A 461,373-nucleotide genomic window follows, 5' to 3' on the forward strand; every position below is an offset into this window, starting at 1 on the left:
GAAAATCTGCGGTTTTAGATTCATATACCAATACTTTTTACCCCCCCAACAAGATTCTTTCGTTTAATGGCCAGCTGACTTCCAATGACGGATTATTGGTTTCTTATATGGCCAACGCAAGGCAGGTTTCGTATGACGAAATGTTAAAACGTCTTGAGAAGTCGGTCGAGCACTGGAAAAAACGTTTGGCAAAAGGAGAACTTTTGTTTTTGGATAAAATTGGCGAACTGCATTTAAACAAGGATGGCAAAATTATTTTCCAGCCCTTTGACAAAGTGAACTATCTGACCTCATCGTTCGGTTTAGTGCCCTTTGTAACGCCCGAGGTAACCCGTGAGGTTCTGAAGGAAGAAGTCGAACAAATCGAAGAGCGCATTCCTTTCATCATCACGCCCGAACGACGTGAAAAATCTTCGTTCAACATCAGGCCCTATATGAAATATGCCGCAATCTTTTTACTGGCTCTTTCAACCGGGTTGACCGGTTTGAGGTTTTATAATGAGACCGCCAAAGCCGATCAATTGGCACGGGAAGAAGCCCAGCAGAAGATTTCGGATCATATTCAAGAAGCCACCTTTTTCGATGCAGCCCCTATCGAGTTGCCCACGGTAACCTTGGACGTAATCACCAAAAAGAAAAGTGAGGCCGTACACCACATTGTAGCAGGGGCTTTTCGGTTCAAAAAAAATGCGGATAGAAAAATACGTTTGTTGAAGCGCCGGGGTTATGAGGCCGAGTATTTGGGCACCAACGACCATGGACTTCATATGGTGACTTATAGCCGCTATGCGGATGCAAAAGAGGCTTTGAAGGCATTGCACCAAATAAAACGTACGGAATCACACGATGCCTGGCTGCTTTCCAAAAAATAATAGTATTCCGATTTTCCCCTTGATGTAAGCGCGTATCTTTGTCCAAAATTTAAGATATGGAAGCGAAAAATCCCAAGGATTCAAGAACCGTGATGACCGATATGGTGCTCCCCAGCGAGACCAACCCGTTGAACAATCTTTTCGGTGGCGAGCTTTTGGCCCGAATGGATCGTGCCGCCAGTATTGCTGCCCGGCGTCATAGCAGACGTATTACGGTAACCGCCTCTGTAAACCACGTCGCTTTTAACCAAGCGGTTCCATTGGGAAGTGTCGTAACCGTCGAGGCCGCTGTTTCAAGGGCTTTTAAGACTTCGATGGAGGTCTATATCGATGTTTGGATGGAGGATCGCTATAACGGCAAGCGCACCAAGGCCAATGAGGCCATTTATACTTTCGTGGCGGTCGATGAAACAGGAAAACCGACCGAAGTACCGGAATTGGAACCTGAGACTGCTCTTGAAAAAGAGCGTTTCGCGGGAGCGCTCCGACGCAAACAGCTAAGTCTTGTATTGGCCGGTAAAATGAAACCTAACGACGCTACGGAGTTAAAAGCGTTGTTTTCTAATGGCTAGAAAGGTACTCCCAATGAATCATTTCGTCCGGGAGCGTGGATTTAAAACGTTATTGAAATTAGTAGTTGTCTAGTCCTGGTCGGAAATAAGCTTAAAAGCAAATTCCTTAACCGTATCCACCTTATTTAAATAATCATCTATATTTTGAATAATGGTATAATCAGGCAAGATCCCTTTTTCATCTGGTAAGTTAATATCTGCCAATCGAGAAGTGGTGTTAGCAACATAGTAAACCAATTTAGTACTAGAAAGCCTTAAAACTGTTTGTCCTGCGGTACAAAATTGATTGGAACCCAGTTCTTCGCCCACAATAGTGCCTAGGCCCAATTCCTTTGCCAAGGCCATAAAATGCCCAGTTGTGGATTTTCCATGCCCATCCATCAAAAAGAAAAGGTTCCCATTATATCCATCTTTAAAAGGTTGTTGCATCCCGTAACCATTTAAATAAGCAAAAGGTTTTCTTGAAAGATATTTTAATAGATATATACTGGATTCTGCAGAGCCCCCGCCATTAAAACGCAAATCGATAATCAGGTTTTCAACTTGCTTCTCTTTGATTTTTTTAAAACTCTCGTCAACAAACTGCTTAAACTCATCAAAGTTGTTCCATGGATAATAGTTAAAGGAATAAAGGGTCATCACAGCGGTTTTCTTGTTCTCATTTAGTTCAAGACAAAGATCCTTGCCACAATACGGTATGGAATTGTCCTGATATGGAACTTCCATACTATTTGCCTTGTTCAATTCAATAGGCCGTGGTTTCCCTTTTACTTTGATTGTATACTGTTCCGGAAAACGTAGTGCATAAGGTATAATCACCGTTGACCACATATTGAACTCTTGATATATTGTGGTCTCTATATAGCCTTGTGACTGAATATGCTTGTGTACAACTGAAATAAGTTGAGAAACAGGAATATGGTTTATTTCAATAATCTCATCTTTAACAGAAACCTTGTCACTATTGGTATAACCATCGATTACATAAAGCCTGCCATTTATTAACCTAGTTTGAATGGGAAATCTTAATGCTTTAGGCAGCATATCACTTTCAAGAGAGAAACTTCCCATAGATGTATGGGAACAGTTGATGTTCGCTATGATTTCACTACAATGCCAAGCAAATTCCGCAAAAGTGGTATTGTTGGTTATAAGACTTTTCTTTTCTTCTATTGTTTTCCAGAAATCGGCTTCGCCAATAAACTTCAAGGCATTGGGATGTACCCCTAAAAGTTTTTCGCCAAGTTGTTGAAGGTCTGCAATATATGCCTGTCGGTCATATGTTTTTGCAAACTTTTCTTTTGATGTAATTGGAATTCTGTGAGGATATTTTATGCGTTCAATCTGGTCCTCAGCATTGAAGTTTTCGGGATTTAACCTTAAGGAGATTTCATAATTCTTTAACGACATAAGTGAATCACCTATTGCTAGATAAGCTTCGCCCAGACTGTCATAAGGGTTTGATGAGTTGGGAAATTCTTCTACAATTAACTTAAAAATCTCTAAGGCATCGTTTGGTTGATTATTCCAAAGATGTCTATAACCATACATGGTCATTTCGTCTTCGTTTTCAAAATTGTAACCATAAGGATTTTCTTTTTTAAGTTTATGATACAATGCTATTTGTTCTGTAATGGGAAGGTTTTCTTGCTCTTGTAAGGTTTGCGCAATGGAAAGTTTGGTTGTGTTTTCGTCCTTTTTGGTTTCTACGCCTTTGTTTGAGTGACAGTTAAAAAATAGATTTATCACTAGGAAACCATAAATAACCGTCTTATGATTCAATACGTGCTCTGTGTTCATGTACCTGTTTTGGATTTTAAGACATAAAATTATACCTATGCCCAATGGAAAGTGTCAAAAAGGTGTCAAAAGAGTGTGAATGATTGTAAAAAGTCACTGAGATATTGGTTATTTGTGATAGCATGAATACACTAAAGAAATATTCTTCCATTGCAATACTTGTCCTTCTAAGTTGTTTATGGCTTTTTTGGGATTTTCAAAATAGTGTTGAGTACACCCCGCAAAATATTAAAGTAGCCATACGGGAGGTAGGTCATACTATTTTATTGGCCAACAATGATTCTTTGTCCTTGGTCTTCCCCGTTGAACAACTTGGTGGTTCCAAGTATGCGCTAACTTTTGAAAAAGATATTTCCTTACAACCAGATAGTCTTGTTGCCCTTTTTAAAAAAGGCTTTGATAGGGCAAACCTTCCAAAACACTATATAGTTGAAGTGGTCCAATGTACCGATGGCGCAATAGCTTACAGCTATAAAATGAGAAATGAGAATGAAAAAAGTATTGTCCCCTGTGGAAGCAGAACCCTACCTAAAGGTTGTTATAGAATTGAAACTCAATTTCTAAATCAAGAAAACAAAGTGTTCAAAATGAATATGCTGTTATATATAACGGCATTAATGATCGCATTCATTTTTTGGGATTTTTTCAAGTATCTGAAATCATCAAAAACGCATCGTAAAGAAAACGCCGGTCACCCAATTGTATTGGGCAATTATGTGTTCTTTCCAAATCAAAACAAGTTAACCTTAAGGAGAAAAGAAATATTGTTATCAAAAAAGGAAGGCGAGTTGCTGTTCATATTGGCATCAAACCTTAACCTAGTCGTAAAGAGAGAAGATTTGGTAAAAAAAGTTTGGGAGGACAATGGAGTGGTAGTCGGTAGGAGTTTGGATACTTATATTTCCAAATTACGCAAGCGACTTCAAGAAGACGAAGCCATTAAGTTAACGAATATTCACGGTGTTGGTTATAAGTTGGACGTATAGATACTCATTTATCAAAAATCTTTCTGCCCGGAGCAAAAATCCTATTGATCAGTCTTATAACCTAGGGGCATGTATAATATAACAGCCCTAAAAATCAAAATTATCCGGATCCGGACCAATCCGTTCGTTTCGGTCGAAACTATCCAAATAGGCAATCTCGGCATTGGTCAATTCGAAATCAAAAATATCGGCATTGGCCTTGATCCTATCCGTTTTAACGGATTTGGGAATCGTTACGACCCCTTTTTGAAGATTCCATCTTAAAATTATCTGTGCCGGCGATTTGCCATATTTTCGGGCCAGATCATCACAAATATCCAATTTAAAGAGTTTTCCCTGCATGAAGGGAGACCAAGCCTCGTACTGTATTCCTTTTTCAAAACAAAAATCAAGAAGGTCTTGTTGCACGACATAAGGATGGAATTCCATTTGATTGACCATGGGCACGATTTCTGCCGTTTCAAGCAAATCTTCGAGATGATGCTTCATAAAATTGCTTACCCCGATGGCCCGGATACGTTTTTCGCGATAAAGCTTTTCCATGGCGCGCCAGGTATCCTTGTACTTGATGGTAACCGGCCAATGCACAAGATACAGATCTAAATAATCGAGGCCGAGACGGTCGATACTTGCCTCAAATGCCCTTAAAGTACTCTCGTACCCTTGATCACTGTTCCAGACCTTGCTGACTACGAAAACATCTTCGCGAGGGAGGCCACTTTCTTTCAACCCCCTTCCGACACCTTCTTCGTTGCCGTATACCGAAGCGGTATCAACATGGCGATAGCCTATCTGTAATGCATATTTTATGGCATCGACCACTTCTTGATCATTGTCGGACTGATAGGTGCCCAAACCCAAATAGGGCATTTTTACACCGTTATGTAAATCGAAAGAGCCTTCTATATCTGAAATCGTTCTCATACTATCTGTCTCGGCTAAGATTTTGTCGCAGAATAAATCCGATGGATTTATTCCGCCGGACACGAGCCTTTTGTCAAAGTTATGGATTTTCCGATTGGGAAATCCTTCAACAATGAATTTTAGGCATTGGTGTAGAACATTATTAAAAGTTCAATTTGACCATTTGCATGGTCTTTTCTGGAATTCCGTTTCGAACTCGAGGACGAAAAAGTTTTTTGCCGTTTACAAGTTCATAAATAATTGGCTCCATGAATTGTTCCCCACTCCTTGCATTTTGGGCAATAGGTTTTGAAACATCCAATTCTGGCCTGCTCAGTGAGTAAAACCAAGATCTTCCGGTTATATCAATCTGTAATGCCAAATAGAGATTTTCTCGTCCGTATTTTTTTCTCAAGAACCTTTTTTGCTTTTTGGAAATGTGATTTTGAATATACTCTTGAATGCTGTTTTCTTCAATAATCAATTTTTCATTGCTATTTCCATTTCCGCTTCTGTCAATTGAGTCCGCAATTTTCAAGGTGTATTTGAGAAAATCGATATTATGTTTTTCGCTCAAAAGTACCTTCAATTGATGGTTATAGCAACTTTCTATGAATGGAATGGGATATTCCGTTTTTATTCTAAATTCCCGTTCAATTACTTTTTTTTGAGTGTCCGAAAACGGAATGGGCTTTTCAAGTTTTAAGATTGCCAAATCGGCCTTTAAGTCCAATTCTGCCTGTTTCATTTGTTCCAAGCAATGTTGATTTTCCAAATTGGGTTTGAACTCGAACTGCCCAAAAATTGATTTATATTCCAGCACAAAAATTAGCAGAAAAATATTATATATATTGTTTTGTGGCATAATGCTATACAACTTGCTTATAGTTGATATACCCATTCTTCAGGATTCAATTTGTCCGTATCTTGATGTAAATAGAATTTTAACCGTGTCTGGCCATTGGACCGATTGGTATATATATCGCCCAATTCGGTTTTGGCCTCTACGACATCGCCCTTCTTTACATAAATGTTCGACAGGTTGTAATAGGTGCTAATAAAATTACCATGCTTGATCTGAACGGCCTTATTACCGCCTGGAACGGAAATAATGGCAATAACCTCGCCCTTGAATATGGCCCTTGCCTTTGCCCCTTCATCGGTAGCAATGATTACACCGTTGCTCTCGTGTTTGATGCCGGGATAAACGGCATCGCGATATACCCCAAAACCTTGGCTCTTGATTCCTTTTTCGACCGGCCAAATCAATCTTCCCTTATTTGCCGAAAAGTTATTGGCGATAATGGTAGCCTCAGGAGTCAGAAAAAATCGCGAAGTATCACTAGTCGGCCTGCTTGACTCGCGATTCGCAGCCGCAATGGCCTCTCGGATCAACTTATCGAGTTGCTTGTCTATTTGCTTCGCCTCACGCTCTTTCTTTTCAATCGCGGTGGCATAATTGCTCTCGTTTTGGCGAATAGTGGCCAACAGCTCTTTTTGATTCTTTATCTCTTCCATGAGCTGGGCCCTTGCCTTCTTATTCTGGGCGATCAAAACTTCTTTTACCTTACGTTCTTCGTTCAGGTCTTTGTTCAAACGTGCAAGGTCTTCGGTCTTCGTAATGATCTGTTCTCCCTGTTTCTTGCGAAACTCGGTATATTGCTTCATATATTGAAGCCTTTTGAAGGCCTGATAGAAGTTTTCAGAAGACAACAAAAACATCAACCTGCTCTGTTTCGACTTGTTCTGATATGATTTTTGGATAATTTCTCCATAATCCTTTTTCAGGGTTTCCAGCTCATCCCGTAGTTTCGAAATATTGCGGATGTTCGCATTGATCTGCCTGCTCAACAGGTTCGATTGTTGATTGGTCACCCGTATCAACTCTTGTCGCACATTGATTTTTTTATCCAATGCCTCCATTTGGTCCAACACGTTGCCTTTTTCCTTTTTTTCGGCAAAAAGCAAACGGTTGATGTCCCTTATTTCCGATTGCAGTTTTTCGCGTTTGGCCTCAAGGGCTTTTTGTTCGCTGGTTTGCCCTGATGCAAACTGAAACATGGCAAAGCCAAAGAACGCGATCAGAAAGCAACGATATGTTACTTTAAAGGTCATTTTTGGTCAAAACGATTTCATCATACCCTTTTGGGATCTTATATGGAAAACTCACGGACTCATCGAACTGCATATTTCTATATTGCAAGGCAATGGTATTGGTATGCGTATTCTCGCTCGCCAAAATCAATAACTCGTTCGGAAGAATCCATTTATTGATTTTCTGATAGTTCTTATAATCGATGTCCAACAAACGGTTTTGCGAAGGTTGTGCCAATCGTTGTGAAGCCATTTTGTAGTTCTTGGGTTCGATCTCGAACAAGATGTTGAAAAGCTCAATAGCTTGTTTTGGTTTCAGCAGATAATTTCCCCCTGCTGTCGACACTTCGTATTTTGCCTTTCTCAAATCGAAAAGGGCTTCGCCCAAGAGTAGGTTCTGCACCTTTTTAAAATCGAGTTCGGTGCCCAATAATTGGCTCAGATACGAAAAATCACCATCGAAATAGGTATTCTCCAATTTATTGTAAAAAGAAACACGCTCAGGTGTTATATAAGCCTTTACGATACCCAAGGGAGCGCTCATCCAAATGGCATGGTCTTTTTTCATTCTGAGGCTCACGCTGAACGATTGGGTATCATCGCCATCGGAATAATCGATTTTGACCTTGCCCCTTAACGTTTTAAAGTCCAATTCGTTTTGATAGTGCGCCCTGATCAGATTCTTTGCGGAAATATTGGCATCTATAGTGCCATCGGAAATAATCTTACTTGATTTACAGGAAGAAACCAATATTGAGAAAACACTGAAAAAGAGAATCCGAAATGCGTATCGGGACATCTTGTTCATAGCTAAAATCCGGGTTTTATCTTGCGAAGATACATATTTGCCTTTGATGTATTGTTCAATGCCTGATGGGCATCGGCCAATTCCTTATAGATTTTGTTCTCCAATGCGGGGTCGTCCAAAAGATAATCAAGTGAAATCTCCAACACTTCGACAGCTTCCTGATATTGCTCTTTCTTGTTCAAGGCATACCCTTGGGCATAATAAAAATACGGTTGTAACGGATAGCTTTCCAGGGCTTCGGCGGACAGCTTTAGCATCTCGGCAACGTCAGCCCCATTCATCAGTTCTTCAAGACGACCCTTATACGTTTTGCTCGGATCGGCATCTTCTTCGTCGGTTATGGAAAAATCGGCCTCTTGCTCTGCCGGTTCTTTATTTTGGATGGAATCGTTGATCTTCAAGGTAAGTTCTTCGCGAAAGGATGAGGACTTGATTCTCTTTAACACGGCAAGGGCTTCTTCATAATTTTTCGACTTGAAATAAATCATGGCCAGATTTTCACTTAGCTTGACGTTATCGATGGGTATTTTGAACGCGGTCTCCTCAATTGTACTGCCCTCTTTTTGAAGAATGGCCACCAAAGTGTTCAGATACCAATAATTATCCGGTTCGGCCATAATGGCTTCCACGGCATAGGTCTTGGCAGAAAGGTATTGTTTGTCCTCAAAATAGGCCTTGGCCAGTTCGTAGGCCACTACACTGTTGTCGGAGTCCAAACGTTTACATTCCAATAATAAGTTTACCGCTTTGTCATGATTACCGATGCCCTTTTGCTTGAGGGCCTCGAAAAACTTTTCTTGAAATTCATCGGTATATTCTTCTAAAAAGACCTCGGCACTGGGTTCGAGGTTTATCTCAGGAGTTTCTTCTTGGGCAAAAGAATAATTCTGGATTATCAATAATCCCATTGCTACCCATACTATTTTCCTTTTCCTGACCAAAAGCCTTATTTTACCCCTGTACTTCCAAAACCGCCGGTGCCTCTATAAGTTTCCGATAATTCTTCGCCTTCGACCCACTCGGCCCGCTCATGCCTGGCGATGACCAATTGTGCGATACGCTCCCCGTTTTCTATGGTGAAAGCTTCATTCGAAAGGTTGACAAGAATCACACCGATCTCGCCGCGATAGTCGGCATCGATCGTTCCCGGGGCATTCAACACCGTAATGCCTTTTTTTGCCGCAAGTCCGCTTCGGGGTCGCACTTGGGCTTCCATACCTAGCGGAAGCTCGATGAACAAGCCTGTTTTAATGACAGTTCGCTCTAAAGGTTGTAACGTAACCGATTCGGAAATATTGGCCCTAAGGTCCATTCCGGCAGAGGCATTGGTCTCGTAGTTCGGTAATTGATGGGCCGATTTGTTGACGATCTTGATTTTCATCTATTTAAAAATTGTTTTAAGTTTGAATGGATGCCTGAAACGAAAAGACTTCCCGTGTACGTGACAGCCATCCCATTTTATATCTTCTACCTTTTTAAAAATATCCTTTTCAGCATCTCGTTCTCAAGTCGATATACCAACCCAAAGAACAATAAAAGTAATACAATCCCGATGATCAAATTCCTATCAAAAACATAAAATGACAGCGCAGAGAATAAAATGGACAACGATAGATAAAAAATAATCTTTCTAAAATTATATGGGACCGGATATCGTGATTTTCCCAGATAATACGAAATCACCATCATACTGCCGTAGGCCATCAAGGTTGCTAATGCCGAGGCCATATAACCTATCAAAGGGATAAAAAAGAAATTTATACCGATTGTTATTAACGCTCCTATCACCGATATAAATGCGCCATACCGGGTTCTATCAGTTACCTTGTACCAAACGGACAGGTTATGGTAAATGCCTAAAAAGAAGCTCGCCAAAACGACTATGGGAACGACTTTCATGGCATCCCAATATGCTTCATCGGGCACGAAAAGTTCTTTAAGAACGTCTGCAAAGACGACAACGGCCAATAATATTATACTTCCTAAAATCACAAAATAATTGGTAATCTGAGCATAGGCCCTTTGCGGATTCTCACTCCCCGCATGATTGAAGAAAAAGGGTTCGATACCCAAGCGAAAGGCGGTTGAGAACAACGTCATGAACAAAGCAAGTTTGACACAGGCGTTGTACATACCGACCTCAGTTTTGGCAATGGATGCCGGTAACATTTCTTCCAACATTACCCTGTCAAAAACCTCATTGATGCTATAGGCGATTCCCGCAACGAGAACCGGCAGGGCGTACTTCATCATTTTCTTCCATAAGGTGGTATCAAAACCATATGAGCTTCTTACATAAGGTCTAAAAACCAACAAGAGGGTAAATGCGCTCGCAATCAGGTTGGCGATTAGAATGTATGAAATTTGAAATCCGGGCACGTATAGCCGCCCAAAAAAACTATCGGGATTGCCTGCCGACATTTTGGGAAGTATGAAAAGAAAGAATACGTTGAGCCCAAAATTAATAATGACGTTCAGTATCTTGATCGCGGCGTAACGGGTGGGCCGCTCATTGGCCCTAAGCCAGGCGAAGGGAATGATAACTAGAGCATCCAATGCCAATATGAAAACCACATATTTAATGTACTTTGGGTCGATGCTCAGAAGGTCGGCCATACCATCTTGAAATAGCAAAGCAAGACCCATGAATATAAAGGTCGATACCAAAATAGAAATCAAGGAAGTTGATACTACCCTATCCTTATCATCCGAATTGCTATAGAATCTAAAAAAAGCCGTCTCCATTCCATAAGCCAGCACAACATTGAACATAGCGAACCATGCGAAGATTACCGCCAGTTCGCCATACACCCCAGGTGCCATCGCCTCGGTATGCACACGAACCAAAAAAAAGGAAATCATCCGCGGCAATACCGTCGCCAGCCCGTAAATAGCCGTTTGTTTGAATAGTTTTTTAAGCGGATTCAATAATGTCGAGGTTAGGGTCTAAAATTAGACATTTATACCCTTGCGGCAAAGACCGATTTGCCAATAGGTCAAAATGAAAAAACCCGCTGTTCGCGGGTTTTTTCGTATGTCGTAAAAATTTGTCAATTGTTCAATGCTTCGGCGCCGCCTACTATCTCAAGGATCTCGTTCGTAATAGCGGCCTGACGTGCTTTATTATATGTGAGTTTTAGCTGATCACGCAATTCGGTGGCATTGTCGGTAGCTTTGTGCATGGCCGTCATTCGTGCTCCGTGCTCACTTGCAAAAGAATCTCTGACCGCCTTGAACAATTGGGTTTTCAAGGACTTAGGAATCAACTGTTCCACGATTTCAACCTTAGAAGGTTCAAAAATGTAATCGACGTTATTATTTTCTTCACCTGCATTCGGAACGATCGGCAAAAATTGTTCGGTCATCACGATCTGTGTAGCTGCATTCTTGAATTTGTTATATACGATGTCGATACGATCATAACCGCCCGAAGTATATTGCTCCATCAATTCTTCTGCAATGTCGGCAACATTCTCGAAAGTCAAGTCGTCATAGATTGCACTATGGTTAGCGATGACGTTATGCTTCTTGCTTAGAAAATCGTTCGCTTTCTTGCCAATAGCCATAAAATCGACCTGTTTGCCCGCATAGACTTCTTTGGTCAAAATAAGGCCCTGCTTGATGATATTCGAATTGAACGCGCCACAGAGTCCTCTATTGGAGGTTATAGCAACGACTAACACTTTGTTCACCTCTCTATTGTCGGAATACTTACTTCCCGAATCGGAATCCAAACTGGCACTCAAACTTTGCAGCAGTTCGGTCAGCTTATCGGCATAGGGCCGCATGGCGGTAATAGCATCTTGTGCTTTCTTCAATTTGGCGGCCGATACCATTTTCATGGCACTGGTAATCTGCATGGTCGAAGATACCGACGCTATTCTATTTCGAATTTCCTTTAAGTTCGCCATCTTTTCAAGTTAGGAGTTTAAAGTTAAGAGTTAGGAGTTTTTTAATATTGAGGCCAATATTCTAATCAACTCTTCACACTTTACCTTCATATCTTTTGGGATTTCCCTTCCAGTAGCTTCTAGAATTTCTAACCAATACAAGGTTTCATCCGCTTCCTTTAAGGCAATTCCAAACTAATTTCTAAAATCTTTTTTACTTACTCCTCTTTGTGCTTCCCGAGTATTGGCTCCAATACTAGTTCCGCTTCTTAATAATTGAGAAGCCAGTTCATAGTTCTTATTCCTTTTAAGTTCATCACAATAGAGAACAATTTCACAAGCAAATTGAAAGCTCTTCTTTCGAATCGGACTATCATTCAATCCGCTCATAACTCAACACTCTGAACTCTTAACTTCTATATTTCCCTGAAAGGTCTTTTGCAACAGCGGTCAATGTATCGGTTACCTCATCGGTCAATTTACCCGATTTTAGAGTGTCCAAAATATCCCTGTGCTTAGCATTTAGAAATTCAATATAATCCCTTTCAAATTCCTTCACCTTTTCCACGGGAACGTCTCGCAATAGGTTCTTCGAACCCGCATAAATAATGGCAATCTGATCCTCGACCGTAAACGGGTCGTTCTGTGCTTGTTTCAAAATTTCAACATTACGTCGTCCTTTTTCGATAACGTTCAATGTAGCGGCATCCAAATCAGAACCGAACTTCGCGAATGCTTCAAGTTCACGGAACTGTGCTTGATCTAATTTCAATGTGCCCGCAACCTTTTTCATAGACTTGATTTGGGCATTACCACCAACACGTGATACCGAAATACCCACATTGATTGCCGGACGCACACCTTGGTTGAACAAGTCTTGCTCAAGGAATATCTGCCCGTCGGTAATCGATATTACGTTGGTAGGAATATATGCTGAAACGTCACCTGCCTGAGTCTCGATGATCGGCAAGGCGGTCAACGAACCTCCTCCTTTTACCATAGGTTTCAATACTTCCGGCAAATCGTTCATGTTTTTGGCAATGTCGTCATCATTGATGACTTTCGCCGCTCTTTCCAACAAACGAGAGTGCAAATAGAAAACGTCACCTGGATAGGCCTCACGCCCTGGTGGTCTTCTCAAAAGCAGGGAAACCTCACGATAAGCAACGGCCTGTTTTGACAAATCGTCATATATTATCAAAGCCGGACGGCCCGTATCCCTGAAATACTCTCCAATCGATGCGCCCGCCATTGGGGCATATACCTGCATAGGTGCAGGGTCGGATGCATTCGCGGCCACAATCGTCGTGTAGGCCAAGGCACCCCTATCTTCCAAAGTCTGGGCAATCGCAGCCACCGTAGAAGCTTTTTGGCCAACAGCAACATAAATACAATATACCGGCTCTCCGGCATCATAGAATTCTTTCTGGTTCAAAATCGTATCGATACAAACCGTGGTCTTACCTGTCTGACGGTCGCCGATAACCAATTCGCGCTGTCCACGACCTACCGGAATCATAGCATCGATAGCCTTGATACCCGATTGTAACGGTTCTGTAACCGGCTCACGGAAAATAACCCCCGGCGCCTTACGCTCCAAAGGCATTTCGTATGTCTCTCCAGCGATAGGACCTTTACCATCGATCGGATTGCCCAATGTATCAACAACCCGGCCAACGATACCCTCTCCAACATTGATAGAGGCGATTCTTTGGGTTCGCTTTACAGTAGCACCTTCCCCAATCTGTTTTGATGGCCCCAACAATACCACACCCACATTATCTTCTTCAAGGTTCAGAACGATACCTTCTAGACCTCCTTCGAACTCGACCAATTCGCCATATTGGGCATTCGCCAATCCGTAGACCCTTGCGATACCATCACCCACCTGCAATACTGTTCCTACTTCGTCTAAAGTTGCGGTTGCATCGAACCCTGATAATTGCTTCTTTAATATTGCCGATACTTCGGCGGCTTTTACTCCTGCCATTTGTTAAGACGTTAGATTATAGACTACTTGCGAATTCTCGCTTTAGATTGTTCAACTTGTTCGCGATGCTGGCATCAAATTGCAGATCACCTATTCTTAAGACGAATCCGCCGATGATGCTTTCATCGATTTTGTTCTCTATGGTAACTTTGTTGCCCGCGAGTTTACCTATTTGTTGCAATACCTTCTTTTCCAATTCGGCCGTTAAGGGGACCGCTGTAGTGACCACAGCAACATCTTGCCCTTTTAATTGTTCATTTAATATAATGTACTTCAGCGCGACTTCGTTTAACATGCCGATACGTTTATTGTCGACCAGCATTGATATCAGACCTTCTGAAATGGAATGACCATCTTTGAAAATTGCGCTCAATGCCTTCTTTTTGTCATTGCCGGGAATAACAGGGCTTGCCAACATTTCACGAAGATCCTTATTTTCGAAAATGGTACTTGAAATCGACCGCATATCTTTTTCCAAAGCCCCGGTTGCCTTATTCTCCACGGCAAGATCAAGAATCGCTTTGGCATATCGTAATGCCGCTCTAGATTCGCTCATTTTTTCGTTGTTCAGTTGTTCTTTCCCCTGTTAAACAAAGTAAACTTTTAATTCAGCTTTATGTCGCCCAGCATATCTTCGACCAGCTTCAATTGCTTGTCTTTGTTGCCCAATTGTTCCTTGATCACTTTTTCGGCGATTTCTACCGAAAGATTGGCAACTTGATTCTTTATATCGGCAACTGCTGCCTTCTTCTCACTTTCAATGGTCGCTTGGGCCTGCTTGATCATTTTATCGCCTTCGATCTTGGCTTGTTCTTTTGAATCGGCTATGATCTTCTCCTTTAATTCTCTGGCTTCTTTCAACATCTCCTCGCGTTCCGCCCTTGCTTCTTTCAACAACTTCTCGCTGTCGGCGGTGACGTTCTGCATTTCTTTTTTCGCCTCCTCGGCAGCGGCAAGTGCATTTTTGATGCCTTCTTCACGTTCGTTAACAGCTTGTAGAATCGGTTTCCAGGCATATTTGCGCAAAAGCAGCATCAAAAGAACAAACAGCAGTATTTGCCAGAAAAAAAGTCCGAATGAAAAATCATTGATCAACTTCTCCATAATATGTTTTATTTAATCATTAAAACAACCGCCATAACCAACCGTTATAGCGGTTGTTCAATACTCTTAGCCTACGAACAATGCCGCAAACCCAATTCCTTCAATAAGCGCCGCCGCAATCAACATTGCTGTTTGAATTTTTCCGGTAGCCTCAGGCTGACGGGCAATAGCGTCCATCGCTGAACCACCGATTCTACCAATACCGATACCAACACCGATAACGATTAAACCTGCTCCTACAATAGTTGGAACTTCCATAGTATATATAATTAAAAATTAAACATTCCATTGTAAAATCTACCGACTGCGACCACGGTTACAACAATCATCAATGTGCCTCTTCGTGGTCATGCTCTTCTACGGCAAAACCAAAATAAAGGGCCGACAACAACGTGAATATATAAGCCTGCAATGCGGCAACCAGCAATTCAATAATCGATAGAAAGAATGCCAAAACCAACGACAATCCGCTTCCTATCCAATTTTGTACCAAAAAGACCAAAGCAATAATACTCATCAGTACTACGTGGCCTGCCATAATATTGGCATATAATCGAATCATTAAAGCAAAGGGTTTAATGAAAACGCCAAGCAATTCAATCGGAGCCAAAATAAATTTCATCGGTACCGGTACGCCAGGCATCCAAAAAATATGCTTCCAATAGTTCTTGTTGCCCGAAAATTGCGTTATGACAAATGTTATCAAAGCCAAAGCGAAGGTAACGGCAATATTTCCTGTTACGTTCACACCCAATGGCGTAAGGCCAAAAAGGTTCAAAAACCATATAAAAAAGAACACGGTCAATAGATAGGGCATGAATTTTTTGTACTTCGGGCCAATATTCGGTTTTGCAATATCATCCCTGATGTATAGTACTATTGGTTCGAAGAATCTGCCTGCACCGGTAGCAATAGGCCCTTTTTTGAACGATTTGGCCAAGCCGGCGAAGAGCAAGAACATCAATAAACCGGTCACGAACATCATAACGACATTCTTTGTAATGGAAAAATCGAGAGGTTTGGCATTTGTTGGGTGATGTTCTTCATCGTAACTTATCGTACCCTTGGCATCGGTCTTATAAACCTTATTATGGTATATTTTATAATAGTTGCCATTACTCTCGGCAACAGTTTCGCCATGGTGGAATTTCGAAGACGAAAAGATATGCAAACCATCATCCCAAAGGATTACGGGGAGTGAGAAACCATAGTGTTTGCCCGTCTCGGAGTCAGAAAAAAAAGTAAATGAATAGGAGTCTTGTATATGGTGATCTATATCTGCCTTGATTTCTTTCTTTTTCGCATCTTTACTACTATCATGGGCCGCATCGATATTATGTTCGACCTCCTGAGCAAAGAATATTCCGCTAATAGATAGAAATCCAATAAAAAATGCTTTTGTAAAAGGTGTAATTCGCATACCTCGTTAAAATCAGGGTCTCTAAAAATCGGTGCAAATGTACGGCATTCTTCTAAAAAGAAAAAAGCAAAACCACTCTTTATTTTATGGCTATTTTTTATCCAGATTATTGAGCATTTTACCGGTAAATATTGTTTCGATCACGAGGGAGATAACGTAAGGTACAAAGAAGGCCGCAAACTCAAATTTGTCCATCTTTCCATCAGCTTGATAAATTGGATAAAAGAGAATGAAAAAGAGAATGAATTTGATAAAACTACCTCCTATAAAAAGATAGCCAATATAGTTTTTCAGGATATTTCTGAATAGAAAAAGAATGGCGTATATCGCAGCGGCCAAAGCCCCGTTCAACCAATAAGAGGTCACGATCAAATCGCCAAATCTCAAATGGCCCAAATTTTCGAGAAATGACGTATGGGCGAAAAAGGCCAAAGACAACATCGCGCCAAGAATTGTTAAAAAGGAAAGTAATGGCCTGATATTGGGCATTATGGTTTTATACGTTTGAGTTGGCGCAAAACTACCCAAATTGAAATTGCCACCCCCAAAATCGTGGTAATGGCCGTATAGATTTTTTTATCGGTTTGATAGTGCTCGTCAAGCCAAAGGCCGCCCTTAGCCGCAATGAAAATAATCGCGCCCATTTCAAAGGCAATACCTGAGAGAACGGCAAAGTTTTTAAAATTGTTTTTTCTTTTACGAGGCTTTTGCTGCTCCACCACCAGAACCGGAATTTGAGTTACCGGCCAAGGACGATTTAAACCCGCCTGGCGCGCCAGTACCTGAAGCGCTTGGACTCGGTTTGTTCGCGTTGCCCAATAAACCGCCCTTGCCTTTCATGTTGCACGAGGCATTAAAGGTAGCTCCGGGCTCGACCGCCAATTTTGATACCGAGACCGTACCTTCTATTACGGCCGATGACTTAAGGGAAAGCAAATCGGATACCAATAGCTCGCCATTGAAGCTTCCTTCGATATCGGCATTTACACATTCTACTTTTCCATGGATATAGCCATCTTTGCCAATGACCACTTTGCCCGAAGTCTTGACGTTACCGTCCAATTTTCCGTCAATTCGAAAATCAGCTTCCGAGATGATATCTCCCTTGATTTTCGTGTTCTTTTCGATTCTGTTGGGTTGTCCGCCTATTTCGTTCATAGTTCTAGGTTTTTGTCTGTCTGAAAACATTCGTTAAGGTTTTGGGGTTGAAAGGGTGTTCTTATAATCTTCTAGATTTTTATGCACTTGTATTATTTTATAATTCGAAGATAAGATAACAAAATTCTCATCTTTGATCCTATAGTCTTTGTTATTTTTGATCAGTTCGGCATAGCCTAGGGCAAAATCTTTCGACTTGAAGCCATGCACGACGATAAATTGGGTTTCCAAGTTATAAATATCTTTTGAGACCGTGTTCTTATATTTTAAATCTTTTATTGATTTTACCAGCTTTTCCATCAATTTTAGGGCTACTTCATCATTACTTCGCCTAAAAGGAAAGACGACCTTCCAATTACCGGTGCCCGATGAGCCTTCTTCTGGCGAGAATTCCTTGGGTTCCAACTTGGGCAATTGCTCTGCGACCATCTGTTCGGCCTTTTTACCTTCGGGATTGTTCGGATAGGTCAATGCCACATAGTTCAGGGCCTCTTTAAAAGGTTCGAAACCGTTCAACCTTCCAATGGCATTTGCCTTCAACATTTCGAACTTGGGCACTATCGGGTCTCCCGTATATTTGTTGATATTCTCTTCAGCTCCTGTAATTACCCTTAAAAATTCCTGGTTTCGGTATAGTACGAAAAGTTCGCCATACCTGGTATCGGGACTATCATCATTATCGGCCAACACGGCCTGCGGATTCAATAATATTTCAGCATATCGAGAATCACCATGGTTTTTGACGATATTGTCTTTCATTTCGGCCATTAGCGGGCTGCCTTCTTCTTCATAAATCTTGTACAGGTTGTATTTTGAGGGCAATATCAATCGTTCCTCGGGATTCGATTTCAGTACGGTCTCCAACTTACCGGCGGCCAAAAGATTCTCGTTGAATTTTTCCTTATAGATCAATCCGAGCTGATAATTGGCAAAATTGCGCTCCGTACGAAGACTATCTACAAATGATGCTTCCGTCGGAACCCTGTCCATATAAAAATCCAACGAATACCTTTCTTCCTGCGAAGGTGCCCTATCAAGGCTATCGACCTTTGCTATGTTCGCCTCACCGTTAATGGGAGAAACAGTATTCTTGTTGCTCCATCTCCAATTGTCTTCCAATTCGCGATTGCCCCATCTGTTCGTAAAATCGTTCTTGCCATAGCCCAAACTCTGTAAGTTGTAGAAATAGAACTTTCCCTTGTTCTCTTTCCCACCCTTTGTCTCGGCAAATGCGGCAAAACCTGCGGTAATCTTTTCTTCGGCTTTTTTGGCGGCTTCCTCGTCCGCTTTTTTGATTTTCGCGATATGTGCCTCAAAATAGGCTACACGCTCTTCGGGCGACTTTTCATAAAGCGTTATCACACTATCGGTGTGTTGAACGATGTCCTCATATTTGATGACATCTTCAAGGTTGTCCAATTTCTTTTTCGTAGCCCTAAATTTCTTGGTGTTTTCCGACAGATTGGTCAAAACACTATCATAATACGCTCCGGCCGTTTTGTATTCATTTTTATCAAAATTGTATTCGGCAAGGTTCTCATAGTTCAATGCGTTTAGCTTCGGCTCGTTCTGCGTGGCACGCAATGATTTGTTGAAATAGGTCAGGGCCAAGCTGTCGGACCCACGATCTAGGTGATACTCGGCCACTTGTCGATAAATTTTGTCTAAAAATGGTCGGTTCTCACGACTTTCTTCCAATTCGGTCAAATATTCCAAAAGCTCTTCTTGGTTTTCGTCGGTTATCTGTGTGTTTCGCAGTTTCTGGATTTCGGCATTGATCATATATACCCGAGGCGATTTTCTATTCAGGTCGATCACCTTGTCAAAGGCATAATTTGCACTGTCCTTATGGCCCATCTGATTGAAAAGTTGTCCGATGATATAGTAATACCTTCCCTTCTCAGCATTCTTTTTTGTGTAGTACGAGGCAATTTTCAATTGTTGAACGGCCGTGTCAATAACCTTCTGATTGATATATGCCTGTGCCATCATCGCACGTGCATCGGCATACTCTTGGTCGCTGAGCTTCTCATATTTCATCAGACGCTTTAGGTTCTTAATGGCCAGATCTTCGTTCTCCAATCGAATATTGACTTTTTCGCGCCAAATGTGCGCCTCGTTCAGCTTGTCGCTATAGGTGTATTTTTTGATAATGTAGTTGAAAGCCTCAAGTGCGGGAATGTAACGTTGATCAAAGTATCGTGCCTTGCCCAAAAGCAAAAAAGCTTCGTCGGTCTGCGGATTGCGTTCTTCGTCCTTGATGTCCATACTATGTTTTTGTATGGCCTTGGTCGCTTTTTCTTCGGCAATTATAAAATTGGGGTTGTTGTCTTCCGAATCCAACTTCAGGTCTTCGGTCACTTCAAGGCGCTCGATAGGAAGGGTTTCCCAATAATCGTCCTTATAATTTGTGTTTAGCGCCTCACGGCCTTCCTCAAATGCAATATTGCCATTATATAGCACATTGTACTTTGTATTGAGTGCATGCCAATTTCGATTGAGCATGGCGTCTTTCTTGGTAGAACATGCGTTGAACAGGATGCCCCCCAATAATGCGCTAAAAATAACTTTGAAATAAACCTTCAATTTTGCGTGTATACGTACGTAACTTTAACTGCAAAAGAACGGGATTATTATACGATTGGTCGATAAAAGTGCAAGCACAAGTGCAAACGTTACGATCGGAAAAAGAAAATAAAAGGAGTTCGAGCACCAATTTTAGCGACCGATCGGTTTGTTCGGTGCACCTTTTATCTATAAACTGCCTTGGTCATTGGTATTTCAAGGATGATTTTTGACTTGAAATCGAAAGTTTGTTTTTTAATCTTGTTTATGGAAAACTCAAAACCGACTATAGGGTCGGGTTAAAGGTTCATACAGGTATTTTTAGGATGTTTTTGCTTCTGGGGATAAAATCCCACCGCCAAAGAAAGTTTCAAGTTCTTTCAGGGTTTCTTCAGAAGTCTTTATGTCACGTACCATTTCACCCTTGTTCAAGACCACGATCCGTTCACAGACCTCAGTAACATGGATCAGGTCATGGCTCGATACCAGAACGGTCACCTCTTGTTTTGCCGCCAAATCTTTAATTATGCCTTTCAGGCGAATTTGTGTCGATGGGTCCAAGTTTGCGAAGGGCTCGTCCAAAATGACCACTTCGGGGTTTCCGATAAAAGCGGCCACAATCCCTGCTTTTTTTTGATTTCCCTTAGATAGATCACGTAGGTACTTGCGCTGTCCGAGAATCTCACCGTGGAAAAAATCATTAAAATCAGAAAGCAACGTATCTACGTCGGCCTTGTTGCGCCCGCGAAGTTCGCCGATGAAATAGAAATACTCTTCGGGCGTCAAATATCCGATAAGAAAAGTCTCATCAATGAAAGATGATGTAAAAGGTTTCCAGGCCTCACTTTTGTCGATTTGAATGTCGTTGCTGGTAATATGGCCCGTAGTCGGTTGTATCAAATCGAGCAGAAGACTGAAATAAGTGGTCTTTCCTGCACCATTGTTTCCTACAAGACCGAAACTCTGTCCCTTTGGTATTTCCAAATTCCCTATGTTCAGAACTAGCTGCCTTCCATATTTCTTGGTCAAGTTTTGTGTCTTTATCATAACAATAGTATTTTATTTTCATTCCCATGAAGCTGGGAATCCTTTCAAATTCAGGTTCAACAAAAGGGTTATGGGCTTGTTAGTTTATCAGAATCAGTATGGTCATACCACAAACTTTTGGCTAAAATTGCTTTTTATAAACCTATAAACCCCTACACTTATAAACTCACTCAACTATTCTTTTCTTTAAATCCGGCGATCATGCCATATTTTTTCTTGCGATATACCTCCGTGATTCTATCCAACAACTGTTTTCTAAAGGCGAAACCGATTATCCCCGTGACCGTCAAGGCAATCATTGCGGCCTCGAAGGAAATGAAAACGACGAACAAACCGTAGATAATCATAGGTGCACCGAAAAGGGGAATCCCCACTAAAAACTGGGCTGCCCCCGTACCCTGCATATTACCGATAGCACTTTTGGTCAGGTCGATCCGTTTTTTGTTCATGGAACCGAAAAACAAGATTACGGGGATGTTGACGCCTAAATTATAGACCGCACAGCTCAAATTGATCCATAAGGCCTGCCATCCAAAATAAACGTAAGGTATGGAAAGTAAGAACATAACAACGACACTGACCGTAATGAGCCCTGCCTTTGATTCGAGATAATCGCGAAGCGGAATATTCTGGGCCATCATCATACTGTAATACTCACTGTCCCACGCCGGGATGAACTGGCCGAAGTTCATTAAGAATATGCCGGTCATAAATATACCCACGAACACCATCATAGGCGACCGAGGCCCGAAATCATCCATCGCATAAAAAATCAGTCCATAAAAAATCATGGCCAATGACATGAATACCTGCATTTTTGTTCGTTTGTTACGCCAGATCAGCTTGAGGTCCAATTGCAGGTACGGGGCAATACTACCGAAACGTTTGGTCCATGCCAAATCGGAGGTTTCTGCCACTTTGGACTTTTTTTGCAAGGAGGCATCCAAAAAAATGCGGTCACGCAAAAAATTATAGTTGATATAGTAACACCCCACTGCAAGACACAAAGGAACGACAGCAAACAAAGGGTTTAGATAAAGTCTGTAAAAAAGCCCTCCCATAAACCCCGAAACCGAAAAGATGCCAAAATGCTCCAAAGCATAAAGGCCGGCCATCAAAATGACCAACCCGATCAAAACCTTGTCGCTTTTATTGATTATGAAATTCAGATAATTGACAAAAAGTACGATGCAACCCATCGAAAAGAGCCAAACAAGCACGTTTAATGGCGGATAACCCTTTGCCAGCAATACGATGACAAAGGGTACAAAAACGAACAGTGCCAATGCGTTATAGAAGGATAGCCCCGATCTACCCAAAATGTAATGGGTTATGTTCTTCTTTTTGATGGGAAGCATCAACAATGGTTTGACATCCATCACGGGAAGTTTTTGCATGAAATACCTAAAGAACAATTCTATCAAGACCCAATAGATCAAAAGCTCGCTCACTTTTAGCATTGGGTCTACATCGGGAAAGATTTTTTGCAATGCAAAGAACAGGCCCGCACCCAATGCGATGAGCGATACCAGCATATATATCGCAAAAAGCAGCATTAAGATCCGTACGGCCATGCCTTTGCCGAAAGAGGAAGATCTAAAGAACGATTTCCATTGAAGCGAGACAAAGTGTTTGAACATGGGCGGTGGTCGTTATTTAACAAATTAGTGGCGTTCGAATAGAATTTGTTACACTAAGCGGTCATTTTGTATTCGGGATACGTCTCGGCAAGCAATTCTTCGGCTTTTTTGGGAATGATATAGACCATTACGTAGACCAAAATTGAGAATAAAACCAAAATAACAGTAACAAGTATCAGAAACATCCTGTTCATCACCAATGATTCATTCAAAATTACTGCGCTGTTGAAGATGTGAATTGGAAATATTATTAAGTTGAACAAATGAACTTGGTTGAAAATCATTTCTTCCAGCATCCATTTTTTGTTTTGATAAGCAATTCTTTTCTTCAATTGCAATGAACGCCATAAGAAAAATAAAGCCAAGATGAAAAAGGGTATCAAAGCATAATATCCCATATGGTTTTGGGGCAACTTCACGAAAATCTGGAACAGTATATAAGTGGCTGTAAGAGTCAAAATGATTTTAGGCAACTTGAACCATTCCTTAACAAACCCAAAAATGATTTTCCAATATTTTTTTTCCATGGCTTTACGACGTTTTCGAACAACCCTTTCAAAGCCATGCACCCCAAATTTTCTAAATTCACGTAACCTGGCATCTTTGTAGCTACGCTCGGGGTGTTCATGCCATTGCGCTTCGATGCCGTTCGCCAAATGATCTACCAATTCGATCCGTAGGTCATAATGTTCGACATGGTGTTTACGAACAAAATTGAACAAGTCTTGTATTTGGTCTTCGGTCAGTTTCATGCGAGCGCATTCCTAATAATTTCGTATTCTTTTACTATCCTTTGGTAATGCTCTCGATATTCCAAGATTGCCGCAATGTTTATCAACGTCATAAATAGAATACATGGCGCCATGAAATAGAAATTATCTATAAGTCGCATATTGTCTACACTCCAAATTGAAGGGAAATAAAAAATGCTAAGAAAAACATGCGGCAATGCAAAGAGGTTTCCCAGTTTCATGGCCGCCAAGAGTTGTTCCCGGCTTTTCTTGTTGAAACGCTTGACATAAGATTGGTACATAAACGCTATTATCGTTAAAAAAACCGGAGCAACAAGAAGAAACCGTACCGTTCTTACCGAGAATAGATCTTTAGAAAAAAAGATACACAATAGATAAGTCAAAAGGGGAAGTAAAATCTTCCATTCTTTAAAAAGTGCCAAAAACCGTTTTAACAGGCCCTTTTGAATTCCCCAATGCATTGCGCGTTCTTTGTCCTTTGCGGCAGATCTACACCATTTTAATCTGTCTTTGACAAATACTTCGATAGAGACCTGTTGGGTCGATTGCTCATATTCCGTAACAAGATGGTCTACCAATTCATAGCGCACGTCCACATATTCAATGCCGGAAAACCGTAGCCATTGATCCACAAACCTTATGTTTTCGTCATTTAATTTCATGTAGATGGTTTAGTTTATACTCCAATCAGGATTTACCAAATGTTGCATGTTACGAATAAAATCCTCGAGTTCGGCCAGTCGGTTCACGGTTTCCCTTTCACCTTGTTCGGTCAGTTTGTAATACTTGCGCAAACGGTTATCGACCTTGGCCACCTCGACATCCAAAAGACCTTCGGCCTCTAATTTATGCAAGGCAGGGTAAAGGGCCCCCTCCGTAATCTTCAATTCACCTTGGGTGAGTTCCTTTACTTTTTGGGTAATTTCATAACCATACATCTTGCCCCGCTCTTCAAGCAATTTCAAAATGATGGTATTCAAGCTCCCCTTGTATAATTTTGAATTTGACATTTATTTTTGAAATGTATGGATATGTCGAATATATACATAATTTTCTTATGCATAAGAATTTTAGGTGTGTTTTTTTCGTTTTTCCGTTTTTTAGAGGCTTTGCAATGCGTAGCTTTGCAGTCCTTTATTACCAAATACGATATTAATGGCCCAATTTCATTCCCTCACGGTTAAGAACATCAGACAACTTACCCTCAATTCGGTGGCAATTTCCTTTGCCATCCCCAAAGAATTATTGCAAACCTTCGATTTTATTCCCGGGCAGTACATCACCATAAAAAAGGAAATCAAGGGAAAAGAGCTTCGCAGGGCTTACTCGATCAGTTCTTTGCCAAAGAGCGACACCATAACCATCGGGGTCAAAAAAGTAGATAAAGGCGGATTCTCCGATTATGCAAACACAAAACTAAAGGTGGGCGATATACTTGAGGTCATGCCGCCCGAAGGCCGCTTTGTCTTCAGCCCGAACCCGAACCCGAAGAAAATGGCCGCCTTTGCCGCCGGAAGCGGTATTACACCGATTATGAGCATTGCTCGAAGCGTTTTGAAGAGCAATGCCACCAATCAATTCGTTTTGGTGTATGGCAACAAGTCTACCGAAGAAACCATGTTCTATACCGATTTGGTCAAGTTGGAACTTGATTACCCGAATCGGTTTTTTGTGTATTTCACGAACAGTCAGGCCCGTGAAACCGACTCGCTTTTTGGACGAATAGACATATCAACGGTCAATTATGCGCTCAAGAACAAGCATAAAAATGTTGATTTTGACGGTTATTACCTATGTGGCCCCGAGGCCATGATCAATCTGGTATCTGACACTTTGCACGAGAACGGTGTTCCATCCGATAAGATCCATTTCGAACTGTTTACGACCACAGAAATTTTAGACGAGCTTCCAGAGACATCAGATGGCAAGACGGCCGTAACCGTAGTCTTGGATGATGAAGAATTCGAACTCTCGATGAACAGAAACGAATTGGTACTAGACGCCGTACTCAAACAGAACATCGACGCACCCTATTCGTGTCAAGGCGGGGTCTGTAGCAGTTGTATCGCCCGTGTGACCGAAGGCAAAGTGGAAATGGTAAAAAACCAGATACTGACCGATGGCGAAATTGCCGAAGGTTTGGTGTTGACCTGCCAATCGCATCCAGTTACGGCTACCTTGAAAGTGGATTATGATGATGTGTGATGGACGGTCAAATCTTCTAATTTTCGGGCAGCATGATCATAGCCTATAACGTAGGCCTTTTCGATGCTCTTTTTGTCCAATACCCCGATTTTTTCCAATTCCTCGGGCTCAAAGATCAGATCGCACTGACTTATCTTATGACGGTTGATCGCATAGATCATTAACGAAGTCGTGCGGGTCGCCAATTGAAGTGATGAATTGATCTCTTTTTTTGCAACTTGCTTAATGACGGAAACATTGCTCCCAATTACGAACTCTACCTTGTTGCGCAATGGTTCCAATGGAAAGTTGTTCATAATGCCCCCATCGGCATAAAAGCAGTTGTTGATCTCTAAAGGACTAAAAACGGGCGGTAATGCCGCGGAGGCCAATAAAGGTCTTAACAGTTCACCCTCATGGAAAAATTCTTCCTCACCTTTCTGCATATTGGTCGCGACCACGAACAGTTCACGTTGCAAAGCATCGAAACGTAGGGGGAAGTATTTTTGAAAAACATCCATGTACCGTTCGGTATCTACAAGGCCTGGCTTTACAATGGTAAAAAAATCGTACCTGAACAACGGGGTTTCCTTAAAAAAGGATAGCATATCGGCAATCGGGGTCCGGTTGGCATACAACGCCCCCACCAATGCTCCTACACTACTGCCAGAAACGATTTGCGCGGAAATCCCATATTCTTCCAAGGCGCGGATGGCACCGATATGGGCCATGCCCCGCACACCACCGCCCGAAAGCACCAAGCCGATCGACTTATCTTTTAAATGTAGGCCCATCTTTGACGTTACTTCAAGACAAAACTACTCCAATTTGTGGAGAATCTCGGTCAACATTTCGATTTGAAGTGCTCCCGTAAACGGATTGTTGGGCATGCCATTACAGAGCACCAGATAAAAACCCAGTTTAGATGCCTTCCACTCCCTCATAACCTGCCTCTCCGACATATCTACTTTATAGAAATAGGTAAAATGCCTTTTCGGGTTTATCCCCAGCCCTCGACAGATGGCCATGGCCCTTTTCAGGGCAAAATCTACCTCGCCCTGATTTGAGAGCCCATAACGTTTCAAAGCGCTTATGCTATAATTCAGCTCTCGATGGGCCAAAGCCTCTTCGAACGCTTCCAAAACAGCGATTAAACGTGAATCGAATCTTACTATGCTGGTCATTTCAGCTGTTCTTTTCGATTAACTGGACCAATTCATTCTTCGTGGAGACCCCCGATTTGCGCCAAACGATTTCACCTTTTTTAAAAAGTATCAACGTAGGAACTCCCCTTACCTGAAAACGACCGGCGATATTCTGGTTCTTATCGACATCGATTTTAATTATCCGTGCCTTACCGTTGATCTCTTCGGAGACCTCCTTTAATATCGGACTCTGCATCTTGCACGGCCCGCACCAATCGGCGTAGAAATCGATGAGTACCGGTTTTTCTGAACGTATTAGCCTTTCAAAATTTCCCTTCATTTTCTTCTTATTGATTATTATCTCGTACTTGTTTCAACAATTCTTTTTGTTTATCCGTCAATTTGGCCGGAAGTTTTACGTTAAGTGTGACGAACAAATCGCCAAATTGGCCCGATTTGCCATAAACCGGCATTCCCTTGCCCTTCAATCGCACTTTTTTACCGTTCTGGGCGGCTTCTGGAATGGTAATATTGACTTTGCCGGAAAGTGTGACTACTTCTTGCTTTCCTCCCAACATAGCCTTGAAAACATCCATGGGCACCTCCATATAAAGATCATTCCCTTTTCGTTTAAATATGGGATGGGGAGTTACCCGAACATTGACATAAAGGTCTCCCGACTTTCCACCGGAACCTTTTTGACCCTTTCCCTTAGCACGCAATTGTAAACCGGTGTATGCCCCCGGTTTTATCTTCAACTTGATCTTATCACCATCAACGTCCAAAATACGTTCGGTACCATGATAGGCCTCTACCAAACCAATGGCTACTTCCCCCGATACATCGGCCCCGGGAAAATCGTAGGTAGTACGGCTTCTCCCACGACCTTGTCCGCCGCCAAAAAAAGCCTCAAAGAAATCTGAAAAACCGCTACTGCCCCCAAAACCATCGAAATTACCCGAAGGTTCGTATTGATGGTGCCCCTGACTTTGGTATTGGCGATACTGCTTTCGTTGGTTCACAAAGTCGTCGTAACTGGCACCGGATTGCTGAAATTGTTCCCAATCTGAGCCCAATTCGTCATATTGTTTACGCTTTTCGGCATTGCCCAAAACCTGATAGGCTTCGGAAATTTCCTTGAACTTTTCCTCCAAAACCTTATCGCCTTTGGTCTTATCAGGATGATATTGTGTAGCCAGTTTGCGATAGGCTTTTTTGATTTCCTTCTCATTGGCGTTTTTCTCGACTCCCAATATGTTATAATAGTCCCTGAATTTCATTTCTTTCATCAACAATAGTATGCTTCAAAATATGATAATGTGTCAAGTAACCGATACAAATTCCATTTACCATGTGTTCTACAAGTATAGCAAAGATTCCAAACCGGTACACTGATAAGGGTCATATGCGTCTCACTTGTATGCAATATTTTTAGTCTTCATTATAGTTATTCATCCAATTGATTAAAAAAGGAGGCTTTCGCCTCCTTTTCGATTATGAATCCATTCCGAAGGCATAATAATATTTATCGGGCGACCCTTCATATACTCCTTCCAACATCACTCCGCCGTTCTTATCTTCCAGGGCTTTCGCCACATCTTCCACATCTTTTACCTTTTTACCATCGATATGCGTAATTATAAAACCTTCACGCATTTGGGTTTCTTTTCTGATTTTTCCGGCATACAAACGAACAACTTGTACGCCGCCATCGACACCGAGTTTCTTGGCCATACTGGACTCCAACGTTTCAAAGTCCGCACCTAAAAGATTCAAGACTTCTTTCTTTTCGCGCTTCGTAATCTCAGTAGTGCCTTTGGCATTCTCCAAGGTTACCTTGAATTCCTTTACACTGCCGTTACGTCTTACGGTCACATCGACTTTGTCACCAGGTCTCTTGCTTGCTATTATTTCTTGCAATCTTGGCGAGGTGCTCACCAAAACGTCGTCGACTTTTGTAATGATATCGCCCGGTTCGATACCTGCCTTGTCCGCGGCGCTGTTCTCGCCCACATTCTCTACCCAAACACCTTTTACGAAATCAACGTCTTCTTCATGGGCCAAGCTGCCATCCATCGTACGAATGGTCACACCCAACATGCCACGTTGTACACTGCCATATTTAAGCAGGTCTTCGACCACTTTGGTAACGATATTGCTCGGTACCGCAAAACCATAGCCTGTATACGTTCCGGTTCTACTGGCAATCGCCGTATTGATTCCGATAAGATTTCCTTCCAAATTGACCAAGGCTCCACCACTATTACCGGGATTGATCGCCGCATCGGTCTGAATAAAGCTTTCAACCGCGAATTTCTCCTTATTTATATTAATGCTTCGCGCCTTTGCGCTAACGATTCCCGCGGTAACGGTAGAATTCAACCCCATGGGATTCCCTACCGCCAACACCCATTCGCCAACTTCGACGTCATCTGAATTGACCAAGGCCATTGTTTTCAAATTATCCGCCTTTATCTGCAACAAGGCCAAATCTGTCGTAGGGTCCGTGCCAATGACCGTAGCCTTGTACGACTCATTGTTATACAAGGTCACTTCAACCTCATCGGCATTATTGATAACATGGTTGTTGGTGACGATATAACCCTTTTCGTTTATGATGACGCCAGACCCCGTACCTATCATCGGCTGTTGCAACATGCCGCCTTCGGGCATCTGATTTTTGAACATGTCGCCAAAAAACTCCCGAAAAGGGTCGGGCAACTGTCTTGGGCTATCCATTTCGGAATGAACCCTTGTTTGGGTCGATTTGATATGTACCACCGCGTCCAATACTTTTTCGCTCGTCTCCGTAAAATCGAGAGGGGTGATATTGCCTTCGTTATCCGCAGTATAAAGTACGTGCTGCCCGTTCAGGCCATTTACCTGTTTAATTGTAATGGGGTCTTCTTTGCTCAAATGGTATCCTCCTATGACCCCGAAGCTTACCACAAGTGCGATAAGTGCCGATAAGAAATATACCTTCCATCCTTTTTGTGCATTCATTTTACTTGTCATTTTTTAATGTTTATTAAATATTACTATGTGAAACATTTGAATTCTTGAAATCAAAACTGAAAAAATGTCGCTTTAAGGCGACAAAATGTCATTTTCTTTCGCTGGATTTGTTGGCGGTCGGTCTATGCTTCCCTTTTCGGTCCTTACAATAATCAGACATGGGAAAAGGATTGTTAAAGCCTTCATCTTGCAACACCGTTTTGGTGGTCAACTACAAAAAAACAAGATATACGACCACCAATTACGATAGACCATATGCCGACTTTCCAATACGTTAAAGAACTTTGATTTCGCTCTTTACCGGACAAACCCTATGCCAATAAAAGAATGGAAAATGCTAAAATTGTTTTAAAATTACCGCACCAAAATTAGACCGGTCGGTTTGGGCCTTGACAAATAAACCTTTTGAAGATTCGGATCGATGCAGTTCATCGATAAAACCAATGGAATAAACCATCTTTGGCCAATAGTATTGCCGAAATCAAATCTTAAAAACCGACCGTAAGGTCGTTTCATTGATTTGCCGAAAAGTGTTAAGTTCTTAACCGTTTGTAATTAAAAAATTCCACCAACGACCAAATGCAAAATCCTTTTTTATCGTAAGTTTACATTGTATCGTCAATCGATGGAACCCAAGCACGAACATACCACGGCCATTTTGGTCTTTGCCAATTCTTCAGGCGAGGAAACGAAGCGTAAAGCCATCAAATGCGGAAATCGACTTTTCGATGCGCTTACCGCCAATACCCTGAAAACGGTCAAAATGGCCGGAATGCCCTTTTTTCACCTCACGGAGACGGAGCAACGGGGAGATTCTTTTGGCGAACGTTTTGCAAATGCCATACAATATGTCTTTGACCTAGGTTATGAAAATATCATTACCGTCGGCAACGATAGCCCGCACTTGACCAAAGTCCATCTGAAAACCGCACTGATTGCCTTGGAAACCAAAAAGGCCATTATCGGTCCTTCCGCAGACGGGGGATTTTACTTAATGGGATTGCATCGTTCCAATTTCAAAAAATCCGTTTTTGAAGCGCTTTCATGGCAGACTTCCCGATTGCGGGAGGAAATTGTCAGTATTCTATCCGATAGCGGAAAGAAAATCACAATGCTTCCCGTCTTATTTGATATCGATACCATTTGGGATGCAAGAATAATTGCAAAGCACGTTGTGGGAATCGCGGAGAACGTATTGCGTATCATTCAATCGATCATTTCCCCCAATCATGGAGCAAAAACTCCTCCGTCTTCTTATATCGAGACACTTTATAGCCAAAACCTTTTCAACAAAGGGTCGCCGCTTTCTTTTTTTTCCTAATCTTTTTTCCCTTATAAAAATTCCCTAGGAATCATGGCCTCGAGGCCTTGGTTTTCCAATTAATCAATTATTAAATAACAACACATGGCAAATACATATTATGACGCAGCCGATTTGCGCAAATTCGGAAAGATTACGGAATGGAGCGAAGAGCTCGGTACTAAATTTTTCGATTACTACGGAAAAGTATTCGAGGAAGGTGCGCTTTCGGCCCGGGAAAAATCATTGATCGCCCTTGCAGTGGCCCATGTGGTCAAATGCCCCTATTGCATCGATGCCTATACCAAGGACGGACTTGAAAAAGGCATCACCAAAGAAGAAATGATGGAAGCCGTTCATGCCGGTGCCGCCATCGAAAGCGGGGCCACCCTCGTACATGGGGTACAAATGATGAACAAGTACAATAAGTTAAGTATGTGATGAAGTACAAAGTGCGAAGTACGAAATACTAAGTTTGACAAATGTGTCTTCGTACTTCGTATCTATTTCAGGTACATTAGTCCCTTTATATCATATTGCTTGTTAATCGATAACAAGTATATTTTAGACAACATCAGATGGCTACAAAATCGTTAAAGGCTAGGCAAGAAGCACTCGCCCAAAAAAACAAACAGCTTGAAATATTGAACGGAGGTCTTTTCGCCGATGGCGAACTGCCCTATTTCAAGGATAAAATCGCCAACATCGGCCGATTTCCGCTACGGCCAAAAAAATTGGAAATTCTACAGATCAACATAGGTTACATGTGCAATCAGGTCTGTGAACATTGTCATGTCGATGCGGGCCCTGACCGAAAGGAAATTATGACGCGCGAAACGATGCAACTTTGTTTGCAGGTCATTAAGAACACTGGGGCGCATACTTTGGATCTAACGGGAGGCGCCCCTGAAATGAATCCAAATTTTCGATGGTTTGTAGAAGAAGCGGCCAAGGCGGGCATCAAGGATTTTATCGTACGCTCGAACCTGACCATCATTCGGGCCAACAAAAAATACCACGATTTGCCCGAATTCTTCAAAAAACACAATGTTCATGTCATTTCCTCGATGCCACACTACACCCGTGGGAAAACTGACAAACAACGTGGCGACGGTGTTTTTGACAAATCGATAAAGGCCCTGCAAGAATTGAACGCCGAGGGGTACGGCATGCCCGACAGTCCGTTGCGGCTAGATTTGGTCTATAATCCTTCCGGGGCCTATTTGCCCGGTAACCAATCGGCCATGGAAAAAGACTTCAAAAAAGCCCTGAAAGAAGATTTCGACATACGGTTCCATAATCTTTTTGCCATTACAAATCTGCCCATTGCCCGGTTTTTGGATTATTTGATCGCCTCGGAAAATTATGAGGATTATATGTATGCACTCGTGGATGCCTACAACCCGGCAGCCGTCGAGAATGTGATGTGCACCAATACCATTTCGGTCAGTTGGGACGGTTGGCTTTACGATTGCGATTTCAACCAGATGCTCGATTTGAAAGTGGCCAGCAGGGTGAAGCATTTAAAAGACTATAATGAGGCTATATTGAACGATAGAGACATTGTTATTTCCCAGCATTGCTACGGTTGTACCGCAGGTGCGGGCAGCAGTTGTCAAGGAACCGTGACGTAGGGCCAAATTCCCCTCTTTTCCACAACTTTTCGTGTTGAAACACACTCCTGTAAAGACAAAAAACAAGGTTCATGACCTACCAATAGGTCGGTTGCCTCTTTTTTGAATGGATCCTTTCCAAATTTCTGCGCATTTCGTCGAAAAATAGTTCCAAATAGCGACAATCGTCCAACAAATTCAACTTTACGGAGTTATTGTAACAGACCAGGTGGTCGATATTAAAAACAACCCGAATCTTATGGAAAAAAACTTAAAACGATTGGCAACGATGCAGCGCATGGAGGTCAAAGGCCTTGAATTATTCTATTCAAAGGGATACAGCAATACGAGTGTTGATGATATCTTAAAAGAACTTTCGCTTTCGAAAGGTGCTTTCTATTACCATTATGAATCAAAAGAGGATTTCTTCATCCAGATTATTCAAAACCTATTGGTGCGCAAGGTGTATAGTATGTTGATCGAACCCATTGAGGGCCATGAGAACCCGTTGCAGTTGATAACCAATTGTTTTGACGAAGCATTGGAGTGCGCCGTTCATAATGAAATGGATTATGGATTTTTGCTGAGCAACTTCCTAAATGAGTTCAATGGAAGAAATGCGAGAATAATGGCCCCCTTGAACGATATTCTTAAGGTTTGGGAAGTTAATTTGGTGTCAGCCATACAGCGTGGGAAGTTCAATGGCTTTGTCGATAGACATGTTGACAGCGAAGGGGCCGCCGTTTATTTGATGAGTTCATTTATAGGCATTCGAACCTTAATGGTCGAATCATCACCTAGTGCCCGAAAGTATCGTTTTATGGCCCAGTTGAGGCAATATTTTAAATCTATCGAGGCCAGTCATACTTCTGTATAGATCAGGGTCAAGAACTTCCAAGAATTTCTTGGGCCTTACCAATTATTTCAGCTGGGCGGATGGTTTCAATGGCTAGCTCATAACCTAATGGCATTTTATTGCCGTAAATCGATGTGGGTATCAACGGAAATTGTTCCCTGTCTGCCAAAAGTGCATTGTTGATATCCTGCCCAAACGGATAGAACCCCGCGTATGGATGTGTCACTCCCCATAAAGTAATAACGGGAATACCGTACATGGCCGCAAGATGACCATTGCCACTATCCATGGATATCATCAGGTCCAAATTGGAAATCAAGGCCAATTCTTCCTGAAACGTAAGTTTTCCTGCAATATTCAAGCAATTGGCAAATTTTCCATCCAATTTATCAAGTTGTCCGATTTCTTTTTCGCCACCACCAAACAACAATATTTGACAGTCAGAAGTCGCATTTAGATCGCCAATGACCTTTTCCATAAGATCTAAAGGATACATTTTTCCGGTATGTGCGGCAAACGGTGCGATACCCAGCCACTTTTTCGAACTTCGGCCTACCAGGGCCAGAATTCGATTCGTTAATTTCTCTTTTTCGAGCAACGGCGCTTGTGAGAGGTCAACAGGGAAACCCATACGCTTAAAAACATCAGCGTAACGTTCATGGGTCGTCTTCAAAGGTTTGAAGACCTTGTTCTTTGCGGCCGTTAGCTTCTTTTTCGCTTTCCGTCCCTTATCAATTTGATAAAACGGTACTCCGCCAACTCTAAAATAACGTACAAGTATATTACTACGCAAAACATCATGCAGATCGGCAACGGCATCAATATCAAGCGATCTCAATTCTTTATATAATTTCCATAGGCCCAATGGCCCCTTATGTTTTCCTTTGACGTCGGCAACATTGACCTTTACATTGTTCAGTTGGGAAAACAGTGCATGAAAGTGCTGCTTGGTGAGCACTGTAATATTTACATGGGGATGTTGATCTTGGAGGGCTTTTAATACAGGAACCATCATTGCCACATCGCCCATTGCCGAAAGGCGGATGACGAGTATATGCTTTGAACGCCTTTCACTTGATGCCACGAAGCACAGGGTTTAATTCTTCGTCATTGTACATCTTCATTTGCTTATAAACCTTCATATACTTGTTGCCCGCTTCGATATCGGACAAAAGCTGGTCGATGGCGGTCGAAAGGTCCCGTTGCTGCTCCAAAAGCACATTTAATTTTTCGCGGCATTTTGCCACATGCTCCGGGGAGGCATCTTTGCGGTTGGCCTCTTCCCGCATGTGATAGATCTTCAACGCCAAAATGGACAACCTATCAATGGCCCAGGCCGGACTTTCCGTATTGATAGTGGCACTATCCTTGATTTCTACCGATTGGTATTTACTCAAAAAATAGCTGTCTATATATTCGACCAAATCGGTACGGTCTTGGTTGCTTGCATCGATTTTGCGCTTAAGGGCCAGAGCATCATCTGGTCTGATTTCGGGGTCTCTTATGATATCTTCATAATGCCATTGAACCGTATCGATCCAGTTCTTTCGATATAGAAGATGGGCAATATCGTTTTTGGAATATGGATTCAAAAAATCTTGCTCAACGTCATCCTTTTCGTGATATTTCCGAATACTTTCTTCAAAAATGTCAAATGCTAGCTTACTGAACATGGCTGCGAAATTTTGGCAAAGATACCTCTTATTTGCTCCATAATCGAGAATTAAGTGCTCCCACGCTTTGGTCAAAGTCCAAAAACGAAGTTTTCTTCAATGCGTAGGCCTCGATAGTTAAAGGTATCGTGCTAAATCAAAACATCGAATATGAAGATTAGGAAGGGAACCAAAACAGAAACCATGAGCACGATTTCCTTTATATTTTGTCTATTTATAGTTTCCACATAATTGGCGAAAAAAATGGCTGCAGGAAAAAAAGTCACCATGAGCGGGTCCGATCCTGGCGAAACAACAAGCATATTCATGAGAATGCCCAAAATGAAAGTCAAAACGGCCAACCGCATCGTTACAATCTTACCAATGCCCTTTTTACCAAGTTTGAGGAAAGAAATGACCGCCGCAACCAAAACCATTATTATATAGATGATCAATTTGGCGCTATTTTCCCAATGCAAAAAGTAGGATAGGTCGAATTTTAGTTCAAAGCCATAATGTTCTTGAAAAAAGGCTGTATGACCGATTAGGGTCAATATGCCGTAACCGATCATAAAAAAAACGAATATGCTGGAAAATGGCACCAGCCAATTTCTGATATTCTTGGGTTCGTAAATATAAATCGCGGCAAAAACCAGTACTAGAAACAGCAAGACCCATTCATAAAACAGACTCGCTATGAGTATCCATAGGGTGGCATCGAATATTTTGAGCTTCATATCTTTAAGGGAACGCAAGCTTATCAATCTTCTTGTGGCCAACAATATGAAGAAGCTACAGAAAATAGCGCTATCGTCAACAAAGGTTTCGGTAAAAACAAACATTAGAAGCCCATAGAACAGCATTGCAAACGAATTCGGGCCTGTCATCTTATTTCGTTTCGCAATAAAGTTTACCAAAAAAACACTGAAAAGCAGTATGGACAGTACAAAGGTCTTGAAAACCAATTGCGAGGGCGAAAATGTGGCTCCGGGGGAAAGAAATTGAACAATCCAGTATAAAACGAACAGAATGGTCAGAACGATAATATGATTTATGGGCTTTGTTTTGCCAAAAATGCTTGATATCATCTAAGATTTTATACTTTTGTTGCACAAATATAACCAAGTTGTAATAGTCAAAGCTGATTATAAATCAATTTATGATCAGGACTAATTTAAATCAAAAACTATGTGGCGTTCTTTTTTTGAAGGTATCGAAGATTTGTTCGTTAATGTGCTCTTTGCGCCCTATGATTTTTTTAGGTTCATGGAAAACTGGTGGGCCGCGAACATCGTAAATTGGATTCTATTCTTGATTTGTTGCGTTGCGTTCGTTTATTGGATGCTGCAGTTGAAAACCTTCGATGACAACAACGAGGAGGACAAGTCGATTACGGCACATTCCTATCTTTAGGTCGCTTCTACAATCGTCGTCGGGTTAGGGGGTGGCAATCCTCCAATCCTAGATTTTCCGGAATTATAGGTCAAAACCGATATCGGAACGATAATTCATTCCGTCAAAAGATACTTTTTCGATGTTTTGATAGGATTTGGACAGCGCATTTTTGAAATCATTTCCAAACGAGGTTATTGCCATGACACGGCCGCCATCGGTAACGACTTTCTCTCCGTCTATTCGCGTACCTGCATGAAAGACCAGTGAATCGGATATTTCATCGAACCCTTTGATTTCCATTCCCTTTTTATAAGTGCCGGGATAACCGCCGGAGACCAGCATGACGGTAGATGCCGTGCGATTGTCAACTTTTAGGTCGATATCGTCAAGACACTGCTTAGCAACCGCCTGAAAAACCTCTACAAGATCATTTTCAATTCTTGGTACGACGACTTCAGTCTCAGGGTCGCCCATACGTACATTGTATTCTATTACAAAGGGATCGTCGCCTACTTTGATCAATCCGATGAAAATAAACCCCTTGTAGGGCAGGTTGTCCGTTCTAAGCCCCTCTACGGTCGGTTTTACGATTCGTTGGTGTATCTTTTCCATAAACGCTTTATCTGCAAAGGGAACCGGGGAAATGGCCCCCATACCTCCTGTATTGAGTCCTGTATCACCTTCGCCTATACGTTTATAATCCTTGGCCGTGGGCAGCACTTTATAACCTTTGCCATCAGTGAGTACAAAAACGCTCAGTTCGATCCCGGAAAGAAATTCCTCGATAACCACCGTTGTGCTCGCCTTGCCGAACTTTGATTCCAACAACATAGATCGAAGTTCACGTTTGGCATCGTTAAGGTCATCGAGTATTAAAACCCCTTTGCCTGCCGCCAGACCATCGGCTTTAAGCACATAAGGCGCCTTTAACGTCTCAAGAAAGGCTTCACCTTCAGCAATGTTGGCGGCAGTGAAACTTTGATATGCGGCGGTAGGGATATTATGGCGACCCATAAATTCTTTGGCAACTCGTTTACTGCCCTCCAGGGCCGCGGCCGCCTTTTGCGGTCCAATAACGGCGATATGGCCTATTTCTTTGTCCTTCAGGAAAAAATCGTGTATTCCATTCACCAAAGGATCCTCGGGCCCGACGACTACCATCTGTATGCGGTGCTCGAGCACCGCATTTTTTATACCCTCAAAATCATTTACACCAATTGGTATATTCTTTGCGATCAACGCCGTTCCAGCATTTCCAGGGGCGACGAAGAGGTTAGAAATGTGCTTGCTTTGACCAAGTTTCCAGGTCAGGGTATGCTCCCTACCACCAGAACCTAAAACTAAAATGTTCATGTTTTACTATTTTGGGCAAAAATAGACATGTTCACTTCAAAAACAATTTCAATTCTGCAAAACACGCATACTTCTTTAGTGCAAACCTTGAATTCGTTCAATTGGCAAAAAAAAAGGATTCATGGTGGACCAACGAAGAAACGCAATAAGGTATATGGGCCTTAAACGAATCATTTGTAGTACAATTGATATTTCGGGCAATGCACTTTATCGATAAAACGTAGCAAATATGCGCTGAAAGACCCGCTATTATTGCGAAACTCCCAAATCGTATACGATTATGGGCCATCGTTTAAGAAAAAACCTATCGCTTTATAGTAAATTTTGTACCCATCTTTGCTCCATAGTTTTTAAACGTTGATGGTCAAATAACGAAAAGCAGATCCTGGTCGGACAATAATCAAATCAATATCCAAAAAAGACCGCCAAATAGAACTCTATGGGAGTTACAGAAACGCTAGACAAGCGAAAAAATAAGTTTATCGATTAACGTGTAAACGCCTCAATGAACTAATAAAACTCACGGTGTTCTTTCTGATGCAACTCGTTAACAGGCAGTGTCTTAAAATAATCGTATACGATTTTAAGTCCCTCGGAACGACCTACCTTAGGCTCCCAGCCCAAGATTTCCTTCGCCCTCGTTATATCAGGCTGCCTTTGTAACGGATCATCTTGAGGTAATGGCTTATAAATAATCTTCTGTTGCGTACCCGTAAGTTTGATTATCTCTTCGGCAAACTCTTTTATGGTAGTCTCGTGGGGATTTCCAATGTTTATAGGATCGGTATAATCACTAAATAATAATCGGTATATTCCCTCGATCTGATCATCAATATAACAAAAGGACCTTGTTTGGCTGCCATCGCCAAAAACGGTAAGATCTTCACCACGTAACGCCTGCCCCATGAAAGCCGGAACAACACGTCCATCATTTAATCGCATTCGAGAGCCATATGTATTGAAAATACGGACAATTCGCGTATCGAGACCGTGAAAACGATGATAGGCCATGGTAATCGACTCCATAAAACGCTTGGCCTCATCATAAACTCCTCTCGGCCCCACAGGGCTCACATTGCCATAGTAATCCTCATTTTGGGGATGAACCAAAGGATCTCCATAAACCTCCGATGTCGACGCCACCAAGATTCTAGCATTTTTATCCTTTGCCAATCCCAATAAATTGAGGGTTCCTAAAGACCCCACCTTCAAAGTTTCAATTGGGATCTTTAAATAATCTATCGGACTTGCGGGAGAGGCGAAATGCAGAATATAATCCAACTTACCGGGCACCTGAACAAAGGTCGAAACATCATGATGATAGAACTCGAAATGTTCCAACGGAAAAAGATGCTCGATGTTCCTTAAATCGCCGGTAATCAGATTATCCATTCCAATTACATGGAATTCTTCCGCTATGAAGCGATCGCATAGGTGCGAACCCAAAAAGCCCGCCGCCCCGGTAATAAGAACTCTCTTCATTCTATTTTTTCTTCTTTGCGATGTTCGACATCCATTGTACGCGTTTTCCTTTTCTTTCCATTTGAGTCTTCGACCTTGGCCTTGATCTTGTTCACCTGTCTTCTTAGAATAATCTTTTGTTTTAAGGTTGCAAAGCTATAATTGTACTTGAAAAAAATATATCCTAGGGCCACAACCACGGTAACGAGCATAATGACCATTCCCAAATTCTTCGCCGTGCTACCCAATACGATGAAAAGCATAACAAAAAGTAAATTGAAACACCCTATTATAAAACTTGCCTGTCTATGTGATAGCCCCCAATAATCAATGAGTACATGATGCGTATGGTTACGATCGGGAGAAAAAGGTGCTTTTTTATTCGCTATGCGAATGGCAAATACCCGTGCGGTATCGAACAAGGGAACTATTAAGATACTGATGGCAATCAAAGGGGCATTTTCAAGTAAAAATGGTAATTCGGTATACACATGTGGCCTTAAGGCCAAAAATTTTAGGGTTAAGATGCTTATTATGAAACCAACAATAAGTGAACCTGTGTCTCCCATGAATATTTTTTTGTCCGACGACAGGTTAAACCCTAGAAATGCCATCAGACATGCGTTCATCGTAATACTGACCAGTGCGAAAAAGTATTCTTTAGTCAAGTAAAAAATAGTGGTGTAAATAACCATTATAACAATGCCGACCACCGAGGCCAAGCCGTCGATACCATCGATTAGGTTGTATGAGTTAATGATGGTAAGCATCATAAAGCCCCCTATAATCAGAAAAAGATAGAATGGTATTTCGTTAATGTTCAAAAAACCATTGAGGGAGTGTATCGTAAAGCTCGGATTTGCCAAAATAAAGGCAATTGCCAGAACCTGAGCCATCAACTTCGCCCCTGGGGAAATAACCACCAAATCGTCTTTAAGCCCTACAATGAAAAGTATGGTAAGGCCCGGTATTATATACATTGCCTCGCCAAGGGTTGTCCATCCTTTAATAAAAAATAAGGCGAATATCAATGTGTAAAAAAAGGAAACACCGCCAAGGGTAGGTGTTCGACTCTTGTGCGAGCTTCTATGGTTCGGGCTGTCCATTAGACGGCGATATTCAACGACCCCGATAATCTTCGGAATGGTCAAATAGGTCAATAGAAAAGAGCCTATAAAAATCGATACCGCCGTTTCTAAAAAATTCATTTCTTAAATTACCTATTCCTCATTGCAGGTTTATCAGAAAACAGTCATAACAATCCTCTGTATCTGTAAATTTAACACCACTTCTTATATCTACCTAATAATCACTGCAAATACTGCTGCCTCGAAAAACATACCTTTTGGTACTTTGTCTTTCCGGCCATTTTCTCAAGGGTTATTCGACTTGGCAATATTACCAAATGTGGTTTCTAGCCGGTCTAACAGTGTTCGTTTTTCAAAGTTATTCTTGTAGTAGGCTAGCGCATTATTTTGCATCTGCTTGCGTTGGCCTTCACTTGTTCCCCTCAAGCCTATAATCTTTTCAGCTAAAGAGGAGTAATCTCCCGCAGCTACCGCATAGCCACTTTTGCTTTCATTGATCATCGCATTGGCCTCACCGTTGATCATTCCCAGGATAATCTTGCCCGATGCCATATAGGCCTGAATCTTGGCCGGAACGGTCAATCGAAAAATAGGTTCGTCTTTTAAGGAAACCAACATGGCATCTGCCTTTTTAAAGAACAAGGGCATTGATTTTAACGGATGCCGACCGAGTAAATGAATATTCCTTAATTTTTTATTAGCGATTTCATTCTGTAGCCAATCGTATTTTCGGCCATCACCTACGACCACAAAATTGATGTCTTCGTCCTGCAGGGCTTCTGCAGCAGCCACGATTGACTCAAAACCTTGTGCATCACCAATATTTCCAGCGAACATAATATTAAACCCCATAGGAAATTCAGGAAGTTCGTACGACACGTTTTCGTTGCCGGTAAAAGTATCTTCGGCCCAATTAGGAAAGTATCCGATTTTTGAGGGGTCTTTGATCTTAGATTCCACCGAATTGAAAAAAGATCGCGAACTGACCAAAACCTTATCCGATTTGTTATAGATATACCTCACGACCTTATTCAATAGCGAATACACCTGCTTATTCTTGATATTGGTAGTGGCCGCAACACTTTCGGGCCATAGATCTAGCACCCAAATCACCAGTGGAAGCTTAAACCTTTTTTTTAACCAGATTGCCGGCAGGGCCGAGGTCAAAGGGGACGTCAAATGGGAAAAAACAATATCATACGCCCCCTTTATTCGAAATAGCGATGTGAAATAGGCAAAAAATATAAATGAGAGGTAGTTCAAGACCAAAGAAATAGCGCCTCCTTTGCCACGCGGTATAATGGGACACCGAATTACTTTTACCCCTTTCACCAGCTCCTTTCGCCTTGACAAAAAACCATACCCCTTGTAGAACTTGCCTTTTGGATAGTTGGGTTTCCCCGTAAGTACGGTTACCTCATGCCCCCTTTGAACAAAATCAAAGGCAACATCGTTAACCTTAAAATCTTCAGGCCAAAAGTATTGCGAAACGATCAATATCCTCAAGGGCTTGATTTCATCCATTCTTAACGATTCTTTTTAAGATTTCGATTCCCAAAACCAAACGGATTTTTATTTTTTGCATCAAACTATATGGACTTTTTTGTTCTGACATGGCATCGCCGGCATCGTTTTGTGAAAAATTAGTTCCATGCCTTCGGAAGTAGTGCAACTTTTGGGGGATGAAGACCGTAGTTCCGTATATTTCGCCCATGAGCCCTACCCAAGTATCGTGACTGACAATGTTTTTGGGAAAGGGAAGTGCTTTCTCCATAATACTTCTATGAAAAGCCATACAGCACCCCAGGTAGGTGTTCTTGACCCAGTTCTTCACGAAACCGCTTCCTGCATTGATGATGCCATAGAACGAATCGTTTATTATTTGAAGCTTGCCATCGGTTACCCAACAATCACAGACGACCAACTCATTTTTCTGTAACGCCTCAAGTACAATGGCTATTCTGTCAGGATGCCATACATCATCTTGATCGGCCAAAAAAATATAAGCTCCCGATGCCTTTTTCATTGCATTGCCAAAATTGCCAATGTGGCCTTTGTTTTTTGGATTGTTCAAATGAGTTTTAATTCTCGGATCATTGAAAGACGCGACAATTTTCAGTGTATCATCAGTAGAATGGTCGTCCGAGATTATGACCTCATCGTCATCGGCAAGATTTGTAAGAATCGATTCGAGTTGCTCCTTTATGAACGAGGCACCGTTATAGGTCGCCATGCATACCGAGATTCTTTTGCTCATGGAACTTTTTTAGTTTTTCAAAAATAACGAGAGTAATGAATAAAAAGGTCATTCCCATCGAATTCGTCAAATACGGATTGAAAACGGATTGAAGGTATACAAAGGCAATTCCGAACAAAAAAGGTCTGGTGTCGATAAAAGCCTCATGACCCTTGTTTTCACAATAAATACGGTAATTGTAGGCCTTGAAAAAGATATAGACCAGCAAAAAAAGCCAGAAAGCCAGTCCCAACAGCCCCTGCTTGTGGAACAATTCGAGATACATGATTTCCATATGTCCGGGCCTAATCGGAACCCCGACCCCATAACCATGCCCTATAAAAAAACTTATAGGGTCGATCATCTCGACCACCTGTTGTATCTGCACATAGCGAATATTGTCGGACACGCTTTTATTTCCCAATTTCTCCAAGGCCACTGGCACAAAAGCCAAGGCTCCGATTATTATGGACGAAATCACAACTATGTTCAATAGGCGATTTTGTCGAGCCACCAAAAATCGATAGACGATGTAAAAGAAGGTCATTCCAAAGATCAAAAGCATATAGGCCCTCACCAAAGTGAGCATGATTGCAACGAAGACCAAAAGAATTTTTAGGGTATTTCGCTTGCTCTTTTGTGAAAAGAAATAAAAAAAATACCCTATGGCCACATAGACGAAGCCTTTGTAAATCATTGCGATCTCTCCTCGAAACCCGAATTCGGCAAAATACTCCGGTTTCGACATAGCCTGATAAATCGTTAAATACGGAATCAACTTCAGATTAAGAACCACAAAAAAGATAAGGTAGGCAACCGCCATGAACAAGGCACATAGTTTTAGCAATCGAACCACTCTATCTGCCATGCGATAACTACTGATCATGATGTCAAAAAAAGGCAGAATAAAGAAAAACGAGACCATCTTCGCGTCATCGACGATTCGAGAGAAATCTTCACTGTTCCAGAATCCTCGAACAATTGCAATCGCAAAGACACAAATGAAAATCAACATTAAAGACACCGTGGTCTTCGTTATTTTCTTGCCCATCAACAATAAAAGTCCTAACCCGAAAAGACCTGAAATGAATAAATACATGCGAAGTGTCAAAGGGCCGAACGTGGTAAGTCTTCCGGCGCCGCCCAAGAAAAGCTCGAGTAAGAATACCGTAAAGAACATTCCCGCTATAGAAGTGCTCCCCACCTTTATTTTTAACGGAATTTTCATGCTCGACCCAACCATTCCTTAAACATCACTTTTAAAAAAAATAACGATCTTGATTTTATGCTCAATTTTAGCGCACGCAGCAAGCAAACCATAAAATACTGTAACCTTGAAATGAAACCCGTGCCTGCCGCTACGTGGGCGCCTTTACAAAAAATAACAAACCTTGACCTGATGCTTTCCATATCACGGTCGTCGCTTGAAGACAGACTGTGCCCGTTATGCGCGGGCACTACATACATTTCATTATAATATTTCTCAACCCTTCCCAAAAATTCGTGATCACTAAAGTCAAGCCTTATTTCTTCGTTATATTTTCCCACTGTTTCAAAGACTTCGACCGATAATAGCAATAAACTATTGATGGGCCGAATTTTTTTTAAGGAAACCTTACCCTTTGGGAGGTTTTCAAGTCGAAAGCCTCTTTTGAAGCGATATTTTGATGGCGATATCAATCGACCATCATTGCCGTACAAGGTCGTTGCAAAAACTCGAATTTCGCTTGGTACATTTATGGCATCAAGGTACAATTGTAACATTTCTGGTGCAATCTGGGTATCTTGATCCAAGAAAAGTACCCATTTCTTTTCTTTTTCCCTTGCAAATCTGATTGCCGTATTGTAAGCCTTTCCAATGCCCGGATTGCTGGTATCCGAGATATAATGCAACTTAATTCCTTGGTGCTCCAAACTGGCGGGGCGTTGCTGTTTGACCGGACTATTGTCATAAACCAATAGATCAATCTTCTCACCATGTCGCACGTTTCTGACCAATGTTATAAAAGAATTGCAATCTTCTAATACTGTTCGGTATAATACGAGAACGATAACAATATCATCGAATGAATAGATACTCTCTTTAAGGTCGGTCATTCTCGTTATCAACTAAGTTTTTTATCAATAATAAACTGTTCCAAAGCGCAAAAAACAAAACGCCATGAGCCCTGCTCAACGTGCTTTCGGCCATTAAGTTGATTCCAATAAGCAAGATCAAGGCAAGATAAAGCAAATCGTTGTTCTTAAAGGCCAATGAAAAATTGAAAAACAACATGTACAAAAACACCAAGAGCACGACTATGCCTCCCGCCATCCATAAAAAAGCATAGTAATTATGCGGGTTAAGATTTTGCGTCTTGATGTCAAGACTATATTTTCCTGTTTCAATCAGACCTTCATAACAATGGTCCAGTTGGTCTTGAACATCTCCCAGGCCAAGGCCAAAAACCGTGGATGAAGCTATAAGCTGTGCATTGCACTTGTTGATTATGTTGCGATCATCTTTATCGAGCATTGCCGCAATATTATCAAGAATATACCGTGGATGTTCAAATCTTGTATATTCTTCGTAGGTTTTGGGGTCAATCCTTTGTGTTGAGGTATTCAAAAATGAAAAAATACCGATGCCGGTCAAGAAGATCAAACTTGCGAACGCGACCCGTGTTTTTTTTGAGGAAATCCTGAAAAAGATATACCCAGGAACCAATACGAGGAATAGTGCCAAATTGACAAGTGAATAGTAATAGAACAACAATGCCATAAGCAAAATTAGAACCAGGCCAAGTAAGATCTTTATCGACCATGCAATGTTTCTTCGAAAAATAAAATATACGATTATCAATATGCACCAAAGAACGTTTTGCGAAGCATAGGTCTTATGAACGTAAAGCTTGCTCTCGGCTTTCAATCGCGCATAATACAGTACTTCATAGAAAGAGCCGTTCCAAAGGTCTTTAATTTGCCCAAAAAAACTTCCATCCTTTAGGCCCTCAAAAAGTATCAGGCCGGGCGTGGTTATGGCTTCAAAATCACTGGCATTGTCGGTGAGGTATTTGAACAAGTATCCGGCAAAGAGAAAATTGGCCATTATGAAAGCACCGTACAAGGTATGGCGCCTTTTAATATCGATTCTCGGAGGAAAATATAAAAACACAAAAGGCAAGACCAACAAGGGAAGGCCTTTTTGCATTTGTACCATAGCATTTTTAACATTTTCGGAATACAGCACCGAGAAACCCAAGAGAAGATAAAAACCAATATTGACCAGAAAGGGTTTCCAACCCATTTTGTCTCGGTTCTTTGCCAATTCAGGATAATTGCAAACCATACAACTTAAGGCAAATACAATTATAGCGACTGACATTAAACCGAAGGGCATAATGGGAAAAAAGCACAGTGGCAACAGTGAATAATACGGGACTTTGTCCCTCCATGCCATTGCAATGGTATTTCCTGAGTTCGACATTGGCCGCTGTGCGTTGGTCTATTTATAATGCCCTAGAAAAAAGTAAAACGGACACTGATTCTTGTCTTTCCTTTCAAATACCATCGGTCAAAAGATGGTGTTCAACATTTATTATGTTAATTTTAGCGCGATTTTACTTCTAAAACATGTTCAAAGATAAGACCCTTTTGATAACCGGCGGAACCGGATCCTTCGGAAATGCCGTCCTCAATCGTTTTTTACAGACCGAAATCAAAGAAATACGCATCTTCAGCCGTGATGAAAAGAAACAGGACGATATGCGTAACCAATTAAAGAGCAATAAGGTAAAGTTCTATATCGGCGATGTACGAGATTACAACAGTATCGCGAATGCAATGAAAGGTGTCGATTACGTCTTTCATGCCGCAGCGTTGAAACAGGTGCCTTCATGTGAATTCTTTCCTATTGAAGCGACAAAAACGAATGTTTTCGGCACGCAAAACACCATTGATGCGGCCGTGGCCAATAAGGTCAAAAAAATCATTTGCCTAAGTACCGATAAGGCTGCCTACCCCATTAACGCCATGGGCATCAGCAAGGCTTTGATGGAAAAGGTAGCGGTAGCCGCTTCAAGGAACATTCCCGAAGAAAGTACAACGGTCTGCCTGACCCGATATGGAAATGTAATGGCATCCCGAGGGTCGGTTATTCCCTTGTTCGTGAAACAGATCAAAGAAAATAGTCCGTTGACCATTACCGATCCCAAAATGACACGCTTTTTAATGTCGCTCGAAGATGCGGTAGACCTGGTACTTTTCGCCTTCGAGAACGGCAATCAAGGCGACCTTTTTGTGAACAAGGCACCTGCAAGTACCATAGGTGATCTGGCCTTGGCGCTTAAAGATATCTTTGGTGCCGACAACGAGATAAAGATTATCGGAACACGGCACGGAGAAAAGCTTTATGAAACTTTATGTACCCGGGAGGAGATGCAAAAAGCGGAGGATATGGGCGAGTTTTACCGAATTCCGGCGGACAACCGCGACCTTAACTACAGTCGCTATTATTCTGAAGGGGAAACCGATATCAGTGAGATCGAGGATTACCACTCACATAATACCGAACGTTTAGACGGTAATGGCATCAAGGCTTTGCTCAATAGTTTGGACTATATCAAGCAAGAACTTTAAATGGAAAAAGCTCATTTAAAAACCGGTTCCGACCATATTGACGAAAGAGGGGCATTAAGGTTTTTCAATAACTTTAATATGGAGGAGGTCGTGCGGTTTTATGAGATTGCTCCGAGTTCTACAGCCATTATTCGTGCATGGCAGGCCCATAAGGAAGAAAAAAAATGGTTCTATTGCCATTCGGGAAGTTTTATGGTCAAGCTTTTTAAAATAGATGATTTTGAAAATCCTTCACCGGGGCTTGCGGTCGAAACCTTTGCGCTGAACGAGTCGGACCCAATGATTCTGGTGGTTCCCGGCGGTTATGCCAATGGGTTCAAGGCCCAGGCCGAGGGTTCAAAACTTATGGTGTTTTCAAATTTTTCGGTCAGCGAATCACAAAAAGATGATTTTAGGTACCCTTTAGACCAATGGCCTATAAAATGGTAAATCAATGGAAAAACAAAAAATAGGCATCACAGGGCAAAATGGTTTTGTTGGCGAGCACCTATATCGAACATTGGCCCTTGACGATAGTTTTGAGCTCGTTCCTTTTGATCGAAACGCTTTTTCAAAAAGTTCTATCTTGGAAAATTTTGTTTCGCAGTGCGATGTCATTGTGCATTTGGCCGCGATGAACCGTCATGAAGACCAAAATGTTATTTACAATACCAATTTAGAATTGGTCTCGAAGTTGATATCGGCCTGTGAAAATAAAAAAGCCGGGCCGCACATTCTTTTTTCTTCCTCTACGCAAGAAGAAAAAGACAACCTGTATGGAAAATCGAAAAAAGAAGGGAAGGAAAAATTTATGGCTTGGGCCGAAAAGAGCAGTGGCGAATTTACTTCATTGACCATTCCCAATGTGTTCGGTCCGTTTGGCAAACCCAACTATAATTCGGTAGTGGCATCCTTCTGTCACAAGATTGCCCATAATGAAGAAGCAACCATTATCAACGACGGTGAAATCGGACTCATCTATGTCAATGAGCTTGTAAAGTATTTTATCGATGTCATCAAAGGGAGGGCCGAGACCCGTTCTATAGGAAAGAACAGTACTCAAATGGACATCCTTCCGAATTACCATAAAAAGGTATCGGAAATTTTGAAGCTATTAAAGTCGTATCGATCCGATTATATGGAGAACGGTGTTTTTCCCAATCTCGAAGATGCTTTCGAAAAGGCTTTGTTCAATACCTTTCGATGCTACGTTCCTGAAACGCATTATCCCGTAAAATACACCAAACATACGGATCCCAGGGGGAGTTTTGTGGAAATCGCCCGTACACAGACGAGCGGACAATTCTCATTCTCGACCACCGTTCCCGGTATTACGCGAGGCAATCATTATCATACACGAAAGGCCGAGCGTTTTGCGGTCATCAGCGGAAAAGCATTGATCCAATTGCGTAAGATCGGCACCGATAAAGTAATCGATTATTATCTCGATGGCAGTGAACCTGCCTATGTCGATATGCCCATTTGGTATACCCATAACATCAAGAACATCGGTAACGAAGAATTGATAACCTTATTTTGGATCAATGAGCCCTATGACCCGCAAGATGCGGATACGTATTTTGAGGAGGTATAACCTATAGTTAGGTGTTAGGTGTTAGGTGTTAGGTGTTAGGTGTTAGAAAGAAACAATATCATGTTTAGCGCGTCACTAGAGGTTGGACTTTTTTTGTGATTCTGAAAAAATTTTGCAGTATAGACCCTAATTAAAATTATATTTTGAAAAAACTAAAAGTAATTACGGTTGTGGGCACACGGCCCGAAATAATCAGACTTGCCCGTGTCTTAAGTGCCTTGGACAAAAACGAGGCCATCGAACATACCTTGGTCCATACCGGTCAGAATTACGATTATGAATTGAACGGTATATTCTTCGATGACCTTGGTATTCGCAAACCGGACCATTTTCTTAACGCCGCGGGAAAGAACGCAACGGAAACGGTCGGCAATATCTTGATCAAAATCGACCCTTTGTTGGAAGAAATAAACCCCGATGCCTTTTTGGTACTTGGAGATACCAATTCATGCCTCTGTGCCATTCCTGCTAAAAAAAGAAAAATCCCGATCTTTCATATGGAGGCCGGTAACCGCTGCTTCGATCAGCGCGTGCCCGAGGAGACCAACCGCAAGATCGTCGATCATATTTCAGATGTTAATCTCACCTACAGTGACATTGCCCGCGAATATTTGCTCCGCGAGGGATTGCCGGCCGATCGCATTATCAAAACCGGAAGCCCAATGTTCGAGGTGTTGGGCCATTTCAAGGAAAAAATCGGCAAATCGAAGATACTTCAAGACCTTGACCTGAAAAAACATGAGTATTTTGTCGTGTCGTCACACCGCGAAGAAAATATTAGTGACCCGAAAAACTTTGAAGGGCTTATCGATTCGTTAAATGCCATTGCTGAGAAATATGGCTACCCTATCATCGTTTCGACCCACCCACGTACTAGAAATATGCTCGATACAAAAGGGCTGAAGACCCACGAAGCGATCCAATTCATGAAACCCATGGGCTTTACCGATTACAATGCATTGCAAAGCAATGCATTTGCCGTACTCTCTGACAGTGGAACAATTTCGGAAGAGTCGTCAATATTGAATTTCAGGGCGCTCAACATCAGGGAGGCGCACGAACGACCCGAAGCCATGGAGGAAGCCTCGGTCATGATGGTGGGTTTGAACCCTGAACGTATATTGCAAGGGCTCGTCGCCTTGGAGACCCAGAAAAGAGACCCCGAGCGCACCTTTCGCCTTGTAGGCGATTACAGTATGCCCAATGTCAGCGAAAAAGTCGTGCGCATCATTCTATCGTATGTCGATTATGTGAACCGGGTGGTCTGGAATAAGCACTAATAGTTCTCAAGGTATATGGAATTCCTACAATTGGCATGTTTACTTTTGGTACTCGTACTATTGAGGTCCTTTGTTCCGATCGGCAAGAAAGTACTTGCCTTTGCTTTTTCTTTGGCCCTTGGAATTCTTTTTGCCATTCAATTCAGTTCGGTAATCCTCACCGGAAACATCGCCGACTATCGTTTCTATGAAAACTTTAGCTTAAAGGATGCTACATCCGTTTCCGATTTTTTCGGCACCGAGCTTCTCTTCATAATTCTTGCATTGGCGTTGGCCACCCTGATTGTCCACTTTTTGGGAAAAGTTGTTCGCACGCGGTTGGCGAACAAAATACTACCCATTGGTCTTTTATTGGCCGGGTTCGTTATTATGGGCTTCAACGGTGGAATTCTCAACAATGCCTATGATACCCTAAAATTGAAGTTTGCGGGCAGTGCTTCGTTTGAAGAAGCGCTGAAAAGCTTGGGTATCGATGCAGATGAATATGTACTAAAGAAGGATGTCAAGGCCAGTCCTGGAAAGAACATTATCGTGCTCTCCCTCGAATCGCTCGAAAAAGGATATCTTGGTGAAAAACTGGCCCATCTTACCCCCAATCTAAGACAGATCGTTAAAGACGGTACGTTATACGATATGGAGCAATCACCGGCAGGAGGGTGGACCTCGGCTTCAATGTATGCCTTGATGTCTGGCGTACCTGCTTTTTTTGGACTGCACGGCAACAGTGTTTTTCAAAACAACTACGAGAACAAGTTGACCTCGCTACCCGATGTGCTTAAAAGTGCCGGGTATGATCTACAATACTTCATCGGCAACAAAGAATATTCGGGCATCGACGATATGCTCAAAACCTTTGGCTTCGACGTCAAATCGGAAAAAGATTTCGAAACGCAGTACGAAAAATTAGTATGGGGCATTCATGACAAGGATCTATTCGAAGAGTTTAAAAAAGAATTACGGCTGAAAAAGAATTCCGATCGACCCTTCGCCATGTTTCTCTCATCGATCTCAACACACTTTCCCAATGGGGTGCTGGATAAAAGAATGGATTCCATACTGCCCCCACAACCCAGTAATTTGGAGTTTATGGTATCGGCAACCGACTATTTCGTGGGAGATCTAATGGCTTTTCTTTCCAAGGAAAGAATGCTGGACAATACAGTATTTTATATTTTTCCAGATCATTTGCTGATGAGTACTACGACCCAGGTTTTTGATCAAATGCAAGAGAGATCTCTTTTTCTACTCACAAACGCCGATTCCGATGATATTACTTACGATATCAAAAAGCCCATCACACAAATTGATGTATCCAAAATCATTCTTGAAGGGGCCCGAGTGGAACATAATGCCAAATTTCTGACGGATTTTATCGCCGATCCGGACAAAAACGCTTTTTTAAGCCGGAACAATACCCATATTCTTAGATTGAACGATGCGGCGCTAAAAACCTTCAACTGTAAGGATGGTATCATTGTGGAAGTAGACGCCACATCAGGAAACTTTATTGTAAAAAACCATGAAGGAATAATTGTGGCCACCGGTGATATGCCGACTGGACCGAATTGTCACAGGGTACTCTTCGATGAACAGTTGCGGCCCTTTGAGGATAAATCCATAGCCTTTGCCCACATCACCAAAGATATCCCCGAATTACCTTATTTGGATATTTTTACGATCGAAAATACTGTCTACGCATCGCTAAAGGGAAAACCCAATTTTGGGCTTACCAAAAAAGGGGAAGACCAAGTGGTTTTCGAAAAATCCGATATCGATTTGATCCTAGAAATCAATGCTAGCCAAAAAGAAAATTTTATTCGCATAACTAGCAGCACCTACAACTCAAAAAAGGGCAGCAGTTTCAGTATGGGCGATCAAAACATTCGCATTACCCGGCGAGGGCTTACCATGGTCATTTTAAATTCTGTAAAAAAATATGAATTGAAAACCTTCGACACATACGGTAGCGAAGAAGAGGCCGCTGAATTCATATCACTGCTCGAACAGCTCTCTCAAGACCATGTTCCCTATATTATTTTTGCCCACGACTCGGCGCATAAAAATTTAAAGCCATTCTCCGAGAACCTAGAAGATTTAGGTTTTCATGCGTTGGCCGGCCTAAAAAATCGGGAAACTTATATCGCCCATAACTTATCGGGAAAAATGGTCGAAGAAGTGGGCGATGCTTCGATTTCGGAGGGACTCCCTTACCCAAAATCGCCCACCAACAAGAAATTGTATTTTACAAGCCCGATTTCGGATTTTTTAAAAGATACCGACCGGTTTATCGCCCATGCGGGCGGCAGTATCGACAATCTGAAATATACCAACGCGTTGGAGGCATTAGATCTAAACTATCAAAAAGGTTTTCGCTTGTTCGAACTTGATATCAGCGAAACAAAAGACGGCCATTTTGTAGCCACCCACGACTGGAAACACTGGGCAACACAGACCAACTATTCGGGTGAACTACCAGTGAGCCGGGCAGAATTTCTAGCCCATAAAATCTATGGTAAATACACCCCAATGGATATGGAAGCCATCAATACATGGTTTGCCTCCCATAAAGATGCGGTTTTGGTCACGGACAAAATAAACGAACCGGTCAAATTTTCTGAAATGTTTGTCGACAAGAATCGGTTGCAAATGGAACTGTTCACTTTAGATGCCGTAGAAAAAGCGGCCGAGGCAAATGTTTCTACTTTGATATCGGCCTTGCCCCTGAGCAAGATACAAGGGGATAAACTGGATTATCTCAAAAAAAACAAGGTGACCGCAGTGGCGGTTCCGCGTACAAATATTCCCGCTCAAAAAGAGCTGTTCAAAACTTTAGGAAATAACGACATCAAAGTCTATGTATACCAGGTTAATGTAGAGCCGGGCAAAGATGAAAAATATGTGCTAGAAAATGAAATCGGTATTGTCTATGGTATGTACGCGGACAATTGGATATTTGACCCTGAACAAAAATAATCGGGTTAATCGACCCCTTTTTCGCCAAGTATCTGTTTGAAAAAGGTATAGTTTTCGTCTCTCCTCATAACAAAATAAACTATCACGACCCAAAAAACAACCCCTGAACCAATTACGAAGTAGCTCCCATTGGTCAAAACATGAATGGCTATATAGATAAGGGCCGTGGTGAAAAATATGATCATATTAGAAGCTTCGAAAACTTTCATGGAAGGTATTTCTTTTTTGCTGTAATAAAAATACATGCCAAAAAGTACCAAATGCACGATTACACTGATCCATGCTGCGGATAGAATGCCGTATCTGGGTATGAATACCAAGTTCAAAACAAGGCTCACCACCAATGAAACTGCTACCGTCAATACGCGATAGGTCTGTTTGTCGGAAATCGTCAAAATATTCCCTAACAAAGCTGATATCGTGCGGAGTATGATTACAATTGAAAATGGCAGAACCAATATCGAAGCACTTAAATACTCACGGGTATAAAGCATTTCTAAAATTTTGGTGTCAAAAGCCGTAAACGCCAAAAACATCGAACACCCTATAATCAAAAGGTATAAAAATATCTTGGATACATGTTGCGATATATCTTCCTGCTTATAGAATTTGAAAGAAAGGTAGGGCAACAATACACTGGAGACGATATCGGAGAACATCAACAAAATCAGGACAATACGAAATACCGATTGGTACAAAGCTACTTTTTCCGCACCGAGGTATAGCGATATGATCTGGGTATCGACCATAAAATAAAAAATGCCCAATAGCATGTGGAGTCCGAAAGACCAACTGCTTATCAAAAGTGCTTTGATTTTATGCCTGTCGAAAGAAAATCCTATTAGAGACTTTCGATTCAAAAAAAATGCCCAGACCAATTGTACCATCCGACAGGCAAGAAGTGCCCAGACCAATTGCAACAACGAAATCTTAAACCGCCAATACGCCAGCACGCAAAGTGTAACCGCTAAGGCGTAGATCGCCACCGTTTCGGTGTATTTATGAAATCGGTTCTCGATGCGCAATAATGCCTGAAGATAGGTAACGAACGATTGCGCAACGGCAATAAGCGTATATAAGCCTCCTACCAATAGCCAATCCCCTTTATAAAACCCAAAGAGGTATACAAAAAAAATAAGACTGCTGCCTAGCGACAATAGCAACTTGGCCATAAGGCTATTGCCCAAATAATTGGCACGTTCCCCGGTTTCCTGTTGCGGATAATCCTTTATGATCATCAAAGAAAACCCGAAATCGGAGGCTATTGCCACCAAGGCGGCCAAGGAGAAACCGAAACTCAGAATACCGAATTCTTCGATATCCATAAGCTTGGCCAATACGATGAAAACAACGCTACCCGTATAGAGTTGCAGGGCCGAAGTCAAGGTTGACCAGAAAATATTCTTGGATACGGTTGGCATTCGGTTTAAGGTTAGGTGTTGGATGTTTGGTGCCGGGTGTTTGGTATTTCAAATTTCATAATGTGTTCTGTTAAACGCATAAACCAATAAACTTATAAACCCTATCATAACAAGCAACTATTCAATCAATCTGTACCGTTCCGTCAAGACCTGAAACATAGTTTTTCTTGATTCCCAATTCGTCCATCCATACGCGTACCTCAAAGGTCTTGAAATTTCCGGTATTATAGCCTTGACCGTCCGCCCGGTTTTCCCATAACCACTTCGGTGTGGGCCATAAAGCATATTTGGCACTTACCGCCTTATAAAAATCACGGTCGACACCATGCTGCCCATGATGTGCCATTTGCACATAATCGGCTTTCACCAAGTCTGGATCAACATTGGCCAATAAAGTTCGTCCCCCTGCAATACCCAGATCACCAAGAAACAGAACCGATTTAGACTTACTCTCCACTCGAAATACCATTGAGGAATTGTTGACCGCATTCTGCACAACACTTTCATTGAACGCCCCGATTACCCGAAGCTGAACGCCCTTACCCAGACTGAGGGTATCACCCGTTTTCATTGCAATTTTCTCACAGTTCATTGATGAAATAGCATTCGTGTATTGTTTGTGCAGATCACTCGTGATGGACTCATTTTTTTGCACCCATGCTTCGGGCAAGGACACGTGGACAGTTCGTTTGATTTCGATTTTTTGATTTTTTATAACCTCTAAAAAGGCGCCGATATGATCCAAATGTGGGTGTGTCAATATCCACGTATGCACAGTGCCACCAAGTTGGGCAATGTGGCCTTCCAATACCGGAGCTGTGACAACGCCACCGCCGTCGATAACAATAATTTTACCATCGTCGGTCCTTAAGAGATACCCCATTTGCACTTCTTCGCGAAAAGGCGCCATTTGCCATAGTGAAAAGTCTTCGCTGCGATTGGGAAAGTCTTTGATATCAAGAACATCGTGCCCGGTTTCTGTAATCGAACAAGACCACCAGCTCAAAAAAAAGAAAGCTCCTAAAACCTTTTTTACCATTTTGACCCTATTGGTAAGTGGTTCAAAGATACGCAATGCAGATCGTGTTAAATTGCCCGAACCTACAAAACATGGGCAAACAAAAACTTCTTTAACCTTGACAATCGTATCTTTGGCAAACCATGTCGAAAATGCAATGACAAAACTGGGCAAGATTTTTAAAGTATTGAACGAAAAAGGGGTTGCATATGCGTTCAAAAAGGGAATGGCAAAATTGAATCCCGAACGGATTCCGGACCTTGAATCGGTTCAACATTTGTTCGCCCATACTTCAGGATTGGAAATCGGCGGCCCTAGCGGACTTTTTCGCAACGACGGTTTTGTGCCGATCTATAAAGTTATTAACGGTCTGGACGGCTGTAACTTTTCAAATACGACACTCTGGGAAGGCACGATCAAAAGCGGAGAAAATTATTCGTATCATAGGGATAAAAAGGGGATTCAGTACATCTCGGAGGCTACGGACTTAAGTGAAATTTCCGATGGCCAGTACGATTTTGTAATTTCTTCGAATTGTCTCGAACATGTCGCCAACCCTATGAAAGCCCTCGAAGAATGGGTGCGGGTCATCAAAAAAGACGGTCTTTTGTTATTGGCCCTGCCGAACAAAGCCTATAATTTCGACCATAAACGATCCGTCACAACATTTGCACATCTTTTGGAAGACTATAAGAACAATATGGGAGAGGACGATATGACCCATCTTGAGGAAATTTTGGAATTTCATGACCTAACCTTGGATCCACCGGCGGGCTCGCCCGAACAGTTTAGGGCAAGGTCGTTAAAAAACCCCGAGAACAGGGCGTTGCACCATCATGTTTTTGATGTACCCCTTTTGACGCAAATGATGGAGCATTTTAATATCGAGGTACTGCAATCGTGTGAGAGCCGTGAGCATATTGTTTTGGGGAGGAAGGTTTAGTAGTATGGCCTCAAAGTCGGGAGACTTTGCGGAGTCGGTGCACCCGACTTGTTATGGAATTTATAGTTTCCGCTCATAGCTTAAAACTACGAAATATACCGTCAACCGGAACACTACTTGGATGTGTAGTATTTTGCTTCTTGCCGCGGATTTCGGATTACTCTTGCGGCCAGCAGTTGCAAACTGGCGGGAGCTGGGGATATCTAAAATGGTTGCGCTCGCATCAAATTAACCAAGCCCAACACAAAATTTCAGCGTTGTGCAAACTGATCATAATAGACATAGGTTTTAATTTCTTTTGCTTTTTGCAAAAGTAATTGCAGGAAGGATTTGAATATTCTTCGGGGCGTAATTCCTCCTTCTCGATTTATCTTACGTCGGATGGTTTCGTCTTTTTCCATTAGTTCCTTGAGTCTGCCGTTCGAAATTACCTTGAGTCCACAGGCCAACATAGATTTATTGACAAAATCTAAAAACGAACTGGCATAACCGAAATAGACCCCCCTTTTCCTGCGATGTTCAGCTAGATACCTAACCAGTAGGAAAGACAGGTCAAACTCCTGATTTATCGTCCATTCTTGATCAAATAAATGCAGTTTTCCCTTTTCGTCGATAATTATATTTCTTGGTAAGGCATCAAAATACTCCGGCCCAACCCTCTCGGGTTCAGAATCTTCTAGAACAGCAACGCTTCGAATATGGTCAACCCAATCTCTCATTAGTTTTTCATATTTGTCATATTGATTTTTCAATAGAGCCTCCATTATCAAGTGATGCATATTCTTGCCTTGAATATAATTCGTTTCTTTGGTTAGACGATGTGCAAAATCATTATTTGATACCGTACTCGTAGCATTCAACAATCCTTTATCAACGCCAATTACCCCGTTGTTTTTAACCTTAAACCTTGTAATCGTATTATACGGTTCTAAACGACCACAAGTGTAAAATTCTGCCAACAAAGTACTATCAAAATTAGGCTCTGCTTCTTTACTTGCGACTATCAAAAAGGAGTTGGAAAAATCCTTGACCAACTTATTTTCCGCAATCGATTCCCACGAGAGGTATTCATTAAGAAGATTAGCTTTTGGCCGGGTTCCGTAATGCCTTTCTTTTGTAAGTCTAATCAAATCTGCCTCATTGAAACCCGAATGCTCTAGTCCATTGTCGGCTATAATTGTCTTCGGGAGTTTGTAATCAGGGAAAGGGAATAAGAACTTAATAGAATTATATCCACTTGCCGCCAGCATGTTTTTGATTTCTTCATGGCCAAATGTGGTGATGTCTTTTTTGCCATATCTACTCTCTATGCCAAAATATGGTTTCCCGAAATGGTCTTCGTTAAAACCTCCAAAATACTTCAGTCCCAGTTTGTTCTCAATTGCAATAACAAGTCTTCCACCGGGTTTCAATAAGTTCCCATAACTCCTTAGTGCATCATAAAATGGGTTTTCATGATTTGAATATTTTGCTGTGTATTCAAACACTCCGATCAATGTTATGACATCAAACTTTTGGTCAAATTCGACATCTTCTACATTACTACAAACTACCGTGACATTGTCAAGGTCTCTGCACCGTTCTGCAATGCATTTGGCACGCGGAAAACCTCCTTCTACGGCAATAACTTTTGCCCCTGTTTCACCAAGATATCTTGTTATGGCCCCGGTACCCGCCCCTATTTCCAAAACACTATGGCCCTTATCAATTTTGACCGGTCGCAAAATATTCGCACGATAAGTAGTAAAGTGGTATTCACTAGGCCAGTCTTTAATACAGTTATGCAACTCCATGGAGAAAATAGACGTGTCCTTTGCTTTTTTTAAACAATCAAGAACATATTGTTCATTCTCTTGTCCATCACTATAATCGATGACTTTTTCTGGATTAATAAAGACCTTGTTTTTTTCGTCAAATGTAAGCTCGTTTACTTTCATTTATCTATTTTGTTTTCAATATTCAATTTGTCAAACACCTTACCAAACTCTCCCTCCAATACGGTATTTCTATCTGTAAAGCGTTTTTAATCTTTGATTTGTCCATGACGCTAAACGATGGGCGTTTTGCCGGGGTCGGATAGGCCTCGGTCTTTATCGGCAGCACATTGCAATTTATTTCGGCAATTTCAAATATGGCCATTGCGAAATCGTACCAACTCGCCACGCCTTCATTGCTATAGTGATAGGTGCCATATTCATTGATATCTTCTTGTACGATCTTTAAAATGACCTTGGCGAGATCGCCCGCGTAGGTCGGCGTGCCAATTTGGTCACTCACCACATTCAGGATTTCACGTTCAGCGCCCAAACGCTGCATGGTCTTGACAAAATTGTGCCCAAATTCGGAATACAACCACGAGGTTCTCAACACGAAATGTCTTTCGAGGGCCTGCGAAACGGCCAGTTCGCCCTGCCATTTGGTGGCACCATAAACGCCCAAGGGATTTGTTTTGTCGTTCTCTTTGTACGAAAAGCCTTGATTGCCGTCAAAAACAAAGTCCGTTGAAATTTGAATCATTATGGCATGGTGCTCGTCACAGGCCTCGGCCAAATTTTTGGCTCCGGTAACATTGACCGAGTAGGCAAGTTCTTTTTCAGATTCCGCCTTGTCCACGGCCGTATATGCGGCGCAGTTTATGCAATGTGAAATATCGTTTGCCTCAAAAAGGCGGTTTACTATTTCCTTATCGGTGATATCGAAATCTGGGAGGTCTACATAGATAAAATGATATTCAGAGGCCCTGGAATCGATGTCCTTGATGCAAGTCGCCAATTGCCCGTTCCCTCCGGTGACCAAAACGTTCTTCATAATCTCGCGTTCTGAAGCGTTGGTAAAATCCGGTCTTTTACGGAAACGATCAGCTTATCTTCAGGTAGTCTCCAATCAATATTCAAGGTAGGGTCGTTGAAGATGATTCCTCCTTCCGAAGCTTTATTATAGTAATTATCGCATTTATAGAAAAACTCGGCTTCTTCGCTCAAAGTGACGAACCCGTGCGCAAAACCTTTCGGTATAAAAAGTTGTTTTTTGTTTTCATCGCTCAACTCTACAACAATATGTTCTGCATAGGTCGGGGAATCTTTTCGCAGATCGACCGCAACATCAAGAACTTTGCCATAGAGTACCCGAACAAGCTTTGCTTGGGCATGTTCTCCAATTTGGTAATGTAACGCACGTACGACCCCCTTTGTAGAATATGATTGATTGTCTTGAACAAAATCGACTTTCCTACCGATAGCACCATTAAAGCGCTCTGCGTTGAACGATTCCATGAAATAGCCCCGTTCGTCAATAAAGACCGTGGGTTCTATGACAAAACAACCTTTCAGTTTCGTTTCAATAACGTTCATTGATGCTTGCTTAATATTCCCAAAAGGTTTTTGCCGTAGCCGCTCTTCATCAAAGGCTCGGCCAGCTTTTTGAATTGGTTCTTATCTATAAAGCCCATTTCGTAAGCGGCGGCCTCTATCGCACCGATCTTGAGTCCTTGCCGCTCCTCGATGACTTCGACAAACTGTGAAGCTTGCATCAATGATTGAAAGGTGCCCGTGTCAAGCCAGGCTGTTCCACGATCCAAGATGCTCACGTTCAACTTGCCCTTTTCGAGATAGACTTTGTTGACATCGGTGATCTCTAACTCACCCCTATGGCTAGGCGGAATGCTCCTGGCGATTTCAACCACATCGTTGTCATAAAAATAGATGCCCGGTACCGCATAATTCGATTTAGGTTCTAAAGGTTTCTCCTCGATGCTTATCGCCTTTCCTTCCTCATTAAACTCAACTACTCCATAGCGTTCGGGGTCATGCACGCGATACGCGTAGATAATTCCTCCTTCAGGGTCATTATTCGACTGTAACAATTTGGCCAACCCCGAACCGTAGAAAATATTATCTCCTAAAATCAAGGCCACCTTATCATTTCCGATAAAGTCGGCACCAATGATAAAAGCTTCCGCCAGTCCATTCGGGGCTTCTTGTACGGCATAAGAAAAAGAACAACCGTATTTTTCGCCATCGCCCAACAAATCCCTGAAAAGCGGTAGGTCTTTAGGCGTAGATATAATCAGTATTTCCCGAATTCCGGCATACATCAAAGTGGAAAGGGGATAATAAATCATCGGTTTGTCATAGATGGGCATCAGTTGTTTACTGACCGAAAGGGTCAAAGGGTGCAAACGTGTTCCAGAGCCTCCGGCTAAGATTATTCCTTTCATAGATTAGTCAATGGTTACGAAGTTATAAAGATATTTGTTTGTTGTCACCTAGAGACTTTATCAAGTTAACAAGCATTCTTCGAATATAAATTATAAGATTCTCAAGTTCTTCATTTTTTCTTGCATAGTTTAACCGGACGGCAATTACAACTTGAGTTTCCAACTCGGATAATGACCCCAAAGAAATATAAAAAATCGAATTAATTCCTTACATCCTCTTCGAGCACATCCTTCTGAAATGTTGGAAGGTACGGAAACCGCCGCCCTTCTTAACTGGCTTGTCAAACCGAACTTTTCCGAACCAAGGAATGATTTGGTCAACTCATAAATCTTATCCACCAACTCTAAAGACTCTTGCCAGACCTTGAGATCTTTATGTGATTTGATTTTCATATAAAATATACTCACAGCAACTCAGGGCCGCATAACTAGATAACTCTATAACCTTAAGAATACATTTTCTCATAGTACTCCTGATAATCCCCTGAAGTAACATTGTTCAGCCATTCTTGGTTTTCCAAATACCAATCAATCGTTCGTTCCAAGCCTTTCTCGAACGTAACGGATGGTTCCCAACCCAATTCTTTATTGATTTTATCGGCATCGATGGCATATCGCAGATCATGTCCCGGTCGATCCTTTACGTAAGTAATCAGCTGCTCGGAAGTGCCCTGGGGCCGACCCAACTTTTTATCCATCAATCGACAGAGCAACTTTACCAGATCAATATTCTGCCATTCATTAAAGCCTCCGATATTATAGGTTTCATGATTCTCGCCCTTGTGGAAAACCAAGTCGATGGCCCGAGCATGATCTTCAACAAAAAGCCAGTCACGGGTGTATTTTCCATCGCCATATACGGGCAAAGATTTGTTTTCAATAATATTATTGATGAACAATGGAATCAGTTTTTCAGGGAAATGATTGGGCCCGTAATTGTTCGAGCAGTTGGTCAACACATACGGAAGACCATAGGTCTCGCCATAGGCGCGTACAAAATGGTCTGAACTGGCCTTCGAGGCAGAGTAGGGAGAATTCGGGTCATAGGGCGTCGTCTCGGTAAAAAGTCCTTCGCTGCCCAGTGAACCATAAACCTCGTCGGTGCTTATATGGTAAAACCGTTTGCCCTTTTTATTGCCCTTCCATGAATCTCTGGCGGCATTGAGCAGATTGACGGTACCTATGATATTCGTACGAACAAAAGCCAAGGGATCCGTTATGGAGCGGTCGACATGTGATTCGGCCGCTAAATGGATAACCCCCTCAAATTCATGCTTCTTGAAAAGTTCATTGATACGTTCGGCATCGACGATATCGCCCTTGATAAAATTGTAATTAGAGGCTTTTTCGATATCCCTTAAATTTTCAAGATTACCGGCATAGGTAAGGGCATCTAAATTGAAAATACGATACTGCGGATAATTGTTCACAAATCTACGCACAACGTGAGAGCCGATAAAACCCGCGCCTCCGGTAATTAAAATATTCATGATATGATTCTTTGGGATTTAATATTCCAATCAGTATATTTAATTCAACGCCTTCGCCTTTCTGTTTAAAAAGACAAGAAAGGACCATGCAAAGAAAAGCCCGACCAGTATCGCCGGAAGCCAGACCAAACTTTTGTTCAAGAACTGTTTTTTCACGACTTGGGTCTTGCCGAAATTTATTATGCCTATTGCCTCTTTTTGTTCGATTAAATCCAATTGTTTTTCTTCAATTTCCTTGACCAATTCATTCTTTAGTTTTAAAAGACCGGGTAGATCCAAGCTTCTTTCCTTATCGAACAAAACAACACCTTCTTGGCCTCTCAGCGACGCTTCGGATGAAGCCATTTGTTTATTGAAGCCGGCCACAAGATCGTCTATCTGCTCAATGAGCTCGGTATTCTTTTCGATACGTGCCTTTGCATTTTTTTCGGAAACTTTTCGCAACTCGGTAAAGTAAGGGTTGGCGTTGATATAATCCATTATTTTAGAAACGTATTCTTCACCCTTGTTCGGATTTTTATGATAAAAGGTAATTCTATGGGTCAGGACCGTTTTTTTGAGAATTTCCGATTTGATGACGTCGAATACAAAATCGTCTTCTTTTAGGGTTTGAAGAATCTCAAGATAATCATTGCTTTCTTTAAGTTTTTCAGCATCCAGTTCTTCATTTTCAACCGGTTGGATACTAATTTCAAAGCCTCGTAGTTCATTGACGTCGATACCCATATTTCTGAAGAACAATGTATCATTGCTTATAAAATTGGCTTGGATCTCTTCGACAACATCGTACAGATAGTCTTTGCTTTCAAAATTGGGCATCACGATTACCTCGCTTTTCAGCTTTTTATCTACGAAAATATTGAGCAAGAAGCCAATTACCAATCCTAAAAAAATCAAAGCCCCTAATTTTAGGGCATTTTTTTTCAGGTAAAGAAAAATTCGCAGTACCCCTACAAAGATACGGTGCAAGCCTTTTCTAAACATTTGGAACAACTGCCCCAAGTCAATTTCTTCAGACTTCGTACTGGTCGTTGATGGTTTGTCTGCCATAGCTAAGTGTTGAAAATTTGGTCGAGTATTTTGTCGGTTATCAAATATGTCGGTTTTACGCCCGTCGTTCCCAAGCCTCCCGAAGCGAGGGTACTGCCAGTTTCCAAGGGGTTGTCAGAGGCGTAATAGGCATAACGAACCTTGACGTCTTCTCGAATGCTTTTTCTTATCTTGGAAGCCGATTGTATCGCCTTTTGATAATGTACCCCTTCCATTTCAAGTCCGATGACGTTCCATGTCGATTGATTAAAAAACTTCAAAATATCCTTATTCTGTAATGAGGTTCCGAGCACCGTAACCATGGCCCCTTCGTAAACCTTCAGCCCGTGGCCCTCAAAATCGGCAGCACATAGTTCATTTTTAAAAGGATAGTTATCTGCCGTGCCTTCAAAAATATGTGCGGAGGGAATCATCAAATCTCCTTTTCCACCTTCTAAAATGCCTGCCTTGCCCATTATAGATATCGAGGCAATATTCAAAAAGACATCTTTCTTTTTCCTGACCTTATAGGGCTTCAACAATTCATCGATGGTTTCGTATGCCTGTTCCCCAAAGGCATAATCCATCACAAAGATAACAGGTTTTTCATCATCTGGGATATCTTCCGAAAGTTCATAACAACAGGCCTTACTACCGATTTTTGCTATGTCGAAAATCTGCACGTCGATGTTTGTGCCAGAAACGTCATCTATCGATATCATGCCGTTCTTTGTAGCAACCGCGATTACTTTGTTGCGCAAATCTGCATTTGAAGAAGAGCTCAAGGCCTCATAGATCTCTAAAATGTCATTTTTGGGAAACTCTTTTTTAAGCGCGTTTCTTGCAAAAAGTGAGTTCATTACGCTATGCATGTTCGCGCTGATTATATGGATCGGCTTTTTTAGCAAGCCGTGTTTGGCCAAAACCTCTTTGATGGTGTTGGCCCAGCGCTCACCGTGTATGTGGTGCCCCAATCGCTCTCTTAGTACCGCACTAAAGGTAATCACCCTCTTTTCGCCGGTCACTTCTTCCTCAATGGCCAATTTACCCAGCCAATAAATAACTTTGAGAAAACGCTCGGGATTTTCCTTACTTGCAAATTTTTGGTAAACCTCCATGGTTTCTTCAAATGAGCGTCCCAAAATATTAGCGGTATGTATCAGGGCCACTTCCTTTTCGGCCTGTGACAGTTTGCTTTTTTTGATGGCCATCTCCAATTTATGCCAATCACGTATTGTCTTGTCGGTATCCTCGATCAATACCTTTTTGCATATTTTTTGCGACTCGACAAAAAGAAAGGTCAAATGCGTAAGAATGTCATAAATATCTGAGCGGCCCCTGGTTATTTCAACATTCATCTGTTCTTCGTCAATACGATAACAGTTTCTTCGGCGCTTCGGCGGGATTATCGGCTTAAAATGTGATTTGCCGTAGCCTTCATCGGAGGTCAAATTGATATAACGACACTGTTCAATGCCTTCGGGTAGACGCTCCAATACATATATCAATCCATTGATTTCGGCCTTTTCTTCGGCAATAGACCCGTAAATTTCCGGGCTTAAGAGAAGTAATGCATTCTTAATCGATTCTCCTGAAACACCGGTCGGCTTATAAAACCCGCGATTGAAAAGATGGCGCATGGTAATATAGAGCCGTTCTATGGCATTTGTGGATTCTTGAGCTCGTGTGGTAGTCGTTGCCTTGCCCATAGGTGCTTTAAAAGCAAAATTACAATTAAAATTATTGATTCTTAAAGTTTGAAAGCACATCGGCCACGCTTCGGTCGTTCGCCAGTCGTTGCACTTTATTTTGACCCCCAAGTTTTCCGACCGATTTCATGTAATCGGTGAACCCTCCTTCCCTGATCGGCGTTACTTTTAGGGTCTGTAATATCTTACCTTCGATAAGGTCAAAATAATAACTGTTCTGTCTTTGCAGTGATTCATCAAGTATTTTGATGAACTTGGCCAAATCGGTTGGCATTTTTTCGAACTCTACAAGCCATTCATGATATGGAAGCTCGGGCGAAGCAGGGGTAATCTGTGGCGCAACGGTAAACTCATTGACTTTGGCATCGCTTTTGGCAATAGCCTCCTGCATTGCCGTTTCCACCTCCTTGGCTATGACATGTTCGCCAAAGGCCGAGATAAAATGTTTGATACGCCCCGAAACAATTATTTTATAAGGGTTTATAGAAATAAACTGAACGGTATCTCCTAGGTTATAGGCCCACAGTCCTGCATTGGTAGAGATAATCATTACGTAGTTCGTGTGCATTTCAACATTCGATAGGGTCAACCGTCTGGCATTTTCCCCAAAAAAATCATCGGCCTTGATGAACTCGTAAAATATTCCGGCATCCAAAAGAAGTAACATGCCCTTTTCCTTCTGGGAATACTGATAAGCAAAAAACCCTTCACTGGCCGGAAAAAGTTCAATGCTATCCACCTTTCTGCCGATCAAGCGTTCGAATTTCTCACGATACGGCTCATAGTTCACGCCCCCATAAATGAACAATTGGAAATTCTTGAAGAGCTCGCCGATTTTCTTGCCACTTTTTGCCCCTAGCTTTTCAAAGTACATTTGAACCCAAGAAGGAATGCCGGCGATAACCGTCATATTCTCGTTTAAAGTCTCCTCGACAATCGTATCGACCTTTGTTTCCCAATCATCGATACAGTTGGTCCGCCAGCTGGGCAAACGGTTTTTCTGAAGGTAATTGGGCACATAATGGGCCGATATACCCGATAGCCTCCCCAATTTTATCCCATTTTTCTCTTGCATTTCAGGGCTTCCCTGTAGAAAGATCATCTTTCCATCGACAAAACTGGCACTACCGGTTTCATGAATGTAATTCAGAATGGCATTTCGCGAGGCCTCTACCTGGCATCTAATGGACTCATTGGTGATCGGAATGTATTTTGCCCCTGATGTTGTTCCTGAAGTCTTGGCAAAATATAGCGGTTTGCCCGGCCAAAGTATATTCTCTCGACCCTCTATCACTTTTTCGATATAGGGCTTTAAGTCTTCGTAATCGCGAACCGGAACATTTTCAATAAAGTCATGGTGCGAACTTATTTTTGAAAAGTCGTGGTCTTTGCCAAACTCTGTATTTGACGCCTTTTCGATCAATCGGTTGAAAACTCTCTGTTGCGTGTTGATCGGGTCTTTGGCCCATTTCTTGGTTTTCTTTGCAATATTCTTGGCAAAAATCTTGGCGGCGAATGACTTTAGCGACATAAAGACTTATTTAAAATCAATAAAGTCGAGTGGGTTGACCGGTGTTCCGTTATCCCAAAGTTCGAAATGTAGATGAGGGCCTGTTGTTAACTCGCCAGTGTTTCCGACAGAAGCGATTACCTCACCCGCCTTTACCAGATCTCCCTGTTTTTTGTTCAGAGAACCATTGTGTTTATAGGCGCTAAGAAACCCTTCCTTATGTTCGATGATCAGCACATAGCCCGTATCTGCGGTCCATTCGGAAAAAATCACCACGCCATTGGCAACCGCCTTTACGGGAGCGTTCTTTGGAGCGACCACGTCAACCGCATAATGTTTCGAGTCCGAGTCATATTGCTGGGTAACCATTCCCGTTATCGGTGGAAAGAAAACGATACCGATCTTTTCGGAATTCCTTTCGAAAAGATTGTATTTGTCTTCAAGGGCTACCTCTGCCCTTAATAGGGAATCTTCTTTGATCGGAGTCAAATCCACAGTGGAAGGATCCAACTTATACTGCTCGAAAAGCGAGTCGCGGTTTACTACGGTATTCTCGACCTCGCCTCTTAACACCATTCGGATATTATCAAGATAACGATTGGTATAATCTAAGGAACGCACCAAAGAATCGGTCTTATAGGTAAGCTCGGTGGCCTGTCGTTTCAATTCGGTCGAAGAATAGCCAGGTATGTACTCTCTAAGCGGGGTAAAGGCAATAAGCAGAGTCGTCAACCCTATTAGGCCAATTATAAAAAGGGAGCCGGTCACAAAGACGTTCAAACGGCTTAGCTTAAAGGATATTTTTTCTTCAAAAGTACTCTCGTTAAGTATCACCAAGCGGTACTTGTGCAAGAGTTTCCTTTTGATTTCCTTTCTTTTTTTAACCTTCTTGGCCATAATAGGCAAAGATAAGGATGCCGTTGAATTATGATGCGGTTCAGTTAAATTTTATAATCCCCTTAACCTATTCGACCTTTCGATCGGCAGTAATCCGATCAACTATTGACCATGAAGTTAAAATAACCTCTCGCAGTTATTATTTACGGGCTCCTATGAACTTTTTTAGTACATTTGTTATCCATTAAAATTTAAACTATGGCAATTTTAAATACATTTCTAGCAATCGGGCCTTGGCAAATTGCCGTTGTGGTCGTAATCGTTCTGCTTTTGTTCGGAGGGAAAAAAATCCCGGAACTTATGCGAGGACTTGGAAGCGGAATCAAGGAATTCAAGGATGCCTCAAAAGAGGATGATAAAATAGAGGATAAAAAGGAATAGACGAGTTTATTTATAGCTTATTTTATAAAGCCTTTGGTAGTATCCAAAGGCTTTTTTTTCGAAAACTATTTCTGAAAATATCAACTTCAGAACACCCTTAAGGCATGGTTTTCGCTTTCCATTTATGACTTAATAGATGTAAGAAATAACACAGTCCTTAGGCTTCGTATCATAAATCAGGGCATTCACAACAAAAATTTATCTTCTCAAAGCCCAAATCCTAAATTTGAAAATCAATAACCTAAGGTCCAATTCAATGATCTCTATCCTTTGGTCTGATTAAAATTGAAAATTCATTGAATTGCCAAAACATAATTCTGAAGATGTAGGCATAAGCGCCGATGCGTCAATATCAATTATGGAGAATGATAAAAAAATGATATCGAGGATGGAAAACATGGAATTCTCCACTTCTCGACAATGGCCGTATCAGTCCCTTGCCTTAGCAAACAGACATGCTGGTTTGGTATACGAAAGCCTAAATTTAGGCGTTAGCTATAAATGCGACATCTCGATCAAGACGCGATACAATCAGGGAGCGCCACAAGGACAGAATATCGATTGCCGCTCAGATTACAATATAAACCAGCAAAGTATTCTTAATTCTGAATTGCCCGGGATTCTCACTACTTATGAATGGACAACTATTCATGGGAAAATAAAACTTCCCGAAATCCCAATAATAAGCTAACCATGAAAAAACGCATCACAACCTATACCTTATTGCTGTTAGGGGCCCTATTTATCCTTAAAGCGCAAGAAGATAGTACTGCCTTCGTGAGCGATAATACGGTCGACGGCCCGTATAGGGCTGAAGCAGACCGCCAATCGACAGTTTTTAAAGAAAGGGACAAGACCTTCGAAGAAGTAGCTGCAGACTATAATATTCCTACTCGCACTTTTAGTAGTATCGATGGTGCCGAAGACGGTTATTACGTAATCGTAGGCGTATATAGCAAAGGTGGTCGCAAACTTAATAGGACCTTGAACAAATTAAAGAAAAGAGGATTTGATTCGGGTTCGTTCAAGAATCCCGAAAATAATTTGAACTACGTCTACATTCAGCATAGTTCAGGTTGGAGGGCTGCCATCGATTCATGTGCTTCAAAATTCGATGGCCGGTACGAAGAGGATGCCTGGATTTTGATTTTGGGCAATGTCGATCAAGAACATGAAACACCAATTGCGCTATTCGATGATTCACAAGCTAATGAAGTCATCACCAACAACGGCCCGTCACTTGAAGAGGTTACTTACGAAATGATCGATGGGCAAAAAGAAGAACCGATCACGCAAAATACGTTGGACGAAAAACGGAACAAGAGCAAATTGATTCAAAAAGCCGATTATTATTTTGATAAAATGTGGTATGCCGAGGCCGCCGAACTATACGAACAGGCCTTAAAAAAAGGTGAGAGCAACTATTCTTACGAAATCATTCAAAAGGCCGGTGACTCACATTACTTCAACACCAATATGGAGAAGGCCTATCATTGGTACGATATGCTTTACGACAGATACGGTAAGCAAATGTCGGCCGATAACGTGTTCAAATATGCCCATTCTTTAAAGGGTACTGGCAAATATGCCAGGGCAAAGCGCCTGATGCGACTTTACGACCGCAAAATGAAAGCAGGTGAATCAACGATCAATGATGATATCGACAATAATCCAACTTCAACAGAAGTTGTTTTGGACAATATCTTGAATACCGAGAAAAACTTCGATATCAAAAACATGGCAATCAACACCGAATATTCAGACTTTTCGCCCATGTTCTTGGATTCAACCCAAGTGGTTTTCGCTTCGGCCAGAGATTCTTCATTTTTAAATACCAGACGGTATAAATGGAACGATCAACCTTACTTAGATCTATATGTGGCCAAGATCAATGAAGAGTCACAAGACCTCAAAGATGCCCTGAAGTTCTCAAAGAAGATAAATACAAAATACCACGAGGCGTCGGTCACGTTTTCTCCCGATAAGAAAACGATATACTTTACAAGGAATAACTACGGTAAAAAACTCAAAAGGGACAAAAATGGTGTAAACCATCTTAAAATATATCGATCTAGAAAAGTAGATGGGGAATGGACGGAAGCCGAAGAACTGCCTTTCAACAGTGATGATTATTCAACGGGCCACCCGGCATTAAGTCCTGATGGCAAACAATTATATTTTGTTTCCGATATGCCCGGAAGCATTGGTGAAACCGATATATTCGTTGTTGACGTGTTCGAAAACAACTCCTATTCCGAACCTAGAAACCTAGGTCCGGAAATCAATACCGAAAAGAAAGAGATGTTCCCGTTTATCAATTCCGAAAAACTCTATTTTTCGTCAAATGGACATACCGGTTTAGGAGGTCTTGATGTTTTCGAGGTAGCCTATAATGATGAAGAGGGCTTTCAAGAAGTGCTAAATGTAGGAAAGCCCGTGAACAGCAATCGAGACGACTTTTCATATATCGTTGATGAAAAGACTCAAAAAGGCTTTTTTGCCTCCAACAGAACTGGTGGAAAGGGTGATGATGACATTTATTCATTCAAAAAATTGGTGGTCGAAGAAATACCAACAAACCAAAATGCCATCGCCGGAGTAGTTACCGAACTTATTACGGGTGATCTGATGCCAAAAACACTTGTTCAGTTATTGGACGAAAACAATATAAAATTGAAAGAAGTGCTCACCGACGATGAAGGTCAGTTCATTTTCGAGGATCTCGATGACAACACGAAATATACCTTAAAAACCGTGAAAGACGAGTTTTTCGAAGATGTGCGAGAAATAACCACCACCGAAAACGATACGACGCATGTCGAGGTTTCAATGAGGCGACTAAAAGAAATGATCGCCATTGAAGATGGTATCAAGAAGCTTAAAACAGAAATGATACATTTTGACTTTGACAAGTACAATATTAGGCGCGATGCGGCTGAGGAGCTCGACAAATTGGTCGAGGTAATGAAAGCGTATCCAAACATGGTCATCAAAATCGAATCGCATACCGATTCGCGCGGTAAAAGGGCATATAACAAATATTTATCGGATAGCCGTGCAAAATCTACAAGAGATTATATAATCAATCAAGGCATTTCGCCCGAACGAATCGAAAGTGCGATTGGGTACGGCGAAGAACGCCTGCTGAACGAATGTGATGGCAGCGTGGCCTGTACCGAACAAAAACACTACCTAAACCGTAGATCGGAATTCATAATCGTGAATATGTAACCCAAAGACCAATTGGCATTAAAAAAGCCGCCGTTTGTTTTCAAACGGCGGCTTTTATTTTGACTATTATTCTTCCTACAAATGCAAAAAATAGCTATAAAAATCAACTGATCACAACACTGGTAGCTCCTTACGCAACAAAGCAACCCTAAGAAATACAGTATCGAGTGTTGTAACGTTATATATTAAAGTGTTGAACTAAAATCCCAAATCATGAAAACAGCCCTACTCATTAAAGAAATCTACTTGGAAGCCTTCAGAAACTTAGGCCACTATCTTATCAAATCGTATTTCAAAGCTTTCTCATGGTTCTGCTTTGCTGCCTTTCTAATTGTGCTTTATGCCTTCATTTTTAGACTAGCGACAGGCTTCGCCTTTGATTAAGAAATAAATACCAACCTAACCTGTAACGCCCGGAATATATTCCGGGCGTTTTTTGTGGTTTTTTCAATACTTTCCCGTTTCCCTGTTTTTTATTGGGCCTAAAGAGTTGCCCGGGTTTTTTTGTCGACGTTTTTGACCTTTAATGGATTCTATAAAATAAGGCTATAAGATGAACCGGGTTTATTGTCGTTTCGACCAATTAATTGCGCTACGACCTAACAAGTCTTCATCTTTGTTCTATAATAATCTTCAAATACGTTCATATGAATAAACTTCTACTACTAAAAGAAATCTATTTGGAAGGTTTTAGAAATTTGGGCAGCCTTATCGTTAGAAGGTACTTCAAGATATTTGCCTGGTTTGCTTTTATAATGTTCTTTGTGGTTCTTTATGCTTTTATCTTTAGGGTTTCCACTGGATTTCCCTTCGATTAGGCCAAAGAACATTTACACTTCCAGCCACAAAAAAGGGCTCCCTGCCATTGATTGCAAGGAGCCTTTTTTTTATGCTCGAACCGATTTCTAGAATCCTGCCGAAATTTAATCCTTGGGCAAAAATCTAACGGTTTTCATAATAGCCTCAAGCTGAAATATATCGTCACGTTTATTCGTGGCCGGGGCAAATACAAATCCTTCGAGTACCATTGTTCTGTCATTTTCGGCATCCTTGATGATATAGGTCAAAAAGGGACCCGCCATCGGATAGTTCTTTATATCCCAGATACCTCTGACCTCAATGGCCTCCCTTCCCGCTATTTCAGCCGGAAAAACAGAAGGTGCAAAGGCCGGTTCTGTTCGCATATGGGTCACTTTTCCCGGCACATCGGCTCCTGGAATATACTTTTCCCCAATTGAATCACGCATACGAATTATATCCCTTATTAGAGTCGAGTCGTTTTTAAAATAATCTCCCGGCATCTCATAGGCAATTAGGCTTGCCGTGCCTTTTTGAATCTGTCGTTCAATCCAGACGAAATTGTCTTTTCGCACGTCTATTCTGTAAATAGAAGGTAAATTCAAGGCTATTCCGAATTTGTCTTGCAACACTGTCTCGTTGTTCAGAGACTTTAAAAAATTCCGTTGAGAGACCTCTAGTTCGATGTTTTTGTAGGCTGTAATGAATTTATCGGCTTGCTCTTCCAAGTTTTGTATTAGTTCTTCGTCAGTTACACCCTTGACGACCCCAACTTTCTGGGGAATTGCGTACATATCGGTCTTAACATGGGCCACATTGACCGAATCTTTCTGAACATAAAGTATATTCCTTCTGTTTCTGATGGATCCCGAAAAGACCTGCGTGGGCATTTGTTCAATGGAAAACAATGGTTCGTCCCAGGTGAGGCCGACAACGTTTGAGGCAAAGTGCTCCCTTATCTTATCACCTACCTTTCCTTTCCAAAGCTCATTGTCAATGACCACGGCCAAAGAGTTGATGGCACCTATGGAGGTCGGCTTGTAGTTTGTTTTGTCCTCCTTACAGGCCACAAATACGATTATGGCCAATAATAATACCGCTAAAAGTGTTTTTGAGTGTCTCGGTTTCATATGTTTTCTGTTTACGATGAACAGTCGCACAATTTTAGTTTTGTGCCCGGTTGTAGTTTACTACCACTAATACCGTTCCATTCTCGTAATTTTTCAACAGTAATTCCCGGATATTTTCTAGAAATCGTCCAAAGTGAGTCGCCGCTTTGAACAGTATGGGTCTTCGTGCCGGGTGGAAAATTCTGGCTTTTCGCACTCGAAGGGGTACTCTTCTTGGCCGAGGAAGCTACGGCAACACCTCTGTTTCTGGGATAAATGGTAAGTCGTTGTCCTATTCTCAAGTTGTTGCTTCGCAAGCCGTTCCACTGTTTTATTTGACTGACACCAACACCATATCTCTCGGCAATCTTGCCCAAATAATCGCCACTTCTCACGCGATACCGTATTCGATCTGCCTCCGCTTGTTTGATCAATTGTGGCAACGGACTTTCCTTGCTTTCCAATTCTTTTTTGACAAAGGCGTATATCTGTACTTCATTGGCCACAAATTTGCCCATGGCTTCTTTTGGCAATCTCAGGGCATACTCTTTTCCTTCGATATATGGAATTACTTTCAGCTTATATGAGGGATTCAAAATCTCAAGTTCTTCCACACTGATTCCGACAAGCTTCGATATCTGCTCAAAAGTTATCAAACTTTTTACCTGTACGGTGTCGGTCTCGAAATAGGGTCTTTCTACCTTTTCCCCCTTTAGGTCATGCTCCTTGGCATATTCGAAAAGGTACATGGTAGCTAAAAAAGCAGGGACATATCCGGCAGTCTCACGGGGAAGGTTTCGGCGAATGTTCCAATAGTTCTTGTAACCGCCTGACCTACGAATGGCCTTGTTGACATTACCGGGGCCTGAATTATACGCCGCTAGGGCCAGATCCCAATCATCAAAAATGTCATACAACTTGGCCAAATATTTACAAGCGGCCTCCGTTGATTTAATAGGGTCGCTCCGCTCGTCTACATAACTGCTCACATCAAGGTCGTACATCTTGCCCGTACCGTACATGAACTGCCAAAGACCGGTTGCCCCGACCCGAGATCTTGCCTTTGGGTTCAAGGCCGATTCGACGATAGAAAGGTATTTCATTTCTAAAGGAATGTCATGGTTGTCCAATTGTTCCTCAAACAGCGGAAAATAGAATTGGCTAACCGTCAACATGCGCTCCATAAGGCCTCTTTTTCTGGTCAGAAACGATTTAATAACGTTCTCAAGCGACGGATTGTAGGCAATATTAAAAGGCGTTTTTTCATTCAGTTTCGCCAACCTGGCCTTCAAAGTGTCCGTTGGCAGGTCGTAAACGTATACTTCATCAGCATCGGGCTCCTTGGTTACGTCAAGTGTAGCGACTTCTTCATACATCTCATCGAAAAGGGCCGCGCTGTCATATAGCTCTTTCATCCACAAGCTATCATATTTGGCCGCAAGCGGATTATCTTTCAAATTGTATTTTGCCTTTTCGTCTTTTTTGGTAAAAACTAAAGGATTATCCTTTAAACCCATCTCCGAGTCCATGAGCTCCATTTGCTCCAGCCCTTTCATGTCCATTTCGGTAGTATCGGCCAATGTCTCGACAAGGGTGTCGTTTACCCTGACAGGAATAGAATCGCTCTCCTGGGCCGATAACAAGCTAGAGATAGAGAAAAGAACAGAAAAAGAAAGAATACCGGTTTTCTTGATCATCGTTGCGTTTTGAGTTAAAACGGGAACATCTAAAATCGTCTTTTTTTTGGAAAGGATAAAACTTTGACGTGTTAAACGCCAAAAAAACCGTTTACCCCTTTTTATCGATAACGCCCTTATTCTGGCAATATTGCGGCAATTCCCGGCAGCGTTTTACCTTCCAAGCTTTCGAGCATGGCGCCACCACCCGTCGACACATAACTTACTTTGTCGTCAAAGCCGAATTGCTTGACCGCGGCAACCGAATCGCCTCCGCCTACCAAAGAAAAAGCTCCATTTTTAGTGGCTTCTTCAATAAAGTTTCCAATAGCGATAGTGCCCTTGGCAAAACTCTCCATTTCAAAGACACCGACAGGGCCGTTCCATAAAATGGTTTTGGAATTTAGGATAACAGTCTTGAAATTCTCCAAAGTTTTTGGCCCGGCATCCAATCCTTGCCACCCATCAGGAATTTCAGCCACATCGACGATCTTTGTTTCGGCTTCGTTCGAAAAGGCATTTGCCGCCACGACGTCAACGGGAATATGCACTTCTACACCTTTCGCCTTTGCCTGTTTCAAAATATCAAGGGCCAGGTCCATTTTATCATCCTCGCAAATTGAATCGCCCACTTGCCCACCTTGGGCCTTAACGAAGGTATAGGTCATACCTCCGCCGATGATCAAGTGATCGACCTTGTCCAAGATATTTTCTATGATGGTAATCTTCGATGAAACCTTGGCGCCCCCCAATATGGCGAGCACCGGTTTTTCACCTGTGCGCATTACCTTTTCAATCGCATCGATTTCTTTGGCCAATAGATATCCAAAACATTTTTTATCGGAAAAGAATTGGGCCACGATCGTTGTGGATGCGTGGGCCCGGTGGGCCGTGCCAAAAGCATCGTTCACATAAATGTCGCCCAATTTCGAAAGCTGTTGCGCAAAACCTTCATCTCCTTTTTCCTCTTCAGCATGAAAACGAAGATTTTCCAACAACAAGACATCGCCGGGTCGCAGATCGGCCACCGCCTTTTCGGCCGCTTCACCGACACAATCTTCGACAAACCTGACCTGGACCCCAATGATCTCAGATACCTTTGAACAGATGTGTTTCAATGACATATCCGGGTTTCTTTGTCCCTTCGGCCTTCCCAAATGGCTCATCAAAACAGCACTTCCCCCATCTTCCAATACTTTGATAATGGTCGGTTTTGCCGCCTCGATCCTATTGGTGTCCGTAACGTTAAAATCGGCATCCAAGGGTACGTTGAAATCAACTCGGATCAACGCTTTTTTATTTTCAAAATTAAACTGGTCTATCGTTTTCATTCAGGTTCGTTTTTAAAGAATTTCAAATGTAGATATTTCTACCGTGCATATAAAACGGAGCGGTCAATAATTGGCAATACGTTTTGCTGAATTTGCCGACCGATTGGTCGGTTCTTGTTTTTGTTCTGCCAAAAAAATCATTTTTTATCTTCTTTGGAAAAACACCGCAACCCCCTGTATATGTGAGAAAAATGGCAATCCATCTTTTTTGCAGACTGTTTGGTCGGTGCCGTATTTGTTTTTTTGAATGTCTGTGCGATAGCAATACCGTCACCCATTTTAAGTCGGAATAAACTATATTTGAACAATGCGCTTCAAAGATATTTTGGGCTTGGCCCACATTAAGAACCATCTGGCCACGAGTGCCGATGCGGGGCGAATTCCGCATGCCCAACTTTTCGTCGGCCCAGAAGGTTCAGGAATCTTGCCGATGGCCTTGGCCTATGCACAATATGTAGTCTGTGGCAATACAAATTCTGAGAACGAAGCGGGCGACACAAGCTGTAATCTAAAGTTTGATTCACTGGCGCATCCCGACCTTCATTTTGCTTTTCCGGTCGCCAATTCCGATAAGGTAAAAAGCCATGCGGTTAGCGATCATTATATGGAGGAATGGCGTCAATTCGTAAAAGAACAGCCCTATGGAAATCTTTTCGATTGGTACCGATTGATCGGAATTGAAAAAAAGCAGGGACAAATCGGTGTTGACGAAGCTCAGGATATTGTCAGGAAGCTTGCACTGAAGTCTTATGAAGGGGGATTCAAAGTAATGCTTATTTGGATGGCCGAAAGGATGAACACCTCCGCTGCCAACAAGCTTTTAAAATTAATCGAGGAACCGCCCGATAAAACAATATTTCTACTGCTTGCGGAAGAAGAGGAGCAGATCATACAGACCATACGTTCGCGCTGTCAAATCCTGCATTTTCCGCCTTTGGCCGAAGATGCCATCACGAACGCGCTAATTGAAAGAGGATGTACAAGGGACGAAGCCATGCGCATAGCATTCGAAGCCAATGGAAATTTCAACAAGGCCTTGGACCTTATGAACAATGACTCGGAGGACCTGATCTTCGAAAAATGGTTCGTACAATGGGTACGCAGCGCCTTTAAGGCAAAGGGGAATCGATCCGCAATACATGATCTTATTTTATGGAGTGAAGAGGTGGCCAAAACGGGAAGGGAAACCCAAAAAAAGTTTTTACAATATTGCCTCATGGTCATGCGCCAGGCGATGCTCATTAATTTCAATGCGAAAGGTTTGGCCTACATGAAAATTCGTGCCGATGGGTTTCATCTCGAGAAGTTCGCTTCATTTGTACATGAAAACAATATTCTTGAAATAACCTCAGAACTGGAAGATGCCATGTACCACATCGAACGAAACGGAAATTCTAAACTCGTCTTGACCGACCTATCGATCAAGTTAACCAGGCTGCTTCACAAAAAAGCGGCTTAAACCAATACCTATGAAAACTGTTTTGGAAAATGCAACGGAAATCTTACTGTTACTGTTCTTGATCATCACTTTTTTGCAAAGTGGACTGGACAAAGTATTGGACTGGAAAGGCAACCTCTCATGGCTCAAAGCGCATTTTTCAAAGTCTCCCTTGCATGGTCTGGTTACTGGAATGTTGGCCATAGTTCTTGTTTGTGAGGTTCTCGCCGGTCTATTTTGCCTGATCGGCCTCGTTCAAATTATGTTCGCAACGAATGGCCACATGGCGTTTTATGGCGCAATTCTCTCGTGTGTGTCGCTATTAATGTTATTGTTCGGCCAACGAATGGCCAAAGACTATGAAGGGGCCAAAACGATTGTTATTTATCTTATTCCTGCTATTTTTTTGGTCTTTTTGCTTCAGCATTAAAAAAGGCCATAACAAATGTTATGGCCTTCTTATACTAATGAAAAGTTGGTTCTATTTTTTGTATTTGTCGTTCAATATCTTCACGATTTCATCGGTAAGATCGAGCACTTCTGTACCATATAGCACACTGCCTCCGTCACCACCTCCCAATATATAGGTATAGCCATTGGCCTTGCCGTAGGCCCTGATTTCCTTTTTTACCTTGCTGACTATACTGTCCATTTCGGTCTGCCCCGATGCCTGCAACTGTTGGTCTTCTTGCTGAAGTTGCTGCCCGATGAACTGCCCTTTTTGTTGTATCAGGCCGTATTCTTCTTGAGCCTTTTTCTGCGACATGCTTTGGGCCTTTGCTTGAAACGCCTGGGCTTCGATCTGAAAAGCTTGTGAGATACTATCCCTTTTTTTCGTCAGTGCATCGGCCTTCGCCTTAAATTTTGTCTCGACATCTATTTTTTCTTGATATTCATCCATCAATTTGACATTATCGACAAAACCTATTTTTTGTTGCTCACAAGAAGTCAACAGCACTATTGTCGCAATCCAGATTAAATTTTTCATCTCGTATAATTTTTGTTCTATGGAATCGGATTCCTGCTCTGTTTTAAGTTGCGCAAAAGTAGTAAAAGGTTTTTCGAAATTCTAGAGGTACTTTGTTTTTTGTAGTTGTGCATGTTTTTCTTCAATTGATAATTTTTGAGATATCCTAGAAGTAGGAACCATTGAATATAAGATTTATTTACTATTTTTTACTTAGGAATAGATATTGTCTATTATGGCTTGGCTCACAAAAGGGTTTTTATTGCACAATTTAAGGCAGGACATAGCCGATAGTCGCCAATTGATAGAAAAGCTCGGGAAATCGCCTTAAAATCGTTATTGGGCTCTTTGAAGTATGTAAATGTGCGAAGAGTATTCTTTTGAGCGCCATGCGGCAATATTTGATCGTAGTCCGATCCATAAGGCCTTGGCAAAATTCTGTCTTCCGGTCTTGTACTTTTCCGAAAGTAACGATACATAGAACGAATCAAAAATCAAGGGTTTGACCTGAACTACATTTAGCCCATGTTTTAAGAATAGCTTTTCGATCGAAGTTCTTGAAAAATGCCATAGGTGTCGAGGCACATCGAATGCCGCCCAAAACTCTTTATAGTATTTTGCATCGTATGAATTGAAATTGGGGACTGCGATTACCAAGGTTCCATTTGGTTCCAAGACCTCTAACAATTTCAAGATTTGGTTCTCCAGATCAGGAAGATGCTCAAGAACATGCCATAGTGTGATGACATCAAATTGTTGATTGCGCAGCAACTCCATTTCAGACAATAGTTCCACCCTTTTTTCGCGCGCGCGCATTCGCGCATCATGATTAGGTTCGATTCCTGAAATCTTCCAACCCGAACTTTTCGCTGCCAACAAAAAGTCTCCGGTACCAGCACCCATATCCAATAATCTTCTTTCTTCCCCGCCGAATTTGTCTATCAACCTCAGTTTTGAATAGAAGCTGAACTTCTTGACCGTTTGATAAACCTTATCGACCAAAGACTTTCTTGAATCTGTATGCGAAATATAGTCCTCGCTTTGGTAGTATTCGTCAAGATTTTCAGGTATTGGTCGCGTCACCAACATTTCCATTTCTGGATCGTATAAAAGTTCAAATTCTTCTTGGGAAACGGAATAATCTTTAGTTCTTAAATACGACTTCATTGTAGTTGTGGGTGGCTAAGTACTCCTTTTTCAGTGCACGAAGATACTCCAAAACCACATTCCTTGAAAGTGAATTATCGGCCAAACAATCTTTCTCGGTGTCACTATAAACTTCTAACGCCAAATACCAATTCCCTTTTCTAACAACTTCAGGGGTATCAAGAAATGGGTCTTCACCGTCTCCGCCCATCAATTCGTTCATACCCACATTGATAAGAATTGAGGCAAGATCCAATGTCTTATCGGGAATTTCCACTTCGTACCAGGCAAAGAAATATTGTTCGCCATCGACCATGAATGGAATGTCGTCATAGACGTTATCGTGATCTAATTTGAACTTTATGTTGATATAATCGTAAAAGTGGCCATCGTCCTTAGGGTCTTCAAAAATGAACATCTGTCTTTTTGAGAGGCTACGTTTGAACTTCTTGCCACGGGTAATTTTGTGGTCTTCGATTTTAGGCGCAATCCTCAGAGGAATACAGGAATATGATAAAAAAAAGACACTGACAATTAGTAAAATTCTTCGCATGTGCTGTGGGTTTGGTTTCCGAAGAACCATCAAAAACCAAGCCACTTCAGAACCGCTCAATAACAAATCTAAAACATCAACTAGATATTCAAGGTTTCATTTTGTTCAGGAAGTGCTTTGGCGGTATCCGCGCTTTGTTGTTCCACGTGGAACAATACAAAAATCATCGCCCAAGATAGACCAACAATACACTTATGTCCGCCGGCGAAACGCCACTTATTCGGGAAGCTTGTGAAATAGTAATCGGTTGGATGGTCTTTAGCTTTTCTCGGGCCTCGAATGAGAGGGATTTCAATTTTGAATAGTCAAAACCCTCTGGGATCTTGACATTCTCAAGGCGATTAAGTTTATCGGCATTAAGCTTTTCCTTTGCGATATAGCCCGAATACTTTACCTGTACTTCGGTCTGTTCCAATACCTCCCAATCTAGATCGTTCTCGGCGACAAATGTAGCAACCGGCTGCAATTGTAACATATGCTCCATTGTAACCTCAGGCCTGGAAAAAACCTTGAACATTTTATCAGACTGTTTGACCAAGGCAGAGTCAACACTTTCCAGGATAGGATTTATATCATCGGGCAAAACACTGGTCTCCTTAAAAAAATCAACAAACACCTTCGATTTTTCTTTCTTAACCTCCATTCGTCGAAGCCGCTCTTCAGTGGCCAGCCCAATGCGATAACCTTTTGGTGTTAGCCTAATGTCGGCGTTATCTTGACGTAATAGCGTCCGATACTCCGCCCTAGAGGTAAACATTCGATAGGGCTCTTCGGTACCTTTCGTTATCAAATCGTCTATCAAAACCCCAATGTAGGCTTCATCCCTTTTCAATACAAAAGGATCTTCTCCTTTCAACTTTAGATGCGCATTTATTCCGGCCATAAGTCCTTGTGAAGCTGCTTCCTCATAACCTGTCGTGCCATTGATCTGACCTGCAAAATAAAGATTGTCGACTAACTTGGTCTCGAGCGTGTGCTTTAATTGTGTTGGCGGGAAATAGTCATACTCAATGGCATATCCCGGTCTAAAAAACTTTACGTTTTCAAAACCTCTGACAGACTTTAATGCCCTGAACTGAACATCTTCGGGAAGCGATGTGGAAAAACCATTGACATAGACCTCTACCGTATGCCAACCTTCGGGCTCGACAAAAAGTTGGTGCGCTTCCTTGTCTGCAAAACGGTTTATTTTATCCTCGATCGAAGGGCAATATCTAGGGCCGATACTTTTGATTCTTCCATTGAACATAGGGGAGCGGTCAAAACCCTCACGTAAGAGATCATGTACCAAAGCACTGGTGTGGCTCATATAGCAATCCCGTTGTTCGGTAAGAATCGGGGTTTCGAGATATGAGAACTTCTCGGGACGATCATCACCCGGCTGCACGATCATCTTGGAATAATCGAGCGAACGGCCATCCACTCTTGGGGGCGTGCCCGTTTTCATTCGTCCGCATTCAAAACCTATATCGGAAAGCTGCTCCGTAATACCCGTAGCGGCTCTTTCTCCTGCTCTTCCCCCACCAAACTGCTTGTCACCGATATGAATCAACCCATTCAAAAAAGTACCATTGGTCAAAACAACAGACCGTCCCTTTATATCAATTCCCAAAGAAGTCCGGACACCTACGACGGTTCCGCCCTCGATCAATACTCCTTGGACCATCTCTTGATAAAAATCGCAATTAGGCGTCCGTTCAAGCGCCAAGCGCCATTCCTCAGCAAACCTCATCCGGTCATTTTGTGCCCTAGGACTCCACATCGCAGGTCCTTTGGATTTGTTCAACATTTTGAACTGAATAGCGGACTTGTCGGTAATTATTCCACTATATCCTCCAAGAGCATCAATTTCACGTACAATCTGGCCCTTGGCGATACCCCCCATCGCAGGGTTGCACGACATCTGTCCAATGGTTTGCAAGTTCATGGTAACCAACAAAGTCCTTGACCCCATATTAGCAGCCGCGGCAGCGGCCTCAGCTCCCGCGTGGCCTCCTCCAACTACTATAACATCATATACGTCTGCAAACATAATTTTCTATTGTTCCACGTGGAACATTTTAATCTTCTCGTCTTCTTTCCCACGCATTATTTCCGTCTCAACACTGCCTTTATCACCATATCCCATTAAATGTAGAACGCCATGCGCCATTACCCGAAGCAACTCGTCTTCGAAATCAACATCATACTTCTCAGCATTCTCCTTGACCCTGTCAACGGAAATAAAAATATCACCCTCTATCTGTTTTCCCGACGAATAATCAAAAGTAATTATATCGGTATAGTTGTCATGGTCCAAATATTCCTGATTAATGGACAACAAGTAGCCATCCTCACAAAAGATAAAATCAATCCGCGAAGGAAAATTAAGCTCTGATTCTATTACCCTACTTATCCAATCGGCATAATAAACCTCATTGGCAATGTTAAAGTCAGTCTCGTAGTGAAACTCAATCATCGCTTTTAAAATACTCCTTTACCCTGTTTTGAAAATTTCGCCGCAAAGGTAGTGCTTGTCGGTCTAAAATCTCAACTTCATTGCGATAATTCTCTAATAATGAAGGCTTAGTAGTAATGGGAGTTTTGAACTCAATCGTATTGGTATTGCTTTCCCGCTCTTGCTTCTTCCCTTGCTTTAAAGCAGCATTTTCAAGCTTCAAAAGTTCATATTGAATGGTATTCACCTTGGACAGTGTACGCTCCGTAACCCCATTCTCCAATAAATCATTCTCGAAATCCTCCATTTGACGTAGCAGTCTTTCACCCAGATTACGATCATCCTTTTTTATCATATCACGTAACTGCTCTTCCAATTTCTGTCGCAACATTTGCTGGCTTTTGTAGATTTCATATATTTCCCGTAACTCATCCTCGCTAGTCCCGCCATTGCTCAGACCTCCCGATTGCCCTTGTTGGCCCTCGCCCATTTGCTCGCCTTTACTTCCCTGTTTCCCATTTCCCTCATTCTGACCATCCTGTCCATTACTACCTTCTTCACCCTTCTGTCCACTTTTGCCTCCTTTTGAATCGGATTGACCCTCACCGGTATTACCTTCCCCATCTTTTCCTTGTTCCTTCCCAGAATCGGATTGACCTTTACCCGAACTTCCCATTCCCTCCATCTTTTCCTTAAGTTCACCTTGACTTTTGATGATATCAGGCAACTGAAACCCTTGTCCATCGCTCTGACCGTTCCCCATTTGCATGCTCTGCTGCATATTATCCAATATATTCGCCAAAAAATCGGACAAACTATTTGAAGCGTTCAGCACATACTTCTGATACGACACCCCCTGCTGAATTTGGTTCTCGGCCATACTCTCCAACGCCTTATCAATGTTATAATATACCTCGGTAATCTGCTCATTTACAAATTCGGAAAGTTCAGCCCGACGCAATGACAATGCAAAAAGGCTGTCATCAACATGCGAAAACATAGCCTTTAGCTCTTGCTGTTCGCGTACAGATCTGGAAAACTGCGTAACTTCACCACTATTTACCTCTAAAAGGTCGAACAGATTCTCTTGCTTGAACGAAAATGTAATCAGGTTATCCAAAATCTGCCGCAACATCTCAGCATCTTCGGTTTCTTCAGAACCACCCCCCGCAGCCGATGACGACTTCAATTTTTCACTAATCTGCCGCATTTTTGAAGCCGCCGACCTCTGTTTCTGTTTGGCCTTGTTTAAGGCCTTCTCCTTCTCCCCAGACTCAGAGCTCTCCTCCATTCCCCGATGTTTGTTGATTTCTTCCAACGCATCCATCTGGTCTTCTTTTACCTCATCAGATTTCTTCGGGTCTATACTCAGATCCAAGGGCTTCTTAAGATCCGCGTTGTCCTTTTCAAGCTCATCAAGCTCATCAGCAACTTTATTGAAATCATCGTTCATTTGTTCCTGTTCCTTGTTCGAAAAATCCTGCCCTAGATTCAAATTGGACAAAATCTCCTGTTTTTTGGCCAGTTTTTCCAACTCTCTTGCCAGCTGCGATGCTTTTTCGGCCACATAATACCGTTTGGTCAATTCTAAGAGCTGTTCAAGGTTTCGCTCGCTATTCTGTTGCCTTTTTCCCAACTCCTCCAAACGTTTGGCCAATTCTTCCTTATCGATCTTATCGGCAATCTTATTAAGCTCATCCAATAGCTTTTCATTCTTCTTCGCCTCAAGTTCTTGCCGCTCCAAACGTTCTTGGAGCATTTTGTTCAACTCGTCCTCCTCTGTCGACTTATCAAGGTTCTCCCTTAACTGTTTACTGAACTTCTGCATCAGATTTTCCTGTTGTTGTTGTTTTTTAAGAAAATCCTTTATCTGATTTTGATCGTTAAAATTCAATTGGCTTTTTTCCTTTTGCTCCGTATTGATCTCGTTCAAGGTATTCTTTTGCTCCTTGAACTTCTCCAAGGACCTGTCCATATTGTCAATTATAGCTTGTTGGGACTCCAATTCTTTATTTCGCAATTGATCCCCATCGAGCAAAGTCGTATTAAAAATCCGGCTTTTGCTCACCTTGCCCCCATGTATGGCATCATTATCGACAACCTCAAAATAAAAGCTGTACGACCGCCCCTCTTCCAAATCGAGTCCTGATGGAAAGGTATAATAGAACTGTTCAAAATTGACATTGGGAGTCCGAAGTTCGATCCTCTGCTTATCATCACTATTGGAATCGGGATGACACACCAAATTAATCCTTGCAATTTTATAATCATCGGAAGCCTCCCCGATATAATACAGAACATTCGGGTTCAATGAATCAATGACCTGCGTTGCCTTGATCGTTGGATGGGCATCTTTGATAACGGTGAAACGGTAATCCAATTTCTCGTAGTTGCTCACATTCCGGTTCGAAGTGGCCAATTGATAGGGGAAGTTTTTATAAATACGCTCGGTGAGCCCAAAATTCGTGCCATCGTTTTCAAAGGTTTTAAGGGTATCCTCGGTTATCAGATCGATACGTTCGGTATCTCGGCCAACAATCTGCCAAGTCACCTTGGTGCCCTCAGGAAATGTTGCATTTCCCGTGCTTTTCAAAGTTTCGTTTCGTTTGTCGACATAGTCCGGGTAATCCAATACCACTTCAAAGTCTTGAATAGCAGGGGTTTTGAGCACGTTTAACCTATATTCCCTAGATTTTATACCATTCGCCATAAAATAAAAGGCCGTGGACGAAAGTGGTGGCGAAAAGGTATGTTTAAAGATTCCTTCTTGTTCCTGCAACAGGAATTCCGTTCCGTCGATAACGATATAAACGTCTTTTGGCTTTAAATCACCTTCGGTCACCACCTGGGCGGTGTAGGTCTCGCTTTCAAGCACATTCAACTTGTCCGACAATAAAGTAAAGTAAAAGGGAGCCGGAGGTTCGTAGGCAAGATCATAATTGACGACACGATTGGCCGATCCAAAAAAATCGCCCAAATTACCCGATAGCCCTATCAACATAAAAATGACCAACGGAATGGCCAAGTACTTCACATACTTTAGGTTTTCAGCAAAATTTACCGCCTTGGCAAAAGGGATGGGGTCCAAACTTTCGGAACGTTGCTCGATACTCGCCAATAACAGCTCCGATCTTTGGGTATCTTCCGCGAGATCCAACAAATTAAGCAGCTTGTCACCAACTTCGGGAAAATGGGTGCCAATTAGCACTGAGGCCTGTTTGTTGCTGATTCCCTTCTTTATTCTAAACAGGTAGAACAAAGGTGTCAAGATGTACCTAAAAAGAAGATAGCCTTCCACGATGATAAAGGCGAGCAGCAAAATAAGCCTTCCTGTGGAATTCATCCATAAAAAATACTCTACCCCAAGTATCACGATCAAAAATAACAGCCCGAGCACCAAAAAAAGCAAGGTGCCCTTGACCAACATCTTGGTATAGAACCTTCTTGTGAATTCCTTTAGCTTATGTAGTATGTTGTTATATTGCCTCAAACTTGAACGTTTTCTATACCAAGATAATGCAAAAATGGCCCTTATTCCCCGATCATTGGGTTTTTAAGATAAAATTAAAGGTTTGCTCTTTATAGAGTCAAACGCCGCGGGCACCGGTTTGTGTATGCGCTGCTTTCGCCTATCTTTGCCCTACAATTTGTTGAAATGCCAGAGAAAGTCCGAGTCCGTTTTGCCCCAAGCCCGACAGGGCCCCTTCATATCGGTGGTGTTCGCACCGCATTGTTCAACTATCTATTTGCAAAAAAAAACGGGGGTGATTTTATACTGCGCATCGAGGATACCGATCAAAACCGTTATGTTGAAGGTGCGGAGGAATACATCATTAATTCCTTGAACTGGTGTGGCATTCCATTTGACGAAGGCCCCGGCAAAGAAAAAGGTTTCGGACCCTACCGGCAAAGTGAGCGCAAACACCTTTATAGCCAATACGCCGATGAGCTCGTGCAACAAGGTAAGGCCTATTACGCTTTTGATACCCCCGAACGATTGGATTTTCATCGTAAGGATCATGAGGCCAAAGGAAAAACCTTTATCTATAATTGGCACAACCGTCTAAAACTTGACAATTCGTTATCGCTTAACGAGCAAGAAACCCAAAAACGCCTGGATTCGGGAGAGGAATACGTCATTCGCTTTAAAACCCCTCAGGACGAAAAACTCGTGTTGACCGACCTTGTCAGGGGAAAAATAGAAATCGACACCAATACCCTTGACGACAAAGTTTTGTTCAAAAGCGATGGAATGCCAACGTATCATTTGGCCAACATTGTAGACGACCACTTAATGGAAATCACCCACGTCATACGCGGTGAGGAATGGCTGCCTTCCTTGGCCCTGCACCAACAGTTATACGATGCGTTCGGGTGGCGGGCTCCTAAATTTGCCCATTTGCCCCTGATCATGAAACCTGTCGGCAAAGGAAAGTTGAGCAAAAGGGATGGTGAAAAAATGGGGTTTCCAGTATTTCCTTTGTCTTGGAAAGACTCCGTAGGATATCGCGAAGCAGGTTATTTTCCCGAGGCCGTCGTCAACTTTTTGGCCCTTCTGGGTTGGAATCCCGGTACGGAACAGGAAATTTTCAGCTTGCAAGAACTCACCCAAAGTTTTACGTTGGAGCGCGTGAACAAGTCGGGGGCACGCTTCGATCCCGATAAGACCAAATGGTATAATCAGCATTATCTGCAAGAAAAAAGCAATGAAGAATTGGCGGGTTTGTTCGTGAAATATATGGAAAATCATTCTGTAGACACTGAACGAAGTCGAAGTGACGAAGGAGGTCTCGACTCCGCTCGACCTGACAGTTCGTATGTAGAAAAAGTCGTTTCCTTAATAAAAGAACGAGCCGCCTTTGTGTCTGATTTTTGGGACTTATCCGATTATTTCTTTGTGGCCCCTGAGACCTATGACGAAAAGGCCGTAAAAAAACAATGGAAGGAAGACACGCCTACCGTCATGACCGAGCTTTTGACCGTTTTACAAAACATTGACGATTTTGCCTCTGAAACCGTTGAAAATACCGTAAAGGAATGGATTGCCAACAAAGAACTCTCCTTTGGCAAGGTGATGCCGCCATTACGACTCATTATTGTCGGAGCCATGAAAGGCCCGCATTTGTTTGATATTATGGCTTTGATCGGGAAAGAGGAAACACTCGGTAGGCTTGAAAGGGCGTTGGAAGTATTGGAATAATGGTGCAACGGTTAGTATATGAAAAGTAGGCGATTTCGAAGTGCTAAACTTTCGGTTAAGCACAGAGTTTGATACGAGTCACAAGCCTTGATTTTATTGCTATTTCGCCTATTTTTTATACATTGTTACCACCTGTTATTTATTCTTCTCGCATCTATTTTCAATTACTTTTAATAGTCTGTCTTGAAAGTCTGACAGGATTATGTCGCCCCAAAATTTACCATAAAAATTGATTGTTGAAGTCAACTGATAACTTGAAGAAAGTGTCAATTTTACTTGTCCGTTTTTTAAGTCTGTAAGTTCGTAGGTTGCGTCAACAAAGTTGAAATAGTTACCATTCAAAACGTGTTGGTCAAATACTTTTTGTCTAACCGTTGCAGGGTCAATTTTTATGTCGAATGAAACTTTTTTATTCTCGTCATATTCCGTGATTGTTTCAATGAACATTAAACCACCTTCAAAATTTCCTATTCTTTGTCCGCCAAGTTCTTTTTTGTCAACAGCTGCACTTATTGGTCTGGGAATTCCGATTGAATTGAAAAATCCTAAATTATATTCTTTCGGGTCGATAGTCTGTACTTCTACAATGTTATCCCAAATTTTTTCAGGTGTTGCGTCTATGATAACTTCACTTTTTACAATATATGTATCAGAAGGGCTTTTTATGTATTCTTCGATAGGTGCAAATAGAAAAGGTAACAATACCAAGGTTAGTAGTTTACCTTTACTTTTTTGTCTGTTAATCTGAACTATTCTAAAAATCAATGCTCCAATTGTTCCTAATATGAAAAATGGTGCTGCAAGAACCAACAAACAAATAAAGTCTTCGATACCAAATAAGAACATGGTCAAAAAGAATGTCACAACCGTAAGCCAAGGAATGAAAATTATGTTTCTGTATGATTTGAGTTTTTCATTGTCGGCAAACATTAATGGAATAGTTCCCAAAATGGTCGGAATAATAAACAAGTATGTCACAGAAGCCAAAGTTGCTTTTTGTCCAAATACTAACCTTGTTACAAGTCCGTAAGCAATACCGAGTACAATCCCGATAATTAAAAGTCCATATTTCTGTTTAAATTTCGTCATTCTTGCAGGTAACGTTCTGTGTATGGTGCGTATCCCGAAGGGTATGCACTATAGCATCAATGTACGCTGGATTATAAATATTTAAATATATATTTTAAAAACTCCCAAGTTCCGAATAATCCACCAGGTATTGTTAACCAACCTATTACTTTAAGAACAGTTCTAAAGGCTATTTCTGAAGTTGTATCAGCTTTTACAAGTAAAGCGTAACCATGTTCAGAAATTAAAGGTCCTTTTATTAACTTTTTAAGTGAACTTTCCGGAATTGTCCAACCTCCTTGCATCACATAGTTAAATGGTACACCTTTCGGTTTCTTAATGTTATCATGGTCAATAGGATAACTATAAGACATCATTCCCGCTATTTTATCTGGTGCATGGAATTCATTGTATATAAATATATATAGTTCTCTAACTGTATATCTTCTGCAGGTTATGAAATGGAATAATTGAATGAACCATGTTCTTTTTTTCAATTTTATTTCATTTGAAGCCAAATCAATCATCCAGTTCTTACTCATTTTGTTAATAATTGATTTCTTATCAGAACTGTGATGATATGATTTATAAGTCATAATCTTAACTTGTTTGATTTGAATCTATGCCTGTAGGAATGAAAGGGTCATTTTCAATTAAATCAGATTCTACAGCTTGACGCCATTTAAGTATATTATCTTTTCCAGGTTGTGCACATTGCATGACAGATGTTTTATTACCATCAGTTATTGACGAAAACACTTTGTAAAGTTTAAGTTTATTAGCCAACCGAGGATGAATTGCATAATTAATGCCAGATTTATCTACCGCACTACAATATGTTATTATGTCAAATTGACTATTCGAATTGTAAAGTTTTTGATGTGCTATTGACGCTGATAATGTATAATTATTAGATAAAAATAAATCACTCCATGCTCGCACATGGGCTTTTAACCTATTTCTATTAAACCCATCATAGTTTGGGAATTTCTTATCTATGTCAGACATAAAAGTTTCAAAATATTTTATCAAGCGTTTTGATTTGATTGAAGTCGCTGATAAAAAATTTAGTTTTTCCAAAGAAATCTCATCGGTATGCCAAATAGATATGTAATACTTGTCTACTGAAGGTTTTTTTATTTCCTTAATTGCGGTTTCGAATGAATCAGATGCATAAAAAACTGGATGGTGGGGCAGATGAGCTCTTCCAATATCAGTGCAAATTTTTGCAGACTTGTAAGAATATTGTTTTGGGTCGTTTACCTCATTTTGATTTTTAAACGTGTAGGCATCTCTTACTCTCATGAAAAAAAACCTTCTTTTTTCATCATTGATTGAAGTATGTTCAGAAAAAAGGCCTCCTAAAGTATTCACACATTCCTTATAGATTGCTTCATAGTTTTCAGGTACTGTATGTATTGGGTATTTCTTTTCCAGTTCAGCAATTGCCGACTTTAATTCATCTTCGCTTAAACTTCTTATTTTGGATTTACTCATTGTTCAGCTTGCGTACAACAGTTGTCTATAATCAATGATTATAATCTTATCATATGCCTAAGATAATGAATCCCAAACACCCTTGTAACAAATAAAGGCCCCCAACGACCTATATACCACAAGCTTTTCGTAAATTCATTCCATTAACTAAAATCGCAAGCTATGGGTAGTTTTATTTTTATTCCGTTACTTTTTTTCGGTCTTATCATTCTTTTTTCCTCTTTTTTTATCGTTAAACAGCAGACCGCAGTGATTATTGAGCGTTTTGGAAAGTTTCAAAGTATACGTCACTCAGGGCTACAAATGAAAATTCCGTTAATCGATCGTATCGCGGCCCGAATAGGACTCAAGATTCAGCAATTGGATGTTATCGTCGAAACAAAGACGCTTGACGATGTGTTCGTAAAACTCAAAGTTTCGGTCCAATATGTCGTTATCAGGGATAAAGTATACGAGGCCTTTTACAAACTTGAATACCCTCACGATCAAATAACGTCTTATGTATTCGACGTGGTCAGGGCCGAAGTGCCTAAAATGAAACTGGATGATGTCTTCGTGAAAAAAGATGATATAGCAATAGCGGTGAAAAGTGAGCTTCAAGATGCGATGCTCGACTATGGCTACGATATTATCAAGACCCTGGTTACCGATATCGACCCAGATGCGCAGGTAAAAGCGGCGATGAACCGCATCAACGCCTCGGAGCGTGAGAAAATTGCAGCACAATTCGAAGGAGATGCGGCGCGCATACTTATTGTTGAAAAAGCAAAGGCCGAGGCCGAAAGCAAAAGGTTGCAAGGTCAGGGTATCGCCGATCAGCGACGTGAAATTGCGAGGGGTCTCGAAGAATCTGTAGAGGTTCTGAACAAGGTCGGTATCAACTCTCAAGAAGCATCTGCCCTAATTGTGGTAACACAACATTATGACACTTTGCAATCGATCGGCGAAGAAACCAATACCAATTTGATCCTGCTGCCCAACTCGCCACAGGCCGGAAGCGATATGCTGAACAACATGGTGGCCTCGTTTACCGCAAGTAATATGATCGGTGAGCAAATGAAAAAAGGCAATCCAAGGAAAAAAGAATAATCCGTTTGTCTTGACTTTGGCAAATTTTAATGTTCAAAACCAAAATCAATCTAAAAATCGAATTAAACGGCCCTATTGATCTGTTTGAAGCCGCGCTATCGCACTGGGTCAGGACTAAGCCAAAACGCTTTTAAATGGCTTTAAAACAAGTCTTTCTTGATAGAAAATCTCAATCGGTATATTTTAGTCGATAACTATTATCGATCTCAAGGTTTTTCCTTGATTTTGGCCCAAGTATCACGTAGGCCTACCGTTCTATTGAAAACCATTTTATCGGAAGTCGAGTCGGGATCCACACAAAAATAGCCCAACCGCTGAAACTGAAACCTATCACCGATGTTGGCTTCCTTTAAACTCGGTTCCAAGTATCCGGTAATGGTCTTCAAGGCATCTGGGTTGACAAAATCCAGAAAATTTTTGTTTTTATGCGTATCTGGGCTTTCATCTGTGAACAGTCGGTCATACAATCGTATTTCGGCCTCAAAAGCATGCTTTACCGAAACCCAGTGCAAAGTGCCTTTGACTTTTCGCAGGCTTTCTTCCGTTCCGCTGCCACTTTTGCTTTTGGGGTCATACGTACATTGTATTTCAACTATGTTGCCCTCCGCATCTTTGGTACAGCTTTCCGCTTTTATAATGTAGGCATTTTTAAGACGGACCTCCCCTCCTAATTTCAATCGAAAAAATTTCCGGTTCGCTTCCTCCCTAAAGTCCTCACGCTCAATATAAAGCTCTTTTGAAAAAGGCACTCTTCTAAACCCAGCAGCGTCATCCTCCGGATTGTTCTCTGCATCGAGCCACTCTTCATACCCTTCGGTATAATTTGTAATAACCACTTTTACCGGGTCTAAAACACCCATAACCCTAGGCGCGATTTTGTTCAAATGTTCGCGCACATGGAACTCAAGAAGCGAAACATCGATAAGGTTCTCTCGTTTGGCGATTCCGATGGTATCTGCAAAATTCCGAATCGATTCAGGGGTATAGCCCCGTCTCCGCAGTCCTGAAATGGTTGGCATACGAGGGTCGTCCCAACCCTTTACCACCCCCTGCTCGACCAACTGAAGAAGTTTCCGCTTACTGACAACGGTATGGCTAAGGTTTCTTCTGGCAAACTCCCTTTGTTTAGGGCGCACTTTACTCGGTTCGTATACTTGATCCAAAAACCAATCGTATAATTCACGATGCATGGCAAACTCAAGGGTACACAATGAATGGGTAACCTGCTCGATATAATCGCTCTCGCCATGGGTCCAATCATACATCGGATAAATACACCAATCAGTATTTGTTCTGTGGTGCGCTTTTTTCAAAACCCTGTACATAATGGGGTCTCGCATAAGCATATTGGGGGAAGCCATATCTATCTTGGCCCGAACCACATGTGCTCCTTCCTCAAAAGCTCCTTCCTTCATCTTTGTAAAAAGATCAAGGTTTTCCTCCACCGTTCTATCCCTGTGCGGACTATTCGTTCCAGGTTCTGTTGGAGTCCCTTTTTGAGCGGCAATCTCATCAGAAGATTGACTATCGACATATGCCATGCCCCTTTTAATCAATAAAACCGCCCAATCATATAGCTGTTGGAAATAATCAGAAGCATACCGTTCGGTATCCCATGAATAGCCCAACCACTCGACATCCCGTTTTATGGCATCGACATACTCTTGCTCTTCCTTTGCAGGATTGGTATCATCGAATCGCAAATTGACTGGCGCTTTGTAGCGTTGTCCAAGTCCGAAATTCAAACAAATGGAGCTAGCATGACCAATGTGTAAATAGCCATTCGGTTCGGGTGGAAATCTAAACCTTAGATCCTCTCTTGGCAAACCGTTGGCCAAGTCCTCCTCAATAATATGCTCTATAAAATTCAGTGATTTAGGCTTATCGCTCATAGCGCATTTTTTTAGCAGCACAAAAGTAGGAAAAATGCCGTAATGGTAGCCCCTAATACAGCCTCACTCCACAATAAAAGCTTTTCACAACAATTTTAATTGCGCCCACAACATTAAATTCTTTGCGGGGTAATTAAATAACATATTTGTTGTTGAATACATAGGATTGGGCCAACTATTTACATGTTTTCCCCACCCGTTATAATCGTAAAACCCTAAAAGCATCAGACTGTTCCCAAAACGGAAACCACGGACCCACACAAAACCACAACCTCTTATGAGAACTAAATTATTTTATTCCGTACGTTTTTTGATACCAGTTATGCTAGTTCTAGCTTCTGTACAGATTCAGGCCCAAGTAATTGTTCCTGATGCACCTGTGCCCGCCGATAACCCCAACTATCCAGGGAATGATCCTTGGACGGCGGCCTGCGCCCAAGAATCTTTCAACGAGTACTTTGTAGAGATAACATGGGCCGGAACGGCGAACAGCACAAACGAGTTCGTTCTTGAGCTTTCAGATGGCAACGGCAGTTTTGCGAGTGCCGTAGAATTGGGCAGGGTCGATGACCAAAATACGAACAATACTTTTTTAATGTCATTTGCCCTACCCACGAATACCCGGGGCAATGGCTATAAAATGAGGGTAAGAAGTACCGATCCGGTATCAACTAGCCCTGAATCGGCCGCTTACGAAATGTACTATATGGATGTTACGGGCAACCTGAACATAAGCCAACTTGGTGATGGGGTTCCACCTGGGCAAATCTGTTCTACCGGGCCTGTAACCCTTCAGGTCGACAACATTCCGAATCCAGAAACCTATCAGTATATTTGGTATCGCAGCGGTAGCCCCATGGCCGGTGAGAGCGGTCATACGCTAAACGTAACGCAATCGGCCATGTACCAGGCCGTAATAGATTATGGCAACACCTGTACGGGTTCGGGAAATACGGATTCCAATATTGTAGATGTTACCATTGGTTCTTCGGGACAGGGTATCTTCATAACCCCACCTTCGAAAACGGCCTTATGTTCAGGAGATACTGAAACGCTCAGCATCAACGCCACGGATCCTTCTTGGAGTTATAAATGGTATAAGAACGGGGCGGCCATTGCCGGAGCGACCTCATCAACATTTACGGTCGACGCTTCTATTTCTGGTTTTGAAGGAGACTATCAAGTCGAAATATCAAGTTCATCAATTTGTACCGAAAGGTCTGCCGCAATAACAATGACCAATTCCGACGGCTTTACGGTTACAAGGTTGAATGACCCCAATGTTGTATTGCTTCCGGCCCAGACCGAGACATTGAGTATTTCAACAACTGCGACAGGACCCACTTATAAATGGTTTCGCAACAATATTGAAATTGCAGGAGCGACCGGAGCTTCGTACGACGCCTCTCAAGAAGGCACTTACTATGCCGAGATAACTCAAGGCGGTGGCACTTGCCCTGGAACGATCAAAAACTCTGAAACGACTACGGTGGTTACACCTGCTTCGTTCGAAATTACAATCGATTATGCGGCAGCTTATACCAGCTGTGTCAACACCGATATCGTTCTCGCATTACAGACTATCAATGCCGTATTGGCCGATAACAGTAAAATCGATGTGACTTCCGATGTGTCATCAAGTTTCACTTATCAATGGAAAAAGGATGGCGTGAACGTATCTGGAGCGACATCCGAAAACATAAGTCTGACAAATCCCGGCGAAAACGGTAATTATATTCTTGAAGGCAACTTAAGCACATACACTGCAACCTCAAACTCCCTTGCCGTGCAGCTCTTGACAAATGAAACAATCGCCATAACAAGTTCGGGCACCGTTTTCTGTAGTTCGGCCAACCCAATAACAATAGACACCACCACTGACCTTACAACAGAATCTTTTGCCTGGCAAAGGGACGGCATCGACATCAATACGACAGATTTCGCTTTGAGCATTACAGAAACTGGTGTCTATCGGCTAGTAATAGCTAAAAATGGATGTGATCTCATCTCAAACGAAATCACGATTACCCCTCTGGATCCCAACCTGATAACACTTAATCCCTCGGATACCATAATTTTTCCCGAAGGAACGTCAAGGGTCGTAACCGCAAGCGGCGGTACCGCCTATCGCTGGTATGATAGCGACAACAATGAAATAGGCACTACGGACAGCTTTACATTTACTAGTGAAGGCGATTATACCTTAATCGCCAATATAGACGAATGTCAGGTAACCCGACAAATAACCGTTGAATATCTAGACACCTTCAAAGTGCCCAATGTCATTACGCCAAATGGCGATGGAGCCAATGATCAATGGATATTACCAAACTCATACTCAAATAAGACAGACGTAAATGTCATCATTTATAACGATAAGGGCATCGAACTTCTGAACGTTACGGACTATCAGAACAACTGGCCCGAATCTTCAATGGCATTTCCACAACAGAATATGGTTTTTTACTATGTCATAAAAAATGCTTCTGAAACCCTTAAACAAGGAACCATAACCGTTATCCGCTAACCAAAATGAAATTTACCAAATTCATAGCACTACTAGTGATTTCCGTTTTGGTGTTGACCCCGACCAATGCCCAAAATGAAGATCCTATTTTACCTTTAAAGGTAGCGCCCCAAAACCTGTTAAAGTATAACCGGTTTTTGATCAACCCTACCTTTTCGACCGTTCAGGAAGATAAGTCATACATTAATTTCCTTCATAGAAACCAATCAGTACAATTTGACAATAACGATCAAACGTACTTTTTGAGTTATAGCGGACGAATAGGTGACCGTAGCGGGCTGGGGCTAAGCGTTTACTCGCAACAGGTAGGTTTGGTGTCGAATATTGGGGTAATGGCCAACTACGCTTACGGTGTCAAATTAAGTGATAAAAGCAACTTCACCTTTGGGGCGAACCTTGCCTATTATAATACGGGGTTCGATAGAAATAGTGCTTCTCCCTTAGATCCCAACGACCAAGCCCTTCTAGGGACAGTTGACAGTAATATTCTATCATTTCAACCCGGTTTCAATCTTTCCTTCGGAAACTTCGATTTCGGTGCATACGCTGAAAACTTATTCGATTACAATCTGAAAACAAGCGAACAGCTAACCGAATTTAAGGACAAGTCATATGCGGGCCACCTACAATATACCCATCGGTTCAAAAATGGGTCGGGTATCATGGAAAGCGCTAGGCTTATGCCTTTGGCAAGAGTACGTATGAACGCAAAAGACAGTCCCGTCCTCGGCAATCAAGATGATTTTACCCTAGGTGGAAGCCTTATTCTTGACCTGCCAAAACTTGGATGGGTTCAAGGAGGCTACGACAGTTTTTATGGTGCTTCCGCAGGTGTTGGCTTCAACATCAACAAAAGGCTCTCTTTAGGATATACTATGGAAAAGGGGTACACCTCAGATCTTATTAATCTTGGTGTTACCCATGAAATTTCATTTGCCTACTCTTTCACACCGAACCTTACAGAAGACCGTGTTATGTTAGAGGAAAACAACGATCAACTTGTGGAAAACGAAGAATTGACCCAAGAAGACCTTGCCACAAATGATGAAATAGAACAATTGAAAAGAAAATTGGCCGAAAACGACGCGATAATCGCCGAACTGATGTTCCGTCAAGATTCACTCGAAGCCAATCGCCAAAAAGATTTGGAGCGCCGCTTTGAAATGGTCATGCGAATGGTGCGTAACGAAACGAGCGGTGAACGGCCCGACCTTGAAAAAAAGGCCGAAGACCTCTTCTTGACAGGAATCGACCGACCTCAGGTAGCTACAAGGAACTATAGCAACGACGGAGGGGTTTCTTCACTCGCTGTCAATTCTTCATTGCCAAAAGATGTGCTGGCCAAGGGCAACGATGCCGTTGCCGAACGTACCGTTGCACAAGACAACATCGGCGCACAAAACACATCCCCATCTTTGAACGACGTACAGCAAGACCCTATTAAAAGTAGAAAATTCAGAAATCTAGAAGGTGTACAAGAAGGGTACTATGTCGTAGCCAATGTCTATAAAGGTGGCCACTACCTAACCAAATTCATTGATGATCTTGGCCAAAAGGGACTGTCGGCCGATTATATCGACAACCCGAACAATGGTCTCAAATATGTATATCTAAAGCGTTTTGACACTTGGGAAGAGGCGGTGGCCGCACATCAATCGAATATAGACGGCACCTACGATGGCGACCTTTGGATCATGAACGTTGATAACCGATATACCAATGAGCGTTATGCCAACAATGTTGATAAACTTAAAGAAAAAGCCACCAAGTACGGTACCGATGTACTTCAAAAAAATGTGGTCGCCAATGATGAAATCGCCAATACCAGTAGCGAGGCCCGCACCTTTAAGATCGATGGTGTCGGATCAGGTTACTATATTATCGCAAATGTGTTCGCCAATCCAAAGAATGCGCGACGCTTTGTTGAGCTTTTAAACTCATATGGGCTAAGCGCGAGTTATTTCGTAAACCCGGAAAATAACTGGAGGTATGTATATCTCAAACGTCATGAATCATGGAACAACGCCCTAATATCATACTACTCAAAACTTAATGACGCCTACGATGATAAAATGTGGATCATGCGTGTCAACCCAAACTTAATGACTTAACCAATGAATAACTTTACCAGTAAAAAATTCTTTCTGGTCAGTGCCCTGTTGTTTTCTTTAATCGGCCTTTCACAGGAATTTACATCATTTACGCGAACCTATCCCTCAGGGGATAGCTTTAGGTATCAGAACAACCTTAGAGGAGATCTTACCTTTATTGGCAACAACATTATAAACCGTGCCGAAGACCCGTCCATTGGTCCAAACACGCCCTATAACAACCAAAACGTAAGGGTGCCCCGTTGGCAGCGACCCCCAGACTATTACAATACAGAAACTGGCGGATACTGGAACTATAACGACTATAAAGACATGCGTTATATCGATGTCGATAACGACGCTTCCACATTTAGTTCAAGCACCTCTACCTTTACCTTTACCGACCCAAGTTGCAGCCTGATACGATATGCAGGCCTCTATTGGTCGGCCACCTACCCAAGTGCAACCGCTAACGGATCCACTACGCAAGCCAACACCATTCCCGTTGGCCAAGGAAGACAGACCGACAATAACCAGGTAAAGTTTAAGGTGCCCGGTGGCAGCTACGTAGATATCACCGGAGAGTTGCTATATGATGGTTTTTTCAGCGCCGACCCTGCTATGCGGGCCAACAGCCCTTATGCGTTCTACGCCGATGTTACAGACTTGATTACGCCTCTGGCGGATCCACAGGGAGACTATACCGTGGCCAATATTAGGGCGACTCAAGGCGCCCTGACCGGGCAAGGTGGTTCGGCTGGTGGCTGGACCCTGGTCATCGTTTATGAAAACCCGACCATGGTCGGTCGATTGATAACCACTTATGACGGTTTTGCATGGGTTCGCGGCACCAATGTGGTGCCTATCAACTACTCGAACTTTATCACTATACCTTCTGGCCCGGTAAATGCCGACATCGGGGCCGCAACCCTGGAAGGCGATTTTTCAATCAACGGAGACTTTATGCGTATTCGTGCGGCTTCCAATGCAAGTTTTACCACTGTTCAGGAGCAATCAGGGGGGCTCGATAGCAATAACTTCTTCAACAGTGATATTACACTGGACGGGGTAATAACGACAAACAGAAATCCCAACAGTACCAATACGTTGGGCTATGATACCGATATGTTCCAAATGTCCAATCCGGGCAACTCGGTTATCCCGAACGATGAGACCGCCGCTACTTTCGAATTTCGCACCAACGGAGATCAATACTATCCGTTTTTCAACTCGTTCAATATCGAGATTATCGAGCCCAATATCGTGCTCGAAAAAAGAGTAGAGGACATCGGCGGAAACGACATTACGGGGCAAGGAGTAAACCTAGGACAAAATCTAGATTATGTATTGTCTTTTCAAAACATAGGTAATGATGATGCCACAGGTATCGATCCCAGCAATCCAGACTATCAACCGGGCGATAGTCCGATGTACACCATTCGCGATGTTTTGCCGATAAACGTCACCTTGGATGAATCAAGTATTGTGGCTCCTGCCGGAGTTACCCATTCCTTTGATCCGGCAACAAGAACGGTAACATTCTTTATACCGGACAATTATGTCAACGCACAAGACCCCATCTATTCCATTAGGATGCGTGTTCGGGTCGCCGAAAACTGCTTTGATTTTATAGACGCTTGCTCTGATTTAATTCAAAACCTGGCTTACTCGACCTATGCAGGGGTTGAGAACAATAACAAAATTAGCGACGACCCCAGTGTAACCGATTTTAATGCTTGTGGTTTTGTAGTGCCGGGGGCGACCAATTTCCTTTTGGACGACCTCTCCGATTGTAATTTCAGACGTACCGTCGAACTTTGCGGAAGCGATGTCGTCTTAGATGCCGGCGATAATTTTGATGCCTACGTATGGAAGCGCGATGATAATAACAACGGCATTTTTGATGCGTCAGATACCACAATAACGGATGGCGACCCCGATAACGACCCCAGTACCATGACGGTCAATCAGGTCGGCACCTATATCGTTGATAAAATCGTGGCAGACCCTTGTAAGGGCTTTAAGGAAATCATCGATGTCGTGGCCTATGGGTCCGGCACGATAACCAATCCGATTATAGATTACTACAATACTGTAAACAGTGATGCCGACCCCACGAATGATTTGGCGGGCGAAATCGTACAGTGTAGTATTGACAATGATTTTTTACCCAAGCTATTCCTTTGTGGTCTAAATGATAGTAGACTCTTACAGGTCAATATTCTAGATGCCCAAAGCATCACGTGGGAAAAGCTTGATGAGTCGAGTTGCGCACCCACGGGCGACGATTGTGCCAACAAGAATTTGACATGTACGTGGGGTTCGGTGGGAACAGGAAACAATTTTAATGTTGACAGCCCAGGAAAATATCGATTGTCGGTAACCTATCAAAATGGGTGCAACAACCGATTCTATTTCAACGTATTTCAGAACACGCTTGACATTCAATACAACAAAAAGGACATTGTTTGTACAACCCCTGGAAATATTACGGTTACAAACCTAGGAAGCGGTTATGCCTACAGGTTGGTCGATGCCGATACGGGCACCGTAATTCTGCCCTTTGGCCCTACCAAAAGCTTTGATTTTGCAGCAGGCGAAAACGGTGATTACAGGGTAGAAGTGGTTCAATTGGACAACAATGGTGACCCCATTGCTGGCTCTTGTATTTTCAGCACACCCGATATTGGCATATTGGAAAGAGACGTCACCTATGAAGTAAACGTCACCAATGCCGGATGTACGGGCATGGGTTCCATTAACCTTAGAATTAACAATGCCGATCCCGATTATGAGTATGAAATCCGTCTTGACGACGGTTCAAACGGAGGGCAAGGAACTTTGGTTGACAATGAAACCGCCCAGCCCGACAATAACTTTACATTTACCGATCTAAATCCTGGAGATTACATTGCCATTGCCCGAACGGCTGATGGTTGCGAGCATATTGAACAGGTAACCATAGTTGATGAAAATGATCTCTATCTTGAAGCTAGGGTTTCCCAACATATTACCTGTAAGGAAGGAAATATCCTCATGGATTCCGGTGGTGGAAAAACCCCGCACACTTACGCCATTTGGTCCTATGTGGATAATAACGGCATTACCGTTACTTCATACCCGTCGTTCGGCGACATTCCTGCTTCAGAGTATCAAACCAGTCAAATTTTTGATATTCTAAGTCCCGGAGACTATAGCTTTGTTGTTGTTGATAGAAACAACTGTTATGCGATTTCGAACACCGTTACCATCGAGTTCAGACCAGCCGCTGAATTTGATCCCACGTCGGTAATCGATGTACTCTGTTTTGGCGATTCGACGGGTGTCATTCAGTTCAACCTCGTAGATGATAACGGATACCAACTAACATATTACCTATTTGATGCCGCAACCTTCGACGAAAACGATTATGACTATGCCGATGCACTGGCCACAAACGCATCTGGATACTTTCCTGGTCTGCCTTCAGGAGATTACGCCATTGTAATCAACCAACGAAAGGGTAGTGCTTCATGTGATTATTTCGAGTATCATACCGTTTCGGCCCCAACAAACGCGCTTGATGCCCAGGCGGTTTTGGTTCAAGACTATACCTGTACCCAAGACGGTATTATTGAGGCGCAGAACGTAACAGGTGGTACGGCACCTTATGCCTATAGTATTGACGGTGTCAACTTCATTCCTGATACCACGCCCAATGCCCATCGATTTGAAAACTTGACCGATGGCACCTATAACATTACCGTTAGGGATGCCAACAATTGTACATTTCTTGCTGGCCCGATTACCATTGACCCAAGAAACGAACCAAGCGACTTGGTCTTTGCCGCAGCTCCCATCACCTGTGATTCACCTACGTCAGATGTTACGGTTAATGTGACCGATGGTAATGCCCCCTTTACATACGAGATTATTGCCCCAGTGGGCGACGCAACAAACAATGGCAATAATGCAACTTTTGTCGGATTGGCCCCTGGCACATATACTTTTAGGGTTACCGATGATAAGGGTTGTATATTAGTACGTGACCATACCATTGATCCAATTACGCCGATAACCGTCAACGGTCAGCTCGACAATAACATAACCTGTTTTGGGCTATCAAATGGCGCGATTACCTTCAACGTCGCCAATTTTGCGTCTACATACGATTATATTATTACGGGGCCAGCGGCTTTCTCGGGAACAACCGAAGCATCGGCATCCTTGCCATTTTCTTCCCTTGCCGCAGGAACATACACCATTACCGTTACCGATAACGATACAAATTGTACGGCCACCACGTTTGTAACTGTAGCCGCACCACCAGCAACACTTCTAATCGCAGACCTTGATGTTACCGATATAACATGTTCGACCAGCGGAACCGTTCCTGGATCCGTGGTTATTACCGCTGCTGATGGTTGGGGAGGATATGAATACGAACTGGAAGATCCGGCAGGTGGAATAGTTGGTCCTCAACCTACAAATTCATTTACCGGACTGACCGATACCACAGGAGATTATACAGTAACTGTAAGAGATGCTGGAGGATGCGAGGTTACCCAAACTTTTGCATTGACACCTGCTGTTGCTCCAGTATTGGAAGTTACGGCCAACAGCCTATGTTACGATAGCACAACAGGTCTGATATTGACCGCAAATGTTACCTCCGGGGGCGAAGCCCCTTTTCAATATCGGTTGAACGGTGGCCCCTACCAGTCCAATACAGATTTCACAGGACTCGGGCCTGGTAGCTATACGATCGAAGTAATCGACAGTAAGAATTGTTCCGATACGGCCAGTATCGATGTCTTTCCGACCTTGACGGCGTCGGCCACTTTGATTAAAGATTTGGATTGCTCCGCCACTCCAGATGCCGAAATAAGCATCAATATTTCCGGGGGAAATCCCACGTTCACCTATGAGGTTTATAGAGACGGGGCTTCCGTTCAGCCAAGTACGGCTGTTCCGAGTATTCCTTTCTCCTACTTGACCACCACGGCCGGAACATATGAATTTGTAATTACGGATAGTGAAAGTTGTACTATTACTACCAATCAAATCGTGATTACGGACAATAGTCCTCCAACGGTGCTTGAAACAGTGACAAATCCGCTTTGTAGTACCAGCGCTGATGGTGTCGTTGAATTGCAGATTTCAGGAGGGCTGCCACCATACCAAATCATTTTTGACGGAAGTGCGCCCTCGGCCCAAACGGCATATACCGGCCTTATTGCAGGCACTTATAGCTATACCGTAACGGATGCGAAGGGCTGTGTGTTCACCAATGATGTTACATTGACCGCTCCTCTGGTATTAAATCCAGGAACAATCGATATTGTTACTGATTATCGTTGTGATAATACCTCGGCAATACTTCAAGTCATAAATTATTCAGGCGGCACCCCGGGTTACATGTTCAGTATCGATGGCGTGAACTTTCAAGCCTCCGATACTTTCAATACAGGAATCACCGCGGGCTCATACACGATAACGGTACGTGATGCCAATGGTTGCGTTGAAGAGACTCCGGCTATCGTAGTTGATCCTTTAGATCCCCCGACCGATTTATCGTTCGCGCAGACTTCTCCTGTCTGCCCGGCCATTGTTGCCGACGTGACCGTAACAGTAACCGATGGCACGGCGCCCTTTACTTATGAAATTATCGCCCCATTGGGCAGCGCCGTAAACAACGGGAACAACAATGTCTTTACGGCATTGTCCCCAGGAACATATACCTTACAGGTAACTGACGCAAAAGGCTGTGTGATTCAGGAAAATTACACCGTAGCCGATATTCCCCAAGTCGAGGTAATATCGCAACTTACCAATAATGTTAGCTGTTTTGGTTATTCTGATGGCGCGTTTTCTTTTACCGTAAGTGATTTTGCGTCGACTTATAGCTATACTGTTGAGAATGGTTCAGCCGTAGTTGTACAATCACAGAACAATATCAATTTGACCACGGCCATTGCCGTTACGGGTCTAGCCGCCGACACCTATACGGTAACGGTTACAGATGATTCGACAAATTGTAGTGCAACAACGGTGACAACCATCAGTAATCCTCCAGTTGCACTCGATTTTACATTTGCCAACACTCCTGTAACCTGTACAGAGAACTCCACCATAACGGTTACTTCAACAGGCGGATGGGGAAGCTATGAATACCAATTGGAAAATACGATTGGGCCAGCTATTGTGTACCCGTATCAATCGAGCAATTTATTTGCTAATGTTCCCTCAGGAACCTATACTGTCTATGTTCGTGATTCCGGGGGGTGTGTTTTGGACAAGCCTATAACAATAGACCCTGCACAGGCACCGACCATTGCTTTGGATGCGGCTTCCGATTTTTGTTATGACAATTCAAATCAAGCGTCTTTGACCATCAATGTTACTGATGGTGTGGCCCCATATTCATACAGAATAAATGGGGGAGGGTTGACAACGGCAATTGGAAATCCGTTCACCATCTCAAACCTGATTCCCGGAAGCTATGACATTCAAGTTACCGACGCCTACGGTTGCGTATCGAACGTTCTAAGCGAGACCATCGAACCTCAATTAAGTGCTTCGGCAGTTTTGACAAAATCTTTGGACTGTTCTGTATCTCCCGATGCTATTATCGACGTTACCATTTCGAATGGGTATACTCCTTATGCAACTTATGAGGTAAGTGCCGATGGAGGAACAACTTGGTCGGCGACTACCCCTATAGCTGGAAACAGTTTCTCATATTCAACACCGGTTGCAGGCACCTATCATTTTAGAATCACGGATAATCGAAATTGTACGGTCATCACTCAAGCTATCGTTGAGCCAATCACTATGCCAGATATCACTTCCTTGGTTCAAACCACCGATATATTGTGTAATGGTGATGCTGGCGCTTCGATTCAGGTCAATCTTGACAATACGCAAGGAGTGGCCCCATTTACAATTTCCGTTGTCAACACCACGACCTCAACAAATTATGGAACCCAAACTTCCGGGCTGCCCGCTGGCACCTATGAGGTAACGGTTACCGATGCCAAATCATGTACGGACATGGAGGTCATTGTCATTTCGGAGCCCGATGCCATCGCCTACGACATCAATCTAGTGCCCATTACCTGTGATACAGCATCTGGCACGGTCCCAGGGTCTATTACGGTTGAAAATCTAGTCGGTGGTACCGCAGAATATACCTATTACCTTACTGGAAACAATGGACATTCAGACGCTTACACAACAACCGGAGGAGGAGAGGACCATACATTCGCAATACTTGAATTTGGTATTTATGAAGTCGATGTTATCGATGCCAATGGGTGTTCGCTTAGAACCACCAATATCATTGCTTCGCCTCCAGATGATCTCGATATAGACGTCTCAACAGCTACGGCCAATTGCGCCGTTGGTGGTACGGCCATTGTCACCGTTACTACGGCGATCTTAGGTACGGATTACGAATTTGGAATCTTGGACAGTTTTGGCGTGCCTTATGCATCAACTTATTATCCGCCGGATGTTGCGAATGGGCCAACCCGTACCTTTACAGGACTCACACCGGGCATCACCTATACTTTCGTGGTTCATGACAATACCACCGATTGTTATTATTTCGAAACAGCGGCTGCTCCGATCGATTCACCTTCGAACCTGACCTCAACTTTAGATGCGGTCAATAATATTACGTGTACCGGAAGCGCAGATGGAAATGTTAGTTTTACTTTCGATAATTACGATAGTGGCGCTACAAGTGTATCTTACGAAATATTCAATTCGCAGTCCAATATCTCTGCGGGGATCACTGGTTCTTCCAGTGTAAACCCTCCTGCTGTTGGAACAGGAGTAACCGTCAACAATCTAGGGCCTCTACCTTACGGGGTTTACTACATCTTGTTTACGGAAAACGGCGGGCTCTATGGAGGTTGTACGGTAGCTTCATCACAATTCACCATTACCGAATCTACAAACCTATTACAAGTTACAGCTTCGTTGGAAAAAAATGATAATTGTAACATAAACGCGGGGCAGGTATCGGCCATCGGTCAATTCGGTACAGCTCCCTATCAATATCAAATTGCATTGACCACTGACCCGGCGCCTACTGCCTCGACCTGGTCTGGTAGCACGGCCAACGTCTTTAATGTCGAGGGGGGCGATTATAGGGTCTATGTCAAAGATGCGAATAATTGCATCCAGTTCGACGATGTGACCGTTCCAACAGATCCATCCCCTGAAATAAGCGCTGTTTCCGTTGACCAATGTACGGCCGATGAAGGAGGTTTTAATGTAGATATTACACTTGACGTCGAAGGAATCGCGCCCTATGCAATAAGCGTTGATGGATCGGCTCCTCAAGCCGCGGCAGGTCTAATAAATGCAGGAGACGTTGTTACCATATCGAACTTAAGTTCTGGAGCACATACGATTGAAATCTTTGATGCCAACGGATGTGGAGAGGTCGAAAACATAACAATTTATGCTCCAATTGGTGTGATTGCCAATATTACTGCCGATGAAAATTGCGATCCCGCAAACTCAGGTGAGGTAACCGTAACGGCGAGTGGCGGTTCAGGAAACTATTCATACGAACAGATTTCACCTGCCGGGCCGACGAACGCAACTGGTATTTTCGCAGGATTAACGCACTCCGTAGCCTATACCTTCGAAGTAACGGACACTACGACGAATTGTACAGAACAGGTCACAATCACATTACCTGCGCCCGCAATTCCTACATTTACCTTGGCGGCTACCGATGTAAGTTGTTTCGGTGGAAGCGACGGAACGATAACCGTAAGCCTTGATGCAGGGAATATAGATATTCCATACCTGTACAGTCTTGACGGAGGTACCACGACCCAACCTTCGAATGTGTTTAACGGGCTGGCTCAAGGAACGTATAACGTAACCGTGATTTCCGACAAGGGGTGTGAAGACACCAAGTCTATAGACATCAACGAACCAACAGAATTGGATGTTTCGGCCTCGGCCTCTGCATTTAGTTGTGACGATGCCGCAAGTACGATTACCGTATCCATCAACAATGATACATTCGGAAATCCTTCCGGAACTGGGCCTTATGTCTATAGTTTCGATGGTGGCGCAAACTATCAGCCAAGTAATACTTATGAGGTACCTTTCGGTTCGCCAGATGTCAATGTTGTTGTCAAAGATGCAAACCTTTGTACCGATGCCGTCGTAGTTCCCATTCCGATTAGACAGGAGGTCACCGCAACAATCAACCTGGTACAGGCAATCGACTGTAGCAATGGTCAAGAAATAATCGAAATCGTTGCCTCCAATGGCTCAGGAACATATACCTATTCGGAACTGCCCGGTGGTAACCCTGTTGCAGATCCTACGAATATTGTCTTGACCCAACCCGGCACCTATTATTACGAAGTGTTGGATACGGTCACCAACTGTTCGGTCACCGTTGAGCATACTATTGCCCCGTATAATTTGATCGACGTTACGGCAACGGTAGTTACAGATGCCACTTGTAGCGATAGTTCCGATGGTGTGATTCAGGTAACCATTACAGGATATACCGGAACGTTCGACTATCAAGTATTGGACAGCACCGGTGCACCTATCGGTGGAACGCTAGATTCCGACAATGCAACTTCGGATCCATATGTCTTTAATGTCTCGACGACACTTACTGCAGGTACTTATTCCGTTCAAATTATCGAAACGGCATTCCCCGAATGTAACGATACATCGAACACAGTTACCATTGACGGGCCAGAGCCTTTGGCCTTGCAATTAATAAGCAATGTCAATGCGAATTGTAATATGTCGAACGCCATTATAACGGTTCAGGCCTCTGGTGGTACCGGACCATATACCTATGGTGCTTCAATCAGCGGTAGTGGCGTTCCGGGCAGTTTCCCATTCGACAATACCGTTGAACTTGATCCGACGACCAGTTTGAACTGGGATATATATGTACGCGATGCCAATGGGTGTATAATTGCCGCTCCTTTGGCGATTACCGTTGACACCGACACATCTCCTGACATAACCTTGGCCATTGACGATGAATGTGCCGACGAAGGAAATTTTGGTGTTACCGTTTCGTTGGATGCAGTGAATATAGGTGTCGCACCATACACCATGAGTATAGACGGTGCCGCCTTCCAAAGCATTGCAAGCTTCCCTTATACCTATTCCGGATTGAATGCGGGAGCCCATTCCATAGAGATTCGCGATGCAAACGGCTGTGGGGAAATTGAAAACATTACTATAGAACCCGAGTTGACAGCCAGTGCCATTGTCTTAACACAGCCTACATGTGCGGCTAACGATGGTGTTATAGCATTTACCACTAATGGAGGTTCCGGGTCTTATACGGCAGAGCTTTTGTATACTGATTTTACGGCAACAGGTATTGCGCCAACAGGGAACCAATTCAATGGGGTCGCCTTTGGTGACTATATCGTACGGATTACCGATAATACCCTGGGTAGCCCAAATTGTTTTGCCGATGCCCCAATATCTTTGGAAGAACCGACTCCTGTCACCTTGTTGGCAACCGACAAAACCGACGTAAGTTGTTTTGGAGCTTCCGATGGTTCGATCACCATCAATATGGAACCTGCTGCTGTTGGAGTAAATGACAATCCGCCTTATACCTTTGAAATAACGGATGGCATATCTACTTTCACGCAGGGCGATGCGCTATTTACCGGACTAACCGCAGGCGTTTGGGATATTACGGTCACGTCGAACAGGGGCTGTATAGCGACCGATCAAGTGACTATCAACGAGCCCAATGTTTTAACAGCGGCCATTACCGATGTTGTTCCTTTTGCCTGTGATATCAACAATACACAGCAATCGGCAACCATAGAAGTTACCATTACGGACGGAACGCCCGACTACTTCTATAGTGTCAATGGAAGTGCATTCTTGCCGACTGGCGGAACTATATTTACACATTCGGTTACCTCGGCCGGAAACTATGACATAGTAATCCGTGATGCAAACGGATGTACGTATGCAATCCCCACACAGGTAATAGACCCATTAAACACCTTTGTGGCCAACACAACATTGTCAGACGCAATAACTTGTGTCAATGGGCGAGAAGAAGTGTTGATAACGGTCACCGATGATGGAAATCCACATACATACACCTATGAGTTATTGCCATTGGGCAATCCAAATGGTACACAAACGGCTACTGCAGGTAATACGGCGACTTTTGAGCTGACCGAAGTGGGTACCTATACGTTTAGGATTACCGATGATGCCACCGGTTGTTATGTACAGACCACCTATGAGGTCGAACCTTATGATTTGATCGAAGTGACCGCCGTTGCAGTAGATCCTGTGGTATGTTTTAACGATGGCAATGGTTCACTAGAATTGACCATTACAGGATATACGGGCACTTTTGACTATGAAGTCTTTACACAGGCCGGAGCTAGTGTTCAAACCGGTTCCGGAAATGCAATCAGTGATCCTTTCACTACGGTTATAGGCTCTTTGGATGGGGGCAACTACTATGTAACCGTTGCCGAAACAGACCCTGCAAGCACCTTGTGCTCGGATGACACCAACATCATTACCATTATTTCACCCGACATGCCCTTGACAGAGACATCAACGCCATTGGCCGATGTTACCTGTGATAATAATATGGGCGAACTTTCAGTCGTTCCAAATGGTGGTTATTCGCCATACGACATCACTTTGACCAATACGACTACAGGTCAGGTGTATCCAACGGTGAACGATGTAAATGCCTGGGTGTTTACAGGTCTTTCGGCGGGTGATTATACCGTTGATGTTGTCGATGCCCAAGGATGCCCGATAAGCACACCTTATCCTAATTTGTTTGTAATGCCAACCCCGGTTTCAGGAAATGCCATTCCATTACAGACCGACTTGGCCTGTTATGGAGAAACAACGGCAACCGTTTCGGCGGTAAACGTAATAAATGGTAGCGGCTCATATGAATACATATTGAACTATTATGACCCTGCTGATCAAAACGATCCTTATAATACCATTGGTGCTACACTTGATTACAGTACGGGCGAACAACTAAGTCCGGACTTTAACAATCTTGGTACGGGAATCTACAGTATTACGATTACCGATGGATGGAACTGTGATTTTGAAACGAACTTGGTCGTTGTTAGAGAGCCTTTAGAGGTGACTGCATCCTTGGTTCGTACCGATCCATTGACCTGTGCCACAGGCGTAGAATTCGAATTGACCGCAACAGGCGGCAGCGGAATCTATGAGTATAGTCCTGATAATATAACTTGGTTCGCGATGACAAGCAATCCTATGCCATTGCCCGAAACGGGTACCTTGGGCGCCGGAACCCACCAATATTATGTAAGGGATGCCGCAAACGGTTGTGACGCGGTAGTTTCAAACGCCATAACCGAAGATCCCATTGATCCATTGGTGTTAACGGTCGACCAAACTGCTGCGTTCATAAACTGTAACGGTGATGCCACTGCTGTTATATACGCAAGTGCCACTGGCGGTCTGGGCAATTATATGTTCGAATTGTACGAGAATAGCGTAACCGCTGCAAATCGCATAGCCGGGCCCCAAAGTTTGGGAGAGTTCAGCGGACTTACGGCAGGAACCTATTGGGTAAACGTTACCAGTGAAGATTGTACAACAGCGCCACAGGAAGTCATTATTACAGAACCCGAACCTTTGGTGTTCGATGTAGTCGTGGAGGATGTGCTTTGTGTTGACGATGAAAACGGAAGCATTACCATTACCCCATCAGGTGGGGCCGGAGGTTACATTTATTCTATCTCGCCAAATCTGGATCAGTTTGACACGGAAAATGTCTTTGATGAACTGGCGCCTGGGGATTACGGAATCATTGCCCAAGATCAAAATGGTTGTTTTGAATATATTGAAGTAACGATTGGGGCTCCAACCCAGGTTGAGGTTAACGCAACTTCAACGCCTGAAATCTGTGCTGGAAACGAAGACGGCACAATTGCCTTGACCATCTCTGGGGGTACGGCACCTTATAGTACGGCTTTGAATTCTAATGCAGATGCAGATTACGTTCAAGATCGAGTTGATTTCACCGATTTATCCGCTGGCAGCTACGTTGTTTTTGTCAGGGATGCCAATGGATGTACTACCAATATGGTCGTTGAGGTCGACCCCGGGGTAAATCTGAATGCTACGGTAGAGCCTGTCTATGAGTGTACGGGAGATGCCCCTAGCAATTATGTCAACATAACCCTCGAAGATCCATCCGTAATAGGTGATGTATTGTATGCGCTGGATTCAACAGACGCGGCCGATATGCAGTTGAATCCTGATTTTAGGGATATTTCTCCCGGCGACCATTATATCGCGATAGCGCATAGTAATGGCTGCGTGATTACGGTTCCTTTCTCCATTGAAGGTTTTGAACCATTGACCTTGTCATTGGAACAACGAAACCTGAATGAGATTACCGCAGTTGCCACCGGAGGTCTTGAGCCTTACACGTTCTATTTTGACGATGTTGATAATGGCGCGGACAATACGTACAGGATCAGAAGAACGGACACATATACCGTAAGGGTTGTTGATGCCAATGGATGTGAAGCAATTTCTTCAATTTATATGGAATTTGTAGATATTGAAATCCCTAATTTCTTCTCGCCCAATGGCGATGCGGAAAATGACACCTGGTTGCCAAAAAATCTTGAGGCTTTCCCTGAGATACTAATAAAAATTTATGATCGTTATGGTAGGGTAGTCGATGAGATTTCTTATGCCGATCCACGTGGTTGGGATGGTAAATATCATGAAAATGAATTGCCAACTGGTGATTATTGGTACGTTATCAAAATGAACGGTGAGGAGGACAATCGCGAGTTCGTAGGACATTTTACCCTATATCGTTAAAAACTTAACCTGAAAAGCATGCGAAAAATAGTTCCGGCTCTTGCACTTATGGCTTATGTCTCCTTTTCTTGGGGCCAAGAGCTTAACTCGCCACAGCTTTCACAGTACTTGGCCGACAACCCTTTCGTGTTGTCTCCGACCTATGCCGGTATAGGAGACCACATAAAAATCAGGTTGAACGGTCTGGCCCAATGGGTCGGAATCAAAGATGCGCCACGTACGCAATCTTTGGCCGCCGACATGCGATTGGGCGAGAAATCAGGGATTGGTCTTTTTCTGTACAACGACAGTAACGGGTATACCAAACAACAAGGTGCCAGAATCTCTTTTGCCCACCACCTTACCCTAGATAGGTATGAAGACGAATTTCTTTCTTTCGGACTTTCGTACAACTTTAACCAGTTTCGTATCGATATTGCCGAGTTTGATTTAATAACTTTTCCTGATGGCGGCATTGTTAACAATCGTCAGACCACCAACCACAACTTTGATGTCGGGGCCCTATATCGCTATGATAAATTTTATTTCAGCCTTAACGCCTCGAACCTCATCAACAAGGATCCGCGTAATTTGACCTTTGATGTTGACGAACCTAACGAATTAAGAAACTACTATCTTTATACAGGGTATCGCTATACAAAAAATAAGAATAGCAAACTTGAAATCGAACCTTCACTGTTATATAAAATCTTTGAAAGTGATGGGCGATCGGAAACCGACCTTGCCGTAAAATTCAGGTTCTATGAATTTGAGGATTACTATTATATCGGGGCCAACTATCGTTTTTTATTAGATCATAATCAGGTTTTTCAACCGCACTATATAGCACCAATCGCCGGTTTAAAAAAGAGCAACTTTTATTTCGGTTATTCGTACCAGATCATTTTGAACGAGATTTTGGGCTATAGTACAGGTACCCACGTCGTGACCATTGGTGTTGATCTTTTCCAGGGAATCAGTAATTGTAGGTGTACGTATTAGAAACTTGTTTAAAAAAATTTAAGTCCCTTTGTGCTATCATGCGCTTAAACCATCTTCCATTTAAACAATGATTTGGAGTAAGTTTGTATAAACATATTTCATTTTGGGAAAGATAAAATTGGAAAATATTCGGGTTTATGCCTATCATGGTTGCCTGAAGGAAGAGTCGATTGTCGGAAGCGATTACCGTGTTGATGTATTACTGCATTGCGATCTAAAAAAGGCTTCGCATAGCGATGACTTGGCGCATACAGTAGATTATGTACATATAAACCGTTTGGTTAAGGAGGAAATGAAAATTCCTTCAAAACTCCTGGAACATGTGGCCAAGAGAATTCTTGACCGTATTTTTTGTGAACTTTCCGAAGTCATGCGAGCTAAAGTTTCGGTCTCGAAAATAAATCCGCCTATCGATGGTGACGTTGAAATGGTGACCGTGAGTCTTAAAGAAAAAAGAACGGCTTAAATTTTTCAATATTCAAAAACCGATTACCTTTGCAGCTTAATACGGCATCGTGGCCGAGTGGCTAGGCACAGCTCTGCAAAAGCTTGTACAGCGGTTCGAATCCGCTCGATGCCTCAAAACCCCTTTTTAAGGGGTTTTTTTATTCCCGTATATGTTCGATCCGCTCAATACCTTTTTCAATATTGAAGCGGTCCTTTGGAAGAAATCCTTTAATAATAAGAACGATTCCGCAGATTACCAAGATAACCCCTAAACCTTTTTTTATCAAACGAATTCGGTCAATGGTAAGTTTTCTCTTGAGCTGTTTTGCCAACAGTATTTTAAGAAGATCGGTAACAAAGTAGGCAATAATCATTGTGGTAAAAAAAGTTATGATCCGGTTCGACTCATTATCGAGACTAGGCCCTACTACAATGATAACACCAAGCCAAAACACCAGTACTCCAATATTTATGAAATTCAGCAAAAAACCCTTTAAGAAAAGTCCGGGATATCCCTTGTTAACTTTTACCGCTGTTTTTTCAGCTCCCTTGGCCACTTTTACTTTGACTGACTTTTTCACTATAGTGGTAATGCCATAAACCAATAATATGACACCCCCGAAAACATAGAGTCCGGGTTGATTGCTTAAATTTTCCAATAATTGAAAGCTACTGAAATACGCTACAGTAATGAAAAGAATGTCGGCCAAAATCACACCTAAATCAAAAACCAGGGCCGCCCTGAAACCTTTTATGGCACTTGTTTCGAGAAGTACAAAAAATACAGGGCCGATCATGAAGCTTAAAAAAAAGCCCAAAGGAATCGCTGCCTGAATATCTTCCCACATAAAGGGTCGTTTACTATATTTTTATTTTGATTGATGTCTACTTAGTGCATTCTTGTGATTTTACCCCCAAATACAGTTTTTTCATCCATTTTAGCAGGGTCTCCGTATACCAACACCTCACCACCGGCCTTGACCGTTGCCTTTACATAGTCAGAAGCAAAAATTTCCGCCCGAGATCCAGCATTTACGTTGACCGTAGAAAATTTGGTCTCAAAGGCCTTTCCTTCATACACTCCGCCTGTATTGATGGCAACATCTTGAAGGTTCGAGGTTCCAGAGGTTTTGATTGTTCCGCCTGTTACAGATTTTATCAACATTTGGTCTACCTCGGCATTAATCTCCAATTCACCGCCTTCTTGCGCCTTTAGTTCGAGTATATCTTGCCTAATACTGTCTTCAGATGAAATTCTGGCATCCTCATTGACGTCTATGATGATGATGTCGTCGGTATAATAAACTTCGACAAAAGTCTTATACCCACTGAAAATTTTGTCGATCTGCATACGCAATTTCAAGACACCATCATTGTTGACTATGGCTACCTTATCGGTATTGGTACCTGTTATTATTGCTTTGTTGACGTCTGACCTTATCAGCTTTACCGAAAGGCCATCAAAGGCCTTGATTTCTTTGAAGGAGTCCAGGTCTTTTGAAATTCTTTCCTCTTGCATATATGCCAGCTGAAAGCTACCTAACAACACAATGAGTATTCCTATTTTTTGTATCATATCAGTTTTTAGTAGGTTGCCACCCTCCTTAAACAAACTTCATTCCAAAAAATCAAATCATTCGTTCTTTCCGATCAAGGCAAAGTCTAAATGTCTTTTTATCAAATCGGTGTTTTTTACCATGACCACCACCTCGTCTCCGAGGGTATAGGTTTTACGCGTGCGTTCACCGATAATGGCGTATTTCTTTTCATCAAAGATATAATAATCGCCCTTGATATCCCTGATCCTGACCATTCCCTCACATTTGTTCTCGATTATCTCAACGTACATGCCCCATTCGGTAACCCCGGAAATTACACCTAAAAACTCTTGATCTTGATGATCTTGCATAAACTTGATCTGCATGTACTTGATCGAATCGCGTTCAGCACTTGCCGCCAAATATTCCATATCTGAGGAATGTTTACATTTATCTTCGTAGACCTCAGCCTTGGGAGATTTACCACCATCGAGATAATGTTGTAACAAACGATGGGTCATTACATCAGGATATCTACGTATCGGAGAGGTGAAATGGCTATAATAGTCAAATGCCAAACCATAGTGGCCAATATTCTGGGTCGTGTAAATGGCCTTGCTCATACTTCGAATGGCCAAAGTATCGACAAGATTCTGTTCTTTTTGGCCCTTGACATCTTCGAGGAGCTTGTTTAGCGATTCGCTGATGGACTTTTTATCCTTAAATATAAGTTTGTGGCCAAATCTTGAAATAACTCCATTCAGGGCCATAAGCTTATCTTCATCGGGTTCGTCATGAACCCGATACACAAAAGTCTTGGTAGGTTTCTGTTTACCAATGTATTCGGCAACCTTTCTATTGGCAAGCAACATAAACTCCTCTATAAGTTTATTGGCATCTTTTGATTCTTTAAAATAGACCCCCTCGGGCTCGTTGTCTTCGTTTAAATTAAATCTTACCTCTACCTTGTCGAACGAAATGGCACCCATTTCCATTCTTTTTTTACGCATCAGCTTTGCAAGTTTGTCCAAGGTCAAGGTAGCTTCTACGATTTCTTTCGAAACCGAATAGGCATTACCTCGAATGGAAATATCACTAGGAATATTTCCATTCTTGTTCTCTATAATATATTGCGCCTCCTCATAGGCAAAACGTTCATTGGAGTCGATCACCGTTCGCCCGAACCACTGGTTCTTTAGTTGTGCTTTACCATCCAATTCAAAAATGGCCGAAAAAGTATATTTTTCCTCATTGGGCCTCAATGAACATACATTGTTCGACAACACCTCGGGCAACATGGGAACGACCCTGTCTACAAGATATACCGAAGTGGCCCTATCATAGGCCTCTTCGTCTAAAATTGTATCTTCTTGTACGTAATGTGATACATCTGCGATATGTATACCTATCTCGTAATTGCCGTTCTCCAAAATCTTGAACGAAAGGGCGTCATCAAAATCCTTCGCATCTTTAGGGTCGATGGTGAAGGTCAGTTCGTTGCGCATGTCCCTACGTTTCGCAATTTCTTCTGATTTTATACTTGTATCGATCGAATCGGCAAAACGTTCCACTTCTACGGGAAATTCATAAGGCAGGCCGTATTCGGCCAAAATCGAATGGATTTCGGTATTATGCTCACCCGGTTTTCCAAGTATCTCGTTAATTTCACCTATTGGGGAATCTCTATCATCGGGCCACTCTAGTATATCGACCAATACTTTATCTCCATTTTTTGCTTTTCCTATCTTATCTTTGGGAATAAAAATATCTGTGTACATCTTGAAGTCGGTAGGCCGGACAAATGCAAAATTGGGCTGCAGATCCACAATGCCCACAAAGCTAGTCTTGTTTCTTGCGATTACCTTGGTAATCTCTCCTTCAAGTTTTTTAGAATTCCTTTTCGGAAAAACATATACCTCTACAGTATCTTTGTGAAAGGCCTTTTTAAGTTTGTTAAAAGGTACGAACACGTCATCGTCAAACCCTTCTATGATTATATAGGCATTACCGCGACCGGTGATGTCAACGGTTCCGGTATGGTATTTTTTCGTGGGCGCCAAAGCTTTGTAACTACCGCGTGTTTCTTCTATAATGCGTTTTTTTTCTTTTAACTGTACCAGTCTCTTTATCAACAAATTTCTGTCGTGAGCATCATTGATTCCTATTTGTGACGCAATTTGTTTGTAGTTGAAGCTTTTTTTAGGATTTTTTTCCAGTACGGTAAAAATACCTTTGGTAATTTCATTTTTTCTATGGTTTATTGCTTTTTTCTTCTTCGACATCAATTCTCATGGTTTGCGCCGAAAATTACGAATTATAATCCATAAGCGATATTCAAAAGACATTTCCAACCATATACCTATCCAAGAGAAGTTATGAACATTTAATTATATATTATTTTATTATTTAAAGATTTAAAAATAAAAATGATGATGATGATAGTTTGTTGAAATTAGGTATAAAAATTTCATCAAAAACTTGCTTTCAACCACATTGATACTTTATTGACAATTTATCTGCCCAAAATTCTTTTAATAATCAAGGTTTTAGAATTATTATCAACTTATCTTGATAACCTATATCAACAGATTTTGTGTAATAAGTAAATGTTCTTTTGTTGTTAATTTCAAAGAGTGGTGTTTTGATATCTTTGTTTTATTTTATTGCAAATAAATTACCTTATGTAAAGCGAGTTTTATATAACACTAAGGTTTGTTGAATTCCAAATTAAAGTTTTATTTTTTTTTATCGATCTATGAACAATCTTTTTGGGTAAGGCGGTATCTAATTTGTTGGGCTTGGGTTCTTTTTGTGCTGTACACATATCTATCGTACATTTGTAATACTCACAAATACATTTTTTTATGAGAATAGCCATAGGAAACGACCATGCGGGAACAGCCTATAAACTCGCGATCATCGGGCTGTTGAAATCTATGCAAATAGACGTTGGTAATTATGGTACCGATGGTACCGATAGTGTTGACTATCCTGATTTTGTGCATCCCGTGGCACGTGAGGTAGAGGAGGGAAAAGCCGATTATGGAATCATTATTTGCGGAAGCGGCAACGGTGCTTCCATGACCGCCAACAAGCACCAAAAAATAAGGTGTGCCCTCTGTTGGAACAAAGAAATAGTGGCCTTGGGCAGAGAACATAACGATGCCAACATTTTAAGTCTGCCCGCACGTTTTATTTCTCTTCCCCAGGCCTTGGAGATGGTAAAAGTCTTTTTGAATACTGAATTTGAGGGCGGTCGCCACGAGAGGAGGATTGAAAAAATACCCTGTTAATGGGGCACCATCACGCACATTCGAACCATCATCATTCACATGCCGACCTTAAAGGAAGAAATCTGGTCATTTCCATTTTTCTGAATCTTTTGATTACCGTATCACAAGTTGTGGGAGGTATCATTTCGGGAAGCCTTTCATTACTCTCGGATGCATTACACAATTTCAGCGACGTACTTTCACTTATCATTAGTTACATCGCCACGATACTTTCAAGAAAAGAGGCTTCGGCCAATAAGACCTTTGGTTATAAAAGAGCTGAAATAATAGCGGCTTTTGTCAATTCGTCAACCTTGATCATCGTAGCGATAATTTTGATCAAAGAGGCAATAGAAAGGTTTTTGGCCCCCGAGGAAATAGAATCCGATCTTGTAATTTGGCTATCTCTATTAGGTATCGTGGCAAACGGATTTAGTGTACTGTTACTAAAGAAAGATTCAGAAAGCAACATGAACATGAAATCGGCCTATTTACACTTGCTGACCGATATGATGGCCTCGGTGGCCGTTTTGATCGGTGGGTTGTTGATGAAATATTTTCAATGGTTTTGGGTAGATCCGTTATTGACATTGGCCATTGCCCTGTACCTAATATATATGGGTTGGGCCCTCTTGCGTGATTCTACCCGGGTATTGATGTTGTTTACACCGGGATCTATAGAGGTTAGAGACATTGTCGATGCCATCAAGAAGATTAAAGCCGTAAAAAACGTGCACCATGTACATATTTGGCAGCTAAATGAAGATGAGGTACATCTTGAGGCGCATATCGATTTTGTGAACGACATCAAACTTTCTGAATTTGACATTATTTTGGAAGAAATAGAAGAAGAACTCTATCATCATCACGGAATCAACCATGTCAACATACAACCTGAGTTTGGAAAATGCGATAGCAAACAAATAATAGTCCAAGATTAATGCTGAAAATCGACATTAAAAAATTTGAGGATTTAACACCGAAAGAGTTATACGCTATTTTACGGCTGCGCAGCGAGGTCTTTGTTGTCGAACAGAACTGCGTCTATCAAGATTTAGACGACAAGGACGTTCTGGCACTACACGTAATCGGCTTCAAGAAAAACACAGTAGTCGCGTACACGCGTGTTTTTAAACCCGGCGACTATTTTAGTGAAGCCAGTATAGGCAGGGTAGTGGTAAAGGCCAATGAGCGCCAGTACGGTTATGGTAGAGAGATAATGGCCGCATCGATAAAGGCGGTTGAAAACCTTTTTCATACGACTACAATCCATTTATCGGCGCAATGCTATCTACAGAAATTTTACAATAGCCTTGGTTTTGAACAAATCGGTGAAGAGTATCTCGAAGATGGTATACCCCATATCGGGATGGTCAAAAAATAAAAGGCAACAACCTTTGAATTATATCTTGATGGGCGTTTTGTTCGTCAAGTTGATATCTTCCAACATGGTATCGGTAAACCTATAATGCCCTTTGGTCGTAATAATTCGAAAAATACCTGAGTTCATTCGGCTCAAAGTGTCCAAAAAAAGCCATTTTGACTTTAATAATCTAGGCTTCTCCGTTTTCAGGCCGATTTCAAAGAAATACTTCCTTCCGTTCTTGGTGGCGGTGATATCAGGGGTGATCTTATTGCCCGTTTCTTTTCTAATGTATGATTTCGGACTTTCAAAACCGTCCGTGTCGGCCTTGATATCCTCAAAACCGGTAGCTTCCAAATATTGGATAGATTTTTCTAAAAAATCCGTATTTTCTGACTTGTCTATTTTTATCATAAAGGGCAAGATAACAGAAATATAGAAAAATCCTAATTTTTTGCCTTGATTAACAGCATATTAACTTCGAGGCCCTAGTTTCTTTTCAATTCTTTTAATGGTATTCCAATTTCTGGTCGTTATATCCTTACCATAAAAAAGTTCCAGGGCCTGCATGGCTTGAGGTGTTCCTGATCTTGAAACATCAAGTACACTTAGAACTGTCTTGTCTTGTCGGCTCAATATCTCGTAAGAACCGTCTTCACTTGACCAAGGCAAGGGTGTGGGGTCTTTTACATCGATATTCAAGAACGAAACATACAGCCGAATATCTTTTGTGACTACAATGTTTTTGAATGGATCTTCATTTAATAAATCATGGATTAAATCGATATTTCTGATCAAAGTGGGTATGGGAAAGCCAAAAGTTTTTTCAAGACGATCCGAAATCCCTTTTTCCAAATCCATAAGACGATTTTCTTCACTATCGAACAAGACATTGCCCGAATTCAAAAGTGTCTCCACATTGGTGAACCCCATCTTGGTCATTTCCTTTTTGAGTTCTGCCATTGGAACCTTGTGATGCCCTCCGACATTAATGCCCCTAAGAAAGGCAACATAGGTTGTTTTTTCGATCGGACTGTTTTTTTTGGTCATTGCAACAGTTTTTATTTTTAGGTTTTAAGGTGGTGGCATAAAGCCACGATTGGCAACCTATGGAAATATAATAAAATTGTCGAAGCACGATATGGTCCTTTTAGAATATTGACGCATAATCTAAATTTTATTATTTGACCAATGGGTCGGTTTCATACTGTGATATTTCCCGGATTTCAAGACGGAAACACCATAAAATACAAATCGAATCGATGAAATACATTCTATTTTATTGGGGCTATGACGAATATGGCCATCACAGACCAGATAGTTGGTATAAGTGCTTATACGAAGCGCTTGGCCATTCCATTTTTGATTAAAAAATCTAGTTTTAAAACTAGATTTACGGGTTTTTCGGCCTTGTTATGTTTTGAAAAGTATAGATATCCTTCTTTTTTAGGATGTAAAGTTTCCAATTTAAGCTTTGAATGGTTTTCTTCATTTAACGCGATTATTGATTCAAGAGATTTTCTTGAAATGTTTCTTGAGCCAAGAAAAGAAATCAATTTTTCGCGATTGACAAATGTTAGTTTGCATGAAGTAAACGTATCCGGTTCATCGGTATAAATGGCGGTTACCAGCGTATAGAAATCGGTTTTTTTGGTCTGGTCGAACAACCATCCCTTCTTGACCGCCCCATGTTTGTAGTAGATCAGTTCAAAAGCGAATGTCGGCAGATCTTCGTTAACGTAGTCCAATTGTGCTTTTTCATCGACAAGAAAAGTTTTAGCGGTTGCTTTATGGGTAAAAATTAGGTCTATACCTTTCATTTGCCGAGTCAAGTCGGCAATACGTTCAAAATGGTAGTTTTTAAGGTGCTTGCCATAATAACGGTCAAGTAATTTCGAAAGCCTTTGCTCTTTTTTTAGATCCGATTGAAATGTACTTTTTTTTTGTGTTGACACGGATTGGAATAGGCTAATTGTTCATTCCCCGGTTGGTTGAAACCTGCCGTATTTTTTCATACAATGCGCTTCCGATGCGCTCGACTACGCCCACCACTAATGCGTTGCCCATAAAAAAAGCCCTTTTCGTGTCGCTGATGCCTTCCAATTTGGTATGGTTGTCTGGAAACATGTTCAAACGCTCCAATTCGACCGGGGTCAATCGGCGTAGCCCTTTTTGGGTTTGCACGACGTGTTTGAAGCGCGATGGACTTTTGCCGCCCTCGCCGGTGATAACGGTACGCGAAGCGTTGTCCAGCGCATCGGGAAAAATCATTCCGCCCTCGCTGTAATTGTATTCAAAACCGTTTTTTGCCGTACGCACCTCCTTTTTGGCCCCTTTTAAATATTCCCATTTTGGGTAATCTTCTTGTGGAATAAAGAATTCATCGGTTACTTCCCCATTTTGCAAAATATCGCCCAAAACGGTCCTTTTTCCATCATAATCTGGAAAAGTCCTGATGGTTGATACTTCTCCCTCTATACATACACCCGAATTTTCAAAAGGCGATAATTTGCCTTCTTCGTTGAAATTTGATGAGATTTCGACCAAGTCACCCTTGATTTTAAAGGTTTTTGGGCTTTTATGCCCTTTTTCGACCGAAAAAACGGATGCGATGGTTCCTGAGTTATGCGTCCATTCCGATTTATTAGCTCCTTTTAAATGACTGTAAATCGGTGTCGATTTGTGGTAGCCCAAGAAAAAAATACGTCTTCGTCGTTGCGGCATGCCATAATCGGCCGCATTGATAACGCGCCATTCTACGGCATAACCCAATTCATCAAGACTTTTGAGCATAACGGCAAAATCGCGCCCCCTTTGGTTCGAAGGCGATTTTAAGAGCCGATCGACATTTTCGAGAAAAAGATATTTGGGAGGATTTTTCTTTTCGGATAGAATCCTATGGATGCTCCACCATAAGACCCCTTTTTTTCCGATCAATCCCTTTGAGTTCTGCAAGGTTGTTGCAACCGAATAATCCTGACAAGGGAACCCCCCGACCAAAATATCGCCATCAGGAATTTCTGAGATCGGAACCTCGGAAATATCGGTATTGTTATGATTTTTGTTTCCGAATCGGGCCTCATAGACCAGAGAGGCATGCTGGGTCTTGGTCGAAGGTTCCCACTGATTGCTCCAGACCACTTCGTAATGTCCGGTCTTTTCAAGACCCAGTCGGAACCCGCCGACACCTGCAAAAAGTTCGATGACCTTTAATTTCTTCATGCAGGACGAAATTAATCAAAAAGCTTAAAATTAAGGAATGGAAAACCGCATATATGGACAAAACGGTCGGCATCTCCCGTATTAACATCCAGCGAACCTGAGTGTAGATCATGAATATGTTTATTTTTGCTCGATAGTTGTGATTTAAACCTACCCGAGCCACTACAAAAACCATTGATTATGAACATTAGACGCCACATTTACACTCTACTTTGCGGCGTTCTTTGTATGGTCTCGTGCCAGACCGAGCTTAAAGAGGAAAATCTTTTTGAGGAAGAGATAGCGAACATAAGGTCACAGTTTGCACCCGACAAACGAGTGGCATTGTTCGAGGTAGAAGCGATTAGGAACAACGATAGTTACATTTTGAGGGGTGAAAGCGATATGCAAGACGCTATCGAAGCGCTGAAGAAGCAATTGTACGCCAAAAATGTCGCTTTTGTTGACAGTATACAACTTTTGCCATCCCATGATTTGGGAGAAAATATAAAGGCAATAGTCAATATTTCGGTGGCCAACTTGCGCAGCAACCCCAAACATTCGGCAGAATTGGCCACACAGGCCACTTTGGGCACCCCTTTAAAGGTTCTAAAAAAAGAAGGCGGTTGGTATTACATTCAAACTCCGGATAAATATTTGTCCTGGGTCGATGATGGTGGCATTACCTTGATGGATAAATCGCATTTTGAGCGATGGCAGGCTACCGACAAGATTATTTACACCAAGACCTATGGACATTCGTATGCAGAAAAAGATAATAAGCAAGTTGTCTCCGATTTGGTGGCGGGCGCTATTTTGGAAACCACTGGTATTTCGGACAATTATTTTCAGGTTAAATATCCTGACGGAAGAACGGCATTTGTTATGAAAGACGAGGCCGAAAATTATGACCACTGGCTTGAAGGTCTTGCCCCAACGGTAGATGACCTTGTGGCCACATCTGAAACTTTGATGGGCGTACCCTACCTTTGGGGCGGTACTTCAACCAAAGGCATGGACTGCAGCGGTTTTACAAAGACCATCTATTTCTTGAACGGAATGGTCATACCAAGAGATGCCTCCCAACAGGTACATGCGGGTCAGTCCGTCGATTCCATAATGGATTTTGAAAACCTGAAAAAGGGTGATTTACTCTTTTTCGGAACAAAGGCCACCGATTCGACGAATGAAAAAGTGGTCCATGTGGGCATGTGGATCGGCAACAATGAATTCATCCATGCATCTAATATGGTACGGATCAGCAGTATGGACCCCAAGGCCGAAAATTTTGATGAATGGAACCGCAATCGCTATCTGCGCACCAAAAGGATTTTAAGAGAGGAAGACGAGGCACTGATCAATTTGACACGAACACCTTTGTTCAAAGACTAAAATAAAGAATTGGTCAAGTTGATTTTTACTTAAAAACGATGTTTTAGTATTTTTTTAGAATTCTTCCGATTTCAATCGCCTATCTTACCACACTATCACATTTTGTTAACGATTTTCTTAATAATTAGATCTATGAGAAGATATATCGCTATTATTCTACCCTTGTTTTCACTTGTCTTTTTGAATGCGTAATATGAAATCAAACCATCGACTGGGTATTCTTCCAATATTGGCATAATGGTAAATATGCTGGAAGACTTGAAGAAAAGGATAACAGAAGAGGTCAAAGACCTTGACCAGTCGCAAACCGATTTCGAATTTGATGAAAATGCGAATAGCATTGGTGCTTTGGTCATGCATTTGGTGGCAACGGAGGCATATTACCAAATAGAAACATTGGAAGGACGGCAATGGACAGAAGAAGAGCGGGAGCATTTGGGCGTTGGTGGCGAACTTAATGATAAATCAAAAAAAGTACTCAAAGGGAAACCCATTCGACACTATTTGGACTTATGGGATGAAATTCGAGAAAAAACCTTGGCAGGACTCAAAACTAAAGACGACAAATGGTTTTCGAGCAATATCGAAGAGGGCATCAATTATCATTGGGTGTGGTATCATGTTATGGAGCATCAAGCTAATCATATGGGCCAAATAGCATTGGTTAAGAACAGATTACCTAAATAAATTTCAAACAGTTTTACCAAAAACAACTTCTAAGTGCCGTTCGTCGGGCATGCGTTTTTTGCTGAACAAACTCACGGTAATATAGGTCAGCATTGAGATTAGAAATGCAGGAATGATTTCGTGGATATCCTTCAAGGGTTCATACTCGAACCGAAATGCGAAACGCCAAACAATGTTCACCAACATACCCGCAATCATCGAAGTTAACGCGCCAAGGTCTGTGCCCCACTTCAAATAGAGTCCGCCAAAGATGGCCGGAAAAAAACTGGCCGCGAAAACCGCACCGGCAAATGCGGTCAATTCAACGATTCCGGCCATGGGATAGAGCGTCATAGCATATACGATAACGCAATAGATTACCATGAACCACTTGGTTCGGGGAACGATTTTTGATTCTGACATTGGTTTTGCAACATGCCAAATGTCTTTTACGAATGCCGTTCCGATAATAATAATGACCGATGCCAAAGAAGACATTCCGGCGGCGAAAAGTCCGGCAACGCAAATACCACTGACGAATTTGTTGTCGAATTTATCCAACATAAAGCCCACGACCTCATCGGTATCGTTTATCAGGAGATTTGCTTCTTCTGTTGAGGCCATACCATGTACCAGGGCACCGAGGCCCATCACGCAGACCAAGGAAATTCCCAAAAAAACCGGTGTCCATATCATGGCAAAACGCATACTTCTTGCATTGTCTACCGAATAGAAGCGAATCAGGTTTTTCGGCTCAGAAATTTGTTTCATTCCGACCGATAGGCCAATGCCCAGGATGTACAAAAAGGAGACCAGTTCGCCAAAAGCCACCAACCCTGATTTTATGGGTTCTCCTGATTTGGTCAAATGATCTGTGCTGCGAATGGTTTCCATTAGATTATCGACCCCGCCGACATACATGAACGGAATCGCCAACATCAAAATGGCCACGCCGAACATGATGATACCTTGAACGGCATCCGTCCACAAGACGCTATACATTCCGCCCCAAATCGTGTAGGCACAGGTAATCGCGATTATGGCAAATGCACCATATTCATAAGGTATATCCAATACCGAGGTCAATACATGGGCACAACCTTTGGCAATGCCAATCATATACCACAAGGTTGCGAACAATATGATGACCGCCGACAGCACCCGTATGCTTTTCGCGAGATTGCTTTTGTACCTTAAATGAAAATAATCAGGAATGGTAAACGATTTCAACCGTGCGGTCTGAAATCGCATTTTAGGCCCTAAAAGTTGCCACGAGATTATGCAGAAGACCGTCCAAATCAGTCCCATCCAAGCCCAAGAAAGTCCGTATTCAAAAGATTTCCCTGCCTGCCCGATATAGGTGTTGGTACTCGCAGAGGTGGAAAAAAAGGCCAAGGAGATCACCCATCCCGGAATTTCTCTTTTGGCGACATAATACCCTTCAACCCCCTGGTTGGCCTTTTTCTTGAAGTGCCATCCGATGTACAGACATCCACCGACATAAACAGCCGTAAGGATCAAGGTGACGTAATGTTCGCTGAAATAATCCATCAAGGTTCGGGGTTGTGGTCGCTTTCATCCACCGTGATATCGCGCTTCATTACCAAAACGGCATTGATGATTACCAGAACGATGATACCGAGATAGGGGAATAGAGTAAGAAAATCCATGTATTCAAGTTACGGGTTCGGCATTTTGAGTTTTATTGTTTTCCAATCTCATCGAGCGTTCTCCCCCTTTGGGGGAGTTAGAGGGGGCCACATCTCCTTTACTTCATTCTTCGTTACTTTGCCCAATACGTTTCTGGGTAATCCATTCCTAACAATGTAGTTCCTAGGTATTTTATACGCAGGCAATTGCGTTTTCAACCACTCGGAAATTTGCTTGAAATCCACAGTATCTTTTTTTGAAACGATGCAGGCCGAAACTACTTCGCCCCATTCGTCATCGGGTAGCCCGACCACGGCACAATCGTCAACAAGTTCATGTTTTCGCAGCACATCTTCGATTTCCAAAGCGGAAATTTTATATCCGCCCGATTTGATGATGTCCACACTATCGCGCCCCAATATTTTATAAAGTCCGTCGTTCAACATGCCGATATCGCCCGTAATGAACCAGCCATCTTCGGTAAAGGCTTTTCGTGTAGCTTCCTGTTTTTTCCAATATTCCTTAAAAACACTCGGCCCTTTGATCTGGAATTCCCCGGGTTCATTTTCGCCTACAGTTTCGTCGTTCGAATCGACCAGTCGCATCTGAACACCCGGCAACGGCAATCCAACATGGCCGGGCCTTCGTTCTCCGCGATACGAATTGGATAATCCCATTCCGATTTCGGTCATTCCATAACGCTCCAATAAGGTTTGACCTGTGATTTCCTTCCATTTTTGAAGTACCGGTACGGGCAATGCCGCAGAACCGGAAACCATGAGCCGCAATTTCGATGCGGCTTTTGACATTTTTTTCTGTTCTTCGGCAGCGGCTTTTTCCCAAAAGGAAATCAATTTATAATAAATGGTCGGCACTGCCATGAACAGGGTCAACCTTCCCGATTTGAAAATTTCCCAGACTTTTTCAGCATCGAATTTTGGAAGGAATTCGCAGCAAGCACCGCTCCAAAGCGCACAACCCATAACGTTGATGATTCCATGTACATGGTGCAAAGGCAGAATATTAAGGATATAATCCTCTTTATGCCATTCCCAAGCGTCGACCAAAGTCGTGATCTGTGCCTCGATATTGTCATGGGTCGTGACGACCCCTTTGGGCCTGTTCGTGGTGCCGCTGGTGTACAAAATCATGGCCCGACGCCGCGAATCGATATCGGGCAGGCTGGTTGTATTTTCTTTTAAAACCGATTCCAATGCGGTTACCGAAATACCGATTGTGGCCTCCAAAGGTTTCAAAAAACCGATATAGTCTTTGTGGGCGATTACGATTTCGGCCTGCGTATCTTCCAAAACATATTGTATAGATGGCAATGGATGAAGCACGCAAAGCGGAACGGCAATTCCACCAGCGGCCCAAATGCCCCATTGCACGGCCGTATATTCAAACGAAGGAGGCACCAAAAAAGTAATCCGCGCCTCATTGAGATCGTCTTTTCCATCCAACAAGTTGGCCGCGACATTTCGGGAAGCTTCCAAAAGTTGTCCGTAGGAATAAGACGCGCCGTTGGATACTACCGCCGTTCTGTTTTTGAAGTCTTTGGCCCTTTCGATGAGTCGGATCATGAGTTAAAGATATTTCATTGTTCGTTCGTTGGAATGACAATAAAAACAGGGCTGTCCAAAAAAGAAAGTGTAAATGTCATATTGAGCTTGTCGAAATACTTTTACTTGTTGAAAATCAAAATCGGTTTCGACAGGCTCAACCTGACAAAATAGCCAAATTTGACTTTTTTGGACAGCCCTGTTTTAAGGGGCCTACAATTCAACGGTCTTGCCCGTCTTGAAAGACTCGTCGGCGGCCAGAACGATACGTAAACTGTTTACGGCATCGCGCAAATGGTCGCTCATATCCAGGTCTTGTTGAATCGCTTTTAAAAAATATTCCTGCTCCAAAAGACATAGTCCATCGTGATCGGGTTCATCGGATGTATCTATCAGCTCGTCGGGTTTGGCAAAATTTCCATGTTCATCCATGACGCTATGATGTAGTTTCAATGCTCCGGTTTTTGAATGGTCGTCCACGCTATCGGAATCGCCCTTGGCCTCATCGACAATGGAGACACAACCTTTTGGACCGATTACATCCTTTACAAAAAAAGCGGTCTCGCTCATCATCGGCCCCCAGCCCGCTTCGTACCATCCGACAGAACCATCCTTAAAGCGAACCTGTAATTGACCATAATTGTACATGTTGGTATCGACCTCATCAGAAAGTCTTGCACCGATCGCACTTACGCTTACAGGCACCGATTCGGTCATTAGACACATTACATCCACATAATGCACCCCACAATCTACGATAGGCGACATGCTGTTCATCAACTGCTTGTGGGTGTACCAGTTGTCGCCCGAACTTTGCTGGTTGAGGTTCATGCGCATGACAAGGGGTTTGCCCAAGGTTTTGGCGACCTCCACAAACTTGGCCCACGCAGGGTGGACACGCAAAATATAGCCCACCACCATTTTTTTGCCTTTTTCCTGCGCCAGATGGGTCAAGCGTTGCGCATCTTCAACGGTCAAGGCCAAAGGTTTTTCTACGAAAACATGGGCATCGGCATTCAAGGCTTCCTGTATGTATTCGGCATGCGTATCGGGGTAGGTATTGATCGAGACCGCATCAGGTTTTGAGATCTCCAAAGCGGTTTTATAATCTCCAAAAGTAGGGTAGCCGCCCAATTCCTGGGACAGTTTTTCCCTGCTTTCGGGCCTACGGCTGACCAGGCCGACAATTTCGAAATTTTCCATTTGATGGTAGGCCCGCGCATGCGAGGCACCCATATTGCCGCAACCTACGACCAACACCCTTATTTTATCCATGATTCCCTATATTGGTAAATAATAAGATTGAAAATTAAACAATGAAACCGACAACACCAACCGCAAGATTAAGGTTGCTTGGCCATCTTTTTATTTCCGTTATGGGGATATTTTTTCTTTCGGGAAGAAATGTGGATAAAAAAACTGTTGAAAACGACCCGGAAGCAAAACCCAACATTCTCTTTTTGATTGCCGATGAGACGAAAATAAGTTTTTAGTCCGAGACAAGGGTAGCTTAATATTGAAACGCTATGTGACCGATTGGCCAAAAAATAGATTGAAGATTAGTGGATATGCTACGGTCGGCAAAGAACGCAAATTATTATTAACTAGAACTTCCAATTGAAGTGGCGCGCTCATGCAGCTGCCTTCGCATTATTATGTTTTGAGAACATGGTGATGGCATAGTTCAGGTATTAGTATCACTCAATTTTTGCCATAATTCCCCAGCCGTTCGCTTTATCCGATACCGCAACCAAGATTTCATTTTCTCCTTTTTTCGTGTTTAGAAAGAGCGTGTTTCCATCGATGAGCATATCACCCCTGAAAGTCGGCCCTTTTGCCCTGAAACTGTTTTTTCCTTGAAATAACTTGGCGCCATTAAAGTAAACGACCGCGTCATCACTGAAATCAAAAGACAGCTTTTTTACAGCCGGTTCTGAAGACCTAAATTTATATCGTGCCCAAACAACATTCACCGGATTTTCCTCGAAGTTTCCTGAACTTGTTTTTCTGCGATGTTTATTGATGTTCAAAAGCCCTGAAGGCTCGGCGGAATAAATTTTCCATTCTAGTTTTTTAGTTTTGGGATATTGATTTACATCCATTTTTGAAATCTCATAGGTTTTGCTGAGCTCCCATTCGCGAACTACATCAGGGTCATACTTTTCATGCTGATTGAATGGCGTAGTTTCTGAGAATTGGGTGTATTTGAAATTTGAAAAGTAGGCCCCTAGAAAGCTGTAAAAGCCAATAAACCCTTTTTTGTCTTTTCTTCGGAGATTAGCCACATGCAATATAGGTTCGGGCATCCCATTGAGAAACGCTTTTAATTCAGAACCCCTAAATTCTACTTTTATATGGTTCCATTCCTTGGGATTGAAATTGATCACGGCCTGATGCTCTCTGTACAATTGCCAATTAGATTCACCATTGAACTCGGGGTTGTATTGAATCGCATCCGGAAATCCTGATTTGTGTAAGCGTACATAAAAGGTTTCATGGTTTCCACGGTCTTGCGCCCTAAAATATAGTCCCGCGAATGCCCGGGGTTTTTCTGCCATGAAATCAAATTCGATGATACCATCCTGAAATTTTACATTCTCAAGTGAAGCCTGCCCGTTTAGATAGACCGCTTCGTTGCCAAGTTTATTTTCAAATCGCCTTGGCTCGCGCTCCACAAAAGACCATTCCTTTGATACGATCGGCACTTGAACCTGAGCAAATACTTGAAAGGCATTAAAGAATAAGAAAATTATAATTGTATTTTTCATTTGAAATTTTTTATCAAATATCGAAATTGAACGATAAAAGCCGTGTTCATTACTGTTCATGTTTTGTTCAAGCATGACCAATCGCTTTAAATGACCGTATTTTGCCACTATGAACGAGTTCGACAATACTGCTATCGAAAGGTTAAAATCAGAGTTGGTAGATCATCTAAATTGGGGCGAGGCAGCTCATTGGAGCACTCGTAATTTTGAACGGTTAAGCGAAAAAATATTTGAAACCACATCGATTCAATTAAGCGTGTCCACTCTTAAAAGATTTCTAGGAAAGGTGGCTTATTACAATAAACCTGCGCCGGCAACTTTAGATGCCATAGCGGCATTTTTAGGTTACGAAGGCTATATGGACTATCGTTGGACCGTCAAGAAACCTGAAGAACCAATAAGCCAAATCTCAAAAAAGAAGATTTTCATTTACGGTCTTGGCGTATTGGTATTGATGGCGACTGTGGCAGCTGTTTCATTCATAAATCATGGAACACAATCTATAGATCCTTCCAAAACATCCTTTTCTATAAAAAAAGTGACCACCGGATTGCCAAATACGGTTGTATTCGAATACGATGTCACAAAAGTCGATGCCAATTTTGTTGAAATTCAGCAAGATTGGGATTCCACCAAACGCCACAAAGTCAATCCTTCGAATACGATATTTACACATTATTATGAGTATCCCGGCTATTATAATGCCAAATTGTTGGTAAATGGCTTTGTAGTCTCAGAAAAGGATTTGTTCATTCCTTCTGACGGATGGATGTCGGCGATTTCATATTTGAATGAAACAAAACCGCCCAGATATTTGCGGAAAAATGAATTTGAAAGTGATTCAGTGCTAAGGATTTCTACCGATGTCCATAATGACATCCTAATACATCCGGATGAAGTATCACTTGAATTTTTTAATGCTTTCGCGAATCCTGAGTTTGAGTTTGAAAATTTTGACTTCAAGGCTAATGTTCGATTTAACACACAGTCGGGCAAAGTGCCATGTGAATTTAGAAAGCTCATTTTCTTTGGCACCAAAAAATTTATAAGAGTTCCGTTCAGTGTGCCCGGCTGTGTTTCCCAAAACACACTAAGACTTGGCAGTCTTGTGATAGATGGAGAAGAAAATGACCTATCTGACCTTTCAGTTGAAAGTGGAGAATGGTCAAATATTCGAGTAATAAATGTTGACAATCGTTTGTCCATTTATTTGGAAGATAAAATGGTGTTTGAAACCGATCTTATCGATGACTTCGGCAAACTTGCCGGTATTCGTTTTTCGTTCAATGGATCGGGAGAGGTTAAAGATCTGCATCTGTCAAGCAAAGGGAATGTGTTGTTGTCCTTGAAGTAAACACTTTTTTGAATTGATACCTCTTATTTTCTGCAAAGCTTCATTAACAACTTTGTTCCAACTTTGAGATTAAGGGGTTTCCAGTGCAAACGCCACAATCTGATTTCCTTTTTCCGCGCCTAATTTCTCGCCGCCACAGGCAATGGCGATATATTGTTTTCCGTTGACCTCGTACATGGCCGGGGTCGCAAAGGCCGCTGCCGGAAGTTTATATTCCCAAAGAATGTCACCCGTGCGTTTGTCGAAAACCCGAAAATAACCGTCGCGTGTGGCACCGATAAATAACAATCCGTTTTCGGTAACAACGGGCCCGCCGTAGTTTTCGGTGCCCGTTCCCTTACCTTTCTCGCCCAATTCGGGAGTATCCCCAAAGGGAATCGACCAAAGATATTCTCCAGAATTTAAGTCGATGGCATGCAGGGTGCCCCACGGTGGACTAATGCCGGGCAGACCTTTGCTATCTAGAAATTTGTCGTAACCGGTGTGTTTGTAGTTAATCGCACCGTTGGATTTGATGCTGTCAGCTCTGTCTTTTTCAACGACATTGTGCTTGACTTCCTCGCCCCATAAAAACCGTAAAAGCGCCTCTTTTTCATCGTCTTTTATTTGCGGAAAGCCCGTCATCATCCCTTTACCTTTAAGGATAATGGTGGCCACCTCCTTTTTTTCCTTACGTAATTGCAGATCCAATAGCGACGGGAAACCGCTGGCCGTCAAACCTTTTCTGTCAGCCTGATGGCAACTTACACAGTATTTTTGGTATGTCGCCTCGCCCAAGGGCATCCCTTCGGCCACTTCGTCTGCGGGCGCAACTTGTATGTTCCAAGCCATTTCGTTGGCATTGACATAGAGAATGCCCTCTTCGGGATCAACTGCTGCCCCGCCCCATTCAGCCGCCCCATCATAGCCCGGAAGTAAAAACCCCCGGGTCAAAGCGGGCGGTGCGTATTGTCGTTTATCACTTTCCTTAAAAATCTTTAATAACTCCTCTTTGTTTTCGGCAAACGGACTGATATCGTTTTCCGTCAAATCCTGAGACTGTCGGGCAAAGGGTTTGGGCTTTGTCGGGATCGGTTGTGTGGGCCAGGCCTTTTCTCCTTCCAAAGTCGATTCGGGTACGGGCACTTCCTCAATATCGAACAACGGTTCCCCGGTCAGCCGATTGAACACATAAACGTAGCCCTGTTTGGTCACTTGGGCAACGGCAGGAATATTTTTTTCATCGCGAGTTACCGTCAAAAGATTGGGCGGGGCCGGGGGATCGCGATCCCAAATATCATGGTGGGTCAATTGAAAATGCCAAATGCGTTCGCCCGTATTTCCATCCAACGCCAAAAGACAGTTTGCATAAAGAGTGCTCCCCAAGCGATTACGCCCATAAAAATCGGGCGCGGCAGAACCTGTGGGCACATAAATGATACCGGCTTCCTCATCGACGGCCATACCGGCCCAATTATTGGCCGCCCCGACAAGATCGTCTTTAAAGGCTTGCTTGTTTTCCCACGTTTCATAGCCTTCCTCCCCTGGATGGGGAATGGTGTGGAATACCCAGGCCAATTCTCCGGTAACGACACTAAAGGCCATAATATCGCCCGATGGCGCTCCCTCGCCTTCCGATAAGCGCAAAGGCATCACAATAAGGTCTTTATAAATGGCTCCGGGGGTGTTCGAAATGACGAATTTCTCCTTGGCCGATTCGGGCATTCCGGAACGCAAATCGATTTTTCCATTATTTCCAAAGGAAGGAATCGGTTTTCCGGTCAGGGCATCCAATGCAAAAAGATCTGGGCCACGGGTTACCAAAATCCGCTTGTCGTCTTCTTTTTCCCAATAGGACACCCCCCGACTGGTCGAGTGCCACACCTTTTCGGAATCGCCGAATTGCCAGATTTCCTTACCCGTTCCGGCGTTCAGCGCAACGACCCGAAGTGCCGCGGTTACCCCGTATAAAACACTGTCGACAACCAAAGGATTCATCTGCATTTGTCCCCAATCATCAGCTTCGTATGACCAGGCGATCTTGAGGTTTTTGACGTTATCTTTTGTGATTTTCGAAAGGGTGGAGTAATGGCTTCGACCCGGATCGCCCAAGTAAGACGACCAAGTTTTATATTCTTTTTTTTCGGTGTTTTTTTCTTCGGATGGGCTACAGCCCAAAATGACCAAAGAGAAAACCATCAGCACAAACGAGTATTTGCAAAAGACCATGATCGACAGCGTGTAATCACTAAAAATAATTAAAAATACCTTTTCAATATAGTCGTAACAGCTTCTTTGTACGAACCGCCGAACAAATTCAAATGCACCAGCAAATAATACAGTTGATAAATCGCATTGCGGGCGGTTTCACCTCCAATTTTCGGGAAATGTGCTGAATATGCATCGTAAAAAGCAGTATCGAATCCTGCGAACAATCGGGTCATGGCAATATCGACCTCATGATGCCCGTGATAAACCGCAGGATCGATAAGGTACGGAATCCCATCTTGCGAAATCAGATAGTTACCGCCCCATAGGTCGCCATGTAAAAGTGAAGGTTTTAGGTCGTAGGGGAAGCGATTCGAACAACTTTTTAACAGGATTTCCTCCGAAGGAATTTCAGAATATTGCAGAAGATTTTTGGCAAGCGCCATTTTCATTTGGGGAAGCAATCTTTCAAAAACATAAAAATCGGCCCAAACGGAATACTTTTTGTTTGCTTGTGGTAGGTTACCTATAAAATTGTCGCTATCCCAACCGAACTGTTCGACCCCCGATACTTTGTGCAATGCCGCCAATTGGTGTCCAAGAAGCTCCATGTCTTTTCGAGACGCTTTTTTCGGCTCGATATATTCCATCAACAGAAATGCCCCTGTCTCCATTTTTTCGCATAGCAATACTTTTGGTGTCGCAATCGTATTCGTTCGCGAAATCGCTTCCAATCCTTTTTTTTCGGCCAAGTACATTTCATAGATCTTAGCGCCCTGATTTGTCTTGCAGAAAAAACGGTCCGTTTTTGTTTCCAATAAAAAAGCTTGGGAAATATCGCCACCTGAAATTGGCCGAACCCGCTCAACGGTAACGCTCAACAAGTTTCCAATGGTGACCTTAACATGTTCGTCCATTGAAATCAAAGTTTGAATTTCTGACGGAAACGGGCAATATTGAATCCTTTTTCCAAGACTTTCTGCGATTGCGGACTTTCCTGTTTCAGTAAGGGGTTGGTGTGATTGAGGTGTATAAAATGGATTTTTTGCTTTTCGGAAGATGGTAAATCCTTAAACAGTGCCATACTTTCAATAACGAAAGGATGTGGAATTTCAGAAATATCGCGATTGTCGATTTCCTCGGCATCGTAAAATGCGGCATCAAGAAAGGCATAATCCACTTTTGCTATTTCATCGATTATGTTCGTCTCCCATTTTCCCCATTTATCGATATCGGGAATAAAAAGCACACTTTTATGGGGTCCGATGATACGGTAACCTACGGTTTCGGAATATTCATCGCGATGTGGAACGGTAAATGGCACTATGGTTATATTCGGGGCCAACACGAGTTTCTGCCCATCGGAAATAGGCATTAATTCGACATTTTTATTGGAAACCAACTGGCTCCAAGGCCCATTTTCTTCCAAAAAGACTTTCATTTTGGGCATTGAATAAACGGCAACATTTCGTGCGTTTGTCGCCTCCTTGCCCAAATACATTAGCCCCGTATAATGACCGATATGGGCGTGAGTCGGAAAGATTGCGTTCGGTATTTCTGGAGCGTCCCTAAAAGCGGTGTTTTTCAATATTTTTAACTGCTCGGCAATGTCGGGTGTAGCTTCAAAAAGGAAGGTTTTTCGGTTTTGGGCATCTATCAATCCTAACGAAACGACTTTTCTTTCCGGATCCGGATTATCGAAAAGTTCAATGCAGCATTCTTTTTGACAGGCAATGTGGGGAGAGCCAGCATCTTGTACGGTGCCTAAAATGACGAGCGACACATCATCACCATCCTTGAAACCGTCCTTGATTTCGGGTAAATTTTGCGCAAACAACGGGACTACCGTTGCGGCGAGGAGAATGCTACAAAATGTCTTTATCAAAAGCGTATTAGTTGGTCGTTAAGAACTCTCTTATATCATTGGAGAGTTTTATTAGATCGGGTTCATGCGTGTACATCATGTGTCCGGCTTCATAATAGGTCATTTTTACACGATCAGTGACGATTCCGTTGCGGGCAAAGGTGTATTCAGCGTCGAAAAAGGGGGTAATCAGGTCATAATACCCGCTGGCGACCATAACCTTCATCGCCGGATTGCGACGCATGGTCTCCCCCAAATAGGGTGCCGTATTTACGGGCATTGGCTCCCAATATTGACTGTCGGGCACCGTTCTCCAGCGCCAACCGCTGCCTCCTCCAGAGGTAATATAGGGCCTATCCATTTTGATGTTTAGCTCAGATGCGAAGTAGTGGTTCAATGCAGCGGTATATGCCGAACTGATCTGATAGCTTGCTGCGTCGCCCAAATGCGGGCTTTCGGAAACTTTGTCGGCTTCGTCGCCCATAAATCGCCCATCCAATCGCCCAATGGCCAGACCTTTGTCTTCCAACAGCTTTTTTTGAAAACGCCCCATTAAAATCCGTAGGTCTGAATACAGAATATACTTTTTGTCCAATCCCGTGAAGTAGCTCAGTTTTTCGGCTATGGCATTTTTTTCAGAGTCGTCCAAAAGATTTCCCTTATAAAGTGCTGCGGTATAAGCGTCGTATGTAAATTGCCGACACTCTTCGACAAAGTCTTCCAAAGTCTTTCCCTGACCCGCCTTTTTATGATACCAAGCGGTCGCCGCCATACTGGGCAGATATGTGATGTACGATGTCATATTATGGTGGATCGAGGTCGATCCGGCATAGTCGAGGGCTTGAGAAATCAAGATCATTCCGTTCAGGGCCATGTTCTGCCCAGAACCCTCAAGTGCTTTTCCCAAATAAGCGGCACGGGTGGTTCCATAACTTTCTCCCGCCAAATACTTTGGAGAGAACCAACGCTCATTGTCGGTTACCCATTTTCGAATGAATTGGGCAAAAGAGTCGACATCTTCCTTTAAACCGTAAAAATCTTTGTCTTTTCCTTTTCCGACCAAGCGGCTATAGCCCGTTCCTACGGGGTCTATGAACACCAAATCCGTAAGGTCGAGCAAACCATGCTCGTTTTTTACCAAATTATAGGGTGCGGCACCGTCATCTTGCTTTGCATCGGAATCCACTTTTACCACTTTTGGGCCGAAGAAGCCCATATGAAGCCACATCGATGCAGATCCGGGCCCACCGTTGAAAACAAAGGTCACGGGTCTTTTACGAACGTCCCCAATCGGGGTTTTTGTGTAGGCCACAGACCAAAATGACGCAATGGAATCCCCTTTTTTGTCGATAAGAAAGGTTTCTTTGGCCGTTGCGGTATAGTTGATGGTCTTGCCGCCGAAAATACCTTGATGCGAAGTCACGAATGACTTCGCCCTTGGAATGGGTTTGATTTTTTCTTTTTCACCTTCTTGCGCGTTTAAAAAAAATAAACAGATTGAAAATAGCCCGATCAATATTTTTCTGGTCATTGTAAGTTTATTTGGTTCTAATTTGTCTTTCTCCGGTGTGGTCGACACCTTTTTCCCGTTCGAGTTGGATCATGGCCTTTGGCCGAAAGTTGGTGATGAATGCCCTTCTATTATCCGAGGTGGAGTTACCTCGACTATAGTGCAATGTTCCTCCTTGGTGAAAGACACATGATCCGGGCCGAAGCTCTATGTATACGGAATTCTCCTCGCTTCCCTCACATTTCAAGGCGCCTTTGTTTCCGGTCTGCTCGTGGGGCAATATGGGCGATAAATGCGACTTCGGGGTGTACCACATGCAGCCGTTTTCTTTATAGGCATGGTCAATGGCGACCCAGCAGCTTGCTGCCCTTTTATCGGGCATGTCGATCCAATAAGCGGCATCTTGGTGCCAAGGGGTTATGGTGTCGGTATAAGGGGCTTTATTGATCAACATATCAAAGTCGAGCTCAATATCGTTGCCCATAAGTTCTTTCGCCATTGCAAGGGTTTTTTGGTGCAAAGGTTTATGTACCAGGTCAGGAACCAACTTACTGGGTACCATTATCTGGGTAATCTTCTCTTCTTTATTATCACCGCCTGAAAGGTCTGAACGGTATCTTGAGGCATCGATACGGTTGTCTAAAAATGAAGCGTAAAGATTACTGTAATAGGCCGTTTCTTCTACAGTTAATAGATTTTCAACGACCAGATAGCCTTCTTCGTCAAAAAAAGTCTTTTGTTTAGCATTGAGCTGTTGCATGGTCTGATATTTACAAGAATTAATTTGGAGGCTCTCATAGTTTTGAGGCTGAGTCTGCACAAAACTAAGATAGCCATAAAAAGGAAACTGCAGAATAGATTGGCACATTAATGGAAATGGCAATATTTTTTCTACATTAGGGGAAATAACCACCAAAATTTCCAAGCCATGTCTCAACTCAGCGACAATGTTTCGAAACGTCTGTTCTCTTTGGATGTTTTTCGAGGACTTACCATGTTTTTGCTCATTGCGGAAGCTGCGGGCTTTCACCATAATTTCACTGAATTGACCGATGGGACAGTGTTTTCGGGATTGGCCCATCAATTGCACCATCATCCTTGGAACGGACTCCGATTCTGGGATTTGATCCAACCTTTTTTCATGTTCATTGTTGGGGTTGCCATGCCTTTTTCCCTTCGCAAAAGATTGGCGTCCGGTAGCCGCTCCGAAGCTACAAGACATATTTTCAAACGCTGTTTTTTGCTTTTTGCCTTCGGGGCATTGTTGCATTGTGTCTATTCGCACGAGTTGGTTTGGGAGCTTTGGAACGTATTGGTGCAATTGGCCTTTACCATTCTTATCGCGTATGCCATTATGAACCTGCCGAATAAAACACAGATCGGAATATCAGTGGGCCTGTTGGTGCTTACCGAAATCTTATACCGTGCCTACAACCCGGAAGCGCCCTACGTACAGGGGCATGATAGTTTTGGCTCTTATATAGACATGCTGGTCATGGGCAAGGTAAACAACGGGTATTGGGTTTTCGTGAATTTTATACCTACCGCCGCACATACCATTTGGGGCGTAGTCTGTGGCCGGATTTTACTTTCCGATGCTTCGCCGAAAGAGAAGCTAAGACCCTTCTTGATTTGGGGGGCCGCTATTTTGATTTTAGGGTTTGCCATGGATTTGTTGAACATCACACCTATTATCAAAAGGATAGCGACCACATCGTTTACCTTGGCTTCGGGAGGAATCGCAATTTTGACCTTGGCCTTGTTCTATTGGGCGATCGATGTAAAAAACAACCATAACAAATGGCTCAAAATCTTTTCGGTGGTGGGCACCAACTCCATTTTTATCTATTTGTTTGCCGAAACGGTTGGAGCGCAATGGTTTCGAGATTTTGGCAAGATTTGGACGGAAGGACTACTTGCCCCGATAGGAGTTTCAGAAAAGGTCATTATGGTCATCAACGCCCTTTTCGTGCTGTTCATATTTTGGTATATCACCTATTTTCTTGACAAAAAGAGGGTGTATTTCAAAGTATGAGCTTAAAATCTACTAATATTTGGTAACTGACCGTTAAGTCGGTAATGGGCCTACCGTTTCTCGAAACGCTTCAGCTCTAAACGGCTTATTGCCCTTAAAAAACCGATAAGTGCCTTTTTACATTGAATTGATCGATAAATTGCCGGTAATAAGACCACTTGGTCTGTTGTGCAGGCTGGTAAAAAGATGAAATCAAAGGTCTTCAGGATACTTTCCGGCAGTTGTCCAGCCCCCATCGACGGGAATCAGCTGGCCGTTGATGTGGGAAGCCCCGTCAGAAAGCAAAAATAGACAGGTGTTGGCGATGTCTTCCGGTCTTCCAACTCTTTTGTTTGGGTTCAACCTTCCCCAAAAACCTGCATAGTCGGGTTGTTCTTTGGCTGTTCGCTCGGTCAAGGTTGCTCCGGGCGCAATGGTATTCACGGTAATTTGGTGTTCGCCGAGTTCGTAAGCAAGATTCTGCCCCATAAACTGAAGGGCCGCCTTGGTCATGCCATAAGCGGTCAGATTATGATAGGCCCGAACACCCACTTGGGAAGACATAAGCACGATACGCCCACCTGTACCTTGTTTGATCATTTCTTTGGCGGCGCGCTGTGCCAAGAAAAAGGCCCCTTGAAGATTCAACTTGACGACCTTTTGAAAAGAATCGGGCGTAAATTCGAGAAAATCACCAAATAACGTAATTCCCGCATTCGGGATCACAAAATCCAAACGTCCAAAATGGTCGAGCGTAAAATCGACCATTTTGTTGATGGTAGGTACGTCGCCCGCATCTCCAACAAAAAAATGACAGCTTCCGGAGAATGCTCCATCGAGTTCAGAGGCGGCCTTATTTCCACGGCCTTCGTCAACATCGTTGAGCACTACATTTGCACCTGCTTTTAGCAAAAGCGATGCAATGGCATAGCCGATTCCCTCACCCGCTCCGGTAACTATGGCGACCTTATCTTTTATTCCCGAGTACTGCATTAAAATAGTTTATGGGCATTCCCTTAACGTCGGATTCGTATACAAAAAGTCCGCCGCTGAGCGGATATTCTTCAAGCTGCTTTTGGTCGAGTCCACTTCTTGCTGTGGTAATATACAAGGTTTTCAAATCTTTTCCACCAAAACAACAGGAAGTAACGTGCGGAGCGGGCACCTCGATTTTCTCCAAAACTTGTCCCGTGGAAGGGCTCCATCTTCGCAAGCAATTTCCACCCCAATGGGCAATCCAGAGCATATCTTCTTCATCGATACTCATACCGTCGGGACTGCCATAGTCTTTTGGAATATTAAAAAGGGATTTTTCATTGGAAATCGTTCCCCCAATGTTGTCATAATCGAAAACCTTTACCTCGAAAGTTGGGCTATCGATATAGTAAAACTTCTTTTTATCGGAAGACCAGGCCATGCCATTTGAAACGGATGTGTTCGGTATTTGAAACGAGTATTGAAACTCAGGGGTTACACAAAAAAAGTTACCGGCATTGGGCGCACAGTGCTTCTCCATGGTACCTATCCAGAAGTTACCGTTTGGACCGACCTTTCCATCATTGAACCGTAGCAAAGGATTTGAATTTTCCAATACGCCGTGCTTCTTCAGCTGCCCGGTTATTGGATCAAACGCTGCCAGGCCTTTTTCCATGGCCAAAAGGAGTTCCCCATTTTTTTGGGGAACTGCGGCCCCTATCATTTCGTCGAAAGACCATTCTTTACTTGTTTCTGTTGAGGGACTATACCCGTGCAGTTTGTAGCCCTCGATATCGACCCAAAAAAGAAACTGTTTGTTGAAATCCCATACAGGACCCTCGCCGAGAATTGATCGGGTGTCCAGTAACAGTTCGGCTTGGTGGGTCTTGACGATGGTTTTGCTTTTGGCAGAAAGTTACGGAATTTAAACCGTCATTCTAAAATGTGCCTATTGAAGTATTGCGTTATATTTTCCATTATTTCCCAACAGTTCGGTTGCCGCCAAAATGGCCTCATCATGTGAAAGATAGTATTGATAAAGTCCTTCACGATAGAAATAACGTTTGATAATCTCGTCTTCCAGATTTTTGCGAATTTCTTTTTGATAAGTGTCCAATGCCGCCATTTTGCTTTTGTCTATATCGGCCAGCAATTTTTTGAAATCATTTTCAATGGCATCGTTGAAAATAACTTCTTCACGATCGGTCAATGCTTCTTTCAGGGTCTTTTCGGTCTTGGTCTGAAACGAAAAGTCACTTTGGGCCACATGGTTTTTGAAGCTTTCGAAATCAGTGTCCGAAAATGTAAACGAATCTGGGTCCGAAACCCCGTTTTTGTAGTAGAAGTCGGTGGCAAAATCAAAAATGACATGATCGTTCAATAAGGCGGCCGTCAAGTCGTTCGATTTTAAGGAGGCAATTTCAATATCGGGGAGCACTCCGCCACCATCTTGGACCTTGCGCCCATTGCGGGTCTTAAAATCGTTATAGGTCGTTGTGCGCACGGCATTGCCATCCGCGTCGCGGTTCCAATAATCCAATGATTGAATGCAGCGCCCTGAAGGGGTGTAATAACGGCTAATGGTCACTTTGAGCTGTGTGCCGTAGGTCAGGCGCAAAGGTCGCTGTACAAGTCCTTTTCCGAAACTACGCCCTCCCATGACAACGGCCCGATCAAGATCTTGTAGACTTCCCGAAACGATCTCACTGGCCGAGGCACTGCTGCCGTTTACCAAAACCACTAATGGAATTTCGGTATCAACTGGCTTGTTCCGGGTCTTATATTCCTGGTTGAATTTTTTGACCTTTGACTTCGTCGTTACGATCAGTTCGCCTTTGTCGACAAAGAGATTGGTCACGTTAATGGCCTCCGAAAGTAACCCGCCCGGATTCCCCCGAAGGTCCAAAATAATTTTGTCCGCTCCTTGGCCCTTTAGGTCGATCAATGCCGCTTTTGTCTGGCCTGAGGCCTTGGCGTTGAATTTTGCCAAAACAATGTAGCCGGTCTTGTCATCGACCATTTTATAAAATGGTACTGCATCGACCTCGACACCTGAACGTTCGATTGTCGCTGTTTTGGTTTCGCCCTGTCTTTTATAGGTAATGGCAACCGAGGTATTGTTGGCGCCTTTTAATAACTCGCTTGCATTATCGTCGAAATCGGCGACCGTAATATCTCCGATTTTAATGATTTCGTCGCCAGCTTTGAGTCCGGCTTTGTCAGCGGGGTAATCCTTATAGGGCTCGACCACGACCAAACGGTCATCGTAAGAACGTACCAGGGCGCCGATACCCGAATATTCGCCCGCATTATTGATTTTGTAGGTCTCGACATCTTGTTCGTTCAAAAATTTGGTGTAGGGATCCAGCTCATCGAGCATGTTTTTTATGGCCGTATCCATCAATTCTGCCGGATTGGTCTCATCAACATAGTTCATGTTCAACTCTTTGAACAGGGTAGTGAAGATTTCTATCTGTTTGGCGATTTCGAAGAAGTCGCTCTTAAAACCGCTTCCGACCACCAAAAATGCAACGGCCAAAATCGGAATCAAAACCTGTCTTTTAATCATCTTTTTCATGGTTTATCGTTTCGATAAATTTTCCTAATAGTTTTTGCATGCCGTCTTCCACTTCCGAAAATGTAGGCATCTCCTTCCCAAGGTATAAAAATAGAAACGCAAAAGCACTATCGCTATTGTTAAAAACAAGATGTTTGTTAAGGCGATAAGCTTCGCGCAGCAATCGTTTGATCCGGTTTCTTTTGACCGCGCTTTTAAAATTCTTTTTTGGAACTGCCACCCCTGCCTGAACCTTTACTTTTTCCGGGAGTTCGGCCGATAGGTAAATGAGCTTGATCGGAAAGCAAGAAACCCCCTTTCCTTCAGCGAACAGACGATCTATGAGTTTAGAGCTCTTTAATTTTTCTTTTTTTGGGAATGCATTCGACATACCATGTAAAAGTAAAATAAAAACCACAGTTGAAGCATATGACATTTGTCATAGTAAGAGCATTGAGAAGCCCATATATTCGAAATGCGTCTTAATTATACTCTGAAGGCATGGGAGATCTAAAGGTCGAGAAATTAAAAGGAGGAGCAAAGAAAGCCAAATATATCACACACCTATTGAACGATATTGAAGCCTTGCAACTCATGCTCGAAGAAGGCCTGTTCGAAAAAAGCCCGATTCGGATCGGAGCGGAGCAGGAGTTTTGCCTGGTCGATGAAAACTGGGAACCATCAACCGGGGCTTTGAAGGTGCTGGAAGCCTTGAACGACCCCCATTTTACCACAGAATTGGCACTCTATAATCTTGAGGCCAATCTCGACCCGTTGGTATTGACTGGCGATTGTTTTTCTAAAATGCACCATACACTCAATGCCTTATTGTCAAAAGCCCGTAATGTGGCGCAGAAGCTGGGTCTTAAAATAGTGCTCACCGGTATTTTGCCCACGATCGATACGACGCATTTGAACATGTCGTTCATGACACCAATGAAAAGGTATAGCATATTGGACGAAACGATACGCGAACTGCGAGGTGACGACCTTGAGCTTCATATACGAGGTGCCGACGAAATCAACCTCCATCATGACTCCATTCTATTTGAGGGGTGCAACACCAGTTTTCAATTGCATCTTCAGATTGACCCCGATGATTTCGCCAACAGCTATAATTGGGCCCAGGCGATTGCAGGCCCCATACTGTCAATCTGTGCGAATTCACCTTTATTGATGGGCCGGGAGCTATGGCAAGAGACCCGAATCGCCCTTTTTACCCAGAGCGTAGACACCCGTGCAAGTACCTTTTATCTTAACGAACGGGAAGCCCGTGTCAATTTTGGCCATGATTGGGCGCGCGGTTCGGCGGCGGACTATTTCAAGGACAATATCATTCGTTTCAGAAGCCTCTTGACAGCAGAATTCGAAACCGATAGTTTAAAGGAATTAAAAGCGGGGCATATTCCGAAATTAAAAGCCCTGGGCCTGCATAATGGAACGGTTTATAAATGGAACAGGGTCTGTTATGGAGTGACCGACAACAAACCGCACATACGCATTGAAAATCGATATTTGCCGTCTGGTCCGACAACGGCCGATGAAATGGCCAATATGATGTTTTGGGTTGGCGTGATGCAGGGCAGGCCTAGGGAGTTTGACAATATTCACCTAAAATTTAATTTTAAGGATATCAAAAGCAATTTCTACCATGCTGCCAGGTATGGCAATGCGGCGCAGTTTTATTGGGATGGAAAATTGCTGTCGAGCAGCGCATTGTTGCTGGATCATTTTTTGCCCATGGCCTATCGGGGCTTGTACCGCATGAATGTTTCCCCTAAGGATGTGGAACACTATTTGGGAATTATCGAAAACAGGATTAAAGGAAGAAACGGGGCGCAATGGATGGTACAGAGTTATCGCCGGGTATTAAAAAAACACAAACCACCGGAAGCCTTGAAAATTTTAAATGCTACAATGCATGAAAGGGAGCGGAGAGGATATAATGTTGATGCATGGGAATTGGCAAAAGGCAATGAACAAACCGTCCGAAATAAAGAAACTACAGTTGGCCAACGCATGAGTTCGAAAATAATCAGTGCACAGCAAAACGATAGTGCTGAACTGGTGTTAAAGATGATGCTTTGGAAAAATATTCACCATGTGCCCGTGATGGACATGCATTATAATCTTGTTGGACTCGTGACATGGACCGATGTCGGCGATTACTTGAACAATCCGAAAATGATGCGCACCACCCTTGAAAAAATCATGAGAACTGATTTGATCACAACTTCTACAGATACTAGTGTAAAGGAGGCCGAAAAATTGATGGAACTGAATCAAATTAATTGTCTTCCAGTGGTTCGAGACAAGAAACTAATGGGAATTATTACCTCAAATGACATTTAAATGCCCGAAGAAACAATTACAGTACCTACAATAATACGGTCAAATCGGTTAATAGGGCATTTAAAAGGACAAGACAAGGGCCCCACGATTTTCTTCTTCGGAGGAATACATGGTAATGAAAAGGCGGGGGTTGTCGCCATTGAAAAAGTTTTTGAACAACTGCAATCAATGACCGAAACTCTTTCGGGATCGGTTATCGGAATTCAAGGCAACACCCCGGCATTGTTTCAGAACAAACGTTTTTTGGATACTGATCTTAATCGTCTCTGGACGACGAAGAATATCGATCGCATCAAATCGAAGCAAGAATCCGAACTTGGCATTGAAGAAAAAGAGCTGTTGGGCATTCACGATTTGATTATCTCTTTATTGAATGCCCAGTCGCCTCCTTTCTACTTTATCGACCTACATACGACATCGAGTAAGACCCTGCCTTTTGTAACCATAAACGATGCCTTGATCAACAGAAATTTTGCCAAGCTTTTTCCAGTTCCTATTATTTTGGGGATCGAAGAATTTCTAGAAGGCCCGCTCTTGAGCTACATGAACGAAAAGGGGTATGTGTCCTTAGGGTTCGAATCGGGCCAACATGAGGTAATAAGTGCAGTGGACAATGCCGTTGCATTTATTTGGCTCACATTGGTCAATACCGGGGCACTGCCCAAGAACGAGATACCTTTTTTCAAGCCCCATTTCGAGCAACTTGAAAATGCGGCAAAGGGCAACAGCACTTTTTATGAGGTCGAACAACGATTTGCCCTGTCCAAAAACGATGAATTCATAATGTATCCGGGATTTGAGAGTTTTCAGAAAGTGAAAAAAGGCACCATACTCGGAGTTAATAATGATATAAAGGTCGAAACGCCGAAATCGTCGCAGTTGTTCATGCCTTTGTACCAAAAGCAGGGCGCGGAAGCATTTTTTTTAATCCGGGAAATACCCAAATGGATTCTCAAAATTTCCGAAGTGCTGAGAAAAATAAAAGCAGATAATCTTCTTGTTGCATTGCCCGGCATTAAATGGAACGATTCCGGCCGAGGAAGTCTGAAGGTCAACCTCAAGATAGCCCGGTTTTATGCGAAATCATTGTTTCACCTCTTGGGTTACCGTAACCGCACCATCGATTCGACCCATATCATAATCCAAAATAGGGAACGCAATGCCAGAAACGATATGTATCGCAATGAGCCTTGGTTTTGATGACCTCGATTAAACCCGATTATCAATCTTTTGGAAGCGTTTGGGCCTGCCAAATATTGTTCTCTTTGTCAATATCGGCCATTAACTGCGACGGATCGATTATAACGGCTTTGATATCTTCCAGAGGCCTATCTACTGTAAAATTATAGTTATTTGAGGCCCATGACCAGTCCTCTAGAACCGTTCGCTTCAATTGCGGATAAGGGTTTTCCTTTTCGCCACGCATCATTCGCAAAGGCGCATAGAAAGTCTCTTGGGTACCGTCATTGTATACCACAAGAATATCAATTGGCATGGGCATAAGACCGATACGTTCCATTGCAATTTTTGTCTTGTTGCCATCTGCCGCAACTTCTTTAATGCCATAATCGATCGTATTCGTGGTCTGTGTCCAATCGGTCAAGTACCAATCAAGTTCGATTCCCGAAATTTTTTCGGCGGTACGCTTGATATCGTTGGGCACAGGATGTTTGAATTTAAAATCGGCATAATATTTTCGCAGTGTCTCCATTAACTTGTCCTGACCAATGACGTAACCCAACTGAGCGAGGAATACGGCTCCTTTGCTGTAAGCCGAAATACCGTAGGCCATATTGTTCACATAGCGATCGGCATGGGCGGCTTGAGGCATTTCCTGCCCTGATTTGACCAAATGGTAATATCCGTTGTAGGAATTCTCAAAGGGATTTTCCTTGTTCTGTTCCCTTATTTCATTACTACATAGTGCCGAAATGAACGAGGTAAAGCCCTCGTCCATCCATTCGTGTTTGGTTTCATTGGTGGCGAGCACATGCTGAAACCATGAGTGCGCCAATTCGTGAATCATAGTGCCGATGACACTGCCAGGTTTATCGCCACCGGTAATCAAGGTCGCCATCGCGTATTCCATACCTCCGTCACCTCCTTGAATCACGGAATATTGCTCGTAAGGATATTCGCCGATATTTCTGTTAAAAAATTGCATGGCCTTTTCGGTCAACGGTTGTACCGCTTTCCATGTGTCCTCATATTTTTTGTCGTTCTTGTACAAGAAATGAAGTGTGGGGCCATTTTCCATTTGCAGGGTGTCGTGAACATATTCTGGATCTGCAGCCCACACAAAATCATGTACCATTGGGGCCTTAAAATGCCAGGTCAAGGTTTTACCTTTTGGCCTATCGACCTTTGTGCCGGAAGCTTCATAACCATAACCTATTTGCTGGGGGTTCTGTAAATAACCCGTACCCCCGACGATATAATCTTTGTCAATCGTCAGTTTTACATCAAAATTGCCCCATACACCATGAAATTCCCTGGCAATATAGGGGCCGGCGTGCCAGCCCTCAAAATCATATTCGGCCAACTTTGGGTACCACTGGCTCATTGACAATGCAACACCATCTTTATTGTTTCGTCCCGATCTTCGTATTTGAACGGGCACCTGTCCTTCGAACTGCATGTCAAAGGTTGTTTTCCCACCAGACGGAATAGGTTTTGCTAGCTCTACGACCAAAACAGTACCTTCTTCGGTGAAATCGACCGGACTCCCATCTTGGGTCAAGGCCGTAACATGTAAATAGCCTATTTCGCTTTCGGTAAGCGACGCAATCCTACTTTTTTTGTCTTCGGTAACCATTCGACCGTCGGGATCTGCGATGCTCTGTAAACGCATATCCATTTCACTACCGGGTTGAAAGGCATTGAAATACAAGTGATAATACACCCGGCTCAATTCATCGGGTGAGTTGTTGGTGTAGACCAATTTTTGTGAACCGTTGTATCGATAATTCTCGACGTTCATGTTCACTGCCATCGTATAATCGACGTGTTGTTGCCAATATGAAGTATTTTGGGCATTCAAGAATGATGAAAACCCTAAAAATAAAAGTGCTCCAATTAAGGAAGCCGTATTCATTCGCATAAACTATATTTTTAATTTTCCACTGTTTACCTGGCTTGCCATAATCAAGGCATTATAGGCATTGACTATTTTTCCCGAAGTCGAAATCTCGTTTAACTGGCCCACTTTTGAAGCATCACCACCGAGAATCACCTTGGCCTTTGGGGCAAGTCCCGATTCCATAATAATGTGTTTTACCTGGGATGCAGTAAGTTTCGGATATTGTGATCGTATCAAGGCTGCAACGCCGGCGACGGCAGGGGCAGCCATAGATGTTCCCGGAGAGTACCCATATTCATTATTTGGATAGGTAGAATAAATATCGGTACCGGGGGCAAAGACATCGACATTTACTTTTCCGTAGTTCGAATACGAGGCTACCATTTCGGACCCGTATTTTGGATCTAAAGCACCAACGGTTATAACATTGTCCGCAATTTCCGCACCATTGTTGACTTGATCATTTGGAAAATTCGGATTGGCGGGATCATCAAGATTGGCGCCATCATTTCCTGCGGCGTGAACGAAAAGCACATCATTATCAGCCGCATATTTAATGGCATCATAGACCCATTGCGCGTTTGGTGAGAACGATTTGCCAAAACTGCCATTGATTATTTTGGCCCCATTATCAACAGCATAGCGGATACCCAATGCAATATCCTTGTCATATTCATCTCCGTTCGGTACTGCCCTGATGCTCATAATAGCCACATTGTTGGCTACCCCGTTCGCTCCTTTGCCATTGTTGCGCTCGGCAGCGATGATTCCGGCGACATGAGTTCCATGGCTTTCGTCATCTACCCTGTTTTTGGGGTTTCCGTTACCATATGCACGACTATTGATATCATATGGATCGTCTCCGACGACCTTTCTTCCGTCGAAATCAACATTGTAATTATAATTGGCCTGGTCAGAGAAATACTTGATTCCCTCGCCCAGTTCTTCGATTACTTCGGGTATGGTATCCTTAAAGGTGTACATCTGCATTAAAACGGCCACATGCTGTTGCATGGCCTCATCTTTGGGCTTGATGCCCGACACGTCTTTTTTGGTATAGTCACTTTTGCCCAAATGCTTTTTTACGGCTGCATCGGCATTTTTCACCGCTTTTAATATTTGTTCGTACTGCTGCTTGTTCTGCACGGCCTTGGTATATCCTTCATCGACTTTTGCCTTTGCTTTTGCCTGTAACGCGGCATCGCCAAGTTTTAGTTTTACGATGCGCGCAGCCTCCAACTGCTCATTGTACGATTCGCCCAAAAAATTATACCCATGAATATCATCGATATACCCGTTGTTGTCGTCGTCTTTTCCATTGCCTGGGCGTTCTCCTTTATTGGTCCATAATACGCCGTCAAGATCTTCATGGTCGAGATCGATACCCGAGTCCAATACGGCCACGATTACTTGCTGTCCTTTTTTAGAGCCGATGATTTCCTTATAGGCCTTATCTACGCTCATGCCCGGTATGGTGTCACTGATCAAATCTAGGTGGCCCCAGTTTTTCTTTTCAGCATCTGTAAGGTCAGAGATCTTAAGGGGGGTATTATCTATGTTTTCGACAGGGGTCGTCACCAAGGTCGTTGCGCCGCAGCCCATTAAAAAAAGGGTCGCTGAAAACCCGGCAAGCAATTTGGTCAATTGAATCTTCATTAATATGGATTTTAGTTAGTGAACTTGATTAAAATAGTTTCCAGGATACGGGGCCATGAAAGACTCGAAACAGCCACGATCCGCCATGGTCACAAAGCAGGTTTTTCCATTTTGGCCTCCAAAGGTAATATTTGACGGCTTTTTTCCTTTTAATTTAACCTCTTTTATGATTTTCCCTTCGGGAGATACAATGGCGATTTCACCTTTGTCATAACGGGTAATGTACAGGTTGCCCTTCATATCGCAGCGCATACCGTCCATACCGAAATCTTCGAAGGCCATGAACAGGGCCTTTTTCGAAATACTTCCGTCCGAGGCTATGTCATAACGCCAGACGTTTCGCTGCACGGATTCGTTGACATAGAGCTTTTTTCCATCCGGACTAACCTCGATACCGTTGGTGGTTCCCATGTTTTCTTCCAATAGGATGATTTTCTTGTTCTTATCGACCATCCAAATGCGCCCCGTGCTCTCGGCCCAATTAGGGTCGCTGAGGTAAATGGTTCCGTCAGGGGCTATTGCAAGGTCGTTGGGCTGGCTCATTTCCGGGTTATGGGCATGCACCTTCGGTTCTTTGCCGCCTTTTTCAACACGATAGACATTATGGCCGACATAATCGGCAATGAACATGTTTCCGTTTTGATCGAAACGAATCCCGTTACCGACACTTTTTCCGGGGAGCTCTAGAAAGATCTTGCCCTTTCCTTCACCATCGACGATTCCAATGGTGCCTTCCTTTTCAAAATTTACCGCATATAGATTGCCGTCTTTATCTACCGCAGGGCCCTCAATACCTTTGGTAAAGCCAAATTCAGGGGTAAAGTCGGTGCTCGAAATATATTGGGCCTTACAGGACCATAGCAGAACAGAAAAAACAATACCTAAGGGTAGGTTCAATGTGTTTTTAAGAAAATATTTCATCGAAGTTATGTGTGTTTTTAAGACGCACACCTTTGGCGGTGTGCTGTAATGTGCAGAGTTCGTTATGGGCATCATGTTCAAAAAGCAAATAAAATTCATTTTGAACCGCAGTATTCAAAAATAGTTCTTTTTCGGCAAGTGTAAGCAAGGGCCGTGTATCATAACCCATGACATAGGGTAATGGAATATGTCCGACGGTGGGGATCAGGTCGGCCATAAAGACAAGGGTCTTGCCTTTGTACCGAATATGTGGGATCATCTGTTTTTCACTATGGCCGTCGACAAAAAGAATATCAAACCCCAATTCCGATTTTTCAAGAAAGCTGGTGTCTCCTCTTTGTATAAATCTTAATTGTCCGCTTTCTTGCATGGGGAGCAGATTCTCTTTTAAAAAGGAGGCTTTTTCACGGGCATTGGGATGGGTCGCCCACTGCCAATGATTTTCGTTTGTCCAGAATGCTGCATTTTTGAAAGCGGGTTCATAGCCTGTTCGATCTTTGTTCCATTGAATGCTGCCGCCACAGTGGTCGAAATGTAAATGGGTCATGAAAACATCGGTAATGTCGTCACGGTGAAAACCCAATTTGGCCAAAGAACCGTCCAGTGTATGGTCGCCCCATCGGTAGTAATAACCAAAAAACTTGTCCGATTGCTTGTTGCCCAACCCGCTGTCAATAAGTATCAGGCGATTTCCATCTTCCAATAACAGGCACCTGGCCGCAATATCGATAAGGTTGTTCACATCGGCCGGATTTGTTCGTTGCCAAATGACCTTGGGCACGACACCGAACATGGCGCCGCCGTCCAATTTAAAGTTTCCGGTCTCTATGGGATAAATTCGCATTGATCAGGGCAATAAGGCTGCAAATTAAATAAAATAGTAGGCAGTTATGATATAAGCATCAAATTATTGGGCTTCTATAATTTGAACACCGTGCAATACTATTTTGTTTACCCAAGTGTCGGCAAAATGGTTATTAGTGCCAAAAGACAGGCCAATTTTGGCCGATTTGGAAAAGTTGGAACGGGTTTCACTATTAAAAATCAGGGATGTGGGATCAATAGGGGACAATATTTGGCATAATCTCACAAGGGAATGAATTAAAATGTGATTTTTCATTCTATGTGTTTACCTTGCACATTAAAATTAAGAGTATGGTCGAACTCTCCGGAATCATTATTTTAGGAATAATCGCCCAATGGTTTGCTTGGCGGTTAAAACTTCCTGCAATTCTGCCATTGATCCTTATAGGACTCTTGGTCGGCCCTATCGCTACGCTATATACATCTGATGGTTCGAAATTGATCGAACCGATATGGAACGGGCAGCATGGCCTTTTTCCTGGGGAGGGGCTATATTATTTCGTTTCCCTAGCCATTAGCATCATTCTCTTCGAAGGCGGTCTTACTCTTAAACGTTCTGAAATCAGGAATGTCGGACCGGTAATCACCAAGTTGATAACCCTGGGCAGTTTGGTGACTTTTTTTGGCGCCGGTATTGCGGCCCATTTCATTTTCGGTTTAAGTTGGCAGATTTCCTTTCTATTCTCAGCATTGATTATCGTGACAGGACCGACTGTGATAACTCCCATACTAAGAAATATTCCGCTTAAAAAAGATCTTTCGGCAGTGCTGAAGTGGGAGGGAATTTTAATAGACCCTATCGGTGCTTTGGCGGCCGTTTTGGTTTTCGAATTCATTAGCGTGGGAGAGGGACAGGGATATACCTTGACCGCCCTTATCGAATTTCTCAAGATTTTGCTCTTTGGCTTTACTTTCGGTTTTACTTTCGCCCACGCACTGACCTTTGTTATCAAGAAGAATTTCATACCCCATTATTTACTGAACGTAGTTTCTCTTTCGGCAGTTTTACTGGTTTTCGTGATATCTGATATTTTTGCCCATGAGTCGGGGCTATTGGCCGTTGTAGTCATGGGAATGGTCATGGGCAATACAGACCTGCCCAATCTGAAAGAACTTCTTTATTTCAAGGAATCGTTGAGCGTTCTTTTGATATCGATCCTCTTTATCTTGTTGGCGGCCAATATCAACATATCAGACCTTGAACTTATTCTGAACTGGAAAACGGCTTTGTTGTTTTTGACCATAATTTTTGTGGTTCGCCCTATGGGGGTCTTTCTAAGTGCCTTGGGATCCGATCTCAAGTTCAATGAGAAACTTTTCATCGGTTGGGTTGGCCCTCGAGGTATTGTCGCCGCGGGAATCGCCTCTCTATTTGGGTCAAAGTTGTTGGCAAAGGGCGAACCGGGGGCCGAGTATATTACCCCATTGGTCTTTATGATCGTCTTGGGCACCGTCTTGCTCAACGCTACCACGGCACGTTTCTTTGCCAAGATAATAGGGGTATTCTTGAAAAAATCTGAAGGTATATTGATAATAGGTGCCTCTAAGGTATCACGTCTTATCGGTGAGTATCTTCATAAGAACAACCGTCATGTGGTTTTGATCGACAGCAACCAGATCAATATCGAAAAGGCTAAAAAACTTGGTTTGGAAGCCTTTACGGCCAACATTTACTCAGATACCATAATGGACAACATCGAATTGAACGATGTGGGCTACTTGATGGCCTTGACCGGCAACTCGGATATCAACCAATATGCAGTAGATAAGTTTGGAAAACAGTTCGGGGAGAACGGTTCTTTTCGCCTGGTCAACTCCGATGAAATGAACGACCCCGAGAACAATCCTAAGGAAGGCCTGTTTTCACATACCGATGATTTTATCAAACTAATGGAAGCCTCGCGAAAATACCCATCAATCCATGAAATTGAACTTAAGGATCAAGAGCACTATGAAGGTATGATAGAGATTATAAAGGCGGAAGAAAATATCATACCCATTTTTTTAAAGACCCCTGATGGCGAATTGGAGATCATATCGTCTTTCAGTACCGAATCCAATACCATCAAGGAAGGCTATAAATTGGTGTATTTAGGAAAAATGCTCGAAATAGAAGGGGCTACTTAAATCGATACAGCAAGAAAAAAATGGCCTGTCTCAAAATGATTTAAATCTTTGGATAAGTTGACCGATGGATTTGAAATCATTACCGATTTGTTCTGGCCAAAGGTTTTTAGTTGAAAAAGACTTTTCATTAAGATGTCTGCTCTGCGCCAGCTCAATCCAAGAACGGCATCAGTTTCCAAACAGTGACCGAAATATCTTCTTTTTCAATAGTGTAACCTTTGCCGGCGATAAGTCTATAAAAGTAAATCGAAGATTCTCTGATTATCTTATCCTGAAGTAGCTCTTTATCGACATCACCACCCTCTTGCTGCCATGTAAATATTGAATTTTGTTCGATTTGGATCAAGCGGTGTTGCGCAACGAATTGTGCAATGTAGGTTGTCATTGATTCAGGGGCTTTATATACTACAGAAATAACTTTACAAGGCCGGAATTATTGTATTGGCCCACAAAAAATGTAAGTAAAAACTTCAAGCCAACATTTTTCTGGAAAAGGCGTGAAGATTTAATCGTTTAGTTTTAGAACCGCCATAAAAGCCTGTTGCGGAATTTCGACATTACCCACTTGACGCATACGTTTTTTACCTTTTTTCTGCTTTTCAAGAAGCTTTCGCTTTCGGGAAATATCTCCACCATAACATTTGGCGGTTACGTCTTTTCGAAGCGCCTTGATCGTTTCGCGCGAAATGATCTTGGATCCGATGGCCGCTTGAATCGGAATATCGAATTGTTGCCTGGGGATCAGCTCCTTCAATTTTTCGCACATCTTTTTGCCAATGGTGGTCGCATTGTCGAAATGGATCAGCGCAGACAAGGCATCAACAGGTTGTGAATTTAAAAGTATGTCCACACGCACCAGTTTGGACACCCGCATGCCGATAGGACTATAATCGAATGAGGCATACCCCTTTGAAACAGTTTTGAGCCGGTCGTAAAAATCGAACACGATTTCGGCAAGGGGCATGTCAAAGGTCAACTCTACCCGGTCGGTGGTCAAATAGGTCTGATTCGTAATCAAACCCCTTTTGTCGATGCATAGTGACATTACGTTGCCCACGAAGTCAGATTTCGTGATTATCGTAGCCTTGATATAGGGCTCCTCGACACGATCCAAGGTAGAGGGGTCTGGCAGATCTGAAGGGTTGTTGACGATGATATTGGTTTCAGGATCTTTTCTTGTATAGGCATGATAACTAACGTTGGGTACCGTGGTAATTACGGTCATATCGAACTCGCGCTCCAAACGTTCCTGGATGATTTCCATATGTAGCATGCCGAGAAAACCGCAACGGAAACCGAAACCGAGGGCCGCACTACTTTCAGGGGCGAATACCAATGAGGCGTCGTTCAGCTGTAATTTTTCCATTGAGGAGCGCAGCTCTTCAAAATCTTCGGTATCGACGGGGTAGATTCCCGCGAATACCATGGGCTTTACATCTTCAAAACCTGCAATGGCGTTCTTGGTGGGATTTTCCGAATCGGTTATGGTATCACCGACCTTTACTTCCCGGGCATCCTTTATTCCGGTAATAAGGTATCCCACATCGCCGGCCTTTATATTTTGTTTTGGGTGCTGCGTCAACTTTAAGGTTCCTACCTCATCGGCGAAATAGCTTTTGCCGGTAGCGACGAACTTTATCTTTTGTCCCTTTTTGATTTCCCCGTTGATGACCCTAAAATAAGTTTCGACTCCGCGAAAAGGATTGTAGACCGAATCAAAGACCAAAGCCTGAAGTGCTTCGTTAGGATTGCCTGTTGGAGCTGGAATCCGTTGAATGATCGCGGCCAGTATTTCTTCGATTCCGATTCCCGTTTTTGCGCTGGCCGGAATGACTTCCTCGGGCTTGCATCCCAAAAGATCTACGATATCATCGGTCACCTCTTCAGGATTGGCACTGGGTAGATCTACCTTGTTGAGCACGGGGATGATTTCAAGGTCGTTTTCAAGGGCCAAGTATAAATTCGAAATGGTCTGGGCCTGTATGCTCTGTGCCGCATCGACCACCAAAAGCGCACCTTCACAAGCGGCGATAGACCTAGAGACTTCATAGGAGAAATCGACGTGACCGGGAGTATCGATCAGATTCAGCACATACGGCTCGCCATTATATTGATAATCCATTTGAATCGCATGGCTTTTAATGGTAATGCCACGCTCGCGCTCAAGATCCATATTATCGAGCAACTGCTCTTTCTTTTCGCGCTCAGTGACCGAACCGGTAAAGTCCAACAAGCGGTCGGCCAAGGTACTTTTGCCATGGTCGATATGGGCGATTATGCAGAAATTTCGAATATTTTTCATTGAGAGATTTAAAGCGATTGCAAATATAGCTTTATTTTACAGCTTGCTCGGGCCTTACCTAGTAAATTTCAATGAACTAGGACTACACAAATGGTTAAAAAATGAACAAAAAAATTCCACGGAAAAAGGTTTTAAAAAACGCCCAGTAGACCACCACAAATACCAAGGCCGATGAGCAAATATATCCCGGCGCTGATGAACAATATCTTGGCCGTTTTAATGTGCGATTTTCTTGAGGCGAAGATTCCCCCTATAGCCAAAAGAATAGGTGGGCCAAGCATTAAAAGGAATAGGATTATTATAAGACCGTCGAGGTTGCCTACTTCCAGCGGATAGTTAAATTTCATCTGCTTGAATTTCATTGGTTTTAAACGTTGTCTCGATAACTATCGGATGTAGTTCGAAATAATCATTTCTGCGGTATCTGCCTCTTGTCATCATCATTTTATCAGTGTAAACTAAAGGTTGCCAATAAATAACCACATGTACCGAGGCTGATCAGCAGATAGACCCCTGCCAAGATAAAAAAGATTTTGGCGGTTTTCTTATTGTCGTTTCTGTGAATAACGATGCCCAGCACCAAGAATAACAATGCCGGGCCGAACATCAGAAGTAAGATCAATCCCATGTTGCTTCGGTTTGTAATTCTTCAAGATAGTTTGCTCTATCGTCCCTATAAAAAAGGTTCATGGTTTCAAAGGGAATGATTTTAAAGTCTTTATTGACAATGTGCACACATGATTTTTTAATGGCCCTGACATCGAAATTATGGGCATCGATAAATTGCATGATGATGATTCGAAATAGATGGTCGTACCCCAATTCGGGAGCGTCAATCTCCGGAAGACAGCACATGATACTTTTTAAATTGTCACTAGCTTTTTCAACGGAATTTCCCGTACTGAAAAGCTCGATCATCTTACCGTGCAATTGCTCGTCTTGCTCGTATATTATGGTGTTTTTTCCCTCGTTCAACAAATCGTCCGGATTGATATATCGCGTCAGCGGACTAACCTCATCGCCCAATTTCAGGGCGTAGGCCATGACCAAGGCATCAGGGTTGCAGGGTACCGGGATCAAATCGTCGGGCATAAAAATCGAGGATTGTTCCAAAATTTTTCTTCGTACCTCGGTCAAGGTAATTCGGTTTTCACCGACCTCGAAATTTTCGAGGCGGCCAGCGATTTGAGTGGGCTGAAAAGTGATTCCGCGAACACATTTTTGCTTCAGTGCGAAATCTATTGTATCACCGATTTCATGATCGTTCAAACCCTTTTGCAAAGTGACCACCAAAGTAGTGGAAAGGTTCAATCGGTTCAAATGTTCCAAAGCCTTCAAACGCATTTCTGCCAAGTCGGCACCACGCAGGGTCTGTAACACTTGATCGTTCAAAGAATCAAACTGCAAATAAACTTCAAAGTCGGGCGCGTATGTTTTCAATTTTTTGGCAAATTCAAAATCCCGCGCAATCTTTATTCCATTTGTATTGACCATCAAATGTCTGATCGGCAATGTCTTGGCATAATCCAATATTTCGAAAAAGTGGGGGTGTATCGTCGGCTCCCCGCCACTGATCTGTACCACATCGGGCTCTCCTTCGTTTCTTACGACGGCATCGAGCATTTTTTTGACCTCTTCCAAGGTTCTATGGCGCCCATAGGTGGGCGACGAGCCCGCGTAGCAGGTCGGGCAGGTAAGGTTGCAGCGATCGGTGACCTCGACAACCGTCAGGCAAGAATGTTGTTCATGGTCCGGGCAGAGCCCACAGTCGTACGGGCAGCCATAATGTGTCTTGGTATTAAAGGTTTTCGGATATTCCGAAGGCTTATTATAGTTGCGAATGTTCTTATAATATTCAACATCATCGGCGATCAAGACTTTTGAACGACCGTGTTCCTTGCACTTTTTCAGCATATAGACCTTTTCATCTTCAAAGACGATCTTGGCATCGACCCTGCGCAGGCATTCCGGGCAGAGACTTAGCGTAAAATCATAGTAGGTGTAATTTCTTTCGGGCATATATGATTCCCTTTCGGATGGTTTTATGGTAGTATAGCAAACAAATTAAGCATAAAACCTGAATGCTGCTCAAACCGACCACCAAAAATGAATTGGGCTTAATGAATTCGATCGCGAAGCGAAATGAGAAGTAGGCAACCATGAAGATCTTAAAATACATGCCATTTTCGAATCGATTCGGGTTCTTTTGAAGTTGTTTGATAAGGATGAAGATCAACATCAGAAAAAGAATTTCATATAAGGCGATGGGGTGCCTGGGCAGACCATCTCCTAGATCCATTCCCAAGAAAAAATCGGTTTCCTTGCCATAGGTAAACTCTTTTGTTCCGGTCAGGAAACATCCAACGCGACCAATAATGATGCCCAATATAATCGGAAGTGTAAACAGATCGCCTGAAGACTGTTTTTCCCCGATTATTTTTTTTGCCAGCTCGACCCCGAGCAAACCGCCAAAAAGCCCGCCCATGATGGTTTTGTTGTTTAAAATTGAAATCCACCCCTGCGCATAGTGCATCGCTGGGTTTTCTAAAAAGGCGACCAATCGAGAAAAGAACAGGGCTCCGAAAACGGCACCGATGATTATAGAAAGCCTGTTATTCGAAGATATGGTATCGTTGCTTCGCTTTCTGAGAATAACATAAAACCTGAACCCGATGATGAAGGCAAGATATTCAAGTATAAGGTGAACATTCAGTTTCACTCCGAGAACAGTGGGTTCAAAGGGTATGTTCATCCCTTCAAAAGAATTAGCACAATGGGCGTTAGAACAATTAAGAGAATGTAAATAAGGGCCAAATAAAGGAATATTTTAGCGACTCTTCTTTTTTCTAGTGATCTAAAAAACCAACCGATCAGCAGCATGACAAAAAATGGGGATAGACCCGTTAAGACAATAATGAAAATATCGGTATCGCTAAAAATTTCAATGTCGCTCATTGGCATTCATTCTCTTAGTCGATGCTATTGATGCCTTTTGGGCAATATTATCTTATTCCTGCCACTCCGCAATGAACAAGTTTGTATCCCTGGTTCCGCCGTTGTTTCGATTGCTTGAAAAGGCCAGATATTTTCCATCGTTTGAGAATACCGGAAAAGCGTCAAAAGTTTCACCATGGGTAACGCGTTCCAAGTTTTTACCATCAATGTCGATGAGGTAAAGATTGAATGGAAAGCCCTTTTCGGCCTCAAAATTACTTGAGAACAGTATTTTATTGCCCGAGGGGTGAAAAAATGGACTCCAGTTCGCATTGCCCAAAAAAGTCAGTTGTTTTAGATCCGAACCGTCGGCGTTGCAGATAAATAGCTCCATTTCCGTAGGTTCCACCAAGCCTTCGGCAAGCAGGTCTTTGTATTTTTTGATTTCCTCGGGTGTTTTTGGCCGAGAGGCCCGAAATATCAATTTAGAGCCGTCAGGCGAGAAAAAAGCGCCGCCGTCATAACCGAGTTCATTGGTTATCTGTTTCACATCCGAGCCGTCAAGGTTCATGGTATACAGTTCTAGATCACCGCTTCGATCCGAGGTGAAAACAATCTTATCGCCTTTTGGCGAAACCGTAGCCTCGGCGTCATACCCTTTTTCATTGGTCAATTGGGCAGTGATGTTTCCTTCGAGATCTGACACGAAAATGTCGAACGAATCGTAGACCGGCCATACATAGTTTCCGTTTTTCCGAAGGGGAACCTCGGGGCATTCCTCATCGACCAAATGCGTGGATCCATAAACAAAATGTTTGTTATCGGGCAAGAAATACGCACAGGTCGTGCGGCCCATACCCGTACTGACCATTGGAGGTTTATTGCCCCTGAAATCTTCGTTGATGTTCATCAAGAACATCTGGTCACAGTTCAATCCCCATTCCGAAAAATTAGATTGAAAGATCATTTGTTTATCATCCCAGCTCCAATAGGCTTCGGCGTTATCGCCGCCGAAAGTAATTTGGCGAATGCTCTTGAAATATTTCTCACCTTCATGGATCAAGGTATCCGAGCCGGCCATTAGCGAAGTCTTTTCGGCCGCGGGTTCTACCGATTTCTTGGGTTCGGTTTTACAACTGCCAAATGTTATTATTGCCGCAAGAACTAAGATTTTCTTCATGGGATGTTTAATTTTACGCGAAAATACATTCAAAAATGATTAAAAGAAGCCTCTTACTGCTCTTTTTGATATCGATTTCATCCTGTAAAAAAGAAAAACCAATAGTTGTTTCCATTGCCGACGATGTCGCTTTCTTGGCCAGTGATTCACTTCAGGGGCGTGAAACGGGCACCGCCTACGAATTGAAGGCCGCAAACTATATCAAGGAACGAATGGAGTCTATCGGGTTGCAGCCCAAAAACGATGACAAAAAGTTCTACCAAACCTTCAGTTTTAAACCCAAGAACGACCCGCATCAAGAAATACAGTATGTTGATGGTGATAGTACGATTACGGGAACGAACGTAATCGGATTTCTGAACAATCAAGCAGACAAAACGGTAATCATCGGGGCACATTACGATCATCTAGGTTTGGGCGGCGAGGGATCTTTATATCGGGAAGGTGAGGCGATTCATAACGGTGCCGATGACAATGCTAGTGGTGTCGCCGTATTGCTACAATTGGCCGATAGTCTGAAAACCAAGGCGTACAAAGGCAACAATTATCTCTTTATAGCTTTTTCGGGGGAAGAAATGGGATTACTCGGAAGCAATTACTTTGTCAAAAACCCTACCATTGACCTTTCGAAAATCAATTACATGATTAATATGGACATGGTCGGAAGACTTCGAGAAGACAAGACCCTATCGATCAGTGGAACAGGAACTGCACCAATTTGGAACCAAGTCTTGAATTCGGCGAACACCGGCTTTAAATTGGTATTGAAAGAATCGGGTGTCGGGCCATCGGACCACACTTCTTTTTATTTGCAAGATATTCCCGTACTACATTTTTTCACAGGGCAACATGAAGATTATCACAAACCGGGCGATGACTACGATAAATTGAATTATGAAGGAATGAACATGATTACCGCCTATATTCTCGACGTCATCGAAGAATTGGACGACAAACCCAAACTGGCCTTTAAAAAGACCAAGAACGAAAGTGAGGAGGTGCCGCGTTTCAAAGTGGCATTGGGCGTGGTGCCCGATTATCTTTTTGACGGTGAAGGCATGCGCATCGACGGGGTAAGCGAAGATAAGCCCGCAGAGAAGGCCGGACTCCAAAAAGGGGACATCGTTGTCAAGCTAGGCGATAGTATCATAGTTGATATGATGAGCTACATGAGGGCCTTATCTACTTTTGAAGAAGGAAATTCCACCAAGGTCATCGTAGATCGAAACGGAGAGAAAATAGAAACCGAAATTACCTTTTAAAAATTTCCTAAATTTGCAACCCCTTAAAAATCAGTGGTTCGAATGCCCAAAATAGGCGACATACAACTTCCCGAATTCCCATTGCTTCTTGCCCCCATGGAAGATGTTAGCGACCCTCCCTTTCGCGCCTTGTGCAAAGAACAGGGCGCCGATGTCGTTTACACTGAATTTATTTCTTCCGAAGGCCTGATCCGTGATGCCGCCAAAAGCGTCATGAAGCTCGACATTTACGAAAAAGAACGTCCCGTGGGCATCCAGATTTTCGGAGCGAACTTAGATTCAATGCTACAATCAGTAGACATCGTTGAAAAATCAAATCCCGATATCATCGATATCAATTTCGGCTGCCCGGTGAAGAAAGTGGTAAGCAAAGGTGCCGGGGCAGGCATTCTGAAAGATATTGATTTAATGGTCTCATTGACCAAGGCGATGGTCGAAAGGACCAAGCTTCCCATAACGGTAAAGACACGGTTGGGCTGGGACGAGAATTCGATAAAAATTGTCGAGGTCGCCGAGAAGTTGCAAGATGTGGGCTGTAAGGCCATTGCGATCCATGGGCGAACCCGTGCCCAAATGTATAAGGGCGAAGCCGACTGGAAACCCATTGCCGAAGTAAAGAACAACCCTCGCATGCATATTCCGGTCTTTGGTAATGGTGATGTCGATACACCCGAGGCGGCCATGCGAATGCGCGATGAATTCGGTCTTGACGGGGCTATGGTCGGCCGTGCGAGTATTGGCTATCCTTGGTTTTTCAAAGAAGTGAAACACTTCTTCGAGACGGGCACGCATTTGGCACCCCCGACCATGGAGGAACGGGTCGAAGCGGCAAGAAGACATTTACAAATGGCCATCGATTGGAAAGGAGAAAAACTTGGAGTATTCGAAACACGAAGGCATTACACCAACTATTTTAAGGGAATTCCGAACTTCAAGGAATACCGAATGAAGATGGTTACCAGCAATGAGTCGTCAGATGTGTTCGCCGCTTTTGATGAGGTATTGGATAAGTTTGCCAACTACGAGTTCGCAAACTAGGCCAACAGCTTTTTGGTCACCCTGCTACTTGCGATTTTAGAAGCGATTAGGCCGAGTATTACGATCGTTGCCATAACGATAAGTACATTGACAACCTGATATTCAACGGGATAGGCGAGACTGGGGGTTATCTTTAACCACCCGAAGACCAATTGCGACCAAACCAACAACGATGCCAAAAGCACCCCTATCATACCGCCAAGGCTGGTGACCAAAACCCCTTGAACAAAGTAAATTCTTCGAATTTCCTTGATCGTGGTTCCTAGGCCATAAAGGGTTTTTGAGTTTTGCTGCTTATCAAGGATCATCATGATAATCGCACCGACCACATTGAACAAGGCGATTATCAGCACCAGCGTAAATATGAGGTAGGTCGCCAGGTTTTCGGTATTGAGCATGCGGTGCAATGAAATGTTTTGTTCTTCGCGGTCCCGAAGTATAATGTTGTTGTCGAAAACGGTGGCCACTTCTTGCTTGATTTGGCTTATATCGGCATCGGACTTCAATTTGAAATTGATGCCCGAAATCTGGGTACTGTCTTTTTCGAGTAAGGCCTGTACCAAAGGCAGTTCGGCAAAAACGAACCTTTTATCCAAATTTTCCTCCACCGAATAAACACCTCCGATAATTAACGGAACGGTATTATATAAGTTTGATGGATTTCCTTGCAGGACCGAGCCTTTACCCGGTTTAAACGCAACTATTTCCAAGGGGTTGCGAACTTGATTAGGGGTCAGGTTGAGAATATCGACAATTCCCCAACCTGCGACACCGACACCGGCACTTATCGCCCACTTACCGACGGAGATGGTACTATCGACGCCTGTTGCCCTGGCATATCGCTCATCGACTCCTTTGATTTCGGCGATATGGCCAATTTTTCGGTGAGAGAGGTAAACTTTTTCTTGAATTTCTTTGGAATAAACAGCGACACCATCAATTTGCCGCAAAGCATGTTCTTGGTTCGCATCGATGGAAAAAAACTTTCCGGTAGCGGGTAGTGCCTTTAGGTCGGGGTCGAACGATTTACTGAAAGAAAGACTGAAAGTCTTTAGACCGGCAAATCCCGACAGTACAATGAACAAGGCCGCCGAGCCGATGACAATGACCAGAAAAGTGATGAAATTGATAATGTTCACCGCATTTTGACTGCTCTTCGAGCGGATGTAACGTTTGGCGATATATAGGGGAAAGTTCAACCTGATTTGAAGTTACGACTTTTTTCTTTTAGGCAACAGATCCCTATTTTTTATGGGGTTTTCTTCGCCTTTCAATGACTTTTCTATGTTTTCGATATAGTCCAACGAATCGTCTATAAAAAAGAGCAGTTCGGGCACACGGCGCAATTGATGTCGGGTGCGTTGTGAAAGTTCGTGCTTGATCAAGGGCCGGTTCGATTGAATGCCCTCCATCAAAGATTGGGCATCCTTGTTCGGAAAGATGCTCAAGTATACTTTGGCGATCGACAGGTCGGTGGTCACGGTTACCTTGGTGACCGAAATGATCGTGCCTCGCAGTCCCCCATCAATGGCGGCCCGTTGTAAAATATCGACAATATCCCTTTGAATGACCCCTGCGATCTTTTTTTGGCGCTGTGTTTCCATGGGGCAAAAATACGGATAGTATTGCGTATTTTAGTGGTTTAAAGCGATATCGTGAATAAAATCGAACATATCGGAATAGCTGTTGAAAACCTCAAAGCGTCCAATGGGCTGTTCAAGAAATTATTGGGCACTGCCCATTATAAGGTCGAGGAGGTTTTATCGGAAGGGGTCAGGACCTCTTTTTTTCAGGTAGGCCCCAATAAAATTGAATTGTTGGAAGCCATCAACGACGAAAGTCCGATAGCGAAATTTTTGAAAAAGAAGGGAGAAGGCGTCCATCATATCGCTTTCGCCGTTGAGGATATCGAATCGGAAATGGAACGTCTCAAAGAACAAGGTTTCACACTGTTAAACGACAGGCCCAAAAGGGGGGCGGACAACAAGTTGGTGGCTTTCGTACACCCTAAAACCGCCAATGGGGTATTGGTCGAACTGTGCCAAGAGGCCCCGCAGATGGATCCCCTTCAAAAGGGATAGGGGTCTTAAAAGTTGTTCGGCATGCTGTATAATCAAAAGAAAAATGTAATTTTGCCATCCTCAAAAACACTTTTCATCAATGGGATTTGTGTTTTGAGTTTTGTCGCTTTGGCGACAGGGTCCTATAGCTCAGTTGGTTAGAGCACCTGACTCATAATCAGGTGGTCCCTGGTTCGAGCCCAGGTGGGACCACATCATGCAGAAAACCCGCACCGAGAGGTGCGGGTTTTTGTGTTTTTTTCCAGAAATGAAAAAAGCTTTCTGTTCGATTATAACATAAGTCTCATAAACAGTTCGTGGGTGCCTGCATTCAGGCCCGATAATTCACTTGACGTAGCCATTTCATAGGCATAGCCCAAATTAAAGCCGTTGCCGACCTTGAACATGAACAAAGCGCTAATGCTTTCATCATATCTATATCCGACTCCGAGATGAAATTTTGAATTAAAATCGGCAATTGCGGTCGCTTCATAAGAAATAGGCGAGGCATCTACGTAGCGTAGCATTCCTATGGCCTGCATGCTTATTCTATTTGTCAAAAAGAAGGTATATCCACCAGAGAGATACGCGTGCATTCTATCAGTACCTAAAAAAGCGTCGCCATTACGTTCTTGAAGGCGCTTTGGACTTAAGATCTTAGGAGCCGAAAGCGATAGAAAGTATCTTCCGTTTTTTAAATAGGCCCCTGCTCCAACATTTGGTGTAAAACGACTCTCATAGTCCATCAATGTGCCGTCCTGTCCAATGCCGTATGTAATCAAACCTTGCGTGTTAGCATCATACGAATTTGCACTGCCTTTGATACCAAAATACAAGCGGTTATTTGCATCGAGATCTATATGGTATGAAAAATCGATTGCAAACCAGGTTTGGGTCTCAATAAAGGTTCTATCGTTCAGTATTGACACACCAAGCCCAACCCTTTTGCCAACGGGCATGCCAAAGATGGCGCTTTGGCTCTCGGGGGCACCTTCGACCCCCGACCATTGACTTCGTACACCCAAAATGAAATCGACTCCTTCAGAGCTACCGGCAAAGGCCGGATTATAAATATTCATGTTGTAACGGTAAAAACTGTAGTTTGGGTCTTGTTGTGCACTCAGGGAATATGAGATTACGAACATCAAAATTATAAGTAAGTTGGTTATGCGTTTCATGCTTATATTGGTTTAGTAGTTTATAAATATCCAGCCTTGTATGGGAGTGGAACCATTTCCGAGATCGATTATGTATAAATAGGAGCCCGAGGGCAGTTTTTCCCTATTGCGGTTATAGAATCCTTCCCAATCATTGCCGTACCCCTTGGTGGCAAAGACTTCATGCCCCCAGCGGTTGTATACTTTTACCGTATTGTTGAGATAATTCTCGATACCTGGCACGACCCAAGCATCGTTGACCCCATCACCGTTTGGCGTAAAGGCCTCTGCGGGTACAATGGCAGGTTCACTATGGGTAGGGAAATCATCCTCACTGTCCACAACACCGTCGTTGTCATCATCGGTATCGGCATTGTCGCCGACACCATCACCATCATTGTCAGTGTCTTCTGAGCTATCCGTTGGAAATGCGTCCTGTGTATCGGGTGTGCCATCGTTGTCGTCATCGTCATCTGCATTGTCGCCTGTTCCATCTCCATCGGTATCGGTATCTTCTGTTGGATCCCATGGGAAGGCATCTTCTGAATCTACAATTCCATCGTTGTCATCATCATCATCTGAATTGTCTCCCTGTCCGTCCCCATCACTATCCACACTTTCGTTAGGATCATTGGGAAAGGCATCTTCCGCATCTGGAACACCATCGTTGTCAGCATCTGTGATCTCGCCATTTGGATAGGTATCCTCGTCATTGGGTATTCCATCGCCGTCAATATCATTATCCGTATTGTCGCCGGTTCCGTCACCATCGGTATCGGTATCCTCCGAATCATCCAATGGGAAATCGTCATTCGTATCGGGGGTGCCGTCGTTGTCATCGTCGGTATCGGCATTGTCGCCGGTTCCGTCACCATCGGTATCGGTGTCCTCCGAATCATCCAACGGGAAATCGTCATCGGAATCCGGTGTGCCGTCGTTGTCATCGTCGGTATCGGCATTGTCGCCGGTTCCGTCACCATCGGTATCGGTGTCCTCCGAATCATCCAACGGGAAATCGTCATCGGAATCCGGTGTGCCGTCGTTGTCATCATCGGTATCGGCATTATCGCCCGTTCCGTCACCATCGGTATCGGTGTCCTCCGAATCATCCAACGGGAAATCGTCATCGGAATCCGGTGTGCCGTCGTTGTCATCATCGGTATCGGCATTATCGCCCGTTCCGTCACCATCGGTATCGGTGTCCTCCGAATCATCCAACGGGAAATCGTCATCGGAATCCGGCGTGCCGTCGTTGTCGTCATCGGTATCGGCATTGTCCCCGGTTCCGTCACCATCCGTGTCCGTATCCTCATTCTCATCCAACGGGAAGTCGTCTTCTGAATCCGGGGTACCGTCATTGTCATCGTCGGTATCGGCATTGTCGCCCGTTCCGTCACCATCGGTATCGGTATCCTCCGAATCATCCAACGGGAAATCGTCATCGGTATCCGAAGTGCCGTCGTTGTCATCGTCGGTATCGGCATTGTCGCCGGTTCCGTCACCATCGGTGTCGGTATCCTCTGCGGGATCCAATGGGAAATCGTCATCCGTATCCGGGGTACCGTCATTGTCATCGTCGGTATCGCATACATTGCCTTCTCCGTCAGAATCGGTATCCAATTGGTCTGCATTTGCAATTGAAACACAATTGTCTACTGGGTCAAGAATACTATCGCCATCTGAATCGGTATCATCATCGGTCAATGTGATGGCCACGGACTTGTCAGCAAGAGCATCAAAAGCATCGTCGGAACCTGCACCGTTCACTGAAACTGTAATCGTTACGGAATCGTCTCTATCTATATCATCGTCCACCCCTGTTACGGTAACGGTCTGTGGGGTGTCCCAATTTGCTGAAGTGAAGGTCAGTTGCGCTGCGCTTACGGTTGCTTCATTGTTGTCATCGCTAGAAATATCGAAGGCCACATTGCTTGTGGGTTGCGTATCCAATACCACGGTAAAGGTGTCCGTGCCCGCGTTTTCATCTATGGTCAAGGCGGTCTCGCTTACGGTGTACGCCGCGGTGTCATCATCGGTCAAGGTGATGGCCACGGACTGGTCCGCAAGGGCATCGAAGCTGTCATCGGAGCCTGCACCGTTCACCGCTATGGTGATCGTTGCGCTGTCGCCACGGTCAATATCGTCGTCCACGCCCGTTACGGTAACGGTCTGAGGGGTGTCCCAATTTGCTGAAGTGAAGGTCAGTTGCGCTGCGCTTACGGTGGCTTCATTGGTGTCATCACTGGAAACGTCGAAGACCACGTCATTGGTAGGTTCGCTGTCCAGCACCACGGTAAAGGTGTCCGTGCCAGCGTTTTCATTCATGGTCAAGGTGGTCTCACTCACGGTATAGGCTGCCGTATCGTCATTGGTAAGGGTTATGGCCACTGTTTTTTCGTCCAAACCTTCTAGGGCTCCCACAGTATTGACATCATCTACCGTAACTGAAATCGTAGCAGTATCATCCCTATAAATATCATCATTGATACCGGTCACCGTTACCGTTTGTGGGGTATTCCAATTGGCAGGAGTAAATGTCAATGGTGTTGGTCCTGCCGTCGCTTCTGCGGTATCACTACTGGCAACATCCAAAACAATATTACCATTTGGCATTGCATCCATCACCACTGTAAAGGTGGCCGTACCACCATCTTCATCTATGGTGAGCGCGGTTTGGTCCAATACAAATTCAGGGATATCGTTCACAACGACCTTTATTTCTAGTTGCGAACTTCCTGAATCGTCAGTTGCCACTACGGTAACCTCATAGGTATTATCTGAGCCGTCATCCTGTGGACTCTCAAAATCGGGTGCAGAAATAAATGTTAATACACCCGTGTTTACATCAATGGCGAACAAATCGTTATCGCTACCGCTGACCAGGGAAAATGTGATTCCCACGTCAGTTGCTCCACCATCCCCATCGTTGGCATCGACATCGGTGATAGCCACAGTACTATTTTCATCAAAATCTATGCTGGCTTGTAGATTGTATTGGTGCACTTCTCCTGTGGCACCAGTAACATAAAACCGGCCACCATTATTGTCAAATGCAAGGGCATACGGGTTGCCTTCTTGGCCATCTGTATCAAAAGGGATACCTACAAATGTAAGGCTGGCGATATCATAGGGAGTGGACAGGTCATATTCCAAAAGTTCGCCACCAATGGAAATAACAAACAGTTTGGAGCCATCGTTATTGAAATCGATCTCCATGTGATTCGAGGATTGACTTATCGAATGTGATGTATTGGTATAGCTCGCTGTGCTTACATCATAATTTGTACTGAGGTTATATTCAAAGATTATGGAGTTCGTTGATAGTAAGAACATTTTTGATCCATCTGCATTGAAGGTCATATCTGCATAGGAACCCGTTTCTGAAAATGCAACTGATTGGCCAAGCGAGGCTGTAGAAATATCGTAAGGGGTGCTCATGACATATTCCACAACATTGTTGCCACCATTATATCCCACATAAAGGATTTTGGTGCCATCGTCATTAAAAGTGATGCCGGTAGTTCTACCACTCATCCCGTTCAATGAATCCTCATAACTTGCCGTACCAATATCAAATGGGGTAGAAAGTATATATTCTGCAATCTCACTTGGAAATATTCCACTAACAAACATTTTGGTGCCATCGTTGTTAAAAGTAATGCCGTAGGCATTGGGCAATTGAGGCTGTATATTAAGGTCTTGTGCAAAAACGGCCGCACCGACCGCAAAAGCAGAAGTTGGAGACGTAAATACAGGGTCTTGAAAGATATAGGTAAATCCATTGGCCGTGGCCATGCCGCCTGCAGTGGTCACCGCTATAGCACCAGTTGCTCCTGTGCCCACAGTGGCCGTAATCTGGGTGGATGAATCCACGGTGTAGGAGGCAGCATCGGTGCCACCAAAAGTTACTTGGGTGGCACCGTCAAAATTGTTTCCAGTAATAACAATCGTATCTCCTTCTTCACCATCCGTAGGGGTGAAATTCGTTATTGTTGGCTCTGGTAAAGCAGTAATGTCTTCTAATTCCTGTGATGTCAGGGCCTTATCAACGATAACCATATCATCAAGACACCCTGAAAAATATTCCCAAGTAGTTGATGATTGGTTATAGTTATTTGTGTATGCAAAGCCCAACTGATTAAATGACATATCCAAATGATTCACCGCAGCGCCTGTAGTACTTGCTTCAACAACGCCATCTACATAAATAGTTACCGTGTTTGAACTGGCAGTAAAATCTACTTGGTGCCAATTACCATCATTGACCGGGTTTGTAGATATAGCCTGAATTGCTGCCGGGGTAGTTGTCCATAAAGTACCTTTTAGCTTTCCGTCATTAGTTATCATTAAAATTGGAATCCAATTAGTGGGTGTATTGGCAGTATTCGCTGCAACATTTTGATAACCTAAGATTGCACCAGTTGATGTTGTTTTAAAACGTAGTGATATGGTAAACTCCGACAGATTTCGTATTAGATTGTTAGGCAGTTCTACATATCCTGGCCCATTGTCAAAACAAATAGCTTGGCCTTGAGCACCCGTTTGATAGGTCAGTGAATTTACCACAGTTCCATCGTGATTGTTTTCGGTTTCATCCAACGCGTCGCCTTCAAAATCATATTGTGCCACTTTAAAGATGAAACCCGTTTCGGAGTCATTTCCCGCAGGATTGCTCACGCTTATACTTCCTGAAGCCCCAGTATCGACCACGGCCGAAATTTGAGTATCGGAATCAATGGTAAAACTTTTTGCAGCAATACTACCGAATGATACTGCTGTTGTGCCTGTAAAACCGGTTCCCGTTATAGTCACGGTTTCCCCATTGCCTGCTAATTTAGGGTCAAAACTAGTAATGACAGGTGCATCCAAGATAGATACACTTCCTTCATTACTAAAAGTATTTCCGCAACTACCACTGGTCAGTTGAGCCCTAAAGAGGGTTTTTGTGGTTATATTGGAGTAATTGTAAGTTGTGGAGGTATTGGCAATATTGTCCCAGATAATACCATTATCCGTAGATTGTTGCCATTTGACAACTGTACCGGTATGCCCGGACAAGGTCAACGTACCGCTATTTGTTGTTGATCCATGCACCGCAGAACTGACCTGTCCGCCAGTGGGTGGTGTACCACTTACTACCGTAATTTCTTTTGAAGATGATGCGACCGAGGACCCGCACGCAGCGATTCCGACAACTACCCTGTAGTAATGGGTTCCGGTTGACGCAATGGTCTCATTCAAAGTGGTGCTTGTATTGGCAATATCCGTCCAATTTATATTATCGGTGGAACGTTGCCATTTTTCTATATCACCGTTCTGCCCTGAAACTTGAAGCTCCACATCAGATCCAGCACAAATTGTGGTGTTTTCAGCAAAAACATTCCCCGCATTGGCTTCTAGAACATAAATGGGTGTACTGGAAGTAATCAAATTGGCACAATTTGTAGGGGCATTGGTGTTTACCACGGCCCTATAATAGGTAGTGGTAGAAATATTGGTGACCGTTAAACTGGTGGTGGTATTGTTTATTGTAGTGGGGGTATCGATAAAATTGTTATCCGAGCTTTCCCATCTCACCACACTGCCATCAAGTCCGTTAAGTGTTAAAACCGTCGAATTGGAACCTGCGCATACTGAAACGTCTCCGCCCGTAATATTTCCTCCAGGCGCTCCATTTATGGCGATATCTTTAGTAAAAAGGGGAGTAGAGGTAGTTTGATCATTGGGCATACCACCAAATTCCATGATGCCCACAATGTTTGAACTGTCAGGAAAATCATTCCAATCCCCAGCTCCAGAATATACGTGCCCAAACGACTCACCGGGAGTTCCATTGTTATAATCATTGGGTTCACCGGTTCTCCAATTCTGAAACACTCCCGGAACACTATTGCCATTACCATTGGCAGTTGTTATCTGGGTACCTTTTTCCGGGCCGGTGACCCAATAAAACTTTCCTTCGGAGGCATTGGTATCCGCATACAGATCATAACCCAAGGCCTCATTGATTTGATTATGGTCATCAGAAGCTCCCATCCAAGAATTCTGACCAACTATGCGTGTCACAAAAATATTCTCTGCATTACTGGTAAGTGTTACCAAATAACCTTCGCGGCCAAAATATGAGGTTGATGATGTGGTGCTTTTTGTAGCGGTCCAACTTGTAGCCGTATTGGTAACCCTATAAAAATGTTCATTTAGAGGATTGTAAAAAGTCTCTTCGGCCACAAAACTGACCTGTCTTGTCTCAGGTGAACAGATGGGGCCTGAGGTAATGGTCACATTCCTAAGAAAGGTTTGCCATTCCAGAGCCGTAAGAGTTCCTTTGAATACTATGGAACGTTCCCCGCTGTTCCAACCAGAAGTGGTTACCCCAGGGGGCAATGCTCCGTTATACCCCAGTTGGTCGGTTGCGGTAAAGGAGTTGGTAATGGAGACCGTAAAATCTGTGATACTCCCACTCGACGTAATGGTAAGGTTTGGCGCCACCACAGTTGCGGTTTGAGCGGATATTGTATTTATGCCTGAATTACCAGAAACAGTAATTTGCGAATGAACGGTTGCAAAATTTAAAAAAAGTAATAGTAAAATTGCAAGGTTGAAACGGATTGGTGTACTCATGATGAGACTCAATTTTGAAGTTTGGTTGTGTTAAGACTAATAGAAATATTTGGTCGATAAACTGTTTTATTTTATCGATTAACGGCATTGATATACAATTATTGCAGAAAAAGACTACAAAATAAGAAATATAATATTTATAGTTATTTTTGGCATTTCGTTCTTGTGATAGTTTTTACAGATGGATCCCTATAGTGTATTTGTATATTCCTGAATGGCCACGGTCAACGAACCTGCTTTACCCAAATTTTCTTAACGGTAACATTTTGTTAGAAATTGGCTTTATAAGCCATATAGGGCTACTTTAGTGACCGTTAAATCAAACTGAATGAAACGACGTATTTTTTCAAGTGCCCTGTGCATGATTTTGGTGGTAATTGGTTTCATGGCACATCAAGACCCGGTATACGGGCAAAGCATACAAGAAGATGGTCATGGGCATACCCATTATGTTGAACTTGATACCATAATCTCCCACAAATTGATTTTTCCTTCAAAGACGCCCGATCGGGTGATAGCGAACCTGACGGTGGATCCGGCCCATAGTTTTGCGGTCAATTGGCGCACGAATCAGCTAGTGCAATCTGGAATTGTCGAAATCGCTCTGGCCACCGATGGCCCCGAGTTTTTATTGGAGGAAGTACAAAAGGTAAAGGCAAGATCTCAACAATTCGAAAACCAAAATAGCCGGGAACCTTTGGTCAAGGCCACTTTTCATTCCGCTGTCGTTTCAGGCCTTAGGCCCAATACGACCTATGTCTATCGTGTGGGCAATGGCGCCGAAGAAGACGGATATTGGAGCGAGTGGTTTCAATATACCACCGCATCCACTGACATTGAAAAGCCATTTAGCTTCATATATTTCGGCGATGCGCAGAACAACGTAAAATCATTATGGTCAAGGGTCATTCGCAATTCATACAGGCAATTTCCGCATGTGGATTTTATGCTTCACGCCGGAGACCTGATCAATGACAGGGATGCCAACTTGGAATGGGGCGAATGGTTTTATGCCGGCAGTTTTATACATGCCACTGTTCCGAGCATTATGACACCCGGCAATCACGAGTATCGCAATGGGGCGCTTTCTTCATTATGGAGGCCACAGTTCACATTGCCCGAAAACGGACCAATGGATGTTTTAAAGGAAACCTGTTATGCGATCGACTATCAAAATATGAAGTTGATATCCATCGACGCCGAAGGTTTTGATGAGAATTTGGAAGCGCGTGCCGCCCAGATCAAATGGCTCGATTCCGTATTGAGCAACAATACCAAAAAATGGACGGCCGTAACCCTGCATTACCCTATTTTTTCAACGGCCAAAGGGAGGGACAATAAAGAGCTGCGGGAAGGCCTGAAACCTTTGATGGACAAGTACAAGGTAGACTTGGTCTTGCAGGGGCATGACCATACCTATGCCAGGGGGTTTGTTGAGAACGAGGGAAAAGGATTGACGGTGGTCAATGATGCCGGAACCATTTATGCGGTTTCCGTAAGCGGACCCAAAATGTACGAATCAAAAGACCAAGACTGGATGGTACGCCGAGGCGAGTATACCCAACTTTTTCAGATCATCACGGTTTCAAAAGACACCATACAATACGGGGCATACACCCCACTTGGCAGCCTTTATGATGCTTTTGAACTGGTCAAGAAAAACGGTAAGAAACAGTTGATCAACAAAGTGCCCGACACCCCTGTTCGATTACGGCAAGATTTTATCAAGCAAGAATAAGGCTTTTACAGTTTAGGATCAATAGGTCACTTTAAAAATGCTTCCACCAAAATCATCGCAGACATAGAGGGCGCCATCGGGTCCCTCTGCCAAGCCGCATGGTCGATGTTTTAAGGTATCGTCATCGGTCGGGTTTGCCAGATCGAATCCGGCAAAGTTGTCCAGGAAAATTTCCCAATCGCCGTCAGGTTTTCCATTTTTGAACGGAACAAAGGCCACAAAAAAGCCTTTTTTGATTTCTTTCGATTGGTTGTGAAAGGCTATGAAGGCCCCATTTTTATATTTTTCCGGAAACATGCTTCCCCTATAGAAAAGCACATCGTTCGGACCCAAGTGTGCCGGGAAGGCCACAACGGGCTCTAGAAATTTTTCGGCACTTTCCTTGTCGCCGTCACCTCCGTATTCAGGGGCGAGCACGCGTTTGTTCTTTTGATGGTCATAATAGGTCGATGGCCAGCCCGCATTGTCGTTTTCCTTTATTTCATAAAAGGTTTCGGCCGGCAGTTCGTCATTTTGTTTTTGGGAATACAGATCAGGATAAAAATTGCTAAATCCACCCCGGCCGTGATCGGTGGCGAACAGCGAATTGGTCTGGTGGTTCCAGGTAATGCCTACTGCATTTTTTAGTCCGGTCGCATATCGGGTTCCATCGACATAGGTCTGATCCAATTCATTGGCTTTGAATTTCCAGATGCCTCCGGCCGAATCCAATATGGTGCAGGGTATCATTCCCGCTTCGGCTTCATTGTTCCTGCAGGCATCGTTCCAAGAGCCAATGGTCACATAAAGGTTGCCGTTATCATCAATGGTAAAAGGCTTCGCATTGTCACGCCCCATATCGATAAGTCCTTCCACTATTTTTTCTGGATTATCCGTATCGATGATTTCGTGGTCATCACTTAGTGCATAGCGATGTACTCCAGAATTGGAAGAAGCATAGAGGTACTTGCCCTTGGCTAGAATACCGGTGCCGGGAATCTCGGCAAAGTCCTTTTGCTCATCTATCGTGCCGTCATTGTCCTTATCCCTTAGCATAACGACACTCTTGCCATCTTTGAGAACCGAACGATTGGCGTAAATATCGCCGTTCTTCGCTACGGTCAAATGGCGCACGGCACCCAAATCGACACCTATTTCTTGAACGGAAAATCCTTCAGGGGCTTTTAAAAAGGTCTCATTGACAACGACCTTTACGTTCTTTTTAGGGTCGCCTTTGCATTGCGTAATACATGATGCCAATACAACAACTGTCAACAATGATAATATTCTGATGGCTCGTGCTGGTTTCATAAATTTGGTTTACAAGGTTGGTAGGCATTAAAGGTACCATTTCAACATGATTTTTGGCCTAAAAACTCAAAATTGGCACAAGAAGTTAAATTCCGCCATGCTTGGTTGCTTGGTAAATTACTTCAAATGGCTATAAATTGATTAAATTTCATTCCAATTCAAGAGTTCAAGTGATATCAAGATGAGAATGAAGACACCCCATACCACCAGCCTTATGTTTTTTTTGATGGTCTGCTTTATCAGCGCCCAAGAAGAATTGAAGCTTTGGCAGCACCAAGAAAAGCCCTTTTACAAAGAAAATGATCTAAAGGAATTTGAGACCGAAGTATGGGGCACTACCGCCGTGGGCAATATTGTTGAACCTACACTTACGCTTTATAAGGCCCAGGGTGAAAATACCGGAAAGGCGGTAGTGATAATTCCCGGGGGCGGTTACGAACTGGTCGCCATGTACCATGAAGGCTATGAACTGGCAAAAATACTTTCGAAGAATGGTATTACGGCAGCCGTTTTGAAATATCGAATTCCCAATCCGAAATCCTCCGACGAGCCCCATAAAGTTCCGTTGAGCGATGGCCGTCGGGCGCTTAAAATAATACATGAAAAAGCAGCGGCCTTGAACATAAACACAAATGAAATCGGGGTGGTGGGGTTTTCGGCAGGAAGCCATTTGGCGACGGTCTTGGGACTTTGGAAAAGCGATGACACCGATGAGAATCCTGATTTTACAGGGTTGATCTATGGCGTGACCAATATGACCGAGGGCAATCGAAGTTGGTTGGAAAACAATTTGTACCACCGAAAAATGACCCAAGAAGAAATTGCCCAAAACACCTTGTTGAATCTAGTCGATGAAAACACGCCCCAGGCATTCTTGGTGCATGCGCTCGATGACAACTCGTGCCAATTGGAAGAAACCACCCTTTACGCCCAAAAATTGGTCGACCACAATATTTTGGTTGAAACCCATATTTTTCCCAAGGGCGGCCATGGTTTTGGCGTCGGCAAAACCGCCGACGGCACGGATCAATGGGTGGGGCTATTTGTGAATTGGTTAAAGAACAGTGCGTTTTAACGGGCATTATGAAATCAGTACATATTCTACTTGTATTATTCTTTTGCGCCATATATGGCTGCAGGCAAAAGCACTTGCCCGAAGTGCCCGAGCAGGTCAATCATTTCGACCATCGAATTTTCGAAGAGAACAAATTACCGCCCAGGGCCACTTTTTTTGCCATGGAAGCGCCCGAAATACCTTTAAAAGAAGAGTCTCGCAGGTATTTGAATCTCAACGGCGATTGGAAATTCTTTTTTGTGAAAGACCCGAAGCGGCGCCTTACCACATTTCAAAATATTGATTTTGTTGATGCCGATTGGGATACGATTCCGGTTCCTGCGAATTGGGAGGTCGAAGGGTATGATTATCCTATCTATCTAGACGAGCGCTATCCGTTCGATACCCATTGGCCCGACGCGCCGACAGATTATAATCCGGTGGGTACCTACCGTAAAACGATAAATCTTCCGGCCACCTTTTTATCCGAAGACATCATCCTGCATTTTGAAGGCGCCAAATCGGCCATGTATGTCTATGTGAACGGAGAATATGTCGGTTATTCACAAGGAAGTAAAACCCCTGCAGAATTCAATATTTCGAGCTTCGTATCCGAAGGAAGAAACTTGATTGCCCTACAACTATTCAGGTGGAGCGATGCCAGTTATCTCGAAAGTCAAGATATGTTGCGCATGAGCGGTATTGAGCGCGACGTATACCTGTATACACGGCCCAAAGTGCATATATCAGATTACCATGCCTATACCAATTTAGATGATTCATACGCAAAAGGTGTTTTTAAGGGGACTGTTTTCGTGACCAATACAACTTTAGAAAATGCTTCCAGAGAAATTTCCGTCGAATTGTTTGACAATGGTAAACGGGTCTATCAAACCACAGAGCTTCTAGAAATACCCAAGGATAGTACAATTGAATTCCATACTGATAAAATCATCGAAAGCATAAAAACGTGGTCGGCCGAAGCCCCGAATCTGTATGACCTCAAAATCGGTCTGGTAGATAAAGATGATTCTGCGAACAACGAGTTCATAAATGGCAAAACAGGCTTTAAGCGTGTAGAGATCAAGAACAGCCAAGTGCTGTTCAACGGCAAGGCAATTTACATCAAAGGCGTTGACCGACATGAAACGGATCCGTATACCGGCCATGTGGTTTCAAGGGAGTCGATGGAAAAAGACATCAAATTGATGAAGCAGAACAATATCAATGCCGTACGAAGTTCGCATTATCCAAACGACCCCTATTGGTTGTCACTTTGCGATGAATATGGGTTGTACGTAGTCGATGAGGCCAACATCGAAAGCCACCCCTTGGCCATTGATTCGACAACCCAGATCGGCAACACGATGAGTTGGCTCCCGGCCCATATCGAACGAACGAAACGCATGTATTATCGAGATAGAAACCACCCGTCCATATATTCCTGGTCTTTGGGCAATGAGGCCGGCGAAGGCGAGATATTTCGAACCACCTATAAATGGCTAAAGGAAAATGATGACAATAGGGCCGTGCAATACGAACCTGCCGGAAAAGAAGATTATACTGATTTGTATTGCCCGATGTACCCCCCATTCGAGTACCTGATCGAACACGGAGAATCGGACTCCGACAAGCCTTCCATCATTATCGAATACGCCCACGCCATGGGGAATTCTGGCGGAAACCTTCAAGATTATTGGGATATCATCGAAAAATATCCCAATCTGCAGGGTGGTTTTATTTGGGATTGGGTTGATCAAAGTTTGGAGTATAAAGATGAAAACGGAAAGCCGTATTTGGCCTACGGCCATGATTTTCACCCGAATTTGCCGACCGATGGAAATTTTTTGAACAATGGCCTTGTCGATCCGTATCGAAATCCGCACCCGCATCTATCTGAAGTCAAGAAAGTATATGAGCCCGCACAGTTTTATTATAAGGGGAATGGGGTAATCGAAATCGAGAACAAAAATTTCTTTGCCGATTTCTCTGACAAGGAAATGCGCATTAGAATATTGAACAATGGTGTAGAAGTATTTCAAAAAACGAATATGGCAATCGACGTTCCGCCCAGACAAAAACGACAAATTATGGTTGCAGAGATTCCGGATGTCTTTGTTCCCGAAGACGAATTCATTTTGGAGGTCGGCCTACTTCAGAAAGATGAAACAATATTAATTCCAAAGGGCCATGAGGTCGCTTGGGACCAATTTGTACTGAACCGCGGTATCGCGCGAAAAGTGCCCATTGCGCATGGTGGTCTACTTGAAATCAATACCCACGGAACTATTTACGAAATAATAAATGACAAGACAACGCTTCAGATCGATTCTGAATCTGGGGAAATCATTTCATGGGTCTTTTCTGAAACCGAAATTACCGACCAACCGATTCGACCGAATTTCTGGCGTCCACCCACCGATAATGACCTGGGAAACGGAATGGACAAATGGGCAAATATCTGGCAGAAGGCCACCTATGAATATAGTGCGGAACTAGTTGTACCTCCAAAGAAATCAGGAACAGCTGTAGGCTTTAAGGTTCGGTACGGCACTCCGAACAAAGAAGCCGAAGTACTGGTCGATTACACCTTGGAACCAGAAGGAAGTCTACAGATCAACTTTAGTTTTCAGCCAAAAAAAGAAAATCTGCCCAATATTCCGCGGTTGGGTATGTATTTGACATTGCCCAAAGATTTCTCGAATGTCGAATGGTACGGTAAAGGCCCTGAAGAGAGCTATTGGGATAGAAAAACAGGCCAAAAAACGGGAGTTTATTCAGGAAAGGTCGAAGATCAGTTCCATCGGTATTCAAGGCCCCAAGAAACGGGAAACAAGACCGATGTGCGTTGGATGCACCTTTTCAATGGACAGCTGTCGCTAAAAGCACAATCGAAAAATCACTTGTTGAATGCAAGCGTTTGGCCCTTTGCCATGAAGGAAATCGACTTTAACCCGACTACCGATGGTGCAGCCTCGGCATCAGGCTTGGTGCCGGTTACCAAAAAACACGGTGCCGATATCAAAATCGGGAACACCGTGCAATGGAATATCGACTATCAGCAAATGGGGGTAGGTGGTGACAATTCTTGGCGTGCCCCTGTACATGATGAATATATGATTACCGCGAAACGGTATACATATTCATTTGTGATCCAGCCAATTAAAAATTAACCCAAGAAGCCTTCTCGACCAATTCGATGTGAATGGCAAGCGCTAGTGGAAAGTCCGAACAAAAAATTGACGAATATTGACCACCACATGGGTCAACATAATCACTTATTTTCTATCTTGTGCCTACCAAACCATTTGAATGATACAGAACATCAAATCAATGTTCTCAAAGATGGACGATACCTCCAGAAAGGATGCGTTTCGCTATTTAGAGGATGCGTTCGACCTGCAGCATGCCGAAGCGACCATCGGTACCTGGCTTTCAAATGGTGAAATACCTGAGGATTATCAGCCGAAAATAGTACTTGCTTTCCAGAACATACTTCGGGCGCAAGAGTTGCGGATTAGAAGGATCAAGGTCAATTTTTAACGCTTAATTTAAGCTGGCGCCCCCTATTGTTTATGACATGATGTTATTAATGGGAATTTAAAACCCGTTGATTTTCAATTGTTTAACTTTTAGTTCTTTGACATCTTTGTAATCGTAATCCGTAAGTATCTCTCTTACAGGGGTTTTGTCGAGTAGCGATATGTTCAATATCTGTAATATTTCATAGATTCTGCGCTTCGATCTGAGTTTGTTCCCAATTATGGCCACTAGGCAATATGAGATGATTGTGCAATAGATCTGAATCTTGACCGCGTTGACGGTCGTTCCCCAGAACGATTTAATCCTAAGGTGCTGTTTCATCCAATTGAAGAATAGCTCCACCTCCCAGCGTTTTTTGTACAGCAACGCGATTTCAAGGGCATCGAGATCGGTATTGTTGGTCAGGAAAACGAATTCCCTTTGGGTCTCGCTGTCGTAATACTTGATATGCCTCAACTATTCGCCCCCCCTTTTTGGAATAATGCCCCTCCAATCTGCCGATCTGGTCGTATTTGACGCCCTTGGCCCTGTCCGCTGCCATTGAGTACATTCTCTTGAAATGGATGTTCTCCTTGGCCCGCGTAACGAATAAGCCATTTGAAGGGGGACTTTGTACAGACGGGCAAAGTCGATGTACGCTTTGTCCATGACATAGAAGCTTCCGACCTCGAATGTTAGGATATCCAGCACGTTGACATCGTGGAGGCTTGCCTTGGAGATGTGGATGAAACTCGGCACGGACGTTCTTACATCATAAAGCGTATGGAGCTTTATCCCTCCCTTGGCCTTTCGGAACTCCGCCCACCAGAACACGCTCAGGCAAAGGTCTATCGTAGTCGAGTCAAGGGCGTATAGGTTGCCCTCTAGATAGATCTCGAAATCGTCGCGGCAACAACTTTTCCTCGCCTCGCCTATCAGTACATAGGCGAACTCCTCGAAGATCCTGTAACTTCTTTTTTCGTGGCAGTTCCAAGGTTTCTCCGTGAAACGGTGGTTCCGAACCAGAGATGGTAGTATTTGGGACGGTTTGCCTCAAGGCTCAACACCAGGTCGCGCATACTGTCCCGCGAGTTCAGCTGGCCGAAGACCATGCAGAGCATCTGGTTCTAACAGGTAAAGCTCCGGACATATTTGTTTCCATCATGGGACTTGACGATACGGTCGAACACGCTGCGGGGCAAGAACTCGGTAATCTGGGAGAATACAAATGGCCTTGGTTCATAGATTTTTTGACAAAAATCCTATTTCCCGATTCAAATCGTCAAGCTATCGAAAACTATTGCAGATATCATGTACAAAGAATTTCAAAGAACTTAGATTAACTTTTAATGCCCACTAGTGGGTTTAAATATAAATTGAAAGAGGTATTAAATTATTTTGGGTTGAAAATTCATAGGCCGTATGACCCATGGTCATTAATCGAGTTTTCGCACAAAGGCCTTTATTTTGGGAATTGCCGATGCCGGCATGCTCAGTTCATCGACCCCCATATTTATAAAAGCTTCGGTCAAGGCGGTGTCCGCCGCTAGGCCGCCGCATATACCAACCCATTTTCCTTGGGCATGGGCCACCTTAACGACACCACGGATTATGTTTAGAATACCTGGCACTGCCGCCGGGATATAATCAGAAACGGATGGATTGGTGCGATCGGCTGCCATTAGATATTGCGCCAGGTCATTAGTGCCAAAGGAAAAGAAATCTACATCCTCTACAAATTTTTCGGGCATTAGGGCAACATTGGGTATTTCCACCATGATACCCATCGGAATGGAAGAATTGGTCTTGAACCCCTCTTTTTGAAGACCCCTCATTTCCATTCGGACGGCAGCTTTGATTTCATGTAGATCCTCCGGCGTGGCGATCATGGGAAATAGCAAATGAATATTGTAAGCGCTGGACAATCGCAAAAGTGCTCTTATCTGTGGTTTAAGCAATTTTTCGTAGTGCTTGAACCCCAGTCGCAGTGCACGGGTACCCAAGGCCGGATTTTCTTCTTCATCCATTCCGATGTATGGGACTTTTTTGTCGGAACCGATATCTATTAAGCGAATGACGACTTCCTTGCCGGAAAGTTCGTCGAGCATCGCTTTATACATATTGAATTGTTCGTCTTCCGAAGGAAGTGTTTTTCGATCCATAAAACAAAACTCGGTTCGCAACAGGCCCACTCCATCTGCTCCGCGACGCTGGGCTTCCTTAGCTTCATTGAAATTACCGATATTGGCGTAGACCTTAATCTTTTTGCCCGAGAGAGTCTCTGCAGGCAAATGACAATTTTTAAGATTGTCTTTTTCTGTTTGCCGATAGTTCAAACACTGTTCTTGGAAGGCTTCTAATGTTTTGGAGTCTGGATCGATAGTTACCGACCCTATTTCGGCATCTAAAAGAACCACCACGGATTTCTTAATGAAATTTAAATTAGTACCGACGCCAACAATTGCAGGAATGCCCATAGCATTGTAAAGTATCGAAGTGTGGTCGGTCGTACCACCGTTGGAGGTTATGATTCCGATTACGAATTCGCGATCAATAGTGGAAATTTGATGGATCGAGATCTGGTCGGCTACCAGAATTGCCGGTTTGTTCAACTGCAGTCCTTGGGTCAACCTTCCTTGAAGTGATTTGATAACATCTTTAGCGACTTCGTCGATATCTTGAGCGCGGGCACTAAGGTATTCATCGTCTAGTTGCTCCAAGAGCTGAACATACTCCTTAGCGACTGAATGCAATGCAAAATCAGCACAACAACTTTGGGTCGAAATAAGATTTTTGGTTTTGTCAATAAGTTCGGGATCTTCTAAAATTGAGATGTGCGCATCGTATATTTCCAAATCGCTTTTAGAAAGCTGCAATGACATTTTAGTTCTTAGATGGCGTATTTGCTCTTTTACGATTTCTAGGGAATCATGAAATCGGCTGATCTCTGCCTTAGTATTCGCAACAGTTTTTTTTTCAATAACGAAGGAGGTATCGTTGTCGAGCAAAAAGACTTCTCCATAGGCCATGCCCGGAGATGCCGATATTCCTTTTATCGTACGAATGGTTTTAGCTATTAAAGTTGTTTTTCACTAATTCTATCAGGGCTTTCATGGCTTTTGATTCGTCAGTTCCGTTCGTAGTAATTTCAACGGTTGCATCGCTTTTTACACCTAAGGTCATTATGGCCAACATGCTTTTTCCGTTTATCGTTTTACCGTTGAAAGTGACCTTTACCTCACTTTCGAAGCCACTGGCCTTTTTGGCAAATAGCGATGCCGTACGCGCATGAAAACCGATTTCATCGGTTATAGTCACGGTTTCTTTGACCATTTTTGTTAGTTTAAAAGTTCTTCGGCCTGATCCATAATAGAGGATGGATTTCTAACGGCCTTATTTACGCTTACATCGAGAACGGGCTTTCCTTCAAATCGACTTTGCCCTGCAATTTTGACCATTTTGGCAATTATCACAACATCGGCTCCATCAATTTGGTCCTGGGATAGTTTAATGGGAATCTTATGTCCGCCTTGTTCTTCAACGACTATTTCGTGGCCACGTTTCTTCGCTTCCTTTTTAAGGGCCATTGCCGCCATCTTGCTATGGGCAACCCCGGCCAAACAAGCTGTAACTAAAGCTATTTTCATATTAGAATAGTTTTGATTAATCCATTTCTTCCTCTTCTTCCCTTTCGAGTTGGGCAATGTCCCTATTGCTCATACTCTTGAGAAGGTTGGCCACCAACGCGACCGTAATCGAGCCGATTACCACTGAAAGTACGAAAATTAAGGGTTTGTCGTAAAAAAACCATTGTGCAACACCCAAAACGGGCGTACTCAGTTCCAAAAGAAAATATCCGGCTATAATTCCCGCAACGGTAGACCCTATTGCCGTGGCGACGGTAACGCGCCATAAGTCTCCTGCCGCTAGCGGGATTACGATTTCGGTGAATCCACCGATAATGGAATATAGCCAAGAACTTTTGGCGTATTCTTTTTCGGTCTTGGTGTAAAGTTTCGGTCTCAAAAAAGTCGCCAAACACATGCCCAAAGGCGGTACGGTCACAATGGCACCGCATATACCGAGCGGTACAAATAGATCAATATCCATGACCGCGGTAGCAAAGGTACTTTGGGTCTTGCTAAAGGGGCCACCGTAGTCTATTCCGCCCAAGAAGCCCATTACGGCACCTAAAATTCCAGAACCGCCCTCGCCAAGATTGGTCAGAAAATCGGTCAAGAAGGCCATTAATGCGGCAATTGGAGGTCCGACAACATAGAACAGGAACAAGCCGACCAATATGGTGCTGAATACCGGGGCCATAAAACCCCATGTACTTTGCAGCATGCTCGGCAATTGTACTTTTAATAGCATATAAGTCACATAACCGACCAAGATTCCACCGAGCAAGGCGCCCAGGTAGCCGGTATCGATTTGCTGTGCCAAGATACCGACAATGAAACCCGGAGCAATTCCGGGATTGTCACAAATACTATAAGCGGTATAGGCTGCCATTACCGGAACAAAATAATGTAGCCCTATTTCCCCGATGTCCTTTAAGATCTTCCAGATGGTACCGTCGGCTATTTCCGTTCCTCCCAGCACGGCCAGACTACCTGCAACCCCACCGATCAGAATAACGGGTAGCATATATGATACACCCGTTCTAAAGTGCATGCCGGTGTTTTTAAAGATAGTCTTGGTTTCTTCCCAGAATTTCATGATTGGCGATCTTTAGTTGAAGGTATTTATAATGTCTTGTTTGGTGGTCGCGTCTCCCCAAAGTTTGCGAATGTCATCATCCAAAGCGAGTTCGGCTATGGCGGACATCATTTCGATATGTACAGTATCTTCACCTTCTTTTAATTTTGGAATGGCGAGCATGATGACAAAGTTGACCATATCATCATCTTCATCCCAGATCAGGCCTTGCGATCTTCCGAAAGCAAAAGAGGCCTCATTCACAACTTCGGACACACTATGCGGAATGGCAATATTGCTGCCGCAGTAGGTGGACAATAATTTTTCGCGATTCAAGAGGTCGGAAATATAACTGTCCTTATCGTTGATTTTGGCAGTATCAAAAAGTAGTTGCGCCAATTCATCAATGGCGTCTACTTTGTTTTTGGCTTTTAAATCAAGGATAATTTCTGGAATCATTTTAGGTTACTTTTTCTGGGCAGCGTCGATAGCGGCCCGACATTTTTGTATTCCTGCGGTTATTCCATCCGGATCTTTAAAGATCGCCGATGAAAGAATGACCACATCGGGATCACATTCTATTAGTTTTTCAAGGTTGTCAGCGCGAATTCCTCCGTCGATGGCAATCTCACAATCCGGATTTTTTTCATCGACCAATTTTCTGGCTCTTCTTAAAAGATCCAAACAAGATTTTCTCCATCCCCAGTTATCTTTTCCATCGGTTTCATCGACTCCGTGCACCACAATATGCAAGCGGTCAATGTCATATATCGATTCTTCGACAAATGAGAGCGGCGTATACAATCCAATAGTAAGTCCGAATTTCATTTTGCGCTCACGGCACCAATTGATAATATAGGCCAAGGGCGCACCGATAAAATGTTCTGCAGGAAGAATCAGCATATTTGTACCTACCTCTGCCAATTTTTCAATAAACAATAGATCGCATGTTTCGGTATAGATATGGCATTCAATCGGCTTGACGGTATAGGGCCTAATGCCCTCTATTACCTGATGTCCGCCCATCAATTGCATATTCTTCAAGTCATGCATATCAGCAGCATCTGAATGTATATAATCTGCTCCTGCTTCACTGGCTTCTTTGACGATGTCGGCCAAATGGCCATAATCGACGTGGGCCAAGCCTGCGGCAATCTTTATTTTCTTCATAGTGGAATATTATGCCAAACTATTGGACATTATTTTTTTTATTTGATCGGTATTTTCAGGCATTAACAAAGTTAAAAGTGGATGGTTCATGATTTCCTTATGCTCCTCCTTAGTCAAATTTGCACGTTGCAATGCTTCAGAAAGCCTTACCTTTTTCATCAGACCAATAATTCTTTCACCCAAAGAACGATCGTCATCTTTTGAATTGATGTAGCGGGCCACTCTATCAAACTTATCTTGGGCCAAGGGTTCTTTATACTTCAAAAATTCAGGATAGACGATAGCCAAGGTTTCACCGTGAGGAACCCTGGGGCAAATACCGCCGATGATTTCACCTAATGGATGTGGCAATTGGGCTCCCCCATTTGCCAAGCAAATACCAGCCAATGTATCGGCCCAGGCCAGTTGGGTGCGTGCCTCGATGTCAGCAGGATTCTCGATTGCAATCGGCAAATAATCAAAGACGATTTTAATGGCTTGAAGCGACATGCTTTCGGTCAAAGGAGAGGTAAGATTGCCCAAATAGCTTTCGAAAGCGTGGGTAAATGCATCGAACCCTGTGGCCGCCGTTACATGCGCCGGAACCGTAAGCATTAACTCGGGATCGACTATAGATACGTATGGAAAGAGGCCTGAATGAAAAATCGTTACCTTATTTTTGTTATTAGTATCCGAAACGACGGCCGCCTGTGTCGATTGGGATCCTGTGCCCGAAGTGGTCGACACCGCAACAAAGGGCAACGACGTTTTAGGGCTTGGCCCTACCGCGAACGGATTTGAATACTTTTCGATAGCATTGTCCCAATTGATTTTGGCTTCTGCATTGTATAAAAAAGCAATCAGTTTGGCACTGTCCATAACCGAGCCTCCACCAACGCCCAGGATGAAATCTACCTGATGCTCCACAGCTTTTTCAATACCCCTTTCGACGCCTTCCGTAGTTGGGTTTGGAATGATTTCATCAAAATTGAACACTGAAACACCCGCTTCGTTCAGAATGCCATTGATTCTTTCATAGGTCTTTTTTTGGGACCCGTTCAAGGGCCTGGAAATCAATAAACACTTTTTTCCTAGATTTTCTGAAACCTCCTTCAATTCACTGATCCTGCCAACCCCAAAGCGAATTTGAGTAGGCATAAAAAAGTTAAAACTCTTCATAAACTGGGTTATAATAATTTGAATTTTGCGGTAAAATGGCGAAGACTCAATATTGGCCCTTCATATATCAACTTTAATCCTTTCATTTCATGTCTCCGCTCGTAAACATCGGCTAAGGAATTGACCACAACATCCATATGCCTATTGGTATATACCCTTCTAGAAATTGAAAGCCTTACAAGATCCAGTTCAGGAAATGTCACTTCCCCAGTTTCCGGATCTTTTTTGGAGAAAGCGCAAGACCCTAATTCTACTCCTCGCACACCACCGGTTCGATAGAGTTCGACTACCATAGCCTGACCTGGAAACTCACCTTGCGGAATATGAGGATAGAATTTTCTGGCATCTATATAGACCCCGTGCCCGCCGGTAGGCTTGATAATCGGAACACCTCTCTTATGGAGTTCATCACCTAAATATTTTACTTGTTCAATGCGATATTCAAGATAATCTTCCTCTGTACCTTCATCGAGGCCAATGGCCAAGGCCTCCAAATCTCTTCCACTTTGCCCACCATAGGTGATAAAGCCTTCGTTAACGATTGCCAACAAGTTGAGCATGGGAACCAACTCTTTATGTCGCGTACATATAAATCCACCGATGTTGACCATCCCATCTTTTTTTGAACTCATGACACATCCATCAGCATATGAGAACATTTCAAGGGTTATTTCTTTGACGGTCTTATGTTTATAACCTACTTCGCGTTTTTTGATGAAGTAGCAGTTTTCGGCGAATCGTGCCGCATCGATCATAAACGGGATGCCGTACTTTTTTGCAATTGCAGATACCTCTTTTATGTTTGCCATTGAAACGGGCTGTCCACCATTTCCATTACAGGTTACCGTCATTATGATCAACGGAATGTTGTCCTTTCCTTTTTCATCGATCAAGGCTTTTAATTTAGTGACATCCATATTTCCTTTGAAAGGATGGTCAAGGGTATTCGCTGTGCGACCCTCCTCCACGATAAGATCGACCGGAATTGAACCAGCTACTTCTGCATGCCCCTTAAAACTGTCGAAGTGCATATTTCCTGGTATGTAGCCTCCATTTTTTGCGTAAAGTTGTGACATGATAAAATCAGCTGCCCTGCCTTGGTGCGTGGGCTGCACATAGGGAAAACCTAAAATATCTTGGGCAGCCTTCTCGAATTTGAAGTAACTTTTGGCGCCTGCATAAGACTCGTCGCCCCTCATCATTCCTGCCCATTGATTTGAGCTCATGGCCGTCGTTCCGCTGTCCGTCAACATGTCGATATAGACGTGCTCCGCTTTTAGCTTGAAAACATTGTAATAGGCATCTTCAATCCATTTTTCTCTTTCTGCTCGGGTTGATTTTTTAATCGGTTCGACTACTTTGATACGAAACGGCTCGGCATTCAAAAATTTCATGCAATAATCTTTAATTGGTCTGATAACGGGTTTGGTTTGGGCAAAGATTTAATGTCATTCAAATGAAGGCCCTCGTAAATGTAATAAAACTTGACCAAACGTATCGATAGAAAACCTTAGTCGCCGTAGTTGATGGGTTAGGGCCAAACAGTAATGAAAAACCACATAAGAATCAGGGTGACCGAATACCTCCAAGTTTTATAAAGTTTGTACATGGGGCAAATAAAGGTTCTTTGCGAACAAATATCGCCATTTTAAGCAATCAGATTTTAGATGGGATCTTTGAATAAGATAACTAAAATATTGTAAATTAGCCCGCTGCCTTTTTTAGCAATTACAGGCTATTCGGCGTCAAAAGCAAGCTCCTAGGGCAACAACAATAAATGAGAATTATGTCAAAAAACGACCAAACAGTATTTAAGCTCAACGGCAAGGTCGAGGGCAATACCTCGAAGATCGAGACCATACGAAACTTGATATTCGGTGAAACCATCGAGGCTTATGATTCTGAATTCGAATCGCTCAAAAAAGATATACTCGACAAGAAAAAAGTGTTGGAAGATTTGATAGAGCAGGTCAGGAACGACCTTAACACCTCTATCGACAATATCGCGACCGATGTGAACATCCGTATTACCGAAGTCGAAAAAAACCTGGAGAATAGGATCGATAATTTAGAGGATGATGCCGTAAACAAAAGAATGCTCGGCAAATTGCTAATTGAACTGGGCGAGAAGGTAAGCAAGAAATAGACGGGCAAAAACTCCTCTTAATGAACGAGAATGACAAAATAGAAATCCTTAAGGATATCTTATTTACGGATGACCGTGAATTCGAGGAGAGAATATCCAAGAGGGTTGATATTCTAGAGCGTACCGTAAACGAGAAGAAAAAACTTTCAAAAAAGGTTCATCCTATCATAGAGCATGAATTGGAGGAGTTTACGAGAAGCATCCCCCAAACCTTGGGCCCGACAATTACCGCCACTTTAAAGGAAGAAATCAAGAACCACAAAGATGAGGTGGTCGATGCATTGTATCCCGTACTGGGTAAAATGGTGAAAAAATATGTGGCCCAGGAAATGAAGCTGCTTTCGGAAAAAATAGACGGCCAGCTGGGGTTCTTGAAACGCTGGAAAAGAAAGATCAAATCGTTGTTCTTTGGGGTAAGCGAAGATCAGCAGTTACTTGACGAACTTTCATCTGCAAAGATCGAACAGGTGTTGTTGATAGAAAAGGATTCGGGAATCTTAAAGGCAGGGTACACCAAATCGAAAACAATCGACGAAGAAATGATCTCGGGCATGTTCACCGCGATCAAGTCGTTCGTTGAGGATGCCTTCAATCAAAAAGGTCAAGAACTAGAACTGATTGAATATGAAAACTATCAAATACACCTGCAGAGCTTTGTAACGCATTATATTGCCGTTGTGATTTCCGGCAATTATTCACTTGGGGCCAAAAACAAACTTCAAGACCTTATCTTCGATTTTTACCATGGTTATATGGCCATGAACCTTGACCTTGTCTTTGAAACATTGAATGCCGAAAAAGCGGCAGTTCCTGTAGATAGGCGTCGCCTTGAACGAAAATTGGCCCAAAGTTTTGGCAATGCACAGATCTAAAAAACTGGTGGTTTTGGGCCATTTCGGGGTCGGCAAGACCTCGTTGATCAGAAGGTTCGTAAGCGACGTGTTCTCCGATAAGTATAAAGTTACCATTGGGGTGCATATTACCAAAAAAGTGGTGGAAATCTCCGCAGGAAACTCGGTCTCACTTATTTTATGGGATTTAGAAGGAACCGATGACATCACTACGATTAGGAATTCCTATCTTTTGGGAACCCATGGCGCCGTTTTCGTTTTTGATGTTACCCGACCGTCGACCTTTCAAAATCTGAACGAAGACCTTAAGGTAGTTGCCGAGAAATTGCGATCCGTTCCGATAATCGTGGTTGGCAACAAAATGGATCTCGTAGATGCCAATGACTTGATAACCGTTCTTGGCGAGAACGATATTGCGTACGATTTTCTTTCAAGCGCAAAGACCGGAAGTGCTGTAGAGGACTTGTTTTACAAAATGGCGACCCTTTTACAAGAAGATGCTTAACGAATACCGACAACGATTTATTAACGAAAGCCTACAGTTGATCTTGTTGGATAACGATAGTGTCGTGGTCGCAAGCGACAACAGTATTTTTCACGTTGCCCAAGGTGAGTCGATAACAGAATTGCATCCTTTTTTTGAGAGCGTACCGTCATTGATCGAAAGCGAAACAAAGGTTTTCAAGTTCTTATGCATCCACCTTTCCTTGCAGGGAGATTTTCGTATTGTAGACATTTCTATCAGTAAGGAAGAACCCCATGCCGTACTCGTAATTCACGATCTTACCGAACATTATGAGTCGTATCAAAGTGCTGCCCAGGCAAGAAACGAATCGGTAATCAAGACCGAGTTGACTGTAATCAAGAACAATGAGTTGGAAGAACGTGAGCGCTTCAAAAATCTATTTATCCAGAATTTCAGCCACGAAATCAGAAACCCTTTGACGAGCATAGTGGCAATAGCCAATATTCTATCTGATACCTCGTTGACGGACCAGCAACGAAAAATGCTCGATTTTTTACAGGAATCTAACGCCGCTCTCAAACTTATGCTCGAAGATATTCTTAGCCTTGGCGCAATTGAAAGTGGCAAGTTGCATTTGCAAGAAAAACCGTTTGATCTGACCAAACTTTTTCGGCTGCTTGAATTCACCTATAAAACGAAGACCAAGCAAAAAAATATAGAACTCGTCGCTGTTTTTGATGAGCGAATTCCTGATTTTGTCGAAGGGGATCGACTGCGGTTGTACCAGATACTTACCAATCTGCTCGACAATGCGCTGAAGTACACCGATAGTGGTAAAATTTCGTTTTCGTTATCCTTTAATCAGAAGTGGGCCAACAAGGTAAGTATCCGTTTCGAAGTCGCTGATACAGGGGTCGGTATTCCCGAAGAATCGTTGGAATCCATTTTCGAAAGCTTTACCCAGCTCGACGTTGGCCAGAACAAAGATGGCTCCGGTCTGGGGCTTGCCATCGTCAAAGGTTTGTTAGAACTGATGGGTAGCAAGATCAAAGTGACTTCACAAGTCGGCCAGGGCTCGGTTTTTTATTTCGACCTTTTGTTAAAATACCCACTGCATCCGGTTCAGGAAGCGCTAAAGGGAAGTACAAGTCCAATACAGGGCGATATCAAAAGAAAGGCCAAGGACAAAGTCAACCTTTTGGTCGTTGAAGATGATGAACGAATACAGACCTTAATTTTAAAAACTTTGGTTGACGCAGAGTTTTTTAATGTGGATATTCTTAATGATGGGGCCGATGTTTTGAAAGAATTGGTCAACAATCAATATAACATCATCTTGATGGATGTAGACTTGCCCAATATTTCCGGTGACCATCTAACAAGACTTATAAGGGAGTTCCCTTTCAAGAACATCAAGAACATACCCATAATCGGACTTACCGCGAATGCCTTCAATGAGCAAATAACCTCCTATTTGGCTTCGGGAATGAACAAAGTATTGACCAAGCCCTTTGAAAAAGAAGATCTCATAAAGGCTATACTTCGTGTTTTGAGATAGAAAACAAATTTTGTTTTGCTTATAGATTCCTTCCCTTAAATGTCGTTTTAAGCATTGACTCAAGATTAGTATAAAGGCACAAATTGTAAGAAAATGACTACAAATATGCTTTTTGTCGATGAAATATGCTTTTTGTCGATGAAAATAATCTCGAGTTCGTTTTTTCTTTCCTACCATCTGCTACTTATTAGTTTTAGCCGTTCTTATGAATCAAGAGATCCTTGACCGAACAAAAAGAACAGGCACTGAAGAACACTTATGAACGGCATTGATAGTTCGCTTTTGGCACAAATTTTTTTCGGAACCAGTTTGGTGGTCTTTTTAATGGCCCTTTATATCATTTTACCCGGCTTTGTCTACGGAAAGCGCACGGTCTTGAAACCTAAATTGGTCAATGCCATGTGGCTCAAGTTTTACGAAGGAACGATTGGAAGGATAAAAAGCAACTTGATAGGATTCAAAAAAAAAGAATTGATCGATAATGTGAACTTGACCCATAATACTTTTAGAATAAAAGTGGCAAGGAAAATTTAAAGTAGGGCTATACTAACACTAACCATGTATGTTGTCCGATATCGACCTTGTTTAAAATTCGATTTTTGAAATGCAGTTGCATAGTGGAGCCTATGCAATGAAAGATCGTCCAACTGAATTTGGTGATATAAAAGAGAGTTTTGATTAGTTAGGTTGGTTTGAAGGGCCCTGAGAACTCAGGGCCTTTTGATAATCGGAAAGAAAGTGTTGTGCTTAAAAAGAATGTGATGCGTATGAGAAAATCTTTAGCGATCTTGGTTATTTTGATCGTGCTGCTCTTAATAGCAAAAATAGTTATGGAATCTTCCCATTAAGCTTTAAGAAGCTAAAAACTCGATATTCAATTTTGTGACAGTTCCCCTAAAGGGCATTTAGAACGTTTTTCTGAATGTCTTTTTTCGTTCGAATCTTTAGAACAAAATAGTTGGCCACAAAAGAATCAAGAACGGTAAGTGACCATAAACTTAAGCGTGCTATGAAAATGCATGCGCATAGTTTCCATTCTTATATTTTCATCTGCTAATCGGTCAGGTCAAACCTGTCTTCCAACATTTTTATTGCATTGATCAGGGATCTGCCGTCATGATAGTTGGCCTTCCATATTTGGGCTTTCGCCCTGTTTTTTGCCTGGGGACTCGTATCAAGCCCTGCATCGTACCAACCACCGAACTCATGGTCGATCAAGTATGTATCGATATATTGCCATTGTTTTTTGAACAACTCGTAATAACGGTTTTCTTTCGGATATATTTTTGACATTAATAGCAGTGAGTTCAGTCCTTCTGCCTGTGTCCACCATACTTTTTCATTGTCCTCGATAGTTCGGTCGCCGGTCATTCCCCAATAATAGCCTCCTTCATAAAACCCTCCTTTTTTGCGATCCCAACCCCAATCAAGGGCATGGTCTACCATTTTTTTTGCCTTTATCATTGTAGTCGAATCATTTTCCCTTTCCAAAACGCGGGAAGCTTCCAAAAGCAAAAAGGCGGTTTCGACATCATGGCCAAATGAAACATGGTCTAGGTAAAAATGTTGTTTTCGGTAGGTTTCTGAAGAATCGCTTAATGACACAGGTGTCCAATCCCTTTGTAGGTGCAGGGTCAAATAACCTTTTTCAGTTGTAATGGTATCTCGGATCAACAGAAGAAGTTCTTCCAATCGTTTTTTTACCAAAGGATCGGGCCAGACCTCGTAAAGTGCTGTAAAGCTCTCCATAAGATGTATCGACGAGTTTTGGTCCTTCCAGTCTTTTCGAATGAAATTGTCATAGTTCTTATCGTTTTGCTTTAAGTCGAGCATCCAGGAACCATCCATTTTCAATACATCAAAATAGCCTTTGTATTCAGGGTCGCGGGCATGTTCTTCCAACCATTGGAAGGTTTTTTTCGCAAGGTCAAGGGCTATGGTATCTTTTGAGACCTTGTAATATGTGGACAGCGCGTATATGGCAAATGAATTTCCGTATGTACTTTTGCCCGTAGATAGCAATTTTAGTGAATCGCCGTCTATGCCAAATAGGGTATGGAAACCACCATTTTCTTGATCCCACATGCGGTCTTTCAGGAATTGGAAACCGTGTTTGGCAATTTGCTCATATTTTCGGTCTTGATAGAATATGGCCAAGGTTGATGCCGTCCAAACATGGCGGGCCTGGCTTACCAACATTTTGTTCTGCTTCCCTACTTTATTTCATTCACTATCAAAATCGGACCAAAAGCCACCCTGTACACTGTCTATGGCTTTAGGGTACCAAATCTCGGAAAGCCCATTTAAGGCAACTTGCAGTTCGCGCAATATTTCAGCTTCGTGTGATACGGGTTCGGGATGTTGTTGCCTACAGGAAAAACAAAGTATATGACAAGAGAAGACCAAAACCACAGGGAAGCGCCGTAAAAGAGAAATTTCGCCTATGGCAATCATTTTGCTTGTTCTAGGTTCTAGATAAAACTACTGAAAATTCGGAAAGGTAGGGTTTCGAACTATCGGAATAATATCAGGATGGCACCTAGGGCGGTCAGCACCAAAATCATTTTGCGGTAAAAATCCTCCTTGATAATTTTCACCAAGCGCAGTCCGATAAAAAATCCGATGAAAATGGCCGGCAATAATTTGAGGTTTATAATCAATGTCTGCGTTGTGATCGTTTCCCATACATAAATGTGAAAGGGGAGTTTAAAGAGATTGATTATCAGAAACAACCAAGCTGCGGTGCCTATAAATTGATTTTTGGGCACGCGCATGGCCAGAAAGTAAATATTGCTGAACGCCCCTCCCAGATTGCCGATCATAGTGGTTATTCCGGCCATCATACCTACCATACTTGCGAAAAGCCAATGGCTAGGTACGGCCTTTGATTTGCGACGGTCCCACCAGTACATCATTGCGACACTTATCAAGATAATGGCCGCCATCCAAATTTTAAAGGTGTTTTCATCAAGATCGTTACCGATTAGGACACCGATGAGAATACCAAGAATTATCCATGGGAGAAATTTCAATATATAAGACCATTGGGCATGTCTGTTGTAATAGATCACGGCAAAGAGATCGCCGATAATCAGTAAGGGAACCACAATGCCGGTCGATTCTTTTGTTTCAAAGGCCAATGCCATCAACGTAACGTTCACAACAGCTATACCCTTGATCCCTGCCTTCGACAAACCTATTACCAAGGCGGCCGAAGCAGCAAGCATCCATGCCGTTGGTGATATTTCAGATGTCATTGAGAGTAGCAAAGACCAGGTTTAGCGAACAATGGGCAAATGTATCCTAAAAAATTCTATCTTTAGCGATCAACCAATTTTCTGACCAATGGAACTCAGCACACTTGACTATAGTTTTATCATTGTATTCTTCTCTTTGGTACTTGGTATCGGGGTTTACGTTTCGAAAAAGTCGGGAAAGAATTCGACCGAGTTTTTTCTTTCCGGAAGAACAATGCCCTGGTGGCTATTGGGCCTCTCTATGGTAGCGACCACCTTTTCTACCGACACCCCGAATTTGGTTACCGATATTGTTCGAACTACAGGTGTTTCTGGCAACTGGGTTTGGTGGTGCTTCTTATTGACAGGGATGCTCACGGTGTTCGTTTATGCCAAACTCTGGCGTAAATCGAATGTCAATACAGACTTGGAGTTCTATGAAATGCGTTATGGCGGCAAGCCGGCAAGTTTTTTAAGAAAATTTCGTGCAGTATATCTCGGGGCCTTGTTCAATATAATAACCATGGCTTCGGTTACCTTGGCCGCAATAAAAATCGGTGGAATAATGTTGGGTCTTGAACCCTGGGAAACCGTTGTGGGGGCTGGACTTATCACGGTAATTTTTAGCGCGTTGGGAGGTTTTAAGGGCGTTGTTTATACCGATTTTCTTTTATTTTTTGTGGCTATGTCGGGTGCTATCGGGGCTGCATATTACTTGGTGAATATTCCAGAAGTAGGGGGTATTGAGGCATTGATGTCTAATGATAACGTCACGAGTAAATTGAACATCTTACCAGATTTCGATAATACCCAGGTTCTGATTACTCTATTCATCATTCCAATTGCGGTGCAATGGTGGAGTTCATGGTATCCCGGGGCAGAACCAGGTGGCGGAGGTTATATCGCGCAACGTATGTTGGCGGCCAAGGATGAGAACCATGCGATTGGGGCTACTTTTTTCTTCAATATCATGCATTATGCCCTGCGCCCTTGGCCATGGATTTTGGTAGCGTTGGCCTCATTGGTGGTTTATCCTGATATTGCTAGTATACATGAGGCTTTTCCAAATGTCGCTGAAAGTAAGCTTGGGCATGATTTGGCCTATTCCGCCATGTTGACAAAATTGCCCAGCGGACTTCTTGGCGTTGTATTGGCCTCTTTGATCGCTGCCTATATGAGTACGATTTCAACGCAATTGAACTGGGGATCTTCTTATATAGTATTCGATTTTTATAAGAGACAAATTAATCCTGATGCCACTGAAAAACAGATGGTGGCCGTCGGGAGAATATCAACGATTGCCCTGATGGTCTTGAGTGCCTTATTTGCCCTGACCCTACAGAATGCATTTGAGGTATTCGATTTGTTGATACAATTTGGTGCAGGTACCGGGTTGGTTTTTATTCTTCGATGGTTTTGGTGGCGTATCAACGCTTGGAGTGAAATTACAGCCATGTTCGCATCTGGTATTCTGGTCATTCTTTTAGCTACTACAGATATAGGGGATTTTCTTTTTGCTCCGGGCACAGGGGTATTTCCAGAGTGGGCAAATTATCCGTTTGTAGTTGTTGTTACTACGGCCATTTGGTTGACCGCGACTTTTTTGACGCAACCTGAATCGGATGAAACGCTGCGTTCATTCTATAAAAAAATACAACCGGGCGGTCCCGGATGGTCAAAAGTGGTCGATAAGGCACAAAATGATAATATCGAGATTGTCAAGGCAGGTGAAAAATGGAGCGTTCCTTCTGGTATAACGGCAATGGTTCTTGGGGTCGTACTCATCTATTCGATTATGTTCGCAACAGGATATTGGATTTATGGCAAAACGATGTCTGCAATGATTTTATCCGCTATTGCCTTGGTTTCTGGATTCTTGTTGATCAAAGCTTGGAACCGAATGAAGGATCATATTTTATAATCCGAGCAATCATGAAAGAAAGAATACTTTCGGTCGATATATTTAGGGGCGCGACCATCATTTTGATGATCTTGGTGAACACACCCGGCACATGGTCGGCCGTTTACGCCCCGTTTCTCCATGCCGAATGGCATGGCTATACGCCGACCGATCTGGTCTTTCCTTTTTTCCTTTTTATTGTAGGCACATCGATTGTCTTTGCCTATAAAAACAAACCGACAAACTCGAAGACCTATAAAAAAATTGTGGTTCGAACACTTAAGTTGATCGGACTCGGATTGTTCCTTGGTGCGTTTACACTTAGTTTTCCTTTCATAAAGGATTTTGCCGATATCAGATTTCCTGGTGTGCTACAACGTATCGGGGTCGTATTTTTCTTTGCTTCCATTCTATTTCTAAATTTCAATTGGAAGACCTTGATCGGCATTTGTGCGGTCATTTTGATCGGCTATTGGTTATTAATGGGGTTTGTCCCCGTGCAGGGCATGGAATCTACTTTCGATCGCGCCCCCAACAATCTCGCCAATTTTATCGACGTAAAGGTTTTCGGATCGCACAATTACAAGGCCGATTACGATCCCGAGGGTCTTCTGAGCACCTTACCAGCTATCTGTAGCTCGTTGCTGGGAATCTTTACTGGATTGATTTTGATTTCAAAACAAGAAAAAAAGGCCACAATATTGTTTGGTATTGGTGGCGCACTTTTGATTTTAGGACATTTATGGGATATCTTCTTTCCGATCAACAAGGCATTATGGACAAGCAGCTTCGTTCTTGTAACTGCAGGATGGGCCAATCTTGTTCTGGCATTGATCTATTACTTGACCGATGTAAAAGGCGTTAAGTTCGGAAGCATTTTTCGTTATGCAGGGGCGAACGCCATCATACTTTATTTTTTGTCAAGCTTCATCAGTAAAATAATGGGGATGATAAAGATGACCGAGGATCAATCGTTGCATGGTTGGCTTTTTGATACGGTTTATGTACACGATTTTATGTCGATGCAGCTATCTTCATTGCTGTACGGCTTGAGTGTTGTCGCCTTTTACTGCCTATTGGCGTTTGTACTCTTTAGAAAAGGGATTTTCGTGAAGGTTTAGTTGTTTTCGGGCACACCTGAATCGCCATGAAGACTTGAAGAAGATACTTTATTCTTTTGCCCCATGTGATGACATCAGCTTTGCGACATATTTGCCGATGACATCAAATTCAAGGTTTACGGCCGAACCTACTTGATAAGTATTGAACCTGGTATGCTCGTAGGTGTATGGAATAATGGCTACACTGAACGTACTTACTCCCGAATCTATGACGGTAAGGCTAACCCCGTCGATTGTAATCGACCCTTTTTCGATGGTCGGGTTGTTTTTAGAGCTGTCATATTCAAAAGAGAAGATCCAACTGCCGTTTTTTTCCTCGATCGAGGTACATGTCCCTGTTTGGTCTATATGGCCCTGTACTATGTGGCCATCTAGGCGCGAGCCCAAAACCATGGCACGCTCAAGATTTATTTTATCACCTACTTCAAGACTTCCCAAATTGGTTTTCTGCAAAGTTTCAGCGATTGCGGTAACGGTATAGACATTTTCATTTAATGAAATTACCGTTAAACATACCCCGTTATGTGCAATGCTCTGGTCTATTTTAAGTTCTTGGGCCAAAGAAGAGGCAACGGTCAGGTCAAGGTTGCTTCCGTCTTTTTTTAGGGCCGTAATTTCGCCCAATGTTTCGATGATGCCCGTAAACATATTCCGTTTAAATTAAGTAGTTTTGTGCCTTAACTCGCTCACAAAGGTAAAGATATAATGCTTGAAAACGTCAAAATAAGACTGGGGATATCGGTCGGGGATTTGAACGGAATCGGCTGCGAGGTCATCTTGAAAACTTTTGCCGATTCAAGAATGCTCGATTTTTGTACCCCGATAATCTTTGCTTCTAACAAGACCATTTCATTTCAAAAAAACACATTGGGTATTGAAGTAAAATACAACGGTATCAATGAAGCATCAAAAGCAATCGATGGAAAAATCAATGTCGTAAACGTTTGGAAAGAAGTACCGAACATTCAATTTGGGGAGGCAACAGAAGAAGCGGGCAGATTTGCCATAAAATCGTTAAAAAAAGCCGTAGAGGCTTTAAAGAACGATGAAATAGACGTGCTGGTCACCGCTCCTATAAACAAGAACAATATTCAGGCCGAAGACTTTGATTTTCCAGGGCATACCGACTATTTGGCGCAAGAGTTGCAAGGCGAAAGCTTGATGTTCATGGTAGCCGATAAGCTAAAGATAGGCCTTTTGACAGACCATGTCGCCGTTAAGGATGCGCCGGCGGCGATCAATCCGATACTGATACGCACCAAGGTGCGTATAATCGAAAAATCACTTTTAATGGATTTCGGAATTCGACGTCCCAAAGTCGCATTATTGGGAATCAATCCACATAGTGGTGACAACGGCGTTATCGGAAAGGAAGATAATGAGGTTTTAAAACCGGTAATCAAAGAGATGTCAGATGCCGGCCATTTGGTGTTCGGCCCCTATTCGGCAGACAGTTTCTTTGGTTCAGATATGTATATGAAGTTCGACGCCATCTTGGCGGCCTATCACGACCAAGGCTTGATTCCGTTTAAAACATTGTCTTTCGGGAAAGGAGTTAATTTTACAGCCGGGCTTTCAAAGGTACGTACTTCGCCCGATCACGGCACGGCCTATGAAATTGCAGGCAAAGGAAAAGCAGACCACAGTTCGTTCAAGGAAGCCGTCTTTACGGCCATCGAAATCTATAGAAATCGCACCGAACATCAAGGATTGACCGATAACGTATTGCAAAAGCAGCGTACAAGGCGATAGTAGGTGTTGATATACAATGCATTTGAATCTTTGGGCGGCAATTGAATCAACGTTTATTTTGCTTAACATATTGGCCATTTTCAAAATAATGTTATCTTTGCAGCCCGTTTTGAACGGGTATTTTTGTCGAATTTGTGTTGTATAAGATGAAGCATAAGGAATACTATATTCCTTTTTCAGGATTGAAGCAGGGTAAACACCGATTTGATTATATAATCGAGAACAAGTTCTTTGAATCTTTTGGGTATAATGAGTTCAATGATGCACATATTGAGTTGAATGTGATGCTGAATAAGACAAGTACCATGCTCGAACTTGACTTCGACGCAGAGGGAACGGTCAATGTCGATTGTGACTTGACAAACGAGCCATATGATCAACCTGTCGCTTCAGAATTGCAACTCGTAGTGAAATTCGGAGATGAGTTCAACGATGACGATGACGAAATATTGATTATTCCGCATGGCGAGCACCAAGTCAATATTGCGCAGTACATATATGAGATGTTGGTCTTGGCGGTACCTCAAAAAAGGGTTCATCCAGGAATTGCAGATGGCACGTTAAAGTCCGATGCACTTGATAGATTGGCAGAACTTGGACCAAAAGAGTCAGAAAATAAAGAAGATAATGATCCCAGATGGGATGCTTTAAAAAAATTACTAACGGATAAATAAGTTACAATGGCACATCCTAAGAGAAAAATTTCGAAGACCAGAAGGGACAAAAGAAGAACACACTATAAAGCTGTTGCCCCGACTTTGGCGACCGACCCGACTACTGGCGAAATGCACTTGTATCACAGAGCTCATTGGCATGAAGGAAAATTGTACTATAAGGGCCAGGTCTTGATCGATAAGACCGAAGAGGCTGAAGTATAACACATTATTCCCTTAAAACTGCACTCCCGTCGTCATTAACGGGAGTTTTTTATGTTTGTATGTTAAATCGGCATGAAATAGACGATATGTATCAAAGCCGATATGATATTTCAAGAAGTGGCGAAAAGAGGGCATTTTTGGTCGAAAGTCACAAAAAATCAGTACTTTTCACCTCGTTTTGAAGCGTTTTTGATATTTAAAATCAATTTTTGAATGGGGAAACTATCAGCAGCTATAACCGCTGTAGGGGGCTATGTTCCGAAATTTGTACTGACCAATAAAATGTTGGAGGGTATGGTAGAGACCAATGATGAATGGATAACTACAAGAACGGGCATCAAAGAAAGAAGAATCTTAAAGCCCGAGGAAGGCAGTGGTTCCTCCTATCTTGCGATCAAAGCCGTAGAGAATCTATTGAGCAAAAAGAACATCGACCCAAAAGACATCGATTTGGTCATAGTTGCAACGGCGACGCCTGATAGTATGGTCGCTTCGACAGCGGCTTTCGTTGCTTCAGAAATTGGCGCGACCAATGCCTTCGCCTATGATTTGTTGGCGGCCTGTTCAAGTTTTTTGTTCGGAATGTCGACGGCGGCAAGTTTTATAGAAGCTGGGCGGTATAAAAAGGTACTTCTGATAGGAGCTGATAAAATGTCTTCCATAATCGACTATACCGATAGAACGACTTGCATCATTTTTGGTGACGGTGCAGGGGCCGTACTTTTTGAGCCCAACGAAGAGGGTCTCGGATTACAGGACGCCTATTTAAGAGCTGATGGTTCGGGAAGACCATTTCTAGGTATGGACGCTGGCGGGTCTTTGTTGCCCGCATCTGAAGAAACGGTAAAAAACAAACAGCACTTTATATATCAGGATGGGAAAACCGTCTTTAAGTTTGCAGTATCGAACATGGCCGAAGTAGCAGAAACGATCATGGTTCGTAACAATTTGGCGCATACCGATGTTTCTTGGCTGGTGCCGCATCAGGCCAATAAGCGCATTATCGATGCCACGGCCAAAAGAATGGGACTCGAGAGTACCAAGGTCATGATGAACATTCAACGATATGGCAATACAACGTCGGCAACGTTGCCATTGCTATTGAACGACTATGAACATCAACTGAAAAAAGGTGATAATCTGGTATTCGCAGCCTTTGGAGGTGGATTTACTTGGGGTTCCATTTATTTGAAATGGGCTTATAATTGACGAGACTAACCGATTGCTTAACTAATATAAATTCAATGGACATCAAAGACATTCAAAGCCTTATCAAGTTTGTGGCCAAATCTGGCGCAAGCGAGGTAAAACTGGAGATGGAAGACCTCAAGATTACCATCAAGACAGGTGCGGGAGATCATCCCGAGACAACATATGTACAACAGATACCGCTTGCGCAGGCTCCGATTCCGCCCATGGCACAAGCTCCCGTTGCTCACATCCCGGCCACGTCTGAAACCACCGAGCAAAAGCCAAAAGAAGATGACTCGAAGTACATTACCATCAAATCACCGATCATAGGCACTTTTTACCGTAAACCATCACCTGATAAACCGCCTTTTGTCGAGGTCGGGGGAGACATAGCCAAAGGAGATGTTTTATGCGTAATCGAGGCGATGAAGCTATTTAATGATATCGAATCAGAGGTTTCCGGCAAGATTGTTAAAGTTCTGGTGGAAGATTCTTCTCCGGTAGAGTTTGACCAGCCCTTGTTCTTAGTAGATCCATCTTAATGTAAACACGAATTTCGAACAATGAATTCCCACTGTTTAAAAGGAATTTATTGTTTGGAGTTTGGAACTTGAGACTGTTATGTTCAAAAAAATATTAATTGCAAATAGGGGAGAAATTGCACTTCGGGTCATTAGAACCTGCAAGGAAATGGGTATTAAGACCGTGGCGGTCTATTCAAAAGCCGACGAAGAAAGCCTGCACGTCCGTTTTGCCGATGAGGCCGTTTGCATAGGCCCTGCACCGAGCAGCGAATCATACCTCAAAATACCGAATATAATCGCCGCCGCCGAAATAACCAATGCCGATGCCATACACCCCGGCTATGGGTTTCTTTCAGAAAATTCCAAGTTTTCAAGAATCTGTGCTGAGCACGACATTAAGTTTATTGGCGCCTCAGGGGATCAAATTGACAAAATGGGCGATAAGGCAACGGCCAAAGCGACCATGAAAAAAGCAGGCGTTCCTACCGTGCCTGGGTCTGACGGATTACTAAAAGACGTCGCCGATGCCAAAAAAGTAGCCAAAAAAATGGGCTATCCTGTTATGATAAAGGCCACGGCAGGCGGTGGAGGAAAAGGCATGCGCGCCGTTTGGAAGGAGGACGACATGGAAGAACTTTTCAACAGTGCCGTCAAGGAAGCCACCGCAGCTTTTGGAAATGGGGGCATGTATATGGAAAAACTGATCGAGGAACCGCGCCATATCGAAATCCAGATTGTAGGCGATCAGTACGGCAAGGCCTGCCACCTTTCGGAAAGGGATTGTTCCATACAAAGACGGCATCAAAAATTGACAGAAGAGACCCCATCCCCTTTTATGACTGACAAATTGAGGGATGCTATGGGGAAGGCCGCGGTAAAGGCTGCCGAGTATATAAAGTATGAAGGAGCGGGAACCATCGAATTTTTGGTCGATAAACACCGCAAGTTCTATTTTATGGAGATGAACACCCGTATACAGGTCGAACATCCTATTACCGAGCAGGTCATCGACTATGATCTGATCCGTGAACAAATATTGGTAGCGGGCGGGGTGCCCATATCTGGCAAGAACTATACCCCTAAATTACATTCGATCGAGTGCAGGATCAATGCAGAAGATCCATATAATGGTTTTAGGCCCTCGCCAGGAAGGATTACGACGTTGCATACCCCTGGAGGACATGGTGTACGCATGGATACCCATGTATATAGTGGGTACATAATCCCTCCGAACTATGATTCGATGATCGCCAAGCTGATTACTACGGCCCAGACCCGAGAAGAAGCGATAAACAAGATGAAGCGTGCCTTGGATGAGTTTGTCATCGAAGGAATCAAAACAACGATTCCCTTCCACAGACAGCTTATGGACCATCCCGATTACTTGGCCGGTAATTATACCACGAAGTTCATGGAAGATTTTAAAATGGATCCCCAACCTGAGGAATAGAAATTGAAAATCCCGATGTAAATCGGGATTTTTTTATTTCCAAAACCGTTTTTAGGAATAATAAAATGCCCATTTAGAAGTAAGGCGATCGGCTTGGCCAGCGACGCCCACAAACTTCTTGGTCGGTTCAATTTAATTCAACCATCGAACATAAGCTCATTAAAGCATTTTATCGCTCAATTATAGCATAAAATCGAGTAATGTTCCGGCAACAGTAATAATTTTGGACACACCGAAAGACCGATTGGTCTGAACGTGTATATGACGCATTTAAAGCGGTCAGCGATTCAATTTGTGATTAGTAGTTATTTTTGGCCCATGAACTTAAGTTATTGGGAATATAAAACCTGGTTTTCGAACATCGATTTTACCATTATCGGCAGTGGTATCGTTGGGCTTAGCTGTGCCTTGAACCTTCAAAGGCAATATCCAAAAGCCAGAATTTTGGTTTTGGAGAAAGGTAGCTTACCCCAAGGAGCGAGCACCAAAAATGCAGGATTTGCATGTTTTGGCAGCATTTCCGAGATAATTTCCGATTTAAGATCACATAGCGAGAGTGAAGTTCAAGAGCTGGTCAAGAGGCGTTATGAAGGCATAAAACTGCTTAGAAATACATTGGGAGATTTGAATATTGGCTTTCATCGATATGATGGTGGGCACGAACTCTTTGTGAAAGCAAATGCGAGGCTATATGAAGAGTGCAGGTCAAAATTGGATGATATAAACGAACTACTTGAACCTGTTTTTTTCGAGAAGGCTTTTCAGGTAAATGAGAATTCCTTTGAATTTGCGAATATATATGAAAGTTATATTTCAAACCGTTTCGAAGGCCAGTTGCATACCGGAAAATTAATGAAGACCTTACTTGAGAAAGTTTTAAAGGGCAAGACCACTATTTTAAATGCCGTTAGGGTCACGGGTTTTGCCGAAACCGGAAATGGAGTCGAGGTAGCCACCGAAAAATTTGATTTCAAGACCGATAAACTGCTTATCGCTACAAACGGGTTCGCTTCAGAACTCGCGATAGAAAATGTTAGACCGGCGCGGGCACAGGTTTTGATTACCAGACCCATCAAGAATTTGCATATAAAGGGAACCTTTCATTTGGATGAAGGCTACTATTATTTTAGAAACATCGACAACAGAATTTTACTTGGTGGCGGGCGAAACCTTGACTTTAAGGGCGAAGAGACCAGTGAATTTGGTGAGACTGATATAATTCAAAATAAACTGGAAACCCTGCTTACTGATACAATACTCCCTAAAACTCATTTAGAGGTCGATCGACGGTGGAGCGGTATCATGGGTATTGGCGATCAAAAACGACCGATTGTGAAACAACTTTCCGACAATGTATGTTGTGGTGTGCGTTTGGGCGGAATGGGTATTGCGATAGGCAGCGCAGTTGGCAGAGAACTGGCAGAGTTGATCTAGTCTCGTTCCTTCGATGTTTTTAACTGGTTTTTGATAACGATTGTCCTTTTTTCGAAGGTTTTTTCACCATTCTTCTTATCTTGGTATCCCCTAAATCCTTATGATTTGAATATTCTGGACGACTTGGGTCCAAACAAGTCTGAATTTAACCCCACTTTATGAATTGGAACTTGTGCAATCTATGAGTTGCACATCTTTTGGTTTTATGTTTGGCACTTTGATAGTTAAAACATAATTCCCGAAGGGTTTAATGTTATTGAGATGGGAGTAAGCATACAAAGGTTTTTACGAAAAAAGTGCGCACTATTGATGTTCCTTGTTTTTTTGGCAAGCTGCGGCACATCGAAAAACACATATGAAGTACGTTACGAAAAGGCTTGGAAAGAAGTGTTGAAATCACAGGCATGGCGGGATGCCCTTAGGCAAGACAATGGCCCGCTAACTGCCGAAAACAATGACTTCTATGCAAGTACCGATGAAACGGAAATTGTTTCTGGGCCCGCCGTTGACAATAAGGTATATGTTGACGGTTTTGCCGACAAATATGATTTTTTGGTTCATAGGGCCTATGCCAAGATTATTGCCGAAGCCGAGATGGCCGACAGCCGTCTTGAAAAAGATTACCTAGATTGGAATACCCAAGCCAATTTGGCCGAGGCCCAAAAAGACAAATCGATTCGCCAGAAGTTGGAAGCTGTGAATGAACGGTACAAGGCACATCGTAAAATGCTGGAAGGACTTAAATCATGGAACATTTTCAGTGAATTTGGCACTGACGACCTTGATTTTTTTAAGGCCGAACACGCCGATGAAGTGCGACAAATGCTTCAAAAAGGCCATGGTGAAGGCAATGTCGTCGGCTTTTTGGTTTATAAACTGGCGGACCTTTATCATTTCGAGGAGTAGTTGGCAATGACCGAATCTGTCTCAAAAAAACAACTTCTACGGTTCTGTGAGGACTATATTCAGACTAGAATTTTCAGGATTCTTGGGCAAATAGATGGTTTTCGGCAAGCGTTGACCTCTGAGACCAAGAGCAGTGCGGGTGACAAACATGAGACCGGCCGTGCCATGTTGCAACTTGAAAGGGGAAAATTGGGCCGACAACTCGCCGAAGCCGAGGCGACCAAGGTTACGCTTTCTAAGGTCGATATCAATGCTCGATTCGATAAGGTGGCATTGGGAAGCTTGGTAAAGACCACTAAGGCAAGTTATTTTTTATCGATTTCGGCAGGCGAATTCAAAAGCGGCCAAACCTTGGTATATTGTATATCAATAAGCACCCCGATAGGCAAATTATTGCTCGGCAGTTCTGTCGGGGAAATATTTTCATTCAAAGAAGAAGATTTTACTATCTTGGAAATTTCATAGGCTTCTCAAATAACACTAGAAATGAAGGCAAAGACATTTTTTAAAATCACCATGTGGTCAATTTTGGGTATTACAATGCTAAATGCCCAGCAATCAATTGACAAAAAAGTAATATTGATTACGTTGGACGGCTTTCGCTGGCAGGAACTTTTTACAGGTGCCGATTCCTTACTGATAACGAACAAAGAGTACGTTGGTGATACTACCGAATTAAAAAAACGTTTTTGGCGCGATTCTCCGGTCGAAAGGCGAAATGTATTGATGCCCTTCCTTTGGGGCGAAGTTTCAAAAATGGGCCAAATACATGGCAACCGTAATCTGGGAAGCAAAGTAGATTTGACCAATGCCATGTGGTTTTCCTATCCGGGGTATAACGAAATCTTGACGGGCAAGGCCGATGACCAAAGGTTAACCAGTAATGACAAGATAAACAATCCGAACAAGACGGTCTTAGAGATTGCAAATAACGATCCGCGATACAGGGGAAAAGTCGCCGGCTTTGGCAGTTGGGATGTATTCCCCTTTATCATAAACGAAGAACGTTCAGGGGTTCCTGTCAATGCCGGGTTCGAGTTGGCCAAAGGAAATAATCTGACGGATCGTGAAAAATTCCTGAACGAGCTGCAACCTATGGTCCCAAGCCCTTGGGGTACCGTTAGGTTAGATGCTTTTACCCATAATTATGCGCTGGAGCATATGAAAAAGGAACATCCGAGTTTAGTATACATTTCTTATGGGGAAACCGATGATTTTGCCCATGAAGGTGAATATGATGCCTATTTAAAATCGGCCCGTACAACCGATTCGATGATAGAAGAGCTATGGAATTTCACCCAAAACGACCCTTTTTATAAAGACAACACGTTGTTTATCGTTTCGACCGACCATGGAAGGGGAACAAAACCCTTAAAAACATGGACAGGGCATGGCAAGGAAATCAATGGGGCGGGCAGTGTTTGGCTAATCATTTTCGGAAAAGGTGTATCTCCTATAGGTGAGGCCAATGAAGGACAATTGTACAGCAATATGATCGCACCCACAATTTTGAAAGTATTGGACTTAAAATTTGACGCAGGACAAACCGATGGCAAACCTATTGAGCTTCTATTCGACAAAAATTGAGATTTAATAATGGTTTGATGACCTTTAGTTAACCATTACAAAAGTCTAAAATTCGATTTTTATCGTGCGATTAATTGAAGAAGTTTGAGTTAGTTTGTCAAAAACCGGTATGCGTCCTATATACCGGTTTTTTAGTTTTTGGAATATTCGGTTCTATAATGTTCGTCACAGAACGGTAATCTTTTATATAGGCGAACAAAAATATTTTGAAAAAGCTTGTTTTTAGTGAAACCAAAAGACGATCAAAACTAAGCAGATGAAAATATTAACCTTTCTCATAGTACTGATTTCCGGCTTTTCCTTTGCGCAGAACATTAATGGTTTTCGAGTACATTCCCATAACGACTATTTGCAAAATGTCCCGTTCTGGAAGGCCCTTTCAGCGAGTGCAAGCTCTGTAGAAGCCGATGTTTTTTTGGTCGGAGACGAATTGTTGGTCGCCCATACCCAAAATGAGATCGATACACTCAGAAATCTTGAAAAATTATATTTGAAGCCGCTAGCGAAGAGTTTGGAAATAGGTTTTATTGACGGCCAACCTTTTCAATTGCTTATTGATATTAAATCGGAAGCCTATGGCACTTTAGATGCGATCGTTGCCTCCATAAAAAAATATCCTTCCATCATAAATAGTAACTCCGTTTCCATAGTGATTTCGGGCAATCGGCCGAAGGCCTCCGAATATATCGATTATCCCGATTTCATTCACTTCGATTATCAAAGTTTGGATGCTGTCAATGATACGTCCATTTTAGAAAAAATTGCACTGGTCAGTTTGAGCTTCAAAAATTTCTCGGCGTGGAACGGAAAAGGCAGACCGACATCTGAAGATGAAAAGAAGATCGTTTCGGCCATTGAAAAAGCACACGCTTTGGGAAAACCTTTTCGATTCTGGGCCACACCCGATTCAAAAACGGCTTGGAAAACCTTGGTGCATTTGGGAGTGGATTTTATCAATACCGATATGCCTTTTGAATGTGCCGGGTATTTGAACAAACTAAATGCAAATACAAAGGAATAAAGAAATGTAATTTCGTTTGATTCAAGTTGAAACAAGACCGTTTTCTAGCCAAGATCGTGTTTTGAACGATTTGTTTTTTTCTGGGCAGTCTTCTTCTTACTTTTTAGCCGTTTTTCAATCGACAATCTGGTAGGTTTGGTCTTGCGCCTTTTTTTATGAACTTTTAAGGCGTTTTCCAAAATCACGAACAGACGCTCGATGACCAGTTCTTTATTCTTATGCTGACTGCGACTTTCGTCACATTGTAACAGAAGTATGTTTTCTTTGGTCAGTCGATTGCCCAATTTTAGAAGAATACGGCTCTTTTCAGTTGCGGTAAAGGCGTTGGAATTATCAATGTCAAAGGCCAGCTCGATTTTGGTGGACACTTTATTGACATGCTGTCCGCCCGCACCACCACTGCGCACGGCTTTAAACAAAAGTTCTTGGAGTACTTGTTCTTTATTCAAACCAGGCTATATATTCAACCGTTGATTGATGACTTCGATTGCAATATTAAGAAAAACGGTTTTGCCTACTTCAATGGTTTGATCGTGATTGAAATAGATATTCTGCCCTTCATAAGTGCCCACGATCATATAATGCCCACCCATATAATAAGAACCTTTGACCACAACTTCCAGACCTGATTTTTCCGAGACCTTAAATTCATGGGCATAGACGATTATGCGGCGTTTCGTGTCCGCATAGGTCTTGACGATATTGATAGGTATTCGGTTGGCCTCACCGAACAGCGATGCTATGTATAGGTCTTTAGGATGTTCAAAAAGATTTTTAGGTGTGTCTTTTGCGATAATCTTTGTATCCTTCAAGACAATTACCCGATCTGCGAACGGAAGCATATCGTTATGGTCGTGGGTTGCGGTCAGTACCGTAATGTCCTTGTTTTTAAGATAGGCAAAGAGGTTTCGGCGTAAGCTGTTCTTTCTGAAATTATCGATATGGCTAAAAGGCTCATCGAGCAATAAGATTTCGGGTTTTTGTGCCAAGACCCTTGCCAGTGCTACCCTTTGCTGCTGTCCGCCACTGAGGTTCTTTATCTTGGTTTTGGCAAATGGCGTCATTTCGATCATTTCCAAGAGCTCGTCTGTCCGCTCTTTTAGAAACTCGGGCTCCAATACTGAAAGATGCTCACTGATGTTCTCATAGACCGAGGTGAACGGCATCAAATCAAAGTCTTGTGCCAAATATTTCATGTAAGCTTCACCCGGCACCAAATTGTAAAGTGGTCCGAGTATCTGGTTTTCGCCCCAATATACCTTACCCTCTTCAACGTGCAAGAGACCATATATAATTTTGAGCAGGGTGCTTTTACCGCAACCACTCTCCCCGATTATGGAAACATGCTCGCCTTTGGCCACTTTAAGATTGATGTCGTTCAAAACAGGGACTTCATCATAGGAAAAAGAAACATGGTCGACTTGAAGCATGATTGAAAATATACTTGGAAGGGAATAAAAAAAATCCGTTTCCAATTGAAACGGATTTTAGTTAAAAATATTGACGGTCATTCCTTAAATTCTTTCATTACCGCTTTGTTCGGTAATTCTTGATATCCCATATTAAAAAATGTAAATCCGAAAATATCGGCATACTCTTCAATGATCTTACTGGTGGGTTTTCCGGCACCGTGACCGGCATTGGTCTCGATCCGGATCAAGGTAGGGTTGCTTCCCGCTTGTTTTTCTTGTAGTTCTGCAGCGAACTTGAAACTATGTGCGGGCACGACACGGTCATCGTGGTCTCCGGTGGTTATCAAGGTGGCAGGATATTCCGTTCCCACCTTAACATTATGAACGGGCGAATAACCCTTGAGATATTCGAACATTTCTTTGCTATCTTCTGCCGTTCCGTAGTCATAGGCCCAACCAGCACCTGCGGTAAACGTATGATAACGCAGCATATCCAAAACACCTACCGCGGGCAGGGCGACTTTCATTAAATCTGGGCGTTGGGTCATCGTGGCACCGACGAGAAGGCCACCATTACTGCCGCCTCTTATTGCCAAATAATCCGATGAGGTATAGTTTTCATTGATAAGGTATTCGCCTGCGGCGATAAAGTCGTCAAAAACGTTCTGTTTTTTGGTCTTGATGCCCGCTTCATGCCATTTTTTTCCGTACTCACCACCCCCGCGCAGGTTTGGCACGGCATAGATTCCGCCTTGTTCCATCCATACGGCATTGGCAATGCTGAACGAGGGGGTAAGGCTAATGTCAAAGCCACCATATCCATAAAGAATCGTGGGATTTTTTCCATTTCGCTCTAATCCTTTCTTGTGGGTTATGATCATTGGAACTTTTGTTCCGTCCTTTGAGTTATAAAATACTTGATGCGACTCATAGTCATCGGGATTAAAATCAATATCGGGCTTCCAATATTGTTCGTATTCCCCGGTTTCGACATTGTACTTGTAAGAGGATCCCGGGGTATTGTAGTTGGTAAATGAAAAATAAAATTCCTTTTCTTCTTTCTTGCCACCAAAGCCATTGGCGCTCCCTAATCCGGGGAGGTCAACCTGCCTGACCAAATTACCTTCGTAATCATATTGTAGCACCTTGGAAATGGCGTCGACCATATATTCGGCGAAAAAATAGCCCCCGCCAGTATTCGGTGAAAGTACGTTTTCGGTCTCGGGAATAAAATCGACCCAATTCTCTGAAGCTGGATTCGAGGCATCGACGGTTACCACTTTTTTATTTGGCGCTCCCATATTGGTTACGATATAGAGTTTTGAGCCTACATTGTCGATGACATAGCTATCTGAATCAGTATGATCAAGAACAGTTACCAGTTTTGAATTGGGCTGGGTCAGGTCTTTGATAAAAAGTTTATTGCCCGAAGTGGAAGTCGAAGCCGTAAGCACCAAATAACTTTGATCATGCGTTAAATAGGCTCCGACGTATCTATGCCTTTCGTTTGGTGTGCCCCCATAAATTATAACATCATCTTTTTGAGGCGTGCCTAGCTTATGGTAGTATACCTTGTGCTGATCCGTTTTGGCCGATAGCTCACTGCCCTTGGGTTTGTCATAACTAGAGTAATAAAAACCGTCGTTGCCCTTCCAGGATATACCACTGAACTTGATATCGACCAAGGTATCTTCAATAATTTCCTTGGTTTCCGCATTGCGAACGATGGCCTTGCGCCAGTCGCTACCACCTTCAGAAATCAAATAGGCGGCCATAGAGCCGTCTTTTGTAAAACTTAGTCCGGCCAAAGAGGTAGTGCCATCTTTCGAAAATTCATTGGGGTCTAAAAAAACTTCGGGATTTTCATCGTCCTTTTGTCGATAGACCACATACTGATTCTGTAGCCCGTCGTTCTTATAAAAGTAAGTATAGTCGCCTTCCTTGAAAGGGGCGCCCAACTTCTCATAGTTCCATAGTTTTTCAAGACGGTTTTTAAGGTCTTTTCGAAAGGGGATATTGTCCAGATATCCGAAGGTGACCTCGTTCTGCTTTTTGACCCAGTTTTCGGTTTCGGCACTACGATCGTCCTCCAACCAACGGTATGGGTCTTTAACTTGGGTTCCAAAATAGGTTGCCGCTGAGTCGGCTTTGGCGGTTAGCGGGTAGTTCACGGTAAAGGGTTCTTTTTTGGTTTCGGTATTACAAGACAATATTAGAAGTACAATTGAGATAAACAGTAATGGTCTTTTCATGTCGGTCGAGTGTTTGATAAGGACTAAAAATACCATAAAAAAACCTTCAAAACGTACACGTTTTGAAGGTTTTAACATTTTTTGACCAAGGTGTTTATACCAGCTTTTTTTCCACCAAGTATTCTGCTATTTGAACGGCGTTGGTCGCCGCGCCCTTTCTGAGATTGTCAGATACGATCCACATATTCAACGTGTTTCGCTGGGTTTCGTCTCTTCGTATACGACCGACGAAAACCTCATCTTTATCATGTGCATAAATAGGCATGGGATAGGTGTTGGTTTCAGGATTATCCTGTACCGTTATGCCGGGAGTATCGTTCAATAACTTTCGTACCTCATTGAGCTCAAAATCGTTTTCAAAGGCCACGTTCACCGATTCTGAATGCCCCCCTGAGGTCGGTATGCGAACAGCGGTCGCGGTAACCGAAAATGAGCGGTCGTCCAGTATTTTTTGTGGCTCCCTTGCCAATTTCATTTCTTCTTTGGTATACCCATTTTCAAGGAAAACATCGCAGTGGGGCAGCGCATTTCGACCAATGGGATATGGATAGGCCATTTCGCCCTGAATACCTGCAATTTCGTTTTCCAATTGTTGTACTGCCTTTACCCCTGTGCCCGAAACGGACTGATAGGTCGAGACCACCACCCGTTTCATTTTATACTTTTTATGCAGGGGCGCCAATGCCATGACCATTTGTATCGTCGAACAGTTAGGGTTGGCAATGATCTTGTCGTCAGAGGTCAATTCATGGGCATTTATTTCAGGGACAATCAATTTTTTTGTGGGATCCATACGCCAAGCCGATGAATTATCTACGACCGTTGTACCGACCTCGGCGAATTTTGGCGCCCATTGCAGGGATGTGTCTCCCCCGGCCGAAAAAATGGCTATATCAGGGCGTGCGTCGACAGCGTCGGCAAGACCTATGACCGTATATTCCTTGTCCTTGAAAGATAATTTTTTACCGACAGACCTTTCGGAAGCGACCAATAACAACTCGGTAATCGGAAAATTGCGCTCGGCAAGCACTTTTAACATTACCTCGCCCACCATGCCCGTGGCACCAACTACTGCTACTTTCATAATCGAATTGATTTTAAAGGCAAAGGTAGTTCAAGAGTTTTCGGTGTACAAGGTTAAAAGATAGAAAATATATTAATATAACAAAAAGTTACAAAAACAACAATTATGTTCGCTGTGCTTTATGGCAAAAAAGAACCCTGCCAAAAGGCAGGGTTGTGTATCAGTATTCCTTGATAATTCATTATCAAAGGTATTTCGTCAATTACTTTTTTAATGCATCGCGGATTTCTGTTAGCAACTCTTCCGTAGTTGGCCCGGCGGGAGCTTCTGGGGCTGGTGGCGTCTTGGTCTTATTATATGCCTTTACGATTATGAACATGACCCAGCCCACGATCAACAAATTTACAAGCGTGTTGACCCAGGCACCCCATCGTATGGCATTTTCAGGAACATAGCCTTCGGCTCCTTCAGTACCCACAGCCTCGGAAAGAACGACTTTTAAATTGGAAAAATCCATTCCACCTGCAAAATGACCAACAATAGGCATTATAATGTCAGCAACAAAACCGTTGACGACCAAACCTACGGCCCCGGCCATGATTACGGCGACCGCAAACTCGATAACGTTTCCGGTCATAATGAAATTCTTGAATTCTTTTAACATGATTTAGTGTTTTTAGCGGTTAATTATTTTTGTGAACTGCAATTTAGTGAAAAAAGAAATCCACGACAATATCCCAAAAAGCCAAAAACTGCTCATTCCATGAAAATACGTTTGACCCTTTGCGATATGCCGGTCAATAGCTCATAGGAAATGGTATTTGCAGTAGAAGCAAATTTTTCGGCAGAGGGATCCTGACCGAAAACAATGACTTCATCACCTTCTTTACATTCGATTCCCGTAATATCGATCATTAACATGTCCATACATACGTTACCAATGATTGGTGCGATTTTTCCATTGATCTTTACAAAAGCTTTTCCATTGCCGTAATGTCTTCCGATGCCATCGGCGTGCCCCAACGGAAGGGTGGCGGTTACGCGATAGCTTTGAGATGTAAAGGCCCTATTATAACCTACCGTTTCACCTGGCTCGATTCTGTGGATCTGCGAAATAATGGTTTTGAGCGTCGCTATCGGCTTCAATTGTTTGTCGATTTTGGCCTCGTTGCCAAATCCATAAAGTCCGATTCCACACCGTACCATATCGAATTGTGCCTCAGGATAGTTTATAATACCCGATGTGTTCAATAAATGCCGTATCGGCGAACATTCTAATTTTTGATTCACTTCGGAAGCGATTTTCTTAAAACTTTCGATTTGGGATTGGGTGAACCCCTTTTCGTTCAGGTCTTCTGAAGCCGCCAAGTGTGAAAATATCGAAACAATTTTGACATCGTTTTTTCCTTTTACCTGATCCAAAATAAAATCTACATCATTTTCCCAAAACCCGAGTCGGTTCAGACCTGTATTGAATTTAATATGTACGGGGTAGTCTTTTTGATTATGTTTTTTCAGGGCTTCAAGAAATTCCTTTAAAATGCGAGGGGCATAAAGGCTCGGCTCTAGATAATGCGCTATCATTATGTCAAAATTGACCGATTGCGGATGCAGTACAAGAATGGGGGTCTTTATTCCGGCATCACGTAGCGCAATGCCCTCGGCGACATAGGCCACTGCTAGATAATCGATACCCAAGGCCTCCAACCTTTGAGCGATGCGGATCGAATCACTACCATAGGCAAAGGCTTTCACCACGGCCAAAAATTTCGTTTCGGAATGTAGTCTCGATCTTAAGAATCGATAATTGTGGGTAAGGGCCTTTAAGTCGATTTCAAGTACCGTCTCACGGGTTCTAGGCATTGGATCGTTTTGTTTTAGCAGATATTTCCTCAGATTCGACATCCATTTCTTTTACCCTCTCCTTGAGCATGGCTTTGTAGAAGGCCGCCCGGCTTAAGGGTTCATACTCTTCGTTTTCGCCCAAGAGAACCAAACTGTCGTTGCTCGATTTGCGAAAACTGTAGTTGGCCAAATTTCCGGTGCGGGTACAAATGGCGTGTACTTTGGTCACATATTCGGCCGTTGCCATCAACGCCGGCATAGGCCCAAAAGGATTTCCCTTGAAATCCATATCCAGTCCGGCAACCACTACACGTACCCCTTTATTGGCCAGATCGTTGCAAACAGTGACGATTTCATCATCGAAAAACTGGGCCTCGTCAATGCCGACAACATCACAGGTATCGCCCAAGATGCGAATATTGGCGGCGGCAGGTACAGGGGTAGAGCGAATTTCGTTGGCATCGTGCGAGACCACCATGTCTTCATTGTAGCGCGTATCGACCATGGGTTTGAATATCTCGACTTTCTGCTTGGCGAACTGGGCCCGTTTTAAACGTCGGATCAGTTCTTCTGTCTTACCCGAAAACATTGAGCCGCAGATAACTTCTATCCAGCCGAACTGTTCTTTGTGATTAACGGTGTTTTCGAGAAACATTTTGTAATTTTAGACGAAAATAAGGGGTTTTGCGTTCTTATAGTACGTGCGACTAAAATTAAGGAAAAAGGCACACCTTTTGCATTGACATAAAATAAAAGTCATGAAGAAAAAGTTGAAAGAGGAGTTGCGAAAGTTGTCGACCGACATCATAACTTCTCGAGACATGAATGAAATTTCTGATTTATATGGTGCGGCCAAAGAACTTTATGAAAAGTTGGCCGTACTGAAGTTCATTGAAGAGAAACTTCACGATATAGAAATAGATGTCTCCAAAAATGTTATTGCGGCGAAGTTCGAGAAAATGGCCAATGCCGTATTGAGTGCTAATTCCTCGGTTCCTGAAAGCAATCCACATGATGAAGATATCATGGTTCCAGGAATCGATACCATTAAGGATATGTTGCCTGAAATGTCAAACGAAAAAGAAAAGGTCGATGAGGTCTTGCAAGAGTTTTTGGGCAAGCCTGACTATTTTAAGAATGACAAAGACATTTTTAGTCCCGATACTAAAAACAGTCCCAATAAAGAGGTCAAGGTACGGTCGTTGAACGACAAACTTAGCGCCAAGCAGATTAAGGTCGATTTGAACAATCGCCTCGCTTTTGTTAAACATCTTTTTGATGGAGACACCGAAGAATACAACCGGGTCTTGGCACAATTGAACACTATTGAATCTGAAGAGCGCTCGATATCTTTTATCAATAACATGGTCAAACCAGAATACAACCATTGGCAGGGCAAGGAAGAGTATGAAGCCCGCCTAATGGCATTGATCGAACGTAGGTTTTCTTGACCATTCAGTAACAAGATTATTATGGCCCCGCTTTCGAGCGGGGCCTTTTATTTTTCTATCTTTAATCAAATTAAGATTTTCTGGAACATGAGCGTTAGAAAGGTGGTTTATTGGGTCGCTACGGTAATTTTGACCGCGATTATGTTATATTCCATTCAAATGTATTTTCTGAACTATGAGGCCGTGCAAGGTTATTTCGAAGCATTGAGCTATCCGGGATATTTGGTATATCCCTTGGCCACTGCCAAAATACTCGGCTTGGTCGCCATATTGGGCAATTTTTCGCGCTGGCTGAAAGAATGGGCCTATGCGGGATTCTTCTTTGATGTCGCCTTGGCGCTTACCGCGCATTTGATTGCCGAAGATGGCGGACACGTAGTACCTATAATTGCGATGATTGCCATAATGGTCTCTTATTTTTTGGGAAAAACGGTCAGGCCTTAAATCTTTCGAATGGGGAAATTGTATTTGGTGCCGACGCCGATCGGCAATTTAGAAGACGTCACACTTAGGGCCATGCGCATTTTAAAGGAAGTAGATATTATCTTGGCCGAAGATACCCGCACTACCGGTAAGCTCTTACAGCACTTCCAGATCAAAACCCCGATGCAGTCTCATCACATGCACAATGAGCACAAAACGGTCGATGGACTGGTAAACCGAATCAAACAAGGTGAAACCATCGCGCTCGTTTCAGATGCAGGTACCCCTGCAATTTCGGACCCTGGTTTTCTGATGGTCCGTGCCTGTGTCGAAAATGATATCGAAGTTGATTGTCTTCCGGGTGCTACGGCTTTTGTTCCGGCTTTGGTCAATAGCGGGTTGCCAAGTGACAAGTTCGTTTTTGAGGGATTTCTTCCCATCAAGAAAGGGCGGCAGACACGTTTAAAATCATTGGCCGATGAAACCCGCACCATCGTTTTTTACGAATCACCCCATAAACTGCTCAAAACACTCGCGAATTTTGTCGAATATTTCGGAGCGGACAGACAAATTTCCGTTTCGCGTGAATTGACCAAGATGTACGAAGAAACCATAAGGGGGACCGTTTCCGAGGTTTTGAAATATTATACCGATAAACCTCCCAAAGGAGAGATAGTTATCGTTGTAGCTGGCAAGAAATAATTGTTCTCGATATTCTTAGATCGCTTAAATTGGTGCTATGCTTACACCATGGCTGATTTCCATTTTTACCGTATTCGCCGTTTATTTCTTGGACCGATGGGAAAATCGGCACATTAAATCCCTTTTTGATTGGATACCGGCCATTTTGCTGGCCTATATCATTCCGGCGATTATCTCTTACCTCTTGAACGTTGACTATTCCCAATCTGAAATCCATGATTACAGCAAGGACTATTTTATTCCTTTGGCGATCATAGCCGTGATGAGCAGTTTGTCTTTGTCGCAACTAAAAGCGATCGGATGGAAACCCATTGCCTTGTTTGTTGCGGGGTCTATGTTTATCGCTATGTTTCCCGTTCTTTTGGGAATTGGCTTGTTGGATACGGAACTGATCTCGAAGACGTTGATCGACGAAGGATATTGGAAGGGCATTCCGCCTATCGTGGGAAGCTGGATAGGAGGAAGTACCAGTCAATTGGTATTGAAAGAATTGGTCGAATGCCCCGAGAATATCTTTTTGTCGGTTTTGGTAATGGACAATATTTTGGTCAATATCTGGACAATTCTAATGTTTCAGACCATCAAAAAAAGTGGTTTTTTAAATAGTAGGTTTAACATTTCAGATGTCGCGATGCCCGAAGAAATGCGTACGGATTCCGGAAGCAAGATGGCACCATTATTATGTGCCCTAGTACTATTGGGGTGCGTTTTTCTAGGTAATCTGATAATCGGCTCTTTTATTGTTAAAGTCGTAGTGCTTTCAGTGGTCGGGTTGTTATTGAGCAACTTCGTGCGTCAGTGGAATTTCAGTTTCGCCCTAAAGGCAGGGGCTATTTTGATTATTGTGGTAATGGCCGTTTTGGGCCTTAAACTGCAGTTTGCCACCTTAGGTTTCGACATTTCATTTTTAGGATTTTTGATTGTTTGGTTGTTGGGGCATTTTATTTTCATGATGATCATAGCCAAGTTATTGAACGTTAATATGGCGTGGGTGCCGATTGCAAGTATGGCCAATGTCGGAGGTATAGCAACCGCACCTGCCGTAACCGCCGCCTATGAAAAAAAGTGGATGCCCCATGCCATCGTACTTGCCATTTTGAGCATGGCTACCGGAACCTTTTGGGGTATGTTGACTATTTATTTACTGCAGCACTTTTTGGTTTGATAGGTCATTAAGTGAAACCCTTTGACCGGCAATGTTTTTCTAATACTTAATAGCGAAGCGGTCTAGAATCTAAAGTTTAATAGCTACTCCCATCATGTTTCCCCTTTTCCCAACCGTATTTGCCCAAATAATGTTCACCACTTTCAACGGCACCATCTTCAATTGAGGTGCCCATTGAATCGTTCCATCGGTTCAAGTATCCGAACAAGGAGATTACGCCCAACATTTCAACGATTTCACCTTCGTTCCAATATTGGTAAAGACGTTTTTTGATCTTAGCATCCACGGCATTGGGTACTTGAGAAGCTGCCAATGAAAAGTCCAAGGCCGCACGTTCGGCTTCTGAAAAAGCGGGGTGCGTTCGATATTCCCATATATTGTCAAGTTGTTCTTGTTCAGCACCGTACCTTTCTGCGGCCCGAATGGCATGGGCCTGGCAATAGCGGCACCCCGTAGCGTTGCTACTGACCCAGGCAATCATTCTTTTTAAAGCAGAGGTAACACGACCTTCGTTAGCCATAACGGCTTTGTTAAGGTTGATAAAAGCTTTTGAGATTGCCGGGCGATGTTGCATCGTCAATACCGAATTGGGGCAGAAACCTAAAGTTTCATTGAAGAATTTGGCCAGTTCTGCAGTCTCTGGACTATGACTTGGATTTAACGGGTCTACTAAGGGCATACTTAAATTTATTTGAGTAGTTTTTATCTTACTTTTGTGAGCACACAAGAAACGAAAATTTATGGGAGCAACAAATCATATCACGACCAAATGGTTAGGGAATATGGCCTTCGAAAGCAATAATCCATCAGGGTTGAACTTGACCATCGACGCCGGGCCGGATGATGGGGGTGAAGGCAAGGGGTATCGTCCAAAGGCATTGATGCTATCTAGTTTGGCGGGCTGTTCTGGCCTTGACGTGGCTTCGTTGATCAAGAAAATGAAGTTGAACGTTGATGAATTTCGTATAGAGACCATTGCCAATTTGACCGACGAGCATCCGAAGTACTACGATTCGGTTACCATTGAGTATCATTTTCAAGGAAGTAATCTGGATGAAAAAAAATTACAACGGGCGGTCGACCTTTCCGTTGAAAAGTATTGCGGCGTGATGGAAATGTTCAGACAGTTTGCCGAGTTGGATATCAAGACCGTCTTTCATAAATAAAGCGAAACGAAGAGGTAGGGCAACTAATCAAAACTATTGCTTTTCCATCTATAACAAGGGTCAAGAAGCTAACCCTGATAAGATTTTGAACTTGCGTTTGACTTTTGAATTTGTATTTTAATCCATGCGCTGGACTATAAAACCAAAACCTGTACAGGATCAAATCGATACTTTGGCCAACGAGTTGAAGGTCGATGGTTTGGTCGCGCAACTACTTTTGCAGCGGGGTATTTCCAATTATGCGGAAGCAAAGAAATTCTTTAGACCGGTACTTACAGATTTGCACGATCCTTTTTTGATGAGGGATATGGATATTGCCGTCTCGCGAATAATGAAGGCAATTGAAAACCATGAGAACATTTTGGTCTATGGTGACTATGATGTAGACGGAACTACTGCCGTGGCCTTGGTCTCATCGTATTTGGTGCGGTATTACCCGAATGTCGCTACCTACATTCCCGACCGCTATGATGAAGGTTACGGAATTTCTATAAAAGGCATCGATTTTGCAGATGACAATGGTTTCTCGTTGATCATTGCGTTGGATTGTGGGGTAAAGGCCATCGACCAAGTGGCGTATGCCAAGGAAAAGCATATTGATTTTATCATCTGTGACCATCACCGGCCAGGAAATCGGATCCCCGATGCCGTGGCCGTCCTTGACCCCAAACGCGATGATTGCATGTATCCCTACGATGAACTTTGTGGCTGTGGTATCGGTTTCAAACTGATACAGGCGTTGGCCCAAGAAAATGGCGAAACCATTGATGATTTGATTCCTTACCTTGATTTGGTAGCTACCGCCATTGGTGCCGATATTGTTCCTATAACAGGTGAAAATCGTGTACTTGCCTATCACGGATTAAAAGTTATCAATTCAAATCCGAGAATCGGGTTTAAGGCTATAATCGACCAAGTCAAGAAAACCGAATTGACCATTACCGACGTGGTATTTATTATAGCCCCTCGTATCAATGCCGCTGGACGAATGAAACATGGGCAACATGCCGTAGACCTTTTGATCGAGAGCAATTTAGAGCGCGCGACCACGTTCGCGGGTGAAATCGAAAAGTTCAATTACGATCGACGGGAACTAGATCAAGAAATCACTCAAGAAGCGCTTTCGCAGATCGAGGCCAACAATGAAGAAAAGGGTTTTACCTCTGTTGTCTACAAAGATACTTGGCACAAGGGTGTTATCGGTATCGTCGCTTCCCGATTGACGGAGACCTATTACAGGCCGACCTTGGTATTTACCAAAAGTGGTGATAAACTAGCCGCGTCGGCGCGATCGGTAAAGGGTTTTGATGTCTATAATGCCCTGCAGGGTTGTGCCGATTGTATCGAACAGTTCGGAGGCCATAAATATGCAGCGGGTCTCACGCTTTTGGAAGAGCAATACGAGAACTTCAAAGAGCAATTTGAAAAAGTGGTTTCCGAGACCATAGACCCGAATCTATTGACTCCTGAAATTAGTGTTGATGCAAAGATCGACCTAAAGGAAATCACCCCTAAGTTAATGCGGATACTAAAACAGTTCGCACCTTATGGGCCGGGAAATATGACCCCTATTTTTATGGCAGAAAACCTCAATGACATGGGTTATGCCAAGGGAGTAGGCGAAAATGAAAAGCATCTCAAACTTTCAGTCACCCAAAATGAAAGCCGCCCTATCGGATGCATTGGGTTCAATCTAGGCGATAAGCTTTCAATGGTTAAAAACGGTAAGGCTTTCAACGCGGTTTTTTCATTGGATGAGAACGAGTGGCAGGGCCAAGTGAGCATACAGCTTAAGTTGAGGGATTTAAGGGAGGCGTGAAAACTATCGATACCAATTGCAAGTAGTTATAACTTTGTCAACAAATCAGCCAAAGCGTTTTTCGAATGGATCCCTATGCGGCTTTACGGTATAAAGAATTCAATATTTTTTTAGGGGTCAGGTTTGCGATGGTCTTTGCATGGTCGATGCAATTCATCGTAATCGAATGGCAGGTGTATTCTTTGACCAAAGACCCTTTGTCATTGGGAATCATAGGTTTGATGGAGGTAATTCCTGCTGTTTCGACGGCATTGTTCGCGGGTCATTTTGTGGACCAAAAGGAAAAGCGGAACCTTTTGGTCAAATGCCTTATCGGATTTTCGGCAGTCAGCCTCGGGCTTTTTGTGCTAAGTGTGCCTTCATTTATTGAACACACTTCTTCAAACACCATTCTCTACGGTATTTATTTTCTCGTTTTTTGCGGGGGTATTGTCAGGGCTTTTCTTGGCCCCACGATTTTCTCGTTGATTGCGCTTATCGTGCCCAAAAAGATTTATCCAAATGCGGCAACATGGAGTAGTACCACATGGCAACTGGCTTCAGTTTTGGGTCCGGCTTTGGCGGGATTTTCAATCGGGTGGATCGGGGTACATTGGTCGATGTGCCTGATTTTCGCATTCTCTATCATGGCACTTATCGGGTTGCTGCAGATTTCACGCAAACCCATTTTGAACCCCAAAATCGGGGAACCAATGGTTCAGAGCCTAAAAGAAGGTTTGCGTTTTGTTTTCGGTACCAAGGCTATTTTCGGGGCCTTGACCCTTGATATGATCGCCGTGCTTTTTGGTGGGGCGGTGGCCCTGTTGCCCATCTACGCCCAAGATATTCTGCACGTAGGGGCCGAAGGTTTCGGGGTTTTAAGGGCCGCTCCGGCGATCGGTGCCTTGTTGATGATGCTTGGGTCGACAAGATTTCCCTTGCACAGGCGAGCGGGCAAAAAGTTATTGTTGGCCGTTTTCGGCTTTGGTATCTGTATCATCGTTTTTGGCTTGTCTACCTGGTTCTGGTTATCGGTGGCGGCACTTTTCTTAAGTGGCGCCCTGGATGGAATTTCAATGGTCATTCGGCAAACCATTCTTCAATTGAAGACCCCTGATCATATGAGAGGTAGGGTGGCCTCGGTAAATTCAATGTTCGTCGGATCGAGCAATGAGCTGGGCGCTTTTGAAAGCGGGGCCACGGCAAAATTGATGGGAACCGTTACCGCTGTGGTCTTTGGCGGATGTATGACGTTGTTGACCGTTAGTCTCACCGCTTTCATTTCACCTGCTTTTAGAAAACTTGATCTGCAAAAAGATGTAGAAGAACATGAAGCGGTCAATTGACCATGTATTTTTTTAAATGCAGACTTTTTCCATCGAAAACCGCATAAGTATAATAAGATATCCAATCGCCGAGGTTGATATATTTCGATTTTTCGTTCAAATCGATTTCCAGCGGCAAGTGGCGATGGCCAAAGACGAAATAATCATAATGCTCGGTTTCCAATTTGCGCTTCGCATATTGTACGAGCCATTCATTTTCCTCCCCAAGGAATTTGACATCCTCATCACCCGAGATCATCTTGTTTTTGACAGAGAAATACTGTGCCAGTCGAACGCCCCAATCGGGGTGTAGCCAGCGGTATAGCCATTTTGCCAACGGATTCGTAAATACTTTTTTCATGCGCTTGTATCCTTTGTCACCGGGCCCCAAGCCATCGCCGTGACCGATAAAGAAAGAAGTATCGATGAACGTGAATTGTTGTGGATGGTGAAAAACGGGAATGTTGAGTTCTTCTTCGAAATAGCCGTTCATCCAAAGGTCGTGGTTGCCTACAAAATAGTATATCGGAATACCAGAATCGGATATTTCGGCCAGTTTTCCCAAGGTTCTTGTAAAACCCTTGGGTACAACGGTTTTATATTCCATCCAAAAATCAAAAAGATCACCGAGCAAAAAAATGGCGGCGGCGTCATGCTTAATTTCGTCCAACCAGGCAACGAATTTTTTTTCGCGCGGCCTGCTCGCTTCCATGGTCGGGGCACCCAAGTGATTGTCGCTGGCGAAATAGACTTTCTTTCCTTCAGGAATATCGATGGTCTTCATGTAGATGTAAAGATAGCGAAAACCGCGTTTTAGTTATCTGTGGCATGCCACTCGGCAAAAGCCGTTTCGGTTTCCCTAAGCTTCAATGAATGCAATTGTATGTTTTCGGGCAGCCTCGATTTTATTTTTTCCGCGAAATCGATGACCATATTCTCACTGGTAGGTTGATAGTCGGCCATGATCACTTTGTGCCCGCGATCCATCAATTCTTTTGCCAGCTCGACATGGGGCGTATTTTTATTGAAGACCGTAGCATGGTCAAATGGATCGACGACTTCTTCCTTTACAATTTTCTTCAGGTCGCCAAAGTCGATGACCATACCCAGCTTGACGTGCGAAATATCCGTAATCGGATTTCCAATGACCGTCACGGAAAGCTTATAACTGTGGCCATGTACATTTCTACATTTACCATCATAGCCATATAACGCGTGGCCGGTTTCAAACGTAAACTGTTTTGTGATACGGATCTTACCCATTGATTCTTTTAATCTAGGGGCAAAGGTAGGAATTCTAAACTACTGGTTAACGTCTAAACTTTCTTCTGGTCCGTACGCGATTGACAAAATAAATCAAGATGACCACAAAGGCTAGAATTGGAAAGATCAGGTCTCCGTTCAAAAAATCAAGAACTTTCATAAGAAATAGATTTAAACACCAAACGCCCCCCTATTAAAATTATTATTTTTTAAACTGTGAGAGTGCATTCTTGGTAAATTCCGAAAGTACCAACTCACCGGTCATAGCCGCCCTTTCATATAACAGCACGTCCCAATGTTCGGTTCCTTCCCATAGGATTTTTTTCAATGTTATCAGTGCTTTCGGATTATAGGTGGCCAGTTTTTGGGTGAAAAAATCCAGTTCTTTGTCCAAATCCTGGATTTTATCAAAAACTTGCGAATAGAGTCCTTTTTCCTTGGCCCAGTAGGCATTTTTCCAATCGGTAGGCGACAGTGCCAGTTCAGAGAGGCCGCTTTTACCTATTTTTCGCTCAACCGCCGGTGCAATGACCAACGGGGCAATACCGATTTTAAGCTCTGAAAGTCTAATGGCCGCTTCAACCGAGGCAAAAGCATAATCGCAGGCCGAAACCAGACCTACTCCTCCGCCGACCGCTTTCCCTTGAACCCTTCCGATGATCGGTTTTGTACATGCTCGCATGGCATTGATTACATTGGCGAAGCCACTAAAGAAAAGTTTGCCTTCCTCTAAATTGGAAACAGCCATTAATTCATCGAAAGAAGCACCGGCACAGAAAGCCCGATCGCCTTCCGACCTTAGAACGATGACCGAAACGGCATCATCGTTCGAGAGCTTTTTTAATTCATCGGTAAGCCTGTCCAAAAGCTCGGTTACGAACGAATTGCTCGCCGGATGGCCGAATTCGACCGTGGCTACCTTGTTCACGATCTTGGTATATAGACTTCCGTTAGTGCGATTGGTGTTCATAGCGACAAATTATTGTTTATTTGATTTCTGGTCAAAGATTTTCAATTAGGTTGTAAAAGTAACATTTTATTGGTGTTCCTCTTCTTGGGAGGGATTAGGGGAGGCCAATAATGGCCGAAACTTTCTTCTGAACTTCCATACAAGGGCCCCGCCGCGAATGGCCATCCAAAAAGAAAGAGCTATCCAGATGCCGTAGAGCCCCCATCCCATATATTTTCCCAAAAAAAGTATAGGCACAAAGCCTAAAAAGGTAGCAGACAATAAAACGTTTCTCAAATATTTCATTTCCCCAAGACCTTTGAACAATCCATCAAAAACAAAGGCGACCGCATTCATGGGCAATCCTATAACAACAATAAAAAATACGGAATAGAATGTTTCAAGAACAATAGTTTCGTTTGAAAATAGCCTGCCTATCGGTCTATAGGAAACAAAACTGAAAATGACCAACACCAAACTGATCATAAGGCCATACCCGATAATTTTTTTGGCCAATTTCCACAGGCCATCGTAATCTCTTGCCCCCAAAAGCCGTCCGCCCATGATGTTGCCGGCAGCGCCATAGCCATCGATAAAGAATGCTGCGAACAGCCATAGGTTGATCGCAATGGTATGGGCACCTATATATTTTTCACCTAATAAAGTGGCTTCTCGAACCGCCAGGATCAGTGCCGTATTCAAGGCCAAGGCGCGAACAAACAGGTTAAGGCTCATGACTGCCAACCTACCCAATTCTGAATGGACCGGAAAACGCAGCCTTAAACTGATATCGGTTTTGGACATAAGCAATATAACGGCCATGACCGCCATGATTGCCTGTGAAATCAAACTGGCCCAGGCAGCACCTTCAAGGTACATGGGGTCTATTATTCCATTGACTCCATAGACCAGAACAAAGTCAAGAATCACATTAAGAACGGCCCCGACAATGGCTATTGCCATTGGCCAATATGTATTTTGCAACCCGCGAAAAATTCCCATTACGGCAAACACAAAAAGTGTCAACGGAAACCCCCAGACCCTAATGTTGTAATAGGCGATACAATAATCCAATATTTTACCTGAGGCACCCATCAATTCGAAGATTTCCTTCACGATAAAAATCGTGGACGACAGAACAACGATGCTAAGGCCGATATTCAAGAAAATTGCCTGGGCTGGAAGTGATTTTACTTCTTTCAATCGACCGGCCCCAAAATATTGCGAGATAATCGCCGAGATGGCACTACGGGTCTGACCCAAGATCCAGATCAGCATTGATAAAAAAGAGCCTACAATACCCGCCGCTGCAAGTGACTCCATACCGTCAACAGGAATATTGCCTACGATTGCCGTATCGGTAATCGACAATAACGGTTCTGCAATACCAGCAATGGTCGCCGGAACGGCTAGTTTGTTGATGGTCTTAAAGTTGATCGCGGTTGTCAAAAAACGGACTGATTATAGTACAAGTTCGTAGCAATGAAACGGATGCTTGCTTTGCTTGGGAAAATAGATATCGGCCAATTTGCGATAGCCCCGGCGCTCATAGAATCTTTGATTGTGCTCGTTCTGACTGAAAGTATCGAGCCGTATGGAGACATAACCCCTTTCTCGGGCATGTCGCTCGGCAAAATCCATTAATTTTTTTGCATAGCCTTTTCCTTGTTTGCTAGGATGTACCGCCAATCTATGGATGTAGATATTGTTTTCGTTAGGTGTCAGCCATTGAATCGGTTCGTATTCGGCATCCATAAAGGTAGAAATCACGATTGTGCCAATTATTTTTCCGTTGATGCCTATCACGAAAAGTTCATCTCGGTTTAAATCGTTTTCAAATGCGGTTCGAGTGGGGTAGTGTTCGTTCCATTGTAGAATTCCATTTTGGGCCATATGTTCGGCACAAGCCTTTGTAATGGTAAGAATGTCGGTAATTTCCGATATCTTTGCACGTCGAATCATGAATCCGTTTCAATTTAATTGTAAATTTAGAGTATATAATATAATTTCTCTGATATGAAAAATATATTAGTACCCATAGGTACCTCTCCAGATAGTCATAACACCTTGCAATATGCACTGGATTTCGCCGCGGAGTTTTCAGCGCAGGTATACGTGATGGAAGTGTTTTCGGCATCGGTCGGGGCGGGGCGAAGCTTGAAGACCACCGAAGAGGCCATTACGGTAAGCAGTAAGGAGCGCATTAAAGAAATAATCGATAAGGTCGATACCAAAGGCACACATATTAAAGTGGCTACCTACAACGGCGATCTGATCGATGGACTAAAAGAAATCGATCGTGAATTGGGCATCGACCTAATCATTATAGCTGCCCGTAGCAACGATATCACTGAAGAACTTTATTTGGGCGCTACTTCGGGCAAGATCATTAAAAGAACCGATATACCTACTTTGATCGTTCCAAGAGGTACTTCGTTAATGCCCTTGAAAACAATTCTGACCGCATTCAAATCGGGGGTCCTTAAAAAGAAACGTATTCTTGACCCTCTTGTGGCCATCAAGCAGAAGTTTGGTGCCAAGGTCAATTTGTTATTAGTGAAGACACCGGGTTACACAAAAGATGATTTAAAGGTCAATACGGCCTTGATGGACATTAGTTCGCAAATGACCGTGACCGAGGCTCCTACCACATATTTGGGTGTTTTGGAACATTTTCAAACGCAGCATCCTGATTTGTTATGTGTTTTCAGAAGAAAGAGAGGGTTCTTTAAGACTCTTTGGGAAAAGAACACGATACCCAAATCCGAGTTTGCCTCCAAGGTTCCGGTATTGGTGCTAAGTGTCAAGAAAGATTGATTTCATTTTGATACTTTCTTAAAAAGTATTTCCTTTGAACCTCTCAAAGTCGGGGGATTAGCTCAGCTGGCTAGAGCGCTTGCATGGCATGCAAGAGGTCACCGGTTCGACTCCGGTATTCTCCACATTATAAAATCTCAACATATTGTTTAACAATTCGTTGAGATTTTTTGTTTTTAAGAAAACAATAACGAAAGTAATAGCCTGATATGGCAATGGAATGCTAATTTGTAAAAAAGAACTGATGCAAGATTTAAGACAAAAAGTAGCGTACATTACCGGAGGCTCAAAGGGAATCGGATTTGGGGTGGCACAAAAACTTATAGCGTCCGGAATGAAGGTGGCGATTAGTGGGCGTACGTTGAAAACGGTAGCGCGTGCCGCCGATTATCTTGGTGACGCGAATACCGTACTCGCATTGAAGTCTGACGTAGCCAATATAGATGATGAAAAAACCGCAGTAAATCAGATTATCGATAAATGGGGTCAACTCGATGTGGTCTTGGCCAATGCCGGGGTTGGACATTTTGCCCCGATCGACCAAATGTCGGATGCCCATTGGCATCAAATGATCGACACCAATCTTACGGGGGTATATAATACTTTAAAAGCCTCGGTGGAGGCCCTCAAAGAATCGAAAGGTTATTATATCACCTTGGCCAGTTTGGCAGGCACCAATTTTTTTGCCTCGGGTGCGGGGTACAATGCGACCAAATTCGGTGTTGTCGGTTTTACCCAAGCGGCAATGTTGGACCTTCGCAAATATGACATCAAGGTGTCAACGATAATGCCTGGTTCCGTCGCCACTTATTTTAATGATAATGAACCTTCTGAAAAGGATGCCTGGAAAATACAGCCAGAGGATATCGGAGATCTGGTGCTCGATTTATTGAAAATGCACCCCAGAACATTGCCTAGTAAAATCGAGGTGCGTCCTACACGTCCTGATAAGAAATAAATTATACCTCTTTTTCGATAAAAGGGGTGTCGATGTCACAGATTTCAAGAATCAATTGCTCCAATTGGTCTTTAAATAGCCTCAAAACTTCTTGATCCACCAATTGATTTTTGCCATTGGCCCCATTCATTTCTTTCAGGGTGAATTTCTGTAGGCCGCCATTCAGGTTCTTGAAGGTAATGATTCCGGCTTCCAGTTCAGGTGTTCGTTGCATTTCTTGATACATCAATGCGTAACATAGGAGTTGAAAGGCCTTGCTATAATCATAGTTCAGGCGAATATCGTCCCAATTTGAAATGGTGACGTTTTTCGGTTCTACCTTGCCGGTTTTGTAGTCTATTATACGAAGAATGCCGTCTTTTTCATCAATACGGTCGATCTTCCCTTTCAAATAAATAGGAAAATCGATTTTCGGAAGTTTAACCTCGATCTTCATTTTTTTCTCCAATCCCAATATTTTGATTTTATGTTTTTGGGCTTCTTCGATTTCGAGGGCGATGAATTTTTGCAAATACTTGACGATTACATGATAGGCAATCAGGTTTTTCCCTTGGGTGATGTCTTCGTTACCGTAGCTCTTTGTGAAATGATGGGCGACCAGTTTTTCTATATTTGGCTTTAAGGCGGTCAGATCCTTCGGGGTCAGATATTTTCCTAGCAGCGGTTCATAAAGATTTTCCAGAGTGTCGTGAACTATTGTGCCAAAAGTATTGTTCGCCACTGTTTCCTCAACTTCTAACCTATCTTCTATACCCAAAAGACTTTGTTTGTAAAAATCAATCGGATTTCGGATATAGTTACTTAAGGACGAGGGAGAGAAACCCCTTGCAGTATGATCTCTGATCAAATGCAATAAATCTGGGCCTTTAGTAATGATTTCTGGTTCTTTGGTTATCACGGTAGTTTCTGGAGATGCTATGGTCAATTCAATATCATCTGCATTTTGGCCATCGGTTAGTAACTGGGTAATCAATCTGCTTTTTTCGCCACCCTCCAGCGTGTCAGGTTCAGTATTGTAGAGAATATATATGTTTTTGGCTCTCTGTAACAGCCTATAAAAGTGATAAGTGTAGATTGCATCCTTTTCCTTGTAGGTGGGCATTCCGAAATAGGTTTTCAAATCGAAAGGGATAAAAGAGTTGTTCGACTTTCCAGAAGGAAGTATTCCCTCGTTCACCGAGGTTAGGATTACAGTTTCAAAATCAAGATTTCTGCTTTCGAGCATTCCCATAATCTGCAGACCTTTTAACGGGTCACCTTGAAAATCCAAAGTTTCGGAGGATAATAGTTCTTTAAAGAGACTGTGCAGCGATTTCATGTCATTGACGAACCCGTAAGCATATATCAAGTTCAAAAGTTCATTGAACAAGGTGTGAAAACGATAAAGATATTCTAATGCCAAAGTATCTGTTTGACCTTCAATTTTGAAGCGCAATGCCTGAATCAGGTCTAGACATTTTCTCAAAAAAACCTCTGCAGTGACCAAACCATCACTAAAAATAAGAGTAATACCAGGGTCATTTTTAGAGATTGCCCTCAGCTTTTCCAAGGTCAAAAACGTAATGTTTTTTGTCCTTATTTCATTGAGGATTTTTTGTGAAGTGCCTTTTAGTAAAATACCTATGAACGGATGGTTCAGGAATGATGTGACATCTTTATGGTGCCAACCGTTTGGATGGGGTTTAAGGTACAAATCAAAAAATTTGTTGAACATTGCGGCTATAATTGTTCCCTGTAAAGGATAGCCCATTGTAATATTCACCTCTTCTATCTCTTTGGGGATAGCGTTCAAAATGGGGTTCAGAAGAGATTCATCACCGAGAACCAGTGCTGTGTTCAGAAGTGTATCGGGATGTTTTCTTCCGATATCTTTGACGAGATGGCCTAGGTATTTTGCTTGTGAGATACTCTTGGGGACACCAATAATTTGAATTTTTTTTGGTTCACCAAAATGGTTACTTAAACCTTGAAGTTCGTTGTTTTCGAAGTAGGGCCAAGTTTTTCGATATTTACGAATAAAATAACCTGCGGCATGAATGGGATCATCTAGGAAAGAATTATCAATATCCCAAAAAATTTCGGCCCTTAGAGATCCTAACATGCTTTGAACGATTTGACTTTCAGCCCTGTTTAGTGCATTAAAGCCAATGAAAATGTGATGTGCCGTGAATTTTTCTTTGTAGATTTTCAAACGGTCACAGGCATGACGATAGACCAACCCTTGATAGGCAATACCCTTTTGGATTAGGTTCGCGGTAAATTCATGATATACTTTTTCGGCGCTTTTCCAAAAATGAAGATATTCCTTCATCATTTTTGTCTTTTCTGCCTGCAACGACCAATGGTTTATTTCTTGAATGGCCGCTAAATTGCCAAATATTTCCTTCGTATCGACAAGGTGTCGATCAATCTCATTAAAATCTTGCAATAGCGTTTGTCCCCACTTTGAAAAGTCATAAAAACTATCTTTTTCACCACTAACATTTTTTAAATAGACATGGTATAATTCAAATAGTAATAGTGAATTTGAGGCGTAGGTAAGCCCTGAAATGTTTTCGATTAACTCCTCAATGCTGTATATTTTGGGAGCGAAAATTGTTCGATTTATTTTCTGGGCAATTGAATTTCTAAGGAAGGTTCCTGCACGTTTACTGGGAAGTACGAAAACAAATCCTTCAATAGAGTTATGCTTTTCGAGTACTTTTTCAACAACTTCGTCTATAAAACTTCGCATGGCCAAATTTACATATTATGAAGGCGAAGCATCAAGCGAAGCCATAAAAAAAGCTCCGCATGTGCGGAGCTTTAAATGTTATTCAAAACTTTAGAACTATTTTACTTTTGCAAGTTGATTTCAGTTCGTCGGTTTTGAGCTCTACCTGATCTAGTGTTATTGGATGCAATTGGCTTAGACTCACCATATCCAATAGCAGTCAACCTATCAGCGGCAATACCCTCTGCAATTAAGAAATCTCGAACCGAATTGGCACGCTTTTCAGACAATGCCTGATTGGTTTTCTCTCCACCAACGCTGTCTGTATGCCCTTCGACGGTAAACTTGGCATTAGGATATTCTCCAAGGATTCTGATGATATCAACAAATACAGAAGTTGATTCAGGCTTCAATGTAGCCTTGCCTGTATCGAACAAGATTGTTTTGGCGTAATCGTTCAATTGTTTCTGAACTTCTTCTGTTACTTCAGGACAACCTTGATTAGCAACGGTACCGGCAACATCTGGGCAAGCATCATCTTTATCCAATACGCTGTCACCATCCTTGTCTGGCCATGGGCATCCTTTATTTTCAGAAGGGCCTGCTTCGTTTGGACACTCGTCATCTTTATCGGCAACACCGTCACCATCGGCATCAGGACATCCGCCCAAAGCGGCAAGACCTGCTTCGTTAGGACAAGCATCATCCTTATCTGCAACACCATCTCCATCGGCATCAGGACAACCGTTCATCTCTTTTGAACCAGCCTCGTTAGGACAGCTATCTTTGCTGTCTTCGATACCGTCACCATCAGCATCAGGACATCCGTTGAATGCCTCAAGACCAGCTACCTCTGGGCAAGCGTCATCCTTGTCATAGACTCCGTCACCATCGCTATCTGTTCCACCGAATTTAACAGCGAGACCGGCCATGTGCTGCCAGTGCTTTACCAAGTAATCTTCGAAAGCATGCTTATAGCTTGTTTGAAGTGTAAGGCCAAGGTTTTCGGTAAACCAGAAGTTGATACCAACACCTGCGTTTACTGTACCGGCTCCAATCTCATCAACCCAAGTATATCCACCACCTACTTCAACGAATGGATCGATTGTGGCCTCACTTAGAAAATTATATTTAATTGTACCATCTAATGCATAGTGAGAAAGATCATCAACGCTAACATCACCTAATTTGCTGATCTTGTTCAACGAACCTCTAGCGCCGATCGCGAAACCACCACCTACTGATTTTGATACTCCAACGTAAGAAATAGATGGAAGAATGTTCCAGTGATCATTTACGTTAAAGAACTCATTACCGAAAGAACTCCCGTCTCCGGTAGGATACGTATCGATAGCATTGGCCCCAAAACTAACTTGCCAAGGGTTATTCTCGTCTTGCGCTTGAATGTTATTGGCACCTAGTATGAGAAGGGCAACAACCAATAATTTGCTAAGATGTTTCATGTTCAATATTTTAAGTTTAAGTGTTTATTAGCTGCAAATGTAAGTTGTTAAATATTATTAACAAAAACAATTTTCTATTTTTTTTAACGCATTTCATAGAACAAATAGGACTTTTAAACGATTTTTAACTCCTTTCCTACTTCAATAAATGCCCGAATAGCCTTATCAAGATGTTCGATTTTATGGGCAGCGGATAACTGAACCCGAATTCTGGCCTTACCTTTTGGTACTACCGGATAGAAAAATCCGATTACATATATGCCTTTTTTCAAAAGCTCATCAGCCATTTTCTGCGAAAGTTTGGCGTCGTAGAGCATTACCGGAACAATTGCCGAATCACCATCTATTATATCGAAACCGGCCTGTTTCATACCTTTTTTAAAGTATTCGGTGTTTTTTTGAAGTCTGTCGCGAAGTGTGGTATCGTTTTCAAGCATTTCGAAGACCTTGATCGATGCCCCCACTATAGCTGGGGCCAGTGAATTCGAAAAGAGATAGGGCCTAGATCGCTGTCTCAAGATTTCAATGATTTCCTTTTTGCCGGTAGTATAGCCCCCCATAGCACCGCCCAGGGCCTTGCCCAAGGTGCCGGTAATGATATCGATACGGCCAATAACATTCTTTTGCTCCAAAGTACCACGACCTTTTTCGCCGATAAATCCGGCAGCATGGCATTCATCTATCATGACCAGGGCATCATATTTGTCGGCCAAATCACATATTTTATCAAGTGGGGCCACGAGACCATCCATTGAAAAAACACCATCGGTAACAATGATCTTAAAACGTGCATTGTCTGATTGCGCTTGTACCAATTGCTTTTCAAGCTCTGCCATATCGCTATTGGCATATCGGTATCGTTTGGCTTTACACAAACGCACACCATCGATTATGGAGGCATGGTTGAGCGAATCTGAAATTATGGCATCTTCTGCTGAAAACAAAGGTTCGAATACACCACCATTGGCATCAAAGGCGGCGGCATACAATATGGTATCTTCAGTTCCATAAAATGCTGCAATTTGCTGCTCCAATTGCTTGTGGATGTCTTGGGTTCCGCAGATGAACCGAACTGAAGACATGCCAAAACCATGGGTGTCCATGGTGTCTTTTGCCGCCTGTATGACTTCAGGATGCGAGGATAATCCCAAATAATTGTTGGCGCAGAAATTAATGACTTCTTCACCCGTTGATATCTTGATCACCGCATCTTGGGGCGTAGTGATGATTCGTTCTGATTTGTAAAGTCCATCGTTCTTGATGTTCGACAATTCTTTTTCTAAATGTTCCTTGATTTTTCCGTACATATTTCTAATGGTTCTAAATGAATTCAGGGTTTATTGTTTCGTCAATATAGACAATGATTTTATTTTCTACTTCGTATCCCATATCTTCAAGCGTATCGGCATAATCATAAAGCTGCTCGCGATACCTCGGACTTTTTCTCCCTGTCTTGTAGTCGATCAGGGTGGTTTTCTTTCCCTTGATTACGATTCTATCGGGTCTAAGTAAGCGGCCTTCTTTGGTCAGAATATCGGTTTCGTTAAGTACCTTCAAATCTTCATCAAAGAATCTTGACAGTAATGGATGGTCTAAAATTTGATTGATTTTTATCGTAATATCATCGATTTCATCGACCGGAATATCACCATCTTGTCTTAAACGCTTAATTGCCGACGGGACATCGCCCCGGCTTTCTATCAAACCCATTATGTTATGAATGAGGTTGCCGTGTATTCTGGCATTTTGAATTTCCGTATCCCAGAGCATTCTCGATTTTGCCAGAATACGAAAACCTTCCCGCTCTTTGTACGAATATTGATATGGGACATTTTTTGACATTTTTTGCAACTCTTTAGCACCTTTGTCATCCAATCTTCCGAACGTATAGCAGGTCTTATCCGTGTTCCAAAGCCCCTTTTCCTTTAAATAGCGAACAAACAGTCCCGAATAATATTCCGCTTTGGGTTCTCCGTCCTTGGTCAGATCCATTTCCGTAATTACGAACAATGCCTTGACCGCCCTTGTAAGGGCTACATAAAGAACGTTGAAGGCATCGAGCTCCATCTGATACAGCTCCTCTTTGAATAGCGATTCAAAATTTTCTCCATATTCGATGACCTCTTTCTTTTCGTTGACCAATAGCTCGTCAAAGCCGCAATAGTTGGCAGGATCCACGGGGACCCACAATTTCTTATCCTTTGTTCTTTTATAAATATGCGAATTTGCAAATGGGTAGATAACAATATCAAATTCGAGCCCTTTGGCTTTGTGTATTGACATAATCTGAACGGCACCTGTATTTTCTGGCGTGTTTATACAGGCTTGATCCTTTTTCTTTTCCCAAAAGGAGAGAAAAGACGATGCTTCGACACCTTCTTTTCGTTCCTGCTCAAAAACCAGATCCATTAAGTGGGTGATATAAGCATCAGAATTCTCTATTAGGTCAAATCGACTTATGGCATACTCCAGACCGTCATATACCGATTCTTGGCGCATTCTGCCAAAATCGAAATCATATTCGTTTTTAAGTAAAATAGGTATTGATTTCAAGTTACGATGAATGAAGCCGTGCTTGTCTTCTTTGTGCCTTGCGAGATACGATAGGAGGCCATAGCCGGTCTGCAGGTCGGTTGGGTCGACACAATAGCGAAGTATATCGATCAAAAATCGAACTTTGGGGCTACTTGCTATCAACAAGGTTTCTGATGAGACAACATTGATTTGATTGTCGGTCAAAAACTCGGCCAACAACATTCCATGGTTATTGTCACGAACAAGTACCGTAATATCATTTGCGACGTAACCTTTTTTTAGCACATCTTGAATGGTACTCAAAACCGTTGAGCAATACGTTTCGTCTTTTGCTTTTGTCTCATCGGGAACGATAAATTCGATGTGAACCGCCCCTCCCGTTTTATGAGCGGGTACTTGTTTCGATCCGTTCGAAAAGAGGTTGCTATGGCCGGTATTTTGTAAAAACCCGGAAGCAATCGAAAAGAAATCATTGTTAAATTCCACGATTTCTTGGCAGCTACGGTAATTCTTGGGAAGATTTTTAATTTGTGGAGACGATACGAACGGATTAGAAGTTTTGTTCACCATATCAAGAAATTGCTCGACCTGCCCACCCCTCCATCGATAGATGGCCTGCTTACCGTCTCCGACCAAGAAAAGTGAGCCTACCTTGCCGTCGCTACCTTGGCCTTCGAGCGCATTGCCGACCAATGGAATTAGGTTTTTCCATTGCATGAGCGATGTATCCTGAAATTCGTCGATGAAATAATGACGATATTTTTCGCCCAACCGCTCATAAATGAATGGTGCGGGCTGGTCTTTTATTTCTTTCGAGACAATAGTGTTGAATTCTGATATTGATAGTTGATTACGCTCGTTGAGAATAAGCCCGACTTCATGTTGAATCTCATTTAATACCGTTAGCGGAACGATATTGCCATAGGCGTTTATAAGAAAGGAACGTAAGTTATAACTCTTTTCAATGTTGTTGAATATTATGATGAAATCAGGATGAAGCGTATCGAGAACCGTCTTTGTTTCTTGTGGGCATGACTTGTTATAAAGTGGTTTCGAATCAAAATTTCTTTTCCAACCGGCATTAAAGTCGATTTTGAAGTCACGAGCTTGAATCTTTACCATGAATTTTGGAAAATAACTGGAACTGAAGTCGCTAAATTCCAATCCTTTTTTGTCGATTAGATCCAGGGCGTTGGTAGCATAGAAAAGCAATTCGTCTTCCAAGGAAACGATACCATTTCGAATATGCTTTTTCAGGGCCAAAAAATCATCGATGGTCTTGTTCTCGAGTTTTTTAACATGTGCTGCATGATTCTCGTTGAAGAGAAGTTTGCCTATTTGGTTCAGGTCATAGGCTATATCCCAACTTTTGTTGTCATCTATTTTTTCGAGGGAAAAATCGATTAGAACCTTTGTCAGTTTTTTATCCGCACCGGCCCGGTCCAAAAGTCTTGAAACAGCTTCGTCAAGCAGCATATCGGTGTCGAGGATTACCTCAAAGTTTTGAGAAAGTCGAAGATCGCGTGCAAACGTGCGTATAAGCCTGTGCGTGAATTTATCGATTGTTGATATATCGAAAAAGGAATAGTTATGGAGTATTTCCTTTAATATGCGCCTTGATTTGTTTTGTAAAAGAGCAGGCTCTAAATCAAGATCGGCACAAATTTCATCGAACATTGTCTTTGATCTCTTCGGTATTGTAGCCTGGCCAAAATTATATAAGCTGCTCAAGATCCGATGCTTCATTTCGTTGACGGCCTTGTTGGTAAAGGTGATGGCCAAAATTTTACGATAACCCCTGTCGGTCGACAGAACGATTTTAAGATACTCCTTGGCCAAGGTGTAGGTCTTACCAGATCCGGCGGATGCGCTATAAATTTTGAAAGGTGCTTCTTGCACGTTCTTTTTCCTGCAAATTACGCAATCTATCATGGTTCTTAACAAATAATTAGAGCGTTATCTGTGTTAAAATCCGTAAATTTGAAGTTCTTAAGTATTAATCTAAAAAACACTATAAAATGGCTTTTGAACTACCGAAATTACCTTATGCCTATGATGCTCTGGAGCCCCATATTGATGCCAGGACCATGGAAATACATCATACCAAACATCACAATGGCTATACAACAAAACTGAATGGCGCTATCGAAGGCACCGATTTGGAAAGGAAATCAATTGAAGATATTCTAGAAAACCTTGATATGTCGAACGGTGCGGTTCGCAACAATGGCGGTGGGTTTTTTAATCATTCCCTGTTTTGGAACATTATGTCGCCTGACGGTGGCGGAAAACCTACTGGAGAGTTGGCGGATGCGATTGATGGGGCTTTCGGGTCTTTTGACGCATTCAAGGAGAAATTCAGTGGAGCTGCCGGCGCAAGATTCGGATCAGGTTGGGCATGGCTATGCGTACATGAAGGAGGTAAGGTAGAAGTCTGTTCGACACCGAACCAAGATAACCCATTGATGCCCGATACAGGTTGTGGCGGGTATCCGATCTTGGGGCTGGATGTATGGGAACATGCTTATTACTTGAACTATCAGAACCGCCGCCCTGACTATATCAATGCTTTTTTCAACGTAATCGATTGGAACAAGGTTTCCGACCTCTACGCTGCGAATAAATAATGTGTCGATGGATCGATGTGCATAAAAAAACTCCCCTTTTTGGGGAGTTTTTTTATGCATATATGGAATAGAAAAGGGCGGAGAAGTCTCCACCCTTTTCGTCCCAAATCTTACCATAAACTTAACCTACTTATGCTATGGCAAGACTAAATTACTGGTATTGCGGGAAATAAAAAAGAAAATTTAAGAAATTTTAAGGGTTTCCGAGAATGGGTAAACGGGTAAGAGAAAAGGAAAAATTGGTACAACGCTGTAAATTACTTGGCTTCTGGTAATAAAAAAGGCGGAGCAATGCTCCACCTTTTTTCCCCAAATCTTACCATGAACTTAACCTACTTATGCTATGGTCCTCCAAAAATAGACCTTGGTAGTACAGGATTAAAATGTTTTAGACGAAAATCCATATCCCTAGTTAAAGTGTTTAAAAAGAACAATTGTCTTATAAATGAATAGGAAAAGGAATACAATTTACAGCGAATATGAATATTACTTCTCAGAAGTACTATAAAGTTGTACTGACCCCTGTTATTTAATGGCATTAAATATTTCCATATTAGACCAAGCCATGTCAAGACCGGTAGATATATGATGAGTATTTGGTTTGGGTAAGGTAAACGGAAACCTAGTTTAAGGGTTAAAATTTGAATCGGTTTATTAACGAAAGCCTTGCATCAGTTCTGCAAAGGGTATTCAAAATAAAAGGCGGAGCATTGCTCCGCCTTTTCCCCAAATCTTACCATGAACTTAACCTACTTATGCTATGGTCTTCCAAAAGTAAGTCATTGATCTGGACAGTCGAAAATTTCTTGATGAATTTCAAATAAGTCGGTTAAAAGGTCTTATTTTGAAAAAAGAACGAGTCGGCGAAGGTAAATGTTCTCTTATTGGTCTATGAATTTTTGGATTGTTTTGAAATAAAAAAGGTGGAGAAGTCTCCACCTTTTTTGCCCCAAATCTTACCATGAACTTAACCTACTTATGCTATGGCGATTCTAAAATAGGTGGTCAATTGCCAAACAGACTACATTGCCGATAAAAAGCGATATTTATCGATGAAATGCATGTTTTCTGTGTATTTCATCGATTTTTGAATCAATAGGCCCTTTCGTTTTTTCCTTCAAAAAAGTTGATAAATGCCTTGTTTACTACCCGATTTCCACCGGGAGTGGGGTAGTCTCCCGTAAAGTACCAATCACCCAGATTTTTAGGGCATGCCTGATGCAGGTTTTCAATAGTCTGATATATGATTTGAACTTCTGCCTTGATATCATGCGGACTTAAGAGCTCTCCGATTTTCTGCGATATTTCTTCAGGTGTGAAAGGAGCATAGAACTCCTTGACATAATTGACTACATCTTTGTCTTTTGTATTTAACTGACTAAGGCATTTTTCATAAATATCATCGACGATATTCATGGTCAACCGTTCTTGGTGCAGGGCAAGGGCCGCCCTAAAGGCAATAAAATCTTCCAATTTGGCCATATCGATGCCGTAACAGTCAGGATATCTGATTTGCGGCGCGGAAGATACAACGACTATTTTTCTTGGTGAGAGCCGATCTAGAATACGCAATATGCTTTTCTTCAATGTTGTGCCCCGAACAATACTATCATCGATGATAACAAGATTATCACCTTCTTTTACCGAACCATATGAAATGTCGTAGACATGGGCGACCAAATCGTCCCTACTGCTGTCTTGAGTGATGAATGTCCTTAATTTGGCATCTTTGATAGCGACTTTTTCTATTCTGGGCCGAATTTCTAGTATTTCATGAAGTTCCTTGCTGGTAATATTGGCTCCGAGGGCCAAAATCTGCTTCTCCTTTTTTTTGTTCAAATAGTTCTGGGCTTCTTTGACCATGCCGTAAAACGAGGTTTCAGCGGTATTAGGAATATAGGAGAATACGGTATTCTTGATATCATGATCGATCGATTCCAATATTTGCGGAAAAATCAAGCGACCTAGCATTTTTCGTTCTTGATAGATTTCTTTGTCACTTCCCCTAGAAAAGTAGATCCGTTCAAAAGAACAGGCTTTTCGCTCCTTGGGCTCCAAAATTTCCTCTAAGAAAACGTCACCGTTCTTTTTGACGATAATGGCATGGCCTGGATCCAACTCTTCGACATCTTCGTACTTCACATTGAATACGGTCTGTATAGCTGGTCTTTCCGAAGCCACGACTACAACTTCGTCATCCTTATAATAATAAGCGGGCCTGATGCCAGAAGGATCTCTCAAGACGAAGGCATCCCCATGGCCTAACAGTCCGGCCATGGCATAACCACCATCAAAATTCTTGACCGCCCTTTTCAGAATTTTGGAAACTTTAAGACGTTCGGCTATCAAAGGGGACGCCTCTTGTTTGGTGTACCCCTCTTTTTTTATTTTTTTATAGAGCTTGGCCACTGCATCATCTAGAAAGTGGCCGATTTTTTCCATGACCGTTACCGTGTCGACCATGTCTTTCGGGTGTTGCCCCAACTGTACCAAATTTTCGAAAAGCTCGTGTACATTGGTCATATTGAAGTTTCCGGCAACGATAAGGTTTCGGTGCATCCAATTATTTTGGCGAAGAAAGGGGTGTACGCTTTCCATATTGTTCTTGCCAAAAGTACCATAACGCACATGGCCTAACAATACTTCGCCTATGTAGGGAATATGCTTTTTTTGAAGTGCAACATTTTCCGCATATTCGGGATTTGCGGCCAAAGTTGTGTTGATGCGCTCATTGATTTGGGCAAAAATATCCTGAATGGGCTGTTGCTCTATCGAACGAACCCGGCTCATAAAACGTTCTCCGGGAGCCATATCCAATTTGATGCTTGCAAAGCCCGCACCATCTTGGCCTCGGTTGTGCTGCTTTTCCATCATCAAATACATTTTATTGACCCCATAGAACGCGGTGCCGTATTTTTTTTTGTAGTACTCCAATGGTTTCAACAAACGGATTACCGATATTCCGCATTCATGTTTAATGGCATCACTCATTATATAAAGTTATTAAAAAAGCCCCGTCATACAGGGCATATTTAACTTATTTTAATTCAATGTCAAATTGTGTCAAGGTCTTGAATTGATGCAGCCTTTTATTGACCTCATCCCTTTCAAGATCTTGCATGCGTTCGGTGCCAAATCGTTCCACGCTGAACGATGCGAGGTTCGAACCGTGTATCACCCCGTTCTTTAAACTGTTGAAAGAAGTATTGCCCGTGGCTGCGATATAGCCTGCGAAGCCTCCCGCAAAAGTGTCGCCGGCACCGGTAGGGTCGAAGACTTCTTCCAAGGGCAGGGCGGGAGCAAAAAAGACCTTTTCTTCATGAAACAAAAGTGCGCCATGCTCGCCTTTTTTGATGACTACAAATTTGGGGCCCATATCTTGAATTTTTTCCGCGGCCTTTACCAATGAATACTCATTGGTCAATTGGCGCGCTTCCTCATCATTGATCGTAATCACGTCGATGTACTTGATTACGTCTTTCAATTCAGGCAGGGCATTATCCATCCAAAAGTTCATGGTGTCAAGAATAATGAGTTTTGGCCGCTTTTCCATCTGATCGATGACGCTCATTTGGGTGCTCGGGTGCAGGTTGCCGAGCATAACTACGTCGGCATCTTTGAAATGGTCGGGAACCACGGGATTGAAATCCGCCAAAGTATTCAGTTCGGTTACCAAGGTGTCCCTAGAATTGAGATCATTATGATACTTGCCCTTCCAATAAAAGGTCTTGCCACCTTTGACTATTTCGAGTCCTGACAGATCAATACCCTTATTTGCTAGAAGGTCTAGGTACTCTTGTTCCATGTCTTCCCCTACAATCGAAATGATCGCCGAATCGACATCGAACTGTGAGGCCGCCAAACCGATAAAGGTCGCCGCACCTCCTAAGATTTTGCCAGTTTTCCCAAAAGGGGTCTCTATTTCGTCAAATGCAACGGTACCTACAATGAGGAGCTTACCCATAAGCTTTAAAATTAAGCTGCAAATATAAGGTTTTGGTTCGCCAATTACGAGTGCCCGGCAAATCAAGTTATCAAAAATTGTTCAAGGGTTGATTTCGTCGCCCAACGGGCTGCAGGCCCATTATTTTCTACCAAAATCAGCAGGTATTTCGCCCCATGCCTTGGTCTCCCATTTAACGATCGGTGTACGGTAATCGTTTTGGTTCAACCAATTAATCGCACGGCGTATCAAATCGAAAAGCTTTTTGTTCTTTGCGGTTTCCTTTAGTTTGGTATTACAGCTTTTCTTGCGGACCCAGCTCATCGCGGTTCTCGAATCTGTATAGATGATCCGGTCGCTTTTACGTTCTTTCAAAAAGGCAAGTCCGTGTACGATGGCCAAAAATTCTCCGATGTTGTTGGTGCCCTCGGGAAAAGGGCCTTGTTTAAAAAGGTTTTTGCCTGTTTTTGTATCCACGCCCTGATACTCCATTACCCCTGGGTTTCCACTTGATGCCGCATCTACCGATATGGAGTGGTAATTCGGACTTCCAATTTTAAGCAGTTGTTCCGAGGTCAGTGATGGTTCTCCTTTTTTCTTTCCTTTATACTCCTCATAATTGCCATTATAGGCTTTTTTGGCCGCTTCAAAAGTCGGGAACGACTTGTATTGTGCGCCTTTATAACCTGTTATTGCCGCTTTACAATCTTCCCAGGTTGTATAGATACCTGGACGTTTGCCTTTCCAGACCGTATAAAACTTTTCTTTTTTTGCCATTAGATGTTCAGCAATTTCGAAATGGCTTTCGGAAAGTGCTCATACTCGAGCTCATGTACTTTTTCTGCAATGGCATCGACCGAATCGTTGGGGTGCACCTTTGTCTTTTCTTGAAGGATGATGGCACCTTCATCATAATTTTCGTTCACATAGTGAATGGTTATACCCGTCTCGATTTCACCGTTGTGCTTGACCGCTTGGTGTACATGGCTTCCGTACATTCCCTTACCGCCATATTTGGGCAAAAGTGCCGGATGTATATTTATGATTTTCATGGGAAAATGGTCGATGATCTTTTTGGGCATCTTCCAAAGAAAGCCTGCCAGTACTATTAGGTCGGGATTTAACGATTTCAAGATACCCAATACACAATCGGTACTATAGAACGCAGTTTTATTAAAATACAAACAACTGATATTAAGATAATTGCATCTATCCACTACTTTGGCATCCCTTTTGTTTGTCAATACCCCGGCAACGGTAACATTACGATTGTCTTGAAAGTGGCGCACAATGTTTTCGACATTGGATCCAGAACCGGAAGCGAAAAGTACGATATGCTTCATCTGAAAAAAAATTAATGCCCATGGGCGGTCGGATGTGATTTTTAGAACTTTTTCGAGATCGAGTTTTTGATTAAGCGTTTCCCTTGAAAAGTACAGCCATTACCGAAGATTGATTATTTGGGGCTAAAATACCATGTTTGTATTTAAATTTCTTAAATTACCTGACATTTTAGGTACAAATGGGATTATTAAACCAAAGTTTTTTATTTTTGCCAACAATTTAAATTTTTAAAACCAATATTATTATGTCAGACATTGCATCAAGAGTAAAGGCTATCATTGTTGATAAACTGGGAGTTGATGAGAACGAGGTGGTATCAGAGGCTAGCTTTACCAACGACTTAGGGGCAGATTCATTGGATACTGTTGAGTTGATTATGGAATTCGAGAAAGAGTTCGATATTCAGATTCCTGACGATCAAGCTGAGAACATCGCAACGGTTGGCCAAGCCATAAGTTATATAGAGGAAGCGAAGTAATTTCAATGCTTTTTTGAACAAGTTTCAAAATTATCCATGTGGTGTACCAAACTGCATGGATAATTTTTTTTAATTTACCTTTGACTTATTGGACCAAAAATTAAACTCAATGCAGTTAAAACGAGTTGTGATTACGGGGTTGGGAGCTTTGACCCCGATCGGTAACAATATTCAGGAATATTGGAATGGATTGGTCAACGGAAAGAGCGGTTCTGCTCCGATTACCTATTACGATACCGAAAAGTTCAAGGTTAAGTTCGCCTGTGAATTAAAGAATTATAGCACAGAGGATTATTTTGATCGAAAGGAAGGCCGAAAGCTGGATCGTTTCGCGCAGTATGCACTTATTTCTTCAGATGAGGCGATTGCTGACGCAAAACTTGATTTGGATGCCGTCGACAAGTTCAGGGTAGGGGTTATCTGGGGCGCCGGTATTGGTGGCCTTCAAACTTTTCAAGATGAGGTCATGAACTTTGCCCAAGGAGATGGCACCCCCCGGTTCAATCCCTTTTTCATCCCCAAGATGATAGCCGATATCGCCCCGGGCAATATTTCGATCAAACATGGTTTCATGGGCCCCAACTATACTACGGTATCGGCCTGTGCTTCATCGGCGAATGCCATGATAGATGCCTTGAACTATATTCGATTGGGAACCTGCGATGTTATTGTTACCGGAGGAAGTGAGGCGGCGGTCACCATTGCAGGCATGGGCGGTTTTGGCGCCATGCACGCCTTATCGACCAGAAATGATAGTCCTGAGACCGCTTCTAGGCCATTTGACGCGACAAGAGATGGTTTCGTTCTGGGCGAAGGGGCGGGAGCCCTGGTCTTGGAGGAATATGAACATGCCAAGGCGCGAGGCGCAAAAATATATGCCGAAGTTGTTGGCGGGGGTCTGTCAAGCGACGCCTATCATATGACGGCCCCGCACCCCGATGGTATAGGGGTAGTTCGCGTAATGCAAAATTGTTTGAAAGATGCCGGTCTTAAGCCCGAAGATATCGATGCCATTAACACGCATGGTACATCTACCCCATTGGGCGATGTGGCCGAACTAAAGGCGATTTCCGAGGTTTTCGGCGATCACGCGCCCAGCATCAATATCAATTCCACGAAATCGATGACCGGCCACCTTTTGGGTGCAGCCGGAGCAATTGAGGCGATTGCGTCGGTACTGGCCATGGAGCATGGTATTGTTCCGCCAACGATTAACCATACCACTGTGGACGAGAATATTGACCCGAAATTGAACCTAACATTGAACAAGCCCCAAAAACGGGACGTCAATGTAGCCTTGAGCAATACCTTTGGTTTTGGGGGCCATAACGCTTGTGTGGTTTTCAAGAAAATCGACTAGTCCGTAAAATGAATTTCCCATCCAATTTATTTAATTCCCATTCAAAAGAGGATGGGGATTTTTTTTTGGGAATCACAAAAATATTGGGCTTCAAACCCAAAAAAACAGAAATTTATAGAAAAGCTTTCTTGCACCGATCTGCCAATAAGAAAGACAAAGACGGCAATCCGGTGAATTATGAACGGCTTGAGTTTTTGGGAGATTCAATGTTGGGCACCATCATTTCAAGGTATATTTTTAACGAAGTTCCCTTGGGTGATGAAGGATATCTAACCAAGATGCGGTCGAAGATCGTAAGTAGGGAACACTTGAACGAACTTGGAAAAGATTTGAACCTGATAAGATTTGTTGAAAGTAGAATTCCCAAAACCCATTTTGGGGAAAATATTCATGGCAATGTATTCGAGGCATTGGTAGGGGCCATATATTTGGATCGGGGCTATAAATATTGCGAAAAGTTCATACAGAAACGCGTAATCGAACCCTATGTTGATATTGAGCAATTAGAGGGTAAGGTCATTAGCTATAAGAGCTTGGTCATCGAATGGTGCCAAAAACAAAAAAAGACCTTTGATTTCAATGTTTATGAAGATACCGGCAATGATGTTCTGAAACATTTTGCGGTAAAACTCTCCATCGACGGCAACGTGGTCTCAAAAGCCAGAGCAACATCAAAAAAAAAGGCCGAAGAAAGGGCCTCGAAGCGGGCCTATTTTGCCCTTCAGGAAAAAATGAAAAGACCATCTCGATAGTATAACGACAAGTTGAACACGACTTTGACTCCTTAATTGCCCCGAAAGCTCTCAACGAAATAGGGTTTATTGGTTATAAAAACTATCTTTACACTTATGTTTTTTTACAACTATGGCAGCAATTCACAAGATCGGCGAAGACTTTTTCGAAGATTCTTTTTCATTGATAGCTTTGCACACTAGCTTGGAAGACTATGCCTTGGGATATGCCCTTAACAAAAGTTTGAAGGTCAATTTTAGGAGGACCAGAAAGGATTTTGAAATAAAACCATCCGTTTCGTTTCATATTTTTGAGTGGAGAGACGAAGTAAACGACAGCCATTGGTCTTTGATTGCCAATAATAGCGTTAAACTGGTGTATACCTCAGGAAGGGATCTTTTTGGAGATGAGCCCACGTTTGCCAAGAACTATTTGTTGCCAGAGTATAAAGAGGTCGATTTTTTTATTAAGATCGAACAGGATTATTTGGACGGAACCCATTTAATCGTAAAACAGTTATTGGGCATGCCCGAAATATTGACGGCATACAGAATAGATGTGGAAAACCTGAAATCAAAGAACAACCTAATTTTTTAATGAATGCCAAGTAAAAAGAAAACAAAGATAGTGGCCACTTTAGGGCCGGCGACGAGCAAAAGGGAGGTGTTGAAAGATATGATCGATGCCGGGGTGGATGTATTCCGTATAAATTTTTCTCATGCCAACTATGATGACGTAAAAGAACGGATCAATATTATCCGTGAATTGAACGAAGAGTTGGAAACCAATATTTCGATTTTGGCCGATCTTCAGGGGCCAAAGCTACGTGTGGGTGTCATGGCCGGTGAAGTCGTTGTCAGCCCCGGTGATGAGATTACCTTTGTTACGGGAAAGCCTTTTGAGGGAAATTCTGAAAAGGTTTACATGAACTATACCGCCTTTCCGAAGGATGTCAAGGCAGGAGAGCGCATATTATTGGATGATGGCAAATTGATTTTCGAGGTAGTCGAAACGAACGGAGAGAACGAAGTACGGGCCAAAGTAGTACAAGGTGGGCCGCTCAAGTCAAAAAAAGGGGTCAATCTGCCAAACACCAATATCTCATTGCCCGCACTGACCGAGAAAGACATAAAAGATGCCATTTTTGCCATCTCCCAAAATGTGGATTGGATCGCCCTTTCCTTTGTTCGTTTCAGCCAAGACTTGATCGATCTACAGAATATTATCAAAGAGCATTCGGAACATAAGATTCCGATTATTGCAAAAATCGAAAAACCTGAGGCCGTAGAAAACATAGACAAGATCGTGGCCTACTGCGATGGCCTTATGGTAGCACGCGGAGATCTTGGGGTCGAAGTGCCGGCACAAGAGGTGCCTTTGATCCAGAAACAGTTGGTCTTACGTGCTAAAAAAGCGCGAATTCCCGTAATAATCGCCACCCAGATGATGGAGACCATGATCACGAGCCTGACCCCGACAAGAGCCGAGGTGAACGATGTGGCCAATTCCGTGATGGACGGGGCCGATGCGGTAATGCTTTCAGGCGAGACTTCGGTTGGAAATTATCCGGTACAGGTAATTCAAAAAATGTCAAGTATTCTGCAAAGCGTAGAAGGCTCTGAACTGATACATGTACCGCATGACCCACCACATATACGTACCAAAAGATATATTACGAAATCGGTCTGCTATCATGCCGCTATAATGGCCAACGAAATCAAGGCCAAGGCAATATCTACCTTGACCAACAGTGGCTACACGGCATTTCAAATATCGGCGTGGCGGCCTAGTGCCCATATTTTGGTATTTACCTCAAATAGAAGGATCCTGACCCAACTGAACCTATTATGGGGCGTAAAAGCCTTTTATTATGATCGATTTGTCTCAACCGATGAAACCATTGAAGACGTCAATTCCATAGCATGTAAAAAAGGTTTTTTGGACGTCGGTGACATGCTAATCAGTTTGGCGGCCATGCCCATTAAGGACAAAGGTATGGTCAATACGTTACGGGTTACCGAAATCGAGACCTGTGCGTTTTAGAAATCAAACTTCAACTGCACCGAAACCGAATCTTCCCTAGATTCGGTTTTTTTATTATCGGTATTTAGGTTGGCCAATGAAATACCCAACAAGCGGACGGAATTTTGAAGTACTTCTTGATAGAGCAGTTCTTTTGCGGTTTCCAGTATAAGTGCCTTATCGGAAACAAAATAGGGCAGGGTCTTGCTCCTTGTATTCAAGGTAAAATCGCTATACTTTATTTTTAGGGTTATGGTCTTGCCGGCGATTTTTGATTTGTTCAGGCGGCGTTCTAGTTCCTCTGCGATATGCTCCAATCGCTCCAGCATGAATATTTCACTGCTTAGGTTTTTTTTGAATGTGCGTTCGGCACCGACCGATTTCGGAATGCGATGGGGCTTGACCTCGCTATTGTGGATTCCGCGAACCACATGGTAATAGTAGGCACCATTCTTGCCGAAATGCTCTTCAAGAAACTCCAATGGTTTCTCTTTAAGGTTTTTGCCCGTAAAAATGCCCAGCTTGTACATTTTTTGGGCGGTGACCTTTCCGACCCCATAGAACTTGCGAATTTCGAGATCCTCTAAAAACCGTGACACCTCTTCGGGGTTTACGGTCTTCTGTCCATTCGGTTTGTTATAGTCACTAGCGACCTTGGCGATGAATTTATTTATTGAAATTCCCGCGGAGGCGGCCAAGCCCACTTCGTCAAAAATTCGCTGTCGAATTTCTTGGGCGATCAAGGTTGCCGAAGGATTTCCCTTCTTGTTGACCGTAACATCCAAATAGGCCTCGTCCAAAGAAAGGGGTTCTACCAGGTCGGTATAATCGAAAAATATGCTCCTGATTTTTTTAGAGATTTCAGAATACCTCGCGTACCGGGGTTTCACGAAGATAAGATGCGGACAGTTCTTTTTGGCCAAATAGCCGCTCATTGCGCTTCGCACACCATATTTTCGGGCTTCATAATTTGCCGCAGAGACAACACCTCTGTTTTCGCTTCCGCCTACAGCTACAGGTTTTCCCTTTAGTTCAGGATTATCCAACTCCTCTACAGAGGCGTAGAAGGCATCCATATCGACATGGATGATTTTTCGTAAGGGAAAATCTCTTTCCATATCGTAAATTTATGATAACTTCGATAATAGGTTATGATTGAAATCGAACGGAAGTTTTTGGTAAAATCGGATGCTTTTAAAGAAAGGGCGGCATCGATGGAAAAGATCTCACAGGGATTTCTCAACACCCACCCTTCACGCACCGTTCGGGTTAGGATCAATGGCGATTTTGGCTTTTTAACGGTAAAGGGAGCCTCGAACGGGTCGGGCACTTCGCGTTTTGAATGGGAAACGGAGATCAGCATAGAAGAGGCAAGGGACCTTTTGAAAATTTGTGAAGAAGGATTGATCGAGAAAACCAGATTTAAAATTCCTGTGGGCACCCATATTTTTGATGTAGATGAATTTCATGGTGCAAATCAGGGCCTGACCGTGGCGGAGATAGAATTGCAAGAAGAAAATGAACCCTTTGAAAAACCCGATTGGTTGGGTAAAGAAGTAACCGGCGACATCAAATATTATAATTCACAACTAAGTAAAAACCCATATGCACAATGGAAAAACTGCCCAGATTAATACTGTCGGCGATTTTTTTGATCGCATTTTCATGTAAAGAGGATAATAATGCAAAGGTTGCCGCCCCAACTGACAATAAAGTCGTCGAGAAGAAAATATCGACCAAAAAGCTTAAGGAAGAATTGACCTCTAAAGGATTCGAGATCTTCGATTACATTGACCAAGAAACCAAAGACACCGTACTAATGCAGCAGTACTTCATCGCGTTTTTAAAACGAGGGCCGAATCGTTCGCAGAACAAGCAAGAGACCGATAGCCTACAGAACCTGCATTTGGCTCATTTGGGCCGCATGTACGAACATGGATTCGCCGATATTTCGGGCCCCTTCGGTGATGATGGCGATATTCGGGGCATTACGATCTATAATGTGCCTACCCAAAAAATGGCTGACAGTCTTGCCAATATGGATCCCATGGTAAAAGCAGGGAGATTAGAGATCGAGATTCATCCGTGGTGGGCAGCAAAAGGCTTTCCCTTGCGCTGATTAATATGCCCAAACACCGTCTTGTTCCAATACAGGAATGTTTACCGATCGTGCATCGCTAATGCTGTTTGCTTTAAAAACACATTTGCGTTCGTAAAGTTTACCGTCGGCAAAAAAGGTAATAAAGAACTCGTTTTCCAATGCCAAAAGGTTTTCGGGCAACAATTCTATTTTTTGAAAAGAACGAGCAGGCATAATCTCGATACTTCGCCGTATGGTCGAAGTCTTTGCAGCATCGCCATACCCTTTTGACACGACAATAACGGTTTCGATATAAGTGTGACGTGCATTGATTACGTAAACATACCAGTTTTCGGCTAGTAATTCCCCGTTCGACTCTTTCACGGCGGCCACAAAAACATTTTCATCTACGGGAATCTCAATATCTTTTTTCATGGATCGGGATACAAAAAGACTTGCCTTTTTTAGAGGGCATTTTTAAATTGTTCCAAGAATCGCACGTCGTTTTCACTCAGTAATCGAATGTCGGATATTTGATACAACAAAAGGGCAATTCGATCTATTCCCATACCAAAGGCAAAACCTGAATACTCCTCGGGGTCGATACCACAATTGGTCAATACGTTCGGATCGACCATGCCGCACCCCATGATTTCTAACCAGCCCGTACCTTTGGTCATACGGTAGTCGGTCTCCGTTTCAAGCCCCCAATAGACATCAACTTCTGCACTGGGTTCCGTAAACGGGAAATAAGAAGGCCTAAGACGAATTTTTGACTTTCCGAAAAGTTCGGTGGTAAAAAACTGCAAGGTCTGCTTAAGATCCGCAAAAGAAACGTCCTTATCGATATAAAGACCTTCTACCTGATGGAAAAAACAATGCGAACGCGCTGAAATGGCCTCGTTGCGATATACCCTTCCGGGGGAAATAGTGCGAATCGGAGGTTTGTGGTTCTCCATATATCTGACCTGTACCGATGAGGTATGGGTACGTAACAGAATATCGGGATCTGTCTGAATGAAAAAAGTATCCTGCATGTCTCTTGCAGGATGATGCTCCGGAAGGTTGAGTGCGGTAAAATTGTGCCAGTCGTCCTCGATTTCAGGGCCTTCGGAAACGTTGAAGCCGATTCTCGAAAAAATCTCGATAATCTGGTTCTTTACAATTGAAATAGGATGTCTTGAACCAAGTTCGATGGGTTCGCCCGGTCGTGTCAGATCACCATAGATACCGCTTTCATCAGTTTTGTTTTCCAGTATACTTCTGAGGGTATTTACTTTGTCGGTCGCGACTTGTTTGAGCTCATTTATGGTTTGGCCGAATTCTTTTTTCTGATCGTTGGGCACATTCTTGAATTCTTTGAAAAATTCGTTCAAAAGCCCCTTTTTGCCCAAATATTTTATTCTGAAATTCTCAACCGCTTCCTTCGAATCAGCCTTGAATTTTTCCACTTCTGCAATATGCTCTTTAATCGTATCAATCATAACGCTCGGCTAGGTCGACAAATTTATCGATTTTATGCCATTTGGTCTGCAAATATTATGAAAGTCTTTAATCCTCTTTTGAGGGGTACACATCTTTTACATTGGCCTTTATCCATTCAAGGCACTCTTCGAACGTATCGAATATATTGTCTTCTGGAATAAGATCAGGAATGACATCAACCCTCTCCATCATATATCTGGGCTGTCGAAGTACGTCAACGAATAGAACGGTTATGCCCGATTTTCTCAAATCGATGAGAATGTCTTCCAAGGTATATAGGCCTGACTGGTCCATGTACTGCATGCGATCCATTCGAATAATTACCGTAGAGGCCGTTTTCGGAATCTGCTGTGCCAAGGCCTGAAATTCACTTGTAGAACCAAAAAACAGGGGTCCTTTGAGATGTTTGATAAAAACTTCTTCCTTAAGGTTACTCGGAAAACCGACTTCATCTGCCCAACCTACTTCTTTTTCGAGCGCCTTGATGTCGGATCTTTCCGCGGTTAGGTCCCCCATCTTTTTCATGAACATTAACGATGCGATTACTAAACCTATTCCTACGGCATAGACAAGATTCCATACAGATGAAAGTACTAGCACTACAAGCATAATAAGTACTTCGGAACTTAATTTCAAAGGCCCTAATTTTATGTCTTTCGGCAAGCTAGGGATGGCCTTAAGGCCTTTATAGTCCATTACCCCGATACCGACCGTAATCAAAATACCGGCAAGTACCGCAGCGGGGATTTGAGATGCGACCGGTGCAAGAGCCATCATAATGATCAACAGCATGATACCGGCGATCATACCTGATAATTTGGTCTTGCCCCCGGCGTTGATGTTGACTACCGTACGAATGGTCGCGCCGGCGCCAGGGATACCGCCAAATATGGCGGCGATACTATTGCCAATTCCCTGCCCGACCAATTCTTTGTTCGGTTTGTGCTTGGTTTTGGTCATATTGTCGGCTACTACAGAGGTCAGCAGGGAATCGATTGCCCCTAAGAGGGCCAAAGTCAGCGCGGTAAAAATATAAGGCGATACCGAACTTATTTCAAATTGGGTAAAAATATTGAGATTGGGTACGGGAAATCCTCCCGGAATTTTGTCGATCGGCCGATAATCCAACCCAAGACCATAGGCAACTCCCGAGACAACGATAAGTGCAACGAGTGCACTTGGTATTACGGTCGTTATTCGTTTGAAGCCATAAATGATAATGATCGTTGCAAGGGCCAGGGCGAACTCTAACCAGTTGATGTTCTTCAATGCCCTGGGTAGAACCTTAAAGGCACCGATGACACCCGATGCCTCGCTCTTTGCCAAAGTACGGGCTTCTTTAAGAATGTCGGCATTGGTGATTTCTTTGGCCCTTTTAATGGTTTCCTCGAAATCTTCCAGGACCAAGATACCCTCACCTGCTTCTTCCTTTAAAATATTATCGAGAATGATTTCTTCTGCATGGGGTTTGAAATTCTCAACAAATTCGACGTCTTCCTTAGGATAATATCCTATGGTCGGCAAGATCTGTGTTATCAAGATGATTATTCCAATGGCAGTCATAAACCCCGATACTACTGGATAAGGTATATACCTGATGTATTTGCCGATTCCTATGATGCCTAGCCCTATTTGCATCAGTCCTGCCAGTAGAAAGACAATAAGAATGGCAGGTAGGGCCTTTTCGAGACTACCGTCGTGAATCGCCACTATACCGGCAATTACCACCATACTGACGGCCGTCATTGGTGCCGTGGGGCCAGAAATCTGAGTATTCGTGCCCCCGAAAAGGGCTGCAAAAAAACTGATAAAGATTGCCCCGTAAAGTCCGGCGCTAGGCCCCATTCCTGAACTTACCCCAAATGCCAAGGCTAAGGGAAGGGCTACGATGCCCGCTGTAATACCTCCAAATAGGTCTCCCCTGAGGTTGGTAAAGAGGTTCTTCATAAACTAATGGAATATCACTGTTAACTTTGAATATATATTTTTTTAAAAGAAAAACCTATATGAACCAATACTCGTTTTGTAAATAGTGCTCAATCGAGGTGATAAATCTCCATAATATCCTTTAGATAGCCTTCAAAATCGATTTTGAGATCGATCAGCTTACCTGAATGTATATCGAAGACCCAACCATGAACCCTTAAGCCTCTGTCACGATACGCTTTCTGTACTGTTGCTGTCTTTATTAGATTTACACATTGTTCCTTAACGTTCAATTCAACAAGACGGTCGTATTTTTTCGTTTCGTCTTCAATGGCGTTTAGCTCTTTTCTATGGATGCGATATACATCGCGAATGTTTCGCAACCAAGGATTGAGGACCCCTAGATCCGCCGACTGCATTGCTGCCTTTATTCCTCCACAGCCATAGTGGCCACAGACTACGATATGGTTAACGCGCAGATGGTCGACCGCATAGTTTACCACCGACATCACGTTCAGGTCGATACTTATGACCATATTTGCGATATTTCTGTGCACAAACACCTCACCGGGCCGTGCGCCCATAAGTTCTTCGGCCGTAACCCTACTGTCTGAACAGCCGACGTATAGCAATTCTGGGTTTTGGCCTTTGGCGAGCGACTTAAAATAGTCGGGGTCGATGACAAGTCTCTCGGCAATCCAGTGGTTATTGTTCTTGAATACGGTATCTAGGTTCATGGGCCCTTCAGCAAAATAACGGTTTATTTAGTCGAAAGATAGACTAAATAAGTCAAAGTCCATAACTGGTATGGACTTTGACTGCAGTACTGTTTCCGATATACTTTTGCGCGAATATTATTCATAGAATTCTACAGCCCCGGTCGCGATATCGTACATGCCACCAATAATCTTGATTTCTCCGTTCTTCTCCATTTCGGCAAGTACACTGCTGCGTTTGCGAATATTGCCTATGGTAAGTTGGACGTTCTTGGCCGAGACCTTATCAACGAATTCAAGATTGCCCGAGTTTCTTTGATTCTCGTCACGCGGTTCTTTAACTTCGGCCACAGCAGGTTCGATTTTATTGATCAACGCGGTCAAATTGCCCAATCTGGCGTGGTCACAGGCTCCTTTGATGGCTCCACAGCTAGTATGCCCCAAGACAACTATCAATTTTGTGCCTGCTAATTTACATGCGAACTCCATACTTCCCAAGATGTCTTCGTTGACAAAGTTTCCTGCAATACGAATACTGAAAATATCGCCCAAACCTTGATCGAACACAAGTTCGGCGGAAACCCGTGAATCGATACAGCTTAAAATAGTAGCAAACGGAAACTGTCCTTCACTGGTGTCATTGACTTGTTCTAAAAGGTTTCTGTTGGCCTTAAGGTTATTTTGAAACCTTTGGTTACCCTCCTTTAAAAATAGCAGGGATTTATCTGGGGTCATAGTGGCCTGTGTTTCTTTTGTGTGTGCTTTCATAATTTCTTTTATAGTTTCTTATTGATGATTTGTAGTTTTATATTCTTGTTTTCCGCTGACCAAAAGGGTTACATCCAACTTTTTAATAATGGCAGCTATATCGGGTGTCATTTGGTTTTGCAGCTCGTTCGCGCCTTTCTCGGTTCTATCGACCGACAATATGTTTATATTGTTTTTTGATAAGTATTTTGAAAGGTTCTTTATTGCTCCATCATTATGTTCAAATACATATTCTATAGTTCTCTTATTTTTAGATTTCGGGTCATACTTTGTCGATTCCGAATTTTTGATGATTTTGAATGACTTCAACGGTGTTTGAGCATGTTCCATTATATCTTTGGCAAATTCAAAATTCATATCGGGTTCTGAATTGTTATAAGTGCCGAATGCTATTTTCTGGTTTGGAACGGGCCCCGCTTTATCTGATGTAATCATTACCACACCACTGTGTTTGTTCAAAACAAATTCGGTAATGCTATCGCCCAATACTTTGAAAGAGTTGGATTTTGGCTTACCTAAGACTATGATATCAGGTCTATTTTTTTCAATATAGACACTGATTTCATTTTTAACGTGACCGAAGGTAAATGAATAGTCTATGTCAATTCCAAATTCTTCCGAAATTGACATGGTTAGATTTTTCATTTGTCTATCAACCTTGGTATGTTCGTCATTAATGGTGCGCATTGCCGATAATTGATTATCGCGATTTATAACATCCGAGGGTTTTTTTACATGGAATACCGCTATATCGCCACCTATCATTTTGGCAAGGGCTACCGTACTTTTGATCGTCGCACTTGAAGATTTGTTCAAATCTGATAGTACGGCTATGGAGTATTTTTTGCTTGGTGCCATAATTTTTGCTTTTAAGCGGATTTTGGCCGCAATTTGAAGAACTCGATGAAACTTGGCGGATTTTCGACCATACCTCGTTCAGAAATCAAGTGTATATCGATGTTCCTTTCTTGGGCTTTGAACGCAAAATCGTCGAGAATCTCGATGATGTCGTTATCGAGGTATCTTGTTTTTCGCACATCCAGCTCCAAATAGGTGTCTCTTGGCAAGCTGTCCAGCTCTTTCAAAATGGCTCCTTTGTTAAAGAAAGTAACCTCTTCGGCAAGCGTCATTTTTATTTTGTGCTTTCCGTTACTCTTGTCCTCAATGTGTAGAAAATGTGAGTTTTGATAGCTTTTTATTAATATGACCACGATGCCCACTAAAAGTCCGAGGGCGATACCGACCAGAAGATCGGTAAAGATGATGCCCAAGACGGTCACTATAAATGGAACAAACTGTTTCCAACCCAAATCGTACATGGTCTTGAACAATGCTGGCTTTGCCAACTTGTATCCTACTATGAAGAGTACCGCCGCCAAAACAGAAAGAGGAATCATATTCAGCAGTCTAGGAATCAAAATAACGGAAATCAACAAAAAGAAGCCATGAATGATTGCCGAAAGTTTGGTTCTACCTCCTGATTGAATATTGGCCGAACTGCGAACGATCACTTGGGTAATTGGAAGCCCTCCGATAAGGCCTGAGATAATATTGCCAGTACCTTGCGCGAGAAGCTCACGATTGGTAGGGGTTACCCTTTTATGGGGATCGAGCTTATCTGTAGCTTCGACACATAGCAAAGTTTCAAGGCTTGCGACCAAGGCGATGGTAAATGCAGTGACCCATATTTGTGGATTACCAATTGCCCCAAAATTGGGGAAGCTGAATTGCGCTAGAAAAGAAGATGCGTCTTCTGGAACGGGCACACTTACCAGATGATCTGTCGAAATGCCCCAAAGATCACTGCCCTTCGTCAAGTTATAAAAAATGATGCCAATGACAACGGCTACCAAGGGCCCTTGGACCAGTTGAAAGAACTTTCCTTTTTTCGAGAGTACAGAGCTCCACAAAATTAGAATTCCTAGACCGATCAAAGCGATTAAGGTCGCACCCGGGCTAATGTTGTTAAACGTTTGTAAGATTTCAGAGAACGTGTTTTCACCGTCTACCTGAAAAAAGGCAAAATCGCCTTCGGGATCTGCATCATACCCAAAGAAATGTGGAATTTGCTTTAAAATAATGATAATTCCGATACCGGTCAACATCCCTTTGATTACCGAGGAAGGAAAATAATATCCGATAATCCCGGCCTTTAAAAATCCGAAAACCAATTGGATAACCCCGCCTAAAACCACGGCAAGTAAAAAATTTTCCCAGCTTCCCAGAGTGCCGATGGCAACCAGAACAATCGCAGCTAAACCGGCTGCCGGGCCGCTTACTCCTATGTGAGAACCACTTAAGGCCCCTACTACTATTCCACCTACAATACCGGCAATCAATCCTGAAAATAAGGGTGCCCCGCTGGCCAATGCTATTCCAAGGCATAATGGCAGGGCAATGAAAAATACAACGACACTTGCGGGAAGGTCGCTTTTTAAATGTTTAAACATAAATATTGATATTACGTCTTCCCATAAATCAAAATGGAAGACTGGTTAGTCACTTGAATAAAGAAATGTTGAAAAGACTAACCGATATGTTTAGGAGGAGGAGGGACTATTTCCAAGGTGTAATCGAAATAACCGGTGATATGATAATAACCCATATCTGTTTTCATCGACAGGCCCAACAGAGAAAAATCATAGGAAGCACTGCCCACAAATTTTTCTTCACTATCGGCCTTTTTGCCCGTTTCTTGTTGCTCTTCTTCATTAAGGTTCGATACTACTATAGGGTTATCGACATCGTACAGCGTAATTAAGCTAGGAGCGACAATTGCGAACGCCCATAATATAAGAAGAGTTAAACGAGCAATTTTTTTCATAATCCGCCGTAAACTGCAAATATAACAGGTCTTAAGCTGATTTTCTGTTAATTAAAGTTTAAAAATCCTTTAACACTTTGATACTTTCCATTGGCAACCAACCAGTTTTCCCATCAGCGATTTGTACTTTTTTAAAGTCGTTGAGTTCCTCGAGTATGTTTACTTTCGCCCCTTCGTGCAATTTGAATATTTCTTGGCTCCTATCGTTCGGCTCAGAGCGCACGACAATCTCTTCTGAAAACACGATGGCAGGCTGGTCCGCTTTGAATTCGTCGTATTGGATATACGCAAAAAGTGTTGAAATGATCGAAATCACCAACGCGACGATACTTGAAATAAAAGCTATGCGCTTTCGCGATGAATACCTGAAAAAATAGAAGGCTATATAGAACATGACGAATAAGATCATAAAGGCCACCGCCATTTTCGCCCATTGATCGAAGGACAGGAACCCGGTTAGGTCCTTCTTGATTTTTGTCAGACCCGCTTCGGGAATCTTGTCTATGGCATCCAACGTCATGTTTTGGGCATAGGTCAAATTGTTCTTTGTTTCTGAATCGTTAGGTCTTAAGAGCAATGCTTTTTCGTAATAGTAGATGCTCGGTGCAATCTGGTTCAATTTGTAATAGCAATTACCCAGATTAAAATACAGTTCGGCCGAATGATGGCCGTTTTCCAAAATCTTCAAATAATTTTCAGCGGCTTTTTCATAATCACCTTCATTATAGGCCTTCGTTGCCCCATCAAAAAGGTTTATATCTTGAGCGGAAACCGACAAACCAACTACCAACAGAAAAAACAACGTCAACTTTTTCATAATTGCTTGTCAATTTGGGAAATTACTTCACTTGCCTTGTTGTAATCTTGCTGCATTTGCACATCTGAAAACGGACTATAGCGGGCCATTTCGCAATTTTTGAGCAACCCTATAAAACCCTCGTTCGTGGCATCGTCGACTTGCTTTTGGGCAAGTAGCGATGCAATTTTATCCTTGCTGAACTCGCTGGTCTCGATTTTTAGCTTGGCCTTGAGATAGTTGTGCAGCCCTTTTTCGAGCGCAACATAGAATGCATCTTTATTGCCCAGCGCCTTTTTGGCGGTCGACAGATATTTTCTTGCCAACCGATTGGCCTTTTTTATTTTATTTCCGGCGACATCATCGGCTATGGCCTTTCGCTTTTTTCTGAACAATATCGCAATCGGAATCAATAATAACGGTAGTGACATCCACAAAAAGAAACGGGTCGAACCGAAAAAATAATCGGTTCCAATAGCGGATAGGTTCGGTTTGAGTTTGATGAAGTTGAACAGGTTACCCGTTACCTCGACAGACTGTCTGTTACCAGAAGATGGTATCGAACCACTACTGGCAGTATTGTTCGGGCCTTGTATGACATCGATTACGATTTCTTTCGAATTGATCGTATTGTATTTTTCGGTCTTGGGGTCGAAGTAGCTGAACGAAATGCTTGGTACGGGATACTTGCCCTTAAAAGACGGAACTATAGTGTAATTATCGCTTACCTTACCCTGTGAACCGGACAATGTTGTTCGAACGTTTTCTTCAAATTCGGGCTCATAGACCTCTAAGGAACTGGGAAGGTTGAGTTCAGGAAGTTTGAACAACTTCAAATTGCCTTTACCGCTCACTTGAACCCTGGCCTGCAATGATTCGGTCGCATTCAAATTGGTCTTACTGGTAGTTACCGAAAAGTCAAAACTACCTACAGCACCGCTGAAGTCTGCAGGTCTTCCAGCGGTTGGCAGCGACTTTACATCAATGGTACGCTTGCCGGCGGAAACAATTTTATTGGTCTGGGTAAAGATCCGCTGCCCGAAGAAATCACGTTTATTGGTCGGCACATCTATACTTACCTCAAGTGAAAGCGGTTCAATTTCAAGTTTGCCCGATTTCTGTGGATATAATACTATTCTTTTTAAAACTACATAACGATAGGGCTTGCCTTTATAGGAGCCATTCTCTGCGGTCGGTCTAGAAACCGGAATGTCATGGCTCCAGAAGTTATTGTATTTTGGGTTGTCCAACGGATGATAGTTCGATACGCTAATATTCGGACTGACATATAATTTATAGACTACACTGATAGCCTCGTTAAGATAAGGATTCGTTTTTGAGACTTCGGCCACGAGATGCAGACTTTCATCGGCCACATCGTCGACGGTTTTTTCAGAACTGGGCTTGTCTACCGCAGGGCCGATCGTTATTTTCTTGGCCGTCGATTTATAAATTTTACCGCCGATTTCAATAGTCGCCTGTTTGATGGTCGCCGTGCCTTGTACCGTAGGCTGCAAAAAATAAGTAAGCGACTTTGAATAGCTTCGAACCCCATTGATCCAGCTCGAACTGATTTGGGTAGATGGCCCCATTAATACCCTAAAACCCTCAAAGTCTGGTGGTGTAAAATTATCGCCGTCTTTGTTCATGACGAACTCGACACGAAGACGCTCGTTGATGCCCAATTTGTCTTTACTTACCTGTACCTCAAAAGTAACCGCATCTTCTTCTTGTGCCCACAACCCGCAGGTCATGAACACGATTGAAAATAGAACAATACATCGTTTGACGAACATCTTATCTACCAGTCTTTTTCATTTTTTGCCTTTACACCCTGTATTTTTTGGGCGTCGATTTTCTCCTGCACTTTTTTCTCTTCGTTCTGCATGGCATCCAAGAGGTTTTGGATCTGCTGTTTACTCAATTGGTTGGGGCGGGGCTGTTGTTCTTGTTGTTGGTCTTCGGGCTTGTCACCTTGATCGGGCTGTTTTTTCTGCTCTTCTTTTTCATCGCCTTCACCCTCTTTGTTCTCATCTTTCTCTTCGTCGCCTTGATCGCCCTTATCACCCTCGTCTTTTTGGTCTTCCTTATTGTCTCCTTCTTTTTGATCTTCGTTCTGATCCTGCTTGTCTTTTTGGTCTTGGTTGTCTTTGTTATCGTCGTTGTTTTGGTCGTTTTTCTGCTCTTCTTGTTCCTTTTTTAGCATTTCTTTGGCCAAAGCAAGGTTATATCGGGTCTCATCATCGGTAGGATTGTTTCGAAGGGCTTCTTTATAGGCCTCTAACGCCTTTTCATATTCTTTTCGTTTCATGAAGACATTGCCCATGTTATGATAGGACTGATGTTTGGCATCTTTGCCCTCGGCCAACTCACCGGCCTGTTTGTAACGCCCGAAGGCCTCGGCGTACGCCTCGTTGTTGTAATAGGCATTACCCAGGTTATAAGGAGCCGCATGGTTTTCATCACTTTTGGCAATCGCCTTTCGATAATCGACTTCGGCCTCGATGAAATTATTTTCCGAAAGCTCTTTGTTGCCTTCCCAAGTAAGGTTTGTCGATTCGCGCAGTGCCGTTTTTCTTTCTTTTTCATCTTCTTGCGCAATCGAGAAGTATCCCGCCAAGAAGGCAACACATAGTACCAAGCGTTTCATATCAGACTTCTTTTTCGTTGAACAAATTCAATTTACGCAGCCATTTGGTCTTCCTGTCCAAAATAAAAATATCCAAAAATAGGAATAATAGCCCTGCTCCTAAAAACCATTGGAATTGGTCTTTGTATTCAGCGAATTGTTTGGCCTCGAATTCCTTTTTATCCATCTGGTTCAACTGTTCTTTTATGAACTCGACCGCCTCTTCCGTATTGGTTCCGTCTATGTATTCGCCGTTTCCGTCATCTGCGATATCCTCGAGAACGGCTTCGTTGAGTTTTGTTATCACGACCTCGCCCTGTGCATCTTTCTTCAAGCTCTCGACGACCCCGTTGCGCTTAATTGGAATAGGGGCGCCTTTTGCTTTTCCAACTCCAATGGTATATACTATAATTCCGTGCTCTATGGCCCGTTCGACCGCATCAAGGGTAGACCCTTCTGAGTGATCTTCGCCATCAGAAACGATAAAGAGTACGCGATTCGTTTGCTCCTCGTCATCATAATAGGTAGTGGCCAAATCAATGGCCGCATCTATGGCCGTACCTTGTGAAGTCAACATGTCGGTATTCATGTTTTGTAGGAACATTTTGGCAGCTCCGTAATCGGTGGTTATGGGTAATTGCGGAAAAGCCTGCCCGGCATAGGCGATAATTCCGATCCTGTCGCTGGCCAGTTGGTTGATGATCTCGGAAACCAGTCGCTTGGCCTTTTCCAGACGGTTCGGGGCAATGTCTTCGGCCAACATACTTTTTGAAACATCCACTGCGAAAACAATATCGACGCCTTCGCGTTTTATGGTTTCCAACTTCGTGCCTATCTTGGGATTGACCAGCCCTAATGTCAAGAATGAAATTCCGAAAAGAAAAAACAACAGTTTTAATGTCGATTTGTAGTCCGATTTATCGGGGGTCAATCTTTTGAGCAATGATAAATCGGCAAATGTTTTCTGTGTTCGCTTTTTCCAGATATGCAGTATTACGAACAGTACAATAACCACGGGAACGATGGCCAATAAATAAAAATATATTTTTTCGTCTAACTGGATCATGTCTAAATAAAACTTCTGAACAAGGTATTGCGCAACAGCCACTCCAACATTAGCAGAGCTCCTGCCAAAAGAACCCAAGGCCTGAATTTTTCTTCGTATTTGTAATACTTGAACTCTTCTATTTCGGTTTTTTCAAGTTTGTTGATCTCATCATATATGGCTTCAAGTTTTTCATTGTCGGTCGCCCTGAAGTATTTGCCGCCAGATACCTTGGCGATTTCTTTTAACAGTTCTTCGTCAATCTCGACCTGTCGCATACCGTATCGGTAGGAGCCATCGGCATTGTAAGCTATGGGAGAGAGCGCATTGCCGTTCGTGCCCAATCCTATGGTATAGGTCTTGATATCGAATTCTACTGCAAGGTCGGCCGCGGTTCGAGGTTCAATGAAACCCGAATTATTGACCCCATCGGTGAGCAAAATGATAATCTTGCTGATCGCCTTACTTTCCTTCAGTCGATTGACCGAGGTGGCCAACCCCATACCGATGGCGGTTCCGTCGTTCAACTGGCCATAGGTGATTTCTCTAAGGGCGCTTAATACAATCGATTTGTCGCTGGTGATCGGGGTCTTGGTAAAAGCCTCTCCCGCATAGACGACCAACCCGATACGATCGTTCGGTCGTTCTTTGATAAAGTCCGAAGCTACCTCTTTCAAAGCTGCGAGCCGGTTCGGTTTTAAATCACGTGCCAACATGCTCGATGATACATCAATGGCCATAACGATATCGATGCCCTTGGTCGTTTTGGTACGGGTGGATATATCTTCGGTCTGTGGCCTTGCCATAGCGACGATGATCGACGCCAGTGCCAGCAATCTGAACAAAAAGAGCAATGGTTTTAACTTGGGAAGTATACCATTGTTCTTAAAACCTTTTATGGTGGAAATTTTTAGCGATGCCGCCTGTTCCTTGCGTTTGAAAAAATACCAAAGCACGGCCAATGGAAGCAGTAAAAGCAACCAGAAAAATTCAGGATTCGCAAATTCGATACCTTCCAACATCTACGTTTCAGTTTTTACTTCTACCGTTTGCAAAATACGATCAACTATTTTTTGGGCGTAGGGGTCATCCGATAGCCAAGTAATCATTACCTGTTGCTGAAAGCCTTTACCTCCAAAAAGCAGAATGCTATACTCGCCCTGGGCCGTTTCGTTCGATTCGACAATCGGAAACTTTCCGCTACCATATATTTTGATTCCCTTTACCCCGGTTACGGTGGTGAATTCTTCTTGTTTGGTAATGATGTTCTTCACCCCTCTTTTTTCAAGACTACTCAAAAGGGTCTCTATGGTCTTTTCGAAATCGGGATCTTCTTCGACATTCGCCAAAGAGAGTGATGTTGTGCTAATGGCAATCGCATCGTTCGGACTTTGATAGGCAAATACCTGAAGTCCTTGTGTGGCCGCTTGTTGCTCCGGGGGCAGCTTTACTTTTTGGCGCACCAGCACTTCGGGAGTTTCAAGACTGATCGGCGGAAAGCCATAAGAGCTGGCGATCCAGTCTTGATCCAATAATATTTTGGTCTTTTGACGGGTTACCGTATCCCAAACATTTCTTGGCCCATAATATCCTGCCACAGATGCCAAGGCAATAAGAATAAGCCCCGCCGCAATTCCTGAAGCCAACACCCATTTCTTTCGCTGTTCTTTTCTTGCCAATTCCTCGCGATACTCCTCTTGCTCCAAAAGTTCTTCCTCAGTGGGTTCGGGCAATGCTTCGTGGGTCTTTATGACGATTTGCTCGATCGACTTTCTGTGCTCCTCGGCAAGCGAGGTTTCAGGTCTTGATTTGGCAAATTTTACAAGGTCTGCAGTTTGCAGAATACGTTTGAACTGTAGCAATGTATCGTTGTCGATTTTCAGCTCGCCGGCATCTTTTAGCATCTCGAGCTTACCAATGAGTTCATCGGTCGTACTTTCAAGTGCGGTGACATGCACATCTTCCTCTAGGTATGAGCGTACGATATTTGTCAGCTCGGTGTAATATTGTTTATACTCGTCTTGTATCAGGTACTTTGAATTCTCGAGCTTTTTCAATTCGATCAAGGCCCTGTCATAAGGAGGCAATAAAGCCACTTTTTCTTCTTCGGTCAATGGTTTTTTTCTGAATACGAACCAATAGAGCAAACCGCCCAAAATGAGCAGTCCTACTAGAACGGCTATCAGGATTTTCCACAACCCGGAATTACTTTTTTCGACCACCATCAATTCCTTGATGTCGTACATTTTTTGATTTATGGTATCGACCGCGACATTGGCTACATCGACCTGTAACGAATCGGTGAAATACCCTTTGCCGTTGATTTCGATACGTTGGGCCGGAAGCTTGTACGAGCCCGAATCGAACTGTGTCAGGGCATAGATCTTCTGGAGGGTCAACCGGTCTTTTTTACGGGTAGTGTCAGTGGCATAGGCCTCGACGGTTTCCAAAGGCGAAAAAGTTTGCCCATCCGGAAAAATGACCTGATCGGTAGAGTCGGTTTCCACGGTGACGGTGAACTTGATCTGTTCTCCGATCTTAATAAATGTGGTATCGACTTCTGAACGTATTTTTGGAGGAGTTTGAGAAAATCCTTGAAGAGACAACATGAAGAAAGTATACAGAACGGTGGATCGCAAACATAGCGACGACAACTTCGTATTTTGTATTTTATGCTTCATACTTCCGATCATCCTCTTCGCTTGAAATAGCCCAATAATTTCTTCACATAACTTTCATCGACACGACAACTCAAAGTTCCACACCCCGATTTGGAAAAAATATCCTTAAAATAATCGACACGTTCTTTATGGAACTTGCCATAGGCCATACGCACACTTTTTGATTGTGTATTGACCAATTGTACAGTACCCGTTTCGGCGTCTTCCACCTGCACCATCCCTAGATTCGGAATTGTTTCTTCACGTTCGTCATAGACCCGAATACCTGTTAGGTCGTGCTTGTTGCCTGCAATTTTCAAGGTTTTTTCATAATCATCGGCTATAAAGTCAGATAATATGAAAACAATGGCCTTTTTCTTCATTACGCTGCTCAAGAACCTTAAGGCTTCGCTGATATCGGTCTTGTTGCTTTTAGGCTTGAATTCCAACAATTCCCTAATGATACGAAGTACATGGCTTTTCCCCTTTTTTGGAGGAATAAAAAGTTCGACCTCATCTGAGAAAAGAATCAAGCCTGCCTTATCATTGTTCTGCATGGCCGAAAAGGCCAAGGTGGCCGAAATCTCGGTAATGACCTCTTTTTTGAATTGATTGGCGGTTCCGAAAAGTTCTGAACCGCTGACATCTACCATAAGCATCATGGTCAGCTCGCGCTCCTCCTCGAAAACTTTTACGAAGGGCTCATTATATCGGGCGGTCACGTTCCAATCGATACTGCGTACGTCATCACCGAACTGATATTGACGAACTTCACTGAAAGTCATGCCACGGCCCTTGAAGGTGGAGTGATATTCGCCACCGAAAATATGATCTGACAGACGGCGCGTCTTGATCTCGATCTTTCGTACTTTCTTAAGAAGTTCTTTGGTATCCATCTTTTTTTGTAAACAGTATTCGGCATCGGCCGATAGTTTCAATCACCGAATTTTGAAGAAATACTGCAAACGCTTTAAGGTACTTCGACCTCGTTTACGATCTTGTTGATGATTTCCTCTGAAGTTATATTCTCGGCCTCGGCCTCATAGGTGATCCCTATTCTGTGCCGTAGCACATCGTGTACCACGCCCCTCACATCTTCTGGAACTACATAGCCCCTGCGCTTTATGAAGGCATAACATTTTGCTGCGACGCCCAAATTGATGCTTCCCCTTGGCGATGCACCAAAACTGATCAATGCCTTTAAATTTTCAAGATTGTATTTTTCAGGGTACCGCGTGGCGAAAATAAGATCGAGAATGTATTTTTCTATTTTTTCGTCCATGTAAACCTCTCTGACCGCCTTTTGCGCACTTAGAATCTGTTTGGTGGTGATAACCGGTTTTACCTCGTCATATTTATCCAACAGGTTTTGGCGCATGATCAATTGCTCCTCGTTCATCTTGGGATAGTCGATTACGGTCTTTAACATGAATCGATCTACTTGTGCCTCAGGTAGCGGGTAAGTACCTTCTTGCTCCACGGGGTTTTGCGTTGCCATGACCAGGAATGGTTTGTCGAGGGTAAAGGTCTCATCCCCAATGGTCACCTGTTTTTCTTGCATGGCCTCAAGCAATGCTGACTGCACTTTTGCCGGCGCCCGGTTGATTTCATCGGCGAGTACAAAATTGGCAAAAATCGGTCCCTTCTTAATTGAGAAATCGTTGACTTTCATGTTGTAGATCATCGTTCCCACAACATCTGCAGGTAAAAGGTCGGGAGTAAACTGAATTCTGCTGAAACTTCCCTTAACGGCTTTTGCCAATGTGTTGATGGCTAGGGTCTTAGCCAGACCGGGCACGCCTTCCAAAAGAATGTGGCCCTGCCCTAGAAGGCCAATGAGCAACCGTTCGACCATATGTTTTTGGCCTACGATCATTTTGTTCATTTCCAACATCAGCAAATCGATAAAAGCACTTTCTTGCGCTATCTTATCGTTTACCGCACTAATATCTACAGTGGTATTTTCTTCCATATGCTACTTTACAATTTTGGTTTTGATTGGTTGCGTTGTCATCAGCGGTGCAAATTGTTAAATTATTCACTGGGTTGCTGTTAACGATTGGTTAAATAATAGGTTCAAGCCCTTATTTTTATGAAGTTTTTAAGGGATTTCTTTTTAATTTCACAGGCCTATGGGAAACATGGATTCTTTTTCTAAAATTATTGCCGGCACCATGACCTGGGGAAGATGGGGAAGGCAGCTTTCGAAGATAGAAAAAATAGAATTGATGAACCATTGTATTGGCGAGGGCATAACCACATTTGACCATGCCGATATCTATGGGGGCTACACCAACGAAGCCGATTTTGGAGAAGCCCTTGCCGACAGTCGAATAGCTAGAGAGAATATTCAGCTCATTAGTAAATGCGGTATTCAATATGTCTGTGAGGCACGTGACAACACAATAAAACACTATGATTATTCAAAAGACTATATTGTTTGGTCGGCGGAACAGTCACTTCGAAACCTTCAAACGGATTATCTTGACCTCTTTTTATTACATCGCCCGAGCCCTTTGATGCATCCCGAAGATATTGCCGAAGCGATATCTCGATTAAAAAAAGCCGGTAAGATAAAAGCGTTTGGCGTATCGAATTTTGCGCCGTCGCAAATCGCAATGCTCGAAACAATGATTGCCGTAGAAGGCAATCAAGTGGAATTCTCATTGACAGCGGATAAGGTTATGTACGATGGCACTTTTGACGATGTTATTGCCAATAAGAGAATGGCGATGGCCTGGAGTCCTTTGGGAGGTTACTTCAAAGAGGAAACCGAAAACATAAAAAGAATCAAGGAGGTTATGACGAACATGACCGAAAGGTATTCGGCGACCGAGGGCCAATTGTTACTGGCCTGGATTTTAATGCATCCGGCCCAAGTATACCCGGTGGTAGGTACGACGAACAAAAACCGTTTGAGTGCCGCCGTCGGTGCTATGAAAATAGCGTTGCAATTAGAAGATTGGTTTACCCTATTGGAAGCCAATCAAGGGCATAAAGTCCCATAAGAAATGAAAATCATGAACAAAACAGCATTGATTACCGGGGCAACGAGTGGTATAGGAAAGGCCACTGCGGAACTGTTTGCCGAAAATGGCATCAGATTGGTCTTGTGCGGTAGGCGCCAAGATCGTCTGAACGATCTCAAAACGGATTTAGAAGTCAAGACCAAGGTACATCTGTTAAACTTTGATGTTAGAAATCGGGAGGATGTGTTTGAACGTATAAATTCATTACCCGATGATTTTTCGAAAATCGATATTCTTATAAACAATGCCGGCAATGCCCATGGCCTGGATCCCATAGAATCTGGAAGCCTTGACGATTGGGATGCCATGATGGATATCAATGTAAAAGGACTGCTCTATGTCTCTAAAGCCGTCATACCACAAATGGTCAAGAGAAAATCGGGCCACATTATCAATATAGGGTCGATTGCGGGCAAAGAAGTTTACCCCAAGGGCAATGTATATTGTGCCAGTAAATATGCCGTCGATGCCATCAATCAGGGTATGCGGATCGACCTGAACCAATATGGTATAAGGGTAGGGGCCGTGAATCCAGGTGCGGTCGAGACCGAATTCAGCAATGTTCGTTTTAAAGGAGATGATGAACGGGCCGATATGGTCTATAATGGATTTGAACCTTTGCACCCCGAAGACATAGCTGATATTATCCATTTTGTGGTTACACGGCCATACCATGTGAATATTGCCGATCTTTTGGTAATGCCAACAGCTCAGGCAAGTGGCACCATTGTAAATAAAAGATAATTGCGAGTTACGGGTGGCAAGTTCTAAGGCTTGTCTAAATACAACATTTAAATGGCTAAAATTCAAGAGTTTGAAGATTTGGAAATATGGCAGAAAGCTAGAGACCTATGCAATGAGGTTTGGGAATTGATCGAAACGACCTCACTCGCTACGGACTATAAGCTGAGGAATCAAATGAACAGTTCTTCAGGTTCCGTCATGGATAATATTGCAGAGGGATTCGAACGTAACGGAAATCGGGAATTTGTCCAATTTCTTAGTATAGCAAAAGCTTCTTGTGGAGAATTACGCTCGCAATTATATCGATGCTTTGATAGAAATCACATTAAAGAAGAGGTATTTGAATTACTAACAGATCAAGCCAAAGTCGAAAGTAGAAAAATAGGGGCTTTTAAGGGCTACCTAAAAAAATCAGAAAGAAAAGGGTCTAAATTCGATTGATTTTTATTTTTTACCCGAAACCCGAAACCCGAAACCCGAAACCCGAAACCCGAAACCCGAAACCCGAAACCCGAAACCCGAAACCCGAAACCCATTGATCAATAAACGCCTTCTTGTAAAAAATCTCCTGGCCCACAACGATGAAAACAGCTTTTACGATAAAAAACGATTCATCGATATCGGTCAAAAAGAAGGTAAGGGAAAGTTTCTAAAACATGTTTGCGCTCTGGCCAATAGCAACCCAAAAAACAATTCTTTTATTGTAATTGGGGTGGAAGACGAGGATAATAAAATTGTCGGTGTCGATTTCTTTGATGACAGCAAAATACAAAACCTTGTCAACGCCTATTTGAATAACCCCCCTTTGATCTCATATGAGAACATACCCTTTCCCCATCTTCCCGAAGGTAAGGTAGTGGGCCTGGTGACCATAAAGTCGAGTGGAAAAGTGTGCTCGTTACGAAAGAACATCTGGAAATATTACGGCGGGGCTGTTTTTTTTAGGGAGGGAAGCATCAGTCTGTCAAAAGCCTATGACATCGAGTTGAAAAACATCAATTCAGAAACGGTCAGTACCATCGAGCAACACGCCAAGAACAATATCGAACTTACCCTCGATGGGGTAATCGACTTTATTAACAACCGCCATCCGGATTTAGAGAGCAGTTATAAGGTATTTAAAGAACAGTTCGTCGTATGTTGGGCGGGAAACAAAAAAAAAGTCAATGACAAGACCTATTATTCAAGGGTCGATATCGAACTGATCAATGAGCAGGTCAAACTGTTCTATTCGACACTTGACGAGATTACGATAACCTATGACGAGCATTCCTTTACCACCATTGAATATTTACAATTGGGCTTGGGCAAGAAACAAAAGTACTATCCCTTGGAAAAAGTTACTATTGCCTTTGAGAATAATGGCACCTATCAAATACAGAGCGAATTGATTTTTGAGGCGCCCCAGTTTGAAAAGAAAACCTTGCACCACATTTACAACGCCAACAATGTCTTGCTACAGAAACTGGAGCAAAAATTAATACTTAAAGCTACCGAGATCGAAGACCTGATCCAACTGCCCGACACTTACCTAATCTGCTATCTCAACGGATTCGAAGAGGCCCGGGACCATATGGAGAAAGCGCGTCCCTTACTCAAGGACTATGACGCAAAAATCTACGCTTCGTTAAAAGAGTCGTTGCGCATCCTGAGAAAGGTAAGATATAATTGATTCTGAAATGGATACGATTTATTTTGTCTGTTTCACTATCCAATCTGAAATGACTTTCAATGCCGAAGGGGCGAAAGTTTGTTCGATTATGCCATACTCGCTAGGTAAACCCGTTTCGCTTTCTTGAAACAAATGGTTCAGACCTGGCAGTTCAAGAAAGGTGCCTTCTTGATTACCACCTTTCAAAAGGGCTTGCTCAAGCAGGGGCAGATTTGCTTTTGGAGGTACCTGAAGATCTTTTCCCCCATTCAATGCCAGCACGGCACACGATACTTTTTCTAGAACAGGGACCGGATCGTGTTTTACGAACCCGACCAACCAAGGCGTGGCAATAACGTTTATCTGTGTTTCAATGAAGTTTTCCACACTTGTTCCTCCCGGCACGATGTTCTTGGCTTCGTTCTTAAAGGCTTGGGTCATATACTGGTTTAAATCGTTTTTCAAAGTTTCGATATCGTCAGATTCCAAGACCATTTTGAAAACTTTGGTGTTGAATTCTTTCGTGATCTGTATGTCTTCTTCTGAGGCACCCGATGCCCTTGCAATCAACTCTTGCTGCAACACAATCAACTTATCTCCACGAAGACCGGGGCCGGCCAATAGTATTATGTAAGCGATGTCTTTTGATTTTGCGGCGACCATTGGGGCGATAAAACCTCCTTCGCTATGGCCTATAAGCCCTATTTTTGAAGAATCGATTTCTTTTCTCGTTTTTAGATAGGCCACGGCACTTTGCACATCAGTGGCAAAATCGGCAGAAGTGGAACTACCAAATTCCCCGTTCGATTTACCGAAACCACGGTCGTCGTAGCGCAACACGGCAATACCATTTCGGGTCAGGTGGTCGGCAAGGACCAAAAAAGGTTTATGGCCCATGAGTTCTTCATTTCGGTCCTGGGGGCCGCTCCCTGTAATCAGCACCACGGCAGGGAATTTGCCTGCTTTTTCAGGTAGTGTTAAGGTGCCGGCAAGGGAAATATCGGCATCTTCATTTATGAAAGTTACCTCCTCGATGTAATAGGGAAAAGGCTCCTTTGGTTCCTGTGGTCGTTTGGCAACGGGTTTTTCCATATCCTCCCTTGTCAATTTCAAGGGGAGTTGCATTCCGCCCTGGGAAAAAGTTCCTTCCAGGGCATCGTCGATAAGTTTCCCTTTAAAGGTTAATCCAAGATTGGGCGCGGTAATGGTCAAAAGGGAATCCTCGAATTGTGTTTCCGAGACCGGAATTCCGTTTGCGCCTTGATCGGGGCTGTCCATTGTCGAACGGAGACCGTTTTCAGTTTCCTCGATGTGGAAGACAATCCGCAGTTGGAATTCTTTTAGGTAACCATGCCAGTCTCCGGTGATGTCTTGGCCCGAAACGGTTAATAGCATTAAGAGGGCCGCTACCAAGGTCATGTTTTTTTTCATTTCTTTTGATTATATGTTTATTCCTCCATCACTTTGATAAGTTCGTCAATTTTTTGCAGTCTTGGCCTATAAATTTTTTTAAGGATGTAAAGGGTGTAAATGAAAGCAGCGATATGTCCTACAGCTCCAATTAATACCATTTTAATAAATAAACTGCCATCGACGATTTGATCTAAATAGAATCCGGTAATGAAAAGAAAATAGCCGGGCATGGAAATTAAAGCGTACCCTGAAACGAGGGTTTTGGTTATTTTAATTAGGGTTTTGAGATAATGTCTATTTTGCTTCAAGTATTCGAGATAGTTTGCTGCTGTTTCCTTAGGCTTCCCCTTTTTTAATTTTCTCAGTTTTGTCAGATGCCATACCGCCAGAATAGCGATGAAAAATGATGCAATTTTGGCCAGTACAGGGGGCACGAAATATATATAAAGCAGAAATACTAGAAATACTGTGATTGCTGCTATTTGGCCAATTAAGATATCGTATTTTGTAAAACGATGAATTCGTTTCAAACTCGAATCCATATCGAGCATCAACCTTGACTTCTCAAATTTTATCCGTTCCACCTCGGGAGAGGATTGCCAGATTTTTATGAGCTCATCTTCCATCATGGTATCTTGTTTAAACAGTTCAACAATTTTGTTTTGATACGTTTTACCTTAACGGCAATATTGTTTTCGGTCAAGCCTGTAATGTTTGAAATTTCTTTGTAGGGCAGTTCTTCAAGATACAATGTGATGACCGCTTTGTCGGCTTCGTTCAGCTGTTTGATGCACTTTCGCAATTGCACGAGTTTTTCTTTTTTTACATTTTGCCCCTCTTCGCCAACATCTCCCTTATATATGTTAATGGTGTGGCCGTCAATGCGCAGCACTTTCCTCTGCTTCCTGATTTCCTTGGTCTTGAGGCGAAGGCAAACGTTCAACGTGATTCTATACATCCACGTACCGATGTTCGAATTCTCCTTGAAAGACGGCATTGCCTTCCAGATATTGATTAAAACCTCTTGAAAAAGATCTTTGGTATCATCCTCATCCTTGGCATAGACCGAGCATATACGCAATAGCATATGTTGATGCTCATCTAAAGCATTCAGAAAAATGTTTTCTAGGTCTTTGCCCATAGTATTGGCTGGTCTCTATTAACTTAGTTACATTGACCTCAGAAAAATGACAAAGTATTTCGAACTTTTTGGGATAAGTATTTGAATCAATCAAAAATTTCCTTGTAGTTGGGTAACGAAGGTATGGCCCCAAATCCGGTCGTGGTAATCGCGCCGGCTTTGTTGGCGATTTTTACGAAATCAATCATTTGATCAAGATTCTTGACAATATCGTGCGGATTCTCCAAAGTGGAAACCTGCCGTAATAGACATCCTATGAAAGCATCACCCGCCCCAGTGGTATCAACGGGTCGTACATCGATACTACCGATGGTCTGTTTTGAGGAGACGGTACTAAGCAACGTGCCTTCTCCGCCCAAAGTAATCGTAATTACTTGCACGCCCATTTCATGAAAATAGTCGCAGCAATCTTCAAGATTAGATTTTCCGGAAATCAATTGGGCCTCCTCGGAACTGAACTTGCACAGATTCGATTTTTCAATAAAAGGAATACATTTTTCGATAAACGTTGTCTCATTGCCTTTCCATAGATCGATCCGAAAATTGGGATCAAAACTTATAAAAGCGTTCTGTGCGATCGCATCGTCAAAATAACGACGGTACGTTTCCTCCAAGCTCCCTCCGAGCATTGCTGTGGCCGCCCCAAAATGGACAAGATTATTCTTATAAAGACTGCCGATTTTCGAATCGTAATCAAGTTCTTGGTCGGCACCCTGGCTGAACACAAAGTCGCGTTCCCCGTCCTCGGCCAAAGAAACGAACGCGAGTGTTGTAAAGGTCTCCGTTCGCTGGGCGAAAGAAATGTTGACACCGTTGTCTTTTAAGACATCCAATAAAAATGTACCGAAAGGGTCTTTACCGACCGTGCCGATAAATGAACTGTTGCCACCCAGTTTCGCGATGGCGCAGGCAACATTGGCAGGGGCACCACCGGCCTTTTTAGTAAAGTCGATTGCCTTTGAAAGGTTTGAGCCCTGTTTTTCTGCAACGAAATCGATCAAAAGTTCGCCAATACAATAAACGGTTTTCATAATAGGCTGCTTGTCATCACCTAATGTAGTTACAATATAAGCTTGAAACAAAAGTTTGAGCGTTCACTTTTAAAAAAGTGGAGTATGCAGTGGGTTTCACTTTGCCCATCATTTGAGAAATCAGTATCTTCTTCGAAAATTTAAACACTGCTGAAAATGGATTTATTTAACGAGATAAAGAAGAAACTGAGCCATGAGTTTATCGATATTATCGAGTGGCTCGACAACACCGATGATACCATTGTACACCGCTTTGAACGTTATCAGAACGAAATCAAGAACAATGCAAAGCTCATCGTCAGGGAAGGCCAGACGGCGGTATTTGTAAACGAAGGGCAATTGGCCGATGTCTTCAAACCGGGCACCTATACCCTGAACACAAAAAACCTGCCCATACTTACGACCCTCAAGGGATGGAAATACGGGTTCGATAGTCCGTTCAAGGCCGAAGTCTATTTTGTCAATACCCGCTTGTTTACCGATGAGAAATGGGGAACTAAAAATCCGTTTATGTTGAGTGATGAACGTTTCGGGCTGGTCGAGATCAGGGCCTTTGGAACCTATAGTTTCCGAATAAACGACCCCGGAAAGTTTGTAGTCGATGTGGTAGGTACCGATGGACATTTTACAAATTATGAGGTCAACGAGCATTTAAAAAGCCTCATCGTTACAAGATTTACCGATACCATCGGACAGGCCAATCTGCCGATCGAACTTTACGCTGCCAATACGACCGAACTTTCAGAGACTTGCCAAGAGGTCATGCAACCTGAGTTTGGAAGGGTCGGTATCGAATTGGAGAGATTCTATATCGAGAACGTTTCGATGCCCGAGGAACTCAAAAAAGAGATTTTCGAATACAGCCGATTGGATAAATTGGATATGACCAAACTGGCCCAGTTCAAGGCGGCCAAGGCTATGGAAGAAGCGGCCAAGAACGAAGGCGGTACGGCCGGCGCAGGCATGGGTATGGGCATGGGCTTTGTTCTCGCACAACAGATGGGCAATATGATGAACCCGCAAGCGGCACAACCTTTCGGCGGGCAAACTTCGGGTGCGACGGCACCCCCGCCAATACCGGCACAGGTCATGTACCACTACGCGGTAAATGGACAGCAGATGGGCCCGGTACCTTTTGAAAAGTTACAAGAACTGTTCGCCGCACGTACCATCAACAAAGATTCCTTGATCTGGAAGCAAGGGATGCAAAACTGGACTGCGTTAAAGGATGTAGACGAGCTTAAACCTTTTCTGGGAAGCAATACACCACCACCGTTGCCAACATCGTAAGGTACAATTTCATCATGTTGTGTATTTCCATTTCTATGGTAACGACAGGTATTATTCATGGAAGAAACCCAAAAATCGGAACATAAAAAATCTTGTGCCAATTGTGGTGCCGAGATGAAGTTCAAACCGGGCTCGCATCAACTTAAATGTGAGTATTGCGGCTATGAGGAATTTATCGAGCAGGCCAAAAGTAGTTTTGAGGAATTGGAACTGCAACACTACTTAAAGGCGGTCGGTCAAAATGCCTATACCGAGACCATTGATCTATTGCATTGCAAAAACTGTGGGGCCAATCAACATGTCGAGGAAAATTATAAATCGTTGGCGTGTGTATATTGTGGGGAGCCACTGATCCGTGAGGATGTCGAAAAAGAAGGATGGATAATTCCGCAGGCCGTACTGCCTTTTCAATTGGATGCCCAAAAAGCACGTTCTATTTTTAAAAACTGGGTCAATGGCCTATGGTTCGCACCTAACAAATTAAAGCGTGCAGCTTTGGATCCCGAAGGATTGCACGGACTTTACATGCCTTATTGGACTTTTGACGCCAATCTATATGCGGCCTATCAAGGTCAACGTGGCGATTATTACTATGAAACACAACAAATAAGAACCAAGAACGGTACTCAGACAAGACAGGTCAGAAAAACACGTTGGTCCCACGCCTCTGGATCGGTAAAAGGGTTTATCGATGATATACTTATTAATGCATCGGAAAAAAAGAGAAGGGAAATCCCCCATAATATTTCACATTGGAATGTTAAGGAATTGGTTCCCTTCAATTCGAAATATTTATCCGGTTTCGTTACTGAAAAATATACGGTCTCATTGAAAGAAGGCCACCATCGATCTTTCCAAGAGGCCAAAGAGATCGCCCATAACTGGATATGTAGAGATATCGGTGGGGATACCCAGCGTATACTCAACGCCGACATCAAACTTTCCGATGAGACGTTCAAGCATATTTTGCTTCCTGTCTACATCAGCTCTTATCGTTATAATGGAAGGGAGTACAACTTCTATATCAATGGTCAAACGGGCGCACTGACCGGAAAAAGACCTTATTCGTTTTGGAAAATATTCTTTTTGGTTCTTTTTATTCTTATTATCATCGCGGTAATTACGACTTTTGCAAAGTGATGCGGACATTGGTTATAGGGGACATACATTCGGGAGTAAAGGCTTTGCGCCAGTTGATGGAGCGTGCCAAGGTAACAACTTCCGACAGATTGATTTTTTTAGGTGATTATGTCGATGGCTGGAGCGATGCCGTTGAGACGGTCAATTATTTGATAGAGCTTGATGAAACCCATAGCTGCGTTTTTTTGAGGGGCAACCATGATGAACTATGCGTTAAATGGCTTGCCGATGACGAATACAACCCTGTATGGTTGCAGCATGGTGGTGAGGCCACGTTAAATTCTTACGCAAAAGCCGATGATGATGTAAAAGACATACATCTAATGTTCTACAAAAATCTTACCAACTACTATCTAGATGGTAAAAATCGCCTTTTCCTTCATGCCGGTTTCACGAACCTGAAAGGTGTTGAGCATGAATATTTACCCCATGTGTTTTATTGGGATAGAACATTATGGGAACTTGCGCAGTCTTTACACAGAGACATGGGCAAAGGTGACATGCACTATCCTAAACGATTGTCACTTTATGAGGAAATTTACATAGGCCATACACCGATCTCCAAAGTGGATATAGCCATGCCCAAAAAAGCTGCAAATGTTTGGAATATGGACACCGGAGCCGCATTCAAGGGGCCACTTTCCATCATGGATGTCGACACCAAAGAAGTATGGCAAAGCGACCCTGTACATATGTTGTATCCTGGCGAAAAAGGTCGAAATTAAAGTTTTGCCACATTTATGCCGAAAAGCTAGTATTATTGACGAAATTTACAAAAAACCTATTATGCCAGAGAAGAATATTCGATTAGAGGTAATGCAGGCTATAGAGCCTCAAGTAGAGGGGTTTATGGATTCTTTTCTCATTCCGATCGAAGATATCTGGCAACCTTCCGATTTTTTGCCAGACTCTGAAAGCGAAGATTTTTTGAATGATATTGAAACCCTAAGGGGCGAATCAAGGGAACTGGGTTATGATTTTTGGGTTACCATGGTGGCCGATACCATTACCGAGGAAGCTTTACCGACCTATGAATCTTGGCTTATGGATGTCGAAGGGATAAACCAACATGAGAATAAAGGCCATGGTTGGTCCAAGTGGGTCAGGGCATGGACCGCAGAAGAAAATCGCCATGGCGATGTTTTGAACAAATACCTATACCTTTCGGGTAGGGTCAATATGAGGGAAGTTGAGATTACTACCCAGCATTTATTGACCGACGGCTTCGATATCGGAACCGATAGAGATCCTTACAAAAACTTCGTTTATACTTCGTTTCAAGAATTGGCGACCAATATATCGCACAAAAGGGTCGGTCAAATGGCCAAGAAAAAAGGAAATGCCCTGTTAGGAAAAATGTGCACGATCATAGCAGGAGATGAGATGCGGCATCACTTGGCCTATCGCCAATTCGTGAAGACCATATTCGGAGAGGATCCATCGGGCATGATGCTGGCCTTTGCCGATATGATGAAGAAGAAAATCGTTATGCCCGCCCATTTTTTAAGGGAATCGGGGGGAACGGTCGGTACCGCTTTTGAAAATTTCTCGAACTGTGCACAGCGCTTAGGGGTCTATACGGCCCAAGATTACGTAGAGATATTGAGAAAGCTCAATTCTTTTTGGGAAATTGACGTAGTTAGGGATCTTTCTGACGAGGCTGAAAAAGCAAGGGATTACTTGGTTAAATTGCCCGAAAGATTGGAGCGTATTGCCGAACGTATGAAATTTCCTGAGGACCAATATCGCTTCAAGTGGGTAGAGGCCAATGGAATGATTTAATTCAAACCGAAAAAAAACTCCGAACACCAAAATATAACATTTTGGTATTCGGAGTTTTTGGTACCTGACCAAAAGGTAAACTGCCCGCTTTCTTATTTAGAGCTTACCATGGTCGTGTTCATCTTGCCATTTGGCCAATTCGGCCCATTTGCCCTCGTAGCACATTTTGGCCTGCATAGGCCATGAAGCGGGATCATGAACCTTGTAGCGTTCGCCACCGCCATCAAGAATTTCTTGACAGCGCGCTACCGCAGTATCAGAAAGTGCTTTCCAGGTTTTGATACCCCCGTCATGGAACATTTGTTCGATTTTAGGTCCGATACCTTCAACGACTTTGAGGTCGTCTTGCTTGATTTTTTTGCCCATGGCCGCTTCTGCAGCGACCGCATTAAAAGGTATGGCAGCAACTATAGGCGCGGCTGCTTTTGCTGAAAGTTTGCCATTGCAAGCATCGAGATCGGCCTGTAGTTTGGCATTCTTATCCTGTAAGAGTTTCAGGTCTGCTGAATTGTCAATCGTAGTACTTGACCCTTTGCCCCAATAATAACCTATTATCGCACTTATTAAGCCTGTCAATAAAGGAATCAACCAGCACCAAATATTTGAAAAATCCATATTCTTTAATTTTTATAGTTAATAGTTTAGTTTAATGTTACGACCGTTCTTCTATTTTTAGCCCGGCCCTCTTCGGTGGCATTGCTCTCAATAGGTTGTGTTTGACCCTTGGAGGTTGCATTGATCTTTACCTCTGCAATGCCATTTCCCATAAGGTAATTTTTAGCGAAATCGGCCCTGTTTTGACCAAGTTTCATATTATCGGCCGCATTGCCCGTATTATCGGTATGTCCGACGATACTAGCCGTTGCGCCTTCAACCTTGTCAAGGTATCTTGAAATATCGGCAACTTTTTGGCGCTGCTCGGCACTGAGGTTTATTGAGGCCTCTGCGGTATCAAAGTAAAGCACCAATGGATCGAACTTTATTTTTTCATAGAGTACCTTAAGTTCATCGGCAGTATCGGCCGATTCACCGGTAATGCCATAGGTTACAGGTCCTAATAATACATTTCCATCGGGAACCATTTCATCCATTAATTTCCCAAAAGTGTTGATACGCGTCGATGAAATTCCACTGTCGACCAAATGGTTCTTTACGGCGTTGGCCCTTGCCAAGCCTAAATTTGGATAGGCAGAATCGTTTACTTCATCACTTGTGTAATATCCCGTGATATTGATGACCTTTCCGGTATTATCGGCCAAAAAGGTTTTAAGGCCATCGACGCAATTGGTCACCGTTTGGGCCAATGGCTTGATAATCGTTGATGACGACACATTAAAGTTGTAATTGTCGTTTACATCGCAGGAATAATCACCATCGGAAAAGGCAAAAGGATACGATGTGGGATCGGGGGGCGCAGGCACTACGGCCTCTTCGACGGGTTCTTCCGTAACCGCCTGTAATCCGCAGGAACTACAAAGGTTCATGTACGCAAAAACCCCTAGAGCAATAGTCAGTATAATACCGATTATACTAGTTGTTGATTTTGACATTGTTTATAATGATTTAGTGTTTGTTATAGCAATGTATTAAAAAAAGCTTAAAAAATGTTAAAAAGGGATTACTAAATAGCAAAGAACAATCTCGATTTCAACAACTAATAAAATGATTCCTAGTTTCTTAAGCCAAAAGGTTAAGATCAGGTTTAAAAGTTAAGGCTGAAAAACGATAGTACCTACAAAATAAAATATACCGATTATACATAGAAACGTATCATGTACACATGTTTTTATCGTATAGGTACATCATCGCTTTTTAGGGCCCCTATTCTTTTTTATTTTAGATGGAGCATTTAGAGAACCAAATTGAAATGAAGTCGAAATTCAAAAGATTGTTGAACTTTTGCTGTATGGTAATCGTTCTAGGGACCCAAGAACTTCTTCATGGAAGCTGGAGAGTTCATGATGCAAATCATGATCAGGGTTAAATCGGAGAAACAAGACTGAGCTTTAAGTTGTTCAAAGCTAAGGGTATATAATATTTAGTTGAGTTAGTTAGTTTAGTGTTAAGAAAACCACCGTATTTTTGACCTTGTCTCTCGGGGGAACGGACAAGTAGTTGAAAAGACGGTGGTTTTTTGTTTTATCACAAATCGAATTTAATGCCTTGTGCCAAGGGTAATTCTGCGGTATAATTGATTGTATTCGTTTGTCTTCGCATATAGATTTTCCAAGCGTCAGAACCAGATTCGCGGCCGCCGCCTGTTTCTTTTTCACCACCAAATGCGCCTCCGATCTCGGCACCCGAAGTACCTATGTTAACATTGGCGATACCACAGTCGCTACCGCTGGACGATAAGAACTGTTCTGCATCTCGAAGGTTATTGGTCATAATTGCAGAAGATAGGCCCTGGACCACCCCATTTTGTATTTCGATGGCGTTTTCGACAGAACCCGAATATTTCAAGAGATAAAGTACGGGGGCGAAAGTTTCATGCTGTACGATTTCAAAATCGGGTCGTGCCTCTGCGATGGCGGGCTTCACATAACAACCGCTCTCATAGCCTTCTCCCTCCAAGACTCCTCCTTCGACAATGAGGTTGCCTCCTTCTGAAACAACTTTCTGCAATGCCGAATTGTATAACTTGACGGCGTCGGTATCGATCAACGGCCCCACATGATTACTTTCGTCCAAGGGGTTTCCTATGCGTAATTGTTTATACGCATCGATAAGGGCATCTCTTACCTGATCATAAACCGACTCATGTATAATGAGCCTTCTGGTCGAGGTGCAACGTTGACCGGCCGTTCCCACGGCCCCGAAAACCGCTCCGATTACCGTCATTTTGATATCGGCTTCCGGCGTGACGATAATGGCGTTGTTTCCTCCAAGTTCGAGTAGCGATTTGCCCAACCTTGCGGCAACGGCCTGGGCAACGATCTTGCCCATTCGAATGGATCCGGTGGCCGATACCAAAGGAATTCGATTGTCATGGGTCATCATTTCACCAACTTTGTAATCCCCATTGATCAAACATGAAATTCCCTCAGGTAGGCCATTGGCCTTAAAGACCTCCGCAGCGATATTTTGACAAGCGATGCCACATAATGGTGTCTTTTCGGAAGGCTTCCAAACACATACGTCACCGCAGACCCACGCCAAGGCCGTATTCCATGACCATACGGCAACCGGGAAGTTGAACGCCGAGATTATGCCGACAACCCCCAACGGATGGTATTGTTCGTACATACGGTGACCTGGTCTCTCGGAATGCATGGTAAGTCCGTGGAGCTGTCTTGAAAGGCCAACGGCAAAATCGCAGATATCGATCATCTCTTGCACTTCGCCCAATCCTTCTTGGTAGCTTTTTCCCATTTCATACGAGACCAATTTTCCCAAAGGTTCTTTTAGCTTACGAAGTTTCTCGCCGAATTGACGCACAATTTCACCGCGTTGCGGGGCGGGTTTCTTTCGCCATATTTTGAATGCCTCAACCGCCCTTGTCATTACCTTTTCATAATCGTCTTTAGAAGTGGTTTTGACCTTTGCAATGAGGGCCCCATCAACTGGAGACCGTGATTCGATAATCGTACCGGATGAAAAATTGTCCGAACCTGTTGAGGTTCCTTCATTGATTTCCTTGACTCCTAATGATTTCAAGGTCTTTTCCATATCAAATTCAGTGGTGATTTTGGACATTTTATAACTTTTTGAAAATAGATTGTTAGATTTTGGGCAAAGCTACAAAAAGTAAGTCTTATATAGAGGGTATAGACTACCGTATCAAAATGAGCAATATCGCTATTAGGGCAGGTAGGGCCTGAACGAAGAATATCTTTTTTTCAGCGGTCAAGGCGCCATAGATTCCGGCAATTGCGATACATCCCAAAAAGAACAGTGCAACGTTGTACTTCCATATGGCGTTTTGAATAAAGAAGGTCCAAAGTAGTCCAGCGGCCAAAAAACCATTATATAATCCTTGATTGGCGGCCAAGGGTTTGGTAGGCTCAAACAGTTCGGGCGATAATTTTTTGAATATTTTACGTCCCTTGGTCGTCCATGCGAACATTTCGAACCAAAGAAAATAAATATGCAGTATGGCTATGACCCCGATAAGAATATAGATGGCAATTTGCATGTTTAATCTTCTCTAGCGATGAATCTTTCGTCCACGGGCATAACGGTGCCACAATTGTCGCATGTTCGCAGTTCTTTCGAACTGTAAAAATGTTTAAAATGCTCCAGAAAATCTTTTTCGATATCGTTTAGGGTAAAATAGGCCTCATATAACTTATGGTTGCAATTGTCGCAGAACCAAAGTAGACCATCATCGACATTCATATCTGCCCGTTTTCGTTCTATTACCAGGCCGATGCTTCCTTCATGGCGTACTGGCGAATGGGGTATTTTGGCAGGGTGCAGGTACATATCGCCGGGCCCAAGTTTTAATGTTTTCTTTTGGCGATTATCCTGAATATGTACTTCGATATTCCCCTCTAATTGATAAAAAAGCTCTTCGGTTTCATTGTAGTGATAGTCTTTTCGGGCATTTGGACCCGCCACCACCATTACGATATAGTCACCCGCATCTTTATATAGATTCTTGTTTCCTACAGGCGGTTTTAAGGTGTCCCTGTTTTCCTCGATCCATTTATTGAGGTTAAAAGGAGGCTTTATAGACATATGTCAAGAATTGATAATTGTTGGCTGTTTGCTCGCTAAGACGGCGAACGACCACTAATTGATTCTCCCAAATTTAGTAAAAGAAAACGGTTTTGTTCTTTCTAGCGAAAGAACAATTGTGTGTAGTAATAGGTTCCGTCGGCGTCTTTTTTCACACTCACCGCGGTGTGGGTAAAATCACCCTCCATTGTTTTTTTATGGTTTGAACTTTCAAGCCACCCTTGAAATGCAGCAGCAGCGGTCGGATAATCTTTGGCCACATTTTCGGCCACAAATTCAGCACTTACCTCAGAGGCTATATTCGAGGCCCTTGCGCTGAAATTATCGTGGCTGATGCCACCTCTGGCAATCATGTAGTCATTATGTGTATTTGCGTACTCATGGGCTACGGCACTGTACTCCAAATAAGAATAGCCTAGCGCAATTCTATGGTCATTGACGATTCCGAGCAATTCTTGCTCCAAAGCCACGTCATTTTCCGCTTTCGGTATTTCTGTACTTTCGTAAGGTTCTGTGCTACAAGATACTAACGCCAATACAAAACATACCAAGTAGGCATATTTCAACTTCAATTTCATACAATGTTCTAAATTGTAAGTAGGCGTTCTAGAAGTAGGTCGTGAAGAGTGGGGTATCGTTTCCGATAACCGGAAACTTGTCGAAGGGGTTCGACCTTGTAATGATACGATAAATGATGTTACGATATTCGAAAAAAACTTTTTTTTCGATGAAATGCATATGTTCGTAAGCCAAATCCCACAATTTCCGGATAACTTATTTTTTGGAGGCAGGTAATAAAAAAACAGGGAAGTTCGTTTTGATTAAAGACGGGGCTTTGCACATCATTTTCATGGATGGCGGTGAACAATTTTGTTTAAAACCTAGTTATTTTTGAACAAAATATGAGCTGATGAAATCTAAGATCCTTTTCAGTTTTTCCCTAATCATGGTTTTGGTCGCTGGATGTACTTCCAAAAAGGAAGATTCAAGCGAAGAATTCGATGACCTAAATAAGTTTGAAGCGTATATTTCCGAGGTCTCGCATGGTATTATCTCGGCAACGAGCGACATTCGTGTGGTATTCGATCAACCCATCGATTCATGGAACAATGGGGATGAACTTGATAAAGATCTTCTTCGCATTTCCCCGAATGTGAAAGGGAAGGTCGTGGCCCTTGATGACCGTACCATAGCATTCATTCCTGAAAATGCTCTTAAACAAGATACCGAATACCGATTCATTTTAGACTTAAGAGCCATCTTAAACCATATAACCAAAGAATTGGGCACTTTGACTTTCGGGGTAAGGACATTGAAACAACAGTTCACCGTGTATACAGATCCTTTACGATCGTATACCAAGGAAAGACAGTTTTTACAAGGGCAATTACGGAGTGCCGATGTGCTAAGTTTAGAGCAGGCAAGACAATTGATTCAAGTCAGTCACAAGGGTAAAACGATTGCGGTAAAATTTGATGCGGGAGTCGAAGAAGGAACTCAATTTCAGTTCAAGATAGATAGTATTCAACGCTATGAAGAAGATTCCGAATTGGAAATTTCTTGGAATGGGGAAAAATTCGATATCGATAGCGGGGGCAAGAGCAATGTGAGAATACCTGGAAAGAACAATTTTACCGTCTTGGATGCCATTGTCGTAACGGGCGAGCCCCAATCGGTTATGGTCAACTTTTCCGATCCCATAAAAAAAGACCAAAATTTTAAGGGATTGGTAGTCTTGAAGGGTGATAATAGTCCCAAATATTCGGTAGATGGCAATACCTTGAGAGTCTATCCGTCGATAGAACTCAAGGGAACCGTCGATTTAGAAGTTTTCGAGGGAATCGAAAGTGCCGATGGCTACAAACTAAGATCAAAATTCGAAGAGCGGGTGGCCTTTGAACAAATGAAGCCACAAGTTCGCTTACTTTCCAACGGAACGATTTTACCTTCATCGAGTAACCTAAAAATTGATTTTGAGACTGTAAACTTAAAAGCTATCGATGTTTCGGTGCTGAAGATTTATGAAAATAACATAATGCAATTTCTTCAAGGGAATAACCTGGACGGTAGTTACAATTTACGTTCGGTGGCGCGCCCTATCGCCACTAAGAAAATAACGCTTCAGAACAATTTTGGCAATACAAATGGCAAATGGGCGGCCCATGCAGTAGACCTAAAAGCTTTGATTTCTCCCGAAGTCGGGGCCATTTATCGTGTAGAGTTCAATTTTAAGCCTGCCTACAGCTCGTACCCCTGCGAGGGAAATAATTTTGAACCCGAGAACGAAAACAGTGAAAACTTCGATGAGGCCCAAGAAGATAGTTCATGGGATGGTATCGATAATTACTATGACGACTATTACTACGATTACAATTGGAACGAGCGTGAAAACCCCTGTGATAAATCTTATTATTATGATAAAAAGGTAGGTATCAATGTCTTGGCCTCCGATATAGGCGTAACTGTTAAAAAAGGGGCCAACAAAAGCTATTTTGTGGCCATAAACGATATTCTGAACACGCAACCAGTTGCCGGGGCAAAGGTGACGTTTTACAGTTTTCAGCAACAAGCGATTGGCAGTATGGTTACAGGTGTCGATGGCACTGGGATTTATACCTCCGAAAAATTGGCCTATTTCGCGATTGCCGAAAACAAGGGCCAAAAGACCTATGTTAAATTGAACGATGGCAATGCGTTATCAGTGAGTAAGTTCAAGGTCTCGGGAACGGAACTTCAAAGGGGAATCAAAGGGTTCATTTTTGCCGAACGGGGCGTTTGGCGGCCTGGCGATAAGATTTTCCTCTCCTTTATGCTGAACGACAATGCGAACAAACTGCCCGAAAACCATCCGGTAAAATTAGAACTGTTCGACCCCTATAATAAAGTGGTACATCACGAGATTAAGACAACCGGCCTAGATAATTTCTACCGGTTCGATGTCAAGACCGATGCGAACGCGCCCACAGGAAATTGGCTGGCCAAGGTGTCGGTCGGCGGTGCATTCTTTACAAAATCACTTAAGATCGAGACCATTAAACCGAACCGTCTAAAAATCAAGACCGATTTTGAACATGAAGTACTCTCAGGAGGTAATCCTATACGTGGCGATTTGGAGGTAAAATGGCTGCATGGTGCGATAGCCAAGAATCTAAAAGTCGACATTACGGCAAAATTCAGTACAACGGCCACAAAATTCGACAAGTTTCCTGGATATATTTTTGATGATCCCACACGAAGTTTTTCCGTGGAAGACCAGATCGTGTTCGACGGAAAAATCGATGGACAGGGTAAGGCCGGTTTCTCCATGAATCCACAATTGGATAGCAAAGCACCTGGTATGTTGAGCACGGCCTTTATCACTAAAGTCTATGAAAACGGGGGAGATTTTAGTACCGATGTCTTCACGAAGCCCTATTCGCCATACACGACCTATATCGGACTGAACGTTCCGAAAGGCGACAAGACCCGTGAGATGCTTCTGACCGATACCCCCCATAAGTTTGAAGTGGTCTCGGTCGATGAAAACGGAAATCCCAAGGCGGTAAAAGACCTAAAAGTGACGGTTCACAAGGTAAATTGGCGTTGGTGGTGGGATACTTCCGCCGATAACTTCAGCAATTTCAGCAATAGCAGTTATCATGAAAAGGTTTTTGAGGAAACTGTGAGCACGAATTCCTCCGGGAAGGGCAGTTTCGATTTCGAATTGAAATATCCGCAATGGGGGCGTTATCTAGTACGCGTCGAAGACGAAAATGGCGGCCACGCTACGGGAAAAACCATCTATATCGATTGGCCAGGTTGGGCGGGCAGGTCACAAAAGAACGACCCGTCCGCAGCCACCATGTTGGTGTTTTCCACGGATAAGGAAAAGTATAATGTTGGCGAAACGGCCACGGTAACTTTTCCCAGCTCTGAAGGCGGTCGTGCTTTGGTCACCGCCGAAAATGGCACCGAGGTACTGAAAAACCTTTGGGTAGAGACCACTAAAGTCGAAACAAAGTTCGAGTTGCCGATGACCGAACTGTACACACCTAATGTTTATATCCATATTTCGTTGCTGCAACCACATGCGACCACTTTGAACGATAACCCGATCCGGTTGTATGGTGTCGTGCCGATTTCGGTTGAAGATCCGGCGACCAAGATCGAACCACAGATTACCATGCCAGAGGAACTTCGTCCTGAAGAGAACATTACCGTAAAAGTGAGCGAAAAGAACAAGAAGGCTATGACCTACAGCATTGCCATTGTTGATGAAGGCCTATTGGATTTGACGCGATTCAAAACCCCGGATCCGTGGGATGGGTTTTATGCCCATGAAGCTTTGGGAGTCAAAACCTGGGATGTGTACGATGACGTCATCGGCGCCTTCGGCGGGCGTATCGACCAAGTTTTTGCGATAGGTGGCGATGGCCAACTGGCAGGAGCCAAGAACAAGAAGGCCAATCGTTTCGATCCCATGGTGGTATACTTGGGTCCCTTCAGCTTAAAGAAGGGCGAGTCAAAGTCCCACCAGATCAAGATTCCAAAATATATCGGTTCGGCACGTACCATGGTAGTTGCCGGCAATGCCGAAAACGAAGCCTATGGCATGGCAGAAAAAACCGTTTACGTGCGCAAACCATTGATGGTATTGGCCTCGTTGCCAAGAAAGATAACCGCTGGGGAACGTGTGACGTTGCCCGTCACCATTTTTGCCATGGAAAAGAAGGTGAAAAATGTGACCGTCAAGCTTAGGGAGAACGAATCCTTTAAAATTGTGGGCGAACCCGTCCAAAGTGTAACATTTTCTGAACCCGATGAAAAAATGGTCTATTTCGATCTAGATGTAGTCGATTTCACCGGTATCGGAAAGATAGTTGTAGAGGCTTCCGGAAATGGCGAGACCGCCTCGTTCGAAATACCTATAGATGTGGTCAATCCGAATCCGATGACGACTACCGTCCACGATTTGGTTTTGGATGCAAAAGGAAGCCAGATTATCGACCTGGAAACCTTCGGGGTTTCCGGAAGCAATTCGGCCCAGGTGGAATTTTCCACTTTGCCCCCGATGAACTTCAATGGGCGCATGCAGTACTTGATCCGGTATCCACACGGTTGCGTAGAACAGATTACTTCCGGGGCCTTCCCCCAACTTTATCTGACCGCTATTTTTGATGTGGACTCGAACCAAAAAAAACAGATACAAGACAATATTGAAAGTGCCATTAAACGTTTGGGAGGTCTTCAACGGCCCGATGGGGGTTTCTCATATTGGCCCGGACAGAATTTTGCCAATGATTGGGGTACGACCTATGCCGGCCATTTTATGTTGGAAGCAGAGAAAAAAGGCTATGTCTTGCCGATCGGTTTTACATCGAGTTGGGTGAAATACCAACAAAATAGTTCAAGGCAATGGCGAGTTGGCGCAAACAATTCCGATTTGGCACAGGCGTATCGCCTGTACACCTTGGCCCTTTCGGGCAATGCCGATGTCGCAAGTATGAACCGTTTACGTGAAACCACTAACCTTTCCAATGAGGCCAAATATCGCCTCGCCGTCACTTATGGGCTCATAGGCCAGGTGAACGTTGCCAATCAATTGTTGGGCAATGCCACCTTGGATTTTGAAAATGATAAGCACGATTACCATACCTATGGTTCTTCAGATCGAAACCGGGCCATGGCCCTGGAAACTTTGGTCTTTTTAGACGATAAATCAAAAGCCCAACAAATGGCAAAAACCGTGGCTCGACGACTAAGCGAAAACCGCTGGATGAGTACCCAAAGCACTTCATACAGTTTGTTGGCGATGGCAAAGTTTGCCGAAATGGTCGGCGGAAAGGGCATCAAGGCCAATTTGACGGTAAATGGAAAGTCGAAAAACATAAGTACTCCAAAAACCTTGGCATCGCACAGGGTTGCGATAAAAAAAGGAAACAATAGTTTTATATTGAAAAATGTTGGAGACAACATGCTTTATGTCAACATTATGAACAATGGAATTCTGCCCGTAGGCGAGGAAAAAACAATCGAGCGAAATCTAAAGGCCAGTATGGTATTTAAGGGGCGTGATGGTTCAAGAATGAATGTTGCCCAGATGCCCCAGGGCACCGATTTTGTGGCCGAAGTCACTTTGGCCAACACAACTTCGAATGCCATTGATGATATGGCCCTTACCGAAATTTTTCCCAGCGGTTGGGAAATCGTCAACACCCGGTTTACCGATTTCGGCGAGTTCGCCGATAACCAAGTGACCCATACCGATATTCGCGATGACCGTGTCAACTTCTATTTCGATATGAAAAAGAACGAGACAAAGACGTTTCGGGTATTGTTGAACGCCTCGTATTTGGGCAGGTATTATTTGCCGGGGGTCCAGGCTGAAGCGATGTACGATAACGATTATGCCGTTCGTACCGATGGGCAGTGGGTCGAAGTGGTTCAGTAGAAGTTGTAAGTACAGGGTTAGAGGTGCGAAGTAATAATGTAATGGGATAAGCGTTATGGGCGGGTGGTGCCAATAAGTATATGAGAAACGACGATTGCAAACGGGCAGTTACAAAACAAAACTATTCCGTTTCCCTTTTAACCTCTCCCTTCAAAACCGCGTCGAAAACAAAGGCCCCTATTTCTTTGACCGGTTCGTACAGCACCGAATTTTGGAGCGATTCGTCTTTCACAAGACCGGCGGTTTGGTTGACCCTTTCAAAAAATATCAGGATCGCCCCAACGATTACGGCCACTTTTAGAGCCCCGAACAATGCCCCTGCAATCTTATTGAGCAGGCCCAGCATGGCAAAATCGGCAATTTTGGTCAAGAACTTTCCCAAAAGGTGTACCACTAAGACGATGATGATAAAAGTGATGATAAAAGCGGCTATGTTGATATAACGTTCATCCCAATCCATATTTTGCGAAAGATAATCGCCGGCGTAATACGAAAAATGTATGGCCCCGTAGATGCCTGCAATTAAGGCGATAATCGAGGCTATTTCAACAAAAAGCCCATTCTTGAGCCCTTTGTAGAGGCCGTAAAGCAATAGTAATCCTAAAATGATATCCAAGAAGCTCATAAAGCAAATATAGAACTTTGATTTGTACCTTTGAACCTAGGTCGGGTCAAGTACCCTCGAGACCTATTTTAACGGAAGAGAATCAATAATGTCAAGAGACCTACAATTAAAAGAGCGCTGGGAAATATTGGTCGAAAAGCTCTCCGGCCAATTTTCCGATGGTGACCCTTTGGAACTTGATGCCATAATCTATCTGGTCGGGGTGCAAGAGCTTGGCCAGTACCACAGAAAATACAAAAAGGACGACAAACTCGATTTGATGCACATTGCCATTTGCCGTTTGTTGGAACCCTATGGGTATTATGAGTTCGATTTTTTTGATGAAGAGGGCTGGCCGCATTACGTGATCAAGGAGAAATTGCCTCCGCTAAAATCGGGTGAGCAATCCATTTTGATGAAAGAGGCCATTGTAGGTTACTTCCTTGAAAGAGAGTATATCATATGAACAAGCCCTACTATGCGGTAATCTTTACTTCTACCCGGACGGAAGAAGACCAGGGATATTCTGAAATGGCCGTAAAAATGGAAAATTTGGCCAAACGGCAGCCCGGTTATTTGGGGTTTGAGAGTGCTCGTGAAGAAATAGGAATCTCGATAAGTTATTGGGAAAGTTTGGAGGCCATCGCAAGTTGGAAGGCCGACACCGACCATTTTTTTGCGCAACAAAAAGGAATCAAGGACTGGTATTCGTGGTACAAAGTCAGGATTTGTTTGGTCGAACGGGAGTACGATTTCACCAAATTGCCTTCAGAAGAAGGAGCATGAGAAATCCCCTCTCAAGAGGGGATAACAAGATTTAGACTTTGAAGCCGTTGAAGAATCTTTTTGGAAGACGAGAATCGTCACCCTCCTTCGGAGGGGCTACGGGAGGATTTCTCAAAAAACACCCGAAAAAATGGGCATTTCTTGCGATTCTACTAATCGCTTACTATATCTGCCTCCCAAAAAATCTTTTCGAGTCTCCTACCGCAACGGTCGTGGAGAGCAAACAAGGCACATTGCTCGGGGCGATGATCGCCGATGATGGGCAATGGCGGTTTCCAGAAATCGATAGTATCCCGCCAAAGTTCAAGGCTTGTTTACTTCAGTTCGAGGATGCCCATTTTTATCGGCACCCCGGGTTTAACCCTATTTCAATGTTCAAGGCAATGGTCGAGAATCTTTCGACCGGGAAAACCGTTAGGGGGGGAAGTACGTTGACACAGCAGGTCGTTCGCCTTTCCCGAAACGGAAAAAGACGCTCTTATTGGGAAAAGTTTATAGAACTAATACTGGCCACTCGATTGGAATTCCGCCATTCGAAGGAAGATATTCTAGAACTATACGCCAGCCACGCCCCCTTTGGAGGTAATGTCGTGGGTCTCGATGGCGCCGCTTGGCGTTATTTTGGCCGGCCACCCTATCAACTTTCGTGGGCAGAATCGGCCACGCTTGCCGTTTTGCCTAATGCCCCGAGTTTGATCTATCCCGGAAAAAACCAAGAACGGTTGTTGGCAAAAAGAAACCGTTTGTTGAAAAAACTGTGGAATGAAGAAGTTATCGACAGTACCACATACGAACTTGCGTTGTTGGAAGAACTTCCAAAAAAACCGTATCCGTTGCCCAATACAGCCCCTCATTTGGTACAGTACTTGACTAAAAGTAAGAAGGGAAAACGAATTGCGACGACGCTTGATGACGACCTGCAACGAAATGTCAATTTCATCTTACAGAAGCATTATCAAGACCTTCGCCAGAACCAGGTACATAATGCGGCCGTATTGGTATTGGATGTACCTACCAGAAAGGTATTGAGCTATGTCGGTAACACCATGACCACGAAAGAACATCAGAAAGATGTCGATATGGTACAGGCGAACCGAAGTACGGGCAGTGTGATCAAACCCTTATTGTATGCGGCGATGCTGGATGCTGGTGAATTATTGCCCGATATGCTAGTGCCCGATGTGCCGACCCAGATTGCGGGCTATACACCGGAAAATTTCAATCAGGAGTATAGTGGTGCCGTAAAGGCCAAACAAGCACTCGCCCGTTCTTTGAATATTCCCGCCGTTCGGTTGTTGCAAGAATACGGGCTCGAAAAGTTCAGGGACCAATTGGATGGATTTGGACTAAAGGGAATCGACAAACGTGCTGATCATTACGGGCTCACCTTGATCTTGGGAGGGGCCGAAACCAATCTTTGGGACCTTTGCAAGACCTACGCGAACCTCGCCTCTACGGTAAACCATTTTAACGGTACTTCGAGCGAATATTTTGAAAATGAATTCACCGATTTGGTTTTGGAAAGAGACCGTACGGTCGATTTCGGCAAAAAATCAGTTGAAAAAAACTTGTTCGATGCAGGCAGTATTTATCTCACTTTCGAGGCTATGAAAGAGGTAAACCGACCCGAGGGCGATGAATCATGGCAGTTCTTCGACAGTAGCAAGGATATTGCCTGGAAAACAGGCACTAGTTTTGGTAATAAGGATGCCTGGGCCATTGGCGTAACAAAAGACCACGTGGTCGGTATCTGGGTAGGCAATGCCGACGGCGAGGGAAGGCCAGACATGACGGGAGTGACGAGTGCCGCACCGATATTGTTCGATGTTTTCGACGTGCTTCAGAGAAGTAAATGGTTCGAAAAGCCACTGGATGAGTTTGTGAAAATAGAAGTCTGTGTCGAGAGCGGTTATTTGGCCACGGCCATTTGTCCCAAGAAAACCATATCGATCCCCAAAAAGCAAAACTTCGTTAAGGCGTGTAACTATCATAAGACGATTCATTTGGATGCCAATAGGCAGTTTCGCGTCAATTCCTCTTGCACTGATTTGTCTACTGCAAGTTCTGAATCGTGGTTTGTACTGCCTATTTTGATGGAATTTTATTTTAAGCGAGCACATCCAACGTATAAGACCTTGCCCCCTTTTCGTCAAGATTGTCAGGCCGACAATGTGTCCCCTATGGAATTTATCTATCCGAAGGATGGAAGCCGCATTACCCTCCCCAAAAATTTTGAAGGAAAAACCAATGAACTAATACTGAAGCTTGCGCACGCCGAACCAGATACCGAAGTGTATTGGTATTTGGGCGGTACTTTTCTACAACAGACCCGGAATTTCCATGAGATCGGACTGTTACTTTCCTTGGGCGAACACAAAATTACGGCCTTGGATGCCCTCGGCAACGAAGTTGCCATTACGATTACGATAGAGTGATTTCATGCCTTTGAATTGGAAAGTTTAAACCCTATATTTAGGGCTACACAATATTTTCTGTTATGGCAAAAAAGTACATTATTGCGCTAGATCAAGGAACGACCAGCTCACGTGCCCTACTCGTCGATGAATCGGGTAAAATTCAAGGAATGGTACAAAAAGAATTCAAACAGATTTTCCCTAAATCGGGCTGGGTCGAACACGACCCCTTGGAGATTTTGGAATCACAATTAGGGGTTATGGCCGATTTGATGGCGAATAAAGGTATAGCTGCTTCCGACGTAAAAGCCATAGGTATCACCAACCAACGGGAAACAACCGTCGTTTGGGACAAAAATACCGGAAAACCGGTGTACAATGCCATTGTTTGGCAAGATAAGCGCACCGCCGATATTTGTGAACATCTTAAAAATTCAGGTCTTACCGAACATGTACGCAAGACAACCGGCCTTGTGATCGATTCATATTTCTCTGGAACCAAAGTGAAATGGATCCTTGACAATGTCAAAGGGGCAAGGGTGAAAGCTGAAAACGGGGATCTGCTAATGGGCACTATGGATACTTGGTTGGTCTGGAACATGACCCGGAAAAAAAACCATGTCACCGATTATACGAATGCTTCCCGGACGATGATCTATGATATCGTCAATTTAAAGTGGGACGACAAAATGCTCAAGGCCCTTGGTATTCCTAAGCAAATGTTGCCCGACGTAAAGCCTTCGGCATACCATTTCGGCGATTATGAACACGATGGAACAAAAATTCCGATTGCCGGAATCGCCGGTGACCAACAGGCCGCACTTTTTGGCCAGGCCTGTTTCAAAAAAGGAACCGCCAAAAATACGTATGGTACGGGTTGTTTTATGCTGATGAATACGGGTGAAAAACCCCAGTTTTCAAAAAATGGGTTGTTGACCACTATTGCCTATGGACTCGATGGCAAAGTCAACTATGCTTTCGAAGGAAGTATTTTCATTGCGGGCGCGGCCATTCAATGGTTACGTGACGGATTGGGGTTGATAAAAGATGCGAAAGAAACAGAGGCATTGGCAGAATCTGTTGGCGAAGATAGTTCGGTATATGTAGTGCCTGCCTTTGCAGGGCTGGGGGCACCTTATTGGGATATGTACGCCCGTGGGGCCATTTTCGGGCTTACACGCGATACGGGGAAGGCCCACTTGGCAAAAGCGACATTGGAATCTTTGGCCTACCAGACCAAAGACATTTTGAAGGCCATGGAAGACGATTCAGGAATACAGCTAGAAAACTTGCGTGTCGATGGTGGGGCTTGTGCCAATAATTACCTTATGCAGTTTCAGGCCGATATCTTGGATACCGAAGTCCATCGACCAGAGGTCATCGAATCAACCGCGATGGGTGCCGCTTTCTTGGCAGGCATTCAAGTTGGTCTTTGGTCGCGGGCCGATATCGATCAAAACCGCCCTATGAACCGTATTTTTAAACCGACCTTTGACCGTGTCAAGCGCAAACGACTCTACGATAAATGGCAAAAAGCCGTCGAACGTACCAAATGTTGGGAAGAACGGTAAGAAGCCAATTTTGTCATTCCGAATGTAATGGGGAATTTATTTCTCCTTTAACTTTAGGATTATTTCTACGTCGGATTGACAAAAAATGACTGATAAGTATGAAGAACATCCCTTTTTCAAATCTAAATCGTAATAAAACAATCCAACAACTCGCCAAGGAAACGTTTGACCTGGTTGTCATCGGGGGTGGTATTACAGGAGCAGGTATCGCTTTGGACGCCGCTTCCCGTGGACTCAAAACCGCCTTGGTAGAAAAGGGCGATTTCGCTTCGGGCACGAGCAGCAAATCGACGAAACTGATTCATGGCGGGTTGCGCTATCTCAAACAATTTGATTTTTGGTTGGTCAAAGAAGTAGGCTCCGAAAGGGCCATCGTGCATAATCTGGCACCGCATCTCGTTATTCCGGAAAAAATGCTGTTGCCCTTGATCGAGAATGGTTCCTACGGAAAATGGCTGACTTCCATCGGTCTGAAGGTCTATGATATTTTGGCACAGGTAACAGGCGACGACAAGCGCCAGATGCTGGAAAAAAAGGAGGCTTTAAAGCTTGAACCTTTACTGCCCAAGAAAATATTGAAGGGTGCTGGCCATTATGCCGAGTATCGTACCGACGACGCAAGGTTGACCATTGAAAATATCAAGACAAGTTTGCAGTTTGGTGCCAAGGCACTGAACTACGCCGAGGTTACCGATTTTTTGTATATGGATGAAAAAGTCGCCGGAATCAAGGTCAAAGATATTCTTTCAGATAAGGAATTCGAGGTTAAATCTAAATACGTTATCAATGCAGCGGGGCCCTGGGTGGACGAACTGCGCGGACTCAATAACTCAAAAAAAGGAAAGCAATTGCATTTGACCAAAGGAGTGCATTTGGTTTTTCCGCGTGAAAAATTGCCTGTACAACAATCGGTGTATTTCGATATTCCCGATGGGCGGATGATGTTCGCAATTCCCCGTGGCAAAGTGACCTATGTTGGCACTACCGATACCAATTTTAACAAAGACAAGGACAATGTCGGTATCGACTTGGCCGATGCCATCTACCTGATTTCTGCGGTCAACAATATGTTCCCCAAGATTAATCTGGAGATGGAGGATATTATTTCCTCTTGGGCCGGATTGCGCCCCCTGATCCATGAAGAAGGTAAATCGGCCTCCGAGCTATCGCGAAAAGATGAAATTTTTACTTCCGATACCGGACTTATCAGTATCGCTGGCGGAAAATTGACCGGATACCGTAAAATGGCCGAGCGTACCGTGAACCGTATCGCCAAAAAAATGGAGGAAGAACATGACACTAAATTAAAGGCGTGCTTTACCGATAAAATTCCGCTTTGCGGTAATGACGGCTTCAAGAAGTTCAAGCACGTCAAAAAATATATTGCCGAGGTTTTTGAAAGGATCAAAGTTGATGGATTTACCGAATACGATGCCTGGTTCTTGGTCACGAATTATGGCAAACAGACCGAAACCATCTTAGAAACGTATACTTCCCTAAAGGATAAAGACAACTACGTACGTATGGCAAAGGCCGAACTGCATTTCGGTGTCGATTATGAAATGATCCTGACCCCGATGGACTTTTTTATCCGAAGAACGGGAAGGCTCTATTTTGACATCGATAGTGTCCGTAATCTTATGGAACCTATTTTAGAAGAATTCAAAACGATTTTCAAAACCGATGGCCAACAGATTTCCGATTGGCGTGAAACCCTGCAGGCGCAAATAGAGGAACATTCCAATTTTTCATTGGACCGGGTCTGAGAGGTTTTTGGAATTGTAAAAGAGGCTCGTTTTATAAAATGATTTCTCTGGCTTCCTCCAATGTCGGAATGAAAAAGTAAGTTTTTACCAGCATTAATGAAAGTCCCCCCTTTGGGGGTTAGGGGGCCTTAGTCAAGCTTTTCCGTCAACTCCGCAAAAACCTTTTTGGGGTTCTTCCCTTCATACAGCACTTGGTAGACTGCATCGATAATGGGCGTTTTGGCCTTCTTTTTGAATTTTGATTGTAGCTTGTAGGCACTTTTGGAGGCATAATATCCCTCGGCGACCATTTTCATTTCCATCTGGGCACTTTTAACGGTATAGCCCTTGCCGATCATATTGCCGAACATCCGGTTGCGGCTAAAAGTGGAATACCCCGTGACCAACAAGTCGCCCAGATAGGCCGAGTCATTGATGTTACGGTCGATTTTATAGATACGTTTCGTAAAGCGTTTCATCTCGCGAATGGCATTGCTCATCAAGACACTTTGAAAATTATCGCCATAACCCAATCCGTGGGCGATACCCGCTGCAATGGCATAGATGTTCTTGAGCATGGCGGCATATTCGGTGCCGATAATGTCTTTGGTCACCTTGGTCTTGATATAGTCGCTGCCAAGATTTTTGGCCACGAACTTTGCTTTTTCGGTATCGGCACAGGCAATGGTCAGGTACGAAAGGCGTTCCATGGCCACTTCTTCGGCATGGCACGGCCCGGTAATGACACCGATATTCTCGAACGGAATACCGTATTTCTCATGAAAATGTTCTCCCACGATCAACCCCGATTCGGGAACGATGCCTTTTATGGCCGAGAAAACGATTTTATCCTTTAGGGGAACGGTCAATTTTTCGAGTTCATCCCCAAGAAATGCCGAGGGGATGGCAAATATCAGAATATCGGCATGGCCAACGGCCCCATTGATATCGTCCGTCAAATTAAGCCTGTCGGTATCGAAGGTAACCGAAGTCAAGTAATTCGGGTTGTGCTTCTGTATTTTGATGAATCCCACGGCATCTGAATTCCGCATATACCAACCTACTTCGTCTTGGTTTTCGAGCAACATTTTTACGATGGCCGTGGCCCAACTTCCTCCTCCTAAAACGGCAAAATTTAGTTTTTTATCCATAGAAAATAATCGTGCGTTCAAAAGTAATTAAAAAAGAAGTTAACACCTTAAATATTGAATATCAGATAATTAACAATAACGGCACAATCCTTGTTTTAGATGAGTTGAATTTTAATGCCAGAACCCATGAAAACAAAACTACGATTAGCGCTTATCCTTATAGGAACCCTGATGGCCTCGTGTTATACAGAGACGATAATCCAGGATGATTTTATCGAAGAATCGGCCTTTAATACCGATCAAGTATTACGGTCGTACGATTTATGGTATGTCGATATCAATGCTACGCAAGGTAACGGCGAGGTGCCTTTTTTGCAACGTGCCTTTACGGTGTCTTTTGTGAACGGAACATTCTATGCCAATAACAATATTGCAGGTATCGGCAAGACAGGAAACGGATTCGGAATCGATGCCGGATATTACAGTACACTTCGCGGAACGGTAGAAATCGACCATGATATCGATGGGGCATGGCTTTTGGATGTATATGCGGTCAACAGCAATACCATTGAGCTGTATGACCCAAGGTCGGATACTTCATATTATTTGAACGGTTATGATATTGACAGTTTCGACTACGATTTTGTCTTTTACGACAATATCAATTATTTATTGCAGGAATATGATGTCTGGGAAAAAACATATACCAGTGAAACGGGCAGTTTGAACGATTTTGACGATGAGAATTTTCTGCAATTTTTACCTTCTTTCTTTAGGTCATCGATTGATGCGCCCGGAACGGCCATAAGTAAATTACAATGGGATTTTGAAGGGGATTATCAGGTCTATGACGTAGAAAACGATGAAACGCTCAAAACTTTAACACTCGCTTATGATACCATGGGCAATGATTACTTTGAACTCTACGTTATTAATGATAGTACGATCGAGCTGTACCACCCGAATAGTGAAACGGTATATGAATTTGTTGGAAGGGGATATCAGCAGTACTTGAAATCGGGTAAGGGCCCAAAGGTTAAGAAAAGACAAAAAACTTCGAATCCTGTAATGAAAGTAAAAAGATTACGACAGTTATAGGAAAGAAGCAATAAAGATTTTTTGGTTGGTTATTTAGTTAGAAATCGCCCTGGGTGTTGTGCTCGGGGCGATTTTTTTGTTGAAAAGAATCCCCCGATGTTCTATGTCAGGGTTTCCGTTGAGATTGTCGAGGCTGTCTAAAAAGTATGGCAAATGTCAAACTGAGCCTGTCGAAGTTTCTATTCAATTGGTTTTTAATGCCGTTTTCGACAAGCTCAAACTGACAATAGAATATTCCTGAACTTTTTAGACAGCCTCCTAAATATCGGAATTGCTGTTTTTGGTTTAGCTCGCAACAGGCCTGACTAGTGAAGGACTCAAGCCCGATAAAACCTCAAACCGATTTCATTCTTTTTTTGAACTCTGAAGGGTTTTCATCGGTAATCTTCTTAAAAGTCCGATTGAAATAGGAAAGACTTTCAAAACCACATTCATAACAGGTTTCGCTAATATTTTTTCCCGTTAATAACAATCGTTTTGCTTGACTTATACGATACTGGTTCAGAAAACCAATGAAAGTATTGCCCGTCGCTTTCTTGAAATACCTACAAAAAGCGGGCTTCGTCAAATTGCACGATCGTGCCACCTCTTCGACCGTAATCTTGTTCTGGTAACCTTCATCGACAAGCGCATAGATTTCGCGAATACGTTGCTGTTCTTTTTTGCTATAGGTATTGACAAAAGGTTTTTGGTGCAATAATTCGAAACTGCCGCTCTGCGATAATATTTTGAGAATGTTAATGACCGCCATAAAAAAATCGAACGATCCCATTCGGTATAGTTCTTTCATTAGTTTGCCTACTTCTGTCTTTGTCTTTCCTGAAAACGCCAATCCGTATCTTGACAATTCCAAAAGGCGATTTAAAGATTGCAATTCCGGAAATTCGGCAATGAACATTTCTTTAAAGGTTGGTTTGATGTGCAGCACTTCCTTTCTATAGGAGGAGGTGACTCCGTGATCAAAGTTCAAATGGGGAATATTAGATCCGATCAAGACCAGGTCACTATCGGTATATTGTGATATATGGTCGCCGACATGGCGGGTCGCGCTCGCCCCCTCGATATAGACCAATTCAAACTCCGGATGAAAATGCCAGTAAAAAAGATGGTTCAGCTTGGGATCGTGCAAAAGTCGAAACGGACTTTTAGAATCGGGACTAATACTTTCCAGTTCAACTTTCATACTCATAAAATAGACAAAATTGCCTATAAAATTGAATTTTTAGTTAAAAAATATCAATATAATTCAAATCATGGTCAATATCAAGGTGGAAATTATATAAGTATTAGGGTAGTTTTACATCATAGAAATTAAAAGGAAAGTATCATGCAACAGACAAATTCAAAGATCGAAATGGCCAACAAGGCCCATGAAGAAATTCCCGGAAATCCTTCGACGGCCACAAGTAGTAAAATAAAATTAAGCGACCGTTCCAACGGAAAACCATTAAGGGTCTTGAGCGAATCGGACTGGGATTTTTGGATCCATAACGGTTATATCGTTATCAAAAATGCAGTATCTAAGGAGCAAGCTCGAACTACGGCCGATTTTATCTGGGAGTTTGATGAAAAAGACCCGAATGATCCTGAAACATGGAATGCCCCGCCGCGCGCCGAAATGAAGATGAAAGAATTGACGGGTACGGGCATGGTCGAGGTATATAACCACCAACATTTATGGAACAACCGCCAGACCCAAAAAGTCTACGATGCTTTCGTGGACGTCTGGGGAACTGAAAAACTTTGGGTGACCATTGACCGGGCGAACTTAAATTTTCCATTGCCTCCTGGAGTCGATAAAAAAGGATTTATCCATTGGGATTACGACCCTGAAACAAGGCCGCAGAACGTTCAGGGGGTTTTGGCCCTTGCCGACCAGACCGATGAGAACATGGGCGGGTTTCAATGTATTCCGTGGTTGTATCGCAATTATGACACGTGGAAGTTGACCCAGCCCGAAGACCGTGATCATTTTCAACCTGATATTTCAGGATTGGAAGATAAAATCGTGAAAGTAAAAATGGAAGCCGGGGACCTGCTCATATTCAACAGTACGCAACCACATGGCATACGCCCGAACAAATCGAAGGATAAAGTGAGGATTGCGCAATATATTTCAATGATGCCCGCCGAGGAAGATAATGAGCCAATGCGCGATTGGCGTATCAACTCATGGAAGCATCGAATCGCGCCCGAAGGGTATGCCTTTCCGGGCGACCCCAGAAATTGGGAGCAGACCAAATACGAAACCGCCGAATTATCTTCCCTTGGGGAAAAGTTATTGGGGCTAAAGAGTTGGTAAATTGTCAAATCCTTAATTCTTCAAGCCTTTAGGGGCATACGGATAATAAACCGTATTTTTGCCCGCTTAAAATCTTGACGGTTTGAAGAAGTATCTCAATTTATTCGATTTTAAGCAAAAGGTAGATTACAAGACCGAAATTCTTTCGGGCCTCACCGTGGCCTTGGCATTGGTGCCCGAGGCCATTGCATTCGCTCTGATACCTGGGTTTTCTCCATTAACAGGATTGTACGCCGCGTTCATTCTTTGTCTGGTCTCCTCGATTTTGGGCGGTCGCCCAGGTATGATATCGGGTGCCACGGGGGCAGTGGCCGTTATTTTCGTAGGATTGATCTTGGAACTGAAACGCAACTTTCCAGCAATCGAACCCGAAACCATACTCCATTATGTATTTGCCACCGTAATCATAGCAGGGGTGCTACAGATTTTGGCCGGACTTTTACGTTTGGGCAAGTTCATACGTTTGGTACCCCATCCGGTGATGTTCGGTTTCGTGAACGGACTGGCCATCATTATTTTTATGGCGCAGTTTCCGAATTTCTATGAAAAGGGAACGGATAATCTTTTAAGCGGAACACCACTCTTTGTTATGTTGGGCTTGACCCTTTTGACCATGTTGATCATTTGGGGCTTTCCGAAGTTGACAAAGGCTGTTCCATCGTCACTTTTGGCCATTCTCGTGGTCTCGGCGATCGTTATCGGTTTTGGTATCGATACCCTGACCGTGGCCGACACCATGCGCGAGGGCGAGAGTATCAAAGGAGGTTTTCCGCCGCTTTCCATTCCACAGATTCCGTTTACGTTTGAAACCTTTAAGATTATTTTTCCTTATGCCGCAATAGTGGCGGGAGTGGGTTTGATCGAAAGTCTTTTGACCTTGAATATCATTGATGAAATTACGGAAACCCGTGGTAGTGGTAACAAGGAATGTGTGGCCCAGGGAACGGCAAATATCTTTTCGGGATTTCTATCGGGCATGGGCGGATGCGCTATGATCGGGCAAAGTTTGATCAATACATCTTCGGGTGCTCGTGCACGATTATCAGGAATAACAGCGGCCATAATGCTGCTCGTGTTTATCATGTTCGGTTCAAGTTTGATCGAACGATTGCCCATGGCCGCATTGGTCGGCCTGATGTTCATGGTTGCCATCGGCACCTTCGAATGGGCCAGTTTCAAGACTTTTGGTAAAATGCCGAAATCAGATGTGATCGTAATGGTTTTGGTGACTTTGATAACGGCAATTACCCATAATCTGGCCGTGGCGGTATTATTGGGCGTGATAATTTCCGCTTTGGCCTATTCATGGGAGAATGCCAAACGTATTCGCGCCAGAAAGTACATTGACGAACACGGAATCAAACACTACGAAATATATGGCCCGCTTTTCTTTGGATCGACAACATTGTTCGCTGAAAAATTCGACGTCCAGAATGACCCTGAAGAAGTCATAATCGATTTTAAGGAAAGCCGGGTGGCCGATATGTCGGGTATTGAAGCCTTGAACAAAATCACTGAGCGCTATCGAAAGGCGGGAAAACAATTGCATTTACGGCACTTGAGCAAAGACTGCATACAACTCTTAGGAAATGCGGATGATATAATCGATGTGAACGTTTTGGAAGATCCTACCTATAAAGTAGTGGTCGATAGGGTGAGAAAGGATGGGGATACCGAACTTAAACGACCATTTAATATTTGGGAGTTGTAGTCGATTACAATACTACTTCTTTTTATCGGTACTATTATAACCTCCGGCCCATCCGATCCAATACATCAACGAAATTTGCTTTTGAAGTCTTTGGACCTTTTTCTTCAGGGTTGACGGCTCATTAATATTTATCGGTGCATCGTTCATAACAATCGATTTAATCAGTGCTCTTTGTTATAAAGACGAAGGTGATCGGAAATTGACGACTTTTTTTTGTTAAAATTTTAAATAGTGGCTTTTCAAACGAAATAAAAAAATATATTAAAACCGGCATTTTTAATTCAAAATTTGCATATTTGCAAATAAACAATCGATATTGATATGTTTGATAATGTGGACTGGAACGAACAATCCAAAAGATTATTGAAATCAGAATTGGTCAAGAGAGGAATCTCACATGAAGAATTAGCCTTTCTATTAAACGAATTGGGAGCTAGGGAGACCAAGGCTAGTATTGATAGTAAAATAAGCAGGGGTACATTTAGTGCCGCCTTTTTACTCCAATGTTTAAATGCTTTGGAGTGCGAAGTTTTTGATCCAATTATTAAAGAACAAAACATTTTGAAAGAATCTAGGGCAAAATATAACTTATCAAAAGGTTTGGAAAAAACGCGCAAATAATATGAAGTATTACGATAAAAAAACGGGCACCAATTATATCGAATTTCAAGATTCTAATTCTGCAAATAAAGAATTGCCAGTAATTAGTCTATTTACCGGGGCTGGCGGGTTGGATATTGGCCTTGAAAATGCTGGCTTTCAAACCGCTATATGCGTTGAACTTGATGCAGATTGTAGAGAGACCCTGAGGCATAACCGTCCTGAGTGGAAACTTTTTGAAAAAGGCTTGAAAATAGAATCAGGCAAGATTCAGACCAGAATTTCTGGAGATATTAGAGATATTGGTATTGGGGAACTTTTGGAAGAAGCTAATTTAAAAAAAGGAGATGCTACATTAGTTGTTGGAGGTGCGCCTTGTCAGCCTTTTAGTAATATTGGTAAAAAGCTAGGAAGAAAAGACGAAAGGAATGGAGACCTTTTCTTGGAGTTTGTAAGAACTGTTAAAGAAGCCAATCCTGAGGGATTTATTTTTGAGAATGTCGTTGGTATCACTCAACAAAAACATTCAGATGTAATTAGTTATATGGTGGATAAATTTAAAGGTCTTGGGTATGGATTGTCTCATACGATTCTTAATGCGGCAAACTATGGTGTCCCACAAAGAAGAGAAAGGTTCTTTTTAATAGGAATCAAAGGTGTAAAACACCCCGCATTTCCACTTCCCACCCATTTCAAAGACCAAAAGCAATATGAAGGTTTCATGAGAAGTATCGATGGAAAGATAGAAAATAAATTTAACAAGTGGATTTCGGTCAAAGAAGCGTTTGATGAGATTCCTGAAAATCATTCTTTGCGAAATGATTATGTGCTTATGAATATTTCGGACAAAGTTGTGAATAGAATGAAGTATATCAAACAGGGGAAGAATTTTAAAGCAGTACCCCCGAATTTATTGCCTAATTGCTGGAAAAATGGAAAACATCAAGGGAATGATACCTTTGGAAGGTTAGTTGAAGATTTGCCATCTGTAACTATTAGGACAGCAGCATACAATCCTTCAAAAGGAATGTACATTCATCCAAATGAAAATAGAGGTTTAAGTACCGTGGAGATGGCTAAGCTCCAATCATTTCCGTACAATTGGGAATTTAAAGTAAAGAATAGAGACAAAGTGACACTGGTAAGCGGTGGAAAGCAGATAGGTAATGCAGTGCCACCAGGTTTAGCGGAAGCCTTGGGAAAAGCGATGCTTCTTCAGTTAAAATCTATTAGGTCAAAATTTGCCGAAAAACTTCATCAGCACGCTGAAGCGAATTGACTTCAAAAACATCATCTACTGCCGCTTGGGGCAAACTTGACACAGTGGTTATGGAATGTGTTGCCACTGTTCTCAAAGCATTTCTATCGGAATTACCTACTCTAGTGGCTATCGCATAGTACTTTAGGCCTGGTGGATTTATTACCCATTTTCTAGTTTGAAGATGTATATAAATGGCCTTCATCAGGCTTCCTTCGTGGGCAATTTGCAATCTTCTATCAGGTCTAAAAGACGTTTTTACCGAGATATATCCCAATATTTCATCAAATTCACATCTTCCAATAAAATCAGAATACTTTGAATTCAAATCAATGATTGAATCCGTATCGAATTGATTTAGTGGTTGTGGATTAACAATAAATTCATTTGCCACCTCTCTTTCGATTATGACGAAGTCAGGGTTGGAAGTAATTAATTGCACTTGTGCAACATCTTGAACTTTTGTTCTTAGATCTTCGATAAGATGGGCCAATTCTTGATTGTATAAGTGACCAACGTCAAACTGGCTAATATTTGGCAATAATATCGCCAAATTGGCATTTGGTCTATTAACAAAGGTATTCCATGCCGAAATAGCTAAAAACCACTCATACCAATCTCCATGTGCATTACTTAGTGCTTCTCGGGTTATTGCCTCATCCACCTGCCTAATTTGTTCATCCATATTCTCAAGTAAACCTGAAATTGGCAAGTTTGCTTCAGGCAACACACCTCCAGTTAAATGGACAAATGCCTCATCTTTTATAATTTGAGATCTTCCGTTCGGTAGGGTTCTAATCAAGATTCTTCCTTTGGGTTATTCACAATAAATGGGAGAAGTAAAAAATGCCATTATCCTGATGAAAGCCCTCCAGGAAAAGGCATTTTTTTATCGTTTTGAAGTATGCTACAATGTCCTCAAATACTCTGCAACCGCCCGGGCATCTTCTTCATTTAGGTTTTGATTGAGCATGATGGCATTGTTGTACTCCTTAAGCAATGCTTTTGCAATGGGATCTTCCTTGAGCATGCCATCAGGGTTCAATATCATGTTCATGACCCATTCAGGGCTCCTTCTTTCATACACCCCTTTTAAAGCAGGTCCGATCATACGCTGTTCGGCCATATGACAGGCGGTACAGATAGAATTGAATTTTGCCTCACCGGCAGCCGCCATTTCAGTATCGATATCGGCACCGAATTCCAAAGATTTGATAGGGCCAACCCCTTTGTTGTCAAGGTCAACGGGTACGCCTTGATCGGCCTCGGTGGTTTCAGCCTTTTTTTCGGTTTTGGCGCGGTTCATTTCAAAACCATCATTCTTTTCTTCCTTTTTGTCTTTTCCGCCACAGCTGATCATAAGACCCCCAAGAGCCACGGCTACGAGTACTTTTTTCATCTAAGCAAATTTATGTGCCGAATCCCTTCAGCATCGGTTTAATGCCACTAATATAAGCAATAGCGAAACTTAATCCGCTTCGTTGAAGAAATTAATCGCTCTTTTTTCGGAATAGGTTACATTACCTTTTCCATAAAACCCCACATGACCGCCATGTTTGGGAGTCTCCAAAAATAAATTCGGATTTTCGCCAGCCTCTTTGTACGGATAACATTCCGGTCCGAAAAACGAATCGTTTTGCGCATTGATAATCAGCGAAGGAATTTTTATGTTAGGAAGAAATTGAAGGCAACTGCACTTTTTATAATAGTCCAGGGCATTTTTGAAACCGTGGGCTCGGCTGGTATAAATGTCGTCAAAGTCTTTGAGCGTTTTGATGTTTTTGATATCGGCCATTGATATTTGATTCGGGAACAAAGGCAACTTCAATTTGAGCTTTTCGAGTAGGTGTTTTCTAAAGCGTTGGGAATAAGGGGCATTTTTCAATTTCAATAATTCTTTTAACGAGCTGTGCAGGTCACATGGCACTGATATACCCACAACGCCCTTCAAAGCTTTGGAAATTTCCCTGCCCTCACCCAAATATTTCATGGCCATATTGCCCCCGAGGCTAAATCCTTTTAAATAGATTTTATCATATTCCTTGTTCGCAAGTAAGTGCTTTATTACCGCATCGAGATCCTCTGTTGCGCCCGAATGGTACGAGCGAAAAAGGCGATTTGTCTCGCCGCTGCACCCCCTGAAGTTTACGGCACATGCATCATAACCTGAAGCGTTAAAAGCTTTTGCCGCCCCGGTAATGTATGGCCGTTGCCCATGACCTTCAAGCCCATGAAGAAGAATTACGACTTTTTTTTTGGGGGTCTTTGAAAAACTCCAATCGAGATCCAAAAAATCGTCGTCCTGCAGGTCTATTCGCTCTCGTTTTTGCTCAAAATCGTGAATTTTTCGCCATAAACCGTTATAAATCGTTGAAAAGTGGCCGTTTTTGAACAAAAAAGGCGGATTATAGTCAGAAGGGATTTTGGGCATTTTAATAGTTCGTAAAATAAAAAATGACCTATTTCGGATAGATTTCCAAAATTTTCGACTGTTCTTCGATAGCAAACTTGAATTCAGATTTTAGCTTATCGATCAAAGCGGTAACCGGAAGCGTTTCATCTATCATCGCGGATCCCTGGCCGGCGGACCAGATGGTTTTCCAAGCTTTGGCCTCGGTATCGAGTTCTTTGCCGAAATCGATTTTGGTGTCTTTTTTTAAATCCTCTTCCGTAAGCCCGGCCGCTTTGAGACTGTCCGCCAAAAAATTGGCATGCACTCCAGAAATCGCTGCGGTATATACTATGTCGTTGGCTCCCGCATCAATGATCATTTTCTTGTAATCCTCTGGTGCTTCGGCCTCATCGGTATTGATAAAGCGCGTACCCATGTACGCAAGGTCGGCCCCCATTTGTAGGGCAGAGGCAATATCACGGCCGTTGCTTATGCACCCTGAAAGAATGATAGTCTTATCAAAGAATTTCTTGATTTCGGCAACTAGGGTCATTGGGTTGGTCGTGCCGGCATGGCCTCCGGCACCGGCGGCTACAAGAATCAACCCATCGACGCCCGCTTCCTGTGCTTTTTCGGCATGGCGTTTTTTGATGATATCGTGAAAAACGAGTCCGCCATAACTATGAATGGCATTGACGACCATCGAGACTGCACCTAGAGAGGTGATAACGATTGGTACCTCATGTTTGATACATAGTTTTACATCGGCCTCCAACCTCGGGTTCGTAGGGTGTACGATAAGGTTCACACCGAACGGGGCAGGTTTCTTACCGGTTTCCTCTTCAAATTTTAGAAGTTCCGATTTTATTTCAACGAGCCATTCTTCAAAACCTTCACTGGTTCTTTGATTCAACGCAGGAAAAGTTCCTACTATTCCGTTTTTACAACACTCGATGACCAATTTCGGTCCCGAGATCAAGAACATGGGAGCTGCGATGGTAGGCAATGAAAGATCTGCGATAAATGAAGGTTTTTGGCTCATTTTGTTTTTCTAGATGGATTAAAAATAGTCATTAATTCTTTAGTGGCAATTGCCACATTTTTTCAAAACTATGGTATTTTTGCCATTCTTATGCATGCATAATAAAATAATTTGGTGCCTATGTTCATTAAAGAGTTCGAAGTTCGTTGGAGCGATGTTGATGCCAACAGACATTTGGCCAATAGTGCCTATATCAATTTTATGAGCCATACGCGAATGGCATTTCTTTGGGAGTTGGGCTTTGACCAAAAAATATTGGCCGAGAACCGGATCGGCCCAGTCGTTTTTTACGAGCATATGTACTATTTCAAGGAAGTCTTTCCAGGTCGTCCCATACGGGTCTCGCTTGAAATAGCCGGTATGAGCGAAGATGGCAAATTCTTTGAATTTCATCACAATTTTTATGACAGTGATGGAAAGAATGTGGCCCATTGTGAAATGATGGGGGCATGGATCAGTCTAAAAACAAGAGGTCTTGTGGGCCTGCCCGACGATTTAATGACGATTTTCAATACGGTCGAACGGTCAGAAGGTTTTCGGGTTTTGACCAAAGAAGATACAAGAAGGTTTGCTAAGACCCCGAAAGATTTGGACTAGCCTTTCGACTGGCCAAATATACCCCCAATAAGACCAGACAGGCGGCCAAGATCTTAAGAATCGTAAGATTGTCTTTTCCTACGGCGGTTGCATACAATATTCCTATCAAGGGCTGTATATAGACAAAGGCACTTAGCGTGGAAGCCTTTAATTGGGTCAACGCAAAAATATTGAACAGGTAGGTGCAAAAAGTGGTTCCTACGACTACAAATAAGATGCTCCAAACAGCATCTATTGGAAGATTGGCAAAGTCGATTTCTGTAAATTCCCGATATCCGAAGGGCAGACAAAGGATTATTCCCAAGGTAAAAAGCCACTTCATAAAGGTAAACGGATGGTATTTGGCCAGCAAGGGTTTTACCGTTATCAGATAGGATCCGTAAAAAACGGAATTCATCAAAATGAAAAAATTGCCCAAGGGAATATTGGGGGCGTCTTGCCGAATTTCGGATCCGAAAAGTATCAACCCCAAGGCCCCTATAAGTCCGATGGCAATTCCGAAAATTTTACGTTGCGAAATCCTTTCCTTGATCAAGATCGCCGAAAGGATCAAAACGATAATCGGGGTCGTGGTTACCAGAACCGAGCTGTTGATCGGGGTAGAAAGCGACAGCCCCTTGAAGAAGACCAACATGTTGATCCCCATGCCCAAAACGGCGCATACCAAAAGGCGCAGATAGTCTCTTTTCTCAATTTTCTCCTTGGGGCCGAAAATGGAGACTATCCAAAAAAGCAAAGCCGCACCTGCAACACGAAAAATAATAAAGGCGAAAGGTTGCACATGATCGGGCATCACGCTTTTGGCGATGGTATGGTTCAATGCATAGATAGTGGTCGCCCCTATGGCGGCTAATATGGCAAGTGTTCTTTTGCTCAAGGATGGATGGCCACTTTGGCGGCCTCGACCACCTTTTTACTGTTGCCCGCAAAGATCTGCCCGTCCACGATTATTACAGGTCGTTTCAAAAAAGTATAATGATCGAGTATCAAATCTTTGTAATCGGTATCTGAAAGTTTTTTTTCATGAAGCCCCCGTTGACGAAAAAGCATGGCCCTTCTGCTGAACAGGGCTTCATAGCTTCCGGCCAATTCTTTCATTTCTTCGACCTGTTCGATGGTCATTGCATCGGTTTTGATATCCTGTAAAATGAACCCATCGAGTGGTTCCAATTCTTTGATGATACGCTGGCAGGTAGAACAAGTGCCGAGGTGATATATTTTTTTCATAGGGTTGATCTTTATAGGGCTAGGTCAACGGCTAGCCTCACATGAATTTTTGTGGTATCAAAGGTAGGAATATCCACATCGTTGGGCGAAACCAAAAGCGGCAGCTCGGTGCAACCTAATATAACCCCTTCAACACCTTGAAGTTCAAGGGTCTTTATTATCCGGATCAAATGTTTTTTCGAAGCTTCGGTAAATTTTCCCCTGACCAGTTCTTGGTAAATAATATCATGTACGAGCTGTCTATCTTGATTGGAAGGTATTGCGACTTCCAAATTATACTTTTTCGATAGTATTTCTGTATAGAAATCCTTTTCCATGGTAAATTTTGTACCAAGCAACGCTACCTTTTTTAACCCTTGATTTTGAATTTCGACCCCAGTGGCATCGGCGATATGTAAAAAAGGGATGGCTATCGAATCAACGATTCTGGAACTTACCAAATGAATGGTGTTGGTACACAATAAGACCATATCGGCCCCCGCCTTTTCCAATTTTATGGCATGGTTGGCCATTATATCGCCAATTTTGTTCCAGTTGCCTTCAAAGGTCAATTTTTCGATTTCGGCAAAGTCTACCGAAGTCATGATACTTTTTGCGGAATGGGAACCCCCTAAAAGCTCTTTTACGAGCTGATTCGAATATTCGTAGTACACTTTGGTGGACTCCCAGCTCATACCACCTATAAAACCTATTGTTTTCATAAACATTTGTTTTGTTTCGATTAGCGTTAAGACGGTAATCTTGTTTTTAATATTACTTGATTTTGGACATTTGTTCGGCACCTTCGATTTTTATCGAGGTCAATATCCTATAAAAGAATTCCTTTAAAGCGCATTTTGTGGATTGTTTCTGAACAAAACAATTTTCTGTATTGTATACAAGATTGTTTTCCATGATTATTGTATTTATATATCGCTAATTGTCGATTTGTTAGGATTAAAAAAAAACTATAAAACTGATTTTAAGGATTTGATATAGGCATCGATGACTTTTTCATTGCGTTTATAATAGGTCCATTTTCCATGTCTTGTAGGAATAATCAATTCTGCGTTTTGCATAGAAGCGAGGTATGTAGATATTGTGGATTGTGAAAGTCCGGTTTTGTCATGAATATACCCGACACAGACCCCATCATCGAAATGATCGATATCTTGGTGCGGTGGAAAATTTTTTTCGGGTTCCTTCAACCATTTTAAAATGTTGACCCTGGTCTGGTTAGATAATACCTTACTGATTTCGACGATATCCATGAAGCAAATGTAGAAAAATATATTTACATATCGCTAATTATAGATATGTTTATTTTCCATATCGCTTAAAAGTGAAGAGGCAGGGATGAAAAATTGCCAAAAAAAACTTCAAGAACCCGAATTTTAGTATAGTAAAATACGATAAATCTATTTCACGGCCTGATTTTAAAGGCCAAATATTCCTCTAATTCCTTGAAAGGGATCGTAAGTTCAATAGGCCCATCGGCATAAGACGCCACCTCATACTGATTGTAAAGAAGTTCTAGGCCGTTCTCGCTAAAGCCAATATTTTCAGGAAGATAGAAAACGTCGTTTTCGAACATAAGTCCGGTACTGTTTATCGGCCCGTCTTCTGGAATATCCTCTTGCACCCTGAATTTTTTTTCGGCAAACTTTTCAAATTCGGGCATACTATTGAAAAGTTGCCAATTTTCAAGTTCGCTGCCTTTTTTCTTGTCGAAGTTCAGAAAACGAATGGAATTATACCCGTGTGCCCCGCCAGTGAATATGTAGGAATCGAGATATACCGTTAGGATATCTTGGTCTTCATAGGCCACTTTTCCGTTTACTTTGGCTTCCCAAGGGGTATCCTCATCAGGATAGCGCTCTTTTAATTCGGCATTTCCAGCTACAAACGAATCAATCGCATCTTCAATAGTGGCCGCCTCAATTTCCTCATCAAAGGTCAATAGGAAAATAATCTCTTCTTGAAGTGCTGTTTCCACAGTCGTTCCTATTTTCGATTTATCCAAAATTTTAGGTATTTCGATGTCTACCTTAGGGCAATCGGGACAGATTTTATTAGTAATGTGCAAGGGTTCTATGGTCAATCGTTCGTCGTTTTTACAGCACAAGAATAACAGAAGGCAGAACAAGTAGGTGAATTTAAATTTCATGGGGCGAAATTTTTGTTTTTTACAAAAGTACAACTCCATTGTATTCTCGAAAAGATAACGATACATTTGTGCGAATAACAAGATATTTATGAGCGATAACAATTTAAGATTCAACAGCAAGACGATACATGGAGGCCAAGAACCTGATAAGGCGTATGGCGCCGTGATGCCCCCGATCTACCAAACATCTACCTATGCCCAAAGCACACCGGGCGGCCATAAGGGTTTTGAATATTCAAGAAGTGCGAACCCCACTAGAACCGCACTCGAGAATTCGTTGGCCAGTATTGAAAGTGGTAATTTCGGATTGGCATTTGCAAGTGGGTTGGCTGCCATGGATGCCGTTATCAAATTATTGAATCCTGGAGATGAAGTTATTTCTACAAACGATCTCTATGGAGGTAGTTATCGCCTGTTCAAGAAAGTTTTCGAGAAATTCGGAATTACCTTTCACTTTGTCGGGATGCATGATTCGCACAAAATTGAGGCCCATATCAACGAAAACACCAAATTGATATGGTTGGAGACGCCGACCAACCCTATGATGAACGTTATTGATATAGAAAAGGTTTCGGTACTGGCCAAAAAGCATAATATTCTTTTGGCAGTGGACAATACTTTCGCAACCCCCTATTTGCAGCGCCCTTTAGAATTGGGGGCCGATATCGTCATGCATTCGGCCACCAAATATCTCGGTGGCCACAGTGATGTGGTAGTGGGGGCCTTGGTCGTCAAAGAAAAAGAGTTGGCCGAGCGGCTCTATTTTATACAAAATGCCAGCGGTGCCGTTTGTGGCCCAATGGACAGTTTTTTGGTGCTTCGTGGAATCAAGACACTGCACGTACGTATGCAGCGCCATTGTGAGAACGGAAGAGCGGTCGCTCAGTATTTGGCCAAGCATCCTAAAATCAAAAAGGTCTATTGGCCTGGTTTTGAAAATCATCCGAACCATGAGGTCGCCAAGAGGCAAATGCGTGATTTCGGCGGTATGATTTCATTTGTACCCAAGGGAGCGGGTTATGAAGATGCAGTGAAGATTGTCGAAAACCTTCGGGTTTTCACTTTGGCCGAATCATTAGGGGGTGTTGAAAGTTTGGCAGGGCACCCCGCAAGTATGACCCATGCCAGCATTCCGAAAGAAGAGCGTGAAAAAAGTGGGGTGGTAGACTCCCTTATTCGATTAAGCGTCGGTATCGAAGATGTCAACGATTTGATTGCCGACCTTGAACAAGCCATCGGCCAATGAATTTTACGACATTTTAAAAAAAAGGACTATTAAATTATAAGAATAACATAATTTTGCTGTTATATTTTAAATTCAATAAAAATGCCCTTTTTGAAGGGCTAGACATTAACTTATTCATTTAGAGTTTATGGATGCAAAAATGCAAGCAAAAATTGATGGATTTATGGATGAGGTCAAGACCAGAAATGGTCATGAACCAGAATTCATTCAAGCGGTTCAGGAAGTCGCAGAAACAGTAATACCCTATATCGCCAGGAAAAAAATATATAGCGGAAAAAATATCCTGTTGCGTATGGTTGAGCCAGAACGGTTGATCTCGTTTCGGGTATCTTGGGTTGACGATCAAGGTGAAATACATGTAAACCGAGGGTACCGTGTTCAGATGAATTCGGCCATTGGGCCCTATAAAGGCGGACTACGTTTTCATCCGTCCGTCAATGCCAGTATTCTTAAGTTCCTCGCCTTTGAACAGGTTTTTAAAAACAGTTTGACCACACTACCGATGGGAGGTGGAAAAGGCGGTTCAGATTTTGACCCTAAAGGAAAATCGGACGATGAAGTCATGCGTTTTTGCCATGCCTTTATGACCGAATTGGCCCGGCATATTGGCCCGAATACCGATGTACCGGCCGGGGATATTGGGGTTGGTGCCCGTGAAATAGGTTTTCTGTTCGGTATGTACAAGAAAATGCGAAATGAATTTACCGGGGTGTTGACCGGAAAAGGACTTTCTTGGGGGGGCTCTAAGATCAGGCCCGAAGCTACCGGTTACGGAACGGTGTATTTTGCGCAAAGTATGTTAAAGACGCGTGGTGAGGACTTTAAAGATAAGACCGTGGTGATTTCCGGTTCGGGCAATGTTGCCCAGTTCGCGGCGGAAAAGGTAATCCAGTTGGGTGGAAAAGTGGTGACGCTTTCTGATTCAGGCGGATATATCTATGATGAGGAAGGCATCGATACAAAGAAACTTGCCTACGTCATGGACCTTAAAAATAACAAGCGGGGAAGAATCTCGGAATATGCCAAAAAATACAAATCTGCCAAATTTGTTAGTGGTAAGACGCCCTGGGAGATAAAATGTGATATCGCCCTGCCTTGCGCCACACAGAACGAATTAGACGCCAAAAGTGCGAAAGCATTGATTAAGAACAATTGTATATGCGTGGCAGAGGGGGCCAATATGCCTTCTACACCTGATGCTATTCACGCGTTCCACGAGGCAAGAATTTTGTTTGCCCCTGGCAAGGCATCCAATGCGGGCGGTGTGGCCACCTCAGGATTGGAAATGTCACAGAATTCATTACGGATCAGCTGGACCCGTGAAGAGGTAGATGAAAGGTTGAAAGGCATTATGTCAGATATTCATGATTCCTGCATCGAGTATGGCAAAGAAAAGGACGGTTATTGCAATTACGTAAAAGGCGCGAATATCGCCGGATTCGTAAAAGTGGCCGATGCCATGTTGGCCCAGGGAGTAATCTAGAAACCTTTAAGAGGCACAAAGTAAAGTATGGATTTCTTACCCGTCAGGTTTTAAAACCTGACGGGTTTTTTATTTGTCCCGCTCCTTCTATTAAGTACCTTTCAGGCTATCTTTGCCATCATAAACTCGAATAAATGCAGGTATCCACCAAAGGCATTGTACTCTCGTCTTTAAAGTATGGCGACAGCAGTTTGATCGTTAAGATCTATACAGCGTCAAATGGTCTTAGGTCATACCTCATCAAAGGTATATTGAACTCCAAAAAAGGAAAATTGAAAGTTGCCTACTTTCAGCCTTTGACCCAGTTGGAAATCGTTGCCTTTCATAAAAACAAGGGGGCACTGGAAAGTATTCGTGAAGCCAGGGTATTCTATCATTACGCAACGCTTCATACCGATATAGCCAAGAACGCAATGACTCTTTTTTTGGCGGAGATGTTAGTTGGCAGTGTTCATGAAGAAGAGGCGAATACTGAAATGTATCGCTTTATAGAAACTTCTCTACAATGGCTTGATGTACATGACGATATTTCAAATTTTCACATCTCTTTTTTACTCAGATTGACAAAATATTTAGGGTTTTACCCTGATTTGGGAGAGGTAGAGGCTAATGCTTTTGATCTCGCCGAGGGCATATTTACCGATAGACCGTCGTTGAATCCAATGGTGACCGGGGAAAATTTAAAGTATTTTAAAAGGTTTTTGGGCATAAATTTTGATGGAGTTCAGAAGATAAAGATGAGCAGAGAGAAGCGATATGACTTGTTGAAATCGCTTGTTCTCTATTTTGAACTACATTTGCAAGGATTTCGAAAACCCCGCTCCCTTGCCATTTTAAATGAAGTTTTTAGCTAAATGGGCCGCCTGATTTTCTTCTTTTTCTCTTTCGTTTTTAGCGCTTCCGTGGCACAAGAAGTCGTTGTTTTAGATGCAGAATCCCATGAGCCCATTGTCAATGTGGTGATTTATAATCTTGATCGATCCAAGACGGCACTTTCAGATGTTAATGGCAAATGTAACCTAAGTATTTTCGAAAAAAACGAACGCATAACCTTCAAACATTTGAGCTATGAAATCTACAGGAGCTCAAAATCACAGATCGAAAGACGCCGCAATCACATATTTCTTACCATGAAAGCCGAACAATTGGATGAGGTAGTAATGTCGGTCTCAAAATGGGAACAACAAAAAAAAGATATTCCGAATAAGGTTGCTGTTATAGATGCAAGAAGCATAGCATTTGGTAATCCCCAGACTTCGGCCGACTTACTTCAGAACAGTGGCAAGGTATTCGTTCAAAAAAGCCAACTAGGTGGTGGAAGCCCCATGATCAGAGGCTTTGCCACGAATAGATTACTGCTTTCGGTTGATGGGGTGCGCATGAACAATGCCATTTTCAGGGGAGGCAATATTCAAAATGTCATTTCAATAGATCCATATAGCATTAAGAATACCGAGATTATTTTTGGCCCTGGGTCGGTTATCTACGGAAGTGATGCTATAGGCGGTGTTATGAACTTTTACACGAAAGGGGCATTCTTATCACAGGGTGATAGTCTGACCTATGCCGGCAATGCCAATTATAGGTTCGCATCGGCCAATACCGAAAACACCTTCCATTTTGACTTTAATCTGGGCAAAAAAAAATGGGCGCTGTTGACAAGTGTCTCTTATAATGATTTTGGCGATTTAATAATGGGTTCGCATGGCCCCGACTCGTATTTAAGGCCGATGTACGTCATCAGGGAAGATGGTATGGATAGGCTGATAGAAAATCCGAATCCCAGAAAACAGGTAACCTCAGGATATAATCAGATCAATGTGCTGCAAAAGGCCCGTTATCGACCAAATCATATGTGGGATTTCTCTCTTGGCACGTATTTTTCGCAAACTTCAGACTATGACCGTTACGACAGGCTGGTAAGGCCCGGTCGAGATGGTTATGGCTTGCGTTCTGCCGAATGGTACTACGGCCCTCAAAAGTGGTTTATGGGCAATCTTCAGGTCAACAAAAAAGGCAATGGCAATTTTTATGACGCCTTCAAGGTAACGACTGCCTATCAGCTTTTTGAGGAAAGTAGAAATGATAGGGCATTTCAAGATGTTGAGCTTTTTTCAACGAAAGAAAAAGTAAGTTCGATTACGACCAACTTAGATTTTGAGAATAAGAGGATCGGTAAATTACGCTTGTACTACGGTGGCGAATATCTTTTCAACAAGGTGCGCTCAAATGGCAGTGTGGCGAATATCGAAACGAACGAGGTGTCGAATGCCCCAAGTAGATACCCAGATGGGTCTACCTGGCAGACATTCGCGGCTTATACCAATGCTGAATACAAGGCAAGCCCCAATTTCACATTGCTATCAGGGCTAAGATATAGTCATGTCTGGATCGATGCCGTTTTTGACAAGAGTTTTTATCCTTTTCCCTTTGACGATGCCGATTTGAGCACCGGCGCCTTAACAGGAAGTTTAGGGTTTAGCTGGTTTCCAAAGGCGGATTTGCAATTAACTTGGAACGCATCGACGGGTTTTAGAGCTCCCAACATAGACGATGTTGGTAAAATATTCGATTCGGAGCCTGGATCTGTGGTCGTGCCAAACCCTGAATTGGAGTCAGAATATGCCTATAATACCGAAATAGGTATCCAAAAGAATTTTAAGGATAAAGTGATGTTCAAAGGTGCCGCCTTCTACACTTATTTGGTAGACGCCCTAGTACGGCGGGATTTCCAATATAATGGACAAACACAGATAGATTATAAAGGTGAATTGAGCAATGTACAGGCAATTCAGAATGCCGCGAAAGCCTATGTCTATGGTTTTGAGTTCGGTCTTGAGGCATTTTTGAGCGAAAACCTGTCACTGGCATCCAATCTGACCTTGACAAAAGGCATAGAAGAAGATAGCGATGGTACCGATACCCCGGGCCGTCATGTTGCACCTACCTTCGGGGATTTCCATATTGTCTGGAAGAACCAAAAGTTGCACATGGATCTTTTCTTCAACTATAACGGTGAAATATCCCATGATGACCTGGCCCTATCGGAAAGAAGCAAAACCTATATCTATGACGCAGATACCAACGGAAATCCGTATTCGCCATCTTGGTATACTCTGAACCTTCGTTCAAAATATACCATTTCAAATGCCTTAAAGGCTTCGTTGAGTTTTGAGAACCTGACCGATCAGAGGTATCGTACGTATTCATCGGGTATCGTTGCACCGGGCCTAAATGCTATCTTCGGAATCGATTATACCTTTTGAAACATTGTTGCTCAAAAATCGGATACAAAAAAACCCGACGGAATCGTCGGGTTTTTCCGTTCTGATGTACTAAATATCGTTAGTTGTCATCAACGGCATCTTCTACCTCGTCGGCAACTTTTTTGATACCTTCCTTTACATCGCTGGCAGCGTCCTCAGCTGCATCTTTAACGTCCTCGCCAGCTTCTTTTATCGTATCCATGGCATCTTCGCTGGCATCTTTGATGTCTTCGCCAACCTCTTCGGTAGCATCCATAACATCTTCACCCGCTTCCTCAAGGGCCTCGCCGGCTTCTTCCATACCATCTTTTGCTTTGTCGGCAGTTTCTCTGCACGAAACAAAAGATAGACTAAGGGCTAGCATTAGAATTGATCCAAAAAGTACTTTTTTCATTTTGTTTTGTTTTAGTGTTTAATTCATTTGATGATATGATATACGTAATGGATCGGTTTTTGGATTTCAATTTTTAACATTTTCGTGCGATCGGGCAGTTATCTGTATTCATTTGCCGTGAAACCATATAAAGTCGAACTAAATTTATAATTTTGCACCCTCAATTTGTAGTAGAAAACTATGAAGTTCACCGGTTATAGCGGACTTGATCTTCCGAAAATCGCAGAGGAAATTTTGCGCTATTGGAAGGAAAACCAAGTTTTTGAAAAAAGTGTCTCCTCAAGAGAAGGTTGCCCTAGCTATGTTTTTTACGAGGGCCCTCCTTCGGCAAATGGTATGCCGGGCATTCACCATGTTATGGCCAGGACCATAAAAGATATCTTTCCAAGGTACAAGACCATGAAGGGATTTCAAGTCAAGAGAAAGGCAGGATGGGACACGCATGGACTTCCTATTGAACTTGGTGTCGAAAAAGAACTGGGCATTACCAAAGAAGATATCGGAAAGAAAATATCGGTAGAAGAATACAACGAGGCCTGTAAAAAGGCGGTTATGCGCTATACCGATGTTTGGAACGAGATGACCGAACGCATCGGGTATTGGGTAGATATGGATGATCCGTATATTACCTATAGGTCAAAATATATGGAAACGGTCTGGTGGTTGCTGAAGCAGATCTACGACAAGGGCCTAATATATAAAGGGTACACGATTCAGCCCTATTCGCCAAAGGCGGGAACCGGATTGAGCTCACATGAGTTGAACCAGCCCGGCACCTACCAAGATGTGACGGATACTACCGTAGTGGCACAGTTTAAGGCTGTTGAAAATACACTGCCGACATTTCTTCAAGATGAAGGCACCATTTATTTTTTGGCTTGGACGACGACCCCTTGGACCTTGCCGTCGAATACAGCATTGACAGTTGGCCCTAAAATTGATTACGTGCTCGTCGAGACTTATAATCAATACACTTTTGAGCCGATGAACGTGATTTTGGCCAAAAACCTTATAGGCAAGCAGTTTTCTGGAAAGTTTGTACAGGTCGAAACCAAGCCTGAATTATTGGGCTATGTTTCCGGGGATAAAAAGATCCCTTTTTATGTGGTCAAGGAATTCAAGGGCAACGATTTGGTCGGTATCCGGTACGAACAATTGTTAGATTATACCCTGCCCTATCAAGATGCCGAAAATGCCTTTCGTGTTATTTCAGGAGACTTCGTAACCACCGAAGATGGCACCGGAATCGTGCATACCGCACCGACATTTGGTGCCGATGATATGTTCGTGGCCCAAAAGGCGGATCCGCCCGTACCGCCCATGTTGGTATTGGATGAAAACAACAACCCTGTACCCCTGGTAGATTTGCAAGGCAGGTTTCGACCCGAGATGAACGAATTGGCGGGCAAGTATGTCAAAAACGAATACTACGACGACGATAAAGCTCCCGAACGATCCGTAGATGTTGAAATTGCTATTCGCCTGAAGGAAGAGAACAAGGCGTTCAAGGTCGAAAAATATGTGCATAGTTACCCCAATTGTTGGCGTACGGATAAACCGATCTTGTATTATCCTTTGGATTCTTGGTTCATTAGCATTACCGATGTAAAGGATAGTATGTTCAGTTTGAACCAAACCATCAATTGGAAACCAAAAGCTACGGGCGAAGGACGGTTTGGTAATTGGCTGGCCAATGCAAATGATTGGAACCTATCAAGGTCCCGTTATTGGGGAATACCACTTCCCATTTGGAGAACTGACGACGGTAAGGAAGAAATAATGATAGGCTCGGTAGCCGAACTCAAATCTGAAATGTCCAAGGCATTGGAGGCCGGAGTTCTCGAAAAAGACATTTTCGAAGATTTTATAGTCGGTGACATGTCCGAAGAAAATTATGGGAAGATCGACCTGCACAAAAATGTTGTGGACCGTATTACCTTGGTTTCCGCTTCCGGAAAAAAGATGAAGCGCGAAAGCGACCTGATCGATGTTTGGTTCGATAGTGGTTCCATGCCCTATGCCCAATGGCACTATCCTTTCGAGAATCAAGAATTGATCGATGAGGGAAAAGCGTTTCCGGCCGATTTCATTGCTGAGGGAGTGGATCAAACTAGGGGATGGTTCTATACCTTACATGCAATTGCAACCATGGTTTTTGATTCCGTTGCCTATAAAAACGTCGTCTCCAACGGTTTGGTCCTGGACAGGGAAGGCAAGAAAATGTCTAAAAGATTGGGCAATGCCATCGACCCGTTCGAGACCATGAACGATCACGGGCCCGATGCGACACGTTGGTACATGATCTCAAATGCCAATCCGTGGGACAACCTGAAATTTGATCTTGACGGTATCGTCGAAGTGAAACGAAAGTTCTTCGGCACACTGTATAATACCTATTCCTTTTTTGCGCTTTATGCGAATATTGACGGGTTTGACTACTCCGAGACCGATATCGCTTTGGGTGAAAGGGCGGAGATAGACCAGTGGATTCTTTCCGAACTCCATTCCCTGATACAAATTGTGGATGATGCCTACAGCGATTATGAACCGACCAAGGCGGCGAGGGCCATATCCGATTTTGTTCAAGAAAATTTGAGCAATTGGTATGTGCGTTTGAGCCGAAGACGTTTTTGGAAGGGTGATTACCAAAAGGATAAAATATCGGCCTACCAAACACTTTACACGTGCTTGGAGACCGTAGCCAAGTTATCTGCGCCGATTGCCCCATTCTATATGGACCGATTGTACCGCGACCTTACCACCACCACCAAAAGGGAAGTTTTCGAAAGCGTACACTTGTCAGACTTCCCTGAGTATGATTCATCTTATGTAAACAAAGAATTGGAAAGCAAAATGCAAAAGGCACAGACCATATCTTCATTGGTGCTTTCAATTCGTCAGAAAGAGCGGATCAAGGTGCGCCAGCCGTTGCAAAAAATCATGATTCCGGTTTTGGGCAAAAAAGAAAGGAATGAAATCGATGCCGTGGCCGATCTGATAAAGTCGGAAGTGAACGTTAAGGAAATCGAGCTTCTTGATGATGCTTCCGGAATTTTGGTCAAACAGATCAAACCAAATTTCAAAACCTTGGGGCCAAAATATGGAAAGGACATGAAGATGATCGCCCAAGCGGTTGCCCGATTGAATCAGAATGATATCCAAAAAATCGAACAAGAAGGCGAAATATCGCTTGAAATTGAAAATAAAATCATTATTTTACAGTTACAGGATGTAGAGATAGCCTCTCAAGACATTGAAGGCTGGCTGGTGGCCAGCTCCGGGGCTTTGACCGTGGCCTTGGATGTTACGATCAATGATGCGCTTAAAAATGAAGGTATCGCAAGAGAGCTTGTCAATCGAATTCAAAATATGCGAAAAGATTCTGGTTTTGATGTGACCGATAGAATAGATATCAAAATCTTAAAAGACGGGTTGGTCGAAAAAGCGGTCGAGAGCAACCTGAATTACATTAAGAACGAAACGTTGACCGCTGAACTTGATTTAGAGGAAATATTGGAAGATGGCACCGAGGTGGCATTCGATGAAGTGAACACTAAATTGTTTATTGAAAAACACTAGACATGGCTACAGATTTAAAAGTTAGGTATTCAGACAAGGATTTGGAAGAGTTCAAAGTACTTATAGAAGAAAAAATAGAAAAGGCGAAAAGCCATTTAGAACTTTTGAAAAGTTCGTATATGAACGATGGCAATAATGGAACCGACGATACCTCGCCGACTTTCAAGGCGTTTGAGGAAGGTTCTGAAACCATGAGCAAAGAAGCCAATACACAATTGGCGATACGTCAAGAAAAATTTATCCGCGATTTGAAAAATGCGCTTTTGCGAATTGAGAACAAAACATACGGCATTTGTCGAGTGACCGGTAAGTTGATCAATAAGGAGCGACTGAAATTGGTGCCCCATGCGACATTGAGCATCGAGGCTAAAAATATGCAGAAATAAAAAAAGTCCGCCAGTGGCGGACTTTTCTTTTTACAAAAGAACGCAAATGAGAACTGTGCTACTTTTCGTTGCGCTTATATCCTTCCAAATTAATTATGCTCAAAAAGTCGTCAAGAAATCAATTGTGGACCCCGACACTTCGTTGATCCAAATTGACGCCACAAACTGCTTTCAAATAAACCTTTCGACGGTCGACACAGATGAGGTAGTTATTGAAGCTACAATAGATGGCGAGTACCGAACAGATTTGTTATTGAGTGTTCAGAAAAAAGGGGGTACGTTAGAAATAGGAACCGGGTTTCAGCCCAATTTTAAGAACCCCAACGATAAATTAAGCGCGCATAAAGTGGTTTCTATCGCTCTTGATATAAAATTGCCCTTTGATCAAACGGTCCAGGTATTTGGAACCAATAGCAATGTCGATGTGGTCGGGGCATACAAAAACCTTAAGGTTACTTTAGATGATGGGCATTGTCATTTATATGATATTATGACGGCCGCTGAGATCCAAACAGCAAGCGGTACTATCGTGGTTCAAAGCTCCAGTGGTTTTTTTGAAGCAACCAGCAAATATGGAACAATAAAAAAAGAAAATATACCCAAGGGTGAAAATCGGTTCATTCTAACATCCACGACAGGCGATATTGAAATAAGAAAAACCGATTAATATCGCTATTTTTGCCCTTCATATTTTGAATCGATGAACCTAAGAAAGTCTCTATTACTTATTGTTGCAATTTTAGTAATAGACCAGATCAGCAAAATTTATATCAAGACCAATTTCGTACTGGGTGAATCGGTAGAGGTTTTCAATTGGTTCAAAATATTGTTTATTGAGAACGAAGGTGCGGCCTGGGGCGCAAAACTAAGTGACATTCTGCCCATTTCAGAAAGTTCGGGCAAACTCTTCCTTACAATTTTCCGCCTTTTTGCGATTGTTGGTATCGGGTACTGGCTTAACGACGTGATAAGAAAAAAAGCCACTAATACGCTGATCATAGCTGTTTCATTGATTTTTGCCGGTGCACTTGGCAATATCATCGATTCAATATTCTATGGGGTGATCTTTGACGATAGCAACAATCATGTGGCTACTTTGTTTTCGGATGAACCTTATGGCGGAATTTTTTATGGAAAGGTGGTCGACATGCTCTATTTTCCGCTGGTAGATACAACTTGGCCCGAATGGGTGCCTTATTTTGGCGGAAGCAACTTTCGTTTTTTTGAGCCTGTCTTTAACATTGCCGACACTTCTATCAGTACCGGGGTCGGTATTTTATTGGTCTTCAACAAGCGGGCTTTTGGCCATACCGGCGATGGCGAACCTATTGACCAAAAACCGCAAGGTCATTCAGAAGAATCATCTGAAAAATTATAGATCCGCTTTGGAGTGACGCAATAGTCCAATCGAACATCATGGCGATTGGTTTCAATGGTCTCTTCCTCGGCTTCGAATAACGATAACCCCACTTTTAAGACTTCAGGGCGACATGAGTTCAAGAACCTATCGTAGAACCCTTTTCCGTAGCCTACACGATTTCCTTTTTTGTCGAAGGCCAAAAGGGGTAGTATTACCACATCTATTTTTTTTGGTGTGATCGCTATTCCATCGACCGGCTCTGGTATCCCCCAATCATTTTCTTTTATTTTAGTGGCATCGGTCAAAAGAAAGTGCCTTAAATTACCATTAGAGCCAACTTTCGGAAGAACTATGTTCTTGTCTTTTCCTTGAAGGATCGACAAGATAAAAGTCGTATCAATTTCCTTCTTTTTAGAGATGGGTAGAAATAGATGGTAATAGTCAAAGGACCAAATGGGGAGTTCGAGAAGCTTATTGGCGATGCTTAAACTGAAATTAAGAAGTTCTTGTGGTGCTAGGCTATTACGAAGTTGCGAATACCGAATACGTAAATCTCTTTTCAACATTAGGGTTGATACAATTATTACGATTATCGTATCGCACAAAACTACTCTTTTGCCGCTACGGCATAATATACTTTAAAGAATAACATTAGCATTAGATATAGGCCGAGGGTTATGATGTAGTTGTCCATAGGGGAAAATGATTTTGATGTGCTAAATGTAAATAAAAAAACCTTTCAAAATCCTATTAAATGTAACTTTTTATCGATGAAATGCATCTTTTTTTATAAAAAGTTGACTTTGATATAAGGCGATATTGCTATTTTTAAATAGTAATATGTTGATACACAAATACTTAATGTTAAAATATGCAAAACAATGTAAAATTGGCCAGAATTGAAGAGAACCAGACTCTTGCCAAAACAAATTCTATTAGCTAGCACTAGAAGGTTTTCGTTAAAAAAGGTAAAAACGAGACACGGTTTTCTAAAAACATAGTAATTTAACCTATCTAATAATTTAGTCCGAATCCGAGCGAGTTCATGTCCCAAATTCCCTTAAAAATACAATTGAGTACGTTGCCCAAGACCCCAGGGGTGTACCAATTCTTTGATGTTAACGAAAAGCTGATTTACGTTGGCAAGGCCAAAAACCTAAAAAAAAGGGTCTCTTCATATTTTACTAAAAACCATGAATATGGCAAGACAAGGGTGCTGGTAAAAAAAATTGTCGGGATCAAGCACATCGTTGTTCCTTCGGAATCCGATGCGCTTTTGTTGGAAAACATACTGATTAAGAAGCATCGGCCTAGATATAACGTTTTGCTTAAAGACGATAAGTCATACCCTTTTCTCTGTATAAAGAATGAACGATTTCCGAGAATCTTTCCGACTAGAAAACTTGTAAAGGACGGGTCTGAATACTTTGGCCCATATACAAGCATGAGGACCGTGAGAACCTTGTTGGATCTTATAAAAAGTGTATATCCTTTAAGAACCTGTAATTACCATTTATCCCAAGATAAAATTGAGTCGGGCAAGTATAAGGTATGTTTGGAGTACCATTTGGGAAACTGTATGGGCCCATGTGAGGGGCGACAATACGAAGAGGATTATGACCGCCAAATTGAAGATATTCGGCAGATTATCAAAGGTAATTTTAAATCGTCATTGAATTATTTCAAAAAACAAATGAAAGTTTTGGCCGACGAAATGAAATTCGAGGCGGCGCAGCGCATTAAGGAGAAAATAGACGTACTTGAAAACTATCAGGTAAAATCGACAATAGTGAACCCTAAAATAAGTAATGTCGATGTCTTCACCATTGTTTCAGACGAGGCCTTGGCGTATATAAACTTTTTACAGCTATCACATGGTTCGATCGTAAGGTCGCATACAATGGAAATTAAAAAAAAACTGAACGAGAGCGACCAAGATTTGTTGCAGCTTGCCATTGTAGAAATACGCGAACGATTCAATTCAGAATCTAAAGAGCTCTATTTGCCTTTTGAAGTCATAGTACCGCAGGGCCTTAAGGTGACGACCCCAAAATTGGGCGACAAGAAGAAAATTTTGGAACTATCGGAACGTAATGCAAGATTCTACAGGCAAGAACGGTTTAATCAGATCAAGATCATTGACCCTGATAGGCACACAGACCGTATCATGGCACAGATGCAAAAAGACCTGCGATTGAAGAGCGAACCGCGTCATATCGAATGTTTCGACAACAGTAACATTCAGGGCACGAATCCGGTGGCGGCATGTGTGGTTTTTAAAGATGGCAGACCATCTAAAAAAGAATATCGCCATTACAACATCAAAACTGTGGACGGACCCGATGATTTCGCCTCAATGGAAGAGGTGGTTTTCAGGCGTTACAAGCGTCTGCTTGCAGAAAATGAACCGCTGCCACAATTAATTGTAATTGATGGAGGAAAAGGCCAGTTATCATCAGCTTTGAAAAGTTTGGACAAGTTGGATTTACGGGGTAAGATAGCCATCGTGGGGATTGCCAAAAAATTGGAGGAAATCTATTTTCCGGGAGATTCCATTCCACTTTATTTGAACAAGAAATCCGAATCCCTAAAAATAATACAACAATTGCGCAATGAAGCGCATAGATTCGGAATAACCTTCCACAGAAATAAACGAAGCAAAGGGGCGATTAAATCTGAACTGCTTGATATCGATGGTATCGGTCATAAAACGGCCGAAGAACTATTGAAGAGTTTTAAATCGGTCAAGCGTGTGAAAGAGGCGCCTATGGAGAAGTTGGCCGAAAAAGTAGGCTTGGCCAAGGCAAGATTGATTTATGAAACATTCAATTAGAATTAGCAAAGTATGCCTGCGATGATTAGACAAAGTATATTATTCCTGTTTCTTACGGCTACCCTTCTGTTGACCCCACAAGAGGGAAAGCAAGGTGAGGATCTTAAGGTCGGCCTTGTTCTAAGTGGGGGTGGCGCAAAGGGTTTGGCCCATATAGGAGCTTTGAAGGTAATCGAAGAGGCCGGTGTTAAGATAGACTACATCGCAGGCACCAGTATGGGGGCAATTGTTGGGGGGTTGTACGCTTCGGGCTATACAGCGCAACAATTGGATTCAATCTTCAGAAATACCGATTTTGTCACTTTGATAGAAGATAACCTACCTCGGGGGGCGAAATCGTTCTATGAAAAAGAAGCTTCAGAAAAATACGCGCTCACACTGCCCTTTAACAATTTCAAGGTCTCGTTTCCGCCGGCGTATTCTGGCGGCCAGAATATTTACAACGAATTGGTAAGGGTGCTCTATCATGTAAAGGACGTCAGTGATTTCAGCAAATTATCCATTCCCTTTTTGTGTATCGCCACCGATGTCGAGACCGGTGAAGAGGTAATATTAGATCGGGGGTATTTACCAGAGGCCATTATGGCGAGCGGTACTTTGCCTTCACTTTTTGAACCTGCCACAATGGGAGACAGAGTGTTGATCGACGGGGGTGTGGTCAATAATTATCCGGTTGAAGAGGTCAAAAAAATGGGGGCGGACATAATAATAGGGGTTGATGTACAACATGGCCTCAGAGATCGCGAGGCGTTACTTTCGGCAACGGAAATCTTGTTGCAGATCAACAATTATCGTACGGCATTGGATATGGTGGAAAAATCAAAACTTACCGATATCTATATCAAACCTGAAATGGGTGATTATTCTGTAATCGATTTTAATGCCGCGACAAAAATTGTAGAAAGTGGAGAAGTTGCCGCAAGGCAGAATTATAACGCTCTTGAAAGGATCAGCGAACAACAGCGTCATGATCGCGCCTTGATAAAATATGTTGATGTCAAGGATACTATCATAGTAAAGCAACTTATTTTAAAAGGTAACGAAAACTATACACGCGGGTACGTAAAGGGCAAACTTCGCTTCGAACTTGACAAGAAGATCACTTTTGAAAAACTACAACAAGGTATTAGTAACCTTTCGGCAACCGATAACTTTAAAACCATACGATATGAGCTTTTGTCGAACGATGATGGCGTGGATCTGATACTTGACCTCAACGAAAACCCGAACAATACCTACATTCGAATCGGTGCCCACTATGATGATTTGTACAAGACTGCGGCATTGCTGAACGTGACCTACAAGAAGTTGTTGACGAAAGATGATGTGGCTTCGCTAGATTTTGTCATTGGTGATAATCTTAGGTACGATTTTCAGTATTTCGTCGATAAGGGAGCCTATTGGAGTTTTGGCATAAACTCGAGGTTCAACGCATTTAAACAAGATATTGATTTTGACCTTATCAAAACGAACTTTGATGTACAGAACGATGTAGGGGTAAACAATATTAGATTGGACGTAACCGATATCACGAATCAATTATACCTTCAGACTTCTTTGAAAGAAGAGTTGGCCTTTCGAATAGGGGCCGAACACAAGTTTATCAAATATGGCACCAATACCTTTGGAGAATCATTCGGAAATGAAGTCGCATCTTCACTGAGTTTGTCGTCCAATAGAACTACCTTCGAAAGAAGTAGTTTCTACAGTACCTTTGGTCAGCTCATTCTTGATAGCTACGATGACAAATACTTCCCGTCGAGGGGATTGTATTTTAATGGTGATTTCCACTTCTACCTGTTTTCCTCTGATTACAATGATAATTTTAAGGAGTATTCGATCGCAAAGGCGAGAATGGGAGGGGCTTTCCCGTTAATGAAGAACGTTTCCCTGAATTTAGAGACCGAAGGCGGGTTTAAGTTGGGAACCTCCGGGGTGACCACCTTTGATTTCGTTTTGGGAGGTTACGGTACCGACCTTACCAATAATTTTGTCCCCTTCTATGGATATGACTTCCTGAGCCTTCCCGGTAATTCCTATGTTAAGGCCTATGGCAGGCTTGATATTGAGTTTGCGGCAAAAAACCATTTGCTGTTCGCCGCCAATTTTGCCAATGTTGACGACGACATCTTTAGAACTGCCGAATGGTTTACGCTACCAGATTATTCAGGATATGGTATCGGATATGGATGGGAATCATTTTTGGGTCCCGTTCAGGTAATTTATTCGTGGTCACCAGAAGTTTCTGAAGGTAATTTTTTCTTTAGTATAGGATATTGGTTTTAATGCTTCAAAAGGAAATTTTGCTTCTTTTTTCCGATATTTGTAACAACTTATATTTGAACATGCTACAGCAACGCATCGATATAACTTCCCACCTCAGGGCCATGTGGTAATTTTTCGATTTACTTATCGAAAAGGTTTTATTTTATTCACTTCTTATAACAAAAATGATGGCAGCGGAAATTAAAAATTTAAAAGATTTAAAGAACACGGAGTATTCCCTAAAAAAACTATTCAAAGAAGCTGAGGATTTTCTGCCTCTATTGGGTACCGATTATGTTGAATTATATGTTGGCAATGCGAAGCAGGCGGCACATTTTTATAAAACGGCCCTTGGGTTTCAGTCGGAAGCTTATGCGGGACTGGAAACGGGTCTGAAAGACAGGGTCTCGTATGTTTTAAGGCAAGACAAAATAAGGTTGGTACTTACCACTCCTTTGCAAAAAGGAGGAGAGATAAACAGACATATAGATGAACATGGCGACGGCGTCAAAGTTGTTGCCCTGTGGGTAGAAGATGCGACCAAAGCATTTGAAGAGACGGTAAAAAGGGGTGCAAAACCTTATATGGAACCAACCCGTGAAGAAGACGAAAACGGCTATGTGGTACGCTCGGGAATATATACCTATGGTGAAACCGTTCATATTTTCGTCGAAAGGAACAATTATACCGGTGTGTTCATGCCCGGATATCGTAAATGGGAATCACATTACAATCCTGAACCCGTTGGGCTTAAGTTCATAGACCATATTGTCGGTAATGTCGGCTGGAACGAAATGAACACTTGGTGTAAATTCTATGGTGAGATTATGGGCTTTGCGCAGATCGTGTCTTTTGTCGATGACGACATTGCAACCGATTATACGGCATTGATGAGCAAGGTCATGAGCAATGGAAACGGGCGGATTAAATTCCCTATCAACGAACCCGCGAAAGGTAAGAAGAAATCACAGATCGAGGAATATCTTGATTTCTATAACGGCCCTGGCGTACAGCATTTGGCCTTGGCCACCAATGATATCGTAAGTACGGTATCGGCAATGCGTGAACGGGGCATTGAGTTTTTGTACGTCCCAGAAACCTACTACGATGACTTGCTTGAGCGAGTAGGAGATATCGATGAAGATGTAGAAACATTAAAGAAGCATGGTATTTTGATCGACCGCGATGAAGAAGGGTATCTTTTGCAACTGTTTACGAAAACCATAGTGGATCGTCCGACACTATTTATTGAAATCATACAGCGAAAAGGGGCCAGATCGTTCGGTGTCGGAAATTTTAAGGCACTTTTTGAGGCCATCGAGCGAGAGCAGGCCGCTCGAGGTACATTATAGGGTATTCATATGCTTAAACATACTAAAACTTTGATTTGAATTATAAAGTAGTGTTAAGGTTATAGTTAAAGTAAGTTAAAACCTATTTATACCCTGAATTAGTTAGTAAATTTGTGCCAGTAAGGGGTGGTTCCCTTACAACTTTAAGTATTGGTTTTTCATAATTTAAAGTTTGGTTGGTTATTTAGGAAAAGCCCAGTTTCAAAACTGGGCTTTTTTTGTAAGCCGACTACAATACTTTGGAATAAATTTTGTTTAAGTAATTGTAACTAATGCTAAGTTTTACGACTCATTGCGTAATTTTAGTGCAATTCTCTGAGCGATGAAGAAATTCTTACTTCTTGTTTTTTTGTCCTATGGGTTTTTTACAAGTGCCCAAGACAACGGTCATGGCTTGGCGATGAATTCCAAAAAAGATCACTTCAGTACGTCATATAGAAAGACCTCAAAAAAAAAGGAATCGGCTTTCAAGCCTGGCGAATGGCTCAAATTTCGAATGCATTATGGCTGGCTGAACGCAAGCATAGCCACCTTACAGGTTAAATCGGCCGAGATCGAAGGCGTTTCCGCCTACCACGTTGTGGGCAAGGGTAAAACAACGGGCCTGGCAAGTGTATTCTTCAAGGTCGATGATACATATGAGAGCTATTTTGACAAGAAAGATGGTCGCCCGTACCGATTTATACGTAAAATTGATGAAGGAGGTTACACTAAAGATGTTGAAATCAATTTTGACCACAAAAAGGCAACGGCAGAGCTAAACGACAAGAAAAACAAAAAGAAGATAACCTTTACGCTTCAAGATAGCGTTCAAGATCTACTTTCTGCCTTTTATTACCTTCGAAACAATTTCGAGTTGGAAGACCTCGTTCAAGGCGAATCGATCAAATTGAACATGCTGTATGATGACGATGGCATATTTCCGTTCAAACTCAAATATTTGGGCAAAGAGGTATTGAGAACGAAATTCGGTAAGGTAGAATGTTTGAAGTTTAGGCCTTATGTACAATCGGGCCGGGTTTTTAAAGAACAGGAAAGTCTTTCACTTTGGGTGTCAAATGATAAGAACAAAATACCAGTGCGTATCAAGGCCGATTTGGCGGTAGGTTCGATCAAGGCAGATTTAGATGGGTACAATGGTCTCAAACATCAGTTTAAGATAATAATGGATTGATATAAGACCTTAATTGCTAAATTTGTCTTCTAATCGAATAGGAATATTACTAGAATGCACAAAGAAGAGCAAATTGCTGCCCAGATATCCAAACTTGAAGAAAAATACAAGGATTCAGGCCAAGATTTAAGCTCTTACTTGGACGGACTGCTATATCAACGTTATCTTACTTATTGGGATTATATTCATCTCGATACCCTTTTGAGTCTTCAGATTCCACGTACGCACTTTCCCGATGAGGAAATCTTCATCATGTACCATCAGATTACCGAATTGTACTTCAAGCTGATATTGCACGAACAAAAGCAGATCGTTGATGACAAATCTCAAAACATAGATTTCTTTACCGAAAAGACAAGAAGAATAAACAGCTATTATCAAGCCCTGATATCTTCGTTCAGTATTATGATAAAGGGTATGGAGCGAGAACAGTTTCTACAATATCGAATGGCCCTCTTACCGGCAAGCGGGTTTCAATCAGCTCAGTACCGAATGATCGAGATTTATGCCACGCCCATGGAGAATTTGGTCCATCATACTGAACGTGACCGTTTTTCCAGTGAAGATAGTATTGAAGAGCTTTATGAGCACATCTATTGGAAAAAAGGGGCGACCGATGTAGTGACGGGAGAAAAAACATTGACTTTAAAACAGTTTGAATATCGATATACACCGCGATTGATCAGAATAGCCAAACAAGTTCAAAACAGCACCATATACCATAAATACTTACAGTTGTCCGATAATAAAAGGCATAATAAAGACCTGATCGAAGCGTTAAAGACATTGGATTTAAACGCTAATGTAAACTGGCCGTTGATGCACATGGGTTCGGCCCATAGATATTTGGGAAAGGAAAAAGGCCAAATTGATGCCACGGGAGGAACAAATTGGAAGGATTATCTTCCCCCAAGTTTTCAAAAAGTCGTGTTTTTTCCGGAGATATATACAAAACAAGAGTTAAATGATTGGGGTAAACAATGGGTAGAGCATATCTTTAATCCCGAAAAACAAAAAAAATAAAAATGCATAAATTCTGGGGCATCTTACTTTTGATGATATTCTTCGTTTCGTGCAAAGAAGGCCGGCAGAGAGTTTTGCAAGAGCAAGAAGACAAAATTGAAGAGGTCATATCTTTGGCCGAATCGGTAACCAAAAAGCAGTTCGGGTTCGACTTCAGCCACTTCATAGTCCAAAAAGATACCGTAAGACGCGGCGATAGTTTTGGCGAACTGATGATCGAGAATAAAGTAGATTACCCAAAGATCGCCAAAATCTCGCAAGAGTTCAGAGATACTTTCGATGTTCGAAAAATAAGGGTCGGCAAACCCTATTTGATTTTGAAGTCAAAAGATACTTCTGAGGTGGCCCAGGTTTTTATCTATGAAAACGATCCTGTCAATTATACGGTGGTAGACTTTAGAGACAGCGTAACGGCATATAAAAAGAAAAAGAAGGTCAAATATGTTGAACGCGAAGCTTCAGGTATTATTGAGACCTCACTTTACGATGCCATTATGGATCAAGGTATAGATTATATGGTCACACATAATTTGGCGAGTGTTTACGCTTGGACCGTCGATTTTTCGATGCTGCAAAAGGGAGACAAGTTTAAAGTGATTTACAAGGAAAAGTATATAAACGATTCTATCTATGCCGGATCAGAACCTATAGAAGCTGCGTATTTCGAACATAAGGGCAAGCCGATCTATGCATTTGCCTATGAAAATGGTTCCCTTAAAAGTATCATTGACTATTTTGATGACGAGGCCAATAATCTTAGAAGAACATTTTTAAGAATGCCTGTAGAATATGGCAGATTATCTTCAAGATATAATCTTAAAAGAAGAATACGCTATTATGGCTACAAAGTCAGACCCCACAAGGGTACTGACTACGCTGCCCCGATAGGCACACCTATTATGGCCACTGCCGACGGGGTCGTAACAGAATCGACCCGAAGGGGAGGCAACGGCAAGTACGTCAAGATTCGCCACAATGCGACCTATTCTACCCAATATCTGCACATGAAAAAACAAAAGGTAAAACGGGGCGAATTTGTTCGTCAAGGCGATGTAATTGGCTGGATCGGGATGACTGGTAATACCGGAGGCCCCCATGTTTGTTACCGTTTTTGGAAGAACGGCCGTCAAGTAGATCCCTTAAGGGAAGAACTCCCGAAGGCCGAACCATTGGCCGAGACATTACAGCCAGAATATTTTGAATATATAAATCCCATTAAGGATCAATTGGATTGTATGGTCTTTCCCGAAACAGGGGTCGACCAAGAAGATTTGGCAAGTTTGGAGTAATCGATTTTTGCCAAGTATTCTACTTCGCTTAAAATTCTCGGTTTTATATTTATTTTTGCGGTCTATTGCATTACTGCTTTGCGAATATTGTTGTAACTATTAAACCGCCCAATAATGTCCTTATCGAATATTGATCCTACTACCACCGAAGCCTGGAAGAAATTAGCTGCACATTTTGAACAAACTGATGAAATCCACCTAAAAGAACTTTTTGCATCCAATAAGAATAGGGCGAAAGAGTTCAGTTTGAAATGGGAGGACTTTTTTGTCGATTTTTCAAAAAATAGAATTACCGGTGAAACATTGCAGTTGTTGTTGCAACTGGCCGATGAAACAGATCTGAAAACCAACATCAAAAAATACTTCAACGGCGATGCCATCAACCGAACCGAAGATAGGGCCGTACTCCATACCGCATTGAGGGCCGAAGAATCCGACAATGTCTTTGTTGATGGAGAAAATATTATGCCCGAAGTATACCGGGTAAAAGAGCGGATGAAAGCGTTTTCAAATGCTGTGATATCAAGAGATAGAAAGGGATATACAGGAAAGGCCTTTACAGACGTGGTGAATATTGGTATTGGTGGCTCAGATCTCGGACCAGCCATGGTCACTGAAGCACTGAGGTTTTATAAGAACCATCTGAATGTTCATTTTGTCAGTAATGTCGATGGCGATCATGTACATGGTATTTTGAGGGAATTGAACCCCGAAACAACACTATTTGTTATTGTTTCAAAGACGTTTACAACCCAAGAAACCTTGAGTAATGCGGTTACGGCTAAGAATTGGTTTCTGAACAACGCGACCCAAAAAGATATCGCCAAGCACTTTGCGGCCGTTTCTACCAATACCAAAAAAATAGCTGAATTTGGAATAGCCGACGATAACGTTTTCCCTATGTGGGATTGGGTCGGGGGGCGTTTTTCTCTGTGGAGTGCGGTAGGTCTGTCAATTGCCCTGGCCGTGGGGTTTGAAAATTTTGAGGCACTGCTTTCCGGTGCCCGTAAAATGGACAAGCATTTCAAAACGGCCGAATTTGATAAGAACATACCAGTTATTTTGGCCCTATTGAGTGTTTGGCACAACAACTTTTATGGAGCTGAAACTGAGGCGATTATTCCATATTCACAGTATTTAAGTCGTTTTTCGGCCTATTTGCAGCAAGGTATAATGGAGAGCAATGGAAAAAGTATTGATCGCAACGGCAACCGGGTCGATTATCAGACAGGTACCATTATTTGGGGCGAGCCGGGCACAAATTCACAGCACGCATTCTTTCAATTGATCCATCAGGGCACCAAATTGATCCCTGCTGATTTTATCGGTTTTAAGCAATCGTTGTATGGTGATGTCGACCACCATAATAAACTAATGGCCAATTTTTTTGCTCAGACCGAGGCGTTGATGAACGGTAAGACGACCGAAGATGTGCGATCAGAACTTAAAGAAAAGAACCTAAGTGTTGATAAAATGAAAGAACTGGTGCCCTACAAAGTTTTTGAGGGTAATAAGACCACCAACACCATATTGATCGATAAACTTACCCCCGAAAGTCTGGGTAGTCTTATTGCATTATACGAACATAAGATCTTTGTGCAAGGTGCTATATGGAACATCTATAGTTATGATCAATGGGGCGTTGAATTGGGCAAACAACTGGCGGGTACCATATTGAGCGATTTGCAGAACCATGATATTGCCGATCACGATCCCTCGACAATGCAGTTAGTGCAACATTTTAAGAATTGATCTGCCACTTATTCAATTCTTTCGTAGGGGCCATAATCTTGTGATGCCTTTAGGGGCTATTTGTGCTAATTTTATGTTAAATTTGCGGCGACGTTATTTAACGTTTGCTTAATCCATAAGCGCAAAAAATGAGACATTTTTGCACGACACTCAAAAACTAATTAAACACTTTACGAGATGAAAAGAATTTATTTGGCCATGGTGGCATTTTTAATGGTCGCCATCGCGTTTTCACAAGGTACCGTTTCGGGTACTGTTATAGATGGAGATACCAATAGCCCATTGCCTGGGGCCAATGTTGTTGTAAGCGGAACTTCTAATGGTGTATCTACCGATTTTGATGGAAACTTTTCGATAGAAGTATCTGAAGACTCCGGTACTTTGACAATTTCTTATATCGGTTTTGTTACCAAAACGGTGAATTTTGACTCAGCGGGTAACTTAGGCGCAATTAATTTGGAAGTTGATGCCGAAGAGTTGGAGGGCGTTGTGGTAACTGGTATTATGGATGTAGCGAAGGACCGGGAAACACCGGTCGCTGTTTCTACCATCAGAGCTGCCGAAATCCAAGAAAAATTGGGTTCTCAGGAACTCCCTGAAATTCTTAAATCTACACCTTCTATTTATGCCACCAAAACAGGTGGAGGTTTCGGCGATGGTCGAATTAATGTCAGAGGCTTCGATTCTAGAAATACCGCGATAATGGTCAACGGTATTCCCGTAAATGATATGGAAAATGGTATTGTATATTGGAGTAACTGGGCAGGTTTGAGCGACGTTACTACGGCCATGCAGGTACAAAGAGGTTTGGGATCTTCCAAACTTGCCATCTCATCGGTGGGCGGTACCATCAATGTGATAACCAAATCAACCGAAAAGGAACAGGGTGGAACCGTAACGGCAGGCTTTGGTAATGACGGCTACTTAAAAACCACCTTAGCGTATAATACTGGTAAATCAGAAAGTGGTTTCGCGGCTTCGCTGTTGTTTGGAAGAACCGCAGGAGATGGTTATGTCAACGGAACCGAATTTGAAGGTTATAACTACTTTATTGGATTGGGTTATGAAATCAACGACCAACATAACCTTCAATTTGTTTTGACAGGAGCGCCTCAGGTCCATAACCAAAGGACATCAAGTTTTTTCAACGTGGCCACTTTGGCAGATCACCTAGAATATGGCACCAAGTACAACTACAACGACGGTACTTTAAATGGAGAAGAGTTTGGTTGGAGAAGAAATTTTTATCATAAACCATTGACTTCATTGACCTGGGAGTGGAAAACAAGTGATAAGTCTACCCTTTCTACTTCGGCATATGCTTCTTTTGGTCGAGGCGGAGGAACCGGTGATATTGGCGTTGGCCCAGGATTTGGATTTGCAAGTTCAAGCAGGTATAGAATTCCAGCAACGGGGCAGGTCGACTACGATTTGATTTCAAGGTTTAATGGTGGAGAGGCCGTTACGTTTTACGATGGCAACGAATATCAGCTTACTCCTAATGCCAATGGGGAATTCATTACCTCAAGTTTTGGCGATGGTCTGGCAAGAAGGGCCTCGATGAACTCACATAACTGGTTTGGGTTGATTGCTAATTACAATACGCAAATCAATGATTACTGGAGCTGGGACATAGGTGTTGATTTACGAAGCTACAAAGGCATACATTATAGAAGACTTGATAATTTATTGGGTGCGGATGGTTATTTTGACGACGATGACATTAATAATCCTGATCACACCATACGGGCAGATGGTGTTGTCGATTCTGATTTTGGATCTATTATCAATGTTTTCAAAAGTATTGACGATGAAGAAAAAATAGACTATTATAACGATGGCCTGGTTAGGTGGTATGGTGCTTTTGGCCAATTGGAATATACCGATGGTGTTGTATCTGCTTTTGTTCAAGGTGGGATTTCGCAACAAGGCTTCAAGAGAATCGACTATTTTACGTATTTGGATTCCGACCCTCAACAAGAGACCGATTGGGAAAATATTTTGGGAGGAAATATCAAAGGAGGCTTGAATTATAATATTAATCAAGCGAACAATGTTTTCTTCAATGCAGGGTATTATTCGAAACAGCCACTTTTTGATGCCGTGTATTTAGATTTCGTAAACGAACTAAATCCAGAATTGACCAATGAAAAAGTGCTCGGGCTCGAATTGGGTTATGGGCTAAATCTTGGGGACTTCAGAACTAAGATCAATCTATACAGAACTTCATGGAAAGACCGATTCGTAAGGGTCGGAATTGAAACTCCGGCAGGCGATGAAGGTAATGCGAACATCAATGGGGTTGAGCAAATTCATCAGGGTGTTGAAATAGAAGCTGATTATAGGGCTTCTAATGTTGTTCAGTTTAGGGGTATGATTTCCTTGGGAGATTGGGAATATAGCGGCAATGCCAACGGACGAGCATTGGATGATGATAGAAATGTTATAGACCCGAACGTTACATTATACCTAGACGGCGTTAAAGTAGGTGATGCCGCGCAGTTTACTACAAATCTTGAAATGATCGTCAGGCCGATCGAGAACCTTAAATTAAGTGCTAATTTATACAACGCTTCTCGTCTATATGCCTTTTTGAACGCCGAAGACTTCGATTCACCAGATAATGATGGATCATTGAGATTGCCAAGTTATACACTCTTTGATTTTGGGGCTTATTATAAGTTCAATTTCGGCAGCAACACTATTGGTATTGCGGCCAACCTGAACAATGCTTTTGATACTGAGTACATTGCCGAGTCATTGACCAACACTTTTGATGGTGGCAATGGTAGATATAATGGCATCGACACAAGTAACAAGGTATTCTTTGGTTTTGGAAGAACTTTCAATATCAGTGCTAGATATAGTTTTTAACAAAACGTGGCATTATATCATTTTAAAACCCTGATGCGCGCATCAGGGTTTTTTATGCCCAAAATTCACTATTTTTAGAAGCTAAAACCAACGTTATGTTCGAAATCATCCAGACACTTCATTCCTATTTGGCCTACGTCGCTTTGGCCGTTCTATTCTTTGCCGTTGCCAACGCCATAATGGGCTTGATCGGCAATAAAATGTTTACGATGGGCAAAGACTTACGCTTGAGCTTGTTTGCGCTTATCTTGTGCCATATTCAGTTGGTCGTAGGGCTGATACTCTATTTTGTTTCTGCAAATGGTTTTAGCGCGATCCAAGAATTTGGTATGGGCGGTTTGACCTCGGCGTCACGCTTATTGGCCGTAGAACATCCTTTTATAAATATTTTGGCCTTGATTTTGATTACTGTTGGATGGTCGCGCCACAAGAAATTCATGGAAGGAAATAAGAAATTTAAAAGCATTGCCCTATTCTATGGTTTGGGATTGATACTGATCGTAAGTAGGATTCCTTGGGCGCAATGGTTCGACTAGAAGCTGTATTGTGCATAATGAAAATTGCGATTTACCGCTCATTCGGTACAGACATTAGATAGAAAAATAAATAATCAATAGCATATGAAAAAATTAGTACTGATCATAACATTACTTTTCGCGGCAATAGTAATCGCACAAGAAAAAGAATTATTTAATGGCAAGAGTTTGGATGGTTGGACCATCTATGGCACCGAAAAGTGGTATGTCGAAGATGGACTTTTGGTTTGTGAAAGCGGTCCCGATAAGGGCTATGGCTATTTGGGCACGAACGAACATTATAAAAACTTTGAATTGACGTTGGATTTCAAACAAGAGGCCAACGGTAACAGTGGGGTTTTTATCCGTTCAACAGTCGATGGAACAAAAGTCAGCGGCTGGCAGGTCGAGGTAGCGCCCCCGGGCCATGATACGGGCGGCGTTTATGAGTCTTATGGTCGCGGTTGGTTGATCAAGCCGGATCCCGAAAAAGACAAAGCCTTAAAAATGGGCGAATGGAATACGATGAAAATACGTGTTGATGGTGATACGGTAACGTCTTGGCTCAACGGCACCCAAATGATTACCCTGACCGACGAAAAAATTGGCCAGGGAGAAGGTGGCATTGCCCTTCAAATACACGACGGTGGAGGGATCAAGGTAAGATGGAGGAATATCAAGATCATCGAACTATAACTTTTTGCTTTCACTATCCTCCTTCGATTGGGTCGGAGGAGGCCTTTATCAAAAAAATATAGACCGGAAAATGGTCTGAATACCCCCCTGAATAATTTCCTCCTGCATAGGTTCGAAATGGATAGCCTTTGTATTGGCCTTTTTTTGTAATTAAATACGAGGGATTATGGATTCCTGCTTTCCAAAAACGGTATTCGTTTTCTGATTCCAATAAGTTGGCCGTGAAATATATTTGATCGAACAAGTTCCATTTATCCCGATAGGCCAACGAACCAAATCCTTTGCGGTGCATTTTTTCCATGGGGTTGAAGAGATCCGATGCTTCAAGGTTGTTGGTTTTTCCTTTTGTCCGCAATATTTTTTTCAGACTATGGTCCTTTGGTCCGTCGTTAAGATCGCCCATGCTTATGATTTTTATCGATTCGTCAATTCGACGAAGCGAGTCTATAATATGTTTGTTCAATTGGGCCGCGGCGATCCTATCGGGCCTACTTCTGGCCTCACCACCACTTCTTGACGGCCAATGGTTCACAATAAAATGAATGTTCTCATCATCAAGCAGGCCGCCGACCACTAGCTGATCTCGAGTATAGTTTCTTTCATTCTCATCATCGATCAAAAGTAGACGATGACTTGCAAAAGAAATCGGTATAAAAGCCGCCTTCTTATAGATAAGTGCGACATCGATTCCTCTTTCGTCGGGCGAATCAAAATGAACGATCCCGTAATTATTTGATAGCAAATTAGGGTGTTCGACTAAATCTTCCACTACCTTTTTGTTTTCCACTTCACATATTCCTACGATATCAGGGGAACTCTCAGTTATGTCAGAGCCGATTTCAGAAATCACATTTGAAATGGCTTCCACTTTTTTGGCATAACGTTCGTGAGTCCAATGATCCTTTCCTTCAGGCGTACGGTCATCATCAAAAATCAAAGTGTCGTTTTCTGTGTCAAAAAGGTTCTCGACATTGTAAAAAGCAATGGTGCGCACTTTATATGGTTTTCCATCTTGGGTAAAGACCGACAGTGAAAAAAGAAAAAATAGAATCGTAAGCTTGGTTTTCATCCTGTCACCTCTGTAAGGTTAAGATTCCAATTAACGAAAAAACGGGCGATTTTGATTGATTTTTCTTCGATTTCGGTCACTTTATCGATATATTGTAATTGATTCACACTAACCAAACCCTAGCCAAATGCGAATTGCATTCGTAGTATTGCTGGCCTTTGCGCTGCCTTTTTTTGTACATGCCCAGAATAAAATTATGTTATCGGGCTTGGTGGTTGACGAATCCACAAAGTCACCCATTGAGAAGGTCTCGGTCAGCTTGATGGGGGCGGAAACGGAGACATATACCGATATTGCTGGGCGCTTTACCATGGTAAGTTCGTTGCAAGGAGAATATATACTTTATGTATTTTATAATGGGTTCATACCAAAGCGGATTCCGATAAACCTCGAAAATCACCCGTTGGATTTAGGGATTATTTATCTTGAAAGGGATATTACCTTAGAGAAGACCGATAATCTGATTACATTGACCGATTCGGAACTATCGGATGATGAAATTACCTCAAATTCTTCCGGACTGCTACAAGCGACACGAGATGTTTTTTTGACTAGGGCGGCATTTGATTTTGGCCAGGCCTTCTTTCGCGTTCGGGGTTATGATTCGCGAAATGGGGTAGTTTCGATTAATGGAATTCCTATGAACAAGTTGTTCGACGGTCGCCCGCAATGGAACAATTGGGGAGGCCTAAACGATGTTGTGCGCAATCAACAGTTCACCAATAGTCTGGAAGCTTCGGACTTTATCTTTGGCGGAATCTTGGGCAATACCAATATCGATACACGCCCCTCAAAGTTGCGTTCCGGTACAAGGTTGTCCGCTTCGGCTTCTAACCGGACGTATGCAGGTCGTCTGATGGCGACCCATAATTCCGGGCTAAATGAAAACGGATTGGCCTATTCCATTTCGGGATCTAGAAGATGGGCCAAACAAGGGTATATCGATGGCACGCTGTACGACGCTTTCTCTTTTTTCGGGGCGATCCAATACCAGCCAAGTGAAAAACACACATTAGCACTTACCGGAATTTTTGCCAGTAACCGCCGCGGGCGTTCATCGGCGATTACCGAAGAGGTTTTTGAATTGGCGGGAAACAAGTACAATCCGTATTGGGGCTCTCAAAACGGAAAAACCAGAAACTCGCGAGAGCGTAAAATAGAAGAACCGCTGCTGATGCTCAATCATTTCTATGAATCTGATATGTTCAGTTTGACAAGTGGAATAGCTTATCAATTCGGCATCAGCGCAAGGAGCAGATTGGGCTATTATAACGCCCCTAATCCTGACCCGACCTACTATAGGTACCTGCCCAGTTTTTATTTCAATAGCCCCATTGGGGCCAACTTTATAAGTGCGAATTCGGCAAAAGAAGGCTTTTTGGAAAACCCTCAGACAGACTGGGCAAAGATTTATGCGGCCAATTCTCAGGGAAAAGCCGCATATGTACTTTACGATGACGTCTCTAGTAATCGGCAGTTGATTTTAAGTTCGACGGCAAATCTAACTATCAATGAAAATCTGCAAACCGATTTCGGAATTACATTTCGGCAACTAAGCTCGGATAATTATGCCCAAATCTTTGATTTGTTAGGAGCTGATCTCCATGAAGATATCGACCCATTTTCCAATACCTTGAACGACATAAATGGGAATACTGGAAAAGGTGAGCACGATATTTTTAATTACAATTACAGAATAAATGCAACGCAGTGGAATGTTTTTGCCCAGTTGCGATACAACAGGAACAAATGGAACGCCTTTCTTTCCGGAGGTTTGATGGGAACCGATTACCAAAGAAACGGTCTTTTCGAAAACCAACGATTTCCAAACAGTTCGTTTGGCCGTAGTGAAATGGTGAATTTTTCCAATTTGGGTGTTAAGGGAGGCTTTGCCTATAAGCTTACGGGGAGACACTGGCTGACGGCACATGGAGCAATATTATATCGACCACCCACCTTGCAAAACACATTCGTGAACCCAAGGGAGAACAATCAGGTAGTACCTAACCTAAAAAGTGAAATGGTTTCTACAATTGATTTGAACTACGACATGCGTTTGCCCAAATTGACCGGGAGGGCCACTGCATATTACACCCGGTTTCAGAACACGACCGATATCAATTTCTTTTTTGTCGATGCGGGCGTGGGTTCTGATTTTGTACAGGAAGTTTTGACCGATCTCGACAAGTTACATATGGGTCTGGAATTAGGTCTGGAATACCAACTATCCGCTTCTGTAAAGTTTACTACGGTGGCGGCGTTCGGTAAGTATGTTTACGCAAGCGACCCTTCGGTTTCCATCAATTTTGATACCGCGGGGGCTGAAGAAGACCTAATCGACACTGAGGGCAGTATTGATTTGGGGGTTGCCAAAATAAAGGATTATAAACTGGCGCAAGGCCCACAAAAAGCAATTGCGTTCGGCTTGGAATACCGTGACCCTAAATATTGGTGGGTGGGTGCAACAGCCAACTATTTGGCAAATAATTACGTCAACATCTCAACGATTACAAGAACCCCCAGTTTTTATCTAAACCCGGATACGGGCCTACCGTTTGCCGATGCGACACCGGAAAATGTAGGCAGACTTTTAGAACAAAAACCTTTGGAGAATTTTTACCTTCTTAATTTGGTTGGCGGCAAATCTTGGCTTAAAAAAGGAAAATATGTCAGCATTTTTGCCAGTATCAACAATCTTTTCGATACCGTTTTTCGAACAGGCGGTTACGAGCAGAGTAGAAATGGAAATTTTGGTCAATTGCAACAAGACAATTTGAGCGGGTCGCCGTCTTTTGCAGCGAAATATTGGTACGGCTATGGCCGTACTTATTTTTTGAACATGGTATTTAGTTTCTAAAAACCTGTCAAGTATAAAAGAAGATGAATGATTGTTTATCCATAAAAAACAAATTGATGCCCTTAATGGCAATCTGGGTATTAATGGGCTGTGTCAAAAACCGAAACTTTGAAAACCCTGAAGAGATATGTGCTTCGAATTTGGCCGCCAATGTAACTTATGCCCAAGTCAAGGAGCTATATGTTGACAAAACCTTGCAGATCCAACACGATTTGATAATTGAGGGTTATATAATCTCTTCTGATAGATCGGGCAATTTTTTCAGTGTTTTGCACTTTCAAGATAGTCCGGTCGATCCGACTGAGGGTTTTCAGATTGAGATCGATGTTCGCGATTCGCATTTGTTCTATCCTGTGGGAAGCAAGGTTTATATAAAATTAAAGGGGCTATATCTTGGAAAGTCCAAGGATGTTTTTAAGATAGGGGGTGTCTTTTCATCTTTTGGGAATGAATCGGTTGGGCGATTGCCGGCGGCCGTTGCCGATGATCATATTTTAATGTCATGTAGTGAAAACTCGGCAATTCAACCGACACTAGTGTCATTGGATAATTTGCATGAAGACTTGACCAATACCTTGGTACAGTTCAATTCAGTGGAATTTAGCGAAGAAGATACTGGTGAGGTATTCGCCGTTAAAACTGAAGAAACCGAACGAACTTTAGTGGACTGTTACGACAACAGAATTATTTTATTGAACAGTGGGTATTCAGATTTTCGATCGGAGGTTTTGCCCGATGGAAATGGTACGATCACGGGAGTGTTATTAAGGGAAAACGACAATTTCAAACTTGTTGTTCGAGACCTCGAAGATCTTGATTTTACAGAAGATCGATGTCCAGATTTGCAAGACGAATTTACATCCTCACGAATCTTTATTTCTGAATTGGCTGACCCCGACAATAATCCAGGAGCGCGATTTGTCGAACTCTATAATTCAGATTCGGCACCTTTAAGCCTCAAAGGATGGCGTTTGAACCGCTATACGAATAGTAACACCGATATAAGTTCGACGGTTGAACTTTCGGGTTTGACAATTGCCGGCGAAAGCACTTTTGTAATTGCGCCAAATGCTGAGGAATTTGAAATGATCTATGGCTTTCCACCAGATATTGGCGTGGGGGTCAATAGTCCGGCCGATTCCAACGGAGACGATAATCTGGAGCTTGTTGACCCATTCGGAAAAGTCATTGATATATTCGGTGTAGTTGGCGAAGACGGTTCGGGTACAAATCATGAGTTTGAAGATGGCCGGGCACTGCGCAATTCAAATATTACGGAAGGTAAATCTTACTATGACTTTAGTGAATGGACGATTTTCAATGATTCGGGCGATGAAGGAACAATCAACCAACCGCAAGTCGCCCCTGATGACTACACGCCGGGAATCAAAGATTAAAGTCAATGAACAGGTAGGCTGTAAACATTCATTCAATAAAGTTCAGCAGATTTTTCAGGCAATCTGTCCACCAGTAGATAGGCTAAATTTTGCGAGATTTAACTTGAAAATGTTAAGAAAAAAGACGCCTATAACCATAAACAAAACCTATTATTTAATAATGTATTAATATTAAAAATTTATGCTATTCATCGGTTTTTTTGTACTTTTAAAGAACAGAATCTAACCGCTTATTGCGATACTGCAAGGCCTAAAAACAACACGATATGAGTAAAGAAAATCAGAACACATCTTCAGATAAAAATGCCTGGGATGTCAATGAGTCAAGTGCAAAATGCCCTTTTTTGAACGGAGAATTAAATGAAGCCGCCGGCGGAGGTACTTCGAACACCGACTGGTGGCCGAATAGACTGAACCTTAATATCTTACGACAACACTCTTCCTTAGCAGACCCGATGGACGAAAACTTCGACTACGCCAAGGAATTCAAGTCGTTGGATCTGGATGCCGTTAAGCGGGACCTTTACGATCTGATGACCGACAGCCAAGATTGGTGGCCTGCAGATTTTGGGCACTACGGCCCGTTGTTCATCCGAATGGCCTGGCATGCCGCGGGCACTTACCGCATTGCCGATGGCCGTGGTGGTGGGGGCACGGGTTCACAACGTTTTGCCCCCTTGAACAGTTGGCCCGACAATGCTAATCTTGACAAGGCCCGGTTTTTATTGTGGCCGATTAAAAAGAAATACGGAAAAAAAATATCTTGGGCCGATTTATTGATTTTGGCCGGTAATTGTGCCCATGAATCAATGGGGCTAAAAATGTTCGGTTTTGCTGGTGGTCGCGAAGATATTTGGCAACCCGAGGAGGATATATACTGGGGTTCGGAAGGTGAATGGTTAGGCAATAAGGAACGATATTCTAAAGAACGTGAGCTGGAAAATCCGCTAGGTGCCGCCCATATGGGATTGATCTACGTAAATCCCGAAGGCCCAAACGGTAATCCGGATCCCGTTGCCGCAGCCCATGACATTCGCGAGACCTTTGGCCGAATGGCGATGAACGATTACGAAACCGTCGCGCTAATCGCAGGGGGTCATACTTTTGGCAAGACCCACGGTGCCGCGTCGGGTTCTGAATATGTCGAGGCCGAACCCGAAGGTGCCTCGATAGAAATGATGGGTATGGGCTGGAAGAACAATTTTGGTACCGGAAATGGTTCAGATACGATTACAAGCGGGCTCGAAGGGGCTTGGACCAGTACACCGACCCAATGGAGCAATAGATTTTTTGAGAACCTTTTCGGCTATGAATGGGAGCTGACCAAAAGTCCGGCCGGGGCCCATCAGTGGAGGCCTAAGAACGGTGGCGGCGCAGATACCATACCTGATGCGCATAACCCTGAAAAGAAGCATGCACCATTTATGCTTACCACAGATCTTTCATTGCGAATGGATCCGGCATATGAAAAAATATCAAGACACTTTTATGAAAACCCAGATGAGTTTGCCGAGGCCTATTCTCGTGCATGGTTCAAATTGACACATAGGGATATGGGGCCGATCGCACGCTATTTAGGGCCAGAAGTGCCTCAAGAAGAATTGATTTGGCAAGACCCTATACCAGCTGTAGAACACGGGTTGATCAACGACGCCGACATAGCCGAATTGAAGAAAAGAATTCTTGCTTCCGGTCTTTCGGTATCGCAACTTGTGGCAACGGCTTGGGCCTCTGCTTCAACATTCAGAGGATCTGATAAGAGAGGTGGGGCCAATGGAGCGCGTATACGTCTCGCACCTCAAAAGAATTGGGAAGTCAATAATCCTGCTCAGTTGGACAAAGTGTTGAAGACCTATGAAGCCATTCGAAAAGAGTTCAACGAAGGTCAAGCGAACAAAAAGGTTTCAATTGCAGATTTGATCGTTCTTGGCGGAAGTGCCGGTATCGAAGAGGCCGCCAAAAATGCCGGACACGATATTACGGTGCCCTTTACACCCGGTAGGGCCGACGCATCTCAAGAACAGACCGATATCGAATCTTTTGATGCATTGGAGCCAAGGGCCGATGGATTCCGTAACTATGTGAAAGGAAAACCTGCTACTCCTGCCGAGAAAATGTTGATCGATAGAGCACAATTGTTGACCTTGACCGTGCCTGAAATGACGGTGCTGATAGGGGGGTTGCGCGTTCTCGATGTGAACCATAATCAATCACAACATGGGGTCTTTACCGATCGTACGGGGTCTTTGACCAACGATTTCTTTGTCAACTTGCTTGATTTCAATGTAAAATGGGAAGCCTCTTCAGAGTCGGAAGAAATTTTTGCAGGTCGTAGTCGGGCAACCGGAGACGTGAAATGGGCAGGTACGCGTGTCGACCTAATTTTTGGCTCGAACTCTGAACTACGGGCAATCTCAGAGGTTTATGCCTGTGATGATTCTCAAGAACGGTTCGTAAAGGACTTCGTAGCCGCTTGGACGAAAGTTATGGATCTAGATCGATTTGATTTGGCTTAATGGTTTCGATCAGGCTGAAGTAATAGCTTCAAACTGTAAAAAAAAGTTTCACTTTAAAGACCGTCATATCCTTAATCTGATGTGGCGGTTTTTTTATACATTTATGATAATGACAGCGGCAATGAACGAAACATTCTTTAATGAGATACGACAGGGCAACTTAAAGGAGGCAAGGTCCATGCTGCTCAAGAACCCATTGTTGCTAGACAGTAAGGATCAGAGGGGGTCGACCCCGTTGATATTGGCAACGTATTACGATGAGCAAGATATTGTCGATCTGTTGCTAGAGCAGGGCGCCAAGGTAGATATCAAAGATGCTTCCGGAAATACGGCATTGATGGGAGTGTGTTTCAAGGGATATACCGATATCGCGAAAAAGCTAATAGAAAATGGGGCCAATGTAAACGAGCGAAATGCTATGGGATCGACCTGTCTTATTTATTCCGTGACCTTTAATCGACCTGATATCGTCAAGTTGCTCCTTGAAAATGGAGCCGACACCACTGCAAGAGATCCCAGGGGAAATACCGCCCTAGATCATGCCAAGATTCAAGGTGTTCCAGAATTGATCTCCATACTTGAAAGTAAAAATTAGATGGCAAAAGACTTGAAAATCGCTTTGGTACAGACCTCTTTGGCATGGGAGGATCCTGAAAGGAACAGGAATCGATTTTCTAAAAAGTTAAAAGAAATATCTGAGGATGTAGACTTGGTAATCCTACCCGAAATGTTCACCACCGGATTCACAATGAATCCCAGAAATATTCATATTTCTGAAGGGCAAAAGACATTGGACTGGATGAAGGCCGAGTGTGCCAAGAAAGAAATAGCACTGGTAGGAAGCCTTCCATTTTATGAAAACGACCGCTATACGAACCGACTTTTTTTTGTGCACCCCGACGGCACCTTCGACTATTACGATAAACGCCATACCTTCACACTGGCAGGTGAAAATGAGGTCTATGGTTCAGGGGCGGTAAAATTGATCGTCGATTATAAAGGATTCAAGATTTGCCCTATGATCTGCTATGATCTGCGTTTTCCGGTATGGTCAAGAAACACCGAAGATTATGATGTTTTGATCTATGTGGCCAATTGGCCCAAACCAAGGGTAAATGCTTGGGATGCCCTTCTAAAGGCAAGGGCTATAGAGAATATGGCATATTGTATAGGTGTGAACCGAATTGGAACAGATGGGTTAAATCATGAATACAGTGGTAATTCAGCGACATATGATACCTTGGGCGATTTAATGGTCCATTCACAAGACGACGAAACTCTTTCTGTCGTTCTGAGCAAAGAACATATTGTTTCCAATAGGGGCAAACTTAAGTTTTTGGAAGACCGCGACAAGTTTACTCTATTAGGGTAAAAGTTACCGGAAACTCCCAGTTGGGCCGCATATCGATTACATCAGGGTAATAACTTACGCGCTCAGGTTGAATCTTTTTGAGATAATTTCCGGTATCCCATTTTTCGTTGGCATTGGTATCAAAGATTACCCGAATTTGATATTTGCCCGGTTCAAGGGCATCAAATGCAAATTCTTGCGGTTCGGCGGCAAAACTTTCTCTGATCGTCGTTCCCTTTTCATCGGTCAATTGAACGATGATAGGATACGTTATTGCGCCGTTTAATGTCAATTGAAGATTGCCGTAATCGGCAAGGCTCTTTGTTGAAAGGCTATAGCTCAATGTATCGTTGGTTTTGGAAAAAAAATCGGTAATCGCGTCTGGCAAGATCTGCATTTTATATATTTCATTGGGCGCCCGGGGAAAATCCACCATAACTTGATTTTCGACGCTGTCAAGGAAGATTTTGAAATTGACCGGTACGGAGTCTTTGTTCATTAAACTAAATTTTGACGTATCAATGGCCGCAATTGGGGTAGTCGCTTCAATATTGAACGGGTCATAAAAATTCAATGAACCTTGTTGGGTTGGTTTTAACCTAAGTGAGTCGAGTCCTACCTTGCGACTCTTCACGGTAAAAGTGTCGATTATTTTCTCACGTTCATTGATTACCGTAAATACTATCGAATCGGTTTCAAACGGTGTAAACCAATAATTTAGCGTGTCTTGGTCGCGCTCTTTTCTGACGGTGCTGCGAATCGTATCGGGCAATCGGGTCAAAGGTTCGATCTCAATATGCTTACCGTCGCCGTAATACCCGAAAACAATCTTGTTTTTGGCGGCAAATGAGGGAACACTTATCTTGTAATCTGGTATTTCCTTAAACAGGGTCAACAGATAGGTCGAATCGGTCGGAAGTGAAATGGTATCTGGAATGAAAGCGATCTTATCCGCATTTTGGTCAAAAATATTGTTCTTCGCCTCATCTTTAACGGCGAACATGGCATAACGGCCTTCTTTAAGGTTTCGCAAAGTGAATATTACAGTGCTGTCTAGCGTGTTGGTAATATAATTCGGAGGTTTTTGGTATAAGGTCGAATCGGTATAAGAACTGTCTATTTCATAGAGCATCACACTTATGAACTCGTCTGCCTTTTTGTTAAAGGCATCTTTTACGACTCCTGAAACTGTCAAAGAGTCGATATAATCCCCGGTTGAAAAAACATAGGTTAAAAAGCTTGCGGGATTACCTTCGTTATTGTCCACAATACTTTGCCCGAAATTGAATGTATAGGTCGTATTGGGCTTTAGGGTATCCTTGATCTTGATTTCAACGAATTTGCTCGTGCCGCCCTGTGGTGATATTTCAGGAGTGTATTGTAACGGCGGCGAAACGATAAGCTGATCTTGAATATCTACAAGTTTGATATACTCATCGAAGTATAGGCGTATTCTTTGGGCCTTGAAATTTGTGGTCATATTCTCTGGCTCGGTTCGTTCCAATTGTGGAGGGTCAACATCTTTGGGGCCTCCGGTCGGCGTGCCCCTACGGCCACATTGGTACAGGGCAAGTACGATGAAGAGTATAAAAAGTGAGGAAAAAATACGTCGCAACATCGAGAATCTATCTTATGGACAAAGTAACGATATATTTGTAAAACAGTTCGGGCAATAAAAATCAAAAACGTTAAAAATAGGGTTAAAGTGGAAGCTTGGGGGGTGTAGAATCCTACTTTTTGGTTAAGGGAACAACAGCCATACTGGCCACATAGAGCGTTAGACCATCGACCTGTTTCAAGGTTTCCCCGCAAATTTCAATCGTTGCACCCGTAGTAATTACATCATCGACCAATAAAACCTTTTTGTTTTTTAACAAGTAAGCGTCGGTGAGTTTGTATAATCCAGTGTCATCGGACCACCGCCCTAATCGGCCCTTTTTGGTCTGTGTTTTTGTATTGGCGGTCTTGATTAGAATGTTTTCCAGATATTCTGCATTTAAATGGTGGGCCAAACGCTGACCGAACTTGGTGACCTGATTATACCCTCTTTTTCTAAGTTTTTTTGGGTGTAGGGGGACCGGAATCACATACTCTATTTTTTCGAGACCCAAATCCTCCATTAAAACTTGGCCATACCAATCACCTAAAAACTTACCTATTTCTTCTTGGTTTTTATATTTTAAGTGATGTATGAGGGTTTTGACAAGGCAATTTTCAGTAAAAAACAGGAAAGAGCTTGCCTTTTTTATGTTAATTCGTCCATAAAAAGTACGGTCTACCGCATTTTCTTCGTTAAAGTTATAATCGGTGAGTGGCAAATCATTCCGACAAACGGTACAGATGAGGTACTCTCCTCTATTTAAATGCACATTACATCCAAAACATACACGGGGCAGTAGGACGGTGTTTATATCAATTAGTATATTTGAAAGTTTAGAGAGCATCGAATCTTGTGCAATATTAACCTACTAAAGCCCACTTGTTCCAATGGATGGTCAAGATAACAAATTCAACTACAAAATAATTCTTGCGGCTCTCGTGGCTGTAATAATCGGTATTTTGATCGCCTTTTATTATAGCTATGCCCAAAGCACTACCCAAATCAGCTTTTTAGAGCAAGAAAAGGAATTATTGGTCAAAGATCTTACCCTAATGCGAGGAGAGCTTGATAGGCTCGAGGTGCGCAACGAAGTAAGTGAAATCGATCTTCAAACCTCAAAGAACAGAGTTCAGCAATTATTGGATTCAGTCGGAAAATTGAATTTCACTATTGAGAAATTAAGGGAGTTCAAAGGAGAACTGAGAAGGCTTGAAGCCATAAACGATAGTTTAAAGCTCAAGAACAATTTCTTGAAATACAATAATATCGTATTGACCGAAAAGTATGAAGAAGCGAGAAAGAGAGCCGAAGAACTGCGACTTAAAAACGAAAGTATCGCCGAGAATGAGGCGGCCCAGCGAGAGCTGCGTAAAGAACTGGACAATGAGTTGAAGACAAAGACTTATTTAGAACTGAACGCACCATTGGCCAATGGCATGAGGCTTCGAAGCGGTAAACCGATTATTACGAACAAAGCGTCGAGTATCGAAAAATTGAGAGGTTGTGTCACCATTGTCGCCGATCCTTCCATAGCGAACGAACAACGCATAATCTATTTACAATTCTTAGATCCCGAAAAGCGTATAATAGAAGACAATGCCAATACCATATCGGTTAGCGGCAATATCTATAGCAAGCGGGTCGAAATTATTACGACGGGTGACGACATCGAAGTATGTGATTTTATTACCATACCCGAAGGATCCTTGAAGTCGGGCAACTACACTTTGAACATCTTTGAAAACGAGCGATTGCTTTCCTCGACCGGATTTGATCTAAAATAAATTAAAGATTTTTTGGAGTAATATTCTATTTTTGCCGAATGGCAAAACAAGAGGATGATTTCAAGAAGGTAATTTCGCATGCCAAGGAGTACGGTTATGTATTTCAGTCAAGTGAGATTTACGATGGCCTTAGTGCCGTATATGACTACGGACAGAACGGCGCAGAGCTTAAAAAGAACATTCGCGAATATTGGTGGCGGGCCATGGTGCAGCTCAATGATAATATTGTCGGTATCGATGCCGCCATATTTATGCATCCGACCACTTGGAAAGCCTCAGGTCATGTCGATGCCTTTAACGACCCCTTGATAGACAACAAAGATTCTAAAAAAAGGTATCGCGCCGATGTTCTGGTCGAAGACCATGTGGCCAAGATCGAGGCGAAAATAGAAAAAGAAGTAGCCAAGGCCGCAAAACGCTTTGGCGAAGCTTTTGACAAAGACCAGTTTCTTGAAACGAACCAGCGCGTGTTGGAATATCGGGAAGAAGGCCGAACTATTCTTAAAAGATTGGGAAGGTCATTGGAAAAAGAAGACCTCGCCGATGTCAAAAAACTGATAGAAGAACTACAAATTGCATGTCCTATGTCGGGATCCCGTAACTGGACCGACGTCAAGCAATTTAATCTAATGTTCGGCACAAAACTGGGTGCCTCGGCCGAGAACGCGACCGATTTGTTTTTACGCCCTGAAACGGCCCAAGGTATTTTTGTCAATTTTCTAAACGTGCAAAAGACCGGGCGCTTGAAAATTCCTTTTGGCATTGCACAGATCGGCAAGGCCTTTCGAAATGAGATCGTTGCGCGTCAATTCATCTTTCGTATGCGTGAATTCGAGCAGATGGAAATGCAGTTCTTCATTCAACCGGGCACTCAAAAAGAATGGTACGAAAAATGGAAAGAAACTCGTATGAAATGGCACTTGTCGTTGGGAATGGGTGAAGAAAATTACCGTTTTCACGACCACGAGAAGCTCGCGCACTATGCCGATGCCGCCGCTGACATTGAATTCCGATTTCCTTTTGGGTTCAAAGAGTTGGAGGGAATACACTCGCGTACCGACTTCGATTTGGGCAACCACGAAAAATATTCAGGGAAGAAACTCCAATATTTTGACCATGAAACCAATAAGAACTATGTTCCTTATGTCGTTGAAACCTCTATCGGACTTGACCGGATGTTCTTGGCCGTCTTTTCAAATGCGTTACAGGAAGAAGAGTTGGAAAATGGTACTTTCAGAACGGTTTTGAAGCTTCCGCCAGTTTTGGCCCCCACAAAAGCGGCGGTACTTCCGTTGGTCAAAAAGGACGGGCTACCTGAAGTTGCAAAAGAAATTATCGATGACCTGAAATGGGACTTCAATGTGCTCTATGACGAAAAGGATGCCGTCGGGCGCCGCTATAGAAGACAAGATGCCAACGGAACGCCGTTTTGTATCACCGTTGACCACCAGACCCTGGAAGATCAAACGGTTACCATTCGTCATAGGGACTCCATGGAGCAGGAACGGGTGGCTATTTCCGAATTGAACGGAATCATACACGAAGCTGTCGATATGAAGGAATGGCTAAAAAAGATTTAGTCTAAAAGATCCTTAAAACCGAAGGACCCAATTACTGCCCAATACCCAAATACTCCATTACGGCTTGATTCCCCAGCAAACGATCGGTAGGTTTGGAGGAATGGAACACTTTTAATTCTTCTTCGGATAAAAGGGTGACAAAATCTTCGTTATACCCATCATCATAAGGCGTTTGAAAATTCAATTGAAGGTGATGTCCCAAGAAATTATAGGCGGCTGCTCTTTTAGAAAACCCATAATCGTGCCTCTCCAAAGGCAAATGCACATTTTCCACCCTATTTTCACCATTGTAAAGGGCATACACTTTTTGAATATAGGGGTATTCTATGCGGGGTACATTTCTTGTCCAATCATCGCCATCGGATATCAGTAGCAAAGGCCGTGGTGCAAATAGGGCGGCGATTTCGGCATTGTTCGTCTGATGGTCGGTACTTTTGTGTATGGGCATTCCACTTTCACAAATACATCCTCCGAAAAAATGGGCGGAGACTTGCACAACGGGAGCCGACACTCGAATACGGTCGTCTATGGCCGATAGCATAAAGGTCTGCGTACCGCCCCCAGACTCACCTGTCATGCCGATGCGTTGCGGGTCGACATCGGGCCTTGACAATAAATACTCCAAAACACGTTTGCTGTTAAAAGTTTGAAGCAAAAGGGCAATTGGCATTTTGTGATCTACCTGATCATTCTCCCCATAACCTATCATATCATACGTAAAAACGATGGCCCCCATTCTTGCCAGCACTGCACTTCTTGTTTGTGCCGATTTTGAAAAGCGTGGATTTTGTCCGTGGCCGTGGGCATTCAGTATGGCGGCATATTTTTCACTTTCCGTGGTTGGTCTGTACAGGTTGCCCGTAATATAAAAACCGGGAAAGCTCTCAATGGCGATATTCTCGACAATATAGCCGTCCATATTACGGGTATTGTTGATGATCGTATTAAAATTTCCTTTGATATCGGGCATCTTTTCAAGTTGCATGCCCTCGATAATTCCTTTTTTTATTCTTTGGGCCCGTTTTTCCCATGAAGCCCTGTCATTCCATTCCTTTTCGAATTGTTTCATGGCGACGACCGCTTCATCTTCCGTCCAATAAGCTCCTTGACAGAGCATCGAATCTTGTGAACGCCCATAGAAGCAACAAAAAATGAATAAAATTACAAGCGTAAATTGTTTCATGACCTCATGTTTTCCTGGTGATATGACAAAACCCTTTTAAATATAAAGCATTCCTGCATGATTTTGTTTGAGCGGGATCCCTAATTTCAAACTCCTATATTGTGATTCGAGAGATTCCTCGAATAGAAATTGTGGTTCGGTACTAGCGAAGTCCTTTAAATTAGTTACTGAAGGAGGTGATTTTTCTCATTTTTCTTCAAAAAGTAACCAAACATTAGGATCTAGAATTACATCGGTCGGTTTTGAATCGACCTTGATTTCATAGGTTTTTGATGCCCCGTTTACCTCGACCAGCTCTATTTTCATTGCTTCTCCATTTTGGATTCCGATTTCCAATGGAAAGTCAAAAATATGGTGGCCTTGAACCTGGTCGATAGTAATCACTAATTTCCCTTTTCGATAGTTCCAGTTCCATTTTAGTACAGGATGCCCCTTGGTAAATATCCATTGGCTAAAGAAATTGGCAAGATTCTTGCCTGATACCGATTCCATTACCGCCTGAAAATCTTTGGTAAGTGCATTTGAATTTTCGTAGGTCTCATAATATGTTCTGATTCCTTTCCAGAAAATATCATCTCCCAATTGATGACGTAACATGTTGAGTACCCAGCCGCCTTTTTGGTACGTATTAGTACTTAAGACTTTCAAAGGGTCTATTATCGAGTTATCGACAACCGGGGCAGGGTTCTTCGCATAATATTCGATGGTTTGTTTTCTATCCAATACCAATTCTTCCTTCCTTTTTTCATCACCATATGTGTTTTCCAAATAAAGAATGGAAAAGTAGGTCGCAAAGCCTTCACTTAGCCAAACATGGTTCCAATTGGCCTCGGAAGCAGAGTTTCCGAACCATTGATGTGCAATTTCATGGGCGATTAGACCTTCGACCTCGTTCTTTCCTGTAACGGAGTTTTCGAAGTAAGAAATCGTGCCGGCATTTTCCAATCCGCCCCATTGTGTCTTTGCCTGCATATTGGCAAGCTTGGCATAGGCATATGGCCCGATATGGTCTACAAAATAGTCCATGACGTCGGTCGAAACGGCATAATCGGAAAAACCATCAAGTCGATTTTCAGGATATACCCAAGCTGTAACGGGAATATCACCGACCATACCCAATAATTTGCTGGCGAATTTTGTCACACCGATAGTGACCACCTTCATGGCTACCGGTGCCGGTTCTCTGTATGTTGTCAGCTTGAAACCATTGTTGAGGTTACTTTCCTCAATTTTCTCGCCAGTGGCCACGACGTCGTAATGATCAGGTGCCGTAATCCTAAACTCTACCGCCGCTTTATCGTAAGGATGATCGACACAGGGAAGCCAGTGCCTGGCCAAATTGGGCCAATTGTCCCCGAAAAACGAACGTTGCCCAAATTTTGTCGTGTCGATAACCAAGCCCCTTTCTGGAACGCCGTGATAACGAATACTGAATGTTTTGGTTTTTGGGCCATTGAATTTGGGCCGTATTATGATTTTATCGTTAGCGTAACGGTATTCGGTGATGGTGCTGTCTTCAAGAACCTCTATCACTTCCATACCATGTTCTCCTGATTTACCGATAAGATCGAGACTAAAATGCTCGACTTTATCCTTGAAATCGACGGTGATCAAGGCCTCGCCTTCAATTTCATTGTCTTCATCGTTTAAATGGAGATTGAAAACGTAATTTCGGACATCGATTGATAGATTTTTGGGATAGCTATCCTGGGCATGGCTCGAAGTGACCAGCATACCTGCCATCATAAAAAGGAATAGGATTTTTTTCAACATCGATTAAACGGTTTAGTTGGGCCAATATGATTATTGCTGGGCCGTATTTTATCTTTAAAAGTAGTGAGATTGTTGCAATATTGAATGGTCTTGAATCATTAAACGTTCAAGTTACAGCCGATAACCCAAACGCAAACTGCCATAATAATTACGGGCATCTCCCGGATAGAAATAGCGTGGTTCGCTGCCGCCAAAACCCTGGGTATTGATCAATACCGATTGCGCATACACCTTGTCAAATAGATTGTTGATGCCAAAGTCGATTCCCAAGGTAAAATGTTCGGATAGATTTTTTAGATACCCCATTCTTGAATTGAATACGGTAAAAGGGTCGCTGTATAGGTCAGAGGCGTTGGTCAAGGGAATTTCACTTACATGTTGATGCGAGATATTCCAATAGAAGTTGTCGAAGAAGCGCGATTGAATGCCCGCGGTTCGCCTTTGTTCGGGCACACCGGTCAACGGATTTCCAGAAAAATCTTCACCGTCATCGATGAAATCGACAAAACTGTGGTCGGTTAGGGTGAAGTTTACAAATGGTGATAACTGTACTTTCGAGGAAATTTTCCAATTATACGACATGGCTATTTCAAGTCCACGGTGACGTGTTTTTCCCGCATTCTTTCCTACAAGGCGGTCTTCGGTAACGCGTTCGCCGACCAATAGGTTTTTAATGTTCATTTGGTACACCGCAAGGTTCAAATGAAACCGACGATTATCCAAAAAAAGAGTGGTTCCCAATTCGTAGTTCATACCTGTTTCTTGTGCGATATCAGGATTTACAACTCCTTCTGGTGTCAAGGTTTCCTCCAAAGTCGGATTCGAAAATCCACGACTGATGTTCGCATATACCCGATGGTTTTCTGAAATGGTATAGTCGAGGTTCAGGCTCGGCAAAGCAATGGCCTTGAAATTTCGGTCGGCACTTTTGTTTGCCGTACCGGTATTGAAGCGGTCTCGATAATCGTAATCGGTCTTGTTGATATTAAGTCCGAACAGTGCCGAAAACTTTTGTGTAAAAGGAAGTAATAACGTTGTAAAAGCGTTCCATTGGCTTCTAAATTCTTTATTGCGCGCAAATTGAGCGCCTTTCAAACTTCCATTGCCATTGTTTTCTTCATAAAGGTTTTCGAACTCGTCCCAATCATATTCATCTTTGTAGAGTTCACCTCCGAAGGTATAATTTGCCTTATTGCCAATGAAGTGAAAATCTCCTGAAAACCGGGTTCGAAAGCCAAAGCCTTGGGTAATTTCGTCCAAGATGCCAAAGGGCCGCGCCTCGTCCTTATCCAGATAACTGTAGAAAACACTGGTCGAATTTTCAAAGTTTTCAGTGAGCCGGTACGAATGGTTAAGGCCCACCAAAGTATAATCGTTGGTTTCGAAACCTTGGGAAGCCCGCCAAGTAAACGTTGCTTGCCGTGGGTCTTCGGCAAACGCGGTCGCTCCCAATGAACTTGGTATCTGAGCCGTATAACCGATGTGGTTTACGAGTAGGCTTATTCTGTTTTTGGCATTGTATCGGTATGAAGTGTTCAATAGAATTCCGTCGCGTTCAAAATTACTGTTCTCGCGATAACCATCGGTTTTCAAATGCCCATATTGTAGTCCGACCCTCAGCTTACCGTCGTTATGGTTAAAAGAGAGGCTGTTTTTCAAAAGACCGAACGACCCGACCGTAAAATTGTTCGAAAAGTTGGTAGACCTGCCCAGGGCTTCCTTTGGATTTAAAACGATCGCCCCGCCCAAATTGGTGCCAAAAGTAGTGCCCTTGGGGCCTTTAATAACCTCGATTTGGCTTAGGTTCTCGAGGTCGAAGGCCTCAATGGTCGAAAAGCCCGAGCCATCGGTTACCGGAATATCGGCATAATACATTCGTAATTTATCGGTGCCGAAAAGTGTTCGGGCACCGATACCGCGTATCGTGATGCGGTTGGTGTTCAAAGCCCCTGAAAAAACGTACACTCCGGGAATTTGGTTCATGGCATTGACCATCGAAACCGGACTGTAGTTCTGAAATATCTTTGCCGAAATGACTTCGGAAGGAACGATGCCCACGGCATTTTTTTTCTTTAGGGCATCTAAGAGAATGACTTCGTCCAGCTGAGTGATACTATCATTGTCAACGGGGTCTTGTGCTCGGACAACCATAGCACATAAAAGAAAAATCAAAAAAACGGGCCTTATGTTCATTCAATGGGCAATAAGGCACTAAAATACTGCTTAAAACCGAAACCCTAATGATAGACCGGCCCGATACATGAAAGAATCTTGAAATTCGTGGGGATTAATGTTCCGGCCTAGTCCCACATTGATCTCCGCGGTCAGTTTTTCGCCGAACGTAGACCACTTTCTTCCCAGACCGAGACCAACGGCGGTTGTACCATAATCATAGTTCCTTCGACCTAAATTGTCTTCGATATCAATGTCACCCGTATAGTATAGTCCGAAGGCCTCGGCAAAAATCCCGCTCTTCGGTCGATAGCCGAAATAGGCCCTAAGGTTTGGCCCAATACCGAAATTACCGCTCCGACCAAGGCCATCACCATTGAAGAATACTGTTCCACCTATACTGGTATCCGGTGTGAAATAGAACTCATAGGAACTTTCAATGGCCGTGGTCGCCAAAAAGCGCCCCATGTTGAACCGAATTTCATGGTTGTTGTAAAAGGGCCTATATTTTTGGGCCTGTACAAAACCACCCGACAATATCAATATAAATAGCAACTTTTTCATTCTCACCTGTTTTCATTCGGTAGGGGAAAATCAAATGTCGTTCCAAACTTTTTTTGGGTAATGAAACAATCCCTATTTTCGGCCTAAATTGATTTCCGATGAAAATTATCTCCTATAATGTCAATGGTATTCGGGCCGCTTTGAACAAAGGTTTTCTCGAATGGTTAAAAACTGTCGATCCTGATGTGGTCTGCCTTCAAGAGATCAAAGCCATGAAAGTACAATTGGATCTTGCTGTTTTTGAAGAAGCGGGATATTCATATAACTACTGGTTCAGTGCCCAAAAGAAGGGGTATAGCGGTGTCGCGATTCTTTCAAAAACAAAACCCGACCATGTCGAGGTCGGAACCGGGGTCGATTACATGGATTTCGAAGGAAGGAACCTACGTGCCGATTTTGGGGATCTTTCCGTTATGAGCATGTACTTGCCCTCGGGAACCAATCTGGCCCGATTGGAACATAAACTCACTTATATGGCCGACTTTCAAAAATATGCGGATGAACTTCGAAAGACCCATCCGAACCTGATCGTTTTGGGCGATTATAACATTTGTCATAGGGCTATCGACATTCACGATCCGGTACGCAATAAAAATGTTTCGGGATTTTTACCCGTCGAGCGGGAATGGATCGGCAACTTCATAAAAAACGGATTTATTGACAGCTTCCGGTATTTTAATGATAGACCTGACAATTATACCTGGTGGAGCTATCGGGCCAATGCGCGAAACAACAACAAAGGGTGGCGTCTTGATTACGGTATGGTTTCAGAATCACTTGAAGATAGGTTGAAGCGCTCGGTTATCTTATCCGAGGCAAAACATAGTGATCATTGCCCGATTTTGGTCGAGGTGGAAAATTAAATTTTCATCGCCAAAACGCACTCTCGATATATTTGTAAATTTACGCCTGAAAAAGGTTTTCTTTTAATATGGAATATACCAATCTACCCCGTACCGATATTGAAGTAAGTAAAATCTGTTTGGGCACCATGACCTGGGGCAAACAGAATACCGAGGCAGAAGGGCACGAACAGATGGACTATGCCTTGGACCAAGGTGTCAATTTTTTCGATACGGCGGAATTATATCCGATACCTGCGCATCCGGACCGTCATTCGCTGACCGAGAAGATCATTGGTAATTGGTTCAAAAAAACAGGGAACCGCGACAAGGTGGTTTTGGCCTCGAAAATTGTTGGCAAATCGAGCTTCGCCAAATTCATACGGGCAACAGGAATTAATAGGGAATCGATTGTCGATGCAGTAGATGCTAGTTTAGAGCGTTTGCAGACCGATTATATCGATCTTTATCAATTACATTGGCCCGATCGTAACACCAATTTCTTCGGAAAACGGGGTTACGAGCATGATATTTCTGACCATTGGCAAGATAATATTCACCAGATATTGGAAACACTTCGTGATTTGGTACAAGAGGGCAAGATTCGCCATGTCGGTCTGTCGAACGAAACGCCATGGGGCGTGATGCGCTATTTGGAAGAAAGCAAGGTACACGCGAGTTTGCCGAGAATGATAACGATACAGAATCCTTATAGTCTATTGAACCGACTATTCGAAGTTGGTAATGCCGAGGTTTCGCATCGCGAAAAGATAGGTTTATTGGCCTACTCGCCATTGGGCTTTGGAACGCTTACCGGAAAATATTTAGGAGGAATGCAACCTGCAACTTCACGTATAACCCTGTTTCCGCAGTACGATCGATACAGTAGCAAAACGGCCATAAGGGCGACCGAAAAATACCATAAATTGGCACAGGACAACGATATATCAATGGCACAAATGGCTTTGGCGTTTGTGAACAGCCGACCTTTTGTGACCAGTAATATCATCGGCGCGACCAGTATGCGGCAGTTGAAAGAGAATATTGCCAGTATCGATGTAAAACTCAGTGATGAAGTATTGCAAGGTATCGAGGCCATTCATAATGAAATTCCGAATCCTGCACCTTAATATCGAACTATGCCTTTTTTAAAAGTTGGTTTTTGGCAATTGGCCCTTATCATAGCCGTGATCATCGTCATTATGGTCATTGCTCGGATTATGAGGGATAAGCGTTAACCGAACAATCCGCTGACCACGTCTTCGATTTTGGAGACCAGATGTACCTCTATTTTCGTGTTTTTGAGTCCGATTTTGTTGCGTTTGGAGACATAGATTGAATCAAAACCCAGTTTCTCGGCTTCCAGAATACGTTGTTCCACCCGTTGTACAGGCCTAATTTCTCCCGCCAGTCCCACTTCCGCGGCAAAACAGACTCCTTTTTCAATGGGAATATCGGCGTTGCTTGAAAGTATAGCGGCGATTACGGCCAAATCGATGGCCGGGTCATCTACCGAAATACCACCGGTAATGTTCAAAAAAACATCTTTCGCCCCGAGTTTGAACCCTGCACGTTTTTCGAGAACCGCCAAGAGCATATTAAGGCGTTTGGCATTGTAGCCCGTCGCCGAACGCTGCGGGGTTCCGTAAACCGCCGTGCTGACCAAGGCCTGTATTTCGATCAATAAGGGCCGCATACCCTCGACGGTCGATGCGATGGCCGTTCCGCTGAGCCTGTCATCGTTCTTGGAAATCAATATCTCGGAAGGATTGTTGACCTCACGAAGTCCGTTGCCCTGCATTTCGTAAATACCCAGTTCGGCGGTCGAACCAAATCGGTTTTTCAGGGCACGAAGAATACGGTACACGTAATTTCGATCCCCTTCGAATTGCAATACCGTGTCCACCATGTGCTCCAAGATCTTTGGTCCGGCAATGGAACCATCTTTGGTGATATGGCCGATAAGGATAACGGGTGTGTTGGTTTCTTTGGCAAATTTTATCAGCTCTGAGGTGCACTCCCGTATTTGTGAAATACTTCCGGCGGCCGATTCGATATAATCGGAATGCAAGGTCTGTATGGAATCGATGACCACGATATCGGGTTCGATTGCCTCGATTTGTTGAAAAATGTTTTGGGTCTTGGTTTCCGTAAGGATAAAACAACTCTCACTGTTCGGATGGATCCGGTCGGCCCGCATCTTGATTTGTTTTTGGCTTTCCTCGCCCGAGACATAAAGGGTTTTGTACGGAAGTTTTAAGGCGATCTGTAATAGCAGGGTGCTTTTGCCAATACCTGGCTCGCCCCCAATAAGCACTAACGACCCGGGAACGAGGCCACCGCCCAAAACCCGATTGAACTCAAGGTCGTGTACGTTCAGGCGCAGTTCTTTTTCGGTACTGATTTCTTGAATGCGAAGGGGCTTGGCAATTTTTTTTGAAGTATTGGAAACGGTCTTCCAGCCGGATTTATCTTCCTTTTGAACGACTTCTTCGACTACCGTGTTCCATTCCTTACAGGCCGAACATTGCCCGACCCATTTGGCGTATTGGGTACCGCAGTTTTGACAGAAAAAAGCTGTTTTGGTCTTGGCCATTCCTAGTTGTTTAGGTCGGCCTTAAAGGTACTAAGAAGTTTGAAAGTCGAAAGGTTTATTAGAACCCAAAATCCGCCTTCAAGGCATCGATTTTTTCCAAGGCCATTTCTTTGGTCAGAAAGTCGATCTCGTCCATTCCGAAGGATTTTTCGAAAGTTTTCAAAGCTTTTTTTGGTTCGCCGATCTGCTCGTAGTATTCGCCTTCGAAATAAAAACCCATCATCGTACCGGGAAACTCCCTCTTACAAAGATCTGATAAGAGTTTCAGCGATTCGGTATCCTCTTTTTTGCGAATACCGGCGTAGATGGCCATAACATCATTTAGATCGACGCTTTTCTGAAAACCGAACAAGTCATCAATGCTTTTGTATTTGTTTTCCAAATAGGCAAAAACGGGTTCTTCGGAAGTCAGGATCTGAGTCTTGTATTCTTTCGGACTGATGGGCTTGAACATTCCGAAGATATTGTCGAAAGCTTTTCCCATGCCATACGTGGCTATCGAGATATGGTCGGCCGAAGGGTATTCGTCAAAATAATAGTGCAATGATTCTTTACCAATGGCCTTTATGGCTTTGTCCATGGCCATTATTTTGGGTGTATTTGAGGTTTGCTCGCCTTCTAGAATGACCTGATAGAAGATTTTTTTATCGAACGTGCCCAAACGTTCGGGTACACGAACTTCCATCTCAGGGGCCAAATCGGGCGAAATGCTTACATAGGCATTGAAAAGCGAGTTATCCTTAAAAAGCCAATAGTTTATAAAGTTTGCCGTGATATCATAGCCGACGATCATCTTGAAGGGCGCAGTACTGTAGTTCAGATCTAAATAGGGAATAATCTCCATGCCCAAGAATTCAAAGAACTGTTTTCCTTTTTCCGAGGGCAGTCCATTTTCTTCGTTCCATGCGCAGTCGTTCAACCGAATGCTGTTCTTGCTTTGATGTACGCCTACTACAATGCTTTGTGGCATGCCATGAAACCGGCTGTAGAATTTTGAGGTCGCGACTACTTGATCGAAAAGGTAATCACCATCGAGCACTACGATTAGCGGATATTTCTTTTCCTTATCATAATCTTCCGGAAAGTAATAACTTACATCCCGGCGTTCTTGTAGTTTAAAAGATTCAAAGATTTCTGTGGTGACCTGGGCGTTCAGCCCGAAGCAAAAAAACAATGCTAGGAGCGCAATAAGACGTTGCATGGTGTATGATTTGGCGATAAGATTATCTGTTTCTGTTCAATAACGGTAATAACAGAAAGGATATTGCACCGAAAACAACGATCATCAAGGTTTGCGAAATCCACATGATCCACCCGAAGGCATCGCCCGACACGGCACTGATGCCAAAAATGGCCAAGGCCTTGCTCACTGCGATGGGGTAAAGACCGATTCCGCCATTGGTCGTCGCCATGGCAAAGGATCCGGCTACAAAGGCGACCATCAACTCATTGAGCGAAAGGCCGATGGTTTCGGGAACCGTGAATTTGATAACCCACATCATACTGATATAACAGGCCCAGATAAAGAATGTATGGAAGATGAAGGCCCATTTATGTTTCATTTTAAAGATGCTGAAAACACCTTCGAGCAGTCCCTTTACGAAGCCTTTGATTTTTTTTGCGAACGTATTTTTGGACTTCTTAATAAAAAGGAAGAAAATACCCATTCCCAAAATTCCCATACCGCCAAGCAAGAGCAGTCCCTTGTAGTCAAATCCGCGGTTTTCGAAGAATTCAAGAATGATATCGGTCTGAAGCAGCAAAGTAATCGCAACGACGGCCAGCAAAACGATGACATCGACCACTCTTTCAGTGACGATGGTGCCAAAGCCTTTTTCGAAAGGAACATTTTCGTAGGTTCTCAATGCGGTGGCCCTCAAAATTTCCCCTGTTCTCGGAATACCCAGGTTCGCAAAATAGGCCATAAGTATGATAAAGATATTATTAATAAGCTTTGGCCTATGGCCGAGAGGCTCCAAAAGGTAGTTCCAACGAATGGCCCTTGAAATATGTGATAAAATACCCAACAAAACAGAAATGCCGACCCAAAACAGGTCGGCTTCCCTGATATAATGAATAATCTGCTGCCTGTCAGCAGGAGATGTCTTGTAGTAGGAATACCAAACCAGAAATACCCCAAAGACTATGGGCAGTATGGTTTTAAGGCTTTTTTTTATTTTGTTGCCCAAAATTAATCCAAAAGATTGTTCTCTTCATTAGGGAATACCAAAGCGGGATTGAATTTTTTGGCTTCCTCGATATCCATTCTTGCGTAGCAGATCAGTATCAGCACATCGCCTACCGCAACTTTTCTTGCCGCAGCTCCGTTCAGGGTGAGCTCTCCACTGCCCCTAGGTCCGGGAATGGCATAGGTCTCCAAGCGCTCGCCATTGTTATTGTTGACGATCTGGACCTTTTCACCTTGAATGATATTGGCGGCATCCATTAAATCCTCATCAATGGTAATACTGCCTATATAGTTAAGATCGGCACCGGTTACCTTTACGCGATGGATCTTTGATTTTACAACTTCGATTTGCATGGGGCAAAGTTAATTAATTTAGGGCGATGTTGTCTATTAACCGCACGTCGCCGGCGTAAACGGCTACAAAAGCCCTGTATTTTGTTTGATTACTTTTTCTTTTGACGGGGGTCAAGGTTTCGGCATTGGCAATTTGAATGTATTCCAACTTTAAATGCCTATGGCCCATGAATTGCTTTTTTACCCAATCAGTAACACTTTTAGCACTTTCCGTGCCAAAACGCTTTTTGGCGGCCTTGAGGGTCTTATAGATGAACGCTGCCTCTTTTCTAAGACTTTTCGACAGTCGTTCGTTTCGTGAACTCATTGCCAATCCGTTGGGTTCCCTGACAATGGGACAGCCGATTATCTCAACGGGGATTTTCTTGGTCTTTGCCAACTTTTTGATAATCTGTAATTGTTGAAAGTCTTTTTCCCCGAAATAGGCCCTGTCTGGTTCGACCATTCGCAATAGGGTTTCAACGATGGTGCCCACACCGTCAAAATGGCCTTCACGAAAGGCACCCTCCATGACTTTTTCAAGTCCGTTCAAATCATATTTTTTCGACCTGATATCGGTTGTATAGATTTCCTCTGTAGATGGTGCGAAAACAATGATGTCTTCAGAGGCTTTTTTAAGTAGAGAGATATCAGCTTCCAAGGTTTTTGGATATTTTTCCAGGTCCTCAGCGTTATTGAATTGTGTCGGGTTCACAAAAATGGTGACGACGACCGCATCGTTTTGTCTCAAAGCTCTTTCCACTAGAGACAGATGCCCTTGGTGCAACGCGCCCATGGTGGGCACAAGGCCCAAACCTTTATCCCCACGTAAGTTAGTGATGGCCCCCTTTAGCTCTTTTTGGGTCTTTAATACCTGCATTTATTTCTGGTAAAGCCAGCAAACTTACTATAATTACGGCTAATCTGCATAATTTTTGTAATTTTGCATCTCCGTTTGCTCGGTCATTAAAATAGAGTTTTATTAAATGGGCCATTGTGCTATCGGATGTCCAATCTGAAGGTCTCATGGCAAATTACATCTGACCTCTAAGAAATAAATAAACAGCAACAGATGAATGGTAAAAAGATATTGTTCGTATCTTCAGAATTAGTACCCTATCTACCCGAAAACGAAGTTTCCCTTATGTCATATGAGACCCCTAGAATGGTCAACAGCAATGGTGGCCAGATTAGGATTTTCATGCCTAGATACGGAAATATCAACGAGCGTAGGCATCAGCTCCATGAGGTAATACGTTTGTCGGGTATGAATTTGGTCATTAACGACATGGACATGCCTTTGATCATAAAGGTGGCTTCGATACCACGAGAGCGAATTCAGGTATATTTTATTGACAATGACGAGTATTTCAAAAGAAAGGCCACCTTTGCCGATGTCGACGGAAATCTTTTTGACGATAACGACCAACGTGCTATATTCTTTGCAAAAGGAGTGGTCGAAACGGTCAAGAAGCTCAATTGGACCCCGGATATCATCCATGTACACGGATGGATGGCGTCATTATTGCCGTTATATCTGAAAAAGTACTATTCCGATGAACCGTTGTTCGCCGATAGTAAGATTGTAACCTCGGTGTATGGAAAAGCCTTCGACGGTGAACTTGATAGTGGTATGATCGAAAAGATAGCCTTTGATGGCATAGCCAAAGAAAGTGTGGCCGCCTTGGCCCGGCCCAACTATAATAATTTGTTAAAAGTGGCCGTAGATTATTCCGATGCGGTTATTTTAGCCGCGGAAGAAATTCCCGATGATTTGCAACAACACATTTCCAACCTTGAAAAACCTGTGTTACCGTATGTTTCTTTGCAAGAATTCGAAGAAGCCTATGCTAATTTTTATAACACTCAAGTTTTAAAATAATCTGAATGAACTTTTCGAGTAGATTCAAATTTTCTGCCGTTGCAGGGATTTTAACGATTTTGGTATGTATTTCATGCGAAAAAGACCCTACAACGATCGGTGCCAGTGTCATTGGCGGCGAACCTTTTGCCACGGGCCAGCAATCGTTCGATGTATTCGCCTATAACAAAAAAATAGAAGCCGTTCGAACCAATAGATTGCCCATGTACCAATTGGGGGTTTTCAACGACCCTATCTATGGCAAGACCGAAGCCCGCATTACTTCGCAGTTATTATTGGCGACACCAAACCCCACCTTTGGTACCTACTCGCAGGCGGTAGAAGATGTTGCCGAAAGCGATGAAAGTGTCACCACCGTGCAAGAAAATGAAACGGTGACCAGTGTTTATTTGCACATACCCTATTTGACAAGTGATGTGAGCCAGCGCGACAGTGATAATGACGGGGTTGATGATGTTTTGGAGAAAAAACCGGAGGATGTTAATGATCCCAACAGTGACTGGGATGGTGACACGGTTACCGATATTCAAGAAAAAACTGCAGGAACGGATCCGTTTAACGTTGATACGGATGGGGATGGTGAAAATGATGCTGAAGACTTGGATACGATTAAAAATAGATTTCCCAAAAGGTTCGACCTTGATAGTATCTATGGTGTAGATCTTTCCGATGAGGAAGCGATGAAAATAAATCCATTTAAGGTCAAAGTAGAGCGATCGACATACTTTTTGAGAGACTTGGATCCCACTACCAATTTTGAGGAAGCCCAGGAATATTTTTCGAACCAGTCTTTTTCCCCAAGTTTTGCCTCTGACGTGCTCAATGAAGGAGATGGGGAAGTAATAGTAAGCAATGAGGAAATAGTTACCTATAAAGATGATGATCCTGATACCGAGGTCGATGAAAAAGGCGAGGTAAAAGACCGTTTTGCACCGGGCATCTATATTCCGCTCGATCCAGAATATTTTGAGGAAAATATCATTGATAAAGAAGGGAGCAGTGAATTGTTGAGTCAAGCGAATTTTAGCGATTATTTCAGGGGTGTTCATTTGTCACTTGAAGCTTCAAGTGATATCATGGTTTTGTTTGATTTGACACAGGCCACTATCATGATCGATTATACCTATGATAGCGTAAATTCGGAAGGCGAGGCACCTAGTAATCCAAAGGAAGGCAGATTTACACTTTCATTATTGCGTGTTCAGAACGGGGCCTATATGGGCAATGCCGTGAATACCTTCGTGAACGATGACATTCCTTCCGAAATATCCGATAAAATGGATACCCATGAAAATGCTTCCCAAATATACCTTAAGGGAGGCCCTGGATCCTACGCCGAAATCAAACTTTTTGGTGAAAACGATGTACAGGCCCAAGAAGTGATCGATCAGATCAAAAGCAACAATTGGGTTATCAACGAGGCCAATTTGGTGTTTTATGTGGACCGGTCTAGTTTGCCCGAAGGTGCGATCGAACCGTTGCGGCTATATCTATACAATGCCGACACCAACGAGTTTTTGTTCGATACGACGACCGATCCTGCGGGTGAAACACCGTTATCCTCCTATCTGCAATATGACGGTCTGCTAGAAAAGGAATCGGGAAAAGGTATTAAATATAAGGTAAGAATCACTAAATATATCAATGACATAATCTTGCGCGATGCCGAAAATGCTACCCTTGGGCTGGCACTTACGCCCAACATTAATCTAATAGGTACGGCAACCGCTATGTTGGCCGATCCTGAAGATAATGAAAAGGAGATTCCCGTTGCATCGACTTTGACCCCATTGAGTACAGTTTTATGGGGTAGCGAAGTTGCCCCGATAGATCAAGACAAGAAGTTGAAACTTGAAATTTCTTATACCAAGGCCAATTAGGTTTGATATTCACACGATAAAAGGGTCTATCCACACAACTTTGTTCGTATATATAACAACTATTTGCGTATTTGGATACCAGTCGTAGAAATTCTACGTTGTATATCCGATGATTTGGACATATTGATCCATTAGCGTTTAAATTTGAATGTAGTTAGCAATACGTCTAACCTTAAAAGATTCGAAAAATTATGTGTGGAATAGTTGGTTATATCGGGCATCGAGATGCCTATCCAATAATAATTAAAGGGTTACAACGTCTTGAGTATAGAGGTTACGATAGTGCAGGGGTAGCCTTATACGACGGTGAGCATATTAATTTGGCCAAGACTAAGGGAAAAGTCGAAGATTTGCGCCAAAAGTCTGAAAAAAATATTTCCCTTAAAGGAAATTTAGGCATTGGCCACACGCGATGGGCGACCCATGGTATTCCCAACGATGTAAATTCGCACCCCCATTATTCCAATTCGGGAGAACTTGTAATTATCCATAACGGTATTATTGAAAACTACGAATCGATTAAACAAGAGCTGACCAAAAGGGGCTATTATTTTGAATCGGATACCGATACCGAAGTCTTGGTAAACCTTATAGAAGAAATTAAGAAGACCGAGGATGTAAAACTGGGCCATGCCGTTCAAATTGCCCTGAACCAAGTGGTCGGAGCTTATGCCATAGCTGTTTTTGACAAGAACAAGCCCGATGAAATCGTAGTCGCGAAGTTGGGCAGCCCTTTGGCCATCGGAATCGGGGAAAATGAGTTCTTCATTGCTTCCGACGCATCACCTTTTATCGAATATACCAACAATGCGGTATATCTCGAGGACGAAGAAATGGCGATAGTGCGACTTGGCAAGGAAATCAAATTGCGAAAGATCAAAAATGACGCCATCGCCTATCCAAATATTCTAGAACTTAAGATGAATCTAGAAGAAATTGAAAAAGGAGGGTACGATCACTTTATGCTCAAGGAGATCTATGAGCAGCCCAGGGCAATATTGGATACCTATCGAGGTCGATTGTTGGCCGACCAGGGAATCATCCGAATGGCGGGAATCGATCAGCATTTAGAAAAATTCTTAAATGCGAATAGAATAATTATAGTTGCCTGTGGCACGTCTTGGCATGCCGGCCTCGTTGCCGAGTATATTTTTGAAGATCTGGCACGCGTACCTGTTGAGGTCGAGTATGCTTCGGAGTTCAGATATCGTAATCCGGTGATAACCGATAAGGATGTTCTCATTGCCATTTCGCAATCCGGGGAGACGGCCGATACACTGGCGGCGATAAAATTGGCCAAGGAAAAAGGTGCATTCGTTTTCGGCGTGTGCAATGTTGTAGGTTCGTCCATTGCTCGAGAGACCCATGCAGGGGCCTATACCCATGCAGGGCCCGAGATTGGCGTAGCTTCCACCAAGGCATTTACAACCCAAATTACGGTTCTTACCTTGGTCGCCTTAAAATTGGCCAAAGAGAAAGGCGCAATTTCTGAATCGAAGTTCCACGAATTCTTAATAGAGCTAGAGGGCATTCCTGCGAAAGTGGAGCGTGCTTTGTTGACCAATCCTTTGGTAGAAATTATTTCAGAGGTCTATAAAGATTCCACCAATTGCCTCTATCTCGGGCGGGGGTATAACTTTCCCGTAGCTTTGGAAGGGGCGTTAAAGCTAAAAGAGATCAGTTACATACACGCCGAAGGCTATCCTGCGGCTGAAATGAAACACGGTCCCATTGCCTTGATCGATGAACAAATGCCCGTGTTCGTTATTGCGACGAAAATGGGGCATTATGAAAAAGTGGTCAGTAATATTCAAGAGATAAAATCACGTAAGGGAAAAATTATTGCAATCGTTAACGAAGGTGACGAACAGGTGGCAGAACTGGCCGACCATGTGATAGAAATACCTGAAACCATCGAGAGCCTGACCCCTTTGTTGACCACCATTCCGTTACAACTGCTTTCGTATCACATTGCGGTAATGCGAAATTGCAATGTCGATCAACCACGAAATTTGGCAAAATCGGTAACTGTCGAGTAAAGAATAATTTAATTCATGTAAGAAGCCCGTGAAATTCCGTTTTCATGGGTTTTTTTATGGAATCGAGAATTATGACCCATACTTTTTCTTAAAAATATACTATGCATGCATAATTTTTTCTGTTTTATGATTTTTGAACTGAAAAAATAGGTATCTTGCCGGTCACTTAGTAACTAATTTAACTCAAACATAACATGCGAACAGTATTTTCGATTCCTCTGCTGTTGCTAGGGGTATTTGCATTTGCACAAACGACCGTGACAGGGTCTGTTGTCGACCAGAACAACGAAGCGGTGCCCGGCGCGAACATCGTTATCGAAGGAAAAGCAATCGGTACGGTTTCCGATTTTGATGGGAATTTTGTTCTCGAAACTTCTGAAAATCCGCCCTTTACTTTAAAAATAACCAGTATAGGCTATTCTGATGCCTCAGAGGAAATTACTTCGAACAATCTATCGGTGACCATCGTGTTATCCGAAGTGGACACTTTTTTGGATGAAGTTGTAATCTCGGCGTCCAGAACTCCCGAAAGAATCTTTGAATCACCGGTTACTGTGGAAAGAATGGACATCAAGACGATAAAAAACACTTCGTCACCCTCATTTTATGATGGTTTGGAAAACTTGAAGGGGGTCGACCTCAATACCAACAGTATTACCTTTAAATCGGTCAACACAAGGGGTTTCGCCACTTTTGCCAACACCCGCTTCATGCAATTGGTAGATGGTATGGACAATTCCTCTCCGGCACTGAACTTTAATTTGGGAAATCTTTTGGGTATGTCTGAGCTAGACGTAAATACCATTGAGCTGCTTCCGGGAGCATCCTCGGCGTTATACGGGGCCAATGCCTTTAATGGTATCATGTTCATGACAAGTAAAAATCCTTTTGACCATCAGGGTATAAGCTTTTATGGTAAGTCGGGGCTTACCTCGAGTTCCAATGCCGGTGATAACGAGTATCACGATTTCGGAATTAGGGCCGCCCATGCTTTTAGCGATTATGTCGCCGGAAAGGCATCGGTTTCTTATTTGACGGGAACGGAGTGGTATTCTACCGACTATACAGATTACGGCGTGCCGGGAAGAACCCGCACGGATCCTGCTTATAACGGGTTGAATATCTACGGTGATGAGGTGGCTACAACGTTAGATTTTGATGAATTGGCCGCCGGAGCACTGCCCGTTCCAATAGCAACGAATTTTGGTAGTGCCAGGGTATCTAGAACGGGATATGAGGAGGTTGACCTTATGGATTATGACGGCAACAGTCTCAAAGCAGATTTTGCGCTACACATAAAACCTTGGGCCAATGATTTTGAAGTTGTGCTCAACTCGAAGGTGGGCCGTGGAAATACCATTTACCAAGGGGCTAACCGTTATGCCATAAGAGATTTCTTTATGCAGCAACATAAGCTCGAAGTAAGAAACGATAACTTTTTTGTTCGCGGCTACGTCACTTCTGAAAAAGCTGGTAACTCCTACGATACACGTTTTGCGGCTATTAACGTAAACAGGCAGTGGAAAGGGGATCAGGCATGGTTTACCGACTATGTGGGTGGATTTGTCGGATATTTGGCCGGTCAAGGAATTTTTTCGCCGACCGACGAACAAAAGACGGCGGCCCATGCCTTTGCACGAACGGCTGCCGATGCAGGTAGGTATGCGCCCGGATCGGCGCAGTTTCAAAGCGCGTTGAATTCCGTAATCTCCAATGGTGATTTGGAAAGTGGGGCAAAGTTCATCGATAACTCTAAAATTTACCATGTAAACGGTAATTATAACCTTAGCCATTTGACCAATAATTTTGCCGATATCATGGTCGGGGGATCATGGAGACAATATTCCTTGAATTCCGGGGGCACTATTTATACCGATAATGACGGCCCTATCAATTATCAAGAATATGGTGCTTATATGCAACTGCAAAAGAAATGGGTAGAAGATAGATTAAAGTTTACCGGTTCTATCAGGTATGATAAATCGGAATTTTTCGACGGATTCTTTTCCCCAAGACTTTCGTTGGTATATGCCGTCGATGATGAAAAGCGACATAATATTAGGGGGTCTTTTCAAACAGGTTTTAGAAACCCGACCACTCAAGATCTGTTTATAGGATTAAATGCCGGTGCGGCGATATTGGTCGGTTCGGCACCTGATAACCTTGGGCGATACACTACTCCTAATATTCCGTTAAGCACACAGGGTCAAGCTTTTACAGGAAGACAAAGTGTGCAGGTATCGGGCGGAGAAGCCTATAATAACGCATTTTCACTGACTTCAGTACAACAAGGAGCTCCAGAGGCTATAAATATAGATTTGGTCAAACCTGAAAAAATTACGGCCTATGAGATAGGGTATCGGGGCAGAATTGGAAAATTCAGCGTTGATTTGAACGGATATTATAATATGTATGAAGATTTTATCTCCAACAAAACCGTAATCGTTCCTTTATATGGTCAGGCCGGGGACAATGCAGCTTCGCTTTTGGCCTTGCAGAACGAAGACTTTTTGCCTTTTCAGACCTATACGAATTCCTTGGCCGATATTAGCTCTTATGGGGCCGGTCTGGGCTTAAGTACAAACTTGGGCGGATTCGATATGGGGGTCAATTATACCTATGCTAAAATGGATTTTGATAGGGCTTCAGAGCCTGGGTTTGAGCCTAGCTTCAATACACCGGAACATAAGGTAAAGGCGTCTTTTGGCAACGCCGCACTTTTCAAAAATTTTGGGTTTAATGTAAATTGGAGATGGAATGATTGGTACTTATGGGAGGCTTCTTTTGCCGATGGATACATACCGTCGAGAAACCTCGTGGATGCACAGATCAATTATAGTGTGCCGAGCATTAAATCTGTATTCAAATTAGGGGGGTCGAATATCTTCGGCGAAGAATATGTTAGTGCTCCTGGTACCGGAACCATTGGGTCTATTTATTACCTCTCATGGATCATTAATAACTAAAAAATTGAAGAAAATGAAAACTAGATCATTATATATTTCATTTATTATTGCGGCTCTTGCAATAGGATGTAGTTCCAATGACGATAATGTATTGGCCATACCCTATATTGAGGAGAACGCCCCTGTTGTTGGGCCAACGCCTACATTTTCAAGTGGCAGTGCCGATTTTTCATCATTTGTAGCGGTCGGCAATTCGTTGACTGCCGGGTATTCTGATGGCGCATTGTTCGCGAAAGGGCAGGCCGTATCATTTTCTAATATTATGGCGCAACAGTTTTCTTTGGCAGGGGGAGGCGAGTTTACACAGCCTTTGATGAACGACGATGTTGGCGGCCTACTTTTGGGCGGACAGCAAATTGCCGGTCCCAGACGAATTTTTGACATATCAAATCAGGTGCCTGTTTTTGCAAGTGGTTCGCCATCAACCGATATTATGAATATAAGTACAGGGCCATATAATAATATGGGCGTACCGGGTGCAAAGAGTTTTCACCTATTGGCTCCGGGGTACGGTAGTCTCTCAAATTTCCCTGTGGCGGCCAATCCATATTTTGTTCGCATGGCTTCTTCACCCGATGCGACCGTAATTGGTGATGCCATGGCCAAGGGTCCTACATTTTTCTCTTTGTGGATTGGCAACAATGACGTTTTGGGATACGCCACTAGCGGAGGTGACGGCAGCGACCCAATAACAGACAAGGCTACTTTTGATTTTGCCATGACCACTTTGGTCCAGACGATAACCTCGGGAGGCGCCAAGGGAATTATTGCGAATATTCCGAATGTAACCGATGCTCCATATTTTACAACGGTGCCCTATGCGCCTTTGGATCCTACCAATCCTGATTTTGGCCCTCAAATACCAACGTTAAATGGAATATTCGGTCAGTTGAACCAAGTATATGCCTTTCTTGGTATGCCCGAAAGATCGATTACTTTTTCACAAACGGCGGCAAGTGCAGTTGTAATACATGACGAGTCCCTAGTTGACGTCTCCGCCCAGATCGAGGCGGTTTTGAATCAAAGCCCGGAGTTCCCGCTATTTGTACAGCAATTCGGTTTGCCGGCACAAGCCGCACCGATAGTGGCCAATCTTTTGGGAACAGTTTATGGCCAGACCCGGCAGGCCAGTGAAAACGACTTATTGGTATTGACAAGCAGTAACGTTATCGGCACGGTCAATACCGATGTGATGGCCTTTTTGCAGACACAGGGTTTGACGCCAGAATTGGCCGGTCAGTTTGCAGTTGAGGGTATAACATTGCCTTTGGAAGATAAGTGGGTCTTATTGCCCAGTGAACAAGAAGAAATAGCTGCCGCGACCAATGAGTTTAATGCCACGATAGCTGATTTGGCCGGCCAAAATGATTTGGCATTCTTCGATGTGAACACTTTTTTTAACGAAGTGGCCAGTACAGGTTTTCAGGCGGGCAGTGCATTTATGACTGCTGATTATGTTACCGGAGGAACTTTTTCGTTGGACGGTATCCATCCGTCTCCAAGGGGTAATGCCGTTATTGCCAATCAAATGATCGGTTTGATCAACGCAAAGTACGGGTCGACCATCCCTTCGGTAAACCCTGTGGACTACACAGGATTGTATATCGATTAAATAGTACTGACAAAACTATTCTTATTGTTTAAAACGCCTTCGAATCGAAGGCGTTTCTTTATGCGTAAAAAAGAAACGAAATCAGTTTTTAATCAAAAGGTAAAACTATATCTTTGCAGCCTGAAAAACATAGGTAATTTGTAGTTGTTTTTCAGTACAAGGAAATGCTAATTACTAAACAAGTACGTAATGTCAAAAGTCACAGGCAAAGTTGCACAGATCATAGGCCCGGTAGTCGATGTCGAGTTCGAGTCTGGCGATGACCTTCCAAAGATTTACGATTCATTGGAAATAGTCAACAAGGATGGTTCAAAATTGGTTCTTGAAGTACAATCGCATACTGGCGAGAATACAGTTAGGACCATTTCAATGGATTCTACCGATGGGTTGAGTCGAGGAACCAAGGTTCTTGCAACAGGGGCCGCTATTCAAATGCCGATCGGCGATGATGTATACGGGCGTCTTTTTAACGTGATAGGTGATGCCATAGATGGTTTGGGCGATTTGCCAAAGACAGGTAAAGACGGACTTCCCATACACAGGGAGGCACCAAAATTCGAAGATCTTTCGACATCTACCGAAGTGTTGTTCACGGGAATCAAGGTCATAGATTTGATTGAACCGTATGCCAAGGGAGGTAAGATTGGTTTGTTCGGTGGTGCGGGAGTTGGTAAAACGGTATTGATCCAAGAATTGATCAACAACATTGCCAAAGGCCATGGCGGACTTTCGGTTTTTGCAGGAGTAGGGGAGCGCACCCGTGAAGGAAACGACCTTTTGCGCGAGATGTTGGAGTCAGGTATTATAAAGTATGGAGATGATTTCTTGCACTCAATGGAAGAAGGCGGATGGGATTTGACCAAAGTCGATAAGAAAGCAATGAAAGAGTCAAAGGCTACTTTCGTTTTCGGTCAGATGAACGAACCTCCTGGAGCACGTGCGCGTGTGGCATTATCAGGTTTGACTATAGCCGAATACTTTCGTGACGGGGCAGGAGAAGGTCAAGGTAAAGACGTACTTTTCTTCGTAGACAATATTTTCCGTTTTACCCAAGCTGGATCCGAGGTATCCGCACTTTTAGGGCGTATGCCTTCAGCGGTGGGGTACCAACCTACTTTGGCTACCGAAATGGGGGCCATGCAAGAGCGCATTACCTCGACAAAAAGAGGTTCGATTACATCGGTTCAAGCGGTTTACGTACCTGCGGATGACTTGACGGATCCTGCACCGGCAACAACTTTTGCCCACTTGGATGCAACTACCGTACTTTCAAGAAAGATAGCCGAGTTGGGTATTTATCCAGCGGTAGATCCTTTGGATTCTACGTCGCGCATTCTGACCCCGGAAATTTTAGGAAAAGATCATTACGACTGTGCCCAACGCGTAAAAGAGTTGTTGCAACGTTATAAAGAACTACAGGATATCATTGCCATATTGGGAATGGAAGAACTTTCTGAAGAAGATAAATTGGCGGTAGGCCGGGCAAGGCGTGTACAGCGTTTCTTATCGCAGCCTTTCCATGTTGCGGAACAATTTACGGGTATTCCTGGTGTATTGGTAGATATCAAGGAGACCATTAAAGGGTTTAACATGATTATGGATGGCGAACTCGATCGTTTGCCCGAATCGGCCTTTAACTTAAAGGGAACGATCGAAGAGGCGATAGAGGCCGGAGAGAAAATGCTTGCAGAAGCCTAAACAGTTAAAAGTTCTAAGTTAAAAGTCTCTGACTTCTAACTTCTGACTTCTGACTTCTAACACAAAAATATGTATTTAGAAATCGTTTCCCCGGAAGCTACATTGTTCTCAGGTGAAGTGACATCGGTCACTGTACCGGGCATCAACGGAGAGTTTCAAATGTTGAACAACCACGCCCCCATTGTTTCGTTATTGCAGGCCGGGGATGTGAAGGTCGATGGAGATGTTTCCATTGATGAAGAACATGAAAACAAGTTTTCAAAAGACGATAAGGGAAGAACGGTCTTGGCTATTTCGAGCGGTACGGTCGAAATGAAGGACAATAAAGTCATTGTTCTGGCAGATTAAAAGCCTCCCCCTAACCCCTCCAAAGGAGGGAAAATATGAAGTAACGACCCAATTCGAATGAATTGGGTTTTTTTGTCCCCATGAGGGGATGGACAAAACATTGTTTTGGCTGGGGTGTGGTTGTTTTTTTGAATTTTCTTTGATTGTTTTTTCTAGCTTTTGGTGTTTGCTATCTAGTGCAGAACTATAATCAACTCCTAAAACATCAACTCTCAAACTCCAACAAATCTCCCGGTTGACAATCCAATTCCTTGCAGATTGCTTCGAGCGTAGAAAACCGAATTGCCTTCGCCTTTCCTGATTTTAATATGGAAAGGTTGGCCTCTGTAATTCCTATGGCTTCGGCGAGTTGCTTGCTTTTCATTTTCCGTTTGGCCAACATCACATCCAAGTTTACTATGATTGCCATATTATATCGTTAAATCGTTTTCGGTTTGAACTTTTAGCCCTCTTTTGAAGATTGCCGCAACATAAAGTAAGAACACGCCAAAAATTAAACTAAGGATCAAATTATGGACACCATCCATCACAGAAATCTTAAGAATCGCAGTGCGTATAAGTACATATAGAATTGGAAAAACGAGCAAATTGATAATTGCAAGTATTCTTAAATCTCTAATTGCATTAGAATTAAAAAGCACCTCAGATTTGAAGGCTTTCAGAATCATGGATATACTGTAGAGAAATGCACCAATGTAAACCAAAATGAGAGTGATACTCGTTATGATTGACGTATTATAATCGCCTTTGATGTCAAAGTAGGGGAACAGTGGAAAAGGCATGTCAAACCGACCATCTTTTAGTTCATAATTGCCAAAAACAAACGAAAGTAAAATAAAAAGTGCCAAAACTATGGAGCCAATGGCCCCAAAACGGAAAACATAGTACAAATAACTTGATACTGATTTTGGTCCGAACACTTTCATAGTTATACTTTTAGATGGTTAAGTCGTTTTCTTTCTTAAATAAACTTCCTTTTTTGATGAGCTCCGCCAACATCAGGATAATTACACCAAATAAACATAGGGGAATCCATTGATATAAGGATTTAAAGATAATACCGATACCAATCCAAATTCTACCGGAGAGATTTTCCTTTACAAACGTTTTTGTGTCTATTGAGGATAAAAATTCTAGAAAAATTTCAAGCATAAAAAATAGGAAAGAAATAGCGAGTATTACCTTTCCTGTTGAAAATAATAGTATCAGATTTCGATTTGAGAATAAATCCTCGTCTTTTAAAAAAGGTAATTGCTTGGATAATTTGATCAGGTAATAAAGTAAATAGATTAAAACAAAACTAACCAGCATGCATATGAAGATAAACCAGGAATCAGATAAATTTTGGCCTAAATCGATTGATAGAAGAAATTTTTTACCAATATTATTAAAAACAAGATACTTAGTGATTTTAACCAATAGGGCTAAAAAGTGAATACTTATTATGAAAAGTAGACCAAAAACCAGCCATTTTAAGAGAACATATATTTTTTCCATTTAATTATTGAAAAACAATAATAAAATATTGTAAAAAGAGATTTTTACCTCCAATCCCAATAGACTAATTCCCAAGAAATACCTTCGGATACTTGGGTTTGCAGAATCTCAAAGCCTACACTCAAATGGGCGTTCAGGGAACGTTGGTTGCTTGTAGCCACTTCGGTAAGAAGGCCGTCGTATTCTTTTTCAAGCGCTTTGCGGTAATAGGTATACATGCCCCTAAAAACACCTTGGGCCCTAAATTCCTTGGCAACACAGATTTGTCCCATGGCCAGATACTTTTTTCCCGGCAGGATAATATCCGCCGTTTCGAACATCGGGGCAAGTAGCGGAATATCGGTGCAAAATTTTCGTGTCATGCACAAGGCATAACCTATGACTTCATCATTGACTTTTGCTATGATATGTGGACAATCCGCATTCATACGCTTTAACAAATCATAAGTATGGATGACGGTTACAAAGCCCTCCTTTAGTTTTTCTTCATCGGTTAGTGAACCCAAGGCATTTTTTTGTTGCAGTAGTAATATGTCTTGCAGATCCTCGTCCGCAGTGGCGCGACAGTAGTGTATGTCCATCTATTTCAGCTTTAACCACTCCTTTCTAACGTTGCGTTGCTTTTTGGTAAGTGTTTCATTTTTCTTGGCAACTATCGTGTACATGGTACTTGGTCGTAAGGTCACATACGTACTTTTTAGAAGGCCGAATCGCTTAAAATCAACCTTGAGAACTTCGCCTGGTTTGAACTTTGATATAAAGGCATCGAACTCGATGCCGTCAGGGAAATTTTCACCATTGATGTTGGTCAATATATCCCCTTTATCCAAACCTGCTTCGTAGGCAGGGCTTCCCATTTTCGGATTGCCTTTTATTTCACCATGGCCATCGCCATCGAGCTCTGCATCGACTCCGAAATAAGGCACTTCAGAATGCTGTTTTAGTACAACACCCACTGATTCGAAAAGCGACTTATAATCGGGCATTTGACTATCGTAAATAAATGAATTGAAGAATCGGTCACCAAAAGGTTTTCCGGCATATTCATTCAGGGTTTGATGAAGATTTTCAATGGTATAGGGAATTTCCTTTTTTCCGTACTTCTGCCATATCAGTTTCATGTAATCGTCGAGGTTCAGTCCATTTTGACGCAATGATAGATCAAGGGCCAGGCCCAGCACGCTTCCGTAAGAATAATAAGAAATAAAGGTATTGTCCCGGTTAACGGGATCGACCGATGTGGCCGCATCTACAAAAGGAGCCTGGTAACTCATCTCGATGGGGTTGAAAAACTGTCGTGCCGGGGAATTCCATACATAATTGAAGGTGCCGGCCAGCCCATCGACATAACTTTCGGGAGTCATTAGTCGGGCCCGGCATAAGATCAATCCGGTATAATAGCTTGTAAATCCTTCGGCGAACCACAAGGCCCCGCTCATATTGGCTTTCGAAAAATCAAAAGGTTCAAGGGTTTTTGGGCGGATTCTTTCAACGTTCCAGGCATGAAAGAACTCGTGTGAAACGGTACCGATGTTTCCATCCATTCCGCCATCGGCCAAACTTCGAGTGCTTGTAAGAACGGTAGAATTTCTATGTTCCATTCCATCGCCCGAGGCATTGGGAATATAACAGGCCAAAAAGGTGTACCTGTCATAATCGAAATCAGGAAGTTCGCCGTAAACCTCTTTTTCGGCAAACACCGTTTTCTTTACTTTTTCAAAATAAGCATCTGCTTCTTCATTGGTGCCATTATGGTGAAGTGCCAACTGAATCGTCTGGCCATCCACTTCAAATTCCCGTAGCGTGAAATCACTGATTTCGGTCGGACTGTCCATAAAATATTGAAGGTGGGGTGCCGAATAGGTCGTGCCCGAGACCAAGGGAAGTTGGGTGGCGACTTTCCAATTTAGGTCTTCGCGCAATCGAAACATGACTTCTATTTTTCGATCTTCCAAACTTTCGGCATACATGAATGTTGCCGGCATATTCAGATGGGCGTGTGTCTCGTCGATTTGGGAGTATGTGCCATCGCCGCGATTGGCAAAAAGCGTATAGTTGATTTTGATCGTTCCGTCATGGTCGGATAATTTCCAGGAATAGGGATCGTGGCGTGTTATTTTCAATGGATTGCCCATTCCATCGGTTGCTTTAAATGCATAGACGTTCTTGGCAAATTCATGGATCGCATATCGTCCGGGCGATGAACGTGCCATGCGCACCGTAAGCGTATCTGAACTTACGTTAGGGAAGGTTGCCCTGATTTTAGCTTCGTGATGAATGGCGTTCTCAAATGAGATTTCATAGGCATTGGTTTGTGAAATACCCAATGAAGTAATCAACATTAACGGGAATAAAAAGAATTTGGCCTTCATTACTTGAATTGTATTATACAAACGAATATACTATTTAAATGAAGGAAATACTACATTTGCGGTATGGTCGATTTTCCCGAAAAACTCCGAAAAAAACTTTTAAAAAGAGAGACGGAAGGTGCTTTGCGCTCACTTGCCGGAAACGATAACAAAGTTGATTTTTCCTCCAATGACTATCTGGGTTTTGCAAGAAATGAAGCACTTTTCGCCAAGACCTTTCAATTGCTGTTAAAAGAAGGAATATCTCAAAATGGTTCAACAGGGTCAAGGTTGTTGTCGGGCAATCATCGGTTGTACGGTAGGCTAGAAAAAGATTTGGCCCAATTTCATAAAGCCGAAAGTGCCTTGGTGTTCAATTCGGGCTATGATGCAAATATTGGCTTTTTCAGTACAGTACCTAAGCGAGAAGATGTGGTTTTCTATGACGAACTTGTTCATGCCAGTATTCGCGATGGCATTAAATTGGGAAATGCGAAGAGTTATAAATTTGACCATAATAGCATTGATGATTTGATTTCTTGTGTTGAAAGGAACCGAAGCATCAAAGAGACCTCAGGCGAAGTCTATATTGTTACCGAATCGGTTTTTTCAATGGATGGCGATTCGCCTGATTTAAGTGCTTTGGTCAACCTATGCGCAAACAATAATTATCATCTGATCGTCGATGAAGCCCACGCGACAGGGGTGATGGGCAATAAAGGGGCCGGTCTGGTCCAACATTTGAACTTGCATGGTGAGGTCTTTGCCAGAATCGCAACTTTTGGGAAGGCCTTGGGAAGTCACGGCGCGGCTATTTTGGGAAGTGTAGAACTCATTGATTATCTGGTCAATTTCTCAAGAAGTTTTATCTATACTACTGGGCTTACCCCCCATACCTTGGCAACAATTGTTTCGGCCTATCAATTTTTGGATTCAGCTGAAGAAGAGCAACAAAGACTTCTAGAGAACATTAGTTATTTCAAACAAAAGCTAAAGACTTTGGAGCTTGACCCATTTTTTGTTCCGAGCGATTCGCCCATTCAATCGTGTGTGATACCCGGAAATGAAAAGGTAAGGTGCGTTTCGAGGAAACTTGGTGACGAGGGGTTTGATATCAAGGCGATTCTCGCGCCAACAGTGCCCGAGGGTCAAGAACGATTACGATTTTGTTTGCATAGCTTCAATACGGAAGGAGAAATTACTTGGGTACTTCAACTTTTAAAAAAGTATCTTTAAATTGGATGGAAACTACTTTTTATACCTTGGGAAGTTTTGAATTTCCCGCCGATGTGCAAATCATAAAGGGAAAATTGGAGTCTGAGGGGATACCGGTATTCCTTAGGGACGAGAACACGTTGAATTCCGACCCATTGATAAGCTCCGCCATTGGGGGCGTGAAATTACAAGTGTATTCAAGTGACAAAGACAGGGCTGTTGAAATATATAATGAGATCAGGGCCTATGCAGTTGACGATGATGGAAATCCGATCATTTGCCCGAATTGCAGGGCATCAAAATCTGAAGTATATTATAACGGGAAGGGAATTTTCTATAGACTTTTCCCTTTTTTTGAAAGTAGAAAGTACAGGTGCCTGAAATGTGGAATTATTACTAAAAGAAAGCATAGCGGTTGATCTAATTGAAAAGTTTTTATTTGATTTATTTAGAACAAAGTAAAAATCTTCAAATAGATGAGGTGGGCCATATTCCCGCTGTGGGTGAGTAGTAACCGAGATTCTTATTGGCGAATTGCAACTATCTGCCATTTGGCTGGCCTGACCTATTAAGAACAATAAAAATAAACAGATGAAACGATTTTTTGTAACGGGTATATCGACTGAGGTGGGTAAAACGGTCACGGCCGCTATAATTGCCGAGGCTTTGGAGGCCGATTATTGGAAACCGATACAGGCCGGAGATTTAGATAAATCGGATAGCCATACAGTGAAGAAGTTGGTTTCAAGTAAAAAAACCGTAATACACAAAAGTAGCTATGAACTAAAAAGCGCAATGAGTCCGCATGCGGCTGCCAAAATCGACAATATAACCATAGAACTTGATAAGTTGCGGGAACCCGAGACCGAGAACCATTTGGTCATCGAAGGTTCGGGGGGATTGCTCGTACCTCTCAACGACCATGATACGATTATGGATATCATCATGCCCAATTACAAGGTAATAGTGGTTTCAAGACACTATTTAGGCAGTATCAACCATACGCTTTTGACCATCGAATCTTTACAACAGCGCGGGTACGAGATTGCTATACTCTTCAATGGAAAAGAGAATGTCATGACCGAAAGTATAATCACCAAGAAGGCCGGAGCACCTGTTTTGGGGCGCATTGACGAAGAGACAAAAATCGATAAAGAAGTGGTAAAGAAATATGCGAATGTATTTAGACCCGTATTGCTCTCACTCTAAGCGTTGGCGAATTTCGGCGCCCTCAACCTCTGCCAAAATATTATAATTTTTCTCTAGATAAGCATCGATATATTGATTTTCGTCCTCAAGTTTTTTATCGAAAATCAATCTGTTCTTTCGGGTAACCACAATTTTTGGCCGGATTTTCTCCATGATATATTCAAGTTCTTCGACTCCCGTGGCCCTGGGATTATCAATATAAGGAAAAAGCTCACTTCTACAAATATTACTCGGATGGGTGGCTGCCATTGTGGGCGGCTTTGTTCCCAACGACCAATATCCAATATGAAATTCAAAAAACAGTACATTTTTTGTTTCCAGATTTTTTGATTTGAGATATTGGGGAACCGCAATTCCTTCCCCATTGAAGAAAGTGCCATTGTTAATTCTATTTTGGAGAATATTGGTGTATTCGAGATAGCTCTCCATCGGAAGCAGTACCAATAAACAGAAAACATAGGGTCTATAATCGTATTTTTGAAGAATCTTGATTCGACTTCCTATTAAGGCCACCAGAATGACCAAAATAGGATATAATTGTATTAGGTAATGACTGTTGATACGCCCTGCTTTGTAAAACGAGAACAACACACCCAATATGGCGACCAGCAAAATTTGGACATTTTTATTCTTGATGTTCAAATAATTCTTCTTCCAGGCTAGAAAAACAAGACTTGCCAAGATCAAAAAAGTAGGGGCCAAAGATAAGAATGAGCTTCTTCGTGCACCGGCATATTCCAAAGCGGCCAGAACGACCGATTTCCACCAAATATCCGCTCGACCCAAAAGATGGTAAGGGAGAACGGTCAGAATAATAACACCTATGATTCCCACTCCAAATGACAAAAGATTCAATAATGCACTTGTAAAATGTTTTTTTGCGTAGCATGAATAAACCAGATAAAGGCCGACCAAAAATACGGCGTAGGCAATATTCAATTTGGTCATAATGGCCAGGCCCATTAGCAATCCCGAAAAAAGAAAATAGGGGAATTTGGCCGATTTAATCAAAAGATAGAGTGCCGGTATGAAAAATACCATGCAGATATGTTCAGACATGACCCCTTGAATACTTCCGAACAAGCTTTGTAGTAGTACACACATTATTCCGGCCCAAAACCCTATTTTTTTTGAACCGATCCTTCGACCGATCTTATAGGAGAAGAATGCCGTGACGGCCACGATTAGCGCACCGATAAGCCGAATTGCGACGAAACTCTTGCCAAATAGGTAAATAATGCCCGCGAAGACAAGAAAGGTAATAGGAGGTTTTAAATCCCATAACTCGGTGTAAGGCAAATGGCCATCGACCCACGATTGCCCCATTAAGATAAAGGTACTTTCGTCGCGATCAATGTAGTCGCGAAAAAAAAATGGCAACCGGATGAATATCGAAACCAGGGCAAAAATTGAAAATACCGCCCAGTTCGTAAGTCTAGAATAGTTGGGGATGAGTGAATTTATAAGCCTTTTCAGCATAGGTAGTTTTGGGATGATTTTCCCATCTTTGCAAGATAGTCGATTCCAATAAATTTTGGAACCGATTTTTAAATCGAAGCGCTTGGAAAATCTTTCGGCAAGAGATCAAAAACATTTGTGGCACCCTTTAACGCAGCATAAGCTACATCCTAAAACGTTGGGAATAGTTAAGGCCCAAGGGGCTTTGTTGTTCGATGAGAACGGCAACGAATATATCGATGGTATTGCCTCATGGTACACGTGCATGTACGGGCATTGCAACGTGTATATTTTAAGTAAGGTTTCCGCCCAGATGAAGCAATTGGATCAGGTGGTCTTTAGTGGGTTCACCCATGAGCCTGCCGTCAACTTATCGGAAGAGCTTGTCAAAATATTACCCGGCAACCAACAAAAGCTATTTTTCTCCGACAATGGCTCCACGGCTACCGAAGTGGGCATTAAAATGGCCTTGCAATACCATTTCAACCGCGGTGAAAAAAGAAACGTTATGCTCGCGCTCGAAGATGGATTCCATGGAGATACTTTTGGCGCCATGTCGGTTTCGGGCCTCTCGGTTTATAACGGCCCGTTCGAAGAACATTTTATTCAAGTGGAACGATTTCCCGCTCCGACCAAGGATAATATCGATGACATTCTTGCACATTTGAATATGTTAATGGAGCAAAAGAATATTGCAGGATTCATCTACGAACCATTGGTGCAAGGTGCGGCGGCAATGAAAATGCATGATGCGGAAGCCTTGAACAAAGTTCTAAAGTTGCTTCAATACAATGATGTCGTTACCATTGCCGATGAGGTCATGACAGGTTTTGGCAAGACCGGCAACTATTTTGCATCCGACTATGTCGAAACCAAACCAGATGTCGTTTGCCTATCAAAAGCCCTGACCGCCGGGTTGGTACCTATGGCCATTACCACTTGTACCCAAAAAATCTACAGTGCATTTTATAGTGATGAACTAAAAAAAGGACTGTTTCACGGGCATACTTATACCGCCAACCCTTTGGCCTGTACAGCGGCATTGGCCGGATTGGAATTATTGAGATCCGAAGAAATGCAAAAAAATATCCATCGGATAATGGAATCACATCAACAATTCGATTTGCAAATAAAAGACAGCCCCAAAATAGCCAGAACGCGTCAATGCGGTGTTATTTATGCCCTTGACCTGAACCTGAAAATTGAACGTTATGGAAACCTGAGGGACAAACTGTTTCGGCATTTTATGGACAATGGGGTTTTTTTAAGGCCGCTGGGCAATACCATCTACGTTTTGCCGCCGTATATTATTACTGATGAACAGCTTCAAAAAGTGTATGGTACAATTAAAAGTGCTTTGGAGATAATTTAACCAAAATTCTATTTTGACCAAACCGATTTCCATTACCGCTATAGCATCGATTTCCCCTTTGGGAACTACTTTAGATGAAGCATGGTCGGGATACCAAACCCCGGAACCATTTTTTGGCCAAAAAATATTTAACGGCCGTTTAGAATGGGTAGCCCCTTTATCGAAAAATACTAGGGAGGCCGTAATCAAGCTCAGAAAATCTGACACCAGATACAAGAATCTTGATGATTCGGTATTATTTGCGGTCTTGGCTTCCAGAAATGCCCTTGATATGGTGGAATGGGGGGGTAGCGATTATTTCGGCATCAATATCGGTTCTTCGCGCGGGGCGACTTCGCTTTTTGAAAAATACCACGAAGAATTTATACAAAAGAAAAAGTCTTCGACCTTATCATCACCGACCACGACTTTGGGAAATATCTCATCTTGGGTCGCACACGACCTTCGCTCAAAAGGCCCTGAAATATCACATTCGATTACCTGTTCCACTTCGTTACACTCCCTTTTGAACGGAGTCGCCTGGATCAGAAGTGGTATGGCCGACAAATTTATTGTTGGTGGCAGTGAGGCTCCCCTAACGCCATTTACCATTGCGCAAATGAAAGCGCTGAAGATATATTCTCATGAAAATCATGGTTTTCCGTGTAAGTCTTTGGATCTTGAAAAGAAACGGAACAGCATGGTCTTGGGCGAAGGGGCATCGGTCGCATGTCTTGAAATGGGAGTTTCAGATAACACCTTGGCCATAATCGAGGGCATGGGTTATGCGACCGAGGTTTTGCATAACAACACTTCGATTTCGACAGAGGCCGATTGTTTTCAGCAATCTATGAAAATGGCCTTGGGTAAAATAAAGCCTGAAAAAGTAGATGTTATCGTTACACATACTCCCGGGACGGTAAATGGTGACATGGCTGAATTTAGAGCTATCGACAAAGTTTTCGGAAAAAAGATGCCGGCTTTGACCACAAATAAATGGAAAATCGGACATACTTTCGGGGCTTCGGGTATGTTGAGTGTTGAATTTGCTATATTAATGATGAAGTTTCAAAAATTCATAGGCATTCCTTTTTTGAAGTATGGCAGGCACCCCGACGAGATAAAAAAAGTCATGGTGAACGCCGTAGGGTTCGGGGGCAATGCGGTGAGTGTTCTTTTAAAGGTCCCATCCTGAAATTTCATAATCAGGTCATGAAGTAAAATTTAGATCACCTATTTTTGAACAAGCATTAATCCTATCTTATGAGCAAAACAAGACACGATTGGACCAAGGAGGAAATTCTGGCTATCTACAACAAGCCATTAATGGAGCTGCTGTACGAGGCAGCTACAGTGCATAGAAAATGCCACGACCCCAATACGGTTCAAGTGTCCACATTGCTCTCTATTAAAACAGGAGGTTGCCCCGAAGATTGTGGTTACTGTCCGCAAGCGGCTAGGTACCATACCGATATCGAGACCAATGACCTGATGACGGTTTCACATGTAAAGGCGCAGGCACTGCGCGCCAAGGCTTCTGGTAGTTCCAGGGTATGTATGGGAGCGGCATGGCGTAATGTAAAGGACGGGCCTGAATTCGACCAAGTGCTTGAAATGGTGAGGACCATCAATAAATTGGATATGGAGGTCTGTTGTACCTTGGGCATGCTTACCGAAAATCAGGCCAAAAGATTGGCCGAGGCCGGTTTATATGCCTATAACCACAACTTGGATACTTCAGAGGACTATTATAAAGATGTAATCTCTACACGCGCTTTTGAGGACCGTTTGAAAACTATTGACAATGTACGTAAGAGTAATGTTACCGTTTGTAGCGGCGGTATCATTGGAATGGGGGAAAAATTGGAAGATAGGGCAGGAATGTTGGTCGCACTGAGTTCCTTAAATCCGCAGCCAGAGTCCGTTCCCATTAATGCCTTGGTAGCCGTGGAAGGCACACCTATGGAGAATATAGAACCGATTTCAATCTGGGAAATGATCCGTATGGTTGCCACGACCAGAATCGTAATGCCCGAAACCCAAGTTAGGCTTTCCGCGGGGCGCACCCAAATGAGCAGGGAAGGGCAGGCCATGTGTTTCTTTGCCGGGGCCAATTCCATTTTTGCAGGTGATAAACTCCTTACCACCCCAAACCCCGATGTGAACGACGATATGGAGATGTTTAAACTATTGGGTCTGAACCCACAGAAGCCATTTACCAAGATTTCCCAACCTAAAACCGTCGAAGCCCAAGATTCGGAGTTAAAACCGTTGGGCGAAAAGCCGAAATGGTCAAGACCGGCGCATAGTATCGCGCGCAATGAAATGGCAAAAACTACGATCAAGACGAGGGAATAGTACTACATTAGGGTAATTTTAAGAATAAATTTTCGTAAGGTTATTTAAATTTGAGGTCGAAAAATAACCCCGTTGCCGTTGAGACTTCAAGATATTCCACGTGTACCCATGATTTCCAAAAAGGACTTTATGGAACATTATTTCAGGCCGCAAAAGCCTGTAGTAATTGAACGCACCATCGAAGATTGGCCAGCTTTTCAAAAATGGAACCTTGACTATATGAAGCAGGTCGGAGGTGAAAAAATCGTACCACTTTATGATGATAGACCGGTTCACCATGAAGATGGCTTTAATGAGCCCCATGCCCGAATGAAGATGTCAGATTATATCGACTTGTTAAAGTCTGAACCTACCAAATACCGTATTTTTCTCTGGAATATTTTAAAGGAAGTACCTGAACTTCAAGATGACTTTACGTTTCCTGATTTTGGCCTTCGCTTGATGAAGAAGCTGCCGATGTTGTTTTTCGGGGGGAGAAACTCATATACCTTCATGCACTACGATATCGATTTGGCGAATATTTTTCATTTTCATTTCGAGGGAATAAAGGAGTGTATCTTGTTTTCACCGTCGCAAACCAAATACCTATACAAGGTGCCACATTCGTTGATTACCCATGAAAGTATCGATTTTTCGAATCCCGATTATGAAAAATGGCCGGCATTACAAAGGGCTTCAGGTTACAGAACACAACTGAAACATGGTGAGATGCTATATATGCCAGAAGGGTACTGGCACTACATGAAATACTTGACCCCTGGGTTTTCGATGAGCCTGCGCGCCATTGCACGAAATCCCAAAAATTTGGGCACGGCCTTTTATAATGTATTGGTCATGCGCCACTATGATGGACTGATGCGAAAATTAAAAGGGCAAAAATGGATCGATCAAAAGAACAAGAAAGCCATTCAGGTCACGAATGAAAATTTTGAAACTTTTAGGTCGGGCACGATCAAAATCTAAGAATTATTTGGTAAGCTCGTTTATTTTGGCGTACACCAAATCGCTTTCCCAACCACGATAGAAAAGATAGTCGGCCAATTTCTTTTTTCTTTTAAGAAGATCGTTACTAGCCAGCGACTCCCACTTTTTTTCAGCTAAAAGGTGAAACGATTTGAGGTAAGCATCCTCATGAATTTCCTCAAGTGCCGATGCTATATTATATTTTGAAATTTTGCGCTGCTCAAGTTCATTGATTATACGATTTCGCCCCCATTTTTTGATACTGAACTTACCATGGACAAAGGTTTTGGCAAAACGTTCTTCGTTCAGGTAGTCGTTGTTGATGAGGTGCACTACAATTTGGTCGATTTCATCATTTCGAATTCCAAGTTCCCATAGTTTGTTCCTTACTTCTATGTGGCAACGTTCTTGATAGGCGCAATAGCGTTCCAGTTTTTTGAGGGCTTCCTTAAACGTAAATTTAGAGTGTCGGGCCATAAGATCAAAGAGGGTTCTTAGTCAATCGTGTAAAACATTTTCAACCGAATTTTGCGATTAGATAAGCAACTATTACCGTTGCCACTGTGAATGCGGATAAAATCGCAATGAATAAGAGCACCTTTAATATAGATTGGCCGAGCGATAGCCTATAGAGCTTTCCATAGGCATAAGTATAGAACACAAGGAGTAACAAAGAATTTAGGCCATATAATAAGGGATGGGTCACAAGACTGATTAAGAACAATATTGAAATCGAAATAAAACTGAGCCCTTGAATGAAACTATTGATTACTATATGTTCTCCGTAGTTATAGGGCCTACGATAAATAATGAATGCCAAAAAAGAATAAATCGGCAATAATAGTACAACAAGAATGTTGAAGTATTTGAGCATGAACCTTGTTTGCTTTTCGCTTGATTCGAGCTGTTCAGCCTGAAATTCCCCAGATGCGTACGGACCTCCCAATTTTTCTGCCATCCATTCCATTTGTGCTTTTTGGGCCCCTTTGTTGGCCTCGATAAACTGTTCGTCAAAAAAGTTAAAGGTAAGTATGGCAACAGTCATACCTATTACCAAAAAGGTAAAAGGGTTTACATATTTTTTTCGGGTTCCTTCTAAATACTCCTTAAAAAGAAGGCCGGGTTCGGTTATCAAAGTTCTTATGGTAAAGAAATACTTAGTGTCCCATCCGAAGACATTTTGGACTATATCTGAAAGCAACCCTATTGCCGTTATTCGCTTTTTTACCACTTTGGCCCCACATTCATCACAAAAGTTGGAGGTTTCAGAAAGTTCAGATTTGCAGTTTTTGCAGGTCATTTTAAGGTCGGTCGTATTAGGTTCAAACTTCTCGCTCAAAATAAAGATAATAGTACATGGCATATCCAAATTTCGATGCGTCGGTCGAGGTCAATGTCCAGCCCTCTTTGCTATTTTTATCCAAAAGCTCTTGGATTTTTTCGGTAGAGTCTTTTAATATGTGATTGGTGTCTAGGGTAAGTTTTGAATATAGAAGAAACGATTCTACTTTGTATTTTTTCATGAAGTACGGCTTTAAAATGGTAAAATACAAAAACCTTTTGAGCGCTTGGGTTATGAAGGGCCTAAAAACAAAAAAAGCGACCTCCTGTAGCAGAAGGTCGCTTTGATATCTTAATAAATGGTTTTGCCGTCTTTGTTCTTAAAACGGTATTCGAGATACGTATAGGCATCCCTAGGTTGTATTTTGATCCATCGTTTGTGCTCCAAGAACCACTTGGTGCGAATCGACGGGAAACCTTTGGTCAGATAGGCCGCAATAAAAGGGTGCAAGTTTAGGGTGATACTGTTATCTTTTGCAGGGCCTTTCAATAGCTTCTCCAAATCATTGTTGATTCTTTCAATCAACGAAATCGGGGCTTCCACCTCTTGGCCATTGATGCCATTGGGGTTCACCTCGGTTGTTTTGATATTCATTTCGGGCCTTACCCGTTGTCTGGTAATCTGTATAAGTCCGAATTTGCTCGGTGGCAATATCTTATGCTTTGCACGATCATCTTTCATTTCATCGCGAAGATGTTCGAACAACTTTTTTCTGTGCGGTGCCTTTACCATATCTATGAAATCGACCACAATGATGCCTCCCATATCGCGAAGACGTAATTGTCTTGCTATTTCGGAAGCTGCCAAGAGATTGACCTCCAAAGCAGTATCTTCTTGGTTTTTAGCCTTGTTCGAACGGTTACCGCTGTTTACATCGATAACGTGCAAGGCTTCGGTATGTTCGATGATAAGATAGGCGCCTTTGCTCATCGAAGCGGTACGCCCGAATGATGTTTTTATCTGGCGATCGATCCCGAATTTTTCAAAGATCGGTACCGATGATCTATACAGTTTGACCATGGACTCTTTGCCCGGCGCAATTTCTTGCACATAGTCTTGAATTTGGGTACAAAGCGTTTCGTCATCAACGTGGATTCCTGTAAAGGAGTCGTTGAAAACATCCCTAAGTATACTTGAGGCCCTGTTGAGTTCGACAAGTACTTTTGAAGGTGTTGGTGCCTTGTACAATTTTTTGCACATTGCCGACCATTTGGCCAACAAGTTTTCTAGATCTTTGTCAAGTTCCGCGACTTTTTTGCCCTCTGCAACTGTCCTGATAATAACCCCGAACCCTGCGGGCTTAATGCTCTTGACGAGCCTTTTGAGCCTATCTTTCTCTTTATTGCTCCCTATTTTTTGGGAGACCGAAACACGGTCAGAGAAAGGTACCATGACCAAATATCGTCCGGCTAACGAAAGCTCTGAACTTATTCTTGGCCCCTTGGTAGATATGGGTTCTTTGACAATCTGGACCAACAATGATTGATTGGCCTTAATGACATCGGTTATCACACCGTGTTTGTCAATATCTTTGTCAAACGGAAAGTTTTTTAACGAGTAGTCTCTCAACTTTCCCGAACTCACTTGTTTTATGAATTTAAGCATTGAAGAGAGCTGCGGGCCGAGGTCATGGTAATGCAAAAAAGCATCTTTTTCATAACCAACGTTCACGAAGGCGGCGTTCAGTCCCGTAACGGGTTTACGAACTTTCGCCAAAAATATATCGCCGACAGAAAAGTCGTTATTGTCTTCTTCTTTGTGCAATTCAGTGAGTTTTCCATCCTTTAACAGTGCAAAATCCACGGCATCGGAACTAGATCTTACGATTAATTCTCTATTCACCTGAATGTATTTGTATCTGTCCGTCTTTTGACGGATCAAATAGATTAAACAATGGTTGAAACAGGTTTGTGAACCTGCCGAAATCCACTACGGAATTTCTATGTCAATGAACGTATTAAAGTGAAAAAATAGTTTTGAACTACTTTTTCTTGTGGCGGTTAGCTCTTCTGCGCTTTTTGCGCTTATGGGTAGCTACCTTATGTCTTTTTCTTTTTTTACCACTCGGCATAAAGTCTTTCTTTAACGATTACTATAATTTATTTTACCTGTACATTGCTCTTAACACCTTCTACAAAAACCTTTGCCGGTTTAAAAGCGGGAATATTGTGTGCCGGAATCTTAATGGTAGTATTCTTAGAAATATTCCTTCCGGTCTTTTCGGCCCTGGTCTTAATGATAAAACTTCCAAAACCACGAAGATATACATTGTCACCGCCCTCAAGAGAGGTCTTTACTTCTTCCATAAAGGATTCAACCGTAGCCTGTACATCTCCTTTTTCTATTCCCAGTTTATCTGAGATCTTAGATACAATTTCCGCTTTCGTCATCTTGAATAATTAGATTTTCTGTGTGTTTTTTAGGGATGCAAATATATAAATTTAATTCAATCTTTTTCCGTAAAGGACTAATTTTAAGACGAATTCAACTTTTAATACTTTACTTTCGCACTTCACTGATCTTGCCAATGTCGTTTTCACGTAAAATCTTACTTTGGTATTATAAGTACAAAAGGGACTTGCCTTGGCGAGGCACGAAAGACGCTTATAAAATTTGGCTTTCCGAGATAATATTGCAACAGACCCGGGTTGTTCAGGGAGTCCCTTATTATTACAGGTTCATTGAGAAATTTCCTTCGATTTTTGATCTGGCAGAAGCCTCGGAGGAAGAAGTTTTGAAAATGTGGCAGGGCCTGGGGTATTATTCGCGGGCTCGAAACCTACATGCCACGGCCAAAATCATCGCTCAAGATTATGGTGGCATTTTTCCAAAAACTTATAAAGAACTATTAAGATTGAAGGGTGTGGGCGATTATACGGCAAGTGCCATAGCCTCAATATGTTTTGATGAACCGCGACCCGTGGTGGATGGAAATGTATTTAGGGTTCTGGCGAGGTATTTTGGGGTTGACCTTGCAATCAACAGTACTGAAGGCATCAAATATTTTAAGCAACTTGCCACAGAGATTATGGCCGTCGACGACATTAGGGATTATAATCAGGGGATCATGGAATTCGGGGCCATTCAGTGCGTTCCTAAAAATCCTGATTGCATGCATTGCCCCCTTAATGATGGTTGTAAGGCATTTCAAGAACAAAGGGTGGCCATACTGCCGGTCAAAAAGGGTAAGACCAAGGTACGAAAGCGATTTTTTAATTATTTGGTTCCGATCAGTCCTAATGGAAAAACCATTTTGAGGCAGCGAAGGGATAAGGGCATTTGGCGGCATCTCTGGGAATTTCCACTATTTGAATCCGGCTCGGTAATCGACACCCAAAAAGTTGAGATCCATGCAGCCGACATCGTTTCGGTTAAAGGAAATATTAACGTACGTAAATATAATGACGGCCCAATAGTTCATAAATTGTCACATCAACATTTATATACGACCTTTTGGATTATGGAGATAAGCGATGAATTTGACGATGGAATCGATTTTGTCGAAATCGAAAAATATCCCGTTCCTGTTTTGATAGCCGATTTCTTGAATACGTTCAAAAATTCGTATTTTTAACGGCTAGAAATTATTGTTATGAGCGGAACATTGAACAAGGTTATGTTGATAGGGCATTTAGGAGATGAGGTAAAAATGCACTATTTCGAAGGAGGAGGGTCGATTGGGCGATTTCCGATTGCCACCAACGAAACATACACCAACAGACAGACCGGTGAAAAGGTCACCAATACCGAGTGGCACAATATAGTGGTTCGCAACAAGGCCGCTGAAATTTGTGAAAAATACCTTAGTAAGGGAGATAAGATCTATGTTGAGGGTCGATTAAAGAACCGCCAATGGCAAGGTGAAGACGGCAATACCCGATACACTACCGAAGTGCATGTTCAAGATTTTACCTTTCTTTCCACCAAAAAGGAAAGTATGGCGAACGCACAAGGGGGGTCAATGCCCCAGAACCAAAATACTTCGGCCGCCCAAGTAGGGCAAAAGGCCCAAGAAACCTCTGCGTTGTTAGAACCTGAACACGAAGACGACCTGCCGTTCTAGTCAAATAAAAACCGTAACCTTTGGATTCTGACCCCGTTAGTTTGCTCCTCAATTTTATTGCGTTCGACGGTGCCATCGCACTTAAAGTTGTTGTACTATTTTTATTACTTGTGTGTTCTGCATTGATTTCAGGTGCCGAAGTGGCCTTTTTCGGACTTTCTGCCACCGAAATCAACGAGATTGCCGAGTCAAAGACCTCAAGGGGTTCGATAATAGTCAAGCTCTTGGAACGGCCCAAGAAATTACTGGCGACCATTTTAATAGCCAACAATGCTATAAATATTGGCATCGTACTGTTGTTCAGCGTAATCGGCGACACACTTTTTTCGGGTATCGATTATCGGCTTTTCGGCTTTGTTTCGATACGATTTCTTCTAGAAGTGATAGTTGCCACTTTTTTGATATTGATGTTCGGTGAAATACTGCCGAAGGTTTACGCGAACAGAAATCAAGTAGCTTTTGCCCACTTTATGGCCTATCCGATGAAAGTTCTTGATTTTCTATTTTCACCATTGAGCCTGCCCATGCGTTCTGGTACAATTTTTATGTTCGATAAATTGGGAAAGGAAAAATCGAACCTTAGCGTAGATCATCTTTCTCAGGCCTTGGAGTTGACTTCCGATGGTGATACTACAAAGCAGGAACAAAAGATTTTGGAAGGTATCGTTTCTTTCGGAAATACCGACACCAAACAAGTAATGAGGCCACGTATCGATATGTTCGCCCTTGATGAGGACATGAAATTTCCCGAGGTATTGCTTGAGATCAAGAAGAATGGTTATTCAAGGATCCCCGTTTTTTCGAAGAATATGGACAATGTGAGCGGGGTGCTTTATGTGAAAGACCTTTTGCCCTATATTGATAGAAAGACCTTCAACTGGATGTCACTTATACGTGAACCTTATTTTGTGCCCGAAAACAAAAAGCTTGACGACCTCTTGTTGGAGTTTCAGGACAAGAAAAACCATTTGGCCATCGTCGTAGATGAGTATGGTGGCACCTCTGGCCTTGTGACATTGAACGATATCATAGAGGAAATCGTAGGTGATATCAGCGATGAATTTGACGATGAAGACCTAGTTTACTCGAAGCTTGACGATTTCAACTATGTTTTCGAAGGAAAAACGACGTTAAAGGATTTCTATCGCGTCGCTAAGATCGAGGATGAAGAGCCGTTCGAAGTAAAAAAAGGGGAGTCGGAAACGATTGCCGGTTTTGTTTTGGAAATTTCGGGAGGCTTCCCCAAAAAAGGAGATAAGGTCGCATTCGACCAGTACCAATTTTTAATCGAGAGTATCGATAAAAAAAGAATAAAACAAATTAAAGTAACCCTGCCCCATGTATAATAGATTAACCGTTGGTTTGTTGATAGGTGTGTTCGTTTTTATGGGCTGTAAAGACGAGCTTCTTCCCAAGCCGAAGGCAATGTTGCGACTAGAGTATCCGCAACCGAAAATGGGCGAGCTGCAGACCGACCACTTTCGGTTCCGGTACAATGAAATGGCGCATCTTAAAAACCGGACGAGCAGTTCCATGGAACTTGACTATCCGCTGATGAAAGGCTCGATCTTCATCAATTATAAAAGGGTCGATGACAACCTTGAAAAGTTGCTCTCGGATGCTCAAAAACTTTCTTACGAACATTCTATAAAGGCTGACGGCATATCGGAACAACCTTTCATTAATGTCGAAGACGAAGTATATGGCATGTTCTATAAGGTCACCGGTGATGCCGCCTCACAGGCTCAGTTCTATGTCACCGATAGTACCGAACATTTTGTGACCGGCTCGTTGTATTTTTATGCAAGACCGAACTACGATTCCATTTATCCCGCGGCCGAGTACCTTCAAAATGATATCCGCAAGATTATGGAAAGTCTAAGCTGGAAGAAGTAGCTTACGATTATTTGAGAAGATTTTCGGCTTTTTCAAGACTTGAATTGATTGCATCGGCCACTTCCTTGATTTTCTTTTCCTCGGCGTCAAGCAATTTTTGTTTTTCTTCAGAAAGTGCCTTGCCCTTATGTATTTCTTCATAGTGGAATTTATTTCCGAAGTCCTTCATCCAATCCATCATGGCTTTGTGCGCCGTTTGTAGATCTTCGCGCGCCTCCCTATATTTCAGACCCATTTCAGTACTGTCTTCTTTTGAACTGAGTTCGCTTACCAATTTGCCAAAACGACTCATTTTGGGCATGACCTCGTCATGAATGGCTATGATTTCTTTCAATTGAGTGTTTGACAATGTCTCGGCCTTTTTTTCTTCGTCTTTACAAGATGAGATTATCAGTACAAAGGCCAATAGGCAAATTATAAATATGCTTTTTTGCATCATTATCCAGGAATATGACATTTGGAATTAAGAACAATTAGTATGCGAAGGTTGTACATTACAAAGATAAAAAATGCACTTAAGAACTAGAAGTTAAAATCATGTCGAATGCCATTCGGAGTGTATTTTAGGCATTTCAGGATACCTTGGTGATATTCAATCCGAACCTTTTAATGTTCCTTGCGAACTATTATCACATGGGTTCATTATTTTTTTTGGACTTTCTCTTAGCTGAGATGCTACCTATTTGTAATACTCTTGGTTTTTGCTTAATTTGAAGGGATGAAAGAGTTTGCATTGCCCATACGGTTCGGAATTGCCACTAGCGGCTGTCTTATAGCCTACTTCTTGATTCTTTCTCTTTTTGATGCCCACACCAACGTTTTTTATAGTCTGTTCAATGCGGTCATAACCGGATTTGGAATTTATGAAGCGATAAAAATTCTCAAGGGGAAGGATGAAAAGGGTTTTAATTATGGAAAAGGATTTGTTACCGGCATGGTGACAGGTGGGGTGGCCACTTTTATTTTTACGCTTTTCTTTGCCTTATATTCCACCGAACTCAACGTTGGGTTTCTTGAGAAACTTTCGGCACAGTGGGCAAATGACTATCAAAGTTTTGAGGCCATTGTTTTCGCTACCGTTTTTATAATGGGTTTTGCCACCACCTTGGTCTTGACGCTCACCTTTATGCAGCTTTTCAAGAAGAGCAATAATCTTCGTAATAAATAGGTCTAAAAACTCTAGAAATCGCTTGTGCATTAAGCATTAAGCAGTATATTTGCATCCGCTTATTGAAAAAATAGGTAATAAATTAAATAAATATACACGCTATGTATGCAATTGTAGAGATGGCAGGGCAGCAATTCAAAGTTGCGAAAGACCAAAAAGTGTATGTTCATCGCTTACAGACAGAAGAGGGTAAAAAGGTAACTTTTGACAATGTACTTCTTTTGGACGACGGCAAGAACATTACGGTTGGCGCCCCGGCCATAGACGGAGCCGCAGTAGAGGCCAAAGTCATCAAGCACCTTAGGGGTGACAAAGTAATCGTCTTCAAAAAGAAAAGACGTAAAGGTTACAAGGTAAAAAATGGGCACCGTCAATCGTTGACTGAAATCGTTGTTGAGAGCATTATTGCCAAAGGGGCTAAAAAAGCAGCTCCTAAAGAAGAGGCAAAGCCTACCGAAAAGGTAGCGGCCCCAGAAGCAAAGGCAGAACCAAAGAAGGCAGCTCCGAAAAAGACGGAAACAAAGGCAGAACCAAAAAAAGCAGCGCCTAAAAAGGCGACTGTCAAAGCTGATGACCTCAAAAAAATTGAAGGAATCGGACCTAAAATTGCAGAAACCTTGATTGCTGCCGGTATTGCGACTTTTGCCGATTTATCAAAGACAAATCCGGCCGAAATTTCTGAAATCATTGCCGATGTGCGTGGAAACCATGTTACCGATACATGGCCAAAGCAAGCAAAACTTGCAGCTGACGGTAAGTGGGACGAGCTTAAAAAATGGCAAGACGAATTAGACGGGGGTAAAGCATAAGTAAATTTAATAATCAGTCCCTGAAACGGTTCGGGGTTAAACAGATATATCATGGCACACAAAAAAGGTGTAGGTAGTTCTAAGAACGGAAGGGAATCAGAATCGAAACGACTCGGCGTTAAGATTTTTGGTGGACAAAAAGCCGTTGCGGGAAATATCATCGTGAGACAACGAGGAACAAAACACAATCCGGGTGAGAATGTATATGCTAGCAAAGACCATACATTGCACGCAAGTGTTGACGGACTTGTAAAATTCGAAAAGAAGGCCGGTGGAAAATCTTATGTTTCCGTTGAGCCGTTCGAGGCTTAAAAAAATACCGTTTAGTAAAAAAGCCCTTTCAATATTGAAAGGGCTTTTTTATTTTGACAAATATACTTTCTCGATCCAAATATCGTTAGATTTACGTAGATATCTTGTATGCCATGCTTTTGCCATTCTTATGGTATATGCTTAAAAATTAACGTTTTATCAAAAAGAAATGATGAAATACACCCCACTATTTCTCATCGTATTCTTTTTTGGTTGCGCCAATGATGCCGACCTGCTTGATGATGCGGTTTATATTCAAGAAGTTGTCGAAGTCGAAGTTCGTGAACCGAAGGGTGGAGAAGGTACGCCCGAAAGTGAAGTCTCGATTCTTTCCCGTAAATTAATTGAAATAGACCAAGAATTGGCATCCCTTTTTTGTCATGGAGATCAAAAAACCATCAATTTTGGGCAAGGATCGTATTTGGTCTTTGAAACAAGTATGAACAATTTTGAAAGATTGTCGTTCAATGAATTACAGAATTATGGTAATAGGGCCATGGAAAATCTAGATAATAATGGTTTGGATAGACCTATAATTTATCGTAATTATTTAATGGATGGTCTTGTTTCTTTAGACAACACATCGGACTTTATCACCAACCTTTTTGCTGATTTCAACGTCATAAGACAGACTGGTTTAAAAACCATAGTACGATTTTCATATACTATGTCACCCAGTAATGAGAATTCGGCTAAGCCTTTTGAATATGTACTTGAAAAAGGAGCGCTTGAACATATTATAGGCCTATCTTCTACATTAAAGAATAACGCCGACGTTATCTCTTGTTTTCAGATTGTATTTGTTGGGGACTAATCGTTCAAGAATTAGCGAAACCGACATAAACGTAAAAAACCTTGCATTGAAGATGCAAGGTTTTTGTTTTTTGAATCACCTCCGTTATGAAGGCATACCTGATTATTAGTATCTATAATACTCCGGCTTATAAGGCCCTTCGACCGTTACCCCTATATATTCGGCTTGATCTTGACGCAATTCGGTCAATTCGGCGCCCAATCGTGACAAGTGTAGTTTGGCAACTTTTTCATCTAAATGCTTAGGTAGCATATATACATCGTTGTCATAATTGGCACTGTTCTTCCAAAGTTCGATTTGAGCCAAAGTCTGGTTGGTGAACGAGTTGCTCATTACAAAACTTGGATGACCGGTGGCACAACCTAAATTGACCAGCCTACCTTCGGCCAGAACGATAATGTCTTTACCGTCAAGGGTATACTTATCGACCTGAGGTTTGATCTCATCTTTGGTATCGCCATAATTTTTGTTCAACCAGGCCATATCGATTTCATTGTCGAAATGACCGATGTTGCAGACGATGGCCTTATCTTTCATGGCCTTGAAATGTTCGGCCCTAATAATGTCTTTGTTCCCGGTAGTGGTAATTACTACATCGGCATTGCCTACGACAGTTTCAAGTTTTTTGACCTCGAACCCGTCCATACAGGCTTGTAGGGCACAGATTGGATCTATCTCGGTAACGGTGACAATGGCACCGGCTCCTTTAAAGGAAGCCGCCGAACCTTTGCCGACATCACCGTAGCCGGCTACTACGACTCTCTTGCCTGCCAACATGGTATCGGTTGCACGTCGAATAGCATCGACGGCACTTTCGCGGCACCCATACTTATTGTCGAATTTTGATTTCGTGACCGAATCGTTCACGTTTATCGCTGGCATAGGAAGCGTTCCTTTTTTAACGCGTTCGTACAAACGGTGAACACCCGTGGTAGTTTCTTCAGACAGTCCTTTAATGGCCGCTGCCAATTCAGGGTATTCATCCAAAACCATATTGGTCAGATCACCACCATCGTCCAAGATCATGTTCAAAGGCTCTCTTTCTTCACCAAAGAACAAAGTTTGCTCGATACACCAGTTGAATTCTTCCTCGGTCATCCCTTTCCAAGCATAAACCGGAATACCTGCAGCGGCTATGGCTGCAGCGGCATGGTCCTGGGTCGAAAATATGTTGCATGAACTCCAGGTGACCTCTGCCCCCAAAGCCACCAAAGTTTCTATAAGAACAGCTGTCTGAATGGTCATATGCAGACATCCCGCTATTCGCGCGCCTTTCAAAGGTTGTTCATTTTTGTACTCTTCACGAAGCGACATTAACCCTGGCATTTCGGCCTCGGCCAATTCGATTTCCTTTCTTCCCCAGTCGGCAAGCGAGATATCTCTTACTTTATAAGGTATGTAAGTAGCGGTTTTGGTGCTCATAGTCCTTTTTTATTTTTACTTTCGTTCAGTGACGGTTTTTCCGTCAATTGCGATGGCAAAGTTACGAATATCCTAAATAATGCAATGCCACTTTATAAAACTATAACGGTCGATTCATCGATTTTAGTTCACATTTGGAAGATCGAGGAATCAGAATCTCAACTTTCGGAAGGAATCAGGCTTACGGATAATAGTCAACGGCGTATGCTCGGCATGAAATCGGAACTCCATCGAAAAGGTTTTTTGAGCATTCGGCATTTAATGGCCAAGCAAGGCTATGAAGATGACGATATGTACTACGACGCCGCTGGAAAACCCCACTTAAAAGATGGTAAACATATTTCGATCACCCATTCGAACCATTTTACGGGCATAATAGTAAGTGGAGATAGGGAAGTCGGTATCGATATCGAGAAACAGCGCGATAAGATTTTGCGCATTGCCCATAAATTTACCCCGATTGAAGAATACCGTACTATCGCCAATAACGATGCTCTTGTAAGGAAGTTGACCGTTGTTTGGGGATGTAAGGAATCACTGTACAAGATTTACGCCCAAGAGGGGCTGAGTTTTTTGCACCATATCAATATTGCCGATTTTTCGATTGCGGATCTTAAGACAACGGGAGAGATTTTATACCAAGGAAAGATATCACATTACGATATTTCTTTTTTTGAATTTGAAGGATTTACAATGGTATATGCGCTTGGAAGTTGATAAGTTTGTGGTATGTCTTCGGAGGTTGCATAGGCCAAACCGAAAATAAAACCGCAAGCAATGAAAATCTCAGTTGAGCTCACCTTTTCGCCTTTACAGGACGACTTTGAGCAACACATCATCAATTTTATCAAAAACCTACGAACGTCCGGACTTACCGTTTTGGAAAATCCGTTGAGTACCCAGGTGTATGGCGAATATGACGAGGTGATGCAGGTGTTGAATGCCGAGATCAAGATTGCCTTTGAATTGATGGACAAGGGATTGCTATATATGAAAATCGTAAAATCGGACCGAAGCGGCTATGAACCAAATTTTTGATTTTTTTCTCAGCTCGTACCAAGGAAAGGAAACACATATTATTGTTCTAGAAGCAATTGTTTTGGTAGCCGGTATTTTGAGTGTTTGGTATGCCAAAAAGGAGAACATCCTTGTTTATCCGACCGGCTTGGTGGCCACCGTCATTACCGTATATCTTTTTTTAAAAGACGGCCTTTTAGGTGATATGATGATGAATTTCTATTGGTCGGCAATGAGCATTTATGGGTGGTGGAACTGGTCTAGAAAAAAAGATGATAAAAAAGTGGTGCAAATTTCACGAACGACAACCAAGGAAAAATTGATAGGCGTTGCCTTGTTTTTTGCGACCATGGCCATCAACTATTCGGTATATAGGGCGTTCGATTACGAAATCGAATCTTCCAATTATATCGATATTTTCACATCAGGACTATTCTTTACCGCGATGTGGTATATGGCCCTTAAAAAACTGGAAAATTGGACCCTTTGGATTATTGCCGATTTGATTACGGTGCCCCTTTATGCATATCGCGGTTGGGGCATGCTCTCCTTTCAATATGTTATATTTACCGTTTTGGCGATTCAAGCCTATATCGAATGGAAAAAAAGTTTAGACAACAGCCCGCACATATCGTAAGAGTAGTGCTTTTTGGCCCCGAATCAACGGGTAAGACCACCCTATCGGAGCAGTTGGCTCGACATTACAATACGGTTTGGGTGCCTGAATATGCACGGGAATATTTACAGAATAAATGGAACAATGAACGCAAGACCTGTGAACCACATGATCTGCTTCCCATTGCCGAAGGCCAGATACGATTGGAGAATGATTTGGCCAAAAAAGCAACAAAAGTTCTTATTTGCGATACGGATCTTTTAGAGACCAAGGTATATTCCGAAGCCTATTATGTCGGGCATTGCGACCCGATTTTAGAAAAGTATGCCCTTGAAAACCAATACGATCTTTATTTTCTGACGTATATCGATGTGCCTTGGGAGCTTGACGACCTTCGAGACAAACCATTGGAGCGTGAGCGAATGTTCCAATATTTTAGAGACACTTTAGAAAAATACAATCGTAAATTCATTATTTTAAAAGGAGATAAGAAAACTCGTCTGGCGACCGCAGTCGCCCATATCGATAAATTACTTGACAAATGAGCCATATTTCCAATCAAGACCAGCCACAGTTAGATCAAAAGGGAATCACAAAAGACAAAGTACTCGATCAGATCGAGACTTTTAAAGAAGGCATTCCTTTTGTCAAATTGGAAAAGGCGGCGGTCATCGGTGGAGGAATTTCAAAATTTTCCGAGCTGGAAGAAAAGGAGCTTGTCGCAAAATTTGAAAGAGACCGAAAGAAACTTACACTTCTGAAATTTGTGCCGGCCTCGGGGGCAGCGTCCCGAATGTTCAAGTCCCTATTCAATTTTTTGGATACTTATAATCCTGGAAAAGAAACCCTTGAAAGCTACCTTCAGAGAACCAATGATGGTGATATCAAGGTTTTTTCACAAGGCCTGACCGATTTTCCCTTCCATAAATTGGTGCAATCCAGAATTGTGGGGCAGTCCACTTCAAAAGACGATGAAATCTACCTTTTCGTAAAGGAACTATTGTCCGAAGACAGACTTAACTATGGCTTTTACCCCAAGGGACTCTTGCCTTTCCATAATTACGGTGAATTTGTTGCGACCCCTTTTGAAGAGCATTTTATGGAAGCCGCACTGTACAGTAGAACAGATGATACGGCCAATCTTCATTTTACGATTTCCGAACAACATGGCTTAATGTTCAACAAGGAATTCTCGAATATAAAAGAAAGGGTTTCGGGCAAAACGAATACATCTTTCAATGTAGGCTATTCTTATCAAAAGTCCTCTACCGATACCATAGCTGTCGATATGAAAAATAGACCGTTTAGAAATGATGATGGGTCGCTTCTCTTTAGACCAGGCGGACATGGAGCATTGATCGAAAACCTCAATGAGCAAGATGCCGATATCGTTTTCATCAAGAATATAGACAATGTAGTAGTACAAAAAGATATAGAAAAAGTCGCTGATAGTAAAAAGGTATTGGCCGGTCTACTTTTGAAAATTCAAGAAAAGGCTTTTGAATATGCCGAACTTTTAGATACGGGTGAAGTTTCCGAAGGCATGATGGCCGAAATCAAAGGCTTCCTTGAAAGAAATTTGAACTCAAGATTTTTGCATAAATACTACGGTTTCAATCAAGAAGAACAGATTGCGGTTTTGAAAGACAAGATCAACCGCCCGATCCGCGTCTGTGGCATGGTCAAAAACGAGGGCGAGCCCGGGGGAGGGCCTTTTTGGATATTAGATGCATATGGTCATAGCTCTTTACAGATTATCGAGTCAGCCCAAATCGATATGAACAATATGGATCAAGTTCATATACTGAAAAATTCAACGCACTTCAATCCTGTTGATCTGGTCTGTGGTATAAAGAACTACAAGGGCGAAAAATATGACCTCAGGCAATTTGTCGATTATAAACAGGGCTTTATAACCGAAAAGACCAAAGATGGCAAGGCCCTAAAAGCACTCGAACTACCTGGGCTATGGAATGGGGCAATGGCTTTTTGGAATACTGTTTTCGTTGAGGTACCCTTGGTAACCTTCAATCCGGTGAAGACGGTCAACGACCTTTTGAAGATATCACATCGGGCAAGCTAGATCTTTGGGCTATCGAATTTTTAAAAGTGTGTATGTTTTACACACTTTTTTCATTTTTTACACAACGGTACACATTACATAAATATTTTTATACACACTTAAACAACACATATTCAGCATATTATGATTTATTTAAAGATCGATAATCTGTTGGCACTATTTTCCCGTATATGAGGATGATTATCAAAACAAATAATTAATATTTTAAAAGAACACAAAATGAAAAAAGTAATGTTAGTTGCAGTTATGGCCTTAGGATCAATGACCGTATTTGCACAAGAAGAAGTACAGGCCGTAGCCGCTGAAGCTACTGAAACAGCTGTCGAAGCTACCGAAGAGGTCGCTACAGAGGCCGTTGAAGAATCAGTTGAGGTTACTGAAGAAGTTGCCGTTGAAGCCACTGAAGAGGCAGTTGAAGCTACTGAAGAAGTTGCTGTTGAGGCCACTGAAGAGGCAGTTGAAGCTACTGAAGAAGTTGCTGTTGAGGCTACTGAAGAAGTTGCCGAGGCACAAGATGACTTTGCTGAAGTTGCAATTGAAGAATTACCAGAAGCCATCACTACTGCTCTAGAAGCAGCTCATCCTGGGGCTACAATCTCTAAAGCCTACATGAACGAAGCTTCACAATACAAGTTGGAAGTTGCCAAAGAAGACGGTTCTGCAGTTGAGTTGTATGCAGACGCAGAAGGTAACTGGATTGAAATGTAAGCCACTGAGCTTAGTTTAAGAAAATCAATCAGTTCTTAATTAGCATTTAGTCTCGACTTCCCCCGGAGTCGAGACTTTTTTTTGCGCAATAACCATCAACGTATTCAATCGAAAAGAATTCCCACATACTTCTGTGTCAGGGTTTCCGATGAAATGTCATTCCCGCAACAGCGGGAATCTAAATAACAGAAATTCGATTTTTGGCCTTCAGGTCAAAATAAAACCAGCGAAACTTGCCTGCCGGTAGGCACCTGCACAGATCTGCTTTGAGGATCGATGGTTTCAAGAAATTCTTTGTTCGTTAAAGGCACTGACTTTTTTTTCTAAGTGCCATGTCAATTTGTATAGAATCTACACAAAGTTCTAGATCTACTACCCAGAATTATACACTTCCTATTTAAATATTTAGAACATAAGTCACTAACATACAATAAGTTAGTTATAAAAAATATCTTTGGTACTATTTTTTCAATGTACGTAATGAGTTTAATAGTTAATAAATATATATCATGAAAAAATTAGTTTTTGTACTGGCGCTATCACTTGGAAGTCTAACCGCGTTCGCTCAGGATACCGAAGAAGTTCAAGCTGAAGCGACCGAGGTTGTAACGGCTCAAGATGATTTCTCTGAAATCGCTGCCGAAGAATTGCCAGAAGCTGTGACCGCCGCTGTCTCAAAGAATTATCCGACAGCCAAAATCGATAAGGCTTATGTAAACGAAGAAAAACAATACAAGTTGGAAGTATCTCTTGAAGACGGTACTTCAGGTACCTTGTATGCTGACGAGAACGGAAACTGGATTGAAATGTAATAACTTGAGTTATTTGTTTTGTATCAAGTTGGTTTGGTCAGAAAGGGGTTGCAATCGCAACCCCTTTCTATTTTAAATTGTTTTGGGCGCATATTGTTTTGTGGCCCGAAGACGGTGCTTTCTAGCGGGCCTATTTTATGAAAATTTTGGGTGGCAAATAGCTTTCTTATGGTATTTTTACGTACATACCTTTAGAGACCTAATTTTATGCCAAACATCTTGATCATCGAAGACGATACGGCCTTTTGTCAAATGCTTCAAAGGTTCTTGACCAAAAAGGGATACGTCGTAGAAACAAGTTTTGCAGCCCCCGATGCCAAGACCAAGTTCAATAGCACTACATATGACCTTGTTCTTACCGATTTACGCTTGCCCGATTATGACGGCATCCAATTGCTCGAAGAGATAAAGAAGAGCAATCCGAAAACCCCTGTTATTGTAATGACGGGCTATGCTGAGGTGGGTTCGGCGGTAAGTGCCATGAAAAAAGGTGCATATGACTATATAGCGAAACCTTTCACTCCCGATGACATCGTGGCCGTAATCGAAAAGGCTCTTAAAGCGCGACCCGATTTAGCTCCATCGGCATCCCAAAAGATTATTCCTAGAAATGACAATAACGTCAGTGAAAATAATGCGCATAAGATTGTTCTAGGCGTAAGTGAAGCCTCAAAGAAACTTGAGGAATACATAAAATTGGTAGCGCCGACCGATATGTCGGTATTGATTACGGGCGAAAGTGGTACGGGTAAAGAAGTCACCGCTAAGGCCATTCACGATAACAGCAGCCGTAGCAGTTTCAATTTTATTGCGGTCGATTGCGGCGCTATTCCCAAAGAATTGGCGGCCAGCGAGTTCTTTGGCCATATCAAGGGAAGTTTTACCGGAGCCGTAGAGGATAAGGTGGGCAATTTCGAGGCGGCCAATGGCGGTACTCTTTTTTTGGATGAGGTAGGTAACTTATCCTATGAAAATCAGATACAATTATTGAGGGCACTTCAGGAACGTAAAATAAAAAAAGTAGGAAGTACCAAGGAAGTCAATGTAGATGTCCGGATTGTTACCGCTACCAATGAAGATTTGACGGAAGCGGTGGAAAAAGGTACTTTTCGGGAAGATCTCTACCATCGCTTGAACGAGTTTTCAATCCATATTCCCTCGCTTGAAGAGCGCTTTGAGGACCTAATGCTTTTTGCGGACCATTTTTTGTCAAAATCCAATAGTAATCTGAACAAAAATGTGCACGGATTTTCAAACGAAGTTTGGGATGTTTTTCGACAATACCACTGGCCCGGAAATTTGCGCGAACTACAGAACGTTATAAAACGAGCGGTACTGTTGACGACGGGTGACGAAGTTGAAATATCGGCCTTGCCAAAAGAAATTTTGCAGGCCAATGGCAAAAAGAATGTACCTGGTACTATTTCCAAATCTGAATTTGAGAAAGACCAGATTATCAAAGCACTTCAAAAGACCAACTACAATAAATCGAAGGCGGCCAAGCTATTACAGGTAACCCGTAAGACACTTTACAACCGAATCAATCATTATAACTTAGACTTGTAGCCAAATATTCGTTCAATTCGTCGGTCAGGTTCGTTACTCCACTTTTCACTTTTTGCAGGGCATCGAGCAGTTGCCCCCGATTCATGATTTTCCAATTGGCGAGTTCCAATTTTTCCAAGGTTGGCACGGTCGAATCGACTTTCAGCTGTCTGAACATGGGCAACATTCGATGCGCGACTTGATTGATTTTCGCGTAATCGATGACCGTTACGGCCTCTGAAAGCTGTTGAATATTGATTTCGGTATCGCGAAGAAAAGTTTGTAGAACTTCACAAACGGCATTATCGTTATCACCTAAAAACGAATTGATTATTTCAAGATTGAAATGGGTTGTCGATTCCTGCTCTTTTTTAATAGCAGGTTTTTCCGATATCTTTTCCGTTTTGATGCCGAGCATGTTGAGCATACCGATCAACTCGCCTTTTGAAAAGGGTTTTTGAAGTACCTGGGCAAATCCTAATGCCGTATACGCCTCGACTTCAAGATCACGTCGTCCGGTCATGGCGATAATGGGTTGCCCTTGGTAATGGTCGTATTTACCCGATTTTAATCTTTTCAGTACCTCGAATCCTGTAACCTGGGGCATTTGTATATCGGTCAAGACCAGGTCATAGGCCAAATACGAATCTTGTTTGATGGCCAAAAAATTGGAGAATGTATGTACGGTAATACCCATACTTTCGGCTAGTTCGCGTAGCATGCCCAAAAGGGCGCCATCATCATCGATAACCAGCATTTTCAACTTCGGAACCAAAAAGGCCGTGTCTTGTCGAACGGTTACGCCCTTGTTCGTCACTTCCAATGGAACCTGCAGCGTAAAGGTACTCCCTATACCTTCTTCACTTTTCAGTTTTAGCGAACCGTTGAGCAATTCGGCCAATTTTTTGGAAATGGTCAACCCCAGTCCGTACCCTCCGAATCTTTTTTCCGTCGAGTGGTCGGCCTGTGTAAATTCCTTGAAGATCAAGTGCTGTTTTTCGTTGGGAATACCGATTCCCGTATCGATTACGTCAATTTGCAGCAAAGTATTTTTTGATGAACGATTCTGCGCTATCGCTTTGATAGTAATGGAGCCTTCTTCGGTAAACTTAAAGGCGTTTCCAAGAAGATTGTTCAAAATTTGGCGAATGCGAAAAGGGTCGCCCAAAAGGGGCTTTTCGAGCTGCCCGTCGATTTCCAATGTTAGTTTTAGGTTTTTGTTGCGGTACAATGCCTCAACGTTCTCGGCGGTCTCCCGTATTAGATTGGCAGCGACAAAAGGCACTTTTTCGATATTCAGTTTACCCGCTTCCAGCTTCGAGAAATCCAAAAGGTCATTGACCAGATTACCGACGTATTCTGAAGCTGATTTTATATTTTTGAGGTAACGGGCCTGTTTGTCCGTAATGCCTGTATTCTCCATCAATTCGGTATAGCCCGATATGGTATTCAAAGGTGTTCTAAGGTCGTGGCTTACGGTAGAAATGAGTTGTTCCCTACTTTTTAGTAGTGATTCCGAAAATTTCTTTTCTTTTTCAAGTTTTTGCCGATACAGTTGTACTTTCCAAAAATCGCGGTTGATCAAAAAGGTAAAAATACCGACGATTATGAACCCTAAGAGTGCCGTAATGCCCGCCAGCCGTATGCTACGGCGCATCGTCGCTTGCCGCTTTTGGCCGACTTCATAGGTATTGGCCAAAATTTCCTGTTCTAAGGCCGCAATGATATTTTGAAGTTGTCTTGAAAGTTCCAGATCGTTTCTGTTGACCTCGAGCTCTTTCTGTGCCAAAGATTGCTGTGATTGGAAATCTTTGAGCTTCGCTCTTTCCAACATGACCCGAGAAGCCGATAAAATAGAATCGGCATATTCAGCATCGGCAGTTCCATCTTGATTTTTCGGAACATTTTGGCTCAAAAGCTTGGCATATTCCGTCAGCACTTTTTGTTCGTTCGGAGACAATTTATCGTAATCGGCCACCATATTTTCGGCCGAAAACCTTCCAAATGATTCTTTAATCTTATCGAATTCCTTCAAGGCCTTGTCCAAAGAATTATTGTTGGTCCTTTGTTTTTTCAATTGGCGGAGTTCATTGTTGTTCGCGACTTTCTGTCCCAATAAGACTTGAAGACTGTCCAAAAGTTCTTTCTGTTGTGCCGCCTGGGTCAATAATTTCAAAGAATCTATCGAGGTTTTTATCGAATCTATCTTTTGTGCATAGGAAAGAAAATTGTTGTCAGCGGTACTGTTCAAGGCCAATTTTGAAAGACTTTCAGCTTCGTACAATTCTGTGACCAGAGCCCCGGTCTTGAGAAGCTTGACATCGGTATCTTCGCCTGAACCGGTGGCTATATAGTCTTGTATCTCAATGTAGATGAAGTAACCCGAAGTCAAGGCCAGAGCCAATAATACGAGGTAACTCAACATTATCTTTAAGGTAAACCGATTTTTGGATTTTTCGTTCATATCGCTGCCCTCCACAAAACTTGTTATAGATACGCAAAATCAGGAGATTTTGTTTACAACCAACCGTTAAAAATTTATCTGAAAAGCTATGAAAAATATAATTACGGACTTACATTTGCACCATCTCAAAGGGGTGCTTGTACAATCAGGCTGAGATTATACCCAATGAACCTGGGCGGGTAATGCCGCCAAGGGATGGCGAAAGCCACTATTTGGAATTTCTTCGTCCTTAGCTGGGCAAAAATCATTTTTAACTTGGAATAATGGCCCCTTTTATTCGTAACAAATGTATTACGAATGAAACCGCTCTATTCGATTATCAATTTTAGGACAGCTCTTTTATCGAGCGGTTCGATGCGACTGCTTAATAAGGGGAAAACGCCCCGTATTAAAATTGTTTTTATCACTCTGGGCCTTGTCGGCCTGACCATGGGCCTGCATTCCCAAGAACAAAAAGAAGATTCCCTCAACGGTAAAAAAATTGTACTTGACGAAGTCTTCGTGTCGGCGGTAAGGGCCACCAATGAATCACCGGTAACCTATTCTAACTTAAAAAAGGAGGAAATCGCACCGCGCAATCTCGGACAGGATATACCCATACTTATCAATTTTTTGCCTTCGGTGGTCACGACCTCCGATGCTGGTGCTGGCGTGGGCTATACGGGCATTCGCGTTCGTGGAAGTGATGCGACACGGGTCAATGTTACCATTAACGGTATTCCTTACAACGATTCAGAGTCACATGGCACATTTTGGGTGAACATGCCCGATTTCGCCTCTTCGACAGAGAGTTTGCAACTGCAGCGCGGCGTAGGTACATCGACCAATGGGGCTGGAGCCTTTGGGGCCAGCTTGAACCTCTTGACCGATGCGGTTTCCGAAGAAGCGTACGGGCGAATATCCTCTTCTTATGGCAGCTTCAATACGTTTCGGAACAACATAAAATTCAGTACCGGATTGTTGAACGACCATTTCGAGATAGCGGGCCGTCTGTCAAGAATAACCTCAGATGGTTATATTGACAGGGCTTCCTCAGAATTGGATTCCTATTTTTTGCAAGGGGCCTTCAAGGATGAGAATACGCTCGTAAAGGTATTATTGTTTGGAGGACATGAGATTACTTACCAGGCTTGGTACGGTACTCCATTGGCTAGGATAAACAATGACCTTGAAGGTGTGGAAAAATTTATTTCGGATAACGGACTTTCAGAAGCGGAGGCCGAAAACCTGAGAAATTCCGACCGACGGTATAATTATTACACGTATGAGAATGAAGAGGATAACTATAAGCAGAACCATGCCCAATTGCTTTGGAACCAAGAAATTTCGGATGCCTGGAATACCAATTTGGCCTTTCACTATACACGGGGGCGGGGTTATTTTGAGCAGTTCAGACAAGATGATGATTTTTCCACCTACGGATTCGAACCTTTGACGGTAAACGGAGAAGAAGTGAATACTACCGACCTGATCCGTCGCCGGTGGTTGGACAATCATTTTTATGGCGCTGTTGTTTCAGCTAAATACGATCATAGAAACCTGAACCTTATTATCGGAGGCGGATGGAACAAATACGATGGAGACCATTATGGCGAAATTATTTGGGCACGTTATGCTGGCAACAGTGAAATTAGGGACCGTTATTACGATGACGGCTCCGCAAAGACCGATTTTAACGGGTTTACAAAAGCAAATTACAAATTGAGCCAGAACTGGAATATATTCGGGGACCTGCAATATCGAAGAGTAGCATACCAGGCCAATGGGGAAGAGACGGGAATCGTGGCCGACACCTTTGGTTTTTTTAATCCGAAGGTCGGGATCCTATATGATTTCAATAAGAACAACAATTTCTATTTTTCTTTTGCCGTTGCGAATCGTGAGCCGAATAGGAACGACTATGAAAACGGAAATCCCAAACCTGAAAGATTGCATGATTATGAATTGGGTTGGCGCTATGTTACCCCTAAAACTCAGTTAAGTACCAATGCCTATTTCATGAACTACAAAGACCAGCTGGTGCTAACGGGCGAACTTAATGATGTGGGCGCGCCACTGCGCGCCAATGTAGGTGACAGTTATCGCTTGGGCCTTGAAATGGATGCGAACATAGCGTTCGGCGATAATTTTCAATGGAGCCCGAATATTTCATTGAGCACCAATAAGAACAGGGATTTTGTATTTCAACGTGACGGTCAGATTCAAAACTTGGGAAACACCAATATCAGCTTTTCGCCCAACCTTATCGTCGGAAATCGCTTGACATTTAGACCTTCTGAAAACCTTCAGGTCTCTACATTGACCAAGTATGTGGGCAAACAGTATATGGGGAACATAGATTCTGAGGTCTCTATATTGGATGCTTATTTTCAGACCGATTTGAACGTACAATACGAAATAACGACCAAGTCATTTGTAAAAAGTATTGTCTTATCAGGGCTGGTCAACAATATTTTCAATACTTTATATCAGTCAAATGGGTATTTCTATACCTATGATGATACTTGGTCGAATACTGATACGATTACCACTATTGAAGGTGCGGGCTATTACCCCCAAGCCGGAATTAACTTTTTGATCGGTGCCACCGTGAATTTTTAGGCAAAGTGGCAGAACGCCCTCCTGTTAGTTCGAGATGATAATGATGTTGCCACTGGCAGAAGCGCGGTATTCAAGCATGTCGTAATAGCGTTTGCCATCATCGGGGCGATTCAAGAACTGTCCCGTAAAAAGGCTATACTCGAAATCATCACAGGAGCACACCACATTTTGGCCGTCAATGGTCATTGTAGAACAATCGCTGGGGGCATGATTGGGGCAGCTTGCCTCGAAGACCCTGAACTGGTCAAAGCCCGTATTCATTACGAACGCGCCTCGGGTACCAACGGTCTGATTATCGATATAAACGGGATTGCCGGTATTGGTCAACGGACTGTATAAGGGTAGGTTCGTATTGATGTCGAACCGAAAACCGATTTCCTGTAAATACGGATTTCGGTTGGTGCCATCCTTACTACATGACAATACCAACAATACTAAAATTAAACACCAAATACGGTTCATAGTTAAAAATACCGTTAGGGAAATCGCATACAAATTTGGGTAAAAAATATGTATCTTTGCGTTAAATCCTCTCTAAAAAATCGGGGCTAGCCTTGATTGCCATAGAGGATTTTGTTATTATATAAACGAGTAAGTTATGGGTAACGTATCATATTATACCGCCGAAGGTTTGAAAAAGCTCAAAGACGAGCTAAATCATTTGCGTGACGTGGAAAGACCAAAAGCTTCGCAGGCCATAGCAGAGGCACGCGATAAGGGCGATCTTTCCGAAAATGCGGAATACGATGCTGCCAAAGAGGCACAAGGGCTATTGGAAATGAAGATTTCGAAAATGGAAGAAGTCTTGGCCAATGCCCGATTGATAGATGAATCACAGCTTGACACATCAAAGGTACTGGTGCTTTCAACAGTAAAGTTAAAGAACCAGAACAACGGTATGGAGATGAAATATACATTGGTCGCCGAAAGCGAGGCCGATTTGAAAGCAGGTAAGATTTCGGTCAGTTCGCCGATCGGTAAAGGTTTATTGGGCAAGAAGGTTGGTGAGGTGGCCGAGATTACTGTTCCGAACGGTACCTTGAAATTCGAGATTTTAGAGATAACCCGCGAATAAACGAGTATTCAAAATGCCTTCAATATTCACAAAAATCATCAAAGGCGAGATTCCATGCTATAAAGTAGCGGAAAATGATGATTTCTTCGCATTTCTTGATATCAATCCGAATGCCAAGGGACATACCCTTTGTATTCCCAAAAAAGAGGTGGACAAACTCATGGATCTTGACGAAGCGACCTATATGGGCCTAATGGCTTTTTCAAGAAAAGTGGGCAAGGCCATTGAACAGGCCTTGGATTGCAAAAGGGTCGGAATGACCGTTATCGGGCTTGAAGTGCCCCATGTGCATGTACACTTGATACCGCTCAACAACATGCAAGATGCTACCTTTCAGAAAAAGGTTTCATTGACCAAGGAGGAGTTTGAGAACATTGCGAACGCCATTCGTTCTAAAATTGAATGAGCCCCTGTAGGTACAGATAGACCGCTGCAGCTATAAGAACTATCGATAACAAAATAATGATGTAGAACAATCGGGTAAACCGAATGGAAGCTTTTTCGGGCTCGACCATTTTTTGGTAATATTCGAAAATACGTTCTATATCATCGGTCCATTTCACCGGATAAATATTCGAGCCACATTTGTTGCAAGTTACCTTGTTCGTGATTTCGCCAGTTGTACGATGAAAAAGCTTGCCGTATAGATGTTTTTGGTAGAATGTCAATTTTAAGTCTTGATTGAAACATTCCGGACAGTTGTTTGTCAGGTCGGCTTCTTTAATGACTTCCAATTTTTCCCTTGCCATTATTTAGGTATTTGTTTTAACGAAATCTGCATGATCGTACCTGCCTTACTTGACGAATGTACTTTAATTTTTCCTTTATGGTATTCCTCGATGATTCTTTTAACAAGCGAAAGCCCTAAGCCCCAGCCCCTTTTTTTCGAGGTTACACCCGGATTAAAAATGGTCTGATGGTCACTTTTTGGAATGCCATGCCCAGTGTCGGTAATCTGTATGTTCACATATTTGCCATCGGGAATGATCTCGATGTGAATACTGCCCTTTCCCTTCATCGCATCGATACCGTTTTTGACCAAATTTTCGATGGTCCAATGATAAAGGGCCGGGTTGAGCATGACTTTCATGTTTTCCACCTTTGATACGAACGAAAAATCGATAAGCTTTGAACTGCGCAATTTAAGATAATCGTAGGCGTCCTTTGTCTGGGCAACGATATCGTGCTCGTCCAACTTGGGCAATGATCCGATTTTGGAAAAGCGCTCGGTAATGGTTTCAAGCCGATTGATATCCTTTTCAATTTCACGGGTAATGTCAGGGTTGATATTTTCGGTTTTCAGTATTTCGTTCCAGCCAAGCAATGATGATAAAGGGGTACCGATCTGGTGAGCCGTTTCCTTGGCCATGCCCGCCCAAAGTTTGTTCTGTTCCGAGGCCTTGTTGGTCTTGAAAAAGAAGAAAATGACCGCTCCGAACAAGAAAATTATTAGCAGCAGCGCCAGGGGATAATATTTAAGTTTGTTGAGTACTTCTGAATTCCCGTAATATAAGGTGGCCAGTTCTTCCCCTAGGTGGTCGATGACAATGGGTTGGTTCTCACTTTTGAACTTGGCGATCGTATTTTTAATGAAGACTGTATCCGTCGCTTTTTCAACGGGCATGTTATGAATTTTGGTCGAACCGTCTTTATTGACCAAGATCATGGGCGTCGAGATATTGTTTTGAAAAACTTTCAAAGGAAGGTCGCCGGGATCGGCATCTAAAGGGGCCGAAAGCAATTCGGAGTGGGCCGTGGCCCAGATTTCCATTTTATGGCGCTCCTCTTCCTTGAATTTTTTGAAAAAACTGTTCGTATTCCAAAGAATCAAACTGACGATAACAAACGATGCTATCAACAAAATGATATTCGAAGTCTTGTTTTTCGGATTGAATTGCATCCAAGTATTTTCTTGCTTTAAAGATAACGTAAATAGATAGAAATTGGTGTCTGGACCATTTCAGGCACTTTTCCGGTAATGGGCAATTGGCTATCTTTACCATGTTATGAAAACAATGGTTTCCATCAGTCCGAATGAACTTTCAACGGGCCAGTTACATGCCTATCTTTTGGGTGCCGTAGGCCCAAGGCCCATCGCATTTGCGAGTACGGTAGATGAAAAAGGCAGGCCTAACCTTTCGCCTTTTAGTTTTTTCAATGTTTTTAGTGCGAATCCGCCAATATTGATTTTCTCGCCAGCAAGAAGGGTACGTGACAACACGACCAAACATACTCTGGAGAATGCATTGAAAACCCAAGAAGTAGTGATAAATGTTGTGAATTACGATATTGTTCAGCAAATGTCATTGGCGAGTACCGAGTATGGCGAAGGTATCAATGAGTTCAAAAAAGCGGGACTGGCCATGTTACGATCCGATTTGGTACAACCTTATCGGGTCGCCGAATCCCCGGTGCAGTTTGAATGTAAGGTTACAAAGGTTGAAGCTTTGGGAAAAGAGGGAGGTGCCGGAAACCTGATTTTTTCCGAAGTATTGAAAATACACATTCATTCATCGATTCTGGATAAAAATGGAAACATAGACCAACATAAAATCGACCAGGTGGCCCGTATGGGAGGCAATTGGTATTGTCGTGCCACGGCCGGTATGTTCGAAGTGCCAAAACCATTGACCACTTTGGGAATCGGGGTGGATCAAATTCCTGAACAGATTCGATTGAGCAAGGTGTTGACCGGTAACGATCTAGGTATGTTGGGGAATATAGAAGAGATGCCGTCTGAAAAGGAAGTGGAAGAATTTATTGACGACAATAATGATTTGGCCAAGATTGTTGCAAGTGGCGATCGATTAAAAATAGAGCGAAGGGCACAGAAGTTTTTGGAAGAAGGAAATGTTTTATCGGCTTGGAAACTATTACTTTCGAAATGAAACGGATTCAACTTTTCGAATTTGAGGATTTTTCATGGTTTCCGTATTGGTTGCGTACATGCATGACCAATCTATTGATGGTATTGCACCGCATGATGGGTATCAGTGAGGTCTTGGCCGATTTGATTACAGATTCGCTTAAGAGGCAAGATTTGAATCAAATCGTTGATTTGGGTTCCGGTTCGGGCGGGGCCATGCCCGAGGTATTGCAGTTGGTGCGCAAAACGCCGCGATTCGAGCATGTTGAATTGATTTTGACAGATCTATATCCGAACCCCGAAATCGTTAAAAAATATGAGCATGGTGATATGCACGGGGTCACGTACCGAAGCAAACCTGTTGATGCAACGAATATTTCCAAGGCACCTCAAGGTCTCAAGACCATGATCAATAGTTTTCATCATATGCCGCCAGAGGCGGCCCGAAAAATATTGCAATCTTGTCAAGAGAACCGACAACCGCTTTTGGTCTATGAATTGGCGGAGAACAAAATGCCTTTGTTGCTATGGTGGCTTTTGCTTCCGATATCGCTTTTGATCTTAATGGTCATGGTGCTGTTTATGACACCTTTTGTCAAGCCGATGACCTGGCAGCAGTTGGTATTTACCTATTTGATTCCAATCATACCCATTTGTTATGCTTGGGACGGACAGGCTTCTTTGCCGCGAATGTACGCCTTCAAAGACATCGACATACTTCTTGAAGGATTGCATTCTGATACCTATACCTGGGAAAAAGGTTATGCCTATAAGAAGAATAACAAGAAAACGGGAACTTATTTGATCGGCTTGCCAATCGGTTAGTTAATCTTGATAACTTCTTGGATCTATATTAGGACGATAAAGGTCTTACCCCTACTTTTAAAGACTTTATTTGTAAACATATAATTCGTAATCATGGAAGTACAAGGAAAAATAAAATTGATCGGTGAGACACAAACTTTTGGCAATAACGGTTTTAGAAAGCGGGAAGTTGTCGTTACCACCGAAGAACAATATCCACAACATTTAATGATCGAGTTTGTTCAAGATAAGACCGAGCTTTTGAACAATTATAACGTAGGGCAGCCCGTTAAGATCAGCATCAATTTAAGAGGTCGTGAATGGACGAATCCGCAGGGCGAGGTAAAATATTTCAATTCGATCCAGGGTTGGCGTATCGAAAGCCTACAATCTGAAGCAGCGAACAACGAAATGCCCCCGGTCGCCCCGATCGAGGCATTTGAACCGGTCGATACATTAAATGAAGAAGAGCACGATGACCTGCCTTTCTAATTAAGAATAGTTAACGCAATGGTGCTCCGATAAGGTCGAACGCATAGCCGGGGCCCTTGCACAAAATGAAGGTTTGACCCAATGGGCCTAAATGAAATGAACTGTTCGTTTAGGCTTTTTTGTTACTTTAAGGGTATGGATTTTACCAAGGCCATAGAGCGTATTTTCAAGAAATATCTGCCGTCCCCTTTTACTTTGGCGGTACTTTTAACGCTATTGACCATACTATTGGCGCTGCTATTGATCAAGAATACCGAAAAGTCATGGCATTTGACAACGGTTCTTTCGTATTGGGAAGACGGAATCTGGAATAATGGACTTTTGGTGTTTGCCTACCAAATGATGCTGATTCTAGTTTTAGGACACGTTTTGGTGCTTAGCAAACCAATGGGAAAACTTATATTGCGTTTAACCGGCCTGGTGAAAGATTCGGCAGGCGCCGCTGTTTTGGTCGCACTTTCGACCATGTTGGTTTCTTTTTTTAATTGGGGTTTGGGCCTTATTTTCGGTGCGATCTTGGCCCGCAAGGTTGGCGAACATGCCCACAAAAACAATATTCCTGTTAATTATCCGCTTATAGGGGCCGCTGGCTATGTTGGTCTGATGGTCTGGCATGGCGGCATCAGTGGTTCGGCCCCTTTGAAGGTGTCTGAAGCCGGACATTTGCACTCATTGATGAAAGGCGTTTCGAAGTCCCACATGGTTTTAGAATTGCCCGACTTCATATCGACTTCCGAGACAATTTTTAGTCCAATGAACATCGTCGTATTCATCGTATTGTTGATTTCGATTTCCATTTTGGCTTATCGTTTGGGAAAAAAGGCGAAACCTACGAATTGGGACAGTGGCGAGTATAACTTTTCAACACCCGGCGTAGATAGTGGGTCAAGGGAGACCCCTGCGGCTCCAGAACATGATTTTGGGGAGTCCCTCGATCGTTCGGGATTCTTTGCCATGGGTTTCGGTATTTTGATTTTGGCAACTTTTCTGGTTCAATACTCCGAGATGATGGGCCAACTTAACATAACGCCGAACATGCTCAATTTTTTTATGCTCGGACTGGCTTTGCTGATGCATGGTAGCTTCAAGAATTTCTTAAAAGCGGTAGAAATGGCCATTGGTGATGTTTCGGGCATTTTGATTCAATTTCCGTTGTATTTTGGCATTATGGGGATTATGGCCGGTAGCGGTATGATCGATTCTATTTCCGATTTTTTTGTTTCCATTTCAAATCGGACCACCTTACCGATTTTTACTTTTTTTAGTGCGGGCATGGTAAATATTTTTGTTCCTAGCGGTGGTGGTCAATGGGCGGTACAGGGCCCTATGATCATCGAGTCCGCATTAAAGCTTGATATTCCATTGTCAAAGGCCGTTATGGCGCTCGCCTATGGTGATCAGGTTACCAACATGCTTCAACCCTTTTGGGCGTTGCCATTATTGGGAATTACAAAGTTGAAAGCCAAGGAAATATTGCCTTATACCATCTTGTTTATGCTTGTTGGGGGATCTATCTATCTTTTAGGGCTATTCATCTTTTGATACCTTTTCACTATTTTTAAAAAAAGAGGGCGCCATGGAAAAGAGCGGACATTTCAGGCCTTTGTACTTTATATCCGATGAGCTATATTTTCCGCCGGTCGAAAATGCCAATATTGATGGACTTTTGGCCGTTGGCGGGGACCTCTCGCCTGAACGCCTCATATTGGCCTATAAAAGTGGAATATTTCCTTGGTTCAATGAGAATTCAGTGATTTTATGGTGGTGCCCAGACCCGAGAATGGTACTTTATCCAAAGAAGATCAAGATTTCAAAAAGTATGCGAAAGGTTATGGGTTCGAATCTTTTCAGATTGACAAAAGACACCTGTTTTGAAACCGTCATCGAAAATTGTGCAAAGATTCCCCGTTTGGGCCAGGAAGGTACTTGGATTACCCCCCAGATGAAAAACGCCTATTTAGCGCTGCATAAAACAGGAATTGCACATTCGTATGAAGTCTGGAAGGAAAACAAGTTGGTAGGCGGACTTTATGGAATCGATTTGGGTCACGTCTTCTGTGGTGAGAGCATGTTCAGTTTGACCAGCAATGCCTCAAAATTTGCCCTTATCAAATTGGCGCAAGAACTTGACTCAAAAAATTATGCCCTGATCGATTGCCAAGTCTATACCGAACACTTGGCAAGTCTTGGTGCTGAAGAAATAAGTAGAAGTTCTTTTCTGAGGCAGCTGAAGTGTATTGACCAATAGCTTGTTAAATTGATGCGGTCGCACTTTCCATTTTCTCGTTTAAAAGGCCTATGAATTCTTCGGGACTTTTCAAGACAACGATTTGATCTGATTCTTCTAAATTCTTTAAAAGCTTCGCTGAACCGGCCATGGCAATGGGAGATGTGGTTGAGGCCAGTAGCGAATTGATCAGGGTTTTGGTCTTTAGCGGCCTCGATATGGTAAGTAAGGTCATCATCAATTGGGGTTTGACCAACTGCACAACGGATCTGAGGTCTTCTTGGGGCACATTCTGTCCGAGATAGAAAGTTTTCCAACCCATTTCTTTCGCAAGATAATAGGCTAGCAAGAGGCCTATCTCATGAGTTTCTTCCTCCATTAAAAAAAGCACGATTTTGGGCGCGTCATCCTTAGGATGTGGAATGGCCTCAATGGCTGATAGAATCTTTTGTTTGATAAGATTGGAAATAAAGTGCTCTTGGGCGGGCAAAGCTTTATTGGTCCCCCAAAGAACACCAACATGATTCAGAAAAGGATAAACAAGATTCGTTATCGTCTTCATTAGGCCCGAACGCATAATATGCCTCCCCAAGATTTCAGAGAACCTGACCTCGTTCATTTCAAGCATACATAAAACCAAAGCGTTAATATCGTCTTTCGGAGATGCCTTCAAGAGTATTTCTGATACCTTATTATTGAGTTCTTTTTGAGACATTTTATCGATGTGCGATATTCTATGGCCATTACGCAATAAAATACCAATGTTCAAAAGCATTCGAAGTTGATCGTCGGTATAGTACCTTATATTGGTATCGGTGCGTTTTGGTTCTAAAAAATTGTAACGGGTCTCCCACTTTCTCAAAGTATGCGCCTTGAAGTCGGTCAGGGAAACGATATCGGACATGGAATAAGTAGACATGTAGAACTTTTAGGTCTTCAAATATAGACAAGATATTTCGTAAACACACGATATGGACGGTAATAATCCATTGAATTCAAGAATTTTGTCTAATATTTAACAAAAAAAGTTTGACAATCTTATTTTTCATTTGTATTCTTGTCTAACTTTAACCATAAAATATTAGACATGAAAAAGAGAATTCACTATTTGTTTATGGTCGTGGGAGTTTCACTATTGGCTTTTGCCTGTAGTGATAACTCCGATGACGACCAGTTGATGGAAACTTCACAAACCATTGTTGAAGTGGCACAAGACACCGATGTCCTAACTTCTTTAGTCGGCGCACTCGCCAAAGCTGATGAGGCAGACGACTCTGATTTAATCGGAACATTGAGCGGAAATGGGCCTTTTACAGTTTTTGCCCCCACTAATGAAGCATTCACCAATCTTCTGAACGCCTTGGACGATTATGGATCATTGGAAGATTTCGATACCGATGAAGACCGAATGATATTGGCCTCAATCTTAAAGTATCATGTTATAGCCGGAGTTGGCGCAAAATCAACCGACCTTTCTGATGGGCAGCAGCTCAGTACTGTGTTACAAGAAAATCTAAGCGTACGACTTGACAATGGCGTTTTCATATCAGATGCCACCGAAACTGATGCCGCTGTTGTCGTTGCCGATGTAATGGCCAGTAACGGAGTGGTACATTTAATAGATAAGGTTCTAGTACCGCAGGTGGTTCTCGATCAAATAAACGATTCGGAAACCGTTACTTCGACTTTGACCGATTTGGTAGTGGAAACTGAGGCCCTATCGGTTTTAGAGGCTGCGGTTATTAAAGCCGATTTGGCCGAAACACTTAGCTCTGATGGGCCTTTTACCGTATTTGCCCCGACGAATGACGCTTTTATTGCTTTATTGGACGCTCTTGGCGAAGATTATAATAGCTTGGATGATTTCGATACTGAAGATGAAATGGCATTGTTGAAAGATATATTATTATATCATGTTATTGTAGGAGCCTCTGTACTTTCGACCGATTTGGCAGAGGGCGATGTCGATACGGCGCTCGCAAATAATTCAATTGCGGTGATCGCTTCGGGTGAAACATTCGTTATCGGAGACGCTTCTGATGTGAACGCCAATATTACCGGTGTTGATATTATGGCGTCAAATGGAGTTGCGCACACTATCGATAAGGTGTTGCTTCCGCAATCGGCCATTGATTTCATAGCATCGATGAACGCAAAGAATATAGTGGAACTCGCCATTGATACAGAAGATTTGAGCGCTTTGGTGGCTGCATTGCAGCAAGCCGATGCCGGCTTGGTCGAGTTATTGTCAGGTGAGGGGCCCTTCACCGTTTTTGCCCCCACGAACCAGGCATTTGAGAATTTGCTGCATGAATTAGGAGATGATTATAATAGCTTGGAAGATTTTGACACCGAGGAAGAAAAGGCTACACTGGCGAACATCTTGACCTATCATGTTGTCTCTGGTGCGGCGGTTTATTCTAATGCGCTGAGTGATGGACAGGTTGTGACCATGGCCCAAGAGAATGAGACTACCATTCTGATCAATGGTTCGGACATTGATGTTCAAGACGGTCAACACAATACATCTCGGGTCTTGGTAGCCGATCAAGAGGCAAGAAATGGGGTGGTTCATATTGTTGATCGCGTTTTATTGCCCCCAAGTCACTGATGCGAAAATAATGTTGGTTTAGTTGGTTGTTCAGGGCATCGATGTCACGGTCTTAAGTGATTTCGATGCCTTTTATGGTAGAGATAATTCGCTTAAATTGAGATCGGCACCTAAGATTGAATATGATACTTAATCGAAATCGAAATTGAAGAAGAAGAAAATCGTCGTCATCGGTTCGGGATTTTCATCATTGTCGGCAAGTTGTTATTTGGCAAAGGCCGGTTATGATGTTCTAATACTCGAAAAGAACTATGAAATAGGGGGTAGGGCGCGTCAACTTAAAAAGAATGGCTTTGTCTTTGATATCGGCCCCACTTTCTATTGGATGCCCGATGTTTTTGAAAGTTTTTTCGGTGATTTTAAGAAATCCCCTGAACAGTTCTATAATCTGATAAAGCTGAATCCGGCTTATCGGGTATATTTCGGTCAAGGTGATGCTATCAGTATCGCCGATAATTTGGGTGAAATAAAAGGAACATTCGAGGGTATCGAAGAGGGTAGTGCCCGAAAACTGGAAAAATTCATCTCGTTGGCCAAGAAAAACTACGACTTGGCCATCAAGCAGCTGGTTTATAAACCGGGAGAAAATGTTTTCGAAATTATCAATATGCAGACGATCTTAAGGATTAGCGATTTTTTTCGATCGACCAAGCGGCAAATTGGGCGCTATGTCAAGAATAAGAAATTACGGTCCATTCTAGAGTTTCCAGTACTTTTTTTAGGCGCAAAACCAAGTAATACGCCTTCCTTCTATAACTTCATGAATTACGCTGATTTTGGCCTTGGCACATGGCATCCGATGGGCGGTATGTACAAAGTTGTTGAGGCGATGACCTCATTGGCTTTGCAGCTGGGTGTTGAAATAAGAACCAATGACCCCGTGCAAGGTTTTGAAATTGAGGGTGACCAGGTAAAAAGGGTGAAAACGACCAAAGAGTCGTATGACTGTGATATTGTACTCAGTGGTGCCGATTACCATCATACCGAGGCTTTATTGCCTTTGGAATTCAGGCAGTATCCTGAGTCTTTTTGGCAGAAAAAGATTTTTGCTCCCTCGGCACTTTTATTCTATGTAGCGTTTGACAAAAAAATAAAAAATGTTTCGCACCACACACTGTTTTTCGATACTGATTTTGAAGCACATGCAAAGACCATTTATGACACCAATGAATGGGCCGAAAAACCACTGTTTTATGGTAGTTTTCCAAGCATAACCGATAATACTACTGCCCCCGAAGGCAAGGAGGCGGGTATATTTTTGATTCCGATAGCTTCTGATTTAAAAGACACTCCCGATATCAGGGAGCAATATTTTGATCAGATAATTCGACGTTTGGAGTATCTCACAGATCAAAAAGTGGCCGAACATATAATATTTAAAGAATCATATTGTGTCAACGATTTCAAGGCCGATTATAATTCATATAAAGGTAATGCCTATGGCTTGGCAAATACACTCCGTCAGACGCACATTCTGAGACCGAAAATGAAAAGCAAAAAGCTTAAAAACCTATATTTCACAGGTCAGCTGACCGTACCTGGCCCAGGGGTTCCGCCATCACTGATTTCGGGAAAAATTGTAAGTGACCTAATCTCAAAGTACCATTAAAGATGAAGTATTTATTTGACAGCTCGAGCTTTGATTGTAGTAAGTTGGTCACTAAGTCGTACAGTACTTCATTTTCGATGGGCATAAAGCTTTTCTCGCCTACGATTCGCCCTGCTATTTATGCCATATACGGTTTCGTGAGGTATGCAGATGAAATCGTCGATTCTTTTCACGATTATGATCAAGAAGAGCTTTTCAATGAATTCGAACAGGAATATTACAAGTCCGTTGAACGACGTATTAGCTTAAACCCGATTTTGAACGCCTTTCAAGAGATTGTCCATAAATACGGACTTCAACGGTATGTAGAGGATTTCATGGATCGCATGCGAATGGATCTTGACAAAAAAGATTACACCTCAAGAAAGGAGTACGAAAATTATATATATGGCTCAGCCGATGTGGTCGGCCTTATGTGCCTTCGTGTTTTTGTGAACAACGATGAAGAGAAATTTCTGAAATTGAAGGACTATGCAATGCATTTGGGTTCGGCTTTTCAAAAGGTCAATTTTTTAAGAGATTTAAAACAAGATAGTGAGGAACTTGGGCGATCTTATTTTCCTCAACTGAAAGATGGCAAATTGAACGAAAAGGCGAAGGATAAGATAATCGCGGAAATTGAAGGTGATTTCAAAGAGGCCTATAAGGGTATTGTTCTTCTTCCCTTGGAAGGAAAACTTGGTGTTTACCTGGCATATCTTTATTATCAGCGTTTGTTAAAAAAGTTGAAGAATACAGATTGTGAAAAAATCATGAACGAAAGAGTTCGCATTTCGAACCCTTTGAAATTACTGTTGCTGACAAAGGCCGTCATAAGATTTAGGTTCAACTATATTTAACAACTTGGTTTCGGTACATTATATTTATTTTTATCATTAATGAGATTTATTGGCCAATGACGATCTTACTATACATAGTGGTTACTTTGATTTCATTCTTGCTTATGGAAGTTGTGACTTGGTTGACCCATAAGTTTGTAATGCATGGGTTTTTGTGGGTACTTCATGAAGATCACCATCAACCCAGATATCAGGGTGTTTTTGAAAAGAACGATACTTTTTTTGTAATAGGGGCCATACCTAGTATTTTGCTTTTTTATTTTGGCACTTTCCCCAGTTTGAATTATTTGTTCTTTATCGGCCTTGGGATTTTTCTATATGGAGCCTGCTACTTCCTTGTACATGATGTAATCATTCATCGAAGGTTCAAATGGTTCGATAATGTGAAGAATCCATATTTTAAGGCACTTCGCAAAGCCCACAAGGTGCATCATAAACATCTTGGCAAAGAAGATGGGGAGTGTTTCGGTATGCTCTATGTGCCCATGAAGTACTTTAAACAGTATATTAAATAATGCAGTCGTACACCTATTTGTTGATAGACATCGGGTGTATTCTCGTTCCCTTCGCGGCCAGTTTTTATCCCAAACATAGATTTTTCAACGATTGGAAGCCATTTTTCATTGCCAACGGCATAGTGGGCCTTTTCTTTTTGCTTTGGGACGCTTACTTTACATCAAAGGGCATTTGGGGTTTTAATGCCGACTACCTCACAGGGCTTTATATCTTTAATCTGCCGCTTGAAGAGGTTCTATTTTTTGTCTGCATTCCTTATGCCTGCGTGTTCACCTATTTTGCCTTAAAGTATTTGGCAGAAAAAAACCCGTTGGGCCGATATCAAAGAATCCTGACAATTATATTGATTTTCGTGCTTTTAGGCCTGGGAGTGCTTTATTCTGATAGATGGTACACAGGTATGACCTTTCTTTTGACCGCTACATACCTTATTTTCAGATTGATAAGAAGGACAAACCTTGCTTATCATTATCTCGCTTATTTTCTTATCCTTCCTTTTTTCTTTATTAGCAACGGTATTCTTACCGGAAGCCTTTTAGATGCCCCTATAGTATGGTACAACGATGAAGAGATTATTGGAATACGATTGTTTACAATTCCCGTTGAAGATACAATTTATGGACTGCTGTTGATTGTATTGAACATTGACCTGTACGAATTTTTGAGAAAGAGATTTTTACTGCAGCAATCTTAGGGCCTCTCTTTTACTTAAGGGTTCCAAAGGTGTTTTGGTCGCGAAGTCGCTTACCCAAGCCGGGTTTGTGCGACTATAGTCGCGTAGGGCCCAACCAATGGCCTTATTGATAAAAAATTCCTTTGAACCCAAAAGCGAATTTATTACGCGGGCAAGAAGTTCGGTATCCATGTTATCTTTGCTCAACAACTGAAAAATTAGGCAAGAGCGTTGCAGCCAGATATTGTTCGAAGCAAGCCATTTTTCAATATAAGGGTCTCGCTGTTCGGGAAATTTCTTGAAATATTCCGAGATGAGTTTTGGTGCTATGAAATCGACGGTATCCCACCAAGAATTGGTCGTTACCATAAACTCAAAAAGCTGTATGTCTCTTTTCTCGAACTGTTTGACGTACTTCTGCGCCAATTCTTGTGCAAAATAATGGTACTCACGTTGGGGTCTGTTCCAAAGCAGCCTTATCAAGCCATCAAGATTTTCTTTGACAGGCAAGTATTCTTTGGCTAGAAACGGTTTTTGAATCGATCTTCGAATAGGGGTCTTTATGCCATAGAACAAGAATTGGTCTCGCAAATAGGCCTTTTGTTCGGCGGCGATCTTCGAATCTGAATGGGCTTCGAACTCAACTCTGAGAACTTTGATATAATCGTTCATTTATAATTATAATTGGTTCGTTGAAAATCACAAATTAAGCACTAATCTGGTAGTTGTTTAGAGAATGTTCTAGGATTTGAAATATCCTGTAAAGTCATCTTGGCAGTGAACGTTACTACATGTTAAATCAATGAGTAATGCGAATAGATTTCTAATACAATATATGGTCATAGTTCGGCGGAAGCGACTTTCGTATTTTTTCAAAATTACCATCGGCATCGAACAATATCTCGAATTGCTCATAATTTTTGTCGTTTTTTCCCGCGACCATCAATTCATATTTAATGCTGGGCAGCATCAGATTTTGAAATGCATTTTTTAAGGTGGTCTCGTTATCATTCTCCAACAATGGATATTGCTATTGCAATTTTAGAATGCGATATTTTGAGAAGGTTTTTCCAAGGTACGCGTTTAATTTGGCGAGCACATCATTAGGGATGTCTACCAGTTTTATTTCGATTTCGACATCTTCAAAGACACCGTTTTCATCAAATTCAATGCTATATTTTAGGCGGTCTTTTTGGAATTTGGCCTCGTAGCTGACTTTGGCACTATCAATTTCCCTATAATAGCGTATGCGTTTCGCTTGCTCCAAATCGCTAGAAATAAAATCGAGCGCCACCTGTGGAAATTGTGATTTTTTGATACGATGTTCACGTTCGTACTTATTTTGGGAAAAAGCATAGGATGCACTCAATAGAAAGAAAATCAAAAAAGCGGGAAAAATTTTAGCTTTCATAATTTTAGATAAGGTATAACGTCAGGAATTTTGCGCATACTGGGCAAACCTATTTTTTAAATCTCGTTGTAACGAAAACAATTGATTTCGTGGTCGTTGACCATACCGGTAGCCTGCATGTGGGCGTAAACTACCGTACTGCCGACAAATTTAAAGCCCCTTTTCTTTAAGTCTTTACTAATTGTGTCTGAAAGTAGGGTGTTGGCTGGAGCTTCCCTATAGCTCTTCAGTTTATTCTTGATAGGCTTGCCATCGACAAATCCCCAAATATAATTACTGAAACTTCCGAATTCTTCTTGCACCTTTAGAAATGCCCGGGCATTTGTTACCGTTGCATTGATTTTCAGCTTATTCCTAATAATGCCCGTATCTTGTAAAAGTGAATCCTTTTTGGCTTGATCGTACTCGGCAATTTTATTGTAGTCAAAATAATCGAAGGCCTTTCTGAAATTTTCGCGTTTTCGTAGAACGGTAATCCAGCTAAGTCCTGCTTGAAAAGTTTCGAGAATCAAAAACTCAAAAAGGGTTGAATCGTCTTTGACGGGTACGCCCCATTCTTTGTCATGATAGGCCTCATAAAGGTCATCGCCCAAACACCAGCCACATCTGTTTTTTTCCATCGGTATAAAGATAGCAAATAGACAAAACGCACCCCATGTTGGGGCGCGTTACTTTGTTAAATAAGGGTTTATTGATAATAATGGTTAGGGTATTTAATTTCTGGAATTCTCGGTATTGAAAGCTACCCCTTCATTCTTAACTCCCCATTTTGTAGTGCTTTGGATATTTCGGCCTTTACAGTTGGATAGAACCTGAAAAAATTATGTCCGTCTTTTCGCCTCAGTGTGGCATTTAGGTTGCCGTCTTTGTCCGTTTCTATTTGGGCAACGATCAATTTTTTTCCGACAAGCTCATTGAAATTTGCTATTGCACCGCGTTTGATAATGAAATTTTTTCTTGGGAAATGAATATAGCGATAGTTCGATCCGGCAGTTTGAGCGAGTACTACAATATCGCCCTCCGAGATCGTACCCTCCTTGTCCTGCGCCTTTAAGATTGCTCCAAAACTTAAAAATAAAGTCAATACTAATGCTGCTCGTCTCATAATGTTGTGTATTAGGGTTAATGTCATCTTCTTTATTCTATAATTCTATAATCCGAAATTGATAATCTATCATCTTATATGGTGCAAATTGTATCCGTTTTATGGAATTCTCAATAAAAATGATTTGAAATGCGAATATAGCATTTTGATTATTTAAGAAAGTAATACTATTGTTAATTAGTTGTTAAACTATTAATTAATGATAGTATTACTATTATATTTGTTCCAATCTTACAAGAGAAGGCAAGCTATGGCCAAGAATTTGTTTCTTGAATTATTGGTAAAAGTTTGAACGACTTTCTTGTCTAAACAACCGCAAAAACATGGATCAATTATTGCAATCGGTAACTATTCGTATCAATGATAAACTATACGTCAAAGACCCTGAATCATCGGAGTTGGGAAAACGAATCGTAACAGAAAGCATAGCTATGATCGTCGACATAGGCTTCGAGTCTTTCACTTTTAGAAAATTGGGTATAAAAATCGGCTCTAACGAAAGCTCGGTTTATCGCTATTTTGAGAATAAGCACAAATTGTTGCTGTACCTGACCTCATGGTATTGGGGTTGGTTGGAGTATCAACTGGTTTTCGCTACCAATAGCATAGCCGACCCATCTGAGAGGCTGAAAAGGGCTATCCAGGTGGTAACTAGAACAATCGAAGAAGATTCGGCATTTTCACATATCAATGAGATATTGCTCAACAAAATTGTAATCAACGAGTATTCAAAATCATATTTGACCAAAGAAGTCGATGCCGAGAACAAGGATGGATATTTCGTAATCTACAAAAGATTGGTCAATAGAATAAGTGCTATGATCAAGGCCGTTAACAACGAATACGAATACCCCTTAAGCTTGGCAAGTACGGTTTTGGAAGGTTCATTGCACCAGCATTTTTTAAAAGACCATTTTACCTCGCTGACCGATTGTCGTGAAAACGTCGATCCGACCGAATATTTTATACAACTAGTCTTCAATACCTTAACGCTCGACAACAATGGCTAAAACCGTTATGACCGCTTGGCAACGGTTGATGGGACTACTGAAATTGGATAAAAGGGATGTATTGCAAACCTTTTACTACGCAATCTTTGCAGGCCTTGTCAATTTATCTTTGCCACTGGGCATCCAGGCTATAATCAATTTGATACAGGGCGCTGAAATCAGTACCTCATGGATCATATTGGTGGTTCTTGTAACCGGAGGTGTGGCCTTTGGGGGAATACTTCAATTGATGCAGATCCGCATCATTGAAAATTTGCAACAGAAGATTTTTACACGGGCCTCTTTCGAGTTTACCTATCGTTTCCCAAAAATTAAGATGAGCGAGCTACGAAATTACTATCCTCCTGAGCTCGCCAATCGTTTTTTTGACATCCTTACCGTGCAAAAGGGCCTGGCAAAGATATTGGTCGATATTCCCGCAGGGGTGCTACAGATAATATTTGGACTTTTGCTACTCTCATTTTATCATCCCTTCTTCATTGTTTACGGTATATTATTGCTGCTGCTCATATATGTTGTTTTCAGGTTCACTGCCCAAAAAGGAATGGAGACCAGTCTTGCAGAGTCGAAGAGCAAATACAAGGTAGCCCATTGGATACAAGAAGTGGCCCGTTCATTGGTCAGTTTTAAACTTTCAGGAAGAACCAGCCTTGCGGTCAATAAAAATGATACCTTGGTTACCGAGTATTTAGAGGCCCGTGAGAGCCATTTCCGTATTCTTGTGCTCCAGTTTATTCAAATGATCGGATTCAAAGTGCTTGTCACTGCCGGACTCTTGGTCATTGGTGGACTTCTCGTCTTGAACCAGGAAATGAATATCGGGCAGTTCGTGGCAGCCGAGATTATTATTCTTCTGGTAATTACTTCGGTGGAAAAGCTGATTCGTGGTTTGGAAACCTTCTACGACTTGCTGACTTCATTGGAAAAGCTGGGTCAAGTTGTTGACAAAGACCTTGAAAATCAGGAAGGGGAAAAACCCCTTACCGAAACGACCGATATTACCATTGAGTTGGATGGTGTCTCATTGAGCGAATTAGGCAACGGCACGAAAAAATTGGATGACGTGTCTTTGAAAGTCCATCCGAAAAGTTCGACTTTGATTACGGGGCCCAACGGTTCGGGAAAAACGACTTTGCTTCGCATGATAGCGGGTATTATAGAGCCCGAAGAAGGCAACATCTATGTGAACGATATTTCCTTGAAAGGAATAAATGCCAATCATTACCGATCGTTTTTGGGCCAATCCCTGACCGAGGAATCCCCTTTTGAAGGTACGATTTTGGAGAATATCACTTTTGGCGATGAAGCCATTTCGCAAAAGGACCTTTATTGGGCCATAGAGCATGCCGGGTTGTTGCCTTTTGTAAAGCAACAGCCCAAGGGACTTAATACGATCATATATCCCGAAGGAAAGCAAATACCGTACACGATATCGAAAAAGATAGTCTTGGCGCGCAGTATTGTGCGCAAACCTAAATTATTGATTTTGAACGACGCCCTAAATCAATTTGATGAGGTAGAAGCGACCCGTATAATGAATTTCCTGACCGATTCTGACAAACCTTGGTCTTTGGTAGTGGTGAGCCATAACGAAAAATGGGCGGGTCTTTGCGATCGGGTCATAACGATGGAACAAGGTAAGATTGTTTCTGAAAAGTAGAAGATAATGCTGAATATTTCCAATAATCCGCTGAATAAAACGGTCCACCTGACGGGTTTCAAATCCACGAGTAAGGTGTTTCACCAACGGCACTATAAGCATTTTAATCGATTTTTATTGGCCTCCGCCCTTTTTGGGTTCGTTGCTTTATTTTTGCCGTGGACCCAAAACATCAGGGCAAAAGGCTATTTGACGACATTAAAGCCCGACCAAAGGCCTCAGACCATTCAATCGCCAATACCGGGGCGTATTGAAAAATGGTATGTTCAAGAAGGTGATTTTGTACAAAAGGGAGATACGATACTTTTCATTTCAGAGATAAAGAACGAGTACTTTGACCCTAAATTGGTAGAGCGTACCGGGCAGCAGATAAAGGCCAAATCAATGTCGGTCGAATCGTATGAAGGTAAGGTCAAGGTTCTGAACAATCAAATAAACGCTTTGGTAAATGAGCGCAGATTGAAACTCGAGCAAGCAAAGAACAAGCTGAAGCAATCGAGGTTAAAGGTACAAAGCGATAGCATTGATTTAGAGGCCGCCAAGACAAATATCTTAATCGCCGAACGACAGTTCGACCGCACCGAGCAACTGCAAGAAGAAGGGCTCAAGGCAATGACCGATGTCGAGGAAAAACGACTGAAATTACAAGAGGCCCAAGCGAAACTGGTTTCACAAGAAAACAAATTACTTACGGCTAGAAACGAGGTGCTCAATGCAGAAATGGAGATCAATCGTGTACAAGCGGAATATACCGATAAGATTTCCAAGGCCCAAAGCGACATGTATACCGCCCGATCGAACCAGTTCGATTCGGAGGCGCAGGTAACAAAATTGGAGAACGAGTATGCCAATTATTCAATGCGCAATGACCTCTATTACATACGCTCACCTCAGACGGGGTATATCAACAAGGCACTTCAGGGAGGAATTGGCGAGACGTTCAAAGAAGGAGATCGTTTAGTAGGTATAATGCCCGCGGATTACGATATGGCGGTCGAGACCTTTATCGAGCCTTTAGATTTGCCCTTGGTGCACGTAGGCGAGAAAGTGCGTATACAATTTGATGGTTGGCCCGCTATTGTTTTTTCCGGATGGCCAAACGTTTCATACGGAACTTATGGGGGCAAAGTGGTGGCCGTTGAGACGTTTATCAGCGATAATGGCAAATACCGTGTTCTTTTGGCGCCGGATCCAGACGACCATCCATGGCCAAAAGATATACGGGTGGGATCTGGCGCCAACACTATTGCCCTGTTGGAAGATGTACCCATTTGGTATGAGATATGGAGACAGTTGAACGGCTTTCCGCCCAACTATTATCAGCCTGAAAAAAACATGGCCAAATCGAATAAAAAATGATGAAAAAATTTGTTTTTCATTTGATATTGGGGTTCCTTAGCTTTGGTTCTATTTCTGCCCAAGATACTTTGGTATTAAAGTTCGATGAATACTTGGGGTATGTCAAAAAGTTTCATCCGATTGCCAAGCAGGCCCAATTGACATTGGGTATTGGCCAAGCCAACCTTATGAAGGCCCGTGGCGGTTTCGACCCTAAAGTAGAGATTGATTATGATCGAAAAGAGTTCAAGGGCACCGAATACTATGATCGTCTAAATGCCACTTTCAAGATTCCGACGTGGTACGGCATCGAGCTTAAAGGAAATTTCCAGCAGAACGAAGGTGATTTTTTAAATCCGGTGGAGACTGTGCCGTCAGAAGGACTTTACAGCGCGGGAGTTTCGGTTTCACTTGGTCGCGATTCATGGATAAATGGTCGCATGGCCACCCTAAAACAGGCCAAACTTTTTCGAGAGCGAACAAAGGCTGATTTTGACCAGCTCGTAAACCAAATCCTCTTTGATGCTTCCTTGGCTTATTTTGACTGGTTGCGCGCATATAAAGAAACTGAAGTCTATTCTAATTTTCTTGAAAATGCCAAAGTGAGGTTCAGGGGCACCAAGCAAAGGGCCGAAACAGGCGATATAGCGGCAATAGATACTGTCGAAGCAAAAATAGCCGTGCAAAACAGGGCCTTGAGCTTAGAACAGGCCAAGGTGCAATTGAGGAATAAATCCCTTGAACTTTCCAATTATTTGTGGGTGGGTGATAATATTCCAGTAGAGCTTCGGGCCGATGTCGTGCCCGATATCGATCTCGAAGGCACAATAGATACCACACTGGAAATACTTGGCAAACCTCTGGATAGTTTTGGCATCGAGGATCATCCAAAGATCAAATCATTGGGCTATAAAATAGATGGTTTACGCGTTGAAAAGAAGTTGAAGGAAAACCGTTTATTGCCTCGGATCGATCTTGAATACAATTTTCTGACCGAAACTCCAGAATTATTGAATTCTTTTGCTGCCGAACAATATAAGGGAGGTTTTGTTTTTCAAGTACCCCTCTTCTTGAGAAAGGAAAGGGGAGATCTTAAGTTGGCCAAGTTCAAGCTTCGTGATGCACAATTTGAATTTGATAATGCCGAGATCGAAATAAAGAATAAGGTATTGGCCATTTACTATGAACTGAATTCCTTTCAAGTGCAGAATGCATTGATAGATGATATTGTTGCCGATTACGAGACATTGTTAGCCGCAGAAGAACGAAAATTCAGTTTTGGGGAAAGCTCGCTGTTTTTGATCAACTCGCGCGAGAGCAAGTTGATCGATGCCAGATTAAAACAGGTCGAGGTCGAGAACAAATATTACCTGTCGAAGGCAAAATTATTCCAAAGCCTTTCAATAAACCCTAAAAACCTATAACTGTAAGTTTTTAAATGTTATGTCTACTAATATTGGTTTAAACCCAATTCTAGTACGATCACGTGTCCTTGCTCGGCTTGAAAAAATAAAATTTGAACTATGTCAGAACAATATGTTCACCTTAAGAGTACCCAAAAATTGATCGAAGAGGCTCTTCTGAGGGCCATTAAATATGATGAATACCGTAAAATGGTTTCGCAAATGGCACAAGACGGAAGATCAACGGGACCAAAACAAACCGAGGCATTGGCGAATTATACCATTCTCAATGATAGACGAATGAAGCGCTTTGATAAGACATTCAAAATAAAACCTGAATATGCCGAAAAAATAAAAGGTCATAAACGCAAGGTCATTTGGTTGGTGTTGACCGAGAGCTGGTGTGGCGATGCCGCACCGAGTTTACCCGTTATGAACAAAATGGCCGAACTGAACCCCAATATCGACTTTAAAGTTGCATTACGTGATGAGAACATTGAGTTGATGGATCGTTTTAGGTATAACGAAACATTGTCGATCCCGAAATTGATCATGACGGATAAAACCACTGGAGAAATATTGGGAGACTGGGGCCCCAGGCCAAGTACGGCTACAAAAATGGCGGAAAAAAATAAAAAGGAGCATGGTAAACTCACTGCTGAGTTCAAAGAAGGGCTACAGGTCTGGTACAACAAGGATAAGGGTCAAAATATTCTTGATGATTTAATAGGCCTTCTCTTGAAATAGATAGGTGATCGTTCCTTTTTGGTCAGCTCTATCAGATGACGAACTGAATTTGGCCTTCAGGGCGTACATGATGGCATTATCTACCAAACAGCCGTTTGAAGTACCCGAACTCTTGGCATTGAAATCGGCGTCAGTGACATTTCCATTGCTATCGACCGTAATGTTGATCACGACTTTACCTCCTTCGATACAAGTGTATATTGGTGGAGGCAATCTTCGACTGCTTCTGTCGACCAACGAATAGGAAATCGAAGTTTTTCTTTTAGCTAGGTTGTTGGTATACTCTTCTTTTTGGGCTTCCTTTTCACCCAACATCTGTTTTTTCTCTTCCCTTTTTTTGGCTAGTTCCTTGACCCGCTCGGCATATTCAGAATCGGAAAGCAGATCTGAAGGGTCATCACTCTCTGCCGCGGCCGCTTTTTCTTCCATCAGTTCTTCCAAGGTTTTCAACGGCTCGGGATTGCCTATGCTTGGTTTTGCCGTTTCATTGAAGGCCATGTGGCTCTTGATGGGGTCGGCGTTCTGAAGTTCTTCGCGAAGTTTTTCCTCCTCTTTAATAAGTTCTTCAAGGTCTTCCTGCTCCAATACCATTTCGACCACATATTCATCTTCTTCCTGCTGTTGCCCCAAGTGTATGTTGTAGAGGGCCAATACCATAATGGCCAGCGAAAATGTGGTGATCAAGAACGATAAATGTTTTCGGTTCAGGTTCATAGTGCAATAACCCCAATTTCTAAAAATTATTTGAATTATTCGTTGAACGGAATAAAACGCCCCGGTTATTGTTGTGAATCGTTGGTTTTATCGAGTAATCGATTCGCGAACTTATTAGGGTCTTGGGCCTTATCTACGTTAAAATCACCTATTTTGGTTCTTCTAAGGCACGATAAATAGCCCCCGCATTCCAAAGATAGCCCCAAATCATGTGCCAAAGACCTGATATAAGTGCCTTTACTGCACACCACCCTGAATTGCACTTCGGGCATGGTGATTTTGGTGATTTCGAATGTCGAAATGGTTACTTTTCTTTTTTTTATTTCGACTTCCTTCCCTTCCCGGGCATATTCATAAAGGCGTTTCCCATCTTTCTTAAGGGCCGAGAATATGGGTGGCGTCTGTTCGATTTCGCCAACGAATCCACTTGCTTTTTCATGGATAAGTTCCTCTGCAATATGATCTGTAGAAAAGGTTTTGTCCACCTCGGTCTCCATATCGTATGAAGGGGTGGTCGCCCCTAGGGTAATGGTGCCCGTATATTCTTTGGCCTGCCCTTGAAGCTCGTTGATCTTTTTGGTGAATTTGCCCGTACAGATCAAAAGAAGTCCAGTTGCAAGGGGATCCAACGTACCTGCATGGCCGATTTTTATTTTCTTGAGATCGAATTTTTTACGAATGGCCCATTTGATTTTGTTGACCGCCTGAAAAGACGACCACCCTAAGGGCTTGTCAATGAGTAATAGTTGTCCGTTCAGGAAGTCCTCTTCGGTTCTAGAATCCATTTTACTTTTGTTCTAAGGCCAAAATCGAATGGGTCGATGAAGGTTCGTCTAACCCCAAAAACTAAAGGCGATGGCGATCAAACCCACAATGACGCAGTACATCGCAAAATAGGTCAATTTACTTTTTTTGACCAATTGGATCATCCAGGTACAGGCGGCAAGACCAGCGATAAACGCTGCAACGAATCCAGCTCCCATGGCAACATTGTTCTCGCCGTGAAAGCTCAGTTCGCCGCTCATGATATCTTTTGCGATCTTTCCAAAAATCAAAGGAACGACCATCAAGAACGAAAATCTGGCGGCCTTGGTCTTATCAACGCCGAGCAAGACCGAGGTCGAAATCGTGGCCCCACTCCGCGAAATGCCCGGAAGCATGGCTATGGCCTGTGAAACCCCCACTATAAGGGCATTTGAATAACTTACCTTTTTATCGGTGTCTTTCGCCTTGTCGGCGAAAAAAAGCAGTATCGCTGTCACGATCAACATGAATCCTACAAAACGTATGTTTCCTCCAAAAAAGGCTTCCAATTGTTCCTCAAAAAATAAACCCACGAGAACCGCGGGGATCATCGATATGATAATTTTTAGTGAAAATCGGGCCTCTTCGTTCCATTCAAAACTGAGGAGCCCACGAATGATTTCCCAAACATCCTTCCGAAACACGACAAGGGTACTCAATGCTGTCGCGAAATGAAGCACTACAGTGAACAATAGACTTTCTTCGGGAACAGAGCTATCACCAAGAATTGCTTTGCCCAATTCTAAATGACCACTTGAAGAAACCGGAAGAAATTCGGTCAGCCCCTGAATAATGCCCAGGATAATGGCGTCTAGAGTATCCAAAATCAGTCTTTGTTCTTATGCGGATTCAACAAAATGGCATAGACTTCGATACCGAGACCAATCAATACCAAGGTCGGCGCCAAACGAATTCTTCGAAAACTGTAGATATCCTCATTGAAGACATTAGGGTCATCGCTACCGCCGCCGCTCATCAAAATGAAGCCTAGAACAATAAAGGCGATTCCGATGAACATGAACATATAGTTCTTTTTCTGGAAGATGAATTCTTGCTTAGATGCCTCTATCGTTCGTTGTTTTTGTTTTTTGCCCATGGTGCAAAGTTAACGAAGTTGCGTAAAAAAGTTTAAAAGTTTATCGTTTTTGTGCGTCGTGTTTGCAATTGAACTTGATTTTTAATAGTACAGTTCGTCCGTTCTCAGATTTAAAAAACGTTGTGTCGCAAAAAACGTACTGATGAACGAAATCAGCACGCCGAGAACAAATACGGCAACGAACAAAATGATCAACATCGATGTATCTTTAAAAAGGTTCAATTCGGGAAAAGAACCGTTTATATAATAAAGCACACCGGCCAATGCCAATAATGCCAAGAGACTGCCCAGCATGCCCAATTTGATGTTCGTCCAGATAAAGGGCCTGCGAATAAAGGTCTTTGTCGCACCTACCATTTGCATGGTCTTGATGATAAAACGTTTTGAATAAATCGACAGGCGGATCGAACTATTGATCAACAAGACGGCGATAAAGGTGAAAATGGCGCTGGCGATCAAGATCCAGAAGCTTATCTTTTTGACGTTTTCACTCAACAGCCCCACCAAGGGTTTGTCGTAACTCACTTCATCGACATAATTCTTTTTGGATAGTTCGGCCGCGATTTCCTCGATTTTTTCAAGCGATACGAAATCGGCCTTCAATTGCACATCGATTGAATTTTTCAACGGATTATAGCCTAGAAATTCTATAAAATTCTCCCCGATCTCCTTGCTATGTTGTTCGGCGGCTTCCTCCTTTGAGACATATGTGGCAGCCTTGGTATATTCGGCCATGGCCAGACTCTTTTGCAACTGGTCGATCTCGACTTCCTTGGCCGAATCTTTAAGAAAAAGTGAGATGGTAATCTGTTCCTTGAAATGGTCGGCCATCTTTTTGGTGTTCAAGACCAGAAGACCCAAGATTCCCAATAAAAAAAGTACCAATCCGATACTCAATACCACCGAGAAATACGAAGATATCAGTTTGCGCTTTTGATAACTTTCGAAAGATTTGCTCATATCTGGGGAATGAAAGTGTAAAAGTAGGAAAGTAATTTGATTAAACTTATTTTTGTGCATTAGGTAATGAAAGGATCACGAAGGATGCTCGCACACGGGATTCCGGATGTGGTCATTTGTTTTTATGGAAGTAAGATGAACTACAATTTCAACGAAATTGAGGCCAAATGGCAAAAATATTGGGCCGAACACCAAACCTTTAAGGCCGAGAACAACTCGGGGAAGGAAAAATTCTACGTGCTCGATATGTTTCCGTACCCCTCTGGGGCAGGACTTCACGTAGGCCACCCATTGGGTTATATCGCAAGCGATATTTATGCCCGCTATAAAAGGCACAAGGGGTTTAATGTGTTGCACCCGCAAGGATACGACTCCTTCGGATTGCCCGCTGAACAGTATGCGATTCAAACGGGCCAACACCCGGCGATTACTACGGAAGAAAATATCAAAACCTATAGAAGGCAGTTAGACCAACTCGGATTTTCCTTTGATTGGAGCCGTGAAGTACGTACCTCGGATCCAAAATATTACAAATGGACACAATGGATCTTTATTCAACTGTTCAATTCGTGGTATAACAAAGACACGGACAAGGCAGAAGACATAGAAACCTTGATGTCAAGATTTGCTGCGGAAGGAAATACCAAGGTCAATGCCGCCTGTGATGAAGATGTTTCCCAGTTTTCGGCAGATGACTGGAATTCTTTTTCAAGCAAGGAGCAACAAGAAATCTTGCTCAAATACCGATTGACCTATTTGGCCGATACCGAAGTGAATTGGGTTCCGGCCTTGGGTACGGTTCTTGCCAACGACGAAATCGTAAACGGGGTTTCCGAACGTGGCGGACACCCCGTTGTACGCAAGAAAATGACGCAGTGGAGCATGCGCATCACGGCCTATGCCCAACGCTTGCTCGACGGATTGAACACCATAGATTGGCCACAGCCTTTAAAGGATTCGCAGACGAATTGGATCGGTAGGAGCGAAGGGGCAAGTGTTAATTTTAAGGTCCTCCCCCTAGCCCCCTCCGAGGGAGGGGGAATTACTCCGCGGTATATTACTGCAGATTCGGATTTATATCCTGTTTTATTGGAACGGGCTAAAGAGATGCGTAAAAATCCAACTGCCGCTGAAGATAAACTATGGCAGGCCCTAAGAAGAAAAAATCTTGATGTCCGATTTAGGCGACAGCATCCCATTTACAGATTCATTGTCGATTTTGTTTGCCTCGAGAAAGGCCTGATAATAGAAGTTGATGGGAAAATACACGAGTATCAATTAGACAACGATGCCCAGCGCACCCTTGAGTTGGAGCAAAAAAAAGGATATACGGTTATACGATTCGACAATGACGAGGTACTAAATGATTTGGAAAGAGTGGTTTCAGAAATTGAAGATGTGTTGAACTCCCTCCCCTTGGGGGAGGGTTGGGGAGGGGATTTTGAAATCGAAGTTTTCACCACCCGCCCAGATACCATTTTCGGGGCCTCTTTCATGACGCTTGCACCTGAACATGAACTGGTGCCAAAAATCACCACCCCTGAACAAAAAGCCGAGGTCGAGGCCTATATCGAAGCCACCGCAAAACGTTCTGAGCGGGATCGTATGGCCGATGTTAAAACGGTTTCCGGTACGTTTACGGGTGCGTATGCCGAACATCCGTTTACCAAAGAACCGGTTCCTATTTGGATCGGCGACTATGTCTTGGCAGGCTACGGTACGGGAGCGGTGATGTCCGTTCCATGCGGTGATCAGCGCGATTATGATTTTGCCAAACATTTCGGTATTCCGATTCCGAATATTTTCGAGGGCATCGATATTTCTGAGGAAGCTTTTGCCGATAAGGAAAAGACCATTATCGCCAATTCCGATTTTCTAAACGGACTTTCCTATAAAGAAGCTGTTAAGAAAGTGATCGCCGAATTGGAAAAAATCGGTCAGGGCAAGGGCAAGGTGAATTACCGATTGCGTGATGCCGTTTTTAGTAGACAGCGGTATTGGGGCGAACCCTTTCCGGTGTATTATGATGAAGAAGGTATGCCGCAAATGTTGGATGAAAAATTTCTGCCGCTAGAACTGCCCGAAGTCGATAAATACTTACCGACGGAAACCGGCGACCCGCCGTTGGGCAATGCCAAAAAGTGGCATTGGCTGCAATATGGCGGTGATGGAAAAGTGGTGTCAAAGGAGGAATTTGAAAATTCATCTCCTGAAGGAAGGTTGGGCGGACCTTTGGAGTTGAACACCATGCCCGGATGGGCCGGCAGTTCGCAATACTTCAACCGCTATATGGATCCGCACAACGATAAGGAAATCTTCTCGCGGGAAGCCATCGACTATTGGCAAGATGTTGACCTGTATATCGGCGGTAGCGAACATGCCACAGGGCATTTATTGTACAGCCGTTTTTGGCAAAAGTTTATGTTCGATAAAGGCCTCGTGCCCAAAGCCGAGTTTGCCAAAAAACTGATCAATCAAGGAATGATTACGGGGACGAGTGCCTTTGTTTATAGAATGCAACAAGACACAATGCTTAAGGATGGCATAGATGTTCTAAAAGCTTTGGATATAAAAAGGAAAGAATATTTTTTGTCGAAAAGTCTAAATGACGATTATATCGGCGGAGTATATAATCCGATTTTGGAAAAGGTAAAATCTCAAATTATAGAAGATTATAAAAAAGTGGGTGTTGAAGCCCAATGGTTCGAAGAAGTGCACCCCACATCCAACCCAATTCACGCCGATGTATCATTCGTTAATGCATCAGATGAATTAGATATCGAAGCTTTCAAAAATTGGAGACCTGAATATAAAGACGCTATATTTATTTTAGAAAACGGCGAATTGTACGATTCTAACTCCCTCCCCTTGGGGGAGGGCCGGGGAGGGGTCTTCAGAGTCTCCCGCGAAATCGAAAAAATGTCCAAATCCAAATACAATGTCGTCAATCCCGATGATATTTGTGAGGAGTACGGGGCCGACAGCCTTCGCATGTACGAAATGTTCCTCGGTCCATTGGAGCAATCAAAACCTTGGAACACGGCCGGTATCACGGGGGTACATTCTTTTTTGAAAAAATTATGGAGATTATACCACTCCGGTCCGAACGGAGAATTCCACGTAACGGACTCTCCCCCTTCGGGGGAGCCGGAGGGGGCCAAAACATTGCACAAAACCATCAAAAAAGTTGAGGACGACATCGAAAACTTCAGTTTTAACACCTCGGTCTCCACTTTTATGATCTGTGTCAACGAATTGACCGCACAGAAGTGTCATAGCCGTGAAATTTTGGAACCATTGGCGATTTTGGTGTCGCCCTATGCTCCGCATATCGCAGAAGAACTTTGGGGGAAATTGGGCCATGGGGAGTCAATAGCCTTCGCGCCTTTTCCGAAATTTGAGGAGAAATATTTGGTGGAAAGTACAAAGGAGTACCCGATTTCCTTTAATGGCAAGATGCGTTTCACGATGGAACTTCCGTTAGACTTGAGCAAAGAAGAAATCGAGGCCGCGGTCATGGCGAATGAAAAAACGCAACAACAATTACAGGGCCGAACGCCCAAGAAAGTGATCGTCGTGCCCGGAAAGATCGTTAACATTGTGGGATAATCTCCTTTACTTTAAGAAGAGTGAAGAGATAAGGGGCCACGGCAACAACATGAGCGTCACTTTGAACCCTTATGTTTCGAAACGGGCAAGCAATAAATGAAAACCAATAAACCGACCATGGGCAACATTGAAATATTAGGTTTGGTGGCCGCTGCGATCACCACCTCGGGATTTGTTCCGCAAGTCTACAAAATCTGGAAAGAAAAATCCACCCACGATATTTCCTTGAACATGTACCTGCTCTTAACCTTGGGGTTGACGCTATGGCTTATCTATGGAATCAATATCGAAAGTTGGCCCGTAATTTTGGCCAATGGCATAACCTTGATACTTGTATTGGGTATTGTGGCACTAAAGATCAAATACAAGTAAACGACATTTTGTCGCCCTCCAGTATTTGGCGAGGTTTTTGTTTTAATGGTATGGATTCCGAACCTAAAAAAAAGGAATCTTTATTATATTTAATAAAATTTAAATCGAACATACTATGGGAATGGGATATTGGATATTAATCGGGGGTATTGGCTTGATCAGTATGCTGGTAAGCGGCAGACTGAAAAGCAAGTTTGCCCAGTACTCGAAAGTGCACCTTCAAAATGGAATGAGCGGTGCTGAGGTCGCTGAAAAAATGTTGGCCGATCACGGCATTCGTGATGTCAAGGTTGTTTCTACTCCGGGCATGCTTTCAGATCATTACAACCCGAAGAACAAGACCGTAAATCTAAGTGAAGGGGTCTATAATCAACGCAATGCGGCGGCGGCGGCGGTCGCTGCGCATGAATGTGGGCATGCCGTGCAACATGCACAGGCCTATGAATGGTTGACCATGCGCTCGAAATTGGTTCCGGTGGTCAGTGTGACATCGGGCATGTCGATGTGGGTGGTTTTCGGCGGATTGATGCTGGGTGCCGCCGCCGGGGTAGGTCTTGGTTACTGGATCGCAGTTGTCGGATTGGGCATGATGGCTCTCGCCACCCTGTTCAGTTTTGTTACCCTGCCGGTGGAATATGATGCGAGCAATCGCGCCCTGGCATGGTTGAAAGCGAAGAACATCGTTACCCAACAAGAATACAAAGGTTCCGAGGATGCCTTGAAATGGGCGGCCCGCACCTATTTGGTCGCTGCCATTGGTTCGTTGGCGACCCTGATTTATTTTGGACTTCAGGTATTCGGAGGAAGGGATTAAGAGCAAAGCTCGGTAAATTCAAAAGATAGTAACCCGTAAGGCTCAAACAAGGTTTTGCGGGTTTTATACATTAAATCGTAATCTGCCGGTCGATTTGCTGCGCCAGCGAAATGAAAGTCTCGGTTCTCGATACCCCTTCGATTTGTTGTATTTCTTTATTGAGTACCTGCATCAGATGTTCGTTGTCACGACAGAGCACCTTTATCAAGATCGACCAGTTTCCCGTAGTATAATGGCATTCCAAAACTTCGGGAATCTTTTCAAGTTGCTTTACCGCAATGGGGTTGCTCATGGCCTTATCCAAATAAATGCCGATATACGCCATCGTGGTATAGCCCATAATCTTTGGGTTGATAATGAACTTAGACCCTGCCAGCAGACCCGAAGCTTCTAGTTTTCGAAGGCGTTGATGAATGGCCGCGCCTGAAATACCAATGTTCCGGGCGATTTCAAGTACCGGTTTGCGGGCATCATCCATCAAAAATCTTAGAATCTTTTTGTCGATACCGTCAATTTTTACTTTTTCGTTATCTGATTTCATGATTATGGTTTCATTCTATCGGTTAAAATAATCAATTATCAGACAAACCTATTTTGATTTAGGGCAAATAGCGATTTTTGATAAGCTATTTATCGGAAATGGAATCAGGATTATACCCCAAGTAGGGTACGTTATATTCTTTAAAGACTACACCGTAGGCTTCCAACTCCTTAAGGATGGGTTCGTAGATTTCCTTGGAAATAGGGATTTGCACACCTGGGCGGGTTATTTTTTTGTTCAATATGAGCAGGGTGGCAATGGCGACCGGTAGTCCGACGGTCTTGGCCATCGCCGTATGGGACCGGTCTTCTCCGATGACCGCCATATTGGCGTCTATTTGATAATTGCGGCCATTGAGTTGGTATCCGAATTTGTGGTACATCACGATCATGTCTTTGTCGTCATTGTCGAGAGTCCAACTATCTTCGAGCACATATTGTAACATTTGCGCGGGGGTCGCTTTCTTTAACGGTATTGTTTTCTTGGCATCAAAAAGATTGAGTTCGAGCAATTTTTCCCACCTGATATCATCTTGGTCGATTTTCAGATAGTGACGGGTCTTCAATTCTACCGAATCTGTTGGCGAATAAGGCAAAAAAAGGTTCACGAATTCACGGTACGACATCCCTTCGGAATTTTCGATGACATAGCTGTCATCGGTCATGCCCAGCTGTACGAACATGTTCCAGGCTTTTGAAAAACCGACACGGCGCATGGTGCCCCTGTAAAGGGTCAAGACATCCTGCAGGCCGTAGGCCTCGCGATAATCAAGAGAATCACGATTGGCATATCCTTCGAAACGACCGTATCCTTCAATGTCAAAAAACTCGGTACGGCGAAAAAGCCTATGGTAAGGAATGTATTTGTAGGTACCCTCTTGAAGAAACTTTGCCGCCCCGCCCTGCCCCGCGAGTACCACGTTGCGCGGATTCCATGTGAACTTATAGTTCCAAAGATTGTTGTCAGATTCGGGAGCTACCAGTCCGCCGGTAAAAGATTCGAACAAGAGCATTTTGCCGCCTTTGGCACGAATTCGGTCGATGACCTGCATGGCGCTCATATGGTCGATACCGGGATCTAGCCCGATCTCGTTCATGAAAATCAATCCTTTTGCTTGGGCATGCGCATTTAATTCCTTGATCTCTTTACTTACATAAGAGGCCGTCACAAGATGCTTTTCCAAGGCAATGCAGTCCTTGGCAACCTCAATATGAAACCTTGCCGGAAGCATTGAAACCACGATGTCAGCAATTTGTATGTTTTTTTTACGGTCTTCTTCATTGAAAATATCCAACTTGAGAACGGTACATGCCGAATGTTCTTGAATATGCATCGGTATCGTACTGGGGTCGATATCGCCAATGGTCAGATGCAGATTTTCGTTCCCGGCTTTTTCTATAAAATAATCGAGCAGGTACGAAGTGGATTTTCCAGCGCCTAATACAAGTATTTTCCGCATTATTGCTTATTGGTTAACTTTGATATAACGAAGGGCTAAGGTATCAAATTGTTACATTTATAAAAAAAAGAACTTTTCAAGTTATGAACAAAACAATATTTTTGACCGCCGTCATTATGGGCGTTTTGGCAATAGGATTGGGTGCTTTCGGTGCCCATGGGCTTGAAAAATTGGTCGATGCCGATTCCGTAGCGACATTCGAGACCGGAGTAATGTATCAGATGTACCATGCCCTTTTCTTGCTGATCCTGGCCGGTTTTGTAAAAATATCAGAAAGAAGTAAAAAGTTGGTGTTCTACCTAATAATGACAGGTGTATTGTTCTTTTCTTTTTCGATTTATCTATTGGCGACCAACAGTCTCACCACTTTTGATTTCAAGACGATAGGTTTCATTACCCCGATCGGTGGATTACTGCTCATTTTGGGTTGGATTGTCTTGGGCTATCGTGGTTTCCGGAATTTCAACTAATAAATTCGCAAAGTTATAGACCATAAATTTATTTTATGATAATTTTGCGTACTTAAAAACCCATCTGAATGAATATATCGGAAAATTCTGCCTCAACCATTTCTCTGAAAGAATATGGAATCGAACACGATAATGTACATTATCAATTATCCCCAAGAAAGTTGCATGATATAACCTTGGAAAAAGCAATGGGAAATGAGGCTTCTTCAGGAGCTTTGGCGATAAATACCGGTGAGTTTACCGGAAGATCGCCGATGGACCGATTCATCGTAAAAGATGGAGTTACTACAGATGAGGTTTGGTGGGGCGACATCAATATACCTTTTGAACCCGAAAAATTCGATCGGCTCTATGATAAGGTCATCGCGTATCTGAACGATAAAGAGTTGTTCGTTCGCGATTGTTATGCGTGTGCTGACCATAATTACCGTATGGATATTCGTGTTATCAACGAATACCCCTGGTCGAACCAATTCGCCTATAATATGTTCATCAGGCCCACCCTCGAAGAGTTAAAACATTTTGAACCTGAGTGGACGGTCATCAATGCTCCCGGTTTTAAGGCCGATGCTTCGGTCGATGGCACGAGACAGCACAATTTCGCCATTTTGAATTTTACGCGAAAGATTGCCCTGATAGGTGGTACGGGCTATACCGGAGAAATCAAAAAAGGTATTTTTTCCGCCTTGAATTTTATACTTCCCGTTCAAAAGAACACCCTGCCCATGCATTGTTCCGCCAATGTTGGAACAAATGGTGATACGGCCATTTTTTTCGGACTTTCTGGAACAGGTAAAACCACTTTGTCGACCGATGCCAACCGTAAGTTGATCGGCGATGACGAGCACGGTTGGAACAATGAAAATGCCGTTTTCAATTTTGAGGGGGGTTGTTATGCCAAGGTCATCAATCTATCCGAAGAAAATGAGCCTGAAATTTTCGGGGCGATAAAAAAGGGGGCAATACTCGAAAATGTCATAATGGATGAGGCCGGGAATGTCGATTTTGCCGATACCTCGATTACTCAGAATACAAGGGTGAGTTACCCTATTTATCATATACCTAATGTTCAAAGGCCTTCCATTGGTAAGAACCCAAAGAACATTTTCTTTTTGACGGCCGATGCCTTTGGGGTATTGCCCCCGATTTCTAAGTTGACACCGAGCCAAGCGGCCTATCATTTCATTTCGGGGTATACAGCGAAAGTTGCCGGAACGGAAGCGGGAGTTGTAGAGCCCGTACCCTCGTTTTCGGCGTGTTTTGGAGCACCCTTTATGCCATTGCATCCGGCGAAATATGCCGAAATGTTAAGTAAGAAAATGACGAACGCAGGGGTAAACGTGTGGCTGGTGAACACAGGTTGGACTGGCGGACCCTACGGAGTGGGTACAAGGATGAAATTGAAATATACGCGGGCCATGATCAACGCGGTCCTTAATGGTGATCTAGGGTTATATTCTTACGATGCATACCACATTCATTCGGTTTTCGGGGTAGCGCAGCCAAGGGAATGCCCTGGCGTACCAACCGACGTACTTAGCCCGAGAACAACATGGAACGATGATGAGGCTTACTATAGAACCGCCTTTAAATTGTCAAATGCCTTTCGGGAGAATTTCAAGAAATTCGAGGCCTTTGCCAGCGAGGAAATCAGAAGGGGAGGCCCTCAAAGATATGCCTACTAAAAACTAGGCTGACCAAAAGGTGGCTGCAAATGTCTTATTGACCTTGTCGGAATAATTTAAATTGTTGAAAATCAAAAACGGTTTCGACAGGCTAAACAAGAATACTTATTTCTTATTCGCTTCAGTGATATATTTTTGAAGCGCCATGGTCATCGAGGGTGTTTCAGGTGTCGGGGCCTTGATATCGATACGTAGGCCGGCGTCGGTGGCCGCATTTACCGTAGAGTTTCCGAATACTGCGATTCGCGTATCGTTTTGTTCAAAATCAGGAAAGTTCTTCAATAAAGATTCGATTCCTGATGGACTAAAGAAAACCAGTACATCGTAATATACATCACGAAGATCAGATAAGTCACTGATCACGGTCTTGTAAAAGATTCCCCTTGTCCAATCGATTCCGATTTTGTCCAATGTTTCTGGCACTATGCTTTTTAGGGAGTCTGAAGAGGGTAAAAGAAATTTTTCGTCTTTGTATTTCTTAAAGAGTGCGGCCAAATCGGCAAAATTCATCTTGCCTACATATATTTTTCGTTTGCGGTAGACTACATATTTCTGAAGGTAGTACGCAACCGCCTCAGATTGGCAAAAGTATTTCATCGAGTCGGGCACCTTGAAGCGCATTTCTTCGGCTATTCTAAAGTAATGGTCAACCGCATTTCTACTGGTAAGTATGACGGCGGTGTAATTCTTAAGGTCTATTTTTTGCTGACGAACCGATTTGGCATCGACCCCCTCAACGTGTATAAAAGGGCGGAAATCTACCTTGACCTTGGCCTTATCGATTAGTTTCGAATAAGGGGAGTTCTCCATCTTCGGTTCCGGTTGAGATACCAAAATCGTTTTTACTTTCATACACCTTGTATTATTTAAGATAGCTTCCTAGAATGATCAGTGGCGCAATTTCAAGAGCGCAAAGGTACAAAATAAAATAGAAAAAGTTATTTGAGATCAATTTTTGATGATTCCTCAGTAGGGTGATCCAGCCGATTCCATTAACAAAAAAAATAAGCGCCAAAGCTACATAAATCACAAGTTTTGAGTCTTTTAACAAGTAGGCAAGTATAACGTTTGCCAAGAACATAATGAAGCCGCTGTGATTTAGGTAAGAGCTTTTCTTGAAAATGATCTCACTTATGGCCCTGTTCGTCCCAAAAATAAATCCGTTGGCAAATTGAAGTAAGACCTTGACCCCGATGAAGCCGATCATACCTGCCAAAATCATTAAAAAAACTGCGGCATCGATCTGTTGTGATGGTTCAGAGAAGGCTTTCCATATAAAAAAAACAAAAAGTGAAAAATTAATGATCAAAAAGATACTGAAGAAAATGTGGAACCAATTGACCAACTTCTCTTTTTTGTTGTACATGAAGATATACTTGTTGTTAAAGGGCAGAATCGCGAAGTTCAAGAAACGATTGTAAAAAATACCCTTTGCTATTACGACGAACAAGAGACTGCCAAAAATCAGTATGGTAATCCAATCGATGTTTTCGGTAGTTCTTATTATTGGTTCCATTGTTCTATCTTGATGTTGGTTCCATTAAGTCCGTATGGAAGGTCGTTCTCCGAGATGCCTAATCTAAAATATTTGGGGTCTTCCATATCAGTTCTTGGAAGACTAAACGTAAAATTCGTTGTATCATTGGCTTTTAAGACCGAAATTTTTTGTTCGGGCTTTAAGTCATTGATGGGTTGCGTATCCCTGACTTCTTTGTAGGCATTAAGATAGGCCACGCCGAATTTCAATTTATCAAGCGCAATGTCGATAGTATAAGGATTATAGACTTTTAGGCTCAAGTTATTATTAATAAGGTCGTCAAGTTCCGATTCGTCGACGATGCATTCTAATTTTCTGTACGACGCGAAATCATCGATAAACTTTGCATAGAATATGTCGCCATTGGTTCTTTTATATGAAATATCCCGCTCGGGAATATAAGGGGAGATGTACAGTACTTTTTTGTGTTGCACCCTAAATTCAGAGCTATCGATAGAATACTGATTTTTGCGATAGTTCATATTGTTCAGTGAATAGGATGGGTGACCCGAGTAGAACTCGTACATCGGTGCGAAGCGATATGAATTTTCAAACACGACCGGATTGTCATTCGCGATCGCCACCACTTTTTTTACCCAATCTTTATTGCCATGGGTTTCATAATAAATAGGAAATAACGGCTCATAGATCAACCCGATCCGTAAGATGGCAATGACGATAATATTCACAAGACCCATTCTAAAAACCCATTTTCGGGTCTGTTCATCCTTCAGCAAATAGTTAAATGTCAAAATTGCCAAGGGAATTGAGATAACTATAATCCATTGTGTTTGTACCCTGCGGTTGAAGCTCGAAATAAAAAAGAAAACAATAAATCCGTAGGTCAAATAAAGAAGGGCCTTTGTAAAGAGGTCCGAGGCCTTTGTCCTTAAAAGTGACCTATAGATCCAAGGGAAGGTAAGACCGAAGATCGCCACAAGGTTCAAAAAGAACCCCAAGGTATATTTATTGAAATTGTAGGCGGCATTAGGTCTATCGAAAAGATGGTATTTGACCGACACAAAATCGTTTTCGTACAACCAGATAAAATGTGGCAAATAACTAAGTAGGGCTACAATTACGGCCATCCAGGCATATTTGTTGGTCAACAATTTCAAGTTTGAAAGCAACACAAAAACAATGACCAATACCGCGTGGTATTTGCTATACATCAATGCCGACATGGTTAGGCCCAAAACTAGGGCCTTTACAAAGGTGTTCTTATCAAGAAAGTTCTTGTAAGCCAATAGAAAAAGGGCCGTAAAGAACAATAGGGGTGTGTCTGGCAATGTCAAGAAGCCATAGGCGTTCAATAATGTCATGGATAAGGCCAGCACAAAAAAATCAATGATATGACCTTTCTTTTTTTCGTCATCGATCATTGCCCAGATGACAATCAGCGTTCCGATCGATAACAGGCAACTTACAAAGCGTACGCCCAGTTCACCATCGAAAAAGAAGCTACTCAATTTGATCATTAAGGCGACCATTGGAGGGTGGTCGAAATAACCCCAAGACATTTCTTGGGCATAAAACCAATAATAGGCCTCATCAAAAATAAGTTCGGTGAAATGGGCTTGAAGAAGATTGATAATGAATATACCACAAATAAAAAATAAAAAAAGTCTGGGGCGGTTTTGTGGCATTCGGTTCGATATCTATGTTAAAGAAATGGTACGATTTACCAAACTTCTATTATTTCATTAAGCTAGATAAGCACCCAAAATTACGAATTATAAGGATTATGCAACCTTTTAAAAAAATGATAAATGGCGAAATGTCGGTTATGTTGCGCTTTTAAAATACTATTTTTGCCCGTATACCGTGAAGTCAATGTCTGAACGACTAGTTATTATTCCCACCTATAACGAGATCGAAAACATCGAGGCCATTATTCAGGCGGTGTTCGACCTTTCGACCGATTTCGACGTTTTGATTGTAGACGATAACTCGCCAGACGGTACTTCGGCAGCGGTAATCGGGTTGCAAAAGAAGTATTCCCAAAGACTTTTTCTCGAGACCCGGCAAGGAAAGTCAGGCCTTGGAACAGCGTATATCCACGGCTTTAAGTGGGCCATTGCCCGTAAGTATGACTATATCTTTGAGATGGATGCCGACTTTTCACATGACCCGACAGATTTGCCACGTTTGTACAGGGCATGTCTCAACGGGGCCGATGTTGCGATTGGTTCCCGTTATAAGAAGGGGGTCAATGTCGTTGATTGGCCTTTATATCGTATCTTATTGTCTTATGGCGCTTCTTTTTATGTGAAGATGATAACCGGTATGCGCGTACACGATCCAACGGCCGGCTTTGTGTGTTACAAACGTCATGTGCTTGAAAATATAAAGCTAGATTCCATTAGGTTCATAGGCTATGCTTTTCAGATTGAAATGAAGTTCAGGGCGTATCTGTTGGGGTATAAAATCGAGGAGATATCCATTATTTTCAAGGATCGTATCAAGGGGAAATCAAAAATGAGTTCTTCAATAGTGAATGAAGCTATTATTGGTGTCTTGAAAATGAAAATACGAAGCATGTTCACGAAAGAGAGGTTTTAGCAATGGATAGAATATTGATAAAAAACGCACGAATTGTCAACGAGAACAGGGTTTTCGAGAGCGATGTGTTGTTGCAGGACAAAATTATTTCAAGAATAGATCGTGACATCAGCGACGACAAGGCAGAGCATATTGATTTAAAAGGAAACCTTTTGATTCCGGGAATTATAGATGATCAAGTGCATTTCAGGGAACCCGGACTTACCCATAAAGGTAATATTGCCTCCGAGAGCAGGGCGGCCATAGCCGGTGGGATCACATCGTTTATGGAGCAGCCGAACACTGTTCCGCAGACCATTACCATAGAAAAGTTGGAAGAAAAGTTCGCTTTGGCCAACACATCTTCTTATGCCAATTATTCATTTTTGTTCGGGGGTACGAACGACAATCTTGAAGAAATAAAACGCTTGGACAAAAAGGCCTGTTCGGGTATAAAACTGTTTTTAGGATCCTCGACGGGCAATATGTTGGTCGACGACGAGGCCGTTATCGAAAAGATTTTCTTGAATACCGAAATGGTGATTTCCGCCCATTGTGAAGACGAGGAAACCATTAGAAATAACTTGGCACTATACAAGGCGCGTTACGGAGATGACATTCCGGTGAAATACCATCCGCTGATACGAAGTGAAGAGGCTTGTTATCTTTCTTCTTCAAAAGCGATTGCACTGGCAAAAAAGACAGGTGCGAGATTTCACGTCTTTCACGTCTCAACAGGCAAGGAAACCGATTTGTTCAGAAATGACATTCCTTTGGAACAGAAGAAGATTACCGCCGAGGTGTGTATTCACCATTTGTGGTTTTCAGAGGAAGATTATGATACCAAAGGAACCCTGATCAAGTGGAATCCGGCCGTGAAAACCGCCCAAGATCGCTCACAATTGTGGGAAGCACTTCTAGACGACCGTATCGACGTGATTGCGACCGATCATGCACCCCATACCCTTAACGAAAAGAACAATGTCTATACAAAGGCACCCTCAGGAGGTCCTTTGGTGCAACATGCCTTGGTGGCGATGCTCGATAAGTATCATGAAGGGGTACTTTCATTGGAAAAGATAGTCGAAAAAATGTGCCATAACCCGGCAATACTCTTCGAGGTTGAAAAACGCGGGTTCATCAGGGAGGGGTATTTTGCCGATTTGGTGGCCGCTGACCTATCAAGTAATTGGAGTGTTGCCAAGGAAAATATTGCCTATAAGTGTGGATGGTCACCTTTTGAAGGGCATTCTTTTAAATCTAAAGTATCACATACTTTTGTAAATGGGCATTTGGCCTACAAAAATGGCGATATTTCTTCGAAGAGAAATGCCATGCGCCTAACTTTTGACAGATGAGTGTAAAGAAAGGTTTATTCATAACCGTAGTTTTGACAATATGCGCTTGCGGAGAGAAACTCATGGAAAAACCCGAGGGTCTCATTCCCAAGGAAAAAATGGTGGCAGTATTGGCCGACATGGCCATTGTCAATTCGGCCAAGGGTACCAATATCGGTTTTTTTAGGGATTATGATATTGAACCTACCATGTTCGTTTTTGAAAAGCATGGTATCGATAGTGTTCTGTTCGTGACAAGTGATAGATACTATGCCTCATTGCCCGTTGAGTATGAGGCGATTTATACCGAAGTGGAACTGTTGTTGACCAATTGGGAAAATGAGCTCAAAGAGACAAAGAAACTGGGTGATAGTCTTCGAAGAATTGAATTGGAGTCAAAGCAAAAACTAAAGGATTCGACGCTGCAAAAAGTCAACGATTCTCTTCCTTGAATTTTGCACAGCAAAACTCTATAACGGGTTCCAAAGGCTCGAACTCAAAATCCAAACTTTTTTTTATTTTTTCGTTGGTATAATCGTCACGTTGATACAATGATTTGATCGAGTTTTTTGTGATCCGCCTTTCGCGAGAGGTAAGAAGATTGGCCAGATAATCGAAATATCTTCCGATTTGCAATTGCCAGTGCTTCAGTTCTTTATGCGGAGGCCGCTTGCCCAAATTTTTACAGATCAAGGTCAGTATTGTTTTAAAGCTAATGTTATTCGCCACTACAATGTATCGTTCGTTCTGTATTTTAGAGTCAGTCAAGCGTATCATAAGTTCCACAACATCGTTGATGCTCACAAAACCTGTTCCGCCTGGCGGATAATATGGATAACCTTTATTGGCCGTCGTAAAAAATTCTCCGCTCCCATGGTTCCAAAAACCCGGGCCAAGAATTACACCGGGGTTTACGATTACCACAGGTAGCCCCTCTTGAGCGCCACGCCAAACTTCCATTTCGGCGTCATATTTTGTAAGGGCATAGACGTTGACGTTCCTTTCGACCCAATCGTTTTCCTCAGAAGCGGGTTGGTTGTCGGTGCTCTTGCCAATGGCCCCGATTGTACTGACGTAGCATAGTTTTTTTATTTTTTCCGACAGACAAAGATTGACGATATTGGCCGTGCCCTCGGTATTTATTTTTTGGAGTACGGGGTATTTTTTTGGATCAAAAGATATCAAGGCAGCGGTGTGGTACACCTGATCAATGTTTTCAAAAGCTGCTTCTAGGGCCGTAATGTCGCTCAAATCCGCGCTGACCCAATGAATCTTTTCGAACAAATCGAATGCATTATCGGCATAGTACGAAAATATTTTACGAACACGGTTTAAATCACTATTGTCACGATGGATCGCACGTACTGAGACCCCTTTTTGAAGTAGCCGAAGTAGAAGATGTGAACCTACCAAACCCGTTCCGCCAGTGACCAAGACCATGCTGTAAATTTAGCGATTCGCAACGGATTTAATCCATGCGGCCCCAAATCAAAACATGCAAATTACTTTATATTTGCAGCTATCGAACTTTTTTAAAGAAAAAATGGCCTTGAACTTTGTCGAAGAATTAAGATGGCGTGGAATGTTGCACGATGTCATGCCCGGTACCGAAGAACATCTGATGAACGAAATGCAGTCGGCCTATGTTGGCATTGACCCGACCGCCGACTCGTTACATATTGGGCATCTGGTGGGTGTAATGATGTTGCGCCATTTTCAGTTGGCAGGCCACAAGCCATACGCTTTGGTTGGTGGGGCAACGGGAATGATAGGTGATCCTTCGGGCAAATCCTCGGAGCGTAATCTTTTGGACGAAACAACATTGAAACATAACCAGGAAGCCCTAAAAGACCAGCTTTCTAGATTTCTTGATTTTGAAAGCGATATGGATAATGCCGCCGTTCTCGTCAATAATTATGATTGGATGAAAGATTTTTCATTCCTTGATTTTATCCGTGATGTGGGCAAACATATCACGGTCAACTATATGATGGCGAAAGATTCGGTAAAAAAGCGATTGACGTCCGACGCAAAGGAAGGCATGTCATTTACCGAATTTACCTATCAACTGGTGCAGGGGTACGATTTTTTACATTTGTACCAAAACTATGGTTGCACCCTACAAATGGGGGGGAGCGATCAGTGGGGAAACATTACTACCGGAACCGAACTTATTCGAAGAATAGGTGGCGGAAAGGGTTACGCCATGACCTGTCCGTTGATTACCAAGGCCGACGGCACAAAATTCGGGAAAACCGAAGGCGGCAATATCTGGTTGGATGCCAAAAGGACCTCTCCCTATAGATTCTATCAATATTGGCTGAATACCTCAGATGAGGATGCTGCAAAGTATATCAAGATCTTTACCTTCTTATCAAAACAGGAAATCGAGAACCTGATAGAAGAGCATCGAGAAGCGCCACATATGCGAGCACTTCAAAAACGATTGGCCGTGGAGATAACGGTAATGGTCCACTCGCAGGAAGATTTGGACAATGCCCTGATGGCCAGCGATATACTTTTTGGTAAATCGACTTCAAATGATCTGAAAAAATTGGACGAGAAAACATTTCTCGATGTGTTCGAAGGTGTTCCCCAAGCTGAGATATCTAAAACCGATTTTCAGAACGGGATCGATATGATCGCTGCCCTTTCGGCCAAGACGGGTTTTTTGGCATCGAACGGTGAAGCAAGAAGGGAACTCAAGCAAAATTCCATTTCGGTCAATAAAGAGAAGGTAAAAGAGGACTATACAATTACCGATGCTGATTTGATAAATGATAAGTATATACTCTTACAACGGGGCAAGAAAAATTATTTCGTTCTCTTGGTTAACTAGTGATAAAAGTTTATGGAGGTTTATAGGCCAAATGTCGTGGCGGAGCTCGAAACATTTTATGGCGATCTTCTAACGAATTTTGGAAGTTATTCTACGATCAAAGACCATCTCGCCGATTTGTCGGCAAGGATGTGGGAAGGGATTCAGGACGGAAATAATGCGGTTTTCAAAGAAATAAGCAATTACCACTGGTCGCACTTAGGAAAAAGCACTGAAAACCTGATTGTCTTGAATCTCGATGAAAATGACTGTAAAAAAACGATTGCCAATGAGTACGGGTTTCGGCGATGGACCGAAGTAGAGCATGTGAACAGACCTTATAACATAGCTTTCGAAAACACGGTCAATGCCATGCTGGAAGGTGATTTTTCAACATTGAAGAGCAACATTTCCAAAACAAAAGAGCTTGTCAATACAAAATCGCTTTATGGGCATCGGGCAACACTTTTGCATTATGCCGCGACGAACGGGGTCGAAATTTGGAGACAAAAAGTGCCGATGAACCTTCCGGAAATTGTGCGTTATTTGATAGAAAATGGAGCCAATAAAAAGGCCAAAATGAAAGTCTATGGAGGCGAGTACACGGCCGCTGAATTGCTGCCTTCAAGTGCGCATCCTTACGATGCCGGGCTTATGAACGAGTTAAAGACGGCATTTGATCATTGATCAAAGTGCCATCAAATTGCACCCTCGAATGTCGGAATGATCAAATCTTCCCAATACCTCAAAACTACCATCTTCATGAACTTTACCAAGATCTTGGGTTGCAATAAATGAACATGAATTGAGATTGGCCAGGTCGGTTATGTTGATTCCCCCGGTTTTGCCGGTAATCGGATCGGCAAGGGGGTCTTCGGTATCGCGAACCTGGATCTTCATCCATGGGGGTGTCCAAAAAACCCCATTTCCTTTCGAATAGGCCTGAGAAAGTAGTTCGGTCATTCCGTATTCAGAATGTATGGCATCAACGCCGAAGCCTTTTTTGAGCAAAGTGTGCAGTTCTTCACGGATCAATTCTTTACGACGGCCCTTCATACCACCGGTTTCCATGATAATGGTATTCTTTAACCTGAAATCATGTTTTTCGATCAAATCCAGAAGTGCGAAAGTGACACCGACCAACAAAATTTTGTTTCCTTTGGCATCCAAGATCCGCAATTTATCGGCTAAACCGGGTAGGTCGTTTAAATAAAAGCCACTTTCAGGATTTTTACTTTTCTTGATCAAGTCATCCATCATATAGATCAATGAGGAGCCTCTGCGGTCAAGGTATGATGGTAAAAGGGCCAAAATGCAGAACTCTGAAACCGCGCCATAAAATATCTCGAAGCTCTTAAGATAGCTCGTCTCGTACAATTTGAGGTCGTTCACATAATGTTTACTCGTTTGGTTACCTGTCGTACCGCTACTTGTAAACATAATTTCATGGTCGACATTGTCGACAATGACTTTTTTTGATTTGAAAAATTCAATCGGTAAAAAAGGGATATCTGCAAAATGCCTGACGTTATCCGTATTTTTGTTTAAATACCTGCAGAACTCGCGATATACTGGGTTTGTCTCAATTTGAAATCGAAAAATGGAAAGTGCCTCGGTTTCAAACTCGCTTTGTGTTTTTATCGAGAAGATTTTATGAGCTTCCATCAGACCCAAAGTTAGTCATTGCCAACGTGATGAAAAAAGCCTTTTCTGTTGGTGGTAAGGAAGAATTCGGATTTTATAATAGCAGACTTATTTTACGACCAATTTTCGTGTAACCGTTTTTTTACGCTGCACCACGCGAACGACATATACGCCCGGTACCAATCTTGAAATGTTCAAGGTATTGCCATCTACTCTTTCGGTCAAGACAACCTCACCGAAAACATCATAAACTGCTATGTCTTTGGGGCCTATTTCATGGCCGATCATATAGACTTGATCATCATAGACGGGATTCGGGTACAATTTGAACGCCAATGTCTCTTCAGATTGTCGCTTCTGAAAATCAAGGGGTTCTTGTGCGGATAGCGCGTAGGTAAGCACTAAAAATAGTGCGGTGTAGAGTATTCGCATAGGTATTGATTTGGGATCAACAGGTTAAAGATAGTTAAAGGCTATACCAGCAACGATAAAATGTTGTGAAATTCGACTAAATGTATGTAAACGGAAAATCGAATGACCGTTCATCGATATTTGGAGCGAGTCATCGAGGTACGACTGCCAATGCCAAAAACAAAATGAGTAAATAGTTACTTGATTATTAACTTTCTAGTGGCAACCTTATCCTTTTCGAAAACCCGTAATACATAAACACCGGCATCGAGATCCGAAACATTGAGTTCAGAACCTAAAATAGTTGTCTGAAGTACTTGTGTGCCCAAAACATCGAAGATAAAGACCTTCTTGGGTGCATCTGCCCTTGTTTGAATATAAACCTTACCTGTAGTAACAGGATTTGGATAAAGCTTGAACCCGTCAATATCACCGTTGGGCTTTGAATCTTGTCCATAGCCTATGGTAACGAAAAGCAAGAAAATTAGAAGGTAAAAGTGCTTCATACAGTAGGTTGAGCAAAAAATATACCACAAATATAATAATTCTACATCCTGATTGGCTTCGCTATCAAAGTAATATGGCAATTATTCGATGAAATGCACAACTTTTTCAGTCGTCTTATCATTATTCATAAAAAAAAGACATCCTGCAAAGTATGATCGCTTCTATTTGGTAAACCAGTACGAACTACTTAGACAGGATAATGTTATGTAATTGTTATCATATTAAATCAACGTTAAGTGCGTTCTGTCTAATAGTATTATCTTTAAATTTGAAGGTTGATCAACTATAATTAGCCATGAAAAAGAGTGATATTCGAATACTTTTGGTAGATGATGAACCTGACATTTTAGAAATAGTCAAGTACAATTTGTCTTCTGAAGGGTACGAGGTTTTTACCGCGAAGAACGGAGTCGAAGGTGTCGCCAAGGCCAAAAAGAAAAAGCCCCATCTGATTATTTTAGATGTTATGATGCCCGAGATGGATGGTATTGAGGCCTGTGAGATAATACGAGGCACGACCGGTCTTGAAAATACCATTATTACCTTTCTTACCGCACGGGGAGAAGACTACTCCCAAGTGGCTGGTTTTGATGCCGGAGCGGATGACTATATTACCAAGCCCATTAAACCTAAGGTTTTGATAAGTAAGGTAAAGGCACTATTAAGAAGGTTGAAGGAGAATACGGTGCAACACGAAGATATTGTCAAAGTAGGCAACATTGTTATTAACCGTGAAGAATACAAAATAGTGAATAACGGCCAAGAAATGGTGCTTCCTAGAAAAGAATTTGAGCTTTTGGCCTTATTGACCTCAAAACCGAGCAAAGTCTTTAAAAGAGAGGTAATTCTTGATCGGGTATGGGGCAACGAGGTGGTCGTCGGAGGCC

General features: G+C 42.7%; 409 protein-coding genes, 3 tRNA genes and 4 pseudogenes (2 of these 416 cut by a window edge). 190 read left to right on the forward strand and 226 right to left on the reverse strand.

Annotated elements, in window-relative coordinates:
• Both ACEZ3G_RS05950 and ACEZ3G_RS05955 read left to right on the forward strand, forming a co-directional pair.
• Positions 1-872, forward strand: partial view of an HU domain-containing protein gene (locus ACEZ3G_RS05950; RefSeq protein ID WP_432424531.1) — the 3' portion only. 85 nt of this gene lie to the left of the window's left edge; the window shows 872 of its 957 coding nt (coding positions 86-957); its start codon lies beyond the left edge, outside the window; it ends in the stop codon at positions 870-872.
• A 56-nt stretch (positions 873-928) separates the two neighbouring features.
• Entirely contained in the window at positions 929-1,444 is a 516-nt protein-coding gene (locus ACEZ3G_RS05955) for an acyl-CoA thioesterase (protein ID WP_432424532.1), read from the forward strand.
• Between the two features lie 69 nt (positions 1,445-1,513).
• On the opposite strand, the gene ACEZ3G_RS05960 is transcribed toward ACEZ3G_RS05955, so the two are convergent.
• Positions 1,514-3,244 (reverse strand): S41 family peptidase, encoded by a 1,731-nt coding sequence (locus ACEZ3G_RS05960; protein WP_432424533.1) that lies wholly within the window; start codon positions 3,242-3,244, stop codon positions 1,514-1,516.
• Between the two features lie 122 nt (positions 3,245-3,366).
• On the opposite strand from ACEZ3G_RS05960, the gene ACEZ3G_RS05965 reads away from it, so the two are divergent.
• Positions 3,367-4,230 (forward strand): winged helix-turn-helix domain-containing protein, encoded by an 864-nt coding sequence (locus ACEZ3G_RS05965; protein WP_432424534.1) that lies wholly within the window; start codon positions 3,367-3,369, stop codon positions 4,228-4,230.
• Between the two features lie 87 nt (positions 4,231-4,317).
• Here ACEZ3G_RS05965 and ACEZ3G_RS05970 read toward each other — a convergent pair whose 3' ends face one another.
• The 23 genes and pseudogenes from ACEZ3G_RS05970 to ACEZ3G_RS06080 form a co-directional block, all read right to left on the reverse strand.
• A complete protein-coding gene (locus ACEZ3G_RS05970; RefSeq protein ID WP_432424535.1) occupies positions 4,318-5,154 on the reverse strand; it encodes an aldo/keto reductase in 837 nt (278 codons plus the stop codon).
• Between the two features lie 142 nt (positions 5,155-5,296).
• Entirely contained in the window at positions 5,297-5,881 is a 585-nt protein-coding gene (locus tag ACEZ3G_RS05975) for a hypothetical protein (protein ID WP_432424536.1), read from the reverse strand.
• Positions 5,882-6,015: 134 nt separating this feature from the next.
• Positions 6,016-7,248, reverse strand: a complete 1,233-nt coding sequence (locus ACEZ3G_RS05980) for a murein hydrolase activator EnvC family protein (protein ID WP_432424537.1) — start codon at positions 7,246-7,248, stop codon at positions 6,016-6,018.
• A complete protein-coding gene (locus ACEZ3G_RS05985) occupies positions 7,238-8,035 on the reverse strand; it encodes a DUF4292 domain-containing protein (protein ID WP_432424538.1) in 798 nt (265 codons plus the stop codon). The genes ACEZ3G_RS05980 and ACEZ3G_RS05985 overlap by 11 nt, the downstream gene beginning before the upstream one ends.
• A gap of 2 nt (positions 8,036-8,037) precedes the next feature.
• On the reverse strand, positions 8,038-8,943 hold the full coding sequence (locus tag ACEZ3G_RS05990) for a tetratricopeptide repeat protein (protein WP_432424539.1): 906 nt from the start codon (positions 8,941-8,943) through the stop codon (positions 8,038-8,040).
• Positions 8,944-8,981: 38 nt separating this feature from the next.
• Positions 8,982-9,416 carry a dUTP diphosphatase gene (dut, locus tag ACEZ3G_RS05995; RefSeq protein ID WP_432424540.1) on the reverse strand — a complete coding sequence of 145 codons (435 nt, stop codon included), beginning with the start codon at positions 9,414-9,416 and terminating at the stop codon, positions 8,982-8,984.
• 86 nt (positions 9,417-9,502) lie between these two features.
• Complete coding sequence (locus tag ACEZ3G_RS06000; protein WP_432424541.1) at positions 9,503-10,963, reverse strand: lipopolysaccharide biosynthesis protein; 1,461 nt, start codon at positions 10,961-10,963, stop codon at positions 9,503-9,505.
• Between the two features lie 122 nt (positions 10,964-11,085).
• A complete protein-coding gene (gene atpG, locus ACEZ3G_RS06005) occupies positions 11,086-11,946 on the reverse strand; it encodes an ATP synthase F1 subunit gamma (protein WP_432424542.1) in 861 nt (286 codons plus the stop codon).
• 30 nt (positions 11,947-11,976) lie between these two features.
• A pseudogene (locus ACEZ3G_RS06010) lies at positions 11,977-12,315 on the reverse strand (four helix bundle protein).
• 19 nt (positions 12,316-12,334) lie between these two features.
• Positions 12,335-13,915: a F0F1 ATP synthase subunit alpha gene (gene atpA / locus ACEZ3G_RS06015; RefSeq protein WP_432424543.1), complete on the reverse strand. Its 1,581-nt coding sequence runs from the start codon at positions 13,913-13,915 to the stop codon at positions 12,335-12,337.
• A 16-nt stretch (positions 13,916-13,931) separates the two neighbouring features.
• Positions 13,932-14,471 (reverse strand): ATP synthase F1 subunit delta, encoded by a 540-nt coding sequence (gene atpH / locus ACEZ3G_RS06020; RefSeq protein ID WP_432424544.1) that lies wholly within the window; start codon positions 14,469-14,471, stop codon positions 13,932-13,934.
• Between the two features lie 47 nt (positions 14,472-14,518).
• Positions 14,519-15,019, reverse strand: a complete 501-nt coding sequence (locus ACEZ3G_RS06025) for a F0F1 ATP synthase subunit B (RefSeq protein WP_432424545.1) — start codon at positions 15,017-15,019, stop codon at positions 14,519-14,521.
• Positions 15,020-15,085: 66 nt separating this feature from the next.
• Entirely contained in the window at positions 15,086-15,277 is a 192-nt protein-coding gene (gene atpE / locus ACEZ3G_RS06030) for an ATP synthase F0 subunit C (RefSeq protein WP_013305801.1), read from the reverse strand.
• Positions 15,278-15,347: 70 nt separating this feature from the next.
• Positions 15,348-16,439, reverse strand: coding sequence for a F0F1 ATP synthase subunit A (atpB, locus tag ACEZ3G_RS06035; RefSeq protein ID WP_432424546.1), 1,092 nt, complete (start codon positions 16,437-16,439; stop codon positions 15,348-15,350).
• Between the two features lie 90 nt (positions 16,440-16,529).
• On the reverse strand, positions 16,530-16,928 hold the full coding sequence (locus ACEZ3G_RS06040; protein ID WP_432424547.1) for a DUF6168 family protein: 399 nt from the start codon (positions 16,926-16,928) through the stop codon (positions 16,530-16,532).
• Positions 16,928-17,158, reverse strand: a complete 231-nt coding sequence (locus ACEZ3G_RS06045; RefSeq protein WP_432424548.1) for an AtpZ/AtpI family protein — start codon at positions 17,156-17,158, stop codon at positions 16,928-16,930. Before ACEZ3G_RS06045 ends, ACEZ3G_RS06040 begins: the two co-directional genes overlap by 1 nt.
• On the reverse strand, positions 17,136-17,627 hold the full coding sequence (locus ACEZ3G_RS06050; RefSeq protein ID WP_432424549.1) for a bactofilin family protein: 492 nt from the start codon (positions 17,625-17,627) through the stop codon (positions 17,136-17,138). The genes ACEZ3G_RS06045 and ACEZ3G_RS06050 overlap by 23 nt, the downstream gene beginning before the upstream one ends.
• Before the next feature lie 3 nt (positions 17,628-17,630).
• Complete coding sequence (porW, locus tag ACEZ3G_RS06055; RefSeq protein ID WP_432424550.1) at positions 17,631-20,183, reverse strand: type IX secretion system periplasmic lipoprotein PorW/SprE; 2,553 nt, start codon at positions 20,181-20,183, stop codon at positions 17,631-17,633.
• A 300-nt stretch (positions 20,184-20,483) separates the two neighbouring features.
• Complete coding sequence (locus ACEZ3G_RS06060) at positions 20,484-21,209, reverse strand: ABC transporter ATP-binding protein (RefSeq protein ID WP_432424551.1); 726 nt, start codon at positions 21,207-21,209, stop codon at positions 20,484-20,486.
• 170 nt (positions 21,210-21,379) lie between these two features.
• Positions 21,380-22,849, reverse strand: coding sequence for a DUF5687 family protein (locus tag ACEZ3G_RS06065; protein WP_432424552.1), 1,470 nt, complete (start codon positions 22,847-22,849; stop codon positions 21,380-21,382).
• A gap of 53 nt (positions 22,850-22,902) precedes the next feature.
• Complete coding sequence (locus tag ACEZ3G_RS06070) at positions 22,903-23,601, reverse strand: hypothetical protein (RefSeq protein WP_432424553.1); 699 nt, start codon at positions 23,599-23,601, stop codon at positions 22,903-22,905.
• Complete coding sequence (locus ACEZ3G_RS06075; RefSeq protein WP_432424554.1) at positions 23,598-24,263, reverse strand: hypothetical protein; 666 nt, start codon at positions 24,261-24,263, stop codon at positions 23,598-23,600. The genes ACEZ3G_RS06070 and ACEZ3G_RS06075 overlap by 4 nt, the downstream gene beginning before the upstream one ends.
• 9 nt (positions 24,264-24,272) lie before the next feature.
• Positions 24,273-24,611, reverse strand: a complete 339-nt coding sequence (locus ACEZ3G_RS06080) for a PadR family transcriptional regulator (protein ID WP_432424555.1) — start codon at positions 24,609-24,611, stop codon at positions 24,273-24,275.
• A 145-nt stretch (positions 24,612-24,756) separates the two neighbouring features.
• On the opposite strand from ACEZ3G_RS06080, the gene ACEZ3G_RS06085 reads away from it, so the two are divergent.
• Positions 24,757-25,806 (forward strand): 2Fe-2S iron-sulfur cluster-binding protein, encoded by a 1,050-nt coding sequence (locus ACEZ3G_RS06085; RefSeq protein WP_432424556.1) that lies wholly within the window; start codon positions 24,757-24,759, stop codon positions 25,804-25,806.
• On the opposite strand, the gene ACEZ3G_RS06090 is transcribed toward ACEZ3G_RS06085, so the two are convergent.
• From ACEZ3G_RS06090 to ACEZ3G_RS06110, 5 genes are all read right to left on the reverse strand, one after another.
• Positions 25,791-26,579, reverse strand: a complete 789-nt coding sequence (locus ACEZ3G_RS06090) for a patatin-like phospholipase family protein (protein ID WP_432424557.1) — start codon at positions 26,577-26,579, stop codon at positions 25,791-25,793. The genes ACEZ3G_RS06085 and ACEZ3G_RS06090 overlap by 16 nt on opposite strands.
• Before the next feature lie 24 nt (positions 26,580-26,603).
• Positions 26,604-26,969, reverse strand: a complete 366-nt coding sequence (locus ACEZ3G_RS06095; protein WP_432424558.1) for a hypothetical protein — start codon at positions 26,967-26,969, stop codon at positions 26,604-26,606.
• Between the two features lies 1 nt (position 26,970).
• On the reverse strand, positions 26,971-27,270 hold the full coding sequence (gene trxA / locus ACEZ3G_RS06100) for a thioredoxin (RefSeq protein ID WP_432424559.1): 300 nt from the start codon (positions 27,268-27,270) through the stop codon (positions 26,971-26,973).
• 7 nt (positions 27,271-27,277) lie between these two features.
• Entirely contained in the window at positions 27,278-28,219 is a 942-nt protein-coding gene (locus tag ACEZ3G_RS06105; protein WP_432424560.1) for a DnaJ C-terminal domain-containing protein, read from the reverse strand.
• Positions 28,220-28,424: 205 nt separating this feature from the next.
• Positions 28,425-29,945 (reverse strand): Do family serine endopeptidase, encoded by a 1,521-nt coding sequence (locus tag ACEZ3G_RS06110; protein WP_432424561.1) that lies wholly within the window; start codon positions 29,943-29,945, stop codon positions 28,425-28,427.
• A gap of 625 nt (positions 29,946-30,570) precedes the next feature.
• Here ACEZ3G_RS06110 and ACEZ3G_RS06115 point away from each other — a divergent pair.
• The 4 genes from ACEZ3G_RS06115 to ACEZ3G_RS06130 all read left to right on the forward strand — a co-directional run bounded on the left by ACEZ3G_RS06115 (position 30,571) and on the right by ACEZ3G_RS06130 (position 33,735).
• Positions 30,571-31,266: a TIGR04282 family arsenosugar biosynthesis glycosyltransferase gene (locus tag ACEZ3G_RS06115; protein WP_432424562.1), complete on the forward strand. Its 696-nt coding sequence runs from the start codon at positions 30,571-30,573 to the stop codon at positions 31,264-31,266.
• Positions 31,267-31,350: 84 nt separating this feature from the next.
• Positions 31,351-31,686 carry an arsenosugar biosynthesis-associated peroxidase-like protein gene (locus ACEZ3G_RS06120; RefSeq protein WP_432424563.1) on the forward strand — a complete coding sequence of 112 codons (336 nt, stop codon included), beginning with the start codon at positions 31,351-31,353 and terminating at the stop codon, positions 31,684-31,686.
• 137 nt (positions 31,687-31,823) lie between these two features.
• Positions 31,824-32,879, forward strand: coding sequence for an arsenosugar biosynthesis radical SAM (seleno)protein ArsS (gene arsS / locus ACEZ3G_RS06125; RefSeq protein ID WP_432424564.1), 1,056 nt, complete (start codon positions 31,824-31,826; stop codon positions 32,877-32,879).
• Positions 32,880-33,117: 238 nt separating this feature from the next.
• On the forward strand, positions 33,118-33,735 hold the full coding sequence (locus tag ACEZ3G_RS06130) for a TetR/AcrR family transcriptional regulator (protein ID WP_432424565.1): 618 nt from the start codon (positions 33,118-33,120) through the stop codon (positions 33,733-33,735).
• A 7-nt stretch (positions 33,736-33,742) separates the two neighbouring features.
• On the opposite strand, the gene ACEZ3G_RS06135 is transcribed toward ACEZ3G_RS06130, so the two are convergent.
• The 3 genes from ACEZ3G_RS06135 to ACEZ3G_RS06145 form a co-directional block, all read right to left on the reverse strand.
• A complete protein-coding gene (locus ACEZ3G_RS06135; RefSeq protein WP_432424566.1) occupies positions 33,743-34,798 on the reverse strand; it encodes a glycosyltransferase family 9 protein in 1,056 nt (351 codons plus the stop codon).
• Complete coding sequence (locus ACEZ3G_RS06140) at positions 34,785-35,387, reverse strand: DUF4254 domain-containing protein (protein ID WP_432424567.1); 603 nt, start codon at positions 35,385-35,387, stop codon at positions 34,785-34,787. Before ACEZ3G_RS06140 ends, ACEZ3G_RS06135 begins: the two co-directional genes overlap by 14 nt.
• 131 nt (positions 35,388-35,518) lie before the next feature.
• Positions 35,519-36,454: a DUF6427 family protein gene (locus ACEZ3G_RS06145; protein WP_432424568.1), complete on the reverse strand. Its 936-nt coding sequence runs from the start codon at positions 36,452-36,454 to the stop codon at positions 35,519-35,521.
• A gap of 100 nt (positions 36,455-36,554) precedes the next feature.
• Between ACEZ3G_RS06145 and ACEZ3G_RS06150 the strand changes: the two genes are divergently transcribed.
• Positions 36,555-36,779 (forward strand): DUF6341 family protein, encoded by a 225-nt coding sequence (locus ACEZ3G_RS06150; RefSeq protein ID WP_432424569.1) that lies wholly within the window; start codon positions 36,555-36,557, stop codon positions 36,777-36,779.
• 63 nt (positions 36,780-36,842) lie between these two features.
• Here ACEZ3G_RS06150 and purD read toward each other — a convergent pair whose 3' ends face one another.
• From purD to ACEZ3G_RS06190, 8 genes are all read right to left on the reverse strand, one after another.
• On the reverse strand, positions 36,843-38,114 hold the full coding sequence (gene purD, locus ACEZ3G_RS06155; protein WP_432424570.1) for a phosphoribosylamine--glycine ligase: 1,272 nt from the start codon (positions 38,112-38,114) through the stop codon (positions 36,843-36,845).
• A gap of 510 nt (positions 38,115-38,624) precedes the next feature.
• Positions 38,625-39,596: a UDP-glucuronic acid decarboxylase family protein gene (locus ACEZ3G_RS06160; RefSeq protein WP_432424571.1), complete on the reverse strand. Its 972-nt coding sequence runs from the start codon at positions 39,594-39,596 to the stop codon at positions 38,625-38,627.
• The gene (locus ACEZ3G_RS06165) at positions 39,593-40,783 is read right to left on the reverse strand and encodes a glycosyltransferase family 4 protein (RefSeq protein WP_432424572.1); all 1,191 of its coding nucleotides are present in this window, start codon (positions 40,781-40,783) and stop codon (positions 39,593-39,595) included. The genes ACEZ3G_RS06160 and ACEZ3G_RS06165 overlap by 4 nt, the downstream gene beginning before the upstream one ends.
• 165 nt (positions 40,784-40,948) lie before the next feature.
• Positions 40,949-42,187, reverse strand: coding sequence for a glycosyltransferase family 4 protein (locus tag ACEZ3G_RS06170; protein ID WP_432424573.1), 1,239 nt, complete (start codon positions 42,185-42,187; stop codon positions 40,949-40,951).
• Entirely contained in the window at positions 42,180-42,920 is a 741-nt protein-coding gene (locus ACEZ3G_RS06175; protein WP_432424574.1) for a glycosyltransferase family 2 protein, read from the reverse strand. Before ACEZ3G_RS06175 ends, ACEZ3G_RS06170 begins: the two co-directional genes overlap by 8 nt.
• Complete coding sequence (locus ACEZ3G_RS06180) at positions 42,883-44,127, reverse strand: O-antigen ligase family protein (protein ID WP_432424575.1); 1,245 nt, start codon at positions 44,125-44,127, stop codon at positions 42,883-42,885. Before ACEZ3G_RS06180 ends, ACEZ3G_RS06175 begins: the two co-directional genes overlap by 38 nt.
• Positions 44,124-44,996: a glycosyltransferase gene (locus ACEZ3G_RS06185; protein WP_432424576.1), complete on the reverse strand. Its 873-nt coding sequence runs from the start codon at positions 44,994-44,996 to the stop codon at positions 44,124-44,126. Before ACEZ3G_RS06185 ends, ACEZ3G_RS06180 begins: the two co-directional genes overlap by 4 nt.
• On the reverse strand, positions 44,983-46,206 hold the full coding sequence (locus ACEZ3G_RS06190; protein WP_432424577.1) for a hypothetical protein: 1,224 nt from the start codon (positions 46,204-46,206) through the stop codon (positions 44,983-44,985). Before ACEZ3G_RS06190 ends, ACEZ3G_RS06185 begins: the two co-directional genes overlap by 14 nt.
• Before the next feature lie 305 nt (positions 46,207-46,511).
• Between ACEZ3G_RS06190 and ACEZ3G_RS06195 the strand changes: the two genes are divergently transcribed.
• From ACEZ3G_RS06195 to ACEZ3G_RS06215, 5 genes are all read left to right on the forward strand, one after another.
• Entirely contained in the window at positions 46,512-47,516 is a 1,005-nt protein-coding gene (locus ACEZ3G_RS06195; protein WP_432424578.1) for a polysaccharide biosynthesis protein, read from the forward strand.
• Positions 47,517-47,945: a WxcM-like domain-containing protein gene (locus ACEZ3G_RS06200; RefSeq protein ID WP_432424579.1), complete on the forward strand. Its 429-nt coding sequence runs from the start codon at positions 47,517-47,519 to the stop codon at positions 47,943-47,945. It abuts the gene before it with no gap.
• Between the two features lie 4 nt (positions 47,946-47,949).
• Positions 47,950-49,089, forward strand: a complete 1,140-nt coding sequence (locus ACEZ3G_RS06205; protein WP_432424580.1) for a polysaccharide biosynthesis C-terminal domain-containing protein — start codon at positions 47,950-47,952, stop codon at positions 49,087-49,089.
• A 143-nt stretch (positions 49,090-49,232) separates the two neighbouring features.
• Entirely contained in the window at positions 49,233-50,369 is a 1,137-nt protein-coding gene (gene wecB, locus ACEZ3G_RS06210; RefSeq protein WP_432424581.1) for a non-hydrolyzing UDP-N-acetylglucosamine 2-epimerase, read from the forward strand.
• Positions 50,370-50,384: 15 nt separating this feature from the next.
• Positions 50,385-53,342, forward strand: a complete 2,958-nt coding sequence (locus ACEZ3G_RS06215; protein ID WP_432424582.1) for a sulfatase-like hydrolase/transferase — start codon at positions 50,385-50,387, stop codon at positions 53,340-53,342.
• 5 nt (positions 53,343-53,347) lie between these two features.
• On the opposite strand, the gene ACEZ3G_RS06220 is transcribed toward ACEZ3G_RS06215, so the two are convergent.
• Both ACEZ3G_RS06220 and ACEZ3G_RS06225 read right to left on the reverse strand, forming a co-directional pair.
• A complete protein-coding gene (locus ACEZ3G_RS06220; RefSeq protein ID WP_432424583.1) occupies positions 53,348-54,763 on the reverse strand; it encodes an oligosaccharide flippase family protein in 1,416 nt (471 codons plus the stop codon).
• A gap of 121 nt (positions 54,764-54,884) precedes the next feature.
• Positions 54,885-55,802 (reverse strand): ComEC/Rec2 family competence protein, encoded by a 918-nt coding sequence (locus ACEZ3G_RS06225; RefSeq protein WP_432424584.1) that lies wholly within the window; start codon positions 55,800-55,802, stop codon positions 54,885-54,887.
• A 1-nt stretch (position 55,803) separates the two neighbouring features.
• On the opposite strand from ACEZ3G_RS06225, the gene ACEZ3G_RS06230 reads away from it, so the two are divergent.
• Positions 55,804-56,724, forward strand: a complete 921-nt coding sequence (locus tag ACEZ3G_RS06230; RefSeq protein WP_432424585.1) for a class I SAM-dependent methyltransferase — start codon at positions 55,804-55,806, stop codon at positions 56,722-56,724.
• 251 nt (positions 56,725-56,975) lie between these two features.
• Here ACEZ3G_RS06230 and ACEZ3G_RS06235 read toward each other — a convergent pair whose 3' ends face one another.
• The 10 genes and pseudogenes from ACEZ3G_RS06235 to ACEZ3G_RS06280 form a co-directional block, all read right to left on the reverse strand.
• The gene (locus tag ACEZ3G_RS06235; protein WP_432424586.1) at positions 56,976-58,661 is read right to left on the reverse strand and encodes a class I SAM-dependent methyltransferase; all 1,686 of its coding nucleotides are present in this window, start codon (positions 58,659-58,661) and stop codon (positions 56,976-56,978) included.
• 22 nt (positions 58,662-58,683) lie between these two features.
• Positions 58,684-59,532: a dTDP-4-dehydrorhamnose reductase gene (gene rfbD, locus ACEZ3G_RS06240; protein WP_432424587.1), complete on the reverse strand. Its 849-nt coding sequence runs from the start codon at positions 59,530-59,532 to the stop codon at positions 58,684-58,686.
• On the reverse strand, positions 59,529-60,074 hold the full coding sequence (gene rfbC, locus ACEZ3G_RS06245) for a dTDP-4-dehydrorhamnose 3,5-epimerase (protein WP_432424588.1): 546 nt from the start codon (positions 60,072-60,074) through the stop codon (positions 59,529-59,531). The genes rfbD and rfbC overlap by 4 nt, the downstream gene beginning before the upstream one ends.
• Positions 60,071-60,940, reverse strand: coding sequence for a glucose-1-phosphate thymidylyltransferase RfbA (rfbA, locus tag ACEZ3G_RS06250; protein ID WP_432424589.1), 870 nt, complete (start codon positions 60,938-60,940; stop codon positions 60,071-60,073). The genes rfbC and rfbA overlap by 4 nt, the downstream gene beginning before the upstream one ends.
• Before the next feature lie 22 nt (positions 60,941-60,962).
• A pseudogene (locus tag ACEZ3G_RS06255) lies at positions 60,963-61,333 on the reverse strand (four helix bundle protein).
• A 53-nt stretch (positions 61,334-61,386) separates the two neighbouring features.
• Complete coding sequence (rfbB, locus tag ACEZ3G_RS06260) at positions 61,387-62,433, reverse strand: dTDP-glucose 4,6-dehydratase (RefSeq protein ID WP_432425151.1); 1,047 nt, start codon at positions 62,431-62,433, stop codon at positions 61,387-61,389.
• A 36-nt stretch (positions 62,434-62,469) separates the two neighbouring features.
• Positions 62,470-63,480 carry a hypothetical protein gene (locus ACEZ3G_RS06265; RefSeq protein ID WP_432424590.1) on the reverse strand — a complete coding sequence of 337 codons (1,011 nt, stop codon included), beginning with the start codon at positions 63,478-63,480 and terminating at the stop codon, positions 62,470-62,472.
• Between the two features lie 2 nt (positions 63,481-63,482).
• On the reverse strand, positions 63,483-65,168 hold the full coding sequence (locus tag ACEZ3G_RS06270) for a DUF6909 family protein (RefSeq protein WP_432424591.1): 1,686 nt from the start codon (positions 65,166-65,168) through the stop codon (positions 63,483-63,485).
• A gap of 31 nt (positions 65,169-65,199) precedes the next feature.
• Positions 65,200-66,699, reverse strand: a complete 1,500-nt coding sequence (locus ACEZ3G_RS06275; protein ID WP_432424592.1) for a GH3 auxin-responsive promoter family protein — start codon at positions 66,697-66,699, stop codon at positions 65,200-65,202.
• A 6-nt stretch (positions 66,700-66,705) separates the two neighbouring features.
• The gene (locus ACEZ3G_RS06280) at positions 66,706-67,575 is read right to left on the reverse strand and encodes a M23 family metallopeptidase (protein ID WP_432424593.1); all 870 of its coding nucleotides are present in this window, start codon (positions 67,573-67,575) and stop codon (positions 66,706-66,708) included.
• Positions 67,576-67,773: 198 nt separating this feature from the next.
• On the opposite strand from ACEZ3G_RS06280, the gene tatA reads away from it, so the two are divergent.
• The 4 genes from tatA to ACEZ3G_RS06300 all read left to right on the forward strand — a co-directional run bounded on the left by tatA (position 67,774) and on the right by ACEZ3G_RS06300 (position 72,005).
• A complete protein-coding gene (gene tatA, locus ACEZ3G_RS06285; RefSeq protein WP_432424594.1) occupies positions 67,774-67,956 on the forward strand; it encodes a twin-arginine translocase TatA/TatE family subunit in 183 nt (60 codons plus the stop codon).
• Positions 67,957-68,649: 693 nt separating this feature from the next.
• A complete protein-coding gene (locus tag ACEZ3G_RS06290; protein ID WP_432424595.1) occupies positions 68,650-71,187 on the forward strand; it encodes an OmpA family protein in 2,538 nt (845 codons plus the stop codon).
• Positions 71,188-71,400: 213 nt separating this feature from the next.
• Complete coding sequence (locus tag ACEZ3G_RS06295; protein WP_432424596.1) at positions 71,401-71,571, forward strand: DUF6747 family protein; 171 nt, start codon at positions 71,401-71,403, stop codon at positions 71,569-71,571.
• 263 nt (positions 71,572-71,834) lie between these two features.
• The gene (locus ACEZ3G_RS06300) at positions 71,835-72,005 is read left to right on the forward strand and encodes a DUF6747 family protein (protein WP_432424597.1); all 171 of its coding nucleotides are present in this window, start codon (positions 71,835-71,837) and stop codon (positions 72,003-72,005) included.
• A 105-nt stretch (positions 72,006-72,110) separates the two neighbouring features.
• Here the strand turns inward: ACEZ3G_RS06300 and ACEZ3G_RS06305 are convergent, their stop codons facing one another.
• The 3 genes from ACEZ3G_RS06305 to ACEZ3G_RS06315 all read right to left on the reverse strand — a co-directional run bounded on the left by ACEZ3G_RS06305 (position 72,111) and on the right by ACEZ3G_RS06315 (position 76,101).
• Positions 72,111-73,115 carry a DUF4837 family protein gene (locus tag ACEZ3G_RS06305; RefSeq protein ID WP_432424598.1) on the reverse strand — a complete coding sequence of 335 codons (1,005 nt, stop codon included), beginning with the start codon at positions 73,113-73,115 and terminating at the stop codon, positions 72,111-72,113.
• An 11-nt stretch (positions 73,116-73,126) separates the two neighbouring features.
• Positions 73,127-74,791, reverse strand: coding sequence for a lytic transglycosylase domain-containing protein (locus ACEZ3G_RS06310; RefSeq protein WP_432424599.1), 1,665 nt, complete (start codon positions 74,789-74,791; stop codon positions 73,127-73,129).
• 116 nt (positions 74,792-74,907) lie between these two features.
• The gene (locus ACEZ3G_RS06315) at positions 74,908-76,101 is read right to left on the reverse strand and encodes a phosphoglycerate kinase (RefSeq protein WP_432424600.1); all 1,194 of its coding nucleotides are present in this window, start codon (positions 76,099-76,101) and stop codon (positions 74,908-74,910) included.
• A gap of 307 nt (positions 76,102-76,408) precedes the next feature.
• Here ACEZ3G_RS06315 and ACEZ3G_RS06320 point away from each other — a divergent pair, with 307 nt between their 5' ends.
• Together ACEZ3G_RS06320 and ACEZ3G_RS06325 are read left to right on the forward strand one after the other, a co-directional pair.
• Positions 76,409-77,560 (forward strand): DNA polymerase III subunit, encoded by a 1,152-nt coding sequence (locus tag ACEZ3G_RS06320; protein ID WP_432424601.1) that lies wholly within the window; start codon positions 76,409-76,411, stop codon positions 77,558-77,560.
• Between the two features lie 10 nt (positions 77,561-77,570).
• Positions 77,571-77,969: a DoxX family protein gene (locus ACEZ3G_RS06325; RefSeq protein ID WP_432424602.1), complete on the forward strand. Its 399-nt coding sequence runs from the start codon at positions 77,571-77,573 to the stop codon at positions 77,967-77,969.
• 51 nt (positions 77,970-78,020) lie between these two features.
• On the opposite strand, the gene ACEZ3G_RS06330 is transcribed toward ACEZ3G_RS06325, so the two are convergent.
• From ACEZ3G_RS06330 to ACEZ3G_RS06355, 6 genes are all read right to left on the reverse strand, one after another.
• Positions 78,021-78,527 (reverse strand): OmpH family outer membrane protein, encoded by a 507-nt coding sequence (locus tag ACEZ3G_RS06330; protein WP_432424603.1) that lies wholly within the window; start codon positions 78,525-78,527, stop codon positions 78,021-78,023.
• 315 nt (positions 78,528-78,842) lie between these two features.
• Positions 78,843-79,673, reverse strand: a complete 831-nt coding sequence (locus ACEZ3G_RS06335) for a class I SAM-dependent methyltransferase (RefSeq protein WP_432424604.1) — start codon at positions 79,671-79,673, stop codon at positions 78,843-78,845.
• Entirely contained in the window at positions 79,651-80,205 is a 555-nt protein-coding gene (locus ACEZ3G_RS06340) for a hypothetical protein (protein WP_432424605.1), read from the reverse strand. The genes ACEZ3G_RS06335 and ACEZ3G_RS06340 overlap by 23 nt, the downstream gene beginning before the upstream one ends.
• Before the next feature lie 163 nt (positions 80,206-80,368).
• On the reverse strand, positions 80,369-82,237 hold the full coding sequence (gene mnmG / locus ACEZ3G_RS06345) for a tRNA uridine-5-carboxymethylaminomethyl(34) synthesis enzyme MnmG (protein ID WP_432424606.1): 1,869 nt from the start codon (positions 82,235-82,237) through the stop codon (positions 80,369-80,371).
• A gap of 6 nt (positions 82,238-82,243) precedes the next feature.
• Positions 82,244-82,663 (reverse strand): rRNA maturation RNase YbeY, encoded by a 420-nt coding sequence (ybeY, locus tag ACEZ3G_RS06350; RefSeq protein ID WP_432424607.1) that lies wholly within the window; start codon positions 82,661-82,663, stop codon positions 82,244-82,246.
• Positions 82,656-86,132: a hypothetical protein gene (locus ACEZ3G_RS06355; protein ID WP_432424608.1), complete on the reverse strand. Its 3,477-nt coding sequence runs from the start codon at positions 86,130-86,132 to the stop codon at positions 82,656-82,658. Before ACEZ3G_RS06355 ends, ybeY begins: the two co-directional genes overlap by 8 nt.
• 165 nt (positions 86,133-86,297) lie before the next feature.
• Here ACEZ3G_RS06355 and gltX point away from each other — a divergent pair, with 165 nt between their 5' ends.
• Complete coding sequence (gene gltX / locus ACEZ3G_RS06360; RefSeq protein ID WP_432424609.1) at positions 86,298-87,842, forward strand: glutamate--tRNA ligase; 1,545 nt, start codon at positions 86,298-86,300, stop codon at positions 87,840-87,842.
• A 135-nt stretch (positions 87,843-87,977) separates the two neighbouring features.
• Here gltX and ACEZ3G_RS06365 read toward each other — a convergent pair whose 3' ends face one another.
• The 3 genes from ACEZ3G_RS06365 to ACEZ3G_RS06375 all read right to left on the reverse strand — a co-directional run bounded on the left by ACEZ3G_RS06365 (position 87,978) and on the right by ACEZ3G_RS06375 (position 90,407).
• Positions 87,978-88,931 (reverse strand): hypothetical protein, encoded by a 954-nt coding sequence (locus ACEZ3G_RS06365; RefSeq protein WP_432424610.1) that lies wholly within the window; start codon positions 88,929-88,931, stop codon positions 87,978-87,980.
• 71 nt (positions 88,932-89,002) lie between these two features.
• On the reverse strand, positions 89,003-89,452 hold the full coding sequence (locus tag ACEZ3G_RS06370; RefSeq protein ID WP_432424611.1) for a hypothetical protein: 450 nt from the start codon (positions 89,450-89,452) through the stop codon (positions 89,003-89,005).
• 58 nt (positions 89,453-89,510) lie between these two features.
• Positions 89,511-90,407, reverse strand: a complete 897-nt coding sequence (locus ACEZ3G_RS06375) for an RES domain-containing protein (RefSeq protein WP_432424612.1) — start codon at positions 90,405-90,407, stop codon at positions 89,511-89,513.
• A gap of 162 nt (positions 90,408-90,569) precedes the next feature.
• Here ACEZ3G_RS06375 and ACEZ3G_RS06380 point away from each other — a divergent pair, with 162 nt between their 5' ends.
• Positions 90,570-91,496, forward strand: coding sequence for an SPFH domain-containing protein (locus ACEZ3G_RS06380; RefSeq protein WP_432424613.1), 927 nt, complete (start codon positions 90,570-90,572; stop codon positions 91,494-91,496).
• A gap of 206 nt (positions 91,497-91,702) precedes the next feature.
• Here ACEZ3G_RS06380 and ACEZ3G_RS06385 read toward each other — a convergent pair whose 3' ends face one another.
• Complete coding sequence (locus ACEZ3G_RS06385; protein WP_432424614.1) at positions 91,703-93,388, reverse strand: glutamine--tRNA ligase/YqeY domain fusion protein; 1,686 nt, start codon at positions 93,386-93,388, stop codon at positions 91,703-91,705.
• A 277-nt stretch (positions 93,389-93,665) separates the two neighbouring features.
• On the opposite strand from ACEZ3G_RS06385, the gene ACEZ3G_RS06390 reads away from it, so the two are divergent.
• The 6 genes from ACEZ3G_RS06390 to ACEZ3G_RS06415 all read left to right on the forward strand — a co-directional run bounded on the left by ACEZ3G_RS06390 (position 93,666) and on the right by ACEZ3G_RS06415 (position 113,432).
• Positions 93,666-95,915: a T9SS type B sorting domain-containing protein gene (locus tag ACEZ3G_RS06390; RefSeq protein ID WP_432424615.1), complete on the forward strand. Its 2,250-nt coding sequence runs from the start codon at positions 93,666-93,668 to the stop codon at positions 95,913-95,915.
• 5 nt (positions 95,916-95,920) lie between these two features.
• Positions 95,921-98,026 (forward strand): PorP/SprF family type IX secretion system membrane protein, encoded by a 2,106-nt coding sequence (locus ACEZ3G_RS06395; protein WP_432424616.1) that lies wholly within the window; start codon positions 95,921-95,923, stop codon positions 98,024-98,026.
• Positions 98,027-98,029: 3 nt separating this feature from the next.
• On the forward strand, positions 98,030-111,871 hold the full coding sequence (locus ACEZ3G_RS06400; protein ID WP_432424617.1) for a T9SS type B sorting domain-containing protein: 13,842 nt from the start codon (positions 98,030-98,032) through the stop codon (positions 111,869-111,871).
• 18 nt (positions 111,872-111,889) lie between these two features.
• Complete coding sequence (locus ACEZ3G_RS06405; RefSeq protein ID WP_432424618.1) at positions 111,890-112,852, forward strand: PorP/SprF family type IX secretion system membrane protein; 963 nt, start codon at positions 111,890-111,892, stop codon at positions 112,850-112,852.
• A gap of 103 nt (positions 112,853-112,955) precedes the next feature.
• A complete protein-coding gene (gene folB, locus ACEZ3G_RS06410) occupies positions 112,956-113,318 on the forward strand; it encodes a dihydroneopterin aldolase (RefSeq protein WP_432424619.1) in 363 nt (120 codons plus the stop codon).
• Positions 113,319-113,361: 43 nt separating this feature from the next.
• Positions 113,362-113,432: transfer RNA gene (locus tag ACEZ3G_RS06415), tRNA-Cys, on the forward strand.
• A 25-nt stretch (positions 113,433-113,457) separates the two neighbouring features.
• On the opposite strand, the gene ACEZ3G_RS06420 is transcribed toward ACEZ3G_RS06415, so the two are convergent.
• From ACEZ3G_RS06420 to rnr, 3 genes are read right to left on the reverse strand one after another with little or no spacing between them, the layout of a single operon-like run.
• Positions 113,458-114,147, reverse strand: a complete 690-nt coding sequence (locus ACEZ3G_RS06420) for a LysE family translocator (protein WP_432424620.1) — start codon at positions 114,145-114,147, stop codon at positions 113,458-113,460.
• 41 nt (positions 114,148-114,188) lie between these two features.
• Complete coding sequence (locus tag ACEZ3G_RS06425) at positions 114,189-114,875, reverse strand: head GIN domain-containing protein (RefSeq protein WP_432424621.1); 687 nt, start codon at positions 114,873-114,875, stop codon at positions 114,189-114,191.
• A gap of 57 nt (positions 114,876-114,932) precedes the next feature.
• On the reverse strand, positions 114,933-117,119 hold the full coding sequence (gene rnr / locus ACEZ3G_RS06430; RefSeq protein WP_432424622.1) for a ribonuclease R: 2,187 nt from the start codon (positions 117,117-117,119) through the stop codon (positions 114,933-114,935).
• A 582-nt stretch (positions 117,120-117,701) separates the two neighbouring features.
• Here rnr and rpiB point away from each other — a divergent pair.
• From rpiB to ACEZ3G_RS06445, 3 genes are read left to right on the forward strand one after another with little or no spacing between them, the layout of a single operon-like run.
• Positions 117,702-118,130, forward strand: a complete 429-nt coding sequence (rpiB, locus tag ACEZ3G_RS06435; protein WP_432424623.1) for a ribose 5-phosphate isomerase B — start codon at positions 117,702-117,704, stop codon at positions 118,128-118,130.
• Positions 118,130-119,050: a cation diffusion facilitator family transporter gene (locus tag ACEZ3G_RS06440; RefSeq protein ID WP_432424624.1), complete on the forward strand. Its 921-nt coding sequence runs from the start codon at positions 118,130-118,132 to the stop codon at positions 119,048-119,050. Before rpiB ends, ACEZ3G_RS06440 begins: the two co-directional genes overlap by 1 nt.
• On the forward strand, positions 119,050-119,493 hold the full coding sequence (locus ACEZ3G_RS06445) for a GNAT family N-acetyltransferase (protein WP_432424625.1): 444 nt from the start codon (positions 119,050-119,052) through the stop codon (positions 119,491-119,493). Before ACEZ3G_RS06440 ends, ACEZ3G_RS06445 begins: the two co-directional genes overlap by 1 nt.
• 18 nt (positions 119,494-119,511) lie before the next feature.
• On the opposite strand, the gene ACEZ3G_RS06450 is transcribed toward ACEZ3G_RS06445, so the two are convergent.
• From ACEZ3G_RS06450 to dcm, 4 genes are all read right to left on the reverse strand, one after another.
• The gene (locus ACEZ3G_RS06450) at positions 119,512-119,886 is read right to left on the reverse strand and encodes a hypothetical protein (RefSeq protein ID WP_432424626.1); all 375 of its coding nucleotides are present in this window, start codon (positions 119,884-119,886) and stop codon (positions 119,512-119,514) included.
• A gap of 60 nt (positions 119,887-119,946) precedes the next feature.
• Complete coding sequence (locus ACEZ3G_RS06455) at positions 119,947-120,522, reverse strand: DUF1697 domain-containing protein (RefSeq protein ID WP_432424627.1); 576 nt, start codon at positions 120,520-120,522, stop codon at positions 119,947-119,949.
• A gap of 284 nt (positions 120,523-120,806) precedes the next feature.
• Positions 120,807-121,427, reverse strand: coding sequence for a hypothetical protein (locus ACEZ3G_RS06460; RefSeq protein WP_432424628.1), 621 nt, complete (start codon positions 121,425-121,427; stop codon positions 120,807-120,809).
• 13 nt (positions 121,428-121,440) lie between these two features.
• A complete protein-coding gene (dcm, locus tag ACEZ3G_RS06465; RefSeq protein WP_432424629.1) occupies positions 121,441-122,694 on the reverse strand; it encodes a DNA (cytosine-5-)-methyltransferase in 1,254 nt (417 codons plus the stop codon).
• Between the two features lie 180 nt (positions 122,695-122,874).
• On the opposite strand from dcm, the gene ACEZ3G_RS06470 reads away from it, so the two are divergent.
• Both ACEZ3G_RS06470 and ACEZ3G_RS06475 read left to right on the forward strand, forming a co-directional pair.
• Positions 122,875-124,065, forward strand: a complete 1,191-nt coding sequence (locus tag ACEZ3G_RS06470; RefSeq protein WP_432424630.1) for a C40 family peptidase — start codon at positions 122,875-122,877, stop codon at positions 124,063-124,065.
• A 246-nt stretch (positions 124,066-124,311) separates the two neighbouring features.
• Entirely contained in the window at positions 124,312-124,752 is a 441-nt protein-coding gene (locus tag ACEZ3G_RS06475) for a DinB family protein (protein WP_432424631.1), read from the forward strand.
• A 3-nt stretch (positions 124,753-124,755) separates the two neighbouring features.
• Here the strand turns inward: ACEZ3G_RS06475 and ACEZ3G_RS06480 are convergent, their stop codons facing one another.
• The 3 genes from ACEZ3G_RS06480 to ACEZ3G_RS06490 all read right to left on the reverse strand — a co-directional run bounded on the left by ACEZ3G_RS06480 (position 124,756) and on the right by ACEZ3G_RS06490 (position 129,218).
• A complete protein-coding gene (locus ACEZ3G_RS06480) occupies positions 124,756-126,282 on the reverse strand; it encodes a sodium:solute symporter family protein (protein ID WP_432424632.1) in 1,527 nt (508 codons plus the stop codon).
• Between the two features lie 167 nt (positions 126,283-126,449).
• Entirely contained in the window at positions 126,450-127,964 is a 1,515-nt protein-coding gene (locus tag ACEZ3G_RS06485; RefSeq protein WP_432424633.1) for an acyl-CoA synthetase, read from the reverse strand.
• A gap of 192 nt (positions 127,965-128,156) precedes the next feature.
• Positions 128,157-129,218 (reverse strand): Gfo/Idh/MocA family protein, encoded by a 1,062-nt coding sequence (locus ACEZ3G_RS06490; protein WP_432424634.1) that lies wholly within the window; start codon positions 129,216-129,218, stop codon positions 128,157-128,159.
• A 41-nt stretch (positions 129,219-129,259) separates the two neighbouring features.
• Here ACEZ3G_RS06490 and ACEZ3G_RS06495 point away from each other — a divergent pair, with 41 nt between their 5' ends.
• Positions 129,260-129,436: a hypothetical protein gene (locus tag ACEZ3G_RS06495; RefSeq protein WP_432424635.1), complete on the forward strand. Its 177-nt coding sequence runs from the start codon at positions 129,260-129,262 to the stop codon at positions 129,434-129,436.
• A 204-nt stretch (positions 129,437-129,640) separates the two neighbouring features.
• Here ACEZ3G_RS06495 and ACEZ3G_RS06500 read toward each other — a convergent pair whose 3' ends face one another.
• Positions 129,641-130,711 (reverse strand): family 16 glycoside hydrolase, encoded by a 1,071-nt coding sequence (locus ACEZ3G_RS06500; protein WP_432424636.1) that lies wholly within the window; start codon positions 130,709-130,711, stop codon positions 129,641-129,643.
• Positions 130,712-130,820: 109 nt separating this feature from the next.
• Between ACEZ3G_RS06500 and ACEZ3G_RS06505 the strand changes: the two genes are divergently transcribed.
• Positions 130,821-132,065, forward strand: a complete 1,245-nt coding sequence (locus ACEZ3G_RS06505) for a hypothetical protein (RefSeq protein WP_432424637.1) — start codon at positions 130,821-130,823, stop codon at positions 132,063-132,065.
• Positions 132,066-132,134: 69 nt separating this feature from the next.
• On the opposite strand, the gene ACEZ3G_RS06510 is transcribed toward ACEZ3G_RS06505, so the two are convergent.
• Genes ACEZ3G_RS06510 through ACEZ3G_RS06530 form a run of 5 tightly spaced genes read right to left on the reverse strand, consistent with a single transcriptional unit; the run spans position 132,135 to position 138,386 of the window.
• Entirely contained in the window at positions 132,135-134,243 is a 2,109-nt protein-coding gene (locus tag ACEZ3G_RS06510) for a pyrroloquinoline quinone-dependent dehydrogenase (RefSeq protein WP_432425152.1), read from the reverse strand.
• 59 nt (positions 134,244-134,302) lie between these two features.
• Positions 134,303-135,169 carry a fructosamine kinase family protein gene (locus tag ACEZ3G_RS06515; RefSeq protein WP_432424638.1) on the reverse strand — a complete coding sequence of 289 codons (867 nt, stop codon included), beginning with the start codon at positions 135,167-135,169 and terminating at the stop codon, positions 134,303-134,305.
• Positions 135,170-135,174: 5 nt separating this feature from the next.
• Positions 135,175-136,137, reverse strand: a complete 963-nt coding sequence (locus ACEZ3G_RS06520; RefSeq protein WP_432424639.1) for an MBL fold metallo-hydrolase — start codon at positions 136,135-136,137, stop codon at positions 135,175-135,177.
• 7 nt (positions 136,138-136,144) lie between these two features.
• Positions 136,145-137,647, reverse strand: coding sequence for a S10 family peptidase (locus tag ACEZ3G_RS06525; protein ID WP_432424640.1), 1,503 nt, complete (start codon positions 137,645-137,647; stop codon positions 136,145-136,147).
• A 7-nt stretch (positions 137,648-137,654) separates the two neighbouring features.
• Positions 137,655-138,386, reverse strand: a complete 732-nt coding sequence (locus ACEZ3G_RS06530) for a phytanoyl-CoA dioxygenase family protein (RefSeq protein WP_432424641.1) — start codon at positions 138,384-138,386, stop codon at positions 137,655-137,657.
• A 168-nt stretch (positions 138,387-138,554) separates the two neighbouring features.
• Between ACEZ3G_RS06530 and ACEZ3G_RS06535 the strand changes: the two genes are divergently transcribed.
• Positions 138,555-139,661 carry an acyltransferase family protein gene (locus ACEZ3G_RS06535; RefSeq protein WP_432424642.1) on the forward strand — a complete coding sequence of 369 codons (1,107 nt, stop codon included), beginning with the start codon at positions 138,555-138,557 and terminating at the stop codon, positions 139,659-139,661.
• A 192-nt stretch (positions 139,662-139,853) separates the two neighbouring features.
• On the opposite strand, the gene ACEZ3G_RS06540 is transcribed toward ACEZ3G_RS06535, so the two are convergent.
• Genes ACEZ3G_RS06540 through rnpA form a run of 4 tightly spaced genes read right to left on the reverse strand, consistent with a single transcriptional unit; the run spans position 139,854 to position 143,563 of the window.
• Complete coding sequence (locus ACEZ3G_RS06540; RefSeq protein WP_432424643.1) at positions 139,854-140,633, reverse strand: SDR family NAD(P)-dependent oxidoreductase; 780 nt, start codon at positions 140,631-140,633, stop codon at positions 139,854-139,856.
• The gene (locus ACEZ3G_RS06545; protein WP_432425153.1) at positions 140,608-141,510 is read right to left on the reverse strand and encodes an SMP-30/gluconolactonase/LRE family protein; all 903 of its coding nucleotides are present in this window, start codon (positions 141,508-141,510) and stop codon (positions 140,608-140,610) included. Before ACEZ3G_RS06545 ends, ACEZ3G_RS06540 begins: the two co-directional genes overlap by 26 nt.
• A 54-nt stretch (positions 141,511-141,564) precedes the next feature.
• Positions 141,565-143,193: a S41 family peptidase gene (locus tag ACEZ3G_RS06550; protein WP_432424644.1), complete on the reverse strand. Its 1,629-nt coding sequence runs from the start codon at positions 143,191-143,193 to the stop codon at positions 141,565-141,567.
• Entirely contained in the window at positions 143,177-143,563 is a 387-nt protein-coding gene (gene rnpA / locus ACEZ3G_RS06555) for a ribonuclease P protein component (protein WP_432424645.1), read from the reverse strand. The genes ACEZ3G_RS06550 and rnpA overlap by 17 nt, the downstream gene beginning before the upstream one ends.
• Before the next feature lie 110 nt (positions 143,564-143,673).
• On the opposite strand from rnpA, the gene ACEZ3G_RS06560 reads away from it, so the two are divergent.
• Entirely contained in the window at positions 143,674-145,524 is a 1,851-nt protein-coding gene (locus tag ACEZ3G_RS06560) for a CBS domain-containing protein (protein WP_432424646.1), read from the forward strand.
• The gene (locus ACEZ3G_RS06565) at positions 145,525-146,724 is read left to right on the forward strand and encodes a succinylglutamate desuccinylase/aspartoacylase family protein (RefSeq protein ID WP_432424647.1); all 1,200 of its coding nucleotides are present in this window, start codon (positions 145,525-145,527) and stop codon (positions 146,722-146,724) included.
• A 22-nt stretch (positions 146,725-146,746) separates the two neighbouring features.
• Here the strand turns inward: ACEZ3G_RS06565 and ACEZ3G_RS06570 are convergent, their stop codons facing one another.
• Genes ACEZ3G_RS06570 through ACEZ3G_RS06585 form a run of 4 tightly spaced genes read right to left on the reverse strand, consistent with a single transcriptional unit; the run spans position 146,747 to position 152,024 of the window.
• Positions 146,747-148,618, reverse strand: coding sequence for a M1 family metallopeptidase (locus ACEZ3G_RS06570; RefSeq protein WP_432425154.1), 1,872 nt, complete (start codon positions 148,616-148,618; stop codon positions 146,747-146,749).
• Between the two features lie 9 nt (positions 148,619-148,627).
• Positions 148,628-150,259, reverse strand: a complete 1,632-nt coding sequence (locus ACEZ3G_RS06575) for a S8 family peptidase (protein ID WP_432424648.1) — start codon at positions 150,257-150,259, stop codon at positions 148,628-148,630.
• Positions 150,260-150,274: 15 nt separating this feature from the next.
• On the reverse strand, positions 150,275-151,180 hold the full coding sequence (locus ACEZ3G_RS06580) for an SMP-30/gluconolactonase/LRE family protein (RefSeq protein ID WP_432424649.1): 906 nt from the start codon (positions 151,178-151,180) through the stop codon (positions 150,275-150,277).
• Entirely contained in the window at positions 151,164-152,024 is an 861-nt protein-coding gene (locus ACEZ3G_RS06585) for an MBL fold metallo-hydrolase (RefSeq protein ID WP_432424650.1), read from the reverse strand. The genes ACEZ3G_RS06580 and ACEZ3G_RS06585 overlap by 17 nt, the downstream gene beginning before the upstream one ends.
• A 311-nt stretch (positions 152,025-152,335) precedes the next feature.
• Here ACEZ3G_RS06585 and ACEZ3G_RS06590 point away from each other — a divergent pair, with 311 nt between their 5' ends.
• The gene (locus ACEZ3G_RS06590; RefSeq protein WP_432424651.1) at positions 152,336-154,171 is read left to right on the forward strand and encodes a cation:proton antiporter; all 1,836 of its coding nucleotides are present in this window, start codon (positions 152,336-152,338) and stop codon (positions 154,169-154,171) included.
• A gap of 151 nt (positions 154,172-154,322) precedes the next feature.
• Here the strand turns inward: ACEZ3G_RS06590 and ACEZ3G_RS06595 are convergent, their stop codons facing one another.
• From ACEZ3G_RS06595 to ACEZ3G_RS06625, 7 genes are all read right to left on the reverse strand, one after another.
• The gene (locus tag ACEZ3G_RS06595) at positions 154,323-154,556 is read right to left on the reverse strand and encodes a GTP-binding protein LepA (RefSeq protein ID WP_432424652.1); all 234 of its coding nucleotides are present in this window, start codon (positions 154,554-154,556) and stop codon (positions 154,323-154,325) included.
• A 120-nt stretch (positions 154,557-154,676) separates the two neighbouring features.
• The gene (lepA, locus tag ACEZ3G_RS06600) at positions 154,677-156,473 is read right to left on the reverse strand and encodes a translation elongation factor 4 (protein ID WP_432424653.1); all 1,797 of its coding nucleotides are present in this window, start codon (positions 156,471-156,473) and stop codon (positions 154,677-154,679) included.
• Between the two features lie 131 nt (positions 156,474-156,604).
• The gene (locus ACEZ3G_RS06605) at positions 156,605-156,820 is read right to left on the reverse strand and encodes a hypothetical protein (RefSeq protein ID WP_432424654.1); all 216 of its coding nucleotides are present in this window, start codon (positions 156,818-156,820) and stop codon (positions 156,605-156,607) included.
• Positions 156,821-156,921: 101 nt separating this feature from the next.
• On the reverse strand, positions 156,922-157,101 hold the full coding sequence (locus ACEZ3G_RS06610; RefSeq protein ID WP_432424655.1) for a hypothetical protein: 180 nt from the start codon (positions 157,099-157,101) through the stop codon (positions 156,922-156,924).
• The gene (locus ACEZ3G_RS06615) at positions 157,092-158,492 is read right to left on the reverse strand and encodes a radical SAM protein (RefSeq protein ID WP_432424656.1); all 1,401 of its coding nucleotides are present in this window, start codon (positions 158,490-158,492) and stop codon (positions 157,092-157,094) included. The genes ACEZ3G_RS06610 and ACEZ3G_RS06615 overlap by 10 nt, the downstream gene beginning before the upstream one ends.
• A complete protein-coding gene (locus ACEZ3G_RS06620) occupies positions 158,464-159,225 on the reverse strand; it encodes a prolipoprotein diacylglyceryl transferase (RefSeq protein WP_432424657.1) in 762 nt (253 codons plus the stop codon). Before ACEZ3G_RS06620 ends, ACEZ3G_RS06615 begins: the two co-directional genes overlap by 29 nt.
• 255 nt (positions 159,226-159,480) lie before the next feature.
• Positions 159,481-160,587, reverse strand: coding sequence for a TolB family protein (locus ACEZ3G_RS06625; RefSeq protein ID WP_432424658.1), 1,107 nt, complete (start codon positions 160,585-160,587; stop codon positions 159,481-159,483).
• 35 nt (positions 160,588-160,622) lie between these two features.
• On the opposite strand from ACEZ3G_RS06625, the gene ACEZ3G_RS06630 reads away from it, so the two are divergent.
• On the forward strand, positions 160,623-161,849 hold the full coding sequence (locus tag ACEZ3G_RS06630) for a M28 family peptidase (protein ID WP_432424659.1): 1,227 nt from the start codon (positions 160,623-160,625) through the stop codon (positions 161,847-161,849).
• 42 nt (positions 161,850-161,891) lie between these two features.
• The gene (gene dusB, locus ACEZ3G_RS06635; RefSeq protein WP_432424660.1) at positions 161,892-162,887 is read left to right on the forward strand and encodes a tRNA dihydrouridine synthase DusB; all 996 of its coding nucleotides are present in this window, start codon (positions 161,892-161,894) and stop codon (positions 162,885-162,887) included.
• On the opposite strand, the gene ACEZ3G_RS06640 is transcribed toward dusB, so the two are convergent.
• The gene (locus ACEZ3G_RS06640) at positions 162,884-164,086 is read right to left on the reverse strand and encodes an ABC transporter permease (protein ID WP_432424661.1); all 1,203 of its coding nucleotides are present in this window, start codon (positions 164,084-164,086) and stop codon (positions 162,884-162,886) included. The two genes, dusB and ACEZ3G_RS06640, sit on opposite strands and share 4 nt — an antisense overlap.
• Positions 164,087-164,098: 12 nt before the next feature.
• Entirely contained in the window at positions 164,099-164,491 is a 393-nt protein-coding gene (gene rbfA / locus ACEZ3G_RS06645; RefSeq protein WP_432424662.1) for a 30S ribosome-binding factor RbfA, read from the reverse strand.
• 51 nt (positions 164,492-164,542) lie between these two features.
• Between rbfA and mce the strand changes: the two genes are divergently transcribed.
• A complete protein-coding gene (mce, locus tag ACEZ3G_RS06650) occupies positions 164,543-164,968 on the forward strand; it encodes a methylmalonyl-CoA epimerase (protein WP_432424663.1) in 426 nt (141 codons plus the stop codon).
• Between the two features lie 118 nt (positions 164,969-165,086).
• A tRNA-Ile gene (locus ACEZ3G_RS06655) sits at positions 165,087-165,160 on the forward strand.
• A gap of 77 nt (positions 165,161-165,237) precedes the next feature.
• Here the strand turns inward: ACEZ3G_RS06655 and ACEZ3G_RS06660 are convergent.
• Positions 165,238-166,125 (reverse strand): PorP/SprF family type IX secretion system membrane protein, encoded by an 888-nt coding sequence (locus ACEZ3G_RS06660; protein ID WP_432424664.1) that lies wholly within the window; start codon positions 166,123-166,125, stop codon positions 165,238-165,240.
• 12 nt (positions 166,126-166,137) lie between these two features.
• The gene (locus ACEZ3G_RS06665; RefSeq protein ID WP_432424665.1) at positions 166,138-172,725 is read right to left on the reverse strand and encodes a T9SS type B sorting domain-containing protein; all 6,588 of its coding nucleotides are present in this window, start codon (positions 172,723-172,725) and stop codon (positions 166,138-166,140) included.
• A 328-nt stretch (positions 172,726-173,053) separates the two neighbouring features.
• Here ACEZ3G_RS06665 and ACEZ3G_RS06670 point away from each other — a divergent pair, with 328 nt between their 5' ends.
• On the forward strand, positions 173,054-174,463 hold the full coding sequence (locus ACEZ3G_RS06670; RefSeq protein WP_432424666.1) for a fibronectin type III domain-containing protein: 1,410 nt from the start codon (positions 173,054-173,056) through the stop codon (positions 174,461-174,463).
• A gap of 18 nt (positions 174,464-174,481) precedes the next feature.
• Here ACEZ3G_RS06670 and ACEZ3G_RS06675 read toward each other — a convergent pair whose 3' ends face one another.
• On the reverse strand, positions 174,482-175,753 hold the full coding sequence (locus ACEZ3G_RS06675) for a PQQ-dependent sugar dehydrogenase (protein ID WP_432424667.1): 1,272 nt from the start codon (positions 175,751-175,753) through the stop codon (positions 174,482-174,484).
• Between the two features lie 181 nt (positions 175,754-175,934).
• Between ACEZ3G_RS06675 and ACEZ3G_RS06680 the strand changes: the two genes are divergently transcribed.
• The 3 genes from ACEZ3G_RS06680 to ACEZ3G_RS06690 all read left to right on the forward strand — a co-directional run bounded on the left by ACEZ3G_RS06680 (position 175,935) and on the right by ACEZ3G_RS06690 (position 180,350).
• Positions 175,935-176,828 (forward strand): alpha/beta hydrolase, encoded by an 894-nt coding sequence (locus ACEZ3G_RS06680; RefSeq protein WP_432424668.1) that lies wholly within the window; start codon positions 175,935-175,937, stop codon positions 176,826-176,828.
• Between the two features lie 8 nt (positions 176,829-176,836).
• On the forward strand, positions 176,837-179,980 hold the full coding sequence (locus ACEZ3G_RS06685) for a glycoside hydrolase family 2 TIM barrel-domain containing protein (protein ID WP_432424669.1): 3,144 nt from the start codon (positions 176,837-176,839) through the stop codon (positions 179,978-179,980).
• A gap of 139 nt (positions 179,981-180,119) precedes the next feature.
• Positions 180,120-180,350 (forward strand): hypothetical protein, encoded by a 231-nt coding sequence (locus tag ACEZ3G_RS06690; RefSeq protein ID WP_432424670.1) that lies wholly within the window; start codon positions 180,120-180,122, stop codon positions 180,348-180,350.
• Positions 180,351-180,407: 57 nt separating this feature from the next.
• Here the strand turns inward: ACEZ3G_RS06690 and ACEZ3G_RS06695 are convergent.
• The 10 genes and pseudogenes from ACEZ3G_RS06695 to ACEZ3G_RS06740 all read right to left on the reverse strand — a co-directional run bounded on the left by ACEZ3G_RS06695 (position 180,408) and on the right by ACEZ3G_RS06740 (position 188,752).
• Positions 180,408-181,367, reverse strand: a pseudogene (locus tag ACEZ3G_RS06695) (IS4 family transposase).
• Positions 181,265-181,576: pseudogene (locus tag ACEZ3G_RS06700) on the reverse strand (DUF4372 domain-containing protein). The pseudogenes ACEZ3G_RS06695 and ACEZ3G_RS06700 overlap by 103 nt, the downstream one beginning before the upstream one ends.
• A gap of 189 nt (positions 181,577-181,765) precedes the next feature.
• On the reverse strand, positions 181,766-183,406 hold the full coding sequence (ptsP, locus tag ACEZ3G_RS06705; RefSeq protein ID WP_432425155.1) for a phosphoenolpyruvate--protein phosphotransferase: 1,641 nt from the start codon (positions 183,404-183,406) through the stop codon (positions 181,766-181,768).
• Complete coding sequence (locus ACEZ3G_RS06710; protein WP_432424671.1) at positions 183,399-183,662, reverse strand: HPr family phosphocarrier protein; 264 nt, start codon at positions 183,660-183,662, stop codon at positions 183,399-183,401. Before ACEZ3G_RS06710 ends, ptsP begins: the two co-directional genes overlap by 8 nt.
• Before the next feature lie 5 nt (positions 183,663-183,667).
• Complete coding sequence (locus ACEZ3G_RS06715) at positions 183,668-183,976, reverse strand: PTS fructose transporter subunit IIB (RefSeq protein WP_432424672.1); 309 nt, start codon at positions 183,974-183,976, stop codon at positions 183,668-183,670.
• Positions 183,977-183,992: 16 nt separating this feature from the next.
• On the reverse strand, positions 183,993-185,051 hold the full coding sequence (locus ACEZ3G_RS06720; protein ID WP_432424673.1) for a PTS fructose transporter subunit IIC: 1,059 nt from the start codon (positions 185,049-185,051) through the stop codon (positions 183,993-183,995).
• Between the two features lie 12 nt (positions 185,052-185,063).
• Positions 185,064-185,489, reverse strand: coding sequence for a PTS sugar transporter subunit IIA (locus tag ACEZ3G_RS06725; RefSeq protein ID WP_432424674.1), 426 nt, complete (start codon positions 185,487-185,489; stop codon positions 185,064-185,066).
• 6 nt (positions 185,490-185,495) lie between these two features.
• Positions 185,496-186,200, reverse strand: a complete 705-nt coding sequence (locus ACEZ3G_RS06730) for a ribulose-phosphate 3-epimerase (protein WP_432424675.1) — start codon at positions 186,198-186,200, stop codon at positions 185,496-185,498.
• A 9-nt stretch (positions 186,201-186,209) separates the two neighbouring features.
• Positions 186,210-187,358 (reverse strand): iron-containing alcohol dehydrogenase, encoded by a 1,149-nt coding sequence (locus ACEZ3G_RS06735; RefSeq protein ID WP_432424676.1) that lies wholly within the window; start codon positions 187,356-187,358, stop codon positions 186,210-186,212.
• Positions 187,359-187,366: 8 nt separating this feature from the next.
• The gene (locus ACEZ3G_RS06740) at positions 187,367-188,752 is read right to left on the reverse strand and encodes a tryptophanase (protein WP_432424677.1); all 1,386 of its coding nucleotides are present in this window, start codon (positions 188,750-188,752) and stop codon (positions 187,367-187,369) included.
• Positions 188,753-189,144: 392 nt separating this feature from the next.
• On the opposite strand from ACEZ3G_RS06740, the gene ACEZ3G_RS06745 reads away from it, so the two are divergent.
• The 5 genes from ACEZ3G_RS06745 (at position 189,145) to ACEZ3G_RS06765 (ending at position 192,913) form a co-directional block, all read left to right on the forward strand.
• Positions 189,145-189,504, forward strand: a complete 360-nt coding sequence (locus ACEZ3G_RS06745; protein ID WP_432424678.1) for a fructose 1,6-bisphosphatase — start codon at positions 189,145-189,147, stop codon at positions 189,502-189,504.
• A 20-nt stretch (positions 189,505-189,524) separates the two neighbouring features.
• On the forward strand, positions 189,525-190,376 hold the full coding sequence (locus ACEZ3G_RS06750; protein WP_432424679.1) for a cell envelope biogenesis protein OmpA: 852 nt from the start codon (positions 189,525-189,527) through the stop codon (positions 190,374-190,376).
• Positions 190,363-190,860, forward strand: a complete 498-nt coding sequence (locus ACEZ3G_RS06755) for a Rab family GTPase (RefSeq protein ID WP_432424680.1) — start codon at positions 190,363-190,365, stop codon at positions 190,858-190,860. Before ACEZ3G_RS06750 ends, ACEZ3G_RS06755 begins: the two co-directional genes overlap by 14 nt.
• Entirely contained in the window at positions 190,853-192,379 is a 1,527-nt protein-coding gene (locus tag ACEZ3G_RS06760) for an ATP-binding response regulator (RefSeq protein ID WP_432424681.1), read from the forward strand. Before ACEZ3G_RS06755 ends, ACEZ3G_RS06760 begins: the two co-directional genes overlap by 8 nt.
• Before the next feature lie 258 nt (positions 192,380-192,637).
• Positions 192,638-192,913 (forward strand): hypothetical protein, encoded by a 276-nt coding sequence (locus tag ACEZ3G_RS06765; protein WP_432424682.1) that lies wholly within the window; start codon positions 192,638-192,640, stop codon positions 192,911-192,913.
• Positions 192,914-193,432: 519 nt separating this feature from the next.
• On the opposite strand, the gene ACEZ3G_RS06770 is transcribed toward ACEZ3G_RS06765, so the two are convergent.
• Genes ACEZ3G_RS06770 through ACEZ3G_RS06780 form a run of 3 tightly spaced genes read right to left on the reverse strand, consistent with a single transcriptional unit; the run spans position 193,433 to position 195,636 of the window.
• Complete coding sequence (locus ACEZ3G_RS06770; protein ID WP_432424683.1) at positions 193,433-194,578, reverse strand: AGE family epimerase/isomerase; 1,146 nt, start codon at positions 194,576-194,578, stop codon at positions 193,433-193,435.
• Between the two features lie 24 nt (positions 194,579-194,602).
• Complete coding sequence (locus ACEZ3G_RS06775; RefSeq protein WP_432424684.1) at positions 194,603-194,833, reverse strand: hypothetical protein; 231 nt, start codon at positions 194,831-194,833, stop codon at positions 194,603-194,605.
• 59 nt (positions 194,834-194,892) lie between these two features.
• Positions 194,893-195,636 (reverse strand): sulfite exporter TauE/SafE family protein, encoded by a 744-nt coding sequence (locus ACEZ3G_RS06780; protein ID WP_432425156.1) that lies wholly within the window; start codon positions 195,634-195,636, stop codon positions 194,893-194,895.
• A gap of 88 nt (positions 195,637-195,724) precedes the next feature.
• On the opposite strand from ACEZ3G_RS06780, the gene ACEZ3G_RS06785 reads away from it, so the two are divergent.
• Both ACEZ3G_RS06785 and ACEZ3G_RS06790 read left to right on the forward strand, forming a co-directional pair.
• Positions 195,725-197,536, forward strand: coding sequence for a sodium:solute symporter family protein (locus tag ACEZ3G_RS06785; protein ID WP_432424685.1), 1,812 nt, complete (start codon positions 195,725-195,727; stop codon positions 197,534-197,536).
• An 11-nt stretch (positions 197,537-197,547) separates the two neighbouring features.
• Positions 197,548-198,636 carry an acyltransferase family protein gene (locus tag ACEZ3G_RS06790; protein ID WP_432424686.1) on the forward strand — a complete coding sequence of 363 codons (1,089 nt, stop codon included), beginning with the start codon at positions 197,548-197,550 and terminating at the stop codon, positions 198,634-198,636.
• Positions 198,637-198,684: 48 nt separating this feature from the next.
• On the opposite strand, the gene ACEZ3G_RS06795 is transcribed toward ACEZ3G_RS06790, so the two are convergent.
• A complete protein-coding gene (locus tag ACEZ3G_RS06795) occupies positions 198,685-199,284 on the reverse strand; it encodes a riboflavin synthase (RefSeq protein WP_432424687.1) in 600 nt (199 codons plus the stop codon).
• A gap of 57 nt (positions 199,285-199,341) precedes the next feature.
• Here ACEZ3G_RS06795 and pdxA point away from each other — a divergent pair, with 57 nt between their 5' ends.
• From pdxA to ACEZ3G_RS06850, 11 genes are all read left to right on the forward strand, one after another.
• Positions 199,342-200,388 carry a 4-hydroxythreonine-4-phosphate dehydrogenase PdxA gene (gene pdxA, locus ACEZ3G_RS06800; RefSeq protein WP_432424688.1) on the forward strand — a complete coding sequence of 349 codons (1,047 nt, stop codon included), beginning with the start codon at positions 199,342-199,344 and terminating at the stop codon, positions 200,386-200,388.
• Positions 200,389-200,534: 146 nt separating this feature from the next.
• Positions 200,535-201,062 carry a YceD family protein gene (locus ACEZ3G_RS06805; RefSeq protein ID WP_432424689.1) on the forward strand — a complete coding sequence of 176 codons (528 nt, stop codon included), beginning with the start codon at positions 200,535-200,537 and terminating at the stop codon, positions 201,060-201,062.
• A gap of 6 nt (positions 201,063-201,068) precedes the next feature.
• Complete coding sequence (rpmF, locus tag ACEZ3G_RS06810) at positions 201,069-201,266, forward strand: 50S ribosomal protein L32 (RefSeq protein WP_432424690.1); 198 nt, start codon at positions 201,069-201,071, stop codon at positions 201,264-201,266.
• 213 nt (positions 201,267-201,479) lie between these two features.
• Positions 201,480-202,475: a beta-ketoacyl-ACP synthase III gene (locus ACEZ3G_RS06815; RefSeq protein ID WP_432424691.1), complete on the forward strand. Its 996-nt coding sequence runs from the start codon at positions 201,480-201,482 to the stop codon at positions 202,473-202,475.
• Positions 202,476-202,510: 35 nt separating this feature from the next.
• On the forward strand, positions 202,511-202,999 hold the full coding sequence (gene accB / locus ACEZ3G_RS06820) for an acetyl-CoA carboxylase biotin carboxyl carrier protein (RefSeq protein WP_432424692.1): 489 nt from the start codon (positions 202,511-202,513) through the stop codon (positions 202,997-202,999).
• 79 nt (positions 203,000-203,078) lie between these two features.
• On the forward strand, positions 203,079-204,431 hold the full coding sequence (accC, locus tag ACEZ3G_RS06825; protein ID WP_432424693.1) for an acetyl-CoA carboxylase biotin carboxylase subunit: 1,353 nt from the start codon (positions 203,079-203,081) through the stop codon (positions 204,429-204,431).
• Between the two features lie 318 nt (positions 204,432-204,749).
• Positions 204,750-205,865 carry an NAD(P)/FAD-dependent oxidoreductase gene (locus ACEZ3G_RS06830; protein WP_432424694.1) on the forward strand — a complete coding sequence of 372 codons (1,116 nt, stop codon included), beginning with the start codon at positions 204,750-204,752 and terminating at the stop codon, positions 205,863-205,865.
• A gap of 309 nt (positions 205,866-206,174) precedes the next feature.
• On the forward strand, positions 206,175-206,771 hold the full coding sequence (locus ACEZ3G_RS06835) for a hypothetical protein (protein ID WP_432424695.1): 597 nt from the start codon (positions 206,175-206,177) through the stop codon (positions 206,769-206,771).
• A 6-nt stretch (positions 206,772-206,777) separates the two neighbouring features.
• On the forward strand, positions 206,778-207,236 hold the full coding sequence (locus ACEZ3G_RS06840; protein WP_432424696.1) for a 3-oxoacyl-ACP synthase: 459 nt from the start codon (positions 206,778-206,780) through the stop codon (positions 207,234-207,236).
• 21 nt (positions 207,237-207,257) lie between these two features.
• Complete coding sequence (locus ACEZ3G_RS06845) at positions 207,258-208,358, forward strand: alkaline phosphatase family protein (RefSeq protein ID WP_432424697.1); 1,101 nt, start codon at positions 207,258-207,260, stop codon at positions 208,356-208,358.
• Between the two features lie 256 nt (positions 208,359-208,614).
• Positions 208,615-209,379: a phosphatidylinositol-specific phospholipase C/glycerophosphodiester phosphodiesterase family protein gene (locus ACEZ3G_RS06850; protein ID WP_432424698.1), complete on the forward strand. Its 765-nt coding sequence runs from the start codon at positions 208,615-208,617 to the stop codon at positions 209,377-209,379.
• Between the two features lie 44 nt (positions 209,380-209,423).
• On the opposite strand, the gene arfB is transcribed toward ACEZ3G_RS06850, so the two are convergent.
• The 7 genes from arfB to ACEZ3G_RS06885 all read right to left on the reverse strand — a co-directional run bounded on the left by arfB (position 209,424) and on the right by ACEZ3G_RS06885 (position 216,567).
• Positions 209,424-209,828 (reverse strand): alternative ribosome rescue aminoacyl-tRNA hydrolase ArfB, encoded by a 405-nt coding sequence (gene arfB / locus ACEZ3G_RS06855; RefSeq protein ID WP_432424699.1) that lies wholly within the window; start codon positions 209,826-209,828, stop codon positions 209,424-209,426.
• Positions 209,829-209,834: 6 nt separating this feature from the next.
• Entirely contained in the window at positions 209,835-210,809 is a 975-nt protein-coding gene (locus ACEZ3G_RS06860) for an ABC transporter ATP-binding protein (protein ID WP_432424700.1), read from the reverse strand.
• Between the two features lie 77 nt (positions 210,810-210,886).
• Positions 210,887-213,043 (reverse strand): prolyl oligopeptidase family serine peptidase, encoded by a 2,157-nt coding sequence (locus tag ACEZ3G_RS06865; protein WP_432424701.1) that lies wholly within the window; start codon positions 213,041-213,043, stop codon positions 210,887-210,889.
• A gap of 94 nt (positions 213,044-213,137) precedes the next feature.
• Positions 213,138-214,127 (reverse strand): aspartate-semialdehyde dehydrogenase, encoded by a 990-nt coding sequence (locus ACEZ3G_RS06870; RefSeq protein WP_432424702.1) that lies wholly within the window; start codon positions 214,125-214,127, stop codon positions 213,138-213,140.
• Positions 214,128-214,329: 202 nt separating this feature from the next.
• Positions 214,330-214,731, reverse strand: a complete 402-nt coding sequence (gene mscL / locus ACEZ3G_RS06875; protein WP_432424703.1) for a large conductance mechanosensitive channel protein MscL — start codon at positions 214,729-214,731, stop codon at positions 214,330-214,332.
• A gap of 92 nt (positions 214,732-214,823) precedes the next feature.
• Positions 214,824-215,930, reverse strand: a complete 1,107-nt coding sequence (gene alr / locus ACEZ3G_RS06880; RefSeq protein ID WP_432424704.1) for an alanine racemase — start codon at positions 215,928-215,930, stop codon at positions 214,824-214,826.
• Positions 215,923-216,567, reverse strand: a complete 645-nt coding sequence (locus ACEZ3G_RS06885) for a thymidine kinase (RefSeq protein ID WP_432424705.1) — start codon at positions 216,565-216,567, stop codon at positions 215,923-215,925. Before ACEZ3G_RS06885 ends, alr begins: the two co-directional genes overlap by 8 nt.
• Positions 216,568-216,670: 103 nt before the next feature.
• Here ACEZ3G_RS06885 and ACEZ3G_RS06890 point away from each other — a divergent pair, with 103 nt between their 5' ends.
• The 4 genes from ACEZ3G_RS06890 to ACEZ3G_RS06905 all read left to right on the forward strand — a co-directional run bounded on the left by ACEZ3G_RS06890 (position 216,671) and on the right by ACEZ3G_RS06905 (position 219,653).
• Entirely contained in the window at positions 216,671-217,363 is a 693-nt protein-coding gene (locus ACEZ3G_RS06890; protein ID WP_432424706.1) for a hypothetical protein, read from the forward strand.
• 87 nt (positions 217,364-217,450) lie between these two features.
• Positions 217,451-217,807, forward strand: coding sequence for a DoxX family protein (locus tag ACEZ3G_RS06895; RefSeq protein WP_432424707.1), 357 nt, complete (start codon positions 217,451-217,453; stop codon positions 217,805-217,807).
• A gap of 9 nt (positions 217,808-217,816) precedes the next feature.
• Positions 217,817-218,488 carry a 16S rRNA (cytidine(1402)-2'-O)-methyltransferase gene (gene rsmI / locus ACEZ3G_RS06900; protein ID WP_432424708.1) on the forward strand — a complete coding sequence of 224 codons (672 nt, stop codon included), beginning with the start codon at positions 217,817-217,819 and terminating at the stop codon, positions 218,486-218,488.
• A 37-nt stretch (positions 218,489-218,525) separates the two neighbouring features.
• On the forward strand, positions 218,526-219,653 hold the full coding sequence (locus tag ACEZ3G_RS06905) for a DUF819 family protein (protein ID WP_432424709.1): 1,128 nt from the start codon (positions 218,526-218,528) through the stop codon (positions 219,651-219,653).
• Positions 219,654-219,729: 76 nt separating this feature from the next.
• Here ACEZ3G_RS06905 and ACEZ3G_RS06910 read toward each other — a convergent pair whose 3' ends face one another.
• Entirely contained in the window at positions 219,730-220,332 is a 603-nt protein-coding gene (locus ACEZ3G_RS06910) for a carboxymuconolactone decarboxylase family protein (RefSeq protein ID WP_432424710.1), read from the reverse strand.
• A gap of 61 nt (positions 220,333-220,393) precedes the next feature.
• Here ACEZ3G_RS06910 and ACEZ3G_RS06915 point away from each other — a divergent pair, with 61 nt between their 5' ends.
• The 3 genes from ACEZ3G_RS06915 (at position 220,394) to ACEZ3G_RS06925 (ending at position 223,963) form a co-directional block, all read left to right on the forward strand.
• The gene (locus ACEZ3G_RS06915) at positions 220,394-220,819 is read left to right on the forward strand and encodes an OsmC family protein (RefSeq protein ID WP_432424711.1); all 426 of its coding nucleotides are present in this window, start codon (positions 220,394-220,396) and stop codon (positions 220,817-220,819) included.
• Positions 220,820-220,943: 124 nt separating this feature from the next.
• Complete coding sequence (recJ, locus tag ACEZ3G_RS06920) at positions 220,944-222,638, forward strand: single-stranded-DNA-specific exonuclease RecJ (protein ID WP_432424712.1); 1,695 nt, start codon at positions 220,944-220,946, stop codon at positions 222,636-222,638.
• Positions 222,639-222,703: 65 nt separating this feature from the next.
• Positions 222,704-223,963, forward strand: a complete 1,260-nt coding sequence (locus ACEZ3G_RS06925) for an MFS transporter (protein WP_432424713.1) — start codon at positions 222,704-222,706, stop codon at positions 223,961-223,963.
• On the opposite strand, the gene ACEZ3G_RS06930 is transcribed toward ACEZ3G_RS06925, so the two are convergent.
• The 5 genes from ACEZ3G_RS06930 to ACEZ3G_RS06950 form a co-directional block, all read right to left on the reverse strand.
• On the reverse strand, positions 223,956-224,717 hold the full coding sequence (locus ACEZ3G_RS06930) for a UDP-2,3-diacylglucosamine diphosphatase (RefSeq protein WP_432425157.1): 762 nt from the start codon (positions 224,715-224,717) through the stop codon (positions 223,956-223,958). The genes ACEZ3G_RS06925 and ACEZ3G_RS06930 overlap by 8 nt on opposite strands.
• 38 nt (positions 224,718-224,755) lie before the next feature.
• A complete protein-coding gene (locus tag ACEZ3G_RS06935) occupies positions 224,756-225,205 on the reverse strand; it encodes a 6-pyruvoyl trahydropterin synthase family protein (RefSeq protein WP_432424714.1) in 450 nt (149 codons plus the stop codon).
• Positions 225,206-225,407: 202 nt separating this feature from the next.
• On the reverse strand, positions 225,408-226,175 hold the full coding sequence (locus ACEZ3G_RS06940; RefSeq protein ID WP_432424715.1) for an enoyl-CoA hydratase/isomerase family protein: 768 nt from the start codon (positions 226,173-226,175) through the stop codon (positions 225,408-225,410).
• A gap of 66 nt (positions 226,176-226,241) precedes the next feature.
• Positions 226,242-227,603: an MATE family efflux transporter gene (locus ACEZ3G_RS06945; protein ID WP_432424716.1), complete on the reverse strand. Its 1,362-nt coding sequence runs from the start codon at positions 227,601-227,603 to the stop codon at positions 226,242-226,244.
• 12 nt (positions 227,604-227,615) lie between these two features.
• The gene (locus tag ACEZ3G_RS06950) at positions 227,616-228,116 is read right to left on the reverse strand and encodes a GNAT family N-acetyltransferase (RefSeq protein WP_432424717.1); all 501 of its coding nucleotides are present in this window, start codon (positions 228,114-228,116) and stop codon (positions 227,616-227,618) included.
• A 54-nt stretch (positions 228,117-228,170) separates the two neighbouring features.
• On the opposite strand from ACEZ3G_RS06950, the gene ACEZ3G_RS06955 reads away from it, so the two are divergent.
• The 3 genes from ACEZ3G_RS06955 to ACEZ3G_RS06965 all read left to right on the forward strand — a co-directional run bounded on the left by ACEZ3G_RS06955 (position 228,171) and on the right by ACEZ3G_RS06965 (position 229,929).
• Complete coding sequence (locus ACEZ3G_RS06955; protein WP_432424718.1) at positions 228,171-228,971, forward strand: universal stress protein; 801 nt, start codon at positions 228,171-228,173, stop codon at positions 228,969-228,971.
• A 51-nt stretch (positions 228,972-229,022) separates the two neighbouring features.
• A tRNA-Ala gene (locus ACEZ3G_RS06960) sits at positions 229,023-229,096 on the forward strand.
• A gap of 119 nt (positions 229,097-229,215) precedes the next feature.
• Complete coding sequence (locus ACEZ3G_RS06965; RefSeq protein ID WP_432424719.1) at positions 229,216-229,929, forward strand: SDR family oxidoreductase; 714 nt, start codon at positions 229,216-229,218, stop codon at positions 229,927-229,929.
• A gap of 1 nt (position 229,930) precedes the next feature.
• Here the strand turns inward: ACEZ3G_RS06965 and ACEZ3G_RS06970 are convergent, their stop codons facing one another.
• The 4 genes from ACEZ3G_RS06970 to ACEZ3G_RS06985 all read right to left on the reverse strand — a co-directional run bounded on the left by ACEZ3G_RS06970 (position 229,931) and on the right by ACEZ3G_RS06985 (position 238,572).
• The gene (locus tag ACEZ3G_RS06970) at positions 229,931-232,663 is read right to left on the reverse strand and encodes a PD-(D/E)XK nuclease family protein (protein ID WP_432424720.1); all 2,733 of its coding nucleotides are present in this window, start codon (positions 232,661-232,663) and stop codon (positions 229,931-229,933) included.
• Between the two features lie 101 nt (positions 232,664-232,764).
• Positions 232,765-234,105, reverse strand: coding sequence for an OmpA family protein (locus ACEZ3G_RS06975; protein WP_432424721.1), 1,341 nt, complete (start codon positions 234,103-234,105; stop codon positions 232,765-232,767).
• 113 nt (positions 234,106-234,218) lie between these two features.
• Positions 234,219-235,412, reverse strand: a complete 1,194-nt coding sequence (kbl, locus tag ACEZ3G_RS06980; protein ID WP_432424722.1) for a glycine C-acetyltransferase — start codon at positions 235,410-235,412, stop codon at positions 234,219-234,221.
• Between the two features lie 13 nt (positions 235,413-235,425).
• Positions 235,426-238,572 (reverse strand): UvrD-helicase domain-containing protein, encoded by a 3,147-nt coding sequence (locus tag ACEZ3G_RS06985; RefSeq protein ID WP_432424723.1) that lies wholly within the window; start codon positions 238,570-238,572, stop codon positions 235,426-235,428.
• An 86-nt stretch (positions 238,573-238,658) separates the two neighbouring features.
• Here ACEZ3G_RS06985 and ACEZ3G_RS06990 point away from each other — a divergent pair, with 86 nt between their 5' ends.
• Entirely contained in the window at positions 238,659-239,267 is a 609-nt protein-coding gene (locus ACEZ3G_RS06990) for a superoxide dismutase (protein WP_432424724.1), read from the forward strand.
• 1,092 nt (positions 239,268-240,359) lie between these two features.
• Here the strand turns inward: ACEZ3G_RS06990 and ACEZ3G_RS06995 are convergent.
• The 4 genes from ACEZ3G_RS06995 to purN all read right to left on the reverse strand — a co-directional run bounded on the left by ACEZ3G_RS06995 (position 240,360) and on the right by purN (position 244,553).
• A complete protein-coding gene (locus ACEZ3G_RS06995) occupies positions 240,360-242,258 on the reverse strand; it encodes an amidophosphoribosyltransferase (RefSeq protein ID WP_432424725.1) in 1,899 nt (632 codons plus the stop codon).
• A gap of 46 nt (positions 242,259-242,304) precedes the next feature.
• Positions 242,305-243,231 carry a PfkB family carbohydrate kinase gene (locus ACEZ3G_RS07000; RefSeq protein ID WP_432424726.1) on the reverse strand — a complete coding sequence of 309 codons (927 nt, stop codon included), beginning with the start codon at positions 243,229-243,231 and terminating at the stop codon, positions 242,305-242,307.
• Between the two features lie 120 nt (positions 243,232-243,351).
• Positions 243,352-243,987 (reverse strand): ribonuclease H1 domain-containing protein, encoded by a 636-nt coding sequence (locus ACEZ3G_RS07005; RefSeq protein ID WP_432424727.1) that lies wholly within the window; start codon positions 243,985-243,987, stop codon positions 243,352-243,354.
• Positions 243,987-244,553 (reverse strand): phosphoribosylglycinamide formyltransferase, encoded by a 567-nt coding sequence (purN, locus tag ACEZ3G_RS07010; RefSeq protein ID WP_432424728.1) that lies wholly within the window; start codon positions 244,551-244,553, stop codon positions 243,987-243,989. The genes ACEZ3G_RS07005 and purN overlap by 1 nt, the downstream gene beginning before the upstream one ends.
• Positions 244,554-244,798: 245 nt before the next feature.
• Between purN and ACEZ3G_RS07015 the strand changes: the two genes are divergently transcribed.
• The 5 genes from ACEZ3G_RS07015 (at position 244,799) to pyk (ending at position 249,167) form a co-directional block, all read left to right on the forward strand.
• Positions 244,799-245,032, forward strand: coding sequence for an acyl carrier protein (locus ACEZ3G_RS07015; RefSeq protein WP_047247024.1), 234 nt, complete (start codon positions 244,799-244,801; stop codon positions 245,030-245,032).
• A gap of 109 nt (positions 245,033-245,141) precedes the next feature.
• On the forward strand, positions 245,142-246,392 hold the full coding sequence (gene fabF / locus ACEZ3G_RS07020; protein ID WP_432424729.1) for a beta-ketoacyl-ACP synthase II: 1,251 nt from the start codon (positions 245,142-245,144) through the stop codon (positions 246,390-246,392).
• Positions 246,393-246,400: 8 nt separating this feature from the next.
• Positions 246,401-247,144, forward strand: coding sequence for a ribonuclease III (rnc, locus tag ACEZ3G_RS07025; RefSeq protein WP_432424730.1), 744 nt, complete (start codon positions 246,401-246,403; stop codon positions 247,142-247,144).
• A 112-nt stretch (positions 247,145-247,256) separates the two neighbouring features.
• On the forward strand, positions 247,257-247,721 hold the full coding sequence (locus ACEZ3G_RS07030) for an IPExxxVDY family protein (protein ID WP_432424731.1): 465 nt from the start codon (positions 247,257-247,259) through the stop codon (positions 247,719-247,721).
• Between the two features lie 3 nt (positions 247,722-247,724).
• The gene (pyk, locus tag ACEZ3G_RS07035; protein WP_432424732.1) at positions 247,725-249,167 is read left to right on the forward strand and encodes a pyruvate kinase; all 1,443 of its coding nucleotides are present in this window, start codon (positions 247,725-247,727) and stop codon (positions 249,165-249,167) included.
• Here the strand turns inward: pyk and dinB are convergent.
• A complete protein-coding gene (gene dinB, locus ACEZ3G_RS07040) occupies positions 249,164-250,264 on the reverse strand; it encodes a DNA polymerase IV (protein WP_432424733.1) in 1,101 nt (366 codons plus the stop codon). The genes pyk and dinB overlap by 4 nt on opposite strands.
• 33 nt (positions 250,265-250,297) lie before the next feature.
• On the opposite strand from dinB, the gene ACEZ3G_RS07045 reads away from it, so the two are divergent.
• Positions 250,298-250,780 carry a CYTH domain-containing protein gene (locus tag ACEZ3G_RS07045; protein ID WP_432424734.1) on the forward strand — a complete coding sequence of 161 codons (483 nt, stop codon included), beginning with the start codon at positions 250,298-250,300 and terminating at the stop codon, positions 250,778-250,780.
• Positions 250,759-251,265: a YciI family protein gene (locus ACEZ3G_RS07050; protein WP_432424735.1), complete on the forward strand. Its 507-nt coding sequence runs from the start codon at positions 250,759-250,761 to the stop codon at positions 251,263-251,265. The genes ACEZ3G_RS07045 and ACEZ3G_RS07050 overlap by 22 nt, the downstream gene beginning before the upstream one ends.
• Here the strand turns inward: ACEZ3G_RS07050 and ACEZ3G_RS07055 are convergent, their stop codons facing one another.
• The 16 genes from ACEZ3G_RS07055 to ACEZ3G_RS07130 all read right to left on the reverse strand — a co-directional run bounded on the left by ACEZ3G_RS07055 (position 251,266) and on the right by ACEZ3G_RS07130 (position 268,047).
• A complete protein-coding gene (locus ACEZ3G_RS07055; RefSeq protein ID WP_432424736.1) occupies positions 251,266-251,661 on the reverse strand; it encodes a hypothetical protein in 396 nt (131 codons plus the stop codon).
• A 29-nt stretch (positions 251,662-251,690) separates the two neighbouring features.
• A complete protein-coding gene (gene pheS, locus ACEZ3G_RS07060) occupies positions 251,691-252,710 on the reverse strand; it encodes a phenylalanine--tRNA ligase subunit alpha (protein WP_432424737.1) in 1,020 nt (339 codons plus the stop codon).
• Between the two features lie 67 nt (positions 252,711-252,777).
• On the reverse strand, positions 252,778-254,658 hold the full coding sequence (locus ACEZ3G_RS07065) for a SulP family inorganic anion transporter (RefSeq protein WP_432424738.1): 1,881 nt from the start codon (positions 254,656-254,658) through the stop codon (positions 252,778-252,780).
• A gap of 89 nt (positions 254,659-254,747) precedes the next feature.
• Complete coding sequence (locus ACEZ3G_RS07070; RefSeq protein WP_432424739.1) at positions 254,748-255,374, reverse strand: carbonic anhydrase; 627 nt, start codon at positions 255,372-255,374, stop codon at positions 254,748-254,750.
• A gap of 117 nt (positions 255,375-255,491) precedes the next feature.
• Complete coding sequence (locus ACEZ3G_RS07075; protein ID WP_432424740.1) at positions 255,492-256,121, reverse strand: carbonic anhydrase family protein; 630 nt, start codon at positions 256,119-256,121, stop codon at positions 255,492-255,494.
• An 18-nt stretch (positions 256,122-256,139) separates the two neighbouring features.
• Positions 256,140-256,979 carry a universal stress protein gene (locus tag ACEZ3G_RS07080; RefSeq protein WP_432424741.1) on the reverse strand — a complete coding sequence of 280 codons (840 nt, stop codon included), beginning with the start codon at positions 256,977-256,979 and terminating at the stop codon, positions 256,140-256,142.
• An 11-nt stretch (positions 256,980-256,990) separates the two neighbouring features.
• Positions 256,991-258,571 (reverse strand): SulP family inorganic anion transporter, encoded by a 1,581-nt coding sequence (locus ACEZ3G_RS07085; protein WP_432424742.1) that lies wholly within the window; start codon positions 258,569-258,571, stop codon positions 256,991-256,993.
• A 77-nt stretch (positions 258,572-258,648) separates the two neighbouring features.
• Positions 258,649-258,945 (reverse strand): hypothetical protein, encoded by a 297-nt coding sequence (locus ACEZ3G_RS07090; protein WP_432424743.1) that lies wholly within the window; start codon positions 258,943-258,945, stop codon positions 258,649-258,651.
• A gap of 58 nt (positions 258,946-259,003) precedes the next feature.
• A complete protein-coding gene (locus tag ACEZ3G_RS07095; protein WP_432424744.1) occupies positions 259,004-259,762 on the reverse strand; it encodes a tetratricopeptide repeat protein in 759 nt (252 codons plus the stop codon).
• Complete coding sequence (locus ACEZ3G_RS07100) at positions 259,759-261,495, reverse strand: BatD family protein (protein ID WP_432424745.1); 1,737 nt, start codon at positions 261,493-261,495, stop codon at positions 259,759-259,761. The genes ACEZ3G_RS07095 and ACEZ3G_RS07100 overlap by 4 nt, the downstream gene beginning before the upstream one ends.
• Before the next feature lie 47 nt (positions 261,496-261,542).
• Positions 261,543-262,391 carry a tetratricopeptide repeat protein gene (locus ACEZ3G_RS07105; protein ID WP_432424746.1) on the reverse strand — a complete coding sequence of 283 codons (849 nt, stop codon included), beginning with the start codon at positions 262,389-262,391 and terminating at the stop codon, positions 261,543-261,545.
• 1 nt (position 262,392) lies between these two features.
• The gene (locus tag ACEZ3G_RS07110; RefSeq protein WP_432424747.1) at positions 262,393-263,436 is read right to left on the reverse strand and encodes a VWA domain-containing protein; all 1,044 of its coding nucleotides are present in this window, start codon (positions 263,434-263,436) and stop codon (positions 262,393-262,395) included.
• Between the two features lie 2 nt (positions 263,437-263,438).
• Positions 263,439-264,437, reverse strand: a complete 999-nt coding sequence (locus ACEZ3G_RS07115) for a vWA domain-containing protein (protein ID WP_432424748.1) — start codon at positions 264,435-264,437, stop codon at positions 263,439-263,441.
• Positions 264,438-266,096: a hypothetical protein gene (locus ACEZ3G_RS07120; RefSeq protein ID WP_432424749.1), complete on the reverse strand. Its 1,659-nt coding sequence runs from the start codon at positions 266,094-266,096 to the stop codon at positions 264,438-264,440. It abuts the gene before it with no gap.
• Between the two features lie 8 nt (positions 266,097-266,104).
• Positions 266,105-266,971, reverse strand: coding sequence for a DUF58 domain-containing protein (locus ACEZ3G_RS07125; RefSeq protein WP_432425158.1), 867 nt, complete (start codon positions 266,969-266,971; stop codon positions 266,105-266,107).
• Positions 266,972-267,045: 74 nt separating this feature from the next.
• On the reverse strand, positions 267,046-268,047 hold the full coding sequence (locus ACEZ3G_RS07130; RefSeq protein WP_432424750.1) for an AAA family ATPase: 1,002 nt from the start codon (positions 268,045-268,047) through the stop codon (positions 267,046-267,048).
• 160 nt (positions 268,048-268,207) lie between these two features.
• Here ACEZ3G_RS07130 and ACEZ3G_RS07135 point away from each other — a divergent pair, with 160 nt between their 5' ends.
• The 4 genes from ACEZ3G_RS07135 (at position 268,208) to ACEZ3G_RS07150 (ending at position 271,520) form a co-directional block, all read left to right on the forward strand.
• A complete protein-coding gene (locus ACEZ3G_RS07135; protein ID WP_432424751.1) occupies positions 268,208-269,083 on the forward strand; it encodes an aldo/keto reductase in 876 nt (291 codons plus the stop codon).
• A gap of 12 nt (positions 269,084-269,095) precedes the next feature.
• Positions 269,096-269,848: an SDR family NAD(P)-dependent oxidoreductase gene (locus ACEZ3G_RS07140; RefSeq protein ID WP_432424752.1), complete on the forward strand. Its 753-nt coding sequence runs from the start codon at positions 269,096-269,098 to the stop codon at positions 269,846-269,848.
• Positions 269,849-269,899: 51 nt separating this feature from the next.
• Positions 269,900-270,289 (forward strand): four helix bundle protein, encoded by a 390-nt coding sequence (locus ACEZ3G_RS07145; protein ID WP_432424753.1) that lies wholly within the window; start codon positions 269,900-269,902, stop codon positions 270,287-270,289.
• A gap of 94 nt (positions 270,290-270,383) precedes the next feature.
• Positions 270,384-271,520, forward strand: coding sequence for an ATP-binding protein (locus ACEZ3G_RS07150; RefSeq protein WP_432424754.1), 1,137 nt, complete (start codon positions 270,384-270,386; stop codon positions 271,518-271,520).
• 18 nt (positions 271,521-271,538) lie between these two features.
• Here ACEZ3G_RS07150 and ACEZ3G_RS07155 read toward each other — a convergent pair whose 3' ends face one another.
• From ACEZ3G_RS07155 to ACEZ3G_RS07170, 4 genes are all read right to left on the reverse strand, one after another.
• Positions 271,539-272,930, reverse strand: a complete 1,392-nt coding sequence (locus ACEZ3G_RS07155; RefSeq protein ID WP_432424755.1) for an alpha/beta hydrolase family protein — start codon at positions 272,928-272,930, stop codon at positions 271,539-271,541.
• Between the two features lie 17 nt (positions 272,931-272,947).
• Positions 272,948-273,541, reverse strand: a complete 594-nt coding sequence (locus ACEZ3G_RS07160; protein ID WP_432424756.1) for a hypothetical protein — start codon at positions 273,539-273,541, stop codon at positions 272,948-272,950.
• On the reverse strand, positions 273,538-274,053 hold the full coding sequence (locus ACEZ3G_RS07165; RefSeq protein ID WP_432424757.1) for an RNA polymerase sigma factor: 516 nt from the start codon (positions 274,051-274,053) through the stop codon (positions 273,538-273,540). Before ACEZ3G_RS07165 ends, ACEZ3G_RS07160 begins: the two co-directional genes overlap by 4 nt.
• A gap of 86 nt (positions 274,054-274,139) precedes the next feature.
• On the reverse strand, positions 274,140-275,084 hold the full coding sequence (locus ACEZ3G_RS07170; RefSeq protein WP_432424758.1) for a carbohydrate kinase family protein: 945 nt from the start codon (positions 275,082-275,084) through the stop codon (positions 274,140-274,142).
• Positions 275,085-275,240: 156 nt separating this feature from the next.
• On the opposite strand from ACEZ3G_RS07170, the gene ACEZ3G_RS07175 reads away from it, so the two are divergent.
• From ACEZ3G_RS07175 to ACEZ3G_RS07190, 4 genes are all read left to right on the forward strand, one after another.
• On the forward strand, positions 275,241-276,374 hold the full coding sequence (locus tag ACEZ3G_RS07175; RefSeq protein WP_432424759.1) for an SPFH domain-containing protein: 1,134 nt from the start codon (positions 275,241-275,243) through the stop codon (positions 276,372-276,374).
• A gap of 57 nt (positions 276,375-276,431) precedes the next feature.
• A complete protein-coding gene (locus ACEZ3G_RS07180; protein ID WP_432424760.1) occupies positions 276,432-277,514 on the forward strand; it encodes a DNA helicase PriA in 1,083 nt (360 codons plus the stop codon).
• On the forward strand, positions 277,514-278,239 hold the full coding sequence (locus ACEZ3G_RS07185; RefSeq protein WP_432424761.1) for a metallophosphoesterase: 726 nt from the start codon (positions 277,514-277,516) through the stop codon (positions 278,237-278,239). Before ACEZ3G_RS07180 ends, ACEZ3G_RS07185 begins: the two co-directional genes overlap by 1 nt.
• Positions 278,240-278,300: 61 nt before the next feature.
• Complete coding sequence (locus ACEZ3G_RS07190) at positions 278,301-279,296, forward strand: acyl-ACP desaturase (protein ID WP_432424762.1); 996 nt, start codon at positions 278,301-278,303, stop codon at positions 279,294-279,296.
• A 96-nt stretch (positions 279,297-279,392) separates the two neighbouring features.
• Here the strand turns inward: ACEZ3G_RS07190 and ACEZ3G_RS07195 are convergent, their stop codons facing one another.
• From ACEZ3G_RS07195 to ACEZ3G_RS07220, 6 genes are all read right to left on the reverse strand, one after another.
• On the reverse strand, positions 279,393-279,911 hold the full coding sequence (locus tag ACEZ3G_RS07195) for a hypothetical protein (RefSeq protein ID WP_432424763.1): 519 nt from the start codon (positions 279,909-279,911) through the stop codon (positions 279,393-279,395).
• Positions 279,912-279,937: 26 nt separating this feature from the next.
• Positions 279,938-280,846: an OmpA family protein gene (locus ACEZ3G_RS07200; protein ID WP_432424764.1), complete on the reverse strand. Its 909-nt coding sequence runs from the start codon at positions 280,844-280,846 to the stop codon at positions 279,938-279,940.
• 592 nt (positions 280,847-281,438) lie between these two features.
• A complete protein-coding gene (amaB, locus tag ACEZ3G_RS07205; protein WP_432424765.1) occupies positions 281,439-282,992 on the reverse strand; it encodes an L-piperidine-6-carboxylate dehydrogenase in 1,554 nt (517 codons plus the stop codon).
• A gap of 76 nt (positions 282,993-283,068) precedes the next feature.
• Positions 283,069-283,431 carry a DUF1304 domain-containing protein gene (locus ACEZ3G_RS07210; RefSeq protein WP_432424766.1) on the reverse strand — a complete coding sequence of 121 codons (363 nt, stop codon included), beginning with the start codon at positions 283,429-283,431 and terminating at the stop codon, positions 283,069-283,071.
• A 2-nt stretch (positions 283,432-283,433) separates the two neighbouring features.
• Positions 283,434-283,976, reverse strand: a complete 543-nt coding sequence (locus ACEZ3G_RS07215) for a 3-hydroxyanthranilate 3,4-dioxygenase (RefSeq protein ID WP_432424767.1) — start codon at positions 283,974-283,976, stop codon at positions 283,434-283,436.
• Positions 283,977-284,077: 101 nt separating this feature from the next.
• Positions 284,078-284,554, reverse strand: a complete 477-nt coding sequence (locus tag ACEZ3G_RS07220; RefSeq protein WP_432424768.1) for a CAP domain-containing protein — start codon at positions 284,552-284,554, stop codon at positions 284,078-284,080.
• 332 nt (positions 284,555-284,886) lie between these two features.
• On the opposite strand from ACEZ3G_RS07220, the gene ACEZ3G_RS07225 reads away from it, so the two are divergent.
• Complete coding sequence (locus ACEZ3G_RS07225) at positions 284,887-290,406, forward strand: alpha-2-macroglobulin family protein (RefSeq protein WP_432424769.1); 5,520 nt, start codon at positions 284,887-284,889, stop codon at positions 290,404-290,406.
• Positions 290,407-290,527: 121 nt separating this feature from the next.
• Here ACEZ3G_RS07225 and ACEZ3G_RS07230 read toward each other — a convergent pair whose 3' ends face one another.
• Entirely contained in the window at positions 290,528-291,031 is a 504-nt protein-coding gene (locus ACEZ3G_RS07230) for a CvpA family protein (RefSeq protein WP_432424770.1), read from the reverse strand.
• Between the two features lie 88 nt (positions 291,032-291,119).
• Between ACEZ3G_RS07230 and ACEZ3G_RS07235 the strand changes: the two genes are divergently transcribed.
• The 5 genes from ACEZ3G_RS07235 (at position 291,120) to ACEZ3G_RS07255 (ending at position 297,547) form a co-directional block, all read left to right on the forward strand.
• Positions 291,120-291,476, forward strand: coding sequence for a hypothetical protein (locus ACEZ3G_RS07235; protein ID WP_432424771.1), 357 nt, complete (start codon positions 291,120-291,122; stop codon positions 291,474-291,476).
• The gene (locus tag ACEZ3G_RS07240) at positions 291,473-291,796 is read left to right on the forward strand and encodes an antibiotic biosynthesis monooxygenase family protein (protein ID WP_432424772.1); all 324 of its coding nucleotides are present in this window, start codon (positions 291,473-291,475) and stop codon (positions 291,794-291,796) included. Before ACEZ3G_RS07235 ends, ACEZ3G_RS07240 begins: the two co-directional genes overlap by 4 nt.
• Positions 291,797-291,843: 47 nt before the next feature.
• Positions 291,844-294,231, forward strand: coding sequence for a penicillin-binding protein 1C (gene pbpC / locus ACEZ3G_RS07245; protein ID WP_432424773.1), 2,388 nt, complete (start codon positions 291,844-291,846; stop codon positions 294,229-294,231).
• 62 nt (positions 294,232-294,293) lie between these two features.
• Complete coding sequence (glpK, locus tag ACEZ3G_RS07250) at positions 294,294-295,781, forward strand: glycerol kinase GlpK (RefSeq protein WP_432424774.1); 1,488 nt, start codon at positions 294,294-294,296, stop codon at positions 295,779-295,781.
• Between the two features lie 98 nt (positions 295,782-295,879).
• Positions 295,880-297,547: a glycerol-3-phosphate dehydrogenase/oxidase gene (locus ACEZ3G_RS07255; protein WP_432424775.1), complete on the forward strand. Its 1,668-nt coding sequence runs from the start codon at positions 295,880-295,882 to the stop codon at positions 297,545-297,547.
• A gap of 128 nt (positions 297,548-297,675) precedes the next feature.
• On the opposite strand, the gene ACEZ3G_RS07260 is transcribed toward ACEZ3G_RS07255, so the two are convergent.
• Positions 297,676-298,677: an NAD(P)H-dependent glycerol-3-phosphate dehydrogenase gene (locus ACEZ3G_RS07260; protein WP_432424776.1), complete on the reverse strand. Its 1,002-nt coding sequence runs from the start codon at positions 298,675-298,677 to the stop codon at positions 297,676-297,678.
• 126 nt (positions 298,678-298,803) lie between these two features.
• Here ACEZ3G_RS07260 and ACEZ3G_RS07265 point away from each other — a divergent pair, with 126 nt between their 5' ends.
• Positions 298,804-299,715, forward strand: coding sequence for a nicotinic acid mononucleotide adenyltransferase (locus ACEZ3G_RS07265; protein ID WP_432424777.1), 912 nt, complete (start codon positions 298,804-298,806; stop codon positions 299,713-299,715).
• A gap of 334 nt (positions 299,716-300,049) precedes the next feature.
• On the opposite strand, the gene ACEZ3G_RS07270 is transcribed toward ACEZ3G_RS07265, so the two are convergent.
• Positions 300,050-300,904, reverse strand: coding sequence for a helix-turn-helix domain-containing protein (locus ACEZ3G_RS07270; RefSeq protein WP_432424778.1), 855 nt, complete (start codon positions 300,902-300,904; stop codon positions 300,050-300,052).
• Between the two features lie 138 nt (positions 300,905-301,042).
• On the opposite strand from ACEZ3G_RS07270, the gene ACEZ3G_RS07275 reads away from it, so the two are divergent.
• From ACEZ3G_RS07275 to ACEZ3G_RS07290, 4 genes are all read left to right on the forward strand, one after another.
• On the forward strand, positions 301,043-302,017 hold the full coding sequence (locus tag ACEZ3G_RS07275; protein WP_432424779.1) for a phytanoyl-CoA dioxygenase family protein: 975 nt from the start codon (positions 301,043-301,045) through the stop codon (positions 302,015-302,017).
• A gap of 82 nt (positions 302,018-302,099) precedes the next feature.
• Positions 302,100-303,728 carry a SulP family inorganic anion transporter gene (locus ACEZ3G_RS07280; RefSeq protein ID WP_432424780.1) on the forward strand — a complete coding sequence of 543 codons (1,629 nt, stop codon included), beginning with the start codon at positions 302,100-302,102 and terminating at the stop codon, positions 303,726-303,728.
• A gap of 321 nt (positions 303,729-304,049) precedes the next feature.
• Positions 304,050-304,349, forward strand: a complete 300-nt coding sequence (locus tag ACEZ3G_RS07285; RefSeq protein WP_432424781.1) for a DUF6471 domain-containing protein — start codon at positions 304,050-304,052, stop codon at positions 304,347-304,349.
• Between the two features lies 1 nt (position 304,350).
• Positions 304,351-305,607 (forward strand): DNA cytosine methyltransferase, encoded by a 1,257-nt coding sequence (locus tag ACEZ3G_RS07290; protein WP_432424782.1) that lies wholly within the window; start codon positions 304,351-304,353, stop codon positions 305,605-305,607.
• Here ACEZ3G_RS07290 and ACEZ3G_RS07295 read toward each other — a convergent pair.
• The 4 genes from ACEZ3G_RS07295 to ACEZ3G_RS07310 form a co-directional block, all read right to left on the reverse strand.
• Positions 305,558-306,388 (reverse strand): Cfr10I/Bse634I family restriction endonuclease, encoded by an 831-nt coding sequence (locus tag ACEZ3G_RS07295; RefSeq protein WP_432424783.1) that lies wholly within the window; start codon positions 306,386-306,388, stop codon positions 305,558-305,560. The genes ACEZ3G_RS07290 and ACEZ3G_RS07295 overlap by 50 nt on opposite strands.
• Before the next feature lie 105 nt (positions 306,389-306,493).
• Complete coding sequence (locus ACEZ3G_RS07300) at positions 306,494-306,985, reverse strand: c-type cytochrome (protein WP_432424784.1); 492 nt, start codon at positions 306,983-306,985, stop codon at positions 306,494-306,496.
• A gap of 69 nt (positions 306,986-307,054) precedes the next feature.
• Positions 307,055-308,017 (reverse strand): YheT family hydrolase, encoded by a 963-nt coding sequence (locus ACEZ3G_RS07305; RefSeq protein WP_432424785.1) that lies wholly within the window; start codon positions 308,015-308,017, stop codon positions 307,055-307,057.
• Between the two features lie 28 nt (positions 308,018-308,045).
• Complete coding sequence (locus ACEZ3G_RS07310) at positions 308,046-309,020, reverse strand: NAD(P)H-dependent flavin oxidoreductase (protein ID WP_432424786.1); 975 nt, start codon at positions 309,018-309,020, stop codon at positions 308,046-308,048.
• Positions 309,021-309,140: 120 nt separating this feature from the next.
• Between ACEZ3G_RS07310 and ACEZ3G_RS07315 the strand changes: the two genes are divergently transcribed.
• Positions 309,141-309,617 (forward strand): acyl-CoA thioesterase, encoded by a 477-nt coding sequence (locus ACEZ3G_RS07315; RefSeq protein ID WP_432424787.1) that lies wholly within the window; start codon positions 309,141-309,143, stop codon positions 309,615-309,617.
• Here ACEZ3G_RS07315 and ACEZ3G_RS07320 read toward each other — a convergent pair.
• The 5 genes from ACEZ3G_RS07320 to ACEZ3G_RS07340 form a co-directional block, all read right to left on the reverse strand.
• Positions 309,592-310,494, reverse strand: coding sequence for a DMT family transporter (locus tag ACEZ3G_RS07320; RefSeq protein ID WP_432424788.1), 903 nt, complete (start codon positions 310,492-310,494; stop codon positions 309,592-309,594). The genes ACEZ3G_RS07315 and ACEZ3G_RS07320 overlap by 26 nt on opposite strands.
• Positions 310,491-310,844, reverse strand: coding sequence for an arsenate reductase family protein (locus ACEZ3G_RS07325; protein ID WP_432424789.1), 354 nt, complete (start codon positions 310,842-310,844; stop codon positions 310,491-310,493). Before ACEZ3G_RS07325 ends, ACEZ3G_RS07320 begins: the two co-directional genes overlap by 4 nt.
• An 11-nt stretch (positions 310,845-310,855) precedes the next feature.
• On the reverse strand, positions 310,856-311,545 hold the full coding sequence (locus ACEZ3G_RS07330) for an aspartate/glutamate racemase family protein (protein WP_432424790.1): 690 nt from the start codon (positions 311,543-311,545) through the stop codon (positions 310,856-310,858).
• A gap of 246 nt (positions 311,546-311,791) precedes the next feature.
• Positions 311,792-312,094 (reverse strand): ArsR/SmtB family transcription factor, encoded by a 303-nt coding sequence (locus tag ACEZ3G_RS07335; RefSeq protein ID WP_432424791.1) that lies wholly within the window; start codon positions 312,092-312,094, stop codon positions 311,792-311,794.
• A gap of 152 nt (positions 312,095-312,246) precedes the next feature.
• Positions 312,247-312,990: a DUF3298 and DUF4163 domain-containing protein gene (locus ACEZ3G_RS07340; RefSeq protein WP_432424792.1), complete on the reverse strand. Its 744-nt coding sequence runs from the start codon at positions 312,988-312,990 to the stop codon at positions 312,247-312,249.
• Positions 312,991-313,078: 88 nt separating this feature from the next.
• On the opposite strand from ACEZ3G_RS07340, the gene ACEZ3G_RS07345 reads away from it, so the two are divergent.
• The 4 genes from ACEZ3G_RS07345 to ACEZ3G_RS07360 all read left to right on the forward strand — a co-directional run bounded on the left by ACEZ3G_RS07345 (position 313,079) and on the right by ACEZ3G_RS07360 (position 318,985).
• Positions 313,079-314,236 carry a cystathionine gamma-synthase gene (locus ACEZ3G_RS07345; protein WP_432424793.1) on the forward strand — a complete coding sequence of 386 codons (1,158 nt, stop codon included), beginning with the start codon at positions 313,079-313,081 and terminating at the stop codon, positions 314,234-314,236.
• A 139-nt stretch (positions 314,237-314,375) separates the two neighbouring features.
• A complete protein-coding gene (gene gdhA / locus ACEZ3G_RS07350) occupies positions 314,376-315,719 on the forward strand; it encodes an NADP-specific glutamate dehydrogenase (RefSeq protein ID WP_432424794.1) in 1,344 nt (447 codons plus the stop codon).
• Positions 315,720-315,853: 134 nt separating this feature from the next.
• The gene (gene recO, locus ACEZ3G_RS07355; protein WP_432424795.1) at positions 315,854-316,573 is read left to right on the forward strand and encodes a DNA repair protein RecO; all 720 of its coding nucleotides are present in this window, start codon (positions 315,854-315,856) and stop codon (positions 316,571-316,573) included.
• Positions 316,574-318,985, forward strand: a complete 2,412-nt coding sequence (locus ACEZ3G_RS07360; RefSeq protein WP_432424796.1) for a TonB-dependent receptor — start codon at positions 316,574-316,576, stop codon at positions 318,983-318,985.
• A gap of 79 nt (positions 318,986-319,064) precedes the next feature.
• Here ACEZ3G_RS07360 and ACEZ3G_RS07365 read toward each other — a convergent pair whose 3' ends face one another.
• Positions 319,065-319,379, reverse strand: coding sequence for a hypothetical protein (locus tag ACEZ3G_RS07365; RefSeq protein WP_432424797.1), 315 nt, complete (start codon positions 319,377-319,379; stop codon positions 319,065-319,067).
• Positions 319,380-319,559: 180 nt separating this feature from the next.
• On the opposite strand from ACEZ3G_RS07365, the gene ileS reads away from it, so the two are divergent.
• From ileS to ACEZ3G_RS07385, 4 genes are read left to right on the forward strand one after another with little or no spacing between them, the layout of a single operon-like run.
• Positions 319,560-322,958, forward strand: coding sequence for an isoleucine--tRNA ligase (gene ileS / locus ACEZ3G_RS07370; RefSeq protein ID WP_432424798.1), 3,399 nt, complete (start codon positions 319,560-319,562; stop codon positions 322,956-322,958).
• A gap of 2 nt (positions 322,959-322,960) precedes the next feature.
• Positions 322,961-323,344, forward strand: coding sequence for a TraR/DksA family transcriptional regulator (locus ACEZ3G_RS07375; protein ID WP_273568373.1), 384 nt, complete (start codon positions 322,961-322,963; stop codon positions 323,342-323,344).
• Between the two features lie 46 nt (positions 323,345-323,390).
• Entirely contained in the window at positions 323,391-324,011 is a 621-nt protein-coding gene (locus ACEZ3G_RS07380) for a hypothetical protein (protein ID WP_432424799.1), read from the forward strand.
• Positions 324,012-324,044: 33 nt separating this feature from the next.
• The gene (locus tag ACEZ3G_RS07385; protein WP_432424800.1) at positions 324,045-324,722 is read left to right on the forward strand and encodes a lipoprotein signal peptidase; all 678 of its coding nucleotides are present in this window, start codon (positions 324,045-324,047) and stop codon (positions 324,720-324,722) included.
• On the opposite strand, the gene ACEZ3G_RS07390 is transcribed toward ACEZ3G_RS07385, so the two are convergent.
• A complete protein-coding gene (locus tag ACEZ3G_RS07390) occupies positions 324,692-325,270 on the reverse strand; it encodes a 5-formyltetrahydrofolate cyclo-ligase (RefSeq protein WP_432424801.1) in 579 nt (192 codons plus the stop codon). The two genes, ACEZ3G_RS07385 and ACEZ3G_RS07390, sit on opposite strands and share 31 nt — an antisense overlap.
• A gap of 479 nt (positions 325,271-325,749) precedes the next feature.
• Here ACEZ3G_RS07390 and uvrC point away from each other — a divergent pair, with 479 nt between their 5' ends.
• The 10 genes from uvrC (at position 325,750) to ACEZ3G_RS07440 (ending at position 340,477) form a co-directional block, all read left to right on the forward strand.
• A complete protein-coding gene (gene uvrC / locus ACEZ3G_RS07395) occupies positions 325,750-327,537 on the forward strand; it encodes an excinuclease ABC subunit UvrC (protein ID WP_432424802.1) in 1,788 nt (595 codons plus the stop codon).
• Between the two features lie 21 nt (positions 327,538-327,558).
• Positions 327,559-329,823: a patatin-like phospholipase family protein gene (locus ACEZ3G_RS07400; RefSeq protein WP_432424803.1), complete on the forward strand. Its 2,265-nt coding sequence runs from the start codon at positions 327,559-327,561 to the stop codon at positions 329,821-329,823.
• Between the two features lie 167 nt (positions 329,824-329,990).
• A complete protein-coding gene (hppD, locus tag ACEZ3G_RS07405) occupies positions 329,991-331,154 on the forward strand; it encodes a 4-hydroxyphenylpyruvate dioxygenase (protein WP_432425159.1) in 1,164 nt (387 codons plus the stop codon).
• A 322-nt stretch (positions 331,155-331,476) separates the two neighbouring features.
• A complete protein-coding gene (locus ACEZ3G_RS07410; RefSeq protein WP_432424804.1) occupies positions 331,477-332,328 on the forward strand; it encodes a DUF3108 domain-containing protein in 852 nt (283 codons plus the stop codon).
• A 54-nt stretch (positions 332,329-332,382) separates the two neighbouring features.
• Positions 332,383-333,351 carry a tryptophan 2,3-dioxygenase family protein gene (locus tag ACEZ3G_RS07415; RefSeq protein WP_432424805.1) on the forward strand — a complete coding sequence of 323 codons (969 nt, stop codon included), beginning with the start codon at positions 332,383-332,385 and terminating at the stop codon, positions 333,349-333,351.
• 2 nt (positions 333,352-333,353) lie between these two features.
• The gene (locus ACEZ3G_RS07420) at positions 333,354-334,640 is read left to right on the forward strand and encodes a peptidoglycan DD-metalloendopeptidase family protein (protein WP_432424806.1); all 1,287 of its coding nucleotides are present in this window, start codon (positions 333,354-333,356) and stop codon (positions 334,638-334,640) included.
• Between the two features lie 114 nt (positions 334,641-334,754).
• Entirely contained in the window at positions 334,755-336,392 is a 1,638-nt protein-coding gene (pgi, locus tag ACEZ3G_RS07425; RefSeq protein WP_432424807.1) for a glucose-6-phosphate isomerase, read from the forward strand.
• Between the two features lie 177 nt (positions 336,393-336,569).
• The gene (locus tag ACEZ3G_RS07430) at positions 336,570-339,266 is read left to right on the forward strand and encodes a TonB-dependent receptor (protein ID WP_432424808.1); all 2,697 of its coding nucleotides are present in this window, start codon (positions 336,570-336,572) and stop codon (positions 339,264-339,266) included.
• 95 nt (positions 339,267-339,361) lie between these two features.
• On the forward strand, positions 339,362-339,802 hold the full coding sequence (locus ACEZ3G_RS07435) for a hypothetical protein (RefSeq protein WP_432424809.1): 441 nt from the start codon (positions 339,362-339,364) through the stop codon (positions 339,800-339,802).
• An 84-nt stretch (positions 339,803-339,886) separates the two neighbouring features.
• Positions 339,887-340,477 (forward strand): 3-keto-disaccharide hydrolase, encoded by a 591-nt coding sequence (locus tag ACEZ3G_RS07440; RefSeq protein WP_432424810.1) that lies wholly within the window; start codon positions 339,887-339,889, stop codon positions 340,475-340,477.
• A gap of 13 nt (positions 340,478-340,490) precedes the next feature.
• On the opposite strand, the gene ACEZ3G_RS07445 is transcribed toward ACEZ3G_RS07440, so the two are convergent.
• Positions 340,491-341,546, reverse strand: a complete 1,056-nt coding sequence (locus tag ACEZ3G_RS07445; RefSeq protein WP_432424811.1) for an endonuclease/exonuclease/phosphatase family protein — start codon at positions 341,544-341,546, stop codon at positions 340,491-340,493.
• Positions 341,547-341,673: 127 nt separating this feature from the next.
• Here ACEZ3G_RS07445 and ACEZ3G_RS07450 point away from each other — a divergent pair, with 127 nt between their 5' ends.
• The 5 genes from ACEZ3G_RS07450 (at position 341,674) to ACEZ3G_RS07470 (ending at position 349,688) form a co-directional block, all read left to right on the forward strand.
• A complete protein-coding gene (locus ACEZ3G_RS07450; protein WP_432424812.1) occupies positions 341,674-344,403 on the forward strand; it encodes a carboxypeptidase-like regulatory domain-containing protein in 2,730 nt (909 codons plus the stop codon).
• A 65-nt stretch (positions 344,404-344,468) separates the two neighbouring features.
• Positions 344,469-345,800, forward strand: a complete 1,332-nt coding sequence (locus tag ACEZ3G_RS07455; protein WP_432424813.1) for a DUF5689 domain-containing protein — start codon at positions 344,469-344,471, stop codon at positions 345,798-345,800.
• A gap of 266 nt (positions 345,801-346,066) precedes the next feature.
• Positions 346,067-348,316: a catalase/peroxidase HPI gene (gene katG / locus ACEZ3G_RS07460; RefSeq protein WP_432424814.1), complete on the forward strand. Its 2,250-nt coding sequence runs from the start codon at positions 346,067-346,069 to the stop codon at positions 348,314-348,316.
• 121 nt (positions 348,317-348,437) lie between these two features.
• Entirely contained in the window at positions 348,438-348,911 is a 474-nt protein-coding gene (locus tag ACEZ3G_RS07465; RefSeq protein WP_432424815.1) for an ankyrin repeat domain-containing protein, read from the forward strand.
• Positions 348,912-349,688, forward strand: coding sequence for an amidohydrolase (locus ACEZ3G_RS07470; protein ID WP_432424816.1), 777 nt, complete (start codon positions 348,912-348,914; stop codon positions 349,686-349,688).
• On the opposite strand, the gene ACEZ3G_RS07475 is transcribed toward ACEZ3G_RS07470, so the two are convergent.
• Together ACEZ3G_RS07475 and ACEZ3G_RS07480 are read right to left on the reverse strand one after the other, a co-directional pair.
• Positions 349,672-351,285, reverse strand: coding sequence for an Ig-like domain-containing protein (locus ACEZ3G_RS07475; protein ID WP_432424817.1), 1,614 nt, complete (start codon positions 351,283-351,285; stop codon positions 349,672-349,674). The two genes, ACEZ3G_RS07470 and ACEZ3G_RS07475, sit on opposite strands and share 17 nt — an antisense overlap.
• A gap of 112 nt (positions 351,286-351,397) precedes the next feature.
• On the reverse strand, positions 351,398-352,036 hold the full coding sequence (locus tag ACEZ3G_RS07480; RefSeq protein ID WP_432424818.1) for a ComF family protein: 639 nt from the start codon (positions 352,034-352,036) through the stop codon (positions 351,398-351,400).
• A 118-nt stretch (positions 352,037-352,154) separates the two neighbouring features.
• On the opposite strand from ACEZ3G_RS07480, the gene ACEZ3G_RS07485 reads away from it, so the two are divergent.
• Both ACEZ3G_RS07485 and ACEZ3G_RS07490 read left to right on the forward strand, forming a co-directional pair.
• A complete protein-coding gene (locus ACEZ3G_RS07485) occupies positions 352,155-353,051 on the forward strand; it encodes a hypothetical protein (RefSeq protein ID WP_432424819.1) in 897 nt (298 codons plus the stop codon).
• Positions 353,052-353,089: 38 nt separating this feature from the next.
• The gene (locus tag ACEZ3G_RS07490; RefSeq protein WP_432424820.1) at positions 353,090-354,631 is read left to right on the forward strand and encodes a glycine--tRNA ligase; all 1,542 of its coding nucleotides are present in this window, start codon (positions 353,090-353,092) and stop codon (positions 354,629-354,631) included.
• A gap of 31 nt (positions 354,632-354,662) precedes the next feature.
• Here ACEZ3G_RS07490 and ACEZ3G_RS07495 read toward each other — a convergent pair whose 3' ends face one another.
• From ACEZ3G_RS07495 to ACEZ3G_RS07510, 4 genes are all read right to left on the reverse strand, one after another.
• On the reverse strand, positions 354,663-355,814 hold the full coding sequence (locus tag ACEZ3G_RS07495) for an alpha/beta hydrolase family protein (protein WP_432424821.1): 1,152 nt from the start codon (positions 355,812-355,814) through the stop codon (positions 354,663-354,665).
• Positions 355,815-356,000: 186 nt separating this feature from the next.
• Positions 356,001-357,587 carry a M1 family metallopeptidase gene (locus tag ACEZ3G_RS07500; RefSeq protein ID WP_432424822.1) on the reverse strand — a complete coding sequence of 529 codons (1,587 nt, stop codon included), beginning with the start codon at positions 357,585-357,587 and terminating at the stop codon, positions 356,001-356,003.
• A gap of 111 nt (positions 357,588-357,698) precedes the next feature.
• A complete protein-coding gene (locus ACEZ3G_RS07505; protein WP_432424823.1) occupies positions 357,699-359,738 on the reverse strand; it encodes a TonB-dependent receptor family protein in 2,040 nt (679 codons plus the stop codon).
• A 72-nt stretch (positions 359,739-359,810) separates the two neighbouring features.
• Complete coding sequence (locus ACEZ3G_RS07510; RefSeq protein WP_432424824.1) at positions 359,811-360,323, reverse strand: hypothetical protein; 513 nt, start codon at positions 360,321-360,323, stop codon at positions 359,811-359,813.
• Between the two features lie 98 nt (positions 360,324-360,421).
• Here ACEZ3G_RS07510 and ACEZ3G_RS07515 point away from each other — a divergent pair, with 98 nt between their 5' ends.
• Positions 360,422-361,186 (forward strand): exodeoxyribonuclease III, encoded by a 765-nt coding sequence (locus ACEZ3G_RS07515; RefSeq protein WP_432424825.1) that lies wholly within the window; start codon positions 360,422-360,424, stop codon positions 361,184-361,186.
• A 68-nt stretch (positions 361,187-361,254) separates the two neighbouring features.
• Complete coding sequence (locus ACEZ3G_RS07520) at positions 361,255-362,295, forward strand: NADP(H)-dependent aldo-keto reductase (RefSeq protein ID WP_432424826.1); 1,041 nt, start codon at positions 361,255-361,257, stop codon at positions 362,293-362,295.
• Positions 362,296-362,399: 104 nt separating this feature from the next.
• Here the strand turns inward: ACEZ3G_RS07520 and radA are convergent, their stop codons facing one another.
• The 5 genes from radA to panC are packed head-to-tail and all read right to left on the reverse strand — an operon-like array spanning position 362,400 to position 367,162.
• Positions 362,400-363,761 (reverse strand): DNA repair protein RadA, encoded by a 1,362-nt coding sequence (radA, locus tag ACEZ3G_RS07525; RefSeq protein WP_432424827.1) that lies wholly within the window; start codon positions 363,759-363,761, stop codon positions 362,400-362,402.
• Between the two features lie 58 nt (positions 363,762-363,819).
• Positions 363,820-364,962 (reverse strand): alpha/beta hydrolase, encoded by a 1,143-nt coding sequence (locus ACEZ3G_RS07530; protein WP_432424828.1) that lies wholly within the window; start codon positions 364,960-364,962, stop codon positions 363,820-363,822.
• Between the two features lie 22 nt (positions 364,963-364,984).
• Entirely contained in the window at positions 364,985-365,950 is a 966-nt protein-coding gene (locus ACEZ3G_RS07535) for a lysylphosphatidylglycerol synthase transmembrane domain-containing protein (RefSeq protein WP_432424829.1), read from the reverse strand.
• Between the two features lie 2 nt (positions 365,951-365,952).
• Positions 365,953-366,303 carry an aspartate 1-decarboxylase gene (panD, locus tag ACEZ3G_RS07540; protein WP_432424830.1) on the reverse strand — a complete coding sequence of 117 codons (351 nt, stop codon included), beginning with the start codon at positions 366,301-366,303 and terminating at the stop codon, positions 365,953-365,955.
• A gap of 13 nt (positions 366,304-366,316) precedes the next feature.
• Positions 366,317-367,162: a pantoate--beta-alanine ligase gene (panC, locus tag ACEZ3G_RS07545; RefSeq protein ID WP_432424831.1), complete on the reverse strand. Its 846-nt coding sequence runs from the start codon at positions 367,160-367,162 to the stop codon at positions 366,317-366,319.
• Between the two features lie 192 nt (positions 367,163-367,354).
• On the opposite strand from panC, the gene ACEZ3G_RS07550 reads away from it, so the two are divergent.
• The 7 genes from ACEZ3G_RS07550 to ACEZ3G_RS07580 all read left to right on the forward strand — a co-directional run bounded on the left by ACEZ3G_RS07550 (position 367,355) and on the right by ACEZ3G_RS07580 (position 378,707).
• Positions 367,355-368,164 carry a glycogen/starch synthase gene (locus ACEZ3G_RS07550; RefSeq protein WP_432424832.1) on the forward strand — a complete coding sequence of 270 codons (810 nt, stop codon included), beginning with the start codon at positions 367,355-367,357 and terminating at the stop codon, positions 368,162-368,164.
• Positions 368,165-368,169: 5 nt separating this feature from the next.
• The gene (locus ACEZ3G_RS07555) at positions 368,170-370,044 is read left to right on the forward strand and encodes a DUF4270 domain-containing protein (RefSeq protein WP_432424833.1); all 1,875 of its coding nucleotides are present in this window, start codon (positions 368,170-368,172) and stop codon (positions 370,042-370,044) included.
• A gap of 191 nt (positions 370,045-370,235) precedes the next feature.
• A complete protein-coding gene (gene glmS, locus ACEZ3G_RS07560; protein WP_432424834.1) occupies positions 370,236-372,083 on the forward strand; it encodes a glutamine--fructose-6-phosphate transaminase (isomerizing) in 1,848 nt (615 codons plus the stop codon).
• 194 nt (positions 372,084-372,277) lie between these two features.
• Positions 372,278-375,049: a TonB-dependent receptor gene (locus ACEZ3G_RS07565; protein WP_432424835.1), complete on the forward strand. Its 2,772-nt coding sequence runs from the start codon at positions 372,278-372,280 to the stop codon at positions 375,047-375,049.
• A gap of 13 nt (positions 375,050-375,062) precedes the next feature.
• Positions 375,063-376,661, forward strand: a complete 1,599-nt coding sequence (locus tag ACEZ3G_RS07570) for a G-D-S-L family lipolytic protein (protein ID WP_432424836.1) — start codon at positions 375,063-375,065, stop codon at positions 376,659-376,661.
• A 189-nt stretch (positions 376,662-376,850) separates the two neighbouring features.
• Entirely contained in the window at positions 376,851-378,359 is a 1,509-nt protein-coding gene (gene atpD / locus ACEZ3G_RS07575; protein WP_432424837.1) for a F0F1 ATP synthase subunit beta, read from the forward strand.
• 69 nt (positions 378,360-378,428) lie between these two features.
• Positions 378,429-378,707, forward strand: a complete 279-nt coding sequence (locus tag ACEZ3G_RS07580) for a FoF1 ATP synthase subunit delta/epsilon (protein WP_432424838.1) — start codon at positions 378,429-378,431, stop codon at positions 378,705-378,707.
• A 205-nt stretch (positions 378,708-378,912) separates the two neighbouring features.
• Here the strand turns inward: ACEZ3G_RS07580 and ACEZ3G_RS07585 are convergent, their stop codons facing one another.
• The 5 genes from ACEZ3G_RS07585 to ACEZ3G_RS07605 are packed head-to-tail and all read right to left on the reverse strand — an operon-like array spanning position 378,913 to position 382,576.
• On the reverse strand, positions 378,913-379,116 hold the full coding sequence (locus ACEZ3G_RS07585) for a helix-turn-helix domain-containing protein (RefSeq protein ID WP_432424839.1): 204 nt from the start codon (positions 379,114-379,116) through the stop codon (positions 378,913-378,915).
• Position 379,117: 1 nt separating this feature from the next.
• Entirely contained in the window at positions 379,118-379,633 is a 516-nt protein-coding gene (locus tag ACEZ3G_RS07590) for a DUF2975 domain-containing protein (protein WP_432424840.1), read from the reverse strand.
• Positions 379,634-379,643: 10 nt separating this feature from the next.
• Entirely contained in the window at positions 379,644-380,204 is a 561-nt protein-coding gene (locus ACEZ3G_RS07595; RefSeq protein ID WP_432424841.1) for a DUF2975 domain-containing protein, read from the reverse strand.
• A 44-nt stretch (positions 380,205-380,248) separates the two neighbouring features.
• Complete coding sequence (locus tag ACEZ3G_RS07600; RefSeq protein ID WP_432424842.1) at positions 380,249-380,785, reverse strand: GNAT family N-acetyltransferase; 537 nt, start codon at positions 380,783-380,785, stop codon at positions 380,249-380,251.
• On the reverse strand, positions 380,786-382,576 hold the full coding sequence (locus ACEZ3G_RS07605; RefSeq protein ID WP_432424843.1) for a M61 family metallopeptidase: 1,791 nt from the start codon (positions 382,574-382,576) through the stop codon (positions 380,786-380,788). It lies immediately after the preceding gene.
• 63 nt (positions 382,577-382,639) lie between these two features.
• On the opposite strand from ACEZ3G_RS07605, the gene ACEZ3G_RS07610 reads away from it, so the two are divergent.
• The 3 genes from ACEZ3G_RS07610 (at position 382,640) to bioD (ending at position 384,979) form a co-directional block, all read left to right on the forward strand.
• Entirely contained in the window at positions 382,640-383,791 is a 1,152-nt protein-coding gene (locus tag ACEZ3G_RS07610) for an aminotransferase class I/II-fold pyridoxal phosphate-dependent enzyme (protein WP_432424844.1), read from the forward strand.
• 5 nt (positions 383,792-383,796) lie between these two features.
• Complete coding sequence (locus ACEZ3G_RS07615; RefSeq protein WP_432424845.1) at positions 383,797-384,189, forward strand: putative signal transducing protein; 393 nt, start codon at positions 383,797-383,799, stop codon at positions 384,187-384,189.
• Positions 384,190-384,361: 172 nt separating this feature from the next.
• The gene (gene bioD / locus ACEZ3G_RS07620) at positions 384,362-384,979 is read left to right on the forward strand and encodes a dethiobiotin synthase (RefSeq protein WP_432424846.1); all 618 of its coding nucleotides are present in this window, start codon (positions 384,362-384,364) and stop codon (positions 384,977-384,979) included.
• Here the strand turns inward: bioD and ACEZ3G_RS07625 are convergent.
• Positions 384,971-386,458, reverse strand: coding sequence for an ArnT family glycosyltransferase (locus ACEZ3G_RS07625; RefSeq protein WP_432424847.1), 1,488 nt, complete (start codon positions 386,456-386,458; stop codon positions 384,971-384,973). The two genes, bioD and ACEZ3G_RS07625, sit on opposite strands and share 9 nt — an antisense overlap.
• 82 nt (positions 386,459-386,540) lie before the next feature.
• On the opposite strand from ACEZ3G_RS07625, the gene bioA reads away from it, so the two are divergent.
• The 4 genes from bioA to ACEZ3G_RS07645 all read left to right on the forward strand — a co-directional run bounded on the left by bioA (position 386,541) and on the right by ACEZ3G_RS07645 (position 391,109).
• Positions 386,541-387,809, forward strand: coding sequence for an adenosylmethionine--8-amino-7-oxononanoate transaminase (bioA, locus tag ACEZ3G_RS07630; protein ID WP_432424848.1), 1,269 nt, complete (start codon positions 386,541-386,543; stop codon positions 387,807-387,809).
• A 13-nt stretch (positions 387,810-387,822) separates the two neighbouring features.
• Positions 387,823-388,983, forward strand: coding sequence for a beta-ketoacyl synthase N-terminal-like domain-containing protein (locus ACEZ3G_RS07635; RefSeq protein WP_432424849.1), 1,161 nt, complete (start codon positions 387,823-387,825; stop codon positions 388,981-388,983).
• A 68-nt stretch (positions 388,984-389,051) separates the two neighbouring features.
• Positions 389,052-390,146, forward strand: coding sequence for a biotin synthase BioB (gene bioB, locus ACEZ3G_RS07640; protein WP_432424850.1), 1,095 nt, complete (start codon positions 389,052-389,054; stop codon positions 390,144-390,146).
• A 129-nt stretch (positions 390,147-390,275) separates the two neighbouring features.
• Positions 390,276-391,109 carry a cupin-like domain-containing protein gene (locus tag ACEZ3G_RS07645; RefSeq protein ID WP_432424851.1) on the forward strand — a complete coding sequence of 278 codons (834 nt, stop codon included), beginning with the start codon at positions 390,276-390,278 and terminating at the stop codon, positions 391,107-391,109.
• 3 nt (positions 391,110-391,112) lie between these two features.
• Here the strand turns inward: ACEZ3G_RS07645 and ACEZ3G_RS07650 are convergent, their stop codons facing one another.
• The 5 genes from ACEZ3G_RS07650 to ACEZ3G_RS07670 form a co-directional block, all read right to left on the reverse strand.
• The gene (locus tag ACEZ3G_RS07650) at positions 391,113-391,586 is read right to left on the reverse strand and encodes a regulatory protein RecX (RefSeq protein WP_432424852.1); all 474 of its coding nucleotides are present in this window, start codon (positions 391,584-391,586) and stop codon (positions 391,113-391,115) included.
• A gap of 40 nt (positions 391,587-391,626) precedes the next feature.
• Complete coding sequence (locus ACEZ3G_RS07655; RefSeq protein WP_432424853.1) at positions 391,627-392,448, reverse strand: DUF3667 domain-containing protein; 822 nt, start codon at positions 392,446-392,448, stop codon at positions 391,627-391,629.
• The gene (locus ACEZ3G_RS07660) at positions 392,432-392,632 is read right to left on the reverse strand and encodes a DUF4177 domain-containing protein (RefSeq protein ID WP_432424854.1); all 201 of its coding nucleotides are present in this window, start codon (positions 392,630-392,632) and stop codon (positions 392,432-392,434) included. The genes ACEZ3G_RS07655 and ACEZ3G_RS07660 overlap by 17 nt, the downstream gene beginning before the upstream one ends.
• Positions 392,633-392,742: 110 nt before the next feature.
• On the reverse strand, positions 392,743-394,293 hold the full coding sequence (locus tag ACEZ3G_RS07665) for an Rne/Rng family ribonuclease (RefSeq protein ID WP_432424855.1): 1,551 nt from the start codon (positions 394,291-394,293) through the stop codon (positions 392,743-392,745).
• 257 nt (positions 394,294-394,550) lie between these two features.
• Positions 394,551-394,841, reverse strand: coding sequence for an HU family DNA-binding protein (locus ACEZ3G_RS07670; RefSeq protein ID WP_099572450.1), 291 nt, complete (start codon positions 394,839-394,841; stop codon positions 394,551-394,553).
• 137 nt (positions 394,842-394,978) lie between these two features.
• On the opposite strand from ACEZ3G_RS07670, the gene mutY reads away from it, so the two are divergent.
• Genes mutY through gldD form a run of 4 tightly spaced genes read left to right on the forward strand, consistent with a single transcriptional unit; the run spans position 394,979 to position 398,410 of the window.
• Entirely contained in the window at positions 394,979-396,025 is a 1,047-nt protein-coding gene (gene mutY, locus ACEZ3G_RS07675) for an A/G-specific adenine glycosylase (RefSeq protein ID WP_432424856.1), read from the forward strand.
• 18 nt (positions 396,026-396,043) lie between these two features.
• Positions 396,044-396,514, forward strand: coding sequence for a single-stranded DNA-binding protein (locus ACEZ3G_RS07680; protein ID WP_432424857.1), 471 nt, complete (start codon positions 396,044-396,046; stop codon positions 396,512-396,514).
• A 20-nt stretch (positions 396,515-396,534) separates the two neighbouring features.
• Entirely contained in the window at positions 396,535-397,860 is a 1,326-nt protein-coding gene (locus ACEZ3G_RS07685; protein WP_432424858.1) for a gliding motility-associated protein GldE, read from the forward strand.
• Entirely contained in the window at positions 397,853-398,410 is a 558-nt protein-coding gene (gldD, locus tag ACEZ3G_RS07690) for a gliding motility lipoprotein GldD (protein WP_432424859.1), read from the forward strand. Before ACEZ3G_RS07685 ends, gldD begins: the two co-directional genes overlap by 8 nt.
• A 7-nt stretch (positions 398,411-398,417) precedes the next feature.
• Here gldD and ACEZ3G_RS07695 read toward each other — a convergent pair whose 3' ends face one another.
• The gene (locus tag ACEZ3G_RS07695) at positions 398,418-398,744 is read right to left on the reverse strand and encodes a hypothetical protein (protein WP_432424860.1); all 327 of its coding nucleotides are present in this window, start codon (positions 398,742-398,744) and stop codon (positions 398,418-398,420) included.
• Between the two features lie 384 nt (positions 398,745-399,128).
• Between ACEZ3G_RS07695 and ACEZ3G_RS07700 the strand changes: the two genes are divergently transcribed.
• The 4 genes from ACEZ3G_RS07700 (at position 399,129) to ACEZ3G_RS07715 (ending at position 401,513) form a co-directional block, all read left to right on the forward strand.
• A complete protein-coding gene (locus ACEZ3G_RS07700) occupies positions 399,129-399,578 on the forward strand; it encodes a DUF4199 domain-containing protein (RefSeq protein ID WP_432424861.1) in 450 nt (149 codons plus the stop codon).
• Between the two features lie 101 nt (positions 399,579-399,679).
• Positions 399,680-400,387, forward strand: coding sequence for a 50S ribosomal protein L21 (gene rplU, locus ACEZ3G_RS07705; RefSeq protein WP_432424862.1), 708 nt, complete (start codon positions 399,680-399,682; stop codon positions 400,385-400,387).
• Positions 400,388-400,438: 51 nt separating this feature from the next.
• On the forward strand, positions 400,439-400,699 hold the full coding sequence (gene rpmA / locus ACEZ3G_RS07710; RefSeq protein ID WP_432424863.1) for a 50S ribosomal protein L27: 261 nt from the start codon (positions 400,439-400,441) through the stop codon (positions 400,697-400,699).
• A gap of 169 nt (positions 400,700-400,868) precedes the next feature.
• The gene (locus tag ACEZ3G_RS07715; RefSeq protein WP_432424864.1) at positions 400,869-401,513 is read left to right on the forward strand and encodes a DUF4874 domain-containing protein; all 645 of its coding nucleotides are present in this window, start codon (positions 400,869-400,871) and stop codon (positions 401,511-401,513) included.
• A 105-nt stretch (positions 401,514-401,618) separates the two neighbouring features.
• On the opposite strand, the gene ahcY is transcribed toward ACEZ3G_RS07715, so the two are convergent.
• On the reverse strand, positions 401,619-402,935 hold the full coding sequence (gene ahcY, locus ACEZ3G_RS07720; protein ID WP_432424865.1) for an adenosylhomocysteinase: 1,317 nt from the start codon (positions 402,933-402,935) through the stop codon (positions 401,619-401,621).
• Positions 402,936-403,019: 84 nt separating this feature from the next.
• Between ahcY and ACEZ3G_RS07725 the strand changes: the two genes are divergently transcribed.
• The 8 genes from ACEZ3G_RS07725 to ACEZ3G_RS07760 all read left to right on the forward strand — a co-directional run bounded on the left by ACEZ3G_RS07725 (position 403,020) and on the right by ACEZ3G_RS07760 (position 409,737).
• Positions 403,020-403,652: a 4'-phosphopantetheinyl transferase family protein gene (locus ACEZ3G_RS07725; protein ID WP_432424866.1), complete on the forward strand. Its 633-nt coding sequence runs from the start codon at positions 403,020-403,022 to the stop codon at positions 403,650-403,652.
• A gap of 60 nt (positions 403,653-403,712) precedes the next feature.
• Positions 403,713-403,973: a thiamine-binding protein gene (locus tag ACEZ3G_RS07730; RefSeq protein ID WP_432424867.1), complete on the forward strand. Its 261-nt coding sequence runs from the start codon at positions 403,713-403,715 to the stop codon at positions 403,971-403,973.
• Positions 403,957-404,589 carry a nicotinamide riboside transporter PnuC gene (pnuC, locus tag ACEZ3G_RS07735; RefSeq protein ID WP_432424868.1) on the forward strand — a complete coding sequence of 211 codons (633 nt, stop codon included), beginning with the start codon at positions 403,957-403,959 and terminating at the stop codon, positions 404,587-404,589. Before ACEZ3G_RS07730 ends, pnuC begins: the two co-directional genes overlap by 17 nt.
• Positions 404,550-405,113 carry an AAA family ATPase gene (locus ACEZ3G_RS07740; RefSeq protein WP_432424869.1) on the forward strand — a complete coding sequence of 188 codons (564 nt, stop codon included), beginning with the start codon at positions 404,550-404,552 and terminating at the stop codon, positions 405,111-405,113. The genes pnuC and ACEZ3G_RS07740 overlap by 40 nt, the downstream gene beginning before the upstream one ends.
• Entirely contained in the window at positions 405,110-406,651 is a 1,542-nt protein-coding gene (locus tag ACEZ3G_RS07745; protein ID WP_432424870.1) for a DUF4301 family protein, read from the forward strand. The genes ACEZ3G_RS07740 and ACEZ3G_RS07745 overlap by 4 nt, the downstream gene beginning before the upstream one ends.
• A 219-nt stretch (positions 406,652-406,870) precedes the next feature.
• The gene (locus tag ACEZ3G_RS07750) at positions 406,871-407,359 is read left to right on the forward strand and encodes a hypothetical protein (protein ID WP_432424871.1); all 489 of its coding nucleotides are present in this window, start codon (positions 406,871-406,873) and stop codon (positions 407,357-407,359) included.
• Between the two features lie 509 nt (positions 407,360-407,868).
• Positions 407,869-408,171 (forward strand): hypothetical protein, encoded by a 303-nt coding sequence (locus ACEZ3G_RS07755; RefSeq protein ID WP_432424872.1) that lies wholly within the window; start codon positions 407,869-407,871, stop codon positions 408,169-408,171.
• 207 nt (positions 408,172-408,378) lie between these two features.
• Entirely contained in the window at positions 408,379-409,737 is a 1,359-nt protein-coding gene (locus tag ACEZ3G_RS07760; protein WP_432424873.1) for a sigma-54-dependent transcriptional regulator, read from the forward strand.
• Here ACEZ3G_RS07760 and ACEZ3G_RS07765 read toward each other — a convergent pair.
• Positions 409,712-412,141 (reverse strand): hybrid sensor histidine kinase/response regulator, encoded by a 2,430-nt coding sequence (locus ACEZ3G_RS07765; protein ID WP_432424874.1) that lies wholly within the window; start codon positions 412,139-412,141, stop codon positions 409,712-409,714. The two genes, ACEZ3G_RS07760 and ACEZ3G_RS07765, sit on opposite strands and share 26 nt — an antisense overlap.
• Positions 412,142-412,534: 393 nt before the next feature.
• Here ACEZ3G_RS07765 and ACEZ3G_RS07770 point away from each other — a divergent pair, with 393 nt between their 5' ends.
• Positions 412,535-414,781 (forward strand): TonB-dependent receptor, encoded by a 2,247-nt coding sequence (locus ACEZ3G_RS07770; RefSeq protein ID WP_432425160.1) that lies wholly within the window; start codon positions 412,535-412,537, stop codon positions 414,779-414,781.
• A 24-nt stretch (positions 414,782-414,805) separates the two neighbouring features.
• On the opposite strand, the gene ACEZ3G_RS07775 is transcribed toward ACEZ3G_RS07770, so the two are convergent.
• On the reverse strand, positions 414,806-415,243 hold the full coding sequence (locus ACEZ3G_RS07775) for a hypothetical protein (RefSeq protein WP_432424875.1): 438 nt from the start codon (positions 415,241-415,243) through the stop codon (positions 414,806-414,808).
• A 136-nt stretch (positions 415,244-415,379) separates the two neighbouring features.
• Here ACEZ3G_RS07775 and greA point away from each other — a divergent pair, with 136 nt between their 5' ends.
• Positions 415,380-415,856: a transcription elongation factor GreA gene (gene greA, locus ACEZ3G_RS07780; protein ID WP_432424876.1), complete on the forward strand. Its 477-nt coding sequence runs from the start codon at positions 415,380-415,382 to the stop codon at positions 415,854-415,856.
• 13 nt (positions 415,857-415,869) lie between these two features.
• Positions 415,870-416,262 (forward strand): HIT family protein, encoded by a 393-nt coding sequence (locus tag ACEZ3G_RS07785; protein ID WP_432424877.1) that lies wholly within the window; start codon positions 415,870-415,872, stop codon positions 416,260-416,262.
• Here ACEZ3G_RS07785 and ACEZ3G_RS07790 read toward each other — a convergent pair.
• Together ACEZ3G_RS07790 and ACEZ3G_RS07795 are read right to left on the reverse strand one after the other, a co-directional pair.
• Entirely contained in the window at positions 416,249-416,605 is a 357-nt protein-coding gene (locus ACEZ3G_RS07790) for a hypothetical protein (protein WP_432424878.1), read from the reverse strand. The genes ACEZ3G_RS07785 and ACEZ3G_RS07790 overlap by 14 nt on opposite strands.
• On the reverse strand, positions 416,605-417,756 hold the full coding sequence (locus tag ACEZ3G_RS07795) for a sensor histidine kinase (protein ID WP_432424879.1): 1,152 nt from the start codon (positions 417,754-417,756) through the stop codon (positions 416,605-416,607). The genes ACEZ3G_RS07790 and ACEZ3G_RS07795 overlap by 1 nt, the downstream gene beginning before the upstream one ends.
• Before the next feature lie 115 nt (positions 417,757-417,871).
• Here ACEZ3G_RS07795 and ACEZ3G_RS07800 point away from each other — a divergent pair, with 115 nt between their 5' ends.
• The 5 genes from ACEZ3G_RS07800 to aat all read left to right on the forward strand — a co-directional run bounded on the left by ACEZ3G_RS07800 (position 417,872) and on the right by aat (position 422,266).
• Complete coding sequence (locus ACEZ3G_RS07800) at positions 417,872-418,744, forward strand: flavin reductase family protein (RefSeq protein WP_432425161.1); 873 nt, start codon at positions 417,872-417,874, stop codon at positions 418,742-418,744.
• Positions 418,741-419,547, forward strand: a complete 807-nt coding sequence (locus ACEZ3G_RS07805) for a hypothetical protein (RefSeq protein ID WP_432424880.1) — start codon at positions 418,741-418,743, stop codon at positions 419,545-419,547. Before ACEZ3G_RS07800 ends, ACEZ3G_RS07805 begins: the two co-directional genes overlap by 4 nt.
• Positions 419,548-419,640: 93 nt before the next feature.
• Positions 419,641-420,018, forward strand: a complete 378-nt coding sequence (locus ACEZ3G_RS07810) for a DUF3127 domain-containing protein (protein WP_432424881.1) — start codon at positions 419,641-419,643, stop codon at positions 420,016-420,018.
• 135 nt (positions 420,019-420,153) lie between these two features.
• Positions 420,154-421,560, forward strand: a complete 1,407-nt coding sequence (locus ACEZ3G_RS07815; protein ID WP_432424882.1) for a short-chain fatty acid transporter — start codon at positions 420,154-420,156, stop codon at positions 421,558-421,560.
• A 34-nt stretch (positions 421,561-421,594) separates the two neighbouring features.
• Positions 421,595-422,266, forward strand: coding sequence for a leucyl/phenylalanyl-tRNA--protein transferase (gene aat / locus ACEZ3G_RS07820; protein WP_432424883.1), 672 nt, complete (start codon positions 421,595-421,597; stop codon positions 422,264-422,266).
• 4 nt (positions 422,267-422,270) lie between these two features.
• Here aat and ACEZ3G_RS07825 read toward each other — a convergent pair whose 3' ends face one another.
• A complete protein-coding gene (locus tag ACEZ3G_RS07825) occupies positions 422,271-423,164 on the reverse strand; it encodes a MerR family transcriptional regulator (RefSeq protein WP_432424884.1) in 894 nt (297 codons plus the stop codon).
• A 168-nt stretch (positions 423,165-423,332) separates the two neighbouring features.
• On the opposite strand from ACEZ3G_RS07825, the gene ACEZ3G_RS07830 reads away from it, so the two are divergent.
• From ACEZ3G_RS07830 to ACEZ3G_RS07850, 5 genes are all read left to right on the forward strand, one after another.
• Positions 423,333-424,856, forward strand: coding sequence for a fasciclin domain-containing protein (locus tag ACEZ3G_RS07830; RefSeq protein WP_432424885.1), 1,524 nt, complete (start codon positions 423,333-423,335; stop codon positions 424,854-424,856).
• Between the two features lie 145 nt (positions 424,857-425,001).
• A complete protein-coding gene (locus tag ACEZ3G_RS07835; RefSeq protein ID WP_432424886.1) occupies positions 425,002-426,465 on the forward strand; it encodes a phytoene desaturase family protein in 1,464 nt (487 codons plus the stop codon).
• Positions 426,466-426,467: 2 nt separating this feature from the next.
• Positions 426,468-427,304, forward strand: a complete 837-nt coding sequence (locus ACEZ3G_RS07840; RefSeq protein ID WP_432424887.1) for a phytoene/squalene synthase family protein — start codon at positions 426,468-426,470, stop codon at positions 427,302-427,304.
• Between the two features lie 56 nt (positions 427,305-427,360).
• Positions 427,361-427,819: a carotene hydroxylase gene (locus ACEZ3G_RS07845; RefSeq protein WP_432424888.1), complete on the forward strand. Its 459-nt coding sequence runs from the start codon at positions 427,361-427,363 to the stop codon at positions 427,817-427,819.
• Positions 427,819-428,514 (forward strand): lycopene cyclase domain-containing protein, encoded by a 696-nt coding sequence (locus ACEZ3G_RS07850; RefSeq protein WP_432424889.1) that lies wholly within the window; start codon positions 427,819-427,821, stop codon positions 428,512-428,514. Before ACEZ3G_RS07845 ends, ACEZ3G_RS07850 begins: the two co-directional genes overlap by 1 nt.
• On the opposite strand, the gene ACEZ3G_RS07855 is transcribed toward ACEZ3G_RS07850, so the two are convergent.
• The 5 genes from ACEZ3G_RS07855 to ACEZ3G_RS07875 form a co-directional block, all read right to left on the reverse strand.
• Positions 428,497-429,165, reverse strand: coding sequence for a DNA alkylation repair protein (locus ACEZ3G_RS07855; RefSeq protein WP_432424890.1), 669 nt, complete (start codon positions 429,163-429,165; stop codon positions 428,497-428,499). The genes ACEZ3G_RS07850 and ACEZ3G_RS07855 overlap by 18 nt on opposite strands.
• 151 nt (positions 429,166-429,316) lie before the next feature.
• Complete coding sequence (locus ACEZ3G_RS07860) at positions 429,317-429,511, reverse strand: hypothetical protein (RefSeq protein ID WP_432424891.1); 195 nt, start codon at positions 429,509-429,511, stop codon at positions 429,317-429,319.
• 12 nt (positions 429,512-429,523) lie between these two features.
• On the reverse strand, positions 429,524-429,904 hold the full coding sequence (locus tag ACEZ3G_RS07865; RefSeq protein ID WP_432424892.1) for a hypothetical protein: 381 nt from the start codon (positions 429,902-429,904) through the stop codon (positions 429,524-429,526).
• A gap of 56 nt (positions 429,905-429,960) precedes the next feature.
• Positions 429,961-430,524 carry a DNA-3-methyladenine glycosylase I gene (locus ACEZ3G_RS07870; protein ID WP_432424893.1) on the reverse strand — a complete coding sequence of 188 codons (564 nt, stop codon included), beginning with the start codon at positions 430,522-430,524 and terminating at the stop codon, positions 429,961-429,963.
• 122 nt (positions 430,525-430,646) lie between these two features.
• Positions 430,647-431,009: a hypothetical protein gene (locus ACEZ3G_RS07875; protein ID WP_432424894.1), complete on the reverse strand. Its 363-nt coding sequence runs from the start codon at positions 431,007-431,009 to the stop codon at positions 430,647-430,649.
• 323 nt (positions 431,010-431,332) lie between these two features.
• Between ACEZ3G_RS07875 and ACEZ3G_RS07880 the strand changes: the two genes are divergently transcribed.
• The 5 genes from ACEZ3G_RS07880 to ACEZ3G_RS07900 all read left to right on the forward strand — a co-directional run bounded on the left by ACEZ3G_RS07880 (position 431,333) and on the right by ACEZ3G_RS07900 (position 437,167).
• A complete protein-coding gene (locus ACEZ3G_RS07880; RefSeq protein ID WP_432424895.1) occupies positions 431,333-432,019 on the forward strand; it encodes a TetR/AcrR family transcriptional regulator in 687 nt (228 codons plus the stop codon).
• The gene (locus tag ACEZ3G_RS07885) at positions 432,012-433,679 is read left to right on the forward strand and encodes a peptidase domain-containing ABC transporter (RefSeq protein WP_432424896.1); all 1,668 of its coding nucleotides are present in this window, start codon (positions 432,012-432,014) and stop codon (positions 433,677-433,679) included. Before ACEZ3G_RS07880 ends, ACEZ3G_RS07885 begins: the two co-directional genes overlap by 8 nt.
• Before the next feature lie 6 nt (positions 433,680-433,685).
• Positions 433,686-435,038 (forward strand): HlyD family secretion protein, encoded by a 1,353-nt coding sequence (locus ACEZ3G_RS07890; RefSeq protein WP_432424897.1) that lies wholly within the window; start codon positions 433,686-433,688, stop codon positions 435,036-435,038.
• A complete protein-coding gene (locus tag ACEZ3G_RS07895; RefSeq protein ID WP_432425162.1) occupies positions 435,038-436,441 on the forward strand; it encodes a TolC family protein in 1,404 nt (467 codons plus the stop codon). The genes ACEZ3G_RS07890 and ACEZ3G_RS07895 overlap by 1 nt, the downstream gene beginning before the upstream one ends.
• A 99-nt stretch (positions 436,442-436,540) precedes the next feature.
• Positions 436,541-437,167, forward strand: a complete 627-nt coding sequence (locus tag ACEZ3G_RS07900) for a thioredoxin family protein (RefSeq protein WP_432424898.1) — start codon at positions 436,541-436,543, stop codon at positions 437,165-437,167.
• Here ACEZ3G_RS07900 and ACEZ3G_RS07905 read toward each other — a convergent pair.
• From ACEZ3G_RS07905 to ACEZ3G_RS07925, 5 genes are all read right to left on the reverse strand, one after another.
• Positions 437,144-437,881 carry an energy transducer TonB family protein gene (locus ACEZ3G_RS07905; protein WP_432424899.1) on the reverse strand — a complete coding sequence of 246 codons (738 nt, stop codon included), beginning with the start codon at positions 437,879-437,881 and terminating at the stop codon, positions 437,144-437,146. The genes ACEZ3G_RS07900 and ACEZ3G_RS07905 overlap by 24 nt on opposite strands.
• Positions 437,882-437,946: 65 nt before the next feature.
• Positions 437,947-438,666, reverse strand: a complete 720-nt coding sequence (truB, locus tag ACEZ3G_RS07910) for a tRNA pseudouridine(55) synthase TruB (RefSeq protein ID WP_432424900.1) — start codon at positions 438,664-438,666, stop codon at positions 437,947-437,949.
• A gap of 48 nt (positions 438,667-438,714) precedes the next feature.
• Positions 438,715-439,509, reverse strand: a complete 795-nt coding sequence (locus ACEZ3G_RS07915) for an undecaprenyl-diphosphate phosphatase (RefSeq protein ID WP_432424901.1) — start codon at positions 439,507-439,509, stop codon at positions 438,715-438,717.
• Between the two features lie 2 nt (positions 439,510-439,511).
• Positions 439,512-439,781 (reverse strand): DUF3098 domain-containing protein, encoded by a 270-nt coding sequence (locus ACEZ3G_RS07920; RefSeq protein ID WP_432424902.1) that lies wholly within the window; start codon positions 439,779-439,781, stop codon positions 439,512-439,514.
• A gap of 81 nt (positions 439,782-439,862) precedes the next feature.
• Positions 439,863-440,741: a cell division protein FtsX gene (locus ACEZ3G_RS07925; protein WP_432424903.1), complete on the reverse strand. Its 879-nt coding sequence runs from the start codon at positions 440,739-440,741 to the stop codon at positions 439,863-439,865.
• Positions 440,742-440,876: 135 nt separating this feature from the next.
• Between ACEZ3G_RS07925 and ACEZ3G_RS07930 the strand changes: the two genes are divergently transcribed.
• The 3 genes from ACEZ3G_RS07930 to ACEZ3G_RS07940 all read left to right on the forward strand — a co-directional run bounded on the left by ACEZ3G_RS07930 (position 440,877) and on the right by ACEZ3G_RS07940 (position 445,536).
• Positions 440,877-444,350, forward strand: a complete 3,474-nt coding sequence (locus ACEZ3G_RS07930; protein ID WP_432425163.1) for a leucine--tRNA ligase — start codon at positions 440,877-440,879, stop codon at positions 444,348-444,350.
• A gap of 96 nt (positions 444,351-444,446) precedes the next feature.
• Positions 444,447-444,722, forward strand: a complete 276-nt coding sequence (locus ACEZ3G_RS07935; protein ID WP_432424904.1) for a SemiSWEET family sugar transporter — start codon at positions 444,447-444,449, stop codon at positions 444,720-444,722.
• 115 nt (positions 444,723-444,837) lie between these two features.
• On the forward strand, positions 444,838-445,536 hold the full coding sequence (locus tag ACEZ3G_RS07940) for a zinc metallopeptidase (RefSeq protein WP_432424905.1): 699 nt from the start codon (positions 444,838-444,840) through the stop codon (positions 445,534-445,536).
• A gap of 70 nt (positions 445,537-445,606) precedes the next feature.
• On the opposite strand, the gene ACEZ3G_RS07945 is transcribed toward ACEZ3G_RS07940, so the two are convergent.
• Together ACEZ3G_RS07945 and ACEZ3G_RS07950 are read right to left on the reverse strand one after the other, a co-directional pair.
• Positions 445,607-446,077, reverse strand: a complete 471-nt coding sequence (locus ACEZ3G_RS07945; protein ID WP_432424906.1) for an Lrp/AsnC ligand binding domain-containing protein — start codon at positions 446,075-446,077, stop codon at positions 445,607-445,609.
• A gap of 85 nt (positions 446,078-446,162) precedes the next feature.
• Positions 446,163-447,539, reverse strand: coding sequence for a saccharopine dehydrogenase family protein (locus ACEZ3G_RS07950; protein WP_432425164.1), 1,377 nt, complete (start codon positions 447,537-447,539; stop codon positions 446,163-446,165).
• Positions 447,540-447,619: 80 nt separating this feature from the next.
• Here ACEZ3G_RS07950 and ACEZ3G_RS07955 point away from each other — a divergent pair, with 80 nt between their 5' ends.
• Positions 447,620-448,006 carry a DUF423 domain-containing protein gene (locus ACEZ3G_RS07955; RefSeq protein ID WP_432424907.1) on the forward strand — a complete coding sequence of 129 codons (387 nt, stop codon included), beginning with the start codon at positions 447,620-447,622 and terminating at the stop codon, positions 448,004-448,006.
• Positions 448,007-448,074: 68 nt separating this feature from the next.
• The gene (gene pckA, locus ACEZ3G_RS07960) at positions 448,075-449,691 is read left to right on the forward strand and encodes a phosphoenolpyruvate carboxykinase (ATP) (protein ID WP_432424908.1); all 1,617 of its coding nucleotides are present in this window, start codon (positions 448,075-448,077) and stop codon (positions 449,689-449,691) included.
• Positions 449,692-449,796: 105 nt separating this feature from the next.
• On the opposite strand, the gene ACEZ3G_RS07965 is transcribed toward pckA, so the two are convergent.
• The 3 genes from ACEZ3G_RS07965 to ACEZ3G_RS07975 are packed head-to-tail and all read right to left on the reverse strand — an operon-like array spanning position 449,797 to position 452,874.
• Positions 449,797-450,543: a uroporphyrinogen-III synthase gene (locus tag ACEZ3G_RS07965; protein WP_432424909.1), complete on the reverse strand. Its 747-nt coding sequence runs from the start codon at positions 450,541-450,543 to the stop codon at positions 449,797-449,799.
• A 10-nt stretch (positions 450,544-450,553) separates the two neighbouring features.
• On the reverse strand, positions 450,554-451,207 hold the full coding sequence (locus ACEZ3G_RS07970) for a DUF4271 domain-containing protein (protein ID WP_432424910.1): 654 nt from the start codon (positions 451,205-451,207) through the stop codon (positions 450,554-450,556).
• Positions 451,195-452,874, reverse strand: coding sequence for an ArnT family glycosyltransferase (locus tag ACEZ3G_RS07975; protein WP_432424911.1), 1,680 nt, complete (start codon positions 452,872-452,874; stop codon positions 451,195-451,197). The genes ACEZ3G_RS07970 and ACEZ3G_RS07975 overlap by 13 nt, the downstream gene beginning before the upstream one ends.
• Before the next feature lie 187 nt (positions 452,875-453,061).
• Here ACEZ3G_RS07975 and ACEZ3G_RS07980 point away from each other — a divergent pair, with 187 nt between their 5' ends.
• From ACEZ3G_RS07980 to ACEZ3G_RS07990, 3 genes are read left to right on the forward strand one after another with little or no spacing between them, the layout of a single operon-like run.
• Positions 453,062-453,790 (forward strand): polyprenol monophosphomannose synthase, encoded by a 729-nt coding sequence (locus ACEZ3G_RS07980; RefSeq protein ID WP_432424912.1) that lies wholly within the window; start codon positions 453,062-453,064, stop codon positions 453,788-453,790.
• Between the two features lie 2 nt (positions 453,791-453,792).
• Positions 453,793-455,127: a dihydroorotase gene (locus tag ACEZ3G_RS07985; RefSeq protein ID WP_432424913.1), complete on the forward strand. Its 1,335-nt coding sequence runs from the start codon at positions 453,793-453,795 to the stop codon at positions 455,125-455,127.
• Positions 455,124-455,558 (forward strand): DUF4296 domain-containing protein, encoded by a 435-nt coding sequence (locus ACEZ3G_RS07990; RefSeq protein ID WP_432424914.1) that lies wholly within the window; start codon positions 455,124-455,126, stop codon positions 455,556-455,558. Before ACEZ3G_RS07985 ends, ACEZ3G_RS07990 begins: the two co-directional genes overlap by 4 nt.
• Here the strand turns inward: ACEZ3G_RS07990 and ACEZ3G_RS07995 are convergent.
• Positions 455,539-456,546 carry an NAD-dependent epimerase/dehydratase family protein gene (locus ACEZ3G_RS07995; protein WP_432424915.1) on the reverse strand — a complete coding sequence of 336 codons (1,008 nt, stop codon included), beginning with the start codon at positions 456,544-456,546 and terminating at the stop codon, positions 455,539-455,541. The two genes, ACEZ3G_RS07990 and ACEZ3G_RS07995, sit on opposite strands and share 20 nt — an antisense overlap.
• A 103-nt stretch (positions 456,547-456,649) precedes the next feature.
• Between ACEZ3G_RS07995 and tyrS the strand changes: the two genes are divergently transcribed.
• Positions 456,650-457,945: a tyrosine--tRNA ligase gene (gene tyrS / locus ACEZ3G_RS08000; RefSeq protein WP_432425165.1), complete on the forward strand. Its 1,296-nt coding sequence runs from the start codon at positions 456,650-456,652 to the stop codon at positions 457,943-457,945.
• A gap of 12 nt (positions 457,946-457,957) precedes the next feature.
• Positions 457,958-458,611 carry a hypothetical protein gene (locus tag ACEZ3G_RS08005; protein ID WP_432424916.1) on the forward strand — a complete coding sequence of 218 codons (654 nt, stop codon included), beginning with the start codon at positions 457,958-457,960 and terminating at the stop codon, positions 458,609-458,611.
• On the opposite strand, the gene ACEZ3G_RS08010 is transcribed toward ACEZ3G_RS08005, so the two are convergent.
• The 3 genes from ACEZ3G_RS08010 to ACEZ3G_RS08020 all read right to left on the reverse strand — a co-directional run bounded on the left by ACEZ3G_RS08010 (position 458,612) and on the right by ACEZ3G_RS08020 (position 460,485).
• The gene (locus ACEZ3G_RS08010) at positions 458,612-459,589 is read right to left on the reverse strand and encodes a LuxE/PaaK family acyltransferase (protein ID WP_432424917.1); all 978 of its coding nucleotides are present in this window, start codon (positions 459,587-459,589) and stop codon (positions 458,612-458,614) included.
• 87 nt (positions 459,590-459,676) lie between these two features.
• The gene (locus ACEZ3G_RS08015; RefSeq protein WP_432424918.1) at positions 459,677-460,000 is read right to left on the reverse strand and encodes a T9SS type A sorting domain-containing protein; all 324 of its coding nucleotides are present in this window, start codon (positions 459,998-460,000) and stop codon (positions 459,677-459,679) included.
• A gap of 176 nt (positions 460,001-460,176) precedes the next feature.
• Complete coding sequence (locus ACEZ3G_RS08020) at positions 460,177-460,485, reverse strand: T9SS type A sorting domain-containing protein (RefSeq protein WP_432424919.1); 309 nt, start codon at positions 460,483-460,485, stop codon at positions 460,177-460,179.
• A 296-nt stretch (positions 460,486-460,781) separates the two neighbouring features.
• Here ACEZ3G_RS08020 and ACEZ3G_RS08025 point away from each other — a divergent pair, with 296 nt between their 5' ends.
• Positions 460,782-461,373 carry the 5' portion of a response regulator transcription factor gene (locus ACEZ3G_RS08025; protein WP_432424920.1) on the forward strand. 95 nt of this gene lie beyond the right edge of the window, so the window shows 592 of its 687 coding nt (coding positions 1-592); the start codon lies at positions 460,782-460,784; its stop codon lies off the right edge, out of view.

It is taken from the genome of Meishania litoralis (assembly GCF_042611095.1).
GTDB classification, from domain to species: domain Bacteria; phylum Bacteroidota; class Bacteroidia; order Flavobacteriales; family Flavobacteriaceae; genus Meishania; species Meishania litoralis.

Excerpts from the sequence above, each read along its gene's own strand:
- rnpA (WP_432424645.1), bottom strand. The coding sequence starts at position 143,563 with ATGTCGAATGCATTCCCAAAAAAAGAAAAATTAAAGAGCTCTAAACTC.
- ACEZ3G_RS06860 (WP_432424700.1), bottom strand. The coding sequence starts at position 210,809 with ATGCTTCAAGTCGACCATGTTTCTTTTTCCTATGATGAAGTCCCTGTT.
- ACEZ3G_RS07715 (WP_432424864.1), top strand. The coding sequence starts at position 400,869 with ATGATGAAATACACCCCACTATTTCTCATCGTATTCTTTTTTGGTTGC.
- ACEZ3G_RS07090 (WP_432424743.1), bottom strand. The coding sequence starts at position 258,945 with ATGAAAAAAATTGCTCGTTTAACTCTTCTTATATTATGGGCGTTCGCA.
- ACEZ3G_RS06585 (WP_432424650.1), bottom strand. The coding sequence starts at position 152,024 with ATGCGAATTTATCCCATAGAGACCGGAAACTTTAAATTGGACGGCGGC.
- ACEZ3G_RS06730 (WP_432424675.1), bottom strand. The coding sequence starts at position 186,200 with ATGAAGAAAATAAAGATTGCCGCAGGCTTGGCCCACGTCGATTATGGC.
- ACEZ3G_RS07190 (WP_432424762.1), top strand. The coding sequence starts at position 278,301 with ATGCCAGAGAAGAATATTCGATTAGAGGTAATGCAGGCTATAGAGCCT.
- ACEZ3G_RS06380 (WP_432424613.1), top strand. The coding sequence starts at position 90,570 with ATGGGTAGTTTTATTTTTATTCCGTTACTTTTTTTCGGTCTTATCATT.
- ACEZ3G_RS06500 (WP_432424636.1), bottom strand. The coding sequence starts at position 130,711 with ATGAAAAATACAATTATAATTTTCTTATTCTTTAATGCCTTTCAAGTA.
- ACEZ3G_RS07095 (WP_432424744.1), bottom strand. The coding sequence starts at position 259,762 with ATGAAAAAGTTGACGTTGTTTTTTCTGTTGGTAGTTGGTTTGTCGGTT.
- ACEZ3G_RS07030 (WP_432424731.1), top strand. The coding sequence starts at position 247,257 with ATGGCAGCAATTCACAAGATCGGCGAAGACTTTTTCGAAGATTCTTTT.
- ACEZ3G_RS06330 (WP_432424603.1), bottom strand. The coding sequence starts at position 78,527 with ATGAAAAATTTAATCTGGATTGCGACAATAGTGCTGTTGACTTCTTGT.
- ACEZ3G_RS06420 (WP_432424620.1), bottom strand. The coding sequence starts at position 114,147 with ATGTGGGAAGATATTCAGGCAGCGATTCCTTTGGGCTTTTTTTTAAGC.
- ACEZ3G_RS07430 (WP_432424808.1), top strand. The coding sequence starts at position 336,570 with ATGAAAAGAATTTATTTGGCCATGGTGGCATTTTTAATGGTCGCCATC.
- ACEZ3G_RS06750 (WP_432424679.1), top strand. The coding sequence starts at position 189,525 with ATGAACGAGAATGACAAAATAGAAATCCTTAAGGATATCTTATTTACG.
- ACEZ3G_RS06165 (WP_432424572.1), bottom strand. The coding sequence starts at position 40,783 with ATGAATTTTTTAGAAACGGCGGTATCGATTTTTATAGGCTCTTTTCTA.
- ACEZ3G_RS07785 (WP_432424877.1), top strand. The coding sequence starts at position 415,870 with ATGCCTTCAATATTCACAAAAATCATCAAAGGCGAGATTCCATGCTAT.
- ACEZ3G_RS06400 (WP_432424617.1), top strand. The coding sequence starts at position 98,030 with ATGAATAACTTTACCAGTAAAAAATTCTTTCTGGTCAGTGCCCTGTTG.
- radA (WP_432424827.1), bottom strand. The coding sequence starts at position 363,761 with ATGGCCAAGACCAAAACAGCTTTTTTCTGTCAAAACTGCGGTACCCAA.
- panC (WP_432424831.1), bottom strand. The coding sequence starts at position 367,162 with ATGCAGGTATTAAAGACCCAAAAAGAGCTAAAGGGGGCCATCACTAAC.
- ACEZ3G_RS07555 (WP_432424833.1), top strand. The coding sequence starts at position 368,170 with ATGAACTTTTCGAGTAGATTCAAATTTTCTGCCGTTGCAGGGATTTTA.
- ACEZ3G_RS07310 (WP_432424786.1), bottom strand. The coding sequence starts at position 309,020 with ATGAGCCAAAAACCTTCATTTATCGCAGATCTTTCATTGCCTACCATC.
- ACEZ3G_RS07495 (WP_432424821.1), bottom strand. The coding sequence starts at position 355,814 with ATGAAACAATTTACGCTTGTAATTTTATTCATTTTTTGTTGCTTCTAT.
- ACEZ3G_RS06560 (WP_432424646.1), top strand. The coding sequence starts at position 143,674 with ATGGGAGATCTAAAGGTCGAGAAATTAAAAGGAGGAGCAAAGAAAGCC.
- glpK (WP_432424774.1), top strand. The coding sequence starts at position 294,294 with ATGGCAAAAAAGTACATTATTGCGCTAGATCAAGGAACGACCAGCTCA.
- ACEZ3G_RS07065 (WP_432424738.1), bottom strand. The coding sequence starts at position 254,658 with ATGAAGAACCTCTTTACCAACCTCAGGGGAGACCTATTTGGAGGTATT.
- ACEZ3G_RS06615 (WP_432424656.1), bottom strand. The coding sequence starts at position 158,492 with ATGCCCGAAAGAAATTACACCTACTATGATTTTACGCTAAGTCTCTGC.
- ACEZ3G_RS07105 (WP_432424746.1), bottom strand. The coding sequence starts at position 262,391 with ATGAAACGCTTGGTACTATGTGTTGCCTTCTTGGCGGGATACTTCTCG.
- ACEZ3G_RS06625 (WP_432424658.1), bottom strand. The coding sequence starts at position 160,587 with ATGAAGAAAATCTTAGTTCTTGCGGCAATAATAACATTTGGCAGTTGT.
- ACEZ3G_RS07410 (WP_432424804.1), top strand. The coding sequence starts at position 331,477 with ATGAAGAAATTCTTACTTCTTGTTTTTTTGTCCTATGGGTTTTTTACA.
- ACEZ3G_RS06385 (WP_432424614.1), bottom strand. The coding sequence starts at position 93,388 with ATGAGCGATAAGCCTAAATCACTGAATTTTATAGAGCATATTATTGAG.
- ACEZ3G_RS07230 (WP_432424770.1), bottom strand. The coding sequence starts at position 291,031 with ATGAGCTTCTTGGATATCATTTTAGGATTACTATTGCTTTACGGCCTC.
- ACEZ3G_RS07375 (WP_273568373.1), top strand. The coding sequence starts at position 322,961 with ATGGCTACAGATTTAAAAGTTAGGTATTCAGACAAGGATTTGGAAGAG.
- ACEZ3G_RS06395 (WP_432424616.1), top strand. The coding sequence starts at position 95,921 with ATGAAATTTACCAAATTCATAGCACTACTAGTGATTTCCGTTTTGGTG.
- truB (WP_432424900.1), bottom strand. The coding sequence starts at position 438,666 with ATGGATTCTAGAACCGAAGAGGACTTCCTGAACGGACAACTATTACTC.
- ACEZ3G_RS07805 (WP_432424880.1), top strand. The coding sequence starts at position 418,741 with ATGAAACGGATTCAACTTTTCGAATTTGAGGATTTTTCATGGTTTCCG.
- ACEZ3G_RS07925 (WP_432424903.1), bottom strand. The coding sequence starts at position 440,741 with ATGAGCAAATCTTTCGAAAGTTATCAAAAGCGCAAACTGATATCTTCG.
- ACEZ3G_RS06840 (WP_432424696.1), top strand. The coding sequence starts at position 206,778 with ATGACCGAATCTGTCTCAAAAAAACAACTTCTACGGTTCTGTGAGGAC.
- ACEZ3G_RS06150 (WP_432424569.1), top strand. The coding sequence starts at position 36,555 with ATGTGGCGTTCTTTTTTTGAAGGTATCGAAGATTTGTTCGTTAATGTG.
- dinB (WP_432424733.1), bottom strand. The coding sequence starts at position 250,264 with ATGGAAAGAGATTTTCCCTTACGAAAAATCATCCATGTCGATATGGAT.
- ACEZ3G_RS07790 (WP_432424878.1), bottom strand. The coding sequence starts at position 416,605 with ATGGCAAGGGAAAAATTGGAAGTCATTAAAGAAGCCGACCTGACAAAC.
- ACEZ3G_RS07895 (WP_432425162.1), top strand. The coding sequence starts at position 435,038 with ATGAAAAAATTTGTTTTTCATTTGATATTGGGGTTCCTTAGCTTTGGT.
- gdhA (WP_432424794.1), top strand. The coding sequence starts at position 314,376 with ATGCAAGCAAAAATTGATGGATTTATGGATGAGGTCAAGACCAGAAAT.
- mutY (WP_432424856.1), top strand. The coding sequence starts at position 394,979 with ATGTCGTTTTCACGTAAAATCTTACTTTGGTATTATAAGTACAAAAGG.
- ACEZ3G_RS07725 (WP_432424866.1), top strand. The coding sequence starts at position 403,020 with ATGCCACTTTATAAAACTATAACGGTCGATTCATCGATTTTAGTTCAC.
- ACEZ3G_RS07875 (WP_432424894.1), bottom strand. The coding sequence starts at position 431,009 with ATGAGACGAGCAGCATTAGTATTGACTTTATTTTTAAGTTTTGGAGCA.
- ACEZ3G_RS06310 (WP_432424599.1), bottom strand. The coding sequence starts at position 74,791 with ATGATCAAGAAAACCGGTATTCTTTCTTTTTCTGTTCTTTTCTCTATC.
- rpmF (WP_432424690.1), top strand. The coding sequence starts at position 201,069 with ATGGCACATCCTAAGAGAAAAATTTCGAAGACCAGAAGGGACAAAAGA.
- ACEZ3G_RS07565 (WP_432424835.1), top strand. The coding sequence starts at position 372,278 with ATGCGAACAGTATTTTCGATTCCTCTGCTGTTGCTAGGGGTATTTGCA.
- ACEZ3G_RS07850 (WP_432424889.1), top strand. The coding sequence starts at position 427,819 with ATGCAGTCGTACACCTATTTGTTGATAGACATCGGGTGTATTCTCGTT.
- glmS (WP_432424834.1), top strand. The coding sequence starts at position 370,236 with ATGTGTGGAATAGTTGGTTATATCGGGCATCGAGATGCCTATCCAATA.
- ACEZ3G_RS07900 (WP_432424898.1), top strand. The coding sequence starts at position 436,541 with ATGTCAGAACAATATGTTCACCTTAAGAGTACCCAAAAATTGATCGAA.
- ACEZ3G_RS06965 (WP_432424719.1), top strand. The coding sequence starts at position 229,216 with ATGCAAGATTTAAGACAAAAAGTAGCGTACATTACCGGAGGCTCAAAG.
- amaB (WP_432424765.1), bottom strand. The coding sequence starts at position 282,992 with ATGTCCAAAATCACCACTGAATTTGATATGGAAAAGACCTTGAAATCA.
- ACEZ3G_RS06590 (WP_432424651.1), top strand. The coding sequence starts at position 152,336 with ATGGTCGAACTCTCCGGAATCATTATTTTAGGAATAATCGCCCAATGG.
- ACEZ3G_RS05990 (WP_432424539.1), bottom strand. The coding sequence starts at position 8,943 with ATGGGATTATTGATAATCCAGAATTATTCTTTTGCCCAAGAAGAAACT.
- ACEZ3G_RS07830 (WP_432424885.1), top strand. The coding sequence starts at position 423,333 with ATGAAAAAGAGAATTCACTATTTGTTTATGGTCGTGGGAGTTTCACTA.
- pckA (WP_432424908.1), top strand. The coding sequence starts at position 448,075 with ATGAATATATCGGAAAATTCTGCCTCAACCATTTCTCTGAAAGAATAT.
- ACEZ3G_RS06725 (WP_432424674.1), bottom strand. The coding sequence starts at position 185,489 with ATGATTCCAGAAATTATCCTTGATTTAAAAGCCAAAAACAAAGTAGAC.
- atpB (WP_432424546.1), bottom strand. The coding sequence starts at position 16,439 with ATGCGAATTACACCTTTTACAAAAGCATTTTTTATTGGATTTCTATCT.
- gltX (WP_432424609.1), top strand. The coding sequence starts at position 86,298 with ATGCCAGAGAAAGTCCGAGTCCGTTTTGCCCCAAGCCCGACAGGGCCC.
- ACEZ3G_RS07970 (WP_432424910.1), bottom strand. The coding sequence starts at position 451,207 with ATGGAACCAATAATAAGAACTACCGAAAACATCGATTGGATTACCATA.
- ACEZ3G_RS07750 (WP_432424871.1), top strand. The coding sequence starts at position 406,871 with ATGAAAAAAGTAATGTTAGTTGCAGTTATGGCCTTAGGATCAATGACC.
- ACEZ3G_RS07490 (WP_432424820.1), top strand. The coding sequence starts at position 353,090 with ATGGCAAAACAAGAGGATGATTTCAAGAAGGTAATTTCGCATGCCAAG.
- ACEZ3G_RS06075 (WP_432424554.1), bottom strand. The coding sequence starts at position 24,263 with ATGAAATTAAATGACGAAAACATAAGGTTTGTGGATCAATGGCTACGG.
- ACEZ3G_RS07465 (WP_432424815.1), top strand. The coding sequence starts at position 348,438 with ATGAACGAAACATTCTTTAATGAGATACGACAGGGCAACTTAAAGGAG.
- ACEZ3G_RS07345 (WP_432424793.1), top strand. The coding sequence starts at position 313,079 with ATGAGCGATAACAATTTAAGATTCAACAGCAAGACGATACATGGAGGC.
- ACEZ3G_RS07300 (WP_432424784.1), bottom strand. The coding sequence starts at position 306,985 with ATGAAAAAAGTACTCGTAGCCGTGGCTCTTGGGGGTCTTATGATCAGC.
- ACEZ3G_RS07135 (WP_432424751.1), top strand. The coding sequence starts at position 268,208 with ATGGGAAACATGGATTCTTTTTCTAAAATTATTGCCGGCACCATGACC.
- ACEZ3G_RS06505 (WP_432424637.1), top strand. The coding sequence starts at position 130,821 with ATGAACGAGTTCGACAATACTGCTATCGAAAGGTTAAAATCAGAGTTG.
- ACEZ3G_RS06470 (WP_432424630.1), top strand. The coding sequence starts at position 122,875 with ATGAACATTAGACGCCACATTTACACTCTACTTTGCGGCGTTCTTTGT.
- ACEZ3G_RS07180 (WP_432424760.1), top strand. The coding sequence starts at position 276,432 with ATGGAAGAAACCCAAAAATCGGAACATAAAAAATCTTGTGCCAATTGT.
- ACEZ3G_RS07600 (WP_432424842.1), bottom strand. The coding sequence starts at position 380,785 with ATGGACATACACTACTGTCGCGCCACTGCGGACGAGGATCTGCAAGAC.
- ACEZ3G_RS06065 (WP_432424552.1), bottom strand. The coding sequence starts at position 22,849 with ATGTTCAAACACTTTGTCTCGCTTCAATGGAAATCGTTCTTTAGATCT.
- ACEZ3G_RS06690 (WP_432424670.1), top strand. The coding sequence starts at position 180,120 with ATGATACAGAACATCAAATCAATGTTCTCAAAGATGGACGATACCTCC.
- ACEZ3G_RS06070 (WP_432424553.1), bottom strand. The coding sequence starts at position 23,601 with ATGAAACTGACCGAAGACCAAATACAAGACTTGTTCAATTTTGTTCGT.
- ACEZ3G_RS06145 (WP_432424568.1), bottom strand. The coding sequence starts at position 36,454 with ATGATATCAAGCATTTTTGGCAAAACAAAGCCCATAAATCATATTATC.
- ACEZ3G_RS06785 (WP_432424685.1), top strand. The coding sequence starts at position 195,725 with ATGGAACTCAGCACACTTGACTATAGTTTTATCATTGTATTCTTCTCT.
- ACEZ3G_RS07765 (WP_432424874.1), bottom strand. The coding sequence starts at position 412,141 with ATGTTGAGTTACCTCGTATTATTGGCTCTGGCCTTGACTTCGGGTTAC.
- ACEZ3G_RS07815 (WP_432424882.1), top strand. The coding sequence starts at position 420,154 with ATGGATTTTACCAAGGCCATAGAGCGTATTTTCAAGAAATATCTGCCG.
- ACEZ3G_RS07115 (WP_432424748.1), bottom strand. The coding sequence starts at position 264,437 with ATGTTGGAAGGTATCGAATTTGCGAATCCTGAATTTTTCTGGTTGCTT.
- ACEZ3G_RS07700 (WP_432424861.1), top strand. The coding sequence starts at position 399,129 with ATGAAAGAGTTTGCATTGCCCATACGGTTCGGAATTGCCACTAGCGGC.
- lepA (WP_432424653.1), bottom strand. The coding sequence starts at position 156,473 with ATGAAAAATATTCGAAATTTCTGCATAATCGCCCATATCGACCATGGC.
- ACEZ3G_RS06130 (WP_432424565.1), top strand. The coding sequence starts at position 33,118 with ATGGAAAAAAACTTAAAACGATTGGCAACGATGCAGCGCATGGAGGTC.
- ACEZ3G_RS07770 (WP_432425160.1), top strand. The coding sequence starts at position 412,535 with ATGCGACTGCTTAATAAGGGGAAAACGCCCCGTATTAAAATTGTTTTT.
- ACEZ3G_RS06450 (WP_432424626.1), bottom strand. The coding sequence starts at position 119,886 with ATGATAAAAATAGACAAGTCAGAAAATACGGATTTTTTAGAAAAATCT.
- ACEZ3G_RS06675 (WP_432424667.1), bottom strand. The coding sequence starts at position 175,753 with ATGAAACCAGCACGAGCCATCAGAATATTATCATTGTTGACAGTTGTT.
- accC (WP_432424693.1), top strand. The coding sequence starts at position 203,079 with ATGTTCAAAAAAATATTAATTGCAAATAGGGGAGAAATTGCACTTCGG.
- ACEZ3G_RS07315 (WP_432424787.1), top strand. The coding sequence starts at position 309,141 with ATGTTCATTAAAGAGTTCGAAGTTCGTTGGAGCGATGTTGATGCCAAC.
- ACEZ3G_RS06995 (WP_432424725.1), bottom strand. The coding sequence starts at position 242,258 with ATGAGTGATGCCATTAAACATGAATGCGGAATATCGGTAATCCGTTTG.
- rbfA (WP_432424662.1), bottom strand. The coding sequence starts at position 164,491 with ATGGAAACACAGCGCCAAAAAAAGATCGCAGGGGTCATTCAAAGGGAT.
- ACEZ3G_RS06530 (WP_432424641.1), bottom strand. The coding sequence starts at position 138,386 with ATGCAACAGCTCAATGCTAAACAAAAGACTTTTTTTGACGAAGAAGGC.
- ACEZ3G_RS06605 (WP_432424654.1), bottom strand. The coding sequence starts at position 156,820 with ATGAAATTTAACTATCCGCTGGAAGTAGGCAACCTCGACGGTCTTATA.
- ACEZ3G_RS06985 (WP_432424723.1), bottom strand. The coding sequence starts at position 238,572 with ATGATAGATTGCGTAATTTGCAGGAAAAAGAACGTGCAAGAAGCACCT.
- rsmI (WP_432424708.1), top strand. The coding sequence starts at position 217,817 with ATGGGGAAATTGTATTTGGTGCCGACGCCGATCGGCAATTTAGAAGAC.
- ACEZ3G_RS07400 (WP_432424803.1), top strand. The coding sequence starts at position 327,559 with ATGATTAGACAAAGTATATTATTCCTGTTTCTTACGGCTACCCTTCTG.
- ACEZ3G_RS06265 (WP_432424590.1), bottom strand. The coding sequence starts at position 63,480 with ATGGCAGACAAACCATCAACGACCAGTACGAAGTCTGAAGAAATTGAC.
- ACEZ3G_RS07220 (WP_432424768.1), bottom strand. The coding sequence starts at position 284,554 with ATGAAATTGAAGTTGAAATATGCCTACTTGGTATGTTTTGTATTGGCG.
- ACEZ3G_RS07905 (WP_432424899.1), bottom strand. The coding sequence starts at position 437,881 with ATGAACCTGAACCGAAAACATTTATCGTTCTTGATCACCACATTTTCG.
- ACEZ3G_RS06620 (WP_432424657.1), bottom strand. The coding sequence starts at position 159,225 with ATGAACATACCCTTTGAACCCACTGTTCTCGGAGTGAAACTGAATGTT.
- dcm (WP_432424629.1), bottom strand. The coding sequence starts at position 122,694 with ATGAAGAAATTAAAGGTCATCGAACTTTTTGCAGGTGTCGGCGGGTTC.
- ACEZ3G_RS07155 (WP_432424755.1), bottom strand. The coding sequence starts at position 272,930 with ATGAAAAAAAACATGACCTTGGTAGCGGCCCTCTTAATGCTATTAACC.
- ACEZ3G_RS07140 (WP_432424752.1), top strand. The coding sequence starts at position 269,096 with ATGAACAAAACAGCATTGATTACCGGGGCAACGAGTGGTATAGGAAAG.
- ACEZ3G_RS08010 (WP_432424917.1), bottom strand. The coding sequence starts at position 459,589 with ATGGAAGCTCATAAAATCTTCTCGATAAAAACACAAAGCGAGTTTGAA.
- ACEZ3G_RS07285 (WP_432424781.1), top strand. The coding sequence starts at position 304,050 with ATGTTTGATAATGTGGACTGGAACGAACAATCCAAAAGATTATTGAAA.
- ACEZ3G_RS07625 (WP_432424847.1), bottom strand. The coding sequence starts at position 386,458 with ATGCTGAAAAGGCTTATAAATTCACTCATCCCCAACTATTCTAGACTT.
- ACEZ3G_RS07240 (WP_432424772.1), top strand. The coding sequence starts at position 291,473 with ATGAACAAGCCCTACTATGCGGTAATCTTTACTTCTACCCGGACGGAA.
- ACEZ3G_RS05970 (WP_432424535.1), bottom strand. The coding sequence starts at position 5,154 with ATGAGAACGATTTCAGATATAGAAGGCTCTTTCGATTTACATAACGGT.
- ACEZ3G_RS06760 (WP_432424681.1), top strand. The coding sequence starts at position 190,853 with ATGCTTAACGAATACCGACAACGATTTATTAACGAAAGCCTACAGTTG.
- ACEZ3G_RS07420 (WP_432424806.1), top strand. The coding sequence starts at position 333,354 with ATGCATAAATTCTGGGGCATCTTACTTTTGATGATATTCTTCGTTTCG.
- ACEZ3G_RS06115 (WP_432424562.1), top strand. The coding sequence starts at position 30,571 with ATGGAACCCAAGCACGAACATACCACGGCCATTTTGGTCTTTGCCAAT.
- dusB (WP_432424660.1), top strand. The coding sequence starts at position 161,892 with ATGCCCAAAATAGGCGACATACAACTTCCCGAATTCCCATTGCTTCTT.
- ACEZ3G_RS07855 (WP_432424890.1), bottom strand. The coding sequence starts at position 429,165 with ATGAACGATTATATCAAAGTTCTCAGAGTTGAGTTCGAAGCCCATTCA.
- ACEZ3G_RS07590 (WP_432424840.1), bottom strand. The coding sequence starts at position 379,633 with ATGAAAGTGTTCGGACCAAAATCAGTATCAAGTTATTTGTACTATGTT.
- ACEZ3G_RS07335 (WP_432424791.1), bottom strand. The coding sequence starts at position 312,094 with ATGGATATCGTCGAAATCAGTAAGGTATTATCTAACCAGACCAGGGTC.
- ACEZ3G_RS06445 (WP_432424625.1), top strand. The coding sequence starts at position 119,050 with ATGCTGAAAATCGACATTAAAAAATTTGAGGATTTAACACCGAAAGAG.
- ACEZ3G_RS06440 (WP_432424624.1), top strand. The coding sequence starts at position 118,130 with ATGGGGCACCATCACGCACATTCGAACCATCATCATTCACATGCCGAC.
- ACEZ3G_RS06300 (WP_432424597.1), top strand. The coding sequence starts at position 71,835 with ATGAATAAACTTCTACTACTAAAAGAAATCTATTTGGAAGGTTTTAGA.
- ACEZ3G_RS06710 (WP_432424671.1), bottom strand. The coding sequence starts at position 183,662 with ATGGTCAAAGAAACCGTGACTATAACCGATGAAATCGGTTTTCATGCG.
- ACEZ3G_RS06085 (WP_432424556.1), top strand. The coding sequence starts at position 24,757 with ATGGCCCAATTTCATTCCCTCACGGTTAAGAACATCAGACAACTTACC.
- ACEZ3G_RS06475 (WP_432424631.1), top strand. The coding sequence starts at position 124,312 with ATGCTGGAAGACTTGAAGAAAAGGATAACAGAAGAGGTCAAAGACCTT.
- rpiB (WP_432424623.1), top strand. The coding sequence starts at position 117,702 with ATGAGAATAGCCATAGGAAACGACCATGCGGGAACAGCCTATAAACTC.
- ACEZ3G_RS06835 (WP_432424695.1), top strand. The coding sequence starts at position 206,175 with ATGTTCCTTGTTTTTTTGGCAAGCTGCGGCACATCGAAAAACACATAT.
- ACEZ3G_RS06790 (WP_432424686.1), top strand. The coding sequence starts at position 197,548 with ATGAAAGAAAGAATACTTTCGGTCGATATATTTAGGGGCGCGACCATC.
- ileS (WP_432424798.1), top strand. The coding sequence starts at position 319,560 with ATGAAGTTCACCGGTTATAGCGGACTTGATCTTCCGAAAATCGCAGAG.
- ACEZ3G_RS06665 (WP_432424665.1), bottom strand. The coding sequence starts at position 172,725 with ATGAGTACACCAATCCGTTTCAACCTTGCAATTTTACTATTACTTTTT.
- ACEZ3G_RS07075 (WP_432424740.1), bottom strand. The coding sequence starts at position 256,121 with ATGAAAGCACACACAAAAGAAACACAGGCCACTATGACCCCAGATAAA.
- ACEZ3G_RS08015 (WP_432424918.1), bottom strand. The coding sequence starts at position 460,000 with ATGCGAATACTCTACACCGCACTATTTTTAGTGCTTACCTACGCGCTA.
- ACEZ3G_RS06565 (WP_432424647.1), top strand. The coding sequence starts at position 145,525 with ATGCCCGAAGAAACAATTACAGTACCTACAATAATACGGTCAAATCGG.
- ACEZ3G_RS06025 (WP_432424545.1), bottom strand. The coding sequence starts at position 15,019 with ATGGAGAAGTTGATCAATGATTTTTCATTCGGACTTTTTTTCTGGCAA.
- recJ (WP_432424712.1), top strand. The coding sequence starts at position 220,944 with ATGCGCTGGACTATAAAACCAAAACCTGTACAGGATCAAATCGATACT.
- ACEZ3G_RS07160 (WP_432424756.1), bottom strand. The coding sequence starts at position 273,541 with ATGATGGAAGATGAGCTCATAAAAATCTGGCAATCCTCTCCCGAGGTG.
- ACEZ3G_RS06780 (WP_432425156.1), bottom strand. The coding sequence starts at position 195,636 with ATGACATCTGAAATATCACCAACGGCATGGATGCTTGCTGCTTCGGCC.
- ACEZ3G_RS06225 (WP_432424584.1), bottom strand. The coding sequence starts at position 55,802 with ATGGTAAAAAAGGTTTTAGGAGCTTTCTTTTTTTTGAGCTGGTGGTCT.
- ACEZ3G_RS06610 (WP_432424655.1), bottom strand. The coding sequence starts at position 157,101 with ATGGGATTGATCTTACTTCTGATGTTCGGCCCGGCATTGTTATTCTTG.
- ACEZ3G_RS07275 (WP_432424779.1), top strand. The coding sequence starts at position 301,043 with ATGCAACAGACAAATTCAAAGATCGAAATGGCCAACAAGGCCCATGAA.
- ACEZ3G_RS07080 (WP_432424741.1), bottom strand. The coding sequence starts at position 256,979 with ATGGCACCAAGCAAAAAATACTCCATAGCCGTACTATCAGATTTGAAC.
- ACEZ3G_RS06935 (WP_432424714.1), bottom strand. The coding sequence starts at position 225,205 with ATGGGTAAGATCCGTATCACAAAACAGTTTACGTTTGAAACCGGCCAC.
- rfbC (WP_432424588.1), bottom strand. The coding sequence starts at position 60,074 with ATGAACGTTATTGAAACGAAACTGAAAGGTTGTTTTGTCATAGAACCC.
- purN (WP_432424728.1), bottom strand. The coding sequence starts at position 244,553 with ATGAAGCATATCGTACTTTTCGCTTCCGGTTCTGGATCCAATGTCGAA.
- ACEZ3G_RS06770 (WP_432424683.1), bottom strand. The coding sequence starts at position 194,578 with ATGTTGGTAAGCCAGGCCCGCCATGTTTGGACGGCATCAACCTTGGCC.
- ACEZ3G_RS06040 (WP_432424547.1), bottom strand. The coding sequence starts at position 16,928 with ATGCCCAATATCAGGCCATTACTTTCCTTTTTAACAATTCTTGGCGCG.
- ACEZ3G_RS07415 (WP_432424805.1), top strand. The coding sequence starts at position 332,383 with ATGCACAAAGAAGAGCAAATTGCTGCCCAGATATCCAAACTTGAAGAA.
- ACEZ3G_RS06865 (WP_432424701.1), bottom strand. The coding sequence starts at position 213,043 with ATGAAAAGACCATTACTGTTTATCTCAATTGTACTTCTAATATTGTCT.
- ACEZ3G_RS07435 (WP_432424809.1), top strand. The coding sequence starts at position 339,362 with ATGTTCGAAATCATCCAGACACTTCATTCCTATTTGGCCTACGTCGCT.
- ACEZ3G_RS07810 (WP_432424881.1), top strand. The coding sequence starts at position 419,641 with ATGGAAGTACAAGGAAAAATAAAATTGATCGGTGAGACACAAACTTTT.
- ACEZ3G_RS06480 (WP_432424632.1), bottom strand. The coding sequence starts at position 126,282 with ATGGATTATTTCAGCGAACATTACGTCACCTTGATCCTTACGGCTGTT.
- ACEZ3G_RS06325 (WP_432424602.1), top strand. The coding sequence starts at position 77,571 with ATGAAAACTGTTTTGGAAAATGCAACGGAAATCTTACTGTTACTGTTC.
- katG (WP_432424814.1), top strand. The coding sequence starts at position 346,067 with ATGAGTAAAGAAAATCAGAACACATCTTCAGATAAAAATGCCTGGGAT.
- ACEZ3G_RS06540 (WP_432424643.1), bottom strand. The coding sequence starts at position 140,633 with ATGCAGTACTCGGGAATAAAAGATAAGGTCGCCATAGTTACCGGAGCG.
- ACEZ3G_RS07325 (WP_432424789.1), bottom strand. The coding sequence starts at position 310,844 with ATGAAAAAAATATATCACCTCGGCACTTGTTCTACCTGCCAGCGTATC.
- ACEZ3G_RS07550 (WP_432424832.1), top strand. The coding sequence starts at position 367,355 with ATGAATGGTAAAAAGATATTGTTCGTATCTTCAGAATTAGTACCCTAT.
- ACEZ3G_RS06105 (WP_432424560.1), bottom strand. The coding sequence starts at position 28,219 with ATGAAAGAAATGAAATTCAGGGACTATTATAACATATTGGGAGTCGAG.
- ACEZ3G_RS07670 (WP_099572450.1), bottom strand. The coding sequence starts at position 394,841 with ATGACGAAAGCGGAAATTGTATCTAAGATCTCAGATAAACTGGGAATA.
- ACEZ3G_RS07585 (WP_432424839.1), bottom strand. The coding sequence starts at position 379,116 with ATGGCAATCATAGTAAACTTGGATGTGATGTTGGCCAAACGGAAAATG.
- ACEZ3G_RS06495 (WP_432424635.1), top strand. The coding sequence starts at position 129,260 with ATGAAACCGACAACACCAACCGCAAGATTAAGGTTGCTTGGCCATCTT.
- ACEZ3G_RS06830 (WP_432424694.1), top strand. The coding sequence starts at position 204,750 with ATGAACTTAAGTTATTGGGAATATAAAACCTGGTTTTCGAACATCGAT.
- ACEZ3G_RS06805 (WP_432424689.1), top strand. The coding sequence starts at position 200,535 with ATGAAGCATAAGGAATACTATATTCCTTTTTCAGGATTGAAGCAGGGT.
- ACEZ3G_RS06720 (WP_432424673.1), bottom strand. The coding sequence starts at position 185,051 with ATGAAATTCTGGGAAGAAACCAAGACTATCTTTAAAAACACCGGCATG.
- ACEZ3G_RS07380 (WP_432424799.1), top strand. The coding sequence starts at position 323,391 with ATGAGAACTGTGCTACTTTTCGTTGCGCTTATATCCTTCCAAATTAAT.
- ACEZ3G_RS06390 (WP_432424615.1), top strand. The coding sequence starts at position 93,666 with ATGAGAACTAAATTATTTTATTCCGTACGTTTTTTGATACCAGTTATG.
- ACEZ3G_RS06660 (WP_432424664.1), bottom strand. The coding sequence starts at position 166,125 with ATGAAACGCATAACCAACTTACTTATAATTTTGATGTTCGTAATCTCA.
- ACEZ3G_RS07660 (WP_432424854.1), bottom strand. The coding sequence starts at position 392,632 with ATGAAAAAATACAAAGTAGAATCGTTTCTTCTATATTCAAAACTTACC.
- ACEZ3G_RS06340 (WP_432424605.1), bottom strand. The coding sequence starts at position 80,205 with ATGCGAAGAATTTTACTAATTGTCAGTGTCTTTTTTTTATCATATTCC.
- ACEZ3G_RS07305 (WP_432424785.1), bottom strand. The coding sequence starts at position 308,017 with ATGCCCAAAATCCCTTCTGACTATAATCCGCCTTTTTTGTTCAAAAAC.
- alr (WP_432424704.1), bottom strand. The coding sequence starts at position 215,930 with ATGCCTAGAACCCGTGAGACGGTACTTGAAATCGACTTAAAGGCCCTT.
- ACEZ3G_RS07450 (WP_432424812.1), top strand. The coding sequence starts at position 341,674 with ATGCGAATTGCATTCGTAGTATTGCTGGCCTTTGCGCTGCCTTTTTTT.
- ACEZ3G_RS07120 (WP_432424749.1), bottom strand. The coding sequence starts at position 266,096 with ATGAAGCATAAAATACAAAATACGAAGTTGTCGTCGCTATGTTTGCGA.
- ACEZ3G_RS07165 (WP_432424757.1), bottom strand. The coding sequence starts at position 274,053 with ATGGGCAAAGACCTAGAAAACATTTTTCTGAATGCTTTAGATGAGCAT.
- fabF (WP_432424729.1), top strand. The coding sequence starts at position 245,142 with ATGCAGTTAAAACGAGTTGTGATTACGGGGTTGGGAGCTTTGACCCCG.
- ACEZ3G_RS07760 (WP_432424873.1), top strand. The coding sequence starts at position 408,379 with ATGCCAAACATCTTGATCATCGAAGACGATACGGCCTTTTGTCAAATG.
- ACEZ3G_RS06775 (WP_432424684.1), bottom strand. The coding sequence starts at position 194,833 with ATGATTGCCATAGGCGAAATTTCTCTTTTACGGCGCTTCCCTGTGGTT.
- recO (WP_432424795.1), top strand. The coding sequence starts at position 315,854 with ATGCAGGTATCCACCAAAGGCATTGTACTCTCGTCTTTAAAGTATGGC.
- ACEZ3G_RS06215 (WP_432424582.1), top strand. The coding sequence starts at position 50,385 with ATGGAATTCCTACAATTGGCATGTTTACTTTTGGTACTCGTACTATTG.
- ACEZ3G_RS07865 (WP_432424892.1), bottom strand. The coding sequence starts at position 429,904 with ATGAAAGCTAAAATTTTTCCCGCTTTTTTGATTTTCTTTCTATTGAGT.
- ACEZ3G_RS06670 (WP_432424666.1), top strand. The coding sequence starts at position 173,054 with ATGAAACGACGTATTTTTTCAAGTGCCCTGTGCATGATTTTGGTGGTA.
- atpD (WP_432424837.1), top strand. The coding sequence starts at position 376,851 with ATGTCAAAAGTCACAGGCAAAGTTGCACAGATCATAGGCCCGGTAGTC.
- ACEZ3G_RS07085 (WP_432424742.1), bottom strand. The coding sequence starts at position 258,571 with ATGTTTAAACATTTAAAAAGCGACCTTCCCGCAAGTGTCGTTGTATTT.
- ACEZ3G_RS06185 (WP_432424576.1), bottom strand. The coding sequence starts at position 44,996 with ATGACCGACCTTAAAGAGAGTATCTATTCATTCGATGATATTGTTATC.
- ACEZ3G_RS08005 (WP_432424916.1), top strand. The coding sequence starts at position 457,958 with ATGGAGGTTTATAGGCCAAATGTCGTGGCGGAGCTCGAAACATTTTAT.
- ACEZ3G_RS07210 (WP_432424766.1), bottom strand. The coding sequence starts at position 283,431 with ATGCAAATTGCCATCTATATTCTTATCGGGGTCATAGCCATACTGCAT.
- ACEZ3G_RS07825 (WP_432424884.1), bottom strand. The coding sequence starts at position 423,164 with ATGTCTACTTATTCCATGTCCGATATCGTTTCCCTGACCGACTTCAAG.
- ACEZ3G_RS06235 (WP_432424586.1), bottom strand. The coding sequence starts at position 58,661 with ATGAAAGTAAACGAGCTTACATTTGACGAAAAAAACAAGGTCTTTATT.
- ACEZ3G_RS06140 (WP_432424567.1), bottom strand. The coding sequence starts at position 35,387 with ATGTTCAGTAAGCTAGCATTTGACATTTTTGAAGAAAGTATTCGGAAA.
- ACEZ3G_RS06485 (WP_432424633.1), bottom strand. The coding sequence starts at position 127,964 with ATGATCCGACTCATCGAAAGGGCCAAAGACTTCAAAAACAGAACGGCG.
- tatA (WP_432424594.1), top strand. The coding sequence starts at position 67,774 with ATGGCAATTTTAAATACATTTCTAGCAATCGGGCCTTGGCAAATTGCC.
- panD (WP_432424830.1), bottom strand. The coding sequence starts at position 366,303 with ATGCAAATCGAAGTTGTAAAATCAAAGATCCATCGCGTAAAGGTAACC.
- pgi (WP_432424807.1), top strand. The coding sequence starts at position 334,755 with ATGTCCTTATCGAATATTGATCCTACTACCACCGAAGCCTGGAAGAAA.
- ACEZ3G_RS06425 (WP_432424621.1), bottom strand. The coding sequence starts at position 114,875 with ATGATACAAAAAATAGGAATACTCATTGTGTTGTTAGGTAGCTTTCAG.
- ACEZ3G_RS07265 (WP_432424777.1), top strand. The coding sequence starts at position 298,804 with ATGAAAACAAAACTACGATTAGCGCTTATCCTTATAGGAACCCTGATG.
- ACEZ3G_RS07000 (WP_432424726.1), bottom strand. The coding sequence starts at position 243,231 with ATGGGTAAGCTCCTCATTGTAGGTACCGTTGCATTTGACGAAATAGAG.
- ACEZ3G_RS07185 (WP_432424761.1), top strand. The coding sequence starts at position 277,514 with ATGCGGACATTGGTTATAGGGGACATACATTCGGGAGTAAAGGCTTTG.
- ACEZ3G_RS07945 (WP_432424906.1), bottom strand. The coding sequence starts at position 446,077 with ATGAAATCAGATAACGAAAAAGTAAAAATTGACGGTATCGACAAAAAG.
- accB (WP_432424692.1), top strand. The coding sequence starts at position 202,511 with ATGGACATCAAAGACATTCAAAGCCTTATCAAGTTTGTGGCCAAATCT.
- atpH (WP_432424544.1), bottom strand. The coding sequence starts at position 14,471 with ATGAGCGAATCTAGAGCGGCATTACGATATGCCAAAGCGATTCTTGAT.
- ACEZ3G_RS07200 (WP_432424764.1), bottom strand. The coding sequence starts at position 280,846 with ATGTCAAAATCAACAACTAGTATAATCGGTATTATACTGACTATTGCT.
- ACEZ3G_RS07360 (WP_432424796.1), top strand. The coding sequence starts at position 316,574 with ATGGGCCGCCTGATTTTCTTCTTTTTCTCTTTCGTTTTTAGCGCTTCC.
- ACEZ3G_RS07055 (WP_432424736.1), bottom strand. The coding sequence starts at position 251,661 with ATGAAAAAAGATATTGAGATTCCCGTAGATGAAAATGTTTTTGTGGCC.
- pnuC (WP_432424868.1), top strand. The coding sequence starts at position 403,957 with ATGAACCAAATTTTTGATTTTTTTCTCAGCTCGTACCAAGGAAAGGAA.
- ACEZ3G_RS07475 (WP_432424817.1), bottom strand. The coding sequence starts at position 351,285 with ATGTTGCGACGTATTTTTTCCTCACTTTTTATACTCTTCATCGTACTT.
- dut (WP_432424540.1), bottom strand. The coding sequence starts at position 9,416 with ATGAAAATCAAGATCGTCAACAAATCGGCCCATCAATTACCGAACTAC.
- aat (WP_432424883.1), top strand. The coding sequence starts at position 421,595 with ATGGAAAAGAGCGGACATTTCAGGCCTTTGTACTTTATATCCGATGAG.
- ACEZ3G_RS06890 (WP_432424706.1), top strand. The coding sequence starts at position 216,671 with ATGAAGAAAAAGTTGAAAGAGGAGTTGCGAAAGTTGTCGACCGACATC.
- ACEZ3G_RS06570 (WP_432425154.1), bottom strand. The coding sequence starts at position 148,618 with ATGAATACGGCTTCCTTAATTGGAGCACTTTTATTTTTAGGGTTTTCA.
- hppD (WP_432425159.1), top strand. The coding sequence starts at position 329,991 with ATGGCAGCGGAAATTAAAAATTTAAAAGATTTAAAGAACACGGAGTAT.
- mscL (WP_432424703.1), bottom strand. The coding sequence starts at position 214,731 with ATGTTAAAAGAATTCAAGAATTTCATTATGACCGGAAACGTTATCGAG.
- ACEZ3G_RS07005 (WP_432424727.1), bottom strand. The coding sequence starts at position 243,987 with ATGGCAAAAAAAGAAAAGTTTTATACGGTCTGGAAAGGCAAACGTCCA.
- ACEZ3G_RS07330 (WP_432424790.1), bottom strand. The coding sequence starts at position 311,545 with ATGAAAACAATAGGTTTTATAGGTGGTATGAGCTGGGAGTCCACCAAA.
- gldD (WP_432424859.1), top strand. The coding sequence starts at position 397,853 with ATGTATAATAGATTAACCGTTGGTTTGTTGATAGGTGTGTTCGTTTTT.
- ACEZ3G_RS07580 (WP_432424838.1), top strand. The coding sequence starts at position 378,429 with ATGTATTTAGAAATCGTTTCCCCGGAAGCTACATTGTTCTCAGGTGAA.
- ACEZ3G_RS07445 (WP_432424811.1), bottom strand. The coding sequence starts at position 341,546 with ATGAAAACCAAGCTTACGATTCTATTTTTTCTTTTTTCACTGTCGGTC.
- ACEZ3G_RS07940 (WP_432424905.1), top strand. The coding sequence starts at position 444,838 with ATGGGAATGGGATATTGGATATTAATCGGGGGTATTGGCTTGATCAGT.
- rnr (WP_432424622.1), bottom strand. The coding sequence starts at position 117,119 with ATGTCGAAGAAGAAAAAAGCAATAAACCATAGAAAAAATGAAATTACC.
- rnc (WP_432424730.1), top strand. The coding sequence starts at position 246,401 with ATGAATTTCCCATCCAATTTATTTAATTCCCATTCAAAAGAGGATGGG.
- ACEZ3G_RS06925 (WP_432424713.1), top strand. The coding sequence starts at position 222,704 with ATGGATCCCTATGCGGCTTTACGGTATAAAGAATTCAATATTTTTTTA.
- ACEZ3G_RS07650 (WP_432424852.1), bottom strand. The coding sequence starts at position 391,586 with ATGGCCCGACACTCTAAATTTACGTTTAAGGAAGCCCTCAAAAAACTG.
- ACEZ3G_RS07680 (WP_432424857.1), top strand. The coding sequence starts at position 396,044 with ATGAGCGGAACATTGAACAAGGTTATGTTGATAGGGCATTTAGGAGAT.
- ACEZ3G_RS06080 (WP_432424555.1), bottom strand. The coding sequence starts at position 24,611 with ATGTCAAATTCAAAATTATACAAGGGGAGCTTGAATACCATCATTTTG.
- ACEZ3G_RS06910 (WP_432424710.1), bottom strand. The coding sequence starts at position 220,332 with ATGCCCTTAGTAGACCCGTTAAATCCAAGTCATAGTCCAGAGACTGCA.
- ahcY (WP_432424865.1), bottom strand. The coding sequence starts at position 402,935 with ATGAGCACCAAAACCGCTACTTACATACCTTATAAAGTAAGAGATATC.
- kbl (WP_432424722.1), bottom strand. The coding sequence starts at position 235,412 with ATGTACGGAAAAATCAAGGAACATTTAGAAAAAGAATTGTCGAACATC.
- ACEZ3G_RS07570 (WP_432424836.1), top strand. The coding sequence starts at position 375,063 with ATGAAAACTAGATCATTATATATTTCATTTATTATTGCGGCTCTTGCA.
- ACEZ3G_RS07775 (WP_432424875.1), bottom strand. The coding sequence starts at position 415,243 with ATGAACCGTATTTGGTGTTTAATTTTAGTATTGTTGGTATTGTCATGT.
- ACEZ3G_RS07485 (WP_432424819.1), top strand. The coding sequence starts at position 352,155 with ATGGATGGTCAAGATAACAAATTCAACTACAAAATAATTCTTGCGGCT.
- ACEZ3G_RS06375 (WP_432424612.1), bottom strand. The coding sequence starts at position 90,407 with ATGAGTAAATCCAAAATAAGAAGTTTAAGCGAAGATGAATTAAAGTCG.
- pdxA (WP_432424688.1), top strand. The coding sequence starts at position 199,342 with ATGCTTGAAAACGTCAAAATAAGACTGGGGATATCGGTCGGGGATTTG.
- ACEZ3G_RS06580 (WP_432424649.1), bottom strand. The coding sequence starts at position 151,180 with ATGAAATATTTTCTTAAAAACACATTGAACCTACCCTTAGGTATTGTT.
- ACEZ3G_RS06170 (WP_432424573.1), bottom strand. The coding sequence starts at position 42,187 with ATGGATGAAATCAAGCCCTTGAGGATATTGATCGTTTCGCAATACTTT.
- trxA (WP_432424559.1), bottom strand. The coding sequence starts at position 27,270 with ATGAAGGGAAATTTTGAAAGGCTAATACGTTCAGAAAAACCGGTACTC.
- ACEZ3G_RS07610 (WP_432424844.1), top strand. The coding sequence starts at position 382,640 with ATGGTCGATTTTCCCGAAAAACTCCGAAAAAAACTTTTAAAAAGAGAG.
- ACEZ3G_RS06315 (WP_432424600.1), bottom strand. The coding sequence starts at position 76,101 with ATGAAAACGATAGACCAGTTTAATTTTGAAAATAAAAAAGCGTTGATC.
- ACEZ3G_RS06735 (WP_432424676.1), bottom strand. The coding sequence starts at position 187,358 with ATGAAGAGTTTTAACTTTTTTATGCCTACTCAAATTCGCTTTGGGGTT.
- ACEZ3G_RS06715 (WP_432424672.1), bottom strand. The coding sequence starts at position 183,976 with ATGAAAATAGCTTTAGTTACAGCTTGTTTGGCCGGGGTTGCCCATAGC.
- ACEZ3G_RS08020 (WP_432424919.1), bottom strand. The coding sequence starts at position 460,485 with ATGAAGCACTTTTACCTTCTAATTTTCTTGCTTTTCGTTACCATAGGC.
- ACEZ3G_RS06680 (WP_432424668.1), top strand. The coding sequence starts at position 175,935 with ATGAGAATGAAGACACCCCATACCACCAGCCTTATGTTTTTTTTGATG.
- ACEZ3G_RS06205 (WP_432424580.1), top strand. The coding sequence starts at position 47,950 with ATGGAAAAACAAAAAATAGGCATCACAGGGCAAAATGGTTTTGTTGGC.
- ACEZ3G_RS06110 (WP_432424561.1), bottom strand. The coding sequence starts at position 29,945 with ATGACAAGTAAAATGAATGCACAAAAAGGATGGAAGGTATATTTCTTA.
- ACEZ3G_RS07980 (WP_432424912.1), top strand. The coding sequence starts at position 453,062 with ATGTCTGAACGACTAGTTATTATTCCCACCTATAACGAGATCGAAAAC.
- ACEZ3G_RS06795 (WP_432424687.1), bottom strand. The coding sequence starts at position 199,284 with ATGTTTACGGGCATCATCGAAACATTGGGCGAAATTACGGCCCTAAAA.
- ACEZ3G_RS06740 (WP_432424677.1), bottom strand. The coding sequence starts at position 188,752 with ATGAAATTTTTGAATGCCGAGCCGTTTCGTATCAAAGTAGTCGAACCG.
- ACEZ3G_RS06550 (WP_432424644.1), bottom strand. The coding sequence starts at position 143,193 with ATGAAAAAGATGATTAAAAGACAGGTTTTGATTCCGATTTTGGCCGTT.
- uvrC (WP_432424802.1), top strand. The coding sequence starts at position 325,750 with ATGTCCCAAATTCCCTTAAAAATACAATTGAGTACGTTGCCCAAGACC.
- ACEZ3G_RS06305 (WP_432424598.1), bottom strand. The coding sequence starts at position 73,115 with ATGAAACCGAGACACTCAAAAACACTTTTAGCGGTATTATTATTGGCC.
- ACEZ3G_RS07050 (WP_432424735.1), top strand. The coding sequence starts at position 250,759 with ATGGAAAAACTGCCCAGATTAATACTGTCGGCGATTTTTTTGATCGCA.
- ACEZ3G_RS07145 (WP_432424753.1), top strand. The coding sequence starts at position 269,900 with ATGGCTAAAATTCAAGAGTTTGAAGATTTGGAAATATGGCAGAAAGCT.
- ACEZ3G_RS06685 (WP_432424669.1), top strand. The coding sequence starts at position 176,837 with ATGAAATCAGTACATATTCTACTTGTATTATTCTTTTGCGCCATATAT.
- ACEZ3G_RS07070 (WP_432424739.1), bottom strand. The coding sequence starts at position 255,374 with ATGAACCTAGATACCGTATTCAAGAACAATAACCACTGGATTGCCGAG.
- ACEZ3G_RS07605 (WP_432424843.1), bottom strand. The coding sequence starts at position 382,576 with ATGAAGGCCAAATTCTTTTTATTCCCGTTAATGTTGATTACTTCATTG.
- ACEZ3G_RS06850 (WP_432424698.1), top strand. The coding sequence starts at position 208,615 with ATGAAAATATTAACCTTTCTCATAGTACTGATTTCCGGCTTTTCCTTT.
- ACEZ3G_RS07745 (WP_432424870.1), top strand. The coding sequence starts at position 405,110 with ATGAGCCATATTTCCAATCAAGACCAGCCACAGTTAGATCAAAAGGGA.
- ACEZ3G_RS07930 (WP_432425163.1), top strand. The coding sequence starts at position 440,877 with ATGAACTACAATTTCAACGAAATTGAGGCCAAATGGCAAAAATATTGG.
- ACEZ3G_RS07595 (WP_432424841.1), bottom strand. The coding sequence starts at position 380,204 with ATGGAAAAAATATATGTTCTCTTAAAATGGCTGGTTTTTGGTCTACTT.
- ACEZ3G_RS06870 (WP_432424702.1), bottom strand. The coding sequence starts at position 214,127 with ATGAAAGTAGCAGTAGTTGGTGCCACGGGCATGGTGGGCGAGGTAATG.
- ACEZ3G_RS07990 (WP_432424914.1), top strand. The coding sequence starts at position 455,124 with ATGAGTGTAAAGAAAGGTTTATTCATAACCGTAGTTTTGACAATATGC.
- bioB (WP_432424850.1), top strand. The coding sequence starts at position 389,052 with ATGAGCAAAACAAGACACGATTGGACCAAGGAGGAAATTCTGGCTATC.
- ACEZ3G_RS07470 (WP_432424816.1), top strand. The coding sequence starts at position 348,912 with ATGGCAAAAGACTTGAAAATCGCTTTGGTACAGACCTCTTTGGCATGG.
- atpA (WP_432424543.1), bottom strand. The coding sequence starts at position 13,915 with ATGGCAGGAGTAAAAGCCGCCGAAGTATCGGCAATATTAAAGAAGCAA.
- ACEZ3G_RS07365 (WP_432424797.1), bottom strand. The coding sequence starts at position 319,379 with ATGAAAAAAGTACTTTTTGGATCAATTCTAATGCTAGCCCTTAGTCTA.
- ACEZ3G_RS06050 (WP_432424549.1), bottom strand. The coding sequence starts at position 17,627 with ATGTTTTCAGACAGACAAAAACCTAGAACTATGAACGAAATAGGCGGA.
- ACEZ3G_RS06175 (WP_432424574.1), bottom strand. The coding sequence starts at position 42,920 with ATGAGCAAAAGAATCTCGGTATGCATGGCGACCTATAACGGTGCCTCG.
- ACEZ3G_RS06195 (WP_432424578.1), top strand. The coding sequence starts at position 46,512 with ATGTTCAAAGATAAGACCCTTTTGATAACCGGCGGAACCGGATCCTTC.
- ACEZ3G_RS06370 (WP_432424611.1), bottom strand. The coding sequence starts at position 89,452 with ATGAGTAAGAACTGGATGATTGATTTGGCTTCAAATGAAATAAAATTG.
- ACEZ3G_RS07290 (WP_432424782.1), top strand. The coding sequence starts at position 304,351 with ATGAAGTATTACGATAAAAAAACGGGCACCAATTATATCGAATTTCAA.
- ACEZ3G_RS07885 (WP_432424896.1), top strand. The coding sequence starts at position 432,012 with ATGGCTAAAACCGTTATGACCGCTTGGCAACGGTTGATGGGACTACTG.
- ACEZ3G_RS07935 (WP_432424904.1), top strand. The coding sequence starts at position 444,447 with ATGAAAACCAATAAACCGACCATGGGCAACATTGAAATATTAGGTTTG.
- ACEZ3G_RS06275 (WP_432424592.1), bottom strand. The coding sequence starts at position 66,699 with ATGTCGCTAAAGTCATTCGCCGCCAAGATTTTTGCCAAGAATATTGCA.
- ACEZ3G_RS07505 (WP_432424823.1), bottom strand. The coding sequence starts at position 359,738 with ATGGTTGTCCGAGCACAAGACCCCGTTGACAATGATAGTATCACTCAG.
- ACEZ3G_RS07110 (WP_432424747.1), bottom strand. The coding sequence starts at position 263,436 with ATGATCCAGTTAGACGAAAAAATATATTTTTATTTATTGGCCATCGTT.
- ACEZ3G_RS07195 (WP_432424763.1), bottom strand. The coding sequence starts at position 279,911 with ATGGATTTTTCAAATATTTGGTGCTGGTTGATTCCTTTATTGACAGGC.
- ACEZ3G_RS06575 (WP_432424648.1), bottom strand. The coding sequence starts at position 150,259 with ATGAAGATTCAATTGACCAAATTGCTTGCCGGGTTTTCAGCGACCCTT.
- ACEZ3G_RS07260 (WP_432424776.1), bottom strand. The coding sequence starts at position 298,677 with ATGGATAAAAAACTAAATTTTGCCGTTTTAGGAGGAGGAAGTTGGGCC.
- ACEZ3G_RS06815 (WP_432424691.1), top strand. The coding sequence starts at position 201,480 with ATGGGGAAACTATCAGCAGCTATAACCGCTGTAGGGGGCTATGTTCCG.
- ACEZ3G_RS06270 (WP_432424591.1), bottom strand. The coding sequence starts at position 65,168 with ATGGGCAAGGCAACGACTACCACACGAGCTCAAGAATCCACAAATGCC.
- ACEZ3G_RS06630 (WP_432424659.1), top strand. The coding sequence starts at position 160,623 with ATGATTAAAAGAAGCCTCTTACTGCTCTTTTTGATATCGATTTCATCC.
- ybeY (WP_432424607.1), bottom strand. The coding sequence starts at position 82,663 with ATGATTGAGTTTCACTACGAGACTGACTTTAACATTGCCAATGAGGTT.
- ACEZ3G_RS07440 (WP_432424810.1), top strand. The coding sequence starts at position 339,887 with ATGAAAAAATTAGTACTGATCATAACATTACTTTTCGCGGCAATAGTA.
- ACEZ3G_RS05960 (WP_432424533.1), bottom strand. The coding sequence starts at position 3,244 with ATGAACACAGAGCACGTATTGAATCATAAGACGGTTATTTATGGTTTC.
- ACEZ3G_RS06955 (WP_432424718.1), top strand. The coding sequence starts at position 228,171 with ATGAAAAATATATTAGTACCCATAGGTACCTCTCCAGATAGTCATAAC.
- ACEZ3G_RS07615 (WP_432424845.1), top strand. The coding sequence starts at position 383,797 with ATGGAAACTACTTTTTATACCTTGGGAAGTTTTGAATTTCCCGCCGAT.
- ACEZ3G_RS06970 (WP_432424720.1), bottom strand. The coding sequence starts at position 232,663 with ATGCGAAGTTTTATAGACGAAGTTGTTGAAAAAGTACTCGAAAAGCAT.
- ACEZ3G_RS07130 (WP_432424750.1), bottom strand. The coding sequence starts at position 268,047 with ATGGAAGAAAATACCACTGTAGATATTAGTGCGGTAAACGATAAGATA.
- ACEZ3G_RS06455 (WP_432424627.1), bottom strand. The coding sequence starts at position 120,522 with ATGACCAAAAAAAACAGTCCGATCGAAAAAACAACCTATGTTGCCTTT.
- ACEZ3G_RS06060 (WP_432424551.1), bottom strand. The coding sequence starts at position 21,209 with ATGATAAAGACACAAAACTTGACCAAGAAATATGGAAGGCAGCTAGTT.
- bioD (WP_432424846.1), top strand. The coding sequence starts at position 384,362 with ATGAAACGATTTTTTGTAACGGGTATATCGACTGAGGTGGGTAAAACG.
- ACEZ3G_RS07500 (WP_432424822.1), bottom strand. The coding sequence starts at position 357,587 with ATGTTGAAAAAAATCCTATTCCTTTTTATGATGGCAGGTATGCTGGTC.
- ACEZ3G_RS07170 (WP_432424758.1), bottom strand. The coding sequence starts at position 275,084 with ATGAAAACCGTTTATTGTATTGGCGAACTTTTGATCGATTTCGTTGCA.
- rpmA (WP_432424863.1), top strand. The coding sequence starts at position 400,439 with ATGGCACACAAAAAAGGTGTAGGTAGTTCTAAGAACGGAAGGGAATCA.
- ACEZ3G_RS07845 (WP_432424888.1), top strand. The coding sequence starts at position 427,361 with ATGACGATCTTACTATACATAGTGGTTACTTTGATTTCATTCTTGCTT.
- ACEZ3G_RS07800 (WP_432425161.1), top strand. The coding sequence starts at position 417,872 with ATGGTTTCCATCAGTCCGAATGAACTTTCAACGGGCCAGTTACATGCC.
- ACEZ3G_RS06515 (WP_432424638.1), bottom strand. The coding sequence starts at position 135,169 with ATGGACGAACATGTTAAGGTCACCATTGGAAACTTGTTGAGCGTTACC.
- ACEZ3G_RS06950 (WP_432424717.1), bottom strand. The coding sequence starts at position 228,116 with ATGATTCGACGTGCAAAGATATCGGAAATTACCGACATTCTTACCATT.
- pyk (WP_432424732.1), top strand. The coding sequence starts at position 247,725 with ATGCCAAGTAAAAAGAAAACAAAGATAGTGGCCACTTTAGGGCCGGCG.
- ACEZ3G_RS06940 (WP_432424715.1), bottom strand. The coding sequence starts at position 226,175 with ATGAACACCAATCGCACTAACGGAAGTCTATATACCAAGATCGTGAAC.
- ACEZ3G_RS06990 (WP_432424724.1), top strand. The coding sequence starts at position 238,659 with ATGGCTTTTGAACTACCGAAATTACCTTATGCCTATGATGCTCTGGAG.
- ACEZ3G_RS06525 (WP_432424640.1), bottom strand. The coding sequence starts at position 137,647 with ATGACCAGAAAAATATTGATCGGGCTATTTTCAATCTGTTTATTTTTT.
- purD (WP_432424570.1), bottom strand. The coding sequence starts at position 38,114 with ATGAACATTTTAGTTTTAGGTTCTGGTGGTAGGGAGCATACCCTGACC.
- ACEZ3G_RS06595 (WP_432424652.1), bottom strand. The coding sequence starts at position 154,556 with ATGACAACCTACATTGCACAATTCGTTGCGCAACACCGCTTGATCCAA.
- ACEZ3G_RS07740 (WP_432424869.1), top strand. The coding sequence starts at position 404,550 with ATGGAAAAAAAGTTTAGACAACAGCCCGCACATATCGTAAGAGTAGTG.
- ACEZ3G_RS06180 (WP_432424575.1), bottom strand. The coding sequence starts at position 44,127 with ATGAAAATTCCGTTAAAAATAAAGGTGGGGAGCACTTCTATAGCGGGA.
- ACEZ3G_RS06320 (WP_432424601.1), top strand. The coding sequence starts at position 76,409 with ATGCGCTTCAAAGATATTTTGGGCTTGGCCCACATTAAGAACCATCTG.
- ACEZ3G_RS07515 (WP_432424825.1), top strand. The coding sequence starts at position 360,422 with ATGAAAATTATCTCCTATAATGTCAATGGTATTCGGGCCGCTTTGAAC.
- ACEZ3G_RS07645 (WP_432424851.1), top strand. The coding sequence starts at position 390,276 with ATGGAACATTATTTCAGGCCGCAAAAGCCTGTAGTAATTGAACGCACC.
- ACEZ3G_RS06745 (WP_432424678.1), top strand. The coding sequence starts at position 189,145 with ATGTCAAAAAACGACCAAACAGTATTTAAGCTCAACGGCAAGGTCGAG.
- mnmG (WP_432424606.1), bottom strand. The coding sequence starts at position 82,237 with ATGTTTGCAGACGTATATGATGTTATAGTAGTTGGAGGAGGCCACGCG.
- ACEZ3G_RS06885 (WP_432424705.1), bottom strand. The coding sequence starts at position 216,567 with ATGTTTCTCGAAAACACCGTTAATCACAAAGAACAGTTCGGCTGGATA.
- ACEZ3G_RS06905 (WP_432424709.1), top strand. The coding sequence starts at position 218,526 with ATGCTTACACCATGGCTGATTTCCATTTTTACCGTATTCGCCGTTTAT.
- ACEZ3G_RS07965 (WP_432424909.1), bottom strand. The coding sequence starts at position 450,543 with ATGAAAGTAAAAACGATTTTGGTATCTCAACCGGAACCGAAGATGGAG.
- ACEZ3G_RS07455 (WP_432424813.1), top strand. The coding sequence starts at position 344,469 with ATGGCAATCTGGGTATTAATGGGCTGTGTCAAAAACCGAAACTTTGAA.
- ACEZ3G_RS06755 (WP_432424680.1), top strand. The coding sequence starts at position 190,363 with ATGCACAGATCTAAAAAACTGGTGGTTTTGGGCCATTTCGGGGTCGGC.
- pheS (WP_432424737.1), bottom strand. The coding sequence starts at position 252,710 with ATGATTGATACGATTAAAGAGCATATTGCAGAAGTGGAAAAATTCAAG.
- ACEZ3G_RS06220 (WP_432424583.1), bottom strand. The coding sequence starts at position 54,763 with ATGCCAACCGTATCCAAGAATATTTTCTGGTCAACCTTGACTTCGGCC.
- ACEZ3G_RS07100 (WP_432424745.1), bottom strand. The coding sequence starts at position 261,495 with ATGACCTGCGGGTTGTGGGCACAAGAAGAAGATGCGGTTACTTTTGAG.
- ACEZ3G_RS05965 (WP_432424534.1), top strand. The coding sequence starts at position 3,367 with ATGAATACACTAAAGAAATATTCTTCCATTGCAATACTTGTCCTTCTA.
- ACEZ3G_RS07755 (WP_432424872.1), top strand. The coding sequence starts at position 407,869 with ATGAAAAAATTAGTTTTTGTACTGGCGCTATCACTTGGAAGTCTAACC.
- ACEZ3G_RS07225 (WP_432424769.1), top strand. The coding sequence starts at position 284,887 with ATGAAATCTAAGATCCTTTTCAGTTTTTCCCTAATCATGGTTTTGGTC.
- ACEZ3G_RS07520 (WP_432424826.1), top strand. The coding sequence starts at position 361,255 with ATGGAATATACCAATCTACCCCGTACCGATATTGAAGTAAGTAAAATC.
- ACEZ3G_RS06490 (WP_432424634.1), bottom strand. The coding sequence starts at position 129,218 with ATGGATAAAATAAGGGTGTTGGTCGTAGGTTGCGGCAATATGGGTGCC.
- ACEZ3G_RS07125 (WP_432425158.1), bottom strand. The coding sequence starts at position 266,971 with ATGGATACCAAAGAACTTCTTAAGAAAGTACGAAAGATCGAGATCAAG.
- ACEZ3G_RS06200 (WP_432424579.1), top strand. The coding sequence starts at position 47,517 with ATGGAAAAAGCTCATTTAAAAACCGGTTCCGACCATATTGACGAAAGA.
- ACEZ3G_RS07880 (WP_432424895.1), top strand. The coding sequence starts at position 431,333 with ATGGATCAATTATTGCAATCGGTAACTATTCGTATCAATGATAAACTA.
- ACEZ3G_RS07510 (WP_432424824.1), bottom strand. The coding sequence starts at position 360,323 with ATGAAAAAGTTGCTATTTATATTGATATTGTCGGGTGGTTTTGTACAG.
- ACEZ3G_RS07270 (WP_432424778.1), bottom strand. The coding sequence starts at position 300,904 with ATGAGTATGAAAGTTGAACTGGAAAGTATTAGTCCCGATTCTAAAAGT.
- ACEZ3G_RS06335 (WP_432424604.1), bottom strand. The coding sequence starts at position 79,673 with ATGAAGTCGTATTTAAGAACTAAAGATTATTCCGTTTCCCAAGAAGAA.
- rfbA (WP_432424589.1), bottom strand. The coding sequence starts at position 60,940 with ATGAAAGGAATAATCTTAGCCGGAGGCTCTGGAACACGTTTGCACCCT.
- ACEZ3G_RS06365 (WP_432424610.1), bottom strand. The coding sequence starts at position 88,931 with ATGACGAAATTTAAACAGAAATATGGACTTTTAATTATCGGGATTGTA.
- ACEZ3G_RS06280 (WP_432424593.1), bottom strand. The coding sequence starts at position 67,575 with ATGGCCAAGAAGGTTAAAAAAAGAAAGGAAATCAAAAGGAAACTCTTG.
- ACEZ3G_RS07975 (WP_432424911.1), bottom strand. The coding sequence starts at position 452,874 with ATGCCACAAAACCGCCCCAGACTTTTTTTATTTTTTATTTGTGGTATA.
- tyrS (WP_432425165.1), top strand. The coding sequence starts at position 456,650 with ATGGCCTTGAACTTTGTCGAAGAATTAAGATGGCGTGGAATGTTGCAC.
- ACEZ3G_RS07045 (WP_432424734.1), top strand. The coding sequence starts at position 250,298 with ATGATTGAAATCGAACGGAAGTTTTTGGTAAAATCGGATGCTTTTAAA.
- ACEZ3G_RS05975 (WP_432424536.1), bottom strand. The coding sequence starts at position 5,881 with ATGAAACAGGCAGAATTGGACTTAAAGGCCGATTTGGCAATCTTAAAA.
- ACEZ3G_RS05985 (WP_432424538.1), bottom strand. The coding sequence starts at position 8,035 with ATGAACAAGATGTCCCGATACGCATTTCGGATTCTCTTTTTCAGTGTT.
- ACEZ3G_RS06895 (WP_432424707.1), top strand. The coding sequence starts at position 217,451 with ATGAGCGTTAGAAAGGTGGTTTATTGGGTCGCTACGGTAATTTTGACC.
- ACEZ3G_RS05955 (WP_432424532.1), top strand. The coding sequence starts at position 929 with ATGGAAGCGAAAAATCCCAAGGATTCAAGAACCGTGATGACCGATATG.
- ACEZ3G_RS07215 (WP_432424767.1), bottom strand. The coding sequence starts at position 283,976 with ATGTCTATAAAGCCTCCTTTTAACCTCAATAAATGGATCGAGGAAAAC.
- ACEZ3G_RS06535 (WP_432424642.1), top strand. The coding sequence starts at position 138,555 with ATGTCTCAACTCAGCGACAATGTTTCGAAACGTCTGTTCTCTTTGGAT.
- ACEZ3G_RS07920 (WP_432424902.1), bottom strand. The coding sequence starts at position 439,781 with ATGGGCAAAAAACAAAAACAACGAACGATAGAGGCATCTAAGCAAGAA.
- ACEZ3G_RS06765 (WP_432424682.1), top strand. The coding sequence starts at position 192,638 with ATGAACGGCATTGATAGTTCGCTTTTGGCACAAATTTTTTTCGGAACC.
- rplU (WP_432424862.1), top strand. The coding sequence starts at position 399,680 with ATGTATGCAATTGTAGAGATGGCAGGGCAGCAATTCAAAGTTGCGAAA.
- ACEZ3G_RS07730 (WP_432424867.1), top strand. The coding sequence starts at position 403,713 with ATGAAAATCTCAGTTGAGCTCACCTTTTCGCCTTTACAGGACGACTTT.
- ACEZ3G_RS06160 (WP_432424571.1), bottom strand. The coding sequence starts at position 39,596 with ATGAAGAGAGTTCTTATTACCGGGGCGGCGGGCTTTTTGGGTTCGCAC.
- ACEZ3G_RS06290 (WP_432424595.1), top strand. The coding sequence starts at position 68,650 with ATGAAAAAACGCATCACAACCTATACCTTATTGCTGTTAGGGGCCCTA.
- ACEZ3G_RS06120 (WP_432424563.1), top strand. The coding sequence starts at position 31,351 with ATGGCAAATACATATTATGACGCAGCCGATTTGCGCAAATTCGGAAAG.
- greA (WP_432424876.1), top strand. The coding sequence starts at position 415,380 with ATGGGTAACGTATCATATTATACCGCCGAAGGTTTGAAAAAGCTCAAA.
- ACEZ3G_RS07870 (WP_432424893.1), bottom strand. The coding sequence starts at position 430,524 with ATGGAAAAAAACAGATGTGGCTGGTGTTTGGGCGATGACCTTTATGAG.
- ACEZ3G_RS06090 (WP_432424557.1), bottom strand. The coding sequence starts at position 26,579 with ATGGGCCTACATTTAAAAGATAAGTCGATCGGCTTGGTGCTTTCGGGC.
- atpE (WP_013305801.1), bottom strand. The coding sequence starts at position 15,277 with ATGGAAGTTCCAACTATTGTAGGAGCAGGTTTAATCGTTATCGGTGTT.
- ACEZ3G_RS06975 (WP_432424721.1), bottom strand. The coding sequence starts at position 234,105 with ATGAAACATCTTAGCAAATTATTGGTTGTTGCCCTTCTCATACTAGGT.
- ACEZ3G_RS07175 (WP_432424759.1), top strand. The coding sequence starts at position 275,241 with ATGGATTTATTTAACGAGATAAAGAAGAAACTGAGCCATGAGTTTATC.
- ACEZ3G_RS06405 (WP_432424618.1), top strand. The coding sequence starts at position 111,890 with ATGCGAAAAATAGTTCCGGCTCTTGCACTTATGGCTTATGTCTCCTTT.
- ACEZ3G_RS07235 (WP_432424771.1), top strand. The coding sequence starts at position 291,120 with ATGTCAAGAGACCTACAATTAAAAGAGCGCTGGGAAATATTGGTCGAA.
- ACEZ3G_RS07015 (WP_047247024.1), top strand. The coding sequence starts at position 244,799 with ATGTCAGACATTGCATCAAGAGTAAAGGCTATCATTGTTGATAAACTG.
- ACEZ3G_RS07390 (WP_432424801.1), bottom strand. The coding sequence starts at position 325,270 with ATGTTGAAAAGAGATTTACGTATTCGGTATTCGCAACTTCGTAATAGC.
- ACEZ3G_RS07955 (WP_432424907.1), top strand. The coding sequence starts at position 447,620 with ATGAACAAAACAATATTTTTGACCGCCGTCATTATGGGCGTTTTGGCA.
- ACEZ3G_RS07530 (WP_432424828.1), bottom strand. The coding sequence starts at position 364,962 with ATGCAACGTCTTATTGCGCTCCTAGCATTGTTTTTTTGCTTCGGGCTG.
- ACEZ3G_RS07385 (WP_432424800.1), top strand. The coding sequence starts at position 324,045 with ATGAACCTAAGAAAGTCTCTATTACTTATTGTTGCAATTTTAGTAATA.
- ACEZ3G_RS07795 (WP_432424879.1), bottom strand. The coding sequence starts at position 417,756 with ATGCAATTCAATCCGAAAAACAAGACTTCGAATATCATTTTGTTGATA.
- ACEZ3G_RS06510 (WP_432425152.1), bottom strand. The coding sequence starts at position 134,243 with ATGGTTTTCTCTTTGGTCATTTTGGGCTGTAGCCCATCCGAAGAAAAA.
- ACEZ3G_RS06095 (WP_432424558.1), bottom strand. The coding sequence starts at position 26,969 with ATGACCAGCATAGTAAGATTCGATTCACGTTTAATCGCTGTTTTGGAA.
- rfbD (WP_432424587.1), bottom strand. The coding sequence starts at position 59,532 with ATGAAGAACGTTTTGGTCACCGGAGGGAACGGGCAATTGGCGACTTGC.
- ACEZ3G_RS07890 (WP_432424897.1), top strand. The coding sequence starts at position 433,686 with ATGCTGAATATTTCCAATAATCCGCTGAATAAAACGGTCCACCTGACG.
- ACEZ3G_RS06915 (WP_432424711.1), top strand. The coding sequence starts at position 220,394 with ATGGGAGCAACAAATCATATCACGACCAAATGGTTAGGGAATATGGCC.
- ACEZ3G_RS05980 (WP_432424537.1), bottom strand. The coding sequence starts at position 7,248 with ATGACCTTTAAAGTAACATATCGTTGCTTTCTGATCGCGTTCTTTGGC.
- arsS (WP_432424564.1), top strand. The coding sequence starts at position 31,824 with ATGGCTACAAAATCGTTAAAGGCTAGGCAAGAAGCACTCGCCCAAAAA.
- ACEZ3G_RS07995 (WP_432424915.1), bottom strand. The coding sequence starts at position 456,546 with ATGGTCTTGGTCACTGGCGGAACGGGTTTGGTAGGTTCACATCTTCTA.
- ACEZ3G_RS06295 (WP_432424596.1), top strand. The coding sequence starts at position 71,401 with ATGAAAACAGCCCTACTCATTAAAGAAATCTACTTGGAAGCCTTCAGA.
- ACEZ3G_RS07840 (WP_432424887.1), top strand. The coding sequence starts at position 426,468 with ATGAAGTATTTATTTGACAGCTCGAGCTTTGATTGTAGTAAGTTGGTC.
- ACEZ3G_RS06845 (WP_432424697.1), top strand. The coding sequence starts at position 207,258 with ATGAAGGCAAAGACATTTTTTAAAATCACCATGTGGTCAATTTTGGGT.
- atpG (WP_432424542.1), bottom strand. The coding sequence starts at position 11,946 with ATGGCGAACTTAAAGGAAATTCGAAATAGAATAGCGTCGGTATCTTCG.
- ACEZ3G_RS07340 (WP_432424792.1), bottom strand. The coding sequence starts at position 312,990 with ATGAAATTTAAATTCACCTACTTGTTCTGCCTTCTGTTATTCTTGTGC.
- ACEZ3G_RS07255 (WP_432424775.1), top strand. The coding sequence starts at position 295,880 with ATGAAGAACATCCCTTTTTCAAATCTAAATCGTAATAAAACAATCCAA.
- ACEZ3G_RS07985 (WP_432424913.1), top strand. The coding sequence starts at position 453,793 with ATGGATAGAATATTGATAAAAAACGCACGAATTGTCAACGAGAACAGG.